Below are 345,109 nucleotides of genomic sequence, written 5' to 3' on the forward strand. Positions count from 1 at the left end.
ATCCGCAGCATCTTGCCCTTGTCGACGAAGATCAGCCGCGCATGCTGGACGCTGCCCCTGCCCGGCAACTTCTCGCAGAAGCACCCCGTCGACTGGCTGTCGATATAGAGGTTGGCGGAGTCGCCCGACCAGGTGTGCTCCTTGGACCACCAGCGTTGAGGGGCGCGCAGCGTCTCCCAGACCACGTCAGGCGAGGCGCCGATGGTGACGGACTTTTCGACGACGAAGCCGGCCGCTTCGGCTTTCACGACATCGGCAATGGCGGGTGTTGTGACGATCGCAAACAGAACGGCGGCAATTGCGGCGCGGAACATGGCGGATCCCCCCTCAGGATGGAGGAAGACTATCGTGCCACAAGCCATCCGTCACTCCCGCGCAACACCCTCCCGTCACCCCAGCCACTTCCGTCATCCCAGCGCAAGCTGGGATCTCAAGCGGCGGCGCGATCGCTTTGTAAACCACGAGACCCCAGCTTTCGCTGGGGTGACGGGAGGGTGTTTCGCTAGGATGCCGACTATTTGCCAAAGGAAGACGGCCGAGCCTCAGGCCCTATCGCCTTACTTCCCGTCCAGCGCCGCCGCCACCGCGGCACTGACCCGGTCGATATCCGCCATACCGTCGACGCGCGCCAGAATGCCGCGCGCTTCGTAGATCGGGATGATCGGCGCGGTCTTGCCGCGATATTCGGCCATCCGGGTGCGGACGGTCTCTTCGTTGTCGTCCGGCCGGCGCTTGAACTCGGTCGAGCCACAGACGTCGCAGACACCGGCGACCTTGGGCTGCTTGAATTTGTCGTGATAGCCCTCACCGCACTTGGCGCAGGTGTAGCGGCCGGTGATCCGCTCGACGAGCGCATCCTCATCGACGGTCAGTTCGATCACACGGTCCAGCTTGCGGCCACGATCGGCGAGCAATTGGTCGAGCGCTTCGGCCTGCGCGGCAGTGCGCGGATAGCCGTCGAAGATCGCGCCCTCGCCCGGCGTCATCTGGTCGAGCCGCTCGCCGATGATCCCCGAGACCACATCATCGGGCACGAGTTCGCCGGCATCCATGATCGCCTTGGCCTTGAGGCCGGTCGGCGTCCCCGCCTTCACCGCTGCGCGCAGCATGTCGCCGGTCGACAGCTGGACCATGCCGCGGTCGGCGACGAGCTTCGCCGCCTGAGTGCCCTTGCCGGCACCCGGTGGGCCGAGGAGGATGATGTTCACGCCGATCTACTCCCTGTTGGCGCCGCCCCTCTTAACGGAGGCGGCCGCCCTTCAACTTCGCCTTCTTGATGAGGTCGCCATATTGGTGCGCCAGCAGATGCGACTGGATCTGGGTCACCGTATCCATCGTCACGTTGACGACGATGAGCAGGCTGGTGCCGCCGAGATAGAACGGGATTTTGAGCGCCGAAACGAGATATTCTGGCACCAGGCAGATCACCGCCAGATAGGCCGCGCCGATCACGGTAATGCGCGTCAGCACATAATCGAAATAGGCTTCGGTGTTCTTGCCCGGACGGATGCCGGGGATGAACCCGCCATAGCGCTTCAGATTGTCCGCAGTCTCTTCGGGATTGAACACCACGGCGGTGTAGAAGAACGAGAAGAAGATAATGCCGAGTCCGTACAGCGTCATGTACAGCACCGAGCCGTGCTGGAGATACTGATTGAGGCCGATGACGACATCGCCCCACCAGGTATCGCCCTTGACCTTGTTGCCCGCGAGCTGGGTGATGGTCAGCGGCATCAGCAGCAGCGACGAGGCGAAGATCGGCGGGATCACGCCGGCCGTGTTGAGCTTGAGCGGCAAGTGGCTGCGGTCCGACTGCACGCCGCGCTGGGTTTGTCGCTTTGGATATTGGATCAGGATACGACGCTGCGCGCGCTCCATGAAGCAGATGAACAGGATGATCGCGACGACCGCCACGATGATCCCGATCACCTGGAAACTGTCCATGCTGCCGGTGCGGCTGCCGTTGACCAGGTTATAGATGTTGGTCGGCATGTTGGCGACGATGCCGGCCATGATGATCAGCGATACGCCGTTGCCGATGCCACGGCTGGTGATCTGCTCGCCCAGCCACATCAGGAACATGGTGCCGCCGACCAGGCTGATCACCGCGCCGACGCGGAACAACATTCCTGGCTCGACCACCGCCTGGATACCGGAATTGGCGCCATAGGCCTCAAGCCCGACGGCAATGAACCAGCCCTGCACCGCGGTCAGCGCGACGGTGCCGTAGCGGGTATATTGGTTGAGCCGCTTGCGCCCGCTCTCACCTTCTTTCTTGATCGCCGCGAGCGTCGGCGACAGCGAGGTCGCGAGCTGCACCACGATCGAGGCAGTGATATAGGGCATCACGCCGAGCGCGGTCAGCGACATGCGCTTGAGCGACCCGCCCGAGAAATTGTTGAAGAAGTCGAGCACACCGCCATTGGTCTGGTTCGACAGCACGCCGAGCGCGGTCGGATCGACGCCGGGCAGCGGCACGTAGCTCAGCAGCCGGAAGACGATCAGCGCGCCGATCGTGAACCACAGCCGCTTCTTGAGGTCGGTCGCCTGGGCGAACTTGGAAAGGTTGAGCCCTGAGGCCAGACTGTCGGCTGCGGATGCCATTTATTTGATCGTCCCGAAATAAAAACGGCGGAGATGCGTGTTCCGCGCCCCCGCCGCTCATATAGGCGCCCATTCGGCCTTGTCACCTATCGCCCGTCGCACAAGCGACGGACCGGTGTGGATTACTTCTTCGCGGCCGCCTGCTTGGCTTCCTTGTCAGCCTTGCGCTCGCGATACTTGACGCCCTTCTTGGCGGCAGCCTTGTCGGCGGCGGAGACGAGCTCGATCACCTCGACCTTGCCGCCAGCCTTCTCGACCGCCTCGATCGCGCCCTTCGACGCGCCGGCGACGAGGAAGCTGAGCTTGGCGGTCAGTTCGCCCTTGCCGAGCAGACGGACGCCGTCCTTGCCACCGCGCGCCAAGCCAGCGGCCTTCAGCGCGGCATGGTCGATAATGCCCTTGCCGTCGAGCTTGCCGGCGTCGACCGCCTTCTGGATCGCGCCGAGGTTCACCTCGGCATGGTCCTTGGCGAAGATGTTGTTGAAGCCACGCTTCGGCAGACGCATATGGAGCGGCATCTGGCCGCCCTCGAAGCCCGCGATCGAGACGCCTTCACGGCTCTTCTGGCCCTTCTGGCCACGACCGGCGGTCTTGCCCTTGCCCGAGCCGATGCCACGGCCGACGCGGATCTTGCGATGGCGCGCGCCCTGGTTGTCGCGCAGTTCGTTCAGTTTCATATCGTGCACTCGCTTTCGCTTTTGTCGCGCAAGCTCCCTCGAGCGGGAGCTTTATCCCCTCTCCCGCTTGCGGGAGAGGTACGGAGACTTGGCAGCTTGCTGCCTAGTCGAAGTGGTGAGGGTCTTCTTTCTTCCTCGTCGCCGCAACACCGCGGAGAAGAAGAAAGAAGACCCTCACCCAACCCTCTCCCGCAAGCGGGAGAGGGCTAGATTAGGTTTACTCGGCCACACTCACCATGTGAGCGACCTTCTTGATCATGCCGCGAACCTCGGGCGTGTCCTTGAGCTCGACGGTCCGGTGCATCTTGTTGAGGCCCAGACCGATCAGCGTGGAACGCTGGTCCTTGGTGCGGCGGATCGGCGAACCGGTTTGGGTGATCTTCACCGTGCCGGTCGCGGCTTCCTTCTTGGCTGCCATGTCGACTTACTCCGCGATCGCCAAGGCTTCAGCCTCGGCAGCGCCCTTGTCGGCGCCACCGCGGCCGAGCAAGTCGGCGATCTTCTTGCCGCGCCGCTGCGCAACCGACTTCGGCGAAGTCTGGTCGCCCAACGCCTCGAAGGTGGCGCGGATCATGTTGTAGGGGTTCGACGTGCCGACCGACTTGGTCACCACGTCGGCGACGCCGAGCGATTCGAACACGGCGCGCATCGGACCGCCGGCGATGATGCCGGTACCCTGCGGCGCCGAGCGCAGCGTGACCTTGCCCGCACCGAAATGGCCGTTGCCATCATGGTGCAGCGTGCGGCCTTCGCGCAGCGGAACGCGGATCATGTGCTTCTTGGCAGCCGCGGTCGCCTTGGAGATCGCCTCCGGTACTTCGCGCGCCTTGCCATGACCGAAGCCGACACGGCCCTTGCCGTCGCCCACGACGACCAAAGCTGCGAAGCCGAAGCGCTTGCCGCCCTTCACCGTCTTCGAGACGCGATTGATGTGGACCAGCTTCTCGATCAGCTCTTCGCCGCCGTCGTCACTGCCCTGGCCACGACGATCGTCGCGACGTCCGCCGCGGCCGCCGTCACGGCCGCCACGATTGCCGCCGCCGCCGCCCGGGCCGCCACGGCCACGACCGCCACGACCGCCACCACGGCCACCCTGCGGCGCCTCATGGGTCGTCGCTTCGGCCGCAGGCGCATCGACGGGAGCGTCGACCGTCGGGTTGGTTTCGTCAGCCATTCTCAGAACTCCAGTCCGGCTTCACGAGCCGCATCGGCCAGCGCCTTGACGCGGCCATGAAACAGGAAGCCGCCGCGATCGAACACGACCTGCTTGACCCCGGCCTTCACCGCGGCTTCCGCCACGCGCTTGCCGACTTCGGTCGCGGCGTCGATGTTCGCGCCCGACTTGCCGCGCACGTCCTTTTCCAGGCTCGAAGCGGCGGCAACGGTCTTGCCGTTCTCGTCGTCGATCACCTGGGCATAGATGTGCTTGCCCGAACGATGCACAGAGAGGCGCGGACGACCGCCGCCACGCGACCGAAGCGCGGTGCGATTGCGCCGGCGGCGCTTCTCGAAAAGCGAAAGACCCTTGGTCATTACTTCTTCTTCCCTTCCTTACGGAAGATGTACTCGCCATCGTACTTGATGCCCTTGCCCTTGTACGGCTCGGGCTTACGCCAGCGGCGGATCTCGGCGGCCAGCTGGCCGACCTTCTGCTTGTCGGCGCCCGAAATCTCGACCGTCGTGTTGTCCGGGGTAGCGACCGTCAGGCCCTCCGGCACGTCGATATCGACATCGTGGCTGTAGCCGAGCTGCAGCTTCAGCTTCCTGCCCTGGGCGTTGGCGCGGTAGCCGACGCCGGTGATCAGCAGCTTCTTGGTGAAGCCGTCGGTCACGCCGGTCACCAGGTTCTGCACCAGGGTACGCTGCATGCCCCAGAACGCGCGAGCGCGCTTGGTCTCGTTGGCCGGCTTGACGCCGATCGAGTCAGCCTGGACGTCGTAGACGACCTCATCGGCCATCGGCATGGTGAGGGTGCCCTTGGGGCCCTTCATGCTGAGCGTGCCGTCGGCGACCGTCGCGGTGACACCGCTCGGAATCGCGACCGCTTTTTTGCCAATGCGGCTCATCAGAACACCTCCGCCAGCACTTCGCCGCCGACATTCTGCTCGCGTGCTTCGGCATCCGAGAGCACGCCGCGCGGCGTCGAGACGATGGTGATGCCCAGGCCGTTCATCACGCGCGGCAGTTCCTGCGAACCGCTGTACACGCGGCGGCCCGGCTTCGAGACGCGCGCAACATGCTTGATGGCCGGCTGGCCCTCGAAATATTTGAGCTCGATACGGATGCCCTTGGCGGGCCCCATCTCTTCCTCGGAATAACCGCGGATATAGCCCTCACGCTGGAGAACATCGAGCACGCGGACGCGCAACTTCGACGCCGGCGAAAGGACCGAGTCCTTGCGCGCGCGCTGGCCGTTGCGGATGCGGGTGAGCATATCACCCAGGGGATCGGTCACTGCCATCTTCGTGTCCTTACCAGCTCGACTTCGTGACGCCGGGGATCAGGCCCTTGTTGGCCAGTTCACGCAGCTGCACACGGCAGAGTCGGAATTTGCGGTAGTAAGCGCGGGGACGGCCCGTCACTTCGCAACGGTTGCGGATGCGGGTCGGATTCCCGTTGCGGGGAATCTCGGCCATCTTCAGCCGCGCGATCAGACGCTCGGTTTCGTCGGCCGACTTATCGTTGGCCTGCGCCTTCAGCTTCGCATAGCGGTTGGCATATTTCGCCACCAGCTTCTTGCGACGCTCATTCTTGTTCACGGAACTCAGTTTCGCCATGACTTAAGTTCTCTTTCCCTTATGCCGCCTGCTTCGCTTCGCCGTCCGCCTCGATGGGGAACGGGAAACCGAAGAGACGGAGGAGCTCGCGAGCCTCATCATCGGACTTCGCGGTGGTGGTTACGATGACGTCCATGCCGCGCACCTTGTCGATGCGGTCATAGTTGATCTCCGGGAACACGAGCTGTTCCCTCAGACCCATCGCGTAATTGCCGCGACCGTCGAACGACTTGGGGTTGAGGCCGCGGAAGTCGCGAACGCGCGGGAGCGCGATCGTGATGAAGCGGTCGAGGAATTCGTACATGCGCTCACGGCGAAGGGTGACCTTCACGCCGATCGGCATGCCTTCACGCAGCTTGAACTGCGCGATCGACTTCTTCGCCTTGGTGATCACCGGCTTCTGGCCCGCGATCAGCTCCATCTCGGAAGCGGCCTGCTCGACCTTCTTCTTGTCCTGGGTCGCCTCACCGACGCCCATGTTGAGCACGATCTTCTCGAGCCGCGGCACTTCGAGCGCATTCTTGTACCCGAACTTCTCGGTCATCGCCTTGACGATCACATCGTCATAGCGCGCCTGCATGCGAGCCTTGTACTTGTCAGCCATCGATCTTCTTCCCGGTCTTTACCGCGACGCGCACCTTCTTGCCGTCCTTGCCCGTTTCGAAACGGACTCGGGTCGGCTTGCCGTCCACGACATGGGCAACCTTCGACACGTGCATCGGCGCTTCCGAGCGATCGAGACCACCCTGGGGGTTGGTCTGGCTCGGCTTGACGTGACGGACGTGCACATTGACACCCGACACGACGACCTTGCCGTCCTTCGGCATCGCCTTGATGACCTCGCCAGTGCGGCCCTTGTCCTTACCGGACAGGACGATCACCTGGTCACCCTTCTTGATCTTCGCAGCAGCCATTACAGCACCTCCGGAGCCAGGCTGATCACCTTCATGTGACCACGGGCACGCAGTTCGCGCACGACCGGGCCGAAGATGCGGGTGCCAATCGGCTCCTCGTTCTTGTTGACCAGGACGGCCGCGTTCGAGTCGAAGCGGATCACCGAGCCGTCGGGACGGCGGATGTCCTTGGCGGTACGCACGATCACCGCACGGTGAACGTCGCCCTTCTTCACACGGCCGCGAGGCTGCGCTTCCTTGACGCTGACGACGATGATGTCGCCAACGCCGGCCGTGCGACGCTTCGAGCCGCCCAGCACCTTGATGCACTGCACCCGCTTCGCGCCGCTATTGTCAGCGACGTCGAGATTGGATTGCATCTGGATCATCGATCCGGTTCCTTCTCGTTTGGCCTACCGGGACTGGCCCGGCGGTTCCGATGAAAACTGCTGACGCTTACGCGTCGACGTCGACCCGCTCCGGCGTCGCATGGGTGTCAACCCGCTCGATCACCTTCCAGGTCTTCAGCTTGGAGATCGGCGCGGTCTCTTCGATCCGCACGGTCTCGCCCTGCTTGTATTCGTTGCCCTCGTCATGGGCGTGATACTTCTTCGAGCGGCGAATGATCTTGCCGTAGAGCGCATGCTTGACCTTGCGTTCCACGTTCACGACCACCGTCTTGTCGCCCTTGTCCGAGACGATCTGCCCGGTCAGCACGCGCTTCGGCATGTCCGTTTCCTTACTTTGCCGCAGCGCGCGAACGCGCGGTCTGCAGGGTCTTGATGCGAGCGATGTCGCGGCGAACTTCACGCACGCGGCTCGGCTTTTCCAGCTGGCTGGTCGCAGCCTGGAAGCGGAGGTTGAACGCCTCGCGCTTCAGATTGCCCAGCTCCTGATCGAGCGTCTGCTCGTCCATGCCGCTATAATCGATCTTGTTCGCCATCTTACTCGCCTCCGAGGTGCGAGGTGTCGCCGAGGCGCGCCACGACCTTCGTCTTGATCGGCAGCTTCATCGCCGCGCGCTCGAACGCTTCCGCGGCCAGCGGGCCGGGAACGCCGTCCAGCTCGAACAGGATGCGGCCAGGCTTGACCCGCGCTGCCCAGAATTCCGGCGAACCCTTACCCGAGCCCATGCGGACTTCGGCCGGCTTCGACGAAACGGGAACGTCCGGGAAGATGCGGATCCACAAGCGCCCCTGGCGCTTGATGTGACGCGTGATCGCGCGGCGAGCCGCCTCGATCTGGCGCGCGGTGATCCGCTCCGGCTCCATCGCCTTCAGCCCATAGGAACCGAAGTTCAGCGTCGCGCCGCCCTTGGCGTCGCCGTGAATCCGGCCCTTGAACGCCTTGCGGAACTTGGTGCGTTTTGGTTGCAGCATGTCCTGTTGTCCTTAGCGGCGGTCGTCGCGCGCCGGGCGCACGCCGGAGGTCTGAGCCTCCATCATCAACCGCTCCTGCGCCATCGGGTCATGGCCGAGAATCTCGCCCTTGAAGACCCACACCTTGACGCCGCAAACACCGTAAGCGGTGTGCGCCTGCGCTTCGGCATAATCGAGGTGGGCGCGCAGCGTGTGCAGCGGCACCCGGCCCTCACGATAGCTTTCGGTGCGCGCGATCTCGGCGCCGCCGAGACGGCCACCGCACTGCACGCGGATGCCGTCGGCACCCAGGCGCATCGCCGACTGCACCGCGCGCTTCATGGCGCGGCGGAAAGCGATACGACGCTCGAGCTGGTCGGCAATACCCTGCGCGACGAGCTTGGCGTCAATCTCGGGCTTGCGGATCTCGACGATGTTCAGCGACACGTCCGAGCCCGTCATCGAGCCGAGCTTGCGCCGCAGCTTTTCGATGTCGGTACCCTTCTTGCCGATGATCACGCCGGGGCGCGCGGCATAGATCGACACGCGGCACAATTTGGCCGGACGCTCGATCACGACCTTCGAGATCGCCGCCTGGGGCAGCGTGTCGAGGATGTACTTGCGGATCTTGAGGTCCTCAAGGAGGAGCTTGCCGTAATCCTGACCTTCCGCGAACCAGCGGCTGTCCCAGGTACGGTTGATCTGCAGGCGCAGGCCGATCGGATTGCTCTTGTGACCCATTATGCTTCTTCCTGCTCGCGGACGACGATGCGAAGGCGCGAAAACGGCTTCAGGATGCGGGTGGACTTGCCACGGCCGCGGGTCGCGAAGCGCTTCATCGTGATCGACTTGCCGACCGACGCCTCGGCGACGACGAGCGCGTCGACATCGAGGTTGTGGTTGTTTTCCGCGTTGGCGATCGCCGAGGCGAGCACCTTGCGCGCATCGATCGCCATCGCCTTCTTGGAGAAGGCGAGGATATTGAGCGCGTCGCCGGCCTTACGGCCACGGATCAGACCCGCGACCAGGTTCAGCTTCTGCGCCGACCCACGGATCTGGGTAGCAACGGCCAGCGCTTCCTTGTCGCCGACCTTGCGGGGAGACTGAGGCTTCGACATCTTAACGCTTGCCCTTCTTGTCGGCGGCGTGACCCGGGAAATACCGGGTCGGCGCGAACTCGCCGAGCTTCATGCCGACCATGTCCTCATTGACCGACACCGGCACGAACTTGCGGCCGTTGTAGACGCTGAAGGTCAGGCCGACGAACTGCGGCAGGATGGTCGAGCGACGCGACCAGGTCTTGATCGGGCCGGTACGACCATTCGATTCCTGAGCGACTTCCGCCTTCTTCAGGAGGCTGAGGTCGACGAACGGACCTTTCCAAACGGAACGAGCCATGAGCGGTTAGCCCTTCTTCTTCGCGTGACGCGACCGGATGATGAACTTGTCGGTCTGCTTGTTGTGACGGGTGCGCGCACCCTTGGTCGGCTTGCCCCACGGGGTGACCGGGTGACGGCCGCCCGAGGTCCGGCCTTCACCACCGCCATGCGGGTGGTCGACCGGGTTCTTGGCGACGCCGCGGGTCAGCGGGCGAATGCCCTTCCAACGATTGCGGCCAGCCTTGCCGAGGTTGGTGTTCTGGTTGTCCGGGTTGGACACCGCACCGACCGTCGCCATGCAATCCGCCGGAATGTAGCGCTGCTCGCCCGAGTTGAGGCGAACGATGACCATTCCGCGGTCGCGACCGACGACCTGGACATACGTCCCTGCCGACCGTGCGATCTGACCACCCTTGCCCGGCTTCATCTCCACGTTGTGGACGATGGTGCCGACCGGCATCTGGCCCAGCTCCATGGCGTTGCCCGGCTTCACGTCGGTCTTCTTGCCGGCGACGACCTTGTCGCCGACGGCGAGGCGCTGCGGCGCGATGATATAGGCGACGCGATCCTTGCCGTCCTCACCCGCGCCATAGTTCACCAGAGCGATGAACGCGGTACGGTTGGGATCGTACTCGATCCGCTCGACGGTGCCGTCGACGTCCCACAGGCGGCGCTTGAAATCGATGATGCGATAACGCTGCTTGTGGCCGCCGGCGATGCCGCGCGAGGTGACATGGCCCTTGTTGTTACGGCCACCGGTCTTGCGCTTGCCTTCGGTCAGCGCCTTGACGGGCTTGCCCTTGTACAGCGCCGAACGGTCGACGAGGATCAAGCCACGGCGGGCCGGGCTCGTCGGGTTGTAATGCTTGAGTGCCATTACGCCTTGACCCCTTCGGTCACGTCGATCGACTGACCTTCCTTGAGGGTGACAATCGCCTTCTTCATGTCAGAGCGCGTATAGGGAGCGCCCTTCCACTTCTTGGTCTTGCCCTTCTGGACGATCGTGTTGACGTTCGACACGCTGACATTGAACAGCGCCTCGACGGCAGCCTTGATCTCCGGCTTGGTCGCGTCGCGCGCAACCTTGAACACCACCGCGTTCTGCTCGCTGACGAGCGTCGACTTCTCGGTGATGTGCGGGGCGACGATCACGTCATAGTGACGGATGTCGACCGCGCTTTTGGTCGGCTTCTTAGCCATTGAAACGCGCCTCCAGCTTCTCGACCGCAGCGCGCGTCAGCACCAGCGTGTCATGCTTCAGGATGTCGTAGACGTTGGCGCCGGCGGCCGGGAGAACGTTGATCTCCCGAAGATTGCCGGCGGCGAGCGCGAAGGTGTTCTCGACGGCGTCGCCATCGATCACCAACGCGGTCTTACCGAAGCCGATCTTCTCGAGGTTGCCCTTGAGCGCCTTCGTCTTGCCGCCGTCGATCGCGATCGAGTCCATGACGATCAGCGACCCGGCCTTGGCATGGGTCGACAGCGCCATCTTGAGGCCGAGCGCACGGATCTTCTTGTTCAGCGACGGATTGAAGTCGCGAACGCGGGCGCCGTGAGCCTTACCACCACCGATGAAGATCGGGGCTCGGCGATCGCCGTGACGAGCGGTACCGCCGCCCTTCTGGCGACCATATTTCTTGCCGGTGCGGGCAACGTCGGCGCGCTCACGCGTGCCGCGCGCGGTCGCACGACGCTTTTCGAGCTGCCAGGTGACGACGCGGTGCAGGATGTCGGCGCGCGGATCGAGGCCGAAGACCTCGTCGTTGAGCTCGATGTCCGCGGCCTTCGCCTTGGCGTCGAAGGATTGAACCTTGACCTTCACGTTCAGCCCTCCTGGCCTTCGGTCGCCTCAGGGGCGTCCACCGTCTCGGCGGGCGTCTCTGCGGGAGCGTTGTTGCTGTTGGCGGCCTGCTTCAGCCCGGCCGGGAACGGCGCGTCGGCGTGGCGGGCGACCTTGACGGCATCCTTGACGAACAGCCAGCCGCCCTTCGAGCCGGGCACGGAGCCCTTCACGAAGATCAAACCGCGCTCGACGTCCGTGCCGACGATCTCGAGATTCTGCTGGGTGCGATATTTATCGCCCATGTGGCCGGCCATCTTCTTGTTCTTGAAGACCTTGCCCGGATCCTGGCGCTGACCGGTCGAACCGAGCGAACGGTGCGAGACCGAAACGCCGTGCGTCGCGCGCAAACCACCGAAGCCCCAGCGCTTCATGCCGCCCTGGAAGCCCTTACCCTGGGTCTTGCCCTGGATATCGACGATCTGGCCGGCGACGAAGTGGTCTGCCGAAATCTCGGCACCAACATCGAGCAGGCCGTCTTCGTCGACGCGGAATTCCGCAACGATCGCCTTGGGCTCGACTTCCGCCTTGCCGAAGTGACCGCGCTGCGGCTTGGCGACGTTCTTCGCCTTGGCCGTGCCGGCCCCGAGCTGAACGGCGGTGTAGCCGTCCTTATCCATTTCGCGACGGGAGATAACCTGCAGCCCTTCGAGCGACAGGACAGTGACCGGCACGTGGCGGCCATCATCCTGGAACAGGCGGGTCATCCCCAACTTCTTCGCGATCACGCCAGTGCGCATGATCTGTTCACTCCATAACAGAGGCACCCAAGGGACCATCCCAAGGGTGCTTGTGACCGATGACGAACACCGATCGATCCAGCCCGGAAATGCGAAGCGAGCCCCCGTCCCGGGCTGGTTGTTCGTTGGCCTAAGCCAGGAACGTGACGGGAGACGCTGTCCTGATCAGAAGATCAGCGGTATCTCTATTTGTCAGCGTCCCGCAGGACCGATTGGTCAACCGCGGGAGCAGCGCCGATAGTCGAAGCAGAGCGCCCCGTCAACCGGCCACCCTCGTTTTCGCGAGGGTTAAGCCAAACTCGCTCAGGCGAGCTTGATTTCCACGTCGACGCCCGCGGCGAGGTCGAGCTTCATCAGCGCATCGACGGTCTGCGGGGTCGGCTGAACGATGTCCAGCATACGCTTGTAGGTGCGCACCTCGAACTGCTCGCGCGACTTCTTGTCGATGTGCGGGCCGCGGTTCACGGTGAACTTCTCGATGCGCGTCGGCAACGGGATCGGACCACGGATAAGAGCGCCGGTACGTCGGGCGGTGTCGGCGATGTCGCCGGTTGCCTGATCGAGCACGCGATGATCGAACGCCTTCAGGCGAATGCGAATATTGCTGTCCATGGTTCCTACCGATGCCAAAGAGCGGGGCAGCTCCCCAAAGCGGGGGCAGCCTCTTGCTGTTCAAACTAAACTGGAGGCGCGCGGATACAGGCGCTTCCTACAAAAAGCAACCGCCCCGGCGCCCTTTTTTTGGGCGCCGGGGCGGTCGTTTGGGGATCAGCTTACTTGCTGATGCCCGAGACGATGCCCGAACCAACGGTGCGGCCACCCTCACGGATGGTGAAGCGCTGGCCGACGTCCATGGCGATCGGTGCGATCAGCTTCACGCCCAGCGCGACGTTGTCGCCCGGCATGACCATCTCGGTGCCGGCCGGCAGTTCGACGGTGCCGGTGACGTCCGTGGTGCGGAAGTAGAACTGCGGACGATAGTTCGCGAAGAACGGCGTGTGACGGCCGCCTTCGTCCTTCGACAGGACGTACACTTCCGAGTTGAAGTCGGTGTGCGGCGTGATCGAGCCCGGCTTGGCCAGAACCTGGCCACGCTCGACTTCTTCACGGCCGACGCCGCGGATCAGCGCACCGATGTTGTCGCCAGCCTGGCCCTGGTCGAGCAGCTTGCGGAACATTTCGACGCCGGTGACGGTGGTCTTGCGGACGTCCGGGTGGATGCCGACGATCTCGACTTCCTCACCGACCTTGACCACGCCGGTCTCGACGCGGCCGGTCACGACGGTGCCGCGACCCGAGATCGAGAACACGTCTTCGATCGGCATCATGAACGGCTTGTCGAGCGGACGCTCCGGCTGCGGCAGATATTCGTCGACAGCCTTCATCAGCTCGAGAACGGCTTCCTGGCCGAGCTTCGCGTCCGAACCGCTGAGCGCGGCAGTCGCCGAGCCCTTGATGATCGGAATATCGTCGCCCGGGAAGTCGTAAGCCGACAGCAGCTCGCGAACCTCGAGCTCGACGAGCTCCAGGATCTCTTCGTCGTCGACCAGGTCAACCTTGTTCATGAACACGACCATCGCCGGCACGCCGACCTGACGCGCGAGCAGGATGTGCTCGCGGGTCTGCGGCATCGGGCCGTCGGTCGCCGACACGACCAGGATCGCGCCGTCCATCTGCGCGGCGCCGGTGATCATGTTCTTCACATAGTCGGCGTGGCCCGGGCAATCGACGTGCGCATAGTGACGGTTGGCGGTCTCATACTCAACGTGCGCCGTCGAGATGGTGATGCCGCGCTCACGCTCTTCCGGCGCCTTGTCGATGTTGGCGAAATCGACTGCGGTGCCGCCGGTGGTCTCGGCCAGGACCTTGGTGATCGCTGCCGTCAGCGACGTCTTGCCATGGTCGACGTGACCGATGGTGCCGATGTTCATGTGCGGCTTGTTCCGCTCAAACTTTGCCTTCGCCATTTTTCCCTACCTTCTGGAAAATCGTTTTCGTGAAATCCACCACGGGACTCGCGCGAAGGCGGCCCCATAGCGGGAGTTTTTGGGTTACGCCAGCTTCGCCTTCACTTCGTCGGCCACATTCTGCGGCACTTCGTCGTAGTGCGAGAACTGCATCGAGTAGCTCGCCCGGCCCTGGGTGAACGAGCGCAGCTGGTTCACGTAGCCGAACATGTTGGCGAGCGGGACCATCGCCTCGACGGTCTGCGCGTTGCCGCGCGCGTCGGTGCCCTGGATCTGGCCACGACGGCTGTTCATGTCGCCGATGACGTCGCCCAGATAATCTTCCGGGGTGACGACCTCGACCTTCATGATCGGCTCGAGCAGCTTGATGCCGGCCTTCTGGGCCGCTTCACGCATCGCGCCACGCGCGCAGATTTCGAACGCCAGCGCCGACGAGTCGACGTCGTGATAGGCGCCGTCGGTCAGGTGGACTTCGAAGTCGATGATCGGGAAGCCGATCAGCGAGCCCGTTTCCGCCGTCTCGCGCATGCCCTTCTCGACCGAGGGGATATATTCCTTGGGAATATTGCCGCCCTTGATCTCGTCGAAGAACTGGAAGCCCGAACCACGCTCGCCGGGGACCACGGTCACCTTGACGCGGCCGAACTGGCCCGAGCCGCCCGACTGCTTCTTGTGGGTGTAGTCGATGTCGACCTTCTTCCCCAGATATTCGCGATACGCGACCTGCGGGGCACCGACATTGGCCTCGACCTTGAACTCGCGCTTCATGCGGTCGACCAGGATCTCGAGGTGGAGTTCGCCCATCCCCTTGATGATGGTCTGACCCGATTCGTGATCGGTCGACACGCGGAACGACGGATCCTCGCGCGCGAGACGATTGAGCGCGACGCCCATCTTCTCCTGGTCGGCCTTGGTCTTGGGCTCCACCGACAACTCGATGACGGGGTCCGGAAACTCCATCCGCTCGAGGATGATCGGCTTGTCGCCGGCGCATAGGGTGTCGCCGGTCGTGGTGTCCTTGAGACCGGCCAGCGCGACGATGTCACCGGCATAAGCCTCGGTGATGTCCTCACGGCTGTTCGCATGCATCAACAGCATGCGGCCAACCTTTTCCTTCTTGTCCTTGACCGAGTTGACCACCTGCGACGCAGCTTCGAGCTTGCCCGAATAGATGCGCGCGAAGGTCAGCGTACCGACGAACGGGTCGTTCATGATCTTGAACGCCAGCGCCGAGAACGGCGCGTCGTCCGACGACGGACGCTCGTCCGGCGTCTCGCCGTCGAGCTTGACGCCCTTGATGGCGGGAACGTCGAGCGGGCTCGGCAGATAGTCGACCACGGCGTCGAGCAGGGGCTGGACGCCCTTGTTCTTGAACGCCGAGCCGCACAGCACGGGCACGAACGAGAAGTTCAGCGTGCCCTTGCGGATCAGCTTCTTGATCATCGCCGGATCGGGCTCTTCGCCTTCGAAGAACTTCTCCATGACGGCGTCGTCCTGCTCGACGACGGCCTCGATCAGCTCGGCGCGCGCGGCAGCGGCGGCGTCCTTCAGGTCATCCGGGATGTCCTGATATTCGAACTTCGCGCCCAGCGATTCTTCGAGCCAGATGATCGCGCGATTCTGGACCAGGTCGACCAGGCCCTTGAACCCGCCCTCGATACCGATCGGGAGATAGAGGACGAGCGGACGCGCGCCGAGACGATCCTTGATCATCTCCACGCAACGCTCGAAATTCGCGCCGGTGCGGTCGAGCTTGTTGACGAAGCACATCCGCGGAACCTTGTACTTTTCCGCCTGACGCCACACCGTCTCCGACTGCGGCTCGACGCCGGCAACGCCGTCGAAGCACGCCACGGCACCGTCGAGCACGCGCAGCGAACGCTCGACTTCGATGGTGAAGTCGACGTGTCCAGGCGTGTCGATGATGTTGATGCGATGCTCTTCGCCCTTGCCCTCTTCGGCACGCCAGAAGCACGTGGTCGCGGCCGACGTGATCGTGATCCCGCGCTCCTGTTCCTGCTCCATCCAGTCCATCGTCGCCGTGCCTTCATGCACTTCGCCGATCTTGTAGGACTTGCCGGTATAATAGAGGATGCGCTCGGTCGTCGTCGTCTTGCCGGCGTCGATGTGCGCCATGATGCCGATGTTGCGATAGCGGTCGAGCGGATGGCTGCGGGCCATGGTCGTAGCTTCCTTGGAATGTGGGGAGCCGGCCGATCCGGCTGCCCGCTATGTAGGTAATTAAATTACCAATACCAGATCGCCGGCCCCGCCGCAGCGGAGCCGGCCGATCCAGCCTTATTACCAGCGATAATGGCTGAAAGCGCGGTTCGCTTCGGCCATGCGGTGCGTGTCTTCGCGCTTCTTGACCGCATTGCCGCGGTTGTTCGACGCATCGAGCAGCTCGCCCGACAGACGAGCCGACATGGTGTTCTCCGACCGCGAACGCGCCGCCGAAATCAGCCAGCGGATCGCCAGCGCCTGAGCACGCTCCGGACGCACCTCGACGGGAACCTGATAGGTCGCACCGCCGACGCGGCGGCTGCGGACCTCGATGCCCGGCTTGATGTTGTTGAGCGCTTCGTGGAACACCGCGAGCGGGTCCTTCTTGGCGCGGGTTTCGACGGTTTCCATCGCGGAATAGACGATGCCTTCGGCGACCGACTTCTTACCGTCCAGCATGACGCTGTTCATGAACTTCGACAGAACCTCATCCCCGAACTTGGGATCAGGCAGGATTTCCCGCTTTTCGGGACGACGACGACGAGCCATCTTGAACTTCCTTTACAAACTTCAGCCGATCCGGAACCCGTCCGGGGCTTACTCTGGCTGTGTGATTACTTCGGACGCTTCGCGCCGTACTTCGAACGGCTCTGCTTGCGATCCTTGACACCCTGCGTGTCGAGCACGCCGCGCAGCACGTGGTAGCGCACACCGGGAAGGTCGCGCACACGGCCGCCACGGATCAGAACCACCGAGTGCTCCTGAAGGTTGTGGCCTTCACCGGGGATGTAGCTGATGACTTCGCGCTGGTTGGTCAGGCGAACCTTGGCCACCTTGCGCAGAGCCGAGTTCGGCTTCTTCGGAGTCGTCGTATAGACACGGGTGCAGACGCCGCGCTTCTGCGGGTTCTGTTCCATCGCAGGGACCTTCGATTTGGCCTTCTGCGGATCACGGCCCTTACGGACCAACTGGTTAATCGTCGGCATGAAGCCCTTCACCTTTATGTTACCAGAGACGTCTGGCGGTTACTTTGCCGGGAGCCATTGTTAGCGAATACGAAAAAGGACCGAGGGAGCGCCTTTCGGCTTCCCGGGTCCGTGTCTTCCGGCAACGTTCAGCTCTTACCCGCGCGGCAAAAATGCCGAGTGAGCGGGCGCGCCTATAGACGGGGAGTCGGAAACGGTCAACGGGGGAGAAGCCAATCCACCTTTACGCCCCGCTAACCCAATGGTGGTTAAAGGGGCCGATGTCCTCGCTCGATCGATCCTGGCGCCCCACCCTACTCGCGCTCGTGGCGGCGGCCAGCCTGTATGTGTTGATCTGGAACTGGTTCGGCAAGGACCTGCCCGATTATCTGGTGCCGTGGTTCGAGCATATTCGCCGTACTGGGCCGATCGCCGCCTTCGCGCACCCGTTCGGCAATTACACACCACCCTATCTCTACCTGCTCGCGGCGACGACGCTGGCCGCGCCGCTTGCAGATCCGATCACGTTGATCAAGTTGCTATCGGTCGCCGGCACGATCGGGCTGGTCGCGGCGATGTGGCGGCTGCTGGCCGCTCTCGATGTCGCGCATCCCAGCCGCAAGGCGATTATCGTGTTCGCCTTGCCCAGTGTCATCCTCAATGCTGGGTTGCTCGCCCAGTGCGACGCGATGTGGGCAGCTGTGAGCGTGATGGCGCTGACCGCGGCAGTGAAACGACGCCATGCCGCGATGCTGGCCTGGTGCGGGTTCGCGCTCGCGATCAAGCTGCAGCCGGCCTTCACCGCCCCGATCTTTATCGCCTTGCTGATCGGGTGGCGCGTGCCGATCCGGCTATGGCCGGTCGCGCCCACAGCCTTCATCGCGGCAATGCTGCCGGCGTGGCTGCTCGGCTGGCCCGCCGCCGATCTCGCCACGATCTACCTGCGCCAAGCCGATTGGTCACCCCTTCTGTCGCTCAACGCGCCCAACATCTGGGCGATCGCGCAGGCGCTGCCCATGATTGGCGACCTGCCTTTGACGGGGCTCGCCATCGCCACGGCCGTTGGCGTCTCCGCGGGGCTGATCGCGCGCTTTGCCTGGCAACCGCCTGACCGCGACCAACTGCTCGCGGCGGCCTTGCTGGTGACGCTCGCGACCGTCGGGCTGCTGCCGCGAATGCACGAACGCTATTTCTTCCTCGCGGACGTGCTCGCGCTTGGCCTTGCCTTCGCGCGCAACGACAGGCGAAGCTGGAAGATCGCCGGGCTCGTCCAGTTCGCGTCGCTCGCCGGATTGGCCGCCTATGTTTCTGGGTTGAGCGGTCTAGCCGTGATCGGCGCGTTGCCGATGATCGCGGCGACATGGATGGTCCTGGGCCAGTTCCTCGTCTCGCCCGCCAATGACAACGGCCTGCCGCTCAACCCGTTTCGGGCCTATCCCGCCTGATGAGGAGTTCGCTAGGCTAGCGCGCGAGACTCGGGATTCGCACAAAGGGGTATGGCATGTTCAACAAGCGTGATGACGCGCCGGCGTCGACCTATCAGCCCGCAGCCGCCACGGCGCGCCGGACCAACGGCAGCTCCGGCGCCGGCTTCTCGGTGATCGGCCCCGACGTCGTCGTGACCGGCAACGTCCGCGCCTCGGCGGATCTGCACATCGAAGGGCGTGTCGAGGGCGATCTCGATTGCGGCAGCCTGGTCGTCGGAACCGAAGCGCTCATCCAGGGCCAGGTCCGCGCCGAGACGGCGCGCATCGCCGGCCGCATCGAGGGCGCGGTGGCGATCCGCCAACTGACGGTCGAAGCGGGTGCGCGGATCACCGGCGATGTCGAGTACGAGACGATCTCGCTCGAAACCGGCGCGCATGTCGATGGTCGCCTGAAGCATTTCTCCGCCCAGGCCGCCGCGGCGGCCGCAACGGTCACGCCGGTGCTGGGCGCGCCGCGCGAATTCAAGATGATCGATGCGCCGAGCGAGGAAGAAGCCGCCTGACACCAGGTGGTCCGCGCACACACGGTCAGATCGTCATATGGTCGATCGCCGCGTCATAGGTGGATTGCGCGCTGGCGATATCGATCGCGAAGCCGATCCACATCGCCATCAGCACGATGACCGATACCCAGAATGCGGGGGCGCGGACCGATACCTTGCCCAGCACGATGTGCGCGAATGTGTGGATCACGCGTAATGCGACATGGACCCAGGCGAGGATGACCTGAACGTGGCCGGCCTGGTGCGTGATCAGCAGCAGCGGGACCAGCGCGTAGAACAATACCGGCGCCTCGAACAGGTTGCGCAGATTGTTGGCGGGCATCTCGACCGGCTGGAAATAGCGCATCGCCGCCTCGCCAGTGGCGAAGTCTTCGGGCCGCGGCGGCGTCTTCTTCATATATCCGGCACGCGCCACCGCGACCCAGACGATCACCACGAAGCTGAGTGCCGCGAGCGTAATCGTCGGCCACAAAATCGCGAAGGTCTGCATCCCCTTTGCTCCCCATTCTGTTAGGATCAGGCTGCCCCAACGCACGGAGGAATGGAATGACGAAGTGGACGCTGCCGATGGACGGGGGATGTCGCTGCGGCGAGGTCCGCTTCCGGATCAGTGCGCCGCCCATGTTCACCGCGATCTGCCACTGCACCGGATGTCAGAAGATGACCGGCGGCGCCTATTCGACCAGCGTGGCAGTGCCACGCGGAGGCTTTGCGCTGACCAAAGGCGAGACGGTTATCGGCGGGCTGCATGGCGAGCGGCTGCACCATCAGCATTGCGACCGATGCAAGAGTTGGGTCTATACCGACTTCGAGCCCGACATGGGCTTCGTTAACGTCCGGGCGACGATGCTCGACGATCCGAGTTGGGTTACGCCATTCGTCCAGAGCTATACCAGCGAGGCTTTGCCTTGGGCGCTGGTCGCTGCGCAGCATTCGTACGAGCAATTCCCGTCGATGGAAGAATATCAGCCGTTGCTCGCCGAATTCGCAAAACTTTAGCCAGCGGCACGGTCGCGAACGCGCCCCTACGGCGGAGTTCGAGCGCGACCGCGCCCCGGCTGGTCCGCGACCGCGAAGATTCGCCCGATGGCGAGTTCGTCCGCGGGGCGGGTCGCGTCAGATATGCAGCGCCCGACCATAGGCGCCGAGCACGCTCTCGTGCATCATCTCGCTCAAGGTCGGGTGCGGGAACACCGTTTCCATCAACTCGGCTTCGGTCAGTTCGCCGGTCTTGCCGATCGTGTAGCCCTGGATCAGCTCGGTCACTTCGGCACCGATCATGTGCGCGCCGAGCAACTCGCCGGTCTTGGCGTCGAACACGGTCTTCACGAATCCTTCGGCTTCGCCCAGCGCGATCGCCTTGCCGTTGCCGATGAAAGGGAAGTTGCCGACCTTGACGTCGTAGCCGGCTTCCTTGGCCTTGGCTTCCGTCAACCCGACGCTGGCGATCTGCGGGTGGCAATAGGTGCAGCCGGGGATGTTCCTGGGGTCCATCGCATGCGGATGCTTGCCGGCGATCGCCTCGACCGCAATGACGCCTTCGTGGCTCGCCTTGTGCGCGAGCCAGGGCGGCTGCGTCACGTCACCGATCGCATAGAGGCCGTCGATATTGGTCTTGCACATGCCGTCGGTGACGATGTGGCCGCGGTCGGTCTTCACGCCGAGCTCTTCAAGGCCGATATTCTCGGTATTGGGAAGGATGCCGATCGCGACGATGACGTGGCTGAACTCGGCCGTCGTGACCTTGCCGTCCTTGTCCTTGATCGAGGCCTTCACGCCATTGGCCGTCACGTCGAGCTTGTCGACGCCAGCCTTGGTCATGATGGTCATGCCCTGCTTCTTGAGTGCCTTTTCGAGGAAAGCCGAGACGTCGGCATCCTCGACCGGGACAACGCGGTCGAGCATCTCGACCACGGTAACATCTGCGCCCATATCCTTGTAGAAGCTGGCGAACTCGATCCCGATCGCGCCCGAACCGATGACCAGCAGCTTGGTCGGCATCTCGCTCGGCGTCATGGCGTGGCGATAGGTCCAGATGCGCTTGCCGTCGGCCTTGGCGAATGGCAGGTCGCGGGCGCGGGCACCGGTCGCGACGATGATGTTCTTGGCCGTCAGGTCGGTCGTCTTGCCGTCCTCTGCGGTGACAGTGAGCTTCCCTTTTCCCGTCAGCTTGCCCGTGCCCATATGCACGGTGATCTTGTTCTTCTTCATCAGGTGCGTGACGCCCTGATTCAGCTGTTTGGCGACGCCGCGCGAACGCTTGACCACCGCGTCGAGGTCGGCGCTGATCTTGTCGGCGACCAGGCCATAATCCTTGGCGTGCTGCATGTAATGATAGATCTCCGCCGAGCGCAGCAGCGCCTTGGTCGGAATGCAGCCCCAATTGAGGCAGATGCCGCCGAGCAATTCGCGCTCGACGATCGCTGTCTTGAGCCCGAGCTGTGCCGCACGGATCGCCGCGACATAGCCGCCGGGTCCGGAGCCAAGAACAATGAGGTCATAGGATTCAGACACTGGGGAGGTCCTCGCTTAATATCGAAGAGAATATGGGAAGCTGGAAGGCATCAGGCCATGGCCTGACGATTGTCGCCGAGCCCGACGAACACGAATCGACCCTCCGCGACCTTGGCCATCGCCTCGCCATGGCGGTCGCGTTTCCAGGCCTGGGTGGCGATGGTCAGCGACGTGCGCCCCTCACCCACCACTTCGGCCCACACCGACAATTCGTCGCCGATATCGGCGGGCGCCAGGAATTTGAAGCCATCCGCCGCCACAACGGGCGCGCGTTTGCCGGTTCGGCGCGACGCCAAGCTGCCGCCGGCGAGCGACATCTGGCCGAACAACCAGCCGACGAAGGCGGTGCCATAGGGATTGGCGTCGGCGGCCATCACCGTCACGCGGATGTCGGGCATGCGGTCGGGCGGCGAGAGTGGTTCGTCGCTCATTCGACGATCACCGGCCGCGGTTTGCGGTCCTGATCGATGGCGACGAAGGTGAAGCGCGCCTCGGTTACCTTGCGATGATCGTCGCGGTGGCGATCGCGCGCCCAGCATTCGACATCGATCGTCATCGAGGTCCGCCCGACCTTGGCCAGTTGCGCATAGACCGACACTTCGTCGCCGATATGGACAGGGGCGTGGAACTGCATGCCGTCCATCGCGATGGTGACCGCGCGGCCATGCGAGTGGCGCGCGGCAACCAGTCCGGCGGCCGAATCCATCAGGCTCATCAGCCATCCGCCAAAAATGTCGCCATAGGCATTGGCGTCGGCGGGCATCGCCGTGACGCGGATCGCAGGGTCGCGCGCCGGCGGGTTGAAAGAGGCGGCGGCGCTCACGCGTCGCGCCGCCCGCTGCGGTCAGCTCGCCACGACATCAGGAACGGCTTGAACCCGAAGCCGATCACGAACGCCATCGCGATCAGGCCGATCGGCCAGATCGTCGCCGCGCCCTGCGGATAACCCCACGCCGCCGTCGCGGTAATGAGGTAGGTCACGATCGCGCTGGCGACCATGTAACACGCCTCGGCAAGAGTCCGCGCGGACATCGCCCGTCCCTCAGGCGAGCATGCCGAGCGGTGCTTCGATCAGCGCCTTGAACGCCTGCATCAGCTCGGCACCATCGGCGCCGTCGATCGCGCGATGATCGAAGCTGCCGGTCGCCGACATCACGGTGGCGACGCCGAGCGCATCGTCGATCACGTATGGACGCTTCTCGCCAGCGCCGATCGCCATGATCATGCCCTGAGGCGGATTGATCACCGCTTCGAACTGCTTGATCCCGAACATGCCCATGTTCGAGATCGAGGCGGTGCCGCCCTGATATTCCTCGGGCTTGAGCTTGTTGTAGCGCGCCCTGGTGGCGAGATCTTTCATTTCGGTCGAGATCGCTGCGACGCCCTTCGTATCGGCGTGCGTGATGATCGGTGTGATCAGGCCCGATGGGGTCGAGACCGCGACCGAGATGTCCGCCCGCTGGAAGCTGATCAGCTGGTCCGGCGTGAACATCACGTTGCACTTGGGCACCTGGATCAGCGACGCGGCGAGCGCCTTGATCAGCAGATCGTTGACCGAGAGCTTCACGCCGCGCGGCTCGAGGCTCTTGTTGAGATCGGCACGCAGCTTGAGCAGTGCGTCGAGACGGATGTCGACCGTCAAATAGATGTGCGGGACCTGCTGTTTCGATTCGGTCAGGCGGCGCGCGATCGTCTTGCGCACATTCGACAGCTTGGTCGCCTCATGCGGGATATCGGGGATCGCGGCGGGCTTGGCCGGTGCCGGCGCAGCCGCTGCCTCGGCCGGCGCGGCGGCGGTGGCTGCCGGCGCGGTGCCAGGCTTGGCGCCCTCGACATCGGCGCGAACGATGCGGCCGTTGGGACCCGAGCCAGTGACCGACGCGATGTCGACGCCCTTTTCGGCAGCGACGCGGCGGGCAAGCGGGCTCGCCTTGACGCGGTCGCCCGAGGTTGCGGGCGCGGATGCTGGAACCGGCGTCGCGGCAGGAGCTGCGGGCGCGGGCGACGGAGCAGGAGCAGCGTCAGCCTTCGGGGCTTCCGCTTTCGGCGCATCGGCCTTGGGCGCAGCCTTGGCGGCGGAGGCATCTTCACCCTCGACCGCGAGAATCGCGATGACCTGGCCGACTTTCACATTGTCGGTGCCTTCGGGAACGACGATCTCGGCGATGACGCCTTCGTCGACCGCTTCGAACTCCATCGTCGCCTTGTCGGTTTCGATCTCGGCCATCAGGTCGCCCGACTTGACGGTATCGCCGGCCTTGATCAGCCATTTCGCCAGCGTGCCCTCCTCCATGGTCGGTGAAAGCGCGGGCATCTTGATCTCGATGGGCATTCTGCGTCCTCTCGGGCGTCCTGGGGAGGCGGACTAGGAAGCGGCTCCTTCGCGCCCGGCACGCTCCGGGTCAAGACCGTGGTGCTTGCGCGGACGCGCGTTCCGCGTCACCTATCGCGCGAACGAGGGGAGCCCGGCCGACATGCGCATCTATCTGGTGGTGGTCGACGACAGTCCCGAAGCCGAGGTCGCGTTGCGCTTTGCCGCCCGGCGCGCGGTCAAGACCGGCGGCGGCGTCGAAATCCTGTCGATCATGGCGCCGCAGGAATTCATTGCCTTTGGCGGCGTCCAGGCAACGATCGAGGCCGAGGCTCGCCAGCACGCCGAAGCGATCATTGCCGGCGCGGCGGGTACGTTGTTCGAGGAATCGGGGCTGAAGCCCGCGATCACGCTGAAACAAGGCGATGCACCCAAGGTCATCCGCGAGACGATCGAAGGCAATCCGGAAATCGCGGCACTGGTACTCGGCGCGGCGCCGAGCGGATCGCCAGGACCGTTGGTCAGCCACTTCGCGGGAAGCGAGGCAGGTACGCTGCCGGTCCCGATCATGGTCATCCCCGGAAGCCTGGATCGCGAGGCGATCGATCGTCTGAGCTGAACGAGACGATCACCTAACCCGCGTCCGCAAAATAATACCGCGATCCGCTGGCTCGATTTCGATCCGGTCGAGCTGGTCAATCAATTCGGCGAACAAGTCGTCGTTCGTAACCGGAAAATGGCGATTGAAGCCACTGCCCAACAATTCCAGGTCTCTGCTCGTCAGAAACCCGAACGCGACTACGCGTTCCGTGGCCATCACGCGTACCTCCTGTTACTGAAACGAACGTATCTTAACTATGTAAGTGCCAACCGTTTCGCAGGCGTTGCGTAATATTATTCATGTTGCCCCTAAATTTGTGCACCGACTCGATGATCGTCTTCCTCGGCATGACGCCTGCGCAGGCACGTTGTTCAGCGTCCAATTTCATTGCGCGGACCGTGATATCGGGTCACGCTGTCGTATGCGCAAAGTCCTGATGCTCGCCCCGCTCGCGCTCGTTTCCGCAGGTCCCGCGGTCGAGCAGCCCTCGCCACTGAGGATGAAAGCCACAGTCAGTACGCTAGTCGGGTTCGGCACACGACACTCGCTGTCCGATCCCAATGATCCGAAGCGTGGTATCGGCGCGGCGCGTGCCTGGGCGAAAGCGCAGTTCAACGCGATCGGCGCGGCCTGCGGCGGGTGCCTGACCAGCGAGACGATCGCGCGCGACTTCACCGGCCCGCGTGCGCCCAACGGTGTGAACATCGTCGATGTACTCGGGGTGCAAAAGGGCACCGACCCCGATCGCGTGGTCATCATTGGCGGACATATCGATTCGATCGTCGGCGACGTCATGGATGCCAAGGCGGACGCGCCAGGGGCCAATGACGACGCATCGGGTGTCGCCGTCGTTCTGGAGGCGGCGCGTATCCTGTCGAAGCGCAAGTTCCGCGCGACGATCGTCTATGCGGTGTTCTCCGGCGAGGAACAGGGATTGTGGGGCGGCAAGCTCCTTGCCGATACCGCGAAAGAGCGTGGCTGGAAGGTCACCGCGATGCTCAACAACGACATCGTCGGCAATTCGGTCGGCCAGGGCGGCGTGGTCGCGAACAAGAGCGTGCGGGTATTTTCCGAAGGCATTCGCGAGAGCGAGGATTTGAAGGGAGGTCTCGCGCGCCGGATGAACGGCGGCGAGGATGATGGCCCCAGCCGCGCGCTGGCCAAGACGGTCGACCAGGTCGCGGCAGGCATTCCCGGCGGGCTCGACGCGTTCATCGTGCGGCGCCCGGACCGGTTCGGGCGCGGCGGCGATCACCTGCCCTTTCTCGAACTCGGTTACCCAGCGGTTCGCTTCACCGTCGCCGCCGAGCGCTGGGACGGGCAGCACCAATATGTCCGAACCGAGAATGGCGTCGCTTATGGCGACACGATCGACAAGATGGACTTCGCCTATCTGGCCAAGGTGGCGGCGATCAACATCGCGACGATCCGCCGGCTTGCCGCCGCGCCTGCCGCGCCGGAGGGCGTGACGGTCCAGGGTGCATTGTCGCGCGACACCACGGTGCGCTGGCAGGCGGTTCCGGGCGCGGTCAAATACCGCGTGCATTGGCGCCGTGCCGACACGCAGAATTGGACAGTGGTCCGCGATGTCGCCGGCGCCACCGAGTTGGTGCTGAAAAATGTGCCAATCGACGACAATTTCGTCGGCGTCTCCGCCGTCGCGGCGGACGGATCGGAAAGCCTGGTGACCTTTGCGGGGCCGGCACCGCGGCCGAGCGAACTCAAGACTGGCCGATAGCCGCGCGCTCCGATTCTAATTCCAATGGTCGAACGCGTGTCTCAAGCCATCGCGATATTCCTGCAGCGCCTTCTGGAACGCCAGCTTTTTGCGCGCGAGGATTCGCTGACGAGCAATCGCGATGCCGGCGAATAGAATCGCGCTCAAGCCGATCGTCGCGATGGATTTACCGTCCATGCGCCAGATGAAGCTAAAGATGAAGCCAACCGCCAGGAGCGCCGCAAAACAACCGTAGACGCAAGTCTGGAACACTTCGAGCCGCCAGCTATCGGGCGCTTCCGGCTCCCCGCCTCGCGCCGGATTAGTCCGGAAATCATCGATGCCCAGCGGTGTCAGCCCCATCGCTGTCGATCCTCACAACGCACCTTGTGTAACCGAAGCCTATATAGGCCAGTGGCGACAGTCTACCGCGACCGCCCTCGCCCCGACACTGGCCAGATCGCATCGAGCGTCTGGCCGCGGACGACATGGTAGTTGTCGTAGAGGTTGACCGTCGGGTCGCAATGCGGCGTGCGGAGCGAGACGCGATCGCCAAGCGCGAGCGTGTCCGGCAGAGTCAGCAGGGCGCCATGTTCGTCGCCCATCAGGAAGAAGCGCGCACCTTCGGCAGCCCCGGTCTCTACCGACGGCAGCGGCGCATCGGTCGCCATCGACTTGATTCCGGCGTCGAGCGTGAACAGGCCCGGCGTATTCGCGCTGATCACGCTGGTGTCGATCATCAGCGAGGTCTCGAACGGGATCGGCGCGCCCTCTTCGCCGGTCAGGTCGCAGGCGCGATATTCGTCGTCCATGAACACGTAGGACCCGACCTGAAGTTCAGTGAAGAGGTCAAGTTCCGCGTCGATACGATGCGTGCCGGTGCCGCCACCCGTGACGATCTCCGGCGCACCGCCTACCTCCGCCAACGCGGCAATGACGGTGCGGAGATAATCGGCGCGCTCGCGCATCGCCGTTTCGCGCTCGACGAAAGCGTGGATGTGCTGGTGCGAGCCGCAATAGAATTGCACGCCGCGATAGACGAGTGCGGGCAGCGAGCGGATCGTTTCGAACAATTCGACGGCGGCTTCGGGTGATGCCACGCCGGTGCGGTGGATGCCCGGGTCGACGTCGATGATCACCGAGAGCGGCGCATCGCCCGCTTGTTCGACTGCGCGCGCGATAGCGCAGGCGTTGTCGGGATTGTCGACCACGGTCATCAGCCCAGCGGAACGCAAGTTGAGCTGAGCGAGCCGTTCGACGGCAGCAGCGGGTACGACCGGCGAGGTGATGTGGAGACCGGTGATGCCGCCATCGGCCAGCGCTTCGGCCTCACCGATCTTGGCGCAGCACAGCCCGATCGCGCCCGCCGCTATCTGGCGCTTGGCGATATCGACGCTCTTGTGTGTCTTGGCGTGCGGACGAAGCTTGAGCCCATGCGCCGCGGCGAACGCGGCCATCCGGGCGATATTACTGTCCAGCCGGTCAAGATCGAGCACCAGCACAGGCGTGTTAAGGTCGCGGCGCGACCCCTGGCGACCGATCAGATGGGCGTGGAGTTCCAAATCGTTCACGTGAGTCAGCTCCGGGCAGGAGGGGTCAGGCCGAACAGGCGAGCAAGGTCGTCGTTGACGAACTTCTGGCCTGGGTCGACGGTCTCGCGGACGCGCAGGAAGTCGCCGGTGCGCGGATAGAGGCGCGCGACGTCGTCGGCAGTCATGGTGTGACGCTTGGCCCAATGCGGGCGACCACCCGAGCTGCGCAGCACCGCCTCCATTTCGGTGAACAGGTCGCGCCACGGCATCTTCGCATATTGGTGGAACGAGATGGAGGCGGCCGGGCCGGCGTGAAACGGGCTCATCCAGATATCGTCGCCCGCGGTCAGGCGAAATTCGAACGGAAAGGCGACAGGCAGCTTGCGGCGGCGGATATAGGCGATCGCCTCCAAGAGGGTCGGTAGCCCGGCGGCGCGCGGCACTTCATATTCCATTTCCTCGAACCGGATCGTGCGGTCGGACGGAAAGACGCGCCAGGCGGGCCCGACACGCTGGGTCGGCTTCGCGCTCATCTTCATCATGAAACGCTGCAGCGTTGGGATCAGCTTGGGCACGCGACGCCCGATTTCGCAAATATTGCGGAAGATCGATTCGTCGATGTCGGTGGTGTGCTTGAGATCGCCGCTGCCCTCCACGGGGTGGAGCGTCTTGAAGATCACGTAATCGGCATACGGGAAGACGAAGAACTCGAAATGGCGGGTGGCGGCGCCGAGTTCCTCCCAGCGCTCGGCCATTTCGGCGAGCGGGCGGCGCTCGATCCGCTCCTCGAGATAATAAGCCGGCAAAACGTTGATGCGGATCCGCGTGGCGACGCCGAACAAGCCAAGCGACAGCCGCTGCGCCTGATAGAGATCGGGATTCTTGTCGGGGCCGCATTCGACCAGGCTGCCGTCCGCAAGCATCAGTTCGAACCCGCAGGCCTGGGTCGACAGGCTGCCTAGCTCGGCGCCGGTGCCGTGAGTGCCAGTGGCAGTGGCGCCGGCCAGGGATTGCGGGTTGATGTCGCCCTGATTGATCAGCGACAGCCCTTCGGCCCACAAGGCCTCGGTCAGCCGGTCTAGCCCCCAGCCGGCAGGCACCCAGGCAGTGCGGCGATCGGGCGCGATGTCGATGCCGCCTTCGTAATCGCCCATGCTGAGCAGGGTGCCGGACGTTTCGCACAGCGGCATGAAGGAATGGCCGGCACCAGTGACGCGCACCTTGTCGGCGGCCTGGATCAGACCCGCCAGTTCGGTGCGGCTCTTGGGACGTTCGATATGCTGCGGACGAGCGGCGACGCTGCCCGACCAATTGTGCCAATCCATGCCTGCTCTCTCCATGGGCAGCGGTCAGTCGAAATGCTCAAGATAGCGCGCGAACATCACGCACACTTCGCGGTTGATGATATCGGCGTCGCGGTCGGGTTCCTCGACCACCATCTCGCTCGCCGAGTAGCCGAGCTCGACGATCAGCCGGCAGGCCACCTGCACCCGCCGCTCATCGCTATTGGGATATTGCCGGCGCAGCGTCTCGGCGAACGCGCCCGCCACCATGTCGCGCGAGCGGATGCGCAGATCGTTGAGCAGCGGCACCGCGCGCAACGCGCGGCCGATCGCGATGCCGCCGGGAAATTCGCGGTGGACCGCGACCATGCGTTCCTGGATCGCGATGCTCTTGGCCAGCCGCTCCTCGAACGTCGCGCCGGTCAGGCCGCCCTCGGCGACCCAAATGAGCACCTCATCGTCCTGCGCGCGCATCAGCCGGTCGCCGAGCTCTTTCAGGACGGCATATTTGTTGGGGAAATAGCGATAGAGTGCCGGCGGCGTCAGCCCGGCTCGCTGGCAGATCAGGTTGGTGGTAAGTTGTTCAAAGCCGATCTCGCGCAGCAATTCGCCGGCGACGTCGAGAATCAGTTCGAACGTGTCCTGGCCACGTGCCTGGATCGGGCGATGCTTGGTCGCAAGCGGAATGGCCCGGCGGCGGCGCTTGCCACCGGTGGCCTTGGCGGCGCGATCGGAAGGAGAAGAGGCTGTTGTCATGCGGCGAACGAGTGGCGTTTGGCCCGGACAAAGTACAGCAGCATGACGATGATGAGCGAAGTGCCCAGCAACCCGATTCCGAGCGTCAGGCTTTGCCGCACATCCGCCTCACCGACGACCAGCGATGCCAGGAATGGCCCCGCGCTGCAGCCGAGCAACGCCGCGCCCGATCCGAACATCGCCGCGCGTCGCGTCGGGTCGGCGTCGATCGCCAGCGGGGTGAAGAACGGTGAGGCGAACATCCACAAAAAGCCGAACATCGCCGAGACGGTCAGGAAAACCGTGACGCCGGGGAGGTAGGCGAAGACGATCATCGCGGCGCCCATGCCGAGCAGCGAGACGACCAAGGTCGGAGCGGTCGGCAAGCGCCCAGCGGCAAAGGTAGCGATCAATCCGCCCGCGACCTGCGCGCCGAGCGACAGCGCCATCGCCAGCCCTGCGGTGCCTGCGGGATGCCCCGACTGGCGCGACAGTGGCTCGACATAGATCCACACCGCCAGGATGCCGGCATTGAACGCGAAAGCGGCCGCGAGCGCGACCAGCCCACGTGTGCTCAGCCGCCCGGTCGGCTCATCAGGGTCAACCGGCAATACCGCCAGGCTGTTGGGCACCACCAGTCCGGCGAGACCGGTCGCGATCCCGATCGCGGCAAGCACCGCGAACCCCACCCCTACGCCAGCCGCCCCTTCTACCAGGGCACCCAATGCCGCGACGATCACCGCCTGCGCCAGCGTCTGGACGGTCAGGTAGATCGCCGCCCAACGATCCGGACGCGCCGATCGCACAATCATCGCGGTCATCAGCCAGATCAACGCGCCACTGGGAATGCCGTTGAGGCCGCGGACGAGCACCACCATCCAGCCATCGACGACGATCGACAACGCGTTGAGCCCGGCCATCGCGAGCCCGCACAGGATCGTCAGCAGCCGCAGGTTCCTGATGCCGTAGAGCGGCCCGGTCAGTCCCGCCGCCACGCCCATCGCCAGCAATTCGGCGGTCCCCGCCTGGCCGAGTTGCGCCGGACTGATCCGGCCCGATGCCTCGAGCCCACCGAGCAACAGCGGCCCGACGCCGGCGAACAGAATCCCGGCGACGCCCGCGAACAGGATCGCGCCGATCTGCGCCGCGCTGGGCCGCGCGCCGATCCAGCCATGTGTGCTCTTCGTTGCGATGTCGGTCACGCCGGTCCGCCGATCAGTAATGCGCGCGGAGATAGAGGCCGTAAGTGCGTGGCGGCCCGACGCTGACGACGTCGAAGCCTAGGCTCGCGATCGGCGTAATGTCTGAGATGTTGGTCTCTCCGAAGATGTTCTTTCCCCACACGCCGATCTCGAGCTTGTTGCGCACAAGCTGCACGCCCAACCGCCCATCGACATAGACCCTGGCCTGATCGCTCAGGCGCGGCGTATTGGCGGTGTCGAAGAACACCTTGCTGCGATAGCTCGCGCTGACATTCGCGACGATCGCGCCGAACGATACCGGCTGGGTGTAGTCGACCGCGGTCTGGACGCTGATTTTAGGAGCCGACGGCAGCGTGTTGCCGGAATAATCGGTGCCGGCCGACACGAAGTTTCGGTAGGTCGCGTTGAGATAGGCCGCGTTCATCGAGATGGTCAGCCCTCGCGCCGGCGTCGCCTCCAGTTCGAGCTCACCACCGTACATGCGCGCGGCGGACGCGTTGGTGAACAGCTGGCGCGTGATGAAGCCGTCGATCACCGTCGTGTACACCTGAAGGTTCTGATAGTCATAGTAGAAGGCAGCCAGGTTGGCGCGCAGCGTGCGGTGGAGCAATTCGGTCTTCAAGCCGGCTTCATAAGCATTGACGGTCTCGTCCCGGTACGGCCCGATATCGGCGATATTGCCAGTCTGGCCGCTGAAGAAGCCGCCGCTCTTGGTGCCGCGACTGTAGCTCGCATAAGCGTTTACGTTGGGCGTGAAGCGATATTGCAGTCCGAATTTGCCGGACACCGAATCGAAGGTCTTGGAACCGTCGAAGGTGAAGAACGGCGTGCCGGTATTGGTCTCTCCGCTAAAGTAATGAAAATCCTTGTGGTCGGCCGAATAGCGCAGCCCGAGGGTCGCGGTCAGCCGGCTGGTCAGGTCATAGTCGAGCTGGCCGAACGCCGCATAGCTGTCGGTCTTCTGCGCCAGCGGCCAGACGAAGCGGCCGATCCCAGACGCTGGGTCGGCGGGCAGGATCGCGAGCACGTCATAGGCCGAATTGTTGGTCAGATCGTCATGAGCATAATAGAGCCCGAACACGTAGCGCAGGGTCGGCTTGCCACTCGATTGCAAGCGCAATTCCTGGCTGAAGGTGTTCTGGCGCGCGATGTAGCTGGCGGTGATCACCGGCAGCGGATTGGCGTCCGTCTCCTCCTGGTCGTTGCGGTCGGCATGCTGATAGCCGGTCACCGCGACGATATCGGCCGAGCCGAGATTGATCGTCAGCGTATTGGCAACGGTGAAGAGGTTGACCTTGTCCTTCCCCTCGAAGCTGTAATCGCCTTCGTAGAGATTCTTGCTGGCATTGGCGTAGCCGAGCACGTTCGTGCAGTTCGCAGTGCCGTAATAAGCTGGCGCACAGAGGCCGTCGGGGCCGGCGACGTCCGGGCTGACCGGGAACAGGGTGCGATTATAGGCCCAGATCGATCCGCCGCGCGACTTGCCAACGGTGACCGCGAGGTCGTCGGTGATCGCGCTCGACGGCGTGAAATGGACGCTGCCACGCACAGCCCAGCGATCGGCGTTGTTGCCGCGATTGCCAGTGAGCCGGTTGACCGAATAGCCATCGTCGCGCTGGTAGAGGCCGGCGACGCGTACGGACAGCAGATCCTTGGCCAGCGGCAGGCTGACCCCGCCCTGGAGGTTGACCGAGTCGAACCGGCCATATTCGGCCAGAAAGTCGGCTTCGACCTCGTTGCCTGGCTTGCGGCTGGTGACGTTGACCGCACCGCCCGTGGTGTTGCGGCCGTAGAGCGTGCCCTGCGGTCCGCGCAGGACCTCAGCCTGTTGCAAGTCGAAGAATGCGAAGCGCTGCGCCAGCGGCGATCCGACATAGACGCCGTCGGCATAGATGCCGACCGCGCTGGCGGTTGCCGGGTTGAAGTCGTTGACGCCGACACCGCGGATGAAGATGCGCGGGTTGGCGCCGTTGTCGTCCGACTTGATCTGCAAACCCGGCGTTGCGTTCGACAGGTCGACCAAATCGAGGATGCGCTTGTTCTCGAGCGTCTTGCCGGTCACCGCGCTGACCGCGACGGGCACATCCTGGAGATTTTCGGAGCGCTTCTGCGCGGTGACGATGATGTCGTCGACCCTCGGCGCGTTATCGTCGGGAGGTGTGGTTGCCGCCGTCGCAGGGTTACTCTGCGGCGCGTCCTGCGCCGATGCCGACCCGGCCCATGCAAGGGCCACCAGCGAAACTCCAACTCCGACTGCTCGACGCATAACCACTCCTTTTCGAGTGAGGATGCATAACGGTAGCATGAACTATCATAACTGCAAGACAGTCGCGGCAACGATGGATTTGCTTTGCAATACGTAATGTTACGGATGCTTGTTGAGGATTGGGGACAGCTCCAACCGGAACGAAATCGCCGTAGGCACGCCGGAAAGGCCCATGAAATGACGCTTTTGCGACTCGGTACTGGAGGCAAATGCGGCGGCCGGCATCCCTGCCCTGCGCCTGGCGTCGCATCCGGAGCGGAGATGGTCGAAAATGGACGACGGCGGCGCCCCTTCGACTCATCGCAAAACTCGGAAACTTTTGAGCTTTTGCGCGTTTTTACGCGCGATCACGCAGGTCGGTTCCTGAGCGGCCGCGTCGACGTCCTGAACAGAATCGAGCCGACACCCCCGAGGGGCAGCCGACCGCACCACTGAGCGGATGGCGAGCGACAGCGAACGACCTTCCTGTAGGTCGCATTCCGCGCGCTCCCGCGGGAGGGACGCCGATCACGGCATATTGCCGCATCACTCCTTCCCCTTGCGCGCGATGGACGCCGCGCGCGGCGCATCGCGCGCAGGAGGAGGTTAGGGATATGGACCGGCAGCGCACACGCGATATCGAGATCGAGCGCGACCCCGTCGACCGGGCGTCGAGGGACGGGTTTCCCGCGGACGACGCACCGACGCGGATGGGATCGGCACGCCGCGCCTTCGCGCAGTTTTCCACGCTCGCACCTGACGATTGGTTGCCGCCCGATGGGCAGTTCGACGAACAACTGAACGACCGTGCGGCCAATCACTGGCCGATCGTCGCGATCAAGGCGCTGCTCGCCATCGCGATGGGCGCGGCGGCCCTGGCCATCCCCGTACCCGCTCTGGGGTCGCTGATCGTGGCCTTCGCGCTCTATTGTTTTGCCGATGGCGTGGGATCCGCGGTGCTCGCCAGCCACCATGCGGTGAGCGGCACGCGCTGGGCGTGGCAGGCGGTGGCCTCAGTGATCGGGCTGCTCGCGGGCTCCGCGGCGGTGATCTATCCCGACATGCCGATCGCGACGTTCCTGCGCCTGCTGACCGCCTGGTCGTTGCTGATCGGCCTGACCAGTGTGCTGGCCGCCGCACGGCTGGAGGACGATCACGGACGCGGCTGGCTGATCGGCAGCGGCGTCGTGCTGTTGTTCGTCGCGATCGTCACCGGCGTGGCGCTGCCATTGGCACCCGATATGGCGCTGCGCTCGATTGCCGCAGGCATCCTGGTCGCAGGCGTGCTGATGAGTGCGTTGGCGGTGCAACTCCGCGCGCATCGTCCGGACCGGATGGCCGCCAGCGCCTAAAAGCGGAACTGCCCGCCGTCGCGATAGCGACGACGGGCAGCGTCCCCCAACGAACTGGTCAGATCAGCGGCAACCGCAGTAGCAAGTGCACCGCACCCTGGGCCGCCACTTCTTCACCGGCGCGCGATAGACCTTTCGGGCGACCGGGCGGTACGTCTCGGTGATGTATTCGGTGGTCGTGGTCGTGGTCGTTGCGCCCGGAATCACGATCGTCGTCGTGGTGCCCGGCGGGGTGTAATAGGTGCCGGCATAGCCGCCGCGATAGGCAATGGTCGGCGCCGGTACGGGCGGCGGCACGGCGCGATAGTCCGTGCGTTCCTCGTAATAGCTGCTGTTGCCGCCATAGCCCGGCACGGCATAGTCAGCGCCAAACGCCGGAGCCGGGCCGCCAAAACTCGGCCCGGAGACATAGCCGTTGCTGTCGTCATAGGCATAACCGTCGTCATAACGGTCCCAATTGATGTCGTAAGCGCCGTCATAGACCACGCCATAACGGTCGACGAGCAGCGCATCGTTGTAATAGCGCGTCCAATAATAGCCGGCAGGCGGCGTCATCAGGCCGTAGAGCTGCCAATCACCGATCATGAAATTAGACGACAGCCAATAATTCGGAAGGCGCTTGCCGCGCTTGATGCGCGAATAGCCGTTCCAGCCGCCGGGCGCCTGGACACCGGCCCACCAATAGCCGCCGACGCGATTGCCCCAACGGCTGCGATTGCCGTTCCAGCCGCCGCGCCATTGGCCGCCATTGTTCCAATTCCCCGGATTGCCGGGGCGAGAACCGTTGCCATTCCAGCCGCCCGGGTTGCCCGGACGAGGACCTTGCCATTGGCCGGGATTGGGGCGCGGCATCGGCTGCCCTTGCGGCGGTTGGCCGCCTCTCCAGCCGCCAGCGGGCGCGCCGCCGGTGCCGAGTCGCTGGGCGTCGGCGGCACCGCAGCCGAAGGCCAAGGTGGCCGCAACAGCAGCAATCACTAGGGTCCGCATGGTTAACACTCCCTGTTACTCGGCGCGGCCATTAACCAAGCGCGCGCGATCAATCTTGGGAATAGGTACCAAAAACCCCGGTTTTCCGCCAGTTTTTCGCCAGCGTTATGTTTGTCCCGATCTGGATCAAGATTCAGTCGTTAACCCTGTTCGTCAACAATCGCGCGATCTGTTCGATTCCGGCCGCGTCCTCTTCATCGAAGCGCGACGGTTCGGGACTGTCGAGATCGATCACCGCGACGACGCGATCGCCCGACAGGATCGGCACGACCAATTCGGCTCGGCTCGCGGCGTCACACGCGATATGGCCGGGAAAAGCATGGACATCCGCGACGAGTTGGGTCTCGCGCGTCGCTGCGGCAGCGCCGCACACACCCTTGCCGAACGGAATGCGGATGCAGGCAGCCTTGCCCTGGAACGGGCCGAGCACGAGCTCGTCGCCGACATTGCGGTAGAAACCCGCCCAATTGAGGTCGGGCAGATATTGCCACAGCAAAGAAGCAACATTGGCCATGTTGGCGACCCCGTCGGACTCGCCCGCGGTGACGGCGTCACAGGCGGCGAGCAGGTCGCGATAAAGGTCGGGCTTTGAGCCGGCGGCGATGTCGAAGGCGTACATGATGCGCCATGTAGCGATCGCGCGAGGCCAACGGGAGGGGTCGAATGATCGCTGGTCCGCGATACCGGTAAGCCGAACAGGTTTTAGCCGGATTTCTTCTCGGCTCGCCCGGTCCCGCCGGCATGCCGCGCCGGATATTTCTCCAGCGCGCGTTGCCACGATACGCTGTCGGTCAAGCGCGATTGCACGATGCGGAGCTTTTCCCAGCCGGGGAGCTGATGGAGCAGACGCCGCGCGGTATCGACGAGGACCGGCGGGATTGTCGGGCTGAACGTGATACGGCTGACCGCGGCGCGGTCGAGCGGAATATGGATCACGTCGTCCTCGTCGCCGCCAACAGCGATCGCGCGGAATTCGGCTTCGTCTCGGAAACCGGCGCGCTTCATGAAGGGCAGCCGATGGATGTCGCTGGCGTCGATCGTCGCGATGTCGGCGATGCGGACATAGTCGACCGGCCCGATCAGGCAGTTGGGCCGGCCTTCGAACATCGCGCAGAACCGGGCCTTGTCGAAATGGACGCAGACACCCGCCGATCCGCCGGCGAATACCTGCCAATGATGGAAGGTTTCGGGCGCCTCGGTCAGACAGACCGCACCGACAAAGCCGTGGCCGAGATGTTCCTGATAGACCGCCATCGCCTTGCGGTCATTGGCATCGACCCAGGCCGACGGGCTGACGAGGGTGATCCGCTCGTTCATCAGCATGTCGATCACCACCGGCAGGCTGGTGTAGCGGCGCAGACTTGGCGTGGGCTTTCTCGCCATACTTGTTCCCTCAGTCGATGCGGACCCTGCCGCGCCCGGCCTTAACCGTGCTGCGACCCTTTTTCTCGTCGACACGCCTCGCCTTGGCGGCCCGCGATGGCTTGGTCTTTACGCGCTTGGCCTGGCGAACGTGCGCGGCGCGCACCAGTTCGGCCAGCCGCTCGCGCGCATCCTGGCGGTTCGCCTCCTGCGTACGGAAACGGCGCGCGGTGACCAGCAGCTCGCCGCCTGCCGTCATCCGGCTACCGGCTAGTTCCTTGAGCCGCTCATAGGCATAAGGCTGGAGGCCGAGCGCGAAGACATTGACGCGAAGCTGGACGGCAGTCGCCACCTTGTTGACATTCTGCCCGCCGGGGCCGGTCGCGGCGAGGAAACGTTCTTCAACGATTGCAGTATCGATCCGATCGACCCAGCCGTCGCCGTCACTCATGGCCGAAGCCCGCCGCGGCGAACCTCTCCGGGATTGGCGCGATCGCCTCGATCGTCGGCTTGCCGTCGCGCGGGATGATCAGTTCGGCGGCATGGAGCAACATGCCGCCCTTGTCGGCACGACCATAGACCGGATCTCCGACCACCGGGATGCCCACTCCCTCGAGCGCATGGACGCGAATCTGATGGGTTCGACCGGTCGCCGGACGGAATTCGACCAGCGTCCGCCCACCGTCGGTGCGTAGCACGCGCCAGGCGGTACGCGCTGACTTGCCCTCGGGCGAGCCCGTCATCCGCCACCCCTCTTCGCGGGTCGAGACCTTGGCTAGCGGCAAGTCGATCACGCCTTCCACCTCGCCCGGCACACCCTCGAGCACGGCGAGATAGCGTTTCTCGACGCGGTTCGCTTCGAACGCCTGTTGCAGCCGGGCATGCGCCTTGGGATTGCGCGACAGCAACAGGCAGCCCGACGTATCCTGATCTAGTCTGTGCACCGCCATCGGCCAGCGCTGAAATCCGAACGTCAGGCTGTCGAGATGATTTTCCAAGCTGATCCCACCGCGACGCGGCGGATCGACCGGCAGGCCCGCGGGCTTGTCGATCACCATCGCCTCACCGTCGAGGAACAACACTTTATCCGCCAGCATGGTGCACCCCTTGCCACTCCAGCCGCCCCCGTGCCAGTGGTTGTGCGCTTTTCCCCCAGGGAGCGTGTTGATGCCGTTGCGCTGGTTGCTGGTTGCCCTGTCCCTATTCGCTCCCGCCACCGCTCTCGCGCTGACCCCGGTCACCTTGTGCAACGGTCAGACCGTCGAGCCGCTGCCCGACGGACGGATGCTGGGGCATATTCCTTATCCGGAAGGCAATCCGGCCGACATGGTCGTGATACCGGGCAATTTCGGCGTCGGTCGGGCATGCGAGCTTCATCGCGATGCCGCGGCCGCGATAACCGCGTTGCTCGCCGCCGCCGATCAGGTACCGGGCGTGAAGGGCAAATTGCGCGGCATATCCTGTTTCCGCACGATCGAACGCCAGCGCCAGATATTCTGCGGCCAGATCGGTCCCGGCAAGCGGTGCAAGGATGCCGCCGAGCGCGCCAGGAGTTCGGGCCCGCCGGGATATAGCGAGCATGCCACGGGCTATGCGCTAGATTTCGCGATCCGCCCGCTGACGCGCGACTGCGGCGATGTCAGCGATTGCATCGCCAACACGCCGGCCGGCAAGTGGCTGTTGCAGCATGCGCCCGAGTTCGGATTTGAACTGTCGTTCCCCCCAGGCAACGCGCAAGGGGTTACCTGGGAGCCGTGGCATTGGCGCTGGGTCGGACTGAGCGCGACGGCGCCCGGCGCCGCCGCCGCGCGGACGCTGTTTGCGACCGCGCGCAGCCGCTTTCCGGCGTCACCGGCGGTCACCGACCTGCCGCCCCAATGGCAAAAGGCGATCGAACCGCTGCCTGCGCCGACCCCGATGCCGGTGCCGACGCCCGCACCTGCATGGCCGAAATAAGACGATCGGGAACGATTACGCCGGACGAGGTTAATCCGACGCTGGCGGTCCCACGATCGGAATGTTAGGGCGCCCAACCTCGCAAAAGAGGGTGTGACCGGTGACAAAGCAGTTTCGTATCGCGTTGATTTTGGTCGCCTTCGCCGTCTCAACCCCGATCGCCGCCCAGGACGTCAGCCGCGTCGTTCCGCCGTCGGGCGTGATCGGCGTCGAGGACGCGATGCTGTCCCCCAATTACTGGATCGCGCGTACACGGGAATCGGCGGCCGTGCTGATGACACCCGGCGAAGTCGCCGCGCGCAACCGACAGAGCTTCGCGACCGATCCCAACCTGGTCGATCTGTCGCGGATCGGGCCGTCACTGACACGCGAGCGCGTGCAGGCCTGGCTCAAGTCTCTCGCCAGTCCGTTCACCACGCCACCGGTCGATGCCCGGGGCAAGCCGATCGACCGTGAGACGCTGGCCGGCATTGCAGCCGACGAGGATGCCGATGCGATCCCCGCGAGCCAGCCGGCACGCTATGGCATGGCGGTGCGCCGTTCGCTCCTTCGGCTCCATCCGACCGACCTTCACGCCTTTCCCTCTACCGACGCGCTCGACTTCGACAGTTTCCAGGGAGGTATCCTGTTCCCTGGCGATGCGGTCGTCCTGCTCCACCGGAGCCGCGACCGCCAATGGCTGTTCGTCCAGACCTGGCAAGGCCCCGCCTGGGTGCATGGAGAGGATATCGCGGTCGGCCCTGCCACGGCGGTGCTTGGCTATCGGAAGGGCGGTCCCTATCGGGTCGTCACTGGCGACAAGGTTCGCACGGTCTTCACGCCCGAAGCGCCCGCGGTGTCCGAACTGCAGCTCGACATGGGAATCACCGTGCCGCTGGCGCAGGTCCCGCCGGATCAGCCGGTCAATGGCGAGGGCCCGTCGCAATCCTGGCCGGTCGAACTGCCGACACGTGCCGACGACGGGACGCTGCATTTCATTGCTGCCTTGTTGCCCAAGGCGGAGGACACTGCGGCCAGCTACCTGCCGTTGACCCGCGCCAATATCATCCGTCAGGCGTTCAAGTTCCTCGGCGAGCGGTACGGCTGGGGACACATGTACAACGCGCGCGATTGCAGCGGCTTTACCAGCGACGTCTATCGCAGCATGGGTGTGATCCTGCCGCCCAATTCGGGCGCGCAAGGCGCCAGCCCTGCCTTTCGCCACCAACGCTTCACCGCCACGGACGGCCCAGCGGCGCGGCTGAAGGCGGTGATGGCGGCGGACGTCGGCGACCTGCTCGTGGTGCCGGGTCACGTGATGATGATCCTGGGGAAGGTCGGCGGCCAGCCCTATGTCATCCAGGACGTTCCCTACGCGATCTTCCGCGACAGGGCCGGCGCGCTGCACAAGACCAAGCTCAACCAGGTGTCGGTGACGCCGTTGCTGCCGCTATTGTACGACGACAATCACACCTATGTCGACGCGATGACCAGCCTGGTCCACGTCACCGCGCGGTAAGCGGCCGGCGAGGACCACCGATCAGCCGCCCACCCCCGCCTATGCGGCGACGCTTTCACGCAACCGAGGGACGGCGAAGTCGAGGAAGCGGCGCATCTCAGGGCCAGCCGCCGGACGATCACCCGGGGCTCGGCGACCTCCATCTGTAAAGACACCGGGCGCCGGTCCAGAAGACCGCAAGGTTCCAGACCAATCGCGGGCCGGCCAGTCTTTACTGCGCCCTCGACTTCGCGGGATCCAGCACCACGCGAACCGCCGGCGACGCTCGGCGCCGACAGCGAAGATTGATGGCGGTTAGACAGTCTTCCAAGGTATCGTACAGCTTGGCGTGGCTAAACGTGTTGGAACGCCGGATCTGCCGCCACGACCACGCGACGCGGACATGTCCACCAACGAGCATCGCCTGCGCCGGGAACACTTCGTAACGGGCACGATCGCGTATCATGCGAGGTCAACTGTCGGGCAGGTCGGCGCGTTCCGCGAGTAACCGGATGTTAGGCACGATTGCCTTCCGGGGCCCAAAAATCCACCGAAGTACCCGCTGGTGTCGGCGTACCGACGCGTTCTCCTTGAGCCGGCCGCGGCGATTCGACATAGGCGCAGCTGCTCGGAAAGCAGTGGGACGGCGATGATGCAGCAGGGAATCGGTGTCGGACTGATCGGATACGGGCTGGCGGGCCGCGCCTTTCATGCGCCCTATGTCGGCGCCACGCCGGGCATGGAGTTGCGCGCCGTCGTCACGCGCGACCCCGCGAAGGTGCACACCGACCTTCCCGACATGCGCGTTGTGCCCGATGTCGCAGCGTTGCTGGCCGAGCCGGGAATCGACCTCGTCGTCGTCGCCAGCCCCGATCCGCTCCATGCCGAGCACGCGCTCGCGGCACTGGGCGCAGACAAGGACGTGCTGATCGACAAGCCGTTCGCGACCAGCCTGGCCGATGCACGCCGCGTCGCGGCGGCGGGCGAGGCCGCGGGCAAGCTGGTGACGGTGTTTCAGAACCGCCGCTGGGACGCGGATTTCCGCACGCTGCGGCGGCTGATCGCGGAAGGCGCGCTGGGCGAGATCGTGCAGTTCGAAAGTCATTTCGACCGATGGCGTCCGATCCCGACGGGCCTGTGGAAAGAGGCGCGAGAGGGCGGCGCGTGGCTCGATCTGGGGCCGCATCTGGTGGACCAGGCGCTGGTGCTGTTCGGGCGGCCGGAAGGAGTCAGCTTGGACTTGGCGACCATGCGCGAAGGAGCACCGTCGCCCGATTATTTCCACGCGACGCTACGCTATCCAAAGCGTCGCGTAGTACTCCACGCAACCAAGCTCGCGGCGCAGCATAGCCTGAGGTTCGCGGTCCATGGCACGCGCGCGAGCTGGATCAAGCAAGGCAGCGATCCGCAGGAGGCTGCAACGATCACTGGCCATGCTCCGGGCGGCGAGAATTGGGGCGTGGATCCGGTCGAAGGCACGTTGACGACCGGCAATGACGGCGCCGTCACCCCGGTCAGCAACGAGCGCGGCGATTACCGGCTGTTCTGGCAGGCATTGGCTGCCGCGATTCGTGGCGAAGGGGCGAACCCGGTCCCGCCCGTCGAGGCGATCGCCGTGATGGAAGTGCTAGACGCAGGCTTGCGCAGCGCCGCCACGCGAGCGGAAGTGGGACTTCAGCTCTTATTGGCTTAGCGCTGCGTGGAGCTGTTGGGCGATCTGTTTGAGCGCCCCCTCGGTGCCTTCGCAAGCATCGTTGGCAAGGAGGACATAGCCTTCCTGCGACTGGGGATAGAGCACAACCTGGCTCGTCATCCCGAAGCTGCCGCCACCGTGCCACAGCATGCGCTGCCCATTTTCCAGCGCCATATTCCAGATCAAGCCCTCGCCATCGGCCAAGGTCCCGACCAGTGGCTGGTGCGCCAATCTGATCGCGGGCACGTTTTCGTCGAGTTGCCACCGCACATAGCTGACCATGTCGGCCGGCGTGGAATAGAGGCCGTATGCGGCACCTGCATTGCGCAAGTGATAAGGCGTCGCTCGGCCGAGCCGGTCATACGGAGTGACCAACCTTTTGCGCTGCGCCGGGGAGAGCACGAAATCGGTATCCTTCATGCCGAGGGGGCGCAGGATTGAGGCACGCATCAGGCGTTCGAACGACTGCTTGCGAACGGTCTCCAGTCCGAATCCGAGCACTTTCATGCCCAGGTTGGAATAAGCCTCGGTCGTTCCCGGCGTGCTCCGCAATGCTATGCCGTGCAACGCGGTGAGGTAACGATCGCGGTCATAGCCGCGGTCGAGCGCCAGAAGCGCGTTGGGGAGTGTCCGATAGTCGCGATGGTCGTAGAGCGCGTCGGTATCGGGATAATCGCGCGGTAGCCCCGATCGATGCGTCGCCAGGGAACGCAGCGTGATCGGTTGGCCATCGCGCTCCAGGTTCGGATAGGAGCCGGGAAGATAGGCGCGGAAATCCTGGTCGAGGCTCATCACTCCATCACTAACGGCCTGCGCGGCCAGCGCCCCGGTGAAGGTCTTCGTGACCGAGGCGATTTCGTAAATGCTGTTCCGCGTCGCCTTCCGCCCGGTCCGCCGCGAAGCCATCCCGTATTCGTAGAACCGGGCCCGTCCATGGACGATCGTCGCAATCGACAATCCGACGCGGCAGTGATTGGCCAGGAACGCTGCGCCAAGTTTGGTGGCGGCGCCGTCAATCGTTGTCGCTGCCAGCGGTGGGGAGGATCGCATGGCTCCTGCCGATGAGGCTGCGGCCGTGCCGAATGCAGAAGCTGCGATCAGGGCAATGGTGAGATAAGCTACTTTCATTGCTGCGGATTTGCACCAACCATGCAGACTTGACTAGCCTGGCGCACTGCCCTGCCTCTACAAAAGGCCCCTTCAAGAGTGTCAGGTAAACGGCGTGTGGTCTCGGTCAGGCCGAGGGCGGTCTGACCGACCCGACATTTCTGAAGCGCAGCGGCTTGAGAGATCGGCGACGGCCTCCACAAATTTCGGCCGAAGCTAGGCCGCCCGCGCCCGCCCTTCCTCGATATAGATCGACTTCGGCCGGATCAGACGGCCGGTGAGCGCTTGCTCGCGGGCATGCGCGATCCAGCCGACGACGCGGCCCATCGCGAAGACGCCGGTGAAGCTTTCCTTCGGGAAACCGACCGCCTCGAGCAGCAACGCGGTGTAGAACTCGACGTTGGTTTCGATGACGCGGCTCTGCTTGCGCTGGCGCAACGCAACGAGAGCGATGCGTTCGACCTCCTCGGCGAACTCCAGGCGGTCGCCGACGCGGTCGAGCGTGCGCAACGCCGCCTTCAAGGCATCCGCGCGCGGATCGCGGATGCGGTAGATGCGGTGGCCGAAGCCCATCAGGCGATCGCCGTGATTGAGCGCGCGATCGATCCAGGCGCGCGCGTCGCCTTCCGCCGCGATGCCATCGAGCATCTCGATCACTGGGCCGGGTGCACCGCCGTGGAGCGGGCCTTTAAGCGCCCCCAGCCCCGCCAGCACCGCCGAGGTCAGACCGGTTTGAGTCGAGGCGACGACGCGCGCGGCAAAGGTCGAGGCGTTGAGGCCGTGGTCGCTGACCGTCACCAGGTATGCGTCGAGCGCCGCACCGCCAGCGTCGCGGCCAAGCATCCGCACCACGTCGTCGGCATGACCGCGTGCCGAATCGGGCGCGATCGGGTCCTCCCCCGCGGCCTGACGGAGCAACGCAGGGATCAGCACCGCGGGCGCCGCGACCAGGCGCAGGGCGTCGTCGAGCGCGATGCCGTCGGGCATCGGCGCGAGCGCGGCGCGCATTGCGTCATAGACTGGCAACGGCGCCAACAGCGGCAGCAACGGACTGGCACGCTCGAACGCATCAGCACGCGCTTGCCCCAGCCTCGCGGCCAAGCGCTCGGAATTGGGCAGGTCGTCGAAGAAGCCGCCGAATAGCAGATGCATGACCTGCTCGAAGGTCCATCGGCCGGCCAGTGCCTCCAGCGGATGACCGCGGATGATCAGACGTCCTGCCTCACCATCGACATCGGACAGCACCGTTTCCGCCGCGACGACATCTTCCAGACCGCTGTTCATAAGCCGAACTCCCTTGACGTGACGCAGGGCAAATGATCGTGTCGCAATCGTCAATCAATCTTGATCAAGTGAATCAATCATGCGGGAATGGGTGTCGCGCGACGAAGCGCTGGTCACGTTGGGTATCCGGCAGCAGACGCTCTATGCGTATGTCAGTCGCGGCCTGATCGAACGGCGAGCCGAGACGGCCGATCCCCTGCGTAGCGAATATCGTGGCGACGACATTCTGGCGCTGACCAAGCGGCGTGCCCGCGGGCGGCGGACGGCATCGATCGCGGCGTCGGCGATGGCATGGGGCGAACCGGTGATCCCGACGCGGATTTCGACCGTGGCGCACGGGCAGCTGATTTTTCGCGGTCGACGCGCGGCCGAACTGGCCGATCACGCGACGTTGGAAGAGGTTGCCGCGTTGCTATGGGATCAGCCGATGGCGACATTCCCGGCAGCGGCTGGCGATAGCGACGCCTTCCGCGCGTTAGCGGCGCTGATCGAGGGAGCGAAGCCGATACTGGGGCGAGCACCCGGCAAGCTCGCACAAGAAGCGGCAAGCGCGATCGCGACGATCGCCGCCTCGTTCGGTGCGGCCGGCGACGGACCGATACACGAACGCCTGGCGCGTGGCTGGTCACTCGACGCGGCGGGCACCGACCTCGTTCGACGCGCCCTGGTGCTGCTCGCGGATCATGAACTCAACCCCTCGACCTTTGCCGCGCGGATCGCGGCGTCAACCGGCGCGCCGATGGCGGCATGCCTGATGGCGGGCCTATCGACGTTATCAGGGCCGAAACATGGCGGCGCCGGCGCCGCGCTCGCGGCCCTGGCTGCGGAAGCCAAGGCGAACGGCGTCGACATAGCGGTAGCACGGTGGCTGGCGGCCGGCCACGGTCTGCCAGGGTTCGGCCACCCACTCTATCCGCACGGCGATCCACGCGCCGCCGCGTTGCTGCCGTTAGTGACGCTCGATCCCATGCTGGTCGACCTCCGCGATGCCGTTGTGGACGCGACCGATGCGCTGCCCAATATCGACTTTGCCCTGCTTGCGATATCGGTCGCCGCCGGGTTGCCCGCCGACGCACCGTTCCGGCTGTTCGCCACCGCGCGCGGGATCGGATGGGCGGCGCATGCCATCGAGCAGTCGACCAGCGGCGCGGTGATCCGGCCGCGCGCGCTGTATCAAGGACTAACGACCAATCCTCAAGGGAGCGGTCGTTGAGCGGGCCATAAAGAATGGGGCTCGGACCGCGTCGTCCGAGCCCCGCCCCCAAACCTTGCCGCTTGCTCAGTACGTGCCCGAGAAGCTGCGGTTGAGGATGCGACCGTCGCCGCCTTCCTCCTGGTCGCGGCCAGCGCTGTCGCCACCGAAGAAGGCGCTTTTCTCTTCGTCGCGCCAATGCGCCTTGGCCTCCTCGGCGGTCTTGCGCACGACTACCTTGTCGTCGACCCGGTCGATCCAGCGCGACGGGATCGAATGATGGCGGCCGCCGGCATCGGGGTCGCTCTTAGTCAAAAGGATACGGTCGCCGCGCACCTTGTCGACGGTACCGATATGTTCGCCGTCCGAGCCGACCACGTCCATGTGCTCCGCGACACGCTGCAGGCTTGACCGCTGGGTCTGCCGTTCATTGCGCCAAGTGCCGAATTCGTTGGAAAACCGCTGCTGATTCTCGCGGCGATATTCGTCATAGTCGCGATCGAGTGCGGCGATCTGACCAGCGCGCCAGCTGTGATAGTCGTCGTCGCCGCGATAGCCGGAGGTGCCGCCACCATAGCGCTGATCGTATCGCTGATCTGCCTCTCGGCGGCGCTCGGCTTCCTCGTCACCGAACCACGACCGCACTTCATCGCCGGCGCGCGCGAAGAAATTGCGGTCGTCATAGCTATAGTCGCGTGGATCACGGTCTCGACCAAAGCTGCGGCGGCCGCGGTGCATATCGGGGCGACCATAATAGCGCTCGTCGTCGCGGCGGTCGCCGATATCGGTGAAGCGGTGGCCATCGGACGCATAGCTGCCACGGTAGCGCTGGCCGGGGCCATAATCGTATCCGCGGCTGGCGATATTCGGGCTGCGGCCCCGACTGTAATAACCGCGATCATAATCGTCGCGATCACGATCTGGGGCACGACGCGGGCCGATCATGCCGGCGGCCTCATATTCGCGCGCACTGGTATAAGCGTAATCCTGGCCGGAGCCATAATCGCGGCCATAATCGTCATCGCCGGGTGCGTAATAATCGCCTTGCAGCGAATTGCCGCGGGGGTAGCGTTCATATGCCATCTGGCGGATCCTCTCATCGCGTTTGGACGGCGGGCGCGGAAAGGGGGGACCGCGCCCGCCTGCCCTCTTAAACGGGACACAAAGCTCGCCAGTTCCGCGATTCGGCAGCCACTTGACGCAGGTTAACGAGGTTGTCCGGCGGCTCGGCGCGATCCGTTCGACCAACGCGGCAAACCGCGTGTTGCAAAGCCGGAAAATGGTCGCTAGAGGCTCGCGCTCCCAAGGGCCGAAGCGCCCTTGCGGCGTGGGCGGGGCTGTAGCTCAGATGGGAGAGCGCTGCAATCGCACTGCAGAGGTCAGGGGTTCGATTCCCCTCAGCTCCACCAGCCGCCCACGCCAGATCGGATGCTCAGCGTCAGCGTAGTCAGACTGCCGCACGTTCGGGCGATCTCCATAACATTGCCACCGTCGGCGCTTCCTCTTCGAGCGCTTGCAATCGATCGTACCACGGCCCGATGTCCTGCGCGGCCGGCGACAACCCTTCGAACTGCAAGCGCGCGGCTATCCAGCGCGTGCGCAGGCTTTCCAGCTCTGTCCAGATCGCGCCGATCACGCCGCTGGCTCGCGGTTCTCGCTGCCAGACATTGACCCGTCCCGTTTCGATCGTTTCCCAAACGAGCAGGCCGATTTCGTCGGCGATCAGGTGGTCAACCGAAGGGCGCCGGGTACACAAATCGCGCAGCCGCTCCGCGATCGGGATCAGGGCGCGCGCGGCATCGATCAACGCGGCGACGGCAGGGTCGCCGGTCCAGCAATCGATCGCCAGCAGACGCACGCTTTCAGGATGGAGGTCGGGCGAGGGCTGAAGAACGGCAGGTGGCAATGATTGCTCCCACGCCTGAAAAGCGGCGAGAGGCAAATGTGGGACATATTGTCCAACTATTCAACAGCACGATTGGCGATTTCCCCAGTCCCTGACACGACCAACCATAGGACGATCTGGCCAACTCAACCGCGTTTTCCCGAACGCTTACCGTGGTCGGCGAGCTGGTCGGCGCGCCATTTTTTCAATTATGTGCGGACCAGGCACGTCAGGATAAGGTCCCTTCCCAGCCACGCGCCGCCCAGTGAGAAGAAACTCGACCGACACGCCCGTGATCAAGGCAAATTGCTCCATCAGCGCATGGGGCATCGGCGTGCGCGATTCGTATTTGCGATAGCGCTCGGCCGGCACGCCGAGCAGAGTCGACATCTGCCCGGCCGTCATCCCCCTGAGCTGGCGAAGCGCTTTCACCCGGGCGATGTAAAGAGCGTCGAATTCCTCAGGCGTGATCGGATCAGTCATGGACAAATTGTACCATGGCGTCGCCTCGTAGCAAAGCGCCAACTGACGGTTGATATGTTGGACAATATGTCCAATTCTTTGTTGATGACCAGCCCTGCTCGCTCCGACCGCCCCAGCGGATCGCCAAAGGACGGACCGCAAACGACGTGCGCTGAATGTGGACGCCCGCTCTGCGACCATCCCGATCCGGTCTACGGCGGCATTGTGCCCGCATCCCTCCGGCCTACGCCGACGGCCGAAACGCGAACCGGATAAGCCATCGCGCCCGTCAAATCAGACACCGAATTTATCAGGAGAAAAGACGTTGGCGGATAGCAATCCGAATACCCGACGGGCGAACGTACGCGCGGAGAGTGGCCCGGAAGACCGACTAGCGATGATCCGCGCCAGCGCCGCACGACGATTGGCCGCGCTCCCACAACGCGAGCAGCGGCCCGACGCCGTCGACCGTCTGGCCGCGGCGCTGCACCGGCGCGAAGAGTCGGAGTGGCGGCACGAGGCAATGATCGCGCGATGGCGGCACAAGAACGAAGGCACTCCCGAGACGCATGAAAAGGCGAACGCGCTGCCCGAGCGGCGGCGGCAATCACCGCTCCACCGGATGGAGCGGATGGGCAAGATCAATGCCGACGAGCGCGCCGCGGCCGAAGAGATTGCCGGCGTGGCGGAACGCATCCGACGCGCCGGATCGATACGGTCGGCGTCGCTTGAAACCCGTGTCGACTTCGCCAATTCGGGGCGGGATCAGTTGGTCGAGTCATTGAAGCGAGTACGTCTGGAGGTCGCCTATAGCGCGTGGTGCGAGGCGATCCCTCGACCGAGGGCGATGGTGCTCGACATGATCCTGAGCGACCAGTCGTTCGTGCAGCTGGCGCGCGCGCACGGGATGCAATGGCGGACGGCGCGCAAACGGCTGATCACCGCATTGCGGCTGTGGCCCGAGATGGCGGCGGCAGCGCGACGGGATGTGGATCGCGAGGATGTCGAGGCGGTGTACGCTCGGCTGGGCGCGGGGGAGCTTCTGGGATCGCAACGGTGACTGGGCCGATACGGCCGGAGCACCACGAGCGATCGCCTGATTTTTTGCGCCGAGATTTTTGGGAGTGCGCGGCAGCCATATCCTCCCGCACTTTCGAGATATAGTTCGCAAGGGCCTTGCTTCAAGACCCGCCCTTTGCCGTAAAGCCCCTGCCCCATTTGATTCGCAGGGAGACGCGATATGCGGGCGGTATCATCTACTTATGACTTGCGCGAGGACGCCGATACGAAGGTGTCCGATCACGCGATTGTGATTTGCGGCGGCGGGCCAACCGGGCTGATGCTGGCCGGCGAACTGGCGCTGGCGGGCGCCGATGTCGCGATCGTCGAGCGGCGGCCCGACCAGAAACTCGCAGGGTCGCGCGCGGGCGGGTTGCACGCTCGATCGATCGAGTTGCTCGACCAACGCGGCATCGCCGACCGGTTCCTGGCCGCCGGAGAGACGATGCAGGTCACGGGCTTTGCGCTCACCAGACTCCACATCAGCGACTTTCCCACCCGGCACAATTACGGGCTCGCTTTGTGGCAGAACCATATCGAGCGTCTCCTGGCCGAATGGGTCGAGGAGCTGGGCGTGTCGACCTATCGCGCACGCGATGTGGTCGGGTTCGTCGAGGATGAAACGGGCGTCGATATCGCGCTGTCCGATGGGAGTTCGCTGCGGACCAGCTATCTGGTCGGGTGCGATGGCGGCCGCAGCCTGATCCGCAAAACGGCGGGGATCGACTTCCCCGGTTGGGATCCCACCATCAGCAATTTGATCGCTGAGGTCGAGCTGGAAGAGGAACCCGATTGGGGCATCCGCCGTGACGAGATCGGGCTGCACGGGCTGAGCCGGATGGACGACGACAAGACGGTGCGCGTCATGATCACCGAGCAGCGGGCCGGGCGTGCCGGCGATCCGGGACTGAGCGACCTGAGCGAGGGGCTGATCGCGGTTTATGGGACCGATTACGGGGTACATAATCCGAGCTGGATTTCGCGCTTCAGCGACATGACCCGACAGGCGGCGACATATCGCAAGGGCCGGATATTATTGGCCGGCGACGCCGCGCACGTCCATTCGCCCGATGGCGGACAAGGCCTCAACATCGGGTTACACGATGCCGTGAACCTGGGATGGAAACTGGCGCGGGTCGCTGCGGGGACGGCGCCCGACAGCCTGCTAGACAGCTATCATGCCGAGCGTCACCCGGTCGCCGCGCAAGTCCTGCGCAACACGATGGCGCAAGTCGCTCTTCGGCGCGCGGACGAGCGCTCCGGCGCGCTGCGCGAGATCGTCGCCGAACTGCTGGGCATGGACGAACCACGCCGGCGCATGGCGGGCATGATGTCCGGGCTGGATGTGCAGTACGATCTTGGCGAAGGGCACGCGCTGCTAGGGCGGCGGATGCCCGACCTCGACCTGGCTACCGCCGGGGGCCCGATCAGGGTGTTCGCATTGCTGCACGATGCACGACCGGTGGTGATCAATCTGGGCGAGCCGGGCGCTATAGACATCTCGCCATGGGCAGATCGGGTGAAGCTACTGGATGCCGGCTATGAAGGCATTTGGGAGTTGCCAGTGATTGGCGCGGTTCCCGCCCCAACCGCCGTGCTGGTGCGGCCCGACGGGCATGTCGCCTGGGTGGGAGACGGCAATGACGAGGGGCTGGCCGAAGCGCTGGCGAGCTGGTTCGGCCCGGCGGCGATAGCCTGACCTATCGGACGGAGGGGCGGCGTCGACTGCTCCTCCGCCCAATCCAGAAAATGAGAACAAACCGTGAAAACTTCTTGACTGCCACGAACAAACGTGTATGTAGCAATCATCCAAATTTGCGTTCGACCGAAACGGCGTCGCACAGTTTTCTCGCAGAAATCCACCGGTCCCGGGACACTCTTCGGCAACGTCCGTACGTTGCTCGAGCGGGTTGTCTGCGGTGCGTCGGACGGATGGCGATCGGTGGAGTTCGGATGGCGGAACGGAAGCGTGCCAGGTTGGGAACATCGGCGAGGGGCGTGGCTGTTTCCATCGCGCCGGCCTCTCCGATTTGGCCGCCGGACTATGTTGCCGAGTTGATCGCGCGCCGGCATCGGTTGCGGCGACTGAAGACGGATGCCGGGCTGTGCGCGGGGCTCGCCGAGCGGTATCGCGAGGATCCTGCCGGGTGGATCGCGCATTGGGCCGTCACCTACGATCCGCGCAAGGCGGCGAGCGACGCGCCGACGGTGATGCCGTTCGTGCCCTTTCCCCGCCAGATCGAGATGATCGCGTTCCTGCACGCCTGTGTCGACCAGCAGCAAAGCGGGTTGATCGAAAAGGCGCGCGACATGGGCGCCAGGTGGTTGGCGTCCGCCTTTTCGGTGTGGCTGTGGCTGTACCGTCCGGGCGCCGCCATCGGATGGGGCTCCCGCAAGGAGCAACTGGTCGACAAGATCGGCGATCCCGACAGCATTTTCGAGAAGATGCGGATCATCGTCCGCCACCTGCCGCGACTGATGCTGCCGGCGGGCTTCGACCCGCGCGATGATATGCCGAGCATGAAGATCGTCAACCGAGCGACCGGCGCGACGATCACCGGGGAATCGGGCGACAATATCGGACGCGGCGGACGCAAGCTGATCTATTTCAAGGACGAAAGCGCGCATTACGAGCGGCCCGAAAAGATCGAAGCGGCATAGGCCTTGCATCGCCGTCGCCTAACGCCCGCCCCGGCATTTGCCCACCCCTCCCACGAAAGACCCGCATCTAATGACAACGTCACCCAAGACACCGCCAGTCTGGCTGGCTTGGCTGCCTGTCGTGGCGACGCTGTTCTTGATCGGCGGTTTCCTGCTTTCGTCGGGGGGGAAGATCAACGAGTTGGCCGAGCACGAACGCCGGCTCACCGCGCTGGAAACCCGTCGCGATTCCGACGCCGACAAGCTCGACAAGATCAATGAACGGACGGCGCGGATCGAAGCGAAGCTGGAAGTGCTCGTACCCACCGGCCCAGCCGCCAAGGGGGTGGCGAGATGATGGAAGGCGCTGGACTGCTCCTGATGACGCTGGCGGTCGCACTGATGCTGGTTCCGCCGCTTCACATCACGATTGCCGGCCCACGCATCGGCGCCGCCCATGTCGCGGCCGGATTACTCGCATCGTACCACCTCGTCCCGCCTCGCGCCGACATAGACGCCCTCATCCGCGAGGCTGACGATGCCCTCGTCGAAGACCCGCTGATCCGCGCGACCGCCGCGATCGCCGAGTCCTTCGACCGAGCCTGACCCGCGGCGCCCGGCCGCAAGTGGAGGAAAGCATGAACCTGCTACACACATGGTGGGCGCCTGTCCGCGCCCGCCTGATCGATGACGCGCGCCTGTGGTGGCGTTTCTGGAGCATGCGCCTGGCGGCGTTCGGAGCCGTCGTCACCGCGCTGGCACAGTGGTTCCCCGACGCGCTGTCGGCCGCATGGAACGCCATGCCGTACGACATGCGGGCCTATCTTCCCGCACCGTTGCTCCACTCGATCCCCGTGATCCTGTTCGTCGCCATCATGGTGGCGCGGATCGTGGCGCAGAAGAAGGCAACGCCCAATGGCTGAGGGCGGCGCGGCGCCGCGCACCGGTTGGGCAGGCAAGAGCGCCATCGCCGCAGCGGTCGCGGCCATCCTTGCCGGCGTCTATGCCGTCGAGGGCGGCTATGTGAACGCCGCCCGCGATCCGGGCGGCGCAACGAGCTATGGCGTCACCGAACAAGTCGCTCGCGACTATGGATATCGCGGTGACATGCGCCGGTTCCCGAAGCATTGCGACGGCCCCGCGACGGTGTGTGCCGACGCCGTCTACGTACGGAGCTACATCGCCGCGCCTGGCTATATGCCGCTGGTCCAGATCGAACCGGCCGTTGCTGGCGAGTTGATCGACACAGCGGTCAATATGGGGCCGCGGCGACCCAATCGCTGGTACCGGCTGACGATGAACGAGCTGGGTGGGGCGCGCCTGCCCGACAGCGCGGCATCGTTGGGCCCTGTCGACGTCACGGCATATCGGATGCTCCAGGCAAAGCTCGGCGTCATCCCTGCTTGCACCGCGACGCTCGACGCGCTCGATGCCCGGCAAGCGGCGGAATATCGTAGGCTTGCCGCGACCAACGTCAGGCTGCGCGCCTTTCTCAAGGGATGGCTCCGTAACCGGACCGGCAATGTCGATCGGCGATCCTGCGGCAAGGGAGACGGCTGATGGGCTTCTTGATCTCTCTCGCGCTAGGCTGGAAATGGCCTGGCTGGCTCGCCCGCTTGTTCGGCTGGGTCGTTCCGGTCCTGGTCGCGCTCGCGGCTGCCGGCGCCACGATCGCGTTGATTTATCATAAGGGCGAAAGCGCCGGCCGGACGAAAGCCGAAGTGCAGGCCGAGCGGGCACACGCCAAGACCGTCGCCGTCGCGCGCACCGACGAACGTCACGCGCAGGCGACGGTCGATGCCATTGGCAAGCGTGTCGCGACCGAAGACGAGCAGACCTCCATTCTCGTCCAAACCAAGATCAGGGAGATGCACGATGCGCTCGACGCGACGCCGGGCACGCTTGCCGGCAATCCTCGTTCCGCTGCTCCTTTCGACGCTGGCGGCGTGCGGGACCACCTCAACGCTCTCGTCGTCGATGCGGATCGATCGGCCGATGCTGCCGACGCCGAGCGCTGAGACGACCAAGACAGAGCGTCTGCCCACCCTCACGGGCAAGAAATCGGGCGAGCTGATCCTGATCGACAAAGGCGAATATGGCGAGCAGCTCGACTTGCTGGCCGAAGCGATCGGCGCGGTAGCACGGCTCAACAACCGGCAAGGCGCGCGCAACGCCTATGACCGATGCGTCAAAGCTATCTTCGAGACGGGGAAGGTGCCGGCGGCCTGTCCGACCGACGGTGGGGCCAGATCCCCGTAAATGACCAAAATCGTGGTGCGCCGACCGAGCACCTTCGTTGCTGACCGGATTTGAAGCCAGCGAAACAGTCGAGCCGCCTTCCCCTCGGGGAAGGCGGCTTTTTTTGTGTCCGTGAAAGCGGCGGTCTACGCTGCGATCGCGGTGGCCTCGATCTTCGCATCCTCGAGCGCTTTGGCCCGGGCGTCAGGACCCATCGCGATCCCTTCCGCGCGGACGAAGGCGATATCGGTCACGCCCAGGAACCCGAAGAAGCCGCGGAGGTAGGTTTCCTGGTGGTCGAGCCAGGCCTGTCCGGTGTCGGACCCGTAAAAACCGCCCCGCGCCGACGCGATGATCAGCTTGCGCCCGCCGGCCAATCCTTCCGCGCCCTTTTCGGTATAGCGAAATGTCGTGCCCGCGATCGCCAGGCGGTCCATCCACGCTTTGAGGCTGGAAGGAATGCTGAAATTATACATTGGCGCGCCGATCACGACAATGTCGGCGGCGAGGAACTCCTCGGCGAGCGATGTGTCGCCGAGATCGCCCAAGGTCATATGTCCAAGCGGATTCAAAACGAGGTCGCGACGCCTGATCTCGGCGTCGGGATGAAGCGCGTTCAATCTGGCGATCGCCGCCTCCCCGATCGAGCGAGTGACGCTGTTTTCCGCAGTGATGCTGCTGTCGACGTGAAGGATGATCATGGTGCCTCGCTGGTATTGATTAGTTACTGAGGCACGCTAGATAACCGTCGTCATTTACGTCACAAGAAGGCACATTTTTGGCAATGACGATCAACTTTGTGCCCTGGTATCAGCGATGTTACCGAAGAGGCCGGCGATGAATCCCCATGGCCCGCAATGCCGCGGCGTGACCGGCGTGCTCCAGCGCGTCGGTGACAAATGGAGCATGCTGACGATCAATGCGCTGGCCGAGGGACCGAGGCGGTTCAGCGAATTGCGGCGTTCGATCGAGGGCATCTCGCAACGCATGTTGACGCTCACCTTGCGCGGGCTGGAGCGTGACGGGCTGGTGACGCGGACGGTCACCCCCAGCATTCCGCCGAGGGTCGACTATGAATTGACCAAACTCGGCCAGTCACTGCAGCAGCCAGTCGGCGAGCTCGCACGCTGGGCGATCGACCATCTGACCGAGATCCAGGCCTCGCAACAGCGGTTCGACGTCGTCGCCGATGCGGCACGTGAGGAAGGCAAGCTCAGTCGGGAGTGAAGTTACGCGGCGTTTTCCGCGGGGCGATGGGCTGATATAGGATCCGCGATCATGGGTCCTGAACCGAATTCACCCACTTGCCCGTGCTGTGCGCCGCGCGATGCGCCGCCAGGCCGCATGCGCCATCGCGGTGGCGAAACGCTCCATCGCCATCTCCATGAACGGCCCTTCGCCGCGATCGTGCTCGCCGGCGGCTATGTCGAAGCGGGCGATACCGGGCGACATTGCGTCACGGCCGGAGACGTCATCGTCCACCGCCCGTTCGAGCGCCACCTCGATCGTTTTGACCCACATGGTGCCGAAGTGCTGGTGCTGCCGTTGTCCGCTCGGTGGCGCGGGTCTGTCCGTGGGCATATCGCCGATCCCGACGCGGTCGCCCGGTTGGCCGAACGCGATCCGATCGCGGCGCAACACTTGCTGGATCGCGAGATGACGAGGCGGCCGGCCAATGGCCACGATTGGCCCGATTTGCTCGCGGCCGATCTGCTCGATGCACCCGATCTCTCGCTCGCGCAGTGGGCGGCGCAGCATGGCCTGCACGCCGCGAGCCTCTCGCGCGGATTCCGCCAGCAATTCGAGATCACTCCGGCGCAATTCCGCCTGATCGCCCGGACGCATCGCGCGATCGATCGCGTGCTTGATGCGGCCGTTGCGCTCTCGACCGTCGCGGCGGCCGAAGGGTTTGCCGATCAGGCGCATATGACGCGGTCGATCGTTCGCCAGACCGGACGATCCCCGCGCGCGCTGCGCAGCGCGCTGTGGCTCGCTGACGAGGCTACCAGCCGCCCCTTCCGTTAGGTCGCGGTTCGATTGCCGATCGCCCTATTGCCTCGCCTGAAAAAAGAATCGAACCTCAACCACTTGGCGACTCGCGCTGAATCCTAGGCTTTCGAATAGACGGATTCCTGGCAACATGGTAAATATCCCGTTGCGCATTGTGGACGAGCCGAGTGGGGGTGAATGGTCCAGGTCCTGTTCCTGTTGGCATTGGCCGCTAGTTTGGCGGGCTATGCGGCGTACCTGACCGGCCTGAAGCGGGATCTGGTCGAGCCCAACCGCGCATCGTGGCTGATCTGGTCAGCGGCTACCGCGGTCGAGGCATCGACCTATGCCGCGGTGAACCCCGAAGGGTTGCAACGCTGGGTGTTCCTGTTCGCAACCGTCGCCTGCGTCGCGATCACGGTTGCTCTGTGGCGCAGGTCTGCCTGGACCGTGCCGACGCGCACCGAAACATTCTGCATCGCCACCAGCCTCGGCGCCTTGGCGATATGGGCGATGTTCCACGACGCTTTCTGGGCGCATATGCTGGTGGTGGCCGCCGTGCCCGTCAGCTTCTGGCCGACTTGGGCCAGCGTCGTCGCCGATCGCGGGCGCGAACGCTCGCCTGCCTGGGGGCTCTGGACGCTGGGTGACCTCGCGACGTTGATGGTTGCTGCGCGCACACCGGGGAGCCCGGTCGGCGAATATGCTTATATCCTGATCGAGCTGGTCTGCCACGCGAGCATCTGGTTCATGGTTGGGCTGGCGACGATCAATCCATTGCGCTCGCTGGGTTTCCGCAACGGGCGCTTCTACGTCCTCGATGCGATCCGCACGCCCACCAACCTGTTCGCGGTGGGCGAAAACCACCTGGGCAAGGCAGTGTTCGCGGCCGCGCCGTTCGCCGAGGGCGATCGCCTGATGTCCTTCACCGGTCGCCGTTTTCGCGCCGACCGCATCCCCAGCCTGATGCGCGGCCAGTCGGATCGGTTCGTCCAGGTCACGCCCGACCATTATATGGGGCCCTCCGGGCGGATCGATGATTTGGTCAATCATAGCTGCGCGCCCAATGCCGGGCTTCGCTTCACCGATCAGGGCGTGTTCCTGGTTGCGATCCGCGACATCGCATCGGGCGAGGAGATTTGCTGGGATTATTCGACGACGCTCGCGGAATCGAACTGGCACATGATCTGCCAATGCAGGACGCCCGACTGTCGTCGCGTGATCGGCAATTTCGCGACGCTCAGCCCCGAGCGGCAAGAATGGTTCCGCGCGCGCAACCTGGTCGCGCCCTATCTCCGCCGAAAAGACGACGTCGGCAAAGGCCAACGCGCCGCCTAACGAGCACGATGCGGCGGCGAGCCGGCGCATCATTCCGATCTCTCCATCATATTTTGTGACGTTCGCCGAATGGTGGCCGAAGCGGATTGACAGCCGCGTTGTCGGGGCGCACCCAGCGCCCCGCCGCGACTCGTGCTGCGGCGCAACAAAAGGTTTCAACCCCATCATGCCAGACGGCGACAGTCGAAGTCGAGCGCGTCAAGCGCGTTGATCGGGGCCTGAACTACCGGCCTCGTCCGACGCGCGACGGCGCGCTCGCGGACGAGGAAATCATCAATGTCGGAAATCACCTTCCGGACGCGCGTGCTCCGTGCGTCTCCACGGCTGTGGATCGGTCTCGCGCCCAATCGCGCCGATCTCGCAGCGTTCGTGCTGCTCGCGGCGATCGCGGTCGCGGCGCTCAAGGGGATCGGTGGCACCGTCGCGCCGATCGCTGATCTGGCGCAGCACCCGATCACGCTCGATCCCGCCAACCTGCCCTGGTACGCGCTGCGCACCACCTTGCGCATGTTCGCGGCGCTGTTCGCCTCGCTCGCCTTCACCTTCGTCGTCGCGACGCTGGCGGCACGCAGCCGCCGCGCCGCGCAGGTCATCGTTCCCGCGCTCGACATCCTGCAATCGGTGCCGATCCTCGGCTTCCTGACCTTCACCGTGACTTTCTTCATGGGTCTGTTCCCCGGCCAGGTGATGGGCGCCGAACTCGCCTCAATCTTCGCGATCTTCACCAGCCAGGCATGGAACATGGCGTTCAGCTTCTACCAGTCGCTGCGCACCGTGCCGTCCGACCTCGACGAGGTCAGCCGCGGTTTCGCGCTGTCACCCGTACGGCGGTTCCTGCGCCTCGACCTGCCGTTCGCGACGCCGGCCCTGGTGTGGAACGCGATGATGTCGATGTCGGGCGGCTGGTTCTTCGTCGTCGCGTCCGAAGCGATCACCGTCGGCCATACCACCGTCGCACTGCCCGGCCTGGGATCATGGCTGGCGCTGGCGATCGAGCGTCAGGATTTCCACGCAATCTGGCTCGCGGTCGGCGCGATGGCGGTGGTCATCCTGCTCTATGATCAGCTCGTTTTCCGCCCCGTCGTCGCTTGGGCCGACCGGTTCCGCTTCGAACAGACCGCCGGGACGGACCGGCCGAAGAGCTGGGCGTACGACCTGTTCCGCGCGACCAAGATCTTGCCGCTGATCTTCGCCCCGGTGACCGCGCTCGGCCGGTTGTTGCTCGCGCTCGATCCCGGCGGGCGGTCCCGGCCCGCCCGCGCACCCGGCGGTCCTCGCAGCGAGTGGTTGTGGCGCGCCTTGGTGGTTGCGGCGCTCGGCTACGGCGTCTGGACGCTCGCCGACTATGTCGCCGCGACCCTTACCTGGCACGATGCCGCGTCGGTGCTCGGCCTCGCATTGCTAACCCTGTCGCGCGTCGTCCTGCTAATCGCGCTCGCCAGCTTGATCTGGGTCCCCGTCGGAGTGTGGATCGGCCTGCGCCCGGTCTGGGCCGAACGGCTGCAGCCGGTCGCGCAATTCCTGTCGGCATTCCCGGCCAATATCCTGTTCCCCTTCGCGGTTATCCTGATCGTCTGTTTCAATCTCAGCCCTGCCATCTGGTTGTCGCCGCTGATGATCCTGGGGACACAATGGTACATCCTGTTCAACGTCATCGCCGGCGCCAGCGCGATCCCGACCGATTTGCGCGAAGCGGCGGGAATGTTTGGCGTGCGGGGCTGGCAATGGTGGCGCGACGTCGCGCTGCCGGCGGTGTTCCCTTATTACGTCACCGGTGCGCTGACTGCCTCGGGCGGCTCGTGGAATGCGAGCATCGTCGCCGAGGTCGTAACCTGGGGGCATCAGCGGCTCGAGGCACCCGGCCTCGGTGCCTGGATCGCCAAGGCCACGGCGACCGGCGATTATCCCCGCGTTGCGCTGGGCATCGCGACGATGTCGGCCTTCGTCCTCGCCTTCAACCATCTCGTCTGGCGGCCGATGTACCGGTTCGCCGAACGCCGCCTCCGCCTCGCCTGAAAGGATCCGGATCATGGCCAGCACCATCACGCTCCGTCCGCTCGTTTCGGTCGAGCATCTGACGCACCATTACGGCCCAAAGCGCACCCAGCCGGTGATCGACGACGTGTCGATCACCTTGCATGAAGGCGAGATCGTCGGGCTGCTCGGCCGCTCGGGATCGGGCAAGTCGACGCTGCTGCGCTCGATCGCCGGCCTGCTCCGGCCCGACCGGGGCGAGGTCAATTTCGCCGCGCGCGATGACGCCAGCCCCGACGTCGCAATGGTGTTCCAGACCTTCGCCTTGTTCCCCTGGCTGACCGTGCAGCAGAATGTCGAATTGGGGCTCGAGGCGCGCCGCGTGGCGCCCGTCGAGCGCCGCGCCCGCGCGCTGGCGGCGATCGACCTGATCGGCCTCGACGGGTTCGAGAACGCCTATCCCAAGGAGCTGTCTGGCGGGATGCGCCAACGCGTCGGCCTGGCCCGCGCGATCGTCGTCGATCCGGCGCTGCTGCTGCTCGACGAGCCTTTCTCCGCGCTCGACGTGCTGACAGCGGAGACGCTCAGGACGGATCTGCTCGATCTGTGGTCGGAAGGTCGGATGCCGATCAAGTCGATGCTGCTCGTCACGCACAATATCGAGGAAGCGGTGCTGATGTGCGACCGCATCCTGGTCTTCTCCTCCAATCCCGGCCGCGTCGCCGCCGAGATCGAGGTCAAGCTGCCGCAACCGCGCGACCGGCTCGACCCGGCCTTCCGCGCGATGGTCGACGCGATCTATGCGCGGATGACCGCGCGGCCCGCGGGGACGCCGGTCAGGGACGGGCTGTTCCCCGGCACCGGCATCTCGATGGCGCTGCCGCACGTGTCGACCAACAGCATCGCCGGCCTGATCGAGGAAGTCGACGCGCAGCCATTCGACGGCCGCGCCGCGATGGCCGAGTTGGGCGACAGCCTGGGCCTCGAGATCGACGAACTGTTCCCGATCGCCGAGACTCTGCAATTGCTCCGTTTCGCCGATCTGCGCGGCGCCGATCTGGTCCTGACGCCCGAAGCGCGGCGCTATGCCGGAGCCGATGTCGACCAGCGTAAGGCGATATTCGGCCACGCTCTGATCGCGCACGTGCCGCTCGCCCAGCATATCCGCCGCATTCTCGACGAACGCGCCTCGCACCGCGCCACCGGCGGGCGGTTCCGCGACGAGCTCGAGGATCACATGTCGCCGGAGTATGCCGCCGCGACCTTGCGCACGGTGACGCAATGGGGCCGCTATGCGGAGATCTTCGCGTTCGACGAGGACCAGGACAGCTTCAGCCTGGAAGATCCGGCGTGATCCGGCGCCTTGCGGCGGCTTCGGCCGCCGGCGTGGCGGTGAGCGCGATGCTCGCCGCCGTGCCCGCGCGCGCGTCCGGGGTCGAACATGTCGTCGACGATTCGGCCGTCGAGACGCCGGGCACCTGCCATGTCGAAAGCTGGGTGACGATCATCCGCCGCGACGACGGCGTCGCCACGGTCGCGCCAGCCTGTACGCGCCGGCAATGGTCCAATCTCGAGCTTGGCGGGTTCGTCGCGACAGCCTGGGACGGCAATACGCGCGAGACCCAGATCGGCATCGCGCCCAAATGGAATCTTCGCGACGAGAAGCGCGGGCTGGGTCTCGCGCTGTCGGGATCGGCGGGGATCGATATCGCGCGGGGCCGGCTGACGAGTGCATCGTTTATCGCGCCGGTGACGATCCCGGCGGGACGGCTGCGCTTCAACCTCAACATAGGGTGGCAATGGACTCGCGCCGATGGGCATGCGGCGATCGCCGGTGGCCAGGTCGAATATCAGGCCACGTCGACACTGACGCTGATGGCCGAAAGCTTCGCCCGCGATCACGGCCATGCGGGCGGTCAAGCCGGCTTGCGCTGGAATCCGAAGGGCCGCCGGATCGATTTCGACCTGGTCTATGGCCGGTACGTTGACGGCATCGCTCCCCTTGCAGTCTCGCTGGGCCTGACGATCCATCACTAGTACTGACCCCTTGCGCGGCACCAATCCCTCCCCACATCCGCGCCGTTGATCGCGGGCGTGAGGGAGCGCCAAAACGTCGCCATGAGCAGCCTGCCGGTCCACTCAGCCCCTGCCGCTAAACCGCCGATCCGCGCCTGGCGGATCGTTGGAGGTGCCTTCCTGCATTTCGCGGTGCCCGCCTATCTCGTCTCGGTCGCTGTGGTGACGTTGTTCAATGCACCGGCCGGCGCCTCGGCGGGCGATCTCTTACGGCTAGCGCTCGCTTATAGTGGCTGGTTCCTGGTCGGTTATGCCGCACTGGCCCTGGTTGGAACGACCGGGACAGCGGCAATCGAGCCGGCGCTGTCGATCGGTCGGCACCGGCGGCAAGTGCGTGACCCCAGCTTCGCCTCCGCGGAATCGCGTCTCCGCGTCACGCGCGCCCTCGCCGCTGCCCGCTCGCTTCCCGGCGGCGAACTCCGTCGCCTGATCGACTCGATCGGTGCGCAAAGATGGGATCATGACGATTCCCGCTTCCAGACGTTGTCCGAAGACCTTCACCAAGTCGTCCGCGCGATGACCGCCGCCAACGCGACCGCTTCGACCAAGTCACGCCCCGACATTATCGACCTGGCGACCGGGTCGTTGCGACGGATCGATGATGCTTTAGTCGAGCTGGTCGCCGACCGCAGTCGGCTCGACCATGGTGACGCGCGCGCGGTGGCGCGCTACGTCGAAAATCGGTACGGCTCTTCCGATTTTTCTGGAAGCTAGACTTGAAGCGCATTAAATAGAGAGCGAGCGTGATCGTGCGCTCTTCTTTAGGTCCCAAGGACACCCACCACAGATGACAAATATGTATGTGCTCGGCGCTTCGGCCGTCGTGGCCCTCGTCGTCGCTTGTCTGTTCGTCCTCTCTCGCTGCGTTCGCTACGTGCGGAACAACCGCGTCGCGATCGTCGAGAAATTGTGGAGCCGCAACGGCTCCGTCACCTCCGGCCTCATCGCACTCAACGGCGAGGCCGGCTATCAGCCGATCGTCCTGCGCGGCGGCTATCACTTCTTCATGCCGTTCCAGTATCGCGTCCATTCGCAGCCCCTGGTCACCATTCCCCAGGGCCAGATCGGCTATGTCTTTGCGCGCGACGGCGCGCCGCTGGGTCCGACCCAGACGCTGGCGAGCAATTTGCGCACCGCCGACTTTCTCGACGTGCGCCGCTTTCTGGAAGATGGCGGACAGAAGGGCCCGCAGCGCGCGATCCTTCGCGAAGGCACGTACGCCATCAACCTGGCGCAGTTCGTCATCATCACGCGCGAACATCTCTACGGCCTGATGCTCGAGGCAAACGACTTCGACCTGTTCAGCAATATGCAGCGCGTGATCGAGGAACGGTCGGGTTTCGAGTCGGTCGTGATCAAGGACGCATCCGACATGATCGGCATCGTCACCGTGCATGACGGCCCGGCGCTGACCGCCGACCAGATCATCGCGCCCGAAGTCGGCACCAACCAGGACGACGACGCGACTTTCCACAACAGCTTCCAGGATCCTGAAAAGTTCATCGCGGCGGGTGGCCGGCGCGGTCGCCAGCTCCAGGTGCTGGTCGAGGGCAGCTATTTCATCAACCGCCTGTTCGCGACGGTCGAGATGGTCGCCAAGACGGTGATCGAGGTCGGCCATGTCGGCGTCGTCATCAGCTATACCGGCGACAGCGGCGCCGACACGTCGGGCGACGATTATCGCCATGGCGAGCTGGTCGATCGCGGCACGCGCGGCGTGTGGAGCGAGCCCCTCCTGCCGGGCAAATACGCCTTCAACACCTATGCCGGGAAGATCCTGGTCGTGCCCACGACCAACTTCATCCTGAAATGGGATCAGGAAATGACCGGCCAGCACAAGTTCGACGAGAATTTGTCTGAAGTGTCGCTGATCACCAAGGACGCGTTCGAGCCCACTCTGCCACTCTCGGTCGTCGTGCATATCGACTATCGCAAGGCGCCGTTGGTCGTGCAGCGGTTCGGCGACATCAAGAAGCTGGTCGAGCAGACCCTCGACCCGATGGTCTCGGCCTATTTCAAGAACGTCGCGCAGAAGAAGACGCTGATCCAGCTGCTCCAGGAACGCTCCGACATCCAGGAGCAGGCGGGCGATCAGATGCGGGCGAAGTTCACCGCCTATAATCTCGAGTTGCAGGAAGTGCTGATTGGCACCCCGCGCGCCGCCGCGGGCAACGATCAGATCGAAAAAGTCCTGCAGCAATTGCGCGAACGCCAGGTCGCCGAAGAACAAGTCACGACCTATGCCAAGCAGCGCGTCGCGGCCGAGGGCGAGAAGGATTTGCGCGAAGCCCAGGCCCGCGCACATCAGCAGACCGCGATCACTGAATCCGAGTTGTCGATCACGGTGCAGGAAAACCAGGGCAAGGCCGCGGTGAAGCGCGCCGCGCAAGAAGCCGAACAGACCCGCACGCTCGCCAAGGCCGAATCCGACCGCATCCGCATTGTCGGTGAGGGCGAGGCAGCGAAGGTCGTCGCGCTGGCGGGTGCGGAGGCCGACCGTATCACCAAGACCGGCCTAGCCACTGCCGAGACGATCGAAAAGCAGGCGGCTGCGTCGGGTGGCGCGCAGTTCCAGCTGACGCGTCAGGTGATCGAGCGACTTGCCCAGGCGCTGGAGACGTCCGGCGTCGATGTCGTGCCGAGGGTGCAGATCAATACCGGCGGCGATGCCGGTGCGGGTGCCGGTGGTGGCGCCCTTCAGGCGCTGATCGGGATGCTGTTGTCGGAGAAAGGCATGTCGATGCTCGCTACGCCCGCGGCCAATGATCGCGACCCCGTCGCGCTCCCCGACGAAGAGGCCGAGGTCGCGGCGGAATAGTGCTCAAGGCAAGGTCGCGGCCGGTACACGTCCGGCCGCGACCGTCTGATCATTGCTTGAAATAGACGTGAATGGCGTTGGATAACGGCACCCGCTGTGCCGCCGTTGCCGGAAAGAAAAGCGGGGCCGATACCGGTGCGGATGGAACCCCGATCACTTCCCCGATGACCGATAACAGCATGATCCGAGCGGAGCTGAGTGCTATCCGCATCGTGCTCGCGAGTTTCGGGTCGAAACGCTCGATCACGCTGGCGTCTGCTCCCTCAAGCAGGGCGAGCAAATGATGTTCGTCGTGCGACAATCCGATGTCCAGCAGGTTGCCCGCGCGGAAACGCCGTCGGAAACCTGCCTCGAACAGAGTCATCACACTGTCGAAGACGGGCGCGAGCAGGCCTACGCCAAAGCGCTCGAGCCGTCGGTACAGACTCGGCTGAACCTGATCGCCGGCATCCCGTGCGATCCGCCAATTCCTTGCGCTGTCGATGATGGTCCAGACGGCGGCGGGCGAAAACGCGAAACGCATAGGGGATTCCTTCTACACACCCCTTCGATCGCGCCGCTTTTTCGGTTCGCTGGCGAAGCGATACGCCCGGCCTGTTGCAGCAGCAAGACGCCTTCGCGCCGTTCATCCGATATCGCGACCGAAACGCGACCAACCGTGAGGCCGCCTCCGCGCAAGCCCATCAGGGGGGCCGCCCGCCGATGCATGGCGTGCAGCCACTTGTCGGCGTTTTGCAACTCGAAAGTTCTCGCGCTGCCGGCAAAGCCTCACTATGTATGGCTACATATCCATACATAACACCGAGACGCCCGAATGCCACCCGTACAAAATAGCAACGACAAGTTCCGCTGGATAATCGAGACAGGCTGGAAGGGGCTCTGCCCGCGGTGCGGCAAGGGACATATGTTCAAATCCTGGTTGAAGGTGTCCGACACCTGCGAATGTTGTGGATTGGACTACCGGTTCGCGGCGCCTGACGACGGCCCCGCCTTCTTCTCATTGTGCCTGATCGCCCTGCCGCTGATCTTTGTCGTTGTATGGATCCAAGTGGCATACAACCCACCTATTTGGGTCCACCTGGTCACGTCGGTACCGATCATGGTGGCGGGTTGCCTGTTGCCGCTGCGGCCCATCAAGGGCTGGTTGGTCGCCTCGCAATATGTCAACCGGTCACAGGAAGCGGGAACCGAACATCTCTGGAACCAGCTGCATGGCCGCACCAAGGGCAGCAATTTCGATGACTGACGCCTGGCTGCCCGACCTGACCAAAGCGCGCGCGCCAAAATATCTGGCGATCGCCGATGCGCTCGGATCGGCGATCGAGCGCGGCAGCCTGAGCAGCGGCGACCGCTTGCCGCCGCAGCGCGATCTCGCGGCGCGACTTGGCGTCGACCTCACCACCGTCACCAGGGCCTATGAAACCGCGCGGCAACGCGGCTTGATCGAGGCGCGTGGCCGTGCCGGCAGCTTCGTCCGCGGCGCTTCGCCCGCTCAGATCGAGGATGCCGCGCGAGTCGACACAGGCATGAACATGCCGCCGGAATTGCCCGGCGATATGCTGGGCCGCGCCATGCGCGATACCGTCGCGACGTTGCTCGCGGATGGATCCGGAGTGCGGATGCAATACCAGCCTGCCGGTGGAAGCGCGGCGGACCGCGCCGCTGGGGCGCGGCTGATCGCCCGCGCCGGCGTCGACGCATCGGACGATCAAGTGGTCGTTGCCGCCGGCGCACAAAACGCACTTCATGCGATCCTGAACACGACGTTGCGCCCCGGGGACGCCGTGGCGTGCGGCCGCTACGTCTATTCGGGGTTCAAAGTACTGGCCGCGCGGCTGGGACTACGACTGGTCCCCTTGCCGACAATCGACGGCGATGTCTTGGCCGCGGCGTGTCGCTCGGAACGGATCCGTGCGTTGTATGTGGTGCCGACCAACGACAATCCGACCGCGATGACGCTCGATGCGACAACGCGTCAATCGATCGCCCAGGCAGCGCGAGCGAACGACCTAATGGTGATCGAGGATGATGTGTACGGCGCGCTGAGCGCTACCCGCTCAGTGCCGCTTGCGGCACTTGCGCCCGAACGCACCTGGTACGTGGCGAGCGTTTCCAAGACCATCTCTCCGGCATTACGCGTCGCTTATGTTCGCGCCCCCGATATCGGCAGCGCGCTCCGGCTCGCTGCGGATGTTCACGAAACCGCGATCATGGCGCCGCCGCTCAACGCGGCCGTGGTGCAGACCTGGCTCGACGATGGGCGTTACGATCGGTTGGTTGATGCGATGCGGAACGAGGCGATGCGGCGCCAGGCTGTGGCGGCCGATATCCTGGAAGGATTGCCCTACCGAGCGCATGCTCAGGGCTATCATCTCTGGCTTCCGCTGCCCGCCGGGCTCGACGGTGCCGAACTCGCCGACGCGATGCGGCCGAGTGGCCTGTCGGTCGTTGCCGGCGATCGTTTTCGCGTCGCCCCCGGCGCGGATCAGGCGGTGCGGATATCGCTCGGCGGTCTGATCGAAACGTCCCGACTTGCCCGGGCCCTGCACCTGATACGCGGCCATTTCGATACGCGCCAGCAACGTCCGCTGATCTGACCAAGATAGCGCCGTGCGCGTTGCCGATGGCCCAACCGCCGGCCGACTGAAAGCGGCAACGGAACCGCGGGCGTTACGATCGCGTTCTATTGCACCAGTAGGAGGATCAGATGCCAGAAATTCGTACCGACGATCGCACGGTGGTCGAACGCAGCAGCTTCAACGTAGCCAATGTAATCGTGGCGATCGCCTTGCTGTTGCTCGTGCTCGGCTTGCTGAAATATTTCCACGTGTCGCCACTCTGAGGCTGGTCGTAACGACGAGTCCTCTGAACGCGTCTCCGGCGCCGCCATGGCGAGCCGCGACTTCATCGAAACTGATTATCGCGTCTGCTCACTACGTCACCGGCGGTCCGGCTTGTTAGCTTCCGCCGACCCGCGGCCGGTCTGCGGATAACCGTCGCCGGCCGCCGGATCGCTGGCGAAATCCTCTCCCGGATTGCCGCCCCCCGCGCCAACGCCGCTTCCATGCACCTCTCCGGTTCGCTCATCGAAGGACGCGCGGCGGCCGTTTTCCGGCGGGAAGCGATCATCGGCGGATTTGGTGGAATGTTTTGGCCCTTCGGCACTCTCCTTCAATGCGCGATCGGCGGCGAAGTCGTCAGCGTCGTATTCCTGGCCTGAATAGCCGGGGCCGTTGCCGATTTTCCCGCGCTGCACGTCGATTGGCGCGCTCTTGATGCCCGTATTGGCCGGCGGCTGTTCTGGCTGCTTGTGATCATCCGTCATCGTCTGTTCCTCTCACGCCCCTAAACGCATGAGGACGGCAAGCGAGCCGCGCTTTCTTGAACCCGACAATCGGTTCGCCGTCAGGCGGCGAGATCGGTTTTCGCTGCCTCACGTGCCGGCGCGCGCAGCACCAGTCGCGCGGTCGCCCCACGGCCGACGCCGTCGCTTTCGAGACTCAGGGATCCTTCCATGGCGGCCACCGAATTGGCGCACCAATGGAGACCAAATCCGCCCGATTTGTGCTCGCGGGTCGAAAATCCGCGCTGGAACAATTGTGGCGTCGCGCCCGGATCGAACCCCTCACCCGTATCGTGGATGGCGATCTCGACTCGGCCGTTATGAGTCTCGGTGATCGTCACGTTGATGCTGCCCGACCCACCCGCCGCGCAGATTGCCTCGGCGGCGTTGGAAAACAGATTTCCGACCACCTGGCTGAGCAGCACGCGATTGGCCATCACGTAATGTTTCTTCGCGGGAAAGTTGAACGCGATTGAGGCGCCCTTCCCGGAATGTCGCGCGATGGTCGCATTCTGCGCGATGATCTGCGTTGCGTCGCACTCGTCGAGAGGCGGCCTTTCATGCGCGAGTTGTTGTTGCGCGCCGATGATCTCCAATACCTGACGCATCGCGTCGCGACCGACTTGCAACTGGCCGCTCCGGTCCTCGCGCTGCCTTTCCTCGGCCTCAAAGGCCGCGGCGATGAACGTTGCCAACTTTTCCCGACGGTCCGGCGCGGTCTCCGCGGCGACCAATTCGGTCAAGGCGCGTTCGATCAGCGCGCGTTCGACCGGCGCGGTTTGGCCGATCCCGGTCGACAAGATGGTCGACACCGGGTTCAGCGCATTCCGCACATTGTGCATCACCGCAACCGCGCTTTCCGATCGGCCGAGCTCGAAGCCTTGCGCCTCGACCTGTTCGCGCAGCTCCTTGAGCTGGACCAGCATCGAGTTGAAGCTGCGGCCGAGCGAGGCGATCTCGTCATGGCGCGCGCCATCCTGGGGCAGCACGGTCAACGAGCCGGAGTTTCGCACGCGCTGCATATGCCCCTCGACCCGGCCGAGTGGTTTGAGCACCAGGAGCGAGAACGCCCGGCTCAGCACCGCGAGCACGAGCGCGAGCAGAATGGTCGACCCCAACACCGCGAGCCAGAGCATGTGGCGCCCGAGTTGCGACACGTCGCGCGGCACCACGAAACTGGCGACAGCGACCGGTTTGCCCTCCGCTCCCGTCACCGGCACGGCGATCTGCATCATGGTCGAACTGGTGGTGACGAGGCGTCCATCTTTACTGCCGAGATCCAGGCGCGCGGGGACCTGGAGCAATTTTGCCAGCTGCGCCGACGTAATTCGACGTGCCATGACGACATAGCCGCGCGGCGAGCCGCTGCCGTCGCTTTTCCTGATCTTGGCGACGCCGACCGCCGCCACGATCTTGCCGAGGCGAAGGTAGAAATGACCCGAATTGCCTCCCTTCATCGCGCCGTCGAGCGGCGCTTGCCGGATCGCCCGGACCATCGCGTCGCGCAGCGTATCATTCTCCCGACCGCTGCGAGGGTCGATCCAGCGCGCGATCACCAGGCTACGATCGGGGCGCAAATAGGCCATCGCATCGACATCGAGATTAGCCATCGCCAGCGGCGAAAAGCTTTCCTGCTCAAACGCGCGGGTCGGATTGACGATATAGTCGTAGCTCGCATTCCAGTCGCCATAATCGCGCACCGAGCTTTCGACCTTGGCCGCGAAGTCGCTGAGGGCGGCGCGCGTTCGCTGAACATGCCCGTCGATCGCCTGGCGTTCGAGTGCGCTGAAACTGGGTGTGATGACCGCAGCCAGCAGGACCGTGAGCGCGATCGAGCCGACCAGCCCGACCGATGCGAGGATCAGGAGCAGCTTGCCGCCGAGCGATGCGAACGACAATCGGCGCCCGGTCACGGCGCGCAGCCGGATCATCAACCGTTGGTCCCGTCGCCCGCCCGGATCGCGAACTCGTCGCCATCGAGATCGTCCTGGCCGCCGATATAGCGCTCCTGCGCGATCTCGCGCGCGATGTCGGCCGGGACCGGTCGCGAGAAATAATAGCCCTGCCAATGGCTGGCACCGGCGAGGCGAAGCGCCTGGACCTGAGCGTCAGTCTCCACACCTTCGGCCACCACGCCTAACCCCAGCGCCCGGCCGAGATGGACGATCGACTGGACGATCGCAGCGGATTCACGCTCGCGCCCCATGCTGTCGATGAAGCTCTTGTCGATCTTCAGGCAATCGAGCGCGAACTTGCGGATATTGTAGAGCGACGAATAGCCCGTGCCGAAATCGTCGAGCGCGATGCGGAATCCCATCTGGCGCAATTTGTAGAGCGTCTCGGCGGCGCGTTCGGCGTTGTCAAAGATCGCGGTTTCGGTGATCTCGATCTGGACGCGCGCTGGCGCGATCCCCGCACGCATCACGCGTTCGACGACATGGGCGACGAAATTCAGGCGCCGGAATTGCCGCGGGCTGAAATTGACCGAGACATATTGCCCTGGCCATTGGTCGAGCACCTTCAATGCCTCGTCGAGCACCCAGTCGCCAAGTTCGTGGATCAGGTTCGATTCTTCGGCAATCGGGATGAACAGCGCCGGGCTGATCGGTCCGAATTCCTCGGTGTTCCAGCGCAGCAGCGCCTCGAACCCCACAACTTCCATGTCGTGTCCCGCGACGATCGGCTGATAAGCGAGGCTGAGTTCGCCACGTTCGATCGCCTGGCCCAGGCCGCCTTCGATACGGCGACGGAACCGAACGCTTTCGTCCATGCCCTCATTATAGGCGCGGACCACGCCACGGCCCGATTTCTTGGCGTCGTTGAGCGCGAGATCGGCCTTGCGCATCACGTCGGTCGGATCGCGATTGCCGTCGACTTCGGCGATGGCGAGACCGATCGAAGCCGACGCCTGCACTGAATGGCCGACAATGCGAAAGCTGGACGTGCAGGCGGCGATGACATGATCGCAGGCCATGACCGCCGCCTGTTCGCCGAGCGTGTCGAACAAGACGCCGAACTCGTCGCCGCCCAACCGCGCGACGATCGCTCCCTGCGGGGCCGATTGCTGCAGGATCGCGTAGATTGCACGGATCAACTCGTCGCCCGCGAGGTGACCCAGCGTGTCGTTGACGATCTTGAAGCGATCGAGGTCGATCATGGCAGCCGCGAACATTCCGCCGCCGCGCGCCTTTTCCGTCAGCGCTTTCAGGAAAGCCAACCGATTGGGCGCCTCGGTCAGCGAATCGTGCGTTGCCATGTGCAGCGCCTTCGACTCGTTGGCGGCGAGTTCGACCGCCTGCTCCTCGAGCTTGGCCATCGCCGCGGCGAGTTCACGATCGGCCTGCCAGCGGTGCGCGAGCGCGGTCGCGGTCTGCACGACCTCGGCGATCTCGAACGGCTTGGCGATATAGAAGATCTTGTCCGCAGGCCCCGCTGCTTTCGAAATCTCGATCGGCGAGAAATCGGAAAAGCCGGTGACGATGACGAGATTGATGTTGGGATCGAGCGCGCGAATGCGCGTCGCGGTTTCCTTGCCGTCGATCCCCGGCGGCATGCGCACATCGATAAAGGCGACCGCGAATGGATTGCCGTCGGCGATCGCATCCTCGACCGCGGCGACCGCGTCGAGACCCTGATTGCAATGCGTGGTGTCGAACACCTTGCCCGCGAGTTCCGCAGCCGGCGTGGATGCGTCGCCGAACAGCTCGACAGCCATGTCGCTCAGCGCGTCATGATTGGTCACCACCGGCTCGAAACAGTGCCGGTAGGATTCATGCATTGCCGGTTCGTCGTCGACGATCAGAATTCGCACCGCGCGCTGTCCCTCGCTGGTGAGACGTGCAGGACGTCCCAAGATCATTGCGGAGACGTAAGCGGACGGGGTTAAGGCGCCGTAAATGATCTTTTAGCCGAGCGCGTGCTGCCCCAACAGGATCGCGCCCAGCGGCCCGGCTTCGGCACCGAGCGCCGCGGGAACGATATAGGCATCGAGATTGCCCAGCAGCGAGCGGTCGCCGTAACTGCCCAGGCTTTCGTCCAGCATTCGGCGTATCATCGGCAGCAACCAGGGCACGCCCAACGCCACGCCGCCGCCGAAGACGATCCGGCGCGGAATGCCGGTCAGCACCAGCGTATGACAGAGTTGCGCGATCGGATGCGCGACCTGGGGCCAGATCGGCGAATGCTCCGCTATCTCATTGGCGGCAACGCCGGCACGTGCCTTGATCGCCGGGCCAGATGCCAGCCCCTCGACGCAATCGCCGTGGAACGAGCAGATACCTGGCCAATCGTCACCTGCCATCCGCACCGGACGGACATGGCCCAATTCCTGGTGAGTCAGGCCGACCACCGGCTTATCCTGGCTGATCAGCCCGACACCCACCCCGGTGCCGATGGTGATATAAGCGTGGTCATGCAGGCCCTTGGCCGCACCCCATTGGCCCTCCGCCAGCCCGGCGCCGACAACATCGGTGTGGAAGGCGGTGGGCACGTCATATCGACGCTGCAATCGCCCCGCGACATCGGTGTTGGCCCAGCCCGGCTTGGTGGTCGCGGTGATATGGCCATAGCTGGCGGAAGTGGCGTCGATCCCAATGGGCCCGAAGCTGGCAATGCCGATCGCGTCGAACCCACGCCATTGGTCAAGCGCTTCCTCGATCGCCGCCATCGTCGTTTCGGGATCGGTCGTGTCGACCCGTCGCGCCTCGACGATGGTCGCGCCATCCTGCGACAAAACGCACACGCACTTGGTGCCACCCAGCTCGACGCCTGCTATTCTCAAGACACCATCCCCAAAATCCGCTCCGCCTGAACGAGGTGCAGCGCTTCGACCATCTTGCCGTCGACCTGGATCACCCCGCCATCGCCGCTGGCGAACGCATCGCGTACGCGCGTCGCCCATTCGATCGCCGCGGCATCCGGGCTGAATACGGCGTTGCAGATATCGATCTGTCGAGGATGGATCAGCGATTTGCCGTCATAGCCCATGGCGGCCGCCGCCGCGCATTCCGCCTCCAGCCGAGCGTCGTCCGAAAAATCGTTGCAAACGCCGTCGAGCGCGACGAGTCCGCGCGACCGCGCCGCCGCCAGCACGCTTGCCTGGACCGGCGCCAGCCAGGCGCGACCCGACCCGGGCCGCGCGCCCATTTCCAGCGCGAGGTCGTTCACGCCGAGCACGAACCCCTGCACGTCCGCCTCGGCGATATCCTGCAACCGGCCCAGCGCCTCACACGTCTCGATCATCACCCAAAGTGGTGTTCCGGAACCGAGATGATCACGGCATGTTCGGACGTCGCCCGCATTGCGTATCTTGGGCACCAAAACGGTCGCCCCCGTCCCGCGCACCGCCGCCAGGTCCGTCGCCCCCCATTCGGTGTCGAGGCCATTCACCCGGATCACCATTTCGTGCGCCCCAAACCCCTGGCTCGCCGCGGCAATAGCCGCCTCGCGCGCGCCGGTTTTCGCCTCGGGCGCGACCGCATCCTCCAGGTCCAGGATCACGACGTCGGCGGCGAGTCCTCTCGCCTTTTCTATCGCGCGCGAATTGCTTGCGGGCAGGAACAGTGCGCTGCGGCGGGGACGAAAGCTCATGCCACCCCCTTGCCTCAAGCCGCCGAGCGGGACAATGCGGGCGGAGGCAAGGAGATTATCATGGCTGGCATGGCGCATTTCGATTGGGCGGATCCGTTCCTGCTCGACGACCAATTGAGCGAGGACGAGCGGATGATCCGCGACACCGCGCGTGCTTATGCCGAAGATAAGCTCGCACCGCGCATCATCGATGCTTTCGCCAACGAGACCACCGACCCGGAGATTTTCCGCGAGATGGGCGGGCTCGGTCTGCTCGGGCCGACGATCCCCGAGGAATATGGCGGCGTCGGCGCCAATTACGTGTCCTACGGCCTGGTCGCGCGCGAGGTCGAGCGGATCGACTCTGGTTACCGCTCGATGATGAGCGTCCAGTCGAGCCTCGTCATGTACCCGATCTACGCTTACGGCTCGGAAGAGCAGAAACGGAAGTATCTGCCCAAGCTCGCCAGCGGCGAGTGGATCGGTTGCTTCGGCTTGACGGAGCCCGATGCCGGCTCCGACCCCGGCGGGATGACGACGCGGGCGACCAAGACCGCCAATGGTTATTCGCTGTCGGGCGCCAAGACCTGGATTTCCAACGCCCCGATCGCCGACGTGTTCGTGATCTGGGCCAAGTCCGACGCCCATGGCGGCGGCATTCGCGGGTTCGTGCTCGAAAAGGGCATGAAGGGTCTCAGCGCGCCGAAGATCGAAGGCAAATTAAGTCTGCGCGCATCGATCACCGGCATGGTGATGATGGATGAGGTCGAAGTCGGCGAGGACGCGCTGCTGCCTGAGGTGCAGGGGTTGAAAGGTCCGTTCGGCTGCCTCAACCGCGCGCGCTACGGCATTTCCTGGGGATCGTTGGGCGCCGCCGAATTCTGCATGCACGCGGCGCGGCAATATGGCCTCGACCGCAAGCAGTTCGACAAGCCGCTCGCCGCCAACCAGCTGTTCCAGAAGAAGCTTGCCGACATGGAGACCGAAATCGCGCTCGGTCTCCAGGCGTCACTGCGCGTCGGGCGGCTGATGGACGAGGGCCGGTTCGCGCCCGAGATGATCTCGATCGTCAAGCGCAACAATGTCGGCAAGGCGCTCGATATCGCGCGGATGAGCCGCGACATGCACGGCGGCAATGGCATTTCGGGCGAATATCAGGTCATGCGCCACCTTATGAACCTCGAGACGGTCAATACCTATGAGGGCGCGCACGACGTTCATGCACTGATCCTGGGCCGCGCGATCACCGGGATCGCGGCGTTCTAGAGTCTGCTCCGTCCTACTTGCGGACGGTCGGCATCGGGCGCAGTCTCAGCCTCCCACTCATGGGGCAGGAGAAGTCGTTTATGCTACGGATAGCTTTCGCGCTTGCCGCCGTCGCGATGGTCGCGACGCCATCGATGGCCGCCAACCGTTGCCGTGATGCCAAGGGTCACTTCATCGCCTGTCCGAAACCCAAGCCCGCGGCCGGCAAGTGCCGCAACGCGAAGGGCCATTTCGTGAAATGCGGAACGCCGGGCGCCAAGCCGGCCTGAGCGCCAGCGGGCGGAGGGTCAGACGATCCGGACGATGTAAGTCAGCGTCCGGACCGCTTTTCCTTCCCAGGGTCGCATGTACCGGAACACGATCCGGTACGTGCCCCGCCTGGCGCCCATGACCCGATAGGACGCGACCGATGGCGCGCCGACCATGCCGGGTCGCGTGGCGACCGTCGTGACAAGCATGACGTTGATCCCGCGCTCGGCGTCGACTTTCCACATATAGCCAGTGCTGGCATTGGTCTGCAGCTCGACGCGGGCAGATTGCCCGCGTCGCAGCGTCGTCGCCTTGCCGCTATTCGCACCGACCAGCGGAATGTCTGCCGGCGCGGCGATGGCTACAGGCGCGATCACCGATATCGCGATCGCCATGGACAATCCTGTTCGCATCGCCTGCCCTCTCATGCTTGCCGTCTCGTGCCCCGCCTCAGCGAAGCACGATAAGCGTGATCAGGCGTCGGCATAATCCTGCGCGGGGTTACGCGCATAGATGCCGAACGCCGTAATGATCGCATAGCAGGCTGCCGGTAGAAGGAGCGCCAGCGCGAGGCTGCCCGTCGTATCGGCGAGAAAACCGGTCGCGACCGGCAGCACCGCGCCGCCGAAAATCGCGACATTGATGATCCCCGAGCCGTCGGCCGCACGAGCACCCAGCTTTTCGCAGGCAAGCGTGAAGATCGTCGGAAACATGATAGAATTCATCAGCCCGATCAGCAGCAAGCTGTACCCCGACGTCGTGCCGGTCGTGTGAGTCGATACGAAGATCAGCGCGATCGCGCCGACCGCCACGCTCGCCAGGACCTTGCCCGGGCTCACGAACCGCAACACCACCGCACCGATGAAGCGGCCGATCATCGCGCACAGCCAATAAACGAAGATCAGCTTGCCAGCGGATTCGGTGGACAAGCCCATCACGCTGGACTGTTTGAGATAGTTGACGATCAGCGATCCGATCGAAACTTCGGCGCCGACATAGAGAAAGATGCAGAGCGCGCCGAACGCGAAACGCGGACGCCCGAGCAGATCGATTCCGGCAAACCCGCCGCCCGTCTGATGCGCTTCGCCCTTCAACTTATTGCGGAACATCCACACGACCGCCGCGACGACCGCCAACGCTACCGCCAGGCCAAGATAGCCATGGACGATCGCCTGGCTCTCGGCGGTACGATAAGCATCGAGCGCCGGCCCAGAGAGGTCCGCGGCGCTGACCTTCGAAAGGCTACCGAGAATCAGGATCGCGCCGACGATCGGAAAGATCGTCGTCCCCAGCGAATTGAACGCCTGCGCGAAGGTGAGCCGGCTCGACGCCGTTTCAGGCTTGCCGAGCAAGGTGATCAGCGGGTTCGCGACAATCTGGACGAGCACGACACCGGTCGCGAGGATGAACAGGGCGAACAGGAAGAGGCCATAAGTGGCAGTGTTGGACGCAGGGATGAACAACAGGCAACCCACCATCATCGTCAGCAACCCAGCCGCCGCACCGCGCATGTAACCGATCCGCTTGACCAGCATCGCGCCCGGAATGCCGATCAAGGCATAGGCTGTGAAGAAGCAGAACTGTACGAGCATCGCCTGCGTGTAGTTGAGCGTGAACAGCTCTTTCAGCTTCGGGATGATGACATCGTTCAGGCTTGTGATGCCGCCGAAGATGAAGAACAGCGCGAAGACGAACACCTGCAGGCCGGGTGCGTTGACCCCTTTATGCGTGTCGCCCGTCGCAGGCGCCGCTGCGCTCGTGTCCATGACCATGAAAAGCACTCTCCCTGGGGGTCCGGTCTGGAACCGGTTTGGAGCGCCTTGATGGCCTAGCTGGGCGGCGACCGCAATCGCCTAGTGAATCGAATTGAGAACGCTCTCAGCCAAACCGGTAGCCTGAAACGGCCCAGCCGAGCACGTTGCTGGAATGGTCGCGCACGGCTTCCTCGTCACCGCCTGCCCCCAACGCGACCATCAGCGGCAATAGGTGTTCCTCGCGCGGATGGGCGAATTGCGCATGCGGCAGCGTCCGCCAGTTGGCGACGCGTTCGGCGCGGCGCACCGGGTCGGGATCGGTGACCGCCTCGGTCAGCGCGGCGTCCCATTCAGCGGAGGGCGCGACAACTGCGGAGCCGCGCGCGCGCAGATTGTGGAAGCTCATTCCCGATCCGACGATCAGCACGCCTTCATCGCGCAGCGGCGCCAGCGCGCGTCCGATCGCGATATGGTCGGCGGGATCGAGATCGGCACGCAGCGACATCTGCGCGAGCGGGATGTCCGCATCCGGCACCGCGACCTTCATCGGAATGAACACGCCATGATCCCAGCCCCGCGCATTTTCCTCGCGCGTCGCAAACCCTGCCTCGCGCAACAAAGATGCCGCGCGCCGGGCAACATCGGGCGCGCCCGGCGCGTCCCAGCGCAGATGATAGGTATGCTCGGGAAAGCTGTAATAATCGAACAACAGGTCGGGTCGCGCGCCGGTATGGACGGTGATCTCCGCTTCTTCCCAATGGCCCGATACCAGCAGGATTGCGCGCGGCCGTTCGGGCAGGCTCTCGATCAGTCCGGCGAGATAGCGCTCCATCGGCTGCCACATCGGATCCGACTGGCCGCCATTGGGGTCCATGAAGAAGCAGGGACCGCCGCCATGCGGAATGAACAAAGTGGGCAAGGTCATCGGCGGAATATCGCCTCGGCCCGGCCACGCAACAATGCCGCTAGCGGAAACGGCGCGTTTCCGCCTACATTTCATGCGTGACCAAGTTCACCGTCAACAATCAACCGGTCGAATACCGCATGGACCCGGCAACGCCTTTGCTGTGGGCATTGCGCGACGCGTCCAACCTGACCGGGACCAAATATGGCTGCGGCACCGGGCATTGCGGCGCGTGCATCGTCGATGTGGACGGCTCGGCGAAGAAATCGTGCTTGGTGCCGATCGGATCGATCGAAGGCAGTGTCGTCACCACGATCGAAGGCCTGTCGCATGATCGCAGCCATCCGATTCAGGTGGCGTTTCTGGCGGAGAATGTCAGTCAGTGCGGCTTCTGCATCCCGGGAATGATCATGGCCGCGTCGGTTTTGCTCAGGAACAATCCGCGTCCGTCGGAAGAGCAGATCCGCCAAAGCATCGCCAATATCTGTCGCTGCGGCGTCTATCCCCGGTTGGTCGAGGCGATCCAGCGCGCAGGGCGCATCCAGCGCGGCGACGACACCGTCGCGACGGGTCCGCGACCGGGAATCGATCCGAAGGACGCGACCCGCGTCGTGCCTGCACTGACGCCGACGCCCTGACTGATTCTTTCATTTGGCTGTCAGACCAATTCAGGAAAGGATCAGTGCGACTCGCCTACAACCCGACTATCGTTGGGCCGGCATGTGCGCCGGCGAGTGGAGAAATCTAATGCGCAGGACTATTCTTATCGCGCTGATGGCCGCGGCGGCAATGACGCCCGCGATCGCCTCGGCGCAGGATCGCGGCTGGCGCGGTCGCGACCGTGACGCCGGCGCCAACTCGAATCAATCGCGCGGCGACCATGGCGGCTGGCGCGGTAATAATGGCGGCAATGGCGGTCGTAGCAATGGCGGCGCCGCATCTCCGGCGCCGACCCCGGCCCCTGCCCCCGCGCCGGCTCCCCGGTGGAACGGCGGCGGTAATGGCGGCTGGCGCGGCGGCAATGGCGGGGCCACCACGCCTGCCGTACCGAATGCCGATCCGCGGGCGCGCGGTGGCGGTCGCTGGGGCGGCGACAATGGCGGTTGGCGTGGCTATCGCGGCAATCGCGACGGCAATAACGGGGCCGTGACCCCGGCGCCGGCTCCGCGCCTGGACGGCCAACGCGATGGCAATCGAGACTGGCGCAATCGCGGTGGCAACGACAATCGTGGCGATCGCAATTGGAACGGTGGCGACAATCGTCAGGACCGTAACTGGCGGGGTAATCGCGGCGACAATCGCGGCTGGACCGGCAATGCGCGCGGTGACAATCGCTGGCGCGGGAACGATCGCGGCAGCAATTGGAATCGTGGCTGGCGTAACGACAACCGTTACAACTGGCAGAATTATCGCTCGTACAATCGTAACGCCTATCGGCTGCCGCGTTACTATGCGCCTTATGGCTGGAGCTATGGCTATCGCCGTTTCTCGGCCGGCGTGATTCTCGACTCGATCCTGTTCAACCAGAGCTATTGGATCGATGATCCCTATGACTACCGCCTGCCGGAAGTATACGGCCCCTATCGTTGGGTGCGCTATTACAATGACGCTCTGCTCGTGGATATCTACACCGGCGAGGTCGTCGACACGGTCTATGACATCTTCTGGTAAGACGATCGTCACGTGAGGGTAAGGGCTCGAAGATTCGTCTTCGGGCCCTTGCCTTTTCTGCGCGAGACGCGAAGAAACCGCGCCATGTTCGGCAGGAAGAAGAACCCCTCGGGCGGCACCTCGAAGGAGCGCGGCCGCGTCGGTAGTGAAGTGGCGGCACGACTGGACGCCAATCCCAACGTCCAGGCGGCGATGGTCGGCGCGGCGCAAGCTTATTATTACATGAACTTCCTCACGCCCGCGCAGTGTGAGATGCTCATCAAGATCATCGACGGCAATCGCCGCCCGTCGACATTGCTGGCCGACCGCGAGGATTACGGTTTCCGGACCAGCGAAAGCTGCGACATGGACCGCTATTCGCCCGATGTGGCGCCGATCGACACCTCGATCGCCAATCTGCTCGGCATCCCGCCGGCGAAAGGCGAGACGATGCAGGGGCAGCGCTATGCGCCCGGCCAGCATTTCCGCGCGCATCACGACTTCTTCCATGAAAACCAGAAATATTGGGCCGAGATGAAGCGGACCGGCGGCCAGCGCACCTGGACCGCGATGATCTATCTGAACGATGTCGAGGAAGGCGGTGCGACCTGGTTCCCGCAAGCCGGCCTGCGCGTCGCGCCACGCCGCGGCCTGTTGCTGGCGTGGAACAACATGAACCCGGACGGCAGCCCCAATACGTTGACTCTGCACGAGGGCATGCCGGTGGTGAAGGGTGTCAAATACATCATCACCAAGTGGTTTCGCGAGAACGATTGGGCGGTCTACTAAGACTGCCACGCGGGTCGGCACGCTTGGTCGCGACCGTCTGTCGGCCCGATAATTGCGTGCCACTGGGCGCGATCATGGGCGCAGCGAAACGAGCCCTTCGCCCGGCAGCGGCCCCGCTTGCGGCACAAGGCGGGGCGAAATTGCTGCAGCGCCGGAACTCGGCCCGGCTCCGACTCGTTGAGCGGATCGTGCGGGACAAGGTGTAGGGTAATGTCGTGGCAATTATTGGGGTGCGCTGTCGGGTTGCATCGTCGCGACCCGGCCAGTTCTCGGCCTGAGGACGGCCGATATATCGGCGAATGCGCCGGCTGTGGTCGGCCCATGGTATGGACCTTGTCAGGCTGGAAGCTCGATCGCCACCGGAACGCCCCCCACATTACCCAGCTTTAGACGCGTGGCGACCGGGCGTGCCGCGAGCCGCCTAGCGTCCCCGACCCGGCGCGGCTAGACCGCCGGTGATGGAAAATGTCGCTGGCATCACCCGATCGTTTCTTGGCCAGGCGTGGCGCTGGCGGGCCTTGGCCACCGACGTGCGCGATCCGGGGTTCCGGCCCGACGACCTGGTGACGCAATTGCTGCTCGCGCGCGGCGTGGGGCGCGAGGCGATCGAAGCCAATCGAACACCGAGCATTCGCGGATTCATGCCCGATCCGTCGATCTTCAACGACATGGACAAGGCCGCGCGCCGCTTGGCCGACGCCGTTCAGGCAGGCGAACAGGTCACGATATTCGGCGATTACGATGTCGACGGCGCGACCTCAGCCGCGCTGATGATCCGATTGCTCCGCGACCTGGGTCTCGCACCGGCAGCCTATATCCCAGACCGGCTGATGGAAGGCTATGGGCCGTCGGGTGAGGCGCTGGTGCGGATCGCCGGCGGCGGCGCCACGCTGATCGTCACGGTCGATTGCGGCGCCCAGGCGTTCGAAGCACTGGACATGGCGCGCGACGCTGGGGTCGACGTCATCGTCGTCGACCATCACAAATGCGCCGCCGCCCTCCCCCATGCGCATGCCTTGGTGAATCCCAATCGCCTGGATGAGGGCGACGGCGCCGCCCACGGTCATCTCGCAGCGGTCGGCGTGGCCTTTCTGCTCGGCGCCGCGTTGCTGCGCGAACTACGCGGGCGCGGCTTCTTCGCCGACAGGGCCGAACCGAAATTGCTCGACCTGCTCGATCTCGTCGCACTCGGCACGGTTGCCGATGTCGCGCAATTGAAGGGCCTCAACCGCGCCTTCGTCGCGCAGGGACTGAAGGTCATGGCACAGCGCGGCAATATTGGCCTCGCCGCATTGGTCGAGGCATCGCGGCTGACCCGCGCGCCGACCTGCAGCGACCTCGGCTTTGCGCTGGGTCCGCGAATCAATGCCGGGGGCCGCGTCGGCCGCGCCGATCTCGGCGTGCGGTTGCTCACCACCGAGGACGTCAACGAAGCGCGCACGATCGCGGCCGAACTCGACCGCCTCAACGAGGAGCGCCGCGCGATCGAAGCGATCGTGCAGGAACAAGCGGAACTGCTGCCCCATGGCAGCGCCGTCGCCGTGGTCGCGGGGCAAGGCTGGCACCCAGGCGTGATCGGCATCGTCGCTGGACGGCTCAAGGAAAAGCTCGGCATTCCCGCCATCGTCATCGCGCTCGACGAGACCGGCACGGGCAAGGGATCCGGCCGATCGATCACCGGCGTCGACCTCGGCGCCATCGTCCTGGCGGCGAAGGAGATGGGTCTGCTCGTCGCCGGTGGCGGCCACGCAATGGCGGCCGGGCTGACGATCGAGGCCGATCGCATTCCCGAATTTGCCGCGTTCCTCGAAGAACGTCTCGCTGCCGCGGTGGCCCATGCGCGCGAAGATCGCGCGTTGCTGGTCGACGCACTGCTCGCGCCGGGTGGCGTGACCCCCGGCCTGTGCGAGACGATGGAAGCAGGTGGCCCCTACGGCATGGGCTGGCCGGCGCCGCGTGTCGCCGCGGGCCCCTTCCGGATCGTCCGTGTCGATGTGGTCGGCAATGGGCATGTCCGCGCCATCGTCGCCGGCGACGACGGCCGCAGCCTCAAGGCAATGGCGTTCCGCTCCGCCGATACATTGCTCGGCCAGACGCTGTTACAGGCACCGCGGGATCGCAAATTATGGCTCGCCGGACGGCCCAAGGTCGACGACTGGGGATCGCGTCCCGCCGCCGAACTGCATCTCGATGACGCCGCCTGGGCGGATTGAGCGCGACAAACGCGCACAACGCTTGACCGAACGCCTCGCTTTCCCTAACCGCTCCCCCGCGCCGGCACGTTCGGCCCCTTCGTCTAGCGGTTAGGACGCGGCCCTTTCACGGCTGAAACACGGGTTCGATTCCCGTAGGGGTCACCAGCGATTTCAATGACTTAGCTGGAAAAATTGGATTGCAAATCGCAGCACATCCAATTCTCGTCCAATATACATTTTAACCGTCCTCCACCGCCATGCCGCCATTACCTACCTCCGTCGGCGCAGGTCATCGGGGAGCTTCATGGCGAAAATCCGGCTGATCTCAATTCGTCCGAACGTCCGATTCCAGGTTCGATTAGCTTGTCGGCAACGACCGCTATTGGGCGCGTACTGCCCCTGACTCGACCCGCAGCGGTCGATGACCGCTTGTGGCCAAAGTCGCAGTTGTTGGTCGAGGATGTCGCTTTCGCCGACTATTCGTCCACCCTCGAGAACGAGCCTAAGCCCGCGATTATAGTCTCGCGGGCTCCACCTCCGGTGGCATGCTCAGTCGTGAGTGCTGTGGACTCAAGCTGGCTAAGGGGTCGAGCCGGGCAAGCGGCCGCTGTCGGGACTTCCGATCAAGCAGGCTGAACGGCCGAAATTGGAGCGCTCTCCCGCCGTTTGAACCTCCATATTTTGAACGGCTGGGAGACTCGCGCCTGCCCGATGCAAACCTGCAGAGACCATCAAAAGCGCTTTTCATTTATTTAGCACTAAGTTAATGAACGCCTCGTCGGCCGATCTCGAGAGCCGGTGAGGAGAGCGTCGTCGATGCAGCACTGGTTCCTGACGATGGATAAGCTCGTCGACCACGCCGCTCGTTGGCATGGCGCCGTGGAAATTGTCTCGCGAACCGCGGACGGCGCGATGATCACGACCGACTGGAGATCGGTACGTGAAGAAGCGCGGCGCGTTACCAGGGCGTTGGTCGCGCACGGCATCATCCAAGGCGATCGCGTCGCGACGCTGGCGATGAATGGCGGCCGGCACCTCGCTGCCTGGTTCGGCATCATGAATATGGGGGCGGTCTGCCACACCCTCAATCCACGCCTTTCCGACGAGCAATTGCGCTACGTCATCAACCACGCGGCCGATCGCATGATCGTCGCCGATCGCGCGTTCCGTCCGGCGCTCGACCGCGTCCGAGCGGATTGCCCGACCGTCGAGCGGGTCATCTGGTTGGACGACGACGGTGTGGACGGTTGGGAGCAGTGGTTGCCGGCAGACCCGGTTGAGGTGGCATGGGGCAGCTTTGCCGAAGAAGCGCCGGCGGGCCTCTGCTACACCTCGGGGACGACCGGCCGCCCCAAGGGAGTCGTCTATACGCACCGGTCCAACTACCTCCACACGCTGATGATCTTGCAGCCGGACGTGTTCGACATCAGCGCGCGCACGACGCTGCTCTTGGCGGTACCGATGTTCCACGCCAATGCCTGGGGGCTGTGCTTCGCGGCGGCAGCGGCGGGATCGAAGCTGGTCTTGCCAGGTCCGAAGCTTGACGGTGCGACGCTCTACGAATTGCTTGAGAGCGAAGCAGTCAACCTGACGGCTGGCGTCCCGACCGTGTGGCAAACGCTGCTGCAGTTCCTGGACGACAATCGGTTGCGGCTGACGACGCTGAAGCGCGTGATGATCGGCGGCGCGCCGTGCCCGGAACGCCTTATCCGGGCATTCGCCGAACAGGGCGTCGAGGTGCAGCACAATTGGGGGATGACCGAGACCTCACCGCTCGGGACCGCCGGCATGCCGACCGCCAGAACCGCCGCGCTCGACGCTGACGGTCGTCTGCGCAACAAGCTGACCCAGGGACGAGTGCCGCTCGGCGTCGACATGGCGATCTTCGACGCCGCAGGTACCGAACTGCCGCGCGATGGCGAGCAGGTCGGGTTTCTCGGCGTCCGGGGCCATTCGGTCATCGAGCGCTATTATCAAAGTGACGAGACAGCACTCGACGCACATGGCTATTTCGACACAGGCGATATCGGGACGATCGATCCGGACGGCTACCTTCGTCTAACCGACCGCGCCAAGGACGCAATCAAGTCCGGCGGCGAGTGGATCAGTTCGTCGGAAATCGAGAATGCCGCGCTCAATCACCCGATGGTCGCGATTGCCGCGGCGCTGGCGATGCCCGATGCGAAATGGGGCGAGCGGCCGATTCTGATCGTCCAGCCCAAGCCTGGCTGCGGAGATATCGCCGATCTGAGGCCAGTGCTTGAGCGCAGCCTCGCCAAATGGGCGGTGCCGGACGAAATCCGGCTCTGGGATGCGATTCCGATCAATGGAACCGGCAAGGTCGACAAGAACCAGCTCCGCCAGCAGATATTCGGGCCCAAGGAATCTGTCGCCTCGGCCGCCGGCTGAAGACGACGCGCGGACGGCGTGAGCGACCACGCGCCGACGAGAACCAAAACGCGGTCGGGGAGAGAAGATAATGGCTAGCCTGACCATGATGGGCATCCGGTGACGATCGTCCCGCCGCTCACCGCCACTGACGGCCTCGAAATAGCCTGCGACGACGTTGACAACCGATCGGTCGAACAGCGTCCGGGCACGCGCGAATGGGTCGTGCTGCTGTCATTGCTCGCGGTCTATATCCTCAACTTTCTCGACCGCTCGCTGCTCTCGATCCTCGCCAAGCCGATCCAGGACAGCCTGCGGCTGACCGACTCTCAACTGGGATTAATCGGCGGTCTCTATTTCGCGTTTTTCTATTGCTTCATCGCCATCCCGATCGGTTGGCTCGCTGACCGCAGCAACCGAGTCCATATCCTGGCGCTGGCCTGCGCGATCTGGAGCGCCGCGACGATGTGCTGCGGCTTTGCGGCGACCTATCCGCAATTGGTGGTCGCCCGCATGACGGTCGGTTTTGGCGAGGCGGGCGGCGTGCCACCCTCCTATGCGATCATCACCGACACCTTCACACCACAGCGCCGAGGCTTTGCGTTCGGCATTTATAATCTCGGTCCGGGTATTGGCGCGGCGATCGGCGTGGCGTTCGGGGCCTCGATCGCCGCCGCTTTCGATTGGCGCTACGCGTTCATCGCGATCGGCGCGGTCGGGCTCGTCGCGGCACTGGTGGTTCTGTTCGTGATCCGCGACCCGGCACGCGGCGCGACCGATCCGAGCAACACTGCCGATGGCGCGAGATCGGGCTTTCTTGAGACGCTCGCTGCGTTCTTCTCTAAGCCGACGCTCCTCCTCGCCTCGTTCGGCAGCGGCGCGACGCAGTTCATCACTTATGGCCTCGGCAACTTTGCGACATTGTTCCTCATGCGCGAGAAGGGGATGACCCTGGCCGAGGTCGCGATCTGGTATGCACTAGTCGTCGCGATCGGCATGAGCGCGAGCATGCTTGTGTCGGGTCGGCTGATCGACCACTTCGCGCAGCGCTCGCGGCAAGCCTATGCGCTGGTACCGGCCAGCTCGCTCGTGCTGGCGATACCGTTCTACCTCGCCTTTCTTTGGGCACCCGGCTGGCAGCTGTCGCTTGCCCTCCTGCTTGTGCCAATGACGCTCAACTTCTTCTTCCTATCGCCGTCGGTCGCGCTCGTGCAGGCGGAGGTGAAGCCGAGCCAGCGCGTGATGGCAGGCGCGCTCTATCTCTTGGTGATCAACTTCATCGGGCTCGGGCTGGGACCGACCTATGTCGGAGCGGCAAGCGACTATTTCCGCGCGAGCCATCCTACCAACTCGCTGCAGATCGCGCTCTATACGCTCACGCCCTTCTACCTCGTAGCGATTCTGCTGTTCCTGTGGCTCGCGCGGCTGCTGAAGCGCGAGGATGCGACCGCGCGCGAACCTAGCCCTTGAGGTGACTCCGATAAACCGCCTCGAGCCCGGCGGCCATGAAGGTCACGAAACGCTCCCGGACCGCGGCGAAATCGTCCGAGGCACAGAGGTTATCGGACAGCCGATCGATGCGGCCGGTGCGCGACAGGATCAACGAATAGGCCCCCGAGGTGAACTGGAAACACCAGAACAGATCTTCGGGCAGCGCATCGGGTAGCGCCTTCTGCAGGATCCTGATCAGTCGAAGCACCAGCGGGTCGAAATAGGTGTCCATCTTCTCGGCGCCATAGCCCGGCGCGTTGTTCACCTGGCTGAAGATGCGGCCGAAGTTGCGCCATCCCTCGTCGCCGTTGATATAGACGTCGAACGCGCCGTCATAATAAGCGCGCAGGGCTCCCTCGACGGTCGGATGGTCGCCCGCTTCGGCTTCGTAGGCATCGAGTCCGGCGGTCCGGACGGTCACGGCATATTCGACGCGGCGCTCGAACACGGCATCGAACAGCGACTGCTTGCCGTCAAAATAATAGTGGATCAGCGCCGCATGGATGCCCATGCGGTCGGCGACATCCTTGATGGTCACCCCGAAATAGCCGAGTTGCGCGAACAGATCCTCGCTGATGTCGAGGATTTGCTTGACGGTCGCGGCGCGCTGCTCCGCCCGCGTCCGACGCTCTCCTGCCGGTGGCGCCGGGGCAGCGGATTTCGGTCGGCCGGGCCGCTTGCGGGTCAGCGATGTCGCCATCTTTTCCTTCATTCGGCCGCAACGATGGGGCGCGCGCGGCACAGGGTCAAGCGATGCCATATTTCAGAAGTTTTATTTAGCCCTAAATAAATGGAATTGACATTCCATGTCGCCGCGCTCTATCGACGCATAAACACCCGAGGCTGGTGATGCGGCGGATCACGACCGCTCGATCAGCCGACAGGGCGCGACTTGGAGGGGCTGGGATGTTGAACAAGGCCTGGATCACCGCATCCCTGTTGCTGGCGGCCGCTTCCGCCACCGCGGCCGACGCTCGTTCACCGGGCCAATCGGCATCGGCTGCCGCTAGACCCGCTACCGCGATCGCTGCCGTACAGTCGGTGCTCGATTCCTATGTGCGGTCGGGCACGGTGCCGGGCGCCGTGGCCGCAATCGGGCGCGGTGACGCGCCCCCGACGTTCGTCGCCGCGGGCCGGATCGCCGACGATGCCGCCGCGCCCAAAGCCGGACCCGACAGCTTGTGGCGGGTGTATTCGATGACCAAGCCGATCACCGCGATGGCGGCGATGATCCTGATCGAACAAGGCAAGATGAAGCTCGACGAGCCAGTCAGCGACTTTATTCCGGCCTTCAAATCGATGCGCGTGGTCGACTCCCCAGCGGCACTTGCACCGACCCATCCGGCACCCCGCCCGATCACGATCCGCAATCTGCTCACGCATACCAGCGGCCTTACCTATCAGATCATCGGCACCGGCCCGCTTCCTACCGAGTATAAGCGCCTGGGCCTGCTCGGTGGTCGGGTGGACGCCGAAGCGAGCAAAGTGCAGCCGCAAAGTCTCGCAGCGTTCGCCGATCGGCTGGCGACGGTACCGTTGCTCGCCGACCCCGGAACCGAATGGCATTATTCGGTCAGCCTCGACGTGCTCGGCCGCGTGATCGAGGTCGCTTCGGGCGTGCCGTTCGACAGATTTGTCGAGAGCCGCATCCTCAAGCCGCTCGGCATGAATTCCACCTATTGGACCGTGCCGCAGTCTCAGGCGGGCCGCTTGGCGACGAGCTATCTCGGAACGAGTGCGCAACGGACCGTCGTTGAGACGGGGGCCGCTTCGCTCTGGCTGCGGCCGCCGCTCGCGCCGTATGGCGGATCTGGCCTCGTCTCTTCGGCGCGTGACTATGACCGCTTCCTCCAGATGCTCTCGGGCGACGGCAAGGTCGGCAATGTCCGCATCCTCAAGCGCGCGACGGCCGAACTCGCCATGTCCAACCTGCTGCCAGCGGGCGTGCGCGTGGTCGAGAATGTCACCACGGCCAAAACCCCGGCGACCGGGTTCGGCGCGGGTGGATCTTTGTACCTGACCGACGCGCCGAACGGCGTCCATGCCGGAACCTATGGCTGGTTCGGCGCGGCCGGTACGATCGCGTTCATCGACCCCAAGCAACACCTGCGGGTGACCGTGATGGTCAACTATTTTCCGCCCAAGGCTTGGCCGCTCTACGAGGACGTCGTGCGCGCGCTTTACGGCGCCTCGCCCTGAGGCACCTCACCACTCAAGCGACATCGCCCATTTCACGATCACAATATCCGGCCAGCGCCCGTCGAAAGAGCCGGAGCTTAGGGGAGGTTTGTATGAACGACCGCATTGCCAAGAAGCATCTGATCCTTGCCGGCACTTCCGCGCTGGCGATGCTGCTCGTCGCTCCGGCGGCATTGGCACAGACCACCTCGCCCGCGCCGGCCTCGGACACCGCACCGCCGTCCGACGCACCGATTGCACAGTCAAGCAACGACAAGTCGCAACCCGACGACGCCGGCCCCGACATCGTCGTCACCGGGACGAGCATCCGCGGGGTGCCCCCAACCGGCTCCAACCTCATCGCTGTGACCCGCGAGGACATCAAGACGATTGGAGCGTCGACGACAGCCGATTTGTTAGCCACTGTTCCTCAGCTCAACACGTTTAATAGCGCTCCGAGGGCTGCGAATGCCGGAGCGGGAGCATTCGCCCCAGGTCTGCGCAACTTGCCCGCGACGGCAACGCTTCCGCTTATGAACGGCCATCGGTTGATTTCGGGCGGCAACAACCAGACCAATCCCGACTACCCTTTCCTGCCGGATCTGGCGATCGAGCGAGTAGAGGTCGTGGCCGACGGCGCCTCGGCGATCTACGGGTCGGACGCGGTCGCAGGCGTGATCAACTTCATCACTCGGAAGAAGTTTTCGGGTCTCGAGACGTCAGTCCGCTACGGCATGGCGGATGACTACAGCACCTTCAGCGGCAGCGCTGTCGCCGGCAAGGACTGGGGCAGCGGATCGGTGCTGCTAGCCTATCAATACTCCCAAAATAGCAACATCACGGGTGCCGATCGGCCGTATCGTGTCGTGGATTTTCGACCGTTCGGCGGTGTCGACACACGTAGTGCATCGTGTCCCGCGGCCAATATACGGGTCGATGCGACGGCTTACGGCATATACTACGCTGCGCCCAATCTTGCGGCCAACACGCGAAACTACTGCGATAGCGGTGCGCTGAGCGACCTGGTTCCCAAGACCCGCCTTCACAGCGTGTTTCTCTCGGCTCAGCAAGAGCTGGGCAAGAACATAACCTTATGGGGTGAAGTCCTCTATTCCGATCGCAAGGATACGGTTCAGTCTGCACCGGGCGTACTCGGGGTATTCGTCCCGCGATCAAGCCCCTTTTTCCAGGTACCGTCGAGTGCTCCGGGGGCGACCACCGAATATGTCGAGTTTCGCGCCGACAATCTTTACGGGTCGAATTTCATCGACAACATCTATCGAGTCAAAGCGGGCGACTCCTCCGCGGGCATCGACTTCGGCTTGGGCGGCGACATCAAGTTGAGTGTGTACGGGACGTTCGACTGGGGTTCAAATCGCGCGTTCCTTCCTGTCCTCAACACCGCTGCGGCAGCGACAGCGGCGGCGACCGGAACGCTCGACCCGTTCGGCAATCGAACGGCTGCAAGCGTTGCCCAATCCATCACGAACCTCGCCATCGATGTCACCTCCACACAGCGCACCTACCTTGGGGCGGCAAGAATTGACGGGCCGTTGGTCAATCTTCCTGGCGGGGCGCTGAAGTTCGCGGTCGGCGCGGAATATCGCCGGGAAACCCGTGTTCAGAGCGGCACCTATTACGGAGTGCCGGTGCCGGAAAATCAAGCACGGGACATCAAGTCGGTTTACGGGGAGATCTTCGTGCCGATCTTCGGGGACGGCAACGCCGCGCCGTTGATGCACAGCCTCTCATTATCATTGTCCGGACGATATGATCACTACAGTGACTTTGGTTCGACGACCAATCCCAAGGTCGGTGTCGACTGGAGCCCGGTTGAGGGATTGATGCTGCGAGGCACGTATGGGCGGTCCTTCCGGGCACCCGGCTTGCGCGATATCGCCGCTACGGTCGGGGCCTATTACGTCAGCACTGCCAATCTGGCGGCGAACGGTTTGATTGACCCAACGCGGGGAGCGTCGCAGGTCGACACGATCTATCTTCTGGGCGGCAACAAGTCGCTTCAGCCAGAAAAAGCAAGGACTTACTCCTTCGGCGCTGACCTGCGGCCGACCGCACTGCCGGGTCTTCGCGCGAGCGTCACCTATTACGACATTCACTATACCAACGTGATTGGGACACCGCCGGTCAACCTCGTGTTCAGCGATCCGACGTTCGCCGCGGTGGTTACGCGAAACCCAACCGCTGCTCAGCTTGCAGCGTTCATCGCCCTTGGGGTCCCGAGCGGCTTCCCCTCGCCACTACCGTCGATCGGTAACCTCGTGGACCGTCGCAATGGCAATTTCGGGGTCCGCGATACCAACGGCCTGGACTTCGACGTCAACTATACGCACCGGACGGCCTTCGGGTCGGTTCAAGCCGGAATTGCGGGCAATTACATTTTCAAGTTTAATACGCAGCTATCGCCGACCGCGGCTGTCAGTAATTCTCTCCAACTGGGCGTCCCCCGCACGACGTTGCGCGGCACCCTGGGAGCGACATGGGGTCGGGTCAGCCTAGTCAGCTTCCTCAACCACCGCAGCGGCTTCACCAGCACCTACGCCACGCCCACAGGATCCGCCGTCTACTCGGCAAAGGGCTATTCCACCGTCGACTTGCGGGCATCGGTGAAGTTGCCGGACGACGGCTTTGCAAAGGGCATCGAGCTCTCCTTTCAGGTGAACGATTTGTTTGACGCCACGCCGCCATTCTTTCCAGCGACGGACGGGATCGGTGGCGCCTACAATCCGATCGGGCGCTATGTCGCGCTCAGCCTGCGCAAGGCCTTCTGACGGGGGAGGCGAGCCCGGTCCGCCGGGCTCGCAGCCACGACGCACGCGAACCCATTTGCTGCCGCACGCCGCATCCGCTCGCTCCACCACGCCAGAGCCCATCACCCCATGATCCCAGACATCCTCCCCGGGAACGATCACTTCGATCCCGACAAGCTCGCGGCGCTGCGCGCGCGGTTGCAGGCGTTCGTCGACTCGGGCGAACTCGCTGGCATCGTAACGCTGACCTCGCATCGCGGTGAGATCGTCCAGGCCGAGGCGATCGGCTGGCGCGACATCGAGACTCATAGTCCGATGCGTCACGACGCGCTGTTCCGGATTGCCTCGATGACCAAACCGATCACCTCGGTGGCGGCGCTCATGCTGCTCGAGGAAGGCAAGATCGCACTCGACGACCCGATTGAGCGTTGGGTACCCGAACTGGCCGACCGCCGCGTATTGCGTACAGCCGACGGTCCGCTGGACGACACCGTGCCGGCCGAGCGACCGATTACGATCGAGGATCTTCTCACGCACCGCTCGGGCATCGCCTATGCGTTTTTCTCCGAAGGGCCGCTGCAGGCGGCGTACGAGCGGGCACTCGGCGATCCGGCGCTCAATTCGATGACCGCTGAGGCGTGGCTGAAAGCGCTTGGCTCGCTTCCCCTCGCCTATCAGCCTGGTACGCGCTTCCATTACGGACATTCGAGCGACCTGCTCGGCTTCCTTATCGGTCGCGTCGAGGGCAAGTCGTTCCGCGACGTGCTGCTCGAGCGCATCATCGGGCCGCTCGGCATGACCGACACCGATTTCTGGGTGCCGCCCGACAAGCGGGAACGTATCGCCAGCCTCTACGCCTATGACGATCGGGCCGGACAGTTGGCGAAGGTCGACTGGCACAAATTCGACGCGCCCCCCAGCTACACGCCCGGCGGCGGCGGCCTGATTTCGACCGCAGCCGATTATCACTGCTTCGTGCGCATGCTGCTTCAAGACGGAGAATTTGGAGGGACCCTCTTTCTGCGCCCGGAAACCGTGAAGCTGATGCGGACCAATCGCCTGACGTCTGATCAGCGCACGATACCCTTCGCCGGGATGCCACTTTGGCGGACCAACGGCTTCGGGCTGGGCGTTTCGCTCGCCGAGGATGGGGCCGACAATCCCTATGCCTGCGGGGCGCCCGGCTCGATGACGTGGCCGGGAATATTTGGCACCTGGTGGCAAGCCGACCCCGTCAACGATCTAGCGATGATCTACCTGATCCAACATCAGGTTCCGGTTTCCGCCGGCCTAGGGGCAACGGTAGCAACCGGCCGAGGGGCGGCGGGTCGCCGTGCGCTCCCGATCTTCCAGCACGGCATCTATGGCTCGCTGAAAGCCAATTGCTGAGCCTTACCGCCACATATCAACGATTTAGGAGAGGGAACCGTAAGCGACCAGGAAGCGAACGTCCGCTCTTGGCATCGACGCTATCGAGTTTGAACGGCGGCAATTGGGCCGCATTGCGGACGATCAGATCGCCACCAACCCTTTGACGTGCTCACCAGAAGGACGATCCCGCGCACCGCGCCCTGACTGCCGCCCGGGTGTGATCGGCAGTTGGTCGATTTGCGCGGGATAGTTATGAGCGAGGCCGGCTCAGCGCAGATCCAGCATCACGATCGATTTGGGCGGCAGTGAAACACTCAGCGTCTCCTGACTGATCCTGGCGCCGGCAAAAGGGGCTGGCCTGACCGTGTCCGGAGCGCCGAACGTGTTGTGCGCATCCATGGCTGTGGCAGTCAGGATGCGGCCGGACACGCGCGTGACGTTGAGCCCGTCGAGCTTGACGCGAACCGTTTCAGCACGGTTGGGATCGACGTTCGTCAGGCCCACGTGCACGACGCCGGCTGCATCGCGAACGGCGCTGGCGCTGATGGCCTTCAGCGAAGACCCGTTCTTGCTGTATGTCCGCGCGTCGACGTCGACCGTCAACACGGTCGCGTCCTGATAGTCCTTGTACATGTCGAACACCCAATAGGTTGGGGTCTTCACCATTTTATCGCCTTCGGTGAGAAGCAGCGACTGCAGCACGTTGACCATCTGGGCGATGTTCGCGCCGCGCAGACGATCCGTGTGCCGCGCGAAGATGTCGAAGTTCAGGCTGGCGACGATCGCATCGCGCAGGCTGTTCTGCTGATACAGGAAGCCGGGATTGGTGCCCGGTTCGACATCGTACCAGGTCCCCCATTCGTCGACCAGCAACGCCACACGCTTGGTCGGATCATATTTGTCCATGATCGCAGCGTGTTCGGTGATGATCTTGTCCATCCGGATGGTTGCGGCAAGCGTGCGGGCCCATTGGTCCTCATCAAAGCCGGTTGCCGACCCCTTGTGATCCCAGGTGCCCGGTACGGTGTAATAATGAACGCCAATGCCGTCGATCTTGTCTCCCGCGATGCGCATCATGGTGTCGGTCCAATCGGTATCGCCCGAATTGGCACCGCTGGCGATCTTCATGACGTGCTGCCCCGACGGCATCTTCACGAAGGTGCCGTAGCGACGCGTCAAGTCCGCCGCATATTCGGCGCGCATGCTTCCGCCGCATCCCCAGAGCTCATTGCCGAGCCCGACCATGGGAACCCGCCAGGGTTCTTTCCGACCGTTCGCCGCACGTTCGTTGGCTAGCGTCGATCCGACGGGCGACGTCATATATTGGACCCAATCGGCCAATTCTACCGGAGGCGCCGAGCCGACATTGCCGGAGACATAGGCGTCGGCGCCGACGAGCTCCGAGAAATCCATGAATTCGTGCGTGCCGAACGCATTGTCTTCGGTGACTCCGCCCCAATGGGTGTTGATCGAGACCTTGCGGTTTGCCTGCGGTCCGATGCCGTCGCGCCAGTGATATTCGTCGGCGAAACATCCCCCCGGCCAGCGGATTTCGGGCACCCGAATTGCCTTGAGCGCCTCGAGCACGTCCTTCCGATAGCCCTTGATGTTGGGAATCTTGCTGCGCGGCCCGACCCAGATTCCGTTGTAGATGCCATGGCCAAGATGCTCGGCGAATTGGCCAAAAATATGCCGGTCGAACTTCGGAGCGGGCCGGTCGCCATGAACGACCACCATTTCGGCGTCGTCGTCGCCCATGGCATAGGAACTCGAAGGCACGGCAACGCAAATAGCCAAGGCGGCGAGCAACAGACGCATTTCCATCTCCCTTGCAACCGGGGCGCGGGTCGCCAGGAACGTTGTCCCAGCCGGTTCGCGGTCTTTTTAACTCAGACATAATATAGCGCAAGAGAATTTGCGGGTGCCGATCGGTTCGTCTGCGGATGCTTTCTGTCGTGGCAACCGCGGTGCGAATTTGCAGCCGCACGTCTGCCGAACGCCGGTCGCGGTAAGGGCGACCGGTATCGGCTGGCATGGTGTGGTTTCGGCGCTGCCGAAACCGAGTCTAGGACTGTCCCGGCCGCCGGCGATTCGGCTTTGTCGACATTTCACCGACCTCCCCGCCGAACGCGATCATGTCGGTCATCAGCCGGGACGCGCGGTCGCCGTCATGATCCACGATCGCCTCGAACAACTCGGCATGTCTGCGTACTGCTTCGCTGCGAAGCTCCTCGTCTTCGAGTGGAAGAAGCAAGGTCGCGCACACCAAAGCGGTCTCGACGATGGCCGAGAAGGATCCCAGGATGAAATTGCCGGTGCTTGCGGTCACTGCGCGATGAAATTTGAGGTCCGCTTCGGCAAATAGCTGCCGGTTTCCGATCGCTTCGTCCATCAACCGCACGCTCGCCTCCATCTCGGCGAGATCGCTGATCGAGGCCCGTTGCGCGCTCAAGCGGGCAGCGAACGGTTCTACGGCGAGGCGCGCCTCGCGAAGCGTCTGGAGCAAATCGGGGTCGAGCCCGACGGCGATGCGCCACGCAAGCACTTCGGGGTCCAGGAAATTCCAGTTCTGGCGGTCGCGGACCCGCGTGCCGACCTTGGGTTTGGCGGTGACGAACCCCTTGGCATCGAGGATCTTGATCGCTTCACGCAATACCGTCCGGGATACGCCGAAACGCTCGAGTGCTTCCTCTTCACCCGAAATCCTGTCGCCCGGCTTCAATGTGCCGCCGATTATTTCCATCGCGATGGCGCGGGCGATCCGCGTCGTCGAGGGAATATTGATCGACCTTATTCCGCGCGCGGCATTGATCGCCTGGTCGGAGATCAGCACTCGGGGTGACGGTGGCTTGGAAATAAGGAACCTCGCGAATTACAAAAAGGAAATGATAACGACCGTCCGCATGGAGCGCATTACCCGCTGGGACGCTCGTTTGGGCTAAGTCCCGCCACCCGATTGTTACCCCACAGGCTGTCATAGGACCAACCCGACAGATCCTCCACCACCTTGGCATGAAGCGCATCGGTCGGGCTGCGCGCGCCGCTGCGGAAATGTTCGATCTCGTCGAGCAGGATGGCGTGGGTATGCGGATTCAGCCGGAAACGCGCGGCGACAAACACGCCGAACGCCAACACCACTAGCGTCCCTACGCCCAGTACCGCGGCGATCGCGATGATCGTCTGCGGACTCTGCGTCGTGGCCTTCGGCACGAAACCGGACGCCTCCATGACCTGGCCGACCAGGATCACCGCCAGTGCCTGGCTCAATTTGCGCACAAGAGTCATGACCCCCGCGAATGCGCCCTCACGACGGCGGCCGGTCACGATTTCATCGACATCCGCCATGTAATTGTAGGTCGCCCAGGGAATATAATTGAGCGCCCCCCGCCCGAGGCCCACGAACACCACCGGCAGCCAGAACAGCGCCGAGGTCGCGGTATAGCCGGCCCAGTACATGCCGAGGAAGATAACGACGCCGATCGCGAAGCTGCCGGCGGCAAGCCGGTAGGCGGCGGAGGGCGACATGCGCAATGCGAAGTTGATCGCCAGCGCTACCGCGATCAGCTGGACGACATAGGTCACGCCGACCAAATTGGCGACGATCGTGGTCGACCCGGCCAATGCGAAGATCACGAAATAGGTGAAGGCCGCATTGTAGATGTCCTGGCTGATATAGCCGCCGAGATACATGCCGAGATGCAGGCGGAATGCCCGGATGCGCAGTGTCGAGAACAGGTTCATATAGAGCGCCGCGAACGCGGCCCCCAGCGACGGCCGCGCCGCGGCTTCCGCCTCCTCGAGCTCCGGCGGCCGCTGGCGCTCCCAGCTGAAGGCGTAGAGCAGGCCGGCCGCCGCCATGAACAGCGCCGAGAAGATGATGCCCATATAGAGAAAGGTCTGCGGCGAGTCGGGGCCGAGGTAATTGATCAGCTGGCCGGGGAGGAACGCCGCGGCGATCGCGGAACACTGCCCCAACAGGATACGCGCGCCGGCGAACTTGGCCTTGGTCCGATAATCGGTCGCCATCTCGCTGGCGAGAGTCTCGTACGGGATGATCTCCATCGCATAGACCATCTCGAACAACACGTAGGTGACGAGATAATACCAGAAGCCCTGCCCCGCGACCCACATGATCGCGAACGATGGAAGCAGCGGAATGGCCGCCAGGATGAAGAACCGCCGCCGGCCGAACGTCCTGCCCAGCCAGGTGCGGCCGAGATTATCCGACAGATGGCCGATCAGCGGGCTGGTGAAAGCATCGAGCAGGCGCGCCACACCGAAGATCATCGTCGCCTGCGCCGCCGACAGGCCGCAGAAGCTCGTGTAGAAAATCAGGATCCAGGTACTGATCACCGCCATCGAGCCGGCGCCAAGGATGTCGTTCGACCCGTAGATGATCAGATTGTACCAGCGCACCGGCCGCATCGGCGCGGCCGGTATGGCGGGGCTCTCTACGGTCGGCTCGCTGGCCATCCTAACCCCTCCTAATGCTGTCGGGCGACAGTTCCGCCGCCCTTGGTGCCGACGCCCGTTCCATCAGATGTACGTGCGCAGGAATTCGCCCAGCGCAATCACCGCCAGGCTTTGACCATAAGGCATCGAGGTGAGCGCGATGTCCTTGTAGAATTGCTGCGTGTCTCCCATCGCGGTGCCGAAAGAGACCTGCTTGAGTTCGCCCGCCGCATCGATATTGGCGAGCACGCCCTTCACCGCCTTGATCCCGACCGTCTCGTAATGGCGTGGCAGATAGCCCTTACGCACCCCCTTCAGGATGCCGTAAGCGAAGCCCGCGGTGGCCGATGCCTCCAGATAGCTGGTCGGGTCGACGATCAGCGTGTGCCACAGGCCGGTATCGGCATCCTGCGTCTCGGCCAATTTCTTGACCTGTGCCGCCAACGTGTCAGTCAGGAAGATGCGAAAGGCGTCGCCGGGCGGCAAATCGAGGATTTCGATGATCTCGGGAATCGCGATCGTCACCCAGCAATTGCCGCGCGCCCACAGCGCCTCCGCGAAATTGTGGCGGCCATTGAAATTCCAGCCGTGGAACCACAGCCCGGTCGTCTTGTCGTAGAGATATTTGATGTGGACGAGGAACTGGCGCTTGGCCTCCTCGATATAGCGCGGCCGGTCGAGCAACAGGCCGATCTTGGCCAAGGGCAGGACCGACATCATCAAGGTGTCGTCCCACAATTCGCCCGGATTCTCGTCATTGTAAACGAGGTGCTGGAACGCGCCCTCCTCGGTCTTCGGCAGTCCGTCGGGCGCCATCAGCCATTCCGCCCAGGTGTCGAGATACGAGACGTAGCGCGGATCAGCTTCGTATTCGTAGAGATAGGCCAGCGTCAGGAACGGGGCCATGGTGTTGATGTTCTTGGTCGGCGTGCCCTCGGCGAAGCGATCGTCGAACCACTGTTTGATGACCGCCAGCGCCTTCTTGTCGCCAGTCTGCTCGAACAGGCGCCACAGGCCGAACAGGCCGACGCCATGGGTCCATTCCCAACCGGCCCAGCCCTTGGTGTCGATGACCCGCCCATCCTCAAGGCGGAGCAAAAACTCGCCCGTCTCGTCCTTGATGTTGAGCAAATTGTCGATCAGCTTATCGATCGCTGAGATAACGTCGCCATGCGGGACGTCATGGGTAACGGCGGCCAATCAATTTCTCCTGTTGATGAGGCGCGCGGCCGGCAGAGCCTGGCCGCGCGCCTTGATACGATGGCAGCCGAACAACCGGCGCCGTATGACGATGTCGCCGATCATCGCGCGGCGACCGGATTGAGCTCGGCGGGACGAGCGGGCGCGGGCACCATGCGCACCGGCACTCCACCGGCGACATTGCGCAGCGTCACCAGCTTGACCGCCTCCAGCGCATTTTCCGGCGCGCCGTCCGAGGTGACCGCCAGCGCGACCGTGTTGCTGCCGCGGTGATTCAGGATGCCCTCGGGGATCGGGAATACGCGCTGTGGCCCGACATGGGCGATGAATTGGCCCATGTTCCAGCCATTGACGAAGAGCAGCACGCGATAGCGTCCCGGCGATCTCGGCAGGGCGGTATCGCCGAACGCGAGCGCGATCGTGGCGTCCTGCCCTTTCGGCACCGCGAGATCGAAGCGCGTACGATACCAAATCGTGCCGGCCGCCGGCGCCGCTGCGGGAATTGTCGCGGCCGCCCATGTCGCGTCGTCGAAGCCGGGAAGATGCCAGCCCATCCGCTCGCCATATTGGCCGCCATTGTTGGCGGGTCCGCGCGCCGGATCGGGCAGCATTTCGCCGCCAGCCTTGCCCTGGATCTTCCAGGCCACCGGGACCGCGAAGCTGCGCCCGGCCGGTGACTCGATCGAGACCGAGACGAGCCCGCGTGCCTCTTTGTGAAAGTCGTCCGCGCCAAGGTCCCAATTATGGCCGTTGTTGCGCACCATGACCGCCAGCACGTGCTCGCCGGGTGCTCGCGCGGCCTCCGGCAAGGCAAAGCGCGCCAGTCCGGTGGTGATCGGTCGCGGCAGGCCGCTCGCCAATTCGTCCTGGCCGACCAACTCGCCGTCGAGGAACAGCTGCAACATCCCCGCGCCGCCCGCGCCGTAGAACAACGCAATCTGCTGTGCTTCCGGGGATCCAGTGAAACGGCCGCGATACCAGACATCGCCGTCGTGGAAGCCATAGGGATCCATGACCAAAGTCGGCTGAGCATCCGGCTTGGCGGTGATCGTCGCCGACTCGCGATTGTCGATCTTTTGCCACTTACTGTCGTCGAACGCGGGTTCGGCTTCGGGCGACCCTGCCGCCATCCGCCAGGCGGTCAGTGCGGGAAGCGCGAAATCGGCAGGCCCACCCAGCGGCCGTATTGTGAGGCGGTCGCCGATCGCACCCGGGTTCAGCGCGACGGCAGCGCCATTCCAGCGCACCTGTGTGATTGCCGCCGGCGCCCAAAGCTCGAGCGCCGTCTCGGCCTTGGTATCGCCGGTCAGCATCAGCGTGTCGCGACTTGCATCGGCCCGTCGTACGAGCGCGGGGCCGCGCATCAGGACCGCGCCGGCGGCCGTATCGCGCTGCCAGTAGTGCACGCCCTCGGCTTCGTCGGTCAGCAACAGCGTGAGCGGCGGACGCCCACCGCCAGTCACACGAACCACTACTCGGCCGTCATGCGCGTAGTTCAGCCGGAGGTCGCCCTTTGCAGCGTCAAACGCGCTCGCTGCCTGCCCTTCCAGCACCTCGACCTTAGGCGCGGAGGCGTAGCGCAGGACGGTCTCCCCGTCCTCGCCATGCCGCCCATAGAGCAGCATCAAATCCCCGCCGTCGATCGTCACCGACGACTGCAGTTCGGACGTCGAATAGACCAGTCGATGCCCGCCCAGATCGACTCCTGCGAGCAGCCATTTCGCGTCGAACCCGTGCAGCCGTATCGGCGCGGCCTGCGGGAACGTGTAATGCCCGTCGGGCAGGTCGGCGGTGATCGTGAAGCGGTCGTCGGTCTGGCCGTTCGAGGGCCGGTGCGTGACCAGCAGGAAGCGCGCGTCGCTCTCCGGGCTCTTGTCGTGATAGACCTGGATAACGGGAGAGGATGCGGTCGCGCGCCCAGCCGGAACCATGCCCGCGAGATCCGGGACATTGGCGATCAGGCCGCCCAGCTGTTTCAGTTCCTCGGCCTTCTCGCGCAGTTCGCGCGCTTCGGAAATCGCCGCTCCGTAGTCGTAGCTCGAAAACACCACCGGCGCCGGCAACCAGCCCCAGCTCGTCCCGCCATAGCCCATGTAGAAGCTCTGGATGTCGATGCCGTTCGCCAGGTTGGTGCCATAGAAGACACGCTGGAACCGCTTGCCGCGCTGGATCGCGTTGCACTCATATCCGCCGTTCGATCCCCAATAATCGAACCAGCCTCCGCCGAATTCGGCGAGGAATGCGGGTGTGTCGGGCGAAGCCGAGGCGCCACCCTTCGCACCACCGGGACCGTAAAAACCCCAATCGGGCGCAGCCGATCCGCGCGTGACCTTTCCGGTTACGGTACAGGTACCACCGGGATAGCCATCGAACGCGTACAGGTCGTTCGGCCCCTTCACCACCTTGTCGACGGACGAGCTCTCGGGCACCCAATAGCCGTTGCGCCCCTGGTCGTTATGGAACAGCGGGATGGTGACGCCGTCGGCGCGCACCTTGGCATAGAGATGGTCCATGTAGCGCCGTTGCGCGGACGTGGTCAGCGGCAGCTCGTTCTCGATCTGATAGAGGATGATCGTCCCGCGATGTCCCTTGCCATCGCCGTTGATCTGATGCCGCGCGACGATCGCGTCGATCCTGCTCATCCACTCGTCGACCGCCGCCAGATAGGCGGGGTCGTCGGTCCGCGCGCGGGCCTTCTGATTGACCAGCCAGCCGGGAAAGCCGCCGCGCGACAATTCGGCATTCACGTACGGCCCGGGGCGAGCGATGACGTAGAGCCCCTCCTCCTCCGCCATGGTCAGCACACGCTCGATGTCGCGGATGCCGGTGAAGTCGTATTCGCCCTGTTTCGCCGTGTGGTAGCCCCAGTCGAAATACAGCGCGACGGTGTTGAACCCGCTCGCCTTCATCTTCTGCAGGATGTCGCGCCACAGGTCCGGACTGGGCAGGCGGAACGGATGGAACTCGCTCGACCAGATGACCTTGCGTTTGCCGTCGATCATCAGCGACCGCGCATCATAGGATACGCGACCGAACGTCTTCGCCGGCGCGGCCAGGTTCTCGGTCGGGCGTGCTGTCTGTGCCGGGGCGGCCGTCGCCAGAAGGAGACCGGCCAGCGTGCCCAGACCGATCGATAGCCGAGCGACCCTAAGCATGATGGAAGATCAGCGGAAGCGGCCATTCCTTCGGCCGGTTATCGGCTTCCACTTCCATGAGCGGCGCCATGTAATTCCACCACTTCTTCATGAGTGGGTGATCGGGCAGCGCGTCGCGATCATTGTCTTTGCGGAGTTTAAGCACGGCGAACAGCGCAAGCGTACCCTCATCGAGGAAGATCGAATAATCGTAGATTCCGGCCGCGCTCAGCAGCGCCGACAGCTCAGGCCATATCTCGTCATGGCGACGACGATATTCGTCGATGACACCGGGCTTCAGCTGCATCTTGAACGCCCAGATCGACACAGCCCCTCCTTAAAAACCCATTATGTGGTATGTATGTTCAAAATCTGGTATCTGAGATCGCCTCGCGGGTCAATCTCGACCGCGCCAAAACGGCGTCCTGGAAATGGCCGTATCGGGGGCATCGTCGAGCAGGATCGGTGGTCGTGCATCAGGTGCGGACACAGCGAGTTGGAGCCCGTCGATCTTCAGCCCACGCGCATGCCGCACCCATAGGCCCCAGGCGGGCAACGGGCCGAACATGCTTGGTTCGGGATACGCGCTGGCATGCTCCTCGGGATGGCGCGCGGCGTCGGCGTCGATGCCTCCGCCGTTATAGGTCAGCCTGATATTTTCGAGCCTCACGGTCTCGATCGGATGGCCGGCGAGCCCGGCAATCGCCGCGGGATATCGGTGGTCGATACCGGCTGCGTCCACGTCGCTGATCGTGACGTCCCGGATTGCGCCGATTCCGGTTCCGGGCGGCCCGCGCCGGCGATCGCCCAGCCGCAGGAAGATCGGCGCGGTGGTGATGTCGCGCATCGTCAGACGGCGCGCGACGACATGTTCCATCACCCCACCATCGACCGTCTCCAACGCGAGACCGCGGCAATGGGTGAAGCTGCAATCCTCGATCAGAATATCGCGATAGCCGCCGTTGCTCTCGGTCCCCAATTTGATGCGGCCGGTCACGCGATCACGGTCGGGCGCCAGTTCCTGTGTCATCCGGCAAGTCCCGTCGAGCATCGTGCCCAGGTCGTACCCCGACACCGCACAATGCCGCACCGTCACGCGTTCGGCGCGGATCGCGCGACCCAGCGCGTAGCTCGCCTTGATCACAATCGCGTCGTCATTGGGCGTGTTGACGCGGCAATGTTCGACCAGCGCATCCTGTACGCAGTCGAGGTCGATGCCATCGCGCTCGGTGTCGATCGTCAGATCTTGGATGGCCAGATCGCGCGTCCCCGTGGCCAGGATCGCGAAGTGCCCGCATTTCAGCATAGAAAAGCCGGCCAGACGGATGTTGCGACCGTTGCACAGAGCGATCGCCTTGTTGCTCTTCCCGCGCATCGCCACCGCATCGGACTCCAACGCACGGATCTGCGCACCGCTCAGGCCTTGCATCGATAACGGGCGCTCGCCGGTCTGCGCCTTCCACGCCGCTCCGGGCCCGTTGCGGGTCAGCCCCAGCCCGTGGATCAAGCCCGGCCCGGTGATCGCGACATTCTCGACATCCTTTCCCCAGATCAGGCTGTTGCGCCAATGGCTGTGCCCAAAGTCCTGATAGAGCTGGTCGCCGTCCTCGGGCAGGTCATACTGGCCGCTGTGCCGCGCCGGATCCGCAGCCTCGATCACCGCGCCCTTGGCCAGTTGTATGGTGACGTTGCTCTTCAGCTCGATCGAAAAGCAGAGATAACGCCCGGCGGGGACCAGCACTGTACCACCGACGCGCGCGGCTGCGGTAATCGCCGCGTTGAACGCGCCGCTGTCGATGCCCCGCCCGTCGCCTTTCGCGCCGAACGCCCTCACATCGAAGACATGCGCGGCATGCGCGGGGAAAGGGAGCAGCGCGCCAACAACCAGGCCAAGGCTCACATCGCGACGGGTCAATTCCATGTCGTCGTCATTAAGAAAGCGGCCGGCTGCCCATTTGGCAGCCGGCCAGGAGGGGAGTGGCGGCCGCCTCGCGTCAGAACTTGGCCTGCACGCCGACGAAGAAACGCTGGCCCGGATAATAGACTTCCGAAGTCCCGATGCCCTTCACGTAGGACTTGGAATATTCCTTGTTGATGTTCTGCATCTCGGCGAACACGCTGAAATGCCATTTGGGGAAGCGAAGGGTGATTTTACCGTCCAGATAACCCTCGGCCTTGCGATAGATCGGGAGGTTGCCGTTGTTCGAATCGGCGATGGTCACCAGCCAATCCGACCGGTAATTGTAGTTCATCCGGACGTTCAGGAAGCCCTTGTCGTAGAAGACGCTGGCATTCCAGGTCCAGGTCGACAGGCCAGGATATTCCTTGAGCGGAGCGCCGGTTGCCGAATTGGTCAGGTTGGTGCGGATCGCCCGTGCATAGGTCAGGTTTCCCGACACACCAAAGCCGTCAAACGGCTTCGGCAGGAAGCTGAACACCGTTTGCGCGCTCGCCTCGATTCCGTCGAGTAATGCGCCGAACCCGTTGACTGGCTGACGCACGGTATAGGTGATGCCGTCGTGGAACAGGTCCACCCCGCTCCGCGTCACGTTGGGGACGACGAAGCTCGATTCGTATTTCTTGTAATAGCCCAGGCTGACCAGCGTATCCTTGTTCGGATACCAGGCGAGATTAAGTTCCCACTGGTCCGCACGATACGGCTTCAGGTCGGGATTGCCCGCCGTGCAGACATCGTCGGCGGAGGCGACCGTGGCATCATCGAGGCAATTGATGTTCGGCACCAGATCGGTCGGCTTGGGACGGGCCAGGTTCTTTGCCCAATTGGCGCGCAGCACCAGATTGGGCGTGAATTCCAGCGCAGCATTGAACGCCGGCAGCACATCGGCATAACTGTTCTTCAGCGTCGCCTGTTGCGCGGCCAGCACCACCGTCTCGGTGCCGCCGGTCGAATTGAAGCGAGTCACGCGGCTGATATTGGTACCGATGCCGCTGTCCTTGGTGAAGGTATAGCGTACGCCGGCATTGCCGGTCAGGCGCATCCCGAACACGTGTGTGGCGAAATCGCCCTTCAGATAACCGGCGGCCACCGTCTCGCTGATCTGGTATGCCGGGATTTGCGGCAGGCCATTGGCCTTCAGCACGAGATCCTGATCGAAGCCCGACAGATCATAATATTTGCTGAGGATGTCCGAGTTGAAATTGGCGTAGGAGATGCGACCCGGGATCGAGTCCGGGGCGCCCTGCAGGCCGGTGAACAACGGCGCGCCGCCGCTCATCGTGCCGAGCGCGTCGATCAGGCCGGCATATTCCGCGCGCGTGATGTAGTAAGTGGTACCGTTCACGCGCTGCGGCACGGTGGCCGCGTCGACGACGTTGGTCGTATAGGAGACGTTGGCGCTGCTCTGGTAGACGAGCGGCGTAGTCCCCGGCGCCGAGATCAGCCGCGACCCGCCTCCGGTATAGGAAATGTAATCCTGCCAGCGGACCTGGCCGCCGAATTCGATCATCTTCAGCGGGCCGAAATCCACCTGCCAATCGGCGTCGAGCTTCAACTGCTTCTCGGTATTGCTCGACTGGGCGGGGCGATATTGCAGGACCGGCCCCGCCTGCCCCACATTCCCGGCGCGGTTATAATCGACATAGATATTGGGATCGGCCGGATCGACGCTGCTGGGGTAGGTCAGCACCGGGATGCCCAGGTCGTTGCGCGTATCCACCGATGCACCAGCGATGCCGGTGCTCAGCGAGATGAGGTTCGTCTCGCCGGTCGTGGTCGCCTTTGCGTACGAACCCATGCCCTTGATCTTGAGCCGGTCGAAATCCCAGTCGAAGCCGGAGGTGAAATACTGCGACTTCTGGTTGTATTGGAAATCGCGGCGCTGGACGCCCAGGATGTTGCTCGATCCGCTGTAATTAGGTGCTGCGGCGGTGCCGATATTCACCGAATTCAAGGCGGTCGTATAGCTGGTGACTACGTGATTGCCGTCGACCGTCGAGGTGCCGAGTTTGACCTGCGGCGTCGAGCTCGTGCCCAATGACGGGTCGAGCTGGAAGCGTTGGTAGCGGCCGATGTCGAGCGAATAGTTGGTGTCCATCAACCGCTGGTCGCGGTTGTTGATCTGCGCCTCGGCATACCAGCGAAGATTGTGCGCGACCTCATATTGAACAGTGAAGTCGCCCGACAGGCGCTTGTCGCGCCGCACCAGGTTGCGATAGCGCGGTACCGTCGCCACCCAATCGAAGAATTGCGTCTCGCACGCCGCGCGGCGCGTCGCGAAACTGGCTTTCGCCGTGGCGCCGACGTTCGCGCAGCTCGCATAGGTGTTGAAGTTCGAATAGTTCGCGTCGGCGACGGTCTTCTGATCGGAATGGTCGAAATCTGCCAAGCGCTTGTAATTGGTATTGCTGGCGTAATCCTGGCGTGTCGTGACGTCGTCATAGGTGACGTTGAGCAGTACGCCGAGCCCGTCGATGAACAGATGGGGCGTTCCGATCACGAGTGTCCCGCGCGGCCGCCAATCCTGGCTGGTGTCGAGATGCTGCGCGGAAAGCACGACGCTGGCGAGCGGCTTGGTCAAGTCCAATGGCTTGCGCAGCTCGATCGACACGGTCCCGCCGATCCCGCCCTCGGTCAGGTCGACGGTATAGCCTTTATAGACGTCGATCGACTTGACCAGCTCGGTCGCCAGCTCGCGAAAGTCGCCGCCACGCGTGCCGAGCGCCGACACCTGGCTCATGCCGTTGACTTCGACGCGGTTGAGATCCGGCTCGACGCCGCGGATCGACACCTGGACCCCCTCTCCGAAATCGCGGCTGAGCTGCACGCCAGTCACCCGGGCCAGGGAGTCACCGACATTCTTGTCGGGGAAGCTGGCAATGTCATCGGCGACGATCGAATCGACCACCGTTCCGGCATTGCGCTTGCGCGCGATCGCCGATCGCAGAGACGCGCGCGTACCGACGACGAGAATCTCGCCCTTGGTGCTGTCGGACGACGTGCCGGCCTGATCTTCGGTCTGCGGCGCCTTGGCAGTCTGCGGCGCCTGCGACTGGGCCGCTGTTCCGGGGGCGGGCGAAGGCGCGGACGCGGGATCCGATTGCGGCGGGGTGGCAGGTGCGGTCTGGGCCAGCGCGGGCGCGGCGGTGGCGCAACCCAGCGTCATGGCGAGAACGGAAACAGTGGTTAGGCGGCGCCCCTTCCGCCGGCGATCTGCAGTCATCGATCTCTCTCCTGTATTCGCGCTTCCGCATTGCCCCGGCGCCCTCCTGGCCGGTGCGAATTTGCGCGTTTCTGATTATCCGGCGTCGAAAGCGGTGCGAGCGGCAACGGGCGAACGGCCACGCGCCACAGTGATTCCTGCCGGAAAAAATCGCACCTTCATGGTCATCCCTCTCGTGACGCGGCTTTTACCGTCGCCCAGCAGCTTCCGCTCTGAATGCCCACATTGTGAGCAGTCGTTTCACTCTATGTTGCCAAAACGTGGAATGCAATCCTATTAAGTAGGATAATATCACGCTCGTGGGAGAGGACGTCATGCGGGGCTTCGGGAAATTGTTGATAGCGACGTCTGCGCTGGGCTGCCTGTTGGCGGTTGCGGATAGCGTCACTGCAGCGCCGCCGCGTGAGGCCGAGCGGCTCGATCGCGGGCTGATCGCGTCGCCGGCCAAGGGTGGGGGCTGGCTGGTCAGCTGGCGCCTGCTGGATAGCGACGCGCGCAATGTCGGCTTTGACGTCTATCGCGACGGGCGCCGCATCAACGCCAAACCGATCTCCGAAACCACCTCGTTCGTCGATCCCACCGGGTCGGCGGCCGCGCATTATACGCTGCGCATCGCCGGCACTCCCGCGACAAGCAAGGCGAGCGTTCCCGCGATCATGATGCCCAAGGGGTATCTGTCGATCCCGCTGACCCCGCCACCGGGCGGAACGGAGCCCGATGGAGAATCCTACACCTACTCCGCCAACGACGTGTCGGTCGGCGACCTCGACGGCGACGGCCGGTACGAGCTCATCCTCAAATGGGATCCGAGCAACAGCCACGACAACAGCCAGGCAGGCTATACCGGCGACGTTTTCGTCGACGCCTATACGCTGGACGGCAAGCGGCTGTGGCGGATCGATCTGGGCAGGAACATTCGCGCCGGCGCGCATTACACCCAATTCCAGGTGTTCGATTTCGACGGCGATGGCCGCGCCGAAGTGGCGATGAAAACCGCCGACGGTACGGTCGACGGCACCGGCAAGGTCATCGGCGACGCCAAGGCCGACTGGCGCAGCCATGGCGGTGAGGTGCCGCAGCCCGACCGTACCGGCGCCAAGCTGCTCGCCGACGGTACCAAGGTGGCGCCGCTCAAGGGCCGCATCCTGAAGGGCCCCGAATATCTCACCGTATTCGACGGCCGCACCGGCCGGGCGCTGGCCACCATGCCTTACGACCCTCCCCGCTATCCCGGCGGCAATCCGACCTTCGAACAACTGCGCGACACCTGGGGGGACGGCTATGCCAACCGCGCGGACCGCTTCCTGGCTGGCACCGCCTATCTCGACGGGCGCCACCCCAGCATGATCTTCGGCCGCGGCTATTACGCCCGCACGGCGATCGCCGCCTGGGATTATCGCGGCGGCAAGCTGACTAGGCGCTGGCTGTTCGATTCGGCGGCGCCCGGCAATGGCGACTACGGCAATCGCGGCAATCATCAGCTCAGCATCGCCGATGTCGATGGCGACGGCCGTGACGAGGTGATCTATGGATCGATGGCGGTCGACGACGATGGCAAGGGGCTATGGACCGACCCGCTCTATCACGGCGACACGATGCATGTCGGCGACCTCGATCCTCTCCGTCCGGGGCTCGAGAAATGGGGCGTGTTCGAAGAGGTGAAGGCGAATGGCGGGCTCGGCTCGGGCCTGCTCGACGCGCGCACGGGCGAAGTCCTGTGGACCAAGCCGGCCGAAACGGACACTGGGCGCGGCGTAGCCGCCGATATCGACCCACGCTATGTCGGAGATGAATTCTGGGGATCGAACAGCCGTGACCTGTTCGATGTCCATGGCAAGGCGATCGGCCCGGCGCCGCGGCAGACCAATTTCGCGATCTATTGGGATGGCGATTTTCTGCAGGAGTTGCTCGACGGCACGACGATCAGCAAATGGGACTGGAATACCGGCACCGCCATCACCTTGCTGCATCCCGACGACGTCGCGTCGAATAACGGAACCAAGGCCACCCCTGCCCTTCAGGCCGACATCCTGGGCGATTGGCGCGAGGAGGTGGTGTGGCGCTCGGCCGACAATCGCGAGCTCCGCATCTACACCACGCCCTATCCGACGACGCACCGATTGGTCACGCTGATGCAGGATCCGGTCTACCGCGCCGGCGTGGCGTGGCAGAACACCGCCTATAACCAGCCCCCACATCTCAGCTACTTTCCGGGCGCCTTGAAACCAAGCGAGACAGCGGCGCAATAGGTTGCGCCGCCCCACCGGCGTCATGGAGTAAGGTGGTCAGCCAGGCCAGCCGTGATCGCGGCCCCACGCCACGAACAGGTCCAACCACGGCACCGGCGTGCCGTCCTTATGGTTGGCCGGCGGGCCGTGACCGCCCTTTTCGAACACCATCAATTCGGCCGCGACCTTCGCCGCCTTCAGCGCCTCGAACATCAGCATCGCATTGCGGAACGGCACCACCGGGTCATCGCCGTTGCAGGCGACGAAGCTGGGCGGCATCGACGCCGGCAAGTCGCGTTGCGCCGAATAGCGCTGCTGCCATTGCGGATCCGCAGCGTGCGCGCCGAGTAATTCGCGGCGCGACTGGGCATGGACGCCGTCGTCGAGCATCGTGATGACCGGGAAGAACAGCCCCGCCACGACGGGCGCTGCGGACAGGCGATCGGCGGCGTCCTGCGGCTGATAAGTCGAAAGCGCGGAGCGGCTCGCCAGCCGCGCCGCGAGATGTCCGCCGGCGGAAAAACCGGTGACCGCGACGCGCGCCGGATCGACCGTCCAGCGCGTGCCCGCACCGGCGCGGATCACCCGCATGGCGCGCTGCGCATCCTGGAGCGGCGTGTCGGGGCCGGCCGCCCAATTATCGTGCGGCAGCCGATACAGAAGCTCGAACGCGGTAATCCCGCGTGCGGCGAAGTCGCGCGCGATGCCGCCGCCCGTACGGCCCACCGCAACGCGCGCATAACCGCCACCCGGACAAATGAGCACCGCCGCGCCGGTCGGCTTGGCCGGCTTGACCACAGTCAGCATCGGCGACGCGACATGCGGCCATGCGATATCGTCGACGCCGCCGTTGGGCGATCTCTTGACCCATTGTTCGACCACCGCCGGCGTCGGTGCGCCGGGCGGCGCCTTCGGCCAGATCGGGAAGCGATCGACCGTAACGCCCTCGCCCCTCGGGTCTGGCGCGCCCGGCGCCGCGCTCAGGGTCGCAGGAAGGGCAAAAGATGCGGCGATGGAGCCGGCGATCAGCGTGCGGCGCGTCGGCATCAATTGCCCTCCGGACGGCGCGCGTCGTGCGCGCTGCTGGGCGCCAGCCGAAAACTCGCCGGATCGGGCGGGCGAGCCGGATCGAACGGCGGAAGGTCGGATTTCAGATGCCGCGCCAGCGGTAGCTTCGCATCCGCCAGTCCCTTCGCCACGCATCGCGCCAGCACCCAGGCGCCGTAATTGTCATGATGCGTCGCGTCCTTGCCGTTGTCGTTGAAGGCAATCGGCGCCCGATCCGGCCCCAGCGCCTCATAAAAGGTCATGCTCATGGCATTGAGGTCGATCACCGGCACATTGAGCTCGGCGCCGACCGCCTTCACCGCCGCGGCATAGTCGGTCAGGGTCGGACGGATTTTCATGCCCGTCCAGAAACGCCGCTCGGGAGAGCTGACCAGCACCGGCGTGACGCCGCGCCTGCGGAACTCGGCGATCCAGGCGCGCAGATAATCGCGATAGGTCGTCTCGGCCGCGGCGTAGGTCTGCGGCCAGTTCGCCTTTTGATCGTTATGGCCGAACTGGATCAATGCCCAGTCGCCGGGCTTGGCCAGTTCGAGCACCTTGGCGAAGCGCAATTCGGTCATGAACGACTTCATCGTCTCGCCGCTCTCGGCATGGTTGGCGATGGCGATGTCGGGGGCGAAAAAGGCGGGAAGCATCTGTCCCCAGCTCGCGGCCGGCTCGGCCGGCTGGTCGGTGACGGTGGAATCGCCGAGCAGGAACATCGTGGGCAATGTCACCGGTTCGATCGCGATCGCGGTCACACCGGGATGCTCGCCGAGTATCTCCAGCGTCAGCTTGTCGTCCCAGCTGAACGAGCCCTTCTCGCGCGGCTTCAGCAGCACCTGCGATCCGCCGGGCGCATTGGGCGGCGGGGGCGCCAATTTGGCATCGCGCACGTTGACGATGAAGCTGACGGTCGCGTGTCGTCCGGCCGCGACCTTCAGGGCATCGACCATCAGGCGGCGCGACTCCGCCTTGATCGTCGTCTCGGTCGCCAAGTTCGGAAGGCCGATCGTCACCGTCACGCGGTAATTGCCTGGTGCGGCCGCGACCGAGAACAGCCGGTCGCTGCCCGCTTCATAGCCATATCCATCCGCATAGGCGCGGCCTGGTGCGACCGCGACGGTATCGGCGGATGCCGGCGCAGTGCCCAGCGCGAAGCGGCGGACCTGGGCGGACGCGGGCTGGATCGTCGCGGCGGCGATCATCGCGACGATCGGGATCAGGCGCATGACGGCCCGCCGACCGGAATAGTGCGGGTCAGCGCGGGCACGTGTGGCGTCACTCGCTTCGAAATCGGCAGGCGCAACGCCTTGAGGCCCATCGCCACCAGGTCGGCAATATGGCGCGCGCCGACCTCGCTGAAATGCGTGTCGTCGGACACCCCGTTGGGATAGCCGGGGGCCCCCGCCGCACCGTCATAATGCAGATAATAGGTCTTGGCGGCATCCGCGCCCAGCGCCTGGACCATTGCCTGCGAGCTCTTGCCCAGGTCGATCAGTGGCGTGTGCGTTTCCTTCGCCACACGGCGCGCGGCATCGGCATAGGTGGAGAAACTCGGCTGCTCGACGCCGTCCTTGAAATCGCGACGCGCGACCGGGGTCAGGATGACCGCCCTCGCCCCTGCCCTCTTCGCCACGTCGAGAAAGCGGTGGAGATTGGCGATATATTGCTCGATCGTCGTGTACCGTTCGGGTTTGTCGATGCTCGCGTCGTTATGGCCGAACTGGATCAGCAGGGTGTCGCCCTTCCTCAGATCGGCGGCGATCTTGTCGAGCCGGCCTTCGCGGATGAAGCTGTTGGTGCTGCGACCACCAATCGCGCGATTCTCGATCGTCACGCCCGGACCCACGGCGCACCGCAGCATCGTGCCCCATCCCGACTGAGGATATCTGTCGGGCTTGTAATCCTGTGCGGTCGAATCGCTGGCGATGAAGATGCGCATTGGCGCCGGCGACGATGCCTGCACGCTTGCCGCCACGAAGATGGCCAAAGCCCCGATCAGCACGCTGGGCACCCGCATCTCTCTCTCCTTCGTTGTCTGTTCCGCATTATGCAACCGCGTCCTACAAGCCGCAACCGGCTGAGATATTTTGCTACAATTTTCCCAATATGTAGACATTGCCTCTACATTTCGGGACATGCTAGGCAGATGGCCGGACAGATCAACGCGCGGCTACAGCGCGGGAAAGCAGGGGAAGAGGCGATGATGCGATGGGCATAATCCGGCCGGCTGGCATACCCTTCGGCATATGCGCCGCGATCCATATGGGCTCTGACGTCGGCCATCATTCGTGCGGCCGATCCGAGGTGCGCATAGCTCCGAGCCCGCTGTCTATTCGTCCGCCCATCCCCTGCCTTTGATGGAGAGAGAAATGAACCTGAGCCGTCGCGACGCGCTGAAGGCCGGCCTGTTGGCGGGGGTGACAACCATTATTCCGATCAGGTTGGACGCCGCGCCGGCCGGTTTCGTCCCCGCGCCCGTGCACTGGATCGACGGGCAGACGCCCGCCATGCATAGCGGCCAGACCTTTGGGGTCGCCTGGCCGCGCGGGACGATCAAGCACGACAGGCCCCTGACCGTTCTCGACGGCGCGGGAAAGCCGGTCCCATCGCAAGGCTGGACCACCGCGACCTGGCCCGACGGGTCGGTCAAATGGACCGCGCACGCGATTCCGGCCGACCTGTCGCCGGATGTACTGACCGTCACGCGCGGCCGGCCTTTGTCGCCAACCCAGCCGGTTGCGGTCGCGGAGAGCGCCGCCGCGGTCACGATCCGCATCGGCGACCTCGCCTGGGAAATCGCGAAGGGCGGCGACGCACTGATCCGGTCGGCGACGCAGGGCGGCAGGACGGTGCTCGGCCCCGTCTCGCTGGTCGGGTCGTCGCGCACCGACCCGATCCATGGCGCCGACACGCCCTTCACCGGCCGGATCGACACCGTGACGGTCGAGCAGCGCGGACCGGTCCGCGCCGTGGTGCGGATCGACGGCCACCATATGTCGGGCGAGCGCGCCTGGATGCCGTTCACCGTCCGCCTCTACGCCTATGCCGGATCGGCGGGCCTGCGCATCGTACATTCGGTCGTATTCGATGGCAGCGCGAGCCGTGATTTCCTGTCCTCGCTCGGCATCAGCGCGGCGGTGCCGATGCGCGGCGAGCTTCATGATCGTCACGTCCGCTTTGCCACCGATGGCCAGATGTTCGCGGAGGGCGTTCGCCCACTGACCGGGCTGCGTCGCGACCCCGGCAAGGCATTTCGCGACGCCCAGATCGCTGGCCGCGCAACACCCCCGCTCGACCAGATGGCAGGAGCGGTCCGCGCGACGCTGCAACGCATTCCCGCCTGGGGCGACTTTCGCCTGGAGCAGCCAACCGCCAACGGCTGGGCGCTGACCAAGCGCACTGGTCACGATCAGGGATGGGTCGACGCGGCGGAGGGGCGGCGCGCACCCGGCCTTGCCTATGTCGGCGGACCGGACGGAGGAGCCGCGATCGGCGTCCGCTATTTCTGGCAACGGCATCCAACCGCGCTGCACATCGATGGCGCCACGGGCGACACCGCAAAACTGACCGCCTGGCTCTGGTCGCCCGAGGCGCCCGCCATGGACCTGCGCCCCTATCACGGGACGATGGGGATGGAGGGCTATGACGCGCAGAATGAGGGGCTGTCGGTCACCTATGAGGATTATGAGCCCGGCTGGGACGACGCTTCGGGCATCGCGCGCACCAGCGAATTGATGCTGTGGGCGCTACCCGCCACGCCCGATCACGGCACGCTGGCGGCAATGGCCGCCGCTCAGGCGCAACCGCCGCAATTGATGGCCGCAGCCGCCCATCTCCATGCCGCCGGAATATTCGCCGATTATGGCCTTCCCGACCGCTCGACTCCCAACCGCACCGCGATCGAAAACCAGCTGTCCAACCTGGTCGATTTCTATGCCGGAGAGGTCGATCGCCGCTCCTGGTACGGTTTCTGGAACCATGGCGATGTGATGCACACCTATGACAGCGATCGCCATCGCTGGCGCTATGACATTGGCGGTTTCGCCTGGGACAATAGCGAGCTCTCGACCGACCTGTGGCTATGGTATCAGGCGCTCCGCACCGGCGACGCCCAAACGTGGCGCCTTGCCGAAGCGATGACGCGCCACACCAGCGAGGTCGACGTCTATCACACCGGACGTTTCGCCGGCCTCGGCACGCGCCATGGCGTGCAACATTGGGGCGACAGCTCGAAACAGCCGCGCGTCAGCAATGCCAGCTACCGCCGCATCTATTATTATCTGACCGCCGATGAGCGGGTCGGCGATCTGATGCGCGCGCTGATCACCTCCGATCGCGCGTTGATCAATGTCGAGATCGGGCGAAAGGTCCCCGGCGCCAAGAAGCCGCAATTGCCGCCCGGCACGATCGAGATGACTTTCGGCACCACTTGGTGCCCCCTCGCCGCGGCCTGGCTGACCGAGTGGGAGCGGACCGGGAACACCAAGTGGCGCGATCGGATCGTCGCGGGGCTGGAGACGATCGGCCACCTGCCGCACGGCTGGATGACCGGGAGCGCGCCTTTCGAATTGGCGACGGGTCGCTTCATCGACCAGAAGCGCGGAATCGGGCTGTCCCATCTCAATGCCGTATTCGGCGCGGTGGAAGTGAGTTCGGAGCTGTTGCGCCTGCTCGACGCTCCTTCCTATCGCAACGCATGGCTCGAATATTGCCGCTGGTACAACGCACCGCAGGCCGAATATCTGGCGAAATTCGGCCCGCCGTTCGGGCCGCGCAACCTGCGCGAGGGACATTCGCGGCTGACCGCCTACGCGGCATTCCAGGAGAAGGATGCCGCGCTGGCGACACGCGCGGCCGGCGAGTTCCTGTCGGGCGACGCCGGGCTCGGCACCTGGCCGCGCGACCCGCGGCATATGGTCGATAATGTGCTCGAATGGCCGGGCGTGTCGACCAACGCCTCGGCGCAATGGGGACTGGCGGCGATCCAGTGCCTGGCCTTGATACCCGAAGCGCTCGACCGCGTGCCGATCGTCGCGCCCGACGCTCCCGGACGCCGGCGGCTGGGCGATTCCGGCCGCGACTAGGGTGCCGCAAACACTTGGGGATTTGTTGAAAACGCGCGCTACACGGTCGGAGTAGGAATATGAGATATCTCTTGATGTGGCGCGCCGTGACGATGCCCCTTCTGGTGGTCCTCGCGCCAACCATGGCCGCCACCCCCGCCTTCGCGGCGAGCAAGATCGCCACGCCGAGGGACAAGTCGACCGCTGCTTCGATCGACAGCAGGGATGCCGATGATCTCGCCGATTTCGACCGCCGGGCCAGGATGGCGCGCGAGCTCGGGGCAACCGAGGTGGTCGTCACCGAAGGGCTTCCGATCGCTTATTGGGAATTGGACGCCGACGATCCCTATCCGGCGTGGTTCGCGCACCACGCTACCCTGTTCAAGATGTTCCCGCCCGCGGCAGTCCGTCCGTTCATGGACGGGGCCTATGCGGCGCGCGTCCAGCGCATCGTCACGCAGCGCTGCCAGATTCTCGGCAAATACGATCTGAAGGCGATCTGGAGCGCGAACGAACCCGGCGTCCTGCCTGAGGCCTTCTTCGCCGCCCATCCCGAATATCGCGGCCCGCGCATCGACCAGGTCACGAGATCGAAGAAGGTCTATTTCGCGCCGAACGTGGCGAATCCCGATGTGCTGGCCATGTACCGCGAGGCGACCACCGCGCTCGTGTCGGCATGCCCGCAGATCGAGACGTTTCTGTGGGTCACGACCGACGCCGGGTCGGGCTTCGATTGGGCGCCTGGCCTGTATCCCGGCGCGAATGGCGCATCGGAAAACCGCGACGTGCCGCTCGCCGACAGAGTGGTCGGCTTCATGACCAACATTCAGCAGGCGGCAGCCACGTCGGGGCACCGGATCCGCATCAACATCAATCAGATACCGCCACGGCCCTGGATGATCGCGACCTTTAGTCCGGACGTGCTCGAAAATATCCAGCGCAAGCTCCCGACCGATCTCGCCGTAAACGGCAAGGAAGGTCCTGACGGACGCCCCTTCGAGACCGGCATCACCCGTATCGATGACGGCGCCTTCTCCCCGGTCGTCGGCCTCGTCGTTCCGAGTTTCGATCCCGTCGCCAGGTCGAGCGGTGCTCACAAAGCCTATCTGCTCGGCGATCGTGAAAGTGAGGATTTCTCCTTCCGGCTGCTCAGGTCGACGCGGGATCAGCCGATGGCGACGACAGTCGAGCGGATCGCCGCGCTGCGGCGGTTCGCGGTGTCGGAAGTGGGTGACGACCAAGCCGACACCCTGATCGACGCCTGGAGCGCGTTGAACGATGTCCGCAAATATCTCGAAATGCTCGAATTCGGTCCGATGCTGCGCATGGGCCATGTGCTCAATCGATGGATCGAGCGCCCGATGGTGCCGATCCCCGCCGAACTGACCGATGCCGAAAAGGCCGGCTATCGCCGCTTCCTCTTTCAGGCGGGGACGGAAGAGACGGCCTCCAATTTGGCCGACATCCAGGCAATGCGCATGTACGAAGGATGGGGCGCGCACCTGCTATTCCAACGCGCCATCGAGATATCCATGCCGCGCGTCCGGCGTGCGCAGAAGGATTTCGACGCTCTCGCCGCCTCGGCGACCACGCCCGACGCTGCGGACTATTGGCGGCTCACAAGCAAGCGCGTTCAGGCGCTAGGGTATTTGCTGCAGTCGGCCGACAACATGGTTGGCTATCAGGCTCAGCTCGATCGCGTCACGGGGCTGGGCGTGAAACCTGAAGCCCATCCGGTCCTGGGCGTGCAGAACGATTGGGCACGCGCCGATATGATCAACACCGCGCGCCGCGAGATCGATACGGCAGTCTCGCTCGACAAGCTGATGTCGAGCAGCAGCCGCCCGCTGCTCGATCTCGCCGCCAGCGACAGCGAGGAGACGATCATGAAGCTAGGACCCAATTTCCAATCCGTGCTGCGGCAAAAGGTCCGCACCATGAATGCCCATTGGCGGGACTATGATCGGCTGTTCACGATGCCCAACCCATGATCGGGTGACGCTTCTTTCCGCCTGCCGAAACCAGATCTAGTCGGAAGTGGACGCCCGATAGCCGAGCGAAGCACCGATGCTCGCCGCCGCCGCCTTTACGGGAGCGGCGAGCTCCTCGAGGACCTTGTCCGTCAGATAGGCCGCCGCCCCGGCGATGCTGATGGCAACGACGATATTGCCCTTGTCGTTCCGCACGGGCGCGGCGACGGATCGGACGAAGTCGCCCGCCTCGCTCTCGTGAAGCACTACGCCCCGCGCCCTGTTCTCCCGCATCGCGTCGAGCCAATCTTTCAGCTTCTTGGCGCTGGCCTGGGGCTTTTCGGCCTGGAAAAATTTGGTCAGCGCGTCTTCCGATTGGTCGAGCAATAGCGCCTTTCCGATGCCGGTCTCCACGATCAATCGCCGATCGCCGGGCGCTGTCGCCACTCGCAGGCGCTGCCGCCCGGTCACGCGGTCGAGATGGCGCGACCAGTCGCCCTCGCGCTTACCGAGGAAGACGCAATATCCGGTTTCGGCCGACAGCGCCTCGAGATGCGGCCTGGCGACCCGCACGTAATCGGTCTGCTCCTGCGCCATCGATCCGAGCTGGAGAAGCTTCGGGCCCAGCGAATAGCCGTCCGGCGTGATTGCAAGGTAGTCGCGCGCCCTCAGGGCTTGGGCAAGTCGATGGGTCGTCGATCGCGTGAGATCGAGATTTCGTGCCAAGTCAGCCGACTTCACCGGGCCGTTGATTACTTGGTCGAGAATGTCCAACGCGCGCATCAGCGACTGCGCGCCCTTTAACGAAGCGTAAGGATCCTTGACGTCGGTATCTTTCGGCATCGAATTCTATCTCCGCGCTAGCGCCAGCGCATTGGTGAGTGCTGATTAATTCCCTGGGGGTCGCCGGATGAGATAGTATCCTCCCCGCCCTTTCACTAGCGGTCCAGGGGAGGAAACGGAAGAGTCGCGCGCGGTTGCCATACGATCGTGGACTTGCGGGGATCGCGGCTTTTCGCCGTCAGCGATGCCATCGCCGGTTTGCTGACGACGATCGACGAGAGTGCTCGATCGAAGCGCTGACCTCGACCTGCGGCAGGTGCCGGTCGCGGCGCACCCCCCGGGGCCATCGAGGATCACGAGCGCCGTTTCAAGGCGCTTTGGCGCGCGATCTCGACCGCGTAAATGCCCGGTTCCCCCTCCATGTTCGACCGAAAGATGAGCCATTTGCCGTCCGGCGAGAAACGCGCGTTGGGTTCCAGCCGGTAATCCTGCCTGGACATGTCGACCAACTTTTCGCCATCCAACGTGCCGGGCGCGATCAACGTCTCCGACCCCGGCGCATGGATACCCGCAACATCGGGAATCGCCCTGGGGCGGAATAGGTAAAGCCATTTGCCGTCCGGTGCGTGCGCGACCATTTCGCTATCGCCACCGTCACCGGAGAATACGGTCTGGTCGGGTGAGATATTGTAATGGACCGACCATTGGTTGCGATCGACCTTGTACCAGCGCCGCTTGGCGGTCGCGAGGTCGTATCCCGCGAGCCAGAAAACTTCACCGCGCGGCGTTTGCAAATCGTACCAGATGGTCTTGCCGTCGGGCGACCAGAATTCGTGTCCGGCAATCTCCATGTTCATCGTACGATTATGGATCTTGGTCAGGCCGGTACCGTCTGTCCTGATCGTCCAGATCCGATCGACCTTGTGCCAGGGCCCCTCATGGCAAAACATCAGCAGGCCCGGGTCGGTGGGCGAGAATTGCAGGTGGTTGAGCCAGTCGGTCGACGCGATCACGGTCTTGCGCTGGCCCGTGCGGATATCGATCGTGAATATCTCCATCGGAATCTTGGCTTCGAGCCGTTCGTTGAGCCGTACTTCCTTCGCCTCGGCGAAGGTCAGCGGCTTACCGTCCGGGCCGTTGGCGGCATAAGGAGCTTGATCGAACCGGGCATCACGCCCCGCCACGCCCGGCTGAAGCGGCATCGCGCGTTCGGTCACTGCCCCTGCCAGCAAGGTCTCGTCGGCGTTGATCGTCGCGATGCCGCCGGCCGGCACGTCCGCGATCTTCCGTGTCCTTCCGCTGTCGATATCAGCCGCCCACACCTCGATCGCGCCGGTCTGGCCATCGCGGTCCGCCGCCCCCGTCCCGCCGGCCGAGCGGCTGCGCGTCGCATAGTAGACTGTGCGTGTCTTGCGGCCGGTGAACAGCAATTGCAGTCCGTCGCCGGTCACGATGGGCGAAATTTTCCAGCTTTTCACGTCGACCGCGGCGATACCCTGCGCCGTCGAGATGACCATCTTGTCCCCTTGGGGGGCGAAGCTCTGCTGGTGGAAATAGAGGCTGGACATGCCCGGACCGGTCGAAATCCGGACGACGCGGTGGCCGGTCTTCGCATCGATCCATTCGCGCGGCGTATCTGCAGCAGGCACTGCGGTCGACGCCGCGACAGCGGTCAAAGCGAGCAACCCGGCAGCTATCAGCTTCATATCTTAACTCTCCAAAACGGGCCGCGTCTGCCGCGCGGCCGATTGCTCACTGTTACCGTTTGGTCTCGTTCTCAGGTCGTCCCGGGCGGCGGCAGAATAAGTGTCCGGCTCGATCAGAAACTATAGGCCGCCCCCAGAAACACAGAGCGTCCGGTCGTGCTGAAGACGCGCTGCGCCTTGCGATCCTTGCCGCTATATTGGTCGCCCTTCTGATCCGTGAGATTGAGGAAATCGCCCGTGATCTTGAACCGTTTCGTGATCGCGAACGACAGCGAGGCGTCGATGTTGGTGGTGCCGTAGCTGTAATAGCCATCCTCTACGCCGGGCTTGAACGGCATACCGATCAGATAGGCGCTGCGGTAGGCCGCCGAGACATGGGCCGAGAACCGTCCGTCATCGTAAAACAGCGTCGCGTTGACCGAGTGCGGCGAGACATTGACGAACTGATCATGGATTGCCGGAGCGTTGGGCGCCGTCGACAGGTAATAGAGCACGGACGACTTCACAAAGGTGTAGTTTACCGACGCCCCGAAATGCCCGAGGAATCCGGGCAGGAAGGTAAAGGGCTGCTGGAGATTGACCTCGACACCCTCGATATAGCCCCCCGCCGTATTGCGCGACCGGGTGACGGTGTAGATCGTCGCCGCGTCTTGGTTCTGAGGCAGGAGCTCGAGCGGCAAGCCGGTATTACCGAATGGTTCCTGCGAAGCCGTTGTCTGGATCGTGCTGCCGACATCCTTGTAGAATAAGGCGATGCCGTAAAACGCGCCCTTTTGCGGATAATATTCCAGGCTCAAATCGTAATTCTTTGCCCGATACGGCTTGAGAAGCGGGTTGCCGATCGACGCACTTTGCGCACCGAAATTTGTATTGATCGACCCGCCGGGATTGAGGTTGCCCAAACCGGGACGCGCCATGACTTTGGCCGCCGCGGCGCGCACGATCAAACGATCGGTGACCTCCAGCGAAACGTTTGCCGAGGGCAGGAAGTCGTCATATCCGTTGGGCACGCTGACGCGCGTGCTGCCCGTAAAGCCTGCCGAAACGACATCGGTACGAACATAACGCAGGCCCAGATTGCCCCGCAGCGAGCGGCCGCCCAGAACGTCGAAGTCGAAATTGACCTGCCCGTAAAGCGCTTTGTCCTCCTCGCGCACGTCCCTGTTCTGCCCAAGCGCGGCGGAACTGTTGACGGTGAAATCGCCATATTTGTTGACGCAATTGCACAGCAAATCGAGCTTGCTGATGAAGGCGTTGACGTCGGGCACCACCCAGCTTGTAACCGAGCCCGCTGGGAGGCCGAGGCCTTGCCCAAAGCCGGTCACGCTGGTGCTGAGCGCCGCCAGGTTCGGGAAGTCCGCGGCGAATTGCGCGAACCCGAACTTCGTCAGATCGGGGGCGTTGTTGGCGCTGACCGCGGGCCGCTGGTTCTGACGCGCGTTGAAATTGAACCTTTTGTACTGCGCGCCGCCCTTGAACGACAAAGCGCCGCTCGCGCGATAGGTGAAGTTGGCGGCAGCGGTGAACAGATTGTTCTTCACGCGCGCATTCACCAACCGGATATCCGGCGTGAGGCCGGTTCCCGCGTTAGTGAACGTAACGTTCGCGGCGTTATTGACGTCGTAGCCGTAGTCGATCAGCGGGCGCCGGCTGTCATCGCGAGCGTCGAAGCTATAGCCGTTTTTGTTGAAGCCATCATAGGAAATGAAGACGTCATACGGCTGATTGAAATCCGATCCGGCGGCACCGATTTTCGCGTCAAATGTCAGGTCGTCAGATAGAGTTTCTTTCAAGGTAAGTCCGAATTCGTACGTCTTTGTACGAGTCTTGCTGACCTCCTGGATCTGCTTGATGTCGACATTGTTGAGTTTCATGTAATCGACCTGCCCGGTCGGATCGACATTGACATCGATCAGTTGCGTATCGACGCGACCCGCGAACAACGGGAATGCAGCGCTCGCTCCGTTGACGTTACGATTGTTCGACGCCAGCGACAGCGCGAAGTCCTTGCGATTCTGATCGAATTGCGAATAGACGCCGTCCAGCGTGATCTGCGTTTTCTCGGACGGTTTGTACTGTAGCGCGACCGTGATGCCGAGCCGTTTCTGGTCTAGGGTGAACCGCCCCAGCCCTGGATTTCTCGGCAGGAAGACGTTCGGCTGGTTGACCTTTGAATAAGCGGCGTCGTTCGAGGGGATTCCGGAGAAACACTGGTTGGCCGGCCGATTGCCCGTTCCGGAAAGCGGATTCACGTACGGAATTGGCGTATTCACCACCTGGCTGCCAGGCTGGTTGGGATCGTCTGTCGCGCGCCCGCAAAAGCCGTTGAGCGCGTCCGAATAGTCCGATTGCGACGTATCGCTATAGCCGTCTTCCTGCGCTTTCCGCGTGCTGTAAGCGACCGAGACGAGCGCGCCGAAATCGCCGAACGTGTCGCTTATCAGACCAGCGACGCGCGGAGCGAAGGTCTTGTTATTGTCGTAATAGGCACCCTGGCCCGAAACCGCGAAACGAAAGCCCTTCTTATCGAATGGGTGCGCCGTTTGAAGATCGATCGTCGCGGCCAGCGATCCTTCGTCCATGTCCGCCGATTGCGACTTGCTGACGGTGACGCCGCTGAACAATTCGGACGCAAACGTGGAGAAATCGAAGCCGCGCGTACGGTTGATCCCGGCAACCTGGCCCAAGGTCGATCCGGTGGTCGCGGAATAGGCCTCGATCCCGTTGAGCAGGGTTCGAACGAAATCGCCGCCGAGCCCGCGAACGGTGACGTTCCGTCCTTCACCGCCATCTCTCGTGATCGAAACGCCGGGAATGCGCTGGATCGACTCGGCAAGGTTGGCATCGGGGAAGCTGGCCATGTCGTCGGCCTTGATGACGTCGACGATATTGACCGAGCTGCGCTTGCTGTCGATCGCGCTTTCGAGCGAGGCGCGGTAGCTGGTTATGACGATGTCGTTGGGGACGCTTGCGCCCTGATCGCCGGGCGCCGCCTGTTCGGGCTGCTTATCGGTGGCGGAACCGGCCGGTGGCGTTGCTTGCGCCCAGGCAGTGCCGGAAAAACCGATCGACGCCGACGCCGTGGCCAGCGCCAGAAGCGACGGCCGCAGAATCAGCGCACGGCTCCAACCAATGCTCTTTGAAGTCATCCCCATCATCCTCTCGCGAAGAGGCACCTTCGGTGAGCGCCTCTCTTTTCATTTCGGATGCGCCATCGACAGTTGAGCCACCCCCTCCAGGGCGAAAACACTGCGAGGTTCGCATCACCTCCCATGCGCCATCACGCGCATCCCAATTGTCCGACAGATTACTCCGCGCTGTAAAGACCAAATATTGCGCTCACGTCCCATATTGTAGGAAAATGTGAAGTTTTTTGCGCGTTGAAGCGCTTTGGGGCCGTACGATGCTGTTCGGGCAAACCTGGCGTGAGGGGCGGCAAGTCGGCCGCGACTCTCGCGATCACTTGGACGCGCACTTGGTGAGGAGGTCTCTCGGCAACGCGCGCGTGGCGCACGATCAAGTTGCCAGCCGACGTCGCGCGTTCTTGCCCAACCGGGTTGGCACGGCCACTCAGATTAGCTATACCATGTCTGATAGTTAATGCATAAGCATGCAATTTGATGTTTCATACATCACGAGGAACGATGATCACGTCCCAGCAAATGCGCGCGGCCCGCGCCCTTCTCGAGATTGACCAGCGCCAACTCGCCGACCTCGCGGGACTGTCGCTGCCGACCATCCAGCGCATGGAGGCATCGGACGGCCAGGTGCGCGGTGTCGTGGATACGCTGGTCAAGGTGATTTCCGCGCTCGAGCGTGCCGGCATCGAACTGATCGGAGAGAATGCGCCGAGCGTTGGCGTGGGGCGCGGCGTGCGGCTGAAAGAGACGCTAAGCGGAGACTCGCTCAAACGCGTGCCATCCATGATGTTCGACCAGGCATCCGGAGCCAATGGCAGTGCTGCATGACCCGCGCTGGACGGCCTATACGCCCAAGCTGATCACCGTTCTGGGCGAAGGCTATACGTTCGATCGCTTCAAGCGGGATGCCATAGCGGGGCTGACCGTCGCCATCGTTGCCCTACCGTTGGCGATGGCGCTCGGCATCGCGAGCGGCGCGTCACCCGACAAAGGCCTGATCACAGCGGTCGTCGCCGGATTCCTGATTTCCGCGCTGGGCGGGTCTCGGGCCCAGGTCGGCGGCCCCACCGGCGCGTTCGTCGTGGTCGTGTTCAACGTGATCGCGCAGCACGGCTATGACGGACTGCTACTCGCGACCTTGGTGGCCGGCTTCATCCTGATCATCGCCGGTTATGCCAAGCTCGGTGCGCTGGTGAAGTTCATTCCGCATCCCGTGGTGACGGGATTCACCGCGGGCATCGCCGTCATCATCGCATCAAGCGAGGTCAAGGACTTCCTGGGCCTGTCGATCGACAAGGTCCCGGCGGACTTCCTGCCCAAATGGCAGGCCTATCTCGGAGCGCTCGGCAGCGTCCACGCCACGACACTGGCGATCGGCCTCGGGTCGCTCCTCCTCATCCTCGGCTTGCGCAAGGTGGCGCCGCGCGTGCCCGGTTTCCTGGTCGCGATAGTCGTCGCCTCCGTGGCGGTGGCCCTCCTGCATCTGCCGGTGGAAACGATTGGTTCTCGGTTTCCGCACATTCCGGCTGGCCTGCCCGCACCGGCGCTGCCATCGATCTCGCTGGCCAAGTTCCAGGCGATCCTGCCGTCCGCCTTCACCATCGCGTTCCTTGCGGGGATCGAGGCATTGCTGTCGGCGGTGGTGGCTGACGGGATGATCGGATCGCGGCACCGGTCCAATCAGGAACTGGTCGGCCAGGGTGTCGCCAACATCGCCTCGGCCCTGTTCGGCGGATTGCCGGCGACCGGCGCGATCGCCCGGACGGCGACGAACATCCGGGCTGGTGCGCTGACCCCGGTGGCCGGCATGCTGCACGCGCTGTTCCTGCTCCTCTTCATCCTGTTCGCGACCAATTTGATGGCGTTCGTGCCGATGGCGGCGCTCGCCGCGATCCTGTTCATGGTCGCCTGGGGAATGAGCGAGCATGAGCGCTTCATCGGTTTGCTGCGCATGCCCAATGGCGATCGTGCGGTGCTGCTGCTGACCTTCGGACTCACCGTGCTGGTCGATCTTACGACAGCGATCGCGGTCGGCGTGACGCTCGCCTCGCTCCTGTTCATGCTGCGGATGAGCGAGACGGTCCAGATCGATGCCGACGCAGAGGGCGACGAAGACGAGGACATCCACCAGCGCGATGTCCTCCCAGCGGGCGTCGAAGTGTTCCGGATCGACGGGCCGGTCTTTTTCGGCATCGCCAGCGAGTTGCTCGATACGTTGCGACGGATCGGCCAGACGCCGCGAGTGATCATCCTGCGCATGCGCCGCGTGCCGATGTTCGACGCAAGCGGCGTGACGACGATCGCCGAAATCGTGCGCCGGTCAACGTCCGCCGGCACCCAGATCATCCTGTCCGGCGTGCAGCCGCAGCCTCTTGCCATGCTCGATCGGGTGCGTCTCGGGCGAGGCAATGCCGGGGTCATCCACGCCGAGAACTTCCCCGAAGCACTGCGGATCGCCGCGAGCATCGTCAACGCGACCAACGCGGTGCCCACCGCGCTCAACTGATACCCGGAACGAAAGCTCGACCATGACCGATACCAACGACGACTATGTCTATGACGAAGCCACCGGCGAGTGGATCAGCGCCTCTGCAGCCGCGGCCAGCGCGGAGGATGCCAATCTCATCGAAGTACGCGATGCCGTCGGCAATCTGCTCGCGGACGGCGATAGCGTGACCCTCATCAAGGATCTGACGGTCAAAGGCGCGAACCAGACGCTGAAGCGGGGCACGGTGATCAAGTCGATCCGACTGACCGGCGATGCCCAGGAGATCGACTGCCGTTACGAAGGCATCAAGGGCCTGGTCCTGCGCGCGGAGTTCGTCCGCAAGCGCTGACGAGATCGCTCGCCGAAACGAAACCTGATTTTGGGGGACGGCAATTGTGCATATCTTCGGCCGCAAACCGAGCCGCGGGTCGATACCGCCTTTACCGCGACACCAACCGAACGATGGCAAGCGCGGTGTGCGCTCGGTGCTCAATGCCGATATCCTTATCTCGGGTAATGTCGCCACGACCACCGAGATCCATATCGACGGACATGTCCTGGGCGACGTCAACTGCGCAACGCTCACCCAGAGTGGCAAAGGCAAAATCGTCGGGATAGTTACTGCCGACACCGCCCGTCTCGCTGGTTCTATCCAAGGCACCGTTCGCGTCCGCCAACTCACGGTCGAAAGCGGTGCAAGGATCAACGGGGACATCACGTATGAACAGATCGCCATCGAGGACGGCGGACTTATAGAGGGGCGTCTCAAATATATGGATTTAGCCAGCCCCCTAACAGTCGACAGCGCTGACAGCGCTACGGACACGTCATCCGCATCGACCACATCTGACGGTGTTACGACTTCTGCGTCCCGTGTCACGACTGCTGATCGCGGCACAAACGGAATCGGAATGCATCGTACGCCTTGACATTCCGGGCGCTGAATGAAGGTAGCGCTATCATACTTAGAAGATTGATCCGGAGAGGTAGGCATATGGAGGGCGACTTCAGCTGGGCGCTGCTGGTAGATTGGCAGGACGGCCATTTCGTCGGTCGCGCAATGAGCGAGCAAGGGGCCTCCCCATTGCTTGTCGTGGCCGTCTTGGAGGAGATGGTCGAATGACCCGGCTCGATCTCCGCGCCGGGGCTGCCACGGCAAGCATTCTTCCCGAGCTCGGAGGAGCGCTTACAGCGCTGCGCGTCGCGGCGACGGATCTGCTGCGCCCGGCAGCCGAAGACGTCACCGATCCGCTCGGTTCCAGCTGCTTTCCGCTACTCCCCTATGCCAATCGGATCGCCGACGGACGGTTCGTGTTCGCCGGTGAGCAATATCGACTACCACGCAATTTCGGCGACCATCCGCACAGCCTGCACGGCTTGGGATGGCAGCAACCCTGGAGCATCGAGACTCACCAGGACAACGAGGCACTGTTGGCGCATCGTCACGATGGCAATGACGACTGGCCATGGTCATATCACGCGACGCAGCACATCCGGCTGTTTCCCGACCGCATCGTCCTGACGCTGATGCTGACCAATAGCGGCAAGACGCCGATGCCGGCCGGGCTGGGCTTCCATCCCTATTTTCCGCTCGACGATGCCACCCGCCTCAGCTTCCAGGCGGACGCGGTCTGGCTGGCCGATGACACGTTGCTGCCGGTGAGCCGGGCGCCGGCTGACGCGTTCGGCGACTGGTCGAGCCCATGTGCCGTGCGGGGGACGACGTTGATCGACAATTGCTATGCCGGCTGGTCGGGCGCCGCGGCGATCGAGCAAGGTCCCGTTCGGCTCTCGCTCACCAGCGGCGGCGCGGACTGGCTGCACCTCTATCGTCCGCCCAACGAAACCTTTTTCTGCGTCGAGCCGGTCACGCACATGCCCGACGCGCTCAACCGCGACGCACCGATGACGATCTTGGCGCCTGGAGAGAGCGCCGCGCTGACGATGTCCTTGGGCTGGAGCGGGATCTAGCCGCACGACGGCGGTGCGCCGGACTGATGCCGGGCGAGGTCGAAATCGGACACCAGATGCTGCGGCGCGCCGCTCGCGCCGATCCTGCGACAGGATGAGGAAGACCTCGCGCCAATCGCCGGTTTTGTCGATGACGGGTGACAATTGTTGGCGAATTCTTCGATAGTCGAGCAATCAACCGATGTGGCGCTCGCCTGCGGCAGCGACTTTGCCTATGCATCCCGCATGATCGGCCTCCGCTCCGCCATAGCTCGCCAGGTCCGCGGATTGCTGTCCGATCCCGCCAATCCGCCGATCGTACGCGCACTCGACGGTAGCGGGCTGTTCGCGCCCGATTCAATCAGTTGGCGCGTCCATATCGACGTTACCGGCATGATGGTCGGCGGCATCGCCGCATTAATGCTGCAGATGCTGCACCCGCGCGTGCTGGCGGGGGTGTGGGACCATTCGAGCTTTCGCGACGATATGAATGCGCGGCTGAGGGGTACGGCGCGCTTCATCGCCCAGACCACGTTCGAGACGCGCGTGTCCGCGGAGGCGCAGATCGAGCGCGTCCGCCATATCCATGATGCGGTGTCGGGAACGCTGCCCGACGGCACGCCGTATCGTGCCAGCGATCCTCACCTGCTCGCCTGGGTCCATGTCGCCGAGGTGTCGAGCTTTCTCGCCGGCTGGATCCGCTATGGCGAACCCGGGATGAGCGTCGCCGACCAGGATCGCTATTATGCCGAAGTCGCGCTGATCGGAGAGTTGCTCGGCGCCGACCCGATCCCGCGCAGCCGTGCGGAGGCGGAAGCGATCATCCGCGACTTCCTGCCCGAATTGAAGGCGGATGCGCGCAGCCATGAAGTGCTGCATATCCTGCTCGACCAGCCGCCGCCGAGCCTGATGCTGGTGCCGTTCCAGGCAATGACAATGCGTGCGGCAATCGACCTGCTGCCCGACTGGGCGCGCCGGATGCACAGCCTCCGGCGTCCGAGCCTGAGCCGCCCCGTCGTCCACGCCGGCACGCGCAGCATCGCCGAGGTCGTGCGCTGGGCGCTGAAGCCCTGAACGCTACGCGATCGAGGCGCGACGCCGCGCGTAGAGGAAGTAGATCGCCAGTCCGATCCCGTTCCAGATGAAGAACGAAATCTGGGTGATGCTCTGCAGGCTGGTGAAGAGGTAGAGGCAACCCAGGATCGCGATCGGAGCGAACAGCCAGACCAACGGCGTGCGGAACGGCCGCTTCACCCCCGGATCGCGCCGGCGGGACACCAGCACGCACACCGCCACCGCAACGAATGCGCACAAGGTCCCCGCATTGGCGAGGCTGGCGATGACGTCGAGCGGAACGAGCGCGGCGAGCACCGACACCAGCACCGCCGTCATTGCCGTGATCCGCGCGGGCGTGCCGCGCGCCGATACCTTGGCCAGGCTGGCGGGCAGGAAGCCATCGCGCGCCATGACCAGGAAAATCCGGCTCTGGCCGTAGAGGAAACCCAGGATCACGGTCGGCAATGCGATCGCCGCCGCCGCTGCCACGACGGTGGCGACGCCGCCTTGCCCGATCTCGCGCAGGATCAATGCCAGCGGCTCGGGACTGTTCGAGAATTTGGAGAAGTGCAGCGCCCCCACCGCGGCCGCTGCGACGATCATGTAGATCACCGTGCAGGCCAGCATCGACCCGACGATGCCGATGGCGAGATCGCGCTCCGGACGCTTGGCTTCTTCCGCCGCGGTAGAGATCGCGTCGAACCCGTAAAAGGCGAAGAAGATGATCGCTGCTGCGCCCATCATGCCGAACTTGACGCCGCATTGACCGGGCGTGCTGCCGTAACCGAGCGGCGCGAACGGATGCAGATTGGCCATGTCGAAATGCGGCAAGGCGACCGCCACGAACAGCGCCAGCGTCACGATCTTGAGCAGAACCAATGCCGAGTTGATCCGCGCGCTTTCGCGCGTGCCGAGCATCAGCAGCCCCGCCACCACGGCAATGATCAGGATCGCCGGCAAGTTGATCCCGAAGCTCGCTGTTGCCGTCGCGGCCGCACCACAGACTTGGCCGCCCAGTGTCGGCCCGTGCGTCAGATAGTCGGGAAGGATGATCCCCAGCCCTTTCAGGAATCCGACCGCATAGCCCGACCAGCCGACCGCGACGGTCGCGACCACTAACGAATATTCCAGGATCAACGACCAGCCGACCACCCAGGCGATCACCTCGCCCAGGGTCGCATAGCTATAGGTGTAGGCACTTCCCGATGCCGGGATCAGCGTCGCCATCTCGGCATAGCAGAGCGCCGCCGCCGCGCAGATCGCGCCCGCCACGACGAAGCTCAACAGCACCGCGGGGCCGGCGCGATCGGCACCGACGCCGATCAAGGTCAGGATACCTGTGCCGACGATCGCGCCGACGCCCAATGCGACCAGATGCGGCCAGCTCAACGTGCGCGCGAGCTGATGCTCGGGCGGCGCTTCGGTGATGGTCTTGCGGCGGAGAAGACTTGGCATTGGCACCCCTAATTTGCTCGTCTAGGGCAGGTCGTAACAGACGAAACCTTCCTGCGGGAGATGACAATGGACGCCACGCTCGACTTCGCGCTCGGCGAAACCGCCGACATGATCCGCGACACGACGCGGCGGTTCGCGAGCGAGCGGATCGCGCCTCTGGCCGCGAAGATCGACGCGGAGGACTGGTTTCCCGTCGAGTTGTGGCCGCAGATGGGCGAGCTCGGCCTGCACGGCATCACCGTCGAAGAGGAATATGGCGGCCTCGGCCTCGGCTATCTCGAGCATGTCATCGCCTGTGAGGAAGTCAGCCGAGCCTCGGCCTCGATCGGCCTTTCTTATGGCGCGCATTCCAACCTCTGCATCAACCAGCTGCGCCGCTGGGCGAGCCCCGAGCAAAAGGCCAAATACCTCCCCAAACTGATCTCGGGCGAGCATGTCGGCAGCCTGGCCATGTCCGAAGCGGGCGCCGGATCGGACGTCGTCGGCATGAAGCTGCGCGCCGAAGAGGTGCAGGGCGGCTATGTCCTCAACGGTACCAAATTCTGGATCACCAACGCGGCCTATGCCGACACGCTGGTCGTCTATGCCAAGACCGGCGAAGGCTCACGCGGCATCACCACCTTCATCATCGAGAAGGACATGCCCGGTTTCTCGATCGGACAGAAGATCGACAAGATGGGGATGCGCGGCAGCCCAACCGCGGAGCTCGTCTTCAACGACTGCGAAGTGCCTGAGGAAAATATCATGGGCCCGCTCAACGGCGGCGTCGGTGTGCTGATGTCGGGGCTCGACTACGAACGCACTGTGCTCGCCGGCATCCAGCTCGGCATCATGCAGGCATGTCTCGACGTGGTCGTGCCCTATGTCCGCGAGCGCAAGCAATTCGGCCAGTCGATCGGCACGTTCCAGCTGATGCAGGCCAAGATCGCCGACATGTATGTCGCGCTCAATTCGGCGCGCGCTTATGTCTATGCGGTCGCCAGAGCCTGCGATTCCGGCAAGACCACGCGCTTCGACGCGGCAGGCGCGATCCTGCTGGCGAGCGAAAATGCGGTGAAGGTCAGCCTCGAGGCGATCCAGGCGCTGGGCGGCGCCGGCTATACCAAGGACTGGCCGGTCGAGCGCTTCGCGCGCGACGCCAAATTGCTCGACATCGGCGCCGGCACGAATGAGATCCGCCGCATGCTGATCGGCCGCGAACTGATCGGCGCGGGGTCATAGGAGCCAGCCAAGCATGAAACTGATTGGCCAGTACGATTCGCCCTTCGTCCGCCGCGTCGGCATCACGCTGACGCTCTATGGCATCGCGTTCGAACATCTGCCCTGGTCGACCTTCGGCGATGCCGACAAGATCGCGCCCTACAATCCGCTGCGGCGCGTGCCGGTTTTAGTGTTCGATGACGGGCTGTCGGTGATGGACTCGAGCGTCATCGTCACCTTGCTCGACGAGATGGCGGGTAATGACGCCGTACTCACGCGCACCGGTGCCGACCTGCGGACGATGCTGCGCTGGTGCGCGCTCGCCGCCGGAGCCGCCGACAAGGGCGTCAGCCTGGTCTATGAAAAGGCGTTCCGCGACGGGTTGCCGATGTGGGTCGATCGCTGCCGCGCCCAGGTGACCGACACGCTCGATCTGCTCGATCGCGAGCGCGCCGCGGCAGGTAAATGGTTCGGCGGCGCGTCGATGAGCCATGCCGATCTGCTGACGGCGACCGTCTTTCGTTTCATCAGCGAGGCATTGGCCGGACAATTCGATTTCGGCCGCTGGCCGGCGCTCGTCGCACATTCGCAGGCATGCGAGGGGATACCTGCATTTCACACGATCTATCAACCGTACGAACTCACGCCACCCAAGGACTGAGCGATGTGGCGGACGGTCATCCTCTACGCGCTGGGGCTGGCCATCACCGCGATCGCGCTCGAACAGCTCAAGTTCCGCTACGCCGCCGACAAGATTTCGACCGACGTCTATGTCGGGCTGCTCGCGCTTGGCTTCACCGTGTTGGGTTTGTGGGTCGGCCATCGGCTGACGGCGAAGAAGCCCGCCGCGCCGTTCGAGCGTAACAAGGCGGCGATCGCGTCGCTCGGGCTTACTCCGCGCGAATGCGAGATCCTCGATCTGCTGGCGTCGGGCCAAACGAACCAGGAGCTGGCGCGCGCCCTTGGCGTATCGCCCAATACGGTGAAGACTCACCTCGCCAATTTGTTCGCCAAGCTCGAGGTCGACCGTAGGGTCAAGGCGATCGAAAAGGCGCGGTTCCTCGCACTGATCGAGTAGTATTCAAATCCTCCCCGGCACGGGGAGGATTTTCTTGTGCCGACTCTGGCCGGATTCGCGAAAATCACCCGTTCGGGCGATAGTGTTCCGGGGAGCGAGCGGCGATGACCTCGCCGTTCGCAACAGGGGAAAACGTCATGACTCCGACGCTTCGCTATTCGCTGATCTATGGCGGGCTCGCCAGCTTCGTGCTCGCCGCCTTCATCGCGGTGACCGCATTGCTGCACGACCAGGTGCAATGGGTCGCGACGCTGACGTTCGGCTATTCGGTCATGCTGGTGGCGATGAGCTTCATCTTCGTCGGCGTGAAGCGATATCGCGATATCGAGTGCGGCGGGGTGATCCGGTTCTTTCCTGCGCTTGGCCTGGCCCTGCTGATCGCGCTGATCGCGACCATCGCCTATACGTTGATCTGGGAAATGTACCTCGCGGCGACGCACTATCGCTTCATGGACGATTATATTGCGTCGATGCTCACCAAGGCGCGCGCCGACGGCAAGAGCGCGGCCGAGATCGCCGGGATGAAAGCGGAGTTGGACGGCATGCGCACCATGTACGCCAATCCGTTGATCCGGCTGCCGATGACGGCGATGGAGGTCGCTCCGGTCGGGTTGGCGGTATCGCTCTTCTCCGCGGCGTTGCTCCGCAATCCCAGACTGCTGCCTGCACGCGAGAATGTCAGAGCAGCATCACCTTCGCCGTGACCGACAGGCCCGGCCTGAGCGTCGCCAGCGCCGCCTGGCCCGGGTCGAGCCGGATCCGCACGCCGACGCGCTGGACGATCTTGGTGAAATTGCCCGATCCCGGCTCGAACGGCAGCAAGGTGAATTCGCTGCCCGATCCCGGAGCGAAGCTTTCGACCGTGCCGGTCAACGTTTCGCCCAATGCGTCGACATAGATTTTCGCCTTCTGCCCCCCGCGCATGCCGCGCGTCTGCGTTTCCTTGAAATTGGCGACGACATAGAGCGAGCGCGTCGGGACGACGGTGAACACGCGGCTGCCCGGCTGGACGAAATCACCGACCTGGACCTGGCGGTTGCCGACCACGCCGTCGATCGGAGCGACGATCAGCGTGTGCCCGCGATCCTGGCGCGCGAGGTCGAGCGCCGCGCGCGCCTTCAGCGCCGCCGCCTCGGCCGAGGCGACTTGCGCCTCCAGCACCGGGCGCCGCGCGCGCGTCACATCCGCCTGCTCGCTGGTCACGCCGAGTTCGGCGCGCGATTTCTCGGCGGCTGACGCCGCGCCGATCGCCGTCGCCTTGATCCGTTCGGCGTCGCGGCGCGTGGCGAACCCTAGTCCCAGTAGAGAATCGTAGCGGATCTTGTCGGCGTTCGCGCGGCTGAGTTCGGCATCGGCCGAGGCGATCACCGTGCTCGCGGCACGCACCTGCGCCGAGGCGAGGCGCTCGTCGGCATTGAGCGCCGCCAGCGACGCGCGGGCGGTGGCGACGCCGGCTTCGGCATCGGCCAGCGCGGCCTGGGCCGCCTGAACCTTCGCGTCATAATCCTGGGTATCGATCCGGACGAGCGGATCGCCCGCGTGAACGACCTGATTGTCCTTCACCAGCACCGCGGCCACCAGTCCGCCGACCTTGGGCGCGACCGCACTCGAATCGGCGTGAAGATAGGCGTTGTCGGTCGACTCGCTCGACCTGGGCGCGGTCAGCCATAGAATCCCCGCAATCGCCACCGCGAGCGCAACCAGCCCCATGACCAACGCGCTGCGCGGTACCGCGAAACGCTTCTTCGCAGGAAGTTCGGACGCCGTCGCGGCGTCAGTCGAACTGAAGGGAGCATTCATTTGGCAAGCACCAGCAAGGTCGACGTCGCGGTCGCCATCACGCGACCATCGGCGTCGCGGATATCGGCCTCGGCAAAGGCGACACGGCGGCCGATATTGACCACCCTGCCCTCCGCGCGAACCGGCCCCGTTCTGTCGTTCATGCCGCGCAGATACGACACCTTGAGCTCGAGCGTGGTGAACCCCTGATCGGGCTTCAGCATCGAATGCACCGCGATCCCGCAGGCCGAATCGAGCAAGGTCGCGGCATATCCGCCATGGACCCCGCCCATCGGATTGTAATGGCGCTCGTCGGGCGTTCCTTCGAACACCGCACGCCCGCGCTCGACCTCGACCAGCGAGAAATCCAGCGTCCGTCCGATCGGTGGCTGGGCGCCACGCGCGAGCAAGTCGCGAACCTGCTGGAGACCGTCAGGCGCGTCGATCACCTCACTCATTACCGCTTCTCCAAGCCATAACGCGCGACCAGCAAGGCGTGCGCATCCGTCAGGATCGCGTCCGACTGCGCCGGATCGGCTACCGCCCGCGACAGCGCCACCGCGCCGACCATCTGCGCCAGCATCGCTGATCCTTCGGCATGCGGATCGGCGATACCGATGCCGGCCAGAGCCTTGGCCAGCCGCATGGTCAGCGCTTCCACACCCTTGCCGAAGCGCTCGCGCTGCTGCTCGCCCGACCGCGCCAGATCACCCGACAAGGTGGGGAGCGGGCAGCCACGCTCGCGCCGGTCGCGATGTGCCGGGCTGAGGTAGAAATCCACATAGGCTTTGAGCGCGGTGCGCGGGTCGTCGGTCTGCTCGATCGCGTCCGACCGCCCGCGCGCGTCGTCGAACATCGTGCCGATCGCGTCGGCGATCATCGCGTCCTTCGACTCGAAATGCGCATAGAAGCCACCATGCGTCAGCCCGGCGCGCGCCATCACACCCGCGACGGCAACGCCATCGGGACCCTTTGCCCGAATCTCCTGCGCAGCCTCTTTCAACACCCGGCGGCGCGTCTCGGCCTTATGTTCGTTCGAATAGCGCACTTGAACGCCTCCTTTATATGACGCATATAATATAAACGCAGCCGGAGGCAAGTACGTTGGCGTCGATACCACTCTCCCCCCAGGGATCGGCGCGCGCTCCGGCTGCACCGTTCGATCTCGCTCGCCTGACCAACCGCCAGAAATATCTGATCTTCGGCGTGATGGCGTTCGGCCAGTTCATGGCGTTGATCGACATCCAGATTGTCGCCGCCTCGCTCAACGAAGTGCAGGCGGGGCTGTCAGCCGGGCCCGACGAGATCAGCTGGGTGCAGACCGCCTATCTGATGGCCGAACTGGTGATGATCCCGTTCTCGGCGTTTCTCGCCCAGGCATTGTCGACACGCTGGCTGTTCGCGCTGTCGGCCGGGCTGTTCACGATCTCGAGCATCTTCTGCGGCTTTGCCTGGAACATCGAATCGATGATCGTGTCGCGTGCCGTCCAGGGGTTCGTCGGCGGCGCGATGATCCCGACCGTGTTTGCGACCGGCTATGTTCTGTTCACGGGCAAGCAGCGTGCGATGATCCCGGCGATCCTCGGCATGGTGTCGGTGCTCGCGCCGACCCTGGGCCCGACCGTCGGCGGCTGGATCACCGATGCGATGGGGTGGCGCTGGGTGTTCTTCATCAACGTCGCGCCGGGCGTGATGGTGACGGCGCTGACGCTGGTTTTGATCCGCGTCGATACCCCCAACCTTTCCATGCTCAAGCGGATCGACTGGGTCCACCTCGCCTCGATGGCGGTGGCGCTGGCGGGTCTCGAATATGTGCTGGAGGAAGGACCCAAGAATGAGTGGTTCACCGACATCCGCATCCAGATCGGCGCCTGGCTGTCGATCGTCGCGTTCGTCCTGTTTCTCGAACGATCGTTCCGGTCGAGGGGACCGATCGTCAAGCTGACGCCGTTCCGCAAACCGACTTTCGTCTTCGCCTGCGCCTTCAACCTGGTGATCGGCTTCGGCCTCTATGCCGGCACCTATCTGATCCCGCTCTTCCTCGGCCGGGTGCGCGGATACAATGCGTCGGAGATCGGCAGCACGGTCGTCATTGCCGGCTGCGCGCAATTGCTCGGCGTGCCGATCGCCGCCAGCCTGTCGCAGCGGGTCGACCAGCGCATCGTCATCACCTTCGGCCTGGCCCTTTTCGCCGCGGGGTTATGGCTGTTCTCGGCGATGACACCGGACTGGGGCTTTGCCGCGCTGTTCTGGCCGCAAGTGGTGCGCAGCTTCGCAGTGATGCTGTGCATCGTCCCCTCGGTCGGCCTCGCGCTCGGCAATTTCGAGGGGCCGGAATTGCGCTACGCGTCCAGCCTATTCAATCTCATGCGCAATGCCGGCGGCGCGGTCGGCATTGCCCTGGCCAATACCTGGCTGGCCGACAATACGCGGCTCCACGCGCTACGGTTGAGCGAGGCACTGGGCCAGTCGGCAAAGACCGCCAACGACACGGCGGCGGCGCTGGCGCGCGAACTAAGCGCGGTCACGCCTGATCCCGCACAAGCGCTGCTGATGGCGCAAGGATTGATGGGCCGGATCGTCGGGCGCGAGGCACTCACTCTGGCGTTCGACGACGTCTTCCGCCTGATGGCCTATCTGTTCCTCGCGGCTTTGGTGATGGTCCCGTTCTGCCGGCCACCGCGCGTCGGCGCGGCGCCGCCGCCGGATGCGCATTGAGGGTCAGGGCGTCACGCCGTAGCTGGCATAGGTCTCGCCGATCAGCTTGCTGAGCGCGGTTGCGGCGGCGAGGTCCGCCTTGGCCCCCGCAGCATCGCCCAAGCGCTTGCGCGCCATGCCTCGGACATAGAGACTGCCGGCCTGCTTGGGTGCCAGCGATAACGCATCATCCATGTCCTTGACCGCCGCTGCCCATTCGCCGCGTTGAAAATGCACCAGACCACGACTGTCGAGATTTGCCGGCGACCGTTTGGCAGTAACCGACTTGTCGCATTGCGCGAGCGCCGTATCGAGATCGAGCTTTAGCGTCGCTCGGGTCCAGCAAGCATTGTTGAGCGCCATCCAATCGCCTGGGTTCTTGACCAGTTCCTTATCGATCAGAGGGAATAATGTCTTGCCGTTGCCCGCCACGGCCTCGACCATCGCACGTCGTGGCGCGATGCCTTCGGCCGCCGGATCGGCGGCGATCTCCTTGTCATAGGCGGCGAGGATCGCCGTCTTCGCCACCGGATCGGCAACCATCTTGCGCAACACGGCCAGCGGCACGTCGCGGTCCGGCTCGGTCTTGATCTGACCCAGCACGTCCTCGAGCTGATCCTTGGCGGCTGGGCGCAAATTCCATCGCAGGCGTACATTATAGGCGTCACCACTCGGCTCGATCGCGATCGACTTCGTCGATTCAGCGAGCGCCTCGTCGCGCTGTCCCATCACCGCCAGGATGTTGGCGAGTAGCACATGCGCCGTCGCATCGTCAGGCTTGAGCTTCACTAGCTCACGGGCATCTGCCAGCGCCTCATCGCGCTTGAGCAGGGAGGAATAGATCCGCACCCTAGCCGTTCGCGCGTAAACATTGCCGGGCTCCTTGCCGATCGCCACGCCGAGATCAGCCAGCGCAGCATCATGCTGCCCGGCTGCATCCCGGGCTTCCGCCCGCTCGACATAGGATTCGACCTTGTCGGGAAACAGCAACACCATGCGATCATAGAGGATCAGCGCATCGTCGAAGCGCCCCTGTTGCCGCAGCACCACCGCCTTGCCGATAATCGCCATCGGAAACCGACTATCGACCGCCAATGCCTGATCGAACGCCGCCGAGGCGTCATCGGTCCGACCCAGCCGCAGCAGTGACTGTCCACGACTGGCCAGGACTTGCACACTCTTGTCGCCGCGCGCGATCCGCGCATCCAGCAGCTTGAGCGCCTCGTCGTTCTTACCCGCCGTCCAGAATTGGGAGACATGTTTCAGGTCGGCGTCTGCCTGGTCGGTCCCAGGCGCATCCGGCTTCGCTCCCGACTTAGCCGCGATCACTGCTCCCGCGGGTGCGCGAACGAAGACGCGCTTCTTCCACAATTCATCAACCTGATCGTCGGCCGCCTTGGCATCGGCATAGCTGATCTCGGCGGCCTTGTTGCGCGTCATCGTCGCCAGTTCGAACCGCTCGCCTTTCAGCGCGACGGTGCGGACATAATGAACGCCGCCAATGGTGGAATCGACCGCTTCGCCGTCGAGCGAGAATCCCTTGCCGCCATCAGGCAGCAGGATGGTCTGGCGATAGCCACTGTAATCGTCGTCGACCTCGACCGGCGCGGCGTCGGGATTCTTGTCGCGCTTGGACTTCAGATACCGTCCGACCCTGGCATTATCGGCTTCATAGCTCTTGCGGCCGTAATCCTCACCCGACCAGTCCATTTCCGCTGTACCGGTAAAGCTGAGCGTGACGTCGCCGGTCGCCTCATCGATCTTGGACCCCACATTCGAGACGGTCACGAAGTCGAAACGCCCCGTCCACATCTTGCGCAATACGGTCTCACGATCGCTTGCCGCCAGCATCGACAGCATCGTCCGGGTCCGGCTGGCCAATTCGCCGCGGTAGATCACCGTTCCGCTCGCCTTTGCAGGCTTGTCGAGGCCGGCGCGGGCATCGAGATCGAACGTCACCTCGCTTTGCGGCACGGCCGGCGGGGCGGGCGTCAGCGCAACCAGCTTCGGCATCTGGGCCTCAAGCGGCAGTGCCCATTTGAATTCCGGTATGGCGATCCGATCGATGTTACCGTCGCCAAAGCGCGTGCCGTCGAGCCAATAGACCTTGCCGTCGATCGCCGCGCGCACGATCACGTGATTGAACCGTCCGGGCATCGGCAGCGCGGCATCGACCCCATCGCCATCGGTCGCCGAAACCAGTGCGGGATCGGCGGTAATGCCGAGCGCGTGCAGCATCGACAGCAACAGGACGGTCTTGCCCTTGCAATCGCCGCTACGCCCGCTCCAGACCGCGTCGGCAGCCTCAGGTTTATACGCCCCAAGCCCATCGACACGCGCCAGATAGCGCACCTGCGATTGCACGGTCCGCAACGCCTCGGTCGCGCGAATCTTGGGATCATTTGACATGGCCGCGATCCGCTTCACCTCGGCCATGATGGGGGAATCGGGTGCGATGGTCGCTGCCGTCTCGAACAATGGCCGCATCAGCCCGGCGACCGCATCCCAACTGGCAAAGTCGGAGAATTGCACCATCGCCCTCCTGCTATAGCGATCGGGCGCGCTCGCCGGCACCTCGGGCTTTTTCCAATCGTCGCGCGTCAACGTGGCGATCTGGAACCCGCCGGCCTTGGTCAGCACCGGCGCCGGCGCTAGCGGCCCGGCCATCCAGCGCACCGCGCGGCCAATCGGCCAGCTTACCTTGACCGTCAGGCGATCGCTCGACGGCAGCACGTCGAGCGGTATCGCCGTTTCGGCATGTCCCGCCAGCACCGGATTGCTCATGTCGGTGGTATAAGCGAGTTCGATCTCATCGCCGACGCGAAGGTCGGGTACTTGCAGCACCGCGGTCAGCATGCCGTTGATCATCGCCGATTCGAGCTGACTTTCGCGCCGCAGGATCTGGAACCCCTTGCCGTCCTTCATCACGTCGATCGTCTCCGCGCCGCGGCGGATCAGAACGCGATTGACGGTCATCTTGCCGATTGTCGGCTGCCAGATGACGTAGATCGTACCCGCCATCTGCAGACCCTCGGGTGTATTGACCCGCATGATCTGGCGGGTGACCTGATGCGTGCCGCTATCGTCGTAACGAAGCTGCATCGCCATCAGGCGCACCGTGATTGCGCCGTCGAACGTGCGCGGCGCCGGCTCGGCAACGTCGGTCGCCCAGCCAGGCTGCTCGCCGAAATGCAACACATCGTCGGCATGTGCCTGCCCAATGCTCAGCATCGCACATGCGGCGATCAGCAACGCCCGGATCATGATCTTGCGCCCCCGAAAACAACCCCTTCAACAGGATAGCTTAGACCGGTCGCGGGCAAAGACAATCGCCCGATTAGATCGGGAATGGACCGATTGCGTCAGGCGATCGCCCAGCGCGGCACGTCCCCGGCCGCGATCGTTCCGTTGCGCCCAACCGGATACCGATCTCGATCGACGATCGCCGCCAGCGTCGCCCGGTCGTCGGGCGCAACCGCCGCCATCGTTCGCGCGCCGTCCTCGGTCCGCAGGATGACGACGCCGTGGTCGACCGTCCCGTCGCGGCGATAGAGGACCGTCGCGGTCTCGAGCGTTGCGGTGCCGTCGGCAGGCATCACGGTCGGCGGAACCGGGCCGCGCCGCTTTTCGGCATCGCCGGCAACCGAATAGTCCTGATCGAGCGCACGGTGGGATCGTGCGGAGCTCAGCACCAACGCGTGGTGCTTGGTGACGAACTCGCCCTGCCCATAGAGCAAACCCGTCCCTGCAACGGACCGCAGCCGCCGCACCATCGCTGCGGTTGCGTGGAGCATATAGTCGTTAAGCGGCGCTCCGAAGAAGGTGAGCCCGCCCGTGACGGTCGGCGCCATGTCCGCCCCCAGACCCAATGTCCGCCGCGCCATTTTAGGCACGCAGGGAAAGCAGCTGTAGAGCTCGAGCGCATCGAATGGTCGCCCGTCGTTCAGGGCGCGCGCACGGGCCAGCACGGCATCCTGCGCGGGGCTTGCCGTATAGCCGTCGCGGGCGAGGTAATCGCGCGGCTCGTCGGCCGCGGCGCCCCCAACCAGGTGGATCATCGTGCCCGGGTCGATCCCGGCCGCCCGCGCGACAGCGAGGCTCGTCACGATCACCGCCGCGCCCTGATTGACCATCGGGTTGGCGACCATCAGCTTGGTATAGGGCCAGGCAATCAGCCTATTGTCGGGCGTCACACGCGCAATGTCGTCGGCAGTGTATCGGCGCCCGAGCCAACTCGACGGGTTCTCGGCCGCAACGGCCGCATATCTTGCCCATGTTTCAGCCGATTCCACTTGCGCCGCGGCGGGCGTCTGGCCCCAGGCGTACGCGCTCGCCATCTCGTAGAACGGGTAAACACTGACCGGCATCGAGGCGCCCAGCGCGATCGCCAGCGGATGGAGATAGGTGCCCCGCTCGATCCGCGCCGGCGCGTCGTGAGCGAACGGCGGCCAGGGAAGGTCCTTGCCTTCCTTCTGCGCTCGCGCGGCGCTGTGCTGCGCTTCGCCGCCCGCGATCAATGCGACTTGCGCCTCGCCGCGTGCGATCGCCAACGCGGCTTCATGGACCAACTTGGTCGGCGTCTCGCCGCCGATCGGCGCATAGCTGGAGGAACGCGGCGCGATACCCAGCCGCCCCGCGAGCTCGGCGGGCGGATCGGCATACCGCCAGCTTACCAGATTGACGACAGCCAGCCGGTCGACTTGGTGAAGCAAGCGGCCGCCAGCATCCTCGTTCGCCCGCCGCGCGGCGAGTGCCATCAGCCCGATCGGATCGAGCGCGTGGCTCAGCATCGCCGGACGATCGACCGCCTCGCCGCATCCGACGATGACGGGGGTGCGATCGTCCGGCGTCATGCCGTTACCAGACGTGGACGCGGTCGCCCGGCGCCAGATAGCGCTTGTCACCCGGCTTGACCCCGAACGCATCGTACCATGCGTCGAGGTTGCGCACGGTCTCGACCCGCAGCGGCGCCAGCGCATGGACGTCGGTCGCGATACGCGCCCGGATCGCGCGATCGCGCATCTTGGTCCGCCAGCTCTGCGCGAAGGCCAGGAAGAAGCGCTGGTCGCCGGTTAGCCCGTCGATCACCGGCGCCGGTTTACCGCCCAGCGACGCATGATACGCTTCGTACGACGCAGTCAGGCCGGCGGTGTCGGCGATATTCTCGCCGAGTTCCTGCTGGCCATTGGCGTACAGGCCCGGCAGCACTTCATACTTATTATATTGGTCGATCAATGCCTTGCCTGATGCCTCGAACCGCGCGAGGTCGGTCTTGGTCCACCAATTGTGCAGGCGGCCGGTGGAATCGAAATCCGATCCCAGATTGTCGAACGAGTGGCTGATCTCGTGCCCGATCACCGCGCCGATCGCACCGTAATTGGCCGCCGGATCGAAGGTCGGATCGAAGTACGGCGTGTTGAGGATCGCCGCCGGGAAATTGAGCGCGTTCTGCAGCGGCAAATTGACGGCGTTGACCGTCTGCGGCGTCATCCACCATTCGCCGCGATCGGGAGTCTTGGCGAGCTTGCCGATCTGGTAGCGATAATTGGACAGCCGGGCACGGAGCAGGTTGCCCGCCGGATCGGTCGCGCTGACCGCATAATAAGGACGCATCGGCCAGGTGTCGGGATAGCCGACGCCGACCTTCAGCACCGACAGCTTCTTGCGCGCTTCGGCCTTGGTCGCGGGCGCCATCCAGTCGAGCGCGGCGATGCGCTTGTCGAACGCCGCGACGATGTTCTTGACCATCGTCTGGATCGCCGCCTTGGACGATGCCGGGAAATATTTGGCGGCGTAGATCTTGCCGACCTCATAGCCCAAAGCGCCGTTGACCGCACCGATCGAGCGCTTGTCGCGCGGCTGCTGCGCCGGCGTGCCGGTCATCTGCTTGCCGAAAAAATCGAACTTCGCGTCGTCGAACGCCTTGGGCAGGGCCGCGGCCACTTCGTTGACGCGATGGAAGGCGAGCCAATCCTGCCATGATTGCATCGGCTCGCTCGCGACCAGACCGGCGAGCTTGGTCGTCGTCTCGGGGTTCCAGACGATGAAATTCTGCTGCTTGGGCAGCCCCGCCGCGCTCCAATAAGCGTTCCAGTCGATCCCCGGCGCCTTTTTCGCGAAATCGGCGCGGGTCCAGGGATTGTCGCCCTTGTGCGCATCCTGCGCGGTGACGATGTCGGTCTGCGCCTGGGCGATCTTCGTCTCGAGCGCGAAAACGCGGCTGGCGCGCGCCTTCGGATCGCTCATCCCAGCGAGCGTGAAGACCTTTTCCAGATAGTCCTTATACCCGTCGCGGAGCTCGGCCATCTCCTTCTTGTCCGACAGGTAATAATCGCGGTCGGGCATGCCGACGCCACCCTGCATCAGATAGGGTGCGTTGATCGTCGGCTTGTTGAGGTCCTGCCCGACGAACAGCCCGAACAGATTGTCGGTCGAAGCGTAATTGTTGTTGTTGAACGGGTCGGTATCGGCCCGCATGTTGGCGCCGAGCATCGCCGACAGCTGCGCCTTCGTCTTGAGCGCGGCGATCGGCGCCAGGATCGGCTTCAGCGGGGCGATGCCGCGTGCCTCGATCGCGGCGGTATCGTTATAGGCGTCGTAATAATCGGCGATGCGGCGTAGGTCGGTACCGGGTTTCGCCTTCGACTCTGCGGCACCCTTGATGATGTCGGCGTTGCGCGCCTCGGCGACCTTGAACACGTCGAGCCCGACCCCGATCGACGAGCGGTCGGCGGGAATTTCCGCGGTCTTGAGCCATGTGCCATTGGCATAAGCGTTGAAATCGTCGCCGGGCTTGGCGTTCTGGTCGATCAGCGATTTGTCGACGCCCGATTTGGTCCCCATCACCGCCTGGGCAAGAGCTGGAGCCTGCCATAAGGCGACTCCGCTTGCGGTGGTGGCGAGCAACATGGCGGCGAGAATTGAGCGCTTCATCGGGAACCCTCTTTTTTCTGGTGTATGACTCGCTGGCTACACCAACACAGTTTGCCGCGCTAGGGGGCCGCGCGGCTTCCCAAGGGCAATCCGCGCGGCTAGGCAGGCGGTATGAGCGCACCGGTTCTCGACACTCGCCTTTCCCCCGATAGCGAGCAATTCCGCGCCAATGCTGCGCACAATTGCGCCCTGGTCGACCGGTTGCGCACCGACGTCGCGACGGCCGCTCTGGGCGGTAACGAGAAGAGCCGCGAGCGACACACGTCGCGCGGCAAGTTGCTCCCGCGCGATCGCGTAGAACGGCTGCTCGACCCGGGCTCCCCATTCCTCGAAATCGGCCAGCTCGCCGCGTGCGACCTGTACGATGGCGAAGTGCCGGGCGCGGGAATGATTGCCGGAATCGGCCGCGTCTCGGGACGCCAGGCGATGATCGTCTGCAACGACGCCACGGTGAAGGGCGGCACTTATTATCCGATGACGGTCAAGAAGCATCTCCGCGCGCAGGAGATCGCCGAACAGAACCGCCTGCCCTGCATCTATCTGGTCGATTCGGGCGGCGCCAACCTGCCGCACCAGGCAGAGGTATTTCCCGATCGCGATCATTTCGGGCGGATCTTCTTCAACCAGGCCAATATGTCGGCCAAGGGCATTCCCCAGATCGCCTGCGTGATGGGCAGCTGCACCGCGGGCGGCGCCTATGTCCCCGCGATGAGCGACGAGAGCGTGATCGTCCGCAACCAGGGCACGATCTTCCTCGCCGGCCCTCCCCTCGTCCAGGCCGCGACCGGCGAAGTGATCAGCGCCGAGGATCTCGGCGGCGGCGACCTTCATGCCCGCAAGTCCGGTGTGGTCGACCATCTCGCCGAAAATGACGAGCATGCGCTGACCATCGTCCGCGACGTCGTCTCGACGCTTCAGGCCGATCGAAAGCACGATATCGAACTGCGCGAACCGCGCCCGCCCAAGTTCGATCCGCACGATCTGTACGGCATCATTCCCCAGGATGTGCGCGCGCCGTATGACGTGCACGAGATCATCGCGCGGCTGGTCGACGGGTCGGAATTCCAGGAGTTCAAGGCGCTGTACGGCAGCTCGCTGGTGTGCGGCTTCGCGCATATCTGGGGCATGCCGGTCGCGATCCTGGCGAATAACGGCGTGCTGTTCAGCGAAAGCGCGGTCAAGGGCGCGCATTTCATCGAGCTCGCGTGCCAGCGGCGCATCCCGTTGCTGTTCCTCCAGAACATTTCGGGCTTCATGGTCGGCGGCAAATACGAAGCCGAGGGGATCGCCAAGCACGGCGCCAAACTGGTCACCGCGGTCGCCACCGCCAGCGTGCCCAAGGTCACGGTGCTGATCGGCGGCAGCTTCGGCGCGGGCAATTACGGCATGGCCGGCCGTGCCTATAGCCCGCGCTTCCTGTTCACCTGGCCCAACAGCCGGATCAGCGTGATGGGCGGTGAGCAGGCCGCCAGCGTACTCGCCACCGTCCATCGCGACGCCGCCAAGTGGACGCCCGAAGAAGCCGAAGCCTTCAAGCAGCCGATCCGCGACGACTATGAAGCGCAGGGCTCACCCTGGCACGCCACCGCCCGCCTGTGGGACGACGGCATCATCGACCCCGCCCAGACCCGCGACGTGCTCGGCCTCGCCTTCGCCGCCTGCCTGAACGCCCCGATCCCCGAAGCGCCGCGCTTCGGCGTGTTCCGGATGTGATGACGGGAACCGAACAAAATCCTCCCCGGAACGGGGAGGGGGACCGCGCGGCGAAGCCACGTGGTGGAGGGGGCCCACCCCGAATTCTCCGCGCGCCCATTAAAGAGGTAAAGAAGGCCCGCGCCGACCGCAAAAACATGTCCCTCCCCGAGGTCTTACTCTGGCAGGCGCTTCGCAAGGAACCCGGCGGCTTCAAGTTCCGGCGCCAGAACCCTCAGCTGGGATACCGCCTCGACTTCGCCTGTCTCGAAGCGCGGTTGGCTATCGAAGTCGACGGCGAAGCGCATGATCGCGGCGACGGCCCGAAGCGGGACGCCGTTCGCGACCAGCGGTTCGGCGAAATCGGATTCGCGACTCTCCGCATTCCCGCCATCCAAATCCTGAAAGACCCCGACGCGGTAATCGTCGGCATCGTCGCCGCTTGCCGTGAGCGGGCCCCCCTCCACCAACGGGCTGCGCCCGGCGGTCCCCCTCCCCGTTCCGGGGAGGATTTTAAGGAAGCCTCATGATCCTCCTCCCACTCCTTCTGCTCGCATCCGCCGCCGACCAAAAGGCGAGCGACAAGCTACCGCCGGCCAACCCGCTGCCGCCGCCCACCAGCGAAGAGGGTCAGGTGATGGCGCCAATCAACGCGATGTTCGACGGTCTCGCACGGCGCGACTCCGCAACCATCCTCGCCGCGATGCGGCCAGACGCCACCGCCGTGGTGGCCGCGGAAAAGGCCGATGGTACGCGCAGCGTCCGCCGTATGACCGCAGCCGACTTCGCTGCCGGGGTGAAGCCCGGCCCCGAGCGGTTCGAGGAACGGCTGAGCGACCCCGCGATCGAGATTGATGGCGACATCGCGATGGTGTGGAGTCCCTATACCTTCCTGATCGACGGCAAGGTCCATCATTGCGGCGTCGACCATTTCGACCTCGTCCGCGAAAGCGGCTCGTGGAAGGTCGCCAATGTCACCTGGTCGAGCCGCACCACCGGCTGCGCCGCGCAATAGCCTGACCGCATCCTTTCCAGAGGAGCCGACGATGATCTTCCTTCCCCTGCTGCTCGCCGCCGCGGCGCCCGCCGCCGACAAGGCGCCCGCTCCCGTATCCGCGAGCGACGCGGCCGCGGTGATGGCGCCGCTCAAGGCGTGGTTCGCCGGGATCGACGCGACCGATGCCACCGCGATCCGCAACCAGATCCGCATCGACGGCGGCGGCGGCGCGACCGTCGCCGTCAGCCGTCCGGACGGTACCAAGCTGGTGCGCCACATCACGTGGGAAGACTATCTTTCCAAGATCAAGCCGGGCGAGCACCGCTATCACGAGCAGTTCACCGGCAATCCGATGATCCAGATCGACGGCGACATCGCGATGGTGTGGGGCGACTTCACTTTGTCGGTCGACGGCAAGGTCGCGACCTGCGGCGTCGACCATTTCGACCTCGTTCGCGAGAATGGCGCCTGGAAGGTCCAGAATGTGACCTGGTCGCAGCGTACTGCGGGGTGCCCGGCCGCGTGATCACCTCGCTCCTCATCGCCAATCGCGGCGAGATCGCGTGCCGCATCATCCGCACCGCGCGCGACATGGGCATCCGCACGATCGCGGTCTATTCGGACGCCGATGCCAACGCGCTTCACGTGCGCCAGGCCGATGAAGCGGTGCACATCGGGCCGTCGCCAGCGCGCGAAAGCTACCTGATCGGCGACCGCATCATTGCTGCGGCGAAGGAAACCGGGGCGGAAGCGATCCATCCCGGCTACGGCTTTCTGTCGGAGAATGCCGACTTCGCGCAGGCGGTGAAGGATGCCGGGCTGATCTGGGTCGGGCCCAATCCTGACAGCATCCGCGCGATGGGCCTGAAGGACGCCGCCAAGGAACGGATGATCGCGGCCGGCGTGCCGGTGACGCCGGGGTATCTGGGCGAGGATCAGCGCCCCGATCATCTGAAGGCCGAAGCCGACACGATCGGCTATCCGGTGCTGATCAAGGCGGTCGCGGGCGGCGGCGGCAAGGGGATGCGGCGGGTCGATGCGTCGGAGGATTTCGCCGACGCCTTGCTCTCGTGCCAGCGCGAAGCCGCGGCGTCGTTCGGCGACGATCGCGTGCTGATCGAGAAATACATCCTCTCGCCCCGACATATCGAAGTGCAGGTGTTCGGCGACAGCCACGGCAATGTCGTCCATCTGTTCGAACGCGACTGCTCGCTCCAGCGCCGCCACCAGAAAGTGATCGAGGAAGCGCCGGCTCCCGGCATGGACGAAGACACGCGTGCTGCGATCTGTGCCGCGGCCGTACGCGCAGCAAAAGCGGTCGATTATGTCGGCGCGGGCACGATCGAATTCATCGCCGACGCCAGCGAAGGCCTGCGCGCCGACCGCATCTGGTTCATGGAAATGAACACTCGGCTCCAGGTTGAGCATCCGGTGACCGAGGAGATCACCGGGCAGGATCTGGTCGAATGGCAGCTCCGCGTCGCCTCGGGCGAACCGCTGCCGCGGACGCAGGATGAGCTCGAGATCAACGGCTGGGCGATGGAAGCGCGGCTTTATGCCGAGGACCCGGCCAAGGGATTCCTGCCGTCGATCGGCCGGCTCGAGGCGTTCGACCTGGGCGACGACGCCCGCGTCGATACCGGGGTCGAGCAAGGCGCCGACATCTCGCCTTTCTATGACCCGATGATCGCCAAGGTCATCGCCTGGGGCGAGGATCGCGAGGAAGCGCGCGAATTGCTGGCCGATGCGCTGTCCGACGCGGTCGTCTGGCCGGTGCGGTCGAACGCGGGGTTCCTGGTCGAGGCGCTGGAGCATGAGGCATTCGCCGAGGGCAATGTCGACACCGGGCTGATCGCGCGCGAAGGCGATGCGCTGATGCCACCCGAGCTACCGTCCGACGAGGCATTGGCCGACGCCGCCGCCGCGTTGATCGGCGAAGTACCGATGGCGGGGTTCCGTCTTAACGCTCAGTCGCAGCGGACCGACACCTTCCTGCTCGACGGCACCACGGTCGCGATCGAACACGGTGCGGCCGAGCCGGGATCCGAACCGGTCGACAGTCTGCTGATCGCCGAGGGCGGCCAGGTCTGGCAATTGACCCGCTGGCGCGCTGCGGGCGGTGCGGCGGGTGCGGCCGGCGACGGCGCGATCCTGGCGCCAATGCCGGGCCGCGTGATCGCGGTCGACGTGGCTGCCGGTGACCCGGTGACCAAGGGCCAGAAGCTGCTGACGCTCGAAGCGATGAAGATGGAGCACGGCATGACCGCGCCGTTCGACGGCGTAGTGGCGGAGTTGAACGCGGCGGTAGGGTCGCAGGTGCAGGTCGATGCCTTGCTGGTCAAGATCGAGAAAACCGAATGAGCGCGCCCCGCGTCGCCCCCGACTGGACACCAATCGCCGCCGCCACGACCTTGCGATAGGCCGGTGTGAGGCCTAAGCGGCGGGCATGGCGAAAACCCATCGTTTCTTCTCGCACCACACGCACGAATTCCTGCGCGTGGGCGCCTGCACGCCGGTGGCCAGCGTCGGCGACATCGCCGCCAATGTCCGCGAGACGATCGCGCTGGCGAAACGCGGTCACAAGGAAGCGTGCGACCTGCTCGTCTATCCCGAGCTCAATCTCACGTCCTATGCGATCGACGACCTGCATCTCCAGGACGCGATCCAGCGCGCGACCGGAGCGGCGCTGGCCGAGGTTACGGCGGCGACCGCCAAGCTGCGGCCGGTGCTGCTGGTCGGCGCGGCGATCCCGCGCAATGGCCGGCTCTACAATTGCGCGGTGGCGATCCATCGTGGCCGGATCCTGGGCATCGTCCCCAAGACCTTCCTGCCCAATTATCGCGAATATTATGAGAAGCGCTGGTTCGCCAGCGGCGAAGGCGTGGTCGGTGCGGAGATCGACATTGCCGGGCAAGCGAGCGTACCGTTCGGCACCGATCTGATCTTCGCCGCCAGCGACCTCCCGCATTTCATTTTCCATGCCGAGATTTGCGAGGATTATTGGGCGCCCACCCCGCCCTCGACCTGGGCGGCGCTGGCCGGCGCGCTGGTCTGCTGCAACCTGTCGGCGTCCAACGTCCTGGTCGGCAAGGCACGGCAACGGATGCTTCTGTCGGGATCGCAATCCGACCGTGCGATTTGCGCCTACGTCTTCTCCGCCGCGGGTCCGGGCGAAAGCACTACCGATCTCGCCTGGGACGGTCAGGGAATGGTGCACGAACTGGGCGAGCTGATCGCCGAATCGGAACGTTTTCCGACGGCATCCGACGTCCTGATCGCCGATGTCGATTGTGGACGTATCCGGCAGGAGCGGATGCGCAACAGCACCTTCGCCGATGCCGCCCGTTTCGCCGGGATCGATGATAGGGATTTCCGCTTCATCGGGTTCGAGGCGAAACCCGATTTCGCCGATATCGGCTTGAAGCGCGACGTGCGGCGCTTTCCGTTCGTACCCAATGCGCCCGAAAAGCTCGACGCCGATTGCTACGAGGCGTTCAATATCCAAGTCTCGGGTCTGATCCGGCGGATTGAGGCAGCGCGCGCCAAGCGGCTGGTGATCGGCGTGTCCGGAGGCCTCGATTCGACCCATGCGCTGATCGTCGCGGCGAAGGCGATGGACCGGCTGGGCCGCTCGCGCGATCATATCCTGGGCTATACGATGCCCGGCTTCGCGACCAGCGAGGGGACCAAGTCGAACGCCTGGGCGCTGATGCGCGCGCTCGGCGTGGCGGGCGACGAGATCGATATTCGGCCCGCCGCGAGACAGATGCTGGAGGACATGCGGCATCCGTTCGCCAATGGCGAGCCGGTCTATGACGTGACCTTCGAGAACGTCCAGGCCGGGCTCAGGACCGATTATCTGTTCCGGCTGGCCAACCAGCATGACGGCCTGGTCGTCGGGACCGGCGACCTGTCGGAGCTCGCGCTCGGCTGGTGCACCTATGGCGTCGGCGATCAGATGAGCCATTACGCCGTCAATGCCGGCGTGCCCAAGACGCTGATCCAGTATCTGATCCGCTGGTGCATCCGGACCGACCAATATGACGGCGAGACCGACCGCGTGCTCGACGCGATCCTGGCGCAGGAAATCTCGCCCGAGCTGGTCCCTGCCGGTGCCGACGGCGCGATCCAATCGACCGAGAGCAAGATCGGCCCGTACGAGCTCAACGACTTCTTCGTCCATTATATCGCGCGCCACGGCATGGCGCCGTCAAAGGTCGCGTTTCTCGCGTTGAAGGCGTGGGAAGATGCGAGCGCGGGTCGCTGGCCGCGCGATTTACCCGCCGCCGCGCGGCATACTTACGACCTGGCGACGATCCGCGGTTGGCTGGAGAAATTCCTGTTCCGCTTCTTCACGATCAGCCAGTTCAAGCGCTCGGCGATCCCCAATGGGCCAAAGGTTTCGGCGGGCGGCGCGCTTTCACCGCGCGGCGACTGGCGCGCGCCATCGGACGGCACTGCCCAGCCCTTCCTGGACGAATTGGAGGCGAACCTGCCCTGACGCCGCGAGGCGCCAGAGCAGACCCCGTTGGCTTTACAGCCCGATCTGAAGCGTCGCGCGCAGCGAGAGCGCGGCGCGGTTCTGTTGCTCCTCGGCGCCCACCTCGCCGCCGATGCGGAAGCCGGGCGAACCACCCGACGCGCGGAACCGGCCGACCCAGCCATCGGTGCGCTTGTCGGGGGTCAAGGTGAAAGCCTGCCCGCCCGCGAAGTTCGCCGTGGTCGCACCGAGCTCGCCGCCGAGGATCTGACGGCGGCCCGCCTCGATCTCGGTGTGGAACCAGCCGTCCTCGGTCGACCCGAAGCTGAGGCCCACCGCCATCGTCGCGTTGGCGGCGAATTCGTCGCTGGTGCGCTTGGCGATCGACAGATCGAACGCCTTGCCGCCGCCGGTTTCGGTATGGGCGTCCTCCTCCAGGCGGTAATAATCGACCGACAGGATCGGACGGAAGGTCAAATGCCCGACCGCGCCTTCGTATGACGCGCCGCCGGTGGCCGAGAGCATCTTGCCGTTCCACTTCGAGCTGTTGCTGAGCGCAACCGCCGTGCTGGTGCCGTCATTGCCGCTGAAGCTGCGTTCGCTGGCGAAATTGACGCGCGCCGCGGAGACGCGCGCGAACGGGCGCAGGCCGCTCCAATCGCCGCGCCAATAAGCGGCGACTTCATACTGGTCCGACGACACCGTATTGTCGGTGCCATTGTCGTTGTCGTTGCCATGCAGATAGGCGAGCGACAGGCCGAAATTGCCGAGCTTGGTCTTGTATTCGGCGCCGCCGGACGTGCCCCAGCCATTGATGTCGTAGGATGCGGTGTTGAGGAAGCTCTTCGATCCGCCATAAGCGACTTCCTCGAGCCAATATCCCCAATGCCCCTTGTCGACATAAGGCGCGCCGCCATCGGTCAGCATCCGCCCGATCGCGCGCGAACCCGCGCTGACCGCGGCGAACGTGCCACCGGCATGGTCCGGCAGCATCTGGCGGATCGCGGTCTGGAACGCGGTGCCATCGGTGATGTTGAGGAACGAATTGGCGACCTTGCTGTCCTGGCTCAGCGCCGCATAAATCGCGCCATAAGCAGCGGACCCCGAGCGGTTGAGGCCCAGTTCGCTCGCCGTCTTGGCGGCGATGTCGATCGCGATCTGGTTGGCGGGACCGCCGGTCGCGATGCTGGTCTTATACATATAGGGCAACGCGACCGACGAGGTCGTCAGGTTGCTCGCGCCGGTGACCGTGCCGGCCGTCAGGATCGTATAATGCCCCGTCCCGGTTACCAGCCCGGTCAGTTTGATCGCCAGCTTCGAATTGGCGTCAAAGCTCGCGGTCCCGGCGACGTTGTACTGGGTGGCGGTATTGGTCGTGGTGTTGACCGTGACGCCCAAGGTGCCGCCGCCGGTTACCGCCAGCGAGCCGATCGACACCGGCGTCGTGCCCGTATTGGTGAACGTGCCGCCATTGACCGTAACCGCCAGGCCCGACGCGTTGGCCAGCGTGCCCGCGAAGGTCGAGGTGCCACCGATGGTCAGCGTGTCCGACCCGCCGCCGAAATCGACCGCACCGGTATAGGCCGCCGTGCCGGCCAGGGTCATCGCGTCGTTGCCCGCACCGAACGTGGCGTTGCCGGTCATCGTGGCGTCGCCCGACATGGTGAGCAGGTTGTTGCCCGCGCCGAACGTCACGTTGCCGGCAAGCGAGCCGTCGCCGAGATCGAGCGTGTCGTTGCCGCTGCCGAAGCGGACGTCCCCGGCGATCGACGGCGCGGTACCGCTGGCGACGACGATCTGCTTGACCGTCGCGCCAGTCGTGTTGGCGCTGAGGTCGATCGCGATATTGCGGGTCGATGTCGTGTCGGCACCGCTGGCGGTGATCGCGCCGCCATTTTCGACCAGGGTCACGCTGCCCGATTTGTCGACGATCGCGGTCGCGCCGGCGGCGGTTCCCGCAGTCGCCGAGATCGTGCCGGTGTTGCGGATCGAGGTCACGTTGGCGCCGGCATCGACCACGACGGCCTGTGACAGCTGGCCGGCGGTCGATGCGCCAGTCGCGGTGATCTTGCCCGAATTGACGATGGTCGGGACCGTCGCGCCGGCGCCGATGCGCAGCGCCGTCGCGTTTGCCGCATTGGCAGTCGCCGCGACTGCACCGGTGACTTGCATGCCGTTGGTGACGGTGACCGCCCCGCCCAGCCCGCCGATCACGACGCCATTTGCGTTCACGCCGGCATAGAGGCCGTTGCCGCTCGCCGTGCCGTTGATGATGAGGCCGTAACCGGCAGTATTGGCGACGGGGCCCAGGGTGACCGAATTGCCGGTCGCGCCGATCTGGAGCGCGGCGGCCGATCCATAGGACGTGATTACCGCAGAGCCCTCGCTCGCATCGGGAATCCCGTCCTTGTCGACATCGGTATCGGTCGTGCTGGTCGTCGGAGGGATCGCCAGGATCACGCCACCCGCGACATTACCGGTGATCGATACCGCCGGCCCGCCCTGCAGCAAATCGTCCGCATCGAGCTTGCTGGGATCGCTGGGCACCGTCGTGTAGCGATAGCCGGTGCTGGAGATCGTGCCCTGGAGCGTCAGCGCACCCGACACATTGCCATTGATCAGAACGGCGCTGGCGTTTGCGCCCTGCGCGGAGATCGTGCCCGCGAGGCGGGCATTGCCGTTGATATCGCCTGTTTTCACGCCCGCGGAATTGTCGCCGGTCACCGCGATGGTGCCATCGGTCGACAGATTGCCGTTGAGCGGACCGCCGAGCAGGATGCCGTAGGAATTATTGCCCTCGACGGTGATCGTCGCGCCGCTTGCATTGGTGATCGAGCCGGTGAACGCGCCGGCGGTGCGGATGCCTGCGCGCCCGGTGCCCGAAGCAAACGGGCCATCGAGGTCGCCGTCATTGTCCGTGTCGGTCGGCGTATAGGTCTCGTCGACGATGATCTTGCCGGTATTGTTGATCGAGCCGGTCACACCGGCGGCGGCGCCGATGCCGGTCGCATTGTCCGAATTGGTGATCTGGATCGTGCCGGCATTGCTGACGCCGTTATTGCTGTCGATGGTAACCGCCGTACCGCTGGTGACGGTCACCGATCCGGCCGACGTGATGCTGACGTCGGACGGCGCACCATTGTTCGCGGTCGACGTCTTCACCGGCGTGGTGATCGCGGTGGAGATCGTGCTTTGCGCCGCGGCGGGAGTGGCGGCGAGCAGAATGACGGGGGTCAGGCAAGTCGAAGCAAGCAATACGCGCATCTGAAGTCCCTTTTTCGGATGCCCGTTGGGGAGAGCGGCACCCGTTCAAAGGCGATGACGGCGCAGACGCGGCGCAACCTTGGGGGTTAGGGTAAATTTTCTGAAGCCATGATCAGCTACGCTGAATGGTTACGGACTAAAACGCAGCGTCGAACCCGATCCGCACCGTGCGCGGGCGTAGCGGCGTGATCTGCTGGTCGCTTGCCACGGCGAAGGGCGTGCCCAGCGCGAAGCGGTTGCCCACTTCATCGGCCAGGTTGGTCACGCTGGCGGTGAGCGCGAACCGCTCGAACGACAATCGCGCGGAGACCCGCGTGTCGAGATAGTCGCCTTGTTCCGCCCCCAGGATCGGACCCACCCCCAACCGCGAGTGGCCAGTATATCGCACCGACGCGGCGAGCGAGATCTGCGCCGTATCGGACACCGCGAATTCGTATTTGACCGCCCCGCGCGCCACGACATTGGCGATGTTGGGCACGCGACCATAGGTCACCGCGTCGGCAGCGACAGCGTTGACGATGTGCGACGTTGCCGGCTGGCTGTTCGGGCCGGGGATAACGAAGCTGAGGAAGAAGGGGCTGGGATTGACCACCTTGCTGTCGTTGAGCGAGATGCCGCCCTCCAGGCTCAGCCCGGGCGCCGGACGCCAATCGGCCGATGCGGAAACCGTCCAGATCCGTCCGTCGCCGATATTGGCGGTGCTCGGCAACCCGCGACCATCGATGAAATCCGCCTGGATGTTGCGCCACAAGGTTCGCGACACGCTGAGCGAGACACCGACCGGGTCGACGCCCGGCACGCCATGCCGCATGCCGAATTCGAACGTCTCGGCGCGGTCATTGCGGAACCGCCGGACGAAATCTCCCTCGATCGCCAACCCGCCGGGCCGGAAACTCTGCTGGTAGCGGGCGTAGAGCGTCAGCCGATCGAGCGGCGTCGCGGACAGTGCGAACGACGGCAGGAATGCGCTTTCCTCGCGTTCGGCCGTCACGTCCGCATTGAGCCGCGCGATCAGTGGAACGACGTCGGCCCCCTCACCCGTCAGCCAGACATGGCTGTAGCGGCCGCCCCCGGTGAGCGTGAGCTTGGGCAGCAATTCGACCGAGACTTCGCCATAGCCGGTCGCCTCGGTAATGCGATTGACCACACCGGTGGCAGGCAGCGGCATGTCGGGATCGCCCATGGCCCGGCTGAGCTTGGTCGTGTTGCGCACGACGCTGGCGCCGAAGACCCAGCCCACGCCATCGCTCATCGGCCGCGACAGACGATTTTCGAACGAGAAAAGGTCGGTATGGTTGTTCTGCTTGAACAGCCGCTCCGGCCCGTTGGGCTCGGTGGCGTCGTAACGCTCATTCAGCCGCTGACGCGCGATGCCGAGCGAAGAGACGAACAGCAGGCCGCTGTCGAAGCGGCGGCTCGCCACCAACTCACCCAGCGCATAGGTCGCGTCGCTGCCCTGCGGGAGCTTGCTGTTGCGCGTAAGTGGCGGCGCGTCGCGATCGGCATATTGGCTGTCGAGGTTGCGCGTCTTCTGAAACGTGCCGCCCAGGTCGATCGTCCAGCCGCCGACCTTGCCACGCAACGTCGCCCGCCCGCCGAAGATGTTGGAGCGGTTGACGTCCTTCTTTCCGAGCAACGGGTTGTCGATATAGCCGCCCTCGGTAATCCCGTAGCCGAGCACGCGGATGCCCAGCGCATCCTCGGCGATCGGCAGGTTGAGCACCCCGGCTAGATCAGCGCCGGGCGCGCCGTGCCAAGTTGCCGACACACCGCCAGTCAGCGACCCGCCCACCGTCGTGAGGTCGGGCGTGTTGCGGACGACACGGATGATGCCGCCGAGCGACCCGGCGCCGTACAGCGTGCCCTGCGGCCCCTCGAGCACCTCGACCGAACCGACGTCGTAGAGCCTGAGATCGGGATCGGGCGCATTGTAGGTCAGGCGCACGTCGCCGAAATATTGGCCGACGGTCGCCTGGGTGGGTCCGGTGAAGCTCGAATCGGCGATGCCGCGGATGAACAGCTTGTTGCGGCCGGCGCCGAGATAGGTCGACGACACGGTGGCAACGCGCGAGATGATCGCATCGGTGCCATTATCGGAGTCACGCCCCAAATCGAGGCCGCCGATCACGGTGACCGCGCCGGGAAAGTTCTGCAGCCGCGTATCGCGCTTGCTCGCCGTTACGACGATATCGTCCGCCGCCTGCGGCTGCGGCGCTGGGGCTGGCGAGGCCGGACGCCTGGCGGCGATGGCGCGAGCGATCGGCTTCGGCTTGGGCGGCGGCGCCGGGACGATCCGCCAGACGCCGGGCACCGGCGATACCGCTCGTGCGGACGTCCCCTTCAACAGAATCGAGAGTGCGCGTCCGGCACCCATCGTACCGCGCACCGCACCGACCGGGCGGCGAAGCAAGCCGGGATCGTTCACCGCGACGACGATGCTGACGCGCGCCTGCGCGCCGAGTACCGCGATCGCTTGGCCGAGCGTCCCGGCGGGAATGTCGATCGCCTGATCCTTCGCCTCGGCCGGCGATGCGATCAGGCAGAGCCCCGCCAGCGCCGCGGGGCCGGCGAAACCCCTCATGGTCCGGCGATCACCCACCCTTTACCCGAACGGCGCACGGGCGCGCCGAGAAGGACGCCAAGCCGCGCCATGGTCGGCTCGACACCACCGTCGAGCCGCACGACGCCGCGAAACGGTCGCGTAGCCGCCGCGTCGTTGACGCTGACCGGCACGCCGAGATTGCGCTGCAGGTCGGCGGCGACACGCGACAACGGCGCTCCGTCATAGAAAAGCTGGCCACTACGCCATGCGCCGACATCGGCCGGCCTGACCGCACTCAGCCGCCCGGTCCGCTGTCCCTTGGCGAGCGTGAAGCGCTGGCCGGCGGGCACGTCTATGCCGGCCTTGCCAGGGTCGACCACGACCATGCCCTCGCTTACCGCGAGATCGAGCGCACCGCCGCCGGTGGTCACTTCGAACGTCGTCCCGGCGTCGACCAAGGTCGCGTCGGCGGTTTCCAGCCGGAACGGATGCGCCGGATCGTGCCTTACGGTGAACAGCGCTTGGCCCTGTTCCATCCGCGCAAAGCGCTGATCCTTGCGATCGAGCTCGATCCTGGTCTCGCCATTGAGTTCCAGCTTGGTGTCCGCAAGCACTACAGTGCGGCGTTCGCCGGCGGCGGTCTGCACCGAATAGAGATCGCGCGACGGCCAGGCGAGCCAGGAGCCGGCAGCGACCGCCAGCGCGACAGAGGCCGCCAATGCACCACCGAGCCAGCGGCGACGCGAAGGGACGACCGGCTCGTCGAAATCGGGTTCGGCCTCGGCTGGCCAGCTCACCCCGCTAAGCAGCTCGTCCAGATCGCGGTCGGCGGCGGCGGTTTCGGCATAAGCGCGCGCGTGCGCGGCGTCCGCGGCAAGCCATGCCTCGAACGTTTCCCAGTCATCGAACGAGGGATCGCGCTGGCGGATCAGCCAGGCGATGGCTTCCTCCTCCATCTCGCGCGTCCAGTCGGTCATGTCCGCCTCCTATTAGCGAAGACGGAATCGGTTGGGTCAAACCTCATCGATCGACCTCCGATAGTCGAGCAACGCGCGATAGGCTCGCCTGAGATCGGCTTCCACCGTGCTCAGGCTGACCCCCAATTCGCGCGCGATGTCGCGTTGCTGGACACCGTCGATGCGATGACGGCGAAAGATCGTCGCGGTGCGCACGCCCAATCCGTCCAGCACCGCCTGCACGCCGGCGAGCGTCTCGCGCGCCACCAGGCTGCGGTCGGGCGGCGGATCGTCGGACCGGTCGGGCTCTGTCGGCCCGGCGGCATCGCTCCAATCCTGCTCGCGCCGCTCGGTCTGACGCCGCGAGCGGAAGCGATCGACCGTCAGGTTGTTCGCTGCGCGGTAGAGATAGGACAAAGGCTGGGCAACGGGTCCTGCATCGGCCGTCGCGACACGCACATAGAGATCCTGAAGCACGTCTTCGGCCGCGTCCCCCGCGCCGCGCGAGACAAGGAATCGCAACAGCTTCTCCCTGTTCGCGAGGATGACGGCCTGAAGGCCGGAGGGAGGGACGTCGTCCATAGGCAGCGAAAGAGCATGAACCCGAAAGGGATGGCGACGCCCAGTACGGCGTGCGACGCTGCTTATCCAGCCCCATTGCGGGCGGCGGCAACCGATCGCCCCGCCAACCGCGACCCCGACTGCCGCACGAAGCCCTTCGTCATGGGGCTTGGCTAAACAGGCTGGCAGAGGGCAGCACCTCCGTGGCGCCCGAATGGCGCGTCACCGCATAGGTGAATCCGGGAAGCAGCGCATAAGCACCGATCCGACCATCCTGGCCAAGCGCGAGAAAACCGACCTGAAGTCCCTTGATCGCGTCGCCGCGCAACTGAGCGATATGCTTGACCGCTTCCTCGCACGCGGCCTGGGGCGAGAGTCCGGCGCGTATCGAGGCAACGACCCGGGCGGTTCCGGCAATCCGCGTCACTTCCTCACCGACCCCCGTCGACGCGGCGGCGCCTACCCCCTTTTCGAGGAACAGCCCGCACCCCGCCTGGGGCGAATCCCCGACCCGACCACGCATCTTGAATGCCATGCCCGACGTCGTGCACGCCGCGGCCATCGCGCCATCCAGGCCCCGCGCCATGATCCCGAGCGTGTCGTGGTTGAGCTTGGAACCGGGCGGTCCCGGCAGCTGGTTCTCGATATTGGCGATCGGCCGATAGTTCGCGGTCTTGAGCCATTCGCGCCAGCCCTTCTCGGCCTCGGGCGTGAGCAATTTGGTGCGTTTCATGCCCTGATCGAGCCCGAAGCGAGTCGCCCCTTCCCCGACCAGCAGCGTATGGGGCGTCTTTTCCATGACCAGCCGGGCGACCGAGATGGCGTGGACGATATCTTCCAGCGCGGCAACCGCGCCGACGCCGCCACGATCGTCCATGATGATCGCGTCGAGCGTTACATGCCCGTCGCGATCGGGATAACCGCCATAACCGACCGAATGATTGGTCGGATCGGCCTCTGGCACCTTCGCCCCGGCCTCGACCGCGTCGAGCACGGAGCCGCCGGCCTTGAGGCGTGCGAGCGCAGCCTCGTTCGCGGCCTTGCCGAAATCCCAGGTAGAAAGGACGGCGACCGGATCGGCCGTTTCCGCCGCGGCGCCAGCGCTTGCCGCGAACACCGCCGCCGCACCGATCCCCAATGCCCCGCGCCGTGAAATGCCGTCGTTCATACTTCGCTCCCTTTTTCTGAGATCGCGGCGCGCAACCGTTGCACGATCGCCTGATCGGTCGCACGTCGCGGTCCAGTTGCAAAGCCAAGCCGCAACGTGGCGGCATCGGGGTCGGGACCAGGACTGCTCGCCGATCCATGGACTTCGCGCACGCCAGTGCCGGCAATGATCCGCGCGACGTTGTCGGGCCGCACGCCTGCCCCGGCGATGATCGACAACCGCTCCCCGGCTGCCGCGACCATCGCCGCGAGCGTTGCCATGCCTTCGACCGCGCTCGATGCGCCGCCCGAACTCAGGATCTTGTCATAACCAAGCACAATCGCCTCGCCCACGGCTGCGACCGGGTCGGGGGCCAGATCGATCGCCCGGTGCAGCACGATCGTCGCATCGCGCGCCGCGTCACGGAAACGACCCAGCGCCCCGCGGTCAAGCCCGCCGTCGGGGCGTAACGCACCGACCACCACGCCCGCCGCGCCTCGTGCGACCGCTCCACCAATCTCCTCGACCATCAGCGTCAGATCGTCTTCGCCGTAGACGAACCCGCCAGCACGAGGTCGAACCATCATGTGAACAGGACAACCTGCTCGCAGCGCATGATCCAGCAAGGCGATAGACGGCGTCAGACCGCCAAGCTCGAGCGCCGAGCAAAGCTCGATCCGATCGGCCCCGCCCGCCACGGCAGCGTCGACCCCGGCCGCATCGTCCACACAGATTTCCAGGATCGCGCTCACGACCCCGTTCCTAAGCAGCTTCGCCGTATCTTGCCAGTGCTGCACTTGCGAAAGAAGACGGGCAACGGCGCCTCTTAGCGGAGGGGCAGTGCGTCGGCGAATGAACCTTTGAACGCGTTCGCGCGATTCTAGCGGCGATGGATATGACCGCGGCTGCTTCCAAGGACGTGACCGACGCCAAGCCGGTGGTGGGCTTTTTTGACGGTCGCGCCTGGCGGATCATTCGCAACAGCCTGGTCGGCGTTCTCGCGGCGCTCGGCGTTATCTGGCTGGTCCTGTTCGTCACGAAGGGCCGGTTTCTGAAACACCCGTTCGAAAGCGTCACGACCAGGATGGCGGGTCGCGATGTAAAAATAGGAGGGGACTTCCAGCTCTATTTCGCGCCGCTGAAGATCAAATTCTACGCGGAGGGGTTGAGCGTCGCCAACCCGAAATGGGCGACCAAACGCAATCTGTTTCAGGCACAAAAGATCGATATGCGTATTTCGCCGTTGAGCCTGCTCTTCGGCAAACGCCGCATCTATTGGCTCGACCTGACCGGCGGTTCGGCCGACCTCGAATGGAATGCCGGGCATACCGCCAACACCTGGACCTTTGCCGACACGGGCGGCAAGCCGTTCGAACTGCCGCGGATCGACCGCGCAACCGTCGTGGGCACACAGGTGCGGTATATCGATCCGCGGATGCGGCTGCTCGCCGACCTGGGAATCGATCCGATTGCCGCCACGAACAAGCAAATCGGCAAGGCGGTCGAGCTGCACGGGACCGGACAGATCCGCGACACGCCATTTCGTCTTGTCGCGCAATTGATGTCGCCCGACGCGACGCTCGAGCGCGGCGAGAACAAGCTGGTCGCAAGGGCCTGGGCCGCGGGCAACGTGATCGACGTAACGGGGACGCTGCCGTCGGCGACCGACATCGAGGACGTTCCGTTACGCATGCGGGCGCGGGGTCGCAACCTGGCCGAACTGCTCGGTATTATCGACGTCGTCCTGCCCAATACCCGCGATTATTCGTTGCGCGCGCAACTGGTAAAGGACGGCTCCGAATATCGCTTCACGCACATGGCCGGCCGGTTCGGCGACAGCGACCTCGCCGGGCGGTTGACGATCGTCAATGGCGACCGGCTGCGGCTCGATGCGGTATTGGCCACCCGCCAACTCGACATCGTCGATGCCGCTCCGTTCATCGGCTACAATCCCGATATTGTCGCGGCGAAGGGCGCTGTGGCTGCTGCCGCGGCAACCGGGGCCGCGCCACAGCGCGTGCTGCCCGACGCTGCGCTGCCGGTCGCCGGGCTGCAGCGTTTCGACGCCGGGCTGCGCTGGACGATCCAGGATATCAAGTCACGCAACGTGCCGATCTCGCATGTCGAGCTGACGCTGGCGCTTGATCGCGGCCGGTTGGCGCTATCGCCGCTGAGCTTCGCGATGGCGCGCGGCAATGTCGCATCGGATCTGATTTTCGATACGCGATCGCGGCCGGCGCTCGACAGTTATGACGTTCGTCTCTCGCCCACGCCAATGGGCCGGCTGCTCGCCGGTTATGGCGTCGATGAATCGGGCACGACCGGCACGATAAAAGGCCGCATCCAATTGAAGGGGCGCGGTGACACGATCCACGATTCGCTCGCCACCGCGAACGGTCGCGTGGCGTTCATTATGCCGAACGGCAGCCTCTGGACACGCAACGCCCAGCTATCGGAACTCGATATCGGCACATTCATTCAGAAGATGTTCGAGCATAAACTCAAGGAACCGGTGCAGATCAATTGCGGGCTCATTGCGTTCACGGTGCGCGATGGGATTGCCGCCGCCGACCCGATCATCATCGACACGAAAAAGAACGTCATCCTCGGCCGCGGGGGGCTGAGCTTCAAGAATGAGAGTCTCGACCTCGCATTTCGTGCCGACGGCAAGAAATTCTCCCTGTTTTCGGCCCAGTCGCCGGTCGGTGTTAACGGCTATTTCGCCAAGCCCGCCCTCCAGGTGATCAGCCCGGAGTTGCTCGCCCGGGCCGGTGGAGGTGTGGGATTGGGCGCCGTTGCCAGTCCGCTCGCCGCCATTCTCGCCTTTATCGATGTCGGTGATGCGAAAAGCGCTGCGTGCGGGCCGATCCTGGCCGGCGCTCACGCCCAGGCGATGCGGACCACAAAGGGCAAGCCGCGCGACGACGTCGGTAACGGCACCACCGCCAAATCGGAAAGCGGCAAGGAGTCGGCCGTCGATCGCAGGAAACAGAAAAAGAAGTTCCTCGGAATCTTCTGAACACGAAAACACCGGCGCGGATAGAAAAGAGCCCTGAGACGACGCGCAGCCTTCCCCGACAGCACCGCGGACTAACAGCCGACGATGGGACCGCCGCTTCGGCCGTTTGCAGCGAATTTGGCAGCTCGATCGTTCACGCACGCATGGAAGCTCTGCCGGAGGAGAGACGCATGGGCGGCGACGTGAACGAGGATGGCGAAGACACGCACGCTGAGCGTGCCGAGGTGCATTTCCTGGCCGCGCTGGCCGACGAGTTGATGCGCGGGCTGCTGCTGGCCGGCGTCCTGTCGCAAGCGCAGTTGAACGAGATCGAGGCAGCGGTCGCTGCGCGCGTGGGATCTGCGCCACGGGCGTGGTGACGCCTACCCGCTGGGCCGATCAACTGCCGCGTCGGAGGGCGACCTAGATCCAAGCGCAACGGGTCGCCGATGATCCGGGTGGCGTCGGCGTGCGCTCATGCCCATGCGCCATAAGCAATCGCTCCAACTATTAATCAGGCTCTCATCGCCCGCCGAACATCAGATCGAGCATCTGGGTTTTCCACATCAAGACGGCTTGCTCGATCGCCGGGTTGTGCGGATTGCGGATATATTCGACCGTCAGGCCCCGCGTGACGGCGTTGTTGAGCAGTTGCAGGCTGCGATAGGCGTTGTCGTCGTCGATCCCGGCGGCCCTCAGGATAAAATGCCCCCAGAGCCGCACGCGCCGGTCGAAGCGCTGCGAGCTTGGCCCGACTTCCCGGTCGAGCTCGGCGTCGTTGCGTCGGGCGAGGTGGATTTCGAGTACCGCCGCCATTTCAGGGCGGCTGACCATCTTGAAATTGGCATCGATCAGGTTCGACAGCGATTCCTTGGGCGTCGATCCGTTGCGGATGGCATCGGCATAGACCTTGATGCGATAGTCGGAGAATTCGGCGGCCACCGCGGCCATGATCTTGGCCTTGGTCGGGAATTGATGCTGGATCGCGCCCAGGCTCATCCCCGTCGCGTCGCGGATCGCGTGCATCGTCGCGCCCGAATAGCCCTGCGCGCACAGGATATCGCGGGCAGCCGCAATCACCTTGGCGCGTGTGGCGGCGCTGCGGTCGGCCTGGCGACGTGGGGTCCTGGCGGCGTTGGTCGTCATCGGTTCGTTCGTCGAACAATTTTCTCGACCAATCGCGCGATTCCCGCCAGTACCCACTGCGGCCTTCCTAGCGCCAGGGCGATCGTCGAGCGCCGCGCCGCTTCCGGGTGCGATCGAGGGGCGTGGCATCTCAGAACCCGACGACGACATTCAGGCCGACGGTCCGCGGCCTGATCACGCCCGTCGTCAGCACCCCGCCGGGATTGCGCGGAAGCCCCGCAACGCCCAGCAACGACTGGGTAGCGGTGATCCCCTTGGCGTTGGCCAGATTGCTGACATAGGCATTGACCGAATAACGCCCAAAGGTGAGCCCCGCGCGCAGGTCGATCACTTCATAGGCCGGCACTCGCGCGAAATGGCCGTAGGTCGCGAGATAGACCGGATCGTACGTTCCGAGCTGGCGCGACAGCGACCGCAACGAACCGCCAACCGACGCCGTCACGTCATTGCCCAGCCGCCACTGATAGTCGGCATTGACGCTGATCGAATATTTGGGGGTGAAGGGCAGACGGTCGCCTTTGACCGCGCCGACCACGAGCGGGTCGGTATTGCTGCTGAGCCGCGCATCGTTGATCGAGAGATTGATCGAGGTAACGAGCCCGCGCGTCGGCCGCAGCGTTGCCGTGACATCGGCGCCGTCGATCTTTGCCCCGCCGCCATTCACGTTAACGCCGAATCCGCTGACGACCGCGGCGAGTTGGATGTTGTTCCAGTCGATATGATAGAGCGACGCCTCGATCGACGCGGTCTTGTCCGCGGTCTCACCCTTGAAGCCGATCTCGTAGCTGGTCACCGTATCGGGATCGAACGTCCTGGGCGCCGAGGGCGGCGCGCCCGACGGGATGACGTTGGGGCCGCCGGGACGATAGCCCTTCGCCACCCGGGCATAGAGCGAGGCGCGAGTGCCGAACTTGATCTTGGGGGCCACCGACCAGGTGAAGACGTCGTCGGACGAACGGATGCCGTTGATGGTCGAGGCGCCGAGCAACGCCCCGTCAGTCTGCTGGTCGGCGTCCTGCCGGTTGTGGCTGTAGCGGCCGCCCAGGTCGATATCGAACCAGCGGGCGAGGTGCAGCGTCGCGTTGGCAAAGCCGGCAATCTCCTCGTACCGCGACTCCAGGTCGTAGATCGCCAGCGGCGCGGGCGTCGGCAACGGGGTCAGCGTGCCCGGCGTTCCGGGTACGGCGAGCTTGAGGTTCTGGAAAATCCGTGCCTTTTCGTGCGTGTAATAGCCGCCGACCAGCCATTCGAGGAACCCGCCGCCATTCGACGCAAGGCGCAGTTCCTGCGTCCATTTGCGGCTCTCGGTCTGCTGGTCGAAATAGACATAGGGTCCGCCGAGCGCGGCGCCGAGATTGGCGGTGAAATCGGCCCGGACCGATTGCAGCTGCTCGCCATAGCTCGTCGCCGAGGTCAGCGTCGCCGGACCGAAATCATAATCGATCGTGGCGTTGTAGAGACGATATTTCACGTCGCTGAAGGTCGGCAGATATTGGGACTGGGTCAGCCCGCCATGAAGCGGCTGCAGGCTGGCCGGATTCGCCTCGACGAAGCTCGGCGCATCGACGTCGAGATTCTGGATCACCGCGCTCAACCGGACCTTCAGCCGGCTGTCCGGCTTCCACAGCAGCGATGCGCGGCCGCCATAGCTCGCGAAGTCGTTGATGTTGTCGCGCACCGCCGATCCGGCGGTACCGACCGAGTCGATATAGCCGCCCTGCTTGCGGTACGAACCCGAGGCCCGAAACGCGAGCGTATCGCCGAGCGGGATGTTGATCATCGCCGCGCCACGCCAGGACGGATCGCCGCCATCGGTGAATTCGACCCCGCCGAGCACCTTTCCCTCGACCCGGCTGGTCGAGGGTTCGTTGGTGACGAACTTCAGCAGGCCGCCGAGCGAACTTGCCCCGTAGAGCGTGCCCTGCGGGCCGCGCAGGACTTCGATCCGCGCGATGTCGAACGTGTCGAAGTCGCCGGCGAGCTCGGCGGCATTGGCGAGCGCGGTGCTCGAGCCGAACGGCGTCTCGTCGACATAGACCGCGACCGTCGAGGCGACGCCGCCGGTATTGACCCCGCGCAGCACCAGCCGTCCCTGCCCTGGCGTGCCCTGGACGAGCTGCAGGCTCGGCACGTTCTTCAGATAATCGCTGAAGCTGGTCGCTCCCTGGCTCTCGATCACGGCGCCCGACACGACCGAGACCGACTGCGGCACGTCGATCAGTCGGTTCTCGCGCTTCTGCGCGGTGACGACGATGTCAGGCTCGGTGGAAACCTGCGCGCTCGCCGACGACGCGGCGGCGGCATCTTTGGTCGCGGCATCGGCCGGAGCGGTTTGAGCCGCCGCCGGCGCGGCAATGACGAGAGCGAGAGCGGTTCCCCCGAGACCAGTTAACGCGCGACGCATATTGTCCTCCCAATTCTTCTTTGTGCTTGTCCGGCGGCTATTACCGCCGCCTCAATCCTGCTCGCCCAGCGCGAACCGCATGCCGTGGATCAGCGCCGCCGGCGCGACAGAGACATGATCCTCGTCCGCGAAAACCATGTGCTTCAGGTCCGCGACGCCGGCGTGCTTCAGTGCCTCGGCAAATTCGCGGGCGGCATCGACCATGCGCGCGGACATGATCTGCGCCCCCGCTTCCTCGATAGTCACGCCCATCCCCTCGGGGACGTTGGTCGGCGGGTCCTGCTCCTTGCCGCCGACATCGATAAACACCCGCGGCTGACGCGGCTGACCGGCGAGCAGTTGCGCGAACGCGGGCAGTTTCCGAAGGATCGAAAAGCCGTCCCACCACAGCGACGGACTGCTGATGATGAACCCCGAGAAGGCGTCGGGCCGGGTGAGCAACGCATCGCTGGCGAAGAGCCCACCCAGCGAATGGCCGAACAGGATCTGCGTGGCGGCTGCCGTGCCTGGATAGCGCTCCGCGATCTGGGGGCGCAGCGTATCGACCAGGAAATCGAGAAAGACGCCGGCGCCGCCATTGCGGTCGGCCCCGATCGCTGCCCCGACCTTGCCCATCCCCGCCGCCGCTTCGTCGCTCAGCAACGGCGTCAAATCGGCGGTTCGCAGCTTCAGGAAATCGGCATAATCGGCGTCATAGCCGATCCCGACGACGTAATAAGGTGGAAACCCCGCGACGCTCGTGAGCGTGCGGGAAAGCTCGGCAGCGATCCCGAACAGCACGTCACCGTCGACCACGTAGAGAACCGGGGCGCCGGCCTCCGGCACAACGGCCGGCGCCGCGACGCTGATCTTCAACTGTCCCGCGCCCGAGGGATGCGGGAGGGAGAATTGCTCGAGCGATGCACGAACGGAGAATCCCATCGATCCATTCCTCCGGGCCGGCCAAATAACGCTTGGGCCACAACCTCTGCGCATTTGATCTGCTCACTTTACAATAAAGTCAACTTGTTTATTTTGTGATCACGAAACGTCCCGGCGCCTGGCGCCGTGAGTCGGGGAGAGAACAGGATGATCAGCGGAGACTCGCCGGCCTCGATGGCGCTCGGAACGCCCGCCCATCCACCCGCGTTCAGTGCAATCGCAAGCACGGCCGGCGCCGGGGCTGCCGCATGGTATGGGCTCGTGGTCCTGTTGCTGACCACATTGTTCGCCTTTGTCGCGCGACAGATGCTCGGACTGATCGCGCCGTCGCTTCAGGCGTCCCTGGGATTCGGCGACTTCCAGATCGGCATGTTGCAGGGCCTCGGCATGGCGGTGTTCGCAAGCCTCGCCAGCTATCCGCTGGGATGGTTGGCCGACCGCCACGGACGCCGCTTCATCCTGGCGATCGGCGTCGCCGTCTGGTCACTGGCGACGGGCTTCTGCGCGTTCCAGAGCAGCTTCGGGGGATTGTTCATCGGCACGGTCGGTATCGCGATCGGCGAAGCCGGGCTTGCGCCGATCATCTTCGCGATGATCCCCGACCTGTTCCCCGAGCGTCAGCGCAACACCGCCAACTTCATTTTTTATGGTGGATCGATGCTCGGCAGCGGGCTCGGCATGGCGCTGGGCGGCGCGATGCTGCACGGGCTCGCGGGATCGCAGCACGCTTTGCCCGCCTGGCTTGCCGGCGTCGACAGCTGGCGTATCGCGATGATGGTGGTGGCACTGTTCGGACCGCTGTTCACCTTGCTCGTCGCGACCATGCCGCTGGGCAAGGGGATGACCCGCGGCTCGCGCGGCGGAGCGGACGGCGGCGCCGCGATGCAGGCGTTCCTTCCTTATGCCCGGGCGCATTGGCGCGCCTTGCTGTGCCTGTTCGGCTCGATCTTCGCGATGGGGGTCGCCATGCAATCCTGCGTGATGTGGTTCCCGCTGGCGCTGCCGCGGGCGTTCGGCATCGACCCGACGACGGTCGGCCTCGGCCTCGGCACGGCGATCATGATCGCGACGCTCGTCGGCATCCTGCTACCGCCACTGGTGCTCAGGTTGGGACAGCGCGCCGCGCGGCTCGATCCGATCCGGCTGGCCGCCATCTTCATCTTCGTGGCGCCGATACCCGCCGCGTTCCTGCCGTTCGTCAGCTCGACATTGCAGGCTTATGTCCTGGCGGCGGTCATCGGCATGGCGGGAATCGCCGCCTCCTCGCTAATGCCCGGCCTGCTCCAGGATGTCGCCCCTCCGCATCTGCGGTCGCGCGTGCTTGCCTTGCTCGGCATCACCAACGGGATGGCGTTGGCCGTCTCGCCCGTCGCGATCGGCGCGCTATCGAGCCTGATGACAGGCCCGCGCGGCATGCTGCAGGCGATGACCATCGTTGCCTTGCCGTCGCTGATCGCCTCGGCTCTGTTCATCGCGCTCGCGCGAGCGCCCTATGCCGCGACGGTTGGCGCCGTCCGATCCAACTTGTCGGGAGACGATGCGTGACCACAGACCAGGCCGTCGGCCCTCGCCTCGACGACATGACCGCCATGCGCGACGCGCTCGATAGCGGGCGGGTCACCTCGACGATGCTGGTCGATCGCGCGATCGACCGCGCGCAGACGGCCAATGCGCGGCTCAACTTCATCGCCTGTCCGACGTTCGAGCGCGCCCGGGCGCAAGCGCTGGAGCCGCGAACCGGCCCGCTCGCCGGGATTCCTACCCTGATCAAGGACATGGTCATGGAGAAGGGCGTCTCCGCGACCTGGGGCTCGGCCGCGCTGCGCGATTTCGTCGCACCGGACGATTCGCCCTACACCAGAGCGCTGGCGGATGCCGGCCTGATCTCGATCGCGCGATCGGCGATTCCCGAATTCGGCCTCAACGTCGTGACCGAGTCGCCGCTGGTCGGCCCGACGCGCAATCCCTGGAACCCCGCCTATTCGCCGGGCGGCTCCTCGGGCGGCGCCGGCGCCGCGGTGGCGGCGGGGGTCGTTCCGGTCGCGCATGGCAGCGACGGCCTCGGCTCGATCCGCCATGGCGCGGCGCCGTGCGGACTGGTCGGGCTCAAGCCGTCGCGCGGCCGCAATGCGGGCGAAGAGGCGATGCGATCGATCGTCGACCTCACCGTCAACGGCTGCGTCAGCCGCACCGTGCGCGACACGGCGATGTGGATCGAAGCGACGCAGACGCGCGACCCGGCTGCCGCGTTCGCGCCGCTTCCGGTCGTCACCGCGCCGGTCGATCGCGCGCTGCGCATCCGCGCCTATTCCACCGTCATGCGCACCGGAGCACCGCCGGCACCGGACGTCGCGCGCGTGTTCGCCGAAACCGTCGATCTGCTCGGACGGCTCGGCCATCGCGTCGTCGACGACGCGCTGCCCTTTGACGGGCCGACCGCGATGGCGACGCTCAGCGACATCACCGAAGGCATGTTCGCGCGCCGCCTCGGCCTCCTGTCCGAGCAACTCGGCGTCGCGATCGCGCCCGAGGATCTCGAACATCGTTCGACCACGCTGGTCGCGGCGGGCAACCGAATCGACGACGCGCGCTACGCCCTGGGCTGGGATCGCGCGCAGCAGATGGTCGCGGCCTATCTCGGTCAGTTCGATGCCATCGACATCTGGATGACGCCGACCTTCAGCACCGAGATCGTACGGGTCGGCGTGTTCGGTCCCGACATCGCGTGGCTCGACCAGCGCGATCATCTGCTCGATTTCGCCGGCTATTGCTGGATCGACAATTTCGCGGGGACCCCCGCGATCAGCCTGCCGATGGGCTTCAGCGATAATGGCCTGCCGGTCGGCGTGCAATTCGCGACCAGCCCAGGCGGCGAAGCGCTGCTGCTCGCCCTCGCCTATCAGCTAGAGGCCGCGGTCGAATGGTGGCGGCACACACCGCCGATCTGGGTAGGAGACGATCCCGCGAAGGACGATCGATGAGCGCCGACGCCGCGCCCGATTTCGGCAGCATCCTCGAGCGGCATGCATCCGGCCCGCAGGCCAGGCTCCCGGCGATAACTTACGGCGGCGACACACTCAGTTGGGCGGCGCTCGAGACCCGCAGTGCAGCGCGGGCGCGGCAATTGATCGACCGTGGCGTCCTGCCCGACGACCTCGTCGCGATAGCGCTGCCCAATGGCATCGATCACCACATCAGCAGCTTTGCGACATGGCGCGCGGGAGCGACACCCTGCATCCTCTCGGGAAAGCTTCCCGGGCGCGAGCTCGATCAGATCCTCGAACTGGCAAGGCCACGTCTGCTGATCGACGACGGCAGTGAGCCGATCCCTGGCATACCGCGCCTTGCGCCAGATGAAGGCGATGCATCGGTCGATCTTCCAGGCAACCTCGCCGCCGCGCATTGGAAAGCCGTCGGCAGCGGCGGATCGACCGGGCGGCCGAAGCTTATCGTCGATCATGCCGCGGCGCGCCTCGACGGGCGGATGGAAGCGCTGCTGGCATTGGCCGGAATGCCGTCCGGCGGGGTGATGCTCAATCCCGGACCGCTTTATCACAATGCACCGTTCCTGTTCACGGCGCTGGCGCTGCTGGCGGGAACGCGGGTGGTGGGCATGGCGCGGTTCGATCCGGTCGAAACGCTGCGCCTCATCGAACGCGAGCGGGTCGAGTGGATATGCCTCGTCCCCACGATGATGCATCGGATCTGGTCGCTGCCCGCCGCCGTCAGGCAGAGCTACGACCTGTCATCGCTGCGGCGTGTAGTGCATCTGGCCGCGCCCTGCCCTCCTTGGCTCAAGCGCGCCTGGATCGACTGGCTGGGGCCGGATCGCATTCTCGAAATCTATGCCGGCACCGAGGGCGCGGCGATCCACATCACGGGAGAGGAGTGGCTCCGAAAGCCCGGATCGGTCGGCAAGGCCGGGCGCGAATTGCTGACCGTCCTCGACGACAGCGGCGATGCCTGCCCGCCCGGAATAGTCGGCGAGATCTTCTTCCATGCCGACGCCGCCGCGCGGTTCCATTATATCGGCGCGGAACCCCGCCTCGACCGAGAAGGACGAATGTCGCTGGGCGACCTCGGCTATCTGGACGAAGACGGCTTCCTGTTTCTCTCCGACCGCCGCACCGACATGATCCTGCGCGGCGGCGTCAACATCTATCCGGCCGAGGTCGAGGCGGTGCTGACCGAGCATCCGGCGATCGTCGATGCCGTTGTGATCGGCTTGCCCTGCGAGGACTATGGCGCGCGCGTCCACGCCATCATCCAGGGAGTCGGCGAGCTTTCGATCGGGGAAGTCGACGCCTTCGTCCGTTCACGGCTTGCGGGCTACAAATGCCCCGAAACCTATGAGCGGGTAGATGGCACTCTACGCGATGACGCCGGCAAAGTGCGTCGCGCGGCATTGCGCGAGGAGCGCGTCGCCCCAACGGCATAGGATCATGGAGAGCAGGCGGCCGGGAGGGTCCCCTGCCCTTCGCAGGTGATACCGGCTCCCTCACCCGCCGCAGGATTCGCGAACGATCAGGTCGGTCGGCAAGTGCACCGGCAAATGGTCCGGCGAGAAATCAAGCACGCGTGACACGAGCAGTCGCCCCGCCTCGGCAGTGTCCTGACGGATCGTGCTTAGCGTCGGCGTGCTCAACCGGCTGAGCAGCATGTCGTCATAGCCGACCACCGACACGTCGCCCGGCACGGTGCGTCCGGCGCGCTTGATCGCGCGGATCGCGCCCAGGGCGATCAGGTCGCTCGACGCGACGATGCCGTCGAACGCCACACCGCGATGGAGCAGCCGCGCCACCGCGGCCTCAGCCGCCTCCAGCTCAAACTCGACCGCCACGACTAATTTGGGGTCGGCCTCCAGCCCGCTTTCCCTGACGCCTTCCAGATAGCCGCGGCGCCGCTGCAACGCCTCGGGGTCGCTGCCGCCCAGGAACATGATGTTGCGCCGACCCATCCGCGCGAGATGCAGCGTCGCGCGCCGCCCGCCGAGCACATTGTCCGAGCCGACCGAGCAATATTTCTGGCCGGCCATATGCGCGCCCCACACCACGAACCGCCCCTTGGTCGAGGTCGCGAGCTGGTTGAGCTGCTCGTGCAGGGCGCCCTGCCCCAGGAAGATGACCCCGCTCGCGCGGCTGGTGGTGACGGCATGAACCAGGTCGTCGTAATTTTCCGGCGAAGTGTGACTGACGATGAAGTCGCACGCGCGCGCCCTCGCCGCCTCGCCGATCTGCGCGATCAGTTCGAGGAAGAACGGGTGGGTCAGCGGCACCGGCCGCCCGCGCATGTGCGGGGTGACGATCGCGATCGAGCCCTCGGCGCCGATTGGTGCGGCCGGCATGTAATGGCGGAACGGATAATCGTGCTCGCGCGCCAGCGCCCAGATGCGTTGTTTGGTCTTGGCGCTGATCACCGGCTCATCGTTGAGCGCGCGCGACACGGTCGACACCGAGACGCCCGCCAGTTTGGCGAGGTCCTGCAGCGTCGTATTGTTGTTGCTGTTGGTGCCCATTACGCTCAAGCTGACCCGCTAACCGGCGCCGACTTAAGGAGCGAAGGGCAGGTTTTGCAAGCGAACGAGGGGGACGCGGGCATTTCAGCACCGGCGCCGATACGGCGGCCGCGCCTGACGATCGGCCAGATCTGGAACATGTGCTGTGGCCTGTTCGGGGTGCAGATCGTCTGGGGACTGCAGAACGGCAGCACCAGCCGGATCTTCCAGACATTGGGCGCCCAGCTCGACCAATTGCCGATCCTGTGGATCGCGGCGCCGATCACCGGGCTGCTCGTCCAGCCGCTAATCGGGCATTGGAGCGATCGCACCTGGGGCCCGCTCGGGCGGCGGCGCCCGTTCCTGCTGGCAGGGTCGATCCTGACCGCGATCGCGCTGGTCGCGATGCCCAATGCCGCGAGCATCTGGACCGCGAGCCTGGCGTTGTGGGTGCTCACCGCCTCGATCAATATCGCCGCCGAGCCGTTTCGCGCACTCGTCGCCGATGCGCTGCCCGAGGAGCAGCGGACCGAAGGCTTTGCCGTGCAGGTCTTCTTCATTGGCGCGGGCGCTGTGTTCGCCTCGGCGCTGCCCTGGATCCTGACGCACTGGTTCGGGGTCGCCGCGACCGCCGCGCCTGGACTGCTGCCGCCCTCGGTACGCCTCACTTTCTATATCGGCGCGGTCGGCCTGCTCGCCGCGGTCACCCGGACGGTCGCCACCACGACCGAGCGCCCGCCGGCAAGTCTTGCTGCCGACGCGCCCGACCTGATCGACCACGCGGTGCCGACCACGACCGGCGCGGCGACGCTTGCACTGAGCGGAACATTGTGGATGCTCGGCGGCGGCGCGATCGCGGGCTTCGCCTTCACCGAGCAGCTCGAGCGCGAAATCTACGTGCTGGCCGCGATCGCCTTTCTGTTCGGCCTCGCGCAACTCGCCGCGGTGGCGATGCGACGCGGCGGGCGGCATTCGCTCGGCGTGTTCGAGATCGTCGAGGACATATTGCACATGCCGCGCATGCTGCGGCATCTCGCCCTGGTCCAGTTCTTCACCTGGACCGCCTTGTTCGCGATGTGGATCTACACCGTTCCCGCGGTCGCCGCGCATCACTATCACACCACCGACGCCAGTTCGGCGGCGTACAATGCCGGCGCCGACTGGGTGGGCGTGCTGTTCGCCGGCTATAACGGCGTGGCGGCGATCGCGGCGCTGGCTTTGCCCTGGCTCGCCCAACGCATCGGACGGCGCAACGTCTATGCGCTCAGCCTGGCGCTCGGCGCGCTGGGGCTGGGCGGGTTCATGCTGATCGACGATCCGCTCTGGCTGTGGCTGCCGACGATCGGCATCGGCTGCGCCTGGGCGGCGATCCTGTCGCTGCCGTACGCGATGCTCGCCAGCGCGGTGCCGCCGCGCAAGATGGGCGTCTATATGGGCATCCACAACATGTTCCTGGTCCTGCCCCAATTGGTCGCCGCGACCGTGCTCGGCGCGATCGTCCATCGCTGGCTGGGCAATCAGGCGATCCTTGCCCTGGGCCTTGCCGCTGGAGCGATGGCGGCGGCGGCACTGACCGCGATTACCATCCCCGACGCGTGAAATCGGTTTATGCAAATATTGCATTGACGAACTTGCGCAACATTCTCCGGAATTGACGACTCACTAGAGACTCGGCGCTAAAACAGCACTTGCGCGCTACGGAAATTTACGCAACAAAGCGCAAATCGTTGCACAGAATTGCAACCGATGGAGTCGCGCGCACCGCAAAAGCCGGGCCGCACAGGAGGGATGAAGGGGCCATGGCACGCAGCGACGCGCCGCAACGATTCCACACAAGGTGATTCGCGCCGCGCGCCGGACATGCACTTCCGGCGAGCAGGCAAGGGGACAAAGCCTCCGCATGAGAGGCGTGCTTTAGGGGAGTGATCGATGAAACAACTGGGTTCGAGCCGCGGCCGCGGTCTTTTGTGGGCCGGCACCTCGCTGATGACGCTGGCGATCTTCGCCGCGACCGGCGCGAGCGCGCAGACCGCGCCGGCGGACGCCACCAGCCCGATCGCGGCGCCGCAAGCCGATACCGGCTCTTCGTCCGCCGACGATAACGACATCCTGATCGTTGGCGTGCGCCGCGCACTGGGGGATGCAGCCGAGACGAAGCGCAACGCCGCGACGATCGTCGATTCGATCAGCGCGACCGATATCGGCGCTTTCCCCGACACCTCGGTGTCGGGCGCCTTGTCGCGTGTCCCCGGCATCACCGTCTCGCGGCTGCAATCGACCGACGATTCGACCCATCCCTCGGGTGAAGCCGCTGGCGTGCTGGTCCGCGGCCTGACCCAGGTGCGCACCGAATTCAACGGCCGCGACAGCTTCTCCGCCGATGCCGCGCGGGGGCTCAACTTCAACGACATCTCGCCCGAATTGATGTCGCGCGTCGACGTCTACAAGAATTTGACCGCCGATATGATCGAGGGCGGCATCGCCGGCACGGTCGACCTGCGCACGCGCCTGCCGTTCGACCAGAACGGGCTGGTCGTCACCGGCAACGCCAAGGCCAATTACGGCGACCGGTCGAAGAAATGGACCGGCGAATTTTCGGCGTTGATCAGCGACACGTTCGACACCGAGATCGGCAAGTTCGGCTTCCTCGCCGACTTCGCGCGCAGCCACGTGATCACGCGGACCGAAAGCGTGATCTTCGACAAGATCGACACCTATTGTTCGGCAGGAGCGCTCAAGCCCGACGGCACCGCCAATGTCGGCTCGAACGGCACGATCGGCTGTACCGCCAATCCATTCGGCGGCACCGGCTGGGCCTATGCCCCCGACGGCATCCGCTATTCGCAGGTCGATTACGACCGCACACGGCGCGGCATCGCGCTTGCCGGCCAGTTCCAGGACAAGTCCGAACGCTTCCTGCTGACCGTCCAATACACCGATTCGAAATATCACAACGCCTGGCTCGAACGCGCCTCGCACGCGATCCTAGAGGGCAATGCTTACGGCACGCCGGCATTCAACCCGCGCAGCTCGACGATCCTCGGCGCGGCCGACGGGAGCGGAGCGCTGGTCTTCGGGTCGAACGGCATGTTGCAATCGGGCGTGCTGACCCAAGGCCATGGCAGCTGGGGGGGAAGCTGGAGCGGCAACGATCAGGATGCGATCAACACAGGTTCGGCGGTGCCCGGCATGCCGTTCGTCAACAATTGCGGCACCGGTCATTGCACGACGCTGCGCGACGGCCTCTATTTCCAGAACGAAGCGCGCAACTTCGACCATAGCGAAGGCACGCGCGACTTCTCGGCCAATATCGATTGGAAGATCACCGACAATCTGAAGCTGACGCTCGACGGCCAGCGCATCACCGCGTCGACCAACAATAACGATATCCTGGTCGCGGTCGGATCGATGGCCAATTACCAGTACAGCCTGACCGACGGCAACGCCCCCGAGATCAAGCTGCTGCCCGGATCGAACGTCAATTACGCGGCCGGCGGGCTCGCCAATCCGCACAATTACTGGATCCCCTTCATTCAAGGCCATGTCGAGGACAATGACGCCGACGAATGGGCGTTCAAGGGCGATCTGCAATACGATTTCGACAAGGGCAGCTGGCTCGACTCGCTCAAGGTTGGCGTGCGCTATGCCGATCGCAACCAGACGGTGCGTTATTCGACCTTCAACTGGACGCCGATCGCGGCAAGCTGGAACTGCAACGGCGCGGGTTTCAACGCCGACAACACCTCGCCCAACCCGACGGCTGCGTGCAATTCGAACTTCAAGGGCTATGGCGCGGGGATCTGGGAATCGACCAGCCTGGGCAGTGATTTCTACAATGGCAGCGCCTATAATAACGGACCACTGGTCTATCTGAACCGCGACACGCTGCAGAACTTCCCCAAGCTGCTCCAGTCGCTAAGCGGCGCGACCACCAATTCGCCGATCGCGCCTGGCTATACCGCGATCTGCGACCGACCCGAGGCGACGGTCGACAATTGCTTCACGCCGTCGGAAGTGACCAGAACGTCGGAACGGACCAAGGCCGCTTACGCCATGCTCAATTTCGGCGGTGATCAGCCGATCTTTGGCGGTGGCGTGCGCATCAAGGGCAATATCGGCGTCCGCGTGATCCGCACCGAAGTGACCAGCGACGGCGCGGTTGCGTATCCGGCCAACACGGCGCTAAACCTGCTGCCGTCCTGCGCGACCCCGATATCCGGCACCGCGATCGTCCAGCCGAGCTGCTATTTGACGCCGCAAGTCCTGGCCTTCGCCGCCGGCGGCGGCTCGCCCAACACGCTCAAGGCGTCCTACACCAACGTGCTGCCAAGCTTTAACATCCGGTTCGGGCTCGATTCGAAGTCGTACATCCGCTTCGGCTATTCGCGCGGCCTGTCGCGGCCCGATTTCGGGCTGCTCAGGAACTTCGTGTCGATCAATTCGCCGATCATCAACACCGGGCCGGACTCGCCATATATCGTCTACAACTCGCCAACCGCCGCGCACATTGCGGCCAACGTCACCGGCTACAATTTCGTGTTCAACGCGGAGTCCGGCTATGCAGGGTTGAAGCCGATGACCGCCGACCAGTTCGACCTGACCTTCGAACGCTATATGGGCAAGTCGTCCTCGTTCACGATCGACCTGTTCTACAAGAAGCTGCACAACGCGATCTCGTACGGCCAGTTCGAGCGCCAGTTCACCAATAACGGCTCGACCCAGACGGTGTTGCTGCGCGGCCCTCGCAACGAAAAGAGCGGCGGCGAGCTCAAGGGCTTCGAAGTCGGCTATCAGACCTTTTTCGATTTCCTGCCCGGCCTGTTGTCGGGGCTAGGCGTCCAGGCCAACTACACCTTCGTCTCGCAATCTGGGATCAACAATTCAAACCTGATCGCGGTGGGCGCGCTCGACGCGGGCGGCACCGGCGGCCAGGGTGCTGGCCTCGACGTCAGCGGCGGACGCGGCGCGGTGATCGACTCGCACATGCTGGCGGGCATTTCGAAACATTCGTTCAACCTGGTCGGCCTGTACGAAAAGGGCCCGGTCGCGCTCCGCGTCGCGTACAATTGGCGCTCGCGCTTCCTGACCAACAACCTCGACTGCTGTGTCGGCCTGCCGGTGTTCCAGAAGGCCGCAGGGTTCCTCGACGGATCGCTGCGCGTGTCGGTGGTCAAGAATTTCGAATTCCTGGTCGAAGGCTCGAACCTGCTCAATACGCGTACTGTCTATCAGCAGCAGATCTTCGGCGACTCCAAGGCGACGCCAGGTGCCAAACCGGTGTTCATGGATGCCAATTGGGGCGTGGTCGACCGCCGCTTCTCGATTGGCGGTCGGTTCAAGTTCTGATTTCCTCCACTGGGCGTCGCCACCACCCTTCCAGGTACGGCGACGCCTGTTTTTTGTGAGGGAAAGTTATCGTCATGACGCCGGCACCAGAACCACAACCGTTCAAAGTCGTCATTGTCGGAGGCGGCACCGCCGGCTGGATGGCGGCGTCGGCGATGGTCAAGCTGCTGCCCGCGCAGGACTATTCGATAACGCTGATCGAATCGGATGAGATCGGCACGGTCGGCGTCGGCGAAGCGACGCTGCCGCATATCAAGGTGTTCAACGACACTTTGGGGGTCGACGAGGCGCAGTTCATGCGCGAGACCCAGGCCGCCTTCAAGGTCGGAATCGAGTTCGTCGGCTGGGACCGGCCCGGCGAGCGCTACGTCCATCCGTTCGGTACGTTCGGCGAGCCCTGGGCGGGAGTCGATTTCCAGCATCATTGGGCACGCGCGCACGCTGCCGGGCGCGCGTCCGAGTTGCATGACTATTCGTTCGCGATCGCCGCGTGCCGCAACAACGCGTTCGAATTTCCCAACGAAGACCCGAAGTCGATCCGCGCGACCTACGCTTACGCCTATCATTTCGACGCCGCGCTCTACGCGCAATACCTGCGCCGCTGGGCCATCCCGCTTGGCGTCGAGCGGATCGAGGGCAAGGTGGTCGATGTCAGGCGCGACGATGGCACTGGCCATGTCGCGTCGCTGATGCTGGCATCGGGTGCCGAGATCGCCGGCGACCTGTTCGTCGACTGCTCGGGCTTCCGGTCGCTGCTGGTCGGCGGGACGATGGAAGTCGACTGGCAGGACTGGAGCCATTGGCTGCCTTGCGATCGTGCGCTGGCCGTCCCCAACATGCGCACCGAGCCGCTGCTCCCCTTCACTAGGCTGACCGCGCAGGAAGCGGGATGGACGTGGCGGATCGGGCTGCAGCATCGCACCGGCAACGGCTATGTCTTCTCCAGCCGCTTCACCGACGAGGAGCGCGCCCGCGACGTTCTGATGAGTGCGCTCGACGCGCCGCCGCTCGCCGAGCCGCGGTTGCTGCGGTTCCAGGCCGGGCGCCGAACCGCCGCCTGGGCCGGCAATTGCGTCGCGGTCGGCCTCGCCAGCGGCTTCCTCGAGCCGCTCGAATCGACCTCGATCTTCCTGATCCAGGCGGCGGTCATGGATCTGATCGGCCTGATGCCGACGCGCCGTAGCGGAATCGATCCGCGGCTGGCGGCCGAATACAACCGCTTGTTCGAGGTGCATTACGACCGCACCCGCGATTTCCTGGTGCTCCACTACACCGCCAACCGCCGGCACGGACAGCCGCTCTGGGACCATGTCCGCACTATGGAGCTGCCCGAGAGCCTGGCGCACAAGATCGCCTTGTTCCGCGCCTCGGCCGCCGCGCCCGATTATCGCTACGGCCTGTTCTCGCGCGATAGCTGGCTTGCGGTGCTGGTCGGTCAGGGCGTGCTGCCCGCCGCCTGGAATCCGCTGGCCGAGGCGGTCCCGCTCGACGATCTCGCGGCCAGGCTCGCCGACCTCAAATATCGGATCGAGGTCAACGCCGCCGACATGACCGGGCATGGCGACTTCATTCGATCCTATTGCCCTGCCCCCGCGCTGGAGCCGGCGGCGTGAGCGCCCGCGTCGATAGCCTCGTCCTGCTCGGCCGCGATGCGCCGCTCTGGCTCGCGGCGAGCGTGCTCCAGGCTGCGGCCGGCGTCGCGATCACCGCGATCGAACTACCCAGCCTGCTCCACGTCAGCGACGTCTATGCGACATTGCCGGGAATCGAAGCGCTCCACACGAGGTTGCGGCTCGACGAAGCCGGGCTGCTGCGCGCGACCGGTGGGGCCTTTTCCCTCGGGCAGAACTTCCGCGACATGCTCGGTGGGCACGGATATTTCCTCAATGCGTACGGCGCCTATGGCACGCAGATCGAGGGCAACGACTTCTTCCCTTATTGGGTGAAGGCGCGCGCGCTCGGGCTCGACGTCGCGCTCGAGCAATTCTCGCTGACCGCTGCCGCCGCGCGCCAGGGCCGGGTGATGATCCCCGACGAGGCGAGCGAAATCTATGGCCGCGCCGATTACGGCTATCATCTGCCCGCCATCGCCTATGCCGCCGGGCTGAAGAGCGTCGCCGCGCGGATCGGCGTAACGATGCGCACCGCCAACCACATCGCGATCGAGCGCGGAGACGGCGGCAACATCACTGCCCTGGTCGCCGATGGCGACCGCGTCCCGGCCGACTTGTTCGTCGACGCAACCGGCAGCGACGCCGCGCTGATCGGCAAGACGCTCGGGGTCGGCCAGCAGAGCTGGCGCGCGCATTTCCCCGCCGACCTCGTGTTCGCGGCGCGCGCGCAGCCCTTCACGCCGATCCCGACCTATGCCGAACTGCGAGCCTGGCCGCCGGGATGGGCGGCACTCTACCCCACCCAGGCCGCGACCCATGTGATCCACGCCTTTTCGAGCGCGCTTACCGAGCCCGAGGCCGCGCTGGACCAACTCGGCGCGACCACTGGGCTTGCGCTCGGCGACGCCGTGTTGCGCCCGTCCGAGCCGGGGCGGCGCGAACAGCCGTGGGCGCACAATTGCGTCGCGATCGGCAGCGCGGCCTGCGCGCTCGATCCGATCCACAATCTCGACCTCCACGCGGTCCAGCTCGGTCTCGTCACGCTGCTGACCTATTTCCCGGCCGGGCAGGACGCCGAGCCGAGCCGCAACGAATATAATCGTCTGATGCGCTCCTCGTTCGAACGGCTGCGCGATTACCAGGCCGCCTTCTATATGCTCGCGCCCTACCCCGGCGCGTTCTGGGACGGCGGCCGCGCCGCGCCGCCGCCGCCCGAGCTCGCGCATATCGTCGCGACCTTCCGCGCGCGCAGCGAGGTGCCGCCGATGGAGGATGACAGCATCCCGACCGATAACTGGCGCGCGCTGCTGATCGGGCTGGGCCTTGCGCCCGAAAGCTATCCGCCGCGGATCGACGCGACAGCTCCTGATGTGGTCAAGGCGCAGTTCCGCGCCATGCTGGGTTTCGTCAAGGACGCCGTGCTGCGTCAGCCGACGCATGCCCAGGCACTGGGGACGGCCGATGGTTGAACCCGTCCGCCTGGCGCGCGATCCGGCCGCGCTCGACAGCCTGCCCTTGGTCGAGAGACGCTGCGTCACCGACGCGGAAGACTTCGCCGCGATCGTCGCCGCCGGCGAGCCAGTGATCGTCCAGCGGTTGTTCGACACCTGGCCCGCGCTCGCGGCCGGGATACAGGGGCCAGCGACGCTCGGCGGCTATTTCCGCCGCCTCGATCGCGGCGCGCCTGTTCCGGTGATGGAGGCGCCCGCGCGCCACAAGGGCCAATTCGCTTACGGCCCCGATAGGCGCGAATTCACTTTCACCAAACGTCAGGCGCCGCTCGGCGCGACGCTCGACCGGATCGAGGCCCTGATCGGTCAGCCCGACGCGCCGACGGTCGCGATCCAGATGTTGCGGCTCGACCAGGCCATGCCCGATTTCGTCGAGCACAACGCCATGCCGCTGCTGCCCGGCATCGGCCCGCGGCTGTGGTTGGGCGGCGCGGTGCTTACGCGCACGCACAACGATCGCGACCATAACCTCGCCTGCGTCCTCGCCGGGCGGCGCCGCTTCGTGCTGTTCCCGCCCGATCAGGTGAGCAACCTTTATGTCGGCCCGCCCGACACTCCGCCGCGCTTGTCACTGGTCGACCCCGAAGCGCCCGATCTCGCGCGCTTCCCGCGTTATGCGGAGGCGATCGCGGCAGCACGCCTCGCCCTTCTCGAGCCGGGCGAGGCGCTCTTCATGCCACGCTATTGGTGGCATCATGTCACCTCGCTCGATCCGTATAACGCGATGGTCAATTACTGGTGGGGCGGCAGCGAGGAACCCAATGACGCGTTCCTGACCGCCTTGCTCGCGTTCCGCGACCTGCCACCGGGCGAGCGCGATTATTGGCGCGAGATGGTCGCAGCATACGTATTCGCCGAGCGCGGCGACGTCCTCTCGCATATCCCCGCGCCTTTGCAGGGGCCGCTCGGCCCGTTCTCCCCTTCCGCCCGCGCGGCGCTGCGCAAACAGCTTCGCGCCGCCGCCCTCAAATCCTCCTGACCCTCCCCAAGGAAAGACCCGATGATCCTTCGCTCGCTTGCCCTGATCGCCGCGCTCGGCTGGACCGCCTCCGCAGCGGCCGCCACGCGCGAATGCGCGCAATCACCGGGCAAGGTGATCGAGGTCTGCGTGTGGGTCGATAACGGCCAGGCGCTGTACGAGGTCACGCGCAAGGGCGCGGTGGTGCTCGCGCCGTCCGAACTCGGCCTGACGTTCAAGGGCGAGCCCGCGGCGCGCTACACCGCGATCGGCAATCCGCGCCGCGCGACCTCCAACACCAGTTGGGAACAGCCCTGGGGCGAAGAGCGCGTGATCCGCGACAATCACACCCAGCTGACCGTGACGCTGAGCGGCGACACCGCGCTCAACAAGGCGGTCGATGTCACCTTCCGCCTGTTCGATGACGGCTTCGGCTTCCGCTACGATTACGCCGGCATCCCCGCCGGACAGGAGGTCGCGGTCACGGCCGAGCGGACCCAATTCCATACGCTCGGCGCCTATCAGGCGTGGTGGTATCAAGGCCTGGGCCAGGAACGCGACGAATATCTCTACACCCAGACCGACGCGCGCCGCATCACCCTGGCCGAGACGCCGCTGACGATGAAGGGCGCCAACGGCCTGTACCTCTCGTTCCATGAAGCGGCGATGATCGATTTCCCGTCGATGCTGCTGCAGGCCAATGGCGAAGGCACGCTGACCGCCTGGTTGATGCCGTGGCCCGACGGCACGCTGGCGAAGAAGACCGGGGCGTTCACCACGCCGTGGCGAACGGTGCTGATCGGTGAAACACCGGGTGCGCTGGCTGACAGCCGGATCGAGCTCAACCTCAACGAGCCGAGCAAGATCCCCGACATCCAGAAGTGGTTCACCCCCGGCAAGTACGTTGGCGTGTGGTGGGAAATGCATCTCGACAAGACCACCTGGGGCAGCGGCATGCGCCACGGCGCCACCACCGCCAACGTCGAGCGCTATATCGATTTTGCCGCCAAATACGGGTTCAGCGGCGTGCTGGTCGAGGGCTGGAACCTCGGCTGGGACGGCGACTGGATCACCAACGGCGACAAGTTCAGCTTCACCAAGCCCTATCCCGATTTCGACATCGCGGCGATCACCGCTTACGCCAAGTCGAAAGGCGTCCAACTGATCGGGCATAACGAGACCGGCGGCGCGGTGATCAATTACGAGAACCAGCTCGACGACGCGATGAAGTTCTACCAGCGCTATGGCGTCCGCGCGGTGAAAACCGGCTATGTTCGCCATGCCGGCGACATCCTCGACCGCGACGGCAAGGGCGAATGGTTCGCCGGGCAATTCATGGTGCGCCACAATCTACTGGTCGCCGAAACAGCCGCCAAATACGGCATCGCGATCGATGCGCACGAGCCGGTCAAGGATACGGGTCTCCGCCGCACCTGGCCCAACATGGTCGCCCGCGAAGGCGCGCGCGGTCAGGAATATAATGCCTGGGGCGTGCCGACCAATCCGCCCGAGCATATGACCATCCTGCCGTTCACGCGGCTGCTCGGCGGGCCGATGGACTTCACCCCCGGGATTTTCGACATCGCGCATGGCAAGGATGACGTGACGCGCCGCGTGCAGTCGACGCTGGCGACGCAGCTCGCGGAATATGTCGTGGTTTACAGCCCGATCCAGATGGCCGCCGACCTGCCCGAGAATTACGAGAAGAACCTGGCCGCGTTCCAGTTCATCCGCGACGTGCCGACCGATTGGGAAACCACGAAAACGCTGCAGTCGGAGATCGGCGATTACGTCGTTGTCGCGCGCCAGCCGCGCGGCGGGCAGGACTGGTTCCTCGGCGCGATAACCGACGAAAATGCGCGCGCCCTCGAACAGCCGCTTGGCTTCCTGGCGCCGGGTAAGAAGTATGAGGCACAGATCTATCGCGACGGCCCCAATGCGGATTACCGCGTGAACCCGCTGGCGATCACGATCGAGAAGAAAGTCGTCACCGCGAAGGATGTGCTGACACTCGACCTGGCCCCCGGCGGCGGCACCGCGATCCGGTTTCGCCTTATCGGATGACCTTTAGGGCCCGCCCTCACTGGGATCTTGCCTGCTCCCCATTCCTCCCCCACTCGCACGTAGACGCGCAGCGCGCGTGGGCATCGAGGCGAACGATGTGGAAAAGGGCGGTCCGCGACGGCGATAGTCGGAGGAAATATCCGCCAAATGACGGCATGGCGCGCGCCTTTACATTTAGCTTTGCGCCAACGCATTAACCGTACTTGGTCAAATCCAACCGGCCTGGAGGGGCAGACATCGATCCACGTCGCGAGCCCTTGAACAAGGCGTGTATGCACGCCTTCAATCGCGCCGCTCCAAATGGCTTTGCAAGAAAGAGCGCCCCAGGAGGCAGCGGCACCGCCGCGAAAGACCTGTTACCGGAAACGACCAGTATGCGCGTTGCCGGCCATCGCTCGTGAATTTCCCAGGCGAGACCCAGACCATGGCGTTCGCCCGGCATTTCAACGTCAGTAACCAACAACGAAAGGGGCCGGGCCATTGCCTCGATGATCGAGATGGCTTCGGTCACGCTGGCCGCCTCCCTCGCTTCAAATCCGAGCTCCTCGACCGTCTCCCGCGCCTGCCTCCGTAGAAGCGGCATGTCCTCGACAATCGCGGCGATTGGGGTGTTTGGCGAACGGCTCGTGAGCATCGGCAACCTTCTCCAACGGTACCATGTCCTGCAACGAAGACCCGAAGCCGAAGGAGCGCGCCCGCTACCTCGATGGTCGGTCCGTGCCGGGCCAAGTGCCTTCAAACAGAGCTGAGAAGTGTCCTACAACGACGCGATCGTTGCGTTACCCCCGCGTTACAACTGTTTACGGAGCAAGAGACGGAAGCTCCCCGGGCGTTACAATTGTTTACAAGCCCGCGATTGTCGCTCTTCGGCCCTGTTGCTAGCAGCGGCGCATGTCGCGGAGCAGCACCCCTTGCAGGAGAGTGAACCACCGACGGTCAGGCACACCGCTATCGCTCGGAACCCTTTGCGCAGGACGGCACAGCAATCGCTTGCCCGATTTCCGGCAACTGGCTGGGGCGCTTATGGCTGAGCCCTATTGAGTTCGCGCAAGGGCCTTGCATGCGAATCGCGGTAGTCGATGACGATGAAAGCGTGATCGAATATGCGTCGGCAGCACTCGCCGCCGCAGGGCATTCGTGCACCGGGTTTCGCAACGGCGCCTCCCTTCTCGCCGCATTGCGAAGGCAGACTTTCGACCTGATCCTGCTCGACTGGAATCTGCCCGACAGCTCGGGGATGGAGCTGCTGCGATCGATCCGCGACGCGGTTTCGCGCGCAACCGCGATCATCATGCTCACGAGCCGGTCGGACAAGGACGACGTTGCCGCGGCGCTCCATGCGGGAGCGGACGACTATGTCGTAAAACCGGAAACCGGCGCGGTAATCGTGGCACGGGTACAGGCGGTCCTTCGCCGCGCGGTGCCCGTGGCCGCACAAGACCGGATCCTGCAATTCGGAACCTATGCCTTCGATCGCCTGACAGAACGGGTGAGCGTTGGTGGCGAGGAATTTGCACTGAGCGCGAAGGAGTTCCAGCTCGCGCTCGCCCTTTTCGAGAACATGCACCGCGCACTTTCGAGGAGCTATCTGCTGGAGACGATTTGGCAGAGCGCCGCCGACCTCTCGACGCGAACGCTCGACATGCACGTCTCCCGAATCCGAACGAAGCTCAAGCTGACCCCGGAGAACGGCTACCGGATCGTCGCCATATCTGGCTATGGTTACCGCTTGGAGCGTTTCGGGGCGGAAAATTGAGCATCTTACTCGCGGTCGCCGCGCACGCCGCCGCCATCGCACCCGCCCAACCGCAGAACGACATTATCTATTATGTCATCCGGCGAGGAGATACGCTCTACGGGCTGAGCCGGAACTTTCTTGTGCCGGAGCGCCGCTGGGAAGCTCTGCTGCGGCTGGCGGCAATCCGCGATCCGAAGCGACTGCCGGTGGGCCGCACGCTGCGGATCCCTCGAACCTGGTTGCGCTTCAAAGTCGAACCGGCACGTCTGGCGGGCTACCGAGGCACCGTGAGTCTGTCGATGAGCGGCAGGACAATTGTGCCCTCTGTCGGCGCCGTCATCAGCGAAGGCGCTGAAATCGCCACTGCGGGCAACAGCTTCGCGACACTAATGTTGGCGGACCGGTCGCAAGTGGTGATCCCGTCGCAAAGCCGGGTCCGTGTTCGGGAGCTGCGGCGGATCCTGCTTACCGGGGCGATCGACTATCGCATCGACGTCGAGCACGGCCGGCTCGAGACCAGGGTGACGCCGCTGGAGCAACCGTCCGGCCGATACCGAATCCAGACGCCAATCAGCATGACGGCGGTCCGGGGAACCGAGTTCCGCGTCTCCTTCGAGGACGAGCGCCGCGCAGCAGCCACCGAGGTCCTGGCGGGGACGGTGACGTTTTCATCTTCGGCGAGCGAGAAGAGACTGACGCTGGAACGCAGTTTCGGGGCCACGCTCGATCGAGCGGGCGGATCTCGCGTTGAAAAGCTGCTCACTGCTCCCGACCTCGAGGAGCCGCCGGCGTTGCAGACGAAAGACGCGGTCGAGTTCCGCGTGCGCAAGCTGGAAGGCTCAACACGCTACAGGGCTGTGATAGCCTCCGACGCGGGCTTCATCGACAACATTGCCGAGCAATTCTCCGACGATGGCGCGTTCGCGTTGGCGAATATACCCAACGGCAACCTCTTCGTTCGCGTCTCAGCGATCGCCGCCAGCGGCCTCGAAGGAATGGCCCAATCCTACAGCTTCCGGCGTCGGCTCGCCTCAATACGCGGCACCGTGGAACCTGAGGACGACGGCTATCGATTCCGGTGGACCGGGGCGGGCGGCGGCGTGCGCCGATACCGCTTTCAGCTGAGGCGGGACACACCACAGGGCGCTCTCGTCGTCGACGAGGTGGCCCTGGAACGCGATGCGCTCACTCTGCGGCGGCTGAAGGCAGGCGTCTACTATTGGCGTGTAGGCCTCGCCCAGCTCGAAGACGGCGAAATCACCGAGTCCTGGACCGAGCCTGAAAAGCTCACGATCACCGATCCTTCCCGATTGCCGAGGGGCTGAAGACGTGTTCCGGCGGCTGCTAGTCGAATGGTGCGCCGTCGCCTTGCTGGTGCTGGGTCTGACGGTCGGCCTTACCCTTACTAGAGCAACATCCAAGGCGGATGACGCGATCTATGATCAGATCGTGCATTTGCGCGCGCCCCCCGCCTCGGAGCGGATTCTTCTGGTCACGATAGACGATGCGAGCCTCGCTGCGCTCGGGCATTGGCCTTGGCCGAGAACCGTTCATGCGAAAGCGATCCAGGCTATCTCGGCTGCTCGGCCGGCGGCAATCGCCTATGATGTGCTCTTCACCGAGCCCGCACGCGCGTCAAAGGAAGACGAGGCGCTTGCCGCAGCCCTCAGCGATGCGAAGAAGGTCACGCTACCCATTCTTTTCGAGGCGCCGGGTGCGAATGGTCGTCCGTTCGAAACGGTGCTTCCCGTCCCGCCGATCGCTCGTGCCGCAGCGGCGCTCGGGCATGTGGCGCTCCCTCACGAAGCGGACGGCCAGGCGCGGGCCGCATTGCTTGATGTGAACGACGGATCGCATGCCTGGCCACACCTGGCCGAGCAGACGTTCCGGCTGGCGTACGGACGGCCGTCCCCGGCATGGCAGCGCGGGGTTCGGCGCGGCGACATGTCGGTACTGGTGCCGTACCGCGAAGTGGGTGCCTATCGCACCGCGTCCTTCAGCGATGTGCTCGCGGGTCGACTCCCGCCGGCCTTTATTCGCGATCGCATCGTGCTCGTCGGCGCGACCGCGGGCGGCCTTGGCGACCGTCACGATGTCGCCGGGGCCGGTACGCTGGCAGGCATCGAGGTTCAGGCGAACTTGCTGAACGCAATGCTGGCCGACCGGTTCGTGCGGGAAGCACCGCTTCCATTACGTCTCGCGATCGGAGCATTGCCCGCCCTCATCCTGTTGCTCCTGTTTTGGCGCCTGCGACCCTCTGCGGCATTGGTGGCCTCACTGGTGATGTTCGGGCTCATCGCTATGGCGCCAGTCCTGCTGATCGCCATGGCGGGCCTCTGGATCCCGCCGGCGACGGGCCTTGTCGGCGTGCTGTTCGTGTATCCGTTATGGGGTTGGCGGCGGTTGCACACGATCGACAAGGCGGTTGCCCGGGAATTGTCCCAATTGTCGGACGACCTCGACGGGTGGGTGGCGACGACGATAGACCGGCTGGATCATCCAGGACGCAACGCAGTCGCCCTGAGCGGCTCGATCACTGCGCTTCGCGACTTGAAACGCCTGGTTGCCGACACCGTGGAGGGAATTGCCGATCCTCTGGTCGTCACCACGATGGAGGGCGATGTCCTGGTCGCCAACCGGCACGCGGAGGCCCTTCTCTCGCAGAATGCCGGTGTTCGCAATGCGCTGTACGGCATGCCCTCTACCAACGATCTGATATCGGCGGATGGACGACATTTCTCGCACCGCCGCACGCCGCTTACCGGTGCCGACGGCACGCGACGTGGCTGGATTCACCTGCTGGCGGAGATCACGGGTATCAGGGCTGTCGAGCGGGATCGCGAGCAAGCACTCGAATTCCTGAGCCACGATATGCGTTCGCCGCAAGCGTCGATCCTCACGTTGCTGGAGGGATCGAAAACGGGCGTCGGGGCGGATGCGGCGGACAAGATTGCTTATCACGCCCGGCGCACCCTCAACCTTGCCGAAAATTTCGTGCAGCTCGCCCGGCTACGCGAGACGCCCTTCGGTCCGGAAGACGTCGACCTTCATGACTGTCTCGCGGAGGCAAGCGACGCCCTATGGCCGCTGGCGTCGAAGAAAAACGTCTGGATCGTCGTGCCACCAGCCGAGCCCTGTTACGTGGCAGGTGAGCGCCACGCCCTCACCCGCGCCTTGCTCAACCTGCTCGACAACGCCGTCAGGTTCAGCCCTTCTGGCGCGAAGATCAGATGCGAAATCGACTCTGTCGAAACCGCAGCGACCTCGCTGTTCGAGATTTGGATCGAGGACCAGGGTCCGGGCATATCCGAGGAGCGGTTGACGGATCTGACCAGCCGGTTCGGCCCGCTGGCGGTCGCGGGGCCGGGTCTCAGCGTCGGCCTCGGCCTGGCTTACGTCCGGACCGTTGCCGAACGCCATGGAGGCGGTCTGCGATACGAGGCGGTCTCGCCCCGCGGATCGCGCTTCATCTTCACGATTCCGGCGCTCGATCCCTCATCCGTTGACGGCGGCCCGCACGAGTCTGGGTAATATCTTCGCCGCCGAGCCGCCGCAGTGGCGCGCCGCCGCGGCGTTTCGGAACAATAGCGAGCCATTGGTCCGGTCGATCATTCCGACCGTCAAGACGTAGCGTTGCGGTTGGCAGAGTACGATGGGGTGCATCGCGCCCTTCACGGTTTCCGCACTACGCTCGGGGCGCTGGACCTCGACATTGGGCGACGCGTTCGCGAGACCGATCTCGAGCCGATAACGACCGTTCGGGCTTTCGCGATATCCTTTGCTGGCCAGAGCCTCGCGCACCAGCACGGATGCCTGCATAACAGTGCCGCCAGCATCCCCCGGAGCGGGCGCGAATGTATAGCTGGCATCTGTCAGCCCCGCTCCCACCGGCGGCAGAGGGCCTTGCCGGCTCATCGGAGACGTGCACGCGCCGACGAGAGACAGCGCTGCCGCTGCGACCAACCATGCTGTACGCATTACCTTCTCCGTGACCCCGCGTCCTGCCCTTAGACGAAAGCACGGCTAAGCCTCAACTCGGCGGGGCTGCGGCGGGGGTTTGCCCCTAACGGGCTTAGCGACGCCTTAAACGCCGATCACGCCAGGCAGCGATCGTTATCGCAACGTTCGACAGGCCCCGCCTCCCTATCCGCGGCAAATGCGCGGGGAGAAGCTAGCGACAAGCGTCTGTTTTCTGGAGAATGTCGACATTGGCGGTCCGGACCGCTGTGGACCATCCCGTGGCGGAGAGGGTGGGATTCGAACCCACGGTACGGTTACCCGCACAACGGTTTTCGAGACCGTCCCAATCGACCACTCTGGCACCTCTCCGCACTGGGAGTTCCGCACCTTTATGCACTGTTTGGACGGTGCGGGTGCTGGTCGAAGGCGGCGCCTCTAACGCACGCGGTCCGCGCGCGCAAGCGGTCCGCTTGTGCAGCGCCGAAGAAACTCTACATTATGGTCATGACTCGTTCCGAACCCCATGATGTGCTTTCGCAATCCGGTGTGCCGATGCCAGCCGTCGCGACCGCGCGGTTCACGATCGGCGATGTCGTTCGCCACCGGATGTTCGACTTTCGCGGGGTGATTTTCGATATCGACCCGGTCTTCGCCAACACCGACGAATGGTATGAATCGATCCCCGAGGACCTGCGCCCGTCCAAGGAGCAGCCATTCTACCACCTGCTCGCCGAGAACGGGGAGTCGAGCTACGTCGCTTATGTCAGCCAACAGAACTTGTTGCACGACGATAGCGAGGAACCGGTCGATCATCCGGCGATCGACGGCCTGTTCACTGGCTTTGCCCACGGCCGCTATAATCTGCGCCGCGAGCATCGCCACTAGGGCACGCGCCCGCCAATCGACCGGTGTGTGACTTTTGTGCATCGCAAGAAAAACTTGCGGTCCATCGCCCTGCCCAGCGTCTAGCAATGTTACCAACCTGTGACGATATCCGCCGCAACAGGGTAATCGGGACGTGCGTCCCCCGCTTATAAAGGGGTAATTTCATGAGGTTCAACCGCGCCGCGTTGGCGATCGCCGTTTCCACGATCGCGCTGGCAACTAGCCATTCTGCCTTCGCCCAGGACACCCCGCCTGCCCCCGCAACGCCGCAAACAGATGCTGGCGCCAGCGATCAGGACGCCGCCCCGGGTAGTGAGATCGTCGTCACCGGCACGCGCGTTGCCGGGCGCACCAAGCTCGATACGGCATCGCCTGTCGACGTACTGAGTGGCGCCAGCCTACGTAACCAGGGAACTACCGAACTCGGTGCGGCGCTCGCTTCGGTCGCGCCGTCGATCGACTTCCCGCGTCCCTCCGCCGTGGATGGCACCGACGCGATTCGCCCGGCTACGCTGCGCGGCCTGTCGCCCGACCAGACGCTGGTGCTGATCAACAACGTTCGCGCACACACCTCCGCGCTGCTCAACATCAACGGCTCTGTCGGCCGCGGATCGGCCGCGACCGACCTCAACACCATCCCGACCGTCGCGCTCGATCGCATCGAAGTGCTGCGCGACGGTGCGTCGGCGCAATATGGCTCGGACGCGATCGCCGGCGTGGTCAACCTCCGCCTGCGTGAAGCGCGCTCGGGCGGCGGCGTTTCGACAACCTATGGTTTCTACAATACCGATATCGAGACCGCGCGCGGCGATCGCCACACCAATGGCGAGCACACCGTGTCGGTGTCGGGCTGGCAGGGCATCGGCTTCGGCCAGGACGGCTATCTGACCATCTCGGGCGAGTTCGTGAACCGCCAGCCGACCAACCGCGCCGATTTCGACCCGCGTGTTACGCCCAGCGCCGTGACCGGCCGCTTCGGCGATCCGGCGGTCACGCAGTACAGCCTGTTCGCCAATTTCGGCACGTCGATCGGTGGCAACTGGAAGCTTTATGGTTGGGCGGGTTATCAGGATCGCGATAGCCGCAGCGCGGCCTTTCCTCGCCTGCCCACTGTCGTGATCTCGGGTGCCAACACGGTTGGCAACACGCTGACGCAATATCCCAACGGTTTCCTGCCGATCATCAATACCAAGTCGCGCGACCTCAACACCGCTTTGGGACTCAAAGGCGACGTGGCTGGTTGGGACGTCGATCTGAACGTCTCCTATGGCCGCAACAAGATCGGGTTCCGCACGCTGAACTCGGCCAACTACACTTATGGCGCCGCGACCCAAACCGGCTTCTCGGACGGCGCGTTGATCTACGATCAATTGGTCGGCGGCGTCGACGTGTCGCGCAAGTTCGACGTCTTCCAGTCGCTCAACGTCGCGTTCGGCGTCGAGGGGCGCCGCGAAGGCTTCCAGATCCAGGCGGGCGAGCCCGCATCGTACAATTCCGGCACCGCATTCCCGCTCGCCCAGCCCGGCGCGCAAGGCTTTGTCGGCTTCGCGCCGGTCAACGCGATCAAGCGGCATCGCCAGAACGGATCGATCTATCTCGACCTCGAAGCACAGGTCACCGATAAGTTCCTGGTCGGAATCGCCGGTCGCGGTGAGGATTATTCGGACTTCGGGACGACCGGTACCGGCAAGGTCTCGCTGCGATACGACTTCGCTCCGTGGTTCGCGCTGCGCGGCACCGCGTCGACCGGTTTCCGGGCGCCAGCGCTGCAGCAGCAATATTTCACCTCGGTCGCGTCGGTGATCCAGAATGGCGCGCCACTGCTGACCGGCCTTTACCCGTCTGTTTCGCCGGTAGCCACGGCATTGGGCGGCTTGCCGCTCAAGCCCGAAAAGTCGACCAACTTTTCCGCCGGCACGGTGATCCGCGTGGGCGGTTTCGACCTCACCGTCGATGGCTATTACATCAAGATCCGCGACCAGATCGGCCTGTCGGAGAACATCCAGGCGAGCTTCAGCCCACAAGTCGCGGGAATCCTTGCACCCTATGGCGTGCAGGCGGCGCGCTTCTTCATCAACGGCTTGGCGTCAACCACACAGGGTATCGACGCGGTTGCACATTACCGGCTGAAGTCGGGTGGCGCCGGTACGTTCGACTTTACGGTCGCGGCCAACGTCAACAAGGTCGACATCACCAAGGTACCGACATCGACCGCGGTCAACCTCAATCCGGCTCCCACGCTGTTCGCGCGCAGCCGCATCCTGACGTTCGAGCAGGGTACGCCGGGTGAGAAGATCACCGGCTCGATCGACTGGTCGCTCGACAATCTCGCCGCGACGGCGCGCGTGACCTATTATGGTGATGTCAATCAGCCGGGCACGGCGGCCAGTGGTGCTGCCGACATCCATACCGGACAGCACGCGATCACCGACTTCGAGTTGCGCTACCAGCCCAAGAAAGGCGCGCAGGTCGCACTCGGCGTCAACAACCTGTTCGACATCTATCCGGACAGGACCATCGCGGCGAACAACACGACCGGCGTAGTCGGCTTCCCTTACTACTCGCCGTTCGGCTTCAACGGGCGCTATCTCTATGCGCGCGTGGGCTTCAACTGGTAAGGGACGGGCAAGACACGGCGGCGCGGTCACAAAACCGCGCCGCCACGGTTGACAGAATCACCTCACTCCCTTAGGCGCGCCCCTTCAACCGTGGGGCCCCGGCCTTCGCGGGCATACGGATTTGAAAGAGAAATAGGGCCATGTTCGCAGTCGTGCGCACGGGCGGCAAGCAATATCGCGTCGCCGCCGGAGACAAGATCGTCGTCGAGAAGATCGACGGAGAAGCCGGTAGCTCGGTGACGCTGGGCGACGTCCTGCTCGCCGGCGAGGGCTCGGACCTGCAGCCGACCGACGGCCTGACTGTCGCCGCCGAGATCGTCGCGCAGGCGAAGGGCGAGAAGGTCATCGTCTTCAAGAAGCGTCGTCGTCACAATTATCGTCGTCGCAACGGCCACCGCCAGAACCACACGATCCTGAAGATCGTGTCGATCGGCGCCGCCGAGAAGAAGGCTGCGCCCAAGAAGGCCGCCGCCAAGAAGACCGAAGAGGCCGGCGCTGAAGCCCCGGCTGCCGAAGCTTAAGATCGGGAAGAGTAGAGATGGCACATAAGAAAGCAGGCGGTTCGTCGCGCAACGGTCGCGATTCGGCTGGCCGTCGCCTCGGTGTGAAGAAGTTCGGCGGACAGGAAGTCGTCGCCGGCAACATCATCGTGCGTCAGCGCGGGACCAAATTCTATGCCGGCCGCAACGTCGGCATGGGCAAGGATCATACCCTTTTTGCGCTTACCGACGGTCGCGTGACCTTCCACGAGGGCAAGCTCGGCCGAAAGTTCTGCTCGGTAGACATTATGGCGCAAGCCGCAGAATAACGGGCAACCGCACGGGTTGCCCACCAGGGCGACCCGGGTCTCGGGCTAACCAGAGACCGAACAAGGGAGACGGGTCGCCCCGGCTCCCTTTTTTCATGCTCCCTCCACTTCCGGGTCGCAGAGACGTCACATCGACGTGCGAGCGGCTCGGCACGATACGGAGAGTGAGATGTTCGCGCGGACCAAGAGACTGACATTACGTCCCGGCTGGCCCGAGGACGCCGCCGCGATCGCCCAGGCGATCGGCCATGAGGAAGTCGTGACCAAGCTGTCGCGGGTGCCCTGGCCCTATACCGAGGCCAATGCCGCCGAATGGCTGGCGACGCCGCGAGCCAAGGACAATGTGTCGCTGTCGATCCTCGCACACGAGGAAGCGACGCCGCGGCTGGTCGGCGGGATCGGCATCCACCCGGCCGAGGATATGGACGGTTACGAGATCGGCTATTGGCTGACCCCCGACGCTTGGGGTCGCGGCTACGCCACCGAGGCGGGCAAAGCCGTCCTCGGCATTGCGCGATTCGCGATGGGCCTGAAGAGGCTGCGCTCGCGCTATTTCGTCGACAATCCCGCCTCAGGTAAGGTGTTGACGAAGCTCGGCTTCCGGCCGACCGGGCGGACCGCCACCTATTGCCTTGCGCGTGGGCATGAGGTCGAGAGCGTCACGCTGGCGCTCGATTTCGACGCTGACGAGCCGGCATGCCGAATGCAGATCGCGGCCTGAGGTCGAGATCGACCGCCGCCGTCCGGATCCGTGCCGGACGGCGGCGGATTGATTTCATGTGTCAAACGTCCGACAGGTCATTCATGTCAGTGACTCCCCTTCCCGTCCGTCGTCGCCTCAGCCCCGAGGAATCGCGCGAAGCTGCTCTCGATGCAGCGCGCGACCTGCTGGTCGAGCTGGGTCCGCAGGCGGTGACCTTGAAGGCCGTATCGGCACGGATCGGACGGACTCACGCCAATCTGCTGCATCATTTCGGTTCGGCCGCCGGGCTGCAAAAGGCGCTGATCGAACGGATGGCGGAGTTCATCTCGACCACCATCCGCGAAACCGTGATTCGCCAGCGCACCGAAGACCAGAACCCGCGCGAAGTCGTCGACCTAGCGTTCGATGCGTTCGATACCGGCGGCGCCGGTGCACTGGCGAGCTGGATGATCCTGTCGGGCAACGAGGATGCGCTCGATCCGATCCTCAACGCCATCCACGATCTGGTCGACGAGTTGACCGAGGGTCATTCGAAGCAGGATCGCCCGATCGAGGACGAAACATTGCAGCTCGTCATCATGGCGCTGGGGGACGCCCTGTTCGGCGCGCCCCTCGCCCGCGCGCTCGGTTTGCCGCGCGACCGCGCGCGCCAACTCGCTTATCAGGCGCTGCGCGACGGCAATTCGCCCGATCGCTGACGATCCACCCGATTTGGAACAAGGCCAATAGTGAGCGGGACGCTGGTCGGCTTCAAGCCGGCCTGCGCTGTCCTAGATCGCGCTCATGTCTTTCAACCCCGATACCAATGCCTTGATCTGCCGGATTATCGGCCACCGCCGCTCGCGGCGAGTCTGGCACGAGGGCAATGGCTACCGCGCGCAATGCAAACGCTGCGGCACCGGCATGGTCAGGCCGCGCGGGGCGTCTCACTGGACTGCAGTGCCGGTCGAGAGCGACTAAAGGCACGATAGTCGGACGGCGTCATGCCGAACCGTTCGCGAAACAGCCGCCCCAGATACGCGGCATCGCAAAACCCCCATCGCTCGGCGATGTCCGCGATACGGTCGTGCTCGGTGGACTCACCAAGCGCCGCCGCGACACTCTCCAGCCGGCGCTGCCTGATATAGGCATGCACACCGCCCTCATCCTCGAACAGACGGTAAAGCGCGGAACGCGAGATGCCCAACGCGCGGCACAAGGTGGCGACGGTCAGCGTCGCCGAGCCAAGTCGCGCCTCTATCTCCGCCCGCGCACGCGTCATGGCGGCGCCTGCCACTGCCTCGGGCGTCGCGCGGCCGCCGCGTTCCTGCGCCACGGCAACCGCGAGCAGATCCATGACGGTCCCCGCCAGCCGTGCGCCGTGATCGACCGACAGATGATCGGCATGACGCCAGATCTGCCGCAAATGCTCACGGAGCAGTGCGGCGGTGGAGGGAGGAATTGCCAGGCCGTGGAGCGAGCGAACGCTCGGCAGATATCGTTCGGCTAGCGCGCGCGGGACGTGGAAATAGGCGGTAGAGCTCGCCTCCGACACATGATGCTGCGGCTGTGCCATATCGGTGAGCAACGTCGATTCGCCGAGCGCATCGAGCGCGGCGCCGTTCATGTCCCCCACCGCCCCGCCGCGAAACCGCACGTTGACGACGAGATCGTCGACGCCATCGGCAGCCGCCATTGCCCGGGTCCGCTCGAACGATTGCCCGGAGATCGTCGAAAAATGAATCTTGAGCGGTCCCAGCATCACCAGATCCGTGGCGACGTCGAACGGCTCGTGCGGACGTGTTTCGTACAACCGCCCGACGGTCGATGGCGAACGACTGCACCACGCCTCGTGCCGATCGCGTTCGGGCAAATCGCTCGTTGCAAACCGACCGCCGAAAAGCGACGCGCCGACATGAGACACATCAACGACCATCTTGATACCCCCGCGCTTCCCTTATGTGCGCTGCAGCAAGAAAGGCAATTGCCTTGGATCAAGCGGCGTTCGAATACGGGAATGGCGGTCGGGGGGTTAGCAGCGCGGCGTTACGCGGCTAAGGCAGTTCTATGCACTTCCTCGATCAAGCCAAGATTTTCGTCCGTTCGGGCGCCGGCGGCCCCGGCGCAGTCAGCTTTCGGCGCGAGAAGTTCGTCGAATATGGCGGCCCCGATGGCGGCGACGGCGGCAAGGGCGGCGACATCGTGTTCGAAGCGGTCGCCGGCCTCAATACGTTGATCGACTTCCGCTATACCCAGCATTTCCGCGCGCCGCGCGGCACCGGCGGCGCAGGGTCGAACCGCACCGGCGCCGGCGGCGACGACCTCGTCATCAAGGTGCCGGTCGGGACCCAGATCCTGGCCGACGACGAAGAGCGTTCGCTGCTCGCCGATCTCACCCATGTCGGGCAGCGCATCACGTTCCTGCGTGGCGGCGACGGTGGGCGCGGCAATGCCAGCTACAAGACGTCGACCAATCGCGCACCGCGTCAGCATGGTACCGGTTGGCCATACGAAGAAGCCTGGGTTTGGCTCAGGCTCAAGCTGCTCGCCGACGCTGGGCTGGTCGGTCTGCCCAATGCCGGCAAGTCGACCTTCATCAACCAGGTGACCAACGCCCAGGCCAAGGTGGGCGAATATGCCTTCACTACGACGCGGCCCCAATTGGGCGTGGTCAGGCACAAGGGGCGCGAATTCGTCATAGCCGACATTCCCGGACTGATCGAAGGCGCGGCCGAGGGCGCCGGCGTGGGCGATCGCTTCCTCGGGCATATCGAGCGCTGCCGGGTGCTTCTCCATCTGGTCGACGCCAACGATCCCGACGTCGCCGAAAGCTATCGCATCGTGCGCGACGAACTCGAAGCCTATGGCGGCGGGCTTATCGACAAGCCGGTGGTCGTCGCGCTCAACAAAATCGACACGCTCGATGACGAGCTGATTGCCGCTTTGTCCGCAGAACTCGAGGAAGCGAGCGGCGGCGAAGTGATCCCGATTTCAGCCGCGAGCGGCGTCGGCGTCGACTGGGCACTCGACAAATTGCTCGAAGCCATCCCGACCCACGAGTCACCGGTCGACGATGATGGCGGCGAGGATGAGGTGCGATGGTCACCGCTCTGATCGTTTCGCCGGTAGCGGGACGGCGCGACGCTCGCTAAGCGGAGCGCGATGTCGAAGACTTCGCTCTTTGCCGCGGCGCACTGCCCGCGCTTGATCGTCAAGGTCGGATCGTCGCTGCTCGTGTCGCCGGAAGGCGAAGTGCGGCGCGACTGGCTGGCAGGACTGGCCGCTGACATCGCCGTAGCGGTGCGGGCCGGACAGCAGGTCGCGATCGTCTCGTCGGGCGCGATCGCGCTCGGCGCTCGGCGCCTAAAGCTCACCAAAGGCGGACGCGCGAGCCTGGAAGATGCGCAAGCGGCCGCGGCGACCGGCCAGATCGCGCTGAGCCAGGTCTGGGCCGAGTGTCTGGAGGCGGAAGGGCTGACCGCGGCGCAGATGCTGGTGACGCTGGACGATCTCGAGGATCGTCGCCGCTATCTCAACGCTGCGGCGACCCTGGGCCGGCTGCTCGGGCTCGGCGTCGTGCCAGTGATCAACGAGAACGATTCGGTCGCGACCGAGGAAATCCGCTTCGGCGACAATGATCGGTTGGCGGCTCGGGTGGCGCAGGCGGCAGGCGCACAAGGCGTGCTGTTGCTGTCCGACATTGACGGACTCTACGACCGCGCGCCTTCGCTGCCCGGCGCAACGCTGATCGAACGCGTGCCGCGGATCGACTCCGCGATCGAGGCGATGGCGGGCGGATCGACGTCGGGCATGGGATCGGGCGGCATGACGTCGAAGATCCAGGCCGCCAAGATCGCGACCCGCGCCGGCATCGCGCTGGCGATCGCCTCCGGCCGGGTGGATCACCCGTTCGCGCGCTATGTCGAGACCGGTCACGGCACGCTGTTCCCGGCGCAACGCGCCGCGCCCGCGCGCAAAGCGTGGCTGGGTGGACGCCTCACGGTACGCGGGACCGTCCATGTCGACGCGGGCGCGGTTGCCGCGCTCAACCAGGGCAAGAGCCTGTTGCCGGCCGGCGCCGTTCGGGTCGAGGGCGACTTTGCGCGTGGTGATCTGATCGCGATCGCCGGCCCCGGCGGCGTGATCGCAAGCGGGCTTGCCGAATATGACGTTGCCGACGCCGTGCGGATCGCGGGCAAGCGCAGCGACGAAGCCGCCGCCATTCTCGGCTATGCCCCGCGCGCCGCGCTCGTCCATCGCAACCACATGGTGCTGACATGACGGTGATCGCGGTCACCGGCGGCACCGGGTTCGTCGGCAGTCATTTCATCGAACATGCCTTGGCGCAAGGCCATCAACTGCGCGCGCTGACGCGGCGGCCGCAGGCGGAGCGGGCCGAAATCACCTGGGTCGAAGGCGCGCTCGACAAGCCGGACAGTCTGGCAGCTTTGGTCCAGGGCGCCGACGCGGTGCTGCACATTGCCGGGGTGATTAACGCACCCGACCGCGCGGGCTTCGCCGCGGGCAATATCGATGGGACGCGTGCGCTCATCGCCGCGACCGAAGCAGCCGGCATCCGCCGCTTCGTGCAGGTGTCCTCGCTCACCGCGCGCGAGCCGGATTTGTCGCTCTACGGCTGGTCGAAAGCGGAAGCCGACAAATTGCTGATCGCTAGCAATCTCGACTGGACGATCGTGCGCCCACCGGCGATCTTCGGCCCGCGCGATCAGGAAATGCTCGAGCTGTTCAAGCTCGCCAAACGCCATATCGTGCCGCTGCCCCCGGCCGGCGGACGAATGTCGGTGATCGCGGTCGGGGAATTGACCCGGCTGTTGCTGGCGCTGCCCACCAGCAACGCGCTGACCCGCGAGATCGTCGAACCCGACGACGGCAGGCCCGACGGTTGGGACCATCGCGATTTCGCTCGCGCGATCGGCGCGGCGATGGACAGCAAGGTGTTGCCGCTTCCCCTGCCCCGCCCGGTCCTCGACGCGATCGCCGCGCTCGATGGCCTGTTCCGCGGCAAGAACGCGAAGCTGACGCCCGATCGCGTCGCTTATTTCTGCCATCGCGATTGGGTCAGCCATGCGACGCCGCCGACTGAGGTTTGGGCGCCCCAAGAGAATACCCCAACGGCACTGGCCGCGACCGCGCAATGGTATCGCGCCCAAGGGTCGCTATAACCCTGCCGGAAAGCCGCCGCATTTGGCGGGCAACGCCTTCGCGACCACAAGGACATGACAATGAGCGACCGCGCAGCAATATTCGAGACCGTCACCGGACTGATCCAGCCGTTCAACAAGAAGGGCGTCGCTCTGTCGGACGCGACCACGTTCCAGCACGATCTGGAATGGGATTCGCTGACGGTGATGGATTTCGTCGCGGCGATCGAGGACGATTTCGACATCATCATCACGATGAATATGCAGGCTGAAATCGAAACCGTCGGCCAGCTCGTCGATGCCGTCCAGAAGCTGAAGGACGCGTGATGACCGACGCGATCGACACTGCCGAGGCGCTTCCCGAAAACCCGTCGCCGATCGCCCCCGAGCGCGACCTGATGTCCAAGTTCGACGGGCTGATCGCCGAGCGTCAGGCGTTGCTCGACAGCGGCGTAACCGATCCGTTCGCGATCGTGATGGAACAGGTGAAGTCGCCAACCGAGGCGGTGATCAAGGGCAAGGACACGATCCTGCTCGGCACCTACAATTATATGGGCATGACGTTCGACCCCGATGTCATCCAGGCGGGCAAGGACGCGCTGGACCAGTTCGGATCGGGCACCAATGGCAGCCGCATGCTCAACGGCACCTTCCGCGACCATATGGAAGTCGAGCAGGCGCTGCGCGATTTCTACGGCACGACCGGCGCGATCGTCTTTTCGACCGGCTATATGGCCAATCTCGGCATGATCTCGACGCTCGCCGGCAAGGGCGAATATGTCATTCTCGACGCCGACAGCCACGCCTCGATCTATGACGGCTGCAAACAGGGCTATGCCGAGATCGTCCGCTTCCGCCACAACGATATCGAGGATCTCGACAAGCGGCTCGGCCGCCTGCCCAAGGAGCCGGGCAAATTGGTCGTGCTCGAAGGCGTCTATTCGATGCTGGGCGATGTCGCGCCGCTCAAGGAAATGGTCGCGGTCGCCAAGAAGCACAATGCGATGGTGCTGTCCGACGAAGCGCATTCGATGGGCTTCTATGGCCCCAATGGCCGCGGCGTGTACGAGGCCCAGGGGTGCGAGGGCGATGTCGACTTCATCGTCGGCACGTTCTCCAAGTCGGTCGGCACCGTTGGCGGTTTCTGCGTGTCCAATCACCCCAAATTCGAGGCGATCCGCCTGGCCTGCCGCCCCTATATCTTCACCGCCAGCCTGCCGCCGTCGGTCGTGGCCACCGCGGCAATGTCGATCCGCAAGCTCCAGCATGCGCATAACAAGCGTGCGCATCTGTGGGAAAATGCCAGGCAATTGCATGGCGGGCTGACCCGACTGGGCTTCAAACTGGGGACCGAGAACCCCGACAGCGCGATCATCGCGGTGATCCTGGACGATCAGACGCAGGCGGTGATGATGTGGCAGGCGCTGCTCGACAGCGGCGTCTATGTGAACATGGCACGGCCGCCCGCGACGCCCGCAGGCACCTATCTGCTGCGGTGTTCGCTGTGCGCCGAGCATACGGCCGAACAGATTGCGACGGTGCTGGAGCGCTTCGAAGCGGCAGGGCGGGCAGCGCACGCGCTAAATTGAGGGAACTTGCGGGCTTTCCTCGATTCAACCGATTCGGTACAAGACGACCATGAGCGGGAACGACGCCGAGCTGGGGCTCGTCGATCAGGCACGCACGGTCTGGCGGGGCATTGCCCTGGCGGTCATGGCGTTACTCGGCACCGGCATCGTCGTCGCGCTGATCGTCATCCTGTCGGATACGACCGCGCAGCGCGATCGCGCGCTCAAGGCGCAGAGCCACAGCTACGACGTCATGATCCTGGCGCGAACGCTGTCGGGGACGATCGCGCACGCCGAAGCGGCGCTGGGGCGATACGTGATGAGCCGCGACCAGCTGGTCGGTCGCGAATATTATGACGAATGGAGTTCGGCGCGAAACCAGATCGACCGGCTTGATGCGCTGACCAACGACAATCCCGCGCAACAGCATCTGATCGACCAGTTGCGCGCGACCTATGAGGAACGCGGCAAGGAACTGGCGGTCACCGCGCTCAGCACATCGTACAAGAAGGATAGTCAGGCCTATTCGCGCTTCTACGCCGCAGGAAAATCGGCGACGTTGCGCGATATCGACCGCCAGCTCGACGCGATCATCAATTCCGAACACGGACTGCTCGACCAGCGCGTGGCGACGGCCGCCGCATCGATCCAGCGGTCCAATACCGTGGCGATGGTCCTGGCGATGTTCGGCATGCTGATCCTGATCGCGGCGGTCGTGCTCGGCTGGTTGACGATCGGCGTGATGCGGGAGCGCGCGGTCGCGCGCGCTGACGCCGATGTCGAACGCGAACGATCGGCGGCGCTCGAGGACGCGGTGAACGAAGCCACCCAGGCCTTGCGCGCGCAGGAAGCCAAGCTGCGCCAGGTGCAGAAGATGGAAGCGGTCGGCCAGCTGACGGGCGGGATCGCCCACGATTTCAACAATATGCTGGCGGTGGTTCTGGGTGGTCTCGAACTGGCCCGGCGCACGCTGAAGAGCGATCCACAGGGCGTCGGCCGCCATCTCGACAACGCCACGGAGGGCGCTCATCGCGCGGCGGCGCTGACCCGGCGGCTGCTCGCTTTTTCGCGTGAGGAGGCGCTCAATCCCGAACCGCTCACGCCGATCGCCGCGATCGAAGGCATGTCCGACCTGCTCGACCGTACGCTGGGAGATGCGATCACGGTGGAGACGAGCGACGACGGATCCTCCTGGCACATCTGGGCCGACCGCCACGAACTCGAAAACACCATCCTCAACCTCGCCGTCAACGCGCGCGACGCGATGGACGGCCGTGGAAAGCTGACGATCCGGGCCAGCGCGCGGACGCTCGCGGCCAATGAGATCGGCCATTGCCTGGCGGGGGACCATGTCGCGATCGCGGTCAGCGACACTGGCTGCGGCATGGCGCCAGAGGTTCTGGAACGGGTGTTCGAACCGTTCTTCACGACCAAGCCCGTCGGCAAGGGCACCGGCCTGGGACTTAGCCAGATCTTCGCCTTCGTCCGCCAGTCGGGCGGCGAGATCGCGATTGCCTCGGTCGAGGGCGAAGGGACCACGGTGACGCTCTACCTTCCCCGTCACGCCGGCGTCGGAGATGTGGCGGAAAAAGCGGACGTCGCGTCGCCGTCCGCGGTGCCGTCGATTCGCGGCCTCGGCGTGCTGGTGGTCGAGGATGATCCGCGCGTTCTCAACGCCACGATCGGCGCGCTCGAGGAGTTGAAGCATCGCGCGGTACCGTGCCCCGACCCGCTCGACGCGCCGCGCATGGTCGACGATCTCGGGCCGTTCGATCTCGTCATCACCGATGTCCTGATGCCCGGCCAGACCGGGCCGGAGATGATCGCCGGATTGTTGGCGCGGCGCCCCGATCTGGCCGTGCTGTTCGTCACCGGTTATGCGGGCGAAGGGTCGGCGGCCGATTTCGGGGGACGGCCGGTCTTGCGCAAACCGTTCACCATCGCCGGGCTGGAACGCGCGATCGCCGATGCGATCGCGGATCGACCAACGCCGACGGACCAATTGGCCGCCGAATAAAGGCAGTTTTTCCGGCTGACGCGGACCGAATGCCGCCCTATAGCCGTTCGATCATCTCCCCAGCCGCTCCCGGCCGAGAAGGACTCCTTTTTCGTCAGCCATGAAGTCCATCGATCGCTACATGGCCCGGCTGATCGCGTTGCCGCTTTTCTCCACCCTGGTGATCGCGGCGATGCTGCTCGTGCTCGACCGCATGCTGCGGCTGTTCGACTTCGTCGCGACCGAAGGCGGGCCGATCAGCGTCGTGTGGCAGATGCTGGCCAATCTGCTGCCGGAATATTTCGGGCTCGGCATCCCGATCGGGCTGATGCTCGGCTGCCTGCTCGCCTTTCGGCGGCTGGCGACATCGTCGGAGCTCGACATTCTGCGCGCGGTGGGGATGAGCTACGGACGGTTGCTGCGCGTGCCGTATATGTACACGATCGTGCTCGCGATCCTCAATCTGTTCATCGTCGGCTATGTCCAGCCCAAGGCGCGATATGCTTACGAGAATCTGCGCTACGAATTGCGCACCGGCGCGCTCGGCGCCTCGATCAAGGTCGGCGAATTCACCACCTTCCCGAACAACGGTCCCACCGTCCGGATCGAGGAAAGCAAGGATGAAGGGCGCGAATTGAAGGGCATCTTCGTTCAGCGCAACGACGACAAAGGCGGCTCGTTCGCCGTCACCGCGGAAAAGGGCAAATTCTACGCCGCGCCCGATCCCGACGAAATCATCTTCCAGCTGACCAACGGTACGCTGGTCAGCAGGGAGGCGAAGGTCGCGGTGCCGCGCGTGCTGCGCTTCAACATCTGGAACTTCCCGATCCGTTTGCCCCCGACCAGCGCGTTCCGCGCACGCGGCGGGCGCAACCTGGAATTCACCCTGCCCGAACTTGCCCAGATCGGCCGCGACCGAACGCAACCCGAACCGCTGCGCGACACGAGCCGCGCCGCGTTTCATTTCCGCATCACCGAAGTGGTGTCGATGTTCCTGTTGCCGATGCTGGCGCTGGCGCTGGGCGTCCCGCCCAAACGATCGTCTTCCGCGCTGGGCGTGTTCCTGTCGATCGTGATCATCGTGACCTATTTCAAGGTCAACGAATATGGCGAAGGGATTGGCGGGCTGGGCCGGGTCGACCCGCTTATCGCTTTGTGGGTACCGTTCGCGGTCTTCGCCGGGCTGGTGCTCTGGATGTATTACACGATCGCGTTCGTTCCCGGCGGCCAGCCGATCGGCGCGCTGGAACGCGTCTTCGCCAAGATCAGCAAGGTCGTCGTGCGCTGGCTTCCGTTCAGACGAGAGCGCCGCAACGGTGATGACGACGAGCCGGAGGCCCAGCCGGCATGATCTCGATGCAGTTCTTTCCGTCACGGACGGTGACGATCTATATGGCGAAGAGCTTTCTCGTGCGCACCTTCGCGGTGCTCGCGGCGTTGGTCATCGTCCTCCAGTTCCTCGACGCGCTCAGCGAATCTGGGCGTATCCTCGCGCATCCCGGCAATGGCCAGGCCGAAGTCTGGCATTATATCAGCCTGCGCACACCGGAGATCATTGCGCGTTTCCTGCCTTATTCGGTGTTGCTGGGCGCAATCATCACCTACTCGACGCTCAACCAGAATTCCGAAGTCATCGCGATGAAGGCGTCGGGCCTGTCGGCGCATCAAGTGCTGGCCCCGATGATCATCGCAGCGATCGGCGTGGCGGCGATCAGCTTCGCGTTCAACGACCGCATCGTCAGCCGGGCGACCGCCACGCTCAACCGCTGGCAAAAGGTCGACTATGCGCCGATCCCGATCGACCGCGGCGACCGCGTCAACATATGGACGCGGTCGGGTGACGATCTGATCAACGTCAAGCTGGTCAAGGGCCGGGGCGACGCCGCGACCCTGACCGACGTCACCTTCTACGACCGCGACAAGGCCGGCGAGCTGCAGGCGACGATTTCCGCTCCCCAGGGCCGCCGTGAAGGCAAGGGTTGGCGGATCTGGCCGGCGCAGAAGTTCGACGTCGCCGGCGGCGTGGCGACCAACCTGGGCGCGGTCGTGGTCGGGGAAGGCGTGCGCCCGGACCAGTTCACGCTGGCCACGGTCGATGCCGATGGCCTGTCGTTCACCGAATTATGGTCGGCGATCGGCGACCTCAAGGCAGCGGGCCGCCCGACCAAGGCGCTCGAAGGCGATCTGTGGCACAAATTGTCCGGGCCGCTATCCTCGATCCTGATGCCGCTGCTTGGCGCGATCGCGGCGTTCGGCATTGCGCGATCGGGCAAGCTCTTCATCCGCGCCGTGATCGGCATGGCGCTTGGCTTCACCTATTTCGTGGTCGACAATTTCGCGCTCGCGATGGGCAATCTCGGCGCCTATCCGCCAATGCTCGCGGCCTGGGCGCCATTCGTGCTGTTCCTGATGATCGGCGAAGCGGTGCTGATCCGGACCGAGGAATAAAGCGGCGGTTCGATCGCCGTCGCTTTGCCTGCCCTTCCGTCATGCCGGACTTGTTCCGGGATCCAACCGGCAACACCGGGGACCCCGGAACAAGTCCGGGGTGGCGACGATCAGCGCGCCTTCATCGTGTTGGCGGCAAGGCGGACCGCCAGCGCCGGCAACCCCTTGTAATTACCCTTGTGGTAAGGCGAGTCCGGCTCGAGCGCGGCAGTGATGCGGCGGTGCGCGGTGCCGAGCGCGTGATAGGGTAGCCCGGGCAACAGGTGATGCAGCGCATGATAGCGCAAGCCGACCGGCGCCCACAGCATCGGCAGGACTGCTGGCGGCGGCACGTTGACCGAATCGAGATATTGCGCGGTCACCGTCATTGCTTCGCCCTCATTCTCCCAGAGATGCGCGACGAGCGTGCGTACCTGGTTGATGACTGCGACCGCCGAGGCGACGATCAGGAAGGTCACGAACGCCTTGAGCGGGATGATCCCCGTCGCGGTCAGCGCGATCAGCGCGATCGACCACAAGCTGGCGGCGGCCTCCAGCCGGTGCCACAGCCGGCGCGCCTCTCCCTCGGGCGGTCTGCGCTGGAATGACGGGTTGATCTGCAGGCCCGAATAGCGCGCGACGATGACGCGGCGCAACGCCGGCACGACCAAAGAGAGCGGCGTTAGAATGGCGTAGCGGACCAGCAAGGCGATCGGCGCCAGTGCCGACACCAGCAGGAACGCCGGCAAAGTCCAGGGCTTCATCAGCGCAAGCGGCAGATATTCGGGGTCTTCCGCCGTGCCATAACGCGTCCGGGCGTGGTGGAGGTTATGCACCCCCTCGTACATGAAGCTCGGCGTGAGCAGCGGAATGCCGACCAGCAGGTTCCAGGCCAGTCGGAAACCCGGCACCGCCGAATGCTTGATATGGGTGAGTTCGTGGATGAAGCTTTCGGCGCGATACAATGCCAGGACCGCGACGGCGCCCGCCGCGATCGCCCAGCCGATCGACGGCGCCAGGATCGCACCGGCCAACGCCGCATAGCCGATCGCCGCCGACAGCAGCATGTCGAGCCAATAGATGCGCGGATTGGGCACGTTGAGGTCGCGGGTCAGATCCGCCGCCGCCTTCAGCATTGCCCTGTCGTCGTCGATCCGCACGCGCACGGGCGCGGCATTGGCCGCGCCGGCGGTGCGGCGGTCGAGAGTCGCGATTGTATCCATGGGGATCGCCATTGGCCGAACATAGTGGCGACACGGTGGCATTCCAACGACGAAGCCGCCGCGATCAGGGTGATCGCAATTTCTCATCTCGCGTAAAACGGCATGGCCGCGGGATTGTCGAAGCCACGGACAAGGCCTAACGCGCGGACTGTTCCAGTGCATGAGGTGCCGATGCCCGGTCAACTGACCATCCGCCCGATCGACAGCAAGGGCGACCTGAAGAAGTTCGTCGCCCTGCCCTATCGCCTCTACAAGGACGACCCCAATTGGGTGCCACCGCTGAAGGGCGACGCGCTGAAAAAGCTGATCCCGGGCAAGAACGGTTGGCTGAGCCACGCCAAGCAGCAATTGTTCCTGGCTGAGCGCGACGGCAGGGTCGTCGGTCGCATCTCCGCGCATATCGACACGCTGGCACTCGAAATGCCGGCCGACCAGGGATTCGGACCCGGCTGCGGCCAGTTCGGTTATTTCGACGCCGAGGATGAAGCGATCGCGCAGGCGCTGATCGCCGCCGCCGAGGCATGGCTGAAGGGCCAGGGCATGAACCGCGTGCTCGGGCCGTTGAGCGCGTCGATCTGGGAAGAGCCGGGCTTGCTGATCCAGGGCTTCGATCATCCGCCGACGATCATGATGGGGCACAACAAGCCCGAATATCAGGGCTGGATCGAGCGCGCCGGTTATCAGCCGGTCAAGCAAGTCATGACCTACGACCTCGACATCACCAAGGAATTCCCGCCGATCGTCCAGCGCATCGTCCAGATGGGCGAGCGCAACGAGCGCATCCGTATTCGCGAGGTCGACAAGTCGAAGTTCGATGAGGAAGCGGCGATCATCCTCTACATCCTCAACGACGCCTGGTCGGACAATTGGGGGTTCGTGCCGTTCACCCCGCCCGAGATCGACGATATCGGCGTCATGCTGAAGCCGATCGTCTATAACGACCTGATCCGTATCGCCGAGCTCGACGGCAAGCCGGTCGCCTTCATGATCACGCTCCCCGACCTCAACGAAGCGATCAAGCCGTTGAACGGCAACTTGCTGCCGTTCGGCTGGGCGAAGCTACTATTGTGGTTGCGCAAGCCTCAGGCGAAGACGATGCGTGTCCCGCTGATGGGCGTGGTCAAGGAATTGCAGGCGTCGCGGATGGCGAGCCAGCTGGCCTTCATGATGATCGAATATATCCGCCGCGCCGCGATCTCGCGCTACGCTGCGACGCGCGGTGAGATCGGCTGGGTGCTCGACGACAATCAGGGCATGAATGCCATCGCAGACGCGATCGATAGCAAGGTCAACAAGGTCTATCAGATCTACGAGAAACGGATTTGACGTAAAAAACCCCGCCGCCCATGGGCGGCGGGTATTGGTAATGTTCCGACCCTGGCCGGACGGGGCCATTGTGTACGGCCAGGGCCGGAACCCGCTCAGCGATTGAGCGGATCGAAGCCGTCTTCGCGCATCCAGGCTTCGCGCGTCTTGCAGACCTTTTGCGGAATGCGGGATCCGGTGACGGTGTCGACCACGCAATATTTCGGTTGCGGCGTGGACTCAGCGGTCGGCGTGGCGCGGGCTGCGGGCGCCGCATCCCCAGCCATCCGCGGCTCGGCGGCCTGCGCGGAGCCGGCAGTCATCGTCAGCGCCGCGGCGGTGGCGAAACCTGTCATCATGGTCTTGATCATAGCTTCATCCTTTCGAACGACGCGGCGGATGCCGCGCTTCTACCTTGCTCAGTTATTCTGCGGCTTGGTCGGGTCGACGCCTTCGGCGCGCCATTGGTCGAGCGTCTTGCACACCTTGCGGTCGATGATCGTGCCGGTCGTCGCGGGGACAAGGTAGCAATAGCGCGTCGACCCATTGGCGGCGGCTTGCTGACCCTTCGCGGCCGCAGCGTCGCTCTTGACCTTGCCCGAGGCGAGCGCGGGGCCACCCGCCAAAACGCCCAAGGCCGCGACTGCAGCGATCGTGTATTTGAACATCTTCCTGCTCCTAACTAGCTGGCGGGGGTGACCAGCACGTGTATTGGTGCATTAAGTATGCCAAACACTGAAAATGTTATAAATCAATGATTTAGTGAATGACTACAAATGTAGGCATTGGCACCGCGAACCAAAGCGCGGGATTTTGCACCAAAGATCGGCGAAACTCGCGGCACGATTTACGCCGACGTCAAAAGCGGCGGGCGATCCCCGCATAAAGCTCGATATCGGGTGCATTGCGGTCGAGCCCGGCCACCGCGCCGATATCCAGCTGCACCGTCTTGCGCGGCATCCAGGCCAGCGAGGCCGAGGCGAGGTCCTGCGTGGTCGCGCCCGACGGATCCTCGTCTCGGACCAGCTGATCCTCCAACGTGAAGGTCAATCTGTCGTCGAGCGCGATGCCGACGCCGATCACGCCGCTATAGGCTAGATGCCGCCCTCGGCCGTCCTGATCGACCGCGGCGTCGACTTCTGGCGTCAGCTCGAGGTTGACTGTCTTGGAGAGATCATAAGTCACAGGCACGATCAGACCTGCTCCCCAATCCCCAGCCCCTATCGGCGCGCGGCCGACCGGCAGCGTCACGAATGGTTGGACCGCGACCGACAGTCCACTGCCGTCGGGATTGCGCAGATTGGCCTTGAGGCCGAGCGTCGCGTCGCCAGTGCGGGTCGCGCGATAGGCCGTACCGCCAACGCGTTCTCGAACGATGCCCAAGGGCGTCCAGCCCACCTGCGCCTCGATCGTATCGGTCAGCCCGATCCGCAGCGATGTGTCGCCGATCAGCACCGTATCGGTCCGATAACTGCCTTGTTTGTCGAGCGTCCAGTCACCGAGCGAGGTTTCGACCGACACCTGTCCCGGCGCCATGGTACAGGCCGGCGTGCCGAGCCCCGGCCGCGCGGGACAATAATCGCGATCCTGATCGTCGGCATGCGCGACGGCGGGAACGAGCAATGCCATCGCGAACAGCACAAGCGTCGCGCCGGCTTTCCGGAGATCGCACGCCATCGGCCTAGCGCAACTGAACCCAGGTAGGGGCGTGATCGCTCGCCTTTTCACGGCCGCGATACTCCTTGTCGACGCCGGCATCGGCCAAGCGGTCGGCAGCGACCGGGCTCAGCAGCAAATGGTCGATGCGAAAGCCGGCATCGCGCTGCCATGCGCCGGCTTGATAGTCCCAGTAGGTCCACACGCCGCCCTTGGGGTGGCGCGTGCGCAGGCTGTCGGTCCAGCCCTGGGCAAGCAGCGTGCGATAACGCTCGCGACTCTCGGGCTGCATCAGCGCATCGTCGGCCATGGCGCGGACCGAGAAGGTGTCGTCATTATTGGGGATGACGTTATAGTCGCCGGCGAGCACCACCGGCACTTCCTCGGCGAGCAGATCGCGCGCGCGATCGGCCAGCCGTTCCATCCATTTCAGCTTGTAGTCGAACTTGGGACCTGGCTGCGGGTTGCCGTTGGGCAGGTAGATCGAGGCCACTACCAGCCCGTCGACATCGCATTCCAGATACCGGCTGTGCGCATCCTCGGGATCGCCGGCAAGGCCGCGCTGGCGCTCGACCGGGTCCTTGCCCCTGGCAAGCACCGCGACGCCGTTGAAACCCTTTTGCCCGTGCCACACCGCGCCGTAACCGGCCGCACGTATGTCATCGATCGGGAACCCGTCATCGGCCGCTTTCAGTTCCTGCAGGCAGACCACATCGGGCTGTTGCTCGGACAGATATTCGATCAGCCGCTCGAGCCGCGCCCTGATTCCGTTGACGTTGTAGCTGACGATCTTCACGCGGTGCTTTCGTTTCGATTGCGGCGCCGGCCCGCTCCCCCACCCGGCCTCCCATAGCATATTCTAATTGGGAGGCCGGGTGGGGGAGCGGGCCGGTGCGGTGATCGACAAAAGCTTACACCGAGAAGGACGAACCGCAACCACAGCCCGAGGCCGCGTTGGGATTTTCCACCGTGAAATGCGCGCCGCCGAGCGTGTCGACGAAGTCGACCGAACAGCCGCGCACCAGATCGAGGCTCATATCGTCGACCGCCAGCTTGACGCCATCGGTCTCGACCACGGTGTCGCCGTCCTCCAGCTCCTCGGCGAGGCCGAATTTATACTGAAAGCCCGAACAACCGCCGCCTTCGACCGAGAGGCGAAGGATAGCAGGCTTGCTTTGGCGCTCGGCAATCCAAGCCACGCGCTTGGCGGCGGCGGGAGTCAGCGCAATGTCGGCAGCGAGTGTGGCCATGGTAGGGAGATAGGCGCTCGCCACCCGCTCAGCAACATACCAGTCACGAACATGGAAAAAGGGCCACCCCGGTTGCCCGGAGCGGCCCCTCCTCTCGCGTCCCTCGAGATTGGATTCGTGATCAGTCGGCCGAGTCAGCCGCCGGGGCGGTGCTGACCGGAACGGCGTTGAGCTGCGGACTCTTGATCGCCTGGAGATAATCGGCGGTCTGCAGGAACGGCATCGGATTGACCGCGCGGCCGTCGATACGGACCTCGTAATGGAGATGCGGACCAGTCGAGCGGCCGGTCGAACCCGACATCGCGATCAGCTGCCCGCGCTTCACCTTCTGCCCGGCGGTGACCAGGATCTTCGACAAGTGACCATAGCGAGTCTGAATGCCGCGGCCATGATCGAGCTCGACAAGATTGCCATAGCCGCCCGCGCGCTCTGCACGGTCGACCGTGCCGTCGGCGGTGGCATAGACCGCCGTGCCGGTCCCGCAAGGAATGTCGACGCCCGGGTGGAACGCCGCGGTACCGCGGAACGGATCGCTGCGGATGCCGAAATTGCTGGTGAACTTGAGGTTGCTGACCGGCTGGACCGACGGAATCGAGATCAGTCCGTCCTGCAGCGTATCGAGTTTCTTCCAGGTCTGGAAAAGCGCGCGGAACTGGGCATCTGCGGCCATATCAGCAGCGGCCTCGGCACTATCGGCGGCTTCGTAAGGTCCGCCCATCGCACCATTCTTCGGCTGGAAGCGGTTGGGGTTGATCCCCAATGCCTTGGCCCGCTGCAGCGCGGCGATATATTTCTTCTCGGTGGTGATCCGCGCCTTGATGGCCAAGGCGACCTGATCGTGCTCGACCTGCGTCAACGGCGCGACTACATCGGCCGCCGCGGCCGCGGCCTTGGGATCGATCGGCTGATAGGCCACCGGCTTAACCTCGCCCTGCCCGCTGATCGCGGCGGCAAGCATCGCCTGGCGTGCTTCGACGCGCTTGGCGCGGGCATCGGCGACATATTTGATCTGTTGGATCTTCTCCTGCATGCCAGCGACCTGCGCCTCCATCTTGGCGACTTTCGCCTCGGAGGTGAGCGGCGTTCCGGTGAGCCCCGACAGCGCCACGGCGTTAACGCCGGCCTGCGCAACGCCATAAGCCGAGAAGCTCAGCGTGATGGCGCCCGCGACAGCAACCGCGGCCTGCGTGCGTCCCGCGATCGAGAAACGACGAAGATCGCGGCCATCATGGAAAATGAAATCGCGTGTTTTGAAGAATTGGCGGCAGCGAATGAGCGCGTCCTGCAAATTCGTAAGTTTGATCATGCGTCCCCGGCGACCCTGGCGACGATCACCGCATTAACGGCGACCATGAAGATGGTTGATCCGGACCCAGCCCCTCCGCGTCCGGTTTTGTGAATGTGACAAGTGCCAGCATGTCGTTTTCATGCAAGAGGCGCGTAATATTCGCGGGGCAGACCGGCAGCTTCGCGGGCTGAGTCGTTGAATGGCGGCTTAATCATGCCGCGGAAATGGCGCCGCACCAGGTCGCGCCAATGCGATTCAGCCGCGATTCCAGTTGATTCGCATGCCGTCCGAAACCAGGTCGCGCCGTACGCCACGTGTCGTATCTCGTCGGTGAGAATACGCTTGAGGATTCGAGCGGTTCCCTCGTCGTCTGCGGCGAGGAAGCGATCGATCGTCGCCGGCGTGACGTCGAGCCCTCGCGCCTCGAGCACCATCGGCACCACGGCGAGCCGGGCGAGCGGGTCGTACGCGGTCGCTTCGGCGGCTTCCCACAAGCCATCATGCGCCGCGAGCGCGCCATAATGGCTGCCGAGCGTACGCAGCCGGCGATCGAGCAGCGCGAAGTGCATCGCCTCGTCAGCGCCGACCGAGAGCCAGTCGTCGACGAAATTGCGCGGAAAATGGCTGCCGAATCGCCCCGCGAGATCGAACGCCAGGTCGATCGCGACGAACTCGATGTGCGCGAGCGCGTGGATCAGCGCGATACGCCCGCGCTCCGACCCTCCCTTGCCACGCCTCGGCATGCGGTTGGGCGGGAGCAGTTCGGGTTCGGCGGGCCGCGCCGGCCCGTCGGGCATCGCGACGTCAAAGTCATGCGCCAGATTGCCACGACGCCATGCCCGCACGACCGCACGGGCGCGCTTGACCTTGGCGATGGGATCGCCGGTTTCGAGCACCGAGCGGCAAGCTGCGGCGATGGTAATGCTGGTTTCGACCGAAGTCATGCGGGGGCTTACCCTGTTGGTGAAGTCACGCCAACTGCCCGCCCGCTCACCCCAACTCCCGAACCGCGGCCAGGACCTGTTCGGCATGTCCCGGCACTTTCACTTTGCGCCACACCTTCGCCAGCTTGCCCGAACCATCGAACAGCCAGGTCGAGCGGTCGATCCCCATATACTCACGACCATAGAGCTTCTTCGACACCCAGGCGCCGAACGCCTCGATCACGCCGGCCTCATCGCTCGCGAGCGGCACCGTCAGTGCATATTTGTCGGCGAACTTGCGGTGCTTCGCCGGCGTGTCTTTCGACACCGCCAGCACGGCGGCGCCAGCCTTGTCGAAATCTGCCAACAGCGCAGTGAAATCCTGCGCCTCGCGCGTGCAGCCGGCAGTATCGTCCTTGGGATAGAAATAGAGCACCAGCGGCTTGCCGGCATAGTCACGCAGGTTGATCGTCGCACCGTCAGGTGCCGTCAGCACCGCGTCGGGCAGCGCATCGCCGACTTCAAGTCCCGCCATTCTTCTCTCCACTTACCGATTGCCAGACCCGCGCAACCTCCTGGCGGGTCGCGCTGAAACGCGCAACCAGCGCCTCCCAGCTGTCGGCGCCGAGCGAGCGCAGGATCAGCTCGCGGGTCGGCGATGATGGCGGTTCGTTGTCGGGAGCGACCAGCCGCAGCAACACCAGCATTCGCGTCAGGAAGCGATAATCTTCGCCAAGCGACGCGGGAACTATCCCTTCCCGTGCGAGCATATCGATCGCCGGGTCGAGATCGGGATCGATCGGGACGCCCGGATGCGACAATTGAGCGACGTGGACCGCGAATTCGAGGTCGACCAGCCCGCCCGGCAACAGCTTGGCATCGAGCGATCCCTGGGGCGGCTTGTGCCGCGCCATCTCGGCACGCATCTCGACCGCGTCGGTGATGAGCTTGGCCGTGTCGCGGGGCGCCTTCAGCACTGCATCGATCACTGCGGCCACGTCCCGGCGCGCGCGCTGTGAACCGAACACGGCGCGCGCGCGGGTCAGCGCCATATGCTCCCAGGTCCAGGCATCCTCTTGCTGATATTTGGCGAAGCCCGCGAGCGAGACGACCAGCGGCCCTTGCGCCCCCGAGGGCCGCAGTCGCGTATCGATCTCGTACAACGCGCCAGCCGCGGTCGGCACCGACAGAGCAGCGCTCAGGCGTTGCGCGAGGCGATTGTAGTAATGGACCGCGCCAAGCGGCTTGGGGCCATCGGATTCGGCGGAGAAGTCGCCGGTGAAGAGATAGATCAGATCGAGGTCGGAGGCATGCGTGAGCGCGCCGCCCCCGAGCCGTCCGAGCGCGAGGGTAAGCAATTCGCTGTCGGGTACGTGACCGTGCGCGCGCGCAAACTCGGCGACCGTCGCTGCGCCGAGGACCTCGATCGCCGCTTCGGCGACAAGGGCATAACCATGCGCGACCTCCATCGGGTCGCTCGTCCCGGCAACCAATTGCGCCCCAAGCGCGAAACGTTTCTCTCCGACGACGAGACGCACGCGTTGCAAAGCGGCTTCGTAATCGTCCCCCGCCTCACCCGAGCGCATCTCCTCGGCAAGCGCGGTGACATCGCCTACCGGCTCCAGCGCGGTCGCATCGATCAACCCATCGAGCAACGCCGGCCGGCGGCTCAGCGCGCCTGCCAGCGGCGGCGCGTGGCTGAGGATTGTCGCCATCAATTGCCCCAATTGGGGCCGCGCCTCGATCAGGCGAAAGAAGTTGATCGCGCTCGGCAACCGCGACAGCATCGTGTCGAGCTGCACCAGCGCGGCGCGCGGATCGGGCGCCTGGCCAAGCGCCGACATCAGTCCCGGCAGGACCGCCTCGAGCGCCTGGCGCGCGGCCGGGCTACGCAATGCGGGATACGATCCGCCCCGCCATCGCTCGATCATCTGGACCGCGCTCGCGCCGTCGCCGAATCCCATCGCGCCCAGTTGCGCCGACAGGCTGTCGGCATCGCTGGCCAGCGCTGCCTCGTCGCGAGCGTCGAGCGAGTCGTAGATTTGCCCGACTCGTTCGACGTGCGGCCGCAGCATCGCGATCAGACCCGCGCTATCCTCGAACCCCGCCAACCGGCTTACGCCCTCGAGCGCTTCTCCCGCGCGCGGCAGCGCATGGGTCTGTCGATCGTCGACCATCTGCAATCGATGTTCGATCGTACGCAACGCGACATAAGCGGACTTCAGCGCGCGTGCCTCTTCGCTCGTGATGCGGCCGCCGGCGCATAGCCGGTCGAGCGCGTCCATCGTCGCCGGGGCGCGGAGCGACGGGTCGCGGCCGCCATGGATCAGCTGGTGGATCTGGGTGAAGAATTCGACCTCGCGAATGCCGCCGCGCCCGCGCTTGAGGTCGAAACCCGGCCCGAAAGCCTGGCCTTGTGCGTGGTGGTCGCGAATCCGTCGGGTAATTTCGCGGATCTCCCCGACCGCGCCAAAATCGACGGCCCGGCGCCAGACGAACGGGCGGATAGCGTCGAGAAAGCGTTGACCGAGCGCCATGTCGCCGGCGCAGGCACGCGCGCGAATGAAGGCGGCGCGCTCCCAGGGCAGCGCCTGGCTCTCATAATAGGAAATCGCCGCGTCTACCGGCAGCGCGATCGGCGTCACCTCGGGTGACGGGCGCAGGCGCAGGTCGACGCGCAGCACATAGCCCTCGCCATCGCGCGCCTGGAGCAGTTCGACCACGCGCCGCGCGATCCGTACCGCCGCTTCCACCGGTTCTTCTCGCGCGCGATGCGGCAAGGTCGTCGGGTCGAACAACAGGATCGGGTCGATGTCCGACGAGTAATTGAGTTCGTGGCTGCCCTGTTTGCCGAGCGCGATCCCGGCGAAACCGCTCGCGTCGGCATCGGGCGCCCGCTCGCGGATCGCGGTACGGATCGCGAGGTCGAGCGCGCGGTCGGCGAAGTCGGTCAACCGCCGGGTCACCCCAACCAGGTCGAGTGCTCCGGCGAGGTCAGCGATCGCGACGATCAACGCCTCGCGACGCCGCGCCCGGCGCAGCGCGACACTGACAGGAAGATCGGGATCGAACGGTGCCGGATCGGGCACCACCCCTTGCGCCAGCTGGGCGGCAAGGTCGGGCTGCTGTTCGAGCGCGAGGCGCAGGAACGGCGCGTGCGCTTCGGCCCTGGCAATGGCATCGACGAAACTCTGCGCGGTCACCGGTTTTGCCTAGAGGTTTCAGCAAAAGCTGGAACGGTTGCGGGATCGGCCCTAGTGTCTGTTTCAGCCAAGTTGAGAACGACTCTAGAGCACTCGCTCGCGTCCGCCAATCGTTGCGCGAAAAGCACAATTTGATCCAGATCAACCGAAACCGATAACAAAGTGGCAACAAATCGTGGCAAACGACGTTCTATGTCGCATGAGCCCGCCCGATCCGCATAGCCAGGCGACACAGTCGGACAGTCACCATGTCGTGCATCGCCCGCGCGACAGCGATGGCGTGGGCAACGCGCTGCGCCAGATTTTCACGGGCGCGCCAAGCCTTCCGAGCGACCTGACGTCGTTGCTGAGGCGGCTGTCGAAAGACAATTAGGGGCTGCTAGGGGCTGCGATCGCGGTTCGATCGGCCCTGGAAGATCGTTCAACCTCGCCGACAGACTGCCAACTTTTCGGGCAGCGGTTGCGCTGGCTTTCCGAAAAAAGCGCGACGGATTAGACGCACCTCGACCTAAGTCGAAGCCGCTCTATTCCTCATCCTCGTCGATGTCGTCGTCGCCCTGATCGGGTGCCGGGCTATGGTCTCCGCTAAGGTCGTCGACCTCGTCCATGATGGTATCGAGCGCCGTACGCCCCGGATGATCGGGGGCATTGCGGCGCGAGGTGAGTTGCCCCCCGCTCAGGATCGCCTCGAGCGCGACGCGTCCGCGCGCGACACGGCTCTTGATCGTGCCGACCGCGACCTGACAGATTTCGGCAGCCTCTTCATAGGCAAAACCGCCGGCGCCGACCAGAATGAGCGCCTCGCGTTGCGGCTGCGGCAAGTGCAGCAGCGCACGCTGCATATCGCCCAGCTCGACATGCTTGTCCTGACTGGCGGGCGCGGCGAGGATGCGGTCGGCGACGAGATCGTCCCACTCGCCCTTGAACCGCGCGCGACGCATCTGACTCAGATACAGGTTACGCAGGATGATGAAGGTCCAGGCACGCATGTTGGTGCCGGCTTGAAAGCGCTGCCGCGCTGCCCATGCCTTGAGTAAGGTTTCCTGCACCAAATCGTCAGCGAGGTCCCGGCTGCCCGACAAGGAGCGGCCGAACGCGCGGAGATGCGGGATCACTTGCCCCAGTTGTTCCTTGAACTCCGGATCCGACAGGGCGACGTGCTCGATCGCTTCCCCATTGGCGTCCACGGTGCCGGTCTCTGTGCTGTTCATGGAACTCCGTCGAACGTGGGGGCCGCCAACGCGCGACCGGGAGGATACATAGGGTGACATGGGCGCCAGGGCCAAGCCGGACTGGTCCATTATTGGTGGAACAGCACCGGCCCCCACACGATCGCCGACAGGATTACCACCGCCAGCACCAACGAAATGCCGAGGACGTAGCGCATGACGCCGGGCGTCGCGCCGGCCCGTGCATGCTCGGCATCGGTGTGTACCGACGCCTCTGAGGGAGTGGGTTCAGCCATGATACCAAAACGCACCGATCCCGTTTTGGCTCCGTAACTGATGGAACTTTGAGTATTTCTTTCAATTACAACAATATGCACGCAAAAGCCCGTCCCCCAGCAACATAGTTCGGATGTTGCCGGGGGTCGATCGCAGGCGAAAACGCGACGAATGCGTCAGGCAGGCACGGTCGATTCGTCGAAGAACAACGCCTGGCTGATCGCCGCCTTGACCGTCGAACGCTGGAACGGCTTGGTGATCAGGAAGGTCGGCTCGGGCCGCTCGCCGGTCAGCAGGCGTTCGGGGAAAGCGGTGATGAAGATGACGGGCACCTGGAATTCGGCAAGGATGTCCTTCACCGCGTCGATCCCAGAACTGTCGTCGGCCAGCTGGATATCGGCGAGCACCAGGCCGGGGCGATCGGCCATCGCCGCGGCGACCGCCTCGTCGCGCGTGACCGCGACGCCGGTGACGTCATGCCCCAAATCGCGGACGATCGTCTCGATATCCATCGCGATGATCGGCTCATCCTCGATGATCAGCACTCGCGCGCGCGTTTGCTGCTCGATCTCGGCGAGCGCTTCGGCAACTAGCTTCTCGACTTCATCATTCTCGACGTCGATCAGATAGGCCGCGTCTTCGGTGGTGAAGCCTTCCATCGCCGTCAACAATAGCGCCTGTCGCGACAATGGCGTCATCCGCGCCAGCCGGGCCCGCGCAATCGCTTCCTGCCCGCTGACATTGTCGCCGGCGGGCGTTTCGCTCTCATCCGCATTGGCGCTCTGCCAGATTGCCTGGAAGGTGCGGTACAGGCCCAGCCGCGGATCGACGTCGCGCGGAAACTCCTCCGGTGCTGCGACGATCGCCTCGAGCGTGGCGCGGACATAGCGGTCGCCATGTTCCTGGCTTCCCGTCAACGCCCGCCCATAACGACGCAGGAAGGGTAGATGTGGGGCTAGCTGCTGACCGAGCGACATAACGATTTCAATCTCCCCGATAGGATGCCGGACCTTAGTGGGGGGCCGGCCTGGTGAATGCAACGCGACAAATTTTCTGTTCGCTAGTGGAACAATCGAGATCGTTTTTGGTTTCACAGACATGATGGCGCATTCTAAGCGTCGTGTCGGGACCCCCTCTTGCGGGTCATTTTCTCTTCCGGCATGGCCGGCATGTATATGAGGGGGATTGCGTTGCAGCCTGGCCGGCCGTCGTCGAAGCGGGACAAGAAGTCCGACGACAAGGATGACAAGGGCAAAAAGGGTAAGGACGAGGCGATGGGCGCTGCCCTTCGCTCGGTCTATCATGCCGCCGCCAGCGAGCCCGTTCCCGATCAGATGCTCGATCTGCTGCGCAAGCTGGGATAGGCCATGGGCGGCCTGACGGCTGGTGAAAGAGCGGCGGGCACGCTGGGCGCACGAGTCGCGCGCATGCCGACCGGCGCCAAGATTTTCCTGATCCTGGGCGTGGCGCTGTTGCCGTTCGCCGTCATCGCTTTTTTCGCGACATTGTCGACCACGCGCCAGGCCGGGCAGGAAGCCGCCTCGCAATTGCGCGTCGCCGCCCAGGAAAGCTCGCGCAACCTCTCGATCGAGCTGGTCGGCGACATGACCGCGCTGACCTCCGCGATGAAGGCTTTGGCGATCGATCACGGTGATACGCCGAGTTGCGCGCGCGTGCAGGGCGTGTTCGCGCAGCAATCGACCACCGGCGCCGGGTTCATGATCGTCGACGGCGAGAACCGACTGCTCTGCGGTTCGCGTCTGCCGCTGGCGATGCCCGAGCAGATGCGGGCCAGTGGATCGACCTCACGGATCGTCCCCGGCAAAGGGATCGTGCTGGCGATCGCTGCCCCGGGCGGCGAGGTGCGCGGCGCCGCTTTTTTCCCCGCGGCATTTCTCTCGGAGATCGCCAAGCCGACCGGCTTCGCGTCCGATTATGAGGAATCGCTGAGCAGCCCCGACAGCGCCGACCGGCTGGTGCTGCGGTCGCTGGGCGGCGAAAACCCGCTCGACCTGTACGTCCCGGTCCGCGCGGCGCTGGGAATCGGCGACCTGTCGGTCGAAATGCGGATGCGGACGAAGGTGCTGACCTCGCCGATCCTGATCGCGTTGATCTTTCCGATCCTGATGTGGGTGGCGGCCGCCGGTTTTGCCTGGTTCGTCGTCGATCGCCTGTTGATCAAGCCATTGCGGACGTTGCGCGCCAGCGTCGCCGCCTATCGACCGGGCGAAGTGATCGATCCCGCAGTCGTACGATCGCTGCCGGCACAGGAAATCCGCGAACTCGGCGAGACGTTCCGGTCGCTGAGCCGGACGCTGATCCTGCACGAGGCGGGGCTGGCCGAAGGATTGGTGCGCCAGACGCGGCTGACGCGTGAGGTCCATCATCGCGTGAAGAACAATCTGCAGGTCATCTCCAGCCTGATCAACCTTCACGCGCGCGGCGCCCAGGCGGCCGAGGCGGCGCGCGCTTATGCCTCGATCCAGCGGCGGGTCGACGCGCTGGCGGTGGTCCATCGCCACCATTTCGCCGAGATGGAAGATAATCGCGGACTGAGCCTGCGATCGGTGATCGGCGAGCTCGCGTCCAACATCCGCGCGACCAGTCCCGAAAATTCCGGCCTGTCGATCCTGCTCGACGTCGAACCCTGGTTGGTTACCCAGGACATCGCGATCGCGATCGCCTTCCTGCTGACCGAGATCATCGAACTCGCGATCAACGTCATTCCCAACGCGCAGATCCACATTTCGGTGCGCGAGGGTGAAACGCCCGGCACCGCGATCCTGCGCGTCACGTCACCCTCTCTGGTCGACGGCGATGCGCTGGTCGGCGCACTGGGACAGCGTTACGCTAGGGTGATCGAGGGCCTGTCGCGACAGCTTCGCGCACCGCTCCACCATGACCCGCTGACCGGGTCCTATGAGATCGCGGTCGTCGTGACGGGCCGCGACTAAAATAATTTTTCGATCGACGTTTTTTTTGGGAACCACCTCGAAAAAGATGCGTTTGGTTCTTCGGATAGCGACCTTATGCCCCCCCGCTCTCGCTATCCACGACATAGGCCCGGAAGCGTCAACCCCTCCCCCCCCGGTGGCGCTTCCGGGCCTAAATTCGTCTAAACTCAGCGAAAATCGCCAAATCCAAAATTCCGCTGGCACAACGCCGCGGCTCGACGATTGGCGAGCCGCGCGTTATCGCGAGCCCAATTTCGCAGTTCGGGAGATATCATCGTGAATAGAATTATCGGTCTGACCATCGCCGCCGCCGCGCTTTTGCTTGCCGGCTGCAACACGATTTCGGGCATGGGCAAGGACGTCAGCTCGGTCGGACACACGGTCTCCAAGACCGCCGACAAGCACAAATAGTCTGGTTCAGAGTCTTTTTCAGCTTTGCTGAAACATAGACTACGCCGTTTCGGCGTCGGGGACTGGCTGGCGGTCCCGACGCCGATGCGTCAGCCAGATTACGCCGAGCGTCAGCACGTAGAGGCCGACCAGCGGCAGCGCGAGCATGATCATCGACCCGGCATCCGGCGGGGCCAGGAACAGCGCCACCGCGAAACATCCCAGGATCGCATAGCGCCACGCCCGGACGAGCTGTCCCAGCGTGACGATCCCGGCGCGTTCGACCAGCATCAGTAGCACGGGCATCAGGAACGAGACGCCGAACCCGAACAGGAACTGCATGATGAACTTCAGGTAATTGTCGGCCGCCGGCAACGCCTCCTGCTCCACCCCGCCGATATTTCCCTGATAGCCGAGCAGGAAATGGAGCGCGCCCGGCACCGCGAAGAAATAGGCGAAGCTGGCCCCCAGTCCGAACAGGACAGGCGTCGCCAGCAAGAACGGGAGGAGCGCGCGCTTCTCCTTGCGATAGAGCCCGGGCGCCACGAACTGCCACAGCTGATTGGCGATGACGGGAAAGGCCAACATGATCGCGGCGAAGAACGCGACCTTCAACTGCACGAAGAACATCTCGTAGGGAGAGGTGTAGATCAGCTTCGGAAAGCCGGCCTTGACCAGCGGATGCACCAGCACGGCGAAGATCGGCTCGAAGAAATAGAGACAGACGCCGAACAGCAGCGCCAGCGTACCCAGACTGATCAGCAGGCGTTTGCGCAACTCGATCAGATGATCGAGCAACGGCGCGCGGCTGGCGTCGATATCGTCCTCGTCACTCATCGAATTATTCGTCCGGCGATTCGGGGGATGCGGCCGCCTTGGATCGACGCGCACGAGGTTTCGGCGCGGCCGGCTCGAATGTATCCAGCGACATCTGCGCCGTGGCCTTTGCGCGCGACTTGCGCACGGCCGGTTTCGGCGCGGGCGCGGGCGCAGGCTCGGGCGCGGCGCTCTCTGGTTCGGCCGCGATCGCCGGCTGTTCGACCATCACCGGTCCTGGATCCGAATAGACATCGCTACCCGTTGCGTCCTGCGGCTTGGGCGCCATCAGCGCGGCCATGTCCACGGTCTGCGGGAATTCGCGCATGATGCGCTCATTCTCCGCTTTCCACTTCTTTTCCATTTCCGCGAATTCGGCCTCGCGGATCATGTCGTCGAAGCCCGAGCGGAACTGACGCGCCAGCCCGCGCGCCTTGCCGACCCATTGCCCGGCAAAGCGCATCGCGCGCGGCAAGTCCTTGGGCGGAATGACGAGCAGCGCCACTCCCCCCAATACCAGCAATTCGGTCGGGGCTATGTCCAGGATCACGGCCGGATACCTCTCCGGCGGCTTTTAGCGTTCGGCGTCGCGGACGCGTTCGGCTGCGGCATCGATCGTGGGATCGGTCTGCCGCTTGGCCTCGATCCGGCTCGGCGGGACAGCGTCGTCATCCTCCGCCATGCCCTTCTTGAACTGCTTGATGCCCTTGGCCACGTCACCCATCATGCTCGAGAACCGGCCTCCACCAAGGACCAGAATCGCGATCACACCAAAGATCAGCCAATGAACCAGGCTGAAACTACCCATCACAAGATCTCCCAAAGGCGTAAACGCTATCTAGTCCCGATCGCCGTCATTTTCCACTTGTTCCTCGCCACCGTCATCGGCCTCGCCCGCCATCGACATTTCGGCCATGGCGAGATCGATCGGATCGAGCAGGCCGGCAGCACGCAGATCGTCGATACCGGGAAGATCGCGGCGGCTGGCGAGCCCGAAGTGCGTGAGGAATTCGGGCGTGGTCGCAAAGGTGAGCGGGCGCCCCGGCGTCTCTCGGCGACCGGCGGGACGTACCCAGCCCGCCTCCATCAGGACGTCGAGCGTCCCCTTGCTGATCTGGACGCCGCGAATCGCCTCGATCTCCGCTCGCGTGACCGGCTCGTGATAGGCAGTGATCGCCAGCGTCTCGATCGCCGCGCGCGACAGCTTCCGAGGTTCCTCGCGGTCGCGGCGCAGCAAATGCGCGAGGTCGCCCGCGGTCTGGAAATGCCAGCGATCGCCGCGCCGAACCAGCTCGATCCCGCGGCCGGCATAATCTTCGGTGATCCGCTGCAGCGCGCCGCGAACGTCGATATCCTCACCGACATGCGCGCGGATCAGGTCGATGGTCAGCGGCTCCTCGGCGGCGAACAACACCGCTTCGACAGCGCGGATCGGATCGTCGGGGTCGATCGTCATGCCTCCACCCTTTCGCCGGTCGCCTTGAGGTAGAGCGGCGCGAATGCCGATTTCTGGCGCAATTCGGCCTTGCCCATCCGCGCGAGTTCGAGCGCCGCGACGAAACTGGAGGCCAGCGCCGACTTGCGGAACGCGCCGTCGAGACTGTCGGGCAGGAAGCTTTCGATCGTTGCCCAGTCGATCCGCTCGCCGAGCAATCGCGACACGCGTTCGAGCGCAGCGTCCAGCGTCATCACCAGCCGGTCATGGACGACGTGAAAAACGGGACGGTTGCGCGCGTTGATCTGGCCGTAAGCAGCGATCAGATCGTAGATCTCGGCCTGCCATTGTGCCCGGCGCACCGTTCGCAATCCTTCGGGCGCGGCGCGGCGGAAGACATCGCGGCCGACCCGATCGCGCGCGAGCAGCCGCGCGCCGGCATCGCGCATCGCGTTGAGCCGCTCGAGCCGCATCTGCAGCCGCAGCGCAAGTTCCTCGGGGCTCGGTTCGACCTCCGGATCGCGCGGCAGCAGCAGCGCCGATTTGAGATAGGCCAGCCACGCCGCCATCACGAGATAATCGGCCGCGACTTCGAGCTTCAGCGTGCGGGCATGCTCGATATAGGAAAGATATTGCTCGACCAGTTGCAGGATCGAGATCTGCTTGAGGTCGACCTTTTGCGACCGGGCAAGCGCAAGCAGAAGGTCGAGCGGGCCTTCCCACCCCTCGATGTCGAGCGTCAGCGTGTCCTCGGCGGCGTCCATTGGGATGCTTTTAGACAGGTTCGTCGCGAGGGCGAAAGTCGGGCGCGTGGAGTGTTGTGGATAAAAGCCGCCCACCAAATCCGTCGTCACCCCGGGCTCTTCCCGGGGTCCAACCCTCCACAACGGAATCCAACCGTTGTTACACGTTGGATGCCGGAACAAGCCCGGCATGACGCTGTGGGTTTAGGCCAGGGCCAGCAACTCATCCCGCTTGGCGAGCAACTCCGCGAAATCGCCTTGCGGCGCGACGCCCCGCACCGTCGCCATCGCGCGGTCGAGCCGTTCGAGCGACTTGGCCGGCATGTCGTTGAGCAAGGTCGCGATCTCCTGCATCTCGTCCATCCGCCCCCAGCAATCGAGCACGATATCGCACCCGGCAGCGATCGCACCCGCGGCCTTCTCCCCCGCGGTCCCCGACAATGCCTTCATGTCGATATCGTCGGTCATCAGCAGCCCGTCGAAGCCGATCTTGCCGCGGATGACCTGCTCGACGATTACCGGCGACATGGTCGCGGGGCGTTCGGGGTCCCAGGTCTGGAACACGATATGACTGGTCATCCCCATCGGCGCGTCCGCCAGGCGGCGGAACGGTTCGAGATCGATCTCCAATTCCTCCTCCGACGCCGTGACCGTCGGCAGGTGGAAATGCGTGTCGACGACCGCGCGACCATGGCCGGGCATATGCTTGACCACGCCGATCACGCCGCCCGCGCGCAACCCTTCCATGATCGCCTTGCCCATCGCCGCGACGCGCATCGGCTCGTGCCCCAGGGCGCGGATGGTAATCGCCTCGGTCGTGTCGCGCTGGCTGACGTCGAGCAAGGGCCAGCAATCGACGTTGACGCCGACTTCGGCCAGCATCAGCGCGGTCGCCTGGGCATTGACTCGCGCCGCCTCGATCGCGCTCATCGGCGCGATGTCGTAAAGCCTGTCGAAATCGGGTCCGGCAGGGAATTGCGGCCATTCGGGCGGCTGCATCCGCTGCACCCTGCCCCCTTCCTGATCGATCAGGATCGGCAGTTCGTCGCGCCCGGTCAGCTCACGCAGGCTGTCGGTCAGTGCGCGGACCTGCTCGCGATTCTCGATATTCCGCTTGAACAGGATGTACCCGGCGGCATCGGCGTCCTTGTAGAACGCGCGTTCGTCGTCGGTGAGGGTCAGGCCGGACAGGCCGAAGATCACGGGCTTCATGGCGGTGCTTCTACTCGCGCACGTCCCGCGTTCAAGGTCGGTCGGCCCAAACGACTGCCAAAGCCCGGTTTCTGCGAGACGGGAGCCTACTGATCGATTTTTCCGCTCGCGGAGATCAGATTAACTCATCGCATAAATGATTGCGGCGCTTCGCCACACAAGCCACAACCAATGGGCGAGCCGTGCTCCGGCTGCGCACCCGATCCGATAGAGCCCCAGCGCCGATCGCACCGGCGCGAACGAGAGGAAGAACGAGATGGACGCTGTCACCGAAGGTAGCCCGCTGAGCGATCCGAGCAAGGAACCCGCGGCGCTTCGCACGCTGCTCGGCCGAACCAACCGCGACTGGTGGCCCAATTATCTCTCGCTCGACATCCTTCACCAGAAGGGCATCAGCGGCAATCCGATGGGCGACGACTTCGATTATGCAAAGGAGTTCAAGTCGCTCGACCTCGCCGCGGTCAAGCGGGATCTGACCGCGCTGATGACCGACAGCCAGCCCTGGTGGCCGGCCGATTACGGGCATTACGGCCCCTTCTTCATCCGCATGGCGTGGCATTCGGCGGGCACCTACCGCACCGGCGACGGCCGCGGCGGCGCCAATGCCGGGCAGCAGCGCTTCGCCCCGCTCAATTCCTGGCCGGACAACGGCAATCTCGACAAGGCGCGCCGCCTGCTCTGGCCGATCAAACAGAAATATGGCCGCAAGCTCAGCTGGGCGGACCTGATGATCCTGGCCGGCAATGTCGCGATCGAATCGATGGGTGGGCCGGTGTTCGGCTTCGGCGGCGGCCGCGCGGACGTGTGGGAGCCCGAGCGCGACATCTATTGGGGTACCGAGGAGCAATGGGTCGGCAGCCCCGACAGCAAAACCCGCATCGACGAGGAAGAAGGCCGCGCGCTGGAAAGCCCCCTCGCCGCGATCCAGATGGGCCTGATCTACGTCAACCCCGAAGGGCCGGGCGGCGTGCCCGATCCGCTCAAGTCCGCGCGCGACATCCGCGAGACCTTCCATCGCATGGGCATGAATGACGAGGAGACCGCGGCGCTCACCGCCGGCGGCCACACATTCGGCAAGGCGCACGGCGCGGGCGACGCCAGCCTGGTCGGGGCCGCGCCGGAAGGCGCCGACATCGCGCAACAGGGTCTCGGCTGGCAGTCCGGACATGAGAGCGGGATCGGCGACCACACCATCACCTCGGGCATCGAGGGATCGTGGACCCCGAAGCCGACCGAGTGGACCATGCTCTATTTCGACATGCTGCTCGATCACGACTACGAGCTGACGCGCAGCCCCGCCGGCGCGAAGCAGTGGCACCCGGTCGGCGACCCGCCCGAAACGCTTGCCCCCAAGGCGCACACGCCGGGCGTCAAGGTCCCCACGATGATGACCACCGCCGACATGGCGCTGAAAATGGACCCCGCATACCGCAAGGTCATGGAGAAGTTCCGCGCCGACCCGGCCTATTTCGCCGACACCTTCGCGCGCGCATGGTTCAAATTGTGCCATCGCGACATGGGCCCGAAGGCACGCTATCTCGGCCCCGACGTCCCCGCCGAGGATTTGATCTGGCAGGACCCGATCCCCGCCGGTCCACGGCTGAGCGACGGCGACATCGCCACGCTGAAGGGCAAGATTGCCGATTCCGGACTCAGCGTCGCGCAGTTGGTGAAGACCGCCTGGGCGTCGGCCGCAACCTATCGCGGATCGGACCATCGCGGCGGCGCCAATGGCGCGCGTATCCGCCTGGCGCCGCAAAAGAACTGGGAAGTGAACGAACCGGCCGAACTCGCCAAGGTGCTCGACGTCTATGCGCGCATCCAGGCCGACTTCGGCGGCGCGGGGAAGGTCAGCATCGCCGACCTCATCGTCCTCGGCGGCAATGTCGGCGTAGAGCAGGCTGCGCGCGCCGCCGGCCATAGCGTGACGGTGCCGTTCACCAGCGGCCGCGGCGACGCGACTGCCGAACAGACCGATGTCGAGGGCTTTGCGGTGCTCGAGCCGCGCGCCGACGGCTTCCGCAATTACCTGCAGGTCAAATTCAACGTGCCCACCGAGGAATTGCTGATCGATCGTGCCCAGCTACTCGGCCTGAGCGCACCGGAAATGACCGTGCTGGTGGGGGGCCTTCGCGTGATCGGCGCCAATTACGACGGCTCGAAGCATGGAGTCTTCACCGATCGGCCCGGCCAGCTGACCAACGACTTTTTCGTCAACCTGCTCGATATGGCGACCGCGTGGCGACAGATCGACGACTCGGGCGACGAAGAATTCGAAGGCAATGATCGTAGCACCGGCCAGCGCAAATGGACCGGAACGCGCACCGATCTAGTGTTCGGGGCGAATTCGGAATTGCGCGCCTTGTCCGAAGTCTATGCCTCGGCGGATGCCAACGATCAGTTCGTCGCCGATTTCGTCAAGGCATGGGCCAAGGTGATGAACGCCGATCGCTACGACCTCGCCTGAGGTCGAACAGTCCCGCCTGGCCGGATCGGCCGGGCGAATAGAGCCGCCGGCGCCCCCTCCCCCTTGGCGCCGGCGGCTTTTATTTGGGTGGGTTGCCGGACCTAGGCGACCGCTTCAGCGCCCATTGCAAGGGGCGAACCCCGATAGGCAGCCTCGTCCAATATGCCGGCCCGCTTGGCCACGACGGTCGGCACCAACGCCTGCCCCGCCACGTTGACCGCGGTGCGGCCCATGTCGAGGATCGGATCGATCGCCAGCAACAGGCCCGCACCCTCGAGCGGCAGGCCCAGGGTCGACAGCGTCAGCGTCAGCATCACCGTCGCGCCGGTCAGCCCGGCGGTCGCCGCCGACCCGATCACTGAGACAAAGGCGATCAAGCCATAATCGCCGAGGTGCAGCGGAATGCCGTAGAATTGCGCCACGAAGATCGCCGAGATCGCGGGATAGATTGCCGCGCATCCGTCCATCTTGGTGGTGGCGCCCAGCGGCACCGCGAAGGCGGCATAGGCTTGCGGCACGCCCAGCCGTCGCTCCGTCACTTCCTCGGTCACCGGCAAGCTGCCGACCGAAGAACGCGACAGGAAACCGAGCTGGATCGCCGGCCAGGCGCCCGCGAAGAAACGCAGCGGATTGAGACCATTGGCGATCAGGATCGCCGGATAGACCAGCAGCAGGACGATCGCGAGACCGGCATAGACGGCGATCGCGAACGCGCCGAGCGACGACAGCGCATCCCAGCCATAGCGGACCAGGGCGTCGGCGATCAGCGCCGCGCTGCCGATCGGCGTGAGCGCGATTACCCAGCGCAGCAACCGGCGGAAGATCGCCAGGGCCGATCCGTTGAACGCCAGGAAGGCCTCGCCCGGCTCGCCGATCCTGACCGCGGCCGAGCCGACCGCGAGCGCCGCGACGATCACTTGCAGCACGTTGAACGACACCGCCGTCGACGCCACGCCATCGGTGACCGTTGTGGCGGCGCCCAGCCCCAGTGCGTTGGCGGGGACCAGCCCTTTGAGGAAATCGAGCCACGATCCCGTCGTGCCGGGCGCCTTGGCAGCGCCGGCGGCGACCGACGCATGCAGCCCCGGCTGAATCGCCAGCCCGAGAAGGATGCCGATCGCGACCGCCATCAGCGCGGTGACCGCGAACCACAATAAGGTGCGGGAAACCAGCGCAGCGGCGTTTTCCAGCGTCCGCAACGCCGCGACCGACGCGACGATCGCGGTGAACACCAATGGCGGCACCAGCGCCTTGAGCAATTGGACGAAGATCTGGCCGACCGTATGCGCCGTCTCGCCGATCGCCGCACTGCCCAGCCAGCGCGCCAGCACCCCGACCGCCAGGCCGGCGGCCATGCCGATCAGCACTTGCGCGCCGAAAGAGGGCCTGATCCGCGCGCTCACGACGCCATCCTCCGCGCCGGCGGCCGGGTGCGGGCCAGCGCCTCGCCGAGCGCATCGGCCTCCGCACCGTGCAGACGGATGGCGCCGGGTTGGACGATCACGCTTTCGGGTGGGACGTCGTCGAGCAGCCAGACATTGCCGCCGATGGTCGAGCCGCGGCCGATCGTCACCCGGCCAAGGATGGTCGCGCCGGCATAGATCACGACATCGTCCTCAACGATCGGGTGCCGCGCATAGCGTTCGCGCGGTGTCGTGCTCGCATCCCATAACGGGCTGCGCGCGCCCAACGTGACGTGCTGATAGAGCCGGACGTTCGAACCGATGATCGATGTCTCGCCGATCACCACACCGGTGCCATGATCGATGAAGAAGCGCGGGCCGATCGCAGCGCCGGGATGGATGTCGATGCCGGTCCGCGCATTGGCGAGTTCCGAAATCGACCGCGCGACGATCGCCGCGCCCAATTTATGCAGCTCGTGCGCGATGCGGTGATGCAGCGTCGCGATCGCACCGGGATAGCTCACCAGAATCTCATCCACGCTGCGCGCGGCGGGATCGCCGATAAAGGCGGCGTCGATATCGCTGTCGATCGATGCCCGAATGTCGGCCAAGGTCGTAGCGAAATGCCGGATTAGAGTGGAGGCGTGGTCGTCGTCGAACGGCGCGGCGCTCTCCAGCTGCCAATAGGCGATTTCGGCATCTATTTCCTGCCGCAGGATATCGAGCCCGTTCGCCAGGCGCGCGGCGACGAAGGCGTCTTCCTGTTCAGACCCATCGCGAAACCCGCCGAGACGGCGTGGGTACAGGGCTGCGGACAGATCGCGGATCGCCTGCCCGAGCGCTTCGGGCGACGGAAATCGCACGGCCGGCGGTTGGCGGCGCGCGCGTGACGTGAGCCGCGCATCGCGTAAGTCGGCGACGGCGCTTTGGATGAATTCCGTCGACACATCGTCGATCAAATTTTCGGCCACCATCGCAACGCCACCACTGTTCAAACAAGGGAAGCGGCCCGGCTGCTAGGGGACGGCCGGGCCGCAGTTTGTGTCCAGGGAGCGGACGGCATCTTTATAATTCATAGCATTTTGATGGGAAATAGAGCTCTGCTTGCCGGCACCCAAGGATCGCTTGTGCCGTCGTAAGGATCGCCCGGCCAGGCGATGGGATAACATTGCCCCCGCCCCCCGCCGTCATTATCGTGCCGCCATGCGCCAGCGAATCCTGATCGGTCTTGCCCTCGTCCTCATCCTGGTGGGCGGCCTCTATCTCTATTTTGCCCAGCCCGATGAAGCGCGGCTCAGCGTCGCGGCGGTCAGCGGCAGCCGGCCCGACATCACGCCCGCGCGCGCGCAGATCTGGCCGACGATCAAGGTCGCCAACGCGGTGGGATGGAAGCAGGGGGAGATGCCGACAGCGGCGGCCGGGCTCAAGGTCAACGCCTTCGCCTCCGGGCTCGATCATCCCCGCTGGCTCTACCGCCTGCCCAATGGCGACGTGCTGGTTGCCGAGACCAATTCGCCGCCGCGTCAGGGCGGCGGGATCGCCGGCTGGGTGATGGGCTACCTCCTCAACAAGGGCGGCGCCGGCGTGCCTTCGGCCAACCGCATCACCTTGTTGCGCGACGCGAATGGTGACGGCGTGGCTGAGGTCAAGCAGCCTTTCCTGACCGGGCTCAACTCGCCGTACGGCATGGCGCTGCTCGGCTCATATCTCTACGTCGCCAATACCGACGCGTTGGTGCGCTATCCCTTCACGCCAGGCCAAACCAAGATCGACGCCAAGCCTGAGACAGTGATCAAATATCCCGGCGGCGGCAACCATTGGGCGCGCAACGTCATCGTCGCGGAGGACGGCAAGACGCTGTATTTGACGGTCGGATCGTCGACCAACATCGCCGACAACGGCCTGGACGCGGAGAAATTCCGCGCCAACATCCTACAAGTCTTCCCCGACACGAAGACCTTCCGCATCTATGCCGCAGGCATACGCAATGCCAACGGACTGGCGCTCGAGCCCAGGACCAAGGCGTTGTGGACGGTGGTCAACGAACGCGACATGCTCGGCTCCGACACGCCGCCCGATTATTTGAGCGCGGTGGAAGCCGGCGACAATTTCGGCTGGCCATGGTTCTATTGGGGCGGCTATCCCGACCACCGCGTGAAGCCGGCAAATCCCGGGCTGCAGGAATATGTGAAGCGTCCCGATTACGCATTGGGTCCGCATGTGGCGGCGCTGGGGCTGGCTTTCGCCGACGAGGCGCGGCTCGGCCCGCAATTCGCGGACGGCGCCTTTATCGGCGAACACGGATCGTGGAACCGGCTGCCGGTATCGGGCTATCGCGTCATCTATGTGCCGTTCGGCGACAACGGCTTTCCCGCCAAGGGCGCGAAAGCAGTCGACGTGCTGTCGGGATTCCTGGATGCCAAGGGTCAGGCGCGCGGCCGTCCGGTCGGCGTAACCTTCGACGCCACCGGCTCGTTGCTGGTGGCGGACGATATCGGCAACACGATCTGGCGCGTGACTTCCGCGACGCCGGTTCCGGCGTCCGACCCGTCACCCGCCGCCACTCCGAAACCGTCACGCTAAGGGATTGTAAGGGGCGGACTGCAACTGGCCCCCCGACCGCGCAGTCCGCACACCCGTACGACACCGAAAGGTCCACGCGTTGACGCGTATCTTTTCCCTCGATTCCGTTGCTTTACACTAACTTGTCCGATTCATGCGTTGACGATTTCAATTTAACTGCCCAAAATGGGTCACTGCGGGGGCGGGAGTGAGTCATATGGCTGCTGGCGACCGCGTCGCGACGGTTCCCGAGGGCATGAGCGACCATTGGCGCACCGCCATGTTCGCGCTCACCAACCTGTTCCTGTCGATGCACCGAACCTTCACGGGGCATGAGGGTCACAGCCCTTCGGTCGTGCTGATCTATTGCACCGTCTCGGTCGGCAATATCCAGAAGCTGATGCGCGAACGCAGCGTTCCCCGTGAATTCACCGCGACTGCGATATTGCCCCGCGAATGGGTGGTTCCGATGTCGCGGAGCGCGATTGCCGCAACCACCGGCCTGCCGCGCGAAACCGTCCGCCGCCATGTCGCACAGATGATCGAGGCTGGGCTGCTGGTCGAAGATCCGCGTGGGGGCGTTACCGTGGTTCCGGGTTCGATCCAGGATCGTTCGCTCGAGCCGCTGCTCGAGACTTTGCTTACCGAATTTTCGCGCACTGCCGAAGCGTTGCTGCGGGCGGGCGTGATCGAAGTCACGACCGGCTGATCGTCCGGCCGGCTTCTATTCGAGCAATTTGGGCGCTTCCTTGGCGAGCTTCGCGCGGATGCGGTCGGCGAACAGCGCCAGGAACGGCGGCAGGTCGACCGTCGCGATCACTCGGTCATTGCGCACGTCCAGGCTGGAGGAGACGCGCTGCCCCATCGCCGCGACGGTGAAATGAAGCACGTCAGCCGTCCAATGATGCTCGACTTCGGCGCCGCCGGGAAACCAGCCCGACAATTTGCCGATCCCGGCATCGACCCGCCGCCGCGCCTCGGCAAGGCCGAGCTTGTGCGGCACCTCGACGACGATCGGATCGCTCATGTCGTGAAGACCCCTATCGTGATCACGCGGCAAACAATTGCGCGTCGTCGGCGAACGCCTTGAACTCAAGCGCGTTCCCGGACGGATCGAGGAAGAACATCGTGGCCTGCTCGCCCGGCTGGCCGACGAAGCGGATATGAGGCTCGATCCCGAAGGGGATGCCCGCCGCCTTTACCCGGTCGGCCAGCGCCCGCCAGGCATCCATTGTCAGCACGACCCCGAAATGCGGCACTGGGACGTCGTGACCGTCCACTGGGTTGGACACCACGACCGCTTTGGCCGCGGGGTCGAGATGGGCGACGATCTGATGCCCGAACAGATCGAAGTCGATCCAACTGTCCGAGCTGCGCCCTTCCGGACAGCCGAGCGTGCCGCCGTAAAAAGCGCGGGCAGCGGCGAGATCGTGAACGGGAAAGGCGAGGTGGAAGGGACGGAGCATGACTCCTAGCTACCGCCCGCAGAGCCAAACGTCACCCCGGACGTGTTCCGGGGTCCAACCTTTCCAGTGGAATTAAGTCTTTGTTGCGCCTTGGATGCCGGGACGGGCCCGGCATGACGATTGGGGCTAGCGCACTTCGTCATTTCGCAGCCATAGCGCGAGGCGATGCGTCGTCTCCTCCCGCTCCTACCACTCGCGCTCGGCGCCGTATCCGCACTCGGATTTGCGCCTTGGGACTGGTGGCCGCTGACCTTGGCCGGGTTTGCGGTCTGGCTGCTCCTTATCCATGGCGCCGGCTCGATCAGGCAGGTCTTGGAAATCGGCTGGCTGTTCGGGCTCGGCCATTTCGCCGTCGCCAATTTGTGGATTCAGCAGCCGTTCGAGTTTCAGGACGCGATGCCGTCTTGGCTCGGCTACGTCGCTGTGGTCCTGGTGGCGGCCTATCTTGCTCTCTTCCCGATGCTTGCCGCCGGACTCGCCTGGCGGCTCGCGAGCCCGGCGGCGAAAGGCGATCCGGCGCCGCGCGTCGACACGGCCTTCGTGCTGGTCGCGGGTGCTGCCTGGATCGCGACCGAATATCTGCGCGGCACCATGTTCACCGGCTATCCATGGGATCCGCTAGCGACGGTCTCGATGTCGGCCGGGCGATGGGCAGGTTTGGCCGCCTATATCGGCACCTACGCGCTGTCGGGCATCTTCGTGGTGGCGAGCGGTTGCTTGCTGGCCGTCATCGTGGATCGCCGCGCTTACACCGCGATTGTCTTCCTAGTCGCCCTCCTGATCTATTCCATCGCGCCAGCGAGTCTCGATCAACATCGCCCTGATCCGCGAACCTATGTTCGCATCGTCCAACCCAACTTGGCCGAAGAAGCGAAGCCGACCGCCGATTACGCCGAAGCCAATTTCCAGGCGCTCGCCCGTCTGTCCGGAAAACCCAATCCCGACCATCCGCGCCTGATCCTGTGGCCCGAAGGCGCGATCCGCTTTCCTGTCGAGGATGGCTATCCGCGCTATGTCTACGACCTGATGGGCAGCGCGCAGACCGCGCGGATCCGAATGGCCTCGCTGCTCGGCGACCATGACGCGATCCTGACCGGCACGCAGGGCATGTATTTCGACAAGCGCACCGAGAATATGATCGCCGCGACCAATTCGATCGCGTTGATCGGCCCCGATGCCCAACTCCACGGCCGCTACGACAAGGCGCATCTGGTCCCCTATGGCGAATATCTGCCGATGCGCCCGGTGCTCGAAGCGATCGGCCTGTCGCGGCTCGTCCCCGGCGATGTCGATTTCATCCCCGGCCCGGGCCCGCGCACGATGGCCATTCCCGGCTTCGGCAAGGTCGGCATGCTGATCTGCTACGAAGTGATCTTCTCGGGCCATGTCATCGACCCTGCGGACCGGCCGGACTTTATCTTCAACCCATCGAACGACGCCTGGTTCGGCACGCTCGGCCCGCCGGCACACCTCGCCCAGGCACGGTTGCGCGCGATCGAGGAAGGCCTGTCGATCGTCCGCGCGACACCGACAGGAATTTCCGCGATCATCGATCCCGACGGCGCTCTCCGTCAGAGCATTCCGATGGGCAAGGCCGGCGCGATCGAAGGCTCGGTAATGCCCGGCACCCCCACCCTCTTCTCGCGCCTCGGCAACTGGATGGCGCTGATCGTCTCGGCGATTCTGCTGATTTGCGCGATTGCCATCCGGCGCCTCGCTCGCTAGGACCCGCAGCCTCATATAAGGAAAGCTTTATATGGGCATGGCAACGGCCCGGCTTTCCGCCAGACCCCAGAGGAAACTCAATGCGTTCCAATTATCTCTTCACGTCCGAATCGGTCTCCGAAGGCCATCCCGACAAGGTCGCGGACCAGATTTCCGACGCCATCGTCGACCTGTTCCTGTCGAAAGACCCCGAAGCGCGCATCGCTTGCGAGACGCTGACCACCACGCAGCTCGTCGTGCTGGCCGGTGAAATCCGCGGCAAGGGCATCATGGATGAGGCCGGCAACTGGGCGCCCGGCGTCCGTGACGAGGTCGAAAAGGCGGTTCGCGATACCGTCAAGCGGATCGGCTACGAGCAGGACGGCTTCCACTGGGAAACCTTCCGCTTCGAGAACAATCTCCATCCGCAGTCGGCGCATATCGCGCAGGGCGTGGACGCCAGCGGCAACAAGGACGAAGGCGCCGGCGACCAGGGCATCATGTTCGGTTATGCCGCCAACGACACGCCGGACCTGATGCCGGCGACGCTCTATTACAGCCACAAGATTCTCGAGCAGATGGCCGCCGACCGCCACTCGGGCAAAGCGCCGTTCCTGGAGCCTGACGCCAAGAGCCAGGTCACCCTGCGCTATGAGGGCAGCAAGCCGGTCGCCGCCACCGCGATCGTGGTCTCGACCCAGCATGGCAAGGGCTATGACGAAGGCGAGAAGGAAGCCGAGCTTCATGCTTATGTGAAGCAGGTCGTCGCCGACGTTATCCCTTCGGGCCTGCTCAGCGACGAAACCGTCTACCACATCAACCCGACCGGCAGCTTCGAGATCGGCGGGCCCGATGGCGACGCCGGCCTGACCGGCCGCAAGATCATCGTCGACACCTATGGCGGCGCGTCGCCGCACGGCGGTGGCGCGTTCAGCGGCAAGGACCCGACCAAGGTCGACCGTTCGGCGGCCTATATCACCCGCTATCTGGCGAAGAACATCGTCGCAGCGGGCCTCGCCCAGCGCGTGACGATCCAGCTGGCCTATGCGATCGGCGTGTCGAAGCCGCTGTCGCTCTATGTCGATACGCATGGCACCGGCACGGTCGGCGACGACAAGCTGGAAGCGGCAATTGGCAAGATCGAAAAGCTGGGCGGCCTGACCCCGCGCGGCATCCGCACCCATCTCGGCCTCAACAAGCCGATCTATGCCCCCACCGCGGCTTATGGTCACTTCGGCCGCAAGCCCGAAGGCGACTTCTTTCCGTGGGAGCGCACCGATCTGGTCGACGATCTCAAGGCCGCTTTGGCCTGATCCCCAGCCGATCGACGGAACAAGCAAGGGCCGGGGAGCGATCCCCGGCCCTTCTTCGTTGGCGGCGCGCGATTGGCTTTCGTCCCATCTGGTTCTAGGCGGACCCACAATGAACGACCCGACCACCATCCGGCGCCTCTATGGCCGGCGCCAGGGACACAAATTGCGACAGGGCCAGAGTGCTCTGGTCGAGGAACTGTTGCCCGACGTCGAGGTACCGGCGAGCGGCCCGCTCGACGCTCGCGCGCTATTCGGCGACGATCGCCCGTTGGAACTCGAAATCGGCTTCGGCGCCGGCGAGCATCTCGCGGGCCAGGCGGCGGCGCGCCCCGACCACGGCTTTATCGGCTGCGAACCGTTCCTCAACGGCGTGGTCGGCGCGCTCGGCCACATCCGCGATCAGGGGCTGAAGAACGTCCGGCTGCACATGGGTGACGCGCTCGACGTCGCCGAGCGGCTACCCGATGCCAGTCTCGATCGCGTCTATCTCCTCCACCCCGATCCGTGGCCCAAGGCACGGCATGCCAAGCGCCGGATGGTCAATGACGGTCCGCTCGACCTGATCGCCGCCAAGCTCAAACCCGGCTGCCAATTCCGGCTGGGCACCGACGATCCGACCTATTGCCGCTGGGCGATGATGGTGATGAACCGGCGTCGCGACTTCGTCTGGACCGCGCAAACGCCGCGCGATTTCCTGACTCGTCCGGACGATTGGCCCGAGACGCGGTACGAACGCAAGGCGCGGCGACAAGGACATGAGGTGTGGTATTTCACCTATACTCGAGTGTGAATGTCCGTAAGTTGCTGTTTTATAAAACATAAAAGGCCAAGCCGCACCTTGATCGGCTGGCGGGACGATCAGCCAGATCGGTCGAATCTGATGCGTCTCGTTCAAGCTCGCGCCGCGGAGGGGTCGTGGTCCTCGAAACGAGCATCGGACACCTCCGGCGATTGGCATGCTAGTCGCTCGCTTCGAAGCGCGTGTCCGCGTCGAATATGCTATTTTGAGGCAGACCCGACGCTGAAAGGCGCATCGGAACGGATCCGTTCCAGATGCTCGCCTTCATCGACGAGACGTGGATCAAGACCGGCACGGTCGGATCGGAGACCGGGCGGAAATATGGTGGCGCGATGACGAGGTCCGATGAAATCGAACTCAAGCTGGTACTGAATCGAGAGGACGCCCGCCTTCTCGAAACCTCCCGCCTGCTGACGGGAGATCGGACAACGCAGCGTCAGCGGTCGATCTATTTCGACACGCCCGATCACAGGCTGGCGAGGGCCGGACTGACCTTGCGGATCCGCCGCGCCGGCGGCCGGCGAATCCAGACGGTCAAGGCGCGGGATGCCGGGTCGGCCGGGCTGTTCGTGCGGCCGGAATGGGAACGCGCGGTTCCGGACGACAGACCGGTGATCGACGACACCACGCCGCTCCGGGCGCTTCTCGATAAATCGGTCGCCGATCTCGCCCCGCTATTCGAGATCCATGTCGAACGGCGCGCCTGGAGCATCCGTGAGGACGCGGCGATCATCGACATGGTCATCGACCGCGGAATGGCCGTGACGGCAGACCGCCAATCGCCGTTTTGCGAGATGGAGCTGGAGTTGAAAGGTGGCGACGCCACGGCGCTGTTCGCGTTCGCCCGCAAGCTCGATGCCGCCATTCCGGTAAGGCTCGGCACCCTCACCAAGGCGGAGCGCGGATACGCCCTTATTGATGCCGCGGTGACAGCGTTCAAAGCAGAGCCGGTCGTGCTGGATCACGACATGACGACCGCGGACGCATTCCAGCACGTCGTCCGCAATTGCCTGCGTCAGTTCCGGCAGAATGAGGACCTGCTTCTTGCGGGAGGTTCGCCGGAGGCCATACACCAGGCGCGCGTGGCGCTCCGACGGCTGCGCTCCGCATTCTCGGTTTTCGCGGCGATCGTCGACGACGATGTCAGCGGGAGGCTGCGCGACGAGGTGCGCTGGCTGGCCACGGAGCTCGGCGACGCTCGCAATTTGGACGTTCTGTCCGAACGCGCGTTGCCGGCCGTCATACGCGATCGGCTCGAAACAGCGCGTCGGGCGGCCTATGCCCGGGTGGACGAGGTCCTCGCGTCCCCACGCTCGCGCAGGCTGATGCTCGACCTGGCGCAATGGATCGAGAGCGGCGCATGGTTGGCCGCGGTCGATACCCGCGAGGTTCGTCGCCAGCCAGCGAGGGAGCTTGCCGGCGCGGTGCTCGATCGTTTCCGTCGCAAGGTGAAGAAGGACGGCCGCCATGTGGCCGAGGTGGATGACCAGGCGCGCCACAAGGTCCGCAGGGACGCCAAGAAGCTACGCTACGCGGCAGATTTCTTCGCTTCGCTGTTCGAGGGCAAGCACGCGCGGCGGCGACATACGCGGTTCGTCGTGACACTGGAGGCGCTGCAGGACCAACTCGGCGCGCTCAACGACCTGGCGACGGCACCCCATCTGCTATCCAGGCTTGGGCTGATGGATGAACGGGACGCGACAACCCTGTTCGATCCCGACAGTAAGCAGGCACTGCTCGATACGGCGGAAGAGGCGTATCACGCCTTCGTCGACGCCAAACGTTTTTGGCGGTGAGCGGAATCTCAGTAAGACTTCTCGGCTTGCGCCCTCCCTTGGGGGCCCCGCACTGCTAAGTCGACATAGCGCCCATATCGAGCACGATCCGACCTTCGATTTCTCCACGGTGCATCCTGGCAAAGACGTCGTTGATATTCTCGAGTTTCTCGGTCGCCACCGTCGCGTGCACCTTTCCCCGTGCTGCGAAATCCAGCGCTTCCTGGAGATCGAGGCGCGTGCCGACGATCGACCCGCGCACAGTGACCCCGTTGAGCACGGTATCGAAGATCGAAAGCGGGAAGTCGCCCGGCGGCAGGCCATTGAGCGATACCGTGCCGCCCCGGCGCACCATGCCCATCGCTTGCTGGAACGCCTTGGGTGAAACCGCGGTGACGAGCACACCCTGCGCCCCGCCGATCTCCTTGCGGATGAAGGCCGCGGGATCCGAATGGAGCGCATTGACCGCAAGGTCCGCGCCAAGCGCGCGAGCAAGATCGAGCTTGGCATCGTCTATGTCGACCGCGACCACGTTGAGGCCCATCGCCTTGGCGTATTGAACCGCCATATGGCCTAGTCCCCCGATTCCGGAGATCGCGACCCAATCGCCGGGCTTGGTGTCGGTGACCTTGAGCCCCTTGTAGACGGTCACCCCGGCGCACAGCACGGGCGCGATGTCGATGAAGCCGACGTTCGAAGGCAGGTGGCCGACATAATTCGGATCGGCGATCACATATTCCGCGAAGCTGCCATTGACCGAATAGCCGGTGTTCTGCTGGCTCTCGCACAACGTCTCCCAACCACCCAGGCAGTGCACGCAATGCCCGCACGCCGTGTAGAGCCACGGCACTCCGACACGATCGCCCTCCTTCACATGATCGACGCCGGCGCCCACCGCGACGACATGGCCCACGCCTTCATGGCCAGGGATGAAGGGCGGCTTGGGCTTGACCGGCCAATCGCCTTCGGCGGCGTGGAGGTCGGTATGGCAGACGCCGGTAGCGGCGATCTTCACCATAATCTGGCCCGGCCCCACCTGGGGAACCGCGACTTCCTCGATGACGAGCGGCTTGCCGAACTCACGGACGACGGCCGCCTTCATGGTCTTCTGCATGATACGATTCCTTCCCCGCGTCTCAGAACGCGGCGTCGATGTTGACGATGCCGATCAGCTTGCGATTGACGAATTCCTTTGTCCCGAGCCCGAGCAGTTCGCGGCCATCGCCGGATCGGCGGACGCCGCCGAACGGCAGATCGGCCTCCACCATGGTCGGGCGATTGACGAACATCATGCCTCGGTCCTTTTCTTGGCACTGCAAACGGCAGCTGCCCCGGAGGGAAAGGAGGTGGTCTTTTGCCCCCATTCGAGGGGCCCTTGAATTGTGGGAAATACGGAGACGCTGGCCGCTCCGTGGCATCCCCGATCCCCGCCGATATCCTATGGCCTGAGCGCGAGTCCGCCGGCCCTTCAGGGTTCGCGGACATAGCTGCCGGGCGCGGGCTCGAGCGGCGGATAACCCTTGTCCGCCGCCCCCATCGGCGGGAGCGCCACCGGCGCCCCCGAATGCGCGCCGAGCCACTCGGCCCATTCGGGCCACCACGACCCCTCGTGCGGTACGGCACGGCGCTCCCAGTTGTCGGGATCGAGATACGCCCCCTCGGCGGGCCGCGTCAGCACGCGATAGCGCCGATTGGGATAGGCTGGCGGCGAGACGACGCCGGCGTTGTGCCCGCCGTTGGTGAGGAGGAAAGTCAGTTCGCTGTCAGTCAGCAGATGGAGCTTGTACACCGAATGCCAGGGCGCGACGTGGTCAGTCTCGGTACCCACCGCGAAGATCGGCAGGTGGATATCCGACAGGCTCACCGGTCGCCCGTCCACCGGAAAACGCCCCTCGGCAAGATCGTCGTTCAGGAATAGCCGCCTGAGATATTCGCTGTGCATCGCCTGGGGCAGCCGCGTGCCGTCCGCGTTCCAGGCCATCAGGTCGTTCATCGGCGGCCGCTCGCCCATCAGATATTCGCTGACGAGCCGCGACCAGATCAGATCGTTCGAGCGGAGCAGCTCGAAAGTGCCGGCCATCTGCCGACTGTCCAGATAGCCCTGGACCCACATCATCTCGTCGAGAAATTCGAGTTCGGAGGAATCGATGAACAGGCCCAGCTCGCCCGGCTCGCTGAATTCGGTCTGCGCGGCGAACAACGTCATGCTCGCCAGCCGGTCGTCGCCGTCACGCGCCATCGCCGCGGCAACGATCGCGAGCAATGTGCCGCCCAGGCAATAGCCGACGCCGTGCACCTTGGACGCGCCGGTGATCGCCTGTACCGCATCGAGCGCCGCCATCGGCCCCAACCGCCGGTAATCCTCCATGTCCCTGTCGCGCAGCGATGCGTCTGGGTTGCGCCAGGAGATCATGAAAACGGTGTACCCCTGCTCGACCAGCCAACGGACCAGCGAGTTCTCCGGCGAAAGGTCGAGAATATAGTATTTCATGATCCAGGCCGGCACGATCAGCACTGGCTCGGGCCGTACCTTGCGCGTCGTCGGCGCATATTGGATCAGCTCGATCAACTCGTTGCGCCACACCACCTGCCCCGCCGTGACCGCCACCTGCTCGCCGGGTTTGAATGCTTCGGCGGCAACCGGCGGACTGTGGCGGATCCTGCGCTCCACGTCCTCGCGCAGCAGCTGCATACCCTCGATCAGGCAGGCGCCGCCGGTTTCAAGGACGCGCCGCTGCACCACCGGATTGGTGAGGATCGAATTTGACGGCGCGAGCATGTCGAGAATCTGCCGCCCGACGAAATTGACCACCCGCTCGTGGTGCGGGTCCATGCCACGCACGTCCCGCGTCGCAGCGTCCCACCATTGCTGGATCAGCAGGAAGCTCTGCTGCCACAGCGCGTAGGGCAAATCCCTCCAGGCCGGATCGTCCCAGCGATGGTCCTGCGGCAAGGGCGTGATCACCGGCGCGGGTACCGTCCAGGGCTGATTGGCGGCAGCGAAGTGCATGAGGCGAAGCGCCTTGCGCCATGCCTTCATCGCCATGTGCATCTGCTTGCCTGGCGCGAGTGCGAGATGGCTCGCCCAGTCGAAATACGCCCCGGCAAGCGCGGCGGGCGAAATGCCGTTGGTCCATTGCGCGAGCTGCGCAACCGTAAACCGGTCAACCAGCGCGGCGGTCTGGTCGAATGGGTCGGGCAGCTGTTCGGTCGGGGACGATAGCGAAGTCATGGGCCGGTCTAGGCACGCAAAGACGGCCTCCGGAATACGTGTTGCCCACAGGGTCGCCGACCGCACAAGTTTCCGCATGACGGCGCATCGCCAACCATCGAACGTCGTGGTCGCCCGCAGGATGAGTTCGGCGAATTCCAGTCTGCGCCCAGTCTAGGACGCGAGCGGTAGCGAGACAGTATTCACGGCGGTCGATGGGCAAGGTTTTCGACCGAAACAACCGGACCGAGGCCTTCAAGAGCGCGCGGCACGCCATAGTCTGCGACGACGGGCTTCAGCTTCCTCGCCGATCCAGCGCAATTTGCTCGTCGCATTCCGCCCGCGAGAGAACAAATGCCGAGGGACGCCGCCAGCGTTTACGCTTCGAAAGCGACCGGCCCGACGTCCATCCCAGCGAGCTTCAGGCTGGTCCGATTGGCCACCTCACGCACGCGCTGCAGTTGCTGGGCAGCATAGGCCGCGCTCATGTTCGGAACGACGGATTCGATCATCACATGCTCGGACTGCTTCATGCAGAAGCCGCGCCACAAATAGACGTCGAAGATCTCGCGTAGCGAGAGGGGTTGGCCCTGTTCGTTGAGCCAGGAAAGCGGTGCGCCCGACGTGCTGAACGACAGCAACGGCTTACCGGCCAGTCCGGGGCGCCCGGCCTGGGACGCGAATTCGTGAAACGAATAGTTCGCGCCCAAAACTCGATCGACATATCCTTTGAGAATGGCGGGCGGCAGGCCGAACCAGATCGGATAGACGAGGACCAGAATGTCCGCGGCGTTCACCAGATCAAGTTCGGGGGCGACATCGGGTGAAGCGGTCCAGTGATCGCTCCCGGGCCGCTCCTGCGCTTGGAGCACAGGATCGAATTTCATGGCATAGAGGTCGCGGACGACGACGTCCTGACCGAGCCCTCGCACAGTGTCGACATAGGCGTTCACGATCGCGTGACCGAAACTGTCGGCCGACGGGTTGGCGTGGACGAGAAGGTGCTGGAGCCGCACCGCTTTTCCGGCTTCCGGCGTCGCATCGGCGGAGTCTTCCATGGCTCACTCCGTTCGAAGAATTGGTCGCGTGTATATCGCCCCGGAGCGTCTCGATCGCCTATGCGAGAATGTACGTATTCGGCCGTCGCCATTCTCGATGCCATCGACGCAGCGACGCTTTGGATCGCTCCTAATTGTCCGGATCTGGTGCCGGCTGCTCGATCGGCGCGCTGTCCGGGGTATCGGACGGATCTGGGGGACAGACAAATTCGGGCGCTCCACGCACCGGTTGTTCGGATGGGCTGGCGATGCCGGGCGCCTCGACCGGCGCATGCGGATCGATCTTGTCCGGTTCAGGGGCCAGAGGTTTGCGCGACATTTCGAAAAGTCTCCCGAATTCACAAGAGCAAATCGAATGCATCGCCCCGCCTCAGACGCCTATTGGGGGTTCTACGGAGAAGCATTTCTCAGAGCGGTTTCGAGCAGCGTGAAATCGCCGGCATCTATTCAGCCAACTGCGCTTGATCGGATGCCAGCAAGGGAGCGAGACCCGCTGCGACAAAAGGCGCGAACCGGTCCATCGCCTCGTGGTCACGGGCGGTAAACCTGCGGGGCTCATGGAAATGCGTTGAGATGACGCCCAGAAACCTCCCCGAATGATCACGTAGCGGCGTCGATTGCACCGCCCGGAAGCCGGTTTCGCGGGCGATCGGCAAGTGGCGGACGAAGGAAGCGTCGTTGTCGACGTCTTCAATGACCACACGCTCGCCGATCGCGAGGCAGCGACCGCAAGCGGATTCTTCGTCGCTGATCACGACGGCGAAATAATCGAGGAACGGCTTTCGGAAGTTTCGCTGCGCAACCATTATCAAGGCGTTGGTCGACTGATCATAGATCTGCAGGTTGCCAAACTGCGCGTGAAGCAATTCGATCGCATCGTCCACGGCCTTTTGGGCGAAGAGACGCAGCGCGTCATTTTGACGCACCAATTCATGCGCCGACGCGTTCTCCAGAGCGAGCAGTTCTGTTTCGGCTTCATCCAGGAGACCCCGCAGCAGCGCGGGGTCGTTCCCGGGCGTGCCCGCAATCAGCAAGCTCCGGAGCCGTCTTACGTTATTCCTGAGGGCGAAGCGCCACATATCCCGAGACTCCCGGCGTCTCTGCGGCAACTCTACTCCTGATTCGCGCGCCACGCGAATCGGCTTTCCCGAGCCGCAACGTCGATGACGAATGTCCAGCGCAGCATGCTAGCCGCGGTCCGGCGCAGTGCACCATCCGTTGGCCCCGTAGATTCCCGTATGCCGCTCGTCGGCGTATCTACCTAACCTTGCCATCCCAAGACCAATGATCGTCGATTTCTATCGGGAGGCTCCATATGGTACCCAGACGCGCGCTTCCGCGTCCGACGTTCGACTATCCGGTCGACGCGTCGACAACAGCTGTCGTCCTCGATGGTTCGCGATCACCGTTCCGTAGTTCGCGGGGGCGGGTCGCGCTGATCGGCAACTTTCTGCCGAGGCTATGCGGCCTCGCCACCTTCACTACGCACGTTCAGCGCGCGCTTGTCACGTCGCGCGCCGCCACCTCGGTCGACGTCTATGCCATGACCGATCCTGGCCGTCGCTATGACTTTCCCCCCGACGTCGTGATGTCGATCGATCAGGAGGTTCGCAGCGACTATCGCGTCGCCGCCCGGCAGATCGAGGAGAGCGGCGCCGATCTCGTCTGGGTGCAGCACGAATACGGCATCTACGGCGGGCCGGCCGGCGAATACCTGCTCGATCTTCTCGATACGCTGTCGACACCCGTCATCGCTACGCTGCACACCGTATTGGAATCGCCCAATGCTGATCAACGCCGGGTGCTGGAACACCTCGCGCGACGCGCATCGCTGCTGGTCGTGATGGCGGATCATGCGCGCGCCCTGCTGTAGCGCGTCTATGGCGTACCGGCGTCGAAGATCGCGGTGATCGAGCATGGCGTGCCCGACCGCGCCTATGTAGCGCCCTCGGCGGCGCGCCAACGGTTCGGCGTCCCGGACCACAAGACGATCATGACCTTCGGGTTGCTGTCGCCCGGCAAGGGGATCGAGACGATGATCCGGGCGATGCCGGCGATAATCGACCGCTGCCCCGAAGCGATGTACCGCATCGTCGGCGCCACCCATCCCCATCTCGTGGCGCAAGAAGGCGAGCGATATCGCGAATCGCTCCAGAATCTCGCGCGCGACCTCGGAGTAGACGCGCACCTACAGTGGGAGAACCGCTTTCTCGACGAAGCGGATCTGCTGGACCGACTGGCCTTGGCCGACGTCTACGTGACGCCCTACCGCAATCCGGAGCAGATCACGTCGGGCACGCTTTCCTACGCGGCCGCGCTCGGCAAGCCGATCGTCGCGACTCCTTATGTCCACGCAACCGAATTGCTCGCCGACGGGCGCGGTATCCTGGTCGCGTTCGACGACGCGGACGCGATGGCGCAAGCGGTGGGTGGGCTGCTCGAGGACGATCAATTGCGCGAGCGGATGGCGGCACGCATTCACGCACATGGCCGCACGCTCACCTGGAGCCGGATGGTGGTGCGGACGCTGGATCAATTCGACAGAATCGACGCCGAAGCAGAGTCGGCGGGGCTCCCGGTCTTCGAAGACGCCAGGATCGCAGCGGCATAACCGCGCCCCTGACACCTGCCCCTTTTTTCCGGAAAACTACGCATCGCCCGTCGCGCTTTCCTTCCGCAAAAGGACAGGAAGGAGGACGTCGCCATGCCAAGCGCCGACTGGTCTTCGGACCATCCAACGCCGTCGTCGATCGTCCGGTACGCCACGCTTGTCCATTTCATCGCTGCGAGCGGTTTCCTGATATCGGCTGCGGCCGCCGTGTTCGTCTATTCGAGCCCGGGCCTGTATGCGGCACTGTTTAACGAGACGGGCCTGACTTCGGCGGGTTGGGTCGTCACGGTAATGCCTTTGGCAATCGTCCTGCTCTTCGCGCCGGCGGTCCCGCGGCTCTCGGTCGGCGCGGCCTGGGCAGTATTCGCCGGCTTCTCCGCCGCAATAGGCTTGTCGCTGTCGAGCATATTCGCCGCCTACGCCGCCGCCAGCGTCGACATCATGTTCCTCGCCAGCGCGTGCGCCTACACCGTGCTGGCCATCGTCGGATGGCGCGCACGCTGCGACCTCTCCGCCATGGCGAAATTCATGATCGCGACCCTTTTCGGGCTGATCGTGGCGACCTTCGCCAATCTGTTCCTGAGGTCGAACCCCGCCGACTTCGTACTTGCCTGTCTGGGCGTCCCGATTTTCGCCGCGCTGGCAGCGGCGGACACGCAGCGCATCAGGCGGCTCTATGAGACCAGCCCGCACGGCTCGCCCGAAAGAATGGCGATCTTCGGGGCGTTGACGCTCTACCTCGATCTCCTCAATCTCTTTCTCTCGCCGTTGAGGATTGGCGGGAAACGGCGCGGCGATTGAGCCACAGTCGACTTTGGTCACTTAGCGGGCGTTGGCGCCACGCCCTTGATGAGCTCGAAGGCCAGCAGCAATACCCCTCCGGTCGCCGCAACGAGCGCCAGTTCCGGCCAGCGGAGCGGCGCGAAGCCGAGAGCGTGCTGGAGTGGCGACAGGCCGAGGATCAGGGCACTCGCGCCGACGACCGCCGCCAGAACGTAGCGGAACGTCACGTTGTGGCGGATCAGGGCATGGCTGATCGCCATGCTGTAGGAGCGGTGCGCCAGCACCAGGGCAAGGACGGAAGCCACCAGCGCGAAGAACAGGAGCGTGCGCAACTCGCCCGGCGGTAGCCCCAGCCGGTGACCGGCGATCGCGATCGATGCCAGGACGACAAAGGCTAAGCCGCCCTGGAGAACGGCCCGTCCTACCAGCGCGACGGTGAACAGTCGCTCGCCGGGCGATCGCGGCGGGCGTTGCATGAGGTTCCGCTCCTCGCGTTCCGCCTCGAAGACCAAAGCGCATACCGGATCGATGATCATTTCGAGCAAGGCGATCTGAATCGGCCCCAACAGGATCGGCAGATCGAGCACAAGGGGAAGCACGGCGAGCCCCGCAATCGGCACGTGCACGCCGAAGATGAACCCCATCGCCTTGCGGATATTGTCGTAGATGCGACGGCCGAGCCGGATGGCGGATACGATGGCGCCGAAATCGTCGTCGACCAGGACGAGCGAGGCTGCCTCGCGCGCGACGTCGGTGCCGCGCTTGCCCATGGAGATGCCGATATGCGCCGACTTGAGTGCAGGCGCATCGTTCACGCCATCACCGGTCATCGCGACCACCTCCCCGGCGGCCTTCAACGCGGCGACGATCCGCAATTTCTGCTCGGGCATGGTGCGCGCGAAGATCGTGACGGTCGCGATGCGCTGCGCCAGCTGCCCGTCCGTCATCGCCTCGAGCATGTCGCCGGTCAGCGTATCGCCCTCGGCGAAACCGGCGTCGGCCGCGATCGCCTGCGCCGTGGCCGCATAGTCGCCGGTGATCATCACAACGCGGATTCCCGCCGAGCGGCATTGCGCGACCGCGTCCCTGACCTCGGGACGCAGCGGGTCGGACAGCCCGACCAGGCCGGTAAACACGAAGTCATGCTCGAGATGCTCGCTGGTTGCCTTGTCCGGTGCTACCTGCGCCGAGGCGACGCCCAGGACGCGCATGCCGCGGGACGCCATCGCCGCCGCCGCCGCGTCGAGCTTGTCGCGGGTGGCAGCGTCCAGCCGGCACAGTCTGGCGATCGCCTCGGGCGCTCCCTTGGCGGCCGCGACCAGGGGCTCGCCCTCGCTTCCCGGCTGCCACACGTTGGACATGGCCAGCAATTCGGGGCGCAGTTCGTTGGAATGGACCAGGTCCCATCCGGAGACGGCGGGCCCGGCCAATTGATCGGCCGCCCGATGCACCGCAATCTCCATGGGGTCCGCCGGCACGGGCGCGCTGGCGAGCGCGCCTCCTCTCAGCAAGGCTTGGAAGCGGTCGCTTGGGCCATTCTGGCCGACATCCTCGAGCGCGCCGTCGGGCAGCCAAAGTGCCGCGACGGTCATGCGGTTCTGGGTCAGGGTGCCGGTCTTGTCGGTGCACAACACCGTCGCGGCGCCCAACGTGTCGATGGCGGAGGCACGGCGCGTCAGCACGCCGACCTGCGCAATCCGCCAAGCGCCCATGGCAAGGAACACGGTCAGCACGACCGGGAATTCCTCCGGCAGGAGCGACATGCCGATAGCGATTCCGGCGAGCAACGCCTCCAGCCAGCCGCCGCGGAAAAGCCCGAAGAGCAGGACGACCAGCGCCGCGACGCCGAGCCCGCCGACCGCACAGATACGCACGATGCGGCCGGTTTCCGCCTGCAGACGAGGCGCCTCCACTTCCAAAGCGGCCAGCGACCGGCCGATCTGGCCGATGCGGCTGCGCGCGCCGGTCGCGAACACCTGCGCCAGCCCGCCGCCCCGGGTCACGATCGAGCCCGCATAGAGTTGCGGCCGGTCGTCGCCCCCCGGCGCGGCATCCCGGGTCTCGTCCGCCCCGGCCTCGCGCTTGCGTACCGGCACCGCCTCCCCGGTCAGGAGCGATTCATCGCACTCCAGGTTGCGGGCTTCGAAAAGCATGGCGTCGGCAGCGATCCGATCCCCCTGCTCGACGACGAGCATGTCGCCTTCCACGACCTCGCGGCCCGGAATGCGCACGGCCAGGCCGTCGCGCATCACCAGCGCACGCGGAGCGGCCAGATCCTTGAGAGCCGCCAGCGCGTTTTCGGTGCGGACTTCCTGCACGATGGTGACCACGATCGAGAAGCCGGCGAAGAAGATCAGGATGATCGCCTCGCCGGTCTCGCCCAGCAGCAGATAGGTCACGCCTGCGGCCAGCAGCATCGCCAGCATCGGCTCGCGTAGAACCTGCCAGGCGATCTGCAGCGCGGTGCGCTTTTTCTGGCGAGGCAGTTCGTTGGGCCCGTCTCGCATGAGGCGGGCACGCGCCTCCACTCCCGACAGGCCGGTCAGCGCGCCCGGGGCCGGCAATTCCGGCCCGGCATTGTTAGGTGCTCTCGTTTCCATATCCGAGCCTGATAAGGGCGGCATTACCCTTGCTTCGGCCGCGCCTCCCGGATTCCGCAGGTCGACTGGTTGCGCCGCTTGTCCGCTCATCATGCCCGCCGACCCGGCCACTTCGCCGGTCACCGGCGCGGCACTAACGGCAAAGGACCAGAGGCAGCGTGCTGCCGGACAGCATGCGGCGCGTGACTCCGCCGAACAATTCCGCCGTTCGTCCATGCGTATAGGCGCCCATGACGACATAATCGGCGCCAAAGCGTCCACATTCGTCAAGGATCAGGCCATCGACCTGGCGTCGGCCGCGATCGGCCATTCGGACATCGGCGACAATGCCGTGCCGCCCCAGATAGGCGACGGCAGCATCCGGCCCCTCCGGATCGGCATTATCGCTCGCAACGAATATCTCGACCGCCGAGGCCAGTTTCAACAGCGGCACGGCCGCGCGCATCGCCGCGGCGCTCGCATGCCGACCGTCCCAGGCTACCAGCGCTCTGCCGGTAGCAAAGCCCGTGGCCTCGTCGGGCATGGCGACGATCGGAACGTGCAGGTGCATGAGGACATTGGCGGTCACTTCGCGCATGTCCGGATAGGCGGCGGTATCGAGCTGACGATTGAGCACGACCAGATCGGCCAATGCTGCAGCGTCGATCACCGACGAGGCCAGACCGCCCGTGCAATCCTGCCAGCTCCAGGCGACGCCTTGCCGTGCCAACCACGCTTGTACGACGTCCCGGTTGCGGTGCTCGCGCTTGCTTTCCTCTTCCAGCAGCATGACGCCGGCGGCATATTCGGTGCCGAATGTCAGCGGCATCTTGGTCACGTCCAGGCAACTCAGATGCGCATCGAGCGCGCGGGCGAGGTCCACCGCCGCCCGTAGCCGGGCATCCTGGCCGGCGTCGTGGTGGATCAGCAACAGGATGTCCTTCATAACGGCTTCCTCCGACCATCCTCGACTACCCTCGACCCGCCGATCCCAAGCGAAAATGCGTAAATGCCCGTAGCGCACGGAACGTACCCCTCCGCTGGCGGTGCGGACGCTTCCGACTAGCCCGGAGTCCGGAACATTACGGACTGACAGCCAGGCCATCGGACATCACGGTACGGCAATGACCGCACAGCATTCTCGCCCTGGACAATATGCGCAGGACAGCCTGACAAGCGAGTTGCGCCGCCACGCGGAACCGTTGCCGTCGCCCGCCGACCCCACCGCTTTCGGGGCCATGTTCGACCGCTTCGGCGACGCTCGCGTGGTGCTCTTGGGCGAAGCCACGCACGGCACGTCCGAATTCTATCGCGCCCGCGCCGCGATCTCCCGGCATCTGATCGAACATCACGGTTTTTCGATCGTCGCGGTCGAGGCCGACTGGCCCGATGCGGCGCGGATCGACGATTATGTTCGCCATCAGGCACCCCGGCCCCGTCGCGGCGACGTGTTTGCCCGGTTCCCCACCTGGATGTGGCGCAATATCGAGGTTCTGGAGTTCGCCGACTGGCTGCGACGCCACAATGCCGATCGCGACGCGCGCGACCGCGTGTCGTTCCGCGGGCTCGATATCTATTCGCTCAGCGAGTCGATCCACGCGGTGCTCGGCTATCTCGATCGCGTCGATCCCGCCGGCGCGGCGGAAGCGCGGCGCCGCTACGGCTGCCTGACTCCATGGCAGGACGAGCCGGGCGACTATGGGCGCGCCGCGCTGACGGCCGGACGCAGCAATTGCGAGCAACAGGCGGTGGCACAATTGCGCGAGATGCTCGATCGCCGGCTCGATTATATCGCGCGCGATGGCGAGGATTGGTTCGACGCCACCCAGAATGCCCGCATCGTTCGCGCGGCGGAACGTTATTACCGGGCAATGTATCGCAGCTCGATCGAGAGCTGGAACCTGCGCGACCGGCACATGTACGCGACGCTGCAGTCGCTGCTCGCGCATCACGGCGACGGCACCAAGGCGATCATCTGGGCGCATAACAGCCATATCGGCAACGCCGCGGCGACCGCGATGGGTTGGCAGGGCGAATTCAACATCGGCGAATTGTGCCGAATGGCGCATGGCGACGAGGCGGTGCTGATCGGCTTCGGCACCGATATCGGAACGGTCGCGGCGGCCAGCGAGTGGGGCGGCGACATGGAGATCAAGACCGTTCGTCCCGCGCGCCCGGACAGTTTCGAACACGCCTTCCGCGAAGTGGGCCTGGAGCGCTTCCTCGCCGACTGGCGGGGCGGCGGCAAGGACGCGCTGGTCGCCGCGCTGAGCGAGCCGCGGCTGGAGCGCGCGATCGGCGTCGTCTACCGCCCGGAATCCGAACGGCTGAGCCATTATTTCGAGGCGGTGATGGCGGAACAGTTCGACGCCTTCGTCTGGTTCGAACGCACCAATGCCGTCACGCCGCTCGGGCTCGAACATGCTCGCGGCGCGCCCGAAACCTGGCCGTTCGGATTATAACCGTGACCACCATCGATCCGCCCGCCGATATCGTCGTTGAGCCAGAGGGCCTCGCCGGGTCGCTCGGGGTTCCGGCCGATGCGCGCGGCCTCGTCATCTTCGCGCATGGCAGCGGCAGCGGCCGGTTCAGTCCGCGCAACATGTATGTCGCCGAGCGCCTGCGCCGCGCCGGGTTGGCGACATTGCTCCTCGATCTGCTGACCCCGGAAGAGGAAACCGATCGCCGGAATGTCTTCGACATACCATTGCTCGCATCGCGCTTGTCGGCGGCAGCGACCTGGGCGGAGAGCATCCGGACGACGCGCGACCTGCCGTTGGGCTTCTTCGGTGCGAGCACCGGCGCGGGGGCGGCACTGCTTGCGGCGTCCACGGCCGGTCCGCGCCTGCGCGCCGTCGTGTCGCGCGGCGGCAGGCCCGATCTCGCCGGTGCTCCCGCTCTGGCTCGTGTCCGGGCGCCGACCCTGCTGGTCGTGGGGGGGCGCGACGTACCGGTGATCGAACTCAACGAAGCGGCGATGCGTCATCTGCATTGTCCGCGCGAGCTCGTGATCGTTCCCGGCGCGCACCATCTGTTCGAGGAGCCCGGCGCGCTGGATGTGGTCGTCGGCTACGCCACGCGCTGGTTCCTGCGCCATTTTGACAATGAGGATGCTTCCCATGGCTCCCGAATTCCATGATCGCCGCGAGGCCGGCCGCCGGCTCGCGACGGCGCTCGCTCATCTCAAGTCCAGCCACCCGCTGATCCTCGCTTTGCCCCGCGGCGGCGTGCCGGTGGCGTTCGAGATCGCCCGTGCGCTGAATGCCGAGCTCGATCTGCTGATGGTGCGCAAGCTGGGGGCACCGGGCTATCCGGAAGTCGGCATCGGCGCGGTCGTCGACGGCGCGGCGGGGCGCCTGGTTCTCAACGACGCCGTCATCGAACAGGTGCGCCCCAGCCCCGATTATGTGCGCGCGGAGGTGCATCGCCAGCTCGAGGAGATCGAGCGGCGCCGACACGCCTATCTGGGCGACGATACGCCCATCCCGATCGTGGGTCGCACGGTCATCATCGTCGATGACGGCATTGCGACGGGCGGTACCATCCGCGCGGCGATCGAGGGCGTCCGGGCGGCGCAACCGGCACGCCTGATCCTGGCGGTGCCGTTGGCCCCTGCCGAGGCTCTGAAGATGCTCGAGGGCGAATGCGACCAGATCGTCTGTCTCGCCACGCCCGAGCCGTTCTTCGCGGTCGGCGCTCATTACGAGGTCTTCGACCAGACCGCCGATGAGGAAGTGGTCAGCTTGCTGCGAGAGGCGCGAAAGGCCCTCCTGCCCCAATAACGACGGACCCTAGCCCATCGCCACCACGCGTCCGTCGAGCATCCGGATGCAAGTGTCGGCACTGGCAGCGATCGAACTGTCATGCGTGACGCAGATGACGGCTCGCGCCTGCTCACGGGCGAGCTGGTGCAGCGTTGCCAGCACCCGTTCCGAATTGACGCTGTCGAGGCTGCCGGTGGGTTCGTCGGCCAGGATAACGGCGGGATCGTTGGCGAGCGCACGGGCGATCGCGACGCGCTGGCGTTCACCGCCCGAAAGCTGGCCGGGCAGGCGATCGACCTTTTCACCCAGCGCAAGATCACCGAGCAGCGACATCGCACGCTCGCGGACCGCGGCATTTCCCAGCCGGCCGAGCCGCCGCATCGGCAGCATCACGTTTTCGAGCGCGGTCAGTTCGGGCAGCAGGAAATGGAATTGGAAGACGAAACCGAACCGCTCCAGCCGAATGCGCGCGCGGGCGTCGCCGCCCAAGCCGGTCACGTCCTGCCCGTCGACCAGCAATTGCCCTTGGGTCGGGCGATCGAGCAGGCCGAGCAGGTAGAGCAGCGACGATTTTCCGCACCCCGACGGTCCGATGATCGACGTGAAGCTGCCGGCCATGATCGAAAAGCTCGCGTCGGCGACCAGCAGCACCGGCGGCTCGAGCGCCAGCGTCCGGCCCAGGCCCCGCGCTTCGACGACGGCGGTCATGCCGCGCTGCGCAGGATATCGACCGGGTCTACCCGCGACGCCTTGCGCGCGGGCAACCAGGCGGCCACGACGGCCGAGAGCAACGACGCCGCCGCCGCGACGGCATATTGCCGGGCGGAGCGATCGAGCGGCAGCGTCTGATCCTCCCCGGCGATCGGAAAGCGCAGGCTGCCCAAAATGGCCATCAATCCGTATCCAAGCATCCAGCCGAGCACGACGCCGATCAAGGCAAGCGCCACGCCCTCGATGACGAAGACAAGCTGGAGGTCGCCTTCCGAAAAGCCGATCGACCGCAGGATCGCGATGTCGCGAACCTTGTCGGCGACGCTGGTCGAGACGACCGTGTAGATGCCGAAACTCGCGACCAGCAGGATCGCCGAGACGACCGAATACATGATGACGTTGCGCGTCACGAGCAGCGACAGGAAATCGGCCGAGCGCTCCTGCCAGCTTTCCGCCTTGTACCCGAAACGCTTTTCGAGCCGGCCGGCGACCTCCTGCGACTGATAGGGGTCGACGAGTTTCACGCCGATGCGGTTGACGACGAAGGGGCGCCCGAGCACCGATTGCGCCTCGCGCAGCAGGACATAGCCCGATGCGGAGCTGAGCTGCCCCCTTCCCTTCTTGAACAGCCCGACGATCCGCAGCGTCCGCGCGCCGCCGGCCGTCGTCGCACCGACGACGTCGCCGACCTGCAACCCCATCCGCTGCGCCAGGTCCTCGCCCACGATCAGACCGCCGGGCACCGTCTGGAGGTCGCGCAGCCGCCCCACGCGCAAATTATCCTCAACCGTGCTCACCTTGCTCTCGATATCGGGCTCGACGCCGATCAGCGCGATCGCTTCCTCGCGTCCGCCCAGCCTGAGCGTCAGCCCACCCGTCAGGCTGGGCGACCCGATCGCGCCGGGAACCTCGTCCACCGCGCGCAATATCTCCTGCCAGTCCTTGAGCCCGCGGGCCTCGGTTCGCGCCTTCTGATGGCGGATGGCGATCGCCCCGCCGGTATAGGCCACCGCACCCGGCTGTGGCGGCGGACTGCGCAATTCGTCCGAGATGATGATGTGCGGCGCGGCATCGATCAGCGTACGGATAAAGTCCGCCTGGCTGCCGATCATCATCGCGGAAACGGCGAGGAAGAAGCCGACGCCGACCGCGACGCCGCTGACCGCGACCAATGTCTGCCGGCGCCGCATCGCGACTTGCTTGGCCGCCAGCCCCGCCAGCAGGCCGAGGCGCCCGCTCATCGTGCCTTGGCCGGGCCGGCCGGCTTGACCCGAACGCCGGGGGCGAGGTCGGCGGTCGGGTTGAGAATGACCATTTCCCCCGGCTTCAGGCCGGTGCTCACTTCGGTCAGTTCGCTGCCGGCAATGCCGACCCGAACCGGCTGGCGCACGGCGCGCCCGTCGACGATCTTCCAGACCGCACCGTCGCTGACGGCATTATTGGGCACCAGCACGGCGTTCGCCTTCTGCTGGACCACGATGTTCACTTCGAGACTGAGGCCGATCGGCAGGCCGGAACGATCGTCGGGGACGATCCGCACGCGGAACGCGCGCTGGGTCGGGTCGCCGCCGGGCGTCAGTTCGACCAGCCGGGCGGGGATGACCCTGCCGGGCCAGGCGTCGCTTTTCAGCAATGCCTGCTGCCCGACCCGCAATTGCGGCACGTCGCGTTCGTCGACCGTCGCCGTTACCCAAAGATCCCGGACATTGCCGATCTGCAGCAGCGCCCTGCTCGGCGTAGCGAGGTCGCCAGGTTGGACGTCGCGCTTCAGCACCACACCGTCGATGCCCGCGCGCACCACCATCTGGTCGAGCCGTGCCCGCGCCGCCGCTTCGCCGGCCCGAGCCCCGGTGGCGGTCGCCACCGCTTCGTCGCGTGCCGCACGGGCAACCCATCCCTGGCCATAAAGCGTGAGCGCGCGCCGTTCATCCAGCGTCGCGCGCACTCGCACGGCCGCGGCCTGGTCCAGCAACATGCGCTGCTCGCGATCGTCCAGCAGCAGGAGCGGCTGGCCGCGGCGGACGCTGTCGCCCTCCTCCACCAGCACGTCGCGGACGGGCGCAGTGGTCCGTGCGACCACGCTGACCGGTCGCCGCGGCTCGACATAGCCGGTGGCATAGACCAGCTCGACCGCGGGGCCGAGGCGCGCCGCGACAACCTCGACTCCGCGCGGCACCGAGCGAAACCAGCCATAGGCCGCGGCCCCGAGGCCAAGGATCGCCAGCAGGATCAACGAGGTACGGGGCGGTTTCACCCCGTCGACGCTAAGACCCGCCGTTCGCCAAGGCTTTAAGGGATTCTCCGCATTCATCTCTGTTTCGCGCGGTCGCCGCAGCGCGAACCGGAGGACGGCTACGTATCATCCCCGATAGGCCCGGGGGCCTGGCGCGTCCTATCCCGATCATGCTCGACAAAGGGAGAAGGACCGATGGCACCTGCCACATCGGAGACATCGCTGTCCGGTGCCGCCGAAGAATTGTGGCTCAGCTGCCACGACCTGTGGATGCTACCGGTCGAATGGTGGACCGCCTGGTGGAATGCCTGGGCAGTGCCGATCGCGCCCTATCTGGCGCGCCGGCACCTCGCCCATCGGTTTGACGTGCCCGCCCTGATCGAATGCGCCGGGGAACAGGACCTCTTCGCCTGAGCATATCGCAACCGGAGACCCCTCATGAACGACATTGCCAAGACCCCCGCCCGCCAAGCCGCCGCCGCGCCCCTGCTCGACACGGCGCCCATGAACTGGCTGCGCACCGAGATCGATCGACTGTTCGACGATTTCGGGCAACCTGCGCGCAGCATTTTCAATTTCGGCGCGCGCGCAGCGCCGGTGCCCGCGCTGGAGCTCAGCGACACCGGCACCGCTTATCGTCTGACCGCCGAATTGCCTGGCATGACCGACAACGACGTAACGGTCGAGCTCGCCGATGGCGTGCTGACGGTCGCGGGCGAGAAGAGCGAGGACAAGCAAACCAACGAGGGCGGATGCCTGATCAGCGAGCGCCACTATGGCGCGTTCAGCCGCGTGGTCACGCTGCCTCAGGACGCCGATCCCGACGCGATCAGCGCGACGTTCGAACATGGTCTGCTGACCGTGACGATCGACAAGGACAAGAAGGCGGCGCCGCAAAAGCGGAAGATCGAGATCAAGGGCTAAGCCGGCTTTTTATCGGCGGCTCGCGAAAGGTCGATAGCCGCTGCCGGTCGCCGCGTGGCGCACCGGCAGCGGCTATCGTCGTAAGTATCCTTACGCATGGCGCCGAATTCCGGGTCGCCGCAGGATTGCCCCATAGGAGGCTTACCGTGCATCGGATTGTGGTCGCGAGCGATCTGGCGATGACCCACGACACCGCATTCGGCCGCGGATGCGAACTCGCCGCCACGAACTGTGCCGAGCTGCATGTCCTTCGACTGGCCAGCCGGTACAAGCACTCGGCCAGCCCGGCCGCGGACGGCGCGGCAATGCTGGCAGAGGCGCGCGCGCGCTTCCCCAGCATCGCATCGATAACGATCAGCGCGCCGATACCAAGGAGCGCCCGGACGATAGCGGCACGCGCCGGCGAGTTGCGCGCCGACATCATCGTCATGCGTAACGAAATCGACCCCAATCAGGTAGATGACCGGCCCTTCGACCTGATCGTCGACGTCGCCCGCCGCACGTCGATTCCCGTGCTGGCGGCGCAAGGCGACTCTCACGCGCCATATCGGCGTCTGCTCGCCTTGCTCGATACCGGCGACGATGCGCGGCGCGTGCTGGACCTCGCATTGCGGATGAAATCGGCCGACAGCCTTTTCGCGGTCCATGCCTGCCCGAAGCATAGCTCCCGAGAGAAAACGGCAGAGGCGATGGCCGAACTCGAACGGGTGATCGCAACCGCGCTCGAAGGACGTTGCGACGCCGCCGCGACGATTACGCCGGTCGTACGTAATGGTGATCTCGCCTCGGTCCTGATCGAGGAATGGTCGGCGCTGCACCCGGATCTGATCGTGGCGGCGACACGCAAGCCGCACGGTCTGGAAGGCATATTCGGGCACAGCCACGTCGCCGACCTCCTCGAGATCATGCCCTTCGACCTGCTCGTCACCAACCTCGAGACGCGAGAGAACAACCATCTCGAGGAACCGGCGATGATCGGCGACGCGGGGCTCAAGACCAAGGCACTCGCGGCCGCCAGGCATCTCCTCCGTCGGGGCTAGCCGGGATCATCCCTGCCGCCGCTCCGACGCTCAGCGCAGACCAAAAAAACGCGTCCGGCCCTCCGTAATACCACCAATAGTGCCGCGCTCCGGCGCGGCTTACGCCGGGTCGACCCACCGCGGAGGCTGTCATGAAAAACTTGCTGCTGCTCGCGCATGACGACGAAGGACAGGAAGCTCGTCTGCAGGTCGCGATCGATCTCACCCGGCGTTTCAATGGGCATCTGACGTGTCTCGACGTCATCGTTCCGCCGCCGGCGATCGTCGACGACTCGGTGGGCACCTCGATCGCCAATACCCTGCTCGCGGACGAAATCGATCGCGAGACGGCGAACCGAACCCGTACCGAAGCGCGCCTGGCGCACGAGGACATTTCCTGGGACTGGCGCGAGGCTACCGGCGAGCTGGCACCATGCCTGCGGAGCGCCAGCCAGTTCGCCGACCTGATCATCGTCAACAAGCAGCTGGAAGACTATCCGTATACCAACATGCTCGGTGTCGCGAGCGAGGTGATCGTGACCTCGGAGAAACCCGTCCTCGCGGTCCCCCAGCACGTCGAGCGATATGACGGTGATTGCGCGGTCGTCGCCTGGAACGGATCCGAGTCGGCTACCCGGGCGCTTCGCGCTGCCATTCCCTTGCTGAGGATCGCCGAGCGCGTCTTTCTGGTCGAAGTCGCCGATGACGACGACAAGGGTGATGGCGATGACGACAATTCGGCGGAGGAAGCCGCGCGCTATCTGTCGCGCCACGGCATTCACGCGCGCGTCGAACGCGTCGCCCCGCTCCCGTCCGGGATCGGCCGCACGCTGATCGACGAAGCTGGTCGCCACGGCGCCGGTCTGGTGGTTGTCGGCGGATACGGTCATTCGCGGCTGCGCGAGGCGCTGTTCGGGGGCGTGACGCGCGAATTGCTGACTCATTCCCCCTACCCGTTGCTGCTGTCGCATTGATCGCGGAGCCCTGCGAACGACGCAGTGCGGCCGACCTGCTGGCATCGCTGGGCAGCAGCGACGCCGGGCTTTCCGACGCGGAGGCACGTCGCCGGCTGACCGTCTACGGCCCCAACGAGATCGCGGGGGAAGGTCGGCGCCCGCTGCTGTTCGACATCGTGCGGCGGCTGGCGAATCCGCTGGTGGCGATGCTGATCGTCGCGTCGATCATCGCAGGCGCCACCGGCGACCTCGCCAGCTTCGTCATCATAACGGCGATCGTGGCCGTCTCGACGGCGCTCGAACTGCTGCAGGAGCGGCATGCCCAGGCATCGGTGGCAGCGTTGCGGCGATCGATCGCGCTCACCGCCTGTGCCTGGCGGGGCAAGCAGACGAAGATCGCGGTGCGCGATCTCGTCCCCGGAGATGTCGTGTCCTTGCAGGCGGGCGACCTGGTCCCGGCCGATGGCATCGTCCTCGCGGCGAATGCCGCGCAAGTGAACCAGGCCGTCCTGACGGGCGAACCCTATCCTGCCGCAAAATGCGCGCCCGACCGGCTTGAAGACCTACTCGACGACGATTCCAACCGGTTGCTCCACGGCAGCTCGATGATCGGCGGCACGGCGACGATGCTGGTGGTGACGACCGGCCGGCACACCCAACTGGGCAAGATCGCCGGCTCGCTCGCGGATCGGCAACCACCCAGCGCCTTCGAACGCGGAATTCACCGGCTGGGCATCCTGATCGTCCGCCTGACGCTGTTCCTGACGCTGTTCGTGCTCGTCACCCATCTCGCGCTCGGCCGCCCACCGCTGCAATCGTTTCTGTTCGCCATGGCGCTGGCGGTCGGGCTGACGCCCGAACTCCTGCCAATGATCGTCACGATCGCGCTTGCGCGGGGCGCGCAACGCATGGCGGCCGATCGCGTGATCGTGAAACGCCTGGCCGCGATCCATGACCTGGGGGAAATGGACATCCTGTGCACCGACAAGACCGGTACGCTGACCGAAGCGCGGATCGAGTTGGTGGCGCATCCGGATCTGGGCGGCAGCGACAATCAGCGCGTCGTCGAACTCGCCGCGATCAACGCGACATTCGAGACCGGCCTCAAGAGCCCGCTCGACGTCGCCCTGATCGACCATGGCGCGGAATTGTCGATCGAGCACTGGTCCAAGCTCGACGAGCGGCCGTTCGATTTCGAGCGCCGGCGAGTCTCGGTGCTCGCCGAGCATGACGGCCATCGCATGGAGATCGTCAAGGGCGCGCCGGAAACCATCTGGTCGCTGTGCGACCGTGCGGAAATGCCCGACGGCAGCCTGGCGCCCTTCAACGACGACCTGCGGAAACGAGCCCGCGCACTCCACGAGGAACGCAGCGCAGCCGGTTATCGTCTGCTCGCGGTCGCCTGGAAGGAGGCCGAGGGCCGCCAGCGCATTGACACGGACGACGACGCCGGTCTCGTCTTCGCCGGCTATTGCATCTTCGCCGATCCGCCCAAGGCGAGCGCCGCGGGCGCGATCGCGAGGCTCGAGGCACTGGGTGTCGGGATCAAGGTCTTGTCGGGCGATACCGCCAACGTCGTCGCCCACGTCGTCCATGCCCTGGGGGTGCCATCCGACAAAATCCTGACCGGGGACGAGGTCGCCGCACTGGACGATGGTGCCCTGGCGGCCCGGGTCGAACAGGTCGACCTTTTCGCGCGACTGACCCCCGACCAGAAGCTCAGGGTCGTGCGGGCCTTGCAAGCGCGCGGTCACACGGTCGGCTTCCTGGGCGACGGGATCAACGACGCGCCCGCCATTCGCGCCGCCGATGTCGGGCTATCGGTCGATGGTGCTACCGATGTGGCGCGGGAGGCGGCCGACATGATCCTGCTCGCCGCCGACCTCAACGCAGTGGCCGACGGGGTCGAGGAAGGGCGCCGGACCTACGCCAACATCATGAACTATATCCGCATGGGAACGAGCTCGAACTTCGGCAACATGCTGACCATGGCGCTTGCGTCGCTGGCGCTCCCGTTCCTGCCGCTCACCGCCGTCCAGCTGCTGCTCAACAACCTGATCTACGACCTGTCGCAGATCGGCATTCCGTTCGATCGCTCGAGCGCCGTCGATCTGAAAAAGCCGCACGGCTGGAATATGCGCAGGCTGGTCCGGTTCAGTCTGATCATGGGGCCGCTATCGTCGGTGTTCGATATCGCGACGTTCGGGCTCCTGCTCGGCTGGCAGGGCCTCGATGTCGCCAGCTTTCGCGCCGCCTGGTTCATCGAATCGATCGCGACCCAGATCTTGGTCGTCTTCATCATCCGGACTCCGCTCCCCGTCTGGCGCTCCGCTCCGCATCGCGCGCTGCTGGCGAGCGCGTTCGGCGGGCTGTTCCTTGCGGTCAGCTTACCCTTCTCGCCTCTCGCGGATCTTCTTGGTTTTGGTCGCCTTGCGGCCACGTCGCTGGCGACGATAGCGGCGCTGGTCGTCGCCTATCTACTCGCTGCCGAGGCGCTTAAGCGGTTCGCGCTGGCTGCCCCCAAGGAGAACGCCCGCGCGCGACTCCCGGTTTGGAAGGGCCGATTTTGATGGGAAGCCGCGCCGGCCGTTCGCTCGGTCGGAACGGCGGATCCGGACGACGCGCTTGGCCTCGTCCGGATTGCGCCGGCGTCGATCAAGAGACGACGACGATATTGTCCTCGACCGCGGTCACGCCGGGCGCCGCCCAAGCCGCGCGTTCGGCTATCCCGCGCTCGTTCCACGCCTTGACGCGGCCGCCGAGCTTCACCTTGCTCCCTTCGGTGGCGACGGTGACCGTCGCCGCGTCAAGATTGGCCTGACGCTTGAAGGCGGCAAGGATGCGCTCCTTGATGTTGGCCGCCGCCGGCAACCGCTTGACCTCGATCATGTTATTGACACCGAGCACGCCGGACACGCGGCCGGCTGCCCTGCGCGCCTCCTCCGATTGATAGAACCAATCGACCGTGCCGGTCAGCGTGACCCAGCCATGCTCGACCTTCACCTTGATCCCCTCATCGGGAATCATGACGTTCCAGGAAAACAGATCGATGATCCGCTTGGCGATTTCATGGTCCGCCGATTTCGGTTCGGACGGAAGGCGGACCTTGATCTCTTCGGCGATCGCGTTGACCCCAACGACGCGTTTGGCCGCTTTTTCGGCGGCGAGCTTTTCAGGATAGCTCTTCACGAAACCGGAGAGCGTGACGACGCCGTCGATCACCGAGACGCCGATATCGGCGTGATCGACGCTCGGCTCCCATTCGAGTTCGGCCATGACGTCGTGCTGCAATTGGCTGTCGGTCTTTTTCATGTCGTTCACTCCTTTCATGCTTGCAGCATCGCGAGCACCCGAGCGGACGGTTTGCGGGCAAGGAGTCGTCCATCAGACCCGACAAGTGGCCGGCCGTGCGTCACGGCCGCGCGACGCTGCGCATTCCTATTGGTCACCCATCTCCAGGCGAGAAATGCGTAAGTATCCGTAGGACGCGATTGCGGTCCCACGTCCGGGTGGCCAGGTCGACCGGTCAGGTGCCGACCGGCCCTCCGGCAAGGTCGTCCAGCCTGTCGAGCAGCACCTGCTGGCTGGCGAGCATCGCCTGGCGCGCGTCGGCCACGGTCATCCAGCGCGCCGCATCGATTTCCGGAAAGCTGACGAGGCGCCCGCTGCCCCTCGGCCATTCGATCTCGACCATGTTGCTCTGCACGGTCGCGGGATCGACATCGCGTTCCAGCGCGAAGGCCTCGACCATTTTCCCGCCAGCCTGCCGCAACACTCCCAAGGGAGTCAGCGGCTCGACGACATCAATGCCCAGTTCCTCGCCAACCTCGCGCCGGGCCGCCGCCTCTGCCCCTTCGCCTGGCTCGATCAGCCCCTTGGGGATCTGCCACGCCCCTTTATCGCGGCGCCGCCAGAACGGACCGCCGGGATGGACGAGGAGCACCTCCACGCCGGCGCGGCGCCGAAACAACAGGATGCCCGCACTGATTGGCATGATCGCAGGCTACCTCTCCCGGATCGGTATCATTCCGTATCGCCCGACAGGGCGCACCGACCTATCGCGACGGGTACCGAGCGAAACGCCTTCATATCGCGAATGGCGTCTCGAAGGGAAACCAAACGCGTGACGGCCCCAACGCCCGACGAACCAAAGCATGTGCCCGAGACGGACCAGGGGGCGCTGATGGCCGCACTGGCCGACGGCAGCCTGTTCGGCGAGCCGATCGCCCGCCGCGTCGATACGCATGCGGCGACGATCTTCCTGACCGCCAACCGCGCCTGGAAGATCAAGCGCGCCGTCCGCTATCCCTATCTCGATTTTTCGACCGCCGCCTTGCGCCGGAAGGCGTTGGACGCCGAACTGCGATACAACCGCCGCACCGCGCCCGATCTTTATCTCGCTGTTCATGCGATTACCCGCGCCGCTCCCCGTTTCGAGCTCGACGGCGGAGGGCCGGTAGTCGACTGGATCCTGGAGATGCGGCGTTTTCCCGACGGCGCGCTGCTGGCCGATCAGGCCAGGGCTAGCGCGCTCGGTGAAGATTTGTGCGCCAGGCTCGCCGACCGCATCGTCGACTTTCATCGCGGCGCTGAGGTGGCCCGCGACTCGTCCGGCGGATTTCGTCGTTTGAGCGACATTGTCGCGGGCAATGCGCAAAGCCTGGCGCCCCACGAGCAATTGTTCGGCGCGGCGCGGATCGATCGACTGCTGACGGCACAGCGCGCCCTGCTCATGCGCCACCGCGATGTGCTCGACCGACGGAGCCGTGCGGGCAAGGTCCGCCACGTTCATGGCGATCTCCATCTGGCGAACATCGCGCTGATCGACGGAATACCGACAATGTTCGACTGTCTGGAATTCGATACCGATCTGGCCACCGCTGATGTGCTGTATGATCTCGCCTTCCTGCTCATGGACCTTTGGCATTGCGGCCTGCGCGATGATGCCAACTATCTATACAACCGCTATTTCGACCTGGCCCCCGAAGACGACGCCAGCGCCCTGTTGCCTCTGATGATGTCGGTGAGAGCGACGATCCGCGCGCACGTCGCGGCCAGCACGCTCGCCCGGACCGGGGAGAATAACGCAGGAAACGAGGCGCACGCCTTCCTGGCGCTCGCCGAAACGCTGGTGGCCGACACGCCGCCGCGGCTGGTGACGATCGGCGGGCTGTCGGGGACAGGCAAGAGCGCGGTAGCACGCCGGATCGCCGGCGATTTCCTCCCGCCCCCCGGCGCCCGGATCCTGCGCAGCGATGTTTGGCGCAAGCACCTTGCCGGCGCGGCCCTCGATCGACGGCTGGACCCCAGCTATTATTCGCAAAGCTTCAGCGCGACCGTTTATGCCCGCCTGGAACTGGAAGCGGAGCGGCTGATCCGTGCGGGACATTCGGTCATTATCGACGCGGTCTTCGCCGGCGAAGCTGAGCGCGAGGCCATCGCCCGCCTCGTTTCGACGACCGGCGTCGATTGGCAAGGATTGTGGCTCGATGCGCCGGTGCAAGTCCGCGTGGCAAGGGTCGCGCGGCGGCGCAACGACGTGTCCGACGCGAATGTCGAGGTGGCCCGGGAGCAATCGGCGATCGGCATAGGCTCGCTGCGGGGGTGGATCAGGGTGCCGGCGGACCGCGATCTGCCCACAGTCGTCACCGCGGCACGCGACCAGTTGCGGCTGCCCTGGCCGGGCAATGACGCAATGCCTGAAATCTCTCCGGGCGCGAAGCGGTCACCCATGTGACGAGCGCCATTCAAACGGACGGCCTTCCGCGCGCTGTCGGCACGGTGCGCATTCTCAACGATATCGCGGTCGACCGATCCGCCGCCAGCGGTGCCCGCTAAGCCCGTGGCTGCGCGATAGCGATCACGAACACCCATAGGTCGCGCAGGATCGAGATCAGCGCCCAGAGCGCGGCCGATCCGGCCGCCAGGATCACGACGAGGATCAGCAGCCCTCCGACGCGCGATCGGATCCGCGCACGGCGGCGTGCATCGGAGATCATGCGACGGCCGCCCGCGGCCGGCCCGCTCTTTCGCGGCCAGCATAGAGACGGTGGATCAACGCGGGCTCGGCCAAGGCTGTCCCGGGCGTCATCAGCGCCGCGGCCCCCGCCGCCATGCCGAGACGAACGGCTTGGCGTATGTCGAGCCCATCGATCAGGCCGTGGGTCAGTCCCGCCACCATCGAATCGCCGGTGCCGCTGCCCCCTGCGGGAGTCACTGCAAAGGCCGGCAATCGCACGGTTTCCTCGCGCGTAACGATCAGCGCGCCGCGCTCGGCCAGCGACACCAGGAGGATCGCTATGCCGCTCGATGCCAAAAGCTGCCGTGCGGCTTGCTCCTGATCAGCATCGGTCGCGAGCGCCTGTCCGACAAGGTCTTCGAGTTCCTCGAGATCGGGCTTGACCAGATACGCATCGGTTTCGAGCGCGCTCCGCAGTGCCTCACCCGATGTGTCGACGATCAGCCGCGCACCCGCCGCTCGCGTCCGATCGGCAACGTCAGCGATGATGGTCGGCGGCACGCCCGGCGGCAGGCTTCCCGACAGGACGACGAAACGAGCGCCGACCGCTTCCGCCGTCAACGCGTCGAGACAGGCTTGCTGTTCGGCGGCTTGAAGCGCCGCTCCCGGCAGGACGAAGCGATATTGCAGGCCGGTGCCGCGATCGTTCACGCAGAAACTCTGACGCGTGGCACTCGAGGTCGGCACCACGCGAAAGCGCGTGCCGCTCGACCGGACGAGATCTTCGAACGCCTTCCCAGTCCACCCGCCCGCTGGAAACAGCGCGACCGCGTCGGTGCCGAGCGCGTGCAGCAGGCGCGCGACGTTGATCCCTCCCCCGCCGGCGTCGTAACGCGGCGCATCGCAGCGGAGCTTCCGCGTCGGTCGAACGCGATCGGTCGCCGTGGTGCAATCGAGCGCCGGTCCCAGCGTCAGCGTGACGACGTCGGTCATCGCGATGCCTCCCGCGTCGCTTCAGCTGCGGCCACGCTCTCGAGAGCGCCGACGAAGCGCTCGGGGCTCAGCGAGATCGAGTCGATCCCCTGCTCGACGAGAAACGCCGCGAATTCCGGATAGGTGCCGGGGGCCTCTCCGCACAAGCCGACCTTGCTGCCGCAGGCGTGCGCGCGCCGGATGAAGTCGCCGATCAGCCGGGTGACCGCAGGGTTGCGCTCGTCGAACGATTCACGCAGCAATTCGGAATCGCGATCGATGCCGAGCACCAATTGGGTGAGGTCGTTGGACCCGATCGAAAAGCCGTCGAAGCGGGCGGCGAACTCCTCCGCCAGCACGACATTAGCCGGTATTTCGCACATCATGAACACCCGCAAGCCGGCGGCGCCGCGCTGCACCCCGTGGCGCGACATCTCCGTCAGCACGCGGTCGGCTTCGGCGGGCGTTCGGCAGAACGGGATCATCACGACGATATTGTCGAATCCGAACTCCTCGCGTGTGCGGCGGATCGCCTGGCATTCGAGCGCGAAACCGTCGCGGTATCGCGGATGATAGTAACGCGATGCGCCGCGAAACCCGATCATCGGATTTTCTTCGACCGGTTCGAAATCCTCGCCGCCGAGCAGGTGGCGATATTCGTTCGACTTGAAATCGCTCAGCCTGACGATGACCGGATGCGGATGGTGCGCCGCCGCGATACGCGACATGCCGCGCGCAAGCGTATCGACGAAGAACGCCGCGCCGTCCGGATAGCCGCGAGCGAGGTCGGCGAGCTGTTCCCGAACGGCCGCATCGCTCACCTGCTCGGGATGCGCGAGCGCCATCGGATGCGCCCGGATCAAGCTGGTGATGATGAATTCCAGCCGGGCGAGGCCGACCCCCTTGCTCGGCAGGCGCCACCAGCGGAACGCCTGTGCGGGATCGGCCATGTTGAGCATCAGCTCGGTCCGCGTCGCGGGCAGCTTTTCGACCGCGATATCCTCGTGAGTGAACGGCAGGATTCCGGCATAGACTTTGCCGATCGCTCCCTCGGCACAGGAAAGCGTGATCGCGGCGCCATCGGCGATCAGCGACGTCGCCTGGCCGGTACCGACGATCGCCGGAATACCGAGTTCGCGGCTGACGATCGCGGCGTGGCTGGTCGCCCCGCCATGGTCGGTGACGATACCGGCCGCTCGCCGCATGAGCGGCACCCAGTCGGGGTCGGTGGCGGTGGTGACCAGGATCGTGCCGTCGCGGAACTGCCCGATATCCTCCGGACGAGCGATGACGCAGGCATTTCCGGCGGCGATCCCCTCCCCGGCCGCCGCGCCCTGGGCCAGTATCGATCCCTGCTTTGCGAGTGTCCATGAACGCAAGGCGCTGCCTTGCCGATTGGCATGCACCGTCTCTGGTCGTGCCTGGACGATGAAGAGCTGACCGGAACCGCCGTCCTTCGCCCATTCAATGTCCATGGGCCGGCCGTAATGCTCCTCGATCACCACCGCCCATCGCGCCAGCTGGAGCACCTCGTCATCGTCCAGCATATAGGTCGAACGCTCGCGATCGCTGGTCGAAACGATCGTCGTCCCGAACGCCGGATCGGCCGCCAGGACCATCTTCTGCAGCTTGGATCCGCGCGCCTTTTCGACGATCGGACGGACGCGCTCATCCGATGCAAGCGGCTTGAACACCGTGTAGGTGTCCGGGTCGACAAGCCCCTGGACGACGGTCTCGCCCAGGCCCCAGGACGCGCTGATCGACACGACGTCCGGAAAGCCCGTTTCGGGGTCGAGCGTGAAGATGACGCCGGAGCCCGCCAGGTCGGAGCGGATCATCAACTGGACGCCGATCGACAGCGCCAGGTCCTTGTCGCCCAATCCTTTCGCCTTGCGATAGGCGATCGCGCGATCGGTATAGAGCGAGGCGAAGCACCCACGGCAGGCATCGAGCAGCGCGCGTTCGCCACGAACATTCAGGAAGGTTTCCTGCTGCCCGGCGAAGCTCGCATCCGCCAGATCCTCGCTCGTGGCGCTCGACCGCACGGCCACGGCCGGGTCGACGATATCATGCCGTCGTCCAAGCTCGCGATAGGCCTCGACGATCGCCTGCTCGATCGTGTCGGGAAGCTCCGCTTCCAGGAACAGCGAACGGATGGTCGTGCCGACCGCGGCGAGATCTGTCGCTCCGGATCGATAGGAGGCAAGGGCGTCGTCGAGCCTGGCCTGGAGATGCGCGGTCTCTACCAGTTCGCGATAGACGGCGGTCGTCGTCGCGAAACCGTCCGGGACGCTGATCCCCTTGCTGGCGAGACCGGCGATCATCTCGCCCAGCGAAGCATTCTTGCCGCCGACGAGCGCTACGTCATCGCGACCTGTCGCGCTCAGCCAGACGACCCGACTGTGCGTTTCCGTCGGCGGGCGAGTGTCCAGTTGCTGATCCATGCGATGAATTGTGCGGCCGGATTTTCATCGGAGACATAAGGAAAGCTACGGACCTCCGGCCGGCGTCGGCCGCCCGCCCGGCATCCGTATAGTACCGGATACTGCCGGTCGGTCGGTCGGCTCAGAGATAGGCCCGTATTCGATCTGAAAGGGATTCGGCCATGACCGCGCTGACTGTCACGAGCCATCGTCTCGCTTCGCTTGCCCGACGCCATACGCGCGCCGCGCTGGGCGGATCGGTTCTGGGCTGCATCGCCCTGGCCGAACTCGCGGCGGCGCTGGTGACGCACGCCACGGCCTGAAAGGGAGGAATGGGCGATGGACCATGTCGACCCCAAGGACATCAGGCACTTGGTGGTACTGGGCCATCCAGCGGAGCAGAGCTTCAACCGCTCGGTCGCGGAGGCATATTGCCACACGGTCGAAGAATGCGGCCAGACGGCGATCCTGCGCGACCTCTATGCGATGGGCTTCGATCCGCTGCTCAAGGCCGACGAGCGCCCGGGCTTGCCGGGTTTCGCTCCGTCGCCCGACGTCCGGCAAGAGCTCGACCTGATCCGCGACTGTGCGGTGATCACGCTGATCTATCCTCTGTGGTTCGGCATGCCGCCGGCAATCATCAAGGGCTATCTCGACCGCGTGCTCGGCGCCGGCGTACTGGCGAGCGAGCTCAAGGAGGGAAGCCCGCATCATTTCCTCCACGGCAAGCGGCTCGCGATCTTCAGCTCCTCCGGATCGACGCGTCCCTGGCTCGAGGAAAAGGGCCACTGGCGGTCGCTTCGCCAGGCGTTCGAAATCTATCTCGGCGAAATCTTTTCGCTCAAGGGCGACGACCACCTGCATTTCGACGCGATCGTGTCCAATAGTCCCGAGCAATATATCCACGAGAATCTCGAGATGTTGCACGAGCGGGCCAGAACGATCTGCGCTACGGTGTTGAGCGAGCGCCATGCCCGTCAGATGCGCTTGTTGTGCGGAGAACGGGCACTGGCCTGATCGTTCGGATTGATCAGGACCGATGCCCAGGCAAGCCAACTCACACCAGATGCGTCATCCTGTCGCCGGCTGGCGAAGCTGGTTCTTCGGACTGGCCTTGGTTGCCGCGTTGTTCGGGGCGGTTCTTCACTGGGGTGATGTCGAGCATTTCGCCGCATTGCTGAAGCAAGCCGAACCGGGATGGCTGGGCCTGGCGGCCATCTTCCAGCTGTCGACTTATGCCGGCGTGGCCGGCGGCTGGTCCGCGGTCCTCGATCGCGCGGGGACTCCCAAGCCGCTGGCTCGCCTCATGCGCGTCGCCGTGACCAAGCTCTTTGCCGACCAGGTGCTGCCCAGCGCGGGCATGGGCGGCAATGTCGTGCTGGTCGACCAGCTTCGCCAATTAGGGGTGTCGCGCGGCACCGCCGTGGCCGCACTGCTGCTGTCGATGATCGGCTTCTATGCCGCCTATGCGTTGTTCGCGGTCACGATGCTCCTGCTGTTATGGCTGAACGACCGCGCGACTCCGTTGATGGCCGGGATCGTCACCTTGTTCCTGGCCGTCGCGATCGCCATTCCCGGCCTGGCGCTTTGGCTCCGCCACAGGGGGAGCCGGCCGCTTCCGTCACGAATCGAGAAGATCGCCCTGGTTCAATCGCTGCTGGAAACCGTGAGCCAGGCGCCCGGCAAGTTGTTGCGCGATCGCCGATTGCTCGCGCGCGTGACCGCCTGCAATGCGCTCATCTTCCTCGCCGACGCGGGTACGCTGTTCGCCTGCCTGCATGCGCTTGGCCAGGATAGCTCGTTCGAGACGGCGTTCATCGCCGTCATGATGGCCTCGATCGTCGTCACCATCGGGCCGATTCCATTGGGTCTCGGCAGTTTCGAAGCCACGTCGACGACCACGCTGCGACTGCTCGGCGTTCCGTTCGAGGCCGCATTCGCGGCGACCATGCTGTTGCGGCTTCTGACACTCTGGCTGCCGCTGGCACCAGGCATGATCCTGATGCGTGGCATGTTGAAAGCCCGGCCCGCCAGAATGAAGTGACCAAATTTCCCCGCGCCTGCGCATCAGAGGCGCGCCGCCGACATCCACGATCACTGGCAGCCCAGTGAGAGGGGAAGTCGCACATCCAGTATTTCCGCTATTTGCGGGTCTGACCATCGCTGGCCGACCAGAACGCTGGCGGCGGCGCCAAACCCGGACTATCGTGGCGCGCAATGACCGAGCGTCGCGACAAGCCCAGCTTTGCCAGCCTGTTCAACCGCGCGCGCGCGGAGGCGGAGGCGGCACCGCAGGCACCGACAGCGCCGTCCGTTGCGGAAACCGTGACGGACGAGCCTGCGCCGCAACCACGCCGCCGCGACGAATGGGCCTATGAAGCGATGCAATTCCTGGTCGATCCGGCGCGCGTGCGCATCTGGCCGGGCAATGCGCGCATTTACGAGGATCTCAGCCCCGACAATTGCCGCGACCTGATCCAGTCGATCGCGACCGAGGGGATGCAGAAAGTTGCCGCAGTCGTGCGTCCGGTGTTCGACGACGCGCTCTACGAATATGAAGTGATCGCCGGGACCCGGCGGCATTACGCGGTATCGCATCTGCGCGCGACCAGCATGCCGTCGCTGCGTTTCCTGATCCAGGTCGAAATCCTCGACGACGAGGCCGCCTTCCGCCTCGCCGACCTGGAAAATCGCGCGCGCAAGGACGTGTCCGACATCGAACGCGCGCGCAATTACGCGGCCGCGCTGCACGATCATTATGATGGCCATCTGACGCGAATGGCCGAGCGGCTGGCGCTGTCCAAATCCTGGCTGTCCAAGATGATCCGGGTTTCGGCGTTGCCCGATCAACTGCTAGCGGCGTTCGGGTCGCCGGGCGATCTCCATCTCAAGCCGGCCTATACGCTGGCGCAGAAGCTCGACGGGCCCGCGGGACCGGTCATCATGGCGACCGCCATCCAGATCGCCCGCGCGCAAATGGCCCGCCGCGCCGACGGCCTAGCGCCCTATCCCGCGGCGGAAGTGCTGCGGCAGTTGAACGACGCGTCGAGCCCCGCGTCGGAACAATCCGCCGAACTACGCGGCCCCACCGGCCGGCTGGCGATGAGCGCGAACGCCAACAAGAATACATTGACGCTGAAGCTGCACGCCGGCTCCGGCGTGACGCGCAAGGCGATCGCCGACGCAGTCCGCGCCGCGCTCGACGCTGCGGAGGCCAAGGGATTCTCGCTGGGTCTTTCGTCGCGGGACGAAGAAACCGATTAGTCGTTACTGCCGGTCGGCGTTGACGCCCGGTCGGGTACCTGCCCGCTCCGTCGCCATATCCCCTGGAGCACGCGGCCGAGCATCGATGGCGCACCGGGCCGCAGCAATAGCCAATCGCGGATCGCCGGTCCCGGCTCTGCGCCGATCGTGCTCTTGTAACCGCTATCGCCCGCGCCCCAATCGACCTTGGTCATGCCCTGCTGGAGCGCCCGAACAAGATTGCGATAATAGAGCAGCCGACCCGGCGAATGTTTGGCAAAGGTCGGATCATAACTGTTGGCGATGGCGTATTTGAGCGTCCCCAAATTGAGATCGAACGAAAAGGCGGCCGGAACCTCATCGACCGTCAACAATGCGGCCGACATCATCTCGGCGATCACCGGATCGGCTGCAGCCTGGCGCCAGAACGCGCCATGGCCACGCTTGGTGAACTTGGCGTCGCTGCCATCGGTGCGCGCGGCGATCCAGCTCTTTTGTTCGATCGCTGCAAGCTGCTCGAACCCGCCTGCAGCAAGATCGGCGCCGCTCAGGAAACGCCAGTCGAGCGCACCGTGATCCGCCAGATGCTTTTCGTGAAAGCGGTTCTTCTTGAGTGTCGACGCACGCGGCCAAGCCCCCTGGCTTTGTGCAGCAATCATATCGAGCAGATAGGAATCCGCCACGAAGCGGTCCAGCACGAGCCAATGCCGCCGTTTGGCCGCCGCGATCAGCCCGCTCACCGCGGGGTCGCCATCATAGGACGGGCCGATGCGCAGCCCGTTGACCTCTTGCCCCAGCCGATCGACCAGCACGTCGAACGCGCCGTCCGAGGCATCCACGCAAGCGGGGAAGCCGCGAAACGGCCAGTAGCAGCCGGGAATCGCCGCGAGTCTTGCCGCTTCCGGCCCGAACCCGGCGAGCGGCAGGGCGATGACCGGATAGCCGTCGCGTTCGACGATCAAGGTCCGCGCGCGACCGCCATAAGCGGCGATCGCTGCGGCGAACCATTGATAGCGGAGGAATCGGTGTCCCTCGTCTGCTTGCTCCGCGACCGCATCGATCAACGCCGACAGGCCGTCGAACGCGGTGGCGCGCATCACGGGGGGCAGGCGTGTGAACTCGCTGAGCAGCATCGGCTTGGTCATGATCGCCGGCTATACCGACGAGCCGTTACCAAGCCGTTTTGGTGGGGGAAACTCTGGTCTCGCCAACTAGGTCGCGCGTGACCGCCATTCTCCTCCCGCTTCCCTAATCGCCGATAGCCCGCCATGATGCCGGCGATGCAGCCCAACACCGTCTCGACGATCGCCCAGACCATCCAGCTCTCGCTGTCGCCGGTGTTCATGCTGACCGGTATCGGCGCGTTGCTCAACGTGCTGGTCGGACGGATGGCGCGCGTGGTCGACCGCGTGCGCGACCTGGAGAAGCTCCACCCGTTGTCGAGCGGGCCCGATCGCGATCGCTACGTCTCGGAACTGCGTATCCTCGACCGCCGCATCAAAGTGATCAATTTCGGGCTGTTCCTGGCGGTATCGAGCGCGGTGATGACCTGTCTGGTCGTCGCTCAATTGTTCGTCGCCGAACTGATCGGGCTGCGCATCGCCACCATCGTCGCGCTGACCTTCACCACGGCGATGCTATTGTTGATCGCCGCTTTGATCAGTTTCATCGTCGAGGTCCGCACCTCGCTGCGGGCGGTCAAGGTGCGTGAGGAATTGCTCGAAGAGCGGCAGGGCTAGCGCTTGCCCTCCACCCCCGCTCCCGCGTCGGCCGACGGCGCGTAATTCGGCGCCACGCGCGCCTTCGACGCTTGTTCGTAGACGTACCCCGCCTCGATCAGCTTGCCGTCGCTATAGGCCGGACCGATGAACGACAGCCCGGTCGGCAATCCGCGCACCAGCCCCATCGGCACCGTCAGATTGGGATAGCCGGAAATCGCCGGCAATTCGGATGAGCTCGGCCCGTTATACTGATCGCCATAGATCGGATCGCTCAACCAGGCTGGACCATAAGTGGGCTGGACCAGGATCGTCGCGTCGGCCTGTTTGAGCATGCCGTCGATCGCCGCCTTGGCCAGGCTCAACGACTTGTCGCGTTGCGCCTGATAAGTCGGCTCATCCGTCCCCTTCGATTTCGCCGCCATGTCGAAGATCTCCTGCGCGAAATAGGGCATTTCGGCGTCGGCATTGGCGGTATCGAACGCGATCACATCGTCGATCGTGCGCGTTTTCACGCTCGGCGGTGTCGAGGCGAGATATTTGTTGAGGTCGGTCTTCAGTTCGAACTTGAGCACGTCGAACTCGGCGTCGCCCATGCCGTCCGTCTTGGGCCGCTGGACGTCGACCAGCACCGCGCCTTGCGCCTTGAGCACCGCCAGCGCCTGATCGAAGCGCACGGCGACGAGCGGAGGCATATCGGGACGGTAAACCGCGATCCGCGCGCCCTTGAGCGACGCGGTGGCCAGCCCGGCGGTGAAGTCCTTGCGGTATTTGCCCGCATCCTTCGTCGCCGGATCGGCCGGATCGCTGCCGACCATCGCCGAGAATAAGGTGGCGACATCCCGGACGCTGCGCGCCATCGGTCCGGGCGTGTCCTGGCTATGACTGATCGGCACGACATAGGTGCGGCTGACCAGCCCGAGCGTCGGCTTGAGCCCGACCAGGCCGTTGACCGACGAGGGACAGACCACCGATCCGTCGGTTTCCGTCCCCAGCCCCGCCGCGGCGAAGCTCGCTGCCACTGCCGCTCCCGTCCCGCTCGACGACCCGCATGCCGTACGATCGAGACCATAGGGATTGCGCACCAGCCCGCCGATTCCGCTCCACCCGCTCATCGCCTTGGTCGATCGGATGTTCGCCCATTCGCTGAGATTGGTCTTGCCCAGGATGACGGCGCCCTGCGCCCGGAGCAGCGCGATGACCGGCGCGTCGCGATGGGTCAGATTGTCCTTGAGCGCCAGGCTGCCTGCCGTGGTCGGGACCGGGTCCTTGGTCTCGATATTGTCCTTGATCAGGATAGGGATCCCATCCAGCGGGCCGAGCAGCTTTTTTGCCTTGCGCCGCGCGTCGCTCGCTTGTGCTTGGGCAAGCGCATCGGGATTGAGCGCAATGATCGCGCGCAATGCCGGACCCTGGCGGTCCATGCCCGCGATACGATCGAGATAGCCGCGCGTAATGTCGACGCTGGTGTCCTGCCCCTTGTCCATGCGCGATCGCAATTGATCGATCGAGACCTCGGTAATGGGGTGCGGCGGCGGCACGTCTTGCGCGATCACGGGCAATGGTGTGGCGAGCAGGATCAGAGCGGCGAAGCGGCGCATGGCAGTCCCCTTTTATGGCGGGCCTTCATCGTCCAACTCCTTCCCTTCGACAAGCCGGATGCACGCGTTATGGTATCGCCATGGCTGCTGCGCTCGAAACCCAGGCGATCATCATCGGCGCGGGCATGTCGGGACTGCTGGCGGCGATTCGGATGAAGCAAGCCGGGGTCGATTTTGCCGTGCTCGAAAAGAGCCTGGAGGTCGGCGGAACCTGGCTGGACAATTGCTATCCGGGTTCAGGTTGCGACGTGCCGAGCCACCTCTACAGCTACAGTTTCGCCGGCAATCCGCACTGGTCGCGGCTGTTCGCGCGCCAACCCGAGATACTCGATTATTTCCGCGACCAGGCGAATCGTTTCCAACTGCGACCGCACCTCTGTCTGGGCGTCGAGGTCGCGAGCGCCGATTGGGATGAGGCGAGCGCGCGATGGACGGTCACGTCGACCGATGGCAATCGCTGGCGCGCTCCGGCGCTGATCGTCGCCACAGGCCAACTCAATCGCCCACGCACGCCCGACTTACCCGGCCGCGAGAGCTTCGCCGGAGCGCAGATCCACACCGCGCGCTGGCATGCCGATACATCGATCGCCGGCAAGCGTGTGGGCGTGATCGGCACCGGCGCGAGCGCGATCCAGATCGTGCCCGAAATCGCGGGGGAGGCCGCGCATCTCACCGTGTTCCAACGGTCGCCACACTGGATCATCCCGCGCATGGACGCGCCGATCCCTCCCGCGATGAAGCGGCTGTTCGCGACTATCCCGTTGTTGAGAAAGGCGTTTCGCGCATTGATCTGGCGGCGGCTGGAAGCGACTCACCCGGCGATCGCGGCGCCGGGTGGCGCCAAGGCCCGCGAGATGGAGAAGATGGCGCTCGACTATCTCGCCGCAACCATCCCCGACCCCGATTTGCGCCAGGCGCTGACTCCGGATTTCCCGATCGGCTGCAAACGCACGCTAGTCTCGGACGATTATTATCCGGCGCTCGTGCGCGACAATGTCACGCTCGAAACACGCGCGATCGAGCGAATCGAACCGGCCGGTGTGCGGCTCACCGACGGTTCGCTGATCGAGCTCGACACGATCGTCTGGGCGACGGGGTTCGAAACCCACGGGTTCGTCGCCCCGATCGCGATCAACGGGCCGAACGGAAGCCTGGCGCAAGCCTGGGAGAACGGCGCCAGCGCCTATCGCGGCACCACCATCGCGGGTTTCCCCAATCTGTTCCTGCTGTACGGCCCCAACACCAATCTCGGGCACAATTCGATCATCTTCATGGTCGAACGCCAAATGGAGTACGCGCTGCCCGCGATCCTCAAAGTGGCACGCGGCGAGGCGCGACGGATTGTGGTCAAACCCGACGCGCACGAGGCCTATAATCGGACATTGCAGGCGCGGCTGGCGACCACCTCCTGGGCGGCGGGGTGCGGTAGCTGGTACAAGACCGACGACGGCGTGATGCCCAACAACTGGGCCGGCAACACCGCCGAGTTCGCGCGAATGATGAAACGCTTCGATACGGAAGCGTACGAGATCGCCTGATGCGGGTGCGCGACGCACAAATGAAAAGAGGCTGCCGGGGATTCCCATCCCCGGCAACCTCCTAACATGGTCAGCGGCCGGAAGCTCCAGCCCGGAGGACCATGCGGACCGCTATTCCTGTGACCCTAAGCGTTGATTGAGGGAGGATACCCCCCGCGAAGGATCGGCGGATTTAGCGGCGCGTCCCCCGAACGAACTGAACCGACCCCACTGCTGAACCATGAGACATCGGATCACCTCCTTTCGCTTGTTGAAACATCGTGACCAACACTGGCCACGACGCCAATGTGAATCGTACGAGTTTGTAATTCAAGTCTTGTAATGTTCGGGAAAATCGACGATTCTCTTTCGCCTGTTGCTTGTCAGCGCCCGAAGGCGGCGCGGAGCTCTTCTTTTGCCTTTTCCAGCACCTTTTTCTGCTTCGTCGGCAAATCCTTGCCCGCGCGGTTGATATAGAATGTCAGCATCGACATCGCCGACTGGAACGGCGAGCCTTTACGGCGGTGGCTGTGCTCGGCGGAGCGCCTGAGCGACAAGGCGATCGATTTCGGATCGTCGCGCGTGGAAACGTCCCGCTCGAGATCGAGCGCGTTCGAATGCTCGGTAACGTCCTGCGACCATTTCTTTGCGGCTGCCATCGCTTCAGTGCCGCTTGAAATATTGGACTTCGCGCTCGTGCTTCTCGGCGCCCTCGCGTGTGTCGAACGTGCCGAGGTTGCGGCGCTTGTGCGTCTTGGGATCGACCTTGCGCGAATAGAGCCGGTATTCGCCCGATTTGAGCTTGCGGATCATGTGTCGTCTCCTCGCGACCGGAGCATCGCGCGGAAAAGTGGAAACCGGTTTTCCGCAACAGCGATGCGACAACAAAGACTCAACGCATGGAGCGACGATCTTATCCCCGGCAATCCTCGATCACGCGGCCGAGTTCGGCATAAGGCGGCACCACCAAGGGCGTCGCGCCGGCGCGGTCGACCACGAACCGCCCGCGGCTGAACACCATCGCGTCGAGCATCGCGTCGGTGGGCGCGAGCTGGCTCGCGACATAACCGGCATCGCCACCGGTCGAGCGCAACGGGATCGACCGCGTCAGCGTCGTCGTGCGGATCGTCGCGGCATCGCCGGCGCCCCGGACCGACAGGTACATCGCCCCGCGCGTGCGATCGCATCGCAGAGTGAGCAGCGCATCGGCACCGACCGGCCCGAACAAGGCGATCGAGCCCACGCCGTCCTTGCGATAGGCCCAGTCGCCAGGCGTGAACGGCCATTGGTTCCAATCGGAGGCGAGCGGCGGCGTGACCACCGGCGGCGGACTCGGCCGCACCACGGGCGGCGGTGCGGGCCGCGCCACAGGCGGCGGCGCGGGCGGCGGGACGCAGCCGGCCAGCAAGAGGGCGACAGACGTTGCGACGGCGGCGAACTTGTAGCGCATCGCCCGACCATGGCCGCGAGCGTTGCGCGCCTCAACCCCAAAGCGCCATTCGGGCGTGGATCGGCGACGTACGTCGCGCTACGATCGTTTCGCATTCAACCGTGAAAGGGCAAAAGTGGCCGAGACGAGCATCCAACCCCTGGTGGCGGCGACCCTGGACACGACGATGAAGGTCAGGGGCCGCGATGGCGGCAAAACGATCGGCGCGCTCCACGCCTTCATGGTGCACAAAAGATCCGGCCGGGCGATGTATGCGGTGCTCAGCCTGGGCGGCTTCCTGGGCGTCGGCAAACATTTCTACGCGGTCCCGATCCAGCTCCTCGCCTACGATCTCGCCGCCGACGCCTATGTCGCGAGCGTCGAACCCAAGACGTTGGAGGGCGGACCCAATTGGTCGGGCACAGCTCCAGATTTCGACCAGGCCTATGCCGATCGGCTGGCCAGCTATTACGGCGCCGACAAACAGGATCTGACGGTCGGCTAGGTCAACCGATCAAGCCCTTGGTGAAGGCCTGCCAGGCAGGCGTCAGGTTGAGCACGATGCGTGCCACTTGCGTCACGAGAAAGAACGCCCCGCCCCATTTGGTCGCCTCGTGCAGCCGGCCAAGCGTGCGCAGATCGTACGCAACCAGGGCGAGCAACAGGATATCAGTCAGGACCATGCCACCGATCGGGGGCATGACCGGCAAATGGGTAAAGCGCGTCACCCGCGCCAGCGGCGTGGTCAGGAGAGCGAGCGTGCCTAGCAGCATCAGCCGCTTGTGCCAGGCGGCCCGCTTGCGCATCACGACTGCGGCTGCGGTCAATATCGCAAACGTGAAGATCGCCCCCAGCGGAAAGATCAGTGGTGGCCCGGACGGTGGCAAGTGCGCGGCGGCCGCCGTCTGCTTCAACACGATCGCGGTCGTGACGCCGAGCGGCACCATCAATATCGCCAGCACGGCCGCGGCCGGGCCGACCAGGCGATGTATGTCGGCTCGCCCTGCCGATACCAGCCCGGTCTGAACGACATAAAGCAGCATCCACGCGGTAAACACTGCACCGTGAACATGGACCAGCAACGATAGCCGCGGCGCCGCGAACAGGCCGGCAAGATAATAAGAGGGTGCAAATCCGACGAAGGTCAGGACGGCCATCGCTATCGCCATGCCGGCGAAGAATCGCCGCTCGTCGCTCAGCCGTCGGCCGGCCCGGCCTGCCATCGTCGCCATATGATCCACCGTCCCGTTGGGAGCATCAGGGATCGGCGGTCTGACAGCCAAAAAATAGGACGGAACCGACGCCGGCCCGCTTGTACGGGCGGCATGGGCTATCGCCGACTGCCACTCCCGAACTTCTTCTGCACTTTCCCGTACCGCGTCTTGCGCGTGCCGGGCTTTCCCTCATTCGACCGGCCCATCACCGGCGGCAGCACGCGGTCGTCCGCGGGGAGCCCCAGTTCCTCCGCCTCCAGCGCGCGGATTTCGTCGCGCAGGCGGCCGGCTTCCTCGAACTCGAGGTCGGATGCGGCCTTGCGCATCTTCTTCTCGAGCTCCTCGATATAGGCGCGCAGATTGTGGCCGACCATGTGCGGACGGTCCTCGTCGATCGGGACGGTGACCTGATCCTTCGAGGCGACGTGCGCGATGATGTCGCCGATGTTGCGCTTGATCGTGGTCGGCGTGATGCCGTGCTCGAGATTATATGCTTGCTGCTTCTCGCGGCGGCGGTTGGTCTCGTTGAGCGCGCGTTCCATGCTGCCGGTCATGCGATCGGCATAGAGGATCACCCGGCCCTCGACGTTGCGCGCCGCGCGGCCGATCGTCTGGATCAGCGAGGTCTCCGACCGCAAGAAGCCTTCCTTGTCCGCGTCGAGAATCGCGACCAATCCGCATTCGGGAATGTCGAGCCCTTCGCGGAGCAGGTTGATGCCTATCAGCACGTCGTACACGCCGAGCCTAAGGTCCCGGATCAGCTCGATTCTCTCCAGCGTCTCGACGTCCGAATGCATGTAGCGGACCTTGACGCCCGCTTCGTGCATATATTCGGTCAGGTCCTCGGCCATCCGCTTGGTCAGCGTGGTGATCAGCGTTCGATAGCCCATCGCCGTGGTCTTGTTGCACTCCTGGATGACGTCCTGGACCTGCTCCTCGACCGGGCGGATCTCGACCGGCGGGTCGATCAGGCCGGTCGGGCGGATGACCTGTTCGGCAAAGACGCCGCCGGTCTGCTCCATCTCCCAGCCGCCGGGCGTCGCCGAGACATAGGTCGTCTGCGGGCGCATCGCGTCCCATTCGTTGAACCTGAGCGGCCGGTTGTCGATGCACGACGGCAGGCGGAAGCCATATTCCGCCAGCGTGATCTTCCGCCGATGGTCGCCTCGCGCCATGCCGTTGATCTGGCCGATCGTCTGATGGCTCTCGTCGACGAACAGCAACGCATTTTCGGGCAGATATTCGAACAAAGTGGGCGGCGGCTCGCCCGGAAGCCGGCCGGTCAGGAAGCGCGAATAATTCTCGATTCCAGCACAAGATCCTGTCGCCGCAATCATTTCCAGGTCGAAATTGGTACGTTGTTCGAGCCGCTGCGCCTCGAGCAACTTTCCTTCGATCTGCAATTCCTTGAGCCGTTCGGCGAGCTCGTGCTTGATCGCTTCCATCGCCTGTTTGAGCGTCGGACCAGGCGTCACATAGTGCGAGTTGGCGAACACGCGGACATAGTTCAGGCTGGCGACCTTCTTGCCGGTCAGTGGATCGAACTCGGTGATGTCCTCGATATCGTCGCCGAAGAACGACACGCGCCAGGCGGTGTCCTCGTAATGCGACGGGAAGATCTCCAGCGTGTCGCCCTTCACCCGGAAATTGCCGCGCTGGAAGGCCGCATCGTTGCGCTTGTACTGGAGCGCGACCAGCTTGCGCACGATCTCGCGCTGATCGACCGTCTGGCCTTTTTTGAGGTCGAAGATCATCGCCGAATAGGTCTCGACCGAACCGATGCCGTAGAGGCAACTGACCGACGCCACGATGATCACGTCGTCGCGTTCGAGCAACGACCGCGTCGCAGAATGGCGCATGCGGTCGATCGATTCGTTCACCGAGCTTTCCTTCTCGATGTACGTGTCGGACCGCGGCACATAGGCCTCGGGCTGGTAATAATCGTAATAGCTGACGAAATATTCGACCGCATTGTCGGGGAAGAAGCTCTTGAACTCGCCATAAAGCTGCGCGGCGAGGATCTTGTTCGGCGCGAGGATCAGCGCGGGCCGCTGCAGCGTCTCGATGACCTTGGCCATGGTGAAGGTCTTGCCCGACCCCGTCACGCCCAGCAGCACCTGATCGCGCTCGCCGGCCAGCGCCGCTTCGGTCAGTTCCTTGATCGCGCTCGGCTGATCGCCTGACGGTTCATAGTCGCTGACCAGCTTGAATGCCTTGCCACCCTCGACCTTTTCCGGCCGTTCCGGGCGGTGGGGGACGAAGGACTGACCGGTTTCGGGTTCAGCCAGGCTGGTGCGAATCTGGATTGCCATAGTTCGCGAATATGGTGACTGTCGCGCCAACCCGCAACAAAGCGGGAACGGTCGCGCCGAAATCCATGATGGAGAGAGAAAAAATGCGCACCACCCCCTTGATCCTCGCCGCTACCGCCACGCTCGCGCTGGGTGCCTGCGGAGAGAAAACGAGCTCGACGACGATCACGACCAATTCCGCGACCGGCACCGTCACCACTACCGGCGACGCGCCGCCATCCGCCGCCGCGCTCGGGCTCCAACCGGGCAAATGGGAAACCAAGATGGAAGTCACCGATCTCAAGATGAGCGGGATGCCCGCGGGGATGACCGTTCCCAAGCCAGCGCCGGTGACCACCACCACTTGTATGACGCCGGAACAGGCGTCGAAGGGTCCGGGTGACCTGCTCAAACAGGCCAATACCGACTGCACGATCAACAGCAGCACCTATGCCGGCGGCAAGATTGCGATGGATATGAACTGCAAAATGCCGACCGGCACGATGGCGATGAAGACCACCGGTACCTATACGGCGACGTCGATGGCGTCTGATGCCGAGGTCAGCGTGACCGGCAAGACCTCCATGACCCAGAAGGTGCATACCGAGGCGCATCGCGTCGGAGAATGCAGCTGATCTGAATACACCACCCGTGGCGACGCGATCTTCCGCGTCGTCACGGGCCGCGACCCGCTCAGAAACGCTAATCCGCGCGCCGATACGCGACGCGCCACATCACCACCGCGATGCCGGCCGACATCATGCCCATGACCAAAGCGGTAGCGATGCCGCTCGCCCAGCGGAACAGCAAGGTCCGAGCATCCATCGCGGGCATTTCGACCAAACCGTAGATCCAGGTTTGGCCGCCGAGGAACACGACGAAGCCGATCGCCGCCCCAAGCAACGCCGCGCTGACCGGTCCGCGCCGCCCCGCGGCGTGGAGCAGCATCCAGGGGAAGGCGGCAAGCGCGGTGATGGCAAGCGCGGTCAGCATCGACCCTATGATCAACGCGATGGCCAGCGTGCCGATCGCGAAGGTGCCGCCGAACAGCATCAGCAGCACCGCGATCGCGCCGCCCATCAGCCCACCAGCGCCGATCGCCAGTCCGATGCGATCGAGCGAGGTTTCGTAGCGGCGTCGTTGCGCCATCGTTTGGGACATTGCGACACCCCCTCCCCGGCGCCTCATAGCATCGGGCGCGACCGACCCCAAGCGGTCACGCAACCCGTTGCGATACATCAGCGAAGCGCCGACATCGCCGGCGTATCGAGGCAGCGCAACAGGTCGCTGCGGGCCATTGCCGGCCGTGACGGCTGGGGCGCAAAGGCCGGTATTTCCATGGTCCGGCCGATCCGCACCGCGGCGAATCCGCGCTGCCCGGTGCACGCTTCCGCTGCCGCCAGCAACCGCGGCGGCGTGTCCCATCCCTCGTAAGACAGGCGGAAGGTCCCCCAATGGATCGCGATGGCATGCGCCGCGCCGAGCCGGCGGTACATTTCGACCGCGTCGACCGGCCCGACATGGCTGCCTGCCGCCATCTGCCCGGCGGCGAAACGGAACGCGCCGATCGGGATCAGCGCGAGCCGGATCGGACCATAGGACGCCGCTCGGTCCGCCCATTTGAAATCGCCCGCGCCGGTATCCCCGGCGAAGAACAGGTTGCCGCCGGGCAGTCGCACGACGAATCCCGACCAGAGCGCTCGATTGCGGTCGGCGAACCAGCGGCTGTCCCAATGATGGCTGCGATTGACGACGACGCTCACGCCCGGCCGCACCGCGACTTCGCCACCCCAATCGAGCGCACGCGCCGGTACGCCGGCCTGGCCGATCACGCTGTCATTGCCGAGGCTGGTGACGATCAGCGGATGGTCGCGGTCCCACAGCTTCCTGAGGGTCGCCAGGTCCATATGGTCGTAATGATCGTGACTGACGAGGACGAGGTCGATCTTGGGCAGGTCCGCGAACCGGATACCGGGCTCGGCGACGCGCGTCGGCCCGATCCCGAACGGCCCCGCGCTCTTGCTCCACACCGGATCGGTCAGGATGTTGAGCCCGTTGGTCTGGACCAGCACCGTCGCGTGTCCCACCCAGGTCGCAAGCATCCGCTCGCCGTCGACTCGGGCCGAGGGCTTGGTGGGCGTCACCGCGACGCGATCGGGCCAGAGGGGGCGATTGTCGCGCGCCGTCACATAACGCAGCAGCGTGCCGGTACCGCCCGGCGGCGACAGCGCATCGTCGGCGCCATCGGGATTGAAGAAATGCTCGCCGTCGAAATGGTCGCTGACCGGCCCGCGATAATAACGCGCATCGAGAAACTCGGGGATGATCGCGATCGCCAGGCAGAGGAGAATCACCAGCCACAACAACCCGGCGCCGGCGCGTTTGACCCATTGCATCTTGCCCCTGTGAGGCATCGCCCGCCTTCGAGCAAGCCGATTTGACAAGCGATCCGTTTATTGTGTAAACACAACATATGATCGCGAATATACACTGATTATGCTCTATAACCGCATCGCCCTATTCCGCGCCGAACGCGGCATCTCGCGCAAGGCGCTGGCCGAAGCCGTTGGCGTCAATCCGCAGACGATCGGCTATCTCGAGCGCGGTGACTACAAACCCAGCCTCGAGCTCGCGATGAAGATCGCCGCCGAATTCGAGGTTGCGATCGAGCATCTGTTTTCCTTCACCCCCTTCGAGCCCGTGGCGGCAGTCCTGCGCCGGGCTGGAGACGCAGCATGACGGCCAAACCCCTTACCGAGCGCCTCGACGACATCGCCAATCTCACCGGCATCCCGGCGCTGACCACCCGACCGCCGAAGCGGCGGCCGTTGCGCGGATTGGCGCTCGTCGCCCTCGTGCTCGGGACCGTCGGGATGGCGGTCACCCTGTTCGGTGGCCGCGTCCTGTTGATCGGCGACGGAATATTGTTGGCGGGCTTCGTGCTGTCGGGCTGGCTGCCGTTGATGGGCCCGATCAAGCCCTGGATGTCGTTCACCGAACGCGTCGACGAACTGGACGCGCAAATCCGCGCCAAGGCCTATCTGACCGCGCTGCCCATCATCCTGTTCGCCGCCGTGTGCGGGTTGGTCGGGCTGCCGGTCCTCGCCTGGCTTCAGCACCGCCCGCCTGCGGAAATGGTCGCCTTGGGCGGGTTCGCCGCAATGTATCTGCTGATCCTGTGGAACGCGGTACCAACGCTCCATGCGAGCTGGCGACACCAGCCGGTCGAGGAACTGGACGACTAAATCAGCCCTGATCCTCGTACGCGAATTGCAGGATGCCCCAATGGCGGCCCTGGACCGCGATCGAGGCGATCACCTGCTTGAGCAGCAGTACGCTGCCATCGGCGACCTGACGTCGATAGGCCTTAAGGCAGAACGGGTCGGTGATCTTGCACTGTTGCTGCGTCTCGGTGAACTCGAACATCATCCCACACCGTGCATATTCCACATTCCAGGCATCGTCGCCGGGGCGCTGCGCGTGCGAGCGTTCGGGCATTGCCACCGCGCCGAAGCCGTTGCGGTCGGAGAAGCTCATCCCGAAAAAGCCCTTATAGCTCCGCGCTCGTTCCTGATGCGGCCGCGCCGCGGGGATGATGAACGGCTGAACCGGGTGGGTGTAGAGCGGCGGATTGGTTCCCGGGATCTGCTCATACGTGTCGCGGAACAGATCCGCGATCGAGATCCTGCCATCGGCCACCGCGCGGGTCAGCGCGTCCGACACCTGTTTCGCGGCGTCCAGGCCGAACGCGATATAGGGCGAATCGATCATCTCGACGCCGCTCTCGGCGAAATGCTGGAGCAGGGTGTTGGTATCGTCGCTGACCGTGGTGACCCGGCCCGACAGACGCTGCAACCCGTCGGCATTGGCGCCCGACGTGGTCGACAACGCGCCCAGTCCGGTGCGGATGTTGCCGACCGATTCGACCATCGATCCGATGCGGTCGCTGACGCGCTCGCTCGACATCGACAAATCGCGCATCAGCGCGCCGAGCCGGTCGACCAGTTCCTCGATATCCTTGCTGCCTTGGTGCGCGGTCTTGGCGGTTTCGACGCCATGCGCGACACGATCGAGCATGCCTGCCGCCTCGCCCGCCAGCGCGCCGATCGAGCGTTCGATCGTCTGCGTCGCCGCAGCGGTTTCCTGCGCCAGCTTCTTGACCTCGCCGGCGACCACCGCGAAGCCGCGCCCGGCATCGCCCGCGCGCGCCGCTTCGATCGTTGCGTTGAGCGCGAGCAGATTGGTCTGACTGGCGATTCCGCTGATCACTTGCGTGACGTGGCTGACCGAGGCGAGCGCTTCGTTGAACGCGCCCAAGCTGGCGTGGATGCGGCTGACCTGGTCGATCAGGTCGACGACGTTGGTGGAAGCGTCGGACAGCTGGCGCGTCGAATCCTCGATCACCAGCCGCGCCGCCGCGGTGCTGCGCCGTGCTTCCTCCGCCGCACGCGCGACATCGGTGCCGTCATCGGCCAGCCGCACCGCTTCGCCGCCGATCGTTTCGATCGTCGTCGCCTGCGCGGTCACACGCTCGGCCAGTTCGGTAATGTCTGCCTGCAGGTCGAGCGTCCGGATGCCGAGCTCGCCCGACATTTTGGCCGCCTTCCGTACCGTTGCTGCGATGTCCAACCGCGCCGCCCCCTGAAATCCGCTGCTTTCAGCAACTAAACTGCCAGGGTTAACGAAGCTTTAGGCCCGTTTGGCGGGGACCGAAAACCAGCCAGCGACGCCGGCGGTCACCGCCACCGCCGCGGCCAGTAACATTGCCGCATGAAAAGCCTCGATCGAAACCCCGCGTCCCCCGCCCGTCAGCACCAGCCCGATCATCGCGACCGCGACCATGCCGCCGATCCTGGCGGTCGCGTTGTTCACGCCCGATGCGGCCCCGGCGTGGTGGCGATCGACCGATGCCATCACTGCGTTCGTCAGCGGCGCGACGGCGGCGGTCATGCCGATGCCGATCAGCAGCATCGGCGGCAGAATATGCGGGACGAACTCGATCGCGGCGCCGGGAATGATCCGCATCGCGGCGAAACCGGCCGCGACCAGCAACGGCCCCGCCGCCAGCATCCAACGCGCGCCGATCCGCTCGGCCAGCGCGCCCGCTGCGCGCGATCCCGCGCCCATGATCAGCGGCAACGGCAGGACCGCCGCACCCGCCGCGGTCGCCCGCCACCCGGTCGAGATCAACAGATAGGGGAGCAACAGCAGGACGCCGCTCAGCGCCGCATAGAGCAGGAAAGTCAGCAATGTGATCGCGCTGAAGCTCCGCGTGCCGAACAGGCCGAGCGGCACCATCGCGCGCGCGCCGCACCGGCTTTCCCACCACAAGAACGCCGCCGACGCGGCCATCCCGCCCGCAATGTAATAAGCCGCACCATGCCCGCCGGAAGTCGCGATCGTCAGCCCCCAGACCAGCAGTCCGAGCCCGATCGTCGCGAACGCACCGCCCGGCCAATCAGGTTTCGCCGCCTCCGGATCGTGCCCGCCCTGGACCGCGACCACCGCCAAGACGGCAGCGGCGACGGCAATCGGCACGATCAGCCCGAACACCCAGCGCCAGCCGACCGCGTCGACCAGCCAGCCACCGACGATCGGCCCGATCGCCGCCCCGATCGCGCCCGCCGCCGCCCAGGTCCCGATCGCCTTGGCGCGCGCCTCACCATCGAAATCGGCGCCCAGGATCGCGAGACTCGCCGGCGTCAGCAAGGCCGCGCCGATACCCTGCGCGACGCGCGCGGCGATCAACCAGCCGAGCGTCGGTGCCGCCATGCAGCCGATCGACGCGAGCGCGAACAGCAACAGCCCCGCCAGGAACACCGTCTTGCGCCCCAGCGAATCCGCCATCGCGCCGCCGATCAGGACCAGCGCAGATAACGGCAGCATATAGCCATTGACGATCCACTGGATTCCCGCCGCATCCGCCTCGAGCGCCTTCGCCATCGCGGGCAAGGCGACATTGACCACCGATCCGTCGATCATCGCGACACTCGACCCCAGCACCGTCGCCCATAACGCACCTGTGCTGGCCTTGCCGGGCGCGGCGCCGGTCATGCCTGCCAATATCCCGCCATCAACTCGCTTGCCCAATCGGGCTGGCGCACGTCGCCGCGTGGCAGGAATTCGCGCAACACCGGCTTGATGTCGATCACCGGCGTGCCGTCGATCGCGTCGAGACCGCGGACGTGAAGCCGCGTCCCCTCGACCTTCTCGATCCGGCAGATCGTAATGCCGATCCGGTTGGGTCGGTTCTTGCCGCGCTGCGCGAAGATGCCGACCAGCGGCCAGTCGGCGCGGTTGCGCGGATGGCGTGCCCCGGTCTCGATCTTGTCCGACGGCACGCGATCGAACACAAAGGCGATCTCGGCGTGGCTGAAGTCCTCCAGTCCGGCCAGCGCCTCCGGTCCGAAGCGCGGCTCGAGTTCGATCACCGCGGTCTCGCGGTCCCAATCGTCGTCGACCGCTTCCGCCCGGCCGCCACGCACATGAGCGATCGCTTCGATATCGAACGCCATGCCTGTCTCCTCACCATGCGCCGGCGAGCGCGAGCACTACGCCGATCGCGACCAGCAGCAACCCCGCGACTTCGCTTCTGGCGGTCTTCTCGCCCAGATAGAAATGCGCGAACCCCATGGTGAAGGCGACTTCCACCTGGCCGACGATCCGCACCAGCGCGACCGGCGCCGACGCGAACCCGGTGAACCAGCAGGCCGAAGCGACCGACGACATCAACCCCACCTGCCCCGCGGTCCGCCATTCGGCGAACACCTTCGCCACCTGGTCACGCTCGCGCCAGGCGAGATATCCGCCCTGCATCAACGCCTGCAGCGCAACCGTCACCGCCAAGACGATCAGCGCGGCGCGGACATGATCGCCCGTTCCGACCTCCATCGTAGCGCGGCGGATCGCGATCGTCGTCAGCGCGAACACGAAGCCCGAGGCAATGCCGTAACGCGCCGCGGGCTGGCCGAGCGACCGCAACAACTCGCCCGGCCCCATCCTTTTACCACCGGTCGACAACACCATCACGCCCACCACGCCGAAACCGATCCCTAGCCAGGTGAGAACGCTCAGATGGTCGCCAAGCAGCACGACCGACAGGATCGCGCTCTGAACCGCTTCGGTCTTCGAATAGGCGGTGCCGACAACGAAATTGCGCTCGCCGAACGCCATCAGCAGCAGGTTGGTCGCGATGATCTGCGCCAGCCCGCCCGCCGCACAGAACAGGACGAACCAATGCCCCAGCGCCGGGAACGCCGCGGGCGCGATCAGGAACTGATAGGCCAGCATCATCGCCAGGGCGACTGGCACGCCATAGAGATAGCGGACCAGCCCCGCCGCATTGACCGACAAGGTCCGCGACATGCGCCGCTGCACCGCAGTCCGCCATGCCTGGAGTGCTCCCGCGAGCAAGGTCGCGGGCAGCCAGATCGGGAAACTCACGCCTCGCGAGCCTGAACGGTGCGCGCGAGGAACTCGAGGATCGCCTTCTCGTCCTTGCCCTTGGGTCCGCGGCCGACCCGGAACAGCAATGCGCCGAACGCCATCATCGACAGCGGAATGCCGCCGAAGATGCCCCAGAATTCGAACGGCGCCCCGGTCGCCGCCGAGTATGCGGCGATGACCAGAAAGATCGACAGGAACCCAAACCAGAAGATCATGAAGCAGGTGACGTTACTCGCCGGCCCGATCTTTCCCTCGATCCGCGTTCCGCTGCCGTCGGGCTGCATCGTCGCGACCAGCCGCACGTTTATGTTGGTCCGAACGTTGGTCCGGTAGACGAACAGCATCATGTCCTGCTCGCTGCCATGCCCGGTAACACCCGCCTTGGGCTTGGCATCCTCGCCACCGAGCACGTCGCGCAGCTTCTTCGCCAGCGTAACGGGGTCGAGCGGGGAGTGGAGGATGACGCGGCGAGCCATTCAGCCTGTGCTCTGCCCCGAACCGGTTGCAATGACGAAATCGATCAGACGCTGGCAAACCGTGTTCGCACCGACCATCGAAATCGCAGTGATACCAAATGGCGCCAATAGATGCACCAGCAGGAAGGGGATCAGAAACCAGGGCGCACCCTGTTGGAACGGGTGGTCCGATAGCATGGCCGTCATGAACATCAGGTCGAAACACACCCAAAGGACAAGGAAGAAGCGCAGGAACATCGGCGCACCGAAGCGGCCATCGAACCGCGTGTCGCCCGAAGATGAAACGAGCCGCCCGGTAAGACGCGGCGCCATGTTAGAATTGAGGGCACTCGCGTGCCACTCGATCGACAGGCGCTCGTCGCCAATTCGGCCGACCACCTTCTCGAAATGGAAAGGCCACCACCGAGAACGCACCTGCGCCCTAAGCCGGTCGGCGACTTGCTGCGGGCTTGTACGCTCCGCGACCTTGAAACTGACGGGCCTTCCGAGAATGAATTCCAGATAGCCCATCCGCCTTCACGCCTTCTCTAGCAGCTTCTGTTTGGCGATCTTCTCGCGCCACACCAACGGGGCCAGTTGGTGGACGTTGTTCCCCTCGCTGTCGACCGCCACCGTCACCGGGAAATCCACCACTTCAAACTCGTAGATCGCTTCCATCCCGAGGTCCTCGAACCCGACGACCTTCGACCCCTTGATCGCGCGCGCCACCAGATAGGCCGCGCCACCAACCGCCATCAGATAGGCCGACTTCGCATCCTTGATCGCCTCGGTTGCCGCGGGACCGCGCTCGGCCTTGCCGACGCAGGCGAGCAGGCCCTGGTCGAGCATCATGCGCATGAACTTGTCCATGCGGGTCGCAGTGGTCGGGCCCGCCGGGCCGACGATCTCCTCGCCGACCGGATCGACCGGGCCGACATAATAGATCACTCGGCCCTTGAAGCTGACCGGCAGTTCCTCGCCTTTCGCCAGCATGTCGGCGATACGCTTGTGCGCGGCGTCGCGGCCGGTCAGCATCTTGCCGTTGAGCAATAGCCGGTCGCCCTGCTTCCAGCTCTGCACCACCGCTGGGGTCAGCGTGTCGAGATCGACGCGGATCGCCGCCTTGTCCGGCGTCCAGTTGACGTCGGGCCATTCGTCGAGCTTGGGCGCTTCGAGAAAAGCCGGCCCCGACCCATCGAGCGTGAAATGCGCGTGGCGCGTCGCGGCACAATTGGGGATCATCGCCACCGGCTTGCCCGCGGCATGGCACGGCGCGTCCATGATCTTGACGTCGAGGATGGTGGACAGGCCGCCCAGCCCCTGCGCGCCGATGCCGAGCGCGTTGACCTTGTCGAAAATCTCGATGCGCAGCGCCTCGATATCGGTCTTCGGCCCGCGCTCCTTCAGCGTCGCCATGTCGATCTGTTCCATCAGCGCCTTCTTGGCGAGCAGCACGCAATGCTCCGCCGTCCCGCCAATGCCGATGCCGAGCATGCCCGGCGGACACCAGCCCGCACCCATCTGCGGCAGCATCTCGAGCACCCAGTCGACGATCGAATCCGACGGGTTCATCATCTTGAACTTGGACTTGTTCTCCGACCCGCCGCCCTTGGCCGCGACGTCGACCGACACCCGGCTGCCGGGCACCATCTCGACATGGAGCACGCACGGCGTGTTGTCCTTGGTGTTGCGCCGGGTGAACGCGGGATCGGCCAACACCGACGCGCGAAGCTTGTTCTCGGGGTTCAGGTAGGCGAGCCGTACGCCTTCATCGATCACCTCCTGCATCGACCGCGACGTGTCGTCGAGGCGGCAATCCATCCCCCATTTGACGAACACGTTGACGATCCCGGTATCCTGGCAGATCGGCCGATGCCCCTCGGCGCACATCCGGCTGTTGGTCAGGATCTGCGCGATCGCGTCCTTGGCCGCAGGCGACTGTTCCGCCTCGTAAGCGGTCCCGAGCGCGCGGATATAATCCATCGGGTGGTAGTAGGAGATGAACTGGAGCGCGTCGGCGACGCTCTCGATCAGATCGGCTGCGCGAATGGTCGTGGTCATGAGCGGGCCCTCTAGCGCCGAGCGTGGCGATGAAACAAGAAGGAGTGATGAGACTTCCCAAGGCCCTCGCTTTCGACGTGTTCGGCACGGTGGTGGATTGGCGCGGCGGAATCGCTCGCGAGGCCGCTCCGTTGCTCGAACAGTTGGGCCGCAGCGACATTACGCCCGAGGAGTTCGCCGACGGCTGGCGCGCGCGGTATCAGCCCGCAATGGCGCGCGTGCGGTCGGGCGAGCGTCCTTTCGTGATTCTCGACACGCTTCATCGCGAGACACTGGAAGATTTGCTGGTCAGTCTCGACATCGACCCCGCCGCGGTCGGCGACGCGCGGTTGCACGAGCTGACGCTCGCCTGGCACCGGCTCGATCCCTGGCCCGACGCGGTCGACGGGCTGACGCGGCTGAAGCAACGCTTTCCGATCGTGACTTTGTCGAACGGCAATATCGCGCTGATGCTGGACATGGCGCGCCGTGCGGGACTGCCGTGGGACGCGATCCTGGGTGCCGAGGTGAGCGGACACTACAAGCCCGACCCGGAGGCCTATCTGGCCACCGCCCGCCAGCTCGCCATACAACCCGACGAACTCTGCCTTGTCGCCGCGCACCATAGCGACCTTGGCGCGGCACGCGCCGCCGGCCTGCTGACCGCCTATGTCGATCGCCCGATGGAATATGGAGGCCGTCCGGCGCCTGATCGTCACTTCGCGCAGGTTTGGGAATGGAGCGTCGCCAGCCTGATCGAGCTGGCCGACTTGCTCGCCGAACCCTGAGCCTACAGCGTCCGCAACCGCCCCTCATAATCGCGCTTGCCGATCGGCACGCCCCGCGTGCGCAAGATGTCGTAGGCGGTGACGGCGTGGAAATGGAAGTTGGGCAGCGAAAAGGAGAGGATGAAGGTCTCCGCCGTGAAAGCGAGCCTGCGCGGGCCGATCTGCAAGTCCAGTTCCTTGCCCGCGCAGCCGTTGACCTCATCCGGCGTGAATGTCGTCAGCGCGGTTTCCGCCTCACCAACCATCGCTCGCAAGTCGGCGAACGGCATCGATCCGATGAGCGGCGGCGGATCGAACACGCCGGTCGTCAACGCTTTCACGCCCCAGGCGGCATGATGCGTCAGGGCTTCGATCTGGAAATGAAACGGGGCCATGTCGGGATAGAGGCGCGCGTCGACGAAATCGTCCGGGTCGGCGCCAGTCTCTTCGCAATGCCGAACCGCGCGGTCGAGAAACCCCGCGACGGCGCCCACCGTCTGCCGGAAGGTCGGCACGCTGAGGTCGTAAAGGGAGATCGCCATCGGCTAGTCCCTCCCTTCGGGCGCGCCCAACGGGAAGTAATGCCGATAGGGCCGCGCCTCGTCGAGCGCACGCGCGTAGCTCGGGCGGGCGAGCAGGCGGTCGCGATAAGCCCAGACGTTCGCGAACGACTTGGGGATTGCGTGGCTCCAATCGGCGTAGAGTAATGCCGGCGCCGCCGCACAGTCGGCCAGGCTGAACGCGTCACCCGCAGCCCAGTCCCGGCCCGCGAGGTGTTTGTCGAGTATCGCGTACGCCGTATCGAGCGCGCCTTGCCACCTGACATCGTCCCTGGCTTCGCGGCCGAGTGCCCCATAGACAATGCGTTGCTGGGGATAGCTGACATAATTGTCGAAGAAGCGGTCCCACATCCGCACCTCGACCGCGGCGTCCCGATCGGCCGGGATCAACGGTTTGTCGGGATATCTGGCGTCAAGATATTCGATGATCGGCGACGTATCGAAGACCAGCCTGTCACCATCGGTCAGTACCGGGAACCGCCCGATCGGCCAGAGCGCGGCGAACTCGCTCGCCACCGGCTCGCTGCCGTCGAGCATCACTTCCTCGAAGGCCACGCCCTTCTCGTAGAAGGCCGTCTTGGCCTTCTGGCAGTAGGATGAGAAGGGATGTGCGTAGAGCTTCAGTGTCAAGTCACTTCCCCTTCGCCAACACGATATGCAGCGCGCGCTCGCCCATCACCTGCTCGGTCGGGGCATAGCCGAGGGCGCGCAGGTCGATCCCCTGGAACATCGCTTCTCCCTGCCCCAGTACGACCGGCGACACGGCGTAATGGAGTTCGTCGATCAATCCGGCCTGAAGATATTGCCGCACGGTCGACACGCCCCCGCCGATCTTGACGTCGAGGTCGCCGGCCGCGGCGCGCGCCTGCTCGAGCGCACTCTCGATCCCGTCGGTGACGAAGATGAAGGTCGTCCCGCCCTCCATCTCGATCGGCGGATGCGGATGATGCGTCAGAATGTAGGTCGGCGCATGGTAAGGCGGATTGTCGCCCCACCAGCCCTTCCAGTCGGTCCCGTTCCACTCGCCGCGGATCGGGCCGTACATGTTGCGGCCCAGGATGAACGCGCCGAAGCCGGTCATCGCGCGCTCGCCGAAATCGTTGTCGATCCCGGTCTCGCCGTCCCCTTTTCCGATCATGGTCTGGAAGAAGCGCGTCGGGAAGAACCAGCCGTGCACCTCTCGGCCGTTCTTGCCGAGCGGATCATCCAGGCTCTGCTCGGGTCCGGCACCGAACCCATCAACCGATACCGAAAACGCGCCGACACGTACCTTACCCATCATCTCTCTCCCACTCACGGCCGCTCGATGAAATCGATCGGACGCACTTCGATTCCGCCGCGCCCGAATTTGTCGCCGAGATGCGTTCCCGGATGCAGCTTCGCGATCTCGACCGCCCCGTCGATATCATCGGCCTCGACAATGAAGAAGGCGCCGAACGGCTCCGGGGTGACGGCATAGGGGCCGGCGGCGTCGACCACGGCGCCGCTTTCGACGCGCAAGGTCCGCGACTGCTCAGGCATGCCGAGCGCGCCGATCAGTTCGACCTTGCCGCTCGCCTTCAGCGCCGCATCGTGCGGAGCACAGATCGCGCCGATCTCCTCGAAATCCGCGGGCTTCAGTTCGGCGAAGCGCGCTGATTCGTAATGGCAAAGGCACAGGAACTTCATCGCATCCTCCTCGCAAAACTGCTTGCATATCGCAAGCGGTATGTGCGTCGGCTAAATTAAGCAGTTGCATATTGCAAGCAGTTTTTTTACATTGCTCCCATGGCTGAAGCGATGCGGTCGGGATGCCCGATCAATCTATCGATGGAGACCCTGGGCGATCGCTGGAGCCTGATCATCATCCGCGACATCATGTTCGGTAATCGTCGTCACTATCGCGAGTTGCTCTCGCAATCGGAGGAAGGGATCGCTTCCAACATCCTGGCCGACCGTCTGAAAAAGCTGATGGAACGCGGCCTGCTGACGCGCGCCGACGACCCCAGCCACAAGCAGAAGGCGATCTACAGCCTGACCGAACCGGCAATCCAGCTGCTGCCGGTGCTCGCCCAGCTCGGCGCCTGGGGCCGGCGCCATTTGCCGACAACGCCCGAGCTCGCGATTCGCGCGCAATTGCTCGAGGAAGGCGGGCCGCCTTTATGGGAGGCGTTCATGGCCGAGCTGCGCCATGAACATCTCGGCACGCCATTGCCGCCGAACCACGAACCGGTATTGCCGCGATTGACCGCCGCGTACGAAGCGTTGGCTAATTGCGCCTGACCGGCGATACAGCGCGCCGGAATTTCCTGGAGAGACTCGCATGCCCACCGGCCGATCGTTGCGGATGATGAGCGCGGCCTTGGCGCTGCTCGCGATCGGCGCCACCGATCGGCCGCAACGCGTGTACAATACGCTCGACAATCGCAACCTGTCGGAATCGACCGTCGACAACATCGTCCAGCGGATGATGACGGCGAACCATGTCACCGGTCTCGGCGTCGCGGTGATCCGCAAGGGCAAGATCGTCTTCATCAAGAGCTACGGCTATGCCTCGCTGGAGAACAAGGCGCCGCTGACGCCGGCGACGATCATGCCCGGTGCGTCGCTGACCAAGGCGACTTTCGCCTGGATGTTGATGCAATTGGTCGCTGAAGGAAAAGTCGATCTCGACAAGCCGATCGATCAATATCTGGCCAAGCCATTGCCCGACTATGACGCTTATGCGGATCTCAAGGGCGACGAGCGCTGGCGCAAGCTGACCTTGCGGATATTGATGAACCATAGCAGCGGCTTCGCCAATTTCCGCTTCTTCGAGGACGACAAGAAGCTGCGTTTCCATCGCGATCCCGGCACCCGCTACGGCTATTCGGGCGAAGGCGTCCATTTGGCTCAGTTCGTCCTCGAACAGGGCTTGGGGATCGATGTCGGCAAGGAAATCCAGACGCGAGTGTTCGACCGTTTCCGGATGGGCGATACGTCGATGACCTGGCGCGACAGCTACGAAGGCCGTTTTGCCTATGGCTACACCGCGGACGGTCAACGCCAGCCTTTTGCGCATCGAGGCAAAGTCGACGTTGCCGGATCGATGTCTACGACCCTGGCCGACTGGGCGCGTTTTCTCGCCGCGGTGTCGCGGAGCGACGGGCTGGGGGTCGCCGCGCATACGGCGATGGTCCGCCCCACGATCTGGATCGACAGCCCCACCCAGTTTCCGACACTGCGCAACGATCGCACCAATCGCTGGAAAGGCATGAAGCTGGGCTATGGCGTCGGCTGGGGCACGTTCGAAAGCCGGTTCGGCCATGCTTATTTCAAGGAGGGGCATGACGACGGCACGGAGAATTACGCGATGTGCGTCGACACGCGGCAGAGCTGCATCCTGCTGATGGCCAACGACAACCGCGCGGCGGCGATCTTCGTGCCGCTGACCAACCAATTGCTTGGGCCGGTCGGCCTTCCCGCCGAATGGGAAGGCTACCAACCCTAGCGGCTTATTCAGTTTCGCTGTCACGGTGCCGGCCCGCTCCCCCACCCGGCCGCCCATATCATACCCTGTTGGGCGGCCGGGTGGGGGAGCGGGCTGGCACCGCAACCGTTTCAGCCCCGCTCGCTGTCGAGCGAGGCCATGCCGTGCGGCGGAAAGCGATCGCCGCGCACCGCGTCGCGCGGCACCGCCGCCTCGATCGCCGCAAGATCCTCGGCACTGAGCGTCACGTCGAGCGCGCCGAGGGCTTCCTGCAACCGCGTGCGGGTCTTGGCCCCGACCAGCGGCACGATGTCGCGTCCCTTTGCTGCGACCCAGGCGATGGCGAGCTGCGCGGTCGTGATGCCCTTGGCATCGGCAATCGCCTTCAGCCGGTCCGCAATCTGCAGATTGGCCTCGATATTGCCCGCCTGGAAGCGCGGCGAGTGTGCGCGAAAATCGCCCGACTGCGCGCCGCTTGACGCCTGCCAATGCCCGCTGATCAACCCGCGTGACAGCACGCCGTAAGCGGTGACGCCAATCCCGAGTTCACGCAGCGTCGGGAAAATGCTGTCTTCGGGGCCGCGGTTGACCAAGGCATATTCGATTTGCAGGTCGACGATCGGGTGCACCGCGGCGGCGCGATGGATCGTCTCCGACCCCATCTCGGACAGGCCAATATGGCGAACATAGCCTGCCTGCACCATCTCGGCGATCGCACCGATCGTCTCCTCGATCGGCACATCGGGATCGAGCCGCGCGGGGCGGTAGATGTCGATATGGTCCACCCGCAGCCGCTGCAGCGTGTAATGGAGGAAGTTCTTCGTCGAGCGCGGGCTCGCATCGAAGCCGATGAACGCCCCTGCCGGGTCGCGCAGCCCGCCATATTTGACGCTGAGTTGATAAGCGTCGCGCGGCAGGCCGGCGATCGCGTCGCCAATCAGCATCTCATTATGGCCCTGGCCATAGAAGTCCCCGGTGTCGAGCAACGTCACGCCGGCGTCGAGCGCGGCGTGGATCGTCGCGATCGCCTCGTCGCGATCCGCGGGACCGTATGCGCCCGACATGCCCATACAGCCCAATCCGATCGCGGAGGTCATCGGGCCAGTGGCGCCAAGTTTTCGGTGTTCCATGGGTCAAACTCCTTTTCGAGCCTCTATATGCAGCCGCGAATACCGTACGATAAGCCGTGACAACCGAAACGGCCCGTGCGAAATTTCGTACAATGGCAACTCCCAATCTCGACGATTTCGCGCAATTCGCGGCGGTGGCCGAGGCAGGCGGGTTTCGCGCCGCCGCGCAGGCGGGCAACCTCTCCGCTTCGTCCTTGTCGGAGGCGGTGCGCCGCCTCGAAAGCGACCTCGGCATCCGCTTGCTCAACCGCACCACGCGCAGCGTCACCCCGACCGAGGCCGGCCAAAGGCTGCTCGAGCGATTGGCGCCGGCATTGGCGGAGCTCGCGCATGCGGCCGACGATCTCGTCGCCGACAGCGGCCGGATCAGCGGCACGCTGCGCCTCAACGTCCCCGGCATCGTCGCCTGGCACGTCTTGCCGCCGATCGCCGCGCAATTCCTGACCGCGCACCCGGGCATCCGAATGGAGGTTACCGCACAGGACGAGTTGGTCGACGTCCTCGCGGCCGGATTCGACGCCGGGATCCGATATGAGGAACGCATTGATCGCGACATGATCGCGGTACCGATCGGCCCGCGCCGGCAGCGCTTCGCCTGCGTCGCCGCCCCCGCCTATCTCGATCGCCACGGTACGCCCCGGCACCCGCGCGACCTTGCCCGACACCAAAGGCTCGGCCACCGCTTCGCCAGCGGCAGGCTCGCTGCGTGGGATTTCGAACGCGGCGGTCGCCGCTATCGCATCGCTCCCGACGGGCCACTCATCGCAACGTCGATGCAGATGGAGATCGCGGCGGCGGTCGCTGGACTCGGCATAGCGGCAGGATTCGAAGAATTCTTTGCCGCCGAGCTGGCGCGCGGCACGCTGGTCGAGATTCTGAGCGACTGGATGGAGCCGTTTCCCGGACCATCGCTTTACTATCACAGCCGCCGCTTGATGCCGGCCCCATTACGTGCCTTCATCGATTTCATTCGAACCGGGGACACGGGCTGACGCGGGTGTTCGCCTCGGCAACTGTCCACTTACTAGTTTCGATGGAAAGCACTTCCTAACATCTTCGCTTTACGGGCATGGTCATGTCCGTTCGTCCGAGCCGATCTGTGGTCGATGCGACGCGTTCCATCTGGGGCGCGCTGGCGCTCGACGCCGACGCCACGCCCGAGACGATCGAGGCGCGATTGCAGCGCATTGGCGAGCTCGCTTCGGTCTGGCCATTTGTCCTGTTCGCACAGATGCTCGCGCCGCTCGTCGTGGGGCTGATCGCCCATTATACCGGGCATGACGATCTGGTCCGCCTGGCGGCCCTTCGCGGCGGCGTGATCGCCGCGGCATCGCTCGCCGCTTTCGCCCAACTCAAACTCGAGATTGCGCATTTCTGGCCGACCCATGTCCAAATCCGTACTCTGTCGCTTTGTTCGGTGGCGCTAGGTGTTGGACTGTTGTCGCTGGCTCCGCTGGTCGCGGCGTTGCCGATCGGCCAATATTATCTGGCCGGATTCATCGCTGTGTTCGCGGGGGTGACGATCACCGCGATCGCGATCCATCCGCTACGCGCCGCAACGCTGGGCTTTGCCGGCGCGCTCGCCGGCATGGTGTTGATCCATACCGGGTTCGGCCTGCCGTCCGCCATCGCTTGCCTGGCGCTCGCCACGCTGGCGATCTCGACCGTGCGGCTGGCGCGCAACGACGTCGAACGCAACCGGCTCGACGAAGCCGAGAACAGTTCGGGCCGGCTCGCCGCGCAATTGGTGCGAGAAGTCGAGGATCATGGCGATGGCTGGTTCTGGCAGACCGATCGCCACGGCCTGGTCACCTATCTGTCGGCCAAGGTCGGGCGCGAATTCGCCCGGCTCGGCGTCGAGCCGAGCGCCGGCCGGCTCAACGACATCTTCCGCATGGATACCGAAGCCGGTGACACCGAGCGCACACTGAGTTTTCATTTGTCCTCGCGCACCAGTTTTTCCGACTATTCGGTGTGCCCCGCCGCCGACGAGGATAGCGAGCGCTGGTGGTCGATCTCCGGCCGGCCGATGATCGACGAGCTTGGCCGCTTCCAGGGTTTCGTCGGGTCGGGCCGCGACCTTACCGAAAAGCGCCGATCCGAAGCCGAGATCACGCGCCTCGCGCTATTCGATGGGCTGACCGGCCTCGCCAACCGACAACGCATGCGCGCCTCGCTCGACAAGACGCTGGCGCCGCAATCGGGCCACGCCATCACCTCGCTGTTCCTGCTCGATCTCGATCGCTTCAAGGCGGTCAACGACACGCTCGGCCATCAGATGGGCGACGCGCTGTTGAAGCAGGTCGCGCAGCGGCTGCAACGGTCGGTCGGCGAGGCCGGACTGGTCGGCCGGCTGGGCGGCGACGAATTCAAGATCGTGTTGCCCGGCGAAGGCAATCGCGACCGCCTGGGCGAGTTGGCGCGAACGGTCATCGAATCGCTGTCGCAGCCCTATTTCATCGATGGGTCGTCGATCACCATCGGCTGCTCGATCGGTATCGCGATCTCACCCGAGGATGGCAGCGACTCTGAGACACTGGTCCGCAATGCCGACCTCGCGCTGTACGAGGCGAAGGGCGACGGGCGCGGCGTCCATCGCTTCTTCCGCAGCGAGCTGCTCGCCGGCGCCCAATCCAAGAAACAGCTCGAAGACGATCTGCGTCACGCATTGATCGGCAACCAATTCTACGTCGCCTATCAGCCCGTGGTGTCGACCCAGGGCGAGCAGATCGTCGGCTATGAGGCGCTGATCCGGTGGGACCACCCGACGCGCGGCGCGATCAGCCCTGCCGAATTCATCCCGATCGCAGAGGAATGCGGGATGATCGAAACGATCGGCGAATGGGTGCTGCGGACTGCGTGCCGCGAGGCGGCGGGCTGGCCCAATCATGTCCGGGTCGCGGTCAACGTCTCCCCGATCCAGTTCGCCAATCCGGCGCTGCCCGCGATCGTCACTTCGGCGCTGGCCAATTCGGGCCTGGCGCCGCACCGGCTCGAGCTCGAAATCACCGAAGGCGTGTTCGTCAACGAAACAGCCAGTTCGGAAAAGATGTTCAAGTCGCTGAAGGGGATCGGCGTGCGCCTGGCGCTCGACGATTTCGGCACCGGCTATTCGTCGCTCGGCTATCTGAAGAAAGCGCCGTTCGACAAGATCAAGATCGACCAGAGCTTCGTCCGCGGCGCCGCCGTGCCGGGCAACCGCAACGCCGCGATCATCAAGGCGATCGTGACCCTGGCCAACACGCTCTATATGGAAACGACCGCCGAAGGCGTCGAGCATCAGGACGAGGTCGAGCTGATCCGCGAACTCGGCTGCAGCCACATCCAGGGCTATGTCTATGGCAAGCCCGCGCGCAGCGAAGAAGTCGTCCGCCAGCTCCAGGCCGCCGGTGGCCAGGCCACCCCGCTCGGCTACAAGGTCAGCCGCAGCCCGCGCTCGACGATGCTGCGTTCGGCCATCCTCGATCTCGGCGTGACCAAGGGCGAGGTCCGCATCCGCAACATCTCGTCGACCGGCGCACTGATCGATGGCATCGAATTCCCGGTCGACCCCTCGGGTGTCGACGTCCAGATCGAATTGCTCGAAGGCCAGATGTTCCCGGCGACCGTCCGCTGGGCCAAGGATGGCCGCGCGGGCTTGGAATTCGCGCAGAATTTCAACCTGGAGCGGCTCAACGCGCCGACGCCTGCGCGCAAGGCCCGCAAAGCCGGCTAAGGAATGCGCGACCACCTTGGGTGGCCGCGCACATCCTTCATTGCCTCGGCGCACCAGGCTGCTCCGCCGCGGATGGCGGCGGGGGCGGCAGCGCGTCGCAGGCGGCCGGCGGCGGGCCACCACGACCCGGCCCGGCTCCGCCCGGCCCGTGCCGCTCGTCGGGCCGGCCGCGATGTGGCCCGCGCCCGAACAAGGGCCCGACCGCGCGCACGCGGCCATTGCCGTCGACCAGGAACGACGCGCGCAACTGATCATTGTCATAGCGACCCTGGACGAGCAGATCCTGGCCCGCCGTCACTGCATTGTCGCCGTCGCGCCCGACATCGACCATCGTCTTGCCGCTGCCGTCGGCGATCGTGAAGCGGTCGCCATAGACTTCGGCGACCTTGCCGCGCACCGTCACCAGCCCGCCGGCGCGTTGCGCCAGCGACGCGATCGCGACGGGCCGGATCGGCGCCACCTCGACCCCGGGGCGCGTCAGCCCGACCGCGCCGGCCCCGCCCGCAGCACCGGCCGCGAGCAACGCCGCGCCGGCGATCCATAATACCACCGGGCGCCCCATCAGATTTTTCACATCGACCATCGTTCGAACTCCTTCATGATTGCGATGGTCCGAGTCGTAGCGAAGTGCGGCCACGCCCCGCTGAACCCCGCGGTTCAGTTTCGGTTTAAGCATGTGCGGTAGCTCAACGGGCGAAAGGGGCGACGATGCGTATCCTGCTGGTCGAGGACGATGCCGATCTGGCCGCCGCGATCCTGCGCGTGCTGCGCGCCGAGAATTTCGCGGTCGATCACGCCGCGAATGGCGAGGACGGCGCGCATCTCGGCGACACCGGTCAATATGACGCTGCCGTGCTCGACCTCGGCCTGCCGGTCAAATCGGGGATTGCCGTGCTCAACGAATGGCGCGCCGCGGGACGCACCCTGCCCGTCCTGATCCTCACCGCGCGCGACGGATGGTCCGACAAGGTCGAGGGGTTCCGCGCCGGCGCCGACGATTACCTGACCAAGCCGTTCCGCGTCGAGGAACTGGTGATGCGGCTACGCGCGCTCGCGCGGCGGGCCGCGGGCCATGCAGCACCACGCGTCGCATGCGGGCCGCTCAGCTATGACGCGCAGACCGGCCAGTTCGAGCTCGACGGGCTGCCGCTCCGCCTCACCGCGCTCGAGTGGCGCGTGCTGTCGGCGCTGATCCTGCGCAAGGAAAGCGTGATCGAGCGGCTCGAATTGCTCGACCGCGTCTATGAGAATGATGCCGATCCTGATTCCAATTCGCTCGAGGTGATCATCGCACGGCTGCGGCGCAAGATCGGGCGCGACCTGATCGAGACGGTGCGCGGGCGCGGCTATCGGCTGACCGCCGATATGCTGACGGCACCGCAATGAGGCTGATGCCGCAGTCGATCCGCGGGCGGCTGCTCGCGCTGTCTGCCGTCGCCACGCTGCTCGCGCTGATCGTCGCGGGCGTCGCGATCGGCGGCATCCTGGAACGGTTCGTCATCCACGGCGCGGATCAGCGACTGGATAATGAGGGTTTCGTGCTCGCCAGCCTGGTGACGCGTGAAGGGGGGATCGATCGCGCGCGCGCCGCCGAGATCGAGGCCGGCTTCGCGCCCGGCGACGTCTGGCGGATCGATACGCCGACCAGCTCGCTGTCGCGCGGCGGGCTGCGGCCGTTGACCGAGGCGATGCTCGATCGCCGGCCACCCCGCCCCCATCCCGATCGCGACCATGATCGCGATGCGTCGCCTTGGCGACCGTTCGACAGCGGCCTGACCGATGGCGAGCCGGTTCATGGCCGCTGGCGAACCGTGCTGACCGATGCCGGTCCGGCCACGATCGCGGTCGCCACACCGCGCGAGACGATCACGCGGCCGATCCTGGGGGCGATGGCGCCGCTGATCCTGTCATTGCTGGCGCTGGGCGTTCTGCTCGCCATCGCGACGTTGATTCAGCTACGCTTGGGCCTGCGTCCGCTCGACCGGCTGCGCGATGACATCGCAGCGGTGCGCAATGGCCGTGCCGAGCGCCTCTCGGAGGACCAGCCCGCCGAACTTGCCCCGCTTGCCAGTGAACTCAACGCGCTGGTTGCCGACAATCAGGCGGCGCTCGCCGCGGCGCGTGGCACCGCGGCCAATCTGGCGCATGGGCTGAAGACGCCGATCGCCACGCTTGCCTTGGTCGCCGGCGAGCCCGGGCGCGACCCCGACGGACGGCTGGCGGCGTTGGTCGCCCGGCTGGACGCGACGGTGCGTCATCATCTCGGCCGAGCGCGCGCCGGCATCGCGAGCGCACGCGTCGCGACGTCGGTCGGTGTGGTGGCCGACGACATCGTCACCGCGCTGCGCCGCATCCATGCCGAGCGCGGCGTCATGATCGGGGTCGAGATACCGGCCGATCTGATGGTCGCTGTCGACCGTACCGACCTGGACGAGATGATCGGCAATCTGGCCGATAACGCGATGCGATGGGCGCGATCGCGGGTCGTAATCGACGCACACGCCGTATCCGGATCGGCGATCATCACGATCGAGGACGATGGCCCAGGCATCACACCGGCCGAGCGAGTACGCGCCTTGTCGAAGGGCGTCCGACTCGATGAACGCAATGAAGGGCATGGTTTCGGTCTGACGATCGCGCACGAACTGGCGGTGCTGTATGGCGGTGACCTGACCTTGGGCGATACACCCGATGGCGGGCTGGCGGCGACGCTGACCTTGCCGCTCGCCCGCTGAAGCCGACGCGCTACAGCCAGGGCCGCTGATCGGGCCAGTGCATCGGATAATGGTTCACATATTGCGCCAGCCGCGGCTGGTTGCTGCGATTGGCGCTGGCGCCGTGCGGGATTTCATGGCGCCAGATCACGAGGTCCCCCGCCCCTGCCGGCACCGTGACTGCTTCGGATGACAGATTGACGGTCCGCGGATCCGCACCGTTCAGGCTTTCGATCCAGCCATCGGCCAGGCGATAGTGGAAACCCGGCACGACCTGCAGCGCACCATGATCGGCGGCGGTATCGGTCAGATAGAGGATCGCCTGGGTCTCGAGCGCGATCGGCGGCGTCAAATTGCCATCCCAGTGCAGATGCGGCCCGGGAAAGGTGTAGCCGGGCCTGATCGGCGGATTGAAGCTCAGCCGGTCGGTCGACACGATCAGGTCGGCATGGCCGTAGAGCTCGGCGAACGCCTTCGCCATGCGCGCCGAGCGGCGCGGCACGTCCATAGTCGGATGCTGGAAATGCTGGATCATGATGCCGTTGGTGCGTGGCCCGTACCAGGTCGCGGGATCGGCCGGGTCGGCGTCGAGGATCGACCAGAGATGATCCGCGATCGCCGCTGCCTGATCGCGCGTGATCGCCTGGCGCAGCACGACCACGCCGTCGCGATCCCATCGCGCCTGGTCTTCGGCGTCGAACACCGGCGCCATCGCCATCACCGCCGCCTGGCGGGCGATCTCCTCGGCCGGCGGCTCGGCGCCGTCATACCAAGCGGTGTAGCGCGCCAGCCGCGCCGCATCGGGCAGTCCCGCGGTCGCGGCGATCCATGCGGTGAACGCCGGCCAGTCGGGCCGCGCCTGTCCCAGCATCGACATCGTCTGTTCGAGCCCCAGACCGAGCATGTCGAGCAGCGTCCGGATGGGGACGGGACGCGCCTCGGCGGGCGAATCGTGCTGCGTCACGCGCGCCCACAGCGCCCGGAGTCCGCGAATCTCGTCAAACGGAGCGATCGGATCGACCATGACTCGACCCGACCACAACAGGTTGATAGGGTCCAGCGGCTGGGCACAATATTTTTGTGTGTTCCGTGTTCGTTCCCTTGCCTTCGCGGAAGCCCGCGGAAACCCGCGCGTCGCGGCGAATGGACCGGATCGGACCTTCCATGAGTCGAGTCAAAATAGCGACGAATTGAGTCACTAATTCGTCATTTACGGTATTGCGTCCGGACCCGGATGGGCACAATCTGTTGTAGTTCGGTTCGGGGGCGACCCAAGCACTGGTGGAATTCCTGTTGCGATCCCATATCGCAGCACGAGGCCGCTCGCGCTTTTTTGAACAGGCTGTGGACTATTTTTGTTCTCACCTGTCGGCGCCGGAATGATAAGGTGGGGGTTCGTTCCCCCGAGTCGATTTGTGCGAGCGGAAAGCAGGGGCGAGAGATGGATTTCAGAGACACCGAAGGAACGGGCGAGAATATGGCGACCGACGCGATCGAGGCAGCAACGGCGCAGGCAAATGCGGCGCCCAAGGCGAAGAAGCGCGACTCGAAGTCGATCGCGAAGCCGTATCCGGTCGAGGTCGATCATTCGCGCGATGACCTCCTGACCGATTTCGGCAAGGACACGCTCAACGACCGCTATCTGCTGCCGGGCGAATCGTATCAGGACCTCTTCGTCCGCGTCGCCTCGGCTTATGCCGATGACGGTGCGCACGCGCAGCGCCTCTACGACTATATCTCGCGTTTGTGGTTCATGCCGGCGACCCCGGTATTGTCGAACGGCGGCACCGGACGCGGCCTGCCGATCTCGTGCTTCCTCAATTCGGTGCCCGACAGCCTCAACGGCATCGTTGACACCTGGAACGAGAATGTCTGGCTCGCCTCACGCGGCGGCGGCATCGGCACTTATTGGGGCAATGTCCGCGGCATTGGCGAGCCGGTCGGCCTGAACGGCAAGACCAGCGGTATCATTCCGTTCGTCCGCGTGATGGACAGCCTGACGCTCGCGATCAGCCAGGGCTCGCTGCGCCGCGGCTCGGCGGCCTGCTATCTCGACATCTCGCACCCGGAGATCGAGGAATTCCTCGAAATCCGCAAACCGTCGGGCGACTTCAACCGCAAGGCGCTCAACCTGCACCATGGCGTGCTGATCCCCGACGCTTTCATGGAAGCGGTGCGCGACGGCGCCGAATGGTCGCTCAAATCGCCCAAGGACGGCAGCGAGCGCGGCAAGGTCGATGCCCGCGCCTTGTTCCAGAAGCTGGTCGAGACCCGTCTGGCGACCGGCGAGCCGTACATCATCTTCGCCGATCACGTGAACTCGACGATGCCCAAGCATCATCGCGATCTCGGGCTCAAGGTCTCGACCTCGAACCTGTGCTCGGAAATCACCTTGCCGACCGGCAAGGACCACCTGGGCAAGGATCGCACCGCGGTGTGCTGCCTCAGTTCGCTCAACCTCGAGACCTGGGATCAGTGGAACAAGGACGAGCACTTCATCGAGGACATCATGCGGTTCCTCGACAATGTGCTGCAGGATTTCATCGACCGCGCCGAGCCCGGCATGGAGCGCGCCGCTTATTCGGCGATGCGCGAGCGGTCGGTTGGTCTTGGCGTGATGGGCTTCCACTCGTTCCTCCAGGCGCGCGGCCTGCCGTTCGAAGGCGCCATGGCGAAGTCGTGGAACATGAAGATGTTCAAGCAGATCCGCGCGCAGGTCGACGCCGCGTCGATGGCGCTGGCGGTCGAGCGCGGCCCCTGCCCCGACGCCGCCGACATGGGCGTGATGGAGCGGTTCAGCTGCAAGATGGCGATCGCGCCGACCGCGTCGATCTCGATCATCTGCGGCGGCACCAGCGCCTGCATCGAGCCGATCCCGGCCAACATCTATACCCACAAGACGCTGTCGGGATCGTTCTCGGTCAAGAATCCGTATCTCGAGAAGATCTTCATCGAGAAGTCGAAGAACAGCGACGCGGTGTGGAACTCGATCCTCGAGCGCGGCGGCTCGGTCCAGCATCTCGACTTCCTGACCCAGGAAGAAAAGGACTGCTACAAGACCAGCTTCGAGATCGACCAGCGCTGGCTGATCGAGCTCCAGGCCGACCGCACGCCGTATATCGACCAGTCGACCAGCCTCAACCTGTTCATCCCGGCCGATGTCGAGAAGTGGGACCTGCTGATGCTCCACTTCCGCGCCTGGGAACTGGGCGTGAAGTCGCTTTACTACCTCCGCTCCAAATCGGTGCAGCGCGCCGGCTTCGCGGGTGGCGTGGAAGCCGACAACACGATCGAGGCGCCCAAGTTCGAGCTGGGCGAAACGACGGATTACGATGAATGCCTGGCGTGCCAGTGAGGTAGGCGAATTCCCTCTCCCTGTGGGAGAGGGAGGGAGGCGCGAAGCGCCGGAAGGGTGAGGGCAGTGCGCCTTTACGCGAACAAACCGATCGGAACCGTTCCCCGCGCGCGACAGCTACGTCGCGACGCGGCCTCGCCCGAGCGTCGGTTGTTGCGCGCGCTGCGTGAAGCACTCCCGGAGCTGAAGTGGCGGCACCAGGCGCCGATCGGGCCGTTTTTTGCGGACATCATGTGTTTCTCGGAATCACTGGTGATCGAAGTCGACGGCGACACGCATGCCGACACCGCCGAGAATGACGCGTCGCGGACAAGAGTGATCGAAAGCGAGGGCTTTCATGTCCTGCGCTTTTCGAATGGGGATGTGATGGGGAATATCGATGGCGTGGTCGCACATGTGGCGATGACGCTGGGTAACAGGAAAGAGGGCATCGCGGCGTGAACCGTCCTGCCCTCACCCTTCCGGCCCTGCGGGCCTCCCTCCCTCTCCCGACGGGAGAGGGAGTTGTCGACTCAAGCCTGCTCTTCCTCCTCGAACGTCACAGCGACATCCGCGTTCGCGCTCAGCCGGACCTTGTCGCCCTCGATATCGGCGATCAGGCCCTTGGAGATGTAGTGGTGGTGCCCGGCATGGCTGCCCTGCCCTTCCTCGACATCGGCGCCCGAATCCTTCTTGGTCAGCTTGATGCGGTCGCCGTCGACATGGTCGACGGTGCCGACATGGACGCCGTCGGCGCCGATGACTTCCATATGTTCCTTGATCTGGCTGAGATCGACCATGGTCATGCTCCTTCGATGATGGTGATGGTTACGCGGCCAGAACGCACGACCGCGGAGTTGGTCGCATGAGCCGGCATCGCGTCCTAGACTTGCTCGTCCTCGAACGTCACCGCGACGTCCGCGTTGGCGCTCAGCCGCACGGTATCGCCTTCGATCTCGGCGATCAGGCCGGCCGGGATGAAATGGGCGCGATCGCCTTCCTCCCCGCGGACGCCGGTCGGGCGCAGCTTGATGCTGTGATGAGTAACGCTGTCGACCGTGCCGACCGCGACGCCATCGGCGCCAATCACGGCCATGTCGGCGCGGACGTTGTTCAACTGGCTCATCTTCTTTTCTCCTCGTGTGGATTGATGACTGGCGACCGGACTAGGCGGACTGCGGCGCGCGCGGCATCCGGGATTTCCCGCATGCCCAGCGACCGTCGCCGCGGCGCAAGGAAGGCGGCATGAACCGCGCGCCCCTGGTCATGTATGCAGTCGCCGGCGTCGCGGGCGCGGGCGGAATCGTCGTCCTGACTCGCCGCGCGACGAGCGAAGGCGCGGTCTATGCCCAGCGCATCGGCGCGACGATGCTGCTCGCGCTGGCCGCGATCCTGACCGTCTTCGCCAGCGCGATGGCGAGCTGGGGGCCGGGCGCATGAGCAAAATAGCGTTTCTCGCGCTGACCGGCGTCGTTTGCCTCACCTTCTTTCTCCACGGCCTCTGGATTTTGCGGCGGACGACCGTGCCCGGCAACCCGTGGTATCCACGCTGGATGGGTGAAGGATTTCGCGCGATGCAGCTTCGGCACATGAAGACCGTGGCACGTGTCCACGTTATCGGGGCGCCGATCGTCTTCCTCGCCATGCTCGCGCTCCTGGGCTGGATCCGCTTTGGTGAGGTCGCGCTATGAACGGCGCCTTGCTCCTCGGCCTGATCTCGCTGGTCTGCGTCATCGACCTGGCGCCCGCCTTCTATTTTCTCCGCATGGCCAACCAGGCGGATAGCCTCGTCGGCGCCGCGCCCCAGGCTGGCGCGGTCAATCCCGATGCCGCGCGCCGCTTCGCGCGTGTCCTGCTCATGGCCACGCCTGGTGTGTGGCTCGTCGTCGCTCTTCTGTCGTTCGGGGTCATCCCGGTCGGCAACATCACCCCCATCACATTCTAGTCCGGAGTTCGCCCATGTCTCTTCTCAGTGCCCGCAAGACCTACAAGCCCTTCGAATATCCCTGGGCGTATGAATATTGGAAGCGCCAGCAGCAGCTCCACTGGCTGCCCGAAGAGGTGCCGCTGGGAGAGGATTGCCGCGACTGGGCGCAGAAGCTGTCGGACCATGAGCGCAACCTGTTGACCCAGATCTTCCGCTTCTTCACCCAGGCGGACGTCGAGGTGCAGGATTGCTATCACGAGAAATACGGCCGCGTGTTCAAGCCGACCGAGGTCAAGATGATGCTGACCGCGTTCAGCAACATGGAGACGGTCCACATCGCGGCGTACAGCCACCTGCTCGACACGATCGGCATGCCCGAGAGCGAGTATGGCATGTTCCTCGAATATGCCGAGATGAAGGACAAGCACGATTACCTTCAGCAGTTCGGCGTCGATACCGATGAGGATATCGCCCGCACGCTGGCGATGTTCGGCGGCTTCACCGAGGGCGTGCAGCTGTTCGCCAGTTTCGCGATGCTGATGAACTTCCCGCGCTTCAACAAGATGAAGGGCATGGGCCAGATCGTGTCCTGGTCGGTCCGCGATGAGAGCCTGCATTGCGAAGGCATCATCCGCCTGTTCCACGCCTTCGTGCAGGAACGCGACTGCCTGACCAAGGCGGTGCGCGACGATATCGGCGACGTGTGCCAGACGACGATCCGCCTGGAGGACGCGTTCATCGACCTGGCGTTCGAGCAGGGCCCGGTCAACGGCATGTCGCCCAAGGAGATCAAGAAGTACATCCGCTACATCGCCGACTGGCGCCTGGGCCAGCTCGGCATGAAGCCGATCTACATGATCGACGAGCATCCCCTGCCCTGGCTGACCCCAATGCTCAACGGCGTCGAGCACGCCAACTTCTTCGAAACCCGCGCGACCGAGTACTCGAAGGCGGCGACGCGCGGTCAGTGGAACGACGTGTGGGACTCGTTCGACAAGCGGCAGAAGGCGAAGGCCGGGCCGGCGGCAAACGAGGACGCCGGGAGCGGCGAAGGGGATATGTTCGATAAGGCGGGGATTGCTGCGGAGTAGCCATGGGCACGAAATCGTCAAATTGCCCCTACTGTAAATTGCAAAGCGTGTCGTTTACGGCGGCGCACGATTTCGTAGTCCACGATAAATCTCGCCGCACCCTTATGAGGTGCGGCAATTGTGGCGAGGCAATTATATATGAATTCCAAAGCCCTCCTAATCACTCCAGCATGCCCACGCAGGTAAATGGCAATTTGGAATCTTTAGGCTACAGGTTTATTCGACAATGGCCGAATTCTGAACGTGGCGCGGCTCCGCAACATGTTCCTGAGAATATCTCTCGATTTTTCGAGCAAGGCACATCCAGCCTTCTCGGCGGAAATTTCGACGCCGCGGCAATAATGTTTCGGAAGACCTTGGAAGCTTCTACAAAAGAAAAAATTCCAGACGACGCCGGAAAGCCGCTAGTGAAGCGCATCGACTTGCTAGTTTTATCGGGAGAACTAACAAAAGACATTGGTCAGTGGGCTCACGAAATTAGGGTTGGCGGAAATGAAGCGGCGCACGATGAAGAACTCTATTCAGCGGACGATGCCGAGGCATTGAAGAATTTCACCGAAGCCTATCTACGATACGTTTACACGTTACCCACGATGGTTGCCAACAGACGTGCAAGTTAAAAGATACCTTGGATTATGGTGACAGTTACTAGGTTGTGAACCCATAAAGGTTGTTGGCGCGCGCATGACATGTCAGACCCGCTCGACGGAGAGGGCTGATGGACGAAGCGGCTTTTTTGACGCGTGAGTTTGAGCTGGATGGCGGCGGGCTGGTAATTCGTTTCTACACGCCTGCCAAAGCTCCCGGCGGGGAGTTCCAGTGCCGATACTCGATAGGGTGGCCGGAGCGCGAAGTCCGGCGGTACGCGTGCGGCCTAGACGGCGTTCAGGCGCTCATGCTGGCCATGCGGATAGTTCACACTGAGCTTGTCGAGAGTGACGCATATAAAGCCGGTCGGCTTACTTGGTGCGATCAGGCTGATCTCGACCTGCCCCCTACCTGGGGCAGCGGATCACTCTACGATGCTCCGCCCCACTCAGATGGGAATGAGACGCCGGGGCCGGCATAGCGCTTCCCTAAAAGCACGACATCTGATTCAAGCTCGGCGTGAGCCGATATGATCTGACCGACTTTGAGTGGCGCGTGATCGAGCCGCTGTTGCCCAACAAGCCGCGAGGCGTGCCGCGCGTGGATGATCGCCGGGTGTTGAACGGCATCTTCTGGGTATTGCGGTCGGGTGCGCCGTGGCGCGATCTGCCCGAGCGGTATGGAATTACGGTGACAGTTTACTAAATCACCGAAACAGGCGCAAACCGCTCACAGGAGAGCGCCATGACCGAAGCCCATATCGACCCCACCCGTGAGCAGTTCGACGCCTTCAAGGCGCTCCCCCGCGACGCGCCGATCGCGATGCTCAACCTGGTCCGCTATCGCGAGCGCGCCGCCTATCCCGACGACCATGACTGCGCCGCGCTCGGGCTGACCGGGGCCGAGGCCTATGCCCGGTACGGCGCGGAAAGCGGGCCGATCTTTCGCCGCGTCGGCGGCAGCGTGATCTGGTCGGGCACGCCGCAGCTCGTGCTGACCGGGCCGGCGGACGAAGCGTGGGATACCGCGTTCGTCGCGCTCTACCCTAACGCGCATGCCTTTCTCGAGATGGTGACCGACCCCGCCTATCGCCTCGCGGTCGTCCATCGCCAGGCGGCGGTCGCGACCAGCCGGCTGATCCGCTGCGAGCCGCGCGAGGGGGGTGCCGGGTTCGCTTGAGGCGGCCGGCGCGCTCTCCCAAATCTTGACGAACCCGCCGTCCAACGGCACATCGGCGGCGTTCACCGCCCCTGAGGGAAGTATGAAGGAAATTGTCGCCCGCTGACCTGACGGCCCCGGTTTTGCCGGAGGCGCCGTCGTCATGCGCTCGACCCGCCGGGATATCCCGGTCGGGCGACGCGGTCGTTTTCTCGACTGACGGGCACAATCCACGTGAACATCTCAAAATACGAACAGCGCGTGCTGCACGCGCTCGCGCAGGGCGGCGCGATCCATCACCGCCGCGACAGCAACGGGCGGATCGTCGAGGCGATCTGCTTTACCCGCGAAGGCCATGTGCTGGCGGACGGCTCACTGCCGATATTCCGCAAGCTCAAGCGGCGCGGGCTGATCTTCAGCCAGAGCGGGCAGCCGTACCGGATCAGCCGGTTGGGGCTGGCGGCGGTGCGGTCGCAACTGGATAATCGGTGAGCGTCAATTCCCTCTCCCGTCGGGAGAGGGAAGGAGCGCCGACAGGCGCGGGAGGGTGAGGGCAGTCGTTGGCCCCTGCCCTCACCCTTCCGGCGCTTCGCGCCTCCCTCCAGCATCGGGTCGGCCATGCCCCCGGCATGGCCTAAACAGCGCGGGGCGCTGTTTACCCGATGCTCCCAAGGGGAGAGGGATTGTTGTGCCGAGTCTGTCCTATCGTCGGCGCCGAACCCGCTTTATCGTCCGCGCAAACCTTGGGGAGGAAAACCATGTCGCACGCCAATGTCGAACTGATCGGCGCCATCTATGCCGCCTTCGCCGCGGGCGACGTGCCGGGCGTGCTGGGGCGGATGGATCCGGCGATCGAATGGCACGAGGCGGAGAATTTCCCCTATGCCGATGGCAGCCCCTATATCGGCCCCGAAGCCGTGGCGCAGGGCGTGTTCATGCGCTGCGCGACCGAATGGGACGGGTTCGCGGTCCAGGTCGACGAGATCGTCGATGGCGGCGATACGGTGGTCGCGTTCGGCCGCTATCTCGGCACCTACAAGGCGACCGGCAAGGCGCAGCATGCGCAGATGGCGCATGTCTGGCGCATCGCCGATGGACGCGCGGTGTGGTTCCAGCAATATGTCGACACGCTGGCGGTCGCGCGCGTCACCGGCACCGCCTGATCCCGCTTCATCCTGGGGCAAGCTTGTCTGAGGTAACTCGCCGCGAGCCGTGTGCCGTGCTCGCCCGCCAATAGAGGATTCGATGCGCTTCACTCCCCTGATTGTCCTGACCGCCGTCACTGCCATCGCGATCGCCACTCCCGCCGCGGCCAAGACCGAGAGCTTCCGCGCGACGCTGGACGGCACCGCGATCCCGACGACCACCGGGTCGCCCGCGCATGGCAAGGTGACGGTCAAGGTCGACACGAAGGCGCAGCGCGTCTCGGTCGAGCTCGACGTGCAGGGCATCGCGCTGGACCAGCTCAACGACGCCCTGGTCGCCAAGCCGATCGGGCCGGTCCATTTCCACCAATATCGCACCGCCGACGACGTCGAGGCGGTGCTGCCCGTGCCCTATGGCGCCAATTACCGCGCGACCAAGAACGGCTTCCACGTGTCGATGCGCAATTATTCCTATGCCGAGGGCGCGAAGCTGCTCAACGATCAGGATACGTTCGAGGAATTCGTCGACGCGCTGAACGCCGGCAAGATCGTGATCAACATCCACACCGACAAATTCCCGGATGGCGAGATCAGCGGCAAGGTGATGCCGAACTAGGGCGTGGGCTAGTAATCGGGGGACATCAGGGAATGGGGAAAGCGGCCATTTCTCGCGGTAGAGCCCCAGCGGCGTTCAGCTGAATGACTGAACGCTAATTCGCTACTGGCTTTTGCTTGCCTCTCGGCGAATTTCCTCGGCTGCCCTGTCGAGCGTTGCTGCCGCCTGATCGATTATCGCGCGTTGATACGTGAGACACGCCTCGATGGCGTCGTTTGGGTCGCCGTAAAGTCCGGGTTGGGTGCGGGCAATCGTTCTAACCTCGGCGAAACCCCGGCCTTCCTTATAGAGCTTCGAGCATAACCTGCGGCGGTTCTCGGACAGCCGCACCAGCTGCTGAGGTGCGGTCTCCGCGACGGGCGCCGGATCAGGATCGTATCTGAGAAGCTCATCGTCTTGCATGGTGATCAGGAACAGAGCCAGCACCCCGATCATCCCGGTCTCCGCCATCCTGACGCCCCCGCTTGCTGATATCCGATAACGGCAGACCGATGATCATGCCCGCAACTCGGTCGTTTCCGACTGGCCGCTTTATGAGTCTACCCGTCTGACTCCGCTCGGCGCCCCGCTTACCCCTTGGGCTTGTCCGCCACGCGATACTTGTCGTGGCAAGCCGAGCAGGCGTTGCGCACCACGCCCCATTGCGCCGCAAAGCCCGCCTGATCGCCCGCCTTGGCGATATTGGCGAGCTCGGCCGCTTCCGTCGCCAACGTCGCCGCCGCCTTCTCGAACCCGGCGCGGTCGCTCCACACGGTCGGCAATGCCTTGGTCGTGCCGCCGTCGCTGCCCGCGGGGAACAACCCAGGTAGCGCGCGCGCCCAGGCGGCGATCGCGCCAGCGGCGAAGGCCTGGGTCTTCACGTCGCCCTTGGCATCGATCACCCCTTTCATTCCGCCAAAGGCCGCACCTTGCAGCTTGAAGCCGGCCTGCCGCGCCGCGATCAGCTGATCGGCGTCGTCGCGCCGCGTCGCCGCCGCCGCGGTCAGCACGCTCGCCGCCATCACCAGCACCAATGCCGACATCGTCCTGGTCATCGCGCCTCTCCCTTGGTTGAAGTCGCGCGATGCTATGCCCGCACGAGCGATCGGGCAATCCCGCCGTTAACCGGCTTTGCGGAGCGCGCGTTAACCGTGCGCGGCTATCGTCCGGTGATGATCTCGTCCAAAATCTTCCGCAGCCGATGGTCGGCCTTGTTCTGGGCGGCCGGGATCATCTGGACGGCGTACGACGTCGCGAGTGCCAACACGCCCGACCCGGTGACCAACAACGCCACCGCCGCGGATACCGACGCAACCGGCGTCGCGATCGACAATGGCGACCTGGCGGTGCTCGCAAACGCGATGGGAAATTAGGGGCGATCGTCACCCCGGACTTGTTCCGGGGTCCAACCCTCCACGCGGGAATCCAGCCGTTGTTGCACGTTGGATGCCGGAACGAGTCCGGCATGACGGCGGTGCGAAGGTCGCCGCTACTTCCCCGCGAACAGGAACGCGACGGCGCCGACCAGGCAGAGGAACGCCCCCAGATGCCGCCAGCCGAGCGGCTCGCCCAGCACCGTCACCATGAACACGCCGAACGCCGCGAGCGCGATCGCTTCCTGCGTCACCTTGAGCTGTCCGCCCGACCAGCCCGCGGCATAGCCGATGCGGTTGGCGGGGACCGCCAGGCAATATTCGAAAAAGGCGATGCCCCAACTGATCGCGATCACGATCCAGAGCGGCTTGGCCATGCCGCCCTTCAGATGCCAGTACCAGGCGATCGTCATGAAACAGTTGGACAGCGCGAGCAGGGCCACCGTCCACATGGCGGTCGATCTCTTTCGTTAGCGAATGACGGAGCACGCGATGGGCGGCTGGCCCGGCGTCGTCAAGGTCGCGGCATCGCCTTTGCCGCGCAGTTCGTACGGGCCCTTCCTGTACCAGATGCCCGAGGCCGGCTTCTGCCCGTCGAGCGTCGCCAGCGTCCGGCCGTTACGCGTGATCGCGGCGGTGTCGCGCTGATTGTCGAACCGCACCGCGAATTTGCTCCCGTCCATGCAGCGATAGCGTGCGCTGACCACCGGCGGCGTGCCGCTCGTATCGGCGGCACCGGTTCCGCCACCCGCTTCCGGCTTCGCACCACCCCTGCCCGGCGCGGGCTTCAGGTCGACCGAATAGATATGCCATTTGCGCTGCTCGGCCGTCGCGCCATCGACGACGGCGCGGCGCAGGACGATCGTGCCGGTCTGATAGTCGGGCCGGCCGTCCTTGAGCCGGGCATAGACCTGCACGGGAACCGAGACGTAGCGGCTTCCCGCCGCGCCCTCTATCTCGCCCGGGCCGCCGATATTGGCGTGATATTCCTTGTATTTGGCAAAGCTCGCCGCAAACGCCGCCGGGCTCAATTTGCTGTCGGCGCCATCATTGCCCCACAAGGCGCGGGCGGCCGCATATTTGCCGCCCTCGATGCTGGCGAAATAGATCTGGGCGACGTTCGCGGCGCCCTGCGCGCTGTCGGGAGTGAACTTGCCTTCGGACACCGGAGTCTTGTCGTCGGGCAGTCCGCCCGGCTGGCCGGGTTCGGCGGGTGCCAGCGGCGGTTCGTCACCGGTCGCCGGCGCCACCGCGCCGTTGGTCGCGACCTCCGACACATTGTCGGTCGCATTATAGGTGTTGATGTCGCCCCGCGCGCGTTCGGCGGCGTCATTGATATCGACTTCGCTATTGCCGGTCGTGGCCGGCTGCGAACAGGCGGCAAGGCACAGGAACGGAACAAGCAGGACGGCGCGCACGATGGAACCCCCGGGGCAATGCGGTAAGAGGGGGTGTGAACGTTCCAACGCCCGCGTCGTTCCCCGGTCAGAAGACCTGCTTGAACTGGTCGTTGCCGACGAACCCCAGCCGCGTGACGCCGGCGCGCTTCACCGTTGCCAGCACGCGATCGAACGTCTCGTAGCGCGCGGCGGCGTCGGCACGGATGGTGAGCGTCGCGTCCTTGTCCGCCATCGTCGCGACCAGTTGATCGGGCAGCGCGCTCTCCGCGATGGCGGCGCCGTCGAGGCTGAGCGCGCCCGACGCCGCGATCTCGAGCCGGTGCATCTTCTGGTCGGGCACTGTCCGTGGTGCGCCGTTGGGCAAGTCGACTGCCACCGTGTGCGTGGCGACCGGCAGCGTGAGGATCATCATGATCAGGAGTACCAACAACACGTCGATCAACGGCGTGATATTCATCTCGGCGATCGGTTGGGAATGGGCGGTACGGCTGGCCACGAGCGATCTCCCGTTCTGATACATGATAACGTATCATATCACGAGAGGATGGCAAGCCTCCGCAGGGCTGGGGGTGGACATTCAACATCGCCAATTCGTCATGCCGGGCTTGTCCCGGCATCCACCGGGCACCGAGCCCAACCCTTTGAGCCTCTTGTCCCGCGCCTGCGGCCTGGTGGACCCCGGCACAAGGCCGGGGCGACGTTGGGAATTAGACGAAAGTCAGGGAAAATAAGCGATGTTCACCTTTGGTCATCGTCATCTGAACGCTCGCATCGCCTAACCTCGCCGGCCCGCTCAGCAATTCTCGTATTTCCAGTTGAGCTTCTTGCCCGCGCGCAGCTGTTCGATCGTCTGGGCGACGCGCTTGGCCCGCGTTTCGTCGCGCTTGGCATCGGCCACCCATTCGCGATATTCGCGGCGGCAACTCGGTGGGAAAGCGTTCCAGGTCGCCATCGCCTGCGCGTCCGCCGCCAGCGCGTCGGCGAGCGCTGGCGGGACTTCGGCTTCGGGCTTGCTGGCGCGGGCTGGCCGCTTGGGCTTTTCGCCGGCATCGATCTTGGCCAGCGCCTGATCGAGCCGGTCGAGCAATAACGTGTCGGGCGGCAGGGTCGCGACGTCGGTCAGGCGGCCATATTGGCCCATCGCATCGCCTTCCTTGCCGGTGGCCAGGCCCAGCCGATCCCAGAAACCGAACGCGGCATGTTCCTTGAACGCCGCCATATTGGCGAGCAACTCGCCCTTATAGGTGAAGAACGGCATGCTCCATTTGATCGTTTCCTCGACCGCCGGCGCATGGCCGTGGATGAGGTCACGCAAATGGGTGAGGATCGGTTTCGCGAAGTCGTTCTTGCTCGCGATATAAGCGTCGACGCGCGGATCCCTGGACATCGGTTCTCCTTTCGGTTTCCGGTCGGGCCGGAAACCTAGGGCCGTCGTTAGCCGACGGTCAACGCCGACGTCATGGCGTCAGGAATTGAGCGCCTCGTCATCGGCGTCGGACAAGTCGTCGTCATCGTCGGAATCGCCGTCGTCGAACTTGTCCTGGACCTCGTCCTCGTCGATATCCTCGTCCGACAGGTCGGCATCCTCGTCCTCTTCGCCGACATCGTCGGCGGACATCTCGACATCGTCATTCTCGGGCTCGTCGCCCAGATCGGGATCGAGATCGGTCAGGATCGTGCCGTCAGTCGGCCCGTCACGCGTCGCTTCCAATATTTCGGCGCGCTGGCTTTCATCATAGCCTTCCTCGTCATAACCGTCGTCGCCCGACCCTTGGCCCGGTACCTGATATCCGCCCATTTCCGTCTCCATGACATTAGGGTGCAGACCCTTAGGAAGCGAACGGCGGCGCGGCCTTTGGGTTCCGCCAGACGCTATACTAAGCGGGGCGGAATAGGCGACCGCGCTCGACGATCGCCGCCAGCACCAATGCTACCACTCCGGCGGTGAGGAAGCCAAGATGCAGCGGCGTGGTGGTGCCGTCGAACGCCATGCCGATCAGGCCGCCGATCGCGGCACCGCCGGTGGTGACGACGAAGCCCTGGAGGCTCGAGGCCGTCCCGGCGATCTCGCCCATGTTCATCATCGCCATCGCCGAGCAGTTCGACGCGGCGAGCCCGAAACACGCCATCGTCACGGCCTGGAGCGCGACGAAGGTCCACAGATTCTCGAGCCCGAGATAGCTGATCACCAGGCTGGCCGACGCCGCCACGATCAGCACGACCATCGCGCCATGCGAGATGCGCCGCATACCGAGCCACATGACGATCCGCGAATTGAGCAGATTGCCGCACGCCATCGTCACCGCGCAGGCGGCGAAGATCAGCCCCAGCCGTTCGGGCTGATGGAACACTTTCTCGACGATCGGCTGGATGCTGGTGATATAGCCGAACAGCGCGCCCTGCAGCCCGATCACCGCCGCGGCATAGCCCACCGACAAGCGATCCTGCAGCGTGCGCTTCCAATTGCCCAGGAGCAGCTTCGCCTCCAGCGGCACGCGCCGCTCCGGCGGCAATGTCTCGGGCATGCGCGCCACGAACCACAGGACCGTCACCGCGCTGACCACCGCGATCATGTTGAAGATCAGCCGCCACGATCCCATCAACAGGATGAACTGGCCGATGCTCGGCGCGATGATCGGAAAGATCATGAACGTCATCACCGCCAGGCTGCTCACGCGCGCCATCGCCCGGCCCGAATAGCAATCGCGGATCAGCGCGATCGTCACGACGCGCGTCGCGGCGATCGCCACCCCCGCGCATACGCGCGAAATCAACAGCAGGTCGAAGCTCTTCGCGGCCGCGCAGACCAGGTTCATCAGGATGTAGAGCACCATCGACCCGACCAGCACCGGCCGCCGGCCATAACGGTCGGCCAGCGGGCCGTGGATCAGCTGCGCCGCGCCGAACCCACCCGAGAACATCACGATCACCAGCGGCAAATCGCGTGCCGCGGTATTCAGATCTCGGCCGATCTCCGGCAGCGCCGGCAGCATGGTGTCGATGCCGAGCGCGCCCAACGCCATCAGCACGGCGATCAGCGCGACGAACTCCACGAAATGGATCGGCGACGAGGATTCGGCGCGAGAGGGATCCACAGGTTGCGGCATCCCGCCCCCATGCCCCAGCCGCGCGCACAAATCAGCCCCGAAAAAATTTTGTCACGCAACCGGAATAGGCTGCCGCCGCCGGACCGATCGCGGCCATTGCCGGTCGCGAGTGCAGGTCCTAAGCCACTGTCCTTCGGGGGTGGAAACGTGAGGAGAATCGCATGAGCATCTTCGGAACGATCAAGGACGCCATTTTCGGCTCCGCCACGCCGGCGCCCGCGCCGGCCCCTGCTCCCGCCGAGGCAGCGGCCCCGCCGCCTCCCCCTCCTCCCCCGCCGGCGACGTTGAGCGAGGACCAGATTTATGCGGTGCTCGAAAAGCACGCCGAAGCGCGTGGCGAGCCGCTCAACTACAAGGAATCGATCGTCGACCTGATGAAGGCGATCGGCCAGGATTCGAGTCTGGACGCACGCAAGCAGCTCGCGACCGAGCTCGGCTATACCGGTGATCAGAGCGACACCGCGACGATGAACATCTGGCTCCATCAGAAGACGATGGACAAATTGATGAACGGCTGACGCGCCGATCCTTCTTGCCGTGGCGGGCGCCTAGGTGTATTATTCTGATAACGCACTATGGGAGCCCGCCATGCATCGTTTGATACCTCTTGCCGCCGCCGCGCTGGCGCTCGCCGCCTGTGGCGAGCATGACGGCAACAGCACCTCGATCAGCTTCAGCGGCAACAGCTCGGGCGGCGCCGTGTCCGGCGGGATCGACAGTTCGGGGAATCTGAAGATCAACGCCAACGGCTTCAAGGCCGATCTGAAGCTGCCCAAATTCTCGGTCGACGCGAACAATTTCGAGATGAACGGGGTGCACCTCTACCCCGGCTCGACGATCAGCTCGATCAACGTCAATGGCGGTCAAGATGAGGACAAGGATCCCGGCAAGGTCCGCGTCGCCTTCACCAGCCCGGCCAATGCCGCGACCGTGCGCGACTGGCTCAAGGAGCGGCTGGGCAAGGCAGGCTTCGCCCTGTCGGCCGACGGCGCTGGCCTGACCGGCAAGACCGACGACGGCAAGCCGTTCGCGCTCAAGCTGAGCGACCAGGGCGCGAACAAGTCGAGCGGCACGATCGACATGGGTGGGTGACGCCGAAATACCCGTCACCCCAGCGCAAGCTGGGGTCTCAAGAGGCTTAAGGGACGCTCGTGGCACGAGACCCCAGCTTGCGCTGGGGTGACGGATGAATGGCGAGGGTCTATCATCCCCCTTTCGAGAATTCCGGACGATAGAAAATGCTAGACACTCCTTCCGCCCAGGTCCCGACTCTCAGCCTCGCCGACGAAGCGCGCGACCCCGCCGCCTTTGCCGCGGCGTTCGGCGGATCGTTCGAACGCTTCGGTTTCGCGATCGTCGCCGACCACGGCGTCCCGCTGCCGCTGATCCAGCGCGCCTGGCGCCTGACTGAGGAGTTCTTCGCGCTGCCGGTCGAGGAGAAGCATTCCTATTACGACAAGGCCTGGGGCGGCCAGCGCGGCTACACCCCCTTCAAGACCGAGATCGCCAAGGACGCCAAGCATGTCGACCTGAAGGAATTCTGGCATGTCGGACGCGACCTGCCCGAGGGGCACCCGGCCGCCGCGACGATGATGCCCAATGTCTGGCCGTCGCGTCCGGGCGATTTCCAGGAAGCGCTGACCGATTTGTGGAACGCCTTCGACCGCGCCGGCCTCCGCCTGCTCTCGGCGATCGCGCGGCATTTGAAGCTGGCGCCCGATTATTTCGAGACGGTGGTCGATCACGGCAATTCGATCCTGCGGCTGCTCCATTATCCGCCGATCCCGGCAGATGCAGAGGGTGTGCGTGCCGGCGCGCATGAGGACATCAACCTGATCACCCTGCTGCTCGGCGCCGAGGAAGCCGGGCTGGAACTGCTCGACCGCGATGGCGAGTGGCTGGCGATCCGCCCGCCCGAAGGCGCGATGGTGGTCAATGTCGGCGACATGTTGCAGCGGCTGACCAACAACGTCCTGCCGTCGACCACGCACCGGGTGGTCAATCCGCCGCCCGAACGCCGCGGCTTCTCGCGTTATTCGATGCCGTTCTTCCTGCATCCCAATCCGGAATTCCTGATCGAGACGCTGCCGAGCTGCATCAGCGCGGACAACCCGAACCACTATCCGACGCCGATCACCGCGCACGATTATCTACACGAACGGCTGGTCGAAATTGGCCTCGTGAAAGCCTGATCGTTTCGTGCTAAGATTCATTCTGAGGCAGCAAGGAAAAGCATCGTGTATCGCGAAATCCTGATTGTCGGCGCGCTTGTCGCCACACTGACCGCCATTCCAATGGCTCATGCTCAATGGGTACAGCGCAACCAATCACGCTTCCAGCCACCCTATACCAGCTATACCGGCCAAGGTGCGTTTCAGAGCGGCGCTGAGACGAGCCCTCGTTACATGCCCCCGCCCAATGAGCAGCAAGTCGCAGAGATGGTCCGATGGAATGCGGTTGGCCAGTGCGTCAGCGGACAGGATCGCGAAGCGAGCTTGGCTTGGGTCGGCGGACGCCGCGAGGCCAAGCTCGCCCGCGTTCGCCTCGAGCCGGTGTTCGCTCGCTGCCTGGCGGGTAGCGGCATCACCGATCCGAACGACAAGGCGCTTCGTCGCGCGGCACTTGCCGACGCGCTGGGCGTCAAACTAGCGCAATAATTTCAGATGAGGGGCGTGGGGGCGATGCATCGTTTTATCGTGGCAGCGAGTCTGCTGGCCAGCGCGGCGTGGCTGGTACCGGAGGCGATGGCACGACCGGCGGCGGATCTGTTCGCGGGCGAACGCGACGACGCGACGCGTGTGGAGCGGACAACGTCGAACCCATCCGGCCTGCTGCGCTTGTGGTCGACGGTGGGGCGTTGCGTTGTCCAGCACGACCGCAACACCGCCCTGACCTTCGTCCGCGCGCCGCTCGGCTCTGATTTGTCGCTCGCCGCCGCGCGCCGACTGGACCCGGTATTCGCCGGTTGCCTGGCCGGATCGCGCGTGCCCGGCCCGTCAAGCGTGGTGTTGCGCCGCGCCGCCTTGGCCAACGCGCTCGGCATTACCAGCAACCGGATCTAGGACTCCGGCAACTTTTTCGACGGTATCGGTAGGCGGCGAACGCTTGCGGCGAGCGGCAAAGTTCCTCTACGCGGGAAAGCGATGACTTCGACCTCCCCGCTACGCGTTGCGCTCGCAGGCCTTGGCACCGTCGGTGCCGGCGTGATCAAACTCCTCGACGTCAATGGCGAGCTCATCGCCCGGCGCGCGGGCCGGCCGATCGAGATCGTCGCGGTGTCCGCGCGCGACCGCGCCAAGGACCGTGGCGTCGATATCGAACGATTCGACTGGGTCGACGATACCGCGGCGCTGGCGCATCGCGAGGACGCCGACGTGGTGGTTGAGCTGATCGGCGGATCGGACGGCCCGGCACTGACACTAGCGCGCGCGACGCTCGCCGGCGGCAAGGGATTGGTCACCGCCAACAAGGCGATGATGGCGCATCACGGCCTCGAACTCGCCGAAGCGGCCGAGGCCGCCAATGCCCCGCTCAAGTTCGAGGCGGCGGTCGCCGGGGGCGTTCCGGTCATCAAGGGCCTGCGCGAAGGGGCTGCGGCCAACGAGATCAGCCGGGTCTACGGCATCCTCAACGGCACCTGCAATTTCATCCTGACCAAGATGGAAGCCGAGGGACGAGACTTCGCCGACGTCCTGGCCGAAGCGCAGGCTTTGGGGTTCGCGGAGGCCGATCCGAGCTTCGACATCGACGGCGTCGACGCGTCGCACAAGCTCTCGATCCTCGCCAGCCTGGCGTTCGGCACACGTCCCGCTTTCGCCGATGTCGCGACCGGCGGGATCCGCCACGTCCTTGCCGCCGATATCGCCGAGGCCCAGACCCTGGGCTATCGCATTCGCCTGGTCGGCATCGCCGAAGCCGGACCGAAGGGCCTGTTCCAGCGCGTCCATCCGCATCTCATCCCGCTCAGCCACCCGCTCGCGCACGTCTCGGGCGCGCTCAACGCGGTCGTCGCGGAGGGCAATTTCGTTGGCCGATTGCTGTTCCAGGGCGCCGGCGCGGGCGACGGACCGACCGCATCGGCAGTGGTCGCCGATCTGATCGACATCGCCCGCGACGAATTCGGGCCGCCTTATGCGATGCCCGTCGCCAATCTGACCGCTCTTCCCGCCGCCGATAGCGGCGAGCGCCGCGGCCGCGCCTATCTGCGCTTCATGGTCGCCGATCGTGTCGGGGTGCTGGCGGAGATCGCAGCGGCGATGCGCGATGCCGGCGTTTCGATCGAAAGCCTGATGCAGCGCGGCGTCAGCGCCGATGGCAGCGTCCTGGTCGCGATCGTCACGCATGAAGGGCCCGAACGCGCAGTTGCCCAGGCGCTCGAAAAACTCCGCGGGTCACAAAGCCTGGCCGGCGAGCCGCTCTGGATGCACATCCTCGGCTGATCCGTCCGGGAAGGCTTCTCAGGGTAGCAGCTTCCCCTCGGTCGACGGCGGCGTGTCATCGAGCGGGATCGCGACGCGGCCGGTCTTGTCGGGCTTTTTCGCGAACGCCTTTTTGGCGAGATCCGCAGCGCCCTTGATCATCGGCACGAGCGGCGGTCCGAATCCGACGACGCAGCTCCGGCTGATCGGACACGGCGTGCCTTGCGCGGCCAACGCGCCGGTACCGCTCTTATACGGATTGGACGGCACCGGCCCGTCAGGTGGTATCTCTTCAGGATAAGGCAATGTTTGCGACGGTAGCGGATTGCCGCACACGACGATGTCCTTACCATCGACATGACGCACGCATGGCTCGTTGGCGACGGGGATCAGGATCGAGAATCGCTCCGGCGTGTTGGTAGCGGGCGTTTGGGGTGGTGCGGTGGCGGGAGTCACCGCGGCTTGCAAGGCCAGAGACAATAGCAATCCGGGCATAAAGATCCCTCCCGCGAGCAACGTAGAACTCGAACCCGGCGTTAATGCGGCAGGAAACTCGTCCGCAAGGTATCGATCGGATTCTGGCTCGATCGCAACAGCGTACGGCGCTTGCTGAGGCAGCGCATCGCGCCGATCACGTCGCATTTCCTGCCATCGTCTGCGAGCGCGCGGTCCTTGACGGATACTATGTCGTCGCTCGACGCCGGTAGTCGATAGCGATCAGCGCATCCGCCCACGCATCGCGTCGGCGGCGCCGGCGGCTTCAGCGTGAAATCCAGCTTCAAAGTCGGGTTGTGCGACGCGGCGCCCAACATGACCAGCAACAACGGCGTGAGCATCGGACCGACCCCTGTCTCGAGCACCCCAAAGGCTAACACATGAGGCCACAAGACGTTCCGGAACGCCAGAGGATGCGCCCGAATCGGCCAATTTTTCGTCGCAATTCGGCGCGTTCACGGGGCGATCGGTCGCTCGCCCATCAGCGACACGCCGGATCGTGTGCTGACCGATACCCCGGCCGCGCCGCAACCGACGAGAAAGGTCGACTTTTCCTGGCAATTATTGGTCCTGGCGAGCATTCGCTCGCGCTCGGCCGGGACGCCTTCATGCCGAGGGTCGTTGGGGTCGATCACCGTCAGCGGTGCACGATAGCGATCGGCCTCACGCCGCCCGCAAATGACGATATCGTCGGGTTGATTGTCATGGCAGTCGATCGTCGCGCGGGTTGCGGCGCGGTAACGGTCCATCGCCGTGTCGAGCTGCGGGGTCGCCTGCATCACCACCAGCCACCACAGCATGATCCGACTCGCGATGTTACGTACGGCTCCGTAATGATCCGCGATTGCGGCGATTTCGCGTCAGTCGGCGACGCGCGGTACGCCGAGCCGCGGGATCTCGATCGCCGGACAGCGATCCATCACCACTTTCAGCCCGGCCGCCTCGGCCCGCGCCGCGGCCTCTTCGTTGATGACGCCCAGTTGCATCCACACCGCTTTCGCACCCGAGGCGATCGCTTCGTCGACCGCCTCGCCTGCCGCTTGTGGCCGACGGAAGATGTCGACGATGTCGATCGGCACGCCGATCTGGGCAAGGTCGTGGAAGACATATTCGCCATGGACGTGCTCGCCGGTGATCTGCGGATTGACCGGAATCACGCGATAGCCATGGCGTTGCAGCATCGCCATCACACCATAGCTCGGGCGGTCGGGGCGGTCCGACGCGCCAACCATCGCGATCGTGCGCGCATTGGTCAGCAACTCGCGAATGTCCTGGTCAGCGTTGAGCGGCATGTCCGTCTCCCAAATCCATTCGGCTAGCGACCGACGGAAATCCAGTCGTTCACTTTCCCGGCTATTTCTCCGAACGCCGCGCCTTCGGGCCCGTTCCCGGCAGCCGGCGGTGTGCCCGCGTCGGAGGCGATCCGGATCGCCATCTCCAGCGGCACGCGCCCGAGGAACGGAACACCCATCTCCTTCGCCGCGGCCTCCGCGCCGCCCTGTCCGAACGGATCGGAATATTCGCCGCAATGCGGACAGCGATAGCCCGCCATATTCTCGATCACGCCGATCACCGGCACGCCGGCCTTGCCGAACAGGTCAGCGGCGCGGCGCGCATCGATCAGCGCCAGATCCTGCGGGGTCGACACGATCACCACACCGGCAGGTTTGTATTTCTGGATCATCGTCAGCTGCACGTCGCCGGTGCCGGGCGGCATGTCGACCACCAACGTGTCGGCGGTGCCCCAATCTCCCTCGATCAACTGCCCCAGCGCGCTCGCCGCCATCGGGCCTCGCCAGGCAACGGCCTGACCCGGCGCGACCAACTGGCCCATCGACAGGATCGGCACGCCGAATGCGGTCGGCACCGGGATCATCGTCTTCTCACGCGCCTGGGGCTTGATTCCCTCTACGCCCATCAGGGTCGGCTGCGAGGGTCCGTAGATATCGGCGTCGACCAGGCCGACTTTGCGCCCCGCCCTGGCCAGCGCGATCGCCAGATTGGCGGCGACGGTCGATTTGCCGACCCCTCCCTTGCCGCTGGCTACCGCGATCAGCTTGCGGCCGACACGCTCGCTGGTCATCGCGACGCGCACCTCGCGCGCTTCCGGACCGGCGAGCGCGGCGGCATGCACCCCCGCCTCCAGCGCCTCGCGCGCGTCCGGATCCAAACCCGTAACGTCGAGGATCACGCTTGCGCGATCACCATCGAGTCGAACCGTCGCGCGGTCGCCCGCCACTTCTGCGACGCGTGCCGCCAGCCCCATCTTTTCGTCCATGCGCGCCAGATAGGGCCGTAACCGCCGCTTGCCACTGTTTTTCCGCGCAGCGGCGCCTATAAAGAGGAATATGACGATTGCCTTGCCATGGCGGCGCCGCCTTTCCGAAACCATGTCCGACAAGCCGAAAAGCCCTTGGGGGGGTAGCGACGGAGGCGATTCCGATGGCGGGAGTGGCGACGGCAATGGCGGCAACGACGCCGGCCCGCGCAACCCCTGGGCCCAGGCGCCGGGCTCGCGCGCTCGCAGCCCACGTTCGGGCAGCGGGATCGAAGACTTGTTGAAGCGCGCGCGCGGCGGCGGCGGTGGTGGTGGTGGCGGTAATTTCCGCCTTCCGGGTGGCGGTAATGCGCGATCCTTGTGGCTGGCGGGCGTCGGTCTGCTGGTCGTGCTGTGGATCGCGTTTACCAGCCTGCACGTGATCGGGCCGCAGGAGCGCGGCGTGGTGACCTATTTCGGGCGCTATTCGGGCACGATCGGCCCGGGCTATAATTGGACGCTGCCCGCGCCGATCGCCTCGGTTCGGACGATCAACGTCATGGGCATCCAGACCTTCCAATTCCCCGACAGCGACAATGGCGGCGGCGGACCCAATCTGGTGCTGACTCGCGACGGCAATCTGGTCGACCTCAGCTATTCGGTGCAGTGGAACATCATCGACCCGCAGAAATATGTGTTCGAACTCGACAAGCCCGATGAGGCGGTCAAGGCGACCGCGGAGACCGCGGTGCGCGCGGCGATCGCCAATTCGACGCTCGACGACGTACTCGGCGCCGGCAAATTGTCGATCCAGACCCAGGTCGCCGTCACGATGCAGCAGATCCTCGACGATTATCAGTCGGGCATCCGCATCGTGAACGTCGCGCTCAACAACGCCGCCGCGCCGGCGCAAGTAAATGACGCCTTCAAGAACGTCACCGCCGCGCAGAACGAGCGGCAGTCGAACGTCACCCAGGCGCGCGGCTATGCGTTGCAGGTGGTGGCGATCGCCCAGGGCCAGGCCGCGGCCTTCAACAGCGTTTACGAGCAATACAAGCTCGCGCCCGAAGTGACGCGCCGCCGCATGTATTACGAGACGATGGAAGCCATTCTGTCCAAGAACGACAAGACGATCATCGAGCCGCGCAACATCGCGCCGTTCCTGCCGGTGCCCGGGAATATCAGAAAACTGCCCGATGCCCCGCAAGCGGAGGCACGCTGATGACTTGGCTGCGTAACCCGATCACGCTCGGCGTCGTCGCCCTGCTCGCGGTAATCCTGCTCGCCAGCACGGTCGCGATCGTTCCCGAAACCAAGCAGGTTGTCGTCGTCCAGTTCGAGAAGCCGATCGGCACCGTCAATCGCTGGAAACCGGGCGAAGCGCTCGGCCAGACCGGTGCGGGGCTGATGGCGCGCATTCCCTTGGTCGATCGCCTGATCTGGATCGACAAGCGCGTGCTCGATCTCGATCTCGACAATCAGCCTGTGCTGTCGACCGACCAGCAGCGGCTCGAGGTCGACGCCTTCGCGCGCTTCCGGATCGTCGATCCGCTGCGCCTCGTCCAGTCGATGGGCCTGACTTCAGGCACCGAGGATCGCGTCCGCGCGCAGCTGACACCGTTGTTCGCCTCGGCCTTGCGCTCCGAACTCGGCAAGGTCGATTTCGACGCGCTGCTCAGCCCCGAACGCGGCCAGTTGATGGACAATATCCAGATCGCGCTGCAGCGTTATGCGCGCAATTACGGCGTCCAGATCATCGACGTGCGCATCAAGCATGCCGACTATCCCGAAGGATCGCCGCTGCAATCGGCGCTCGACCGGATGAAGAATACGCGCGAACAACAGGCGCAGACGATCCGTTCGGAAGGTCAGCGCGACGCGGCGATCATCCGCGCCCAGGCCGACGCGCAGGCAGCGAAGATCTACGCCGAAGCGTTCAACAAGGATCCCGCTTTCTACGACTTTTATCGCGCGATGCAGTCCTATCGGGTCACATTCGGCCCCGACTCCAACGGCAAACTGCCGCCGGGATCGACCAACCTGATCCTTACCCCGGACAATTCGTATCTGAAGGAATTCGAAGGCAACGGGAAATGACGCGCTGAACCGATCGGAACGTGGCGGGTTTGACCAATCAGGTTCCTTGCAGTTCGTTCATATTCAATCGCCGTTCAGGCTCCGGCGGGCAAGAACAGTCCGACTGGGGCATATCGAGACGAAGAGGATTTACCCAAGTGCGCTACGCCTACGCCATTACTACCGCCCTGCTGCTCGGGGGCGCCGCTACGACCGTGTTGTCGCCTTCCTATGCGCAGAACGCGCAGAACGAGCCGGGCACCATCTCCGCTGCCGCGCCCAAGGCCGGCGCGCCGATGAGCTTCGCCGACATGGTCGCCAAGCTGCAACCCGCCGTGGTCAATATCTCCACCAAGCAGAAGGTGCAGGTCTCGTCGGGCGGCAATCCGTTCGGCGATCTGTTCGGTGGCCTGCTCGGCCAGCAGGGTCAGGATGACGGCCAGCCCATCACGCGCGAGGGGCAGAGCCTGGGATCGGGCTTCATCGTTTCGCCCGACGGCTATATCGTCACCAACGCCCACGTCATCACCGCCGCGGCCAAGGGCAAGATCGAATCGATCACCGTCACCTTGTTCAACCGCAAGGAATATGTGGCGAAAGTGATCGGCAGCGACACCGCGTCGGACCTGGCGGTGCTCAAGGTCGACGCGACCAATCTTCCGTACGTGAAGTTCGGCGATTCGACCAAGGCACGGGTCGGCGACTGGGTGATCGCGATCGGCGAGCCGTTCGGCTTGGGCGGCACCGTCACCGCGGGCATCGTCTCGGCGCTCAACCGGGTCACTGGCCAGGGCGGTGCTTATGACCGGTTCATCCAGACCGACGCGGCGATCAACAAGGGCAATTCGGGCGGACCGATGTTCGACCTGAACGGCAATGTGATCGGCATCAACTCGCAAATCTATTCGCCGTCCGAAGGCTCGGTCGGTATCGGCTTCGCGATCCCGGCCGCCTCCGCCAAGCCGATCATCGACACGATGATCAAGGGCGGCAAGGTGCAGCGCGGCTATCTCGGCATCGGGCGTCAGCCGGTCGACGAGGACATCGCCGGAACGCTCGGCCTGCCCAAGGATCGCGGCGAAATCGTCAATCGCGTCGAGCCAGGCGGGCCTGGCGAAAAGGCCGGCTTGAAGCAGGGCGACGTCATCGTCGCGGTCAACGGCCAGGAAGTGAATCCCGAACAGACGCTTCCTTATCTGGTCGCGAACGTCCCCCCGGGCGGCACCGCCAAGCTGGGCGTGATCCGTGACGGCAAGCCGATCACGGTCACTGCGGTCGTCGGCAACCGTCCGAGCGAAGAGGAACTCGCCAACTCGATCACCGGCGGCAATGACGGTGACGACGATGGCGACGGCGCCCCCGGCAACGGCGCGCCGGAACTCCATGCGGGCGTCAATTTGCTGGGCGTGCAGGTGACCGCGCTTACCCCGCAGATCGCCAACACGCTCGGCGTCAATCCGAGCCAGGTGAGCGGCGTGGTCGTGACCGGGGTCGACATGTCGAGCGACGCGGCGGCCAAGGGTCTGCAACGCGGCGACATCATCTCGTCGATCAACCGGGTGCCGGTTCGCACGCCAACCCAGTTTGACGCGCAGGTGCGCGCAGCGAAGGCCGCCGGCAAGACGACGCTGCTGATTTACATCACCCGCGCGCGTCAAGGTAGCCTGTACTTCGCGGTCAAGCTCAAGGGGAGCTGACAGACCGTTTCGATGGCGCGCTGCCGTGCGCCGTCGAAGTAATAATATCGCTGACTTGGCAGCCCCGCGACTCGCTCGCTAAAACTCCCTCGTTCCCCAGCCGGGACGAGGGAGTTTGGGTGAATTTGTCGTGCTGAGCCTCTTACGTTCGCTAGCTTTGATCGCCCTACTCGTGCTGATGTCTCTATTCGTGACAGCCGCGTGGCTAGCGGCTCTGCGCGCTTCGGGAATAGTTCCGGCGGGCACATCATGGACAGGCGTCGGTGGCGTGCCGGAATTCTTTGCCACTTGTCTTCTCTACGTATCCCTCGGTTGCCTTTGCGGATGGGTGCTAGGTCGCTTCGACAAACGGTCGATACGTGAGATGGCTGAGATTCTGATCATCGTCGCAGTTGTTTTTGGCATCGGCGGCGTCGTCGACAGGTGGAACGGCCCTTGGACAGCGCTTTGGCCTTGGCTCCTACTGTCGGTAAACTTCTTCCTTTGGTTCACGTTGGGCGGATGGATCGCGATGCGGCGGCGATGACTGGGCGTATCGCCTCACTCAGGGTGGGACGGATCGCGCCGCTCGGTCCCGACCGCGTGGCCAGCGCGTTCATCAAGAACGAAGTATCGGGCCCGGTCAAGGCGGGTGCGCTGGGACTCGATGGTGACCATCAGGCCGACCTATCGGTTCATGGCGGCCCTGAGAAAGCCGTCTATGCCTATGCGTCCTCGCGTTATCCCGATTGGGCGGCCGCCTTTCCCGATCTCGCGGCCCGCTTCGTCGCCGGCGCGATGGGGGAGAATCTGACCGTCGACGGCATGATCGAGGACGATCTCTGCATCGGCGATGTCCACGCGATCGGCGGCGCGTTGTTGCAGGTCTGCCAGCCGCGCCAGCCCTGCTTCAAGCTCGCTCTGGCGCTGGGCGAACCAAGGCTTGCCAAGCATATGGTCAGAACCGGGCAGTCGGGCTGGTATTATCGCGTCTTGCGGGAAGGACCGATCGCGGCCGGCGACGAGATCGTGCTCGCCGAGCGCCCCAATCCCGACTTCGCGTTTCCCCGCCTGGTGACGATCGTCAATCGCGGCGGCGCGACCTTGTCCGAACTGAACGATCTCGCGGCGATGCCGGGCCTTGCGAGCAATATCGGCCGCCGCGTACGCGAGGCGCTCGATGCGGCATGATGCCTCCGCGGATGAATTGTTCTAGCGTTGGGTCGAGACTCGAGGACGACAGCAATGAATGACTTCTCCACCGATTGGATCGCCGCCGGCGAGGCCGAACTCGCCGACGTGGTGGCGCTGCGACGCGCGATCCATGCCGATCCCGAAATCGGCAACCAATGCCCGCGCACCACCGCGAAGCTGCGTGCAGCGCTCGACGGTCTCCCGCTCGAAATCCACGAATCGACTTCGACCACCGGCTTCATCGCGATCCTGCGTGGCGGCGGCGACAATGGCCGTACCGTCTTGTTGCGCGGCGACATGGACGCGCTGCCGATGCCCGAGGAGACGGGTCTCGATTTCGCCAGCCAGGTGCCCAATGCGATGCATGCCTGCGGCCATGACAGCCATTGCTCAATGCTGGTCGGCGCGGCGCGTGCCCTCTCCGCGCGCAAGGACAGCCTGCCCGGCACCGTCGTCTTCATGTTCCAGCCGGGCGAGGAAGGGCATCATGGTGCGCGCTTCATGATCGAGGACGGGCTGCTCGATATCGAGCGCCCCGATAGCGCCTTCGCGCTGCACATCTATCCCAATGCCCGCGCCGGTGCGATCCAGACGCGTCCCGGTGCCCTGCTCGCCTCGACCGACGCGCTCAATTTCACCATCCGTGGCGCGGGCGGCCACGCCGCGATGCCGCACGATGCGATGGACCCGATCCCGGTCGCGGCCGAGATCGTCACCGCTTTGTCGGTGTTCATCGCGCGCCAAATCCCGGCGACCGATCCCGCCGTGCTGTCGATTACCAAGATCGAGGCGGGAAGCGCCTACAACATCATCCCCGACGACGTGCAGATGATCGGCACCTTGCGCACGCTGAGCCAGAAAACGCGCGAAAAAGCGCGCGAAGGGCTGAAGCGGATCGCCGAGAATATCGCCATCGCGCATGGCTGCACCGCCGAAGTACGGATCGATGACGGTTATCCGGTGACGATGTGCGATCCGCGCGCGGTGTCGCTGCTCAAGCAGATTTCGGAGGACCTCGAGCCAGGCCAGTGGCAGCCGATGCCCGCGCCGATCATGGGCGGCGAGGATTTCAGTTATGTCCTGCGCGAAGTACCCGGCGCGATGGCATTCATCGGCGTCGCGCCCGAGGGTTCCGAGCCCGCCAAGAACCCGCCGCTCCACAACACCAAGATGACGATCGAGGAATCGGTCATGGCCAAGGGCATCGCGATGCACTGCGCCTATGCCGAACGCTTCCTCGAGAATGGGTTCGATTGACCGCGCCGCGCGAACTGAGCGCGGCCGAGTTCGCCGCATGCTTCGACGAGCCGATGCTCGACGTCACCGATGACGAGGATGCCGATCTCGACATCGACATCTGGCCGTACGTCGACGCGCTCGACCCCAAGTCGCTCGGCGTCGAACAATTCGACGATGTCGACCGCGTCTATCAGGACGCGCGCGGCCGCTACGATCAGATCATCATCGAGACCGACCGGCCTGATATCTTCCTGGTCGTGGTCGTCGATATCGCGGCGAGATCGATCCATGGCCACCGTCTGCTCGACCTCAACGTCGAATATGGTCTGATCCCCAAGCCCGACTAAGGGATGCTCGTTGCCGATCCCGACCTGATCGCCCGCTGGGCGGATGCCTGGGCGATTTCACGCGGCGCCGCGATGCCGGTCGCGCGCGACGGCGGGCTGTACATCCATGTCGATCAGCCCGACCAGATCGGCCGCTACATCTTCGCGCATGTCGACGCCGAGGCGATCCGCCCGCTTGCCGCGAGTATCGATCGTCCGTTGCTGTACCTCAAGGTGTGCGCTTCGGCCGACGCAGTCCGCCCGCTATTGCCGCCCGGCTGGGAGATCGCCGCACCCGGCTACATGATGACCGCGCCGTTGTCGGTCATGCTGAATCGGTCGGCGGCCTTACCGACCGAATTCGAATTATGCATCACAGGGGATGACTCCATCACGTTTGCGTATATCCTCGACACCGCCGGCGAAGAAGCCGCGCGAGGCCGTATTATAGCGGTCGATGGCCTGATCGTGTTCGACCGCATCCGCACCGCCGATCAATATCAGCGCCGTGGCTTGGGCAGCGCGATCATGCGCGCGCTGGCGGCCGAGGCGCGGCAATTGGGCATTAAAGACGCGATGCTCTGCGCGACGCCGGCTGGGCGCGAGCTCTACACATCGCTCGGCTGGTCGCTGCACAGCGACTACACCACGGCCTCACTGTCGGCGGCGCAGAATCTTCTGTCCTAGACCCGCAATAATGTGCCACGTTTCGGTCAGACAAACCGGGGCGATTTTCCGTTCAGCGCGGCGACACGCAGTTGCACGCATGACGGTCCTACCGCGCCGGTATCTTGAACACTAAACCGGGTTTTGCGCATGACCACCGCCACCACCCGCCCGATCGCCGAACTGACCATTCGCGGCGTGATCCTGGGCGGCATCATCACCATCCTGTTCACCGCGGCCAACGTCTATCTCGGGCTGAAGGTCGGACTGACCTTCGCGACATCGATCCCCGCGGCGGTGATTTCCATGGCGATCCTGCGGATGCTCCCGGGCTCCAACATCGTCGAGAACAACATCGTCCAGACGATCGCATCGGCGGCAGGGACCTTGTCGGCGATCATCTTCGTGCTGCCGGGTCTGATCCTGGTCGGCTGGTGGCAGGGCTTTCCCTATTGGACGACGGTCGCGGTGTGCGCGACCGGCGGCATCATGGGGGTGATGTTTTCGGTGCCCTTGCGGCGCGCGCTCGTGACGGGCTCCGACCTACCCTATCCTGAAGGGGTCGCGGCGGCCGAAGTGCTCAAGGTCGGCACCAGCACCGATGGCGGAGAGGAAAACGCCAAGGGCCTGCGCATCATCGTGATCAGCTCGCTGGTCTCGGCGATCTTCCAGTTGCTCGCGACGCTCAAGGTCGTTGCGGCGGACGCCGCCAAGAACTTTCGCATCGGTCCAAGCGTCAGCGGCGTCTCTACCAGTTTCTCGATGGCGCTGATCGGGGTCGGCCATCTGGTCGGACTATCGGTCGGCGCGGCGATGTTCTTCGGCATGCTGATCGCCTGGGTCGGGCTGGTGCCCTGGCTCAGCGCGCATGTTCCCGGCGCCACCGACGCGATCGTCACCGACATTTTCCGCAACAAGGTCCGCTTCGTCGGCGCCGGCACGATCGGCGTCGCCGCGATCTGGACCTTGTTCAAGATTCTGGGACCGATCATCGGCGGCATCCGGTCGGCGATGGCGGCAGCGAAAGCGCGCGGCCAGGGCGAAGTGCTCGAACTGACCGAGCGCGACCTACCGATCTCGATCGTCGGCGGCACCATCCTGCTGATGCTGCCGTTGATCGCCGTCCTGCTGTGGGAATTCTCCGCCGGCGGTCCGATCCGCGAACACGCCGTTGCCGTGATCGGCGGCACGGTGATCTACATCGCCCTCGTCGCGGTCGTGATCGCCTCGGTATGCGGCTATATGGCCGGTCTGATCGGCGCGTCGAACAGCCCCGTCTCGGGCGTCGGCATTCTCGCCGCGGTCGGAGCGTCATTGCTCCTGCTCGCCTTTTTTGGTCACCAGACCGACCCGCACCGCGCCAGCGCGCTGATCGCTTATGCCCTGTTCACCACCGGCATCGTCTTTTCGGTGGCGACGATCTCCAACGACAACCTCCAGGACCTCAAGACCGGACAACTGGTCGGCGCGACCCCCTGGAAGCAGCAGGTCGCTTTGGTATTCGGGGTGATCTTCGGCTCCCTGGTCATCCCGATCGTGCTCGACCTGCTCAAGAACACGTTCGGCTTCGTCGGCATGCCGGGCGCGGGCCCCAACGCCCTGCAGGCGCCGCAGGCATCGTTGATCGCGGCCCTGGCCCAAGGCATCCTCGGCTCGGGGATCGATTGGTGGCTGATCGGGACGGGCGCGTTGATCGGCGCGATCGTGATCGCGATCGACGAAACGCTCGGCAAGATGGGCAAGATGCGCTTGCCGCCGCTCGGCGTCGGCATGGGCATCTATCTGCCGATGGCCCTGACCTTGCTGATCCCGGTCGGCGCGCTGATCGGGCATTTCTATGATCGCTGGGCGCAGCGTACCGCCAATCCCGAATTCGCCGAGCGGATGGGAACACTGGCAGCGACCGGCCTGATCGTCGGTGAGAGCCTGTGGGGCGTCGGTTTCGCGTTCTTCGTCGCCGCGCGCGGCGGCGAGATCCCCGCGGGGATCATGGGCGCGAGCTATGCCCAGTGGGCAGAGCTCGCCGCGGTTCTGGTATTCTTCGGATCGATCGCCTGGCTCTACAGCCGCACGAAAAACATGGTGCGCTGATCAAGGACTCCCCTCCCGCAAGCGGGAGGGGAACAGGACAACCGGCCTCAGACCAGCGTCGCGACCAATTGCTTGATCGGGACGAAGGCGAACGCGACCGAGCTGTCGGCCACGCCGTACGGCAGGAACAAGCTGTCGCCATGGCGGATCGCGCCGCACGAATAGACGACGTTGGGCACATACCCCTCGCGGTCCTGGTCCTTGGCGGCCAGGATCGGTTCGACCGTGCGCCCGATCACCTTTGACGGATCGTCCTTGTCGAGCAGCACCGCGCCGACCGAATATTTGCGCATCGCGCCGACGCCATGGGTCAGCAACAGCCAGCCTTCGTCGAGCTCGATCGGCGGGCCGCAATTGCCGATCTGGACCAGTTCCCACGGATAACGCGGCTCGAGCAGGCGTTCGCCTTCCTCCCAATGCGTCAGCCGGTCGGAATCGAGCAGGAATAGATTCTCGCCGTCCTGCCGCCCGATCGCGAGATAGCGGCCGCCGACCTTGCGCGGGAACAGGGCGATGCCCTTGTTGCGCGCCGCAGGCCCGGTCATCGGCACCAGGTCGAAGGCGCGGAAGTCGCGCGTGCGCAACAGCTCCGACTGGATCTGCGATCCGTTATAGGCGGTGTAGGTGCCGAGCCATTCGACCTCGCCATCGTCGTGATGGAATTGAACCAGGCGGAGATCTTCCAATCCCTTCGACTGCGCATCGGTGATCGGGAAGATCACCGTGCCCGACAAGGTCGAATCGCGATGCCGATGCACCGTGACCGGTCCCGACGGAACATGCTCCTCGTCGCTGCCATGGACATCGGCCGCCGTCGCGAACGGCGGTTCGGGCGCTAGCTTGAGCTGGTTGTCGGACGTGATGATGCCTTCGCGAAAGGCTACCGACGAGATGTGCCCCTCACCCACCGAACGCAGCGACATCAGGATGCGCATCGATCCCTTGGGCATGCCCGTCTGATCGAAATGCGGCACCGCGCTGGGGTTCATCAGCGCCGCCGCGGCATAGGAATATTCGTGGCAGAAATACGCGCCGATCAGTTGGCGTTTCTCATCGCCGATGTCGCGGCCGTCGAGCCCGAGCAGATCCTCGATCTCGTCATAGCGCGTCATGAACACGCGGCGCGTCTGCCAATGCCGCGCCTCGAAGTCCTTGAGCACGACCTCAAGCTCGTCGCGCGTTTCCTGCAGCGACATGGCCAGCACTTCGTGGACCAAACGCTCGGTCCGGCTGGTCCCCCCGCCATTGGGCGACCAGCCGATGTGGAATGGACGAACGACGACTCGCGACGGGTCGGCGTGCAGCCTGAGGCTGTGATGAAATATGTCGAGCAACGGCCATCCCGCTTGCAACCCTGATCCAAGCGGCGCCGCGTGTCGTTGCTACGCGACGGCGCGACCCGTCCCTGCCACGGTTCCGGCTGCCTTTCCAAGTGCGGAAATCGCGCAAGAGGCCAATTGCAGTGCTAAAATCGACTCGGCGCCCTGATTCCGGTTCAATCCGCCCGGCATCAGCCCGTCGAAACAGCCGCCGTCCTGCGCAGTCGCCAGCGGCAGATCGAGGTCGTTCTGCCCGAGATACCAGCGATAGGCGCGGTTCGCCTCTTCGACCCAGCGCACGTCGCCGGTCGCCTTGAACGCCGCCGCACAGGCATCGATCGTCGCCTGCGCTTCGAGCGGCTGCTGGTCAAACGGCAACGGCCCCTCATAAGGCCGACCGAAACTGTCGGTGCCGACCGCGCGGAACCGTCCTTCGGGGCTGGTCTGCTGAGCCACGATCCAGTCGAGCGCGCGCAGGCCAGTGTCGATCAGGTCCTGGCGCTCAAGTGCCACGCCCGCGCGAATCATCGCTTCTGGAAGACGAGCATTGTCGTAGGCGAGAACGATCTCGAACCATTCCCATTCGGGCCGGCGCGTTTCTTCGAGCAGATCGGCCAGGTCGGCGGAGAAGCGTTCCAGGATCGCTTGAGACCGGCCGTGGCCGGGATGCGCGCTCAGCATCGCCGCGGCGCCTAGCATGGCGAATGCCTGTGATCTGGGGCTGCTCAGGTCGAACGCGATGCCCGCCGTCTCATCGAACAAGCGCGCCGCCCAATCGCGATGCTTGGCGAGCGTGGCGCGCTTGGCAGTGACGCCCAGCGCCCAGATCGTGCGACCGTTCGAATCCTCGGATCCCGCGTCCTCGCACCAGGTGCGATCGAAATTCATGAAATTGCGGAAACGCTTTTTGTCGGGATTCCAGGCATATTGAATGAACGCGGCATAGGTCGTCATCCATTTGTCGCGGAGATCCTCGTCGAGGTCGTCGATCGCGGTCATCAGCATCAGCGCTCGGACGTTGTCGTCGATACAATATCCGTGGCGAAAGTCCGGCACCGAAAGGACGGCGTGCTGGAACATGCCGGTCGCGTCGCTCATCCGTTCGACGGCGGCGATGCTGGGCTTGAGCGGGGTCAGCGGCTTGGCGCTCCTGATCCGTCGCGGTGCTGCGGCAACGATCGCATCGATTGCAGCCATGCCGGCCTCGACAAGGCGCGGCCAGATCATCGTGCGACCGCGAGCATAAGCGCGCCGCATCAACTCGGCGCGCGCCGCATCGTCACCCAGCAGCCGCGAAATCTCGCGCGCAAAGCCTTCGACATCGCCGAAATCGACGATCACGCCATGGCCGTCGGCCAGGATTTCGGTCGCGTGGATATAAGGCGTCGACACCACCGCCTTGCCGACACCGACGGCATAAGACAGCGTGCCCGACGTGATCTGCGCGGGGTTGGTATAAGGCGTGACGTAGAGGTCGGTGGCCTGGAGATAGTCGAGCAGCTCGTCGTGCTCGAGAAAGCCGTCGATGAAGCGCACATGGTCGGCGACACCCTTTTCGGCGGCAAGCGCCTTCAGCCGATCACGATATGCCTCGCCTTGTTGCGCGACCAGATTGGGATGCGTGGCGCCCAGTACGACGTACAGCGCGTCGGGATTGGTCGCGACCACCTCGGGCATTGCCGAGATCACGCTTTCGATCCCCTTGTTCGGCGCCAGCAGGCCGAAGGTCAGCAACACCTTGCGCCCTTCCCAGCCGAACCGGGGCTTCATGCTGTCGGGATCGACCAGCGGACGATCGGGCACGCCGTGCGGGATCATCATGATAGTCCGGGGATCGGCGCCATAGACGCGCATCAATATGTCGCGGCCGATATCCGCCATGACGATGATCCGGGCGGCGCGCTTGAGCAAGCCGTCCATCACCCGGCGCTGATCGTCATTGGGGTTTTCAAGGATCGTGTGCAGCGTCACGATCACGGGAATGGTCAACCGGTCGAGCAAGGCGAGCAGATGCTCACCCGCCGGCCCGCCGAAAATGCCATATTCGTGTTGGATCCAAACCGCCTGAGCGCCGCTCGCTTCGATCGCGCGCGCGGTCGTCAGATAGGCCAGGCGATCTTCCTGGGCGATCGATCCGGTGACTTCCGGCGGATAGTCGTACCCTCCGACGCGGTCGTCCATCGCATAGACGTCGACCTTGATGTCGGGAAACCGATCCTGAAGCGCTAGATACGTATCGGTCGTATATGTCGCGATGCCGCATTGCCGCGGCAGGAAATTGCCGATCAGCGCAAGGTGTTTGGTACGGGGCAATAGAGGCGCAGTGGCCATTTCGACCCTTTCACAAGTAATTTCCGGGCATTGTTGCCCGACTCACACCTCCCTGAACGGATTGAAAGAAATATGGTTGCGCTCTTGCTGCATTGCAACAAAGGAATCGCGTTGACCTGTGTTAATATCGCGTAGGTCAGCCGCGTCCACGATAGGTGGGCACACCTTGATCGGGCAGCCATAGCCCTTCGGGCGGCGCCCCCGATTGCCAGAACACGTCGATCGGAATCCCGCCGCGCGGATACCAATAGCCGCCGATCCTGAGCCATTGCGGCTTCATCTCGGCGGTCAGCCGCTCGCCGATCCCGACCGTGCAATCCTCGTGGAACGCGGCATGGTTGCGGAACGAGCTCAGGAACAGCTTGAGCGACTTCGATTCGACGATGGTTTCCGCCGGCACGTAATCGATCACCAGATGCGCGAAATCGGGCTGGCCGGTCACCGGGCAGAGCGAGGTGAATTCGGGTGCGGTGAAACGAACCAGATAGGGTCGGCCCTGGCGCGGATTGGGGACGTAATCGAGCACCGCCTCTTCGGGCGATGCGGGCAGGCTGCTCGCCTGGCCGAGATGCTTTGGGGTCATGTCGCCCACATAGGATGTCGTGGCCCTCACGAAAACCCGCGTCGCGGCCATTGGCCCAACGTCCACCTCGACGCGGCCGGTGCCGCGCGCTAAGATCGGCGCCGCCGTCTTCCTCCCCTGGCGAGTTGGCTTGATCCGAGACGAGAGGAGTTGTTGATGGACGCGCTGGTGACCACCGAATGGCTGGCAAACGAACTGGGGGCGAACGACCTGCGGGTGGTCGACGCGACCTATGTACTCGCCAGCGACGGGCGCGATCCGGCCGCCGAATATGAGGCGGCGCACATTCCTGGCGCGGTGTTCTTCGACATCGGAGAGATTTCGGACCTGACCAATCCGCTGCCGACGATGCTCCCGCCGCCGGAAAAATTCGCCAGCCGCATGCAATCGCTCGGTCTCGGCGACGGCAGCCGCATCGTGATCTACGACAATTCGCCATACCGCACCGCCGCACGTGCATGGTGGATGCTGCGCATCTTCGGCGCGCACGATGTCGCCGTTCTCGATGGCGGCTTCGCCAAATGGCAGGCCGAGGGACGCCCGGTCGAAAGCGGCAAGCCGCAACACCGGCACCGCCACTTCACCGTCTGGGCCGATGACAGCCAGGTCCGCACGCTCGACCAGATGAAGGCCAATGTCGACAGCGGCGCCGAACAGGTGCTCGACGCCCGCTCGGGCCCGCGCTTCACCGGCGAGGAGCCCGATCCGCGCCCGGCAACGCATGCCGGCCACATCCCGGGCTCGAAGAACCTGCCGTACAAGCAGTTGTTCAATGATGACGGCACGTGGAAGACCGGCGACGCGCTCAAGGCCGAATTCGAGAAGGCCGGGGTCGACCTGTCCAAGCCGCTCGTGACGACCTGCGGATCGGGCATCACCGCCGCGGTGTTGCTGTTCGGCGCGCACCTGTTGGGTAACGAAGCGGCACTCTACGACGGCAGCTGGTCCGAATGGGGCGCGGATATGTCGACGCCGAAAGCGACGGGCAGCGCCTAGGCTCTGTACTCGATTCTTGTCCACGCGCGCTTCCCGGCCTAGCACGGTCGGATGGCCGGCAACGAGAATGACAAGCCCCCTACCCGCGTCGTGACGGCGGGCAGGCGCAAGGAATGGACGCAGGGGATCGTCAATCCGCCGGTGTGGCGCGCATCGACGATCCTCTACGATTCGGTCGAGCATCTGCGCGAGACCGGACGCGGCGATACCCGTCACCGGCTTTACTACGGTCGCCGCGGGACGCCGACGCAATGGGCGCTGGCCGATGCGCTGACCGAGCTCGAGCCTGGCGCGGAGGATACTTTCCTCTATTGCTCGGGTGTCGCCGCGGTCACCGCGGCATTGCTCTCGGTGCTCGATCCAGGCGACGAATTGTTGCTGGTCGATTCGGCCTATGACCCGACGACCAATTTCGCCGCGGGCTTCCTCAAGCGGATGGGCATCGCGACGCGGCATTACGATCCGCTGATCGGTGCCGGCATCGCCGAACTGTTTACCGACAAGACCAAGGCGATCCTGCTCGAAAGCCCCGGCAGCCTGACCTTCGAGGTCCAGGATATCCCGGCGATCGTCGCCGCGGCCAAGGCGCGGGGCATCGTTACGATCCTCGACAATACCTGGGCGACGCCGTTGCTCTTCCCGGCGATCGAAAAGGGCATCGACCTGACGGTGCTCGCCTGCACCAAATATGTCGTCGGTCACTCCGACGTGATGCTGGGATCGGTCACCGCGGCGCCTGGCTATTTCACCAAGCTGCGCAATCTGAGCTTTCAATTGGGCCAGGTCGCCAGCCCGGACGATTGCTGGCTGGGATCGCGCGGACTGCGCACGATGGCGGTGCGATTGAAGCAGCACGAAGCGAGCGCACTCGAGATCGCACGCTGGCTCGCGCAGCGGCCGGAGGTCGCCACCGTGCTCCACCCTGCCTTGCCGAGCTGCCCGGGACACGAATTTTTCGTCCGCGATTTCAAGGGATCGTCGGGACTGTTCGCCTTCGCGCTCAAGCAGGGCACCGAAGCCAGCCGCGCCGCGTTCATCGACGCGCTGCGATTGTTCGGCATCGGCTTCAGCTGGGGCGGCTTCGAGAGTCTGGCAGTCACCGCCGATCCCCGCCGGGCATTGGGTGGGCCCGATCATGGCGGCGCGTTGGTCCGGCTCCATATCGGGATCGAGGATCCGGCCGATCTGATCGCCGACCTCGATCAGGCGTTCGCGGCATTCCGAACGGCGCAGGGATGAACGACGCGATCGCCTGGCTGAGCGCGCAGGGACTGGCTGTCCCGCGAGGCAGCGAGGCGACCGAATTGGCGATCGTCTTCGGATTGATCGTCGCGGCACTCGCGCTCGGGGCGTTGGCGGGTCGCTGGCTCGGCCCGCCGATCGAGGCGCTGTGGCGGCGCCGGCTCGGCCATCATGCCGAGGGTATCGGACCGCGCGTGCCCTTTGTGGTGCGGCATGGCGCCGCGGCGCTGCTGCTTGCGATCCTGCAAGCGGCGGGACAATGGCCGCCGCTCGCCGCCGGGCTGATCGGCTTTTTCCTGGGCGCCGCGATGGCGCGGATGGCGGCACAGATCCTGCGCGGCCTCAACCTCGCGCGCTGGATGGCGTGGAGCGTCGCGTTCGTCCTGTTCGTCGCGATCTTCAGCCATTCGATCGGCGGACTGGCGCCGATCAACAATACACTCGATTCGATCGGCTTCGATCTCGGCTCGTGGCGCTTTTCGCTGCTGCGGGTGATCATCGTCCTGGTGACGGTGATCTGCCTGCTCGCCGCGATCCGGCTGGTCAACCGGCTGGTCGGTCATGCCATCGTCAGCACCAGCAGCTTCGATCCGACGCAGAAATTGCTTGCGCAGAAGCTGGCGGGAATCGCGACGATCACGCTCGCCTTTTTCATCGGCATCGACTTGCTCGACATTAGCCTGACCAGCCTGACGGTGTTCTCCGGCGCGCTCGGCCTGGCGGTCGGGTTCGGGCTGCAAAAGACGGTCGGCAATCTCATCGCCGGCATCATCCTGCTGCTCGATCGCTCGATCAAACCGGGCGATGTCATCGTCGTCGCCGACAAGGACATCGGTTGGGTCAACAAGATCGGCGTGCGCGCGGTCAGCATCATCACGCGCGACGGCAAGGAGCATCTGATCCCGAACGAGGATCTGATGACCAAGCCGGTCGAGAATTGGTCCTATACCGATCGCAACGTGCGCGTCCGCATCCCGGTGACGGTCCCCTATGATTGCGACCTGCCGCTGGCCCAGGAGCTGATGCTGCGTGCGGCGGCGGAAAGCCCGCGCGTGCTCGATATGCCCAAGTCCAATGTCTGGCTCAGCAAATTCGGTGAGATCGGGATCGAGCACGATATCCTCGTCTGGATCAACGACCCCGAAAGTGGAGTCGGCAGCGTCCGCTCCGACGTGCTGAACCGGCTCTGGCTGCTGTTCCGCGACAATGGCATCGTCCTGCCCTATCCGCGCCGCGACGTGCACCTTGTCGGCACGCCTGCGTCCGACTGATTCGTCGAAAGTGTTGCATTGCCGCAACATCATTACGCCCATGGCCACAAATAAGGTCGATTAGTGTTGTGCGCCGCAGCGAAAATCTGCACTCTGCCTGCGTGTGACCGGCTCAACGGCCCGATCGGCGTCGCCGATACAGAGGCTGGACCGGCACCGCAGGCGGGACGAACGCACTTTTCGCTTCGAAAGGAAGATAATGCGCTTGTCTCAACTCAGCCTTGGCGCGCTGGCGCTCGCCATTGCGACTCCCGCCTTGGCGGACCCTCTGCCCGCAAGTACGCCGGCGCCCGACGCAGCGGCAGCTCCCGCGGCATCCACGTCGACGGATAGCGGCACTCCCGCCGCGGTTGCGACCGTCGACGATCCGGCACCGGCGCCCGCCGCTGCCGCCGCCGATGGCGACACCGCGCCGCCGCCGGCCTTCACCATCAACGGCTCGGTGACCTTGATTTCGGATTACCGCTTCCGCGGCATTTCGCAGACCAATTTGCAGCCCGCGATCCAGGGATCGCTCACCGTCACCCATTCGTCGGGCTTCTACGCTTCGGTCTGGAGCTCGTCGACGTCGGGCTATGTCACCTTCTCGGGCACCGGCAGCCAGGAAATCGACGCGATCGTCGGGTTCAAGAAAACCTATAGCGGCGTCACGTTCGACGCCGGCGTGCTCTATTACATCTACCCGCGCTCGCGCCCTGCCGGGGACGCCAGCAAGGGCGATTTCTTCGAGCCCTATGCCGACATCGCCTATACCTATGGGCCGGTGACCGGTAAGGTCACGGTCAATTACGCGCCCAAGCAAAAGGCGCTGGCGCTCGACCAGGGCCAGACGGGCTTGTTCAAGAACAACGACAACGTCTACCTCGCGGGTGACCTGTCGGCCTCGATCCCTAAGACCCCGCTCGGGCTGACCGCGCATCTTGGCCATACCTGGGGACCGAGCTGGCTGTCGCTGGGTAAGGAATATACCGATTGGGGGTTGGGCGCGACACTGACCTACAAGCAATTGGTGTTCGGCGTCAGCTATGTCGACACCGATGGCGTGTTCACCCTGGCGAATGGCAAGAACGCCGCGCGCAGCGGCGTGGTCGTATCGCTCGGAGCTTCGTTCTGACAGTTGCAACCGGGGGAGCGCTCGCTTCCCCGGTTTCGCTGGCGCTTGGTCGGTGCGCAAGATCGTCACGGTAGATTTTTGCGGATGTAATATTGTAACGTCGCGCGGATGGGCCTAGATGGGCGCTCGATGCATTCCGCGATTCGCCTTTCCTGGTTGGCCCGCGTCCCCCAGCTCGATCGCTATGCGATGGGCCTGTCGGGACTATGCGCGGTGCATTGCTTCGCCAGCGCGGTGCTGGTGGCGCTTGCCTCGACCGCCGGCGGTATGCTGCTCAATCCCGCTTTCCACGAGATCGGGCTGACCGTCGCGATCATCCTGGGCGCGCTGGCGCTGGGCCGCGGCATCTTCGAGCATGGCTATATGGCGCCCGCGGTCACCGGATCGCTGGGGCTCGGCATGATGGCCGGCGCGATGCAGCTTCCGCATGGCAATGGCGGCGAGACGTTGTGGACGCTGATCGGCGTCGCGATCCTGGCGCTCGGCCACGATCTGAACCGCCGCGCGGCGCATTAAAGCGGTCGAAGGCACGGCCCGCTTCGGCCATTGCCCTCCCCCGTCGCAATCCCTAAATTCACCTCATGGGCGCACATCATCATCACGACCATCATGAGGCGTCCGGCGTCGAACTGACCAAGGTCGCGCAGGCGACGCTGGAGAAATCCGGCGAGCAGTGGACGACGATGCGCGCGAGCATCTTCGATGCGCTCGCCAAGTTCGACAAGCCGGCCAGCGCCTATGACATCGCCGACGCGGTGTCGAAAGCGGAGGGGCGCCGGGTCGCCGCCAACAGCGTCTATCGCATCCTCGACCTGTTCGTCGGCGCCAATCTGGCGCGCCGGGTCGAGAGTTCGAACGCCTATATCGCCAACGCGCATCCCGATTGTCTGCACGACTGCATCTTCCTGGTGTGCGACAGCTGCGGTCAGACCACGCATATCGACGACGACAAGATCGCCAACAATGTCCGCCACGCGGCCGAGGCCGCTGGCTTCTCGCCGGTTCGCCCGGTGATCGAGGTGCGGGGCAAGTGTTCTGATTGCGAAGACGCGGCGTAAGAGTCGCCCGCCACCGTCAGTCCGATCTCCAATTCCACGACCAGCCGCTCGGTAGCTCAAATCCTCCCTATGCGAATACATGGGGAGGGAGACCATTTTGCGCAGCAAAATGGTGGAGGGGAAATGCCCTACGCCATCCTCGCCGCTACGCGGCTGCGGCCCCTCCACCGCGTTCGGCGGTCCCCCTCCCCATCTGCGATGGGGAGGACTTAAGGCTCGGAGGGGAAAGCTAGACCAGCACCTTCCCCATCCGCACTCCCGGCACCGGCACCCCGCGATCCGCCATGCTGTCGACGCGCTCGATCGCCTCATACCCGCACGCGCGATAGAGCGGCTCGCCCGCCAGTGTCCCCATCAATTCCGCCCGCGTGAACCCA

339 protein-coding genes, 3 tRNA genes and 1 pseudogene (1 of these 343 only partly in view) are annotated in these 345,109 nt (G+C 64.8%); 166 read left to right on the forward strand and 177 right to left on the reverse strand.

The window, feature by feature from the left end; genetic code table 11:
- From SMA01S_RS00500 to rpsL, 28 genes are all read right to left on the reverse strand, one after another.
- On the reverse strand, positions 1–314 hold the 5' portion of the coding sequence (locus SMA01S_RS00500) for an SRPBCC family protein (RefSeq protein WP_066816122.1). It extends 244 nt beyond the left edge of the window; only the first 314 of its 558 coding nucleotides appear in the window; the start codon lies at positions 312–314; the stop codon falls past the left edge of the window.
- Positions 315–557: 243 nt separating this feature from the next.
- On the reverse strand, positions 558–1,208 hold the full coding sequence (locus SMA01S_RS00505; protein ID WP_066816125.1) for an adenylate kinase: 651 nt from the start codon (positions 1,206–1,208) through the stop codon (positions 558–560).
- 31 nt (positions 1,209–1,239) lie between these two features.
- On the reverse strand, positions 1,240–2,604 hold the full coding sequence (secY, locus tag SMA01S_RS00510) for a preprotein translocase subunit SecY (protein WP_066816127.1): 1,365 nt from the start codon (positions 2,602–2,604) through the stop codon (positions 1,240–1,242).
- A gap of 122 nt (positions 2,605–2,726) precedes the next feature.
- Positions 2,727–3,281, reverse strand: a complete 555-nt coding sequence (rplO, locus tag SMA01S_RS00515) for a 50S ribosomal protein L15 (RefSeq protein WP_066816129.1) — start codon at positions 3,279–3,281, stop codon at positions 2,727–2,729.
- Positions 3,282–3,498: 217 nt separating this feature from the next.
- Entirely contained in the window at positions 3,499–3,699 is a 201-nt protein-coding gene (rpmD, locus tag SMA01S_RS00520) for a 50S ribosomal protein L30 (protein WP_066583962.1), read from the reverse strand.
- A 6-nt stretch (positions 3,700–3,705) separates the two neighbouring features.
- The gene (rpsE, locus tag SMA01S_RS00525; RefSeq protein ID WP_066816135.1) at positions 3,706–4,455 is read right to left on the reverse strand and encodes a 30S ribosomal protein S5; all 750 of its coding nucleotides are present in this window, start codon (positions 4,453–4,455) and stop codon (positions 3,706–3,708) included.
- Positions 4,456–4,457: 2 nt separating this feature from the next.
- Positions 4,458–4,814: a 50S ribosomal protein L18 gene (rplR, locus tag SMA01S_RS00530; protein WP_066816139.1), complete on the reverse strand. Its 357-nt coding sequence runs from the start codon at positions 4,812–4,814 to the stop codon at positions 4,458–4,460.
- A complete protein-coding gene (gene rplF / locus SMA01S_RS00535; protein ID WP_066583969.1) occupies positions 4,814–5,347 on the reverse strand; it encodes a 50S ribosomal protein L6 in 534 nt (177 codons plus the stop codon). The genes rplR and rplF overlap by 1 nt, the downstream gene beginning before the upstream one ends.
- Positions 5,347–5,742 carry a 30S ribosomal protein S8 gene (gene rpsH / locus SMA01S_RS00540; RefSeq protein ID WP_066583973.1) on the reverse strand — a complete coding sequence of 132 codons (396 nt, stop codon included), beginning with the start codon at positions 5,740–5,742 and terminating at the stop codon, positions 5,347–5,349. The genes rplF and rpsH overlap by 1 nt, the downstream gene beginning before the upstream one ends.
- Positions 5,743–5,752: 10 nt before the next feature.
- The gene (gene rpsN / locus SMA01S_RS00545; protein ID WP_066583975.1) at positions 5,753–6,058 is read right to left on the reverse strand and encodes a 30S ribosomal protein S14; all 306 of its coding nucleotides are present in this window, start codon (positions 6,056–6,058) and stop codon (positions 5,753–5,755) included.
- 19 nt (positions 6,059–6,077) lie between these two features.
- Entirely contained in the window at positions 6,078–6,662 is a 585-nt protein-coding gene (gene rplE, locus SMA01S_RS00550; RefSeq protein ID WP_066803647.1) for a 50S ribosomal protein L5, read from the reverse strand.
- Complete coding sequence (gene rplX / locus SMA01S_RS00555; RefSeq protein ID WP_066583978.1) at positions 6,655–6,972, reverse strand: 50S ribosomal protein L24; 318 nt, start codon at positions 6,970–6,972, stop codon at positions 6,655–6,657. The genes rplE and rplX overlap by 8 nt, the downstream gene beginning before the upstream one ends.
- The gene (gene rplN / locus SMA01S_RS00560; protein WP_066583980.1) at positions 6,972–7,340 is read right to left on the reverse strand and encodes a 50S ribosomal protein L14; all 369 of its coding nucleotides are present in this window, start codon (positions 7,338–7,340) and stop codon (positions 6,972–6,974) included. Before rplN ends, rplX begins: the two co-directional genes overlap by 1 nt.
- 67 nt (positions 7,341–7,407) lie before the next feature.
- The gene (rpsQ, locus tag SMA01S_RS00565; protein WP_066583982.1) at positions 7,408–7,680 is read right to left on the reverse strand and encodes a 30S ribosomal protein S17; all 273 of its coding nucleotides are present in this window, start codon (positions 7,678–7,680) and stop codon (positions 7,408–7,410) included.
- A 10-nt stretch (positions 7,681–7,690) separates the two neighbouring features.
- A complete protein-coding gene (gene rpmC / locus SMA01S_RS00570; RefSeq protein WP_066583985.1) occupies positions 7,691–7,894 on the reverse strand; it encodes a 50S ribosomal protein L29 in 204 nt (67 codons plus the stop codon).
- A 1-nt stretch (position 7,895) separates the two neighbouring features.
- Entirely contained in the window at positions 7,896–8,330 is a 435-nt protein-coding gene (gene rplP / locus SMA01S_RS00575) for a 50S ribosomal protein L16 (protein ID WP_066816142.1), read from the reverse strand.
- A gap of 12 nt (positions 8,331–8,342) precedes the next feature.
- Positions 8,343–9,050 carry a 30S ribosomal protein S3 gene (gene rpsC, locus SMA01S_RS00580; RefSeq protein ID WP_066816144.1) on the reverse strand — a complete coding sequence of 236 codons (708 nt, stop codon included), beginning with the start codon at positions 9,048–9,050 and terminating at the stop codon, positions 8,343–8,345.
- On the reverse strand, positions 9,050–9,427 hold the full coding sequence (gene rplV / locus SMA01S_RS00585; protein WP_066816145.1) for a 50S ribosomal protein L22: 378 nt from the start codon (positions 9,425–9,427) through the stop codon (positions 9,050–9,052). Before rplV ends, rpsC begins: the two co-directional genes overlap by 1 nt.
- A gap of 1 nt (position 9,428) precedes the next feature.
- A complete protein-coding gene (gene rpsS / locus SMA01S_RS00590) occupies positions 9,429–9,707 on the reverse strand; it encodes a 30S ribosomal protein S19 (protein WP_066816147.1) in 279 nt (92 codons plus the stop codon).
- A gap of 6 nt (positions 9,708–9,713) precedes the next feature.
- On the reverse strand, positions 9,714–10,565 hold the full coding sequence (gene rplB, locus SMA01S_RS00595; protein WP_066583996.1) for a 50S ribosomal protein L2: 852 nt from the start codon (positions 10,563–10,565) through the stop codon (positions 9,714–9,716).
- The gene (locus SMA01S_RS00600) at positions 10,565–10,888 is read right to left on the reverse strand and encodes a 50S ribosomal protein L23 (RefSeq protein ID WP_066584004.1); all 324 of its coding nucleotides are present in this window, start codon (positions 10,886–10,888) and stop codon (positions 10,565–10,567) included. The genes rplB and SMA01S_RS00600 overlap by 1 nt, the downstream gene beginning before the upstream one ends.
- Positions 10,881–11,510: a 50S ribosomal protein L4 gene (gene rplD, locus SMA01S_RS00605; RefSeq protein ID WP_066803629.1), complete on the reverse strand. Its 630-nt coding sequence runs from the start codon at positions 11,508–11,510 to the stop codon at positions 10,881–10,883. Before rplD ends, SMA01S_RS00600 begins: the two co-directional genes overlap by 8 nt.
- Positions 11,511–11,512: 2 nt before the next feature.
- On the reverse strand, positions 11,513–12,268 hold the full coding sequence (gene rplC, locus SMA01S_RS00610) for a 50S ribosomal protein L3 (RefSeq protein WP_066816154.1): 756 nt from the start codon (positions 12,266–12,268) through the stop codon (positions 11,513–11,515).
- Positions 12,269–12,571: 303 nt separating this feature from the next.
- Positions 12,572–12,880: a 30S ribosomal protein S10 gene (gene rpsJ / locus SMA01S_RS00615; RefSeq protein ID WP_007406109.1), complete on the reverse strand. Its 309-nt coding sequence runs from the start codon at positions 12,878–12,880 to the stop codon at positions 12,572–12,574.
- Between the two features lie 161 nt (positions 12,881–13,041).
- The gene (gene tuf, locus SMA01S_RS00620; protein WP_066816166.1) at positions 13,042–14,235 is read right to left on the reverse strand and encodes an elongation factor Tu; all 1,194 of its coding nucleotides are present in this window, start codon (positions 14,233–14,235) and stop codon (positions 13,042–13,044) included.
- A gap of 84 nt (positions 14,236–14,319) precedes the next feature.
- Positions 14,320–16,416, reverse strand: coding sequence for an elongation factor G (fusA, locus tag SMA01S_RS00625; RefSeq protein WP_066816168.1), 2,097 nt, complete (start codon positions 16,414–16,416; stop codon positions 14,320–14,322).
- Positions 16,417–16,536: 120 nt separating this feature from the next.
- Positions 16,537–17,007, reverse strand: coding sequence for a 30S ribosomal protein S7 (rpsG, locus tag SMA01S_RS00630; RefSeq protein ID WP_066816170.1), 471 nt, complete (start codon positions 17,005–17,007; stop codon positions 16,537–16,539).
- 65 nt (positions 17,008–17,072) lie between these two features.
- Positions 17,073–17,444 carry a 30S ribosomal protein S12 gene (gene rpsL / locus SMA01S_RS00635; RefSeq protein ID WP_022691828.1) on the reverse strand — a complete coding sequence of 124 codons (372 nt, stop codon included), beginning with the start codon at positions 17,442–17,444 and terminating at the stop codon, positions 17,073–17,075.
- 260 nt (positions 17,445–17,704) lie between these two features.
- Here rpsL and SMA01S_RS00640 point away from each other — a divergent pair, with 260 nt between their 5' ends.
- Entirely contained in the window at positions 17,705–18,868 is a 1,164-nt protein-coding gene (locus tag SMA01S_RS00640) for a putative hexosyltransferase (RefSeq protein ID WP_066816173.1), read from the forward strand.
- Between the two features lie 56 nt (positions 18,869–18,924).
- A complete protein-coding gene (locus SMA01S_RS00645; protein ID WP_066816180.1) occupies positions 18,925–19,413 on the forward strand; it encodes a bactofilin family protein in 489 nt (162 codons plus the stop codon).
- A 25-nt stretch (positions 19,414–19,438) separates the two neighbouring features.
- Here the strand turns inward: SMA01S_RS00645 and SMA01S_RS00650 are convergent, their stop codons facing one another.
- Positions 19,439–19,903 (reverse strand): MAPEG family protein, encoded by a 465-nt coding sequence (locus SMA01S_RS00650; RefSeq protein WP_066816183.1) that lies wholly within the window; start codon positions 19,901–19,903, stop codon positions 19,439–19,441.
- Positions 19,904–19,959: 56 nt separating this feature from the next.
- On the opposite strand from SMA01S_RS00650, the gene SMA01S_RS00655 reads away from it, so the two are divergent.
- On the forward strand, positions 19,960–20,412 hold the full coding sequence (locus tag SMA01S_RS00655; RefSeq protein ID WP_066816186.1) for a GFA family protein: 453 nt from the start codon (positions 19,960–19,962) through the stop codon (positions 20,410–20,412).
- 117 nt (positions 20,413–20,529) lie between these two features.
- Here SMA01S_RS00655 and lpdA read toward each other — a convergent pair whose 3' ends face one another.
- The 5 genes from lpdA to SMA01S_RS00680 are packed head-to-tail and all read right to left on the reverse strand — an operon-like array spanning position 20,530 to position 24,259.
- Entirely contained in the window at positions 20,530–21,927 is a 1,398-nt protein-coding gene (gene lpdA / locus SMA01S_RS00660) for a dihydrolipoyl dehydrogenase (protein WP_066816191.1), read from the reverse strand.
- 50 nt (positions 21,928–21,977) lie between these two features.
- The gene (locus tag SMA01S_RS00665) at positions 21,978–22,358 is read right to left on the reverse strand and encodes an acyl-CoA thioesterase (protein WP_066816194.1); all 381 of its coding nucleotides are present in this window, start codon (positions 22,356–22,358) and stop codon (positions 21,978–21,980) included.
- Positions 22,355–22,690 carry an acyl-CoA thioesterase gene (locus SMA01S_RS00670; protein ID WP_066816801.1) on the reverse strand — a complete coding sequence of 112 codons (336 nt, stop codon included), beginning with the start codon at positions 22,688–22,690 and terminating at the stop codon, positions 22,355–22,357. Before SMA01S_RS00670 ends, SMA01S_RS00665 begins: the two co-directional genes overlap by 4 nt.
- Positions 22,691–22,746: 56 nt before the next feature.
- Positions 22,747–22,959 (reverse strand): hypothetical protein, encoded by a 213-nt coding sequence (locus SMA01S_RS00675; protein ID WP_157093722.1) that lies wholly within the window; start codon positions 22,957–22,959, stop codon positions 22,747–22,749.
- A 10-nt stretch (positions 22,960–22,969) separates the two neighbouring features.
- Entirely contained in the window at positions 22,970–24,259 is a 1,290-nt protein-coding gene (locus SMA01S_RS00680; protein WP_066816200.1) for a pyruvate dehydrogenase complex dihydrolipoamide acetyltransferase, read from the reverse strand.
- A gap of 142 nt (positions 24,260–24,401) precedes the next feature.
- On the opposite strand from SMA01S_RS00680, the gene SMA01S_RS00685 reads away from it, so the two are divergent.
- Complete coding sequence (locus tag SMA01S_RS00685; RefSeq protein WP_066816804.1) at positions 24,402–24,857, forward strand: universal stress protein; 456 nt, start codon at positions 24,402–24,404, stop codon at positions 24,855–24,857.
- A gap of 9 nt (positions 24,858–24,866) precedes the next feature.
- Here SMA01S_RS00685 and SMA01S_RS00690 read toward each other — a convergent pair whose 3' ends face one another.
- Entirely contained in the window at positions 24,867–25,055 is a 189-nt protein-coding gene (locus SMA01S_RS00690) for a hypothetical protein (RefSeq protein ID WP_066816203.1), read from the reverse strand.
- A 205-nt stretch (positions 25,056–25,260) separates the two neighbouring features.
- Between SMA01S_RS00690 and SMA01S_RS00695 the strand changes: the two genes are divergently transcribed.
- Positions 25,261–26,577: a M20/M25/M40 family metallo-hydrolase gene (locus SMA01S_RS00695; RefSeq protein ID WP_066816205.1), complete on the forward strand. Its 1,317-nt coding sequence runs from the start codon at positions 25,261–25,263 to the stop codon at positions 26,575–26,577.
- Positions 26,578–26,592: 15 nt separating this feature from the next.
- Here SMA01S_RS00695 and SMA01S_RS00700 read toward each other — a convergent pair whose 3' ends face one another.
- The 6 genes from SMA01S_RS00700 to SMA01S_RS00725 all read right to left on the reverse strand — a co-directional run bounded on the left by SMA01S_RS00700 (position 26,593) and on the right by SMA01S_RS00725 (position 33,541).
- The gene (locus SMA01S_RS00700; RefSeq protein WP_066816207.1) at positions 26,593–26,919 is read right to left on the reverse strand and encodes a hypothetical protein; all 327 of its coding nucleotides are present in this window, start codon (positions 26,917–26,919) and stop codon (positions 26,593–26,595) included.
- Between the two features lie 62 nt (positions 26,920–26,981).
- Positions 26,982–28,127 (reverse strand): DSD1 family PLP-dependent enzyme, encoded by a 1,146-nt coding sequence (locus tag SMA01S_RS00705; protein WP_066816209.1) that lies wholly within the window; start codon positions 28,125–28,127, stop codon positions 26,982–26,984.
- 5 nt (positions 28,128–28,132) lie between these two features.
- Entirely contained in the window at positions 28,133–29,413 is a 1,281-nt protein-coding gene (locus SMA01S_RS00710; RefSeq protein ID WP_066816212.1) for a D-arabinono-1,4-lactone oxidase, read from the reverse strand.
- A gap of 24 nt (positions 29,414–29,437) precedes the next feature.
- Entirely contained in the window at positions 29,438–30,127 is a 690-nt protein-coding gene (locus tag SMA01S_RS00715; protein WP_084249949.1) for a TetR/AcrR family transcriptional regulator, read from the reverse strand.
- Complete coding sequence (locus tag SMA01S_RS00720) at positions 30,124–31,308, reverse strand: MFS transporter (protein ID WP_066816214.1); 1,185 nt, start codon at positions 31,306–31,308, stop codon at positions 30,124–30,126. The genes SMA01S_RS00715 and SMA01S_RS00720 overlap by 4 nt, the downstream gene beginning before the upstream one ends.
- Before the next feature lie 13 nt (positions 31,309–31,321).
- Positions 31,322–33,541 carry a TonB-dependent receptor gene (locus SMA01S_RS00725; RefSeq protein ID WP_218016790.1) on the reverse strand — a complete coding sequence of 740 codons (2,220 nt, stop codon included), beginning with the start codon at positions 33,539–33,541 and terminating at the stop codon, positions 31,322–31,324.
- A gap of 626 nt (positions 33,542–34,167) precedes the next feature.
- On the opposite strand from SMA01S_RS00725, the gene SMA01S_RS00730 reads away from it, so the two are divergent.
- Positions 34,168–34,905: an HdeD family acid-resistance protein gene (locus tag SMA01S_RS00730; RefSeq protein ID WP_066816220.1), complete on the forward strand. Its 738-nt coding sequence runs from the start codon at positions 34,168–34,170 to the stop codon at positions 34,903–34,905.
- A 63-nt stretch (positions 34,906–34,968) separates the two neighbouring features.
- On the opposite strand, the gene SMA01S_RS24970 is transcribed toward SMA01S_RS00730, so the two are convergent.
- The 5 genes from SMA01S_RS24970 to SMA01S_RS00755 form a co-directional block, all read right to left on the reverse strand.
- The gene (locus tag SMA01S_RS24970; protein ID WP_084249950.1) at positions 34,969–35,892 is read right to left on the reverse strand and encodes an RcnB family protein; all 924 of its coding nucleotides are present in this window, start codon (positions 35,890–35,892) and stop codon (positions 34,969–34,971) included.
- Positions 35,893–36,025: 133 nt separating this feature from the next.
- Positions 36,026–36,511: a free L-methionine (R)-S-oxide reductase MsrC gene (locus SMA01S_RS00740; protein ID WP_066816226.1), complete on the reverse strand. Its 486-nt coding sequence runs from the start codon at positions 36,509–36,511 to the stop codon at positions 36,026–36,028.
- A gap of 83 nt (positions 36,512–36,594) precedes the next feature.
- Entirely contained in the window at positions 36,595–37,275 is a 681-nt protein-coding gene (locus SMA01S_RS00745; RefSeq protein ID WP_066816229.1) for a hypothetical protein, read from the reverse strand.
- Positions 37,276–37,285: 10 nt separating this feature from the next.
- Complete coding sequence (arfB, locus tag SMA01S_RS00750) at positions 37,286–37,705, reverse strand: alternative ribosome rescue aminoacyl-tRNA hydrolase ArfB (protein ID WP_066816232.1); 420 nt, start codon at positions 37,703–37,705, stop codon at positions 37,286–37,288.
- Positions 37,698–38,351 carry an RluA family pseudouridine synthase gene (locus tag SMA01S_RS00755; RefSeq protein WP_066816235.1) on the reverse strand — a complete coding sequence of 218 codons (654 nt, stop codon included), beginning with the start codon at positions 38,349–38,351 and terminating at the stop codon, positions 37,698–37,700. The genes arfB and SMA01S_RS00755 overlap by 8 nt, the downstream gene beginning before the upstream one ends.
- A gap of 70 nt (positions 38,352–38,421) precedes the next feature.
- On the opposite strand from SMA01S_RS00755, the gene SMA01S_RS00760 reads away from it, so the two are divergent.
- The 3 genes from SMA01S_RS00760 (at position 38,422) to SMA01S_RS00770 (ending at position 42,380) form a co-directional block, all read left to right on the forward strand.
- Positions 38,422–39,210 (forward strand): M15 family metallopeptidase, encoded by a 789-nt coding sequence (locus SMA01S_RS00760; RefSeq protein WP_066816238.1) that lies wholly within the window; start codon positions 38,422–38,424, stop codon positions 39,208–39,210.
- Between the two features lie 100 nt (positions 39,211–39,310).
- Entirely contained in the window at positions 39,311–40,708 is a 1,398-nt protein-coding gene (locus SMA01S_RS00765; RefSeq protein WP_066816240.1) for an SH3 domain-containing protein, read from the forward strand.
- Positions 40,709–41,336: 628 nt separating this feature from the next.
- Positions 41,337–42,380, forward strand: a complete 1,044-nt coding sequence (locus SMA01S_RS00770; RefSeq protein ID WP_084249952.1) for an oxidoreductase — start codon at positions 41,337–41,339, stop codon at positions 42,378–42,380.
- Here the strand turns inward: SMA01S_RS00770 and SMA01S_RS00775 are convergent.
- Together SMA01S_RS00775 and SMA01S_RS00780 are read right to left on the reverse strand one after the other, a co-directional pair.
- On the reverse strand, positions 42,369–43,430 hold the full coding sequence (locus SMA01S_RS00775; protein WP_066816243.1) for a serine hydrolase domain-containing protein: 1,062 nt from the start codon (positions 43,428–43,430) through the stop codon (positions 42,369–42,371). The genes SMA01S_RS00770 and SMA01S_RS00775 overlap by 12 nt on opposite strands.
- A gap of 273 nt (positions 43,431–43,703) precedes the next feature.
- Positions 43,704–44,771, reverse strand: a complete 1,068-nt coding sequence (locus SMA01S_RS00780; protein WP_066816246.1) for a citrate synthase/methylcitrate synthase — start codon at positions 44,769–44,771, stop codon at positions 43,704–43,706.
- 79 nt (positions 44,772–44,850) lie between these two features.
- Between SMA01S_RS00780 and SMA01S_RS00785 the strand changes: the two genes are divergently transcribed.
- Positions 44,851–45,984: a citrate synthase gene (locus tag SMA01S_RS00785; protein ID WP_066816249.1), complete on the forward strand. Its 1,134-nt coding sequence runs from the start codon at positions 44,851–44,853 to the stop codon at positions 45,982–45,984.
- Between the two features lie 66 nt (positions 45,985–46,050).
- Here the strand turns inward: SMA01S_RS00785 and SMA01S_RS00790 are convergent, their stop codons facing one another.
- Positions 46,051–47,046, reverse strand: coding sequence for a DUF2171 domain-containing protein (locus SMA01S_RS00790; RefSeq protein WP_084249954.1), 996 nt, complete (start codon positions 47,044–47,046; stop codon positions 46,051–46,053).
- A 250-nt stretch (positions 47,047–47,296) separates the two neighbouring features.
- Here SMA01S_RS00790 and SMA01S_RS00795 point away from each other — a divergent pair.
- A tRNA-Ala gene (locus tag SMA01S_RS00795) sits at positions 47,297–47,372 on the forward strand.
- A gap of 38 nt (positions 47,373–47,410) precedes the next feature.
- On the opposite strand, the gene SMA01S_RS00800 is transcribed toward SMA01S_RS00795, so the two are convergent.
- Complete coding sequence (locus SMA01S_RS00800) at positions 47,411–47,869, reverse strand: hypothetical protein (RefSeq protein ID WP_157093723.1); 459 nt, start codon at positions 47,867–47,869, stop codon at positions 47,411–47,413.
- Positions 47,870–48,016: 147 nt separating this feature from the next.
- Complete coding sequence (locus SMA01S_RS00805; RefSeq protein ID WP_066816253.1) at positions 48,017–48,331, reverse strand: helix-turn-helix domain-containing protein; 315 nt, start codon at positions 48,329–48,331, stop codon at positions 48,017–48,019.
- Positions 48,332–48,707: 376 nt separating this feature from the next.
- Between SMA01S_RS00805 and SMA01S_RS00810 the strand changes: the two genes are divergently transcribed.
- From SMA01S_RS00810 to SMA01S_RS00850, 9 genes are all read left to right on the forward strand, one after another.
- The gene (locus SMA01S_RS00810) at positions 48,708–49,370 is read left to right on the forward strand and encodes a hypothetical protein (RefSeq protein WP_066816254.1); all 663 of its coding nucleotides are present in this window, start codon (positions 48,708–48,710) and stop codon (positions 49,368–49,370) included.
- 180 nt (positions 49,371–49,550) lie between these two features.
- The gene (locus tag SMA01S_RS00815) at positions 49,551–51,068 is read left to right on the forward strand and encodes an FAD-dependent monooxygenase (protein ID WP_066816263.1); all 1,518 of its coding nucleotides are present in this window, start codon (positions 49,551–49,553) and stop codon (positions 51,066–51,068) included.
- A 299-nt stretch (positions 51,069–51,367) separates the two neighbouring features.
- On the forward strand, positions 51,368–52,030 hold the full coding sequence (locus SMA01S_RS00820) for a hypothetical protein (RefSeq protein WP_066816264.1): 663 nt from the start codon (positions 51,368–51,370) through the stop codon (positions 52,028–52,030).
- A gap of 121 nt (positions 52,031–52,151) precedes the next feature.
- Complete coding sequence (locus SMA01S_RS00825; protein WP_157093724.1) at positions 52,152–52,367, forward strand: hypothetical protein; 216 nt, start codon at positions 52,152–52,154, stop codon at positions 52,365–52,367.
- Positions 52,364–52,615, forward strand: a complete 252-nt coding sequence (locus SMA01S_RS00830) for a hypothetical protein (protein WP_066816269.1) — start codon at positions 52,364–52,366, stop codon at positions 52,613–52,615. Before SMA01S_RS00825 ends, SMA01S_RS00830 begins: the two co-directional genes overlap by 4 nt.
- Before the next feature lie 32 nt (positions 52,616–52,647).
- Positions 52,648–52,932 carry a DUF7940 domain-containing protein gene (locus SMA01S_RS00835; RefSeq protein WP_157093725.1) on the forward strand — a complete coding sequence of 95 codons (285 nt, stop codon included), beginning with the start codon at positions 52,648–52,650 and terminating at the stop codon, positions 52,930–52,932.
- Positions 52,925–53,569, forward strand: a complete 645-nt coding sequence (locus tag SMA01S_RS00840; RefSeq protein ID WP_066816275.1) for a glycosyl hydrolase 108 family protein — start codon at positions 52,925–52,927, stop codon at positions 53,567–53,569. The genes SMA01S_RS00835 and SMA01S_RS00840 overlap by 8 nt, the downstream gene beginning before the upstream one ends.
- Positions 53,569–54,027, forward strand: a complete 459-nt coding sequence (locus SMA01S_RS00845) for a hypothetical protein (protein WP_066816277.1) — start codon at positions 53,569–53,571, stop codon at positions 54,025–54,027. Before SMA01S_RS00840 ends, SMA01S_RS00845 begins: the two co-directional genes overlap by 1 nt.
- On the forward strand, positions 54,005–54,268 hold the full coding sequence (locus SMA01S_RS00850; protein ID WP_066816279.1) for a hypothetical protein: 264 nt from the start codon (positions 54,005–54,007) through the stop codon (positions 54,266–54,268). Before SMA01S_RS00845 ends, SMA01S_RS00850 begins: the two co-directional genes overlap by 23 nt.
- 125 nt (positions 54,269–54,393) lie before the next feature.
- On the opposite strand, the gene SMA01S_RS00855 is transcribed toward SMA01S_RS00850, so the two are convergent.
- Positions 54,394–54,948 carry an FMN-dependent NADH-azoreductase gene (locus SMA01S_RS00855; protein ID WP_066816281.1) on the reverse strand — a complete coding sequence of 185 codons (555 nt, stop codon included), beginning with the start codon at positions 54,946–54,948 and terminating at the stop codon, positions 54,394–54,396.
- A gap of 136 nt (positions 54,949–55,084) precedes the next feature.
- Here SMA01S_RS00855 and SMA01S_RS00860 point away from each other — a divergent pair, with 136 nt between their 5' ends.
- From SMA01S_RS00860 to SMA01S_RS00895, 8 genes are all read left to right on the forward strand, one after another.
- On the forward strand, positions 55,085–55,474 hold the full coding sequence (locus SMA01S_RS00860; RefSeq protein ID WP_218016791.1) for a winged helix-turn-helix transcriptional regulator: 390 nt from the start codon (positions 55,085–55,087) through the stop codon (positions 55,472–55,474).
- Positions 55,475–55,525: 51 nt separating this feature from the next.
- Positions 55,526–56,272 (forward strand): helix-turn-helix domain-containing protein, encoded by a 747-nt coding sequence (locus tag SMA01S_RS00865; RefSeq protein ID WP_084249955.1) that lies wholly within the window; start codon positions 55,526–55,528, stop codon positions 56,270–56,272.
- A 162-nt stretch (positions 56,273–56,434) separates the two neighbouring features.
- Complete coding sequence (locus SMA01S_RS00870) at positions 56,435–57,574, forward strand: SET domain-containing protein (protein ID WP_066816289.1); 1,140 nt, start codon at positions 56,435–56,437, stop codon at positions 57,572–57,574.
- Between the two features lie 276 nt (positions 57,575–57,850).
- Positions 57,851–59,590: an ABC transporter permease gene (locus tag SMA01S_RS00875; protein ID WP_084249956.1), complete on the forward strand. Its 1,740-nt coding sequence runs from the start codon at positions 57,851–57,853 to the stop codon at positions 59,588–59,590.
- A 13-nt stretch (positions 59,591–59,603) separates the two neighbouring features.
- The gene (locus SMA01S_RS00880; RefSeq protein ID WP_066816292.1) at positions 59,604–60,902 is read left to right on the forward strand and encodes an ABC transporter ATP-binding protein; all 1,299 of its coding nucleotides are present in this window, start codon (positions 59,604–59,606) and stop codon (positions 60,900–60,902) included.
- On the forward strand, positions 60,899–61,585 hold the full coding sequence (locus SMA01S_RS00885; protein WP_066816295.1) for a PA4824 family protein: 687 nt from the start codon (positions 60,899–60,901) through the stop codon (positions 61,583–61,585). Before SMA01S_RS00880 ends, SMA01S_RS00885 begins: the two co-directional genes overlap by 4 nt.
- Positions 61,586–61,666: 81 nt before the next feature.
- Positions 61,667–62,338 (forward strand): hypothetical protein, encoded by a 672-nt coding sequence (locus SMA01S_RS00890; protein ID WP_066816299.1) that lies wholly within the window; start codon positions 61,667–61,669, stop codon positions 62,336–62,338.
- A 73-nt stretch (positions 62,339–62,411) separates the two neighbouring features.
- Complete coding sequence (locus SMA01S_RS00895) at positions 62,412–64,442, forward strand: SPFH domain-containing protein (protein ID WP_174543058.1); 2,031 nt, start codon at positions 62,412–62,414, stop codon at positions 64,440–64,442.
- 49 nt (positions 64,443–64,491) lie between these two features.
- Here the strand turns inward: SMA01S_RS00895 and SMA01S_RS00900 are convergent, their stop codons facing one another.
- The gene (locus SMA01S_RS00900; RefSeq protein WP_066816306.1) at positions 64,492–64,965 is read right to left on the reverse strand and encodes a hypothetical protein; all 474 of its coding nucleotides are present in this window, start codon (positions 64,963–64,965) and stop codon (positions 64,492–64,494) included.
- A gap of 291 nt (positions 64,966–65,256) precedes the next feature.
- Here SMA01S_RS00900 and SMA01S_RS00905 point away from each other — a divergent pair, with 291 nt between their 5' ends.
- The 3 genes from SMA01S_RS00905 to SMA01S_RS25245 all read left to right on the forward strand — a co-directional run bounded on the left by SMA01S_RS00905 (position 65,257) and on the right by SMA01S_RS25245 (position 67,284).
- Entirely contained in the window at positions 65,257–65,688 is a 432-nt protein-coding gene (locus SMA01S_RS00905) for a DUF983 domain-containing protein (RefSeq protein ID WP_066816312.1), read from the forward strand.
- Positions 65,681–67,039, forward strand: coding sequence for an aminotransferase-like domain-containing protein (locus tag SMA01S_RS00910; RefSeq protein WP_066816314.1), 1,359 nt, complete (start codon positions 65,681–65,683; stop codon positions 67,037–67,039). Before SMA01S_RS00905 ends, SMA01S_RS00910 begins: the two co-directional genes overlap by 8 nt.
- Positions 67,040–67,149: 110 nt before the next feature.
- A complete protein-coding gene (locus tag SMA01S_RS25245) occupies positions 67,150–67,284 on the forward strand; it encodes a hypothetical protein (protein WP_281179124.1) in 135 nt (44 codons plus the stop codon).
- 96 nt (positions 67,285–67,380) lie between these two features.
- Here the strand turns inward: SMA01S_RS25245 and SMA01S_RS25045 are convergent, their stop codons facing one another.
- From SMA01S_RS25045 to SMA01S_RS00935, 5 genes are all read right to left on the reverse strand, one after another.
- Positions 67,381–67,767: a hypothetical protein gene (locus SMA01S_RS25045; protein ID WP_245649092.1), complete on the reverse strand. Its 387-nt coding sequence runs from the start codon at positions 67,765–67,767 to the stop codon at positions 67,381–67,383.
- An 80-nt stretch (positions 67,768–67,847) separates the two neighbouring features.
- Positions 67,848–69,716 carry a sensor histidine kinase gene (locus SMA01S_RS00920; RefSeq protein ID WP_066816316.1) on the reverse strand — a complete coding sequence of 623 codons (1,869 nt, stop codon included), beginning with the start codon at positions 69,714–69,716 and terminating at the stop codon, positions 67,848–67,850.
- Positions 69,716–71,644, reverse strand: coding sequence for a GGDEF/EAL domain-containing response regulator (locus tag SMA01S_RS00925; protein ID WP_245649093.1), 1,929 nt, complete (start codon positions 71,642–71,644; stop codon positions 69,716–69,718). Before SMA01S_RS00925 ends, SMA01S_RS00920 begins: the two co-directional genes overlap by 1 nt.
- Before the next feature lie 45 nt (positions 71,645–71,689).
- Complete coding sequence (locus SMA01S_RS00930; protein ID WP_066816319.1) at positions 71,690–72,565, reverse strand: ROK family protein; 876 nt, start codon at positions 72,563–72,565, stop codon at positions 71,690–71,692.
- A complete protein-coding gene (locus tag SMA01S_RS00935; RefSeq protein ID WP_066816322.1) occupies positions 72,562–73,374 on the reverse strand; it encodes an HpcH/HpaI aldolase/citrate lyase family protein in 813 nt (270 codons plus the stop codon). Before SMA01S_RS00935 ends, SMA01S_RS00930 begins: the two co-directional genes overlap by 4 nt.
- Before the next feature lie 60 nt (positions 73,375–73,434).
- Here SMA01S_RS00935 and SMA01S_RS00940 point away from each other — a divergent pair, with 60 nt between their 5' ends.
- Positions 73,435–74,619, forward strand: coding sequence for an acyl-CoA dehydrogenase (locus tag SMA01S_RS00940; protein WP_066816325.1), 1,185 nt, complete (start codon positions 73,435–73,437; stop codon positions 74,617–74,619).
- Between the two features lie 80 nt (positions 74,620–74,699).
- Positions 74,700–74,888, forward strand: a complete 189-nt coding sequence (locus SMA01S_RS00945; protein WP_066816818.1) for a hypothetical protein — start codon at positions 74,700–74,702, stop codon at positions 74,886–74,888.
- A gap of 18 nt (positions 74,889–74,906) precedes the next feature.
- Here the strand turns inward: SMA01S_RS00945 and SMA01S_RS00950 are convergent, their stop codons facing one another.
- From SMA01S_RS00950 to SMA01S_RS00960, 3 genes are all read right to left on the reverse strand, one after another.
- Complete coding sequence (locus tag SMA01S_RS00950) at positions 74,907–75,263, reverse strand: protease inhibitor I42 family protein (RefSeq protein ID WP_066816331.1); 357 nt, start codon at positions 75,261–75,263, stop codon at positions 74,907–74,909.
- Positions 75,264–75,341: 78 nt separating this feature from the next.
- Positions 75,342–76,640: a sugar MFS transporter gene (locus tag SMA01S_RS00955; RefSeq protein WP_157093727.1), complete on the reverse strand. Its 1,299-nt coding sequence runs from the start codon at positions 76,638–76,640 to the stop codon at positions 75,342–75,344.
- Positions 76,641–76,746: 106 nt separating this feature from the next.
- Positions 76,747–77,547 (reverse strand): DODA-type extradiol aromatic ring-opening family dioxygenase, encoded by an 801-nt coding sequence (locus SMA01S_RS00960; RefSeq protein WP_066816332.1) that lies wholly within the window; start codon positions 77,545–77,547, stop codon positions 76,747–76,749.
- A 77-nt stretch (positions 77,548–77,624) separates the two neighbouring features.
- Between SMA01S_RS00960 and SMA01S_RS00965 the strand changes: the two genes are divergently transcribed.
- The 7 genes from SMA01S_RS00965 to SMA01S_RS00995 all read left to right on the forward strand — a co-directional run bounded on the left by SMA01S_RS00965 (position 77,625) and on the right by SMA01S_RS00995 (position 86,018).
- Positions 77,625–78,164, forward strand: a complete 540-nt coding sequence (locus SMA01S_RS00965) for a (2Fe-2S)-binding protein (protein ID WP_066816333.1) — start codon at positions 77,625–77,627, stop codon at positions 78,162–78,164.
- Between the two features lie 109 nt (positions 78,165–78,273).
- A complete protein-coding gene (locus tag SMA01S_RS00970) occupies positions 78,274–79,197 on the forward strand; it encodes an RcnB family protein (RefSeq protein WP_174543059.1) in 924 nt (307 codons plus the stop codon).
- 84 nt (positions 79,198–79,281) lie between these two features.
- A complete protein-coding gene (locus SMA01S_RS00975) occupies positions 79,282–79,965 on the forward strand; it encodes a prolyl hydroxylase family protein (RefSeq protein WP_066816337.1) in 684 nt (227 codons plus the stop codon).
- A gap of 458 nt (positions 79,966–80,423) precedes the next feature.
- On the forward strand, positions 80,424–82,178 hold the full coding sequence (gene recJ / locus SMA01S_RS00980) for a single-stranded-DNA-specific exonuclease RecJ (protein WP_066816342.1): 1,755 nt from the start codon (positions 80,424–80,426) through the stop codon (positions 82,176–82,178).
- Between the two features lie 72 nt (positions 82,179–82,250).
- Positions 82,251–82,325 (forward strand) — tRNA-Glu (locus SMA01S_RS00985).
- A gap of 651 nt (positions 82,326–82,976) precedes the next feature.
- Entirely contained in the window at positions 82,977–84,569 is a 1,593-nt protein-coding gene (locus SMA01S_RS00990) for a long-chain-fatty-acid--CoA ligase (protein ID WP_066816345.1), read from the forward strand.
- 99 nt (positions 84,570–84,668) lie between these two features.
- Entirely contained in the window at positions 84,669–86,018 is a 1,350-nt protein-coding gene (locus SMA01S_RS00995) for a spinster family MFS transporter (protein ID WP_245649094.1), read from the forward strand.
- Here SMA01S_RS00995 and SMA01S_RS01000 read toward each other — a convergent pair.
- Positions 86,008–86,751, reverse strand: coding sequence for a TetR/AcrR family transcriptional regulator (locus SMA01S_RS01000; RefSeq protein WP_245649095.1), 744 nt, complete (start codon positions 86,749–86,751; stop codon positions 86,008–86,010). The two genes, SMA01S_RS00995 and SMA01S_RS01000, sit on opposite strands and share 11 nt — an antisense overlap.
- A gap of 194 nt (positions 86,752–86,945) precedes the next feature.
- Here SMA01S_RS01000 and SMA01S_RS01005 point away from each other — a divergent pair, with 194 nt between their 5' ends.
- From SMA01S_RS01005 to SMA01S_RS01015, 3 genes are all read left to right on the forward strand, one after another.
- Positions 86,946–88,238 carry a serine hydrolase domain-containing protein gene (locus SMA01S_RS01005; RefSeq protein WP_066816348.1) on the forward strand — a complete coding sequence of 431 codons (1,293 nt, stop codon included), beginning with the start codon at positions 86,946–86,948 and terminating at the stop codon, positions 88,236–88,238.
- 92 nt (positions 88,239–88,330) lie between these two features.
- Positions 88,331–91,006, forward strand: a complete 2,676-nt coding sequence (locus SMA01S_RS01010; RefSeq protein WP_066816353.1) for a TonB-dependent receptor plug domain-containing protein — start codon at positions 88,331–88,333, stop codon at positions 91,004–91,006.
- Positions 91,007–91,114: 108 nt separating this feature from the next.
- On the forward strand, positions 91,115–92,374 hold the full coding sequence (locus SMA01S_RS01015; RefSeq protein ID WP_066816357.1) for a serine hydrolase domain-containing protein: 1,260 nt from the start codon (positions 91,115–91,117) through the stop codon (positions 92,372–92,374).
- A 249-nt stretch (positions 92,375–92,623) separates the two neighbouring features.
- Here SMA01S_RS01015 and SMA01S_RS01020 read toward each other — a convergent pair whose 3' ends face one another.
- The 8 genes from SMA01S_RS01020 to SMA01S_RS01055 form a co-directional block, all read right to left on the reverse strand.
- Entirely contained in the window at positions 92,624–94,174 is a 1,551-nt protein-coding gene (locus SMA01S_RS01020; RefSeq protein ID WP_066816828.1) for an alpha-N-arabinofuranosidase, read from the reverse strand.
- Positions 94,175–94,421: 247 nt separating this feature from the next.
- A complete protein-coding gene (locus SMA01S_RS01025) occupies positions 94,422–95,189 on the reverse strand; it encodes a FadR/GntR family transcriptional regulator (RefSeq protein ID WP_066816360.1) in 768 nt (255 codons plus the stop codon).
- Between the two features lie 80 nt (positions 95,190–95,269).
- Complete coding sequence (locus tag SMA01S_RS01030; protein WP_084249958.1) at positions 95,270–96,829, reverse strand: MFS transporter; 1,560 nt, start codon at positions 96,827–96,829, stop codon at positions 95,270–95,272.
- Between the two features lie 63 nt (positions 96,830–96,892).
- On the reverse strand, positions 96,893–98,008 hold the full coding sequence (gene bglB / locus SMA01S_RS01035) for a beta-galactosidase BglB (protein ID WP_066816362.1): 1,116 nt from the start codon (positions 98,006–98,008) through the stop codon (positions 96,893–96,895).
- Positions 98,009–98,109: 101 nt separating this feature from the next.
- Complete coding sequence (locus SMA01S_RS01040; protein WP_066816364.1) at positions 98,110–101,163, reverse strand: beta-galactosidase; 3,054 nt, start codon at positions 101,161–101,163, stop codon at positions 98,110–98,112.
- On the reverse strand, positions 101,156–101,470 hold the full coding sequence (locus SMA01S_RS01045; protein WP_066816366.1) for an L-rhamnose mutarotase: 315 nt from the start codon (positions 101,468–101,470) through the stop codon (positions 101,156–101,158). The genes SMA01S_RS01040 and SMA01S_RS01045 overlap by 8 nt, the downstream gene beginning before the upstream one ends.
- Positions 101,471–101,539: 69 nt before the next feature.
- The gene (locus SMA01S_RS01050) at positions 101,540–103,063 is read right to left on the reverse strand and encodes a rhamnogalacturonidase (protein WP_157093728.1); all 1,524 of its coding nucleotides are present in this window, start codon (positions 103,061–103,063) and stop codon (positions 101,540–101,542) included.
- A gap of 73 nt (positions 103,064–103,136) precedes the next feature.
- Positions 103,137–106,322, reverse strand: a complete 3,186-nt coding sequence (locus SMA01S_RS01055) for a TonB-dependent receptor (RefSeq protein ID WP_066816369.1) — start codon at positions 106,320–106,322, stop codon at positions 103,137–103,139.
- Between the two features lie 314 nt (positions 106,323–106,636).
- Here SMA01S_RS01055 and SMA01S_RS01060 point away from each other — a divergent pair, with 314 nt between their 5' ends.
- Positions 106,637–108,571, forward strand: coding sequence for a rhamnogalacturonan lyase (locus SMA01S_RS01060; protein ID WP_169804154.1), 1,935 nt, complete (start codon positions 106,637–106,639; stop codon positions 108,569–108,571).
- Between the two features lie 36 nt (positions 108,572–108,607).
- On the opposite strand, the gene SMA01S_RS01065 is transcribed toward SMA01S_RS01060, so the two are convergent.
- The 3 genes from SMA01S_RS01065 to SMA01S_RS01075 are packed head-to-tail and all read right to left on the reverse strand — an operon-like array spanning position 108,608 to position 111,620.
- Complete coding sequence (locus SMA01S_RS01065; RefSeq protein WP_066816375.1) at positions 108,608–109,597, reverse strand: alpha/beta hydrolase; 990 nt, start codon at positions 109,595–109,597, stop codon at positions 108,608–108,610.
- Positions 109,597–110,829: a rhamnogalacturonan acetylesterase gene (locus SMA01S_RS01070; RefSeq protein ID WP_066816378.1), complete on the reverse strand. Its 1,233-nt coding sequence runs from the start codon at positions 110,827–110,829 to the stop codon at positions 109,597–109,599. Before SMA01S_RS01070 ends, SMA01S_RS01065 begins: the two co-directional genes overlap by 1 nt.
- On the reverse strand, positions 110,820–111,620 hold the full coding sequence (locus SMA01S_RS01075; RefSeq protein ID WP_066816382.1) for a rhamnogalacturonan acetylesterase: 801 nt from the start codon (positions 111,618–111,620) through the stop codon (positions 110,820–110,822). The genes SMA01S_RS01070 and SMA01S_RS01075 overlap by 10 nt, the downstream gene beginning before the upstream one ends.
- Positions 111,621–111,972: 352 nt before the next feature.
- Here SMA01S_RS01075 and SMA01S_RS01080 point away from each other — a divergent pair, with 352 nt between their 5' ends.
- Both SMA01S_RS01080 and SMA01S_RS01085 read left to right on the forward strand, forming a co-directional pair.
- Positions 111,973–114,687, forward strand: coding sequence for an exo-rhamnogalacturonan lyase family protein (locus tag SMA01S_RS01080; protein WP_369405649.1), 2,715 nt, complete (start codon positions 111,973–111,975; stop codon positions 114,685–114,687).
- A gap of 59 nt (positions 114,688–114,746) precedes the next feature.
- On the forward strand, positions 114,747–116,657 hold the full coding sequence (locus SMA01S_RS01085; RefSeq protein ID WP_066816385.1) for a hypothetical protein: 1,911 nt from the start codon (positions 114,747–114,749) through the stop codon (positions 116,655–116,657).
- Positions 116,658–116,693: 36 nt separating this feature from the next.
- Here the strand turns inward: SMA01S_RS01085 and SMA01S_RS01090 are convergent, their stop codons facing one another.
- The 3 genes from SMA01S_RS01090 to SMA01S_RS01100 form a co-directional block, all read right to left on the reverse strand.
- On the reverse strand, positions 116,694–117,479 hold the full coding sequence (locus tag SMA01S_RS01090) for an IclR family transcriptional regulator (protein ID WP_066816387.1): 786 nt from the start codon (positions 117,477–117,479) through the stop codon (positions 116,694–116,696).
- A gap of 293 nt (positions 117,480–117,772) precedes the next feature.
- Positions 117,773–119,125 (reverse strand): oligogalacturonate lyase family protein, encoded by a 1,353-nt coding sequence (locus tag SMA01S_RS01095; protein WP_066816389.1) that lies wholly within the window; start codon positions 119,123–119,125, stop codon positions 117,773–117,775.
- Positions 119,126–119,238: 113 nt separating this feature from the next.
- Positions 119,239–122,274 (reverse strand): TonB-dependent receptor, encoded by a 3,036-nt coding sequence (locus SMA01S_RS01100; RefSeq protein ID WP_084249980.1) that lies wholly within the window; start codon positions 122,272–122,274, stop codon positions 119,239–119,241.
- A 495-nt stretch (positions 122,275–122,769) separates the two neighbouring features.
- Here SMA01S_RS01100 and SMA01S_RS01110 point away from each other — a divergent pair, with 495 nt between their 5' ends.
- The 6 genes from SMA01S_RS01110 to SMA01S_RS01135 all read left to right on the forward strand — a co-directional run bounded on the left by SMA01S_RS01110 (position 122,770) and on the right by SMA01S_RS01135 (position 127,777).
- On the forward strand, positions 122,770–123,093 hold the full coding sequence (locus tag SMA01S_RS01110; RefSeq protein ID WP_066816396.1) for a helix-turn-helix domain-containing protein: 324 nt from the start codon (positions 122,770–122,772) through the stop codon (positions 123,091–123,093).
- The gene (locus SMA01S_RS01115; RefSeq protein WP_066816398.1) at positions 123,077–124,771 is read left to right on the forward strand and encodes a SulP family inorganic anion transporter; all 1,695 of its coding nucleotides are present in this window, start codon (positions 123,077–123,079) and stop codon (positions 124,769–124,771) included. Before SMA01S_RS01110 ends, SMA01S_RS01115 begins: the two co-directional genes overlap by 17 nt.
- A gap of 22 nt (positions 124,772–124,793) precedes the next feature.
- Entirely contained in the window at positions 124,794–125,102 is a 309-nt protein-coding gene (locus SMA01S_RS01120) for an alkylphosphonate utilization protein (RefSeq protein WP_066816400.1), read from the forward strand.
- Between the two features lie 46 nt (positions 125,103–125,148).
- Positions 125,149–125,682: a bactofilin family protein gene (locus SMA01S_RS24000; protein ID WP_218016792.1), complete on the forward strand. Its 534-nt coding sequence runs from the start codon at positions 125,149–125,151 to the stop codon at positions 125,680–125,682.
- Between the two features lie 190 nt (positions 125,683–125,872).
- The gene (locus SMA01S_RS01130; protein ID WP_084249961.1) at positions 125,873–126,724 is read left to right on the forward strand and encodes an aldose 1-epimerase; all 852 of its coding nucleotides are present in this window, start codon (positions 125,873–125,875) and stop codon (positions 126,722–126,724) included.
- A 225-nt stretch (positions 126,725–126,949) separates the two neighbouring features.
- A complete protein-coding gene (locus tag SMA01S_RS01135) occupies positions 126,950–127,777 on the forward strand; it encodes an oxygenase MpaB family protein (RefSeq protein WP_066816834.1) in 828 nt (275 codons plus the stop codon).
- Positions 127,778–127,780: 3 nt separating this feature from the next.
- Here the strand turns inward: SMA01S_RS01135 and SMA01S_RS01140 are convergent, their stop codons facing one another.
- Complete coding sequence (locus SMA01S_RS01140) at positions 127,781–129,214, reverse strand: amino acid permease (protein ID WP_066816404.1); 1,434 nt, start codon at positions 129,212–129,214, stop codon at positions 127,781–127,783.
- 66 nt (positions 129,215–129,280) lie between these two features.
- Here SMA01S_RS01140 and SMA01S_RS01145 point away from each other — a divergent pair, with 66 nt between their 5' ends.
- The 4 genes from SMA01S_RS01145 to SMA01S_RS01160 all read left to right on the forward strand — a co-directional run bounded on the left by SMA01S_RS01145 (position 129,281) and on the right by SMA01S_RS01160 (position 132,196).
- Positions 129,281–130,435, forward strand: a complete 1,155-nt coding sequence (locus tag SMA01S_RS01145; protein WP_066816406.1) for an isovaleryl-CoA dehydrogenase — start codon at positions 129,281–129,283, stop codon at positions 130,433–130,435.
- Positions 130,436–130,448: 13 nt separating this feature from the next.
- Positions 130,449–131,075 carry a glutathione S-transferase family protein gene (locus SMA01S_RS01150; protein ID WP_066816408.1) on the forward strand — a complete coding sequence of 209 codons (627 nt, stop codon included), beginning with the start codon at positions 130,449–130,451 and terminating at the stop codon, positions 131,073–131,075.
- Positions 131,076–131,078: 3 nt separating this feature from the next.
- Positions 131,079–131,492, forward strand: a complete 414-nt coding sequence (locus tag SMA01S_RS01155; RefSeq protein ID WP_066816411.1) for a helix-turn-helix domain-containing protein — start codon at positions 131,079–131,081, stop codon at positions 131,490–131,492.
- A 137-nt stretch (positions 131,493–131,629) separates the two neighbouring features.
- Positions 131,630–132,196: a DUF4199 domain-containing protein gene (locus tag SMA01S_RS01160; RefSeq protein ID WP_066816413.1), complete on the forward strand. Its 567-nt coding sequence runs from the start codon at positions 131,630–131,632 to the stop codon at positions 132,194–132,196.
- On the opposite strand, the gene SMA01S_RS01165 is transcribed toward SMA01S_RS01160, so the two are convergent.
- From SMA01S_RS01165 to SMA01S_RS01175, 3 genes are read right to left on the reverse strand one after another with little or no spacing between them, the layout of a single operon-like run.
- Positions 132,171–133,292: an HlyD family secretion protein gene (locus SMA01S_RS01165; RefSeq protein WP_066816415.1), complete on the reverse strand. Its 1,122-nt coding sequence runs from the start codon at positions 133,290–133,292 to the stop codon at positions 132,171–132,173. The genes SMA01S_RS01160 and SMA01S_RS01165 overlap by 26 nt on opposite strands.
- Positions 133,289–133,729: a PaaI family thioesterase gene (locus tag SMA01S_RS01170; protein WP_066816416.1), complete on the reverse strand. Its 441-nt coding sequence runs from the start codon at positions 133,727–133,729 to the stop codon at positions 133,289–133,291. The genes SMA01S_RS01165 and SMA01S_RS01170 overlap by 4 nt, the downstream gene beginning before the upstream one ends.
- Positions 133,729–134,319 (reverse strand): TetR/AcrR family transcriptional regulator, encoded by a 591-nt coding sequence (locus SMA01S_RS01175; protein ID WP_066816417.1) that lies wholly within the window; start codon positions 134,317–134,319, stop codon positions 133,729–133,731. Before SMA01S_RS01175 ends, SMA01S_RS01170 begins: the two co-directional genes overlap by 1 nt.
- A gap of 56 nt (positions 134,320–134,375) precedes the next feature.
- Between SMA01S_RS01175 and SMA01S_RS01180 the strand changes: the two genes are divergently transcribed.
- Positions 134,376–135,989 (forward strand): DHA2 family efflux MFS transporter permease subunit, encoded by a 1,614-nt coding sequence (locus tag SMA01S_RS01180; RefSeq protein WP_245649097.1) that lies wholly within the window; start codon positions 134,376–134,378, stop codon positions 135,987–135,989.
- Positions 135,990–135,992: 3 nt separating this feature from the next.
- Here SMA01S_RS01180 and SMA01S_RS01185 read toward each other — a convergent pair whose 3' ends face one another.
- From SMA01S_RS01185 to SMA01S_RS01195, 3 genes are all read right to left on the reverse strand, one after another.
- Positions 135,993–139,232 (reverse strand): DUF3857 domain-containing protein, encoded by a 3,240-nt coding sequence (locus SMA01S_RS01185; protein WP_066816418.1) that lies wholly within the window; start codon positions 139,230–139,232, stop codon positions 135,993–135,995.
- 98 nt (positions 139,233–139,330) lie between these two features.
- A complete protein-coding gene (locus SMA01S_RS01190; protein ID WP_066816419.1) occupies positions 139,331–140,821 on the reverse strand; it encodes an acetyl-CoA acetyltransferase in 1,491 nt (496 codons plus the stop codon).
- A gap of 4 nt (positions 140,822–140,825) precedes the next feature.
- A complete protein-coding gene (locus SMA01S_RS01195) occupies positions 140,826–142,901 on the reverse strand; it encodes a M13 family metallopeptidase (RefSeq protein ID WP_066816421.1) in 2,076 nt (691 codons plus the stop codon).
- Between the two features lie 111 nt (positions 142,902–143,012).
- Here SMA01S_RS01195 and SMA01S_RS01200 point away from each other — a divergent pair, with 111 nt between their 5' ends.
- From SMA01S_RS01200 to SMA01S_RS01225, 6 genes are all read left to right on the forward strand, one after another.
- A complete protein-coding gene (locus SMA01S_RS01200) occupies positions 143,013–144,614 on the forward strand; it encodes a carboxyl transferase domain-containing protein (RefSeq protein WP_066816423.1) in 1,602 nt (533 codons plus the stop codon).
- A 137-nt stretch (positions 144,615–144,751) separates the two neighbouring features.
- The gene (locus tag SMA01S_RS24005) at positions 144,752–145,123 is read left to right on the forward strand and encodes an endonuclease domain-containing protein (RefSeq protein WP_245649098.1); all 372 of its coding nucleotides are present in this window, start codon (positions 144,752–144,754) and stop codon (positions 145,121–145,123) included.
- Complete coding sequence (locus SMA01S_RS01210) at positions 145,120–145,608, forward strand: nuclear transport factor 2 family protein (RefSeq protein ID WP_066816427.1); 489 nt, start codon at positions 145,120–145,122, stop codon at positions 145,606–145,608. The genes SMA01S_RS24005 and SMA01S_RS01210 overlap by 4 nt, the downstream gene beginning before the upstream one ends.
- Before the next feature lie 31 nt (positions 145,609–145,639).
- Positions 145,640–146,116 (forward strand): nuclear transport factor 2 family protein, encoded by a 477-nt coding sequence (locus tag SMA01S_RS01215; protein WP_066816429.1) that lies wholly within the window; start codon positions 145,640–145,642, stop codon positions 146,114–146,116.
- The gene (locus SMA01S_RS01220) at positions 146,113–147,951 is read left to right on the forward strand and encodes an acetyl/propionyl/methylcrotonyl-CoA carboxylase subunit alpha (RefSeq protein ID WP_066816841.1); all 1,839 of its coding nucleotides are present in this window, start codon (positions 146,113–146,115) and stop codon (positions 147,949–147,951) included. The genes SMA01S_RS01215 and SMA01S_RS01220 overlap by 4 nt, the downstream gene beginning before the upstream one ends.
- An 85-nt stretch (positions 147,952–148,036) precedes the next feature.
- On the forward strand, positions 148,037–150,091 hold the full coding sequence (locus SMA01S_RS01225; protein WP_066816431.1) for an NAD(+) synthase: 2,055 nt from the start codon (positions 148,037–148,039) through the stop codon (positions 150,089–150,091).
- A gap of 33 nt (positions 150,092–150,124) precedes the next feature.
- On the opposite strand, the gene SMA01S_RS01230 is transcribed toward SMA01S_RS01225, so the two are convergent.
- The 6 genes from SMA01S_RS01230 to SMA01S_RS01255 all read right to left on the reverse strand — a co-directional run bounded on the left by SMA01S_RS01230 (position 150,125) and on the right by SMA01S_RS01255 (position 159,292).
- Positions 150,125–153,334: an autotransporter outer membrane beta-barrel domain-containing protein gene (locus SMA01S_RS01230; protein ID WP_066816433.1), complete on the reverse strand. Its 3,210-nt coding sequence runs from the start codon at positions 153,332–153,334 to the stop codon at positions 150,125–150,127.
- Between the two features lie 136 nt (positions 153,335–153,470).
- Positions 153,471–155,915: a TonB-dependent receptor gene (locus SMA01S_RS01235; protein WP_066816435.1), complete on the reverse strand. Its 2,445-nt coding sequence runs from the start codon at positions 155,913–155,915 to the stop codon at positions 153,471–153,473.
- Positions 155,912–156,853 carry a FecR family protein gene (locus tag SMA01S_RS01240; RefSeq protein WP_066816437.1) on the reverse strand — a complete coding sequence of 314 codons (942 nt, stop codon included), beginning with the start codon at positions 156,851–156,853 and terminating at the stop codon, positions 155,912–155,914. Before SMA01S_RS01240 ends, SMA01S_RS01235 begins: the two co-directional genes overlap by 4 nt.
- A gap of 36 nt (positions 156,854–156,889) precedes the next feature.
- Positions 156,890–157,414: an RNA polymerase sigma factor gene (locus SMA01S_RS01245; RefSeq protein ID WP_066816439.1), complete on the reverse strand. Its 525-nt coding sequence runs from the start codon at positions 157,412–157,414 to the stop codon at positions 156,890–156,892.
- Positions 157,415–157,553: 139 nt separating this feature from the next.
- A complete protein-coding gene (locus SMA01S_RS01250; RefSeq protein ID WP_066816440.1) occupies positions 157,554–158,561 on the reverse strand; it encodes a glycosylasparaginase in 1,008 nt (335 codons plus the stop codon).
- A complete protein-coding gene (locus SMA01S_RS01255; RefSeq protein ID WP_066816843.1) occupies positions 158,558–159,292 on the reverse strand; it encodes a copper homeostasis protein CutC in 735 nt (244 codons plus the stop codon). The genes SMA01S_RS01250 and SMA01S_RS01255 overlap by 4 nt, the downstream gene beginning before the upstream one ends.
- 137 nt (positions 159,293–159,429) lie before the next feature.
- Here SMA01S_RS01255 and SMA01S_RS01260 point away from each other — a divergent pair, with 137 nt between their 5' ends.
- Complete coding sequence (locus SMA01S_RS01260) at positions 159,430–161,559, forward strand: AsmA family protein (RefSeq protein WP_066816442.1); 2,130 nt, start codon at positions 159,430–159,432, stop codon at positions 161,557–161,559.
- A gap of 143 nt (positions 161,560–161,702) precedes the next feature.
- The gene (locus SMA01S_RS01265; protein WP_245649099.1) at positions 161,703–161,918 is read left to right on the forward strand and encodes a hypothetical protein; all 216 of its coding nucleotides are present in this window, start codon (positions 161,703–161,705) and stop codon (positions 161,916–161,918) included.
- Between the two features lie 142 nt (positions 161,919–162,060).
- Here the strand turns inward: SMA01S_RS01265 and SMA01S_RS01270 are convergent, their stop codons facing one another.
- The 3 genes from SMA01S_RS01270 to SMA01S_RS01280 form a co-directional block, all read right to left on the reverse strand.
- The gene (locus SMA01S_RS01270; protein ID WP_066816443.1) at positions 162,061–162,684 is read right to left on the reverse strand and encodes a TetR/AcrR family transcriptional regulator; all 624 of its coding nucleotides are present in this window, start codon (positions 162,682–162,684) and stop codon (positions 162,061–162,063) included.
- Positions 162,685–162,814: 130 nt separating this feature from the next.
- Positions 162,815–165,088 carry a TonB-dependent receptor gene (locus SMA01S_RS01275; RefSeq protein WP_066816445.1) on the reverse strand — a complete coding sequence of 758 codons (2,274 nt, stop codon included), beginning with the start codon at positions 165,086–165,088 and terminating at the stop codon, positions 162,815–162,817.
- Between the two features lie 51 nt (positions 165,089–165,139).
- A complete protein-coding gene (locus SMA01S_RS01280; protein WP_066816451.1) occupies positions 165,140–166,009 on the reverse strand; it encodes an alpha/beta hydrolase in 870 nt (289 codons plus the stop codon).
- Positions 166,010–166,156: 147 nt separating this feature from the next.
- Here SMA01S_RS01280 and SMA01S_RS01285 point away from each other — a divergent pair, with 147 nt between their 5' ends.
- The 3 genes from SMA01S_RS01285 to SMA01S_RS01295 are packed head-to-tail and all read left to right on the forward strand — an operon-like array spanning position 166,157 to position 170,447.
- Positions 166,157–167,554 carry an MFS transporter gene (locus SMA01S_RS01285; RefSeq protein WP_066816453.1) on the forward strand — a complete coding sequence of 466 codons (1,398 nt, stop codon included), beginning with the start codon at positions 166,157–166,159 and terminating at the stop codon, positions 167,552–167,554.
- A complete protein-coding gene (locus tag SMA01S_RS01290; RefSeq protein ID WP_066816456.1) occupies positions 167,551–168,990 on the forward strand; it encodes an amidase family protein in 1,440 nt (479 codons plus the stop codon). Before SMA01S_RS01285 ends, SMA01S_RS01290 begins: the two co-directional genes overlap by 4 nt.
- Positions 168,987–170,447, forward strand: a complete 1,461-nt coding sequence (locus tag SMA01S_RS01295) for an AMP-binding protein (RefSeq protein WP_066816458.1) — start codon at positions 168,987–168,989, stop codon at positions 170,445–170,447. The genes SMA01S_RS01290 and SMA01S_RS01295 overlap by 4 nt, the downstream gene beginning before the upstream one ends.
- A 60-nt stretch (positions 170,448–170,507) precedes the next feature.
- Here the strand turns inward: SMA01S_RS01295 and SMA01S_RS01300 are convergent, their stop codons facing one another.
- Positions 170,508–171,524, reverse strand: a complete 1,017-nt coding sequence (locus SMA01S_RS01300; RefSeq protein WP_066816460.1) for a LacI family DNA-binding transcriptional regulator — start codon at positions 171,522–171,524, stop codon at positions 170,508–170,510.
- Between the two features lie 54 nt (positions 171,525–171,578).
- On the opposite strand from SMA01S_RS01300, the gene SMA01S_RS01305 reads away from it, so the two are divergent.
- From SMA01S_RS01305 to SMA01S_RS01330, 6 genes are all read left to right on the forward strand, one after another.
- Positions 171,579–173,102 carry an MFS transporter gene (locus tag SMA01S_RS01305; RefSeq protein ID WP_245649100.1) on the forward strand — a complete coding sequence of 508 codons (1,524 nt, stop codon included), beginning with the start codon at positions 171,579–171,581 and terminating at the stop codon, positions 173,100–173,102.
- 330 nt (positions 173,103–173,432) lie between these two features.
- Positions 173,433–176,849: a TonB-dependent receptor gene (locus tag SMA01S_RS01310; protein ID WP_066816463.1), complete on the forward strand. Its 3,417-nt coding sequence runs from the start codon at positions 173,433–173,435 to the stop codon at positions 176,847–176,849.
- A gap of 74 nt (positions 176,850–176,923) precedes the next feature.
- A complete protein-coding gene (locus tag SMA01S_RS01315; RefSeq protein WP_066816465.1) occupies positions 176,924–178,462 on the forward strand; it encodes a tryptophan halogenase family protein in 1,539 nt (512 codons plus the stop codon).
- Positions 178,459–179,931, forward strand: coding sequence for a tryptophan 7-halogenase (locus tag SMA01S_RS01320; RefSeq protein ID WP_066816467.1), 1,473 nt, complete (start codon positions 178,459–178,461; stop codon positions 179,929–179,931). The genes SMA01S_RS01315 and SMA01S_RS01320 overlap by 4 nt, the downstream gene beginning before the upstream one ends.
- The gene (locus SMA01S_RS01325) at positions 179,924–180,952 is read left to right on the forward strand and encodes a cupin-like domain-containing protein (protein WP_066816469.1); all 1,029 of its coding nucleotides are present in this window, start codon (positions 179,924–179,926) and stop codon (positions 180,950–180,952) included. The genes SMA01S_RS01320 and SMA01S_RS01325 overlap by 8 nt, the downstream gene beginning before the upstream one ends.
- A gap of 21 nt (positions 180,953–180,973) precedes the next feature.
- Positions 180,974–182,995: a glycoside hydrolase family 97 protein gene (locus SMA01S_RS01330; protein ID WP_066816470.1), complete on the forward strand. Its 2,022-nt coding sequence runs from the start codon at positions 180,974–180,976 to the stop codon at positions 182,993–182,995.
- Between the two features lie 193 nt (positions 182,996–183,188).
- Here SMA01S_RS01330 and SMA01S_RS01335 read toward each other — a convergent pair whose 3' ends face one another.
- A complete protein-coding gene (locus SMA01S_RS01335; protein ID WP_066816473.1) occupies positions 183,189–183,629 on the reverse strand; it encodes a response regulator in 441 nt (146 codons plus the stop codon).
- A gap of 426 nt (positions 183,630–184,055) precedes the next feature.
- Here SMA01S_RS01335 and SMA01S_RS01340 point away from each other — a divergent pair, with 426 nt between their 5' ends.
- From SMA01S_RS01340 to SMA01S_RS01350, 3 genes are read left to right on the forward strand one after another with little or no spacing between them, the layout of a single operon-like run.
- Entirely contained in the window at positions 184,056–184,751 is a 696-nt protein-coding gene (locus SMA01S_RS01340; RefSeq protein WP_066816477.1) for a response regulator transcription factor, read from the forward strand.
- Positions 184,748–186,058 carry a FecR family protein gene (locus tag SMA01S_RS01345; RefSeq protein ID WP_066816478.1) on the forward strand — a complete coding sequence of 437 codons (1,311 nt, stop codon included), beginning with the start codon at positions 184,748–184,750 and terminating at the stop codon, positions 186,056–186,058. Before SMA01S_RS01340 ends, SMA01S_RS01345 begins: the two co-directional genes overlap by 4 nt.
- 4 nt (positions 186,059–186,062) lie before the next feature.
- A complete protein-coding gene (locus SMA01S_RS01350; protein ID WP_066816480.1) occupies positions 186,063–188,264 on the forward strand; it encodes a CHASE2 domain-containing protein in 2,202 nt (733 codons plus the stop codon).
- On the opposite strand, the gene SMA01S_RS01355 is transcribed toward SMA01S_RS01350, so the two are convergent.
- A complete protein-coding gene (locus tag SMA01S_RS01355) occupies positions 188,229–188,540 on the reverse strand; it encodes a hypothetical protein (RefSeq protein WP_169804156.1) in 312 nt (103 codons plus the stop codon). The genes SMA01S_RS01350 and SMA01S_RS01355 overlap by 36 nt on opposite strands.
- Positions 188,541–188,972: 432 nt before the next feature.
- A tRNA-Ser gene (locus SMA01S_RS01360) sits at positions 188,973–189,062 on the reverse strand.
- A 135-nt stretch (positions 189,063–189,197) separates the two neighbouring features.
- Here SMA01S_RS01360 and hspQ point away from each other — a divergent pair.
- From hspQ to SMA01S_RS01390, 6 genes are all read left to right on the forward strand, one after another.
- Complete coding sequence (gene hspQ / locus SMA01S_RS01365) at positions 189,198–189,578, forward strand: heat shock protein HspQ (protein ID WP_066816845.1); 381 nt, start codon at positions 189,198–189,200, stop codon at positions 189,576–189,578.
- A gap of 164 nt (positions 189,579–189,742) precedes the next feature.
- Positions 189,743–192,196 (forward strand): TonB-dependent receptor plug domain-containing protein, encoded by a 2,454-nt coding sequence (locus SMA01S_RS01370; RefSeq protein WP_066816485.1) that lies wholly within the window; start codon positions 189,743–189,745, stop codon positions 192,194–192,196.
- A gap of 140 nt (positions 192,197–192,336) precedes the next feature.
- Positions 192,337–192,717 carry a 50S ribosomal protein L21 gene (rplU, locus tag SMA01S_RS01375; protein ID WP_066816487.1) on the forward strand — a complete coding sequence of 127 codons (381 nt, stop codon included), beginning with the start codon at positions 192,337–192,339 and terminating at the stop codon, positions 192,715–192,717.
- Between the two features lie 17 nt (positions 192,718–192,734).
- Positions 192,735–193,004, forward strand: coding sequence for a 50S ribosomal protein L27 (gene rpmA / locus SMA01S_RS01380; RefSeq protein WP_066585833.1), 270 nt, complete (start codon positions 192,735–192,737; stop codon positions 193,002–193,004).
- 169 nt (positions 193,005–193,173) lie between these two features.
- The gene (locus SMA01S_RS01385; RefSeq protein WP_174543061.1) at positions 193,174–193,725 is read left to right on the forward strand and encodes a GNAT family N-acetyltransferase; all 552 of its coding nucleotides are present in this window, start codon (positions 193,174–193,176) and stop codon (positions 193,723–193,725) included.
- Positions 193,726–193,808: 83 nt separating this feature from the next.
- Positions 193,809–194,405 (forward strand): TetR/AcrR family transcriptional regulator, encoded by a 597-nt coding sequence (locus SMA01S_RS01390; protein WP_066816488.1) that lies wholly within the window; start codon positions 193,809–193,811, stop codon positions 194,403–194,405.
- Positions 194,406–194,614: 209 nt separating this feature from the next.
- On the opposite strand, the gene SMA01S_RS01395 is transcribed toward SMA01S_RS01390, so the two are convergent.
- Positions 194,615–195,499, reverse strand: coding sequence for a helix-turn-helix domain-containing protein (locus SMA01S_RS01395; protein ID WP_169804157.1), 885 nt, complete (start codon positions 195,497–195,499; stop codon positions 194,615–194,617).
- A 254-nt stretch (positions 195,500–195,753) separates the two neighbouring features.
- On the opposite strand from SMA01S_RS01395, the gene obgE reads away from it, so the two are divergent.
- From obgE to lptG, 8 genes are all read left to right on the forward strand, one after another.
- A complete protein-coding gene (obgE, locus tag SMA01S_RS01400) occupies positions 195,754–196,800 on the forward strand; it encodes a GTPase ObgE (protein WP_066816490.1) in 1,047 nt (348 codons plus the stop codon).
- A 48-nt stretch (positions 196,801–196,848) separates the two neighbouring features.
- Complete coding sequence (gene proB / locus SMA01S_RS01405) at positions 196,849–197,967, forward strand: glutamate 5-kinase (protein WP_066816491.1); 1,119 nt, start codon at positions 196,849–196,851, stop codon at positions 197,965–197,967.
- Positions 197,964–198,869, forward strand: a complete 906-nt coding sequence (locus SMA01S_RS01410; protein ID WP_066816492.1) for an SDR family oxidoreductase — start codon at positions 197,964–197,966, stop codon at positions 198,867–198,869. Before proB ends, SMA01S_RS01410 begins: the two co-directional genes overlap by 4 nt.
- A gap of 60 nt (positions 198,870–198,929) precedes the next feature.
- Entirely contained in the window at positions 198,930–199,175 is a 246-nt protein-coding gene (locus tag SMA01S_RS01415; RefSeq protein WP_066816494.1) for an acyl carrier protein, read from the forward strand.
- On the forward strand, positions 199,175–200,437 hold the full coding sequence (spt, locus tag SMA01S_RS01420) for a serine palmitoyltransferase (protein ID WP_066816496.1): 1,263 nt from the start codon (positions 199,175–199,177) through the stop codon (positions 200,435–200,437). The genes SMA01S_RS01415 and spt overlap by 1 nt, the downstream gene beginning before the upstream one ends.
- A 49-nt stretch (positions 200,438–200,486) precedes the next feature.
- A complete protein-coding gene (locus SMA01S_RS01425; RefSeq protein ID WP_066816498.1) occupies positions 200,487–202,433 on the forward strand; it encodes an ATP-binding protein in 1,947 nt (648 codons plus the stop codon).
- A gap of 100 nt (positions 202,434–202,533) precedes the next feature.
- Complete coding sequence (lptF, locus tag SMA01S_RS01430) at positions 202,534–203,763, forward strand: LPS export ABC transporter permease LptF (protein WP_174543062.1); 1,230 nt, start codon at positions 202,534–202,536, stop codon at positions 203,761–203,763.
- Positions 203,760–204,860: an LPS export ABC transporter permease LptG gene (gene lptG / locus SMA01S_RS01435; RefSeq protein ID WP_174543063.1), complete on the forward strand. Its 1,101-nt coding sequence runs from the start codon at positions 203,760–203,762 to the stop codon at positions 204,858–204,860. The genes lptF and lptG overlap by 4 nt, the downstream gene beginning before the upstream one ends.
- A 110-nt stretch (positions 204,861–204,970) precedes the next feature.
- Here lptG and SMA01S_RS01440 read toward each other — a convergent pair whose 3' ends face one another.
- Positions 204,971–206,062 (reverse strand): fatty acid desaturase family protein, encoded by a 1,092-nt coding sequence (locus SMA01S_RS01440; protein WP_066816849.1) that lies wholly within the window; start codon positions 206,060–206,062, stop codon positions 204,971–204,973.
- Positions 206,063–206,233: 171 nt separating this feature from the next.
- Here SMA01S_RS01440 and SMA01S_RS01445 point away from each other — a divergent pair, with 171 nt between their 5' ends.
- Positions 206,234–207,388, forward strand: coding sequence for a hypothetical protein (locus SMA01S_RS01445; RefSeq protein WP_066816499.1), 1,155 nt, complete (start codon positions 206,234–206,236; stop codon positions 207,386–207,388).
- A gap of 95 nt (positions 207,389–207,483) precedes the next feature.
- Here the strand turns inward: SMA01S_RS01445 and SMA01S_RS01450 are convergent, their stop codons facing one another.
- The 9 genes from SMA01S_RS01450 to SMA01S_RS01490 all read right to left on the reverse strand — a co-directional run bounded on the left by SMA01S_RS01450 (position 207,484) and on the right by SMA01S_RS01490 (position 215,687).
- Entirely contained in the window at positions 207,484–207,738 is a 255-nt protein-coding gene (locus tag SMA01S_RS01450; RefSeq protein ID WP_066816500.1) for a hypothetical protein, read from the reverse strand.
- Positions 207,739–207,786: 48 nt separating this feature from the next.
- The gene (locus SMA01S_RS01455) at positions 207,787–208,035 is read right to left on the reverse strand and encodes a hypothetical protein (protein ID WP_066816501.1); all 249 of its coding nucleotides are present in this window, start codon (positions 208,033–208,035) and stop codon (positions 207,787–207,789) included.
- A gap of 190 nt (positions 208,036–208,225) precedes the next feature.
- Positions 208,226–209,044, reverse strand: coding sequence for a transporter (locus tag SMA01S_RS01460; RefSeq protein WP_066816502.1), 819 nt, complete (start codon positions 209,042–209,044; stop codon positions 208,226–208,228).
- A 4-nt stretch (positions 209,045–209,048) separates the two neighbouring features.
- Entirely contained in the window at positions 209,049–209,819 is a 771-nt protein-coding gene (gene xth / locus SMA01S_RS01465; protein WP_066816504.1) for an exodeoxyribonuclease III, read from the reverse strand.
- 115 nt (positions 209,820–209,934) lie between these two features.
- Positions 209,935–210,273 (reverse strand): iron-sulfur cluster insertion protein ErpA, encoded by a 339-nt coding sequence (erpA, locus tag SMA01S_RS01470; protein ID WP_066816506.1) that lies wholly within the window; start codon positions 210,271–210,273, stop codon positions 209,935–209,937.
- A 121-nt stretch (positions 210,274–210,394) separates the two neighbouring features.
- A complete protein-coding gene (locus SMA01S_RS01475; protein ID WP_066816507.1) occupies positions 210,395–211,579 on the reverse strand; it encodes a M23 family metallopeptidase in 1,185 nt (394 codons plus the stop codon).
- Positions 211,580–211,698: 119 nt separating this feature from the next.
- Positions 211,699–212,505: a ferritin-like domain-containing protein gene (locus tag SMA01S_RS01480; protein ID WP_066816511.1), complete on the reverse strand. Its 807-nt coding sequence runs from the start codon at positions 212,503–212,505 to the stop codon at positions 211,699–211,701.
- Positions 212,506–212,551: 46 nt separating this feature from the next.
- Positions 212,552–213,019, reverse strand: a complete 468-nt coding sequence (locus SMA01S_RS01485) for a peroxiredoxin (RefSeq protein WP_066816513.1) — start codon at positions 213,017–213,019, stop codon at positions 212,552–212,554.
- A complete protein-coding gene (locus SMA01S_RS01490; protein WP_066816515.1) occupies positions 213,006–215,687 on the reverse strand; it encodes a bifunctional [glutamine synthetase] adenylyltransferase/[glutamine synthetase]-adenylyl-L-tyrosine phosphorylase in 2,682 nt (893 codons plus the stop codon). The genes SMA01S_RS01485 and SMA01S_RS01490 overlap by 14 nt, the downstream gene beginning before the upstream one ends.
- 199 nt (positions 215,688–215,886) lie before the next feature.
- Between SMA01S_RS01490 and SMA01S_RS24380 the strand changes: the two genes are divergently transcribed.
- A complete protein-coding gene (locus SMA01S_RS24380; RefSeq protein WP_157093732.1) occupies positions 215,887–216,060 on the forward strand; it encodes a hypothetical protein in 174 nt (57 codons plus the stop codon).
- 151 nt (positions 216,061–216,211) lie between these two features.
- Here SMA01S_RS24380 and SMA01S_RS01495 read toward each other — a convergent pair whose 3' ends face one another.
- The 3 genes from SMA01S_RS01495 to SMA01S_RS01500 form a co-directional block, all read right to left on the reverse strand.
- A complete protein-coding gene (locus SMA01S_RS01495) occupies positions 216,212–216,898 on the reverse strand; it encodes a sigma-70 family RNA polymerase sigma factor (protein ID WP_066816516.1) in 687 nt (228 codons plus the stop codon).
- A gap of 89 nt (positions 216,899–216,987) precedes the next feature.
- On the reverse strand, positions 216,988–217,152 hold the full coding sequence (locus SMA01S_RS24765; RefSeq protein ID WP_169804158.1) for a hypothetical protein: 165 nt from the start codon (positions 217,150–217,152) through the stop codon (positions 216,988–216,990).
- 156 nt (positions 217,153–217,308) lie between these two features.
- Complete coding sequence (locus SMA01S_RS01500; RefSeq protein ID WP_066816518.1) at positions 217,309–218,109, reverse strand: response regulator; 801 nt, start codon at positions 218,107–218,109, stop codon at positions 217,309–217,311.
- A 183-nt stretch (positions 218,110–218,292) separates the two neighbouring features.
- Here SMA01S_RS01500 and SMA01S_RS01505 point away from each other — a divergent pair, with 183 nt between their 5' ends.
- From SMA01S_RS01505 to SMA01S_RS01515, 3 genes are all read left to right on the forward strand, one after another.
- Positions 218,293–218,496, forward strand: a complete 204-nt coding sequence (locus SMA01S_RS01505) for a NepR family anti-sigma factor (RefSeq protein ID WP_066816520.1) — start codon at positions 218,293–218,295, stop codon at positions 218,494–218,496.
- A gap of 3 nt (positions 218,497–218,499) precedes the next feature.
- On the forward strand, positions 218,500–220,086 hold the full coding sequence (locus SMA01S_RS01510; protein WP_245649103.1) for a sensor histidine kinase: 1,587 nt from the start codon (positions 218,500–218,502) through the stop codon (positions 220,084–220,086).
- 276 nt (positions 220,087–220,362) lie between these two features.
- Positions 220,363–220,497, forward strand: a complete 135-nt coding sequence (locus SMA01S_RS01515) for an entericidin A/B family lipoprotein (RefSeq protein ID WP_066816522.1) — start codon at positions 220,363–220,365, stop codon at positions 220,495–220,497.
- A gap of 39 nt (positions 220,498–220,536) precedes the next feature.
- Here the strand turns inward: SMA01S_RS01515 and tatC are convergent, their stop codons facing one another.
- From tatC to nagZ, 6 genes are all read right to left on the reverse strand, one after another.
- On the reverse strand, positions 220,537–221,313 hold the full coding sequence (tatC, locus tag SMA01S_RS01520) for a twin-arginine translocase subunit TatC (protein ID WP_066816524.1): 777 nt from the start codon (positions 221,311–221,313) through the stop codon (positions 220,537–220,539).
- Positions 221,314–221,317: 4 nt separating this feature from the next.
- On the reverse strand, positions 221,318–221,842 hold the full coding sequence (locus tag SMA01S_RS25050) for a twin-arginine translocase TatA/TatE family subunit (protein WP_439654294.1): 525 nt from the start codon (positions 221,840–221,842) through the stop codon (positions 221,318–221,320).
- A 24-nt stretch (positions 221,843–221,866) separates the two neighbouring features.
- Positions 221,867–222,100, reverse strand: coding sequence for a twin-arginine translocase TatA/TatE family subunit (locus SMA01S_RS01530; RefSeq protein ID WP_066816525.1), 234 nt, complete (start codon positions 222,098–222,100; stop codon positions 221,867–221,869).
- 30 nt (positions 222,101–222,130) lie between these two features.
- Complete coding sequence (gene scpB, locus SMA01S_RS01535; RefSeq protein ID WP_066816526.1) at positions 222,131–222,748, reverse strand: SMC-Scp complex subunit ScpB; 618 nt, start codon at positions 222,746–222,748, stop codon at positions 222,131–222,133.
- The gene (locus SMA01S_RS01540) at positions 222,745–223,491 is read right to left on the reverse strand and encodes a segregation and condensation protein A (protein ID WP_066816527.1); all 747 of its coding nucleotides are present in this window, start codon (positions 223,489–223,491) and stop codon (positions 222,745–222,747) included. Before SMA01S_RS01540 ends, scpB begins: the two co-directional genes overlap by 4 nt.
- Before the next feature lie 183 nt (positions 223,492–223,674).
- On the reverse strand, positions 223,675–224,682 hold the full coding sequence (gene nagZ / locus SMA01S_RS01545; RefSeq protein ID WP_066816528.1) for a beta-N-acetylhexosaminidase: 1,008 nt from the start codon (positions 224,680–224,682) through the stop codon (positions 223,675–223,677).
- Between the two features lie 256 nt (positions 224,683–224,938).
- On the opposite strand from nagZ, the gene katG reads away from it, so the two are divergent.
- The gene (gene katG / locus SMA01S_RS01550) at positions 224,939–227,149 is read left to right on the forward strand and encodes a catalase/peroxidase HPI (RefSeq protein WP_066816529.1); all 2,211 of its coding nucleotides are present in this window, start codon (positions 224,939–224,941) and stop codon (positions 227,147–227,149) included.
- Positions 227,150–227,250: 101 nt separating this feature from the next.
- On the opposite strand, the gene SMA01S_RS01555 is transcribed toward katG, so the two are convergent.
- Positions 227,251–228,552, reverse strand: a complete 1,302-nt coding sequence (locus SMA01S_RS01555) for a dicarboxylate/amino acid:cation symporter (protein ID WP_066816530.1) — start codon at positions 228,550–228,552, stop codon at positions 227,251–227,253.
- Positions 228,549–229,526: a serine O-acetyltransferase EpsC gene (epsC, locus tag SMA01S_RS01560; RefSeq protein ID WP_066816531.1), complete on the reverse strand. Its 978-nt coding sequence runs from the start codon at positions 229,524–229,526 to the stop codon at positions 228,549–228,551. The genes SMA01S_RS01555 and epsC overlap by 4 nt, the downstream gene beginning before the upstream one ends.
- 229 nt (positions 229,527–229,755) lie before the next feature.
- Here epsC and SMA01S_RS01565 point away from each other — a divergent pair, with 229 nt between their 5' ends.
- The gene (locus SMA01S_RS01565) at positions 229,756–231,135 is read left to right on the forward strand and encodes a PQQ-dependent sugar dehydrogenase (RefSeq protein WP_066816533.1); all 1,380 of its coding nucleotides are present in this window, start codon (positions 229,756–229,758) and stop codon (positions 231,133–231,135) included.
- A gap of 196 nt (positions 231,136–231,331) precedes the next feature.
- Positions 231,332–231,823 (forward strand): helix-turn-helix domain-containing protein, encoded by a 492-nt coding sequence (locus tag SMA01S_RS01570; RefSeq protein WP_066816535.1) that lies wholly within the window; start codon positions 231,332–231,334, stop codon positions 231,821–231,823.
- A gap of 15 nt (positions 231,824–231,838) precedes the next feature.
- Here the strand turns inward: SMA01S_RS01570 and SMA01S_RS01575 are convergent, their stop codons facing one another.
- A complete protein-coding gene (locus SMA01S_RS01575) occupies positions 231,839–232,141 on the reverse strand; it encodes a polyhydroxyalkanoic acid system family protein (RefSeq protein WP_066816537.1) in 303 nt (100 codons plus the stop codon).
- Between the two features lie 22 nt (positions 232,142–232,163).
- Entirely contained in the window at positions 232,164–232,580 is a 417-nt protein-coding gene (locus SMA01S_RS01580; RefSeq protein WP_066816539.1) for a VOC family protein, read from the reverse strand.
- Positions 232,581–232,745: 165 nt separating this feature from the next.
- On the opposite strand from SMA01S_RS01580, the gene lnt reads away from it, so the two are divergent.
- The 4 genes from lnt (at position 232,746) to SMA01S_RS01600 (ending at position 238,192) form a co-directional block, all read left to right on the forward strand.
- Positions 232,746–234,305 carry an apolipoprotein N-acyltransferase gene (gene lnt / locus SMA01S_RS01585; RefSeq protein WP_066816542.1) on the forward strand — a complete coding sequence of 520 codons (1,560 nt, stop codon included), beginning with the start codon at positions 232,746–232,748 and terminating at the stop codon, positions 234,303–234,305.
- 80 nt (positions 234,306–234,385) lie between these two features.
- On the forward strand, positions 234,386–235,597 hold the full coding sequence (gene metK, locus SMA01S_RS01590; RefSeq protein WP_066816544.1) for a methionine adenosyltransferase: 1,212 nt from the start codon (positions 234,386–234,388) through the stop codon (positions 235,595–235,597).
- A gap of 109 nt (positions 235,598–235,706) precedes the next feature.
- Entirely contained in the window at positions 235,707–236,387 is a 681-nt protein-coding gene (gene trmB / locus SMA01S_RS01595) for a tRNA (guanosine(46)-N7)-methyltransferase TrmB (RefSeq protein WP_066816545.1), read from the forward strand.
- 263 nt (positions 236,388–236,650) lie between these two features.
- Positions 236,651–238,192: a CYTH and CHAD domain-containing protein gene (locus SMA01S_RS01600; RefSeq protein WP_245649104.1), complete on the forward strand. Its 1,542-nt coding sequence runs from the start codon at positions 236,651–236,653 to the stop codon at positions 238,190–238,192.
- A 55-nt stretch (positions 238,193–238,247) separates the two neighbouring features.
- Here SMA01S_RS01600 and adhP read toward each other — a convergent pair whose 3' ends face one another.
- From adhP to SMA01S_RS01625, 6 genes are all read right to left on the reverse strand, one after another.
- Positions 238,248–239,285, reverse strand: coding sequence for an alcohol dehydrogenase AdhP (gene adhP / locus SMA01S_RS01605; protein ID WP_066816547.1), 1,038 nt, complete (start codon positions 239,283–239,285; stop codon positions 238,248–238,250).
- Positions 239,286–239,307: 22 nt separating this feature from the next.
- On the reverse strand, positions 239,308–239,463 hold the full coding sequence (locus tag SMA01S_RS24015) for a hypothetical protein (protein ID WP_245649105.1): 156 nt from the start codon (positions 239,461–239,463) through the stop codon (positions 239,308–239,310).
- 176 nt (positions 239,464–239,639) lie between these two features.
- Complete coding sequence (locus SMA01S_RS01610; protein ID WP_084249965.1) at positions 239,640–241,403, reverse strand: PHA/PHB synthase family protein; 1,764 nt, start codon at positions 241,401–241,403, stop codon at positions 239,640–239,642.
- Between the two features lie 356 nt (positions 241,404–241,759).
- Positions 241,760–242,440 carry an NAD(P)H-dependent oxidoreductase gene (locus SMA01S_RS01615; RefSeq protein ID WP_066816549.1) on the reverse strand — a complete coding sequence of 227 codons (681 nt, stop codon included), beginning with the start codon at positions 242,438–242,440 and terminating at the stop codon, positions 241,760–241,762.
- Between the two features lie 130 nt (positions 242,441–242,570).
- Positions 242,571–242,759, reverse strand: coding sequence for a hypothetical protein (locus SMA01S_RS01620; protein ID WP_066816551.1), 189 nt, complete (start codon positions 242,757–242,759; stop codon positions 242,571–242,573).
- A 124-nt stretch (positions 242,760–242,883) separates the two neighbouring features.
- Positions 242,884–243,474: a GAF domain-containing protein gene (locus SMA01S_RS01625; RefSeq protein WP_066816553.1), complete on the reverse strand. Its 591-nt coding sequence runs from the start codon at positions 243,472–243,474 to the stop codon at positions 242,884–242,886.
- A gap of 281 nt (positions 243,475–243,755) precedes the next feature.
- On the opposite strand from SMA01S_RS01625, the gene SMA01S_RS01630 reads away from it, so the two are divergent.
- From SMA01S_RS01630 to SMA01S_RS01640, 3 genes are all read left to right on the forward strand, one after another.
- The gene (locus SMA01S_RS01630; protein ID WP_066816554.1) at positions 243,756–244,313 is read left to right on the forward strand and encodes a glycosyltransferase family protein; all 558 of its coding nucleotides are present in this window, start codon (positions 243,756–243,758) and stop codon (positions 244,311–244,313) included.
- Between the two features lie 33 nt (positions 244,314–244,346).
- Complete coding sequence (locus SMA01S_RS01635; RefSeq protein ID WP_066816555.1) at positions 244,347–245,051, forward strand: glycosyltransferase; 705 nt, start codon at positions 244,347–244,349, stop codon at positions 245,049–245,051.
- Between the two features lie 93 nt (positions 245,052–245,144).
- On the forward strand, positions 245,145–245,852 hold the full coding sequence (locus SMA01S_RS01640) for a Bax inhibitor-1/YccA family protein (RefSeq protein ID WP_066816556.1): 708 nt from the start codon (positions 245,145–245,147) through the stop codon (positions 245,850–245,852).
- 17 nt (positions 245,853–245,869) lie between these two features.
- Here the strand turns inward: SMA01S_RS01640 and SMA01S_RS01645 are convergent, their stop codons facing one another.
- Both SMA01S_RS01645 and SMA01S_RS01650 read right to left on the reverse strand, forming a co-directional pair.
- Positions 245,870–248,434: a cation-translocating P-type ATPase gene (locus SMA01S_RS01645; protein WP_066816857.1), complete on the reverse strand. Its 2,565-nt coding sequence runs from the start codon at positions 248,432–248,434 to the stop codon at positions 245,870–245,872.
- Between the two features lie 133 nt (positions 248,435–248,567).
- Positions 248,568–249,359, reverse strand: a complete 792-nt coding sequence (locus SMA01S_RS01650) for a universal stress protein (RefSeq protein WP_066816560.1) — start codon at positions 249,357–249,359, stop codon at positions 248,568–248,570.
- Between the two features lie 178 nt (positions 249,360–249,537).
- On the opposite strand from SMA01S_RS01650, the gene SMA01S_RS01655 reads away from it, so the two are divergent.
- From SMA01S_RS01655 to SMA01S_RS01665, 3 genes are read left to right on the forward strand one after another with little or no spacing between them, the layout of a single operon-like run.
- Positions 249,538–250,875, forward strand: coding sequence for an erythromycin esterase family protein (locus tag SMA01S_RS01655; RefSeq protein WP_066816561.1), 1,338 nt, complete (start codon positions 249,538–249,540; stop codon positions 250,873–250,875).
- A gap of 2 nt (positions 250,876–250,877) precedes the next feature.
- Positions 250,878–251,552: a dienelactone hydrolase family protein gene (locus SMA01S_RS01660; RefSeq protein WP_245649106.1), complete on the forward strand. Its 675-nt coding sequence runs from the start codon at positions 250,878–250,880 to the stop codon at positions 251,550–251,552.
- Positions 251,533–252,195, forward strand: coding sequence for a phosphoribosyltransferase (locus SMA01S_RS01665; protein WP_218016794.1), 663 nt, complete (start codon positions 251,533–251,535; stop codon positions 252,193–252,195). The genes SMA01S_RS01660 and SMA01S_RS01665 overlap by 20 nt, the downstream gene beginning before the upstream one ends.
- Before the next feature lie 9 nt (positions 252,196–252,204).
- Here the strand turns inward: SMA01S_RS01665 and SMA01S_RS01670 are convergent, their stop codons facing one another.
- Genes SMA01S_RS01670 through SMA01S_RS01680 form a run of 3 tightly spaced genes read right to left on the reverse strand, consistent with a single transcriptional unit; the run spans position 252,205 to position 255,142 of the window.
- Positions 252,205–252,885 (reverse strand): ABC transporter ATP-binding protein, encoded by a 681-nt coding sequence (locus SMA01S_RS01670; RefSeq protein WP_066816565.1) that lies wholly within the window; start codon positions 252,883–252,885, stop codon positions 252,205–252,207.
- A complete protein-coding gene (locus SMA01S_RS01675; protein ID WP_066816567.1) occupies positions 252,882–254,129 on the reverse strand; it encodes an ABC transporter permease in 1,248 nt (415 codons plus the stop codon). The genes SMA01S_RS01670 and SMA01S_RS01675 overlap by 4 nt, the downstream gene beginning before the upstream one ends.
- Entirely contained in the window at positions 254,126–255,142 is a 1,017-nt protein-coding gene (locus SMA01S_RS01680) for an efflux RND transporter periplasmic adaptor subunit (protein ID WP_066816859.1), read from the reverse strand. Before SMA01S_RS01680 ends, SMA01S_RS01675 begins: the two co-directional genes overlap by 4 nt.
- A gap of 174 nt (positions 255,143–255,316) precedes the next feature.
- Here SMA01S_RS01680 and SMA01S_RS01685 point away from each other — a divergent pair, with 174 nt between their 5' ends.
- The 5 genes from SMA01S_RS01685 to mgtA all read left to right on the forward strand — a co-directional run bounded on the left by SMA01S_RS01685 (position 255,317) and on the right by mgtA (position 260,590).
- Positions 255,317–255,535 (forward strand): hypothetical protein, encoded by a 219-nt coding sequence (locus SMA01S_RS01685; protein WP_066816569.1) that lies wholly within the window; start codon positions 255,317–255,319, stop codon positions 255,533–255,535.
- A gap of 24 nt (positions 255,536–255,559) precedes the next feature.
- Positions 255,560–256,045 (forward strand): Hsp20/alpha crystallin family protein, encoded by a 486-nt coding sequence (locus SMA01S_RS01690; RefSeq protein ID WP_245649107.1) that lies wholly within the window; start codon positions 255,560–255,562, stop codon positions 256,043–256,045.
- Positions 256,046–256,191: 146 nt separating this feature from the next.
- Positions 256,192–257,085, forward strand: a complete 894-nt coding sequence (locus tag SMA01S_RS01695; protein WP_066816575.1) for a universal stress protein — start codon at positions 256,192–256,194, stop codon at positions 257,083–257,085.
- Positions 257,086–257,216: 131 nt separating this feature from the next.
- Complete coding sequence (locus tag SMA01S_RS01700) at positions 257,217–258,038, forward strand: universal stress protein (RefSeq protein ID WP_066816578.1); 822 nt, start codon at positions 257,217–257,219, stop codon at positions 258,036–258,038.
- Positions 258,035–260,590 carry a magnesium-translocating P-type ATPase gene (mgtA, locus tag SMA01S_RS01705; protein ID WP_157093733.1) on the forward strand — a complete coding sequence of 852 codons (2,556 nt, stop codon included), beginning with the start codon at positions 258,035–258,037 and terminating at the stop codon, positions 260,588–260,590. The genes SMA01S_RS01700 and mgtA overlap by 4 nt, the downstream gene beginning before the upstream one ends.
- Before the next feature lie 85 nt (positions 260,591–260,675).
- Here the strand turns inward: mgtA and SMA01S_RS01710 are convergent, their stop codons facing one another.
- Both SMA01S_RS01710 and SMA01S_RS01715 read right to left on the reverse strand, forming a co-directional pair.
- Positions 260,676–261,332 (reverse strand): BON domain-containing protein, encoded by a 657-nt coding sequence (locus tag SMA01S_RS01710; RefSeq protein ID WP_066816583.1) that lies wholly within the window; start codon positions 261,330–261,332, stop codon positions 260,676–260,678.
- A gap of 214 nt (positions 261,333–261,546) precedes the next feature.
- Entirely contained in the window at positions 261,547–262,014 is a 468-nt protein-coding gene (locus SMA01S_RS01715) for an NUDIX hydrolase (protein ID WP_066816585.1), read from the reverse strand.
- Positions 262,015–262,203: 189 nt separating this feature from the next.
- Between SMA01S_RS01715 and SMA01S_RS01720 the strand changes: the two genes are divergently transcribed.
- A complete protein-coding gene (locus SMA01S_RS01720) occupies positions 262,204–263,757 on the forward strand; it encodes a bifunctional aminoglycoside phosphotransferase/ATP-binding protein (protein ID WP_169804159.1) in 1,554 nt (517 codons plus the stop codon).
- Positions 263,758–263,854: 97 nt separating this feature from the next.
- Here the strand turns inward: SMA01S_RS01720 and SMA01S_RS24390 are convergent, their stop codons facing one another.
- Genes SMA01S_RS24390 through ppsA form a run of 3 tightly spaced genes read right to left on the reverse strand, consistent with a single transcriptional unit; the run spans position 263,855 to position 267,395 of the window.
- Positions 263,855–264,019, reverse strand: a complete 165-nt coding sequence (locus SMA01S_RS24390) for a hypothetical protein (RefSeq protein ID WP_157093735.1) — start codon at positions 264,017–264,019, stop codon at positions 263,855–263,857.
- Positions 264,016–264,972 carry a 1-phosphofructokinase family hexose kinase gene (locus SMA01S_RS01725; protein WP_066816587.1) on the reverse strand — a complete coding sequence of 319 codons (957 nt, stop codon included), beginning with the start codon at positions 264,970–264,972 and terminating at the stop codon, positions 264,016–264,018. The genes SMA01S_RS24390 and SMA01S_RS01725 overlap by 4 nt, the downstream gene beginning before the upstream one ends.
- Positions 264,969–267,395 (reverse strand): phosphoenolpyruvate synthase, encoded by a 2,427-nt coding sequence (gene ppsA / locus SMA01S_RS01730; RefSeq protein ID WP_066816589.1) that lies wholly within the window; start codon positions 267,393–267,395, stop codon positions 264,969–264,971. Before ppsA ends, SMA01S_RS01725 begins: the two co-directional genes overlap by 4 nt.
- Positions 267,396–267,556: 161 nt before the next feature.
- On the opposite strand from ppsA, the gene SMA01S_RS24395 reads away from it, so the two are divergent.
- The 4 genes from SMA01S_RS24395 to SMA01S_RS01745 all read left to right on the forward strand — a co-directional run bounded on the left by SMA01S_RS24395 (position 267,557) and on the right by SMA01S_RS01745 (position 270,638).
- The gene (locus tag SMA01S_RS24395) at positions 267,557–267,697 is read left to right on the forward strand and encodes a hypothetical protein (RefSeq protein WP_157093736.1); all 141 of its coding nucleotides are present in this window, start codon (positions 267,557–267,559) and stop codon (positions 267,695–267,697) included.
- Between the two features lie 16 nt (positions 267,698–267,713).
- Positions 267,714–268,391 carry an NAD(P)H-dependent oxidoreductase gene (locus SMA01S_RS01735; RefSeq protein ID WP_066816590.1) on the forward strand — a complete coding sequence of 226 codons (678 nt, stop codon included), beginning with the start codon at positions 267,714–267,716 and terminating at the stop codon, positions 268,389–268,391.
- 49 nt (positions 268,392–268,440) lie between these two features.
- Positions 268,441–269,418 carry a lysylphosphatidylglycerol synthase transmembrane domain-containing protein gene (locus tag SMA01S_RS01740; RefSeq protein ID WP_218016795.1) on the forward strand — a complete coding sequence of 326 codons (978 nt, stop codon included), beginning with the start codon at positions 268,441–268,443 and terminating at the stop codon, positions 269,416–269,418.
- Positions 269,419–269,591: 173 nt separating this feature from the next.
- Positions 269,592–270,638 (forward strand): ParB/RepB/Spo0J family partition protein, encoded by a 1,047-nt coding sequence (locus SMA01S_RS01745; RefSeq protein WP_084249970.1) that lies wholly within the window; start codon positions 269,592–269,594, stop codon positions 270,636–270,638.
- Here the strand turns inward: SMA01S_RS01745 and SMA01S_RS01750 are convergent.
- Positions 270,635–271,762: a GNAT family N-acetyltransferase gene (locus tag SMA01S_RS01750; protein ID WP_066816594.1), complete on the reverse strand. Its 1,128-nt coding sequence runs from the start codon at positions 271,760–271,762 to the stop codon at positions 270,635–270,637. The genes SMA01S_RS01745 and SMA01S_RS01750 overlap by 4 nt on opposite strands.
- Positions 271,763–271,888: 126 nt before the next feature.
- Here SMA01S_RS01750 and SMA01S_RS01755 point away from each other — a divergent pair, with 126 nt between their 5' ends.
- Positions 271,889–272,356, forward strand: coding sequence for a DUF2721 domain-containing protein (locus SMA01S_RS01755; RefSeq protein ID WP_174543067.1), 468 nt, complete (start codon positions 271,889–271,891; stop codon positions 272,354–272,356).
- Here the strand turns inward: SMA01S_RS01755 and SMA01S_RS01760 are convergent.
- Complete coding sequence (locus tag SMA01S_RS01760) at positions 272,353–273,936, reverse strand: amidase (RefSeq protein ID WP_066816597.1); 1,584 nt, start codon at positions 273,934–273,936, stop codon at positions 272,353–272,355. The genes SMA01S_RS01755 and SMA01S_RS01760 overlap by 4 nt on opposite strands.
- A gap of 80 nt (positions 273,937–274,016) precedes the next feature.
- Here SMA01S_RS01760 and SMA01S_RS01765 point away from each other — a divergent pair, with 80 nt between their 5' ends.
- Positions 274,017–275,474 (forward strand): flavin-containing monooxygenase, encoded by a 1,458-nt coding sequence (locus tag SMA01S_RS01765; RefSeq protein ID WP_066816599.1) that lies wholly within the window; start codon positions 274,017–274,019, stop codon positions 275,472–275,474.
- 362 nt (positions 275,475–275,836) lie between these two features.
- Here the strand turns inward: SMA01S_RS01765 and SMA01S_RS01770 are convergent, their stop codons facing one another.
- The 3 genes from SMA01S_RS01770 to SMA01S_RS01775 form a co-directional block, all read right to left on the reverse strand.
- Entirely contained in the window at positions 275,837–276,112 is a 276-nt protein-coding gene (locus SMA01S_RS01770; RefSeq protein ID WP_066816603.1) for a DUF3175 domain-containing protein, read from the reverse strand.
- Between the two features lie 4 nt (positions 276,113–276,116).
- Entirely contained in the window at positions 276,117–276,266 is a 150-nt protein-coding gene (locus SMA01S_RS24400) for a hypothetical protein (protein WP_157082174.1), read from the reverse strand.
- A 100-nt stretch (positions 276,267–276,366) separates the two neighbouring features.
- Positions 276,367–276,903 carry a hypothetical protein gene (locus SMA01S_RS01775; RefSeq protein WP_066816605.1) on the reverse strand — a complete coding sequence of 179 codons (537 nt, stop codon included), beginning with the start codon at positions 276,901–276,903 and terminating at the stop codon, positions 276,367–276,369.
- Positions 276,904–277,045: 142 nt separating this feature from the next.
- On the opposite strand from SMA01S_RS01775, the gene SMA01S_RS01780 reads away from it, so the two are divergent.
- The gene (locus tag SMA01S_RS01780; protein WP_245649108.1) at positions 277,046–277,387 is read left to right on the forward strand and encodes a PRC-barrel domain-containing protein; all 342 of its coding nucleotides are present in this window, start codon (positions 277,046–277,048) and stop codon (positions 277,385–277,387) included.
- Position 277,388: 1 nt separating this feature from the next.
- On the opposite strand, the gene SMA01S_RS01785 is transcribed toward SMA01S_RS01780, so the two are convergent.
- Positions 277,389–278,114 (reverse strand): hypothetical protein, encoded by a 726-nt coding sequence (locus tag SMA01S_RS01785; protein WP_066816607.1) that lies wholly within the window; start codon positions 278,112–278,114, stop codon positions 277,389–277,391.
- Positions 278,115–278,212: 98 nt separating this feature from the next.
- Positions 278,213–280,408, reverse strand: a complete 2,196-nt coding sequence (uvrB, locus tag SMA01S_RS01790; protein WP_066816609.1) for an excinuclease ABC subunit UvrB — start codon at positions 280,406–280,408, stop codon at positions 278,213–278,215.
- 83 nt (positions 280,409–280,491) lie between these two features.
- On the opposite strand from uvrB, the gene SMA01S_RS01795 reads away from it, so the two are divergent.
- Positions 280,492–281,022, forward strand: a complete 531-nt coding sequence (locus tag SMA01S_RS01795) for a DUF3617 domain-containing protein (RefSeq protein ID WP_169804160.1) — start codon at positions 280,492–280,494, stop codon at positions 281,020–281,022.
- Positions 281,023–281,089: 67 nt separating this feature from the next.
- Here SMA01S_RS01795 and SMA01S_RS01800 read toward each other — a convergent pair whose 3' ends face one another.
- The gene (locus SMA01S_RS01800) at positions 281,090–281,548 is read right to left on the reverse strand and encodes a hypothetical protein (protein WP_245649109.1); all 459 of its coding nucleotides are present in this window, start codon (positions 281,546–281,548) and stop codon (positions 281,090–281,092) included.
- 77 nt (positions 281,549–281,625) lie between these two features.
- A complete protein-coding gene (locus SMA01S_RS01805; protein WP_245649110.1) occupies positions 281,626–282,801 on the reverse strand; it encodes an MBL fold metallo-hydrolase in 1,176 nt (391 codons plus the stop codon).
- Positions 282,802–282,883: 82 nt separating this feature from the next.
- On the opposite strand from SMA01S_RS01805, the gene SMA01S_RS01810 reads away from it, so the two are divergent.
- Positions 282,884–283,126, forward strand: a complete 243-nt coding sequence (locus SMA01S_RS01810) for a helix-turn-helix transcriptional regulator (RefSeq protein ID WP_066816617.1) — start codon at positions 282,884–282,886, stop codon at positions 283,124–283,126.
- Positions 283,123–283,632, forward strand: a complete 510-nt coding sequence (locus tag SMA01S_RS01815; protein ID WP_066816618.1) for a hypothetical protein — start codon at positions 283,123–283,125, stop codon at positions 283,630–283,632. The genes SMA01S_RS01810 and SMA01S_RS01815 overlap by 4 nt, the downstream gene beginning before the upstream one ends.
- Position 283,633: 1 nt before the next feature.
- On the opposite strand, the gene SMA01S_RS01820 is transcribed toward SMA01S_RS01815, so the two are convergent.
- From SMA01S_RS01820 to SMA01S_RS01850, 7 genes are all read right to left on the reverse strand, one after another.
- Complete coding sequence (locus tag SMA01S_RS01820) at positions 283,634–284,980, reverse strand: methyl-accepting chemotaxis protein (RefSeq protein WP_066816620.1); 1,347 nt, start codon at positions 284,978–284,980, stop codon at positions 283,634–283,636.
- Positions 284,981–285,076: 96 nt separating this feature from the next.
- A complete protein-coding gene (locus SMA01S_RS01825) occupies positions 285,077–286,441 on the reverse strand; it encodes an MFS transporter (RefSeq protein ID WP_066816622.1) in 1,365 nt (454 codons plus the stop codon).
- Positions 286,438–286,902 carry an SAM-dependent methyltransferase gene (locus SMA01S_RS01830; protein WP_066816625.1) on the reverse strand — a complete coding sequence of 155 codons (465 nt, stop codon included), beginning with the start codon at positions 286,900–286,902 and terminating at the stop codon, positions 286,438–286,440. The genes SMA01S_RS01825 and SMA01S_RS01830 overlap by 4 nt, the downstream gene beginning before the upstream one ends.
- 10 nt (positions 286,903–286,912) lie before the next feature.
- Positions 286,913–287,830: an EamA family transporter gene (locus SMA01S_RS01835; protein ID WP_066816627.1), complete on the reverse strand. Its 918-nt coding sequence runs from the start codon at positions 287,828–287,830 to the stop codon at positions 286,913–286,915.
- Positions 287,827–288,309: a hypothetical protein gene (locus tag SMA01S_RS01840; RefSeq protein ID WP_066816629.1), complete on the reverse strand. Its 483-nt coding sequence runs from the start codon at positions 288,307–288,309 to the stop codon at positions 287,827–287,829. Before SMA01S_RS01840 ends, SMA01S_RS01835 begins: the two co-directional genes overlap by 4 nt.
- On the reverse strand, positions 288,310–288,819 hold the full coding sequence (locus SMA01S_RS01845; protein WP_066816631.1) for a hypothetical protein: 510 nt from the start codon (positions 288,817–288,819) through the stop codon (positions 288,310–288,312).
- A 6-nt stretch (positions 288,820–288,825) separates the two neighbouring features.
- Complete coding sequence (locus SMA01S_RS01850; protein WP_066816634.1) at positions 288,826–290,349, reverse strand: fumarate hydratase; 1,524 nt, start codon at positions 290,347–290,349, stop codon at positions 288,826–288,828.
- Between the two features lie 47 nt (positions 290,350–290,396).
- Here SMA01S_RS01850 and SMA01S_RS01855 point away from each other — a divergent pair, with 47 nt between their 5' ends.
- Positions 290,397–291,116, forward strand: a complete 720-nt coding sequence (locus tag SMA01S_RS01855; RefSeq protein WP_218016796.1) for a haloacid dehalogenase type II — start codon at positions 290,397–290,399, stop codon at positions 291,114–291,116.
- Positions 291,117–291,118: 2 nt separating this feature from the next.
- Here SMA01S_RS01855 and SMA01S_RS01860 read toward each other — a convergent pair whose 3' ends face one another.
- Genes SMA01S_RS01860 through SMA01S_RS01875 form a run of 4 tightly spaced genes read right to left on the reverse strand, consistent with a single transcriptional unit; the run spans position 291,119 to position 293,323 of the window.
- Complete coding sequence (locus tag SMA01S_RS01860; protein WP_066816638.1) at positions 291,119–291,637, reverse strand: DUF1993 domain-containing protein; 519 nt, start codon at positions 291,635–291,637, stop codon at positions 291,119–291,121.
- Between the two features lie 3 nt (positions 291,638–291,640).
- A complete protein-coding gene (locus SMA01S_RS01865; RefSeq protein WP_218016801.1) occupies positions 291,641–292,279 on the reverse strand; it encodes a glutathione S-transferase family protein in 639 nt (212 codons plus the stop codon).
- A gap of 7 nt (positions 292,280–292,286) precedes the next feature.
- The gene (locus SMA01S_RS01870; RefSeq protein ID WP_066816867.1) at positions 292,287–292,934 is read right to left on the reverse strand and encodes a dihydrofolate reductase family protein; all 648 of its coding nucleotides are present in this window, start codon (positions 292,932–292,934) and stop codon (positions 292,287–292,289) included.
- A 14-nt stretch (positions 292,935–292,948) separates the two neighbouring features.
- Positions 292,949–293,323: a YciI family protein gene (locus SMA01S_RS01875; protein ID WP_066816642.1), complete on the reverse strand. Its 375-nt coding sequence runs from the start codon at positions 293,321–293,323 to the stop codon at positions 292,949–292,951.
- 99 nt (positions 293,324–293,422) lie between these two features.
- Between SMA01S_RS01875 and SMA01S_RS01880 the strand changes: the two genes are divergently transcribed.
- Complete coding sequence (locus tag SMA01S_RS01880) at positions 293,423–293,917, forward strand: winged helix-turn-helix transcriptional regulator (RefSeq protein ID WP_066816644.1); 495 nt, start codon at positions 293,423–293,425, stop codon at positions 293,915–293,917.
- 40 nt (positions 293,918–293,957) lie between these two features.
- Positions 293,958–295,124 carry a serine hydrolase domain-containing protein gene (locus tag SMA01S_RS01885; RefSeq protein ID WP_066816646.1) on the forward strand — a complete coding sequence of 389 codons (1,167 nt, stop codon included), beginning with the start codon at positions 293,958–293,960 and terminating at the stop codon, positions 295,122–295,124.
- A gap of 110 nt (positions 295,125–295,234) precedes the next feature.
- On the opposite strand, the gene SMA01S_RS01890 is transcribed toward SMA01S_RS01885, so the two are convergent.
- Positions 295,235–296,233: an aldo/keto reductase gene (locus tag SMA01S_RS01890; protein WP_066816649.1), complete on the reverse strand. Its 999-nt coding sequence runs from the start codon at positions 296,231–296,233 to the stop codon at positions 295,235–295,237.
- A 92-nt stretch (positions 296,234–296,325) separates the two neighbouring features.
- Here SMA01S_RS01890 and SMA01S_RS01895 point away from each other — a divergent pair, with 92 nt between their 5' ends.
- Positions 296,326–297,225 carry a LysR family transcriptional regulator gene (locus SMA01S_RS01895; RefSeq protein WP_066816651.1) on the forward strand — a complete coding sequence of 300 codons (900 nt, stop codon included), beginning with the start codon at positions 296,326–296,328 and terminating at the stop codon, positions 297,223–297,225.
- A gap of 83 nt (positions 297,226–297,308) precedes the next feature.
- Positions 297,309–299,948 carry a putative bifunctional diguanylate cyclase/phosphodiesterase gene (locus SMA01S_RS01900; RefSeq protein WP_439654295.1) on the forward strand — a complete coding sequence of 880 codons (2,640 nt, stop codon included), beginning with the start codon at positions 297,309–297,311 and terminating at the stop codon, positions 299,946–299,948.
- Positions 299,949–299,985: 37 nt separating this feature from the next.
- Here the strand turns inward: SMA01S_RS01900 and SMA01S_RS01905 are convergent, their stop codons facing one another.
- A complete protein-coding gene (locus tag SMA01S_RS01905; RefSeq protein WP_066816655.1) occupies positions 299,986–300,531 on the reverse strand; it encodes a hypothetical protein in 546 nt (181 codons plus the stop codon).
- 125 nt (positions 300,532–300,656) lie between these two features.
- Here SMA01S_RS01905 and SMA01S_RS01910 point away from each other — a divergent pair, with 125 nt between their 5' ends.
- Positions 300,657–301,334: a response regulator gene (locus SMA01S_RS01910; RefSeq protein WP_066816657.1), complete on the forward strand. Its 678-nt coding sequence runs from the start codon at positions 300,657–300,659 to the stop codon at positions 301,332–301,334.
- Positions 301,331–302,683, forward strand: coding sequence for a sensor histidine kinase (locus SMA01S_RS01915; RefSeq protein ID WP_066816659.1), 1,353 nt, complete (start codon positions 301,331–301,333; stop codon positions 302,681–302,683). The genes SMA01S_RS01910 and SMA01S_RS01915 overlap by 4 nt, the downstream gene beginning before the upstream one ends.
- 10 nt (positions 302,684–302,693) lie before the next feature.
- Here SMA01S_RS01915 and SMA01S_RS01920 read toward each other — a convergent pair whose 3' ends face one another.
- Positions 302,694–303,686 carry a phytanoyl-CoA dioxygenase family protein gene (locus tag SMA01S_RS01920; RefSeq protein ID WP_066816661.1) on the reverse strand — a complete coding sequence of 331 codons (993 nt, stop codon included), beginning with the start codon at positions 303,684–303,686 and terminating at the stop codon, positions 302,694–302,696.
- 417 nt (positions 303,687–304,103) lie between these two features.
- Here SMA01S_RS01920 and SMA01S_RS01925 point away from each other — a divergent pair, with 417 nt between their 5' ends.
- Together SMA01S_RS01925 and SMA01S_RS01930 are read left to right on the forward strand one after the other, a co-directional pair.
- Positions 304,104–306,017: a ribonucleoside-diphosphate reductase subunit alpha gene (locus SMA01S_RS01925; protein WP_066816662.1), complete on the forward strand. Its 1,914-nt coding sequence runs from the start codon at positions 304,104–304,106 to the stop codon at positions 306,015–306,017.
- A 66-nt stretch (positions 306,018–306,083) separates the two neighbouring features.
- Entirely contained in the window at positions 306,084–306,458 is a 375-nt protein-coding gene (locus tag SMA01S_RS01930) for an endonuclease domain-containing protein (protein ID WP_066816665.1), read from the forward strand.
- A 71-nt stretch (positions 306,459–306,529) separates the two neighbouring features.
- On the opposite strand, the gene SMA01S_RS01935 is transcribed toward SMA01S_RS01930, so the two are convergent.
- Together SMA01S_RS01935 and SMA01S_RS01940 are read right to left on the reverse strand one after the other, a co-directional pair.
- Positions 306,530–306,796: a DUF2171 domain-containing protein gene (locus SMA01S_RS01935; protein ID WP_066816869.1), complete on the reverse strand. Its 267-nt coding sequence runs from the start codon at positions 306,794–306,796 to the stop codon at positions 306,530–306,532.
- 83 nt (positions 306,797–306,879) lie between these two features.
- Positions 306,880–307,122, reverse strand: coding sequence for a DUF2171 domain-containing protein (locus tag SMA01S_RS01940; protein WP_066816666.1), 243 nt, complete (start codon positions 307,120–307,122; stop codon positions 306,880–306,882).
- A gap of 119 nt (positions 307,123–307,241) precedes the next feature.
- Here SMA01S_RS01940 and SMA01S_RS01945 point away from each other — a divergent pair, with 119 nt between their 5' ends.
- The 11 genes and pseudogenes from SMA01S_RS01945 to SMA01S_RS01990 all read left to right on the forward strand — a co-directional run bounded on the left by SMA01S_RS01945 (position 307,242) and on the right by SMA01S_RS01990 (position 312,521).
- A complete protein-coding gene (locus tag SMA01S_RS01945; protein WP_066816668.1) occupies positions 307,242–307,436 on the forward strand; it encodes a hypothetical protein in 195 nt (64 codons plus the stop codon).
- The gene (locus SMA01S_RS01950; RefSeq protein ID WP_066816669.1) at positions 307,433–307,687 is read left to right on the forward strand and encodes a hypothetical protein; all 255 of its coding nucleotides are present in this window, start codon (positions 307,433–307,435) and stop codon (positions 307,685–307,687) included. The genes SMA01S_RS01945 and SMA01S_RS01950 overlap by 4 nt, the downstream gene beginning before the upstream one ends.
- A complete protein-coding gene (locus SMA01S_RS01955; RefSeq protein ID WP_066816671.1) occupies positions 307,684–307,941 on the forward strand; it encodes a hypothetical protein in 258 nt (85 codons plus the stop codon). Before SMA01S_RS01950 ends, SMA01S_RS01955 begins: the two co-directional genes overlap by 4 nt.
- A 14-nt stretch (positions 307,942–307,955) precedes the next feature.
- On the forward strand, positions 307,956–309,014 hold the full coding sequence (locus tag SMA01S_RS01960) for a ribonucleotide-diphosphate reductase subunit beta (RefSeq protein ID WP_066816672.1): 1,059 nt from the start codon (positions 307,956–307,958) through the stop codon (positions 309,012–309,014).
- A gap of 170 nt (positions 309,015–309,184) precedes the next feature.
- Entirely contained in the window at positions 309,185–309,634 is a 450-nt protein-coding gene (locus SMA01S_RS24020) for a DUF4145 domain-containing protein (RefSeq protein WP_169804162.1), read from the forward strand.
- 98 nt (positions 309,635–309,732) lie between these two features.
- On the forward strand, positions 309,733–310,083 hold the full coding sequence (locus SMA01S_RS25430; protein ID WP_066816673.1) for a DUF6968 family protein: 351 nt from the start codon (positions 309,733–309,735) through the stop codon (positions 310,081–310,083).
- A 38-nt stretch (positions 310,084–310,121) separates the two neighbouring features.
- Positions 310,122–310,304, forward strand: a pseudogene (locus SMA01S_RS01970) (transposase); the annotation flags it as partial.
- A 42-nt stretch (positions 310,305–310,346) separates the two neighbouring features.
- Positions 310,347–310,781 (forward strand): DUF1330 domain-containing protein, encoded by a 435-nt coding sequence (locus SMA01S_RS01975; protein ID WP_066816675.1) that lies wholly within the window; start codon positions 310,347–310,349, stop codon positions 310,779–310,781.
- Positions 310,782–310,994: 213 nt separating this feature from the next.
- Positions 310,995–311,252: a YjhX family toxin gene (locus tag SMA01S_RS01980; protein ID WP_066816679.1), complete on the forward strand. Its 258-nt coding sequence runs from the start codon at positions 310,995–310,997 to the stop codon at positions 311,250–311,252.
- 266 nt (positions 311,253–311,518) lie between these two features.
- Positions 311,519–311,923 (forward strand): nuclear transport factor 2 family protein, encoded by a 405-nt coding sequence (locus tag SMA01S_RS01985; RefSeq protein ID WP_066816680.1) that lies wholly within the window; start codon positions 311,519–311,521, stop codon positions 311,921–311,923.
- 82 nt (positions 311,924–312,005) lie between these two features.
- Positions 312,006–312,521, forward strand: a complete 516-nt coding sequence (locus tag SMA01S_RS01990) for a CHRD domain-containing protein (RefSeq protein ID WP_066816682.1) — start codon at positions 312,006–312,008, stop codon at positions 312,519–312,521.
- A gap of 102 nt (positions 312,522–312,623) precedes the next feature.
- On the opposite strand, the gene SMA01S_RS01995 is transcribed toward SMA01S_RS01990, so the two are convergent.
- Complete coding sequence (locus SMA01S_RS01995) at positions 312,624–312,971, reverse strand: hypothetical protein (protein WP_066816684.1); 348 nt, start codon at positions 312,969–312,971, stop codon at positions 312,624–312,626.
- Positions 312,972–313,090: 119 nt separating this feature from the next.
- Positions 313,091–313,555, reverse strand: a complete 465-nt coding sequence (locus SMA01S_RS02000) for a c-type cytochrome (RefSeq protein ID WP_066816686.1) — start codon at positions 313,553–313,555, stop codon at positions 313,091–313,093.
- A 117-nt stretch (positions 313,556–313,672) separates the two neighbouring features.
- Between SMA01S_RS02000 and SMA01S_RS02005 the strand changes: the two genes are divergently transcribed.
- Positions 313,673–313,873: a hypothetical protein gene (locus SMA01S_RS02005; RefSeq protein ID WP_066816871.1), complete on the forward strand. Its 201-nt coding sequence runs from the start codon at positions 313,673–313,675 to the stop codon at positions 313,871–313,873.
- Between the two features lie 116 nt (positions 313,874–313,989).
- Here the strand turns inward: SMA01S_RS02005 and SMA01S_RS02010 are convergent, their stop codons facing one another.
- The 6 genes from SMA01S_RS02010 to SMA01S_RS02035 form a co-directional block, all read right to left on the reverse strand.
- Positions 313,990–314,325, reverse strand: a complete 336-nt coding sequence (locus SMA01S_RS02010) for a DMT family protein (RefSeq protein WP_066816687.1) — start codon at positions 314,323–314,325, stop codon at positions 313,990–313,992.
- Positions 314,326–314,343: 18 nt separating this feature from the next.
- Complete coding sequence (locus SMA01S_RS24025; RefSeq protein ID WP_174543064.1) at positions 314,344–315,291, reverse strand: MliC family protein; 948 nt, start codon at positions 315,289–315,291, stop codon at positions 314,344–314,346.
- Positions 315,292–315,358: 67 nt separating this feature from the next.
- Entirely contained in the window at positions 315,359–315,730 is a 372-nt protein-coding gene (locus SMA01S_RS02020; RefSeq protein ID WP_439654296.1) for an ExbD/TolR family protein, read from the reverse strand.
- Positions 315,731–316,066: 336 nt separating this feature from the next.
- Positions 316,067–316,660, reverse strand: a complete 594-nt coding sequence (locus tag SMA01S_RS02025) for a YdeI/OmpD-associated family protein (protein ID WP_066816690.1) — start codon at positions 316,658–316,660, stop codon at positions 316,067–316,069.
- A gap of 78 nt (positions 316,661–316,738) precedes the next feature.
- On the reverse strand, positions 316,739–317,071 hold the full coding sequence (locus SMA01S_RS02030) for a DNA primase (protein WP_066816872.1): 333 nt from the start codon (positions 317,069–317,071) through the stop codon (positions 316,739–316,741).
- Between the two features lie 79 nt (positions 317,072–317,150).
- The gene (locus SMA01S_RS02035; protein WP_066816691.1) at positions 317,151–318,380 is read right to left on the reverse strand and encodes a multidrug effflux MFS transporter; all 1,230 of its coding nucleotides are present in this window, start codon (positions 318,378–318,380) and stop codon (positions 317,151–317,153) included.
- 161 nt (positions 318,381–318,541) lie between these two features.
- On the opposite strand from SMA01S_RS02035, the gene SMA01S_RS02040 reads away from it, so the two are divergent.
- The 6 genes from SMA01S_RS02040 to SMA01S_RS02065 all read left to right on the forward strand — a co-directional run bounded on the left by SMA01S_RS02040 (position 318,542) and on the right by SMA01S_RS02065 (position 322,819).
- Positions 318,542–318,898, forward strand: coding sequence for a DUF3597 domain-containing protein (locus SMA01S_RS02040; RefSeq protein ID WP_066816692.1), 357 nt, complete (start codon positions 318,542–318,544; stop codon positions 318,896–318,898).
- Between the two features lie 70 nt (positions 318,899–318,968).
- Positions 318,969–319,472, forward strand: a complete 504-nt coding sequence (locus SMA01S_RS02045; protein WP_066816693.1) for a hypothetical protein — start codon at positions 318,969–318,971, stop codon at positions 319,470–319,472.
- Between the two features lie 146 nt (positions 319,473–319,618).
- Positions 319,619–320,572: an isopenicillin N synthase family dioxygenase gene (locus SMA01S_RS02050; RefSeq protein WP_066816695.1), complete on the forward strand. Its 954-nt coding sequence runs from the start codon at positions 319,619–319,621 to the stop codon at positions 320,570–320,572.
- Between the two features lie 45 nt (positions 320,573–320,617).
- Positions 320,618–321,037 (forward strand): hypothetical protein, encoded by a 420-nt coding sequence (locus SMA01S_RS02055; RefSeq protein WP_066816697.1) that lies wholly within the window; start codon positions 320,618–320,620, stop codon positions 321,035–321,037.
- Between the two features lie 39 nt (positions 321,038–321,076).
- Positions 321,077–321,442 carry a hypothetical protein gene (locus tag SMA01S_RS02060; RefSeq protein ID WP_157093737.1) on the forward strand — a complete coding sequence of 122 codons (366 nt, stop codon included), beginning with the start codon at positions 321,077–321,079 and terminating at the stop codon, positions 321,440–321,442.
- Positions 321,443–321,523: 81 nt separating this feature from the next.
- Complete coding sequence (locus SMA01S_RS02065; protein WP_066816703.1) at positions 321,524–322,819, forward strand: homoserine dehydrogenase; 1,296 nt, start codon at positions 321,524–321,526, stop codon at positions 322,817–322,819.
- Positions 322,820–322,837: 18 nt separating this feature from the next.
- Here the strand turns inward: SMA01S_RS02065 and SMA01S_RS02070 are convergent, their stop codons facing one another.
- The 5 genes from SMA01S_RS02070 to SMA01S_RS02090 form a co-directional block, all read right to left on the reverse strand.
- The gene (locus SMA01S_RS02070) at positions 322,838–323,293 is read right to left on the reverse strand and encodes a hypothetical protein (protein WP_066816705.1); all 456 of its coding nucleotides are present in this window, start codon (positions 323,291–323,293) and stop codon (positions 322,838–322,840) included.
- A gap of 41 nt (positions 323,294–323,334) precedes the next feature.
- On the reverse strand, positions 323,335–323,634 hold the full coding sequence (locus SMA01S_RS02075) for a hypothetical protein (protein ID WP_066816707.1): 300 nt from the start codon (positions 323,632–323,634) through the stop codon (positions 323,335–323,337).
- A 114-nt stretch (positions 323,635–323,748) separates the two neighbouring features.
- Positions 323,749–324,093: a hypothetical protein gene (locus SMA01S_RS02080; protein WP_066816710.1), complete on the reverse strand. Its 345-nt coding sequence runs from the start codon at positions 324,091–324,093 to the stop codon at positions 323,749–323,751.
- 60 nt (positions 324,094–324,153) lie between these two features.
- Positions 324,154–324,585, reverse strand: a complete 432-nt coding sequence (locus tag SMA01S_RS02085; RefSeq protein ID WP_066816716.1) for a CoA-binding protein — start codon at positions 324,583–324,585, stop codon at positions 324,154–324,156.
- Positions 324,586–324,608: 23 nt separating this feature from the next.
- On the reverse strand, positions 324,609–325,571 hold the full coding sequence (locus SMA01S_RS02090) for an Mrp/NBP35 family ATP-binding protein (RefSeq protein WP_066816719.1): 963 nt from the start codon (positions 325,569–325,571) through the stop codon (positions 324,609–324,611).
- Between the two features lie 70 nt (positions 325,572–325,641).
- On the opposite strand from SMA01S_RS02090, the gene hflK reads away from it, so the two are divergent.
- From hflK to SMA01S_RS02130, 8 genes are all read left to right on the forward strand, one after another.
- A complete protein-coding gene (gene hflK, locus SMA01S_RS02095; protein ID WP_066816720.1) occupies positions 325,642–326,772 on the forward strand; it encodes a protease modulator HflK in 1,131 nt (376 codons plus the stop codon).
- Positions 326,772–327,647 (forward strand): protease modulator HflC, encoded by an 876-nt coding sequence (gene hflC, locus SMA01S_RS02100; RefSeq protein WP_066816722.1) that lies wholly within the window; start codon positions 326,772–326,774, stop codon positions 327,645–327,647. The genes hflK and hflC overlap by 1 nt, the downstream gene beginning before the upstream one ends.
- 137 nt (positions 327,648–327,784) lie before the next feature.
- Positions 327,785–329,323 (forward strand): Do family serine endopeptidase, encoded by a 1,539-nt coding sequence (locus tag SMA01S_RS02105; protein ID WP_066816724.1) that lies wholly within the window; start codon positions 327,785–327,787, stop codon positions 329,321–329,323.
- 501 nt (positions 329,324–329,824) lie between these two features.
- Positions 329,825–330,493 (forward strand): MOSC domain-containing protein, encoded by a 669-nt coding sequence (locus tag SMA01S_RS02110; RefSeq protein WP_066816731.1) that lies wholly within the window; start codon positions 329,825–329,827, stop codon positions 330,491–330,493.
- A gap of 54 nt (positions 330,494–330,547) precedes the next feature.
- Positions 330,548–331,753 (forward strand): M20 metallopeptidase family protein, encoded by a 1,206-nt coding sequence (locus SMA01S_RS02115; RefSeq protein ID WP_066816733.1) that lies wholly within the window; start codon positions 330,548–330,550, stop codon positions 331,751–331,753.
- A complete protein-coding gene (locus tag SMA01S_RS02120) occupies positions 331,750–332,082 on the forward strand; it encodes a hypothetical protein (protein WP_066816736.1) in 333 nt (110 codons plus the stop codon). Before SMA01S_RS02115 ends, SMA01S_RS02120 begins: the two co-directional genes overlap by 4 nt.
- Positions 332,083–332,085: 3 nt before the next feature.
- On the forward strand, positions 332,086–332,748 hold the full coding sequence (locus SMA01S_RS02125; RefSeq protein WP_066816739.1) for a GNAT family N-acetyltransferase: 663 nt from the start codon (positions 332,086–332,088) through the stop codon (positions 332,746–332,748).
- Positions 332,749–332,877: 129 nt separating this feature from the next.
- Positions 332,878–334,818 (forward strand): OPT family oligopeptide transporter, encoded by a 1,941-nt coding sequence (locus tag SMA01S_RS02130; protein WP_066816742.1) that lies wholly within the window; start codon positions 332,878–332,880, stop codon positions 334,816–334,818.
- Positions 334,819–334,865: 47 nt separating this feature from the next.
- Here the strand turns inward: SMA01S_RS02130 and SMA01S_RS02135 are convergent, their stop codons facing one another.
- The 3 genes from SMA01S_RS02135 to queF all read right to left on the reverse strand — a co-directional run bounded on the left by SMA01S_RS02135 (position 334,866) and on the right by queF (position 339,051).
- Positions 334,866–336,152 carry a glycoside hydrolase family 130 protein gene (locus SMA01S_RS02135; protein WP_066816747.1) on the reverse strand — a complete coding sequence of 429 codons (1,287 nt, stop codon included), beginning with the start codon at positions 336,150–336,152 and terminating at the stop codon, positions 334,866–334,868.
- A 48-nt stretch (positions 336,153–336,200) separates the two neighbouring features.
- Positions 336,201–338,468, reverse strand: a complete 2,268-nt coding sequence (locus SMA01S_RS02140) for a glycosyltransferase family 4 protein (protein WP_066816749.1) — start codon at positions 338,466–338,468, stop codon at positions 336,201–336,203.
- A 136-nt stretch (positions 338,469–338,604) separates the two neighbouring features.
- A complete protein-coding gene (gene queF, locus SMA01S_RS02145; protein ID WP_084249973.1) occupies positions 338,605–339,051 on the reverse strand; it encodes a preQ(1) synthase in 447 nt (148 codons plus the stop codon).
- Between the two features lie 156 nt (positions 339,052–339,207).
- Here queF and sseA point away from each other — a divergent pair, with 156 nt between their 5' ends.
- From sseA to SMA01S_RS02175, 6 genes are all read left to right on the forward strand, one after another.
- Entirely contained in the window at positions 339,208–340,047 is an 840-nt protein-coding gene (gene sseA / locus SMA01S_RS02150) for a 3-mercaptopyruvate sulfurtransferase (RefSeq protein WP_066816752.1), read from the forward strand.
- Between the two features lie 51 nt (positions 340,048–340,098).
- The gene (metC, locus tag SMA01S_RS02155) at positions 340,099–341,286 is read left to right on the forward strand and encodes a cystathionine beta-lyase (RefSeq protein WP_066816753.1); all 1,188 of its coding nucleotides are present in this window, start codon (positions 340,099–340,101) and stop codon (positions 341,284–341,286) included.
- On the forward strand, positions 341,283–342,560 hold the full coding sequence (locus tag SMA01S_RS02160; RefSeq protein ID WP_066816754.1) for a mechanosensitive ion channel family protein: 1,278 nt from the start codon (positions 341,283–341,285) through the stop codon (positions 342,558–342,560). The genes metC and SMA01S_RS02160 overlap by 4 nt, the downstream gene beginning before the upstream one ends.
- Before the next feature lie 199 nt (positions 342,561–342,759).
- Entirely contained in the window at positions 342,760–343,674 is a 915-nt protein-coding gene (locus SMA01S_RS02165) for a TorF family putative porin (protein WP_084249974.1), read from the forward strand.
- 129 nt (positions 343,675–343,803) lie between these two features.
- Positions 343,804–344,190: a MerC domain-containing protein gene (locus SMA01S_RS02170; protein ID WP_157093738.1), complete on the forward strand. Its 387-nt coding sequence runs from the start codon at positions 343,804–343,806 to the stop codon at positions 344,188–344,190.
- Positions 344,191–344,255: 65 nt separating this feature from the next.
- On the forward strand, positions 344,256–344,732 hold the full coding sequence (locus tag SMA01S_RS02175) for a Fur family transcriptional regulator (RefSeq protein ID WP_066816760.1): 477 nt from the start codon (positions 344,256–344,258) through the stop codon (positions 344,730–344,732).
- Positions 344,733–345,109 lie beyond the last annotated feature (377 nt).

It is taken from the genome of Sphingomonas mali NBRC 15500 (genome assembly GCF_001598415.1).
GTDB lineage: Bacteria > Pseudomonadota > Alphaproteobacteria > Sphingomonadales > Sphingomonadaceae > Sphingomonas > Sphingomonas mali.

Bases quoted from the DNA above. Each gene is read 5' to 3' on its own strand.
- secY (WP_066816127.1), bottom strand. From the start codon at position 2,604: ATGGCATCCGCAGCCGACAGTCTGGCCTCAGGGCTCAACCTTTCCAAG.
- rplO (WP_066816129.1), bottom strand. From the start codon at position 3,281: ATGAAACTGAACGAACTGCGCGACAACCAGGGCGCGCGCCATCGCAAG.
- rpmD (WP_066583962.1), bottom strand. From the start codon at position 3,699: ATGGCAGCCAAGAAGGAAGCCGCGACCGGCACGGTGAAGATCACCCAA.
- rpsE (WP_066816135.1), bottom strand. From the start codon at position 4,455: ATGGCTGACGAAACCAACCCGACGGTCGACGCTCCCGTCGATGCGCCT.
- rplR (WP_066816139.1), bottom strand. From the start codon at position 4,814: ATGACCAAGGGTCTTTCGCTTTTCGAGAAGCGCCGCCGGCGCAATCGC.
- rplF (WP_066583969.1), bottom strand. From the start codon at position 5,347: ATGAGCCGCATTGGCAAAAAAGCGGTCGCGATTCCGAGCGGTGTCACC.
- rpsH (WP_066583973.1), bottom strand. From the start codon at position 5,742: ATGGCAGTGACCGATCCCCTGGGTGATATGCTCACCCGCATCCGCAAC.
- rpsN (WP_066583975.1), bottom strand. From the start codon at position 6,058: ATGGCGAAACTGAGTTCCGTGAACAAGAATGAGCGTCGCAAGAAGCTG.
- rplE (WP_066803647.1), bottom strand. From the start codon at position 6,662: ATGGCTGACAAGTACAAGGCTCGCATGCAGGCGCGCTATGACGATGTG.
- rplX (WP_066583978.1), bottom strand. From the start codon at position 6,972: ATGGCTGCTGCGAAGATCAAGAAGGGTGACCAGGTGATCGTCCTGTCC.
- rplN (WP_066583980.1), bottom strand. From the start codon at position 7,340: ATGATCCAGATGCAATCCAATCTCGACGTCGCTGACAATAGCGGCGCG.
- rpsQ (WP_066583982.1), bottom strand. From the start codon at position 7,680: ATGCCGAAGCGCGTGCTGACCGGGCAGATCGTCTCGGACAAGGGCGAC.
- rpmC (WP_066583985.1), bottom strand. From the start codon at position 7,894: ATGGCGAACAAGATCGATTATAGCGGCATGGACGAGCAGACGCTCGAT.
- rplP (WP_066816142.1), bottom strand. From the start codon at position 8,330: ATGCTGCAACCAAAACGCACCAAGTTCCGCAAGGCGTTCAAGGGCCGG.
- rpsC (WP_066816144.1), bottom strand. From the start codon at position 9,050: ATGGGTCACAAGAGCAATCCGATCGGCCTGCGCCTGCAGATCAACCGT.
- rplV (WP_066816145.1), bottom strand. From the start codon at position 9,427: ATGTCGAAGCCTCAGTCTCCCCGCAAGGTCGGCGACAAGGAAGCGCTG.
- rpsS (WP_066816147.1), bottom strand. From the start codon at position 9,707: ATGGCTCGTTCCGTTTGGAAAGGTCCGTTCGTCGACCTCAGCCTCCTG.
- rplB (WP_066583996.1), bottom strand. From the start codon at position 10,565: ATGGCACTCAAGCATTACAACCCGACGAGCCCGGCCCGCCGTGGCTTG.
- SMA01S_RS00600 (WP_066584004.1), bottom strand. From the start codon at position 10,888: ATGGCTAAGAAGCCGACCAAAAGCGCGGTCGACATCCGTCACTATGAC.
- rplC (WP_066816154.1), bottom strand. From the start codon at position 12,268: ATGCGCACTGGCGTGATCGCGAAGAAGTTGGGGATGACCCGCCTGTTC.
- rpsJ (WP_007406109.1), bottom strand. From the start codon at position 12,880: ATGGACAGCAATATTCGCATTCGCCTGAAGGCGTTCGATCATCGCGTG.
- tuf (WP_066816166.1), bottom strand. From the start codon at position 14,235: ATGGCGAAGGCAAAGTTTGAGCGGAACAAGCCGCACATGAACATCGGC.
- fusA (WP_066816168.1), bottom strand. From the start codon at position 16,416: ATGGCCCGCAGCCATCCGCTCGACCGCTATCGCAACATCGGCATCATG.
- rpsG (WP_066816170.1), bottom strand. From the start codon at position 17,007: ATGGCTCGTCGTCGTCGTCCCGAAAAGCGGGAAATCCTGCCTGATCCC.
- rpsL (WP_022691828.1), bottom strand. From the start codon at position 17,444: ATGCCGACGATTAACCAGTTGGTCCGTAAGGGCCGTGATCCGCAGAAG.
- SMA01S_RS00640 (WP_066816173.1), top strand. From the start codon at position 17,705: ATGTCCTCGCTCGATCGATCCTGGCGCCCCACCCTACTCGCGCTCGTG.
- SMA01S_RS00645 (WP_066816180.1), top strand. From the start codon at position 18,925: ATGTTCAACAAGCGTGATGACGCGCCGGCGTCGACCTATCAGCCCGCA.
- SMA01S_RS00650 (WP_066816183.1), bottom strand. From the start codon at position 19,903: ATGCAGACCTTCGCGATTTTGTGGCCGACGATTACGCTCGCGGCACTC.
- SMA01S_RS00655 (WP_066816186.1), top strand. From the start codon at position 19,960: ATGACGAAGTGGACGCTGCCGATGGACGGGGGATGTCGCTGCGGCGAG.
- SMA01S_RS00665 (WP_066816194.1), bottom strand. From the start codon at position 22,358: ATGAGCGACGAACCACTCTCGCCGCCCGACCGCATGCCCGACATCCGC.
- SMA01S_RS00670 (WP_066816801.1), bottom strand. From the start codon at position 22,690: ATGCCCGCCGACGCCAATGCCTATGGCGACATTTTTGGCGGATGGCTG.
- SMA01S_RS00675 (WP_157093722.1), bottom strand. From the start codon at position 22,959: ATGTCCGCGCGGACTCTTGCCGAGGCGTGTTACATGGTCGCCAGCGCG.
- SMA01S_RS00680 (WP_066816200.1), bottom strand. From the start codon at position 24,259: ATGCCCATCGAGATCAAGATGCCCGCGCTTTCACCGACCATGGAGGAG.
- SMA01S_RS00685 (WP_066816804.1), top strand. From the start codon at position 24,402: ATGCGCATCTATCTGGTGGTGGTCGACGACAGTCCCGAAGCCGAGGTC.
- SMA01S_RS00690 (WP_066816203.1), bottom strand. From the start codon at position 25,055: ATGGCCACGGAACGCGTAGTCGCGTTCGGGTTTCTGACGAGCAGAGAC.
- SMA01S_RS00695 (WP_066816205.1), top strand. From the start codon at position 25,261: ATGCGCAAAGTCCTGATGCTCGCCCCGCTCGCGCTCGTTTCCGCAGGT.
- SMA01S_RS00700 (WP_066816207.1), bottom strand. From the start codon at position 26,919: ATGGGGCTGACACCGCTGGGCATCGATGATTTCCGGACTAATCCGGCG.
- SMA01S_RS00710 (WP_066816212.1), bottom strand. From the start codon at position 29,413: ATGGATTGGCACAATTGGTCGGGCAGCGTCGCCGCTCGTCCGCAGCAT.
- SMA01S_RS00715 (WP_084249949.1), bottom strand. From the start codon at position 30,127: ATGACAACAGCCTCTTCTCCTTCCGATCGCGCCGCCAAGGCCACCGGT.
- SMA01S_RS00730 (WP_066816220.1), top strand. From the start codon at position 34,168: ATGGACCGGCAGCGCACACGCGATATCGAGATCGAGCGCGACCCCGTC.
- SMA01S_RS24970 (WP_084249950.1), bottom strand. From the start codon at position 35,892: ATGCGGACCCTAGTGATTGCTGCTGTTGCGGCCACCTTGGCCTTCGGC.
- SMA01S_RS00740 (WP_066816226.1), bottom strand. From the start codon at position 36,511: ATGTACGCCTTCGACATCGCCGCCGGCTCAAAGCCCGACCTTTATCGC.
- SMA01S_RS00745 (WP_066816229.1), bottom strand. From the start codon at position 37,275: ATGGCGAGAAAGCCCACGCCAAGTCTGCGCCGCTACACCAGCCTGCCG.
- arfB (WP_066816232.1), bottom strand. From the start codon at position 37,705: ATGAGTGACGGCGACGGCTGGGTCGATCGGATCGATACTGCAATCGTT.
- SMA01S_RS00755 (WP_066816235.1), bottom strand. From the start codon at position 38,351: ATGCTGGCGGATAAAGTGTTGTTCCTCGACGGTGAGGCGATGGTGATC.
- SMA01S_RS00760 (WP_066816238.1), top strand. From the start codon at position 38,422: ATGCCGTTGCGCTGGTTGCTGGTTGCCCTGTCCCTATTCGCTCCCGCC.
- SMA01S_RS00770 (WP_084249952.1), top strand. From the start codon at position 41,337: ATGATGCAGCAGGGAATCGGTGTCGGACTGATCGGATACGGGCTGGCG.
- SMA01S_RS00775 (WP_066816243.1), bottom strand. From the start codon at position 43,430: ATGCGATCCTCCCCACCGCTGGCAGCGACAACGATTGACGGCGCCGCC.
- SMA01S_RS00780 (WP_066816246.1), bottom strand. From the start codon at position 44,771: ATGAACAGCGGTCTGGAAGATGTCGTCGCGGCGGAAACGGTGCTGTCC.
- SMA01S_RS00785 (WP_066816249.1), top strand. From the start codon at position 44,851: ATGCGGGAATGGGTGTCGCGCGACGAAGCGCTGGTCACGTTGGGTATC.
- SMA01S_RS00790 (WP_084249954.1), bottom strand. From the start codon at position 47,046: ATGGCATATGAACGCTACCCCCGCGGCAATTCGCTGCAAGGCGATTAT.
- SMA01S_RS00805 (WP_066816253.1), bottom strand. From the start codon at position 48,331: ATGACTGATCCGATCACGCCTGAGGAATTCGACGCTCTTTACATCGCC.
- SMA01S_RS00810 (WP_066816254.1), top strand. From the start codon at position 48,708: ATGATCCGCGCCAGCGCCGCACGACGATTGGCCGCGCTCCCACAACGC.
- SMA01S_RS00815 (WP_066816263.1), top strand. From the start codon at position 49,551: ATGCGGGCGGTATCATCTACTTATGACTTGCGCGAGGACGCCGATACG.
- SMA01S_RS00830 (WP_066816269.1), top strand. From the start codon at position 52,364: ATGATGGAAGGCGCTGGACTGCTCCTGATGACGCTGGCGGTCGCACTG.
- SMA01S_RS00835 (WP_157093725.1), top strand. From the start codon at position 52,648: ATGAACCTGCTACACACATGGTGGGCGCCTGTCCGCGCCCGCCTGATC.
- SMA01S_RS00840 (WP_066816275.1), top strand. From the start codon at position 52,925: ATGGCTGAGGGCGGCGCGGCGCCGCGCACCGGTTGGGCAGGCAAGAGC.
- SMA01S_RS00845 (WP_066816277.1), top strand. From the start codon at position 53,569: ATGGGCTTCTTGATCTCTCTCGCGCTAGGCTGGAAATGGCCTGGCTGG.
- SMA01S_RS00850 (WP_066816279.1), top strand. From the start codon at position 54,005: ATGCTGCCGACGCCGAGCGCTGAGACGACCAAGACAGAGCGTCTGCCC.
- SMA01S_RS00855 (WP_066816281.1), bottom strand. From the start codon at position 54,948: ATGATCATCCTTCACGTCGACAGCAGCATCACTGCGGAAAACAGCGTC.
- SMA01S_RS00860 (WP_218016791.1), top strand. From the start codon at position 55,085: ATGAATCCCCATGGCCCGCAATGCCGCGGCGTGACCGGCGTGCTCCAG.
- SMA01S_RS00865 (WP_084249955.1), top strand. From the start codon at position 55,526: ATGGGTCCTGAACCGAATTCACCCACTTGCCCGTGCTGTGCGCCGCGC.
- SMA01S_RS00870 (WP_066816289.1), top strand. From the start codon at position 56,435: ATGGTCCAGGTCCTGTTCCTGTTGGCATTGGCCGCTAGTTTGGCGGGC.
- SMA01S_RS00875 (WP_084249956.1), top strand. From the start codon at position 57,851: ATGTCGGAAATCACCTTCCGGACGCGCGTGCTCCGTGCGTCTCCACGG.
- SMA01S_RS00880 (WP_066816292.1), top strand. From the start codon at position 59,604: ATGGCCAGCACCATCACGCTCCGTCCGCTCGTTTCGGTCGAGCATCTG.
- SMA01S_RS00890 (WP_066816299.1), top strand. From the start codon at position 61,667: ATGAGCAGCCTGCCGGTCCACTCAGCCCCTGCCGCTAAACCGCCGATC.
- SMA01S_RS00895 (WP_174543058.1), top strand. From the start codon at position 62,412: ATGACAAATATGTATGTGCTCGGCGCTTCGGCCGTCGTGGCCCTCGTC.
- SMA01S_RS00900 (WP_066816306.1), bottom strand. From the start codon at position 64,965: ATGCGTTTCGCGTTTTCGCCCGCCGCCGTCTGGACCATCATCGACAGC.
- SMA01S_RS00905 (WP_066816312.1), top strand. From the start codon at position 65,257: ATGCCACCCGTACAAAATAGCAACGACAAGTTCCGCTGGATAATCGAG.
- SMA01S_RS00910 (WP_066816314.1), top strand. From the start codon at position 65,681: ATGACTGACGCCTGGCTGCCCGACCTGACCAAAGCGCGCGCGCCAAAA.
- SMA01S_RS25245 (WP_281179124.1), top strand. From the start codon at position 67,150: ATGCCAGAAATTCGTACCGACGATCGCACGGTGGTCGAACGCAGCAGC.
- SMA01S_RS25045 (WP_245649092.1), bottom strand. From the start codon at position 67,767: ATGACGGATGATCACAAGCAGCCAGAACAGCCGCCGGCCAATACGGGC.
- SMA01S_RS00920 (WP_066816316.1), bottom strand. From the start codon at position 69,716: ATGATCCGGCTGCGCGCCGTGACCGGGCGCCGATTGTCGTTCGCATCG.
- SMA01S_RS00925 (WP_245649093.1), bottom strand. From the start codon at position 71,644: ATGATCTTGGGACGTCCTGCACGTCTCACCAGCGAGGGACAGCGCGCG.
- SMA01S_RS00935 (WP_066816322.1), bottom strand. From the start codon at position 73,374: ATGAGCTTTCGTCCCCGCCGCAGCGCACTGTTCCTGCCCGCAAGCAAT.
- SMA01S_RS00940 (WP_066816325.1), top strand. From the start codon at position 73,435: ATGGCTGGCATGGCGCATTTCGATTGGGCGGATCCGTTCCTGCTCGAC.
- SMA01S_RS00945 (WP_066816818.1), top strand. From the start codon at position 74,700: ATGCTACGGATAGCTTTCGCGCTTGCCGCCGTCGCGATGGTCGCGACG.
- SMA01S_RS00950 (WP_066816331.1), bottom strand. From the start codon at position 75,263: ATGGCGATCGCGATATCGGTGATCGCGCCTGTAGCCATCGCCGCGCCG.
- SMA01S_RS00955 (WP_157093727.1), bottom strand. From the start codon at position 76,640: ATGGTCATGGACACGAGCGCAGCGGCGCCTGCGACGGGCGACACGCAT.
- SMA01S_RS00960 (WP_066816332.1), bottom strand. From the start codon at position 77,547: ATGACCTTGCCCACTTTGTTCATTCCGCATGGCGGCGGTCCCTGCTTC.
- SMA01S_RS00970 (WP_174543059.1), top strand. From the start codon at position 78,274: ATGCGCAGGACTATTCTTATCGCGCTGATGGCCGCGGCGGCAATGACG.
- SMA01S_RS00975 (WP_066816337.1), top strand. From the start codon at position 79,282: ATGTTCGGCAGGAAGAAGAACCCCTCGGGCGGCACCTCGAAGGAGCGC.
- recJ (WP_066816342.1), top strand. From the start codon at position 80,424: ATGGAAAATGTCGCTGGCATCACCCGATCGTTTCTTGGCCAGGCGTGG.
- SMA01S_RS00990 (WP_066816345.1), top strand. From the start codon at position 82,977: ATGCAGCACTGGTTCCTGACGATGGATAAGCTCGTCGACCACGCCGCT.
- SMA01S_RS01000 (WP_245649095.1), bottom strand. From the start codon at position 86,751: ATGAAGGAAAAGATGGCGACATCGCTGACCCGCAAGCGGCCCGGCCGA.
- SMA01S_RS01005 (WP_066816348.1), top strand. From the start codon at position 86,946: ATGTTGAACAAGGCCTGGATCACCGCATCCCTGTTGCTGGCGGCCGCT.
- SMA01S_RS01010 (WP_066816353.1), top strand. From the start codon at position 88,331: ATGAACGACCGCATTGCCAAGAAGCATCTGATCCTTGCCGGCACTTCC.
- SMA01S_RS01015 (WP_066816357.1), top strand. From the start codon at position 91,115: ATGATCCCAGACATCCTCCCCGGGAACGATCACTTCGATCCCGACAAG.
- SMA01S_RS01020 (WP_066816828.1), bottom strand. From the start codon at position 94,174: ATGCGTCTGTTGCTCGCCGCCTTGGCTATTTGCGTTGCCGTGCCTTCG.
- SMA01S_RS01030 (WP_084249958.1), bottom strand. From the start codon at position 96,829: ATGGCCAGCGAGCCGACCGTAGAGAGCCCCGCCATACCGGCCGCGCCG.
- SMA01S_RS01040 (WP_066816364.1), bottom strand. From the start codon at position 101,163: ATGCTTAGGGTCGCTCGGCTATCGATCGGTCTGGGCACGCTGGCCGGT.
- SMA01S_RS01050 (WP_157093728.1), bottom strand. From the start codon at position 103,063: ATGGAATTGACCCGTCGCGATGTGAGCCTTGGCCTGGTTGTTGGCGCG.
- SMA01S_RS01055 (WP_066816369.1), bottom strand. From the start codon at position 106,322: ATGACTGCAGATCGCCGGCGGAAGGGGCGCCGCCTAACCACTGTTTCC.
- SMA01S_RS01060 (WP_169804154.1), top strand. From the start codon at position 106,637: ATGCGGGGCTTCGGGAAATTGTTGATAGCGACGTCTGCGCTGGGCTGC.
- SMA01S_RS01065 (WP_066816375.1), bottom strand. From the start codon at position 109,597: ATGCCGACGCGCCGCACGCTGATCGCCGGCTCCATCGCCGCATCTTTT.
- SMA01S_RS01070 (WP_066816378.1), bottom strand. From the start codon at position 110,829: ATGCGCCTGATCCCGATCGTCGCGATGATCGCCGCCGCGACGATCCAG.
- SMA01S_RS01075 (WP_066816382.1), bottom strand. From the start codon at position 111,620: ATGCGGGTGCCCAGCGTGCTGATCGGGGCTTTGGCCATCTTCGTGGCG.
- SMA01S_RS01080 (WP_369405649.1), top strand. From the start codon at position 111,973: ATGAACCTGAGCCGTCGCGACGCGCTGAAGGCCGGCCTGTTGGCGGGG.
- SMA01S_RS01085 (WP_066816385.1), top strand. From the start codon at position 114,747: ATGAGATATCTCTTGATGTGGCGCGCCGTGACGATGCCCCTTCTGGTG.
- SMA01S_RS01090 (WP_066816387.1), bottom strand. From the start codon at position 117,479: ATGCCGAAAGATACCGACGTCAAGGATCCTTACGCTTCGTTAAAGGGC.
- SMA01S_RS01095 (WP_066816389.1), bottom strand. From the start codon at position 119,125: ATGAAGCTGATAGCTGCCGGGTTGCTCGCTTTGACCGCTGTCGCGGCG.
- SMA01S_RS01100 (WP_084249980.1), bottom strand. From the start codon at position 122,274: ATGACTTCAAAGAGCATTGGTTGGAGCCGTGCGCTGATTCTGCGGCCG.
- SMA01S_RS01110 (WP_066816396.1), top strand. From the start codon at position 122,770: ATGATCACGTCCCAGCAAATGCGCGCGGCCCGCGCCCTTCTCGAGATT.
- SMA01S_RS01115 (WP_066816398.1), top strand. From the start codon at position 123,077: ATGGCAGTGCTGCATGACCCGCGCTGGACGGCCTATACGCCCAAGCTG.
- SMA01S_RS01120 (WP_066816400.1), top strand. From the start codon at position 124,794: ATGACCGATACCAACGACGACTATGTCTATGACGAAGCCACCGGCGAG.
- SMA01S_RS01130 (WP_084249961.1), top strand. From the start codon at position 125,873: ATGACCCGGCTCGATCTCCGCGCCGGGGCTGCCACGGCAAGCATTCTT.
- SMA01S_RS01135 (WP_066816834.1), top strand. From the start codon at position 126,950: ATGATCGGCCTCCGCTCCGCCATAGCTCGCCAGGTCCGCGGATTGCTG.
- SMA01S_RS01140 (WP_066816404.1), bottom strand. From the start codon at position 129,214: ATGCCAAGTCTTCTCCGCCGCAAGACCATCACCGAAGCGCCGCCCGAG.
- SMA01S_RS01145 (WP_066816406.1), top strand. From the start codon at position 129,281: ATGGACGCCACGCTCGACTTCGCGCTCGGCGAAACCGCCGACATGATC.
- SMA01S_RS01150 (WP_066816408.1), top strand. From the start codon at position 130,449: ATGAAACTGATTGGCCAGTACGATTCGCCCTTCGTCCGCCGCGTCGGC.
- SMA01S_RS01155 (WP_066816411.1), top strand. From the start codon at position 131,079: ATGTGGCGGACGGTCATCCTCTACGCGCTGGGGCTGGCCATCACCGCG.
- SMA01S_RS01160 (WP_066816413.1), top strand. From the start codon at position 131,630: ATGACTCCGACGCTTCGCTATTCGCTGATCTATGGCGGGCTCGCCAGC.
- SMA01S_RS01165 (WP_066816415.1), bottom strand. From the start codon at position 133,292: ATGAATGCTCCCTTCAGTTCGACTGACGCCGCGACGGCGTCCGAACTT.
- SMA01S_RS01170 (WP_066816416.1), bottom strand. From the start codon at position 133,729: ATGAGTGAGGTGATCGACGCGCCTGACGGTCTCCAGCAGGTTCGCGAC.
- SMA01S_RS01185 (WP_066816418.1), bottom strand. From the start codon at position 139,232: ATGATCCGGGCGTTGCTGATCGCCGCATGTGCGATGCTGAGCATTGGG.
- SMA01S_RS01190 (WP_066816419.1), bottom strand. From the start codon at position 140,821: ATGACGCCGGACGATCGCACCCCCGTCATCGTCGGATGCGGCGAGGCG.
- SMA01S_RS01195 (WP_066816421.1), bottom strand. From the start codon at position 142,901: ATGAAGCGCTCAATTCTCGCCGCCATGTTGCTCGCCACCACCGCAAGC.
- SMA01S_RS01200 (WP_066816423.1), top strand. From the start codon at position 143,013: ATGAGCGCACCGGTTCTCGACACTCGCCTTTCCCCCGATAGCGAGCAA.
- SMA01S_RS24005 (WP_245649098.1), top strand. From the start codon at position 144,752: ATGTCCCTCCCCGAGGTCTTACTCTGGCAGGCGCTTCGCAAGGAACCC.
- SMA01S_RS01210 (WP_066816427.1), top strand. From the start codon at position 145,120: ATGATCCTCCTCCCACTCCTTCTGCTCGCATCCGCCGCCGACCAAAAG.
- SMA01S_RS01215 (WP_066816429.1), top strand. From the start codon at position 145,640: ATGATCTTCCTTCCCCTGCTGCTCGCCGCCGCGGCGCCCGCCGCCGAC.
- SMA01S_RS01225 (WP_066816431.1), top strand. From the start codon at position 148,037: ATGGCGAAAACCCATCGTTTCTTCTCGCACCACACGCACGAATTCCTG.
- SMA01S_RS01230 (WP_066816433.1), bottom strand. From the start codon at position 153,334: ATGCGCGTATTGCTTGCTTCGACTTGCCTGACCCCCGTCATTCTGCTC.
- SMA01S_RS01235 (WP_066816435.1), bottom strand. From the start codon at position 155,915: ATGAGGGGTTTCGCCGGCCCCGCGGCGCTGGCGGGGCTCTGCCTGATC.
- SMA01S_RS01240 (WP_066816437.1), bottom strand. From the start codon at position 156,853: ATGACCGACTGGACGCGCGAGATGGAGGAGGAAGCCATCGCCTGGCTG.
- SMA01S_RS01245 (WP_066816439.1), bottom strand. From the start codon at position 157,414: ATGGACGACGTCCCTCCCTCCGGCCTTCAGGCCGTCATCCTCGCGAAC.
- SMA01S_RS01250 (WP_066816440.1), bottom strand. From the start codon at position 158,561: ATGAACGACGGCATTTCACGGCGCGGGGCATTGGGGATCGGTGCGGCG.
- SMA01S_RS01260 (WP_066816442.1), top strand. From the start codon at position 159,430: ATGGATATGACCGCGGCTGCTTCCAAGGACGTGACCGACGCCAAGCCG.
- SMA01S_RS01265 (WP_245649099.1), top strand. From the start codon at position 161,703: ATGGAAGCTCTGCCGGAGGAGAGACGCATGGGCGGCGACGTGAACGAG.
- SMA01S_RS01270 (WP_066816443.1), bottom strand. From the start codon at position 162,684: ATGACGACCAACGCCGCCAGGACCCCACGTCGCCAGGCCGACCGCAGC.
- SMA01S_RS01275 (WP_066816445.1), bottom strand. From the start codon at position 165,088: ATGCGTCGCGCGTTAACTGGTCTCGGGGGAACCGCTCTCGCTCTCGTC.
- SMA01S_RS01280 (WP_066816451.1), bottom strand. From the start codon at position 166,009: ATGGGATTCTCCGTTCGTGCATCGCTCGAGCAATTCTCCCTCCCGCAT.
- SMA01S_RS01285 (WP_066816453.1), top strand. From the start codon at position 166,157: ATGATCAGCGGAGACTCGCCGGCCTCGATGGCGCTCGGAACGCCCGCC.
- SMA01S_RS01295 (WP_066816458.1), top strand. From the start codon at position 168,987: ATGAGCGCCGACGCCGCGCCCGATTTCGGCAGCATCCTCGAGCGGCAT.
- SMA01S_RS01300 (WP_066816460.1), bottom strand. From the start codon at position 171,524: ATGGGCACCAACAGCAACAACAATACGACGCTGCAGGACCTCGCCAAA.
- SMA01S_RS01310 (WP_066816463.1), top strand. From the start codon at position 173,433: ATGAAACAACTGGGTTCGAGCCGCGGCCGCGGTCTTTTGTGGGCCGGC.
- SMA01S_RS01315 (WP_066816465.1), top strand. From the start codon at position 176,924: ATGACGCCGGCACCAGAACCACAACCGTTCAAAGTCGTCATTGTCGGA.
- SMA01S_RS01325 (WP_066816469.1), top strand. From the start codon at position 179,924: ATGGTTGAACCCGTCCGCCTGGCGCGCGATCCGGCCGCGCTCGACAGC.
- SMA01S_RS01330 (WP_066816470.1), top strand. From the start codon at position 180,974: ATGATCCTTCGCTCGCTTGCCCTGATCGCCGCGCTCGGCTGGACCGCC.
- SMA01S_RS01335 (WP_066816473.1), bottom strand. From the start codon at position 183,629: ATGCTCACGAGCCGTTCGCCAAACACCCCAATCGCCGCGATTGTCGAG.
- SMA01S_RS01340 (WP_066816477.1), top strand. From the start codon at position 184,056: ATGCGAATCGCGGTAGTCGATGACGATGAAAGCGTGATCGAATATGCG.
- hspQ (WP_066816845.1), top strand. From the start codon at position 189,198: ATGACTCGTTCCGAACCCCATGATGTGCTTTCGCAATCCGGTGTGCCG.
- SMA01S_RS01370 (WP_066816485.1), top strand. From the start codon at position 189,743: ATGAGGTTCAACCGCGCCGCGTTGGCGATCGCCGTTTCCACGATCGCG.
- rplU (WP_066816487.1), top strand. From the start codon at position 192,337: ATGTTCGCAGTCGTGCGCACGGGCGGCAAGCAATATCGCGTCGCCGCC.
- rpmA (WP_066585833.1), top strand. From the start codon at position 192,735: ATGGCACATAAGAAAGCAGGCGGTTCGTCGCGCAACGGTCGCGATTCG.
- SMA01S_RS01385 (WP_174543061.1), top strand. From the start codon at position 193,174: ATGTTCGCGCGGACCAAGAGACTGACATTACGTCCCGGCTGGCCCGAG.
- SMA01S_RS01390 (WP_066816488.1), top strand. From the start codon at position 193,809: ATGTCAGTGACTCCCCTTCCCGTCCGTCGTCGCCTCAGCCCCGAGGAA.
- obgE (WP_066816490.1), top strand. From the start codon at position 195,754: ATGCACTTCCTCGATCAAGCCAAGATTTTCGTCCGTTCGGGCGCCGGC.
- proB (WP_066816491.1), top strand. From the start codon at position 196,849: ATGTCGAAGACTTCGCTCTTTGCCGCGGCGCACTGCCCGCGCTTGATC.
- SMA01S_RS01410 (WP_066816492.1), top strand. From the start codon at position 197,964: ATGACGGTGATCGCGGTCACCGGCGGCACCGGGTTCGTCGGCAGTCAT.
- SMA01S_RS01415 (WP_066816494.1), top strand. From the start codon at position 198,930: ATGAGCGACCGCGCAGCAATATTCGAGACCGTCACCGGACTGATCCAG.
- spt (WP_066816496.1), top strand. From the start codon at position 199,175: ATGACCGACGCGATCGACACTGCCGAGGCGCTTCCCGAAAACCCGTCG.
- SMA01S_RS01425 (WP_066816498.1), top strand. From the start codon at position 200,487: ATGAGCGGGAACGACGCCGAGCTGGGGCTCGTCGATCAGGCACGCACG.
- lptF (WP_174543062.1), top strand. From the start codon at position 202,534: ATGAAGTCCATCGATCGCTACATGGCCCGGCTGATCGCGTTGCCGCTT.
- lptG (WP_174543063.1), top strand. From the start codon at position 203,760: ATGATCTCGATGCAGTTCTTTCCGTCACGGACGGTGACGATCTATATG.
- SMA01S_RS01440 (WP_066816849.1), bottom strand. From the start codon at position 206,062: ATGGATACAATCGCGACTCTCGACCGCCGCACCGCCGGCGCGGCCAAT.
- SMA01S_RS01445 (WP_066816499.1), top strand. From the start codon at position 206,234: ATGCCCGGTCAACTGACCATCCGCCCGATCGACAGCAAGGGCGACCTG.
- SMA01S_RS01450 (WP_066816500.1), bottom strand. From the start codon at position 207,738: ATGATCAAGACCATGATGACAGGTTTCGCCACCGCCGCGGCGCTGACG.
- SMA01S_RS01455 (WP_066816501.1), bottom strand. From the start codon at position 208,035: ATGTTCAAATACACGATCGCTGCAGTCGCGGCCTTGGGCGTTTTGGCG.
- SMA01S_RS01460 (WP_066816502.1), bottom strand. From the start codon at position 209,044: ATGGCGTGCGATCTCCGGAAAGCCGGCGCGACGCTTGTGCTGTTCGCG.
- erpA (WP_066816506.1), bottom strand. From the start codon at position 210,273: ATGGCCACACTCGCTGCCGACATTGCGCTGACTCCCGCCGCCGCCAAG.
- SMA01S_RS01475 (WP_066816507.1), bottom strand. From the start codon at position 211,579: ATGATCAAACTTACGAATTTGCAGGACGCGCTCATTCGCTGCCGCCAA.
- SMA01S_RS01480 (WP_066816511.1), bottom strand. From the start codon at position 212,505: ATGACTTCGGTCGAAACCAGCATTACCATCGCCGCAGCTTGCCGCTCG.
- SMA01S_RS01485 (WP_066816513.1), bottom strand. From the start codon at position 213,019: ATGGCGGGACTTGAAGTCGGCGATGCGCTGCCCGACGCGGTGCTGACG.
- SMA01S_RS24380 (WP_157093732.1), top strand. From the start codon at position 215,887: ATGAGCCCGCCCGATCCGCATAGCCAGGCGACACAGTCGGACAGTCAC.
- SMA01S_RS01495 (WP_066816516.1), bottom strand. From the start codon at position 216,898: ATGAACAGCACAGAGACCGGCACCGTGGACGCCAATGGGGAAGCGATC.
- SMA01S_RS24765 (WP_169804158.1), bottom strand. From the start codon at position 217,152: ATGGCTGAACCCACTCCCTCAGAGGCGTCGGTACACACCGATGCCGAG.
- SMA01S_RS01500 (WP_066816518.1), bottom strand. From the start codon at position 218,109: ATGTCGCTCGGTCAGCAGCTAGCCCCACATCTACCCTTCCTGCGTCGT.
- SMA01S_RS01505 (WP_066816520.1), top strand. From the start codon at position 218,293: ATGGCCGGCATGTATATGAGGGGGATTGCGTTGCAGCCTGGCCGGCCG.
- SMA01S_RS01510 (WP_245649103.1), top strand. From the start codon at position 218,500: ATGGGCGGCCTGACGGCTGGTGAAAGAGCGGCGGGCACGCTGGGCGCA.
- tatC (WP_066816524.1), bottom strand. From the start codon at position 221,313: ATGAGTGACGAGGACGATATCGACGCCAGCCGCGCGCCGTTGCTCGAT.
- SMA01S_RS01530 (WP_066816525.1), bottom strand. From the start codon at position 222,100: ATGGGTAGTTTCAGCCTGGTTCATTGGCTGATCTTTGGTGTGATCGCG.
- scpB (WP_066816526.1), bottom strand. From the start codon at position 222,748: ATGACGATCGACCCCGACGATCCGATCCGCGCTGTCGAAGCGGTGTTG.
- SMA01S_RS01540 (WP_066816527.1), bottom strand. From the start codon at position 223,491: ATGGACGCCGCCGAGGACACGCTGACGCTCGACATCGAGGGGTGGGAA.
- nagZ (WP_066816528.1), bottom strand. From the start codon at position 224,682: ATGAAGCCCGTGATCTTCGGCCTGTCCGGCCTGACCCTCACCGACGAC.
- katG (WP_066816529.1), top strand. From the start codon at position 224,939: ATGGACGCTGTCACCGAAGGTAGCCCGCTGAGCGATCCGAGCAAGGAA.
- epsC (WP_066816531.1), bottom strand. From the start codon at position 229,526: ATGGTGGCCGAAAATTTGATCGACGATGTGTCGACGGAATTCATCCAA.
- SMA01S_RS01565 (WP_066816533.1), top strand. From the start codon at position 229,756: ATGCGCCAGCGAATCCTGATCGGTCTTGCCCTCGTCCTCATCCTGGTG.
- SMA01S_RS01570 (WP_066816535.1), top strand. From the start codon at position 231,332: ATGGCTGCTGGCGACCGCGTCGCGACGGTTCCCGAGGGCATGAGCGAC.
- SMA01S_RS01575 (WP_066816537.1), bottom strand. From the start codon at position 232,141: ATGAGCGATCCGATCGTCGTCGAGGTGCCGCACAAGCTCGGCCTTGCC.
- SMA01S_RS01580 (WP_066816539.1), bottom strand. From the start codon at position 232,580: ATGCTCCGTCCCTTCCACCTCGCCTTTCCCGTTCACGATCTCGCCGCT.
- lnt (WP_066816542.1), top strand. From the start codon at position 232,746: ATGCGTCGTCTCCTCCCGCTCCTACCACTCGCGCTCGGCGCCGTATCC.
- metK (WP_066816544.1), top strand. From the start codon at position 234,386: ATGCGTTCCAATTATCTCTTCACGTCCGAATCGGTCTCCGAAGGCCAT.
- trmB (WP_066816545.1), top strand. From the start codon at position 235,707: ATGAACGACCCGACCACCATCCGGCGCCTCTATGGCCGGCGCCAGGGA.
- SMA01S_RS01600 (WP_245649104.1), top strand. From the start codon at position 236,651: ATGCTCGCCTTCATCGACGAGACGTGGATCAAGACCGGCACGGTCGGA.
- adhP (WP_066816547.1), bottom strand. From the start codon at position 239,285: ATGCAGAAGACCATGAAGGCGGCCGTCGTCCGTGAGTTCGGCAAGCCG.
- SMA01S_RS24015 (WP_245649105.1), bottom strand. From the start codon at position 239,463: ATGATGTTCGTCAATCGCCCGACCATGGTGGAGGCCGATCTGCCGTTC.
- SMA01S_RS01610 (WP_084249965.1), bottom strand. From the start codon at position 241,403: ATGACTTCGCTATCGTCCCCGACCGAACAGCTGCCCGACCCATTCGAC.
- SMA01S_RS01615 (WP_066816549.1), bottom strand. From the start codon at position 242,440: ATGGAAGACTCCGCCGATGCGACGCCGGAAGCCGGAAAAGCGGTGCGG.
- SMA01S_RS01620 (WP_066816551.1), bottom strand. From the start codon at position 242,759: ATGTCGCGCAAACCTCTGGCCCCTGAACCGGACAAGATCGATCCGCAT.
- SMA01S_RS01630 (WP_066816554.1), top strand. From the start codon at position 243,756: ATGGTACCCAGACGCGCGCTTCCGCGTCCGACGTTCGACTATCCGGTC.
- SMA01S_RS01640 (WP_066816556.1), top strand. From the start codon at position 245,145: ATGCCAAGCGCCGACTGGTCTTCGGACCATCCAACGCCGTCGTCGATC.
- SMA01S_RS01645 (WP_066816857.1), bottom strand. From the start codon at position 248,434: ATGGAAACGAGAGCACCTAACAATGCCGGGCCGGAATTGCCGGCCCCG.
- SMA01S_RS01650 (WP_066816560.1), bottom strand. From the start codon at position 249,359: ATGAAGGACATCCTGTTGCTGATCCACCACGACGCCGGCCAGGATGCC.
- SMA01S_RS01655 (WP_066816561.1), top strand. From the start codon at position 249,538: ATGACCGCACAGCATTCTCGCCCTGGACAATATGCGCAGGACAGCCTG.
- SMA01S_RS01665 (WP_218016794.1), top strand. From the start codon at position 251,533: ATGGCTCCCGAATTCCATGATCGCCGCGAGGCCGGCCGCCGGCTCGCG.
- SMA01S_RS01670 (WP_066816565.1), bottom strand. From the start codon at position 252,885: ATGACCGCCGTCGTCGAAGCGCGGGGCCTGGGCCGGACGCTGGCGCTC.
- SMA01S_RS01675 (WP_066816567.1), bottom strand. From the start codon at position 254,129: ATGAGCGGGCGCCTCGGCCTGCTGGCGGGGCTGGCGGCCAAGCAAGTC.
- SMA01S_RS01685 (WP_066816569.1), top strand. From the start codon at position 255,317: ATGGCACCTGCCACATCGGAGACATCGCTGTCCGGTGCCGCCGAAGAA.
- SMA01S_RS01690 (WP_245649107.1), top strand. From the start codon at position 255,560: ATGAACGACATTGCCAAGACCCCCGCCCGCCAAGCCGCCGCCGCGCCC.
- SMA01S_RS01700 (WP_066816578.1), top strand. From the start codon at position 257,217: ATGAAAAACTTGCTGCTGCTCGCGCATGACGACGAAGGACAGGAAGCT.
- SMA01S_RS01710 (WP_066816583.1), bottom strand. From the start codon at position 261,332: ATGAAAAAGACCGACAGCCAATTGCAGCACGACGTCATGGCCGAACTC.
- SMA01S_RS01715 (WP_066816585.1), bottom strand. From the start codon at position 262,014: ATGCCAATCAGTGCGGGCATCCTGTTGTTTCGGCGCCGCGCCGGCGTG.
- SMA01S_RS01720 (WP_169804159.1), top strand. From the start codon at position 262,204: ATGGCCGCACTGGCCGACGGCAGCCTGTTCGGCGAGCCGATCGCCCGC.
- SMA01S_RS24390 (WP_157093735.1), bottom strand. From the start codon at position 264,019: ATGATCTCCGATGCACGCCGCCGTGCGCGGATCCGATCGCGCGTCGGA.
- SMA01S_RS01725 (WP_066816587.1), bottom strand. From the start codon at position 264,972: ATGACCGACGTCGTCACGCTGACGCTGGGACCGGCGCTCGATTGCACC.
- ppsA (WP_066816589.1), bottom strand. From the start codon at position 267,395: ATGGATCAGCAACTGGACACTCGCCCGCCGACGGAAACGCACAGTCGG.
- SMA01S_RS24395 (WP_157093736.1), top strand. From the start codon at position 267,557: ATGACCGCGCTGACTGTCACGAGCCATCGTCTCGCTTCGCTTGCCCGA.
- SMA01S_RS01735 (WP_066816590.1), top strand. From the start codon at position 267,714: ATGGACCATGTCGACCCCAAGGACATCAGGCACTTGGTGGTACTGGGC.
- SMA01S_RS01740 (WP_218016795.1), top strand. From the start codon at position 268,441: ATGCGTCATCCTGTCGCCGGCTGGCGAAGCTGGTTCTTCGGACTGGCC.
- SMA01S_RS01745 (WP_084249970.1), top strand. From the start codon at position 269,592: ATGACCGAGCGTCGCGACAAGCCCAGCTTTGCCAGCCTGTTCAACCGC.
- SMA01S_RS01750 (WP_066816594.1), bottom strand. From the start codon at position 271,762: ATGACCAAGCCGATGCTGCTCAGCGAGTTCACACGCCTGCCCCCCGTG.
- SMA01S_RS01755 (WP_174543067.1), top strand. From the start codon at position 271,889: ATGCCGGCGATGCAGCCCAACACCGTCTCGACGATCGCCCAGACCATC.
- SMA01S_RS01760 (WP_066816597.1), bottom strand. From the start codon at position 273,936: ATGCGCCGCTTCGCCGCTCTGATCCTGCTCGCCACACCATTGCCCGTG.
- SMA01S_RS01765 (WP_066816599.1), top strand. From the start codon at position 274,017: ATGGCTGCTGCGCTCGAAACCCAGGCGATCATCATCGGCGCGGGCATG.
- SMA01S_RS01770 (WP_066816603.1), bottom strand. From the start codon at position 276,112: ATGGCAGCCGCAAAGAAATGGTCGCAGGACGTTACCGAGCATTCGAAC.
- SMA01S_RS24400 (WP_157082174.1), bottom strand. From the start codon at position 276,266: ATGATCCGCAAGCTCAAATCGGGCGAATACCGGCTCTATTCGCGCAAG.
- SMA01S_RS01775 (WP_066816605.1), bottom strand. From the start codon at position 276,903: ATGCGCTACAAGTTCGCCGCCGTCGCAACGTCTGTCGCCCTCTTGCTG.
- SMA01S_RS01785 (WP_066816607.1), bottom strand. From the start codon at position 278,114: ATGGCGACGATGGCAGGCCGGGCCGGCCGACGGCTGAGCGACGAGCGG.
- uvrB (WP_066816609.1), bottom strand. From the start codon at position 280,408: ATGGCAATCCAGATTCGCACCAGCCTGGCTGAACCCGAAACCGGTCAG.
- SMA01S_RS01795 (WP_169804160.1), top strand. From the start codon at position 280,492: ATGCGCACCACCCCCTTGATCCTCGCCGCTACCGCCACGCTCGCGCTG.
- SMA01S_RS01800 (WP_245649109.1), bottom strand. From the start codon at position 281,548: ATGTCCCAAACGATGGCGCAACGACGCCGCTACGAAACCTCGCTCGAT.
- SMA01S_RS01805 (WP_245649110.1), bottom strand. From the start codon at position 282,801: ATGCCTCACAGGGGCAAGATGCAATGGGTCAAACGCGCCGGCGCCGGG.
- SMA01S_RS01810 (WP_066816617.1), top strand. From the start codon at position 282,884: ATGCTCTATAACCGCATCGCCCTATTCCGCGCCGAACGCGGCATCTCG.
- SMA01S_RS01815 (WP_066816618.1), top strand. From the start codon at position 283,123: ATGACGGCCAAACCCCTTACCGAGCGCCTCGACGACATCGCCAATCTC.
- SMA01S_RS01820 (WP_066816620.1), bottom strand. From the start codon at position 284,980: ATGTCGGGCGAGCTCGGCATCCGGACGCTCGACCTGCAGGCAGACATT.
- SMA01S_RS01825 (WP_066816622.1), bottom strand. From the start codon at position 286,441: ATGACCGGCGCCGCGCCCGGCAAGGCCAGCACAGGTGCGTTATGGGCG.
- SMA01S_RS01830 (WP_066816625.1), bottom strand. From the start codon at position 286,902: ATGGCGTTCGATATCGAAGCGATCGCTCATGTGCGTGGCGGCCGGGCG.
- SMA01S_RS01840 (WP_066816629.1), bottom strand. From the start codon at position 288,309: ATGGCTCGCCGCGTCATCCTCCACTCCCCGCTCGACCCCGTTACGCTG.
- SMA01S_RS01845 (WP_066816631.1), bottom strand. From the start codon at position 288,819: ATGGGCTATCTGGAATTCATTCTCGGAAGGCCCGTCAGTTTCAAGGTC.
- SMA01S_RS01850 (WP_066816634.1), bottom strand. From the start codon at position 290,349: ATGACCACGACCATTCGCGCAGCCGATCTGATCGAGAGCGTCGCCGAC.
- SMA01S_RS01855 (WP_218016796.1), top strand. From the start codon at position 290,397: ATGAGACTTCCCAAGGCCCTCGCTTTCGACGTGTTCGGCACGGTGGTG.
- SMA01S_RS01860 (WP_066816638.1), bottom strand. From the start codon at position 291,637: ATGGCGATCTCCCTTTACGACCTCAGCGTGCCGACCTTCCGGCAGACG.
- SMA01S_RS01870 (WP_066816867.1), bottom strand. From the start codon at position 292,934: ATGGGTAAGGTACGTGTCGGCGCGTTTTCGGTATCGGTTGATGGGTTC.
- SMA01S_RS01875 (WP_066816642.1), bottom strand. From the start codon at position 293,323: ATGAAGTTCCTGTGCCTTTGCCATTACGAATCAGCGCGCTTCGCCGAA.
- SMA01S_RS01880 (WP_066816644.1), top strand. From the start codon at position 293,423: ATGGCTGAAGCGATGCGGTCGGGATGCCCGATCAATCTATCGATGGAG.
- SMA01S_RS01885 (WP_066816646.1), top strand. From the start codon at position 293,958: ATGCCCACCGGCCGATCGTTGCGGATGATGAGCGCGGCCTTGGCGCTG.
- SMA01S_RS01890 (WP_066816649.1), bottom strand. From the start codon at position 296,233: ATGGAACACCGAAAACTTGGCGCCACTGGCCCGATGACCTCCGCGATC.
- SMA01S_RS01895 (WP_066816651.1), top strand. From the start codon at position 296,326: ATGGCAACTCCCAATCTCGACGATTTCGCGCAATTCGCGGCGGTGGCC.
- SMA01S_RS01900 (WP_439654295.1), top strand. From the start codon at position 297,309: ATGTCCGTTCGTCCGAGCCGATCTGTGGTCGATGCGACGCGTTCCATC.
- SMA01S_RS01905 (WP_066816655.1), bottom strand. From the start codon at position 300,531: ATGGTCGATGTGAAAAATCTGATGGGGCGCCCGGTGGTATTATGGATC.
- SMA01S_RS01910 (WP_066816657.1), top strand. From the start codon at position 300,657: ATGCGTATCCTGCTGGTCGAGGACGATGCCGATCTGGCCGCCGCGATC.
- SMA01S_RS01915 (WP_066816659.1), top strand. From the start codon at position 301,331: ATGAGGCTGATGCCGCAGTCGATCCGCGGGCGGCTGCTCGCGCTGTCT.
- SMA01S_RS01920 (WP_066816661.1), bottom strand. From the start codon at position 303,686: ATGGTCGATCCGATCGCTCCGTTTGACGAGATTCGCGGACTCCGGGCG.
- SMA01S_RS01925 (WP_066816662.1), top strand. From the start codon at position 304,104: ATGGATTTCAGAGACACCGAAGGAACGGGCGAGAATATGGCGACCGAC.
- SMA01S_RS01935 (WP_066816869.1), bottom strand. From the start codon at position 306,796: ATGGTCGATCTCAGCCAGATCAAGGAACATATGGAAGTCATCGGCGCC.
- SMA01S_RS01940 (WP_066816666.1), bottom strand. From the start codon at position 307,122: ATGAGCCAGTTGAACAACGTCCGCGCCGACATGGCCGTGATTGGCGCC.
- SMA01S_RS01945 (WP_066816668.1), top strand. From the start codon at position 307,242: ATGAACCGCGCGCCCCTGGTCATGTATGCAGTCGCCGGCGTCGCGGGC.
- SMA01S_RS01950 (WP_066816669.1), top strand. From the start codon at position 307,433: ATGAGCAAAATAGCGTTTCTCGCGCTGACCGGCGTCGTTTGCCTCACC.
- SMA01S_RS01955 (WP_066816671.1), top strand. From the start codon at position 307,684: ATGAACGGCGCCTTGCTCCTCGGCCTGATCTCGCTGGTCTGCGTCATC.
- SMA01S_RS01960 (WP_066816672.1), top strand. From the start codon at position 307,956: ATGTCTCTTCTCAGTGCCCGCAAGACCTACAAGCCCTTCGAATATCCC.
- SMA01S_RS24020 (WP_169804162.1), top strand. From the start codon at position 309,185: ATGCCCACGCAGGTAAATGGCAATTTGGAATCTTTAGGCTACAGGTTT.
- SMA01S_RS25430 (WP_066816673.1), top strand. From the start codon at position 309,733: ATGGACGAAGCGGCTTTTTTGACGCGTGAGTTTGAGCTGGATGGCGGC.
- SMA01S_RS01975 (WP_066816675.1), top strand. From the start codon at position 310,347: ATGACCGAAGCCCATATCGACCCCACCCGTGAGCAGTTCGACGCCTTC.
- SMA01S_RS01985 (WP_066816680.1), top strand. From the start codon at position 311,519: ATGTCGCACGCCAATGTCGAACTGATCGGCGCCATCTATGCCGCCTTC.
- SMA01S_RS01990 (WP_066816682.1), top strand. From the start codon at position 312,006: ATGCGCTTCACTCCCCTGATTGTCCTGACCGCCGTCACTGCCATCGCG.
- SMA01S_RS01995 (WP_066816684.1), bottom strand. From the start codon at position 312,971: ATGGCGGAGACCGGGATGATCGGGGTGCTGGCTCTGTTCCTGATCACC.
- SMA01S_RS02000 (WP_066816686.1), bottom strand. From the start codon at position 313,555: ATGACCAGGACGATGTCGGCATTGGTGCTGGTGATGGCGGCGAGCGTG.
- SMA01S_RS02005 (WP_066816871.1), top strand. From the start codon at position 313,673: ATGATCTCGTCCAAAATCTTCCGCAGCCGATGGTCGGCCTTGTTCTGG.
- SMA01S_RS02010 (WP_066816687.1), bottom strand. From the start codon at position 314,325: ATGTGGACGGTGGCCCTGCTCGCGCTGTCCAACTGTTTCATGACGATC.
- SMA01S_RS02020 (WP_439654296.1), bottom strand. From the start codon at position 315,730: ATGAATATCACGCCGTTGATCGACGTGTTGTTGGTACTCCTGATCATG.
- SMA01S_RS02025 (WP_066816690.1), bottom strand. From the start codon at position 316,660: ATGTCCAGGGATCCGCGCGTCGACGCTTATATCGCGAGCAAGAACGAC.
- SMA01S_RS02030 (WP_066816872.1), bottom strand. From the start codon at position 317,071: ATGGGCGGATATCAGGTACCGGGCCAAGGGTCGGGCGACGACGGTTAT.
- SMA01S_RS02035 (WP_066816691.1), bottom strand. From the start codon at position 318,380: ATGCCGCAACCTGTGGATCCCTCTCGCGCCGAATCCTCGTCGCCGATC.
- SMA01S_RS02040 (WP_066816692.1), top strand. From the start codon at position 318,542: ATGAGCATCTTCGGAACGATCAAGGACGCCATTTTCGGCTCCGCCACG.
- SMA01S_RS02045 (WP_066816693.1), top strand. From the start codon at position 318,969: ATGCATCGTTTGATACCTCTTGCCGCCGCCGCGCTGGCGCTCGCCGCC.
- SMA01S_RS02050 (WP_066816695.1), top strand. From the start codon at position 319,619: ATGCTAGACACTCCTTCCGCCCAGGTCCCGACTCTCAGCCTCGCCGAC.
- SMA01S_RS02065 (WP_066816703.1), top strand. From the start codon at position 321,524: ATGACTTCGACCTCCCCGCTACGCGTTGCGCTCGCAGGCCTTGGCACC.
- SMA01S_RS02070 (WP_066816705.1), bottom strand. From the start codon at position 323,293: ATGCCCGGATTGCTATTGTCTCTGGCCTTGCAAGCCGCGGTGACTCCC.
- SMA01S_RS02075 (WP_066816707.1), bottom strand. From the start codon at position 323,634: ATGCTCACGCCGTTGTTGCTGGTCATGTTGGGCGCCGCGTCGCACAAC.
- SMA01S_RS02080 (WP_066816710.1), bottom strand. From the start codon at position 324,093: ATGCTGTGGTGGCTGGTGGTGATGCAGGCGACCCCGCAGCTCGACACG.
- SMA01S_RS02085 (WP_066816716.1), bottom strand. From the start codon at position 324,585: ATGCCGCTCAACGCTGACCAGGACATTCGCGAGTTGCTGACCAATGCG.
- SMA01S_RS02090 (WP_066816719.1), bottom strand. From the start codon at position 325,571: ATGGACGAAAAGATGGGGCTGGCGGCACGCGTCGCAGAAGTGGCGGGC.
- hflK (WP_066816720.1), top strand. From the start codon at position 325,642: ATGACGATTGCCTTGCCATGGCGGCGCCGCCTTTCCGAAACCATGTCC.
- hflC (WP_066816722.1), top strand. From the start codon at position 326,772: ATGACTTGGCTGCGTAACCCGATCACGCTCGGCGTCGTCGCCCTGCTC.
- SMA01S_RS02110 (WP_066816731.1), top strand. From the start codon at position 329,825: ATGGATCGCGATGCGGCGGCGATGACTGGGCGTATCGCCTCACTCAGG.
- SMA01S_RS02115 (WP_066816733.1), top strand. From the start codon at position 330,548: ATGAATGACTTCTCCACCGATTGGATCGCCGCCGGCGAGGCCGAACTC.
- SMA01S_RS02125 (WP_066816739.1), top strand. From the start codon at position 332,086: ATGCTCGTTGCCGATCCCGACCTGATCGCCCGCTGGGCGGATGCCTGG.
- SMA01S_RS02130 (WP_066816742.1), top strand. From the start codon at position 332,878: ATGACCACCGCCACCACCCGCCCGATCGCCGAACTGACCATTCGCGGC.
- SMA01S_RS02140 (WP_066816749.1), bottom strand. From the start codon at position 338,468: ATGGCCACTGCGCCTCTATTGCCCCGTACCAAACACCTTGCGCTGATC.
- queF (WP_084249973.1), bottom strand. From the start codon at position 339,051: ATGACCCCAAAGCATCTCGGCCAGGCGAGCAGCCTGCCCGCATCGCCC.
- sseA (WP_066816752.1), top strand. From the start codon at position 339,208: ATGGACGCGCTGGTGACCACCGAATGGCTGGCAAACGAACTGGGGGCG.
- metC (WP_066816753.1), top strand. From the start codon at position 340,099: ATGGCCGGCAACGAGAATGACAAGCCCCCTACCCGCGTCGTGACGGCG.
- SMA01S_RS02160 (WP_066816754.1), top strand. From the start codon at position 341,283: ATGAACGACGCGATCGCCTGGCTGAGCGCGCAGGGACTGGCTGTCCCG.
- SMA01S_RS02165 (WP_084249974.1), top strand. From the start codon at position 342,760: ATGCGCTTGTCTCAACTCAGCCTTGGCGCGCTGGCGCTCGCCATTGCG.
- SMA01S_RS02170 (WP_157093738.1), top strand. From the start codon at position 343,804: ATGCATTCCGCGATTCGCCTTTCCTGGTTGGCCCGCGTCCCCCAGCTC.
- SMA01S_RS02175 (WP_066816760.1), top strand. From the start codon at position 344,256: ATGGGCGCACATCATCATCACGACCATCATGAGGCGTCCGGCGTCGAA.